At 65.1% G+C, this 453166-nt stretch carries 392 protein-coding genes, 12 tRNA genes, 12 rRNA genes, 3 pseudogenes and 2 riboswitches (2 of these 421 cut by a window edge); of the genes and pseudogenes, 262 read left to right on the top strand and 157 right to left on the bottom strand.

Annotated elements, in window-relative coordinates; translation table 11 throughout:
- The 7 genes from ACSQ25_RS22860 to ACSQ25_RS22830 all read right to left on the bottom strand — a co-directional run.
- Nucleotides 1-1186, bottom strand: the 5' portion of a protein-coding gene (locus ACSQ25_RS22860; RefSeq protein WP_436107917.1) for a TerD family protein. The gene continues 35 nt to the left of window position 1, outside the view; only the first 1186 of its 1221 coding nucleotides appear in the window; it begins with the start codon at nucleotides 1184-1186; the stop codon falls past the left edge of the window.
- A complete protein-coding gene (locus tag ACSQ25_RS22855; protein ID WP_436107916.1) occupies nucleotides 1183-2076 on the bottom strand; it encodes an HpcH/HpaI aldolase/citrate lyase family protein in 894 nt (297 codons plus the stop codon). Before ACSQ25_RS22855 ends, ACSQ25_RS22860 begins: the two co-directional genes overlap by 4 nt.
- The gene (locus tag ACSQ25_RS22850) at nucleotides 2069-3166 is read right to left on the bottom strand and encodes a cysteine protease StiP family protein (RefSeq protein WP_436107915.1); all 1098 of its coding nucleotides are present in this window, start codon (nucleotides 3164-3166) and stop codon (nucleotides 2069-2071) included. The genes ACSQ25_RS22855 and ACSQ25_RS22850 overlap by 8 nt, the downstream gene beginning before the upstream one ends.
- Nucleotides 3163-3918, bottom strand: coding sequence for a hypothetical protein (locus tag ACSQ25_RS22845; protein WP_436107914.1), 756 nt, complete (start codon nucleotides 3916-3918; stop codon nucleotides 3163-3165). The genes ACSQ25_RS22850 and ACSQ25_RS22845 overlap by 4 nt, the downstream gene beginning before the upstream one ends.
- On the bottom strand, nucleotides 3893-5077 hold the full coding sequence (locus ACSQ25_RS22840) for a phosphoribosyltransferase domain-containing protein (RefSeq protein ID WP_436107913.1): 1185 nt from the start codon (nucleotides 5075-5077) through the stop codon (nucleotides 3893-3895). Before ACSQ25_RS22840 ends, ACSQ25_RS22845 begins: the two co-directional genes overlap by 26 nt.
- Nucleotides 5074-6093 carry an ATP-grasp domain-containing protein gene (locus ACSQ25_RS22835; protein WP_436107912.1) on the bottom strand — a complete coding sequence of 340 codons (1020 nt, stop codon included), beginning with the start codon at nucleotides 6091-6093 and terminating at the stop codon, nucleotides 5074-5076. The genes ACSQ25_RS22840 and ACSQ25_RS22835 overlap by 4 nt, the downstream gene beginning before the upstream one ends.
- Before the next feature lie 81 nt (nucleotides 6094-6174).
- Nucleotides 6175-6750 (bottom strand): TerD family protein, encoded by a 576-nt coding sequence (locus tag ACSQ25_RS22830; protein ID WP_436107911.1) that lies wholly within the window; start codon nucleotides 6748-6750, stop codon nucleotides 6175-6177.
- A gap of 207 nt (nucleotides 6751-6957) precedes the next feature.
- On the opposite strand from ACSQ25_RS22830, the gene ACSQ25_RS22825 reads away from it, so the two are divergent.
- The 31 genes from ACSQ25_RS22825 to ACSQ25_RS22675 all read left to right on the top strand — a co-directional run bounded on the left by ACSQ25_RS22825 (nucleotide 6958) and on the right by ACSQ25_RS22675 (nucleotide 24994).
- A tRNA-Val gene (locus tag ACSQ25_RS22825) sits at nucleotides 6958-7034 on the top strand.
- Nucleotides 7035-7298: 264 nt separating this feature from the next.
- Entirely contained in the window at nucleotides 7299-7955 is a 657-nt protein-coding gene (gene rplC, locus ACSQ25_RS22820) for a 50S ribosomal protein L3 (protein WP_159698345.1), read from the top strand.
- 2 nt (nucleotides 7956-7957) lie between these two features.
- Nucleotides 7958-8578, top strand: coding sequence for a 50S ribosomal protein L4 (rplD, locus tag ACSQ25_RS22815; protein WP_436107910.1), 621 nt, complete (start codon nucleotides 7958-7960; stop codon nucleotides 8576-8578).
- Nucleotides 8575-8892 (top strand): 50S ribosomal protein L23, encoded by a 318-nt coding sequence (rplW, locus tag ACSQ25_RS22810; RefSeq protein WP_027867259.1) that lies wholly within the window; start codon nucleotides 8575-8577, stop codon nucleotides 8890-8892. Before rplD ends, rplW begins: the two co-directional genes overlap by 4 nt.
- A complete protein-coding gene (gene rplB / locus ACSQ25_RS22805; RefSeq protein WP_224946779.1) occupies nucleotides 8892-9719 on the top strand; it encodes a 50S ribosomal protein L2 in 828 nt (275 codons plus the stop codon). The genes rplW and rplB overlap by 1 nt, the downstream gene beginning before the upstream one ends.
- A 10-nt stretch (nucleotides 9720-9729) precedes the next feature.
- Nucleotides 9730-10005 (top strand): 30S ribosomal protein S19, encoded by a 276-nt coding sequence (gene rpsS, locus ACSQ25_RS22800; RefSeq protein WP_137172337.1) that lies wholly within the window; start codon nucleotides 9730-9732, stop codon nucleotides 10003-10005.
- Entirely contained in the window at nucleotides 10002-10334 is a 333-nt protein-coding gene (gene rplV, locus ACSQ25_RS22795) for a 50S ribosomal protein L22 (RefSeq protein WP_171085678.1), read from the top strand. The genes rpsS and rplV overlap by 4 nt, the downstream gene beginning before the upstream one ends.
- 11 nt (nucleotides 10335-10345) lie before the next feature.
- Entirely contained in the window at nucleotides 10346-11176 is an 831-nt protein-coding gene (gene rpsC, locus ACSQ25_RS22790; RefSeq protein ID WP_436107909.1) for a 30S ribosomal protein S3, read from the top strand.
- A 2-nt stretch (nucleotides 11177-11178) separates the two neighbouring features.
- The gene (rplP, locus tag ACSQ25_RS22785; protein ID WP_005663456.1) at nucleotides 11179-11598 is read left to right on the top strand and encodes a 50S ribosomal protein L16; all 420 of its coding nucleotides are present in this window, start codon (nucleotides 11179-11181) and stop codon (nucleotides 11596-11598) included.
- Between the two features lie 12 nt (nucleotides 11599-11610).
- Nucleotides 11611-11802 (top strand): 50S ribosomal protein L29, encoded by a 192-nt coding sequence (rpmC, locus tag ACSQ25_RS22780; protein WP_027867254.1) that lies wholly within the window; start codon nucleotides 11611-11613, stop codon nucleotides 11800-11802.
- Complete coding sequence (rpsQ, locus tag ACSQ25_RS22775) at nucleotides 11799-12071, top strand: 30S ribosomal protein S17 (RefSeq protein ID WP_036246286.1); 273 nt, start codon at nucleotides 11799-11801, stop codon at nucleotides 12069-12071. Before rpmC ends, rpsQ begins: the two co-directional genes overlap by 4 nt.
- Before the next feature lie 227 nt (nucleotides 12072-12298).
- Complete coding sequence (rplN, locus tag ACSQ25_RS22770; protein ID WP_005663451.1) at nucleotides 12299-12667, top strand: 50S ribosomal protein L14; 369 nt, start codon at nucleotides 12299-12301, stop codon at nucleotides 12665-12667.
- A gap of 9 nt (nucleotides 12668-12676) precedes the next feature.
- Nucleotides 12677-12991 (top strand): 50S ribosomal protein L24, encoded by a 315-nt coding sequence (rplX, locus tag ACSQ25_RS22765; protein ID WP_027867252.1) that lies wholly within the window; start codon nucleotides 12677-12679, stop codon nucleotides 12989-12991.
- 5 nt (nucleotides 12992-12996) lie between these two features.
- Nucleotides 12997-13536: a 50S ribosomal protein L5 gene (gene rplE, locus ACSQ25_RS22760; protein WP_224946781.1), complete on the top strand. Its 540-nt coding sequence runs from the start codon at nucleotides 12997-12999 to the stop codon at nucleotides 13534-13536.
- A 4-nt stretch (nucleotides 13537-13540) separates the two neighbouring features.
- Nucleotides 13541-13846: a 30S ribosomal protein S14 gene (gene rpsN, locus ACSQ25_RS22755; RefSeq protein ID WP_436107908.1), complete on the top strand. Its 306-nt coding sequence runs from the start codon at nucleotides 13541-13543 to the stop codon at nucleotides 13844-13846.
- Nucleotides 13847-13860: 14 nt separating this feature from the next.
- Complete coding sequence (gene rpsH / locus ACSQ25_RS22750) at nucleotides 13861-14256, top strand: 30S ribosomal protein S8 (protein ID WP_436107907.1); 396 nt, start codon at nucleotides 13861-13863, stop codon at nucleotides 14254-14256.
- A gap of 9 nt (nucleotides 14257-14265) precedes the next feature.
- Entirely contained in the window at nucleotides 14266-14799 is a 534-nt protein-coding gene (gene rplF, locus ACSQ25_RS22745) for a 50S ribosomal protein L6 (RefSeq protein WP_436107906.1), read from the top strand.
- A gap of 11 nt (nucleotides 14800-14810) precedes the next feature.
- On the top strand, nucleotides 14811-15173 hold the full coding sequence (rplR, locus tag ACSQ25_RS22740) for a 50S ribosomal protein L18 (RefSeq protein WP_005663438.1): 363 nt from the start codon (nucleotides 14811-14813) through the stop codon (nucleotides 15171-15173).
- Between the two features lie 12 nt (nucleotides 15174-15185).
- On the top strand, nucleotides 15186-15704 hold the full coding sequence (gene rpsE / locus ACSQ25_RS22735) for a 30S ribosomal protein S5 (RefSeq protein WP_436107905.1): 519 nt from the start codon (nucleotides 15186-15188) through the stop codon (nucleotides 15702-15704).
- 11 nt (nucleotides 15705-15715) lie between these two features.
- On the top strand, nucleotides 15716-15895 hold the full coding sequence (gene rpmD, locus ACSQ25_RS22730; protein WP_020655693.1) for a 50S ribosomal protein L30: 180 nt from the start codon (nucleotides 15716-15718) through the stop codon (nucleotides 15893-15895).
- 26 nt (nucleotides 15896-15921) lie between these two features.
- The gene (rplO, locus tag ACSQ25_RS22725) at nucleotides 15922-16353 is read left to right on the top strand and encodes a 50S ribosomal protein L15 (RefSeq protein ID WP_436107904.1); all 432 of its coding nucleotides are present in this window, start codon (nucleotides 15922-15924) and stop codon (nucleotides 16351-16353) included.
- Nucleotides 16354-16381: 28 nt separating this feature from the next.
- Nucleotides 16382-17716, top strand: a complete 1335-nt coding sequence (gene secY, locus ACSQ25_RS22720) for a preprotein translocase subunit SecY (protein WP_436107903.1) — start codon at nucleotides 16382-16384, stop codon at nucleotides 17714-17716.
- Nucleotides 17717-17736: 20 nt separating this feature from the next.
- A complete protein-coding gene (gene infA, locus ACSQ25_RS22715; protein ID WP_005663428.1) occupies nucleotides 17737-17955 on the top strand; it encodes a translation initiation factor IF-1 in 219 nt (72 codons plus the stop codon).
- A 36-nt stretch (nucleotides 17956-17991) separates the two neighbouring features.
- Nucleotides 17992-18105: a 50S ribosomal protein L36 gene (gene rpmJ / locus ACSQ25_RS22710; protein ID WP_005663407.1), complete on the top strand. Its 114-nt coding sequence runs from the start codon at nucleotides 17992-17994 to the stop codon at nucleotides 18103-18105.
- A gap of 12 nt (nucleotides 18106-18117) precedes the next feature.
- Nucleotides 18118-18483, top strand: a complete 366-nt coding sequence (rpsM, locus tag ACSQ25_RS22705) for a 30S ribosomal protein S13 (protein WP_056337616.1) — start codon at nucleotides 18118-18120, stop codon at nucleotides 18481-18483.
- A gap of 14 nt (nucleotides 18484-18497) precedes the next feature.
- Nucleotides 18498-18902 (top strand): 30S ribosomal protein S11, encoded by a 405-nt coding sequence (rpsK, locus tag ACSQ25_RS22700; protein WP_005663404.1) that lies wholly within the window; start codon nucleotides 18498-18500, stop codon nucleotides 18900-18902.
- Nucleotides 18903-19277: 375 nt separating this feature from the next.
- A complete protein-coding gene (gene rpsD, locus ACSQ25_RS22695) occupies nucleotides 19278-19901 on the top strand; it encodes a 30S ribosomal protein S4 (protein WP_436107902.1) in 624 nt (207 codons plus the stop codon).
- Between the two features lie 280 nt (nucleotides 19902-20181).
- On the top strand, nucleotides 20182-21159 hold the full coding sequence (locus ACSQ25_RS22690; RefSeq protein WP_005663401.1) for a DNA-directed RNA polymerase subunit alpha: 978 nt from the start codon (nucleotides 20182-20184) through the stop codon (nucleotides 21157-21159).
- Nucleotides 21160-21278: 119 nt separating this feature from the next.
- A complete protein-coding gene (gene rplQ, locus ACSQ25_RS22685; RefSeq protein ID WP_005663400.1) occupies nucleotides 21279-21674 on the top strand; it encodes a 50S ribosomal protein L17 in 396 nt (131 codons plus the stop codon).
- 99 nt (nucleotides 21675-21773) lie between these two features.
- Nucleotides 21774-23573, top strand: a complete 1800-nt coding sequence (gene dsbD / locus ACSQ25_RS22680) for a protein-disulfide reductase DsbD (RefSeq protein ID WP_436107901.1) — start codon at nucleotides 21774-21776, stop codon at nucleotides 23571-23573.
- Nucleotides 23574-23710: 137 nt separating this feature from the next.
- Nucleotides 23711-24994 (top strand): ATP-binding protein, encoded by a 1284-nt coding sequence (locus ACSQ25_RS22675; protein ID WP_436108125.1) that lies wholly within the window; start codon nucleotides 23711-23713, stop codon nucleotides 24992-24994.
- Nucleotides 24995-25047: 53 nt separating this feature from the next.
- Here the strand turns inward: ACSQ25_RS22675 and ACSQ25_RS22670 are convergent, their stop codons facing one another.
- Nucleotides 25048-25617 carry a Spy/CpxP family protein refolding chaperone gene (locus ACSQ25_RS22670; RefSeq protein ID WP_436107900.1) on the bottom strand — a complete coding sequence of 190 codons (570 nt, stop codon included), beginning with the start codon at nucleotides 25615-25617 and terminating at the stop codon, nucleotides 25048-25050.
- 203 nt (nucleotides 25618-25820) lie between these two features.
- On the opposite strand from ACSQ25_RS22670, the gene ACSQ25_RS22665 reads away from it, so the two are divergent.
- The 6 genes from ACSQ25_RS22665 to ACSQ25_RS22640 all read left to right on the top strand — a co-directional run bounded on the left by ACSQ25_RS22665 (nucleotide 25821) and on the right by ACSQ25_RS22640 (nucleotide 35247).
- The gene (locus ACSQ25_RS22665) at nucleotides 25821-26549 is read left to right on the top strand and encodes a response regulator (protein ID WP_436107899.1); all 729 of its coding nucleotides are present in this window, start codon (nucleotides 25821-25823) and stop codon (nucleotides 26547-26549) included.
- Complete coding sequence (locus ACSQ25_RS22660) at nucleotides 26546-27907, top strand: ATP-binding protein (RefSeq protein ID WP_436107898.1); 1362 nt, start codon at nucleotides 26546-26548, stop codon at nucleotides 27905-27907. The genes ACSQ25_RS22665 and ACSQ25_RS22660 overlap by 4 nt, the downstream gene beginning before the upstream one ends.
- Nucleotides 27908-28014: 107 nt before the next feature.
- Nucleotides 28015-29166 carry an efflux RND transporter periplasmic adaptor subunit gene (locus ACSQ25_RS22655; protein WP_436107897.1) on the top strand — a complete coding sequence of 384 codons (1152 nt, stop codon included), beginning with the start codon at nucleotides 28015-28017 and terminating at the stop codon, nucleotides 29164-29166.
- Nucleotides 29163-32255 (top strand): efflux RND transporter permease subunit, encoded by a 3093-nt coding sequence (locus tag ACSQ25_RS22650; RefSeq protein WP_436107896.1) that lies wholly within the window; start codon nucleotides 29163-29165, stop codon nucleotides 32253-32255. Before ACSQ25_RS22655 ends, ACSQ25_RS22650 begins: the two co-directional genes overlap by 4 nt.
- Nucleotides 32256-32391: 136 nt before the next feature.
- On the top strand, nucleotides 32392-33303 hold the full coding sequence (locus tag ACSQ25_RS22645; RefSeq protein WP_436107895.1) for a hypothetical protein: 912 nt from the start codon (nucleotides 32392-32394) through the stop codon (nucleotides 33301-33303).
- Nucleotides 33304-33543: 240 nt separating this feature from the next.
- Nucleotides 33544-35247, top strand: coding sequence for a tyrosinase family protein (locus ACSQ25_RS22640; protein WP_436107894.1), 1704 nt, complete (start codon nucleotides 33544-33546; stop codon nucleotides 35245-35247).
- Nucleotides 35248-35310: 63 nt separating this feature from the next.
- On the opposite strand, the gene hemB is transcribed toward ACSQ25_RS22640, so the two are convergent.
- Nucleotides 35311-36324, bottom strand: a complete 1014-nt coding sequence (gene hemB, locus ACSQ25_RS22635) for a porphobilinogen synthase (protein WP_436107893.1) — start codon at nucleotides 36322-36324, stop codon at nucleotides 35311-35313.
- 36 nt (nucleotides 36325-36360) lie between these two features.
- Nucleotides 36361-37095 carry a ribosome biogenesis GTP-binding protein YihA/YsxC gene (gene yihA / locus ACSQ25_RS22630; protein ID WP_436107892.1) on the bottom strand — a complete coding sequence of 245 codons (735 nt, stop codon included), beginning with the start codon at nucleotides 37093-37095 and terminating at the stop codon, nucleotides 36361-36363.
- A 160-nt stretch (nucleotides 37096-37255) separates the two neighbouring features.
- Between yihA and ACSQ25_RS22625 the strand changes: the two genes are divergently transcribed.
- The 5 genes from ACSQ25_RS22625 to ACSQ25_RS22605 all read left to right on the top strand — a co-directional run bounded on the left by ACSQ25_RS22625 (nucleotide 37256) and on the right by ACSQ25_RS22605 (nucleotide 42967).
- Nucleotides 37256-37915, top strand: coding sequence for a c-type cytochrome (locus tag ACSQ25_RS22625; protein WP_436107891.1), 660 nt, complete (start codon nucleotides 37256-37258; stop codon nucleotides 37913-37915).
- 102 nt (nucleotides 37916-38017) lie between these two features.
- A complete protein-coding gene (locus tag ACSQ25_RS22620) occupies nucleotides 38018-40111 on the top strand; it encodes a cytochrome c biogenesis protein ResB (protein WP_436107890.1) in 2094 nt (697 codons plus the stop codon).
- Between the two features lie 21 nt (nucleotides 40112-40132).
- Complete coding sequence (gene ccsB / locus ACSQ25_RS22615) at nucleotides 40133-41299, top strand: c-type cytochrome biogenesis protein CcsB (RefSeq protein WP_436107889.1); 1167 nt, start codon at nucleotides 40133-40135, stop codon at nucleotides 41297-41299.
- A 76-nt stretch (nucleotides 41300-41375) separates the two neighbouring features.
- Nucleotides 41376-42344: a protein-methionine-sulfoxide reductase catalytic subunit MsrP gene (gene msrP, locus ACSQ25_RS22610; protein ID WP_436107888.1), complete on the top strand. Its 969-nt coding sequence runs from the start codon at nucleotides 41376-41378 to the stop codon at nucleotides 42342-42344.
- Entirely contained in the window at nucleotides 42344-42967 is a 624-nt protein-coding gene (locus ACSQ25_RS22605; RefSeq protein ID WP_436107887.1) for a sulfite oxidase heme-binding subunit YedZ, read from the top strand. Before msrP ends, ACSQ25_RS22605 begins: the two co-directional genes overlap by 1 nt.
- Before the next feature lie 31 nt (nucleotides 42968-42998).
- Here the strand turns inward: ACSQ25_RS22605 and lysA are convergent, their stop codons facing one another.
- Both lysA and lptM read right to left on the bottom strand, forming a co-directional pair.
- Nucleotides 42999-44276 (bottom strand): diaminopimelate decarboxylase, encoded by a 1278-nt coding sequence (gene lysA, locus ACSQ25_RS22600; RefSeq protein ID WP_436107886.1) that lies wholly within the window; start codon nucleotides 44274-44276, stop codon nucleotides 42999-43001.
- Nucleotides 44277-44286: 10 nt separating this feature from the next.
- On the bottom strand, nucleotides 44287-44478 hold the full coding sequence (lptM, locus tag ACSQ25_RS22595) for an LPS translocon maturation chaperone LptM (protein ID WP_436107885.1): 192 nt from the start codon (nucleotides 44476-44478) through the stop codon (nucleotides 44287-44289).
- A gap of 41 nt (nucleotides 44479-44519) precedes the next feature.
- Between lptM and cyaY the strand changes: the two genes are divergently transcribed.
- Nucleotides 44520-44849 carry an iron donor protein CyaY gene (gene cyaY / locus ACSQ25_RS22590; RefSeq protein ID WP_436107884.1) on the top strand — a complete coding sequence of 110 codons (330 nt, stop codon included), beginning with the start codon at nucleotides 44520-44522 and terminating at the stop codon, nucleotides 44847-44849.
- A gap of 62 nt (nucleotides 44850-44911) precedes the next feature.
- On the opposite strand, the gene ACSQ25_RS22585 is transcribed toward cyaY, so the two are convergent.
- The gene (locus tag ACSQ25_RS22585) at nucleotides 44912-47245 is read right to left on the bottom strand and encodes a penicillin-binding protein 1A (protein ID WP_436107883.1); all 2334 of its coding nucleotides are present in this window, start codon (nucleotides 47243-47245) and stop codon (nucleotides 44912-44914) included.
- A gap of 344 nt (nucleotides 47246-47589) precedes the next feature.
- Between ACSQ25_RS22585 and ACSQ25_RS22580 the strand changes: the two genes are divergently transcribed.
- The 8 genes from ACSQ25_RS22580 to ACSQ25_RS22545 all read left to right on the top strand — a co-directional run bounded on the left by ACSQ25_RS22580 (nucleotide 47590) and on the right by ACSQ25_RS22545 (nucleotide 57717).
- Nucleotides 47590-48654 carry a pilus assembly protein PilM gene (locus ACSQ25_RS22580; RefSeq protein ID WP_436107882.1) on the top strand — a complete coding sequence of 355 codons (1065 nt, stop codon included), beginning with the start codon at nucleotides 47590-47592 and terminating at the stop codon, nucleotides 48652-48654.
- Nucleotides 48654-49274, top strand: a complete 621-nt coding sequence (locus tag ACSQ25_RS22575; protein WP_436107881.1) for a PilN domain-containing protein — start codon at nucleotides 48654-48656, stop codon at nucleotides 49272-49274. Before ACSQ25_RS22580 ends, ACSQ25_RS22575 begins: the two co-directional genes overlap by 1 nt.
- Entirely contained in the window at nucleotides 49271-49936 is a 666-nt protein-coding gene (locus ACSQ25_RS22570) for a type 4a pilus biogenesis protein PilO (RefSeq protein ID WP_436107880.1), read from the top strand. The genes ACSQ25_RS22575 and ACSQ25_RS22570 overlap by 4 nt, the downstream gene beginning before the upstream one ends.
- Nucleotides 49933-50481 (top strand): pilus assembly protein PilP, encoded by a 549-nt coding sequence (locus tag ACSQ25_RS22565; RefSeq protein ID WP_436107879.1) that lies wholly within the window; start codon nucleotides 49933-49935, stop codon nucleotides 50479-50481. The genes ACSQ25_RS22570 and ACSQ25_RS22565 overlap by 4 nt, the downstream gene beginning before the upstream one ends.
- The gene (gene pilQ, locus ACSQ25_RS22560; protein WP_436107878.1) at nucleotides 50478-52673 is read left to right on the top strand and encodes a type IV pilus secretin PilQ; all 2196 of its coding nucleotides are present in this window, start codon (nucleotides 50478-50480) and stop codon (nucleotides 52671-52673) included. Before ACSQ25_RS22565 ends, pilQ begins: the two co-directional genes overlap by 4 nt.
- A 40-nt stretch (nucleotides 52674-52713) precedes the next feature.
- Nucleotides 52714-54822 carry an Ig-like domain-containing protein gene (locus tag ACSQ25_RS22555; RefSeq protein WP_436107877.1) on the top strand — a complete coding sequence of 703 codons (2109 nt, stop codon included), beginning with the start codon at nucleotides 52714-52716 and terminating at the stop codon, nucleotides 54820-54822.
- A 124-nt stretch (nucleotides 54823-54946) separates the two neighbouring features.
- On the top strand, nucleotides 54947-56578 hold the full coding sequence (gene aroKB / locus ACSQ25_RS22550) for a bifunctional shikimate kinase/3-dehydroquinate synthase AroKB (protein WP_436108124.1): 1632 nt from the start codon (nucleotides 54947-54949) through the stop codon (nucleotides 56576-56578).
- Nucleotides 56575-57717, top strand: a complete 1143-nt coding sequence (locus tag ACSQ25_RS22545; RefSeq protein ID WP_436107876.1) for a deoxyguanosinetriphosphate triphosphohydrolase — start codon at nucleotides 56575-56577, stop codon at nucleotides 57715-57717. Before aroKB ends, ACSQ25_RS22545 begins: the two co-directional genes overlap by 4 nt.
- Before the next feature lie 178 nt (nucleotides 57718-57895).
- On the opposite strand, the gene mutY is transcribed toward ACSQ25_RS22545, so the two are convergent.
- From mutY to mutM, 3 genes are read right to left on the bottom strand one after another with little or no spacing between them, the layout of a single operon-like run.
- On the bottom strand, nucleotides 57896-58999 hold the full coding sequence (mutY, locus tag ACSQ25_RS22540; RefSeq protein ID WP_436107875.1) for an A/G-specific adenine glycosylase: 1104 nt from the start codon (nucleotides 58997-58999) through the stop codon (nucleotides 57896-57898).
- Nucleotides 58996-60900, bottom strand: coding sequence for a dynamin family protein (locus ACSQ25_RS22535; RefSeq protein WP_436107874.1), 1905 nt, complete (start codon nucleotides 60898-60900; stop codon nucleotides 58996-58998). The genes mutY and ACSQ25_RS22535 overlap by 4 nt, the downstream gene beginning before the upstream one ends.
- A gap of 41 nt (nucleotides 60901-60941) precedes the next feature.
- Entirely contained in the window at nucleotides 60942-61775 is an 834-nt protein-coding gene (gene mutM, locus ACSQ25_RS22530; protein WP_436107873.1) for a bifunctional DNA-formamidopyrimidine glycosylase/DNA-(apurinic or apyrimidinic site) lyase, read from the bottom strand.
- Between the two features lie 110 nt (nucleotides 61776-61885).
- On the opposite strand from mutM, the gene ACSQ25_RS22525 reads away from it, so the two are divergent.
- From ACSQ25_RS22525 to pth, 7 genes are all read left to right on the top strand, one after another.
- Complete coding sequence (locus ACSQ25_RS22525) at nucleotides 61886-63709, top strand: tetratricopeptide repeat protein (protein ID WP_436107872.1); 1824 nt, start codon at nucleotides 61886-61888, stop codon at nucleotides 63707-63709.
- 31 nt (nucleotides 63710-63740) lie between these two features.
- Complete coding sequence (locus ACSQ25_RS22520) at nucleotides 63741-64337, top strand: outer membrane lipoprotein LolB (protein WP_436107871.1); 597 nt, start codon at nucleotides 63741-63743, stop codon at nucleotides 64335-64337.
- A gap of 7 nt (nucleotides 64338-64344) precedes the next feature.
- A complete protein-coding gene (ispE, locus tag ACSQ25_RS22515) occupies nucleotides 64345-65244 on the top strand; it encodes a 4-(cytidine 5'-diphospho)-2-C-methyl-D-erythritol kinase (protein WP_436107870.1) in 900 nt (299 codons plus the stop codon).
- Between the two features lie 67 nt (nucleotides 65245-65311).
- Nucleotides 65312-65388, top strand: a tRNA-Gln gene (locus ACSQ25_RS22510).
- 142 nt (nucleotides 65389-65530) lie between these two features.
- A complete protein-coding gene (locus tag ACSQ25_RS22505; RefSeq protein WP_436107869.1) occupies nucleotides 65531-66481 on the top strand; it encodes a ribose-phosphate pyrophosphokinase in 951 nt (316 codons plus the stop codon).
- Between the two features lie 199 nt (nucleotides 66482-66680).
- Nucleotides 66681-67268: a 50S ribosomal protein L25/general stress protein Ctc gene (locus ACSQ25_RS22500; protein ID WP_436107868.1), complete on the top strand. Its 588-nt coding sequence runs from the start codon at nucleotides 66681-66683 to the stop codon at nucleotides 67266-67268.
- 175 nt (nucleotides 67269-67443) lie between these two features.
- Nucleotides 67444-68028 carry an aminoacyl-tRNA hydrolase gene (gene pth / locus ACSQ25_RS22495; protein ID WP_436107867.1) on the top strand — a complete coding sequence of 195 codons (585 nt, stop codon included), beginning with the start codon at nucleotides 67444-67446 and terminating at the stop codon, nucleotides 68026-68028.
- A gap of 4 nt (nucleotides 68029-68032) precedes the next feature.
- On the opposite strand, the gene ACSQ25_RS22490 is transcribed toward pth, so the two are convergent.
- Nucleotides 68033-69874, bottom strand: a complete 1842-nt coding sequence (locus ACSQ25_RS22490) for a DUF3857 domain-containing transglutaminase family protein (protein WP_436107866.1) — start codon at nucleotides 69872-69874, stop codon at nucleotides 68033-68035.
- Nucleotides 69875-69972: 98 nt separating this feature from the next.
- Between ACSQ25_RS22490 and ACSQ25_RS22485 the strand changes: the two genes are divergently transcribed.
- On the top strand, nucleotides 69973-71067 hold the full coding sequence (locus ACSQ25_RS22485) for a patatin-like phospholipase family protein (protein WP_436107865.1): 1095 nt from the start codon (nucleotides 69973-69975) through the stop codon (nucleotides 71065-71067).
- Nucleotides 71068-71088: 21 nt separating this feature from the next.
- Here ACSQ25_RS22485 and ACSQ25_RS22480 read toward each other — a convergent pair whose 3' ends face one another.
- A complete protein-coding gene (locus tag ACSQ25_RS22480; protein ID WP_436107864.1) occupies nucleotides 71089-71772 on the bottom strand; it encodes a transglycosylase domain-containing protein in 684 nt (227 codons plus the stop codon).
- Nucleotides 71769-72374, bottom strand: a complete 606-nt coding sequence (locus ACSQ25_RS22475) for a YdcF family protein (protein WP_436107863.1) — start codon at nucleotides 72372-72374, stop codon at nucleotides 71769-71771. The genes ACSQ25_RS22480 and ACSQ25_RS22475 overlap by 4 nt, the downstream gene beginning before the upstream one ends.
- A 227-nt stretch (nucleotides 72375-72601) precedes the next feature.
- On the opposite strand from ACSQ25_RS22475, the gene ychF reads away from it, so the two are divergent.
- The 4 genes from ychF to ACSQ25_RS22455 all read left to right on the top strand — a co-directional run bounded on the left by ychF (nucleotide 72602) and on the right by ACSQ25_RS22455 (nucleotide 76878).
- Nucleotides 72602-73693, top strand: coding sequence for a redox-regulated ATPase YchF (ychF, locus tag ACSQ25_RS22470; RefSeq protein WP_436107862.1), 1092 nt, complete (start codon nucleotides 72602-72604; stop codon nucleotides 73691-73693).
- A 172-nt stretch (nucleotides 73694-73865) separates the two neighbouring features.
- Nucleotides 73866-74771 (top strand): subclass B3 metallo-beta-lactamase, encoded by a 906-nt coding sequence (gene bla / locus ACSQ25_RS22465; RefSeq protein WP_436107861.1) that lies wholly within the window; start codon nucleotides 73866-73868, stop codon nucleotides 74769-74771.
- A 32-nt stretch (nucleotides 74772-74803) separates the two neighbouring features.
- Entirely contained in the window at nucleotides 74804-75649 is an 846-nt protein-coding gene (locus ACSQ25_RS22460) for an MOSC domain-containing protein (protein WP_436107860.1), read from the top strand.
- A gap of 110 nt (nucleotides 75650-75759) precedes the next feature.
- On the top strand, nucleotides 75760-76878 hold the full coding sequence (locus ACSQ25_RS22455) for a DUF484 family protein (RefSeq protein ID WP_436107859.1): 1119 nt from the start codon (nucleotides 75760-75762) through the stop codon (nucleotides 76876-76878).
- Between the two features lie 110 nt (nucleotides 76879-76988).
- Here the strand turns inward: ACSQ25_RS22455 and ACSQ25_RS22450 are convergent, their stop codons facing one another.
- Nucleotides 76989-78968: a cation:proton antiporter domain-containing protein gene (locus ACSQ25_RS22450; RefSeq protein WP_436107858.1), complete on the bottom strand. Its 1980-nt coding sequence runs from the start codon at nucleotides 78966-78968 to the stop codon at nucleotides 76989-76991.
- 87 nt (nucleotides 78969-79055) lie between these two features.
- Between ACSQ25_RS22450 and ACSQ25_RS22445 the strand changes: the two genes are divergently transcribed.
- The 8 genes from ACSQ25_RS22445 to ACSQ25_RS22410 all read left to right on the top strand — a co-directional run bounded on the left by ACSQ25_RS22445 (nucleotide 79056) and on the right by ACSQ25_RS22410 (nucleotide 85697).
- Nucleotides 79056-80078, top strand: a complete 1023-nt coding sequence (locus tag ACSQ25_RS22445) for a KpsF/GutQ family sugar-phosphate isomerase (RefSeq protein ID WP_436107857.1) — start codon at nucleotides 79056-79058, stop codon at nucleotides 80076-80078.
- Nucleotides 80078-80608 carry a KdsC family phosphatase gene (locus tag ACSQ25_RS22440; RefSeq protein WP_436107856.1) on the top strand — a complete coding sequence of 177 codons (531 nt, stop codon included), beginning with the start codon at nucleotides 80078-80080 and terminating at the stop codon, nucleotides 80606-80608. Before ACSQ25_RS22445 ends, ACSQ25_RS22440 begins: the two co-directional genes overlap by 1 nt.
- A gap of 9 nt (nucleotides 80609-80617) precedes the next feature.
- Nucleotides 80618-81220 (top strand): LPS export ABC transporter periplasmic protein LptC, encoded by a 603-nt coding sequence (gene lptC / locus ACSQ25_RS22435; RefSeq protein WP_436107855.1) that lies wholly within the window; start codon nucleotides 80618-80620, stop codon nucleotides 81218-81220.
- Between the two features lie 31 nt (nucleotides 81221-81251).
- Nucleotides 81252-81809, top strand: coding sequence for a lipopolysaccharide transport periplasmic protein LptA (gene lptA / locus ACSQ25_RS22430; protein ID WP_436107854.1), 558 nt, complete (start codon nucleotides 81252-81254; stop codon nucleotides 81807-81809).
- Complete coding sequence (lptB, locus tag ACSQ25_RS22425) at nucleotides 81806-82588, top strand: LPS export ABC transporter ATP-binding protein (RefSeq protein WP_436107853.1); 783 nt, start codon at nucleotides 81806-81808, stop codon at nucleotides 82586-82588. The genes lptA and lptB overlap by 4 nt, the downstream gene beginning before the upstream one ends.
- Nucleotides 82588-84060 (top strand): RNA polymerase factor sigma-54, encoded by a 1473-nt coding sequence (locus tag ACSQ25_RS22420; protein ID WP_436107852.1) that lies wholly within the window; start codon nucleotides 82588-82590, stop codon nucleotides 84058-84060. The genes lptB and ACSQ25_RS22420 overlap by 1 nt, the downstream gene beginning before the upstream one ends.
- 58 nt (nucleotides 84061-84118) lie before the next feature.
- Entirely contained in the window at nucleotides 84119-84472 is a 354-nt protein-coding gene (gene hpf, locus ACSQ25_RS22415) for a ribosome hibernation-promoting factor, HPF/YfiA family (RefSeq protein WP_159698125.1), read from the top strand.
- A gap of 139 nt (nucleotides 84473-84611) precedes the next feature.
- On the top strand, nucleotides 84612-85697 hold the full coding sequence (locus tag ACSQ25_RS22410; protein WP_436107851.1) for an enoyl-CoA hydratase/isomerase family protein: 1086 nt from the start codon (nucleotides 84612-84614) through the stop codon (nucleotides 85695-85697).
- 140 nt (nucleotides 85698-85837) lie between these two features.
- Here the strand turns inward: ACSQ25_RS22410 and rapZ are convergent, their stop codons facing one another.
- From rapZ to ilvA, 5 genes are all read right to left on the bottom strand, one after another.
- Nucleotides 85838-86716, bottom strand: a complete 879-nt coding sequence (gene rapZ / locus ACSQ25_RS22405; RefSeq protein ID WP_436107850.1) for an RNase adapter RapZ — start codon at nucleotides 86714-86716, stop codon at nucleotides 85838-85840.
- Between the two features lie 35 nt (nucleotides 86717-86751).
- Complete coding sequence (gene hprK, locus ACSQ25_RS22400) at nucleotides 86752-87687, bottom strand: HPr(Ser) kinase/phosphatase (protein WP_436107849.1); 936 nt, start codon at nucleotides 87685-87687, stop codon at nucleotides 86752-86754.
- 42 nt (nucleotides 87688-87729) lie between these two features.
- Nucleotides 87730-88212, bottom strand: a complete 483-nt coding sequence (locus ACSQ25_RS22395; RefSeq protein ID WP_436107848.1) for a PTS sugar transporter subunit IIA — start codon at nucleotides 88210-88212, stop codon at nucleotides 87730-87732.
- 339 nt (nucleotides 88213-88551) lie between these two features.
- Complete coding sequence (queF, locus tag ACSQ25_RS22390; RefSeq protein WP_436107847.1) at nucleotides 88552-89385, bottom strand: NADPH-dependent 7-cyano-7-deazaguanine reductase QueF; 834 nt, start codon at nucleotides 89383-89385, stop codon at nucleotides 88552-88554.
- Nucleotides 89386-89440: 55 nt separating this feature from the next.
- On the bottom strand, nucleotides 89441-90979 hold the full coding sequence (gene ilvA / locus ACSQ25_RS22385) for a threonine ammonia-lyase, biosynthetic (protein WP_436107846.1): 1539 nt from the start codon (nucleotides 90977-90979) through the stop codon (nucleotides 89441-89443).
- 203 nt (nucleotides 90980-91182) lie between these two features.
- Between ilvA and ACSQ25_RS22380 the strand changes: the two genes are divergently transcribed.
- The 3 genes from ACSQ25_RS22380 to ACSQ25_RS22370 are packed head-to-tail and all read left to right on the top strand — an operon-like array spanning nucleotide 91183 to nucleotide 92622.
- Nucleotides 91183-91686 (top strand): YqaA family protein, encoded by a 504-nt coding sequence (locus tag ACSQ25_RS22380; protein ID WP_436107845.1) that lies wholly within the window; start codon nucleotides 91183-91185, stop codon nucleotides 91684-91686.
- A 13-nt stretch (nucleotides 91687-91699) separates the two neighbouring features.
- Nucleotides 91700-92293, top strand: a complete 594-nt coding sequence (locus ACSQ25_RS22375) for a transglutaminase-like domain-containing protein (protein ID WP_436107844.1) — start codon at nucleotides 91700-91702, stop codon at nucleotides 92291-92293.
- Nucleotides 92290-92622: a hypothetical protein gene (locus ACSQ25_RS22370; RefSeq protein ID WP_436107843.1), complete on the top strand. Its 333-nt coding sequence runs from the start codon at nucleotides 92290-92292 to the stop codon at nucleotides 92620-92622. Before ACSQ25_RS22375 ends, ACSQ25_RS22370 begins: the two co-directional genes overlap by 4 nt.
- Here the strand turns inward: ACSQ25_RS22370 and ACSQ25_RS22365 are convergent.
- Nucleotides 92585-94792 carry a putative bifunctional diguanylate cyclase/phosphodiesterase gene (locus tag ACSQ25_RS22365; RefSeq protein WP_436107842.1) on the bottom strand — a complete coding sequence of 736 codons (2208 nt, stop codon included), beginning with the start codon at nucleotides 94790-94792 and terminating at the stop codon, nucleotides 92585-92587. The genes ACSQ25_RS22370 and ACSQ25_RS22365 overlap by 38 nt on opposite strands.
- Before the next feature lie 99 nt (nucleotides 94793-94891).
- Between ACSQ25_RS22365 and ACSQ25_RS22360 the strand changes: the two genes are divergently transcribed.
- From ACSQ25_RS22360 to ACSQ25_RS22340, 5 genes are all read left to right on the top strand, one after another.
- Nucleotides 94892-95791 carry an oxygenase MpaB family protein gene (locus ACSQ25_RS22360; protein ID WP_436107841.1) on the top strand — a complete coding sequence of 300 codons (900 nt, stop codon included), beginning with the start codon at nucleotides 94892-94894 and terminating at the stop codon, nucleotides 95789-95791.
- A 230-nt stretch (nucleotides 95792-96021) separates the two neighbouring features.
- Nucleotides 96022-96858: a PEP-CTERM sorting domain-containing protein gene (locus ACSQ25_RS22355; protein ID WP_436107840.1), complete on the top strand. Its 837-nt coding sequence runs from the start codon at nucleotides 96022-96024 to the stop codon at nucleotides 96856-96858.
- Nucleotides 96859-97176: 318 nt separating this feature from the next.
- On the top strand, nucleotides 97177-101187 hold the full coding sequence (locus tag ACSQ25_RS22350; protein WP_436107839.1) for a DUF3683 domain-containing protein: 4011 nt from the start codon (nucleotides 97177-97179) through the stop codon (nucleotides 101185-101187).
- The gene (locus tag ACSQ25_RS22345; RefSeq protein WP_436107838.1) at nucleotides 101184-101612 is read left to right on the top strand and encodes an HIT family protein; all 429 of its coding nucleotides are present in this window, start codon (nucleotides 101184-101186) and stop codon (nucleotides 101610-101612) included. Before ACSQ25_RS22350 ends, ACSQ25_RS22345 begins: the two co-directional genes overlap by 4 nt.
- Before the next feature lie 11 nt (nucleotides 101613-101623).
- Entirely contained in the window at nucleotides 101624-102040 is a 417-nt protein-coding gene (locus tag ACSQ25_RS22340) for a gamma-butyrobetaine hydroxylase-like domain-containing protein (protein WP_436107837.1), read from the top strand.
- Nucleotides 102041-102109: 69 nt separating this feature from the next.
- On the opposite strand, the gene ACSQ25_RS22335 is transcribed toward ACSQ25_RS22340, so the two are convergent.
- A complete protein-coding gene (locus ACSQ25_RS22335) occupies nucleotides 102110-103054 on the bottom strand; it encodes a helix-turn-helix transcriptional regulator (RefSeq protein ID WP_436107836.1) in 945 nt (314 codons plus the stop codon).
- Between the two features lie 81 nt (nucleotides 103055-103135).
- On the opposite strand from ACSQ25_RS22335, the gene ACSQ25_RS22330 reads away from it, so the two are divergent.
- Nucleotides 103136-103765, top strand: coding sequence for a LysE family translocator (locus tag ACSQ25_RS22330; RefSeq protein WP_436107835.1), 630 nt, complete (start codon nucleotides 103136-103138; stop codon nucleotides 103763-103765).
- A gap of 73 nt (nucleotides 103766-103838) precedes the next feature.
- On the opposite strand, the gene ACSQ25_RS22325 is transcribed toward ACSQ25_RS22330, so the two are convergent.
- The 8 genes from ACSQ25_RS22325 to ACSQ25_RS22290 form a co-directional block, all read right to left on the bottom strand.
- Nucleotides 103839-104045 (bottom strand): cold-shock protein, encoded by a 207-nt coding sequence (locus ACSQ25_RS22325; protein ID WP_436108123.1) that lies wholly within the window; start codon nucleotides 104043-104045, stop codon nucleotides 103839-103841.
- 190 nt (nucleotides 104046-104235) lie between these two features.
- Nucleotides 104236-105645, bottom strand: a complete 1410-nt coding sequence (locus tag ACSQ25_RS22320) for a hypothetical protein (RefSeq protein ID WP_436107834.1) — start codon at nucleotides 105643-105645, stop codon at nucleotides 104236-104238.
- Between the two features lie 36 nt (nucleotides 105646-105681).
- The gene (locus ACSQ25_RS22315; RefSeq protein ID WP_436107833.1) at nucleotides 105682-106212 is read right to left on the bottom strand and encodes a hypothetical protein; all 531 of its coding nucleotides are present in this window, start codon (nucleotides 106210-106212) and stop codon (nucleotides 105682-105684) included.
- A 10-nt stretch (nucleotides 106213-106222) separates the two neighbouring features.
- A complete protein-coding gene (locus ACSQ25_RS22310) occupies nucleotides 106223-106903 on the bottom strand; it encodes a C39 family peptidase (protein WP_436107832.1) in 681 nt (226 codons plus the stop codon).
- A gap of 13 nt (nucleotides 106904-106916) precedes the next feature.
- A complete protein-coding gene (locus tag ACSQ25_RS22305) occupies nucleotides 106917-107297 on the bottom strand; it encodes a hypothetical protein (RefSeq protein ID WP_436107831.1) in 381 nt (126 codons plus the stop codon).
- A 68-nt stretch (nucleotides 107298-107365) separates the two neighbouring features.
- Nucleotides 107366-109444, bottom strand: coding sequence for a hypothetical protein (locus ACSQ25_RS22300; protein ID WP_436107830.1), 2079 nt, complete (start codon nucleotides 109442-109444; stop codon nucleotides 107366-107368).
- A gap of 380 nt (nucleotides 109445-109824) precedes the next feature.
- Nucleotides 109825-111855 (bottom strand): hypothetical protein, encoded by a 2031-nt coding sequence (locus ACSQ25_RS22295; protein WP_436107829.1) that lies wholly within the window; start codon nucleotides 111853-111855, stop codon nucleotides 109825-109827.
- A 233-nt stretch (nucleotides 111856-112088) separates the two neighbouring features.
- Entirely contained in the window at nucleotides 112089-113423 is a 1335-nt protein-coding gene (locus tag ACSQ25_RS22290) for a sigma 54-interacting transcriptional regulator (RefSeq protein ID WP_436107828.1), read from the bottom strand.
- Between the two features lie 350 nt (nucleotides 113424-113773).
- Between ACSQ25_RS22290 and ubiE the strand changes: the two genes are divergently transcribed.
- From ubiE to ACSQ25_RS22230, 12 genes are all read left to right on the top strand, one after another.
- Nucleotides 113774-114508, top strand: a complete 735-nt coding sequence (gene ubiE, locus ACSQ25_RS22285) for a bifunctional demethylmenaquinone methyltransferase/2-methoxy-6-polyprenyl-1,4-benzoquinol methylase UbiE (protein WP_436107827.1) — start codon at nucleotides 113774-113776, stop codon at nucleotides 114506-114508.
- 11 nt (nucleotides 114509-114519) lie between these two features.
- Complete coding sequence (locus tag ACSQ25_RS22280) at nucleotides 114520-115497, top strand: Tim44 domain-containing protein (RefSeq protein WP_436107826.1); 978 nt, start codon at nucleotides 114520-114522, stop codon at nucleotides 115495-115497.
- 118 nt (nucleotides 115498-115615) lie between these two features.
- Entirely contained in the window at nucleotides 115616-116254 is a 639-nt protein-coding gene (locus ACSQ25_RS22275; RefSeq protein WP_436107825.1) for a ubiquinone biosynthesis accessory factor UbiJ, read from the top strand.
- The gene (gene ubiB / locus ACSQ25_RS22270) at nucleotides 116254-117843 is read left to right on the top strand and encodes a ubiquinone biosynthesis regulatory protein kinase UbiB (protein WP_436107824.1); all 1590 of its coding nucleotides are present in this window, start codon (nucleotides 116254-116256) and stop codon (nucleotides 117841-117843) included. The genes ACSQ25_RS22275 and ubiB overlap by 1 nt, the downstream gene beginning before the upstream one ends.
- Nucleotides 117836-118441: an SAM-dependent methyltransferase gene (locus ACSQ25_RS22265; RefSeq protein ID WP_436107823.1), complete on the top strand. Its 606-nt coding sequence runs from the start codon at nucleotides 117836-117838 to the stop codon at nucleotides 118439-118441. The genes ubiB and ACSQ25_RS22265 overlap by 8 nt, the downstream gene beginning before the upstream one ends.
- A 337-nt stretch (nucleotides 118442-118778) precedes the next feature.
- A complete protein-coding gene (locus tag ACSQ25_RS22260; protein ID WP_436107822.1) occupies nucleotides 118779-119093 on the top strand; it encodes an FmdB family zinc ribbon protein in 315 nt (104 codons plus the stop codon).
- 12 nt (nucleotides 119094-119105) lie between these two features.
- The gene (locus tag ACSQ25_RS22255; RefSeq protein WP_436107821.1) at nucleotides 119106-119693 is read left to right on the top strand and encodes a DUF502 domain-containing protein; all 588 of its coding nucleotides are present in this window, start codon (nucleotides 119106-119108) and stop codon (nucleotides 119691-119693) included.
- A 43-nt stretch (nucleotides 119694-119736) separates the two neighbouring features.
- On the top strand, nucleotides 119737-121530 hold the full coding sequence (gene aspS / locus ACSQ25_RS22250; RefSeq protein WP_436107820.1) for an aspartate--tRNA ligase: 1794 nt from the start codon (nucleotides 119737-119739) through the stop codon (nucleotides 121528-121530).
- Nucleotides 121531-121611: 81 nt separating this feature from the next.
- Nucleotides 121612-122064: a dihydroneopterin triphosphate diphosphatase gene (gene nudB / locus ACSQ25_RS22245; RefSeq protein WP_436107819.1), complete on the top strand. Its 453-nt coding sequence runs from the start codon at nucleotides 121612-121614 to the stop codon at nucleotides 122062-122064.
- A 70-nt stretch (nucleotides 122065-122134) separates the two neighbouring features.
- Nucleotides 122135-122950 (top strand): endonuclease/exonuclease/phosphatase family protein, encoded by an 816-nt coding sequence (locus ACSQ25_RS22240; protein ID WP_436107818.1) that lies wholly within the window; start codon nucleotides 122135-122137, stop codon nucleotides 122948-122950.
- Between the two features lie 6 nt (nucleotides 122951-122956).
- On the top strand, nucleotides 122957-124117 hold the full coding sequence (gene clsB, locus ACSQ25_RS22235) for a cardiolipin synthase ClsB (protein WP_436107817.1): 1161 nt from the start codon (nucleotides 122957-122959) through the stop codon (nucleotides 124115-124117).
- 16 nt (nucleotides 124118-124133) lie between these two features.
- Nucleotides 124134-124517 (top strand): RNA-binding S4 domain-containing protein, encoded by a 384-nt coding sequence (locus ACSQ25_RS22230; protein ID WP_436107816.1) that lies wholly within the window; start codon nucleotides 124134-124136, stop codon nucleotides 124515-124517.
- A gap of 53 nt (nucleotides 124518-124570) precedes the next feature.
- On the opposite strand, the gene ACSQ25_RS22225 is transcribed toward ACSQ25_RS22230, so the two are convergent.
- Nucleotides 124571-125494, bottom strand: coding sequence for a transposase (locus ACSQ25_RS22225; RefSeq protein WP_436107815.1), 924 nt, complete (start codon nucleotides 125492-125494; stop codon nucleotides 124571-124573).
- 323 nt (nucleotides 125495-125817) lie between these two features.
- Between ACSQ25_RS22225 and ACSQ25_RS22220 the strand changes: the two genes are divergently transcribed.
- The 7 genes and pseudogenes from ACSQ25_RS22220 to ACSQ25_RS22190 all read left to right on the top strand — a co-directional run.
- A complete protein-coding gene (locus ACSQ25_RS22220) occupies nucleotides 125818-126423 on the top strand; it encodes a TetR/AcrR family transcriptional regulator (protein WP_436107814.1) in 606 nt (201 codons plus the stop codon).
- A 47-nt stretch (nucleotides 126424-126470) separates the two neighbouring features.
- Nucleotides 126471-128261 (top strand): acyl-CoA dehydrogenase C-terminal domain-containing protein, encoded by a 1791-nt coding sequence (locus ACSQ25_RS22215; RefSeq protein WP_436107813.1) that lies wholly within the window; start codon nucleotides 126471-126473, stop codon nucleotides 128259-128261.
- A 30-nt stretch (nucleotides 128262-128291) separates the two neighbouring features.
- Complete coding sequence (locus ACSQ25_RS22210; RefSeq protein ID WP_436107812.1) at nucleotides 128292-130688, top strand: 3-hydroxyacyl-CoA dehydrogenase/enoyl-CoA hydratase family protein; 2397 nt, start codon at nucleotides 128292-128294, stop codon at nucleotides 130686-130688.
- 26 nt (nucleotides 130689-130714) lie between these two features.
- Nucleotides 130715-131911: an acetyl-CoA C-acyltransferase gene (locus ACSQ25_RS22205; RefSeq protein ID WP_436107811.1), complete on the top strand. Its 1197-nt coding sequence runs from the start codon at nucleotides 130715-130717 to the stop codon at nucleotides 131909-131911.
- A 115-nt stretch (nucleotides 131912-132026) separates the two neighbouring features.
- On the top strand, nucleotides 132027-132806 hold the full coding sequence (locus ACSQ25_RS22200) for an enoyl-CoA hydratase (protein ID WP_436107810.1): 780 nt from the start codon (nucleotides 132027-132029) through the stop codon (nucleotides 132804-132806).
- 93 nt (nucleotides 132807-132899) lie between these two features.
- Nucleotides 132900-133925, top strand: a complete 1026-nt coding sequence (locus ACSQ25_RS22195) for a tetratricopeptide repeat protein (RefSeq protein WP_436107809.1) — start codon at nucleotides 132900-132902, stop codon at nucleotides 133923-133925.
- Between the two features lie 229 nt (nucleotides 133926-134154).
- A pseudogene (locus ACSQ25_RS22190) lies at nucleotides 134155-134238 on the top strand (enoyl-CoA hydratase); the annotation flags it as partial.
- A 4-nt stretch (nucleotides 134239-134242) separates the two neighbouring features.
- Here the strand turns inward: ACSQ25_RS22190 and ACSQ25_RS22185 are convergent.
- Nucleotides 134243-134689: a winged helix-turn-helix transcriptional regulator gene (locus tag ACSQ25_RS22185; RefSeq protein WP_436108122.1), complete on the bottom strand. Its 447-nt coding sequence runs from the start codon at nucleotides 134687-134689 to the stop codon at nucleotides 134243-134245.
- Between the two features lie 98 nt (nucleotides 134690-134787).
- On the opposite strand from ACSQ25_RS22185, the gene ACSQ25_RS22180 reads away from it, so the two are divergent.
- A complete protein-coding gene (locus ACSQ25_RS22180) occupies nucleotides 134788-136023 on the top strand; it encodes an MFS transporter (protein ID WP_436107808.1) in 1236 nt (411 codons plus the stop codon).
- On the opposite strand, the gene ACSQ25_RS22175 is transcribed toward ACSQ25_RS22180, so the two are convergent.
- Entirely contained in the window at nucleotides 136020-138371 is a 2352-nt protein-coding gene (locus tag ACSQ25_RS22175) for a beta-galactosidase (protein ID WP_436107807.1), read from the bottom strand. The two genes, ACSQ25_RS22180 and ACSQ25_RS22175, sit on opposite strands and share 4 nt — an antisense overlap.
- Nucleotides 138372-138515: 144 nt before the next feature.
- On the opposite strand from ACSQ25_RS22175, the gene ACSQ25_RS22170 reads away from it, so the two are divergent.
- The 3 genes from ACSQ25_RS22170 to ACSQ25_RS22160 are packed head-to-tail and all read left to right on the top strand — an operon-like array spanning nucleotide 138516 to nucleotide 142242.
- Nucleotides 138516-139841, top strand: a complete 1326-nt coding sequence (locus tag ACSQ25_RS22170) for a BNR repeat-containing protein (RefSeq protein WP_436107806.1) — start codon at nucleotides 138516-138518, stop codon at nucleotides 139839-139841.
- Nucleotides 139838-140974, top strand: coding sequence for a glycoside hydrolase family 88/105 protein (locus tag ACSQ25_RS22165; RefSeq protein ID WP_436107805.1), 1137 nt, complete (start codon nucleotides 139838-139840; stop codon nucleotides 140972-140974). The genes ACSQ25_RS22170 and ACSQ25_RS22165 overlap by 4 nt, the downstream gene beginning before the upstream one ends.
- 14 nt (nucleotides 140975-140988) lie before the next feature.
- Complete coding sequence (locus ACSQ25_RS22160; protein ID WP_436107804.1) at nucleotides 140989-142242, top strand: DUF2264 domain-containing protein; 1254 nt, start codon at nucleotides 140989-140991, stop codon at nucleotides 142240-142242.
- 41 nt (nucleotides 142243-142283) lie between these two features.
- Here ACSQ25_RS22160 and ACSQ25_RS22155 read toward each other — a convergent pair whose 3' ends face one another.
- Together ACSQ25_RS22155 and ACSQ25_RS22150 are read right to left on the bottom strand one after the other, a co-directional pair.
- Nucleotides 142284-142526: a hypothetical protein gene (locus ACSQ25_RS22155; RefSeq protein WP_436107803.1), complete on the bottom strand. Its 243-nt coding sequence runs from the start codon at nucleotides 142524-142526 to the stop codon at nucleotides 142284-142286.
- A gap of 143 nt (nucleotides 142527-142669) precedes the next feature.
- Nucleotides 142670-143869, bottom strand: a complete 1200-nt coding sequence (locus tag ACSQ25_RS22150; protein WP_436107802.1) for an RNA-guided endonuclease InsQ/TnpB family protein — start codon at nucleotides 143867-143869, stop codon at nucleotides 142670-142672.
- 350 nt (nucleotides 143870-144219) lie between these two features.
- On the opposite strand from ACSQ25_RS22150, the gene ACSQ25_RS22145 reads away from it, so the two are divergent.
- The 3 genes from ACSQ25_RS22145 (at nucleotide 144220) to ACSQ25_RS22135 (ending at nucleotide 146876) form a co-directional block, all read left to right on the top strand.
- Nucleotides 144220-145035: a DUF4262 domain-containing protein gene (locus tag ACSQ25_RS22145; RefSeq protein ID WP_436107801.1), complete on the top strand. Its 816-nt coding sequence runs from the start codon at nucleotides 144220-144222 to the stop codon at nucleotides 145033-145035.
- A gap of 135 nt (nucleotides 145036-145170) precedes the next feature.
- Complete coding sequence (locus tag ACSQ25_RS22140; RefSeq protein ID WP_436108121.1) at nucleotides 145171-146325, top strand: MFS transporter; 1155 nt, start codon at nucleotides 145171-145173, stop codon at nucleotides 146323-146325.
- A 47-nt stretch (nucleotides 146326-146372) separates the two neighbouring features.
- The gene (locus ACSQ25_RS22135; RefSeq protein ID WP_436107800.1) at nucleotides 146373-146876 is read left to right on the top strand and encodes an arsinothricin resistance N-acetyltransferase ArsN1 family B; all 504 of its coding nucleotides are present in this window, start codon (nucleotides 146373-146375) and stop codon (nucleotides 146874-146876) included.
- A 4-nt stretch (nucleotides 146877-146880) separates the two neighbouring features.
- On the opposite strand, the gene ACSQ25_RS22130 is transcribed toward ACSQ25_RS22135, so the two are convergent.
- From ACSQ25_RS22130 to ACSQ25_RS22120, 3 genes are read right to left on the bottom strand one after another with little or no spacing between them, the layout of a single operon-like run.
- Complete coding sequence (locus ACSQ25_RS22130; protein WP_436107799.1) at nucleotides 146881-147189, bottom strand: ArsR/SmtB family transcription factor; 309 nt, start codon at nucleotides 147187-147189, stop codon at nucleotides 146881-146883.
- Nucleotides 147190-147241: 52 nt separating this feature from the next.
- On the bottom strand, nucleotides 147242-148444 hold the full coding sequence (locus ACSQ25_RS22125) for an MFS transporter (RefSeq protein WP_436107798.1): 1203 nt from the start codon (nucleotides 148442-148444) through the stop codon (nucleotides 147242-147244).
- Between the two features lie 28 nt (nucleotides 148445-148472).
- Nucleotides 148473-149786, bottom strand: a complete 1314-nt coding sequence (locus ACSQ25_RS22120; protein WP_436107797.1) for an NAD(P)-binding domain-containing protein — start codon at nucleotides 149784-149786, stop codon at nucleotides 148473-148475.
- A gap of 166 nt (nucleotides 149787-149952) precedes the next feature.
- On the opposite strand from ACSQ25_RS22120, the gene ACSQ25_RS22115 reads away from it, so the two are divergent.
- From ACSQ25_RS22115 to ACSQ25_RS22080, 8 genes are all read left to right on the top strand, one after another.
- Nucleotides 149953-150258: an ArsR/SmtB family transcription factor gene (locus ACSQ25_RS22115; protein WP_436108120.1), complete on the top strand. Its 306-nt coding sequence runs from the start codon at nucleotides 149953-149955 to the stop codon at nucleotides 150256-150258.
- Between the two features lie 119 nt (nucleotides 150259-150377).
- Nucleotides 150378-150902, top strand: coding sequence for an arsenate reductase ArsC (locus ACSQ25_RS22110; protein ID WP_436107796.1), 525 nt, complete (start codon nucleotides 150378-150380; stop codon nucleotides 150900-150902).
- A 10-nt stretch (nucleotides 150903-150912) separates the two neighbouring features.
- The gene (locus tag ACSQ25_RS22105; RefSeq protein ID WP_436107795.1) at nucleotides 150913-151422 is read left to right on the top strand and encodes an arsenate reductase ArsC; all 510 of its coding nucleotides are present in this window, start codon (nucleotides 150913-150915) and stop codon (nucleotides 151420-151422) included.
- A 73-nt stretch (nucleotides 151423-151495) separates the two neighbouring features.
- Entirely contained in the window at nucleotides 151496-151828 is a 333-nt protein-coding gene (locus ACSQ25_RS22100) for an ArsR/SmtB family transcription factor (protein ID WP_436107794.1), read from the top strand.
- 27 nt (nucleotides 151829-151855) lie between these two features.
- Nucleotides 151856-152335 (top strand): arsenate reductase ArsC, encoded by a 480-nt coding sequence (locus ACSQ25_RS22095; protein WP_436107793.1) that lies wholly within the window; start codon nucleotides 151856-151858, stop codon nucleotides 152333-152335.
- Nucleotides 152332-153069 (top strand): aquaporin, encoded by a 738-nt coding sequence (locus tag ACSQ25_RS22090; protein WP_436107792.1) that lies wholly within the window; start codon nucleotides 152332-152334, stop codon nucleotides 153067-153069. Before ACSQ25_RS22095 ends, ACSQ25_RS22090 begins: the two co-directional genes overlap by 4 nt.
- On the top strand, nucleotides 153062-153769 hold the full coding sequence (arsH, locus tag ACSQ25_RS22085) for an arsenical resistance protein ArsH (RefSeq protein ID WP_436107791.1): 708 nt from the start codon (nucleotides 153062-153064) through the stop codon (nucleotides 153767-153769). Before ACSQ25_RS22090 ends, arsH begins: the two co-directional genes overlap by 8 nt.
- An 8-nt stretch (nucleotides 153770-153777) precedes the next feature.
- Nucleotides 153778-154107 carry a DUF4326 domain-containing protein gene (locus ACSQ25_RS22080; protein ID WP_436107790.1) on the top strand — a complete coding sequence of 110 codons (330 nt, stop codon included), beginning with the start codon at nucleotides 153778-153780 and terminating at the stop codon, nucleotides 154105-154107.
- 2 nt (nucleotides 154108-154109) lie between these two features.
- Here ACSQ25_RS22080 and ACSQ25_RS22075 read toward each other — a convergent pair whose 3' ends face one another.
- Nucleotides 154110-154733, bottom strand: a complete 624-nt coding sequence (locus ACSQ25_RS22075; RefSeq protein ID WP_436107789.1) for a head GIN domain-containing protein — start codon at nucleotides 154731-154733, stop codon at nucleotides 154110-154112.
- 253 nt (nucleotides 154734-154986) lie between these two features.
- On the opposite strand from ACSQ25_RS22075, the gene ACSQ25_RS22070 reads away from it, so the two are divergent.
- Nucleotides 154987-155454 carry a GyrI-like domain-containing protein gene (locus ACSQ25_RS22070; protein ID WP_436107788.1) on the top strand — a complete coding sequence of 156 codons (468 nt, stop codon included), beginning with the start codon at nucleotides 154987-154989 and terminating at the stop codon, nucleotides 155452-155454.
- A 153-nt stretch (nucleotides 155455-155607) separates the two neighbouring features.
- Here the strand turns inward: ACSQ25_RS22070 and ACSQ25_RS22065 are convergent, their stop codons facing one another.
- Nucleotides 155608-155877: a hypothetical protein gene (locus tag ACSQ25_RS22065; RefSeq protein WP_436107787.1), complete on the bottom strand. Its 270-nt coding sequence runs from the start codon at nucleotides 155875-155877 to the stop codon at nucleotides 155608-155610.
- A 234-nt stretch (nucleotides 155878-156111) separates the two neighbouring features.
- On the opposite strand from ACSQ25_RS22065, the gene ACSQ25_RS22060 reads away from it, so the two are divergent.
- Complete coding sequence (locus ACSQ25_RS22060; RefSeq protein WP_436107786.1) at nucleotides 156112-156909, top strand: DUF4142 domain-containing protein; 798 nt, start codon at nucleotides 156112-156114, stop codon at nucleotides 156907-156909.
- A 38-nt stretch (nucleotides 156910-156947) separates the two neighbouring features.
- Nucleotides 156948-157634 carry a DUF4142 domain-containing protein gene (locus tag ACSQ25_RS22055; RefSeq protein WP_436107785.1) on the top strand — a complete coding sequence of 229 codons (687 nt, stop codon included), beginning with the start codon at nucleotides 156948-156950 and terminating at the stop codon, nucleotides 157632-157634.
- A 7-nt stretch (nucleotides 157635-157641) separates the two neighbouring features.
- Here ACSQ25_RS22055 and ACSQ25_RS22050 read toward each other — a convergent pair whose 3' ends face one another.
- Both ACSQ25_RS22050 and ACSQ25_RS22045 read right to left on the bottom strand, forming a co-directional pair.
- Nucleotides 157642-158181 carry an FMN-binding negative transcriptional regulator gene (locus tag ACSQ25_RS22050; protein ID WP_436107784.1) on the bottom strand — a complete coding sequence of 180 codons (540 nt, stop codon included), beginning with the start codon at nucleotides 158179-158181 and terminating at the stop codon, nucleotides 157642-157644.
- Nucleotides 158181-158645, bottom strand: a complete 465-nt coding sequence (locus ACSQ25_RS22045; RefSeq protein WP_436107783.1) for an OsmC family protein — start codon at nucleotides 158643-158645, stop codon at nucleotides 158181-158183. The genes ACSQ25_RS22050 and ACSQ25_RS22045 overlap by 1 nt, the downstream gene beginning before the upstream one ends.
- 88 nt (nucleotides 158646-158733) lie before the next feature.
- On the opposite strand from ACSQ25_RS22045, the gene ACSQ25_RS22040 reads away from it, so the two are divergent.
- From ACSQ25_RS22040 to ACSQ25_RS22020, 5 genes are all read left to right on the top strand, one after another.
- On the top strand, nucleotides 158734-160233 hold the full coding sequence (locus ACSQ25_RS22040; protein ID WP_436107782.1) for a PLP-dependent aminotransferase family protein: 1500 nt from the start codon (nucleotides 158734-158736) through the stop codon (nucleotides 160231-160233).
- 14 nt (nucleotides 160234-160247) lie between these two features.
- Nucleotides 160248-160823: a DNA-3-methyladenine glycosylase I gene (locus ACSQ25_RS22035; RefSeq protein ID WP_436107781.1), complete on the top strand. Its 576-nt coding sequence runs from the start codon at nucleotides 160248-160250 to the stop codon at nucleotides 160821-160823.
- A gap of 1 nt (nucleotide 160824) precedes the next feature.
- Nucleotides 160825-162474 carry an FAD-dependent 5-carboxymethylaminomethyl-2-thiouridine(34) oxidoreductase MnmC gene (gene mnmC, locus ACSQ25_RS22030; protein ID WP_436107780.1) on the top strand — a complete coding sequence of 550 codons (1650 nt, stop codon included), beginning with the start codon at nucleotides 160825-160827 and terminating at the stop codon, nucleotides 162472-162474.
- An 89-nt stretch (nucleotides 162475-162563) separates the two neighbouring features.
- Nucleotides 162564-163265, top strand: coding sequence for a sensor histidine kinase (locus ACSQ25_RS22025; RefSeq protein ID WP_436107779.1), 702 nt, complete (start codon nucleotides 162564-162566; stop codon nucleotides 163263-163265).
- Complete coding sequence (locus ACSQ25_RS22020) at nucleotides 163262-164953, top strand: response regulator (RefSeq protein ID WP_436107778.1); 1692 nt, start codon at nucleotides 163262-163264, stop codon at nucleotides 164951-164953. Before ACSQ25_RS22025 ends, ACSQ25_RS22020 begins: the two co-directional genes overlap by 4 nt.
- A 2678-nt stretch (nucleotides 164954-167631) precedes the next feature.
- Here the strand turns inward: ACSQ25_RS22020 and ACSQ25_RS22015 are convergent.
- Nucleotides 167632-167772, bottom strand: a pseudogene (locus ACSQ25_RS22015) (patatin-like phospholipase family protein); the annotation flags it as partial.
- Nucleotides 167773-168253: 481 nt separating this feature from the next.
- On the opposite strand from ACSQ25_RS22015, the gene ACSQ25_RS22010 reads away from it, so the two are divergent.
- Complete coding sequence (locus ACSQ25_RS22010) at nucleotides 168254-168664, top strand: DUF1428 domain-containing protein (protein WP_436107777.1); 411 nt, start codon at nucleotides 168254-168256, stop codon at nucleotides 168662-168664.
- Between the two features lie 89 nt (nucleotides 168665-168753).
- Nucleotides 168754-169272, top strand: a complete 519-nt coding sequence (locus ACSQ25_RS22005) for a hypothetical protein (RefSeq protein WP_436107776.1) — start codon at nucleotides 168754-168756, stop codon at nucleotides 169270-169272.
- Nucleotides 169273-169284: 12 nt separating this feature from the next.
- Here ACSQ25_RS22005 and ACSQ25_RS22000 read toward each other — a convergent pair whose 3' ends face one another.
- Together ACSQ25_RS22000 and ACSQ25_RS21995 are read right to left on the bottom strand one after the other, a co-directional pair.
- On the bottom strand, nucleotides 169285-169674 hold the full coding sequence (locus ACSQ25_RS22000) for a GFA family protein (RefSeq protein WP_436107775.1): 390 nt from the start codon (nucleotides 169672-169674) through the stop codon (nucleotides 169285-169287).
- Nucleotides 169675-169679: 5 nt separating this feature from the next.
- Nucleotides 169680-170417 carry a PhaM family polyhydroxyalkanoate granule multifunctional regulatory protein gene (locus ACSQ25_RS21995; protein ID WP_436107774.1) on the bottom strand — a complete coding sequence of 246 codons (738 nt, stop codon included), beginning with the start codon at nucleotides 170415-170417 and terminating at the stop codon, nucleotides 169680-169682.
- 121 nt (nucleotides 170418-170538) lie between these two features.
- On the opposite strand from ACSQ25_RS21995, the gene ACSQ25_RS21990 reads away from it, so the two are divergent.
- The 6 genes from ACSQ25_RS21990 to ACSQ25_RS21965 all read left to right on the top strand — a co-directional run bounded on the left by ACSQ25_RS21990 (nucleotide 170539) and on the right by ACSQ25_RS21965 (nucleotide 178096).
- Nucleotides 170539-171642 (top strand): DUF3108 domain-containing protein, encoded by a 1104-nt coding sequence (locus ACSQ25_RS21990; RefSeq protein WP_436107773.1) that lies wholly within the window; start codon nucleotides 170539-170541, stop codon nucleotides 171640-171642.
- 4 nt (nucleotides 171643-171646) lie between these two features.
- On the top strand, nucleotides 171647-172411 hold the full coding sequence (locus tag ACSQ25_RS21985; RefSeq protein ID WP_436107772.1) for a DUF3108 domain-containing protein: 765 nt from the start codon (nucleotides 171647-171649) through the stop codon (nucleotides 172409-172411).
- Nucleotides 172412-172577: 166 nt separating this feature from the next.
- Entirely contained in the window at nucleotides 172578-173948 is a 1371-nt protein-coding gene (locus ACSQ25_RS21980) for a hypothetical protein (RefSeq protein ID WP_436107771.1), read from the top strand.
- Nucleotides 173941-174642: a hypothetical protein gene (locus ACSQ25_RS21975; protein WP_436107770.1), complete on the top strand. Its 702-nt coding sequence runs from the start codon at nucleotides 173941-173943 to the stop codon at nucleotides 174640-174642. Before ACSQ25_RS21980 ends, ACSQ25_RS21975 begins: the two co-directional genes overlap by 8 nt.
- A gap of 8 nt (nucleotides 174643-174650) precedes the next feature.
- A complete protein-coding gene (locus tag ACSQ25_RS21970; protein WP_436107769.1) occupies nucleotides 174651-177473 on the top strand; it encodes an ATP-binding protein in 2823 nt (940 codons plus the stop codon).
- A gap of 110 nt (nucleotides 177474-177583) precedes the next feature.
- On the top strand, nucleotides 177584-178096 hold the full coding sequence (locus ACSQ25_RS21965) for a hypothetical protein (protein WP_436107768.1): 513 nt from the start codon (nucleotides 177584-177586) through the stop codon (nucleotides 178094-178096).
- A gap of 177 nt (nucleotides 178097-178273) precedes the next feature.
- On the opposite strand, the gene ACSQ25_RS21960 is transcribed toward ACSQ25_RS21965, so the two are convergent.
- Both ACSQ25_RS21960 and ACSQ25_RS21955 read right to left on the bottom strand, forming a co-directional pair.
- On the bottom strand, nucleotides 178274-178618 hold the full coding sequence (locus tag ACSQ25_RS21960; RefSeq protein WP_436107767.1) for a hypothetical protein: 345 nt from the start codon (nucleotides 178616-178618) through the stop codon (nucleotides 178274-178276).
- 8 nt (nucleotides 178619-178626) lie between these two features.
- On the bottom strand, nucleotides 178627-179145 hold the full coding sequence (locus ACSQ25_RS21955; protein ID WP_436107766.1) for a hypothetical protein: 519 nt from the start codon (nucleotides 179143-179145) through the stop codon (nucleotides 178627-178629).
- 105 nt (nucleotides 179146-179250) lie between these two features.
- On the opposite strand from ACSQ25_RS21955, the gene ACSQ25_RS21950 reads away from it, so the two are divergent.
- Entirely contained in the window at nucleotides 179251-179421 is a 171-nt protein-coding gene (locus ACSQ25_RS21950) for a hypothetical protein (RefSeq protein ID WP_436107765.1), read from the top strand.
- A 23-nt stretch (nucleotides 179422-179444) separates the two neighbouring features.
- On the opposite strand, the gene ACSQ25_RS21945 is transcribed toward ACSQ25_RS21950, so the two are convergent.
- Together ACSQ25_RS21945 and ACSQ25_RS21940 are read right to left on the bottom strand one after the other, a co-directional pair.
- Entirely contained in the window at nucleotides 179445-183875 is a 4431-nt protein-coding gene (locus ACSQ25_RS21945) for a translocation/assembly module TamB domain-containing protein (RefSeq protein WP_436107764.1), read from the bottom strand.
- On the bottom strand, nucleotides 183875-185737 hold the full coding sequence (locus tag ACSQ25_RS21940; RefSeq protein WP_436107763.1) for an autotransporter assembly complex protein TamA: 1863 nt from the start codon (nucleotides 185735-185737) through the stop codon (nucleotides 183875-183877). The genes ACSQ25_RS21945 and ACSQ25_RS21940 overlap by 1 nt, the downstream gene beginning before the upstream one ends.
- A 149-nt stretch (nucleotides 185738-185886) precedes the next feature.
- Between ACSQ25_RS21940 and queC the strand changes: the two genes are divergently transcribed.
- Nucleotides 185887-186597: a 7-cyano-7-deazaguanine synthase QueC gene (gene queC / locus ACSQ25_RS21935; RefSeq protein ID WP_436107762.1), complete on the top strand. Its 711-nt coding sequence runs from the start codon at nucleotides 185887-185889 to the stop codon at nucleotides 186595-186597.
- A 10-nt stretch (nucleotides 186598-186607) separates the two neighbouring features.
- Here queC and ACSQ25_RS21930 read toward each other — a convergent pair whose 3' ends face one another.
- Nucleotides 186608-187129, bottom strand: a complete 522-nt coding sequence (locus ACSQ25_RS21930; protein WP_436107761.1) for a hypothetical protein — start codon at nucleotides 187127-187129, stop codon at nucleotides 186608-186610.
- 115 nt (nucleotides 187130-187244) lie between these two features.
- Entirely contained in the window at nucleotides 187245-187910 is a 666-nt protein-coding gene (locus ACSQ25_RS21925; RefSeq protein WP_436107760.1) for a phasin family protein, read from the bottom strand.
- A 241-nt stretch (nucleotides 187911-188151) separates the two neighbouring features.
- Nucleotides 188152-188258, top strand: a riboswitch (TPP riboswitch).
- Here ACSQ25_RS21925 and ACSQ25_RS21920 point away from each other — a divergent pair.
- Complete coding sequence (locus ACSQ25_RS21920) at nucleotides 188220-189581, top strand: D-amino acid dehydrogenase (protein ID WP_436108119.1); 1362 nt, start codon at nucleotides 188220-188222, stop codon at nucleotides 189579-189581. It overlaps the preceding riboswitch by 39 nt.
- 33 nt (nucleotides 189582-189614) lie before the next feature.
- Nucleotides 189615-190604 (top strand): GlxA family transcriptional regulator, encoded by a 990-nt coding sequence (locus ACSQ25_RS21915; protein WP_436107759.1) that lies wholly within the window; start codon nucleotides 189615-189617, stop codon nucleotides 190602-190604.
- Nucleotides 190605-190614: 10 nt separating this feature from the next.
- Here the strand turns inward: ACSQ25_RS21915 and ACSQ25_RS21910 are convergent, their stop codons facing one another.
- Nucleotides 190615-191619 carry a bestrophin family protein gene (locus tag ACSQ25_RS21910; protein ID WP_436107758.1) on the bottom strand — a complete coding sequence of 335 codons (1005 nt, stop codon included), beginning with the start codon at nucleotides 191617-191619 and terminating at the stop codon, nucleotides 190615-190617.
- Between the two features lie 7 nt (nucleotides 191620-191626).
- Complete coding sequence (locus ACSQ25_RS21905) at nucleotides 191627-192376, bottom strand: SDR family oxidoreductase (protein WP_436107757.1); 750 nt, start codon at nucleotides 192374-192376, stop codon at nucleotides 191627-191629.
- A gap of 310 nt (nucleotides 192377-192686) precedes the next feature.
- On the opposite strand from ACSQ25_RS21905, the gene ACSQ25_RS21900 reads away from it, so the two are divergent.
- From ACSQ25_RS21900 to ACSQ25_RS21890, 3 genes are read left to right on the top strand one after another with little or no spacing between them, the layout of a single operon-like run.
- Entirely contained in the window at nucleotides 192687-193838 is a 1152-nt protein-coding gene (locus ACSQ25_RS21900; protein WP_436108118.1) for a benzoate/H(+) symporter BenE family transporter, read from the top strand.
- A gap of 28 nt (nucleotides 193839-193866) precedes the next feature.
- Nucleotides 193867-195222 carry an MFS transporter gene (locus ACSQ25_RS21895; RefSeq protein WP_436107756.1) on the top strand — a complete coding sequence of 452 codons (1356 nt, stop codon included), beginning with the start codon at nucleotides 193867-193869 and terminating at the stop codon, nucleotides 195220-195222.
- Nucleotides 195223-195250: 28 nt separating this feature from the next.
- Nucleotides 195251-196336: a porin gene (locus ACSQ25_RS21890; RefSeq protein ID WP_436107755.1), complete on the top strand. Its 1086-nt coding sequence runs from the start codon at nucleotides 195251-195253 to the stop codon at nucleotides 196334-196336.
- A 99-nt stretch (nucleotides 196337-196435) separates the two neighbouring features.
- On the opposite strand, the gene ACSQ25_RS21885 is transcribed toward ACSQ25_RS21890, so the two are convergent.
- Nucleotides 196436-197350 (bottom strand): LysR family transcriptional regulator, encoded by a 915-nt coding sequence (locus ACSQ25_RS21885; protein WP_436108117.1) that lies wholly within the window; start codon nucleotides 197348-197350, stop codon nucleotides 196436-196438.
- 101 nt (nucleotides 197351-197451) lie between these two features.
- Here ACSQ25_RS21885 and ACSQ25_RS21880 point away from each other — a divergent pair, with 101 nt between their 5' ends.
- Genes ACSQ25_RS21880 through pcaF form a run of 11 tightly spaced genes read left to right on the top strand, consistent with a single transcriptional unit; the run spans nucleotide 197452 to nucleotide 206843 of the window.
- Complete coding sequence (locus tag ACSQ25_RS21880; RefSeq protein ID WP_436107754.1) at nucleotides 197452-198561, top strand: muconate/chloromuconate family cycloisomerase; 1110 nt, start codon at nucleotides 197452-197454, stop codon at nucleotides 198559-198561.
- 21 nt (nucleotides 198562-198582) lie between these two features.
- Nucleotides 198583-198873 (top strand): muconolactone Delta-isomerase, encoded by a 291-nt coding sequence (gene catC / locus ACSQ25_RS21875; protein ID WP_436107753.1) that lies wholly within the window; start codon nucleotides 198583-198585, stop codon nucleotides 198871-198873.
- Nucleotides 198874-198901: 28 nt separating this feature from the next.
- A complete protein-coding gene (gene catA / locus ACSQ25_RS21870; RefSeq protein WP_436107752.1) occupies nucleotides 198902-199822 on the top strand; it encodes a catechol 1,2-dioxygenase in 921 nt (306 codons plus the stop codon).
- A gap of 10 nt (nucleotides 199823-199832) precedes the next feature.
- Nucleotides 199833-201203, top strand: a complete 1371-nt coding sequence (gene benA / locus ACSQ25_RS21865; RefSeq protein ID WP_436107751.1) for a benzoate 1,2-dioxygenase large subunit — start codon at nucleotides 199833-199835, stop codon at nucleotides 201201-201203.
- Nucleotides 201200-201691 (top strand): benzoate 1,2-dioxygenase small subunit, encoded by a 492-nt coding sequence (benB, locus tag ACSQ25_RS21860; protein WP_436107750.1) that lies wholly within the window; start codon nucleotides 201200-201202, stop codon nucleotides 201689-201691. The genes benA and benB overlap by 4 nt, the downstream gene beginning before the upstream one ends.
- A gap of 29 nt (nucleotides 201692-201720) precedes the next feature.
- Entirely contained in the window at nucleotides 201721-202743 is a 1023-nt protein-coding gene (gene benC, locus ACSQ25_RS21855; RefSeq protein ID WP_436107749.1) for a benzoate 1,2-dioxygenase electron transfer component BenC, read from the top strand.
- A complete protein-coding gene (locus ACSQ25_RS21850; protein ID WP_436107748.1) occupies nucleotides 202740-203525 on the top strand; it encodes a 1,6-dihydroxycyclohexa-2,4-diene-1-carboxylate dehydrogenase in 786 nt (261 codons plus the stop codon). Before benC ends, ACSQ25_RS21850 begins: the two co-directional genes overlap by 4 nt.
- 15 nt (nucleotides 203526-203540) lie before the next feature.
- The gene (pcaD, locus tag ACSQ25_RS21845; RefSeq protein ID WP_436107747.1) at nucleotides 203541-204317 is read left to right on the top strand and encodes a 3-oxoadipate enol-lactonase; all 777 of its coding nucleotides are present in this window, start codon (nucleotides 203541-203543) and stop codon (nucleotides 204315-204317) included.
- An 11-nt stretch (nucleotides 204318-204328) separates the two neighbouring features.
- Nucleotides 204329-204994 carry a 3-oxoacid CoA-transferase subunit A gene (locus ACSQ25_RS21840; RefSeq protein ID WP_436107746.1) on the top strand — a complete coding sequence of 222 codons (666 nt, stop codon included), beginning with the start codon at nucleotides 204329-204331 and terminating at the stop codon, nucleotides 204992-204994.
- Nucleotides 204991-205644 carry a CoA transferase subunit B gene (locus ACSQ25_RS21835; RefSeq protein ID WP_436107745.1) on the top strand — a complete coding sequence of 218 codons (654 nt, stop codon included), beginning with the start codon at nucleotides 204991-204993 and terminating at the stop codon, nucleotides 205642-205644. The genes ACSQ25_RS21840 and ACSQ25_RS21835 overlap by 4 nt, the downstream gene beginning before the upstream one ends.
- On the top strand, nucleotides 205641-206843 hold the full coding sequence (pcaF, locus tag ACSQ25_RS21830) for a 3-oxoadipyl-CoA thiolase (protein WP_436107744.1): 1203 nt from the start codon (nucleotides 205641-205643) through the stop codon (nucleotides 206841-206843). Before ACSQ25_RS21835 ends, pcaF begins: the two co-directional genes overlap by 4 nt.
- Nucleotides 206844-206859: 16 nt before the next feature.
- Here the strand turns inward: pcaF and ACSQ25_RS21825 are convergent, their stop codons facing one another.
- Complete coding sequence (locus ACSQ25_RS21825) at nucleotides 206860-209511, bottom strand: bifunctional diguanylate cyclase/phosphodiesterase (RefSeq protein ID WP_436107743.1); 2652 nt, start codon at nucleotides 209509-209511, stop codon at nucleotides 206860-206862.
- Between the two features lie 113 nt (nucleotides 209512-209624).
- On the bottom strand, nucleotides 209625-210002 hold the full coding sequence (locus ACSQ25_RS21820) for a hypothetical protein (RefSeq protein WP_436107742.1): 378 nt from the start codon (nucleotides 210000-210002) through the stop codon (nucleotides 209625-209627).
- Nucleotides 210003-210582: 580 nt separating this feature from the next.
- On the opposite strand from ACSQ25_RS21820, the gene ACSQ25_RS21815 reads away from it, so the two are divergent.
- From ACSQ25_RS21815 to ACSQ25_RS21800, 4 genes are all read left to right on the top strand, one after another.
- The gene (locus tag ACSQ25_RS21815; protein WP_436107741.1) at nucleotides 210583-211089 is read left to right on the top strand and encodes a hypothetical protein; all 507 of its coding nucleotides are present in this window, start codon (nucleotides 210583-210585) and stop codon (nucleotides 211087-211089) included.
- Nucleotides 211090-211230: 141 nt separating this feature from the next.
- Complete coding sequence (locus tag ACSQ25_RS21810; protein ID WP_436107740.1) at nucleotides 211231-213171, top strand: GAF domain-containing sensor histidine kinase; 1941 nt, start codon at nucleotides 211231-211233, stop codon at nucleotides 213169-213171.
- Nucleotides 213172-213292: 121 nt separating this feature from the next.
- A complete protein-coding gene (locus ACSQ25_RS21805; RefSeq protein ID WP_436107330.1) occupies nucleotides 213293-213808 on the top strand; it encodes a transposase in 516 nt (171 codons plus the stop codon).
- On the top strand, nucleotides 213808-214647 hold the full coding sequence (locus tag ACSQ25_RS21800; protein ID WP_436107329.1) for an IS3 family transposase: 840 nt from the start codon (nucleotides 213808-213810) through the stop codon (nucleotides 214645-214647). The genes ACSQ25_RS21805 and ACSQ25_RS21800 overlap by 1 nt, the downstream gene beginning before the upstream one ends.
- A gap of 165 nt (nucleotides 214648-214812) precedes the next feature.
- On the opposite strand, the gene ACSQ25_RS21795 is transcribed toward ACSQ25_RS21800, so the two are convergent.
- On the bottom strand, nucleotides 214813-216318 hold the full coding sequence (locus tag ACSQ25_RS21795; RefSeq protein ID WP_436107739.1) for an HD domain-containing phosphohydrolase: 1506 nt from the start codon (nucleotides 216316-216318) through the stop codon (nucleotides 214813-214815).
- Nucleotides 216319-216482: 164 nt separating this feature from the next.
- Nucleotides 216483-217223 carry a DNA-formamidopyrimidine glycosylase family protein gene (locus tag ACSQ25_RS21790; RefSeq protein WP_436107738.1) on the bottom strand — a complete coding sequence of 247 codons (741 nt, stop codon included), beginning with the start codon at nucleotides 217221-217223 and terminating at the stop codon, nucleotides 216483-216485.
- A gap of 166 nt (nucleotides 217224-217389) precedes the next feature.
- Here ACSQ25_RS21790 and ACSQ25_RS21785 point away from each other — a divergent pair, with 166 nt between their 5' ends.
- Entirely contained in the window at nucleotides 217390-217884 is a 495-nt protein-coding gene (locus tag ACSQ25_RS21785; protein ID WP_436107737.1) for a DUF3016 domain-containing protein, read from the top strand.
- 162 nt (nucleotides 217885-218046) lie between these two features.
- Nucleotides 218047-218535 carry a DUF3016 domain-containing protein gene (locus ACSQ25_RS21780; protein ID WP_436107736.1) on the top strand — a complete coding sequence of 163 codons (489 nt, stop codon included), beginning with the start codon at nucleotides 218047-218049 and terminating at the stop codon, nucleotides 218533-218535.
- Nucleotides 218536-218595: 60 nt separating this feature from the next.
- On the opposite strand, the gene ACSQ25_RS21775 is transcribed toward ACSQ25_RS21780, so the two are convergent.
- From ACSQ25_RS21775 to ACSQ25_RS21750, 6 genes are all read right to left on the bottom strand, one after another.
- Nucleotides 218596-219687, bottom strand: a complete 1092-nt coding sequence (locus ACSQ25_RS21775) for a hypothetical protein (RefSeq protein ID WP_436107735.1) — start codon at nucleotides 219685-219687, stop codon at nucleotides 218596-218598.
- Between the two features lie 30 nt (nucleotides 219688-219717).
- Nucleotides 219718-220215, bottom strand: a complete 498-nt coding sequence (locus ACSQ25_RS21770) for a hypothetical protein (protein WP_436107734.1) — start codon at nucleotides 220213-220215, stop codon at nucleotides 219718-219720.
- A 17-nt stretch (nucleotides 220216-220232) separates the two neighbouring features.
- The gene (locus ACSQ25_RS21765; protein ID WP_436107733.1) at nucleotides 220233-220847 is read right to left on the bottom strand and encodes an RNA polymerase sigma factor; all 615 of its coding nucleotides are present in this window, start codon (nucleotides 220845-220847) and stop codon (nucleotides 220233-220235) included.
- 155 nt (nucleotides 220848-221002) lie between these two features.
- Nucleotides 221003-221446, bottom strand: a complete 444-nt coding sequence (locus ACSQ25_RS21760) for a thioesterase family protein (RefSeq protein ID WP_436107732.1) — start codon at nucleotides 221444-221446, stop codon at nucleotides 221003-221005.
- A 15-nt stretch (nucleotides 221447-221461) separates the two neighbouring features.
- Nucleotides 221462-222922: a PQQ-dependent sugar dehydrogenase gene (locus ACSQ25_RS21755; protein ID WP_436107731.1), complete on the bottom strand. Its 1461-nt coding sequence runs from the start codon at nucleotides 222920-222922 to the stop codon at nucleotides 221462-221464.
- Between the two features lie 89 nt (nucleotides 222923-223011).
- Nucleotides 223012-224310, bottom strand: a complete 1299-nt coding sequence (locus ACSQ25_RS21750) for a M20/M25/M40 family metallo-hydrolase (protein ID WP_436107730.1) — start codon at nucleotides 224308-224310, stop codon at nucleotides 223012-223014.
- An 87-nt stretch (nucleotides 224311-224397) separates the two neighbouring features.
- Here ACSQ25_RS21750 and ACSQ25_RS21745 point away from each other — a divergent pair, with 87 nt between their 5' ends.
- From ACSQ25_RS21745 to ACSQ25_RS21735, 3 genes are all read left to right on the top strand, one after another.
- Complete coding sequence (locus ACSQ25_RS21745; RefSeq protein ID WP_436107729.1) at nucleotides 224398-224928, top strand: dihydrofolate reductase family protein; 531 nt, start codon at nucleotides 224398-224400, stop codon at nucleotides 224926-224928.
- A 75-nt stretch (nucleotides 224929-225003) separates the two neighbouring features.
- A complete protein-coding gene (locus ACSQ25_RS21740; RefSeq protein WP_436107728.1) occupies nucleotides 225004-225612 on the top strand; it encodes a PH domain-containing protein in 609 nt (202 codons plus the stop codon).
- 206 nt (nucleotides 225613-225818) lie between these two features.
- On the top strand, nucleotides 225819-226115 hold the full coding sequence (locus ACSQ25_RS21735) for a hypothetical protein (protein ID WP_436107727.1): 297 nt from the start codon (nucleotides 225819-225821) through the stop codon (nucleotides 226113-226115).
- 17 nt (nucleotides 226116-226132) lie between these two features.
- On the opposite strand, the gene ACSQ25_RS21730 is transcribed toward ACSQ25_RS21735, so the two are convergent.
- A complete protein-coding gene (locus tag ACSQ25_RS21730; RefSeq protein WP_436107726.1) occupies nucleotides 226133-227152 on the bottom strand; it encodes a hypothetical protein in 1020 nt (339 codons plus the stop codon).
- Between the two features lie 268 nt (nucleotides 227153-227420).
- Between ACSQ25_RS21730 and ACSQ25_RS21725 the strand changes: the two genes are divergently transcribed.
- The 5 genes from ACSQ25_RS21725 (at nucleotide 227421) to ACSQ25_RS21705 (ending at nucleotide 233861) form a co-directional block, all read left to right on the top strand.
- The gene (locus ACSQ25_RS21725; RefSeq protein WP_436107725.1) at nucleotides 227421-229418 is read left to right on the top strand and encodes an LTA synthase family protein; all 1998 of its coding nucleotides are present in this window, start codon (nucleotides 227421-227423) and stop codon (nucleotides 229416-229418) included.
- Between the two features lie 35 nt (nucleotides 229419-229453).
- Nucleotides 229454-230179 carry a response regulator transcription factor gene (locus tag ACSQ25_RS21720; RefSeq protein ID WP_436107724.1) on the top strand — a complete coding sequence of 242 codons (726 nt, stop codon included), beginning with the start codon at nucleotides 229454-229456 and terminating at the stop codon, nucleotides 230177-230179.
- Nucleotides 230166-231404: an ATP-binding protein gene (locus ACSQ25_RS21715; protein WP_436107723.1), complete on the top strand. Its 1239-nt coding sequence runs from the start codon at nucleotides 230166-230168 to the stop codon at nucleotides 231402-231404. Before ACSQ25_RS21720 ends, ACSQ25_RS21715 begins: the two co-directional genes overlap by 14 nt.
- Nucleotides 231405-231475: 71 nt before the next feature.
- Entirely contained in the window at nucleotides 231476-233116 is a 1641-nt protein-coding gene (locus ACSQ25_RS21710) for a phosphoethanolamine transferase (protein ID WP_436107722.1), read from the top strand.
- The gene (locus tag ACSQ25_RS21705) at nucleotides 233094-233861 is read left to right on the top strand and encodes a phosphatase PAP2 family protein (RefSeq protein WP_436107721.1); all 768 of its coding nucleotides are present in this window, start codon (nucleotides 233094-233096) and stop codon (nucleotides 233859-233861) included. Before ACSQ25_RS21710 ends, ACSQ25_RS21705 begins: the two co-directional genes overlap by 23 nt.
- Here the strand turns inward: ACSQ25_RS21705 and ACSQ25_RS21700 are convergent.
- The 3 genes from ACSQ25_RS21700 to ACSQ25_RS21690 are packed head-to-tail and all read right to left on the bottom strand — an operon-like array spanning nucleotide 233824 to nucleotide 235437.
- A complete protein-coding gene (locus tag ACSQ25_RS21700) occupies nucleotides 233824-234120 on the bottom strand; it encodes a hypothetical protein (RefSeq protein ID WP_436107720.1) in 297 nt (98 codons plus the stop codon). The genes ACSQ25_RS21705 and ACSQ25_RS21700 overlap by 38 nt on opposite strands.
- The gene (locus ACSQ25_RS21695; RefSeq protein ID WP_436107719.1) at nucleotides 234117-234914 is read right to left on the bottom strand and encodes a hypothetical protein; all 798 of its coding nucleotides are present in this window, start codon (nucleotides 234912-234914) and stop codon (nucleotides 234117-234119) included. Before ACSQ25_RS21695 ends, ACSQ25_RS21700 begins: the two co-directional genes overlap by 4 nt.
- 4 nt (nucleotides 234915-234918) lie before the next feature.
- Complete coding sequence (locus ACSQ25_RS21690) at nucleotides 234919-235437, bottom strand: DUF882 domain-containing protein (RefSeq protein ID WP_436107718.1); 519 nt, start codon at nucleotides 235435-235437, stop codon at nucleotides 234919-234921.
- A 156-nt stretch (nucleotides 235438-235593) separates the two neighbouring features.
- Between ACSQ25_RS21690 and ACSQ25_RS21685 the strand changes: the two genes are divergently transcribed.
- Nucleotides 235594-236757: a PQQ-dependent sugar dehydrogenase gene (locus ACSQ25_RS21685; RefSeq protein ID WP_436107717.1), complete on the top strand. Its 1164-nt coding sequence runs from the start codon at nucleotides 235594-235596 to the stop codon at nucleotides 236755-236757.
- 152 nt (nucleotides 236758-236909) lie between these two features.
- Nucleotides 236910-239687 (top strand): M16 family metallopeptidase, encoded by a 2778-nt coding sequence (locus ACSQ25_RS21680; protein ID WP_436107716.1) that lies wholly within the window; start codon nucleotides 236910-236912, stop codon nucleotides 239685-239687.
- Nucleotides 239688-239798: 111 nt separating this feature from the next.
- Here the strand turns inward: ACSQ25_RS21680 and ACSQ25_RS21675 are convergent, their stop codons facing one another.
- Entirely contained in the window at nucleotides 239799-240866 is a 1068-nt protein-coding gene (locus ACSQ25_RS21675; RefSeq protein ID WP_436107715.1) for a serine hydrolase domain-containing protein, read from the bottom strand.
- 96 nt (nucleotides 240867-240962) lie between these two features.
- Between ACSQ25_RS21675 and ACSQ25_RS21670 the strand changes: the two genes are divergently transcribed.
- Nucleotides 240963-241553, top strand: a complete 591-nt coding sequence (locus tag ACSQ25_RS21670; RefSeq protein ID WP_436107714.1) for an isochorismatase family protein — start codon at nucleotides 240963-240965, stop codon at nucleotides 241551-241553.
- 6 nt (nucleotides 241554-241559) lie between these two features.
- On the opposite strand, the gene ACSQ25_RS21665 is transcribed toward ACSQ25_RS21670, so the two are convergent.
- Nucleotides 241560-242546 (bottom strand): LLM class flavin-dependent oxidoreductase, encoded by a 987-nt coding sequence (locus ACSQ25_RS21665; protein ID WP_436107713.1) that lies wholly within the window; start codon nucleotides 242544-242546, stop codon nucleotides 241560-241562.
- A 238-nt stretch (nucleotides 242547-242784) separates the two neighbouring features.
- Between ACSQ25_RS21665 and ACSQ25_RS21660 the strand changes: the two genes are divergently transcribed.
- Both ACSQ25_RS21660 and ACSQ25_RS21655 read left to right on the top strand, forming a co-directional pair.
- Nucleotides 242785-243951 (top strand): serine hydrolase domain-containing protein, encoded by a 1167-nt coding sequence (locus tag ACSQ25_RS21660; protein WP_436107712.1) that lies wholly within the window; start codon nucleotides 242785-242787, stop codon nucleotides 243949-243951.
- A gap of 147 nt (nucleotides 243952-244098) precedes the next feature.
- A complete protein-coding gene (locus ACSQ25_RS21655; RefSeq protein WP_436107711.1) occupies nucleotides 244099-245004 on the top strand; it encodes a hypothetical protein in 906 nt (301 codons plus the stop codon).
- A gap of 85 nt (nucleotides 245005-245089) precedes the next feature.
- On the opposite strand, the gene ACSQ25_RS21650 is transcribed toward ACSQ25_RS21655, so the two are convergent.
- Nucleotides 245090-246697, bottom strand: a complete 1608-nt coding sequence (locus ACSQ25_RS21650; protein WP_436107710.1) for a methyl-accepting chemotaxis protein — start codon at nucleotides 246695-246697, stop codon at nucleotides 245090-245092.
- A 167-nt stretch (nucleotides 246698-246864) separates the two neighbouring features.
- Nucleotides 246865-248466, bottom strand: a complete 1602-nt coding sequence (locus ACSQ25_RS21645; RefSeq protein WP_436107709.1) for an FAD-dependent oxidoreductase — start codon at nucleotides 248464-248466, stop codon at nucleotides 246865-246867.
- A gap of 200 nt (nucleotides 248467-248666) precedes the next feature.
- Between ACSQ25_RS21645 and ACSQ25_RS21640 the strand changes: the two genes are divergently transcribed.
- The 4 genes from ACSQ25_RS21640 to ACSQ25_RS21625 all read left to right on the top strand — a co-directional run bounded on the left by ACSQ25_RS21640 (nucleotide 248667) and on the right by ACSQ25_RS21625 (nucleotide 256608).
- Entirely contained in the window at nucleotides 248667-250037 is a 1371-nt protein-coding gene (locus tag ACSQ25_RS21640; RefSeq protein ID WP_436107708.1) for an HD-GYP domain-containing protein, read from the top strand.
- A 132-nt stretch (nucleotides 250038-250169) separates the two neighbouring features.
- On the top strand, nucleotides 250170-252809 hold the full coding sequence (locus ACSQ25_RS21635) for a TonB-dependent receptor (protein ID WP_436107707.1): 2640 nt from the start codon (nucleotides 250170-250172) through the stop codon (nucleotides 252807-252809).
- A 53-nt stretch (nucleotides 252810-252862) separates the two neighbouring features.
- On the top strand, nucleotides 252863-255316 hold the full coding sequence (locus tag ACSQ25_RS21630) for a family 20 glycosylhydrolase (protein WP_436107706.1): 2454 nt from the start codon (nucleotides 252863-252865) through the stop codon (nucleotides 255314-255316).
- A complete protein-coding gene (locus tag ACSQ25_RS21625) occupies nucleotides 255313-256608 on the top strand; it encodes an MFS transporter (protein WP_436107705.1) in 1296 nt (431 codons plus the stop codon). Before ACSQ25_RS21630 ends, ACSQ25_RS21625 begins: the two co-directional genes overlap by 4 nt.
- On the opposite strand, the gene ACSQ25_RS21620 is transcribed toward ACSQ25_RS21625, so the two are convergent.
- Nucleotides 256595-257518: a helix-turn-helix domain-containing protein gene (locus ACSQ25_RS21620; protein ID WP_436107704.1), complete on the bottom strand. Its 924-nt coding sequence runs from the start codon at nucleotides 257516-257518 to the stop codon at nucleotides 256595-256597. The genes ACSQ25_RS21625 and ACSQ25_RS21620 overlap by 14 nt on opposite strands.
- A 206-nt stretch (nucleotides 257519-257724) precedes the next feature.
- Between ACSQ25_RS21620 and ACSQ25_RS21615 the strand changes: the two genes are divergently transcribed.
- The 5 genes from ACSQ25_RS21615 (at nucleotide 257725) to ACSQ25_RS21595 (ending at nucleotide 267029) form a co-directional block, all read left to right on the top strand.
- Nucleotides 257725-258270, top strand: a complete 546-nt coding sequence (locus ACSQ25_RS21615; RefSeq protein ID WP_436107703.1) for a DUF2058 domain-containing protein — start codon at nucleotides 257725-257727, stop codon at nucleotides 258268-258270.
- Nucleotides 258271-258393: 123 nt separating this feature from the next.
- The gene (locus tag ACSQ25_RS21610; protein ID WP_436107702.1) at nucleotides 258394-259356 is read left to right on the top strand and encodes a MerR family transcriptional regulator; all 963 of its coding nucleotides are present in this window, start codon (nucleotides 258394-258396) and stop codon (nucleotides 259354-259356) included.
- Between the two features lie 70 nt (nucleotides 259357-259426).
- A complete protein-coding gene (locus tag ACSQ25_RS21605) occupies nucleotides 259427-259948 on the top strand; it encodes a YgjV family protein (protein WP_436107701.1) in 522 nt (173 codons plus the stop codon).
- 266 nt (nucleotides 259949-260214) lie between these two features.
- Nucleotides 260215-264675 (top strand): EAL domain-containing protein, encoded by a 4461-nt coding sequence (locus tag ACSQ25_RS21600; protein WP_436107700.1) that lies wholly within the window; start codon nucleotides 260215-260217, stop codon nucleotides 264673-264675.
- Between the two features lie 32 nt (nucleotides 264676-264707).
- On the top strand, nucleotides 264708-267029 hold the full coding sequence (locus ACSQ25_RS21595; protein WP_436107699.1) for a diguanylate cyclase domain-containing protein: 2322 nt from the start codon (nucleotides 264708-264710) through the stop codon (nucleotides 267027-267029).
- Here ACSQ25_RS21595 and ACSQ25_RS21590 read toward each other — a convergent pair.
- Entirely contained in the window at nucleotides 266999-268678 is a 1680-nt protein-coding gene (locus ACSQ25_RS21590; RefSeq protein ID WP_436107698.1) for an ATP-binding protein, read from the bottom strand. The two genes, ACSQ25_RS21595 and ACSQ25_RS21590, sit on opposite strands and share 31 nt — an antisense overlap.
- On the bottom strand, nucleotides 268675-269952 hold the full coding sequence (locus ACSQ25_RS21585) for an HD-GYP domain-containing protein (RefSeq protein WP_436107697.1): 1278 nt from the start codon (nucleotides 269950-269952) through the stop codon (nucleotides 268675-268677). Before ACSQ25_RS21585 ends, ACSQ25_RS21590 begins: the two co-directional genes overlap by 4 nt.
- 266 nt (nucleotides 269953-270218) lie before the next feature.
- Here ACSQ25_RS21585 and ACSQ25_RS21580 point away from each other — a divergent pair, with 266 nt between their 5' ends.
- Genes ACSQ25_RS21580 through ACSQ25_RS21570 form a run of 3 tightly spaced genes read left to right on the top strand, consistent with a single transcriptional unit; the run spans nucleotide 270219 to nucleotide 272813 of the window.
- Nucleotides 270219-271331, top strand: a complete 1113-nt coding sequence (locus ACSQ25_RS21580; protein WP_436107696.1) for a toxic anion resistance protein — start codon at nucleotides 270219-270221, stop codon at nucleotides 271329-271331.
- Between the two features lie 36 nt (nucleotides 271332-271367).
- Nucleotides 271368-271955, top strand: a complete 588-nt coding sequence (locus ACSQ25_RS21575) for a TerD family protein (protein WP_436107695.1) — start codon at nucleotides 271368-271370, stop codon at nucleotides 271953-271955.
- Nucleotides 271956-271994: 39 nt separating this feature from the next.
- Nucleotides 271995-272813: a hypothetical protein gene (locus tag ACSQ25_RS21570; RefSeq protein WP_436107694.1), complete on the top strand. Its 819-nt coding sequence runs from the start codon at nucleotides 271995-271997 to the stop codon at nucleotides 272811-272813.
- Nucleotides 272814-273200: 387 nt separating this feature from the next.
- Here ACSQ25_RS21570 and ACSQ25_RS21565 read toward each other — a convergent pair whose 3' ends face one another.
- Nucleotides 273201-273449, bottom strand: a complete 249-nt coding sequence (locus tag ACSQ25_RS21565) for a hypothetical protein (RefSeq protein ID WP_436107693.1) — start codon at nucleotides 273447-273449, stop codon at nucleotides 273201-273203.
- Nucleotides 273450-273649: 200 nt separating this feature from the next.
- Between ACSQ25_RS21565 and ACSQ25_RS21560 the strand changes: the two genes are divergently transcribed.
- Nucleotides 273650-274102: a hypothetical protein gene (locus tag ACSQ25_RS21560; protein ID WP_436107692.1), complete on the top strand. Its 453-nt coding sequence runs from the start codon at nucleotides 273650-273652 to the stop codon at nucleotides 274100-274102.
- A 20-nt stretch (nucleotides 274103-274122) separates the two neighbouring features.
- Here the strand turns inward: ACSQ25_RS21560 and ACSQ25_RS21555 are convergent, their stop codons facing one another.
- The 6 genes from ACSQ25_RS21555 to ACSQ25_RS21530 all read right to left on the bottom strand — a co-directional run bounded on the left by ACSQ25_RS21555 (nucleotide 274123) and on the right by ACSQ25_RS21530 (nucleotide 280416).
- A complete protein-coding gene (locus tag ACSQ25_RS21555) occupies nucleotides 274123-275262 on the bottom strand; it encodes a diguanylate cyclase (RefSeq protein WP_436107691.1) in 1140 nt (379 codons plus the stop codon).
- 404 nt (nucleotides 275263-275666) lie between these two features.
- Nucleotides 275667-277382 carry a malate dehydrogenase (quinone) gene (gene mqo, locus ACSQ25_RS21550; RefSeq protein ID WP_436107690.1) on the bottom strand — a complete coding sequence of 572 codons (1716 nt, stop codon included), beginning with the start codon at nucleotides 277380-277382 and terminating at the stop codon, nucleotides 275667-275669.
- A gap of 114 nt (nucleotides 277383-277496) precedes the next feature.
- On the bottom strand, nucleotides 277497-277934 hold the full coding sequence (locus tag ACSQ25_RS21545; protein WP_436107689.1) for a MarR family winged helix-turn-helix transcriptional regulator: 438 nt from the start codon (nucleotides 277932-277934) through the stop codon (nucleotides 277497-277499).
- Nucleotides 277935-278443: 509 nt separating this feature from the next.
- Nucleotides 278444-279091, bottom strand: a complete 648-nt coding sequence (locus ACSQ25_RS21540; protein WP_436107688.1) for a GNAT family N-acetyltransferase — start codon at nucleotides 279089-279091, stop codon at nucleotides 278444-278446.
- Nucleotide 279092: 1 nt separating this feature from the next.
- Nucleotides 279093-280118, bottom strand: a complete 1026-nt coding sequence (locus ACSQ25_RS21535; protein ID WP_436107687.1) for a GNAT family N-acetyltransferase — start codon at nucleotides 280116-280118, stop codon at nucleotides 279093-279095.
- Nucleotides 280111-280416 carry a hypothetical protein gene (locus ACSQ25_RS21530; protein WP_436107686.1) on the bottom strand — a complete coding sequence of 102 codons (306 nt, stop codon included), beginning with the start codon at nucleotides 280414-280416 and terminating at the stop codon, nucleotides 280111-280113. The genes ACSQ25_RS21535 and ACSQ25_RS21530 overlap by 8 nt, the downstream gene beginning before the upstream one ends.
- A 978-nt stretch (nucleotides 280417-281394) precedes the next feature.
- Between ACSQ25_RS21530 and ACSQ25_RS21525 the strand changes: the two genes are divergently transcribed.
- Entirely contained in the window at nucleotides 281395-282351 is a 957-nt protein-coding gene (locus tag ACSQ25_RS21525) for a GNAT family N-acetyltransferase (protein ID WP_436107685.1), read from the top strand.
- Nucleotides 282352-282800: 449 nt separating this feature from the next.
- Here ACSQ25_RS21525 and ACSQ25_RS21520 read toward each other — a convergent pair.
- From ACSQ25_RS21520 to ACSQ25_RS21505, 4 genes are all read right to left on the bottom strand, one after another.
- Nucleotides 282801-282876: transfer RNA gene (locus ACSQ25_RS21520), tRNA-Phe, on the bottom strand.
- 186 nt (nucleotides 282877-283062) lie between these two features.
- Entirely contained in the window at nucleotides 283063-283629 is a 567-nt protein-coding gene (locus tag ACSQ25_RS21515) for a lipocalin family protein (RefSeq protein WP_436107684.1), read from the bottom strand.
- Between the two features lie 82 nt (nucleotides 283630-283711).
- The gene (locus ACSQ25_RS21510; protein ID WP_436107683.1) at nucleotides 283712-284197 is read right to left on the bottom strand and encodes an acyl-CoA thioesterase; all 486 of its coding nucleotides are present in this window, start codon (nucleotides 284195-284197) and stop codon (nucleotides 283712-283714) included.
- Between the two features lie 64 nt (nucleotides 284198-284261).
- Nucleotides 284262-285944 (bottom strand): methyl-accepting chemotaxis protein, encoded by a 1683-nt coding sequence (locus tag ACSQ25_RS21505; protein ID WP_436107682.1) that lies wholly within the window; start codon nucleotides 285942-285944, stop codon nucleotides 284262-284264.
- 244 nt (nucleotides 285945-286188) lie between these two features.
- Between ACSQ25_RS21505 and epsC the strand changes: the two genes are divergently transcribed.
- Together epsC and ACSQ25_RS21495 are read left to right on the top strand one after the other, a co-directional pair.
- Complete coding sequence (epsC, locus tag ACSQ25_RS21500; RefSeq protein WP_436107681.1) at nucleotides 286189-287106, top strand: serine O-acetyltransferase EpsC; 918 nt, start codon at nucleotides 286189-286191, stop codon at nucleotides 287104-287106.
- A 36-nt stretch (nucleotides 287107-287142) separates the two neighbouring features.
- Nucleotides 287143-287844 (top strand): alpha/beta fold hydrolase, encoded by a 702-nt coding sequence (locus ACSQ25_RS21495; protein WP_436107680.1) that lies wholly within the window; start codon nucleotides 287143-287145, stop codon nucleotides 287842-287844.
- On the opposite strand, the gene uvsE is transcribed toward ACSQ25_RS21495, so the two are convergent.
- Entirely contained in the window at nucleotides 287837-288727 is an 891-nt protein-coding gene (gene uvsE / locus ACSQ25_RS21490; protein ID WP_436107679.1) for a UV DNA damage repair endonuclease UvsE, read from the bottom strand. The genes ACSQ25_RS21495 and uvsE overlap by 8 nt on opposite strands.
- A 233-nt stretch (nucleotides 288728-288960) precedes the next feature.
- On the opposite strand from uvsE, the gene ACSQ25_RS21485 reads away from it, so the two are divergent.
- Nucleotides 288961-289431, top strand: coding sequence for a hypothetical protein (locus ACSQ25_RS21485; RefSeq protein ID WP_436107678.1), 471 nt, complete (start codon nucleotides 288961-288963; stop codon nucleotides 289429-289431).
- A 27-nt stretch (nucleotides 289432-289458) separates the two neighbouring features.
- On the opposite strand, the gene ACSQ25_RS21480 is transcribed toward ACSQ25_RS21485, so the two are convergent.
- Together ACSQ25_RS21480 and ACSQ25_RS21475 are read right to left on the bottom strand one after the other, a co-directional pair.
- Complete coding sequence (locus tag ACSQ25_RS21480) at nucleotides 289459-290364, bottom strand: CAP domain-containing protein (protein WP_436107677.1); 906 nt, start codon at nucleotides 290362-290364, stop codon at nucleotides 289459-289461.
- A 256-nt stretch (nucleotides 290365-290620) separates the two neighbouring features.
- Nucleotides 290621-292444: a tetratricopeptide repeat protein gene (locus ACSQ25_RS21475; protein ID WP_436107676.1), complete on the bottom strand. Its 1824-nt coding sequence runs from the start codon at nucleotides 292442-292444 to the stop codon at nucleotides 290621-290623.
- A gap of 227 nt (nucleotides 292445-292671) precedes the next feature.
- Between ACSQ25_RS21475 and ACSQ25_RS21470 the strand changes: the two genes are divergently transcribed.
- On the top strand, nucleotides 292672-294006 hold the full coding sequence (locus ACSQ25_RS21470; protein ID WP_436107675.1) for a diguanylate cyclase: 1335 nt from the start codon (nucleotides 292672-292674) through the stop codon (nucleotides 294004-294006).
- A 48-nt stretch (nucleotides 294007-294054) separates the two neighbouring features.
- Here ACSQ25_RS21470 and ACSQ25_RS21465 read toward each other — a convergent pair whose 3' ends face one another.
- Nucleotides 294055-294564, bottom strand: coding sequence for a host attachment protein (locus ACSQ25_RS21465; RefSeq protein WP_436107674.1), 510 nt, complete (start codon nucleotides 294562-294564; stop codon nucleotides 294055-294057).
- A 268-nt stretch (nucleotides 294565-294832) separates the two neighbouring features.
- Here ACSQ25_RS21465 and ACSQ25_RS21460 point away from each other — a divergent pair, with 268 nt between their 5' ends.
- The 4 genes from ACSQ25_RS21460 to ACSQ25_RS21445 all read left to right on the top strand — a co-directional run bounded on the left by ACSQ25_RS21460 (nucleotide 294833) and on the right by ACSQ25_RS21445 (nucleotide 302678).
- Nucleotides 294833-295723 (top strand): class I SAM-dependent methyltransferase, encoded by an 891-nt coding sequence (locus ACSQ25_RS21460; protein WP_436107673.1) that lies wholly within the window; start codon nucleotides 294833-294835, stop codon nucleotides 295721-295723.
- 75 nt (nucleotides 295724-295798) lie between these two features.
- On the top strand, nucleotides 295799-296947 hold the full coding sequence (locus tag ACSQ25_RS21455) for a branched-chain amino acid ABC transporter substrate-binding protein (protein WP_436107672.1): 1149 nt from the start codon (nucleotides 295799-295801) through the stop codon (nucleotides 296945-296947).
- Nucleotides 296948-297072: 125 nt separating this feature from the next.
- Complete coding sequence (locus tag ACSQ25_RS21450; protein WP_436107671.1) at nucleotides 297073-299139, top strand: M13 family metallopeptidase; 2067 nt, start codon at nucleotides 297073-297075, stop codon at nucleotides 299137-299139.
- 227 nt (nucleotides 299140-299366) lie between these two features.
- On the top strand, nucleotides 299367-302678 hold the full coding sequence (locus ACSQ25_RS21445) for an SNF2-related protein (protein ID WP_436107670.1): 3312 nt from the start codon (nucleotides 299367-299369) through the stop codon (nucleotides 302676-302678).
- Nucleotides 302679-302696: 18 nt separating this feature from the next.
- Here the strand turns inward: ACSQ25_RS21445 and ACSQ25_RS21440 are convergent, their stop codons facing one another.
- From ACSQ25_RS21440 to ACSQ25_RS21425, 4 genes are all read right to left on the bottom strand, one after another.
- Nucleotides 302697-303143, bottom strand: coding sequence for a nuclear transport factor 2 family protein (locus ACSQ25_RS21440; protein WP_436107669.1), 447 nt, complete (start codon nucleotides 303141-303143; stop codon nucleotides 302697-302699).
- A 100-nt stretch (nucleotides 303144-303243) separates the two neighbouring features.
- The gene (locus ACSQ25_RS21435; protein ID WP_436107668.1) at nucleotides 303244-304578 is read right to left on the bottom strand and encodes a diguanylate cyclase domain-containing protein; all 1335 of its coding nucleotides are present in this window, start codon (nucleotides 304576-304578) and stop codon (nucleotides 303244-303246) included.
- 66 nt (nucleotides 304579-304644) lie between these two features.
- On the bottom strand, nucleotides 304645-305016 hold the full coding sequence (locus ACSQ25_RS21430) for a VOC family protein (RefSeq protein WP_436107667.1): 372 nt from the start codon (nucleotides 305014-305016) through the stop codon (nucleotides 304645-304647).
- A 56-nt stretch (nucleotides 305017-305072) separates the two neighbouring features.
- Entirely contained in the window at nucleotides 305073-305528 is a 456-nt protein-coding gene (locus ACSQ25_RS21425; RefSeq protein ID WP_436107666.1) for a fasciclin domain-containing protein, read from the bottom strand.
- 224 nt (nucleotides 305529-305752) lie between these two features.
- On the opposite strand from ACSQ25_RS21425, the gene ACSQ25_RS21420 reads away from it, so the two are divergent.
- The 3 genes from ACSQ25_RS21420 (at nucleotide 305753) to ACSQ25_RS21410 (ending at nucleotide 311009) form a co-directional block, all read left to right on the top strand.
- Nucleotides 305753-306283, top strand: a complete 531-nt coding sequence (locus ACSQ25_RS21420; protein WP_436107665.1) for a hypothetical protein — start codon at nucleotides 305753-305755, stop codon at nucleotides 306281-306283.
- A 39-nt stretch (nucleotides 306284-306322) separates the two neighbouring features.
- Nucleotides 306323-307972 (top strand): M28 family metallopeptidase, encoded by a 1650-nt coding sequence (locus ACSQ25_RS21415; protein WP_436107664.1) that lies wholly within the window; start codon nucleotides 306323-306325, stop codon nucleotides 307970-307972.
- 121 nt (nucleotides 307973-308093) lie between these two features.
- On the top strand, nucleotides 308094-311009 hold the full coding sequence (locus ACSQ25_RS21410; RefSeq protein ID WP_436107663.1) for an EAL domain-containing protein: 2916 nt from the start codon (nucleotides 308094-308096) through the stop codon (nucleotides 311007-311009).
- An 8-nt stretch (nucleotides 311010-311017) separates the two neighbouring features.
- Here ACSQ25_RS21410 and ACSQ25_RS21405 read toward each other — a convergent pair whose 3' ends face one another.
- Together ACSQ25_RS21405 and ACSQ25_RS21400 are read right to left on the bottom strand one after the other, a co-directional pair.
- The gene (locus ACSQ25_RS21405; protein ID WP_436107662.1) at nucleotides 311018-311356 is read right to left on the bottom strand and encodes a zinc ribbon domain-containing protein YjdM; all 339 of its coding nucleotides are present in this window, start codon (nucleotides 311354-311356) and stop codon (nucleotides 311018-311020) included.
- A 54-nt stretch (nucleotides 311357-311410) separates the two neighbouring features.
- A tRNA-Phe gene (locus ACSQ25_RS21400) sits at nucleotides 311411-311486 on the bottom strand.
- A gap of 131 nt (nucleotides 311487-311617) precedes the next feature.
- Between ACSQ25_RS21400 and ACSQ25_RS21395 the strand changes: the two genes are divergently transcribed.
- The 7 genes from ACSQ25_RS21395 (at nucleotide 311618) to ACSQ25_RS21365 (ending at nucleotide 320113) form a co-directional block, all read left to right on the top strand.
- Nucleotides 311618-312835, top strand: a complete 1218-nt coding sequence (locus tag ACSQ25_RS21395) for an FAD-dependent monooxygenase (protein ID WP_436107661.1) — start codon at nucleotides 311618-311620, stop codon at nucleotides 312833-312835.
- A gap of 17 nt (nucleotides 312836-312852) precedes the next feature.
- On the top strand, nucleotides 312853-313572 hold the full coding sequence (locus ACSQ25_RS21390; RefSeq protein ID WP_436107660.1) for a DsbC family protein: 720 nt from the start codon (nucleotides 312853-312855) through the stop codon (nucleotides 313570-313572).
- A 37-nt stretch (nucleotides 313573-313609) separates the two neighbouring features.
- Nucleotides 313610-314068, top strand: a complete 459-nt coding sequence (locus ACSQ25_RS21385) for a (2Fe-2S)-binding protein (protein WP_436107659.1) — start codon at nucleotides 313610-313612, stop codon at nucleotides 314066-314068.
- Between the two features lie 9 nt (nucleotides 314069-314077).
- Nucleotides 314078-316297 carry a molybdopterin cofactor-binding domain-containing protein gene (locus ACSQ25_RS21380; RefSeq protein ID WP_436107658.1) on the top strand — a complete coding sequence of 740 codons (2220 nt, stop codon included), beginning with the start codon at nucleotides 314078-314080 and terminating at the stop codon, nucleotides 316295-316297.
- Between the two features lie 4 nt (nucleotides 316298-316301).
- Nucleotides 316302-316874, top strand: a complete 573-nt coding sequence (locus tag ACSQ25_RS21375) for a nucleotidyltransferase family protein (protein ID WP_436107657.1) — start codon at nucleotides 316302-316304, stop codon at nucleotides 316872-316874.
- 82 nt (nucleotides 316875-316956) lie between these two features.
- On the top strand, nucleotides 316957-318786 hold the full coding sequence (locus tag ACSQ25_RS21370) for a M61 family metallopeptidase (protein ID WP_436107656.1): 1830 nt from the start codon (nucleotides 316957-316959) through the stop codon (nucleotides 318784-318786).
- Between the two features lie 19 nt (nucleotides 318787-318805).
- On the top strand, nucleotides 318806-320113 hold the full coding sequence (locus tag ACSQ25_RS21365; RefSeq protein WP_436107655.1) for an amidohydrolase: 1308 nt from the start codon (nucleotides 318806-318808) through the stop codon (nucleotides 320111-320113).
- On the opposite strand, the gene ACSQ25_RS21360 is transcribed toward ACSQ25_RS21365, so the two are convergent.
- The 8 genes from ACSQ25_RS21360 to rpe form a co-directional block, all read right to left on the bottom strand.
- Nucleotides 320114-320362 carry a hypothetical protein gene (locus ACSQ25_RS21360; RefSeq protein WP_436107654.1) on the bottom strand — a complete coding sequence of 83 codons (249 nt, stop codon included), beginning with the start codon at nucleotides 320360-320362 and terminating at the stop codon, nucleotides 320114-320116.
- Nucleotides 320363-320450: 88 nt separating this feature from the next.
- Nucleotides 320451-321251, bottom strand: coding sequence for an indole-3-glycerol phosphate synthase TrpC (gene trpC, locus ACSQ25_RS21355; protein ID WP_436107653.1), 801 nt, complete (start codon nucleotides 321249-321251; stop codon nucleotides 320451-320453).
- Nucleotides 321252-321258: 7 nt separating this feature from the next.
- Entirely contained in the window at nucleotides 321259-321894 is a 636-nt protein-coding gene (locus ACSQ25_RS21350; RefSeq protein ID WP_436107652.1) for a LysE family translocator, read from the bottom strand.
- Nucleotides 321894-322931, bottom strand: coding sequence for an anthranilate phosphoribosyltransferase (gene trpD / locus ACSQ25_RS21345; protein ID WP_436107651.1), 1038 nt, complete (start codon nucleotides 322929-322931; stop codon nucleotides 321894-321896). The genes ACSQ25_RS21350 and trpD overlap by 1 nt, the downstream gene beginning before the upstream one ends.
- 154 nt (nucleotides 322932-323085) lie before the next feature.
- Complete coding sequence (locus ACSQ25_RS21340; RefSeq protein ID WP_436107650.1) at nucleotides 323086-323649, bottom strand: anthranilate synthase component II; 564 nt, start codon at nucleotides 323647-323649, stop codon at nucleotides 323086-323088.
- Between the two features lies 1 nt (nucleotide 323650).
- Nucleotides 323651-325147, bottom strand: a complete 1497-nt coding sequence (trpE, locus tag ACSQ25_RS21335) for an anthranilate synthase component I (RefSeq protein WP_436107649.1) — start codon at nucleotides 325145-325147, stop codon at nucleotides 323651-323653.
- A gap of 192 nt (nucleotides 325148-325339) precedes the next feature.
- Entirely contained in the window at nucleotides 325340-326038 is a 699-nt protein-coding gene (locus ACSQ25_RS21330; protein ID WP_436107648.1) for a phosphoglycolate phosphatase, read from the bottom strand.
- The gene (gene rpe, locus ACSQ25_RS21325; protein WP_436107647.1) at nucleotides 326038-326709 is read right to left on the bottom strand and encodes a ribulose-phosphate 3-epimerase; all 672 of its coding nucleotides are present in this window, start codon (nucleotides 326707-326709) and stop codon (nucleotides 326038-326040) included. The genes ACSQ25_RS21330 and rpe overlap by 1 nt, the downstream gene beginning before the upstream one ends.
- 155 nt (nucleotides 326710-326864) lie before the next feature.
- Between rpe and apaG the strand changes: the two genes are divergently transcribed.
- The gene (gene apaG / locus ACSQ25_RS21320) at nucleotides 326865-327239 is read left to right on the top strand and encodes a Co2+/Mg2+ efflux protein ApaG (RefSeq protein WP_436107646.1); all 375 of its coding nucleotides are present in this window, start codon (nucleotides 326865-326867) and stop codon (nucleotides 327237-327239) included.
- On the opposite strand, the gene ACSQ25_RS21315 is transcribed toward apaG, so the two are convergent.
- Nucleotides 327240-327377, bottom strand: coding sequence for a hypothetical protein (locus ACSQ25_RS21315; RefSeq protein ID WP_436107645.1), 138 nt, complete (start codon nucleotides 327375-327377; stop codon nucleotides 327240-327242).
- A 10-nt stretch (nucleotides 327378-327387) separates the two neighbouring features.
- On the opposite strand from ACSQ25_RS21315, the gene mltA reads away from it, so the two are divergent.
- Complete coding sequence (mltA, locus tag ACSQ25_RS21310; RefSeq protein WP_436107644.1) at nucleotides 327388-328620, top strand: murein transglycosylase A; 1233 nt, start codon at nucleotides 327388-327390, stop codon at nucleotides 328618-328620.
- On the opposite strand, the gene ACSQ25_RS21305 is transcribed toward mltA, so the two are convergent.
- Nucleotides 328617-329918 carry an MFS transporter gene (locus tag ACSQ25_RS21305; protein WP_436107643.1) on the bottom strand — a complete coding sequence of 434 codons (1302 nt, stop codon included), beginning with the start codon at nucleotides 329916-329918 and terminating at the stop codon, nucleotides 328617-328619. The genes mltA and ACSQ25_RS21305 overlap by 4 nt on opposite strands.
- A 78-nt stretch (nucleotides 329919-329996) precedes the next feature.
- On the opposite strand from ACSQ25_RS21305, the gene ACSQ25_RS21300 reads away from it, so the two are divergent.
- The 6 genes from ACSQ25_RS21300 (at nucleotide 329997) to rrf (ACSQ25_RS21275) (ending at nucleotide 336336) form a co-directional block, all read left to right on the top strand.
- Nucleotides 329997-330776, top strand: coding sequence for an enoyl-CoA hydratase-related protein (locus ACSQ25_RS21300; protein WP_436107642.1), 780 nt, complete (start codon nucleotides 329997-329999; stop codon nucleotides 330774-330776).
- Nucleotides 330777-331234: 458 nt separating this feature from the next.
- Nucleotides 331235-332763, top strand: a 16S ribosomal RNA gene (locus tag ACSQ25_RS21295).
- Nucleotides 332764-332843: 80 nt separating this feature from the next.
- Nucleotides 332844-332920, top strand: a tRNA-Ile gene (locus tag ACSQ25_RS21290).
- A gap of 9 nt (nucleotides 332921-332929) precedes the next feature.
- Nucleotides 332930-333005 (top strand) — tRNA-Ala (locus tag ACSQ25_RS21285).
- Nucleotides 333006-333214: 209 nt separating this feature from the next.
- Nucleotides 333215-336090, top strand: a 23S ribosomal RNA gene (locus tag ACSQ25_RS21280).
- 133 nt (nucleotides 336091-336223) lie between these two features.
- Nucleotides 336224-336336: ribosomal RNA gene (gene rrf / locus ACSQ25_RS21275) — 5S ribosomal RNA — on the top strand.
- Together the 16S, 23S and 5S rRNA genes with 2 tRNA genes alongside form the textbook arrangement of a ribosomal RNA operon.
- Nucleotides 336337-336457: 121 nt before the next feature.
- Here the strand turns inward: rrf (ACSQ25_RS21275) and ACSQ25_RS21270 are convergent.
- The 6 genes from ACSQ25_RS21270 to ACSQ25_RS21245 form a co-directional block, all read right to left on the bottom strand.
- Nucleotides 336458-337603 carry a VWA domain-containing protein gene (locus ACSQ25_RS21270; protein ID WP_436107641.1) on the bottom strand — a complete coding sequence of 382 codons (1146 nt, stop codon included), beginning with the start codon at nucleotides 337601-337603 and terminating at the stop codon, nucleotides 336458-336460.
- Nucleotides 337593-339815 carry a DUF5682 family protein gene (locus ACSQ25_RS21265; protein ID WP_436107640.1) on the bottom strand — a complete coding sequence of 741 codons (2223 nt, stop codon included), beginning with the start codon at nucleotides 339813-339815 and terminating at the stop codon, nucleotides 337593-337595. Before ACSQ25_RS21265 ends, ACSQ25_RS21270 begins: the two co-directional genes overlap by 11 nt.
- Nucleotides 339816-339825: 10 nt before the next feature.
- A complete protein-coding gene (locus tag ACSQ25_RS21260; RefSeq protein WP_436107639.1) occupies nucleotides 339826-340920 on the bottom strand; it encodes an AAA family ATPase in 1095 nt (364 codons plus the stop codon).
- Entirely contained in the window at nucleotides 340917-342497 is a 1581-nt protein-coding gene (locus ACSQ25_RS21255) for a DUF5691 domain-containing protein (RefSeq protein WP_436107638.1), read from the bottom strand. Before ACSQ25_RS21255 ends, ACSQ25_RS21260 begins: the two co-directional genes overlap by 4 nt.
- Nucleotides 342494-343834, bottom strand: coding sequence for an SWIM zinc finger family protein (locus ACSQ25_RS21250; RefSeq protein ID WP_436107637.1), 1341 nt, complete (start codon nucleotides 343832-343834; stop codon nucleotides 342494-342496). Before ACSQ25_RS21250 ends, ACSQ25_RS21255 begins: the two co-directional genes overlap by 4 nt.
- A gap of 471 nt (nucleotides 343835-344305) precedes the next feature.
- Complete coding sequence (locus ACSQ25_RS21245) at nucleotides 344306-344791, bottom strand: DUF6328 family protein (RefSeq protein ID WP_436107636.1); 486 nt, start codon at nucleotides 344789-344791, stop codon at nucleotides 344306-344308.
- Between the two features lie 581 nt (nucleotides 344792-345372).
- Between ACSQ25_RS21245 and ACSQ25_RS21240 the strand changes: the two genes are divergently transcribed.
- The 6 genes from ACSQ25_RS21240 to ACSQ25_RS21215 all read left to right on the top strand — a co-directional run bounded on the left by ACSQ25_RS21240 (nucleotide 345373) and on the right by ACSQ25_RS21215 (nucleotide 351979).
- Nucleotides 345373-346901 (top strand): 16S ribosomal RNA (locus tag ACSQ25_RS21240).
- Nucleotides 346902-346981: 80 nt separating this feature from the next.
- Nucleotides 346982-347058, top strand: a tRNA-Ile gene (locus ACSQ25_RS21235).
- 15 nt (nucleotides 347059-347073) lie between these two features.
- Nucleotides 347074-347149, top strand: a tRNA-Ala gene (locus ACSQ25_RS21230).
- 222 nt (nucleotides 347150-347371) lie between these two features.
- Nucleotides 347372-350263 (top strand): 23S ribosomal RNA (locus ACSQ25_RS21225).
- 133 nt (nucleotides 350264-350396) lie between these two features.
- A 5S ribosomal RNA gene (rrf, locus tag ACSQ25_RS21220) occupies nucleotides 350397-350509 on the top strand.
- Nucleotides 350510-350671: 162 nt separating this feature from the next.
- Nucleotides 350672-351979 carry a metallophosphoesterase gene (locus ACSQ25_RS21215; protein WP_436107635.1) on the top strand — a complete coding sequence of 436 codons (1308 nt, stop codon included), beginning with the start codon at nucleotides 350672-350674 and terminating at the stop codon, nucleotides 351977-351979.
- On the opposite strand, the gene ACSQ25_RS21210 is transcribed toward ACSQ25_RS21215, so the two are convergent.
- The 13 genes from ACSQ25_RS21210 to cobT all read right to left on the bottom strand — a co-directional run bounded on the left by ACSQ25_RS21210 (nucleotide 351976) and on the right by cobT (nucleotide 365036).
- Entirely contained in the window at nucleotides 351976-353442 is a 1467-nt protein-coding gene (locus tag ACSQ25_RS21210; protein WP_436107634.1) for a cobyric acid synthase, read from the bottom strand. The genes ACSQ25_RS21215 and ACSQ25_RS21210 overlap by 4 nt on opposite strands.
- Nucleotides 353439-354308 carry a cobalamin-binding protein gene (locus tag ACSQ25_RS21205; RefSeq protein ID WP_436107633.1) on the bottom strand — a complete coding sequence of 290 codons (870 nt, stop codon included), beginning with the start codon at nucleotides 354306-354308 and terminating at the stop codon, nucleotides 353439-353441. The genes ACSQ25_RS21210 and ACSQ25_RS21205 overlap by 4 nt, the downstream gene beginning before the upstream one ends.
- The gene (cobD, locus tag ACSQ25_RS21200) at nucleotides 354305-355285 is read right to left on the bottom strand and encodes a threonine-phosphate decarboxylase CobD (RefSeq protein ID WP_436107632.1); all 981 of its coding nucleotides are present in this window, start codon (nucleotides 355283-355285) and stop codon (nucleotides 354305-354307) included. The genes ACSQ25_RS21205 and cobD overlap by 4 nt, the downstream gene beginning before the upstream one ends.
- A complete protein-coding gene (gene cbiB, locus ACSQ25_RS21195) occupies nucleotides 355278-356222 on the bottom strand; it encodes an adenosylcobinamide-phosphate synthase CbiB (protein WP_436107631.1) in 945 nt (314 codons plus the stop codon). The genes cobD and cbiB overlap by 8 nt, the downstream gene beginning before the upstream one ends.
- Entirely contained in the window at nucleotides 356216-356776 is a 561-nt protein-coding gene (gene cobU / locus ACSQ25_RS21190; protein WP_436107630.1) for a bifunctional adenosylcobinamide kinase/adenosylcobinamide-phosphate guanylyltransferase, read from the bottom strand. Before cobU ends, cbiB begins: the two co-directional genes overlap by 7 nt.
- Nucleotides 356773-358074: a cobyrinate a,c-diamide synthase gene (locus tag ACSQ25_RS21185; RefSeq protein ID WP_436107629.1), complete on the bottom strand. Its 1302-nt coding sequence runs from the start codon at nucleotides 358072-358074 to the stop codon at nucleotides 356773-356775. Before ACSQ25_RS21185 ends, cobU begins: the two co-directional genes overlap by 4 nt.
- Before the next feature lies 1 nt (nucleotide 358075).
- Complete coding sequence (gene cobO / locus ACSQ25_RS21180) at nucleotides 358076-358702, bottom strand: cob(I)yrinic acid a,c-diamide adenosyltransferase (RefSeq protein WP_436107628.1); 627 nt, start codon at nucleotides 358700-358702, stop codon at nucleotides 358076-358078.
- Complete coding sequence (locus ACSQ25_RS21175) at nucleotides 358699-359472, bottom strand: ABC transporter ATP-binding protein (protein ID WP_436107627.1); 774 nt, start codon at nucleotides 359470-359472, stop codon at nucleotides 358699-358701. The genes cobO and ACSQ25_RS21175 overlap by 4 nt, the downstream gene beginning before the upstream one ends.
- 1 nt (nucleotide 359473) lies before the next feature.
- Nucleotides 359474-360496 carry a FecCD family ABC transporter permease gene (locus ACSQ25_RS21170; RefSeq protein WP_436107626.1) on the bottom strand — a complete coding sequence of 341 codons (1023 nt, stop codon included), beginning with the start codon at nucleotides 360494-360496 and terminating at the stop codon, nucleotides 359474-359476.
- 26 nt (nucleotides 360497-360522) lie between these two features.
- The gene (locus ACSQ25_RS21165; RefSeq protein WP_436107625.1) at nucleotides 360523-362352 is read right to left on the bottom strand and encodes a TonB-dependent receptor domain-containing protein; all 1830 of its coding nucleotides are present in this window, start codon (nucleotides 362350-362352) and stop codon (nucleotides 360523-360525) included.
- Between the two features lie 67 nt (nucleotides 362353-362419).
- Nucleotides 362420-362652, bottom strand: a riboswitch (cobalamin riboswitch).
- A gap of 19 nt (nucleotides 362653-362671) precedes the next feature.
- Nucleotides 362672-363214 carry a histidine phosphatase family protein gene (locus ACSQ25_RS21160; RefSeq protein ID WP_436107624.1) on the bottom strand — a complete coding sequence of 181 codons (543 nt, stop codon included), beginning with the start codon at nucleotides 363212-363214 and terminating at the stop codon, nucleotides 362672-362674.
- Nucleotides 363215-363218: 4 nt separating this feature from the next.
- A complete protein-coding gene (locus ACSQ25_RS21155; protein ID WP_436107623.1) occupies nucleotides 363219-363998 on the bottom strand; it encodes an adenosylcobinamide-GDP ribazoletransferase in 780 nt (259 codons plus the stop codon).
- A 3-nt stretch (nucleotides 363999-364001) separates the two neighbouring features.
- A complete protein-coding gene (cobT, locus tag ACSQ25_RS21150; protein ID WP_436107622.1) occupies nucleotides 364002-365036 on the bottom strand; it encodes a nicotinate-nucleotide--dimethylbenzimidazole phosphoribosyltransferase in 1035 nt (344 codons plus the stop codon).
- 423 nt (nucleotides 365037-365459) lie between these two features.
- Here cobT and ACSQ25_RS21145 point away from each other — a divergent pair.
- From ACSQ25_RS21145 to rrf (ACSQ25_RS21125), 5 genes are all read left to right on the top strand, one after another.
- Nucleotides 365460-366988: ribosomal RNA gene (locus ACSQ25_RS21145) — 16S ribosomal RNA — on the top strand.
- An 80-nt stretch (nucleotides 366989-367068) separates the two neighbouring features.
- Nucleotides 367069-367145: transfer RNA gene (locus tag ACSQ25_RS21140), tRNA-Ile, on the top strand.
- Nucleotides 367146-367162: 17 nt separating this feature from the next.
- A tRNA-Ala gene (locus tag ACSQ25_RS21135) sits at nucleotides 367163-367238 on the top strand.
- Between the two features lie 224 nt (nucleotides 367239-367462).
- Nucleotides 367463-370338: ribosomal RNA gene (locus tag ACSQ25_RS21130) — 23S ribosomal RNA — on the top strand.
- A gap of 134 nt (nucleotides 370339-370472) precedes the next feature.
- Nucleotides 370473-370585, top strand: a 5S ribosomal RNA gene (gene rrf / locus ACSQ25_RS21125).
- A 74-nt stretch (nucleotides 370586-370659) separates the two neighbouring features.
- Here rrf (ACSQ25_RS21125) and ACSQ25_RS21120 read toward each other — a convergent pair.
- Nucleotides 370660-371118, bottom strand: a complete 459-nt coding sequence (locus tag ACSQ25_RS21120; RefSeq protein ID WP_436107621.1) for a MarR family winged helix-turn-helix transcriptional regulator — start codon at nucleotides 371116-371118, stop codon at nucleotides 370660-370662.
- A gap of 186 nt (nucleotides 371119-371304) precedes the next feature.
- Between ACSQ25_RS21120 and ACSQ25_RS21115 the strand changes: the two genes are divergently transcribed.
- The 7 genes from ACSQ25_RS21115 (at nucleotide 371305) to rrf (ACSQ25_RS21085) (ending at nucleotide 380869) form a co-directional block, all read left to right on the top strand.
- The gene (locus tag ACSQ25_RS21115; RefSeq protein WP_436107620.1) at nucleotides 371305-372948 is read left to right on the top strand and encodes a DUF418 domain-containing protein; all 1644 of its coding nucleotides are present in this window, start codon (nucleotides 371305-371307) and stop codon (nucleotides 372946-372948) included.
- Between the two features lie 71 nt (nucleotides 372949-373019).
- On the top strand, nucleotides 373020-375302 hold the full coding sequence (locus ACSQ25_RS21110; RefSeq protein ID WP_436107619.1) for a penicillin acylase family protein: 2283 nt from the start codon (nucleotides 373020-373022) through the stop codon (nucleotides 375300-375302).
- Between the two features lie 418 nt (nucleotides 375303-375720).
- Nucleotides 375721-377249, top strand: a 16S ribosomal RNA gene (locus tag ACSQ25_RS21105).
- Between the two features lie 80 nt (nucleotides 377250-377329).
- Nucleotides 377330-377406 (top strand) — tRNA-Ile (locus ACSQ25_RS21100).
- Nucleotides 377407-377430: 24 nt separating this feature from the next.
- Nucleotides 377431-377506: transfer RNA gene (locus tag ACSQ25_RS21095), tRNA-Ala, on the top strand.
- A gap of 224 nt (nucleotides 377507-377730) precedes the next feature.
- Nucleotides 377731-380622: ribosomal RNA gene (locus ACSQ25_RS21090) — 23S ribosomal RNA — on the top strand.
- A gap of 134 nt (nucleotides 380623-380756) precedes the next feature.
- Nucleotides 380757-380869, top strand: a 5S ribosomal RNA gene (rrf, locus tag ACSQ25_RS21085).
- A 107-nt stretch (nucleotides 380870-380976) separates the two neighbouring features.
- On the opposite strand, the gene ACSQ25_RS21080 is transcribed toward rrf (ACSQ25_RS21085), so the two are convergent.
- The 6 genes from ACSQ25_RS21080 to ACSQ25_RS21055 all read right to left on the bottom strand — a co-directional run bounded on the left by ACSQ25_RS21080 (nucleotide 380977) and on the right by ACSQ25_RS21055 (nucleotide 386363).
- A complete protein-coding gene (locus ACSQ25_RS21080; RefSeq protein ID WP_436107618.1) occupies nucleotides 380977-381318 on the bottom strand; it encodes a DUF1840 domain-containing protein in 342 nt (113 codons plus the stop codon).
- Between the two features lie 73 nt (nucleotides 381319-381391).
- Entirely contained in the window at nucleotides 381392-382945 is a 1554-nt protein-coding gene (locus ACSQ25_RS21075; RefSeq protein ID WP_436107617.1) for a putative ABC transporter permease subunit, read from the bottom strand.
- Nucleotides 382942-383679 (bottom strand): ABC transporter ATP-binding protein, encoded by a 738-nt coding sequence (locus ACSQ25_RS21070; protein ID WP_436107616.1) that lies wholly within the window; start codon nucleotides 383677-383679, stop codon nucleotides 382942-382944. The genes ACSQ25_RS21075 and ACSQ25_RS21070 overlap by 4 nt, the downstream gene beginning before the upstream one ends.
- Nucleotides 383676-384176: a hypothetical protein gene (locus ACSQ25_RS21065; RefSeq protein ID WP_436107615.1), complete on the bottom strand. Its 501-nt coding sequence runs from the start codon at nucleotides 384174-384176 to the stop codon at nucleotides 383676-383678. The genes ACSQ25_RS21070 and ACSQ25_RS21065 overlap by 4 nt, the downstream gene beginning before the upstream one ends.
- A 65-nt stretch (nucleotides 384177-384241) precedes the next feature.
- A complete protein-coding gene (locus tag ACSQ25_RS21060; protein WP_436107614.1) occupies nucleotides 384242-385759 on the bottom strand; it encodes a YifB family Mg chelatase-like AAA ATPase in 1518 nt (505 codons plus the stop codon).
- 91 nt (nucleotides 385760-385850) lie between these two features.
- A complete protein-coding gene (locus tag ACSQ25_RS21055; RefSeq protein WP_436107613.1) occupies nucleotides 385851-386363 on the bottom strand; it encodes an adenine phosphoribosyltransferase in 513 nt (170 codons plus the stop codon).
- Nucleotides 386364-386592: 229 nt separating this feature from the next.
- Between ACSQ25_RS21055 and ACSQ25_RS21050 the strand changes: the two genes are divergently transcribed.
- The 3 genes from ACSQ25_RS21050 to ACSQ25_RS21040 all read left to right on the top strand — a co-directional run bounded on the left by ACSQ25_RS21050 (nucleotide 386593) and on the right by ACSQ25_RS21040 (nucleotide 391501).
- Nucleotides 386593-387528: an ABC transporter ATP-binding protein gene (locus ACSQ25_RS21050; protein WP_436107612.1), complete on the top strand. Its 936-nt coding sequence runs from the start codon at nucleotides 386593-386595 to the stop codon at nucleotides 387526-387528.
- A gap of 9 nt (nucleotides 387529-387537) precedes the next feature.
- A complete protein-coding gene (locus ACSQ25_RS21045; RefSeq protein ID WP_436107611.1) occupies nucleotides 387538-391119 on the top strand; it encodes an ABC transporter permease/M1 family aminopeptidase in 3582 nt (1193 codons plus the stop codon).
- A gap of 67 nt (nucleotides 391120-391186) precedes the next feature.
- A complete protein-coding gene (locus ACSQ25_RS21040) occupies nucleotides 391187-391501 on the top strand; it encodes a GNAT family N-acetyltransferase (RefSeq protein ID WP_436107610.1) in 315 nt (104 codons plus the stop codon).
- A 15-nt stretch (nucleotides 391502-391516) separates the two neighbouring features.
- Here ACSQ25_RS21040 and ACSQ25_RS21035 read toward each other — a convergent pair whose 3' ends face one another.
- Nucleotides 391517-391897, bottom strand: coding sequence for a SirB2 family protein (locus tag ACSQ25_RS21035; protein ID WP_436107609.1), 381 nt, complete (start codon nucleotides 391895-391897; stop codon nucleotides 391517-391519).
- 172 nt (nucleotides 391898-392069) lie between these two features.
- Between ACSQ25_RS21035 and ACSQ25_RS21030 the strand changes: the two genes are divergently transcribed.
- Complete coding sequence (locus ACSQ25_RS21030) at nucleotides 392070-393167, top strand: hypothetical protein (protein ID WP_436107608.1); 1098 nt, start codon at nucleotides 392070-392072, stop codon at nucleotides 393165-393167.
- Between the two features lie 6 nt (nucleotides 393168-393173).
- Here the strand turns inward: ACSQ25_RS21030 and ACSQ25_RS21025 are convergent, their stop codons facing one another.
- A complete protein-coding gene (locus ACSQ25_RS21025; protein ID WP_436107607.1) occupies nucleotides 393174-395636 on the bottom strand; it encodes an adenosylcobalamin-dependent ribonucleoside-diphosphate reductase in 2463 nt (820 codons plus the stop codon).
- A 134-nt stretch (nucleotides 395637-395770) separates the two neighbouring features.
- Nucleotides 395771-396004: pseudogene (locus ACSQ25_RS21020) on the bottom strand (accessory factor UbiK family protein); the annotation flags it as partial.
- Between ACSQ25_RS21020 and ACSQ25_RS21015 the strand changes: the two are divergent.
- The 5 genes from ACSQ25_RS21015 to gshA all read left to right on the top strand — a co-directional run bounded on the left by ACSQ25_RS21015 (nucleotide 395982) and on the right by gshA (nucleotide 400218).
- Nucleotides 395982-396212 carry a hypothetical protein gene (locus tag ACSQ25_RS21015; RefSeq protein ID WP_436108128.1) on the top strand — a complete coding sequence of 77 codons (231 nt, stop codon included), beginning with the start codon at nucleotides 395982-395984 and terminating at the stop codon, nucleotides 396210-396212. The pseudogene ACSQ25_RS21020 and the gene ACSQ25_RS21015 sit on opposite strands and share 23 nt — an antisense overlap.
- A 65-nt stretch (nucleotides 396213-396277) precedes the next feature.
- Nucleotides 396278-397009 (top strand): TorF family putative porin, encoded by a 732-nt coding sequence (locus ACSQ25_RS21010; protein WP_436107606.1) that lies wholly within the window; start codon nucleotides 396278-396280, stop codon nucleotides 397007-397009.
- 18 nt (nucleotides 397010-397027) lie between these two features.
- Nucleotides 397028-397366, top strand: coding sequence for a P-II family nitrogen regulator (gene glnK, locus ACSQ25_RS21005; RefSeq protein WP_036247637.1), 339 nt, complete (start codon nucleotides 397028-397030; stop codon nucleotides 397364-397366).
- 12 nt (nucleotides 397367-397378) lie between these two features.
- Nucleotides 397379-398779 carry an ammonium transporter gene (gene amt, locus ACSQ25_RS21000; protein WP_436107605.1) on the top strand — a complete coding sequence of 467 codons (1401 nt, stop codon included), beginning with the start codon at nucleotides 397379-397381 and terminating at the stop codon, nucleotides 398777-398779.
- A 137-nt stretch (nucleotides 398780-398916) separates the two neighbouring features.
- Nucleotides 398917-400218 carry a glutamate--cysteine ligase gene (gene gshA / locus ACSQ25_RS20995; protein WP_436107604.1) on the top strand — a complete coding sequence of 434 codons (1302 nt, stop codon included), beginning with the start codon at nucleotides 398917-398919 and terminating at the stop codon, nucleotides 400216-400218.
- A 3-nt stretch (nucleotides 400219-400221) separates the two neighbouring features.
- Here the strand turns inward: gshA and ACSQ25_RS20990 are convergent, their stop codons facing one another.
- Entirely contained in the window at nucleotides 400222-400869 is a 648-nt protein-coding gene (locus tag ACSQ25_RS20990) for a DUF4272 domain-containing protein (RefSeq protein WP_436107603.1), read from the bottom strand.
- 48 nt (nucleotides 400870-400917) lie between these two features.
- On the bottom strand, nucleotides 400918-401631 hold the full coding sequence (locus ACSQ25_RS20985; RefSeq protein WP_436107602.1) for a class I SAM-dependent methyltransferase: 714 nt from the start codon (nucleotides 401629-401631) through the stop codon (nucleotides 400918-400920).
- A 181-nt stretch (nucleotides 401632-401812) separates the two neighbouring features.
- Here ACSQ25_RS20985 and gshB point away from each other — a divergent pair, with 181 nt between their 5' ends.
- The 8 genes from gshB (at nucleotide 401813) to ACSQ25_RS20945 (ending at nucleotide 409097) form a co-directional block, all read left to right on the top strand.
- Nucleotides 401813-402763 (top strand): glutathione synthase, encoded by a 951-nt coding sequence (gshB, locus tag ACSQ25_RS20980; RefSeq protein ID WP_436107601.1) that lies wholly within the window; start codon nucleotides 401813-401815, stop codon nucleotides 402761-402763.
- A gap of 1 nt (nucleotide 402764) precedes the next feature.
- Nucleotides 402765-403172, top strand: coding sequence for a PTS sugar transporter subunit IIA (locus ACSQ25_RS20975; RefSeq protein ID WP_436107600.1), 408 nt, complete (start codon nucleotides 402765-402767; stop codon nucleotides 403170-403172).
- Nucleotides 403173-403211: 39 nt separating this feature from the next.
- Entirely contained in the window at nucleotides 403212-403481 is a 270-nt protein-coding gene (locus ACSQ25_RS20970) for an HPr family phosphocarrier protein (protein ID WP_436107599.1), read from the top strand.
- A 41-nt stretch (nucleotides 403482-403522) separates the two neighbouring features.
- Complete coding sequence (gene ptsP / locus ACSQ25_RS20965; protein ID WP_436107598.1) at nucleotides 403523-405289, top strand: phosphoenolpyruvate--protein phosphotransferase; 1767 nt, start codon at nucleotides 403523-403525, stop codon at nucleotides 405287-405289.
- Nucleotides 405290-405387: 98 nt separating this feature from the next.
- The gene (metX, locus tag ACSQ25_RS20960) at nucleotides 405388-406506 is read left to right on the top strand and encodes a homoserine O-succinyltransferase MetX (protein WP_436108116.1); all 1119 of its coding nucleotides are present in this window, start codon (nucleotides 405388-405390) and stop codon (nucleotides 406504-406506) included.
- Nucleotides 406503-407120, top strand: coding sequence for a methionine biosynthesis protein MetW (metW, locus tag ACSQ25_RS20955; RefSeq protein ID WP_436107597.1), 618 nt, complete (start codon nucleotides 406503-406505; stop codon nucleotides 407118-407120). Before metX ends, metW begins: the two co-directional genes overlap by 4 nt.
- 136 nt (nucleotides 407121-407256) lie before the next feature.
- A complete protein-coding gene (locus ACSQ25_RS20950; protein WP_436107596.1) occupies nucleotides 407257-408162 on the top strand; it encodes a M48 family metallopeptidase in 906 nt (301 codons plus the stop codon).
- Nucleotides 408162-409097, top strand: a complete 936-nt coding sequence (locus ACSQ25_RS20945; RefSeq protein WP_436107595.1) for a pseudouridine synthase — start codon at nucleotides 408162-408164, stop codon at nucleotides 409095-409097. Before ACSQ25_RS20950 ends, ACSQ25_RS20945 begins: the two co-directional genes overlap by 1 nt.
- A gap of 18 nt (nucleotides 409098-409115) precedes the next feature.
- Here ACSQ25_RS20945 and ACSQ25_RS20940 read toward each other — a convergent pair whose 3' ends face one another.
- Both ACSQ25_RS20940 and ACSQ25_RS20935 read right to left on the bottom strand, forming a co-directional pair.
- Nucleotides 409116-414602 (bottom strand): Ig-like domain-containing protein, encoded by a 5487-nt coding sequence (locus tag ACSQ25_RS20940; RefSeq protein WP_436107594.1) that lies wholly within the window; start codon nucleotides 414600-414602, stop codon nucleotides 409116-409118.
- Nucleotides 414603-414829: 227 nt separating this feature from the next.
- Complete coding sequence (locus ACSQ25_RS20935; RefSeq protein WP_436107593.1) at nucleotides 414830-415600, bottom strand: exodeoxyribonuclease III; 771 nt, start codon at nucleotides 415598-415600, stop codon at nucleotides 414830-414832.
- Between the two features lie 94 nt (nucleotides 415601-415694).
- On the opposite strand from ACSQ25_RS20935, the gene ACSQ25_RS20930 reads away from it, so the two are divergent.
- From ACSQ25_RS20930 to ACSQ25_RS20920, 3 genes are all read left to right on the top strand, one after another.
- The gene (locus ACSQ25_RS20930; protein WP_436107592.1) at nucleotides 415695-418343 is read left to right on the top strand and encodes an ATP-binding protein; all 2649 of its coding nucleotides are present in this window, start codon (nucleotides 415695-415697) and stop codon (nucleotides 418341-418343) included.
- A gap of 62 nt (nucleotides 418344-418405) precedes the next feature.
- Nucleotides 418406-419065: an orotate phosphoribosyltransferase gene (gene pyrE / locus ACSQ25_RS20925; protein ID WP_436107591.1), complete on the top strand. Its 660-nt coding sequence runs from the start codon at nucleotides 418406-418408 to the stop codon at nucleotides 419063-419065.
- Between the two features lie 2 nt (nucleotides 419066-419067).
- Entirely contained in the window at nucleotides 419068-419781 is a 714-nt protein-coding gene (locus ACSQ25_RS20920; RefSeq protein ID WP_436107590.1) for a DUF6624 domain-containing protein, read from the top strand.
- A gap of 64 nt (nucleotides 419782-419845) precedes the next feature.
- Here ACSQ25_RS20920 and gatB read toward each other — a convergent pair whose 3' ends face one another.
- The 3 genes from gatB to gatC are packed head-to-tail and all read right to left on the bottom strand — an operon-like array spanning nucleotide 419846 to nucleotide 423145.
- A complete protein-coding gene (gene gatB, locus ACSQ25_RS20915; RefSeq protein WP_436108115.1) occupies nucleotides 419846-421324 on the bottom strand; it encodes an Asp-tRNA(Asn)/Glu-tRNA(Gln) amidotransferase subunit GatB in 1479 nt (492 codons plus the stop codon).
- A gap of 15 nt (nucleotides 421325-421339) precedes the next feature.
- Nucleotides 421340-422815: an Asp-tRNA(Asn)/Glu-tRNA(Gln) amidotransferase subunit GatA gene (gene gatA / locus ACSQ25_RS20910; protein WP_436107589.1), complete on the bottom strand. Its 1476-nt coding sequence runs from the start codon at nucleotides 422813-422815 to the stop codon at nucleotides 421340-421342.
- 30 nt (nucleotides 422816-422845) lie between these two features.
- Entirely contained in the window at nucleotides 422846-423145 is a 300-nt protein-coding gene (gene gatC / locus ACSQ25_RS20905) for an Asp-tRNA(Asn)/Glu-tRNA(Gln) amidotransferase subunit GatC (RefSeq protein ID WP_436107588.1), read from the bottom strand.
- 308 nt (nucleotides 423146-423453) lie between these two features.
- On the opposite strand from gatC, the gene ACSQ25_RS20900 reads away from it, so the two are divergent.
- The 8 genes from ACSQ25_RS20900 to ACSQ25_RS20865 all read left to right on the top strand — a co-directional run bounded on the left by ACSQ25_RS20900 (nucleotide 423454) and on the right by ACSQ25_RS20865 (nucleotide 433144).
- Nucleotides 423454-424497, top strand: a complete 1044-nt coding sequence (locus ACSQ25_RS20900) for a rod shape-determining protein (RefSeq protein WP_436107587.1) — start codon at nucleotides 423454-423456, stop codon at nucleotides 424495-424497.
- Between the two features lie 112 nt (nucleotides 424498-424609).
- Nucleotides 424610-425734 (top strand): rod shape-determining protein MreC, encoded by a 1125-nt coding sequence (mreC, locus tag ACSQ25_RS20895; protein WP_436107586.1) that lies wholly within the window; start codon nucleotides 424610-424612, stop codon nucleotides 425732-425734.
- Entirely contained in the window at nucleotides 425734-426252 is a 519-nt protein-coding gene (gene mreD / locus ACSQ25_RS20890) for a rod shape-determining protein MreD (protein ID WP_436107585.1), read from the top strand. Before mreC ends, mreD begins: the two co-directional genes overlap by 1 nt.
- Nucleotides 426253-426274: 22 nt before the next feature.
- Entirely contained in the window at nucleotides 426275-428212 is a 1938-nt protein-coding gene (mrdA, locus tag ACSQ25_RS20885; RefSeq protein ID WP_436107584.1) for a penicillin-binding protein 2, read from the top strand.
- A 2-nt stretch (nucleotides 428213-428214) separates the two neighbouring features.
- Nucleotides 428215-429330: a rod shape-determining protein RodA gene (rodA, locus tag ACSQ25_RS20880; RefSeq protein ID WP_436107583.1), complete on the top strand. Its 1116-nt coding sequence runs from the start codon at nucleotides 428215-428217 to the stop codon at nucleotides 429328-429330.
- 18 nt (nucleotides 429331-429348) lie between these two features.
- Complete coding sequence (locus tag ACSQ25_RS20875; RefSeq protein ID WP_436107582.1) at nucleotides 429349-430356, top strand: septal ring lytic transglycosylase RlpA family protein; 1008 nt, start codon at nucleotides 429349-429351, stop codon at nucleotides 430354-430356.
- Nucleotides 430357-430361: 5 nt separating this feature from the next.
- Complete coding sequence (locus ACSQ25_RS20870) at nucleotides 430362-430898, top strand: DinB family protein (RefSeq protein ID WP_436107581.1); 537 nt, start codon at nucleotides 430362-430364, stop codon at nucleotides 430896-430898.
- Between the two features lie 143 nt (nucleotides 430899-431041).
- Entirely contained in the window at nucleotides 431042-433144 is a 2103-nt protein-coding gene (locus tag ACSQ25_RS20865) for a putative bifunctional diguanylate cyclase/phosphodiesterase (RefSeq protein ID WP_436107580.1), read from the top strand.
- A gap of 5 nt (nucleotides 433145-433149) precedes the next feature.
- On the opposite strand, the gene ACSQ25_RS20860 is transcribed toward ACSQ25_RS20865, so the two are convergent.
- Genes ACSQ25_RS20860 through argS form a run of 7 tightly spaced genes read right to left on the bottom strand, consistent with a single transcriptional unit; the run spans nucleotide 433150 to nucleotide 439266 of the window.
- Nucleotides 433150-433845: an SPOR domain-containing protein gene (locus ACSQ25_RS20860; RefSeq protein WP_436107579.1), complete on the bottom strand. Its 696-nt coding sequence runs from the start codon at nucleotides 433843-433845 to the stop codon at nucleotides 433150-433152.
- Nucleotides 433839-434585, bottom strand: a complete 747-nt coding sequence (locus tag ACSQ25_RS20855; RefSeq protein WP_436107578.1) for a type III pantothenate kinase — start codon at nucleotides 434583-434585, stop codon at nucleotides 433839-433841. The genes ACSQ25_RS20860 and ACSQ25_RS20855 overlap by 7 nt, the downstream gene beginning before the upstream one ends.
- A 2-nt stretch (nucleotides 434586-434587) precedes the next feature.
- Nucleotides 434588-435352, bottom strand: coding sequence for a biotin--[acetyl-CoA-carboxylase] ligase (locus ACSQ25_RS20850; RefSeq protein WP_436107577.1), 765 nt, complete (start codon nucleotides 435350-435352; stop codon nucleotides 434588-434590).
- Nucleotides 435349-436143 (bottom strand): SDR family oxidoreductase, encoded by a 795-nt coding sequence (locus ACSQ25_RS20845; RefSeq protein ID WP_436107576.1) that lies wholly within the window; start codon nucleotides 436141-436143, stop codon nucleotides 435349-435351. Before ACSQ25_RS20845 ends, ACSQ25_RS20850 begins: the two co-directional genes overlap by 4 nt.
- Nucleotides 436140-436805: a thiol:disulfide interchange protein DsbA/DsbL gene (locus ACSQ25_RS20840; RefSeq protein WP_436107575.1), complete on the bottom strand. Its 666-nt coding sequence runs from the start codon at nucleotides 436803-436805 to the stop codon at nucleotides 436140-436142. Before ACSQ25_RS20840 ends, ACSQ25_RS20845 begins: the two co-directional genes overlap by 4 nt.
- A 24-nt stretch (nucleotides 436806-436829) precedes the next feature.
- On the bottom strand, nucleotides 436830-437519 hold the full coding sequence (locus tag ACSQ25_RS20835; protein ID WP_436107574.1) for an SPOR domain-containing protein: 690 nt from the start codon (nucleotides 437517-437519) through the stop codon (nucleotides 436830-436832).
- A 7-nt stretch (nucleotides 437520-437526) separates the two neighbouring features.
- The gene (gene argS, locus ACSQ25_RS20830; RefSeq protein ID WP_436107573.1) at nucleotides 437527-439266 is read right to left on the bottom strand and encodes an arginine--tRNA ligase; all 1740 of its coding nucleotides are present in this window, start codon (nucleotides 439264-439266) and stop codon (nucleotides 437527-437529) included.
- Nucleotides 439267-439451: 185 nt separating this feature from the next.
- Between argS and rsmB the strand changes: the two genes are divergently transcribed.
- The 8 genes from rsmB (at nucleotide 439452) to ACSQ25_RS20790 (ending at nucleotide 447709) form a co-directional block, all read left to right on the top strand.
- Nucleotides 439452-440981, top strand: coding sequence for a 16S rRNA (cytosine(967)-C(5))-methyltransferase RsmB (gene rsmB, locus ACSQ25_RS20825; protein WP_436107572.1), 1530 nt, complete (start codon nucleotides 439452-439454; stop codon nucleotides 440979-440981).
- 54 nt (nucleotides 440982-441035) lie between these two features.
- Complete coding sequence (locus ACSQ25_RS20820) at nucleotides 441036-441599, top strand: DUF4390 domain-containing protein (RefSeq protein WP_436107571.1); 564 nt, start codon at nucleotides 441036-441038, stop codon at nucleotides 441597-441599.
- A 5-nt stretch (nucleotides 441600-441604) separates the two neighbouring features.
- Nucleotides 441605-443923 carry an ATP-binding protein gene (locus ACSQ25_RS20815; protein WP_436107570.1) on the top strand — a complete coding sequence of 773 codons (2319 nt, stop codon included), beginning with the start codon at nucleotides 441605-441607 and terminating at the stop codon, nucleotides 443921-443923.
- Between the two features lie 52 nt (nucleotides 443924-443975).
- Entirely contained in the window at nucleotides 443976-444719 is a 744-nt protein-coding gene (locus tag ACSQ25_RS20810; RefSeq protein ID WP_436107569.1) for a response regulator, read from the top strand.
- On the top strand, nucleotides 444720-445103 hold the full coding sequence (locus ACSQ25_RS20805; RefSeq protein WP_436107568.1) for a GTPase: 384 nt from the start codon (nucleotides 444720-444722) through the stop codon (nucleotides 445101-445103).
- Between the two features lie 131 nt (nucleotides 445104-445234).
- Entirely contained in the window at nucleotides 445235-445492 is a 258-nt protein-coding gene (locus ACSQ25_RS20800; protein WP_027865841.1) for a BTH_I0359 family protein, read from the top strand.
- A 75-nt stretch (nucleotides 445493-445567) separates the two neighbouring features.
- Nucleotides 445568-446332 carry a class II glutamine amidotransferase gene (locus ACSQ25_RS20795; protein ID WP_436107567.1) on the top strand — a complete coding sequence of 255 codons (765 nt, stop codon included), beginning with the start codon at nucleotides 445568-445570 and terminating at the stop codon, nucleotides 446330-446332.
- 99 nt (nucleotides 446333-446431) lie between these two features.
- Nucleotides 446432-447709 carry an EAL and HDOD domain-containing protein gene (locus ACSQ25_RS20790; protein WP_436107566.1) on the top strand — a complete coding sequence of 426 codons (1278 nt, stop codon included), beginning with the start codon at nucleotides 446432-446434 and terminating at the stop codon, nucleotides 447707-447709.
- Between the two features lie 93 nt (nucleotides 447710-447802).
- On the opposite strand, the gene metH is transcribed toward ACSQ25_RS20790, so the two are convergent.
- Nucleotides 447803-451570, bottom strand: a complete 3768-nt coding sequence (metH, locus tag ACSQ25_RS20785) for a methionine synthase (protein WP_436107565.1) — start codon at nucleotides 451568-451570, stop codon at nucleotides 447803-447805.
- Nucleotides 451571-451820: 250 nt separating this feature from the next.
- Here metH and ACSQ25_RS20780 point away from each other — a divergent pair, with 250 nt between their 5' ends.
- The gene (locus ACSQ25_RS20780) at nucleotides 451821-452054 is read left to right on the top strand and encodes a BrnA antitoxin family protein (protein ID WP_436107564.1); all 234 of its coding nucleotides are present in this window, start codon (nucleotides 451821-451823) and stop codon (nucleotides 452052-452054) included.
- A gap of 37 nt (nucleotides 452055-452091) precedes the next feature.
- On the opposite strand, the gene fmt is transcribed toward ACSQ25_RS20780, so the two are convergent.
- Nucleotides 452092-453039 (bottom strand): methionyl-tRNA formyltransferase, encoded by a 948-nt coding sequence (gene fmt / locus ACSQ25_RS20775; RefSeq protein ID WP_436107563.1) that lies wholly within the window; start codon nucleotides 453037-453039, stop codon nucleotides 452092-452094.
- Nucleotides 453036-453166: the 3' end of a peptide deformylase gene (def, locus tag ACSQ25_RS20770; protein ID WP_436107562.1), read on the bottom strand. It continues 409 nt past the right edge of the window; the window shows 131 of its 540 coding nt (coding positions 410-540); its start codon lies off the right edge, out of view; it ends in the stop codon at nucleotides 453036-453038. The genes fmt and def overlap by 4 nt, the downstream gene beginning before the upstream one ends.

Raw genomic sequence — 453166 nt, 5'->3', positions numbered from 1 at the left:
ATCCGAAGTGGCGGTCCATCAGCTCGTGCGCGCTGGTGCCGCCCTGCTGCTGGAAGTACTCGGCCAGCTTGGTGACCTGCAGGCTGCCATTGCGATTTTCGATCAGGGCGATCGCGCACATCATCTGGTTGCCGCCGCCGTCCAGGCGGACCTCGATCGGCGCCTGCTCAGGCGCGGCGATCGTCACCACGCCGTCGGTCGCCGCCCAGTTGGGCACACCTTCGTAGATGAAGGAGAAGATCAGGGCGCGGCGGATCTGATCGAAGCACTCGCCGTTCAGGTATAAATTCTCGCCGCCGCTGACTGCACCGGTGCGGTCGTCGGCGTCCAGGCGGATGAAGGGTTCGCGCTCCAAGTCGCCCCAGGCATTGCCGAGCGCCTGCACCAGTCCGCGCCGGCCATCGGCCAGCTCGTACATGCAGCCGAGGTCGAGGTCGATGCCGCCGCGGCCCTTGCGGCCGCCGGTGCCGCCGATCAGCTTGTCGAAGAAACCGGCCTTCGGCTGCGGCGGGGCGGCGGTGGCCGATTGGTTCCAGTTCAGGTTCACGTGGATGCGGCCGAAGCCGCGGCCGGCGCGCTTGTCGAGCGAGACCTTGTCGCCACGCTTTTCCAGCGTGACTTTCGACAGCGAGACTTTGGGGGGTGGTGCAGGGGTGGGGGCGGGAGCAGGGGCGGGCGCCGCTTCCGTTCCGCCGAAATGCGCCAGCAGCGCCGCCAGCCCGCCGTTGAAACCTTGTCCGACCGCGCCGAAACGCCAGGACCCGTCGCGCCGGTACAGCTCCGCCACGATGACCGCCTTCTCGTCGCCGAAGTCGGCGCCCGACCAGGGGAAGCGCAGCGTGCTGCCGAGGTTCAGGGCGCAGGCGCCGAGCGCGCGCATGGTTTGCGCGCCGTCGATCGCAGCGACGAAGACCAGCTTGGCGATCGCCGCCGGCAGCTGGTCGAGATTTACCGCGAAGCGCGCGCCCGATCCTGCCAGTTCGAGCCGCACCGCGCCTTCCGGACTGGCCAGCTGGTTGTAGAACACCATGTAGCGCTCGTCCGACAGGCGGTCTGCCGCATCCAGTCCGAAGCAGGACACGTCGACCGACATGCCGGGCGCCTGGATATCCAGCTCGACGGTGAACGCGTTGCCGGTGCCGAGGTCCGCCAGCTTGCCCTTCTGGCCACGCGAAAACAGGTTCATGAAGGTTCTCCTTCCATCGATGTCGGGCCGAAACGGTGCGACTGCTCCACCAGGCGTTCGGCCCAGGCCCGGTGCGTGGCCACTTCGCACATGGCGTCGTCCATGCGGAACACCGCGGGGCTGGCCTCGTCGAGGATGGCGCGCGCCACCGCGAGGTCTTGCGGGCGTACCTGGTAGTGCTGCTCGATGGGGCCGATCTGGGTCGGGTGGATCGCGGTCTTGCCGACCATGCCGTGGGCGAGATCTTCCAGTACCTCCTGGTCGAGCAGCGCCGGCAGGTCGAGGTATTCGAACACCGGGGCGGTCAGGGCGAAGCCGTAGGGACGGAAGGTCGTCACCAGGCGTGCGATGACCGGGCCCAGCGGCGTGCGGTAGATCGTCATGCCGCGCGGCCGGCGCAGGCCCAGCAAGGCAAGCAGGTCGTTGCCGCCGATGCGCAGCGCCAGGATGCGGTGGCGCACGCCCGGGGCTTCGAACACGGCGCGCAGCTGCTGCATCTCGCTGTCGCTGAAGACTTCCGCCGTCTCCAGCGTCGGCATCAGGACGTGGCCCGTGTCGCGCACCAGGCGGAAATAGGTCTCGAAATTGTGCCGCGTGATCTTGGGCAGCACGAAGCCGGTCAGCTTCTCGACGCCCGGCATGGCCAGCACCCGCGCCATCACGTCCGGATTGCGCACCCGGACGAAGCGCTCGGCCGCGACCTCGCTGCGCATATTCGCCAGCACCACGGACAGGTTGAACAGCGACCAGCTCAGTTCACGGTCGGCGATGGCATCTTCCGTGCAGAAGATGAGCGAGCGCGCACCCGGCAGCTTGTCGCCGTTTGCGATCTGTGCCAGGTCCTTGTGATTGGCAGGCACGTACAGCGACGCGCCCATAGACTTAAGCATCCGATGCACTCCTGATCAGGGAAACCGCGTGGTAGGGCAGGGCCGGGTCGATCGCGACCGGCACCTGTTTTTCTTCGGCCAGCACTTCCAGATGCCTGACATCCGGCGTACCCGGACGACGCAGCACCAGCAGGCGCGGCGCGCGGCGCAGCAGCACCCGGGTCGCCTCGCCGATGCCGGGCTTGATGAGATTGACATCAAGGATGTCGTAGCGCGCCATCGCGCCGGCGAGGTAGCTGCGCGAGCGTTCCGCGGCCGCCTGCGCGTCGAGCGGCGTGGCCGGCGGAAGGCCGCCATCCGCCTGCGCCAGCGCCAGGGCCACCAGCGCATCGGCGAAGCGCTGCGACTGGTCGGCTGCGGCGAACCCGGCGAACTCGCCGTAGTAGACGCAGCCGTGAAAGTCCTCGGGACCGATCCGTTCGTCCAGCACCGTGCGGCTGACCAGTCCCGACACCGTCGCATTCAGGATGCTCGACGGGATCAGGTAGTCGTCGCCGGACGCCGCGCAGGCGGCCGCGCCGGCCAGGTCCGACAGCACGTACAGGCCATTGTCGATGCTGGTCGACTGCGCGGCGTTGAAGGCGGACACCGACAGCGCCAGCTCGCGCGCGATCACGCCCTTGCCGGTCCAGCCGTCGACGAACACGATCGATTCCGCTGCGTGGCCGCTGGCCAGGATGTGGCGCAGCGCCGCCGCGTCGATGCCGCGGTCGCGCACGATCGACACCGAATAATGCGTCGCCTCGCGCTGAAAGACCTCGCGCAGCAGGCGCGCCAGCACCACGCCCACCGGCGTGCCGGCGCGTGCCAGCGAGACCAAGGTGATGGGGCCGCTGCGCCGTGCGGCGACCAGCGCCGCCAGCCGCAGGCAGTCGGCCGCCATGCGCGCATTGTTGGCGCGGCAGGCGTCCTCGAACACGCCCAGGTAGCGTGCCGAGGGCACCGACTCGGGCGACAGCATCTGGCTGTAGTGGCGCCGGCCCGACTGGATCAGGCGCTCCTTGTCCGCGACGTCGGTGAATTCCTGCGCCTGCAGGCGGGTCAGCAGGAAGTTCACTTCGCCTTCGCGGTAGCTCCCCGGGAAGCTCACAGGGCCTCCACGGTCAGGCGCGCCAGCTGGGTGGCGCGCGGGACGATGGCGTAGTCGCAGGCCGCCATGAAGCGCGCGTCCGAGCGGCTGTCGCCCATGCCGAAGGTGACGATGTCGCCATGCTCCGCGCGCAGCCGTGCCGTGACGTGGGCCACGGCATTGGCCTTGTCGAGCGCCTTCGGCAGGATCGCCAGGTTGTTGCCGTTGCGGTGAACGACGTAGTCGCGGTTGCCGTCCGCGATCCAGGGCCGTACGACTTCCGCCTCGATCGGCGCCAGGCGCTCGTGGCGCTTGTCCGGATCCTTCACGACCAGGAAGAAGGGCGTGGCGAAATCCTCGATCATGCGCGTGCGACCGCCGAAGCCTGTGCGCGCGGCGTAGTCGTCGATGTGGCGGGTCAGCTCGTGCAGGCCGGGGAGGGCGGCATGCATGGCCGTGCGCATCCCTTCCAGCCAGGCGCGGTCGGCGCTGCCGCCCGGCTCCAGCACCACGCCGCCGTAGTTGATGATGGCGTAGCTGTCGAAGGGCAGGTGCACGCGGCGCAGGCCGTCATGGTCGCGCGCCGTGGTGGGGATCACGGTCATCCCGTCCTGCACGAAGCTGAGAAAGGCGCGCTGGGCGCGCGTGGTGTATGAGCAGATGCTGCCGTCCTTGTAATAGGCGGCCGGCTCGAGCGCGTCCGCGGCGGCGCACTTCTCGAAGGTCTGGAACAGGGTATCGTCCAGGTCAGCGAACAGGAACTTCTTCAACATGGTCCTCGGACAGGAAGTGGAACAGGCGCGCGTCCAGCAGCGTGGCGAGCTCGCGCACGGCGGCATTCGGCGCGGTCTCGTGGCAGACCAGCACGTGGTCGTACTGGCCGGGCGCGATGTTGTAGATGAAGTTGGCGATGCCTTCACCGTAGTTGTCGGGGAAGCTGAGCGCATGGCCGACCGCGCCCCAGCCGAGGATCGGCGAGCGCGTGGTCGACTGCACCCTGACGTCGACGCCGCGCTCTTCGAGCTCCCTGCCGAGCAGCATGGCGGCGTGCATGAATTCGCCGGTGCCCAGCACTGCGACTCTGGCGCCGGGAGCGAAGCCCGGCGCGAGGCGCTCCGCCAGGACCGCGGGCGCAGGCAAGGCCCGCTGCAGGCCCAGGCGGCCGAAGCGCATGCTGGCGCCGCGGTCCGCGTCCGGGTCGAAGCGCTGGGCCGGGGTGGCCGGGGCCACGTAGTCGCCCGGCGTGAAGCGGTATTCCCCGCTCACCAGCGCACCCATCGTCACCGGCAGGCCGAAGCGCGCGGACAGGCCGGCCGTGGCTTCCGGCCCCATGAAGTTGGTGATGGTCGCGAGGTGCACGCGCGCGATGTCCGGATTCAGGCGGCGGCAGGCCCCGGTCAGGTTCAGGAAGGTGTTGCCGGTGCTGGCCTCGTCGTCCACCAGTACCAGGGTGCCGGCCTGCAGCAGCAGGGCGCGCAGGGCCGGGTCTTCCGGCAGGTGCAGGAACTGGCGCGGCGCGTGGCTGTGCGCTTCTTCGAATTCGATCAGGGGACCGGTGCCGACGCGGTAGCGCGTGGTGTGGATGAACAGTGCGTCGCGCCCGGGATGGGCGCGCAGCCAGGCTTCGAACACGCCCTGGCCCAGGCCGATCGCGGTTTCGGCCATCGCGATGAAGACGACCGGGCCATCGGCTGCCGGCACGGTGGCGGCGATCCGGTCGTGCACGGCGATCATGTCGGCAGGCTTTACCGGCCAGTGCTTGCCCAGCACCTTGCTCAGGAACAGGAAGCCGCGCTTGGCGTTGGCGCGCGCTGCGAAGCCGAGCAGGGATTCGAGCTCGTCGGCGCCGTCCGCCAGCGTGACTTCGAGCGTCCCGGTCGGCAGCGCCACGCTGCGCCGGAGCAGCTGGGCCGCGTCCGACTTGGCGTTCATGGCAGCTCCACGGCTTCGGCGATCTCGGCCACGCGCATGCCGTCGGCGACTTCCGGCACGGCGACCATGTCGAAGCCGTCGGCAAAGCCCTTCAGGGCGATCCACGGCAAGTTCGGTCCGGCAGCGCAGGCCATGCCGATCCCGCCCGACATGCGCGGGTTGATCTCCAGCAGGCGTGGTTTGCCGGCAGCTTCGCGGAACTGCACGTTGAAGATGCCGTTCAGGCCATAGTCGGCGGCCAGCTTCGTGGTCGCCTCGATGATCTCCGGACGCATGTCGATCAGCTGGCCGCTGCCGGCCTGGGCCAGCTTGCGCCGTGCCACCGCCGCCACCAGGCGGCCCTGGTCGCCCACGCAGTCGACGCTGTATTCGCTTCCCTCGAGGTATTCCATCAGCAGCATGGTGCGGAACTCGCCGAGTTCGCCCAGGCCGCGGCGCAGGTCCTGGTAGCCGATGTGGTACTCGACGCCGCCCAGCAGCAGGGCGGCGGCGCTGCGCTCCTCGTCGACGATGGCGAAGCCGATGCCGTAGATGCCGCGCGAAGGCTTGATGCACAGTTTGGTATGGCGCGGGCGCAGTTCGGTCCAGGCGGCGTCGAAGCCGGCGAGGTCTTCGAAGCGGCGGAACTCGGCCACCGGCGCCTGCGGCAAGTGCGTCTCGGCATAGAAGCCGGCCTTGTCGTGGATGAGCTGCAGCTTCTGGGGCGTGGCCGCGCTCAGCACGCGTGTGCCAGCTTCCAGGAAGCGCGCATGGTGCGCCGCCAGCGTGGTCGCTTCGCGGCCCGGCACGAAGATGTCGATGCGCTGCTTGCGGCAGAACTCCAGGCACCAGTCGACGTAGGCGGCCGGCTCGAGCCCGGTCGGCTCGCCGTGGAATTCATGGGCCAGGCGCGCCGCCGCCGTGTGGCGGTTGGCATTGCTGTGGATGATGGTGAAACGGCCGGCGGTGTCGGCTTCGCGGATCAGCCGGATGGCGGCGTAGACGGACGAAAACGTCCTGTTGTACCAGACGCGCATGAATTCTTTCAAGACAGGTGGACGTGCGCCCGCACGAGGCGGGCGCGGGAATGCAGGCGGCGTGGGCGCCCTTTTATATGGTCAGACGTTGACGCCGAACGAGCGCGCCAGCGGACCCAGGCCGCCCTTGAAGCCCTGGCCGACGGCGCGGAATTTCCATTCGCCGCCGTGGCGGTACAGTTCGCCGAAGATCATGGCCGTTTCCGTCGAGCTGTCCTCGGACAGGTCGTAGCGCGCGATCTCGGCTTCGCCGGCGGCGTTCAGGCAGCGGATATAGGCCTTGGCCACCATGCCGAAGTTCTGGCGGCGCGCGTCGGCGTCGTGGATGGTCACGCAGAACGAGACCTTGTCGATGTCGGCCGGAACGCGCGCCAGGTCGACCATGATCTTCTCGTCGTCGCCGGCGCCCTGGCCGGTGGTGTTGTCGCCGGCGTGCTCCACCGAGCCATCGCTCGATTTCAGGTTGTTATAGAAGATGAAGTCGGTGTCGCCGCGGACCTTGGCATCCGCCTTCAGCAGGAAGGCGCTGCCGTCCAGGTCGAAGGCGGCGCCGTCGGTGGAACGCGGATCCCAGCCCAGCCCGATGATCACCTTGGTCAGGCCGGGCGCTTCCTTGCTCAGGTTGACGTTGCCGCCTTTCTGCAGACTGATTGCCATACGTACTCCTTATAAGTAAGAGGATGGGGAGGGCCGGCGCCGGCCACCTGCCAATATAGGCGTTAATTGTCCAATTGTACATGTGTAGGATTTCACAATGTCTGTACAGGACGCTCCCGGATCCTGGCGCCGGAAAAACCTGTTTGCACGATTGCACAACACAGCTATTGCAAAAACCGGAAAGCCACACGTATAATGCGGCTCCCCGGGCGGTTAGTTCAGCTGGTTAGAATACTTGGTCGACATCCAAGGGGTCGCAGGTTCGAATCCTGCACCGCCCACCAGACTTCCAGATCGCAAGCCTCGAGCTTGCAGAGAAAAGATGGTTCGACCGTCTTTTCTGTGCTGACCAGCCAGGTCAGATTCCTCTCTTTCTCCAAGCACTGCGGAATACGCAACAGGGTCGACATACCCCCGATTCTCTTGTTGCGTCAAGCCTTTTTGCGCGCTATACTAGCCGGCTTCGGTATGGGTATCTCTTTTTCGCCTGTACCTTTTCCTAGTAGTTTAATTAGCCCCGCCCAATCGTAGGTGGGAATGGAGAAAAAATGAGCCTGGGCCTCCTCGGTCGCAAGGTTGGCATGATGCGTATCTTCACGGATGACGGCGATTCGATCCCTGTCACTGTGCTGGACGTGTCCAACAACCGTGTTGCGCAAGTCAAAACCCCTGAAACTGATGGCTACACTGCAGTTCAGGTCGTCTTCGGTCAACGTCGCGCCTCGCGCGTGAACAAGGCCGCTGCCGGTCACTACGCCAAAGCTGGCGTGGAAGCTGGCACGATGCTGCGTGAATTCATCATCGATTCCGCAAAAGCCGCTGAACTCAAAGCCGGCGACACCATCAATGCTTCGATGTTCGAAGTGGGCCAGAAAATCGACGTGCAAGGCACCTCGATCGGTAAGGGCTACGCCGGTACCATCAAGCGTCACAACTTCGCCTCGGGTCGTCAGACCCACGGTAACTCGCGTTCGCACAACGTTCCTGGCTCCATCGGTATGGCGCAGGATCCGGGCCGCGTGTTCCCAGGCAAGCGCATGACCGGTCACATGGGCGACGTTACCGTCACCACCCAGAACCTGGAAATCGCACGCATCGACGCTGACCGTCAACTGCTGCTCGTGAAGGGTGCCGTTCCTGGCGCCAAGAACGGCCAAGTGATCGTCAAGCCGGCTGTCAAAACCAAAGCCAAGAAAGGAGCCTAAGTATGGAACTCCAGCTCCTGAATGAGCAAGGTCAAGCTGGCGCCGGCGTTGCAGCTGCCGACACCGTGTTCGGCCGTGAATACAACGAAGCCCTGATCCACCAGGTCGTGGTCGCCTACGCCGCCAACGCGCGCAGCGGCAACCGCAAGCAGAAAGACCGTGAAGAAGTCAGCCACACCACGAAGAAGCCATGGCGCCAAAAAGGCACCGGCCGCGCTCGTGCTGGTATGTCGTCGTCGCCTCTGTGGCGCGGCGGTGGCCGTATCTTCCCGAACACCCCGGACGAGAACTTCTCGCACAAGGTCAACAAGAAGATGTTCCGTGCAGGTATCTGCTCGATCTTCTCGCAGCTGGCCCGCGAAGGCCGTCTGAACGTTGTCGAAAACCTGTCGATCGAAGCTCCGAAAACCAAGCTGCTGTCGCAAAAGCTGCAGAGCATGGGCCTGGAATCGGTCCTGGTGATCACCGACACCATCGATGAAAACCTGGAACTGGCATCGCGTAACCTGCCGCACGTGCTCGTCGTCGAGCCGAAAGCAGCTGACCCGATGTCGCTGGTGTTCTACAAGAAAGTCCTGGTCACCAAAGCTGCTCTGGCCAAGATCGAGGAGATGTACGCATGAGCACCGCTATCAAATTCAGCGAAGAGCGCCTGATGAAGGTGCTGCTGGCTCCGGTTATTTCCGAAAAGGCGACCTTCGTCGCTGAAAAGAACGAACAGATCGTGTTCAAGGTTCTGCCGGATGCAACCAAGCCGGAAATCAAGGCTGCCGTCGAACTGCTGTTCAAGGTCGAAGTGGAATCGGTGCAAACCGTCAACCGCGAAGGCAAGGTCAAGCGTTCGGGCCGTTTCACCGGTCGCCGCAACCACACCAAGCGCGCTTTCGTGGCCCTCAAGCCGGGTCAGGAAATCAATTTTGTCGAGGAGGCTAAATAATGGCACTCGTTAAGATGAAGCCAACCTCCCCAGGCCGTCGCGGCATGGTGAAAGTTGTGACCGAAGGCCTGTACAAAGGCCGTCCGCTCGCAGCCCTGGTTGAGAAGAAATCGAAGACTGCTGGCCGTAACAACAACGGTCACATCACCACCCGTCACATCGGCGGTGGCCACAAGCAGCACTACCGTCTGGTCGACTTCAAGCGCCAGAAGGATGGTATCCCTGCCAAGGTCGAGCGTATTGAATACGACCCGAACCGTACCGCGCACATCGCTCTGCTGTGCTACGCGGACGGCGCACGTGCGTACATCATCGCTCCGAAGGGCGTCGCTGTCGGCGATACCCTGATGAACGGTTCGGAAGCACCGATCAAGGCCGGTAACTGCCTGCCGATCCGCAACATCCCGGTTGGTACCGTGATGCACTGCGTCGAAATGCTGCCTGGCAAAGGCGCACAGATGGCCCGCACCGCTGGCGCCGCTGTCGTCCTGATGGCCCGTGAAGGCACCTACGCTCAGGTCCGCCTGCGCTCGGGTGAAGTCCGTCGCGTGCACATCGAGTGCCGTGCAACCGTGGGTGAAGTCGGCAATGCCGAACACAGCCTGCGCAAGATCGGTAAAGCCGGTGCGATGCGTTGGCGCGGTGTGCGTCCGACCGTCCGTGGTGTCGTCATGAACCCGATCGACCACCCGCACGGTGGTGGTGAAGGCCGTACGGCAGCAGGTCGCCATCCGGTGTCGCCATGGGGCCAGCAGACCAAGGGCAAGAAGACGCGTTCGAACAAGCGCACTTCGTCGATGATCGTCTCGCGCCGCGGCAAGAAATAAGGGATAAAACATGACTCGTTCATTGAAAAAAGGGCCGTTCATTGACGCCCACCTGGTGAAAAAAGTCGAAGCCGCGCAAGCGACCAAAGACAAGAAGCCAGTCAAAACCTGGTCGCGCCGCTCGACGATCTCTCCTGACTTCATCGGTCTGACCATTGCCGTGCACAACGGCAAGGTCCACGTGCCGGTGTACGTGTCGGAGAACATGGTCGGCCACAAGCTCGGCGAATTCGCGCTGACCCGTACGTTCAAGGGCCACGCTGCTGACAAGAAGGCGAAACGATAATGGAAACTAAAGCAATCCTCAAAGGCGTTCGCCTGTCGGAACAAAAAGGTCGCCTCGTTGCTGACCTGATCCGCGGCAAGAAAGTTGACGCAGCACTCAACATTCTGCAGTTCAGCCCGAAGAAGGGCGCGACCATCATCAAGAAGGTTCTCGAGTCGGCAATCGCCAACGCGGAACACAACGATGGCGCGGACATCGACGAACTGAAGGTCGTCCAGATCTACGTTGAAAAGGGCCCGATCCTGAAGCGCTTTACGGCTCGCGCCAAAGGCCGCGGTGATCGCATTTCTAAACAATCCTGTCACATTTACGTGACTGTCGGTAACTAAGGGGTCACAGAATGGGTCAGAAAATCCACCCAACCGGCTTCCGCCTGGCGGTCACCCGTAACTGGGCATCGCGCTGGTACGCTGGCAACGGCAACTTCGCCGACATGCTGAAGGAAGACCTGGAAGCACGCGCTTTCCTGAAGAAGAAGCTGAAGAACGCCTCGGTCGGCCGCATCGTCATCGAGCGTCCTGCCAAGAACGCGCGCTTCACCATCTACTCGTCGCGTCCTGGTGTCGTGATCGGCAAGAAGGGCGAAGACATCGAAGTGCTGAAGACTTCGCTGGCGAAGATCATGGGCGTGCCTGTGCACGTCAATATCGAAGAGATCCGCAAGCCTGAGATCGATTCGCAGCTGATCGCCGACTCGATCTCGCAGCAGCTCGAAAAGCGCATCATGTTCCGTCGCGCAATGAAGCGTGCGATGCAGAACGCCATGCGCCTGGGCGCTGTCGGCATCAAGATCATGTCGTCGGGCCGCCTGAACGGCATCGAAATCGCACGTACCGAATGGTACCGCGAAGGCCGTGTGCCTCTGCACACCCTGCGCGCCGATATCGACTACGGCACCAGCGAAGCATCGACCACCTACGGCATCATCGGCGTCAAGGTCTGGGTCTACAAGGGCGACCGTTCGGTCACCGGCGAAGCTCCAGTCATCGACACCCCGCCGGATGAGAAGAAGCCACGCGGCCCGCGTCGCGACGACGGCAAGCCGTCGCGCGGCCCACGCCCGGCTGGCGGCGCACGTCCTGGCACTGCAGCACCAACCGTCCGTGCACGTCCGGCTGTGAAGCCTGCCGCCCCGGCCGCCGCTGCGCCAGCTGAGAAAGCAGGAGAATAAGCATGCTGCAACCATCGCGCAGGAAGTATCGTAAAGAGCAGAAAGGCCGTAACACCGGCATTTCGCACACCCGCGGCACCGCGGTCTCGTTCGGCGAGTTCGGCCTGAAGGCAGTTGCCCGTGGCCGTATCACCGCACGCCAGATCGAAGCGGCACGTCGCGCCATGACCCGTCACATCAAGCGTGGCGGCCGTATCTGGATCCGTATCTTCCCGGACAAGCCGATTTCGAACAAGCCGGCCGAAGTCCGTATGGGTAACGGTAAGGGTAACCCGGAGTACTACGTCGCTGAAATCCAGCCAGGCAAAGTCCTGTACGAGATGGACGGCGTCGCAGAAGAACTGGCGCGCGAAGCGTTCCGCCTGGCCGCTGCCAAACTGCCGCTGGCGACCACTTTCGTGGTCCGTCAAGTCGGCCAATAACAGGAGTTGAATATGAAAGCATCGGAACTCCGCGGCAAGGACCAGGAAGCGCTGCAAAAGGAGCTGAATGAGCTGCTGAAGGCCCAGTTCGGCCTGCGCATGCAAATCGCTACCCAGCAGCTGGGCAACACCGCGCAGCTCAAGAAAGTACGTCGCGACATCGCGCGTGTGAAGACTGTGATGAACTCGAAGGAAGCCAAATGAACGACACCACTAAAACGGCGCTGAAGCGTACGCTGGTCGGCAAAGTCGTGTCCGACAAGATGGACAAGACGGTGACCGTACTGATCGAGCGTCACGTGAAGCACCCGCTGTACGGCAAGATCATCGTGCGCTCGAACAAGTACCACGCGCACGACGAGACCAACCAGGTCAAAGCCGGTGACACGGTCGAGATCACGGAAGGTCGCCCGATCTCGAAGACGAAGGCCTGGACCGTGACCCGTGTTGTGCAACAAGCACAGGTCATCTAAGCCTTAAAATTTGTCTTGCGTGGCCCGCTGGTATCTGTGATACTAGCGGGCTTCGTTCATGTGTTGCCGCAGTTTGTCCCCCGCGGACGCCGCGGCCTGTAACGAATGGAAAGTCCATCACCCAAACGTATTGCTCCAGCAGGGGCGGTGCGGCGGGACCAAGACTGACCGCAGGCCCACGGTTCTCCGTGGGGTTTTCTACGGCTTAAGTTGGGAAAGAAAATACTATGATTCAAACCGAAAGCCGGCTCGAAGTAGCCGACAACACCGGTGCTAAGGAAGTTCTGTGCATCAAGGTGTTGGGCGGCTCGAAGCGCCGTTATGCGAGCATTGGCGACATCATCAAGGTCACCGTCAAGGTGGCTGCGCCGCGTGGTCGCGTCAAGAAGGGCGAAATTTACAACGCCGTGGTTGTGCGTACCGCTAAAGGTGTGCGCCGCCAGGACGGTTCCCTGGTCAAGTTCGACGGCAATGCCGCTGTCCTGCTGAACGCCAAGCTGGAGCCGATCGGCACCCGTATCTTCGGACCGGTCACGCGCGAACTGCGTACCGAGAAGTTCATGAAGATCGTGTCGCTGGCACCTGAAGTTCTGTAAGGAGTCGACATGGATAAGATTCGTAAAAACGACGAAGTCATCGTTTTGGCCGGTAAAGACAAGGGCAAGCGTGGCGTCGTTCAAAAGCGTGTAGACGCTGAACACGTCATCGTTGAAGGCGTCAACGTCGCTAAAAAAGCGACCAAGCCTAACCCGATGACCGGTGTTACTGGTGGTATCGTCGACAAGACTATGCCGATTCACGTGTCGAACGTCGCGCTGTTCAATGCTGCGACCGGCAAGGCAGATCGCGTTGGCTTCAAAGACCAGGACGGCAAAAAAGTCCGCGTCTTCAAGTCGAACGGCGAAGTAGTGAAGGGGTAAGATAAATGGCCCGTCTCCAACAAATTTACAAAGACAAAGTCGTCGCCGAGCTGACCGAGAAATTCGGTTACAAGTCGATCATGGAAGTCCCGCGCCTGACCAAGATCACCCTCAACATGGGTCTGTCGGAAGCAGTCGCTGACAAGAAGATCATCGAGCACGCAACTGGCGACCTGACCAAGATCGCTGGCCAGAAGCCGGTCGTTACCAAAGCTCGCAAGGCAATCGCAGGTTTCAAGATCCGCGAAGGCTACCCGATCGGTACGATGGTGACCCTGCGCGGTAACCGCATGTACGAATTCCTGGACCGTTTCATCACCGTGGCCCTGCCGCGCGTGCGTGACTTCCGTGGTGTCAACGGCAAATCTTTCGATGGCCGTGGTAACTACAACATCGGCGTCAAAGAGCAGATCATCTTCCCGGAAATCGATTACGACAAGATCGATGCGCTGCGTGGCATGAACATCTCGATCACCACGACCGCTAAGACCGACGAAGAAGCCAAAGCGCTGCTCGCCGCCTTCAAATTCCCGTTCAGGAACTAAGAGCATGGCAAAACTTGCACTGATTAACCGCGAACAGAAGCGTGCAGACCTGGTGGAGAAATTCGCCGCAAAGCGTGCAGCTCTGAAAGCGATCATCAACGACCAGTCGAAGTCGGAAGAAGAGCGTTACGAAGCGCGCCTGAAACTGCAGGCACTGCCGCGCAACTCGGCCCCGACCCGCCAGCGTAACCGCTGCGCCATCACCGGCCGTCCACGTGGCACCTTCCGTAAATTCGGTCTTGCCCGTACCAAAGTCCGTGAGTTCGCCATGAAAGGCGAAATCCCGGGTATGACCAAAGCTAGCTGGTAATAGGAGAATAAGCAATGAGTATGAGCGATCCTATCGCCGATATGCTGACCCGCATTCGCAACGCACAAGTTGTCCAGAAAACCACGGTTGCAATGCCGTCGTCGAAAGTCAAGGTTGCCATTGCCAACGTCCTGAAGGACGAGGGTTACATTGAAGATTTCGCCGTGACCACCGAAGGTGGCAAGTCGGAACTGAAAATCGGTTTGAAGTATTACACCGGCCGTCCGGTCATCGAGCGCATCGAGCGCGTGTCCCGTCCTGGCCTGCGCGTCTACAAGGGCAAGAACGAAATCCCGTCGGTCATGAATGGCCTGGGCGTGGCAATCGTCTCGACCCCGCAAGGCGTCATGACTGACCGCAAAGCACGTGCTACCGGCGTCGGTGGCGAAGTGCTGTGCTACGTGGCTTAAGGAGTAGACATGTCTCGAGTAGCTAAGATGCCAATCGCCGTCCCGGCAGGTACCGATGTCGCGATCAACGCGTCGTCGATCACCGTCAAGGGCCCGCTCGGCACCCTGACCCAGCCGCTGAACGGCCTGGTCAAAGTGGAAAACAACAACGGCACGCTGACTTTCGACGTGGTGAACGATTCGCGTGAATCGAACGCCATGTCGGGTACCCTGCGCGCCCTGGTCAACAACATGGTTACCGGCGTCACCAAGGGCTTCGAAAAGAAGCTGAACCTGGTGGGCGTGGGCTACAAGGCAGCAGTGCAGGGCAACGCCCTGAACCTGTCGCTGGGCTTCTCGCACCCGGTGCTGCACGCGATGCCGGAAGGCATCACTGCAACCACCCCGACCCCGACCGAAATCCTGATCAAGGGTATCGATCGTCAAAAGGTCGGCCAAGTGGCTGCTGAAGTGCGCGCTTACCGCTCGCCTGAGCCTTACAAGGGCAAGGGTGTCCGTTATTCGGACGAAGTGGTGAAGCTTAAAGAAACCAAGAAGAAATAATCGGAGCTGACATGGACAAGAAACAATCGCGTCTGCGTCGCGGACGTCAAACCCGCATCAAGATCGCCCAGCTGGGCGTGAACCGTCTGTCGGTTCACCGCACCAACCTGCACATCTATGCGAACCTGATCAGCCCGGACGCAAAGGTGCTGGTGTCGGCCTCGACGCTGGAAGCAGAAGTCCGCGCTGAACTGGCTGGCAAGACCGGCGCCGGCGGCAACGCTGCCGCTGCTGCCCTGGTCGGCAAGCGCGTCGCTGAAAAAGCACTGAAAGCAGGAATCACCGAAGTTGCGTTCGACCGCTCGGGTTTCCGTTACCACGGCCGTGTGAAGGCGCTGGCGGAAGCCGCGCGTGAAGCCGGTCTGAAGTTCTAAGGAAGAATCGTCATGGCAAAAATGCAAGCAAAAATGCAAAGCGACAAGCCGGATGATGGCATGCGCGAGAAAATGATCGCGATCAACCGCGTCACCAAAGTGGTGAAGGGTGGTCGTATCATGGGTTTTGCAGCGCTGACCGTTGTCGGTGACGGCGATGGCCGCATCGGCATGGGCAAGGGCAAGTCGAAGGAAGTTCCTGTCGGCGTGCAAAAAGCGATGGAAGAAGCCCGCCGCAACCTGATCAAGGTGCCCCTCAAGAACGGTACGCTGCATCACATGGTGTCGGGCCGTCACGGCGCCTCGCGCGTCATGATGATGCCGGCCAAGCCTGGTACCGGCGTGATCGCTGGTGGCGCAATGCGCGCTATCTTCGAGGTGATGGGCGTGACCGACGTGGTCGCCAAGTCGACCGGTTCGTCGAACCCGTACAACCTGGTTCGCGCGACCCTCGACGGTCTGTCGAAAATGAGCACTGCATCCGACATCGCTGCCAAGCGCGGCAAGTCGGTTGAAGACATCCTGGGTTAAGGGGAACACACATGGCAAACACTGTCAAAGTTCAGCTCGTCAAGGGCTTGATCGGTACCCGTCAGGATCACCGTGCTACCGTCCGCGGTCTGGGTCTGCGTCGTGTCAACTCGGTCTCCGAGCTGCAGGACACCCCGTCCGTGCGTGGCATGATCAACAAAGTCGCGTACCTCGTTAAAGTTGTTTCGTAAGCCGCGGCTTACGTACGGAGAAATCAATGGAACTCAATACCATTCAACCAGCTGAAGGCGCCAAGCACGCGAAGCGTCGCGTTGGTCGCGGTATCGGCTCGGGCCTGGGCAAGACTGCCGGCCGCGGTCACAAGGGTCAGAAATCGCGTTCGGGCGGCTTCCACAAAGTCGGCTTCGAAGGCGGTCAGATGCCTCTGCAGCGCCGTCTGCCGAAGCGTGGCTTCAAGTCGCTGAACGCAACGTTCAAGGCTGAAGTCCGTCTGTCGGACCTGAACAACCTGGCTGTCGGCGACATCGACATCCTGGTGCTCAAAGCAGCAGGCATCCTGCCGGTGGTGGCACGCGACGTGCGCGTCATCCTGTCGGGCGAGATCACCAAAGCGGTGACCCTCAAAGGCCTGAAGGCAACTGCCGGCGCGAAAGCGGCGATCGAAGCAGCTGGCGGTTCGGTCGCTTAATTGCGGCCCTGCCTGATCGGAGCAAAAATTGGCGACTAATTCACAACTTGGTAAAAGCGCCGCTTCCGGCTTCCCCTGGGGTCGGCTGTGGTTTTTGCTTGGCGCATTGGTCGTGTACCGCATCGGTGCTCACATCCCGGTCCCCGGGATTGACCCGGTGCAGCTGGCAGCGCTGTTCAAGCAGAACGAAGGCGGCATCCTGGGCATGTTCAACATGTTCTCGGGTGGCGCCCTGTCCCGCTTTACCGTGTTCGCCCTCGGCATCATGCCTTACATTTCGGCTTCGATCATCATGCAGCTTGCATCGATCGTCTCGCCGCAACTCGAGGCGCTGAAGAAAGAGGGCGAATCCGGCCGCCGCAAGATCACCCAGTACACCCGTTACTTCACGGTGGCACTGGCGCTGTTCCAGGCGTTCGGTATCGCGGTCGCGCTCGAAGCGCAGCCTGGCCTCGTGCTCGATCCGGGCATGGGCTTCCGCTTCGTCACGGTGACGACGCTCCTGACCGGCACCATGTTCCTCATGTGGCTGGGCGAGCAGATTACCGAGCGTGGTCTTGGCAACGGTATTTCGATCATCATTTTTGCCGGTATCGCAGCAGGTCTGCCGTCGGCCCTGGGTGGCCTGTTCACCCTGGTCTCGAACGGTTCGATCAGCAGCATCGCCGCGATCATCATCGTTGCACTGGTGGTGCTCGTGACGTATGCCGTCGTGTTCGTGGAACGCGGGCAGCGCAAGATCCTGGTGAATTACGCTAAACGTCAAGTCGGCAACAAGATCTACGGTGGCCAAACCAGCCACCTGCCCTTGAAGCTGAACATGGCCGGCGTGATCCCACCGATCTTCGCCTCGTCGATCATCCTGTTCCCGGCGACGATCGTCGACTGGTACACGCGAGGCAAGGACGCCAGCGGCCCGTTCGTCGGGTTCCTGAAAGACCTGGCCGCTTCGCTGACTACCGGTGAGCCGATCCACGCGTTGCTGTATGCGGTGGCGATTGTGTTCTTCTGCTTCTTCTACACCGCGCTGGTATTCAACAGCAAGGAAACGGCGGACAACTTGAAGAAGAGCGGCGCGTTTGTTCCGGGCATCCGTCCGGGCGAGCAGACCGCACGCTACATCGACAAGATCCTGATGCGCCTGACCCTGGCCGGTGCAGTCTATATCACCCTGGTGTGCCTGGTGCCGGAGTTCATGACCTCGCAGTGGAAAGTTCCTTTCTACTTCGGTGGCACGTCGCTCCTGATCGTTGTAGTGGTGACGATGGACTTCATGGCACAAGTGCAGAACTACGTCATGTCGCAACAATATGAATCACTGTTGCGGAAGGCGAATTTCAAGGGCGGAATTCCGTCGCGATAAGCGAGGAAGGCATAGACCGAATGGCAAAAGACGACGTCATCCAAATGCAAGGGGAGATTCTCGAGAATCTCCCGAACGCAACATTTCGCGTGAAGCTGGAAAACGGGCACGTGGTACTGGGACATATCTCGGGTAAAATGCGCATGAATTACATCCGCATTCTCCCGGGTGACAAGGTGACGGTGGAGTTGACTCCGTACGACCTGTCCCGGGCTCGCATTGTGTTCCGCACCAAGTAAAAATCATTAAAGTAAACGAACCGAAGAGAGTGCAAAATGAAAGTTAACGCTTCAGTCAAGCGGATCTGCCGCAACTGCAAGATCATCAAGCGCAAGGGCGTGGTCCGTGTGATCTGCGTCGAGCCGCGTCACAAGCAGCGTCAAGGTTAAGAGGAATAACGAATGGCACGTATTGCAGGGGTTAACATCCCAAATCATCAGCACACTGTTATCGGCCTGACGGCGATCTACGGTGTTGGCCGTCCACGTTCGCAGAAGATCTGCGACGCAACCGGTATCGCGACCAACAAGAAGGTCAAGGACCTGGACGACAACGAACTCGAGAAGCTGCGTGACGAAGTCGCGAAGTTTGTCGTGGAAGGCGACCTGCGCCGCGAACTGTCCATGAACATCAAGCGTCTGATGGACCTGGGCTGCTACCGCGGCATGCGTCACCGTAAGGGCCTGCCAGTGCGCGGTCAGCGTACCCGTACCAATGCACGTACCCGCAAGGGCCCGCGCAAGGCCGCACAATCGCTGAAGAAATAATCTAGGAACCGACCATGGCCAAGCAACAGAGCAGCGCAGCAGCAGCCCGCGTGCGCAAGAAAGTCAAGAAGAACGTCGCCGAGGGCATCGCCCACGTCCACGCGTCCTTCAACAACACCATCATCACGATCACCGACCGTCAGGGCAATGCTCTGTCGTGGGCAACCTCGGGCGGCGCAGGCTTCAAGGGTTCGCGCAAATCGACCCCGTTCGCAGCGCAGGTTGCTGCCGAAGCCGCCGGCAAGGTTGCTCAGGAATCGGGCGTGAAGAACCTGGAAGTGCGTATCAAGGGCCCAGGCCCAGGCCGTGAATCGGCTGTGCGCGCACTGAACAACCTGGGCATCAAGATCACCGAGATCCAGGACGTTACCCCGGTTCCGCACAACGGCTGCCGTCCGCCGAAGCGTCGTCGTATCTAATACGAGGTCGCTGACGCTGAGGTAGGGCGGTCTCCGGACCGTCCTGCGTCGCGGAATGCCAACGACGGGGCCTCGCGCCCCCAAAGAGCGTGTGAAAAAGCGGCCAGGGCAAGGCGCTTCGTCGAAGACAGTACGCGAGTACGGCGAGACGAAGCAACGCAGCCATGGACGAATTTTTCACACGCTCGTTGTGTTTTATGAGATTGGCCGGTGCAGTGCCCTGAAAATGGGTTATACTGCCCGGCTCTTGTCGTCTGCCGTATTCACGGCGGGCGGTTTTTTAAGCCACGTCCGCTCTCATGCAGAAGCGGACTAGCGCCTGCCGCATCGCTTGCGATGCCTCTGGGGCGTGATTAATTTTAAAAGGTATTCAACGTGGCACGTTATATCGGACCAAAAGCAAAACTGTCGCGCCGTGAAGGCACTGACCTATTCCTGAAGAGCGCACGCCGCTCGCTCGATTCGAAGTGCAAACTGGACGTCAAGCCAGGCCAGCACGGCGTCAAGTCGGGTGCCCGCACCTCGGACTACGGCAACCAGCTGCGTGAAAAGCAGAAGGTCAAGCGCATGTACGGCGTCCTCGAGCGTCAGTTCCGCCGCTACTTCGCTGAAGCATCGCGCAAGAAGGGCAACACCGGCGAAACCCTGCTGAAGCTGCTGGAAGCCCGCCTGGACAACGTCGCTTACCGCATGGGCTTCGGCTCGACCCGCGCCGAAGCACGCCAGCTGGTGAGCCACAAGGCCTTCACCGTGAACGGCAACGTCGTGAACATCGCTTCGTACCAGGTCAAGACCGGCGACGTGATCGCTGTGCGCGAAAAGGCCAAGAAGCAAGTGCGTATCCAGGAAGCCCTGTCGCTGGCTGAACAAGTCGGCATGCCGAGCTGGGTGTCGGTCGACAGCAAGAAGATGGAAGGCACCTTCCGTTCGTTCCCGGAACGTAACGAGATCGCTGCTGACGTCAACGAAGCGCTGATCGTCGAACTGTACTCGCGTTAATTGACTTTTTGGACGACGCAAGTCGTTCAAAAAGTCACCCCGGCGCAGGCCGGGGCCCAAGTTTGGTGGCTATGCTGCGAACTTGGATCCCGGCCTTCGCCGGGATGACGGAGTGGTGTGCGAGCGCAGCAACCTAGGGTTGGCATCGCACAGGAACAGCTTCCCATCTCTCCGTCATCTCCGAATTCGTCTCACCGCCTGCTCGCCGAGCAGGCGCTTTATCTTTAATGCCATCAGCCTTATCGGTGTAACGAGCCGAGGGTATTGAAAAGGACATTTCATGCAAAACAGTCTGTTGAAACCACGTATCATCGATGTCGAAGCACTCGGTGCCGGCCACGCAAAAGTCGTGATGGAGCCGTTCGAGCGTGGTTATGGTCACACCCTGGGCAACGCGCTGCGTCGCGTGCTGCTGTCGTCGATGGTTGGCTACGCGCCGACCGAAGTGACGATTGCCGGTGTCGTGCACGAGTACTCGTCGCTGGACGGCGTGCAGGAAGACGTCGTCGACCTGCTGCTGAACCTGAAGGGCGTGGTCTTCAAAGTCCACAACCGTGACTCCGTCACCCTGACCCTGAAGAAGGAAGGCGAAGGCGCCGTGCTGGCGTCGGACATCGACCTGCCGCATGACGTGGAACTGATCAACCCGGATCACGTGATCGCTCACCTGACCGCCGGCGGCAAGCTGGACATGCAGATCAAGGTCGAGAAGGGCCGCGGCTACGTTCCTGGTAACGTGCGTCGCCTGTCGGAAGACACCAACAAGACCATCGGCCGCATCATCCTGGACGCATCGTTCTCGCCAGTGCGCCGCGTGTCCTACGCCGTGGAATCGGCCCGTGTCGAACAGCGTACCGACCTGGACAAGCTGATCATCAACATCGAAACCAACGGCGTCATCACCCCGGAAGAAGCGATCCGCCAGTCGGCACGCGTCCTGGTGGACCAGCTGAACGTGTTCGCCGCCCTGGAAGGCACCGAAGCCGCCGCCGAAGCACCGTCGCGTGCTCCGCTGGTCGATCCGATCCTGCTGCGTCCGGTCGACGACCTGGAACTGACCGTCCGTTCGGCAAACTGCCTGAAGGCCGAAAACATCTACTACATCGGCGACCTGATCCAGCGTTCGGAAAATGAACTGCTGAAGACGCCGAACCTGGGCCGCAAGTCGCTCAACGAAATCAAGGAAGTCCTTGCTTCGCGCGGCCTGACCCTGGGTATGAAGCTGGAAAACTGGCCGCCTGCAGGCCTGGAGAAGTAATTGCTGTACCTGCCCGGACAATGTTGTCCGGGCAGTTTTAAACCCGTAGAACCGGTCCGCGGACATGCGCAAGCATGGACGATCGAAGAACTGGAATTAAACACTCGAAAGGAAGTACCATGCGTCACCGTCACGGCCTCCGTAAGCTGAACCGTACCTCGTCCCACCGCCTGGCAATGCTGCGCAACATGACCGTCTCGCTGCTGCGTCATGAAGCCATCAAGACCACCGTGCCGAAAGCCAAGGAACTGCGTCGCGTCATCGAACCGATCCTGACCCTGGGCAAGACCGACACCCTGGCCAACAAGCGCCTGGCATTCGCTCGCCTGCGCGATCGCGAAATGGTGCAGAAGCTGTTCGCTGAACTCGGCCCACGTTACGCCAACCGTAACGGCGGCTACCTGCGCATCCTGAAAATGGGTTTCCGCGTGGGCGACAACGCGCCTATGGCCTACGTCGAACTGCTGGACCGTCCGGAAGTCACCTCGGCTGAAGAAGCACCGACCGCCGAGTAATCGCTTCCCGCGTCAAAAGAACCAGGCCTCGTGCCTGGTTTTTTTTCGCCTGCGAAAACGGTGTACCATGCCGGTGCGCTGAAACAACTCCCTGACACCATGTCCGACTCGCTCCACCGCCTTGCCCGCTTCCTGATCGCCTGCCTGTCCCTGTTCTCCGTCCTGATCGCAGGCGCCGGCAGCGTGCGCGCCGCGGACGACTTCCTCGACCCCGCGATCGCCTTCCGTTTCGAGGCGCGCATGGCCGATCCGCAGACAGTCGAAGTGCGCTACCAGATCGCCGAGGGCTACTACATGTACCGCGAGCGCTTCGCCTTCCGTGCGAATGGCATCAAGCTCGGACCGCCGGAGATCCCGCCGGGGAAGGTGAAGTTCGACGAGACCTTCCAGAAAGATGTCGAGACCTACAAGGGTGAACTGCTCATTCGCATCTCGGTCGAGGGCAGTGGGCCGTTCACGCTGACGGCAGCCAGCCAGGGCTGCGCCGATGCGGGCCTGTGCTATCCGCCGCAGGAACACAGTGCCCAGCTGGCGGCCGGTGATGGCGCCGCGTCGGCGCCTGTGCTGCCGATCGGCGCCAATGCACCGCAGATGTCGACGGCGCCCCCGGTCCAGGCGCCCGCCGCCGCGGCCCAGCCCTCCGAGATGGCCGGCATTGCCGGCATCCTCGAAGGCGGCCGCCTGCTGGCCATCGTCCCGGCCTTCGTCCTGCTCGGCCTGGGCCTGGCCTTCACGCCCTGCGTGCTGCCGATGGTGCCGATCCTGTCCTCGATCATCGTCGGCGAGGGCCGCCAGGCCGGCCGCGCGCGCGGCTTCATCCTGTCGGCGACCTACTCGCTCGGCATGGCGATCGTCTACACGGCGCTCGGCGTCGCCGCCGGCCTGGCCGGGGAGGGGCTGGCCGCCGCCCTGCAAAATCCCTGGGTGCTGGGCGCCTTCGCCGTGCTGATCGTGGCGATGGCGATGTCGATGTTCGGCTTCTACGAGCTGCAGATGCCGGCCGCGCTGCAGACGCGCCTGGCCGGCGCTTCCGGCCGCCAGTCCGGCGGCAAGCTGGCCGGCGTGTTCGCGATGGGCGCCATCTCGGCCCTGATCGTCGGTCCCTGCGTAGCGGCGCCGCTGGCCGGTGCCCTGGTCTACATCAGCCAGACGCGCGACGTGGTCATCGGCGGTGCCGCGCTGTTCGCGATGGCGGTCGGCATGAGCATTCCGCTGCTGCTGGTCGGCGTGTCGGCCGGCTCGCTGCTGCCGCGCGCAGGCGCCTGGATGGAATCGGTCAAGCGCCTGTTCGGCGTGCTGATGCTGGCAATGGCCTTGTGGCTGGTGTCGCCGGTGCTGCCGCCGCTGGTGCAAATGCTGGGCTGGGCCGCGCTGCTGCTTGGCTACGGCTTCTACCTGATGCGCCGGCACCGCCACTGGGCTTCGATGGCCGCCGGCGCGGCCTTCGCCGTGCTGGGGGCGGTGCAGCTGGTCGGCGCCGCCACCGGCGGACGCGACGCGCTGGCGCCGCTGGCCCACCTGACGGGCGGAGCCCACCAGGGCCTGGTGTTCAAGCGCATCAAGACCGTGGACGAGCTCGACCGTGAGCTGGCCAATACCGGCGGCAAGAGCGTCATGCTCGACTTCTATGCCGACTGGTGCGTGTCCTGCAAGGAGATGGAGAAGCTGACCTTTATCGACCCTGCAGTGCAGGCGAAGCTCGCCAATACCATCCTGCTGCAGGTGGACGTCACCGCCAACGATGCCCAGGACAAGGCAATGCTGAAACGCTTCAAGCTGTTCGGGCCGCCCGGGATCATCCTGTTCGACAGGGAAGGGCAGGAAATCCCGGACAGCCGGGTGATCGGCTACCAGGACGCGCGCAAATTCCTCGTCTCGCTGCAAAAACTGGATCGCTGAGCTGGCCGGCTTGTTGCAGCGACGCCATATCGGCAAAAATTAACTGTTTCCTTTAGACAAAGAAAATGTCCATGCGGGCATATTCGTCGGGATAATGAAGTCAGCATATCTCCCCCGTCGAGCTCGCCATGGAAACGATGTTTGAAGAATTCGAGTCTTTCGATTCGAGCCCGCCGCCGCGGCCGGTTGCGCAAACCTCGCCCCTGGTTCGCCTGCAATACCTGATCGACAACACCCCGGCGATTGTCTACAGTGCGGTACCCACCGGCGACTTCAAGCTGACCTTTGTCAGCAAGAATGCCTACCGCGTGCTCGGCCACCGGACGGAGGACATGCTGGCCGATCCGAACTTCTGGTTCGACCATATCCACCCGGAAGATGCACCGAATATCTTCTCCAGCCTGGCCTTGCTGTTCGTCGAGGGCGAGCGGACCTACGAATACCGGTTTCGCTCGGCCAGTGGAGAGTACCTGTGGATGCGCGACCAGCTGCGCCTGATCCGCGACGAGCACGGGACGCCCATCGAGGTGATCGGCTCGCTCAGCGACATCAGTGCGCGCAAGCGCATGGAACAGGAGCAGGAAGGCCTGATCGCCCGCCTGCGCGAAGCACACGAGCAGCTGCTGCAGTCCGAAAAGATGGCGTCCATCGGCCAGCTGGCCGCCGGCGTCGCTCACGAAATCAACAACCCCCTGGGCTTCGTCAACAGCAACATGGGGTCGCTGAAAAGGTACCTCAACACGCTGCTGGCGGTGGTGGCGGCCCATGGCAGGGCGGTCAGGCAGGCGGCGCCGGGCAGCGTGCTGGAGGCGCGCTTCGACGCCATCGCGCGCGAAACGGACCTGGCCTTCCTGCAGGAGGAGGTGGCCGCCCTGGTGGCGGAGTCGCTCGAAGGCCTGAAGCGGGTGCGCGAAATCGTCCAGGCGCTCAAGGATTTTTCGCACATGGGCGACACCGACTGGCAGAGCGCCGACCTGCACGCCGGTCTCGACAGCACATTGAATATCGTCGCCAATGAGATCAGGTACAAGGCGACGGTCGAGAAGCGCTATGGCAGCCTGCCTTTCGTCACCTGCCTGCCGTCGCAGCTGAACCAGGTCTTCATGAACCTGCTGGTCAATGCCGCCCACGCGATCCGCGAGCGCGGCGTCATTACCATCACCACCGGCGTCGATGGCGACTGGGTGTGGGTAGCCGTCAGCGACACCGGCTGCGGCATCCCGCCGCAGAACATGAATCGCATCTTCGAGCCCTTCTTCACGACCAAGCCCGTCGGCAGCGGTACCGGCCTGGGCCTGTCGCTTTCCTATAGCACGGTCAGCAAACACGGCGGACGCATCGATGTCGAGTCGGAAGTCGATGCGGGCACCACCTTCACGGTTCGCCTGCCCATGCTTCCCCCCGCCAGCGCCGAGGCCTGAGCAACAAAAAAAGGACGCCTGAGGGCGTCCTTCGTCATTCAGGCGTCGCGCGCTCAGCCCTGCATCATGCCGTGGCCGCCATGGCCGCGATGATGACGGCCGCCGCGGCGCTGCTGCTGCTCGTCGAAGACCTTGCGCTGTTCCGGGCTCAGGGCCGCGTACAGGCTGTTCAGGGCCGACAGGCGGGCTTCCATGCGGGCGGTGCGCTGCTTCTGCATCGCGATGCGGCGCTCCAGGCGCTGCGGCGCGGTGAGGGCGGCACGCTGCTCCTTGCTCAGGCGCTGGCCGGCACGTTCACCCTGTTGCGGCGGGGTCATGCTGGCCACGAAGGCCTGCCACACCGGCTGCTGGGCCGGGGTCAGCTTCAGTGCATCGGCCAGCTTGGCCTGGCGGGCAGCATGCATTTCGGCGCGCTTGGCGTGGCGCTCGGCCATCTTCGCCTGGCGTTGTTCGGGCGACAGGGCGCGGAATTCAGCGCGCTTGGCCTGACGCTCTTCCTTGCTGATGGCGTGGCCGTGGCGGCCTTCAGCAGGCGCGCCGGTCTGGGCTTGGACGCCCAGCGAAGCGCCGGCGATGCCGAATGCGGCGAGGACGATGACGATGTTTTTGCGGACGGTGTTCATTGTGTTTTCCTTGGTGAGAGTCTGGTGGGTGTGCACTTTGCATCCGGACTGCTCGCTGCACGGTTCCCATCATCGACCTAAACTGTAACCGAGGAATTTCCCCTGTCCGATACTTTGTATCAATATGTTTCGGGCCTATCGGCATATACAAGCCGATACAAAACCGCTGTCCATGCTTCCCATAGATGCGGATAATTGCGGTTATGGACAATCCCTCTACGATCTTGATCGTCGACGACGACCGCGACATCCGCACCCTGCTCGCCGACTACCTGGAATCGAACGGCTACCGCACCATGTCGGCCGCCGACGGCACCGGCATGTGGAAGGCCCTCGACGACGCCCGCCCCGACCTCATCGTGCTCGACCTGAACATGCCGGGCGACGATGGCCTGACCCTGTGCCGCAAGCTGCGCGCCACCTCCAGCCTGCCGGTCATCATGCTGACCGCCCGCAGCGAGCCGCTCGACCGCATCCTCGGCCTCGAGATGGGCGCCGACGACTACCTGCCGAAACCCTTCGAGCCGCGCGAACTGCTGGCGCGCATCCGCAGCGTGCTGCGCCGCTCGCACGCGATGCCGTCCAATGCCCCGTCCGAGAGCGTGCAGCAGATGCGTTTCTCCGGCTGGACCCTCGACCTCACCGCGCGCCACCTGCTCAACCCGCAGGGCGTGGTCATCATGCTGTCGGGCGCCGAGTTCCGCCTGCTGCGCGTCTTCCTGGAGCACCCGAACCGCGTGCTCAACCGTGACCAGCTGCTCAACCTCACCCAGGGCCGCGACGCCGACCCCTTCGACCGCTCGATCGACATCCAGATCAGCCGCCTGCGCCAGAAGCTGGGCGAAGACGCACGCATGCCGCAGATCATCAAGACCGTGCGCAACGGCGGCTACGTGCTGGCCGGCCAGGTGACGGTGGAGCCGTCCGCGTGAAAGCTTTCCTCGGATCGATGACGGGGCGCGTATTCATCACGCTGTTGCTCGGTATCCTGATCTCGGCAGCACTGACCCAGCTGGCCGCCGACCTCGAGCGCCAGCGGGTGGTCCAGCAGCAGCGCGACCAGCACGTGCTCGAGCGCGCCGAACAACTGGTGATGGCCACCGAAATCGTGCCGACCTCGGCGCGTTCGGTCTACCTGTCGGTGGCCAACCGTCCCGGCCTGCGCCTGGAAGTCGGGGCGCCCGAGCCGCTGGCCGGCGTGCCGACCGGCTTCGCCCGCGCGCTGGCGGCGCGCCTGGGCGACGGCTACGGCATCACCTCGGCGGCCAGCCGCCCGGCCTCGTGCGAGATGCCGCACCAGTTGCCGGTGCTGTACGGCCTGCTGAGCGTGCAGTGGCGCGGCGCCTGCGAGATGCTCAACGTGCGCCTGCGCGACGGCGAGGAACTGCGCCTGTCGGTACTGCCCCCGCGCACCGCCATCACCGGTCCCGAGACCGACTACCGCACCACCATCGGCCTGTTCCTGTTCAGTATTGCCGCGCTGGCCTACGTGGTGGCGCGCATGACCACCCGCCCGCTCAAGGTGCTGGCGCGGGCCGCCCAGGACCTGGGCCATGACATCAACCGCGCGCCGCTCGAACTGACCGGCGCCAGCGAGATCCGCCAGGCCAGCGCCGCCTTCAATGCGATGCAGGCGCGGATCCGCCAGTACATCTTCCAGCGTACCCAGATGCTGGCGGCGATCACGCATGACCTGCAGACGCCGCTGACCCGCATGCGCCTGCGCCTGGAGAAGGTGTCGGACACGGAATTGCAGGAACGCCTGATCGGCGACCTGTCGGCCATGCAGGAAATGGTGCGCGAAGGCCTGGTGCTGGCGCGCAGCATGGACACCACCGAGAACATGCAGATGCTCGACCTCGATTCGCTGCTCGAGGCCGTGTGCGCCGATGCCGTCGATGCCGGCCAGCAGGTGGCACTGAAGGGGCAGGCCGGCATTGCCCTGCTGGGCCGACCGCTGGACCTGCGCCGCTGCCTCGGCAACCTGATCGACAACGCGGTGAAGTACGGCCGCGATGCACGCGTCTGCGTCGAGCGTATGGGCGGCGCGGCGCGCGTGCGCATCCGCGACAGCGGCCCCGGCATCCCGGCGGGCGAGCTGGGCCGGGTGTTCGACCCGTTCTACCGCGTCGAAACCTCGCGCTCGCGCGAGTCGGGTGGTACCGGCCTCGGCCTGACCATCGCCCGCAACATCGCCGAACAGCATGGCGGCAGCATCGCGCTGGCCAACCATCCGGAAGGCGGCCTGGAAGTGACGCTGGTGCTGCCCGAGTATTACCCGAACAAGTAATCATACTGAATACACAATCCTGATACATGGCCGTGCGAGAATGCAGCGCGGCGCAGGGCGCTTAACACAAGAGAAAGAGCCGCAGGGACTGGCGGCAAGGGACGAACATGAAAAAGAAGAACGCGGGATTCATCGTGGGTGTCGTGGCGCTGGCCGTCGCCGGTGCCTGGTACCTGAACAAGGGTGACGGCGCCCACGCCGACAATGGCCAGGGCGGCAAAGGCCCGGGCGGCAAGGGCGGCATGCCGCCGACCACCGTCAACGTGATCGCGCCGCAGCGCCAGGACGTCGGCGTCGAGCTGTCCGCGAACGGCACCGTGACCCCGGTGCGCACCGTCGACCTGCATCCGCAGACCACCGCCACCATCCGCCAGGTGCATATCCGCGAAGGCCAGTTCGTCAAGGAAGGCCAGCTCATGTTCTCGCTCGACGACCGCGCCGACCGCGCCAACGTCGCCCGTGCCGAAGCGCAAGTGGCGCAGAACCGCGCCACCCTGGCCGACCTCGAGCGCCAGTACAAGCGCAGCCAGGAACTGTCCTCCCAGGGTTTCCTGTCCCAGAGCGCCGTCGACTCCCTCAAGAGCCAGGTCGACGCGGCCCGTGCCCTTGTGCAGAGCAATACCGCAGCCTCGCGCGCCAGCCAGGTCAGCGCCAGCTACACCAGCATCCGCGCCCCGATGTCGGGCCGCGTCGGCGCCATCGACATCCATCCCGGCGCCCTGGTGCAGCCGGCCACCTCGCTGACCACCATCACCCAGCTGGATCCGATCGACGTCTCGTTCAACATGCCGGAATCCGCGCTCGGCGCACTGCTGACGGCGCAGCGCGCAGGCAAGGTGGCGGTCCAGGCCTCGACCGGCGGCGACGCCAAGCCGGTCATCGGCGAGCTGAAGTTCGTCGACAACGCGGTCGACCCGGCCGCCGGCACCATCCGCGTGAAAGCCCAGTTCGCCAATCCGGAATCCAGCCTGTGGCCGGGCCAGTACGTGAGCACCCGCGTCACGGTCCAGACCATCCGCGACGCCGTCGTGATTCCGCAGAACGCGATCATCACCAGCACCCAGGGCACCTTCGTCTACGTGGTGGGCGAGGGCAACGAAGCGAAACAGGTCAAGGTGGCGCGCCTGCACGGCTTCGGCGAGTATGCTGCCGTGACCGGTCTGCAAGGGAGCGAGAAGGTCATTACCGAGGGCAAGCAGAACCTGCGTCCGGGCGGCAAGGTACGCCTCGCCGGTGCCAAGAAGGGTGACAAGGCATGAACCTGTCGGAACTATGTATCCGCCGTCCCGTGATGGTGGTCCTGATGTCGATCAGCCTGATCCTGGTCGGCGTCCTGGCCTACATGCACATCCCGGTCGCGGCGCTGCCGAGCTATAACACGCCGGTCATCAACGTCAACGCCAACCTCGCGGGCGCCAGCCCGGAGAACATGGCCTCGTCGGTCGCGCTGCCGCTGGAAAAGCAGTTCGCGACCATCGCCGGCATCAAGATGATCAGCTCGACCAACACCCAGGGCAACACCTCGCTGACGCTCGAGTTCGACGAATCGATCGACGTCAACCAGGCCGCCGTGGACGTGCAGGCCGCGCTGCTGCAGGTCCAGCGCCAGCTGCCGCAGGAAATGACCGACCTGCCGTCCTACCGCAAGATCAATCCGGCCGACGCCCCGATCCTGTTCATGCACATGACCTCGCCGTCGATGGACTTGTCGGAGCTGAATGACTACGCGGAAAACCTGGTCTCGCCGGCGATTTCGACCCTGCCGGGCATCGCCCAGGTGACGGTCAACGGCGGCAAGCGCTTCGCGGTGCGGGTGCGCGCGAAACACGATCTGATGAATGCGCGCAACATCTCGATGTCCGAGCTGGCCACGGCGCTGCGTTCGGCGAATTCGATCACCCCGCTCGGCATCCTGGACGGTCCGACCCAGACCCTGACCATCCAGGGCGGCGGCCAGCTGATGCGCGCCGCCGACTTCGCCGGCCTGATCGTCGCCACCCGCGACGGCCTGCCGGTGCGCCTGCGTGACATCGCCGAGGTCGAGGACAGCTACCAGTCGGTCAAGGCCACGGGCAGCCTGAACGGCGAACGCTCGATCGTGCTGATGGTGCAGCGCCAGCCGAACGCGAATACCGTGCAGGTGGTCGACTCCGTGCGCGAGCTGATGCCGCGCTTCGAGACCCAGCTGCCGCAGTCGATCAAGATCCACCTTGTCAACGACCGTTCGGTCTCGATCCGCGAAGCGATCCACGACGTCAACCTGACCCTGGCCGGCACCATCGTGCTGGTCATCCTGGTGATCTTCCTGTTCCTGCATCGCCTGACCGCGACCTTCATCCCGGCCGTCACCGTGCCGATCTCGCTGCTGGGCGCGCTGTCCCTGCTGTACGCCTTCGGCTACAGCCTCGACAACATCTCGCTGCTCGGCATCACCCTGGCGGTCGGCCTGGTGGTCGACGACGCCATCGTGGTGCTGGAGAACATCGTGCGCCACATGGAGATGGGCAAGAAGCCGATGCAGGCGGCCCTGGTCGGTTCGCGCGAGATGGGCTTTACCATCATTTCGATCTCGATCTCGCTGGTGGCGGTGTTCATTCCGATCTTCTTCATGCCGGGCGTAATCGGCCTGCTGTTCCGCGAGTTCGCGGTGATCGTCGGCCTGGCGGTGCTGGTCTCGGCCGTGGTCTCGCTGACCCTGGTGCCGATGCTGTGCTCGCGCCTGATCAAGCATGGCGGCCACGTCGACCCCAAGGAAATGTCCTGGGTCGGCCGCCGCTTCGAGGCGATGTTCACCAACGTGCGCGACGGCTACGCCCGCACCCTCGACATGGCGCTGCGCCACCGCTTCCTGGTCTTGATGCTGGCACTCGGCACCGTGGTGCTGACCGCCGTGCTGTACACGACCATGCCGAAAGGCTTCTTCCCGGAAGAAGACATCGGCCAGCTCCGCGTGACGGTCGAGGCTTCCGAAGACACGTCCTCGCTGGCGCTGATGAAGCTGCAGGCCCAGGTGGTGGACATCGTGCGCGCCAATCCCCACGTGCAGAACGTCACCTCCTTCAGCGGCGGCGGCAACACCGGCCGCATGTTCCTGGTGCTGAAGCCGCGCGCCGAGCGCCCGCCGATGTCGCTCGTCGTGGACGAGCTGCGCAAGGCCACGCGCCAAGTTGCCGGCGTGCAGGTCTTCCTGTCGCCGGTGCAGAACCTGCAGCTGGGCGGCCGCCAATCCAAGAGCCGCTACCAGTACACGCTGCAGAGCGTGTCGGGCGGCGAAATCGGCGGCTGGGCCGACCAGTTCCTCGAGCGCATGCGCGCCGACCAGCGCTTCCGCGACGTCACCAGCGACTCGCAGAACAAGGCGCTGCAGGCCACCATCGACATCGACCGCGACAAGGCGGCGCTGCTGGGCGTGGAGATGGCCGACATCCGCACCGTGCTGTATGCCTCCTTCGGCGAACGCCAGGTCTCGACCATCTACTCGACCGCGGCCAGCTACTACGTGATCCTGGAAGCGGCGGCCGTCGACCGCTACTACGACGAAGCGCTGTCGCGGGTCTCGGTGCGTTCCAAGAACGGCGACCTGGTGAAACTGTCGAGCTTCGCCACCGTCAAGCGCACGGTCGGCCCGCTGGCGGTCAACCACCAGGGCCAGCTGCAGGCGATCACGCTGGCGTTCAACCTGGCGCCGGATGTGCCGCTGGGCGACGCCACCGCCGCCATCGAGCAGATGGGCCGCGACATGAAGCTGCCGGCCTCGATCATCACCAACTACGGCGGCGACGCGGCGGTGTTCAAGGACACCCAGTCGAGCCAGCTCATCCTGATCATCGCCGCCATCGGCGTGATCTACGTGCTGCTGGGCGTGCTCTACGAGAGCTACATCCACCCGCTCACCATCCTGGCCGGCCTGCCGTCGGCGGCGGTGGGGGCGCTGCTGACCTTGTGGATCTTCGACATGGACCTGACCCTGATCGCCATGATCGGCATCCTGATGCTGATCGGTATCGTCAAGAAGAACGCGATCATGATGATCGACTTCGCCCTCGACGCCCAGCGTAACCAGGGCATGAAGCCGCAGGACGCGATCCGCGAGGCCTGCATCCTGCGCTTCCGCCCGATCCTGATGACGACCCTGGCGGCGATGATGGGCGCGCTGCCGATCGCGCTGGGCATCGGCGCCGGCGCCGAGCTGCGCCAGCCGCTCGGCCTGGCGGTGGTGGGCGGCCTGATCTTCTCGCAGGTGATCACCCTGTACATCACCCCGGTGATCTATTTGTACCTCGACAAGTACAGCGGTACCGGCCCGATGACGGACCGGCAACTGGCCAAGCTGGAAGCGGCACACTGATGGAAACCTGCAGGCGGACTACTTCGCCTGCCGTTTTCCGGCAACGCTAAGCTTCCCCTAAGCTGCGCCGCTGCCATAAAACGGTTAGACTGCGGCTCTCGTGCAGCTTTATTGACAGCCAGGAACCCGTTCGACCTTGCGTGACCATTCCCACATCTACGAAGAGCACAGCGACGTGTGCGCCCACTGCGGCCAGCCACTGCCGATGCGGGGCCGCCCGGTGCTCACGTACGGCCGCAAGGGACTGAACCGCCCGGCGCTGGTCGGCACGATCCTGCTGCACGTCCTGCTGGTCGTGATCTGGTTGTTCCAGCCTGACAAGGATGCGAAGCAGGCCAAGCCGGCCTCGGGCGACGAGGGCAAGGTGGTCTACGTCGCACCAATGCAACAAAAACCGGCGGAGGCGCCGCGAGCGCAGGCGCCGAAACCCTTGCCGATGCCCTCCATCCCGGTGCCGCGCCAGGAGCGGATCGAGATCGCCCGCTTGCCGGACACCATCACCACGCCGCCGGAAGAGCCGGTCAAGGAAACGAAGCCGCCGCAGAAGTTCGACGAGCAAAAGCCGGTCGACATGCAGGACTTCATCAATGCGCGCCGCCGCCAGCGCGGCGCGGCAACCGGCAGCGAGCAGCCGGCGGCCGAGGAAAGCGACGCGGCGAAGGGCATGCGCAATGCACTGGCCAACGTCGCCGCCATCAACGGCCGCGGCCGCGAAGACCGCAACGAGAGCGGCGGCGTGTTCTCGATCTCGAACAAGACTTTCCACAGCATGGACCTGAAGTTCCGCGGCTGGAACCCGAACTTCCAGCGCCGCTGGCTGACGCAGGTGACGGTGGAGCAGGGCAGCGAGCCGGACGTCGAGATCGCCGTGGTCAAGAAGATGATCGAACTGATCCGCCGCGAAAAGACCGGCGACTTCGAATGGGACTCGCACCGGCTGGGACGCATCGTCAAGCTGAGCGCGCGGCCCCAGGATACCGATGCCCTGATGACTTTCCTGTTCAAGGAAATGTTCCCGGAGTACAAGCCGCCACCGCAGTGGCGCTAAGCAGCATTCCTCGTAGCAGACCCAAGCGGCCGTGAAGACAGGCCGGTTCTCCTCGCATACCTGCACTCAAGAAACGCGTTCAATCTGGCGCAATAGTCCGGCGCTAAGGACTGTTGTGCTTGCCCATATGACAAGCGAACTGAAGCGCTTAGGCTGTATTTACGCCTACCGATCCGGATAGGCCAGCCATGTCCGGGGACTGCCTCCGGGCATCGTTCACACTCTACCGGAGAGCACGTCATGATCGACAAGCCATACGAGGTGTGCAATCAGTCGCGCCGCGCCACCCTGAAAGCGGCCAGCCTCGCCCTCTGCACCAGCATGCTGCCGCTTGGCGGCGTGGCCCTTGCCAACACACCGGCGCCACGCTACCGCCGCTACAATGCGTCGGGCCCGCATGGTGCGCGCATGCTGAAAAGCTATGCCAAGGCCGTGCGCGCCATGCTGGCCCTGCCGCCCGAGGATCCGCGCAACTGGTACCGCCAGGCCATCATCCACACGCTGGACTGCCCGCACGGCAACTGGTGGTTCCTGCCATGGCACCGCGCCTACCTCGGCTGGTTCGAACAGATCTGCCGCGACCTGAGCGGCGATCCGCAATTCGCCCTGCCGTACTGGGACTGGACCGCGGAGCAGAAAGTCCCGGCCGGCATGTTCGACGACGTGCTCGACCCCAACCACGCGGCCTACACGGCGACCGCCGGCGATTTCCAGCGCGCCCTGAGCGGCGTGCTCGAAGGCGCCGGCTACTGGTCGCTGCCCGGCGGGAGCTTCAATCCCCGTTCGCAGCTCAGCCAGCTGCTGACGCGCCGCATCCGCTTCGAGCAGGACGTGATGTTCGACATGGTGACCGATCCGCGCGGCCGCATGTTCTTCGACCAGCCGGGCGCGCGCGGCATCCGGCGCGAGCAGCCCGGCTTCTCGCTGGCCACGGCCGACGCCTGCTCCCCGGCCACGATCCAGGCCGCGCTGGCGGCGCCCGATTTCCCCACCTTCGGCAGCCCGAAGACAGCGAATCACAGCACCTCGGCCGGTTTCGGCATCCTGGAAGCCCGGCCCCACAATTCGATTCACCGCTGTGTGGGTTCGCGCGACTGCAATTTCGTCGAGACGCGCGGCTTCATGGCCAGCATGCTGTCCCCGGTGGATCCGATCTTCTTCCTCCACCACGGCAACATCGACCGGCTGTGGGAAGTCTGGGCCCGCCGCCAGATGCGCCTTGGCCTGCCGCACCTGCCGGCCGGTGCCGAGCTGCGCACCGATTTGCCGGACGCAGAGAAATCGGCGGCGGAACGCGCGACCGATTACTACCGCTGGGCGCGTCAGAACTTCCTGTTCTTCGTTGACAAGGAAGGCAGGCCCGTGACCAGGACCCGGACCGAGGACTACACCGCGATGAGCGCCTTCGACTATGGCTACGAGCAGGGTTCCGGCGACGACGCGGTTCCGGCGGCGGTGGCCGTCCCGCGCGGGAAAGCGATGCGCGGGCAGGTCGTCGAGGGCAGCGTGCTCAGGCGGCGGGTCGACAGGGCGCAACCGGCCACGGCGAACGTGCGCTTGCCCGGCACCATGGTCGATGCGGTCAGGACGAGCGGCCAGGTGCTGGTGGCCAACGTCACCCTGAACTTCCCCCAGATGTCGCACGACGCCTACATGGTGATCCTCAATGGGCCGGACGATTTGTCGCACGTGGATGCGTCCAGCCCCCATTACCTGGCAACCATCATGATGTTCGGCCACCGCGGCACCCACGGCGCCCTGACCTATACCTTGCCGCTAAGCGACAAGCTGCGCCAATCGATGCCGGCGGACGGCAGCATCCAGCTGCGCATCGTGCCGATGTGCGGGCCGGATTGCCATGAGGATGGCCATGACCATCATCATCACGATACGGCCCATGGCGAGGCGGTGGAGCTGCTGGCGGTGAACGTCCAGGCTTACTGACGGGGCAAGAAAAAACCGCGCTGAGTGTGAACCGAGCGCGGTTTCTCGTGAGAGGGGAGCTGCTCAGCCCTGCGCCTTCAGCTTGCGCGCCACGTCCAGCGCGAAGTAGGTCAGCACGCCGTCGGCACCGGCGCGCTTGAAGGCCATCATCGATTCCATCATGACCTTGTCATGGTCCAGCCAGCCGTTCTGCGCCGCCGCCTTGATCATCGCGTACTCGCCGCTGACCTGGTAGGCGAAGGTCGGCACCTTGAACTCGTCCTTCACGCGGCGCACCACGTCCAGGTAGGGCATGCCCGGCTTGACCATCACCATGTCGGCGCCTTCGGCCAGGTCGAGCGCGACTTCGCGCAGGGCTTCGTCGCTGTTGGCCGGGTCCATCTGGTAGGTGTTCTTGTCGGCCTTGCCCAGGTTGGCGGCCGAGCCGACCGCGTCGCGGAAGGGGCCATAGAAGCTCGATGCGTACTTGGCCGAATAGGCCATGATGCGGGTGTGGATGTGGCCGTTCGCTTCCAGGGCGTTGCGGATTGCTCCGATCCGGCCATCCATCATGTCCGAGGGCGCCACCACGTCGACGCCGGCCTCGGCCTGCGCCAGCGCCTGGCGAATCAGCATCTCGATGGTCTTCTCGTTGACGATGTAGCCGTTCTCGTCCGGCAGGCCGTCCTGGCCGTGGGTCGTGTAGGGATCGAGCGCCACGTCGGTCATGATGCCCAGTTCCGGGAACCGACGCTTCAGTTCGCGCACGGCGCGCGGCACCAGGCCTTCCGGGTTGGTCGCTTCAATGCCGTCATAGGTCTTGAGCGCGGGATCGCAGACCGGGAACAGGGCCAGCATCGGGATGCCCAGGGCCACGCATTCCTCGGCCACCTTCAGCAGCAGGTCCACCGACACCCGCTCCACGCCCGGCATCGAGGCCACCTGCTGGCGCTGGTTCTCGCCCTCGAGGATGAAGACCGGATAGATCAGGTCCGAGGCGGTGACGACGTTCTCGCGCATCAGGGCGCGCGAGAAGGGATCGCGGCGCATGCGGCGCATGCGGGCGGCAGGGTAGGTGGCGGGGGTGATGATGGTCATATCAATCCAATGCGGTCCAGTGCTGAGTCTGAAGGATTATTCCGAATCCGAATCCGAATCAGGAGCGGCTGCCGAATCCTCGTCGGTGCCGCCGGCTTCCGGCGCTTCGCCGTCCAGCCCCAGCAGTTCGAGGATCTTGGCGTCCGCTTCCTCGATGCCGATGCGCTTGAGCGCCGAGAACAGCTGCACCGTGAAGGGGAAGCCTTCGCCTTCCTCGTCGACGTAGCTGTCGAGGATTTGCCGCGCCTGGCGCAGGGCGTTGGTCTTTTCGTTCTGGTTGAGCTTGTCCGCCTTGGTCAGGATGCAGTGGATCGGCTTGCCGGTAGGGGCGAACCATTCGAGCATCTGGATGTCGAGGTCGGTGAAGGGACGGCGCGAATCCATGATCAGGACCAGCGCGGCCAGCTGCTCGCGGCGCTGGACGTAGTCGCCCAGCAGCTTCTGCCAGTGCAGCTTGGCGTTGCCGGACACTTCGGCGTAGCCGTAGCCCGGCAGGTCGACCAGCAGCGCTTCGATCTCGTCGACCCGGACCGCGTCCTTGCGGTGCTGGCCCACGTGAGCGCCGCCGATCGAAAAGTAATTGATGTGCTGGGTGCGGCCGGGCGTCTTCGAGGCGAACGCCAGGCCCTTCTGGTTGGTGAGAATGTTGATCGCCGTGGATTTGCCCGCATTCGAGCGGCCGGCGAAGGCGATTTCGGGCACTTCCGTGCCAGGGAGATCGCGCAACTGATTAACGGTCGTAAAGAACCGGGCCTGCCAAAGTCTGGACATAAGGGAAGGTGTAAATGACAACGAAATGGCGATGAGGAAACAAAGCTATTGTACAATAAGGGGTTGAACCATGCTCCGCTCCGGGGGAGTACCAAGAAGGCTGCTGCACTGTTTCACTGTAAATCCAAAATTCTGTTTTTGACTTTTTCAGGGTGCTTGAATGAATCGTTTGACGTTTCCGCTTTTGAAGTCCTTGTTGGTTGCAAGCCTGGTCCTGTGCAATAGTGCCTCCGCGGCTACGCCAACCGCCGTCGCCAAGGCCGACCCGGCCAAGGGCGGAACCCTCTACGATGCGGGCGACGCCGCGCGCGGCCTGCCTGCCTGCATGTCCTGCCATGGCGCCGCCGGCAACTCGACCATCGTCGCCAACCCGAAACTCTCGGGCCAGATCGCAGACTACACCCACAAGCAGCTGGTCGACTTCACCACCCCGAACCGCCAGAACCCGGTCATGACGACCTATGCCAAGATGCTGACCGAGGACGAGAAGCGTCACATCGCCGCCTACCTCGCCACCCAGAAGGTCAAGCCGGGCGCCGCCAAGAACAAGGACACCGTCGAGCTGGGCCGCAAGATCTACCGCGGCGGCATCGCCGAGAAGGGCGTCGCCGCCTGCGCCAGCTGCCACGGCGCCACCGCCGGCGGCATCCCGGCCCAGTACCCGCGCCTGTCGGGCCAGCACCAGGACTATACCTACGCCCAGCTGGACGCCTTCAAGAACGGCACCCGCAAGAACAGCATCCAGATGACCACGCTCGCACAGCGCATGTCGCCGGAAGAAATGAAGGCGGTATCCGACTATATCGCAGGCCTCAAATAAGCAGCGCAGGAACGTAAGAACGAAGGGCGGCGGCGCTGAGCTGGCTGCCCTTTTTGCTGTATGCTCGTCGGATTTGCTGGCGCTTTACGGAAGTAGTGGAACATGCGTACCACCGGAATTGAACTGAACACCCGCCGCCGCGGGTTCGCCGAAGCGGTCGAGCTGGTGTCCTCGATGCGCTTCGCCATCAGCCTGCTGACGATCGTCGCCATCGCCTCGGTCATCGGCACCGTCCTCAAGCAGAACGAGCCGATGCCGAACTACGTGAACCAGTTCGGGCCGTTCTGGTTCGAGGTGTTCGCCAAGCTCGGCCTGTACAGCGTGTACTCGAGCTGGTGGTTCCTGCTGATCCTGGTCGTCCTGATCCTCTCCACCGCCCTGTGCGTGGTGCGCAATGCGCCGAAGATGGTGCGCGACATGCGCAGCTGGCGCGAGCACGTGCGCGAAGAATCGCTGCGCAACTTCCACCACAAAGCCGAGTGGAGCGCGCCGCTGGCCCGCACCCTTCTTGCCGCCCAGACCGCCGAACGCCTGCGCCATGCCGGCTATGCCGTCAAGCTGGTCGAGAAGGACGGCGGCCTGCTGGTGGCGGCCAAGAAGGGCGCCGGCAACAAGTTCGGCTACATCTTCGCGCATAGCGCCATCATCGTGATCCTGCTGGGCGGCATGCTCGACTCGGAACTCCCGGTCAAGTTCCAGCAGTGGTTCCTCGGCAAGACGCCCTTCGGCGGCAGCGGCGTGATCGCCGACATCCCGGCCCAGCACCGCCTGGGCACGTCGAACCCCAGCTTCCGCGGCAATACCCTGATCGCCGAAGGCCAGACCAGCAATACGGCGCTGCTGCCCCAGGCCGCGGGCGTGCTGGTGCAGGAGCTGCCGTTCTCGATCAAGCTGGAAAAGTTCCACATCGATTTCTACTCGACCGGCATGCCCAAGCTGTTCGCCAGCGACGTGCTGGTGCGCGACAGCGAGACCGGCAAGACCTTCCCGGCCACGATCAAGGTCAACCATCCGCTGATCTACAAGGGCATCGCCGTCTACCAGTCGAGCTTCGACGATGGCGGCAGCAAGCTCAAGCTCACCGGTTTCCCGATGAGCGGCACGGCCGACAAGGCTTTCCAGATCGAGGGCACGGTCGGCTCGGCCACCGAACTGAAGCAGGGCGGCGAGACCTGGTCGGTCGAATGGTCGGGCTTCCGTCCGTTCAACGTCGAGAACATTGCCGCGAATCAGGACGCCCGCGCGGTCGCGAAAAACACCTCGTTCAACGAGCAGTTCGCCAGCACACTGGGCAAGGCCTCCGGCTCGGCGGCGAAGAACGATGGCGCCAAGGATCTCAAGAACGTCGGCCCGAGCGTGCAGTACAAGCTGCGCGACAAGACCGGCCAGGCGCGCGAGTTCATGAACTACATGCAGCCGCTGACCCTCGAGGGCGCCCAGGTCTACCTGGCCGGCGTGCGCAGCAATCCTTCGGAAAACTTCAGCTTCTTGCGCATTCCGGCCGACAGCGAGTACAGCGTGCGCACCTGGATGCGCCTGCGCGCCGCGCTGGCCGACCCGGCGCTGCGCAGCGAGGCGGCCAGGCGCTATGCGGCGCGGGCGCTGGCGCCGGAGCAGCTTGCGCAGGGCGGGCTGGCGGCGCAGCTGGAAGAATCCGCCGGCCGCACGCTGGCGATCTTCTCCGGCGAGGGCGGCCGTGGCGGTTTCATCGGCGTGTCGCAATTCCTGGAAAAGATTCCGCAGGCGGAGCAGGAAAAGGCCGCCACCATCTTCATGAAGATGCTCAACGGCGCCCTGTGGGAGCTGTGGCAGGCCGCCAATGCGCGCGCCGGCCTGGCGCCGGTCGAGCCGACCGAAGCCAACGGCCGCTTCCTGCAGCTGGCCACGAATGCCCTGTCGGACAGCGTGTTCTACGGCGCCCCGGTCTACCTGCAGCTGGAAGAGTTTGTCGAGGTCAAGGCCTCCGTGCTGCAGATGACGCGTTCGCCGGGCAAGAACATCGTCTACTTTGGCTGCCTGCTGCTGGTGGCGGGCGTGTTCGCAATGTTTTATATTCGTGAACGGCGCATCTGGGTGTGGCTGCGCGATACTGAGGGTGGCGCCCATGCGCTGATGGCCATGAGCACCCAGCGCAAGACGCTCGACTTCGAGCGCGAATTCGACGATTTGAAAGAAAAACTGCCGCAGCCGGCTTGAAGCCGCGGCAAGGAGACCACGATGGAACTGTCGCAAACACAAGCCGGCCAGACCAAGGCCTATGTCCAGCAGCCGGGATTTTTCCGCAGCCTGAACGCGATCGACTGGCTGTACGGCGCCGCCCTGCTGGCGGCCGCGCTGTTCGCGCTGAACCGCTACGCCCACCACATGGACATCTACGAGCAGGTGATCCTGGTCCTCACCGCGCCGACCTTCGCGCTGCTGGGCTGGCACTGGAAGCCGATGCGCTGGCTGCTGCCGCTGGTCGCCGTGCTGTCGCTGTGGGCGATCTCGCAGTACGGCGGCGCCATCGATGCCGCCAACCAGAAATTCTTCCTGAAATACATGCTGTCGAGCCAGTCCGCCATCCTGTGGATGAGCGCGCTGTTCGTGTTCTCGACCGTGTTCTACTGGCTGGGCCTGGTCAGCCGTTCGGCATTCGGCGGCTCGATCGGCAGCAAGCTGTGCTGGGCGGGCGTGGTGCTGGGTGCCACCGGCATGATGGTGCGCTGGTACGAGTCCTACTTGCTGGGGCCGGACGTGGGTCACATCCCGGTGTCGAACCTGTATGAAGTATTCATCCTGTTCTCGCTGATCACCGCGCTGTTCTACCTGTATTACGAGCAGCGCTACGCCACCCGCCAGCTGGGCCCCTTCGTGCTGCTGATCATCTCGGCCGCAGTCGGCTTCCTGCTGTGGTACACGGTGTCGCGCGACGCCGCCCAGATCCAGCCGCTGGTGCCGGCCCTGCAGAGCTGGTGGATGAAGATTCACGTGCCGGCCAACTTCATCGGCTACGGCACCTTCGCCCTGGCTGCGATGGTCGGCACCGCCTACCTGCTGAAATCCCACGGCATCCTGGCCGACCGTCTGCCGGCGCTGGAAGTGCTGGACGACGTCATGTACAAGTCGATCTCGGTCGGCTTCGCCTTCTTCACGGTCGCGACCATCCTGGGCGCCCTGTGGGCGGCCGAAGCCTGGGGTGGCTACTGGTCCTGGGACCCGAAGGAAACCTGGGCGCTGATCGTCTGGCTCAACTACGCGGCCTGGCTGCACATGCGCCTGATGTCGGGCCTGCGCGGCCGCGTGGCGGCCTGGTGGTCGGTGGTGGGCTTGCTGGTGACCACCTTCGCCTTCCTGGGCGTGAACATGTTCCTGTCGGGGCTGCATTCCTACGGCGAACTGTGATCGTCCCGGCCCGTCTAACGCAGCCTTAAGGGAAAGTGGTGTAATGTAAAACCTCACACACTCCGTGAGGTTTGTCATGTTGATCAAGAAACCTGGCGAGGGCGGGATCATCCTTCCCTCCGAGATCACGCCGCGCGAGGTCTACGAAGGCCGCCGCCAATTCATCGCCCGCATCGCCGCCACGGCCGCGGTCGGCACCGGCATCTGGGAGATGGCCAACCGCGAAGCCTTCGCCCAGGGAGCGAAGCTCGCCGCTACCCGCAACGCGGCCCTGTCCACGCAAGAACAGCAGACCTCCTTCAAGGACGCCAGCTCCTACAACAACTACTATGAATTCGGCACCGACAAGGGCGACCCGGTCGAGAACGCGCACACGCTGCGTACCCGGCCGTGGACGGTGACGATCGAGGGTGAGGTGAAGAAGCCGCTCACGCTCGACATCGACCGCATCACCAAGCTGGCGCCGCTGGAAGAACGCATCTACCGCCTGCGCTGTGTCGAAGGCTGGTCGATGGTAATTCCCTGGGTCGGCTATTCGCTGTCGAACCTGCTGAAGCAGGTCGAGCCCACTGCCAACGCCAAGTACGTCGAATTCATCACCCTGGCCGACAACAAGCAGATGCCGGGCCTGCGCAGCCCGGTGCTCGACTGGCCCTACGTCGAGGGCCTGCGCATGGACGAGGCCATGCATCCGCTCACCCTGCTCACGGTCGGGATGTACGGCCAGGTGCTGCCGAACCAGAACGGCGCGCCGGTGCGTTTGATTGTGCCATGGAAGTATGGCTTCAAGTCGGCCAAGTCGATCGTCAAAATCCGGCTGGTGAGCCGTCAGCCGCGCACCGCGTGGAACGATTCGGCGCCGAACGAATACGGCTTTTATTCCAACGTGAACCCGAACGTGGACCATCCGCGCTGGTCGCAGGCCAGCGAGCGCCGCATCGGCGAGGACGGCTTCTTCAAGGCCAAGCGCAAGACCCTGATGTTCAACGGCTACGACCAGGTCGCCTCGCTGTACAGCGGCATGGACCTCAAAAAATTCTTCTGATGGCGTTCAATCCGTCGCCCAAACAGCTCACGGCCATCAAGGCGGCCGTGTTCGTGCTGGCGCTGCTGCCTTTCCTGCGCATGGCCTGGCTGGTGGCGCAGCAGGTGCCGGTCGAGCCGCTCGAGTTCCTCACGCGCGGCACCGGCGACTGGACCCTGTACTTCCTGTGCATCACGCTGGCGGTGACGCCGCTGCGGCGCCTGAGCGGTTGGAACTGGGTGATCAAGCTGCGCCGCATGCTGGGGCTGTTCGCCTTCTTCTACGCGCTGCTGCACTTCACCTGCTTCTTCTGGTTCGACCATTTCTTCGACATCGCCGCGATGCTGAAGGATGTGGTGAAGCGGCCCTTCATCACGGTCGGCTTCATCGCCTTCGTCCTGCTCATCCCGCTGGCGGCGACCAGCACCAATGCGATGGTCAGGCGCCTGGGCGGCAAGCGCTGGCAGTGGCTGCACCGGCTGATCTACCTCATCGCGCCGCTGGGCATCCTGCATTTCTGGTGGATGAAGGCGGGGAAGAACGATTTCCAGGAGCCGATCATTGTCGGCCTGGTCGTGGCGCTGCTGCTGGGATTGCGCGTGTACTGGCGCTACGCCAAGAAAACGCAGGCGGCGCGCGCCTGAAAAAAAGGCCTGCTGTTGCAGGCCTTGGTTTTTACTTCAGCATCGATTCCAGCCCAAACAGCTCGGCCGGATTCTCGCGCTGGCGAATCACGTGGACCTTGTCGCCATCGACGACCACCTCGGCCGCGCGGCCGCGGGTGTTGTAGTTCGAGGCCATGGTCATGCCATAGGCGCCGGCCGTCATGATCGCCAGCAGGTCGCCCGGCTCCACCGCGAGGTCGCGCTCGCGCGCCAGCCAGTCGCCCGACTCGCATACCGGACCCACCACGTCATAGGTCAGCTTGTCGCCTTCGCGCGGCACCACCGGCTGCACGCCCATCCAGGCCTGGTACAGGGTCGGACGCATCAGGTCGTTCATGGCCGCGTCGACGATGGCGAAGTTCTTTTCCACGCCCGGCTTCAGGTATTCGATTTTGGTCAGCAGCACGCCGGTATCGGCCACGATCGAGCGGCCCGGCTCGAAGATCACCTTGACCGGCTTGCCCTCGTACTTGTCGGCGCGCCAGGCGTCGATGCGGGCGAACAGGCGGCCCAGGTAGTCGCCCACCGGCACCGGCGGCTTGTCGCCTTCGGCGCCGTAGTTCACGCCCAGGCCGCCGCCGATGTCGAGATGGTGCAGATTGACGCCTTCAGCGGCCAGCGTATCGATCAGCTCGATCAGCTTGTCCAGCGCTTCCAGCAGCGGCGCATCGTCCAGCAGCTGCGAGCCGATGTGGCAGTCGATGCCGACCACGTCCAGGTTCGGCAGCGAGGCAGCGGTGCGGTAGGTGTCGAGCGCGTCGTCGAAGGCCACGCCGAACTTGTTGGCCTTCAGGCCGGTCGCGATGTAGGGATGGGTTTTGGCGTCCACGTTCGGGTTCACGCGCAGCGACACCGGCGCGCGCCTGCCCATGCTGCCGGCCACCTCGTTGAGGCGGTGCAGCTCGGGAATGGATTCCACGTTGAAGCACAGGATGTTCTTTTCCAGCGCCAGCTTCATTTCGTCGACGGTCTTGCCGACGCCCGAGAAGATGGTCTTGCGCGGGTCGCCGCCGGCCGCGATCACGCGCAGCAGTTCGCCGCCCGAGACGATGTCGAAGCCCGCGCCCTGGCGCGCCAGCAGGTCGAGGATGGCCAGGTTCGAATTGGCCTTCATCGCGTAGCACACCAGTGCGTCGCGGCCGCGGCAGGCATCGGCGTAGGCGCCGAAGTTGTCCAGCAGGGCGGTTTTCGAATAGACGTAGGTCGGCGTGCCGAATTGGTCGGCGATGGCGGACAGGGCGACGCTGTCGGCGTGCAGGACGCCGTTCTGGTACTGGAAGTGCGACATGAAAAAGGCTTTACTTGGTAGGGGCCGGGGTGGAGGCGTTATTGGAAGGAACGGGTTGTGCAGGCTGCGGATTCGCTGCGGCGGTAGCTGCAGGGGCGGGCTTGGCGGGCGGATTCGGCATGTAGAGCGGACCCGTCTGGCCACAGCCGGCCAGGGCGGCAAGCACGGCCGCGCTGGAAAGAAGTGCGATGCTGGACTTCACGATTAGAATGGTGGTTTGATTAGCAGACTTTGGAGTGTAGCATGACCGAATCCGAATTTTTGGCGCTGGCCGAAAGCACCCTGGACCGCATCGAGGCCTGCCTCGACAAGCTGAACGACGACGACGTGGTCGACGTCGAGTGCAAGCGCAGCGGCAACGTGCTGGAGGTGGAGTTCCTCGACAACGCGTCGAAGATCATCATCAACAGCCAGGCCCCGCTGCAGGAAATGTGGGTAGCGGCGCGCTCGGGCGGTTTCCACTACAAGCGCGTGGGCGACGAGTGGCGCAATACGCGCGACGATACCGAGCTGTTCGCCTCGCTGTCGCAGTACGTGACGGAGCAGGGTGGGGCGCCGGTGGCGCTGGGCTGATTTGTGCGGCAGGAGCAAAAATGGCAGCCCGTGGGCTGCCATTTTTTACGGCTGGTCAATAATCAGAACAGCTCGTTCCTGACCGCGTCGCGCTGTTTCTGCTCGGCCGGCGCCGGCGGCGGGCCGACGTCCAGCGCCTGCACCCCGGTGCCCGGCGGCGTCTCGGCGTAGTAGTACTCGCCGTTGGCCAGCACCAGGCCGGACGGTACTTCGCGCTCGGCCATCTCCTCGCCCTTGAGCGCCTTGCCCATGTAGCCGATCCAGATCGGCAGGGCCAGGCCGCCGCCGGTCTCGCGGTTGCCGAGGTTCTTCGGCTGGTCGTAGCCGATCCAGGCGATGCCCACCAGCTTCGGGTGGTAGCCGGCGAACCAGGCGTCGACCGAGTCGTTGGTGGTGCCGGTCTTGCCGGCCAGGTCGCTGCGCTTGAGCGACATCGCCTTGGCCGCGGTACCGTAGCGCACCACGTCCTTCAGCATGCTGTCGACCAGGAAGGCGTTGCGGGCGTCGATCACGCGGTTCGCTTCGACGCCGGCGCGCTCGGGACGCGCTTCCGACAGCACCTTGCCGTCGCTGTCGGTCACCTTCGAGATGATGTAGGGACTGATGCGGTAGCCGCCGTTCGCGAACACGGCGTAGGCGCCGGCCATCTGCAGCGGCGTGGTCGAGCCGGCGCCCAGCGCCAGGGTCAGGTAGGCCGGGTTGCGGTCCGGGTCGAAGCCGAAGCGGGTCGCGAATTCCTGGCCGTAGCGCGCGCCGATCTTGTTCAGGATGCGGATCGAAACCATGTTCTTCGACTGGGTCAGGCCGCGTCGCATGGTCATCGGGCCTTCGTACTTGTTGTCGTAGTTCTTCGGCTCCCAGGCCTGGCCGCCGGTCTGGCCGGCGTCGAACGAGATCGGGGCGTCGTTGACGACGGTCGCCGGCGACAGGCCGCGCTCGAGCGAGGCCGAATAGATGAAGGGCTTGAACGAGGAACCCGGCTGGCGCCAGGCCTGGGTCACGTGGTTGAACTTGTTGCGGTTGAAGTCGAAGCCGCCCACCAGCGCGCGGATCGCGCCGTCCTCGGTGCTGGCCGCCACGAAGGCCGATTCCACTTCCGGCATCTGGGTAATGACCCACTTCGATTCGTCGTCCTGCATCACGCGGATTACGGCGCCGCGGCGCAGGCGGCGGTTCGGCGCGGCCTTCTCGGACAGCCAGGCCTTGGCGAAGGACAGGCCCGGACCGGTCATCTCGATGGTCTCGCCCGAGGCGATGGTGGCGCTCACCTTGGCCGGCGAAGCTTGCAGCACGATGGCGGCGACGATGTTGTCGCTGTCCGGATGCTCGGCCAGTTCGGCCTCGATCGCTTCCTCGGCTTCGCCTTTCTCGCGCGGGATCTCGATATAGGATTCCGGGCCGCGGTAGGGATGGCGGCGCTCGTACTCCATCACACCGCGGCGCACCGCCAGGTAGGCCGCGTCCTGGTCGGCCTTGGTGATGGTGGTGAACACGTTCAGGCCGCGGGTATAGGTGTCTTCCTTGAACTGCTCGTAGACCAGCTGGCGCGCCATCTCGGCCACGTACTCGGCATGCACGCCGAAGGCGGTGCTGTCGGTCTTGATGATGAGCCGTTCGTCCTTGGCCTGCGCGTACTGGGCGTCGGTGATGTAGCCGAGCGAATGCATGCGCTGCAGGATGTACTGCTGGCGGGTCTTGGCGCGGGTCGGGTTGACGACAGGATTGTAGGCGGACGGCGCCTTCGGCAGGCCGGCCAGCATCGCGGCTTCGGCCACGCTGATGTCGCGCAGGTCCTTGCCGAAATAGATCTGGGCCGCCGACTGGAAGCCGAAGGCGCGCTGGCCCAGGTAGATCTGGTTCATGTAGAGCTCGAGGATCTGGTCCTTGCTCAGGTTCTTCTCGATCTTCCAGGCCAGCATCGCTTCATAGGCCTTGCGCTTGAAGGTCTGCTCGGACGACAGGAAGAAGTTGCGCGCCACCTGCTGGGTGATGGTCGAGGCGCCCTGGCGCGTGCTGCCGGTGGCGTTGCGGAAGACCGCGCGCAGGATGCCCCAGTAGTCGATGCCGCTGTGCTCGTAGAAGCGGTCGTCCTCGATCGACAGCACCGCCTTCTTCATGACGTCCGGGATGTCCTTGAAGCGCACCAGGGTGCGGCGCTCTTCGCCGAACTCGCCGATCAGGACGTTATCGGCGGTGAAGATCCGCAGCGGCATCTTGGGCCGGTAGTCGGTGATGGTGTCGAGCGCGGGCAGGTTCGGATAGGCCATCGCGAGCGCGAACACGAGCACCAGCACGCCGATGGCGGCCAGGCCGGTGAGGGCGCCGAGCGCCAGCAGGACCAGGCGCTTCGGGCTGTACTTCGACGCGCCCTGGTTGGACGATTGTTTCTCTTTCATGCTTGTTTTCACTCCCTTGAACCGTCCCATTATAAGTCACGCGTTTCAACGGTGACACACTCCCTGCTGAGTACGAACTTAAGCGAAAGCAAGCAGAACAATGGCAAGCAGGAAACGGTCGTGGCAGCGGTGATAACACTCTCTGCCAGAGTGTGGCGCGCATGCGCCGGATTGATGTGTTCCCTCATAGAAATATCTTGTCTGGGTGCATCCTTTTCAGTACGATCTAACGCGGTGCCTCATAAATATGCACCAACTCAGTGATTTAACAGGACATATCCCCCAGCGGGCGTTCAACACAAGATCCTGCTTTGAAGCGGGAAGGGCAGCCGAGGAGTACGCTCGTGATCAATCTAGGTTCCTTGTTCGGAAAGTCCAGTCCGCCATTGGCAGGGCTCGACATCAGCACCTCGGGCGTTCGCCTGGTCGAGCTGGAAGACGCCGGCAAGGGTGAACTGCGCCTGGAGCGCTATGCCGCCGAACCGCTGCCGCGTGGCGCGGTCGTGGACGGCAACATCGAAAACATCGAACAGGTGGCCGAGGCCGTGCGCCGCGTCTGGAAAAAGAGCGGCACCAAGGCCAGGCACGTGGCGCTGGGCATGCCGCCGGCCGCGGTCATCACCAAGAAAATCATCCTGCCGGCCGGCCTGTCGGAAGACCAGCTGGAAGTGCAGGTGGAGTCGGAAGCCAGCCAGTACATTCCCTTCGCGCTCGACGAGGTCAGCCTCGACTTCGACGTGATCGGCCAGGCCCCGAACTCGCAGGAAGACATGGAAGTCATGCTGGCCGCCGCGCGCCGCGAGAAGGTCGAGGACCGCGTGGCGATCGCCGAAGCGGCCGGCCTCACCGCCACCGTGATGGACATCGAATCCTATGCCGCGCGCGCCGCCCTGGACCGGGCCGCGGGCGCCAAGCCGGACCAGATCGTCGCGCTGTTCCAGATCGGCGCCCAGGCCACCCACGTGTCGGTGCTGCAGAACGGCGAGACCATCTACGAGCGCGAGCAGCCTTTCGGCGGCAACCAGCTGACCCAGGACATCGTGCGCGCCTACGGCCTCTCGTTCGAGGAAGCGGAAACCCGCAAGCGCGCCGACGACCTGCCGGAGAACTACCGCGCCGAGCTGCTCACGCCCTTCCTGGAAAGCGCCGCGCTGGAAGTCACGCGCGCGATCCAGTTCTTCTTCACGTCCACGCCCTATACCCGGATCGACCAGCTCTACCTGGCCGGCGGCTGCGCCGCGCTGCCGGGATTGCTCGAGCTGATCGGCGGACGCACCCGCATCCCGAGCAGCATCGTGGCGCCCTTCAACGGCATGTCCTACGGCCCGCTGGTGCGCGAACAGCAGCTGCGCCAGGAAGGCTCCGCCTACCTGGTCGCCTGCGGCCTGGCCCTGCGGAGGTTCGGCTGATGATCCGGATTAACCTCTTACCCCACCGCGAAGCGAAGCGCAAGCAGAAGCAGGCGGCCTTCGTCGCGCTGCTGGCCGCGGGCGGCGTCGCCGGCGCCGCCGTGGTGCTGCTGGTCGGCGCCTGGAACGCCAGCCGCATCTCGGTCCAGAACGAACGCAACCTGGTGCTCAAGCAGGCCAGCGCGGAACTGGACAAGAAGATCGGCCAGATCAAGACCCTCAAGGAAGAAATCGAGGCCCTGAAGGCGCGCCAGCAGGCCGTCGAAGACCTGCAGAGCGACCGCAACCAGCCGGTCTACGTGCTGGACGAACTGGTGCGCCAGACGCCGGACGGCGTGTACCTGAAGTCGTTCAGGCAGGACGGCCAGCGCGTCACCCTGAACGGCTACGCCCAGTCGCAGGAGCGGGTCGCCGAACTGCTGCGCAACGTGTCCGGCGCCTCGCCCTGGCTGGAGCGCCCGAACCTGACCGAAGTGAAGGTCGCCACCCTGGGCCAGGGCACGACCGGCCGCAAGGTCGTCGAGTTCCAGCTGGACGTGGCGATCAAGCGTCCGCGCGAACAGGACCCGGCCGCGGCCGAAGCCGTGGCCAAGGCGCCGACCGGGACTGGCACACCATGAATATCGATCTCAAAGACCTCGGCGCCCAGCTGGCGGCGCAATTCCAGGACCTGCAGGGCCGCCAGCCCGGCCAGTGGCCGCTGGCCCCGCGCCTGCTGTGCGCGGCCGGCGTGATGGCGGCCGTCATCGGCCTCGGCTACTTCTTCTACTGGGACGGCCAGTTCACCGAACAGGAAGCGGGCGCCGCCCAGGAAGCCCAGCTGCGCGACGAATACCGGATCAAGATGGCCCAGGCCATCAACCTCGATGCCCTGCAGGCCCAGAAGGCCCAGGTCGACCAGTACGTGGTCCGCCTCGAGAAGCAGCTGCCGAGCAAGTCGGAGATGGCGGACCTGCTGTCCGACATCAACCAGGCCGGCGTCGGCCGCGGCCTGTCCTTCGAGCTGTTCAAGCCGGGCCAGGAAGTGATCCGCGACTACTACGCCGAACTGCCGATCGACATCAAGGTGAGCGGCAAGTACAACGACGTCGGCGCCTTTGCCGCCGACATGGCCAACCTGCCGCGCATCGTCACGCTCAACAACATGGTGCTGAGCACGAAGGACGGCACCCTGCAGCTGGACGCAGTGGCCAAGACCTTCCGCTACCTCGACGCCGACGAGATCGGCGCCCAGAAAAAGGCGCGCAAGGAGAAGAAGGCCAAGGAAGGAGCGGCGAAATGATGCGCGACATGATGCGAAAGGCCTGCATGGCCGGCGTGCTGGCGCTCCTCGCCGGCTGCGGCGACGGCGACGTGCAGGAGGTGCGCGACTGGATGAAGCAGGTCGAGCGCGAGACCGTGCCGGCCGTGAAGCCGCTGCCGGAACCGAAGGAATTCGTCCCCTACGCCTACAATCCGGGCGAAGCGATCGAGCCCTTCAGCGAGGCCAAGCTGCGCAACGACATGGCGCGGGTGGGAGGCACCAGCAGCAACCCGCTGCAGCCGGACGACACCCGTCCGCGCGAGGTGCTCGAGAACTACCCGCTCGACGTCATGCGCATGGTCGGCACGCTGCAGAAGGGCGGCGTCAGCTACGCGCTGGTACAGATCGATGCGTCGATCTTCCAGGTGAAGGCCGGCCAGCGCATCGGACAGAATCACGGGTTGGTCACGCGCATCAGCGAAGGCGCGATCGACATCAGGGAAGTAGTGCAGGACGCCACCGGCGACTGGGTCGAGCGCAAGGCGACGATCGAGTTGGCGGAAAGCAAGGAGAGCGGGAAATGAGCCCAGGCATCAACACGCAACACATTCGCACCCTCCGCATCACCGTGCCGGCCTGGCTGGCGCGCTGCGGGGCTGCCGTTCTGCTCGCGCTCGGCGCGGGTGCAGCCGCGGCGCAGGGAAATGCCATCGAATCGATCACGGCCAACCAGCAGGGCGCCAACGTGGTCCTGAACATCGCCATGCGCCAGGCCCCGGCCAAGCCGCCGATCGGCTTCTCGATCACCAATCCGGCACGCATCGCGCTCGACTTCGGCGCCACCAGCAACGCCACCGGCAAGGCTTCACAGGACATCAACCTCGGCGACGTGCGCAGCCTGAACCTGGTGCAGGCCGGCGAGCGCACCCGCCTGGTGCTGAACATGGCGCGCGCACTGAACTACGCCACCGCCATCGACGGCAAGTCGGTGATCGTCACGGTCGAAGGTTCGGGCGGCGTGGCCCAGGCCGTGAACGCGTCCGGCCTGCCGGTCGCCAGCAGCCAGCCTGCCCCGGCCACCCGTCAGATGTTGCGCGACCTCGACTTCCGCCGCGGCAACAACGGCGAAGGCCGGGTCGTGGTCGACCTGCCGAACGGCCAGGTCGGCGTCGACGTGCGCCAGGCCGGCAACCAGGTGATCGTCGACTTCCTGCGCACCGGCCTGCCGGAATCGCTGCGCCGCCGCCTCGACGTGACCGACTTCGGCACCCCGGTGTCGCGCGTCACCACCAGCACCCAGGGCGAGAACGTGCGCATGGTGATCGATGCGAAGGGCGCATGGGAACAGTCGGTCTACCAGAGCGACACCCAGCTGATCGTTGACGTGCGTCCGGTCCGCGAAGACCCGAACCGCCCGGGCGGCACCGCCACCGGCTACCGCGGCGAAAAGCTGTCCTTCAATTTCCAGAGTGTGGAAGTGCGCGCCGCGCTGCAGGCGATCGCCGACATCTCGGGCCTGAACATCATCACCAGCGATTCGGTCACCGGCAACCTGACCCTGCGCCTGCGCGACGTGCCCTGGGACCAGGCCCTCGACGTGGTGCTGCAGGCCAAGGGCCTGGACATGCGCAAGAACGGCAACGTGCTGTGGATCGCGCCGAAGGAAGAACTGCTGACCAAGGAAAAGCTCGAGCTCGAGCAGCGTGCCCAGATCGCCGACCTCGAGCCGCTGCGCTCCGAGATTTTCCAGCTGAACTACCAGAAGGTCGAGTCCTTCCGTAACGTGTTCGGCCTGGATACGGAAGGCGGCGCTTCCGCCGACGGCGGCGGCAGGAACCGCGTGCTGTCCAAGCGCGGCAGCGCCATCATCGACCCGCGCACCAACCAGCTGTTCGTGACCGACATCGCGTCCAAGATCGAGGATATCCGCAAGCTGATCCAGAAGACCGACGTCGCCTCCAAGCAGGTGCTGATCGAGGCGCGCCTGGTCGAAGCCAACGACGGCTTCTCGCGCAACCTCGGCGCCAAGCTGGGCTTCGCCGACCTGCGCACCCTGCGCGGCGGCGATTCGGGCTGGCAAGTCAGGGGCAACGAGCGGGTTGCCATCGGCGGCAACCTGACCGGCGTCGGCCAGGTCACCGGCCAGACCCCGGACAACGGCGACGGCTACACCAACACCACGATGGTGAACCTGCCGGCCGCGGCGATCGGCGGCACGCCGGCCTCCTCGCTGGCCTTCAGCCTGTTCTCCTCGGCGGCCAACCGCTTCCTCAACCTGGAACTGTCGGCCCTGGAAGCCGACGGCAAGGGCAAGATCATCTCGAGCCCGCGCGTGGTCACCGAAGACAAGCAGATCGCCGTGATCGAGCAGGGTATCGAACTGCCGTACCAGGTCGCCACCAGCAGCGGCGCGACCTCGATCACCTTCAAGAAGGCCAACCTGCGCCTGGAAGTGACCCCGCAGATCACCCCGGACGGCAACGTCGTGCTCGAAGTCGACGTCAACAAGGACTCGAAAGGCGAGGAAACCCGCGCCGGCCCGGCGATCAACACCCAGCACGTGAAGACCAAGGTGATGGTCGAGAACGGCGGCACGGTGGTGCTGGGCGGGATCTACCAGCAGACCGAGCGCAACAACGAGCAAAAGGTCCCGCTGCTGGGCGACGTGCCGGTGGTCGGCTACCTGTTCAAGACGACCGGCCGCGAAAGCACCAAGACCGAACTGCTGGTGTTCATCACGCCGAAAATCGTGACGGACGCCGCCGCCGGACGCTGAGACGCGCCAGCTGACCAATAAACACAACAACGAACGTCACATGAACAAGAATACGAATACCATCCAGGCCGGCATCGCATTGCTGCTGGCGGCAACCCTGGCCGCCTGCGGCGGCGGCGGCGGCAACCCGGGCAGCACCGGCCCGGTCAGTGGCGGCGGCACCGGCACCGGCACCGGCGGCGGCACCACCACCCCGGTCGCCAGCGATCCCAAGATCACCCTTGCCCTGACCGACGGCAGCGGCGCCACCATCACCTCGCTGTCCGGCGGCCAGAGCGCCACGGTCAAGGCGACCGTGCTGACCGCCGCCGGCAAGCCGGCCGCGAACGCCATCGTGCAGTTCACCGCGAGCGCCGGCACCCTGGTGAGCTTCACCCCGGAGACCGGCTCGGCCCTGACCGATGCGAACGGCGTGGCCGTGGTGTCGGTCAAGCCGGCCGGCGTGACCTCGGCCGGCGCCACCGCGATCACCGCGACCTCGGTGGTGGAAGGCAAGACCGCCACGGCCAGCAGCAATATCGCGGTCGGCGCCGCTCCGCTGACCGTCGGCAGCTTGGCCTTCTCGCCGGCCCCGTCCGGCACCCTGCCTGCCTTCAGCACCGTCTCGCTGAGCATCCCGGTCACCAGCGGCGGCCAGCCGGCCACCTCGGTGTCGGGCCTGAACATGAGCTCGCTGTGCGTGGGCGACGGCACCGCCACCCTGGTGCCGGGCGCCTTCGCCAACGGCATCCAGACTGCCACCTACACCAACAACGGTTGCCTGCGCGGCCGCGACACCCTCAGCGTCTCGATCGGCAACTCGACCCAGACCATCAGCCTGGACGTGGGCGCCGCCAACATCGGCGCGATCCAGTTCTCGGGCAGCAGCGTGTCCGGCAGCTCGATCGTGCTGAAGGGCTCGGGCGGCCAGGGCCGCACCGAAGCGGCCCAGATCAGCTTCCGCGTGGTCGACCAGCACGGCAACGGCTTGCCGGGCGTGGACGTCAACTTCAGCGCCACCACCAATACCGGCGGCCTCACCGTGTCCCCAAGCCGTGCCACCACCGATGCGACCGGTTCGGTCATGACCATGGTCTCGTCGGGCACGGTGCCGACCCCGGTGCGCGTGGTCGCCGAAGCGACCCGCAACGGCGTGAAGATCAGCGGCCTGTCGGACACCCTGACCATCTCGACCGGCCTGCCGATGCAGCGCTTCATGTCGATGAGCGCCGAGAAGTACAACATCGAAGGCCTCAACTACGACAGCGAGACCACCAACATCACGGTGCTGCTGGCCGACCAGTACGGCAACCCGGTGTCGGACAACACCGCCGTCAACTTCGTCACCGAAGGCGGCGCGGTCGGCAGCTCGGCCCAGGGCGCCTGCGTGACCAAGGACGGCGGCTGCACGGTCGCGCTTCGCAGCCAGGCCTTCCGCCCGGAGAACGGCCGCGTCACGGTGCTGGCCTACCTGCAGGGCATCGAGGACTTCACCGACAGCAACGGCGATGGCCAGTATTCCTGCACCGGCTACACCGGCAGCACGCCTTACCGTCCGCTGGTCGACGTCTGCCCGTCGGGTGGCGAACCCCACGTCGACCTGGCCGACCCCTTCCTCGACACCGGCAACCACGCCATCGTGAGCGGCCAGCCGGCGACCAAGCACAGCCTGGACGGCATCTACGAGGCGCCCAAGGGCGACCTGCCGTTCCCGTTCAACCGCAGCAGCTACAGCGCCGCCGGCGACGCCAAGTGGGGCCTGAACTACATCCGCCGCTCGATCGAGGTGGTGTTCAGCGGTTCCCAGGCTAACCTGGCGCGCCAGGTCTGCACCGGCGAGGTCTGCCGCGACTGGACCACCGCCGACGGCGACGCGGCCGTGATCCAGGGTGTGGCCGGCGCCAACTGCACGCCGCAGACCCTGTCGTTCCGCCTGTACGACGTCAAGAACAACCCGATGCCGGCCGGTACCGCGGTGACGGGCGCGGATGCCACCAAGCTCTCGCTGTCGGTCATCCTGCCGGAGGCGGTCCCCTCGACCAATGCCATCGGCGGCACCATCCACCACGTCACGGTCAAGCCGGACAGCGCCTGCGCTTCGGGCAGTTTCATGCTGCGCGTGGCGACGCCGAGGGGCAACGTGACCGGCTACAACTTCCGGTCGAACTGACACCGCTGGCGTTTTTGTTGGCGTAACCGAAGGCGGCCAGTCTATACTGGCCGTCTTTTTTTTTATTTCTGCGGACCTGGCAGTGCCTCATCCCAAGAACAACAATATCTTCCTGGTCGGCCTGATGGGGGCCGGGAAGACCACCATCGGGCGCCAGCTGGCGCGCAAGCTCGACATGCGCTTCGTCGATTCCGACCACGAGATCGAAGCCCGCACCGGCGCCACGATCCCCTGGATCTTCGAGATCGAGGGCGAAGCCAGTTTCCGCCGGCGCGAAGCGGACATGATCCGCGAACTGAGCGCGCAGGAGGGCCTGGTGCTGGCCACCGGCGGCGGCGCGGTGCTGAATCCGGCCAGCCGCGCGCTGCTGGCCAGCCGCGGCACCGTGATCTACCTGCGCGCGACCATCGGCAGCATCCTGCAGCGCACCTCGCACGACAAGAACCGCCCGCTGCTGCAGACCGCCGACCCGCGCGCCAAGCTCGAGGAATTGCTGGCCCAGCGCGACCCGCTGTACCGCGAGATTGCGGACCTCGTCATCGACACCGGCCGACCTAACGTACAATCGATGGTACAGACCATTTTGGACCAGCTCGATGCGCTCGCCTCCACGCGTGCGCAGCAACTGGCAAGCGACCCGATGAACGCGATGAATCAACCGGCACCAACTACCCTCAACGTCGAACTGGGCGAGCGCAGCTACCCCATCACGATCGGCCCGAACCTCCTGGCCGACGCCACGCTGCTCGAGCGCCACATCGACGGCGGCAAGGCCGCCATCGTCACCAATACCACCGTCGCGCCGCTGTACCTGGCGCGGGTCGCCGGCGCCCTGCGCGCGGCCGGCCGCGAGGTGGTCGAGATCATCCTGCCGGACGGCGAGGAGCACAAGAACTGGCAGTCGCTGAACCTGGTGTACGACGCGCTGCTGGCCGCCAAATGCGACCGCAAGACCACCATCGTCGCGCTGGGCGGCGGCGTGATCGGCGACCTGGCCGGCTTCGCCGCCTCCAGCTACATGCGCGGCGTGCCCTTCGTGCAGGTGCCGACCACGCTGCTGTCGCAGGTCGATTCCTCGGTGGGCGGCAAGACCGGCATCAACCACCCGCTCGGCAAGAACATGATCGGCGCCTTCTACCAGCCACGCGCCGTGATTACCGACACCGCCACCCTCGACACCCTGCCGCCGCGCGAGCTGGCGGCCGGCCTGGCCGAGGTGATCAAGCACGGCGCCATCCTCGACGCCGCCTACTTCGACTGGATCGAGGCCAACATCGACAAGCTGGTGGCGCGCGAGCCGGAAGCGATGGCCTATGCGATCGCGCGCTCCTGCGAGATCAAGGCCGAGGTGGTGCGCAAGGACGAACGCGAAGGCGGCCTGCGCGCCGTGCTCAACTTCGGCCACACCTTCGGCCACGCGATCGAGGCCGGCCTGGGCTTCGGCACCTGGCTGCACGGCGAAGCCGTCGGCTGCGGCATGGTGATGGCGGCCGACCTGTCGGCGCGCCTCGGCCTGATCGATGCGGCGACCGTCAAGCGCGTGCGCAAGCTGGTGCAGGCGGCCGGCCTGCCGGTCGTGGCGCCCAACCTGGGCGCGGAACGCTGGATCGAGCTGATGGCGGTGGACAAGAAGAACGAGGGCGGGGAGATCAAGTTCATCCTGCTCAAGCCGCTGGGCAGCCCGTCGATCACGACGGTGCCGCCGGAGGTCCTGAAGGCCACCCTGGCCGCCTGCGTGACCGCCCCGGAGGAATGAACACCATGGACTTCGACGCACGCCTTGCCCCCTATGCAGCCCATTCGTCGAAGTCGCGCGGCCGGCAACATCCGGAACCGCCGGCAGGTTCACGCAGCGAGTTCCAGCGCGACCGCGACCGCATCATCCACTCGACCGCCTTCCGCCGGCTCGAGTACAAGACCCAGGTCTTCCTGAACCACGAGGGCGACCTGTTCCGCACCCGGCTCACCCACAGCATCGAGGTGGCGCAGATCGGCCGCACGCTGGCGCGCAGCCTCGGCCTGAACGAAGACCTGGTCGAGGCCACCGCGCTGGCCCACGACCTCGGGCACACGCCCTTCGGCCACGTGGGCCAGGACGTGCTCAACGAGTGCATGAAGGACTACGGCGGCTTCGAGCACAACCTGCAGAGCCTGCGCGTGGTCGACAAGCTGGAGGAGCACTACGGCGCCTTCGACGGCCTCAATCTCACCTTCGAGACGCGCGAGGGCATCCTCAAGCACTGCTCCCTGACCAATGCGCGCCAGCTGGGCGAGCTGGGGCAGCGCTTCATCGACCGCAGCCAGCCCAGCCTGGAAGCCCAGCTGACCAACCTGGCCGACGAGATCGCGTACAACAACCACGACATCGACGACGGCCTGCGTTCCGGCCTGCTCACGATGGCGCAGATGGACGAGGTCCCCCTGTTCGCGCGCCACCGGCACGCGGTGGAGGCGCAATATCCCGGCCTGCCGGGCCGGCGCGCGCTGTACGAGACGATCCGCCTGATGATCACGGCGATGACGGCCGACCTGGTCGACACCTCGGCCGCCTTGCTGAAGGAAGCGGCGCCGCAGAGCATCGACGACGTGCGCGCCGCGCCGCCGCTGATCCGGTTCTCGCCGCAGATGCGGGCGGAAACCACGGCCCTGAAGCGCTTCCTGTACGCGAACCTGTACCGGCATTTCCAGGTGAACCGCATGCGGGTAAAGGCCAGCCGCATCGTGCGCGAGCTGTTCGACGCCTTCATGACCGACCCGGTGCTGCTGCCGAACGATTACCAGGTGGAGGGGGATCCGATGGGGCAGGCGAGGAAGATTGCGGATTACATTGCGGGGATGACGGACCGGTATGCGATCCGCGAGCATCGCAGGATCTTCTCGCTGGATCACTTCTGACGTAACCGCCAGTCGTTAGCCCGTCGTTCCGGCGAAGGCCGGAACCTAATTTCGTTGCGTCACGTTGACGGGTGCACGCAAGCGTAAGCGGTCTGCGGGAAAAATTGGATTCCGGCCTTCGCCGGAATGACGGTCTTGAGGGTGATGGGAAATCAAGCGGTAGCGCAATGCTGCCTACTCAGTCAAACAACCCCGGCGTCCCCAACTCCACCAGCAGCTTCTTGACCGGCGCCGGCAACGGCGCCTCCGCGATCGTGTGCAGGTCCCACCACAAATGCCTGCCGGTCGCGCCGCCGCGCGCCGACAGCCGCAGCTGCCAGGGTGCGATGTGCAGCTTGTAGTGCGTGAACACGTGCACCAGCGGCCTGAGCGCCTGTACCTCGTCCACCGTCCCGAACTGCGCCGCCGCGGCCGCCACCTCGGCCGAGGAGACGGCAGCCACGTCCACGCCAAGATGCCCATCCACTTCCGGCAGCGACAGCAGCCCGCCCCAGATTCCGGTGCCCGGGCGCTGCTCCAGCAGCACCTGTCCGCGGTCGATCAGCACCAGCAACGCGGCGCGCTTTTCCGGCGTGGCTTTCTTCGGCTTGCGTACCGGGAGCTCGGCCGTGCGGTCGCTGGCATAGGCCACGCAGCGCGCCTGCAGCGGGCAGCGCTGGCAATCCGGCCGGCTGCGGGTGCACAGGGTCGCGCCCAGGTCCATCAGGCCCTGGGTATAGGATTCGATCCCTTGCTCCGGCAGCAGCGCGTCGGCGCGGCGCCACAGCGCGTCCTCGACCCGCTTCTCGCCCGGATACTGGTCGATGCCGAACACCCGCGCGAACACGCGCTTGACGTTCCCGTCCAGGATCGCGGCGCGCGCGCCAACGGAAAAAGCCGCGATCGCGGCGGCGGTCGAGCGGCCGATGCCGGGCAGCTCGGCCAGCAGCGCCGGGTCGCCCGGGAACACGCCGCCGTACTCCTGCACCACGCGCTTGGCGCAGGCGTGCAGGTTGCGCGCCCGGGTGTAGTAGCCCAGGCCGCTCCAGTGCGCCATCACGTCCTCGCCCGGCGCTTCGGCCAGGGCCTGGACGGTCGGGAAGCGTTCCAGGAAGCGCGCGTAATAGCCCAGCACCGCAGCCACCTGGGTCTGCTGCAGCATGATCTCGGACAGCCAGATGCGGTAGGCATCAAGCGTGTTCTGCCACGGCAGGGTATGGCGGCCGTGGCTGCGCTGCCAGTCGATCACCGCCTGCGAGAAGGTGGGATCGGCCAGCTGGTCGAATTCGGTGAGGCGTTTCATGCTTGCGCCTCCAGGGTGGCCAGCACCCGGTCGGCCATGCCGGCCAGCTGGGTGCGCGTGCCTTCCAGCTCCCCCTGGCTGGCCTCGAAGGCGGCGATCTTCTGCTCCAGGCTGTCGGTGGCCTCGAAGATGCGCTGGATCGAGGCCTGGCGGTGGCGCAGCTGGTCGCGGTGCTGGCGGATCGCCGTCTCGAGCGGCGCCATGATCACCTTCAGCCAGGCTTCGGCGTCGGTATTGGCGGCACGGAAGACGTGGCGCACGCGCGAGGCGATCGAATCGAAGAAGCGTTCGAGCAGGGTGGCGCGGCTGGTCATGAGCAGGGTGGCGGTGCCGAACTGCTTCAGGAACAGCTCCTCGATCTCGTCGAGCTCGTTCCGGTAGCGATCGAGCGACAGCGACATCGGGCTGCTGAGGGACAGGCCGTGCTCGGCCGAGAACTTGCGGATCATGCTGTCCATCATGGCGCCGATCTCGGCCACCTTGCCGGCCGATGCGTCGAGGTTCGCGCGCATCGCCTCGAAGTAGCTGCGTACCGGGCCGCGCATGCCGGTCGCGAAGCGCGCGGCCTGCATGGCGGCGCGCACCGCATCGGTCTGTTCCTGCACGGTGTCCATGCCCAGTGTCGAATACAGCTCGGTCGACAGGCGCGCGAACACCGCGCGCGTGCCCTGCAGCTTGAACAGGCTGGCGTCGAATTCCTTTTTCTCGGCCTCGACGCGGCGCACCATGTGCGCGATCACGCCCTGGTTCTTGCCGCGCAGGCTTTTCAGCTCCTGCAGCTGCTCGACCAGGTCGCGCATGCGCGCCATGCCCTGGGCCTGCTGGCCGGCGGCGAGCAGTTCGAGGTCGGTGCGCAGCTGGCGCTGCACGATCTCGCGGCGCGCCGGGATCAGGTCGCGGAACAGCGCCGCTTCGAGTGCGCCCAGGCGGCTCTTCTCGAACAGGGCCATGTCGCCATTGATCTTGCCGACCAGGGCCTTCTGGGCCGACACCGGGTACACGCGCGTGCTGTCCAGGCCCAGCAGCTGGGCCGCGTGCTGCTGCTGGCGCGTGATCTCGGCCTCGTTTTCCTGCGGCGTGCGCAGCTCGTCCCACATGGCGTCGATCTTGTTCAGCACCGCCAGGCGTCCCGGTCCGGCGCCGATGTGGGTGCGCCAGACGTCGATGTCGCTCTTGGTCACCCCGGTCTCGGCGGCCAGGACGAACAGCACCGCGTGCGCGTTCGGGATCAGCTTGAGGGTCAGCTCGGGCTCGGTGCCGATCGCGTTCAGGCCCGGGGTATCGAGGATCACCAGGCCCTGCTTCAGCAGCGGGTGGGGCAGGTTGATGATGGCGTGGCGCCACTGCGGGATCTCGACCGTGCCGTCCGGTCCCAGGCTGGTGACGGTGTCCGGATCTTCCGGGTCCCACAGTCCGTACTGCTGCGCCTCGGCGGCGGGCACGCGGCGGGTCTGGCTCACCTGGCGCAGGGCGTCGCCCATGCGTTCCGGCGCGGCGAGTTCGAGCGGCAGCACGGTCCAGGCGGCGGCGTCGTCACGGTAATCGCTGGTGGACAGGTGCTGGCTGCGGGTCTCGATCGGCAGCAGGCGGATGCAGGGCGGCAGCGCCGGGTCGTACAGCAGCTCGGTCGGGCACATGGTGGTACGTCCGGCGCTGGACGGCAGGATGCGCTGGCCGTAGTCGGCGAAGAAGATCGCGTTGATCAGCTCGGTTTTCCCGCGCGAGAACTCGGCAACGAAGGCCACCGACAGGCGGTCGTCGCGCAGGCGCGCCAGCGCACGCGCGAGTTGCTGCTCGCCGGCGCCGTCGATCAGCGCCGTTTCGCGCAGCGCGGCGCCGTAAGCATCCAGTGCTTCCGCGACGGCGGCGCGCCAGGCGCCATACTGTTGAAAATCCTGCATGTTTCTATGCCCGTGTTCGGCCAGGGTGATCCGCGCGGCCTTTAGCGCTGGCACTGCACGCAGTAGAAGGTCGACCGCTGGCCCTGTTTGATCTGGCGGACCGGCGACCCACAGTTGCGGCAGGGCACTCCAGCACGATCATAGACGAAATATGTCTGCTGGAAATACCCTGATTGTCCGTTTACTGCAATAAAGTCTTTCAAGGTGCTGCCGCCCTGGACGATCGCGGCGGCAAGGATGTCCTTGATGGCCTCTGCCAGCCGGTCGTAGCGGGCGCGGCTGATGCGCGCGGCCGGCGTCTTCGGGTTGATCCCGGCGCGGAACAGGCTTTCGCAGGCGTAGATGTTGCCGACCCCGACGACGATGTCGCCCGCCAGCAGCACCTGCTTGATCGGGGCACTGCGCTTGCGGGTCGCGCGCCATAGGAGTTCGCCGGAAAAGCCTTCGTCCAGCGGTTCCACGCCGAGGCCGCGCAGCAGCAGGTGCTCGTCGAGTTCGCCGTCGTCCTTGGCGTGCCAGAGCACGGCGCCGAAGCGGCGCGGGTCGTGCAGGCGCAGCACCTGTTTGCCTTCAGGGCCATTCACGATGAGGTCGAAGTGGTCGTGCTTGCGCGGCTCGATCCCCGGCGGCAGTACGCGCAGGTGGCCGGACATGCCGAGGTGGACGATCAGGGTGCCGTGCTCGAATGCGATCAGGAGGTATTTGCCGCGGCGGCCGGTTGCCAGGATGCGGCGGCCGGCCAGCAGTTCGGATAAACCGGGCGGGAAGGGCCAGCGCAGGCCTTCGCGGCGGCATACCACCCCCTCGACGACGCGGCCTTCGATATGGGGCGCGACACCGCGCCGGGTGACTTCTACTTCTGGCAGTTCAGGCATGGGGGAGAGTCGTGTAAAGTCTTAGGCAGCCATTAAGTAAACGCGCTGCAGTGCACGCGGGCGCATGCTTGAGCGTAGAATCAGACAACATCTCAGAACCCGGACTTGCCTTGAAAAACGCTTTCGTCATTGTAACCCTCTCCAGCATCCTGGCGGCGTGCGCTGTCGCGCCGGAACAGCAAACTGCGCAGCAGCCCGTGGCCGCCCCGTCGGACACGCCATTGGCTGCCGCCGAGCAGGAAACCGTGGCGGAAGCGCCTAGCGAGGAAGAGCTGGAAGCCAAGGTCCGGGCCGAAGTCGAGGCGCGGCTGCCGAAGGTCGAACTGACCAGCAGCATGCTGAACCAGCTACTTAAGGCCGAGTTTGCATTCCGCAAGGGCGATTGGCAGGGCCCCTATCTGACCATGCTGTCGCTGGCGAAACAGACCCGTGACCCGCGCCTGGCACGCCGCGCGGCCGAGATGGCGGTGGCCGCGCGCCAGGGCGACGACACCCTGGCCGCCGTGCGCCTGTGGCGCGAGCTCGATCCGGAGTCGGACGAGGCGACCCAGTACTTCGTCGGCATGGTGGTCACGTCCGACAACATCGCCGACGTCGAGCCGATCTTCGTGGAGCGCCTGCGCAAGGCGCCGGCCGACGCGCGCGGCATGTTGCTGTTCCAGATCCAGCAGCTGCTGGGCCGCGCCAAGGACAAGGAAGCCGCCGGCGCGATGCTCGAGCGCGTCATCGCGCCCTACAACGGTACGTTCGAAGCGCACATCGTGCGCGCCCACGCGGCGCTGGCGCGCGGCGAGCGCGAGGCGGCCCGTGCCGCGGCGCAGGCCGCCATTGCCGCCAAGCCCGATTCCGAAATCGCGGTGCTGATGATGGCCCAGGTGCTCGAGGACGACGCCAAGGTCGGCGCCTTCCTGGAAAGCTTCCTGAAGACCCATCCGGAGGCGCGTGAAGTGCGCGCCGCCCATGCCAAGGTGCTGGTCAACCAGAAGCAGTACCCCCAGGCGCGCGCCCAGTTCGAAGCCCTGCTCAAGGGGCGCCCCGAGGATGCCGGCAACCTGTATGCGCTGGGCGTGCTGGCGACCCAGATGAACGACGTCAAGGCTGCCGAAGGCTATTTCACCCGCTTCGTCGAGGTGCTCGGCCGCAACCCCGAAGACGAGCGTGACCCGACCCGCGCGCTCCTGATCCTGGCGCAGATCGCGGAAGAGCGCGGCGATTATCCGGGCGCCCAGGCCTGGCTCGAGAAAGTGCCCGCAGGGACCGAACCCCAGCTCATGCTCAGCGCCCAGCTGCGCCGCGCCCAGCTGCTGGGCCGCCAGGGCGACCTGGCAGGCGGACGCAAGCTGCTGGCCGGCCTGAAACCGACCGAGCCGGCGCAGCAGGCCCAGGTGGCGGTGGCCGAATCGCAGCTGCTGCGCGACGCCGGCCGTACGCTCGAAGCCTTCACGCTGATGGAAGCGGCCGCCAAGCGCTTCCCGAAGAACCCTGACCTGCTGTACGACTTCGCCTTGCTGGCCGAGAAGATCGGCCGCGTCGAGACGATGGAAAAGGCGCTGCGCGAAGTGATGGTGCTGGCGCCGGACAACCACCACGCCTACAACGCCCTCGGCTATTCGCTGGCCGAGCGCAATATCCGCCTGCAGGAAGCCCACACCCTCGTCGCCAAGGCCCTCGAGATGGCACCGGGAGACCCCTTCATCATGGACAGCATGGGCTGGGTCCAGTACCGCCTGGGCAACCTCGACGAAGCCGAGAAGCAGCTGCGCAACGCCTATACGCTGCGGCGCGACCCGGAAATCGCCGTGCACCTGGGCGAGGTGCTGTTCCAGAAGGGACAGCTGGCCGCTGCCCAGGAACTGTGGCGCGAGGCGCGCGCCAAGGACCCGCAGAACGACACCCTGCGCAATACGCTGGCGCGCCTGCGCCAGAGCTTGTGAAATAATCCAGCTTTTGATTCCGCTGAAGCCGATGCCGATTTCCCGACGCCTGACCCTCCTTGCCTGCGCTGCCGTCCTGGCCGGCTGCGCCACCACCAGCACCAATGTCGCGACCGTCGCCGGCTACCGCGACAGCATCGACCTGAGCGGCCGCCTGTCCGTCAACTACCAGAAGGATGGCAAGCAGGAATCCCTGACCGGCAATTACGACTGGACGCAGCGCCCGGGCCGCGTGGACGTCACGCTGGCCAATCCGCTGGGCCAGACGATCGCCACCATCGAAGTCACGCCGCAGTCCGCCACCCTGACCCAGGCCGGCCGCGCGCCGGTGAGCGAAGCCGATATCGACACGCTGACCCAGCGCACGCTCGGCTGGCCGCTGCCGGTGGCCGGCTTGCGCGACTGGCTGCAGGGCTATGCCGTGGACGCGCAGGGACAGCGCTTCGCCGCCTCGCCGGCAAACAATACCGTGACCACGCGCGACGGCTGGCGCCTGCGCTTCGTCGAGTGGCAAGACCCGAACGCCGCCCAGCCGGCGCCGCGCGTGATCCACGCCGAGCGCGCCGCGGCAGGGGACATCCAGGAGCTGGCGATTCGCATCGTCATCGATCCGGCAGGGCAGGGCTGAGGATTTCATGCGTTCGCTGCACCATTGCCCGGCTCCGGCCAAGCTCAACCTGTTCCTGCACGTGGTCGGCCGCCGTGCCGACGGCTACCACCTTCTGCAAAGCGTTTTCCAGCTGATCGACCACGGCGACACCCTGCATTTCGACCTGCGCGACGATGACCAGATCTTGCGCAGCACGGACGTGCCGGGCGTACCGCAAGACCAGGACCTGATCGTGCGCGCGCTGCGCTTGCTCCAGGCGGAGTACGCGCGCCGCCATGGACGCGTGCCGCCGGGCATCGAGGTCGCGATCGAGAAGATCCTGCCCATGGGTGGCGGACTGGGCGGCGGTTCCTCGGACGCCGCCACCACGCTGATGGCGGCCAACCACCTGTGGCAGGCTGGTTTGACCCAACAGGAACTGATGGATCTCGGCTTGCCGCTCGGCGCCGACATCCCCTTCTTCCTGTTCGGCGAGACCGCGTTTGCCGAGGGCGTGGGCGAGGCCCTGCAGGCCGTGCCCGGTCCGGATTGCTGGTATGTGGTGGTTGAGCCGGGCGTGGCCGTACCGACCCCGGCAATTTTTTCTGCAACCGATTTGACGCGGGACACTAAGCCCGTTACAATAGCGGACTTTTCCAGCAGCCTCGCTGTTTCAGGCAAGCAGTTAGGCTTCGGGAAAAATGATTTGCAGGACGTGGCTGAACGCCTGTTCCCGCCGGTAGCAGAGGCGGTGGCATGGTTGGGCAACTACGGCGATGCCAGGATGACTGGCTCGGGGGCATGTGTGTTCTGTGCCTTCTCCGGCGAGCGTGAAGCGGACCAGGTCCTGGCACAGGTGCCAAGCCACTGGAAAGCATGGAAAGCGCATTCGCTGGTGAGTCACCCGATGAAATCGCTCTTGCAAAATCAAGCAGTTATGGAATAAAATTTTGCCTGTCGCGACGTTAGGCGTTAAAATACGCAGAATGTAACGGCAAGCAGTTCAGTCGTGTAGGGGAATCGCCAAGCTGGTTAAGGCACCGGATTTTGATTCCGGCATACCAAGGTTCGAATCCTTGTTCCCCTGCCAAAGTTTTCCCGGCCGTCGAAGCGGATGCCTCCGGCGGGATAAACAGCGGTGTAGCGTTCCGCCTGCATCCACAAGCTAATCAGCCGGTACATCCGGCTGATTGTTTTTCCAGATTCAACTTCATACTCTTGGGACTTCCTCCATGGCTTACGAAAACCTGATGGTTTTTACCGGCAACGCCAATCCGGCACTGGCAGAGGGGGTCGCTAAGAACCTCGGCATTCCACTCGGCAAAGCAGTCGTTTCGAAATTCTCGGACGGCGAAGTCATGGTCGAGATCAACGAGAACGTGCGCGGCAAGGATGTCTTCGTCCTGCAATCGACCTGCGCACCGACCAATGACAACCTGATGGAAATCATCCTGATGGTTGACGCGCTCAAGCGCGCATCGGCCGGCCGCATCACCGCCGCTATTCCCTACTTCGGCTACGCCCGCCAGGACCGCCGCCCGCGCTCGGCACGTGTCGCGATCTCGGCCAAGGTCGTCGCCAACATGCTGGAAGAAGCCGGCGTCGAGCGCGTCCTGATCATGGACCTGCACGCCGACCAGATCCAGGGCTTCTTCGACATCCCGGTCGACAACATCTACGCATCGCCGATCCTGCTGGGTGACCTGCAGAAGCGCAACTACGACGACCTGCTGGTCGTGTCGCCGGACGTCGGCGGCGTGGTGCGCGCCCGTGCGCTGGCCAAGCGCCTCGGCTGCGACCTGGCGATCATCGACAAGCGCCGCCCGAAGGCGAACGTGTCGGAAGTCATGAACATCATCGGTGAAGTCGAAGGCCGCAACTGCGTGATCATGGACGACATGGTCGACACCGCCGGCACGCTGTGCAAGGCCGCCGAAGTGCTGAAAGAGCGCGGCGCCAAGAAAGTCGTCGCCTACTGCACGCACCCAGTCCTGTCGGGTCCGGCCATCGACCGCATCCAGAATTCGCCGCTCGACGAGCTGGTCGTCACCGACACGATCCCGCTGAGCGCAGCCGGCGCCGCCTGCAGCAAGATCCGCCAGCTGACCAGCGCACCGCTGCTGGCCGAGACCTTCAAGCGGATCGTGAAGGGTGACTCGGTCATCTCGCTGTTCGCCGAATAAGCAACAACACACCGTTTTTCGCGGCGCGCCGGCTGACATAGCCGGCGCGCCGTTGTAACATCTTGGGTTTCCCGCATTCTTGAGCGCGCATTCTGGCGCTTGTTCACGATTGCCCCTGGTCGCGGGGGCGGTCACCACTGGGTTACCGGGTTGGAGCATGTGCTCCGGCATTCGGACCCATTTATTTTTGGAGTATCACATGAAAGTAGTCGCATTCAACCGCACTCAGCAGGGGACCGGAGCGAGCCGCCGCCTGCGCAAGGCTGGCCAGACCCCAGGCATCATCTACGGTGGCGCTGCTACCCCGGAACTGATCGCCCTGGACGGCAACGCCCTGTACCACGCGCTCAAGAAAGAAGCTTTCCACGGTTCGGTCCTGGACCTCGAAATCGAAGGCAAGACCCAGCAAGTCCTGCTGCGCGACTTCCAGATGCACGCATACAAGCAACTGGTCCTGCACGCTGACTTCCAACGCGTCGACGCATCGAAGCCGATCCACACCAAGGTCACCCTGCACTTCATCAACGCCGAGATCTCGCCAGCCGTCAAGCTGAGCAGCGCTGTCATCTCGCACGTTGCGAACGAACTGGAAGTGGCTTGCCTGCCGGGCAAACTGCCGGAGTTCATCGAAGTCGACCTGAGCAAGCTGGAAGCCGGCCAGTCGATCCACGTGAACGACCTGACCCTGCCGGAAGGCGTGACCGCGCTGACCCACGGCCAGAACCTGACCATCGTCACCTCGTCGATCCCGCGTGGCGCAGCGTCGGCTGAAGCAGCTGCCGAGTAATACCCTTCTGTCGGGCCGCTGCGGCGGCCCGTCGGAAACGAAACCCGCCGTGGCCCAGCCCGGCGGGTTTTTTGTTGGCAAACGCCGCCCCACAAAGCTCGTGCGCATCACCGGCACGTGGGGCTGCGGTTTTCAGCGATAATCCTGTTTTTCCCAGAATCAAAGTAGACAGAGCATGTCCATCCGTCTGATCGTCGGCCTCGGCAACCCGGGCCCGGAATACGAACAAACCCGCCACAATGCCGGCTTCTGGCTGGTCGACAATCTCGCAAATTCGCTGCCGGGCTGCCGCCTGCAGCGCGAATCGCGCTTCAATGCCATGGTGGCGAAGACCCGGATCGCAGGCAATGAAGTCTGGCTGCTGGAGCCGCTGACCTATATGAACCGTTCCGGGCAGTCGGTCGGCGCGCTGGCGCGTTTCTACAAGGTCAATCCGGACGAGGTGCTGGTCGTGCATGACGAACTCGACATACTGCCGGGCGTAGCCAAGCTGAAAAAGGGCGGCTCTTCGGGCGGGCACAACGGACTGAAGGACATCACCTCGGCGCTCGGCACCCAGGACTACTGGCGCCTGCGCCTCGGCATCGGCCATCCGCGCAGCCTCAACCTGCAGCAGGGCGTGGCCGACTTCGTGCTGCACCGCCCGCGCCGCGAAGAGCAGACCCTGATCGAGGAATCGATCGACAAGGCCCTGCGCATCATCCCGCTTGCCTGCGAGGGCAAGATGGACGTGGCGATGATGCAGTTGCACAGCGCCTGAGGCGCTAGCGTCCCTGCACGACCACCTGCCCACGCAGGTCGCCCATCATGCGCTCCAGCGCCGGCCGCATCCGGCGGTAATCCTCTGGCGTGCAGGTGGCCGCCGTATGCCGGAACTGCAGGCGGCGCTTCACCACCACCGCATCTCCCTGCCGCGCATACTGCGAGCGGTAGAAGAAGCTGCCGTCATCCACCACCACCCCCTTGGGCAAGGCCAGCACGCGGGTGCGCGGCGGCAGCGCATAGCGCAGCTCGTCCTCGGCATCGATGGCGGGGCAGACGAATTCCTGGCGCCGCTCCGGCTCGCGCCCGAGTTCGAATACCGCATCGCCCAGCCCGCCCCAGAAATTGTAGGTCGTGGCCAGGGCCACCGGCCCCGGCAGCCGGACGAAACCGTCGGTCGCGCCCGAGAAGGCCAGCGTGTAGTCGTCGGTTAGCGCGTCGCCCGGCTCGAGCAGCCCATCACCGGTTTGCCCGAGTCCGGCCAGCATGCGCCGCACAAAACCGTCGCGCTCGGCCTGCGGCGTGGCGCGGATGACCTGGCGGGTGGGTTCGGCCATGGCGCCACCGTTGCTGCGCCTGACGTGGAAGCGGCTGCTACCGTCGCGAGCGATGTCGAAGCGGGTCGCAGTGCGGCTGTGTGCCGCTTGAAAGGCGGGCGTCACGGCGAACTGGCCGGAATCGGCCAGCACCACTGGTTTGCCGAGCAGGGCAGGCGGCAGGAAACCGCCCGCGACCGTTCCGGCGGTCGGGTCGAGGAAGAGTTGCAGCTGCGGCAGGTAGACGATCACGTGGTTCAGCACGCCCAGCGTCGGCACCACGGGCAGGCGGTAGGCATCGTCGCCGTTGACCAGCGCGGCGCTGGACGGGATGCCGGCCGCCGCCAGCAGGGCCTGTAACAATACGACGTGGTCCTTGCAGTCGCCGTAGCGGTTCGCCAGCACCGAGGAAGCAGGATGCGGCACCACGCCGCCCGGTCCGAGGTAGACCGCGACATAGCGGATGTTGTGCCTTACCCAGTCCGACAGCGCGATCGCCCGTGCACGCGGGTCGTCCAGTCCCTGCGTGAGCCGGGCCGCGAGCCTGGCAATGGCATCGTCGGGCACTGCCGCCGTGGCCGAGCGCGCGTGATAGGCACGGGCGAAGGCCGCATAGTCCGGAAAGGTCGAGACCGCCAGCCGCCGGCCATAGTCGAGGTAGCTCACCGACCCCTGTTCGATGCGTTCGTTGTCGCCGTCGACATAGCGCCAGCCATGACGGCGGCGGCCGGGCGGACTCGCGCCGGCCACCGGCACGAAGCCGGCAGCGTCCGCATGCAGCGTCATCGAGGCGGGCAGGTCGTAGCTCAGCCGGAAATCCTTGTGGCGGAAGAAGCCGGGCACCGTGAAGTCTTCGAACTGGCCGGGGAACAGCGGCGTGTGGCGGCGCACGGTGTAGCGCAGGCTGAGCGTATCGCCCACTGCGACGTCGGGAAAGATGACGACTTTCAGGCGCGTATCCTGGAACATCGGCGCATCGAGGGAGGCGGTTTCGTGCTGGTCGCGGATCTGCTGCGGGGCGACCGGCACGCGCCGCCCATCGGGTTTGGTGGTCCAGGCCTCGATGGCCACGACCCGGTCGAGCGAACCGTTGAAGCTGACGGCCTGTTCGGCTTGCCGTGCGAGCGCGGCGGGACTGGCAATGCGCTTTACCAGTTCGACCTCGAGCGTGTAGGCGCCATCGGCATCGACCGTGAAATGCTGCCAGTGGCGCTCGATCACCACCGAATGGTCGGTGCCGCTGTCGGCCGCCACCAGCCGGCCGCAGGCGAGCAACAGCAACAGACACAATGCAAGTCGGAAGGGCATGGGCAAGCTCCACGAAAGCGATCGACCCATGTTACGCAGCACCCCGCAGCCACCCTTGAGCCAGCACAAGCGCCTCCTTCCTGCGATAATTTCGCGCCATGAAGGCACTTACATTCCACGCCGGGCCGCTGGCCCTGGCCCAGATCGGCGCGCAGGGCTTGCGCGCCCAGGACATCGCCATCGTGCCGGCCGCAGCCGGCGGTCCCAAGGGGCTGATCTTCCAGGCGCTCGACCAGTGGACCTTCGGCGAATGGCTCCCCAGTGCGCCGCGCGAGCGCGTGCTCATCGGTTCCTCGATCGGCGCCTGGCGCATGGCCGCCGCCTGCCAGCGCGACCCGGCCAAGGCATTCGCACGCCTGGGCGAACTGTATGCGGGCCAGCGCTACACCAGCCGCAAGCCGACCCAGCACGAGATCGACAAGGTCGTGCAGGGACTGCTCGGTGAATTCGTGCGCGGCCACGAGGACGACATCGTGAGCCATCCGCACCACCGCCTGCACCTGCTGGCCGTCCGCGGCAAAGGCGGCCTCGCCGCACCGGGGCATCCGCGGGCCGAGCTGCGCGGTTTTGCGACGGCGGCGCTGCATAACGCCTGCTCGCGCGCCTGGCTCGGCCGCTGCATGGAACGTGTCGTGATCGGCGACGCCCGTGCCCAGGCGCCGTGGCTGCGCGAGCGCTTCGATGCCTTCACCACCCACTTCTCCACGCTCACGCGCAAGAATCTTGCCGCCGGCCTGCTGGCTTCGGGCACGCTGCCGCTCATCATGAAGCCGGTCACGGGCATCGAAGACCTGCCGCCGGGCAGCTACTGGGATGGCGGCCTCATCGATTACCACCTGGCCCTGCCGTATGCGCGGGCAGCGGGGGAGGCAAAAGGCGACCTGGTGCTCTACCCGCATTTCACCCAGCACATCGTGCCGGGCTGGCTCGACAAGGGTTTCCCGTGGCGCCGCGCGGCGCGCGCCCACCGAGGCTGGCTCGACAACGTGCTGATCGTCTCACCGTCCGATGAATTCCTGCGCACGCTGCCGCGTGCCAAGCTGCCGGACCGGGCCGACTTCAAGTTCTACGGCCTCGATCATGACGAGCGCGTCCGCAACTGGCAGCGCGCGATCGGGGAAGGGCAGCGCCTGCGTGACGAGTTGGCGGCCTTCGTGGAGAAACCGGACCTGTCCCTGGTCAAGCCGATCTGAACACTGGATTGAAGCTGCTTGTCAGGCCGGGCAAGTCCTGAAGTCGGTATCGAACCAGCCGTCCGGTTCGCATTGCCCGGACAACAGGGCGCGGATGCGGGCGGCGCGTTGTGCGAGCGCTTCCGGGTTGCACACAGGGTGATAGTGATTGGGCGCCTTGATCATCGCCGCCAGCCGGATGAACTCTTCCTCGCTCGCCGCCGCAAGCGGTTTGCCGAGATAATTGCGCGCCGCCTGCGCCAAGCCCTTCACCTGCTTCCCCGCATGTGTGCCCATGTAGACCGACGCCGTGTAGCGCGCCAGCTGCTCGCGCTTGGACATCCTGGCGTCCAGCACCAGGGCCATCACGTCACGGCCAAGATCGATCCGTTTGCAGCAGTCGAAGACCCCGCGGTAGAAGGCCTGGACGGCGCCGCGCATGCCCCCGATCCGACCCTCGCCAAGGAAGACCTCGCGCGCAAGCGCTGACGAAATGGTGGCGACGCCCTGGCCGGATGCGATGCTCAGGCCGGCGTGATCGTAGAAGCTCGGGTCTTCGACCCGCACCAGGATCGCGGCCTGCCTGGCGGAGAGCTCGACCTGCTCGCCTGCCGGTGCTGATGCGAGCGCATCGTCGAAGGACGTCCAGGCCCAGACAGCGGCCAGCGCCAGGTAGGCCAGCAGGACGGCCGGCACGAGGAGGGCGACGCGGCGCAGGCGCTTCACCGGCCCTCCGGCGCCGCTGGCGATGGATAGGGCGTGCAGCCTTCGATTTCCTGCAAAAATCCCTGCGCCAGGTAGCCGGGAATCTTGCCGAATTCGCCCAGCACGCGGCGACGGAACTCCTCGTGCTCATGCCAGCGCTCGGCCGGTACGCCGAAATAATTGACTGGTGCGACAGACATGCGCAGGCCGGGCCAGTGCCGCTGCAGGGTCATCAGATAGCGCCGCGTCGAACATACCTTCCCGATGAGCACGACGCTGCGCACGGCAGCCAAATCCATCGTCTCAGCCACCCTGGCGCGCCCGAAGCGGACGTTTTCACCGGTATTGGTCGCGGCGGTTTCAAGGATCAGTGCCGACGCGGGCATGCCGAGTTTCACCAGGCGCTCGCCGATGATGTCGGCTTCGGCCCTGGGCTGGCCGCCGGTCTTCCCGCCCGATACGAGCAGGCGCTGGAACATGCCGTCGCGCCAGAGCGCGTGCGCGGTCTCGCAAAACTGCGCGACACCGTGGCGCGTCCCGAACAGGAAGCCGAGGTCGGAAGGGCAGGGCGGGAAGGGCGGCATCACGTAGTCGGCGATGCGCTGGTACTCGTGCTGGAGCATGGTGCCTTGGAAGAGCGTCGGATCGGCTATCTTATCAATAACTCTTTGTCGGAAAACATCGGATCCCCAGTCTATTCACCTTGAATGGCCGGCAAGCAGCGCCATCCTGCAACGTCGCGTCCGTGTTGCGCCGTTTTTTTCGGCAACCCACAGCGTCCCCGGTTACAATGTGGGGTTTTGGAGCCGGGCTTCTTCCGCTCCGCATCTACACGAGAGAAAGAATTCCCATGAGCCTCCAATGCGGCATCGTCGGCCTGCCGAACGTCGGCAAGTCCACCCTGTTCAACGCCCTGACCAAGGCCGGCATCCCGGCCGAGAACTACCCGTTCTGCACCATCGAGCCGAACGTCGGCGTGGTCGAGGTGCCGGATCCGCGCATGCAGGCGCTGGCCGAGATCGTCAAGCCTGAGCGCATCGTGCCGGCCATCGTCGAATTCGTCGACATCGCGGGCCTGGTGGCCGGCGCGTCGAAGGGCGAGGGCCTGGGCAACCAGTTCCTGTCGCACATTCGCGAGACCGACGCCATCGTCAACGTGGTGCGCTGCTTCGAAGACGACAACGTCGTGCACGTCTCCGGCAAGGTCAGCCCGATCGACGACATCGAAGTGATCCAGACCGAGCTGGCGCTGGCCGACCTGGGCGCCGTCGAGAAGGCGATCCACCGCGAGAACAAGAAAGCGCGTTCGGGCGACAAGGACGCCGCCAAGCTGGTCGCGCTCTGCGAACGCATGCTGCCGCACCTGAACGAAGGCCAGCCGGTGCGCACCATGGGCCTGGACGCCGACGAGCGGGCCATGATCCGCGAACTGCACCTGATCACCGCGAAGCCGGCGATGTACGTGGCCAACGTGTCCGACACCGGTTTCACCAACAACCCGCTGCTGGACCAGCTGACCGAGTTCGCCAAGAAGCAGAACGCGCCGATCGTGGCGATTTCCGCCGCCATCGAATCGGAAATCGCCGAGATGGACGACGCCGACAAGAAGGACTTCCTGGCCGACATGGGCATGGAAGAGCCGGGCCTGGACCGCCTGATCCGCGCCGCCTACAACCTGCTCGGCCTGCAGACCTATTTCACCGCCGGCGTGAAGGAAGTGCGTGCCTGGACCGTCAAAGTCGGCGCCACCGCCCCGCAGGCAGCCGGCGTGATCCACACCGACTTCGAACGCGGCTTCATCCGCGCCCAGACCATTGCATACGACGACTACATCGCCTACAAGGGTGAAGCCGGCGCCAAGGAAGCGGGCAAGATGCGCGCCGAGGGTAAGGAATACATCGTCAAGGATGGGGATGTGCTGAACTTCCTGTTCAACGTCTAAGCTGCCAAGCGCCTGACTGAAAAGCCCCGCCATCGAGCGGGGCTTTTCGTTATGAGTTCCAGTTCGTCCCGCATCGGCGCCAGTTCGTCCCACAGTACTTTTCCGGCCGCATCTTCCATGCTTAACTAGCTCGAGCAAGCCGTTCCCCAACACCCCTACAAGCGAGCGAATCATGAAAACAAGCCTGGTCACTGCCGCCCTCCTGCTGGCCGCGAACGGCGCGCTAGCGCAGGATGCGATCAACTGCGGTTCCTGCGCCGAGTGGAACAAGCCGGTGGCGCCCTTCAACGTCCACGGCAACACCTGGTACGTCGGCACCGCCGGCCTGTCCGCCATCCTGGTCACAGGCCCCCAGGGCCACGTCCTGCTCGACGGCGCGCTGCCGCAGTCCGCCCCCCTGATCCAGAAGAACATCGAGTCCCTCGGCTTCAAGATGAAGGACGTGAAGCTGATCCTGAACTCGCACGCCCACTTCGACCACGCCGGCGGCATCGCCGCGCTGCAGAAGGCCAGCGGCGCCACGGTCGCCCACAGCCCGCACGGCGCCCAGGTGCTGCGCGACGGCACGCCGGGCACGGACGACCCGCAATACGACCCGAAGGAACGCGCCTATATCCCCAAGGTCGCGCAGGTGCAGGAAGTCGCGGACGGCGAAACCCTGGCGGTTGGCCCGCTGCGCTTCACCGTCCACTACACCCCCGGCCACACGCCCGGCGGCACCACCTGGGCCTGGCAGTCCTGCGAAGCCGGCAAGTGCCTCGACATGGTCTATGCCGACAGCCTGACCCCGGTGTCCACCGACGGCTTCCACTACAGCGGCGGCCCCGGCTACCCGGACCGCTCCGCCAGCTTCCGCAAGACCATCGACAGGATCGCCGGCCTGAAGTGCGACATCGTGATCGCCGCCCATCCGTCCGCCACCGACGCCTTCGGCAAGGCGGCGCGCAAGTCCGCACAATCGAACCCCTTCATCGATCCGGACGGTTGCCGCAAGCTGGCCGCGGGCGCGGGCAAGACCCTCGAGGCGCGCCTGCAGCGCGAGCGCGAGGAGAAGGCCAAGGCGGCTGCCGGCGGCTGACAGGGCAGGGCAATCCCTGCCATACTCTTAGTATGGCCACCGTTACCGAACTCCTCATCTACCCGATCAAGTCCTGCGCCGCGATTTCCGTTCCCGAGGCGCAGTTCCACGTCTCGGGCCTGGTGGCCGAGGGCGTGCACGACCGCGAGTGGATGCTGGTCACCCATGAGGGCCAGTTCCTGACCCAGCGCGAGTACCCGCGCATGGCGCTGGTCAGCCCGCGGATCGATGGCGACGCCGTCGAGGTGACGGCCCCCGGCATGCCGCCGCTGCGCCTGCCGCTGGCGCACGACGCCGCCGCGCGCAGCATGCATGTCCAGATCTGGGACCACAGCGTGGACGCCGCCGACTGCGGCGACGCCGCCTCTGCCTGGTTCGCCGACGCCATTCAAGGGCCTTGCCGCCTGGTGCGCTTCCGCCCCGACGTGCACCGTCCTACCAGCACCAAGTGGACCGGCGGCGCGCCCGCCGAAACCCGTTTCGCTGACGGCTACCCGATCCTGGTCATCGGCCAGGCCTCGCTCGACGATCTCAACGCAAGATTACAAGCAGCCGGCCGCGCGCCGCTGCCGATGAACCGCTTCCGCCCGAACCTGGTGGTCGACGGCCTCGAAGCCTTCGAGGAAGACTACGTCGAATCCTTCGCGGCCGACGGCCTGGCGCTGCGTCCAGTGAAACCCTGCGCGCGCTGCCCGATCCCGGCCATCGACCAGGCCACCGGCATTCCTGGCCCGGATCCGCTCGACATCCTGCAGTCCTACCGCGCCAACCCGCGCATGGAAGGCGCCGTCTGCATGGGCATGAACTGCATCGTCACGACGGGCGCGGGAAGCTCCCTGTATGTCGGCCAACAACTGGAAACCGCCATCGCATTTTGAGCCCCGGTATGCAGCCTGAGTGTCGCTAAATCGCCCACCTTGGGCGATTTTTCGTTTGCAAGCCTGTAAAGATGGCGTAATGTTACGGTTATTGCTGAAAGGAATTTTCAATGCACGAGCCGGACGCGCAGACGCGAGAACTGATGCTGGAGAACGAAACCCTGCGTTCCCGCATGGCGTACTTGCTCGAGCAGGCCGAGCGCAACCACTCGATCATGACCCGCCACCAGGCCTTCGACCTGCAGATCGTGGGCGCCGGCTCGTTCCAGGAACTGGTGTCAACCATCTTCGGCACGCTGCCGCTCATCTCCGAGCTGGACACCGTGACCCTGGCGCTGGTGGACCCGGACGCCGACATCTACACCGTCATGCACAAGCTGGGCGTCGACTACGAAGAGCTGCCCAACCTGCTGTTCTGCGAGCAGGCGGACGAACTCGGGTTCAAGGCGGCGGAGGGACGGCCTCCGCGTGCGGTGCTGGGGCCGTATGCACCGTCGCGCCATGGCGCGATGTTCCCGCATCCGCCCAAGGGCCTGCAGAGCGTGGCCCTGGTGCCGCTGCTGCGCAATACGCGCCTGATCGGTAGCCTGAACCTGGGCAGCTCGGACCCGAACCGTTTCACCCCGGCCCTCGGCACCGATTTCATCGAGCACATGGGATCGATCGTCGCGATCTGCCTCGAGAACGTGATCAGCAATGAGATGCTCAAGTTTATCGGACTGACCGATTCGCTCACCGGCGTCTACAACCGCCGCTACATCGACCGCCGCCTGGTGGAAGAGATCGCGCGGGCGCGCCGCCAGGGTTACCGCATCTCCTGCATGTACATCGACATCGATCACTTCAAGCAGGTCAACGACAGCGTCGGCCACCAGGGCGGCGACGACGTGCTGCGCGAGGTGGCGCAACGCATCAAGGCCGAACTGCGCATCTCGGACGCGCTGGGACGCTTCGGCGGCGAGGAATTCGTGGTGCTGCTGATCGATGCCGACCTGGAAAGCGCCAGCATGGTGGCGCAGCGCATCCGTAACAGCGTGGCCCTGAACCCGGTCGACCTGAGCACGGGCGAGCAAGTCTCCGTGACGGTGTCGATCGGGGTGGCGACGCTCGACGATTTCGAGCGCGACCATGCGATCGAGGGCGTGGCCCAGGATCTGGTGGCGCAGGCGGATACGGCGCTGTATCAGGCCAAGGCCAAGGGCCGCAATCGCGTGGTTTCGCTGTCGTAGGGTGGACGGCTTCGCCGTCCGCGCGTTCAACCGTCGCCAATGGAAGCGTAACGCGTCAATTCATACGTGATCTGAACGCGCGGACGGGAGACCCGTCCACCCTACGAAGATCAGAGCAACCGGCTTTCGGCGCGGCTGACCGCTTCGCCTTCGCCGCGCAGCACCAGCACATCGCCCGCCAGCAGGATCGTCTCCGGATCGAAGCCCAGGCTCTGTCCATTGCGCCGAACGGTCGTCACCTCGGCGCCCACTTCCTCCAGCGCCAGCTCCCCGATGCGCTTGCCGATGCCGATGGCGCCGCTATGCAGCGTCACCGAATGCAGGCGCACGTAGGTGTGTTCCAGGTCGTCCGAGACGTCGCTCGCGCCGTGGAAGTAGCCGCGCAGCGAGGCGTAGCGCTCGTCGCGCGCCGCCTGCACGCGGTGCACCACGCGGCGCAGCGGCACGCCCATCGTCACCAGTGCATGCGAGGCCAGCATCAGGCTGCTCTCCAGCGCTTCCGGCACCACCTCGGTGGCGCCGGCTTTTTTGAGCACATCGAGGTCGCTGTCGTCGTGGCTGCGCACGATGACGGCCAGGTTCGGCGCCAGCTCGTGTACCAGGTGCAGCACCTTGAGCGCCAGGCGGGTGTCGGCGAAGGTGATCACCAGGGCGCTGGCGCGGTTGATGCCGGCCGCGATCAGGCTTTCGCGCCGCGCCGCGTCGCCGTAGGACACACTGGCGCCGGCCGACTGCGCTTCCTGCACCCGCTCCGGGTCCAGGTCGAGCGCGTACCAGGGCAGCTTCTCTTCGGTCAGCAAGGTCGCCAGGCTCTGGCCGCTGCGCCCGAAGCCGGCGATGATCACGTGCTTCTGGGTCTTCATGGCGCGGCTGGCGATCTGGGTCAGCTGCAGCGACTGCATCATCCATTCGTTGGAGGAGAGCTTCATCACGACGCGGTCCATGTTGTCGATGACGAAGGGCGCGACCAGCATCGACAGCACCATCGAGGCCAGCACCAGTTGTAGAAGGAAGGGATCGACCAGCTTCGAACCCATGGCCAGGTTCAGCAGCACGAAACCGAATTCGCCCGCCTGCGCCAGTGCCAGGCCGGTGCGCATCGCCACGCCGTCGCTCGAGCCGAAGGCCTTGGCGAGGGCCGCGATGATGGCGAACTTGAGCAGCACCGGGAAGATCACCAGCGCCAGCACCAGCCACCAGTGCTCCAGCACCAGCCCGAGGTTGAGCAGCATGCCGACCGTGATGAAGAATAGCCCGAGCAGCACGTCGCGGAAGGGCTTGATGTCTTCTTCCACCTGGTGCTTGTACTGGGTCTCGGAAATCAGCATGCCGGCCACGAAGGCCCCCAGCGCCAGCGACAGGCCAGCCTGCTCGGTGACCCAGGCCAGGCCGAGCGTCACCAAGAGCAGGTTGAGCATGAACAGCTCCTGCGAGCGGCGCTTGGCGACGATGGTGAACCAGTTGCGCATCAGCTTCTGGCCGAACTTCAGGAGCAGGGCCAGCACGAAGGCGGCCTTCAGCGCCGCCCAGCCGAGCGTGATCGCCAGTTCCTCGGCCGGCCGCGCCAGCGAGGGGATGAGGATCAGGAGCGGCACCACCGCCAGATCCTGGAACAGCAGGATGCCGATGATGCGCCGTCCGTGTTCGCTTTCCAGTTCCAGGCGCTCGGTCAGCATCTTGACCACGATCGCGGTCGACGACATGGCCAGCGCCCCGCCCAGGGCGAACGCGGCCTGCCAGCTTACGTGCAGGGCAGGGGCCCACCAGGAAATGAACAGGCCGAACACCATGGCGGCCAGGATTGTCAATACGACTTGAGCCATACCCAGCCCGAATACGATGCGCCGCATCGATTTGAGCTGGGCCAGGGAGAATTCGAGTCCGATGGAAAACATCAGGAACACAATGCCGAACTCGGCCAGCGCATGGGTGGCCGGGCTTTCGTCGGCAAGGGCTAGCGCATGGGGACCGATCAATACGCCGGCGGCCAGATAGCCGAGCATCGGCGGGAGGTGAAGCATCCGGAAGGCGACCACGCCGAGCACGGCGCAGCCCAGCAGGAGCAGGGTCAGTTCAAGTCCGGAATGCATTATCCCCAGTTGTTTTTTCGTTATCGTTGTAGTGGTTTGTTACGACTGGCAAGTTTTTTGCTTACCCAATTCGTTTATACTGCCAACATGAGTGTAACCCATGAAAAAATAATGCTGAAAAGTTTTGACGCGGACCAGGCCCGCCGTGTGCTGGAGCTGGGCCGCGAGACCCTGGCCATCGAAGCCGACGCCATTCGCGCCCTGCACGCGCGCCTCGGCGACGACGACAATTTCGTGCGCGCCGTCCAGCTGCTGTACGGCTGCAGCGGCCGCGTGGTGGTCTCGGGCATGGGTAAATCCGGCCACATCGCCCGCAAGATCGCCGCCACCTTGGCCTCGACCGGCACCCCGGCCATGTTCGTGCACCCGGGCGAAGCCGCCCACGGCGACCTCGGCATGGTGACCTCGCACGACGTCTTCATCGCCATTTCGAATTCCGGCGAATCGTCCGAGCTGCTGGAAATCCTGCCGGCCATCAGGCGCATGGGCACGCACGTCATCTCGATGACCGGCAAGCCGCATTCGCGCCTGGCCAAGCTGTCCGAAATCCACCTCGACATCTCGGTGGCCAAGGAAGCCTGCACCCTGAACCTGGCGCCGACCACCAGCACCACCGTCACCCTGGCGATGGGCGATGCCCTGGCCGTGGCGCTGCTGGATGCGCGCGGCTTCCGCGAGGAAGACTTCGCGATGTCGCACCCGGGCGGGGCCCTGGGCCGCCGCCTGCTGACCCACGTGCGCGACGTGATGCGCAGCGGCGACGCGATTCCCGCGGTGTCGCCCGACACCCCGCTGGCCCGCGCCCTGCTGGAAATCAGCCAGAAGGGCATGGGCATGACAGCCGTCGTCGACGCTGAACGCCGCCCGGTCGGCGTGTTCACCGACGGCGACCTGCGCCGCCTGATCGAGCGCGTGCAGGACTTCTCGAACATCACGATCCGCGACGTGATGCACGCGAACCCGCGCCGCATCTATCCGGAACAGCTGGCGGTCGATGCCGTCGCCGTCATGGAAGAGTTCCGCATCAACCAGATGCTGGTCGTCGATCAAGATGACCGCCTGGTCGGCGCGCTCCACATCCACGACCTGACTCGCGCCAAGGTGATTTGATGACTCCGTTGGAATACATGCAGCGCGCGGCGCGCGTGAAAGTGATGATCTTCGACGTCGACGGCGTGCTCACCGACGGCAGCCTGACCTATGGCCCGGACGGCGAGGTCACCAAGACCTTCAACGTGCTCGACGGCCTCGGCATCCAGCTGCTGAACAAGACCGGCGTCAAGACCGCCATCATCAGCGCGCGCAAGTCGCCGATCGTGGTCAAGCGCGCAGCCGACCTGGGCATTTCCCACGTCTACCAGGGCATCCACGACAAGCGCGTCGGCTTCACTGAACTTCTGGCGGCAACCGGAGTCACTCCCGAGGAGTGCGGCTACATCGGCGACGACGTGATCGACCTGCCGCTGTTCACCCGTGTCGGCTTCGCCGTCACCGTGCCCTCGGGCCATCCGGAAGTGCAGCACCGCGCCCACTACGTCACGAAAAATGCGGGCGGCCGCGGCGCCGTGCGCGAGGTCTGCGACCTCGTCATGCGTGCGCAGGGCACTTATGAACAGGCGCTCGCGCCGTACTTTGCATAACGACCCAGCATGGTCAACTACAAGCGCACCGCCCACCGCTGGAAGCTCCTGACGGTCATGATGATCGCGGTCTTCTGCGCCTTCGGCAGCTTCTGGCTGGTGCAGCTGATGGAGAGCGAGGACCCTGACGGCCGCCTCGGCGGTCCGCTGAGCGAGCCCGACTACATCGTCGAGAATTTCTCCTTCGTGCGCATGACGGAAGAGGGCAAGCCGAGCTACGTGGTGACGGGCAAGCGCCTGGCGCATACGCCGGAGGGCGACGTCTCCGTGGTCGAGCAGCCGGCCATGCAGGGCATGACGCCGGGCCGTCCGCGCACCGACATCGTCGCCCAGCGCGCCCGCATCCACCACGAGGAACACCGCGTCGAACTGCTCGGCAACGTCGATATCCGGCGTCCGGGCACGCCGACCAGCGAAGCGCTGCGCGTGCGGACCCAGGCGCTGACCGTGCTGCCCGACGAGGAAATCCTCAAGACCGACAAGCCGATCGAGATGCAGCTCGGCGCCGCGACCGTGACCGGCACCGGCATGGTCGCCAACAACGCGACCCAGAAGCTGCACCTGGCCAGCCGCGGCCAGATCATCTATCCGCCACGCCAGCGCCGCGAATAAGCGGCGCCGCGTGCAACCCAGGACAAGCAACATGAAAAAACTCATCGCAGCCGCCTGCCTCACCCTGGCCGCCTTCGGCGCCTCGGCGGAGCGCGCCGATTCGCTCAAGCAGGCCGTGATCAACTTCGATTCGCTCGACGTGGACGAGGTCACCCAGACCCGCATCCTGACCGGCAACGTCGTGCTCACGCGCGGCACGCTGGTGCTGAAATCCGACCGCGCCCTGGTCAAGGAAACGCCGGAAGGCTACATGAGCGTGACCCTTACCGCGAACAACGGCAAGACCGCCACCTTCCGCCAGAAGCGCGACGGCGGTCCCGACCTGTGGGTCGAGGGCCAGGCCCAGCGCATCGAATACGACGAGCGCGCCGAACTGGTGAAGCTGTTCACCGCCGCCGAAGTGCGCGAGCTGGAGAGCGGCCGCATGACCAACGAGATCAAGGGCCCCTTCATCTCCTACGACAACCGCCGCGAAGTCGCGCAGGTGCGCAACGACGCCAGCGGCGCCAGCAAGGTGGGCGGCGGCCGCGGCACCCTGATCATCGCGCCGCGCCGCACCACGGCGCCGGCAGAAGGTGCCAAGCAATGACGGCATCCATGACGGCGGCGATGACCTCGGCGGGCGAGGGCTGCAGCACCCTGATCGTCAAGGGCCTGCAGAAGAGCTACGGCAAGCGCCTGGTGGTGCGCGACGTGTCGCTGCAGGTGGAGTGCGGCGAAGTGGTCGGCCTGCTCGGCCCCAACGGCGCCGGCAAGACCACCTCCTTCTACATGATCGTCGGCCTGGTGCCCTCGGACGCCGGCACCATCGACATCAACGGCACCGACATCTCGAGCCTGCCGATCCACCGGCGCGCGGTGCTGGGCCTGTCCTACCTGCCGCAGGAAGCCTCGGTGTTCCGCAAGCTGACGGTGGAAGACAACATCCGCGCCGTGCTGGAACTGCAGCGCATGGACGGCAAGCCGCTCAGCAAGGACCAGATCAACGAGCGCCTCGACACCCTGCTGGCCGAGCTGCAGATCGAGAAGCTGCGCGAGAACCCGGCGCTGTCGCTGTCGGGCGGCGAACGGCGCCGCGTCGAGATCGCGCGCGCGCTGGCGACCAATCCGCGCTTCGTGCTGCTGGACGAGCCATTCGCCGGGGTCGACCCGATCGCGGTGATCGAGATCCAGCGCATCGTGCGCTTTCTGAAAGAGCGCAACATCGGCGTCCTGATCACCGACCACAATGTGCGCGAGACGCTCGGCATCTGCGACCGCGCCTACATCATCAACCAGGGCGCGGTGCTGGCCTCGGGCCGGCCTGACGACATCATCGCCAACGAAAACGTGCGGCGCGTCTACCTCGGCGAACACTTCAGGATGTAATGAAACAATCCCTGCAGCTCCGCACCTCGCAGCACCTGGCGCTCACGCCGCAGCTGCAGCAGTCGATCCGGCTGCTGCAGCTGTCCACGCTCGAACTGCACCAGGAGATCGAGCAGATCCTGCACGACAACCCCTTGCTCGAGCGGCTCGACGATCCGCTCGACCGCTCGGTGCGCCTGCTGGCCGACGGCGCCATCAACAGCGCGCCGGCGAGTGGCGAAGCGCCGGCGCCGCAGCCGGCGGCCGAAGAAGGCGCCAAGGCGGAAGGCGAGGGCTTCGATGAGGGCGGCAGCGAGGGCGAGCGCGGCGAGGCCGACAGCGACTGGGGCGGCGAGGGCGGCGGCGCCCGCAGCGGCGACGACGAGGATGGCCGCCCGCAGCTGGAAGCCGGGAGCATCAGCTTGCGCGAACACCTGGCCGAACAGATCCGCATGTGCGCTTGCACCCAGCGCGACCGCGCATTGGCCGAGCTGGTGATCGACGCGCTCGACGACAACGGCTACCTGGAAGAGCCGCTCGACGAGATCCATGCGCGCCTGCCGGAAGAACTCGAGATCGAGATGGACGAGCTGCGCTGCGCGCTGGCGCTGGTGCAGAGCCTCGATCCGGTCGGCGTCGGCGCGCGCAGCGCGGCCGAGTGCCTGGCGCTGCAGATCCGCCGTATGCCGGGCGTGCCCATGGTAACGCGGCGCCTGGCCCTGAAGATCGTCGAGGGGTATTTGACCTGGTTCGCCCAGCGCGAGTACACCAAGCTGAAGAAGGCGCTCGACTGCGACGACGAAGACCTGCGCGAAGTGCAGGCCGTGGTCCGCCAGTGCAATCCGCACCCCGGCGCGGCCTTCGGCGCGGGCGTGTCCGACTACGTGGTGCCGGACGTGATCGTGCGGCGCGCCAAGAGCGGCTGGGCGGTGTCGCTGAATCCGGACGTGATGCCGAAGCTGCGCGTGAACTCCCTGTACGCCAACCTGCTCAAGCAGGGAAAGAGCGAAAGCCAGATGGGCGCACAGCTGCAGGAAGCCAAGTGGCTGATCAAGAATATGCGCCAGCGTTTCGACACGATCCTGCGTGTCGCCGAGGCAATTGTCGAGCGCCAGCGCAACTTTTTCAGCCACGGCGCGGTTGCCATGCGCCCTCTTGTTTTGCGTGAGATAGCTGATACACTAGGCCTACACGAGAGCACGATCTCACGTGTAACCACGCAGAAATACATGCTGACCCCGCACGGCATGTTCGAGCTGAAGTACTTCTTCGGAAGCCACGTCGCCACCGAAGCGGGGGGAGAAGCCTCCTCGACGGCGATCCGCGCACTCATTGCGCAATTGACAGGAGCAGAAGACCCTAGGAACCCATTATCCGACAGCAAGATCGCGGAGATGCTCGGGGAACAAGGTATGGTCATCGCGCGCAGGACGGTTGCCAAGTACCGTGAAGCGCTCAAGATTCCGCCCGTCAGCCTCCGCAAATCCCTGTAAAGCTACTGCCCACTCTCACCTTGTGGCGCGGGCAGGGCACCTTCCCTAAGGAGTGTGTATGAACCTCACAATCAGCGGCCACCATCTCGAAGTCACCCCCGCCATCCGTGAATACGTTCAGAATAAGCTCGAGCGCATCACCCGCCATTTTGATCACGTGATCGACACCCACGTGTTCCTTGCCATCGATAACCTCACCGAAAAAGAAAAGCGGCAAAAGGCCGAGATTAACCTTCAGGTATCGGGCAAGATTTTGCATGTGGCAAGCGCGGCGCAGGATCTGTACGCAGCGATCGACACGCTGATGGACAGGCTGGACAGGCAGGTTCTGAAACACAAATCCATGCTTCAAGACCATAACCACGTGGCGCACAAGCGCCTTCCGGACAACGGAGAAGCCGCCGCCGCGTAAATAACGGGCGACCGCACACCAGCAAGGGCGTCTGAGGGGACGCCCTTTTTGCGTTTACTGCGCTTGTTACTTTTCGACGCTTCCAGTTTTACGCAGGTGTTCTGTAGAATGCATGTCTTTTCGACCACAGCACACCATCATGACCGATACCGTCCTGACCCGCGTCGCCAACCGCACCGGCGTCATCACGCTCGACCGGCCGAAAGCCCTGAACTCCCTCTCGCTCGACATGGTGCGCGCCCTGACCGCCATTTTGCTGCAGTGGAAGGATGATGCGGGCATCGAGGCGGTGGTCATCACCAGCAGCAGCGAGAAGGCCTTGTGCGCCGGCGGCGACATCCGCTTCTTCCACGAGATGGGCCAGGTCGGCCCGACTGGCGGCAGCGCCCTGCTGGAAGATTTCTTCACCGAAGAATACGCGCTCAACCACCTGATCCATTTCTACCCGAAACCCTACATTGCCGTGATGGACGGCGTGGTGATGGGCGGCGGCATGGGCATCGCCCAGGGCGGCCCGGACTGCGGCCTGCGCATCGTGACCGAGCGCACCAAGATGGCCATGCCCGAGGTGAACATCGGCCTGTTCCCGGACGTCGGCGGCAGCCACTTCCTGTCGCACGCGCCGGGCCAGCTGGGCCAGTACCTGGGCCTGACTGGCCTGACGATCGGCGCGGCCGACGCGCTCTACGTGGGGCTGGCGGACGTGTTCGTGCCGGGCGCCGAGCTGGCCGGCCTGATGGCGCTGGTGGAGTCGACCCCGGGCGCGCAGCTGCCGGCGTCGATCCGCAGCTTCGCGTCACAGTTTGCCGCGCAAGCGGGTGCGAGCGAGCTGCAGGCCCAGCGCGCCGTCATCGACGCGCATTTCGGCGCCGCCACGGTGGGCGCGATCATGGCATCGCTGGCGCGCGACGAGAACCCGTTCGCGCAGAAGGCCTTGAAGGCGATGCGCCAGCGCTCGCCCTTGATGATGTGCGTGACGCGCGAACTGCTGCTGCGCGGGGCCGCGCTGGACGTGGCGGACTGCCTGCGCATGGAACGCAACCTGGTGCGCCGCAACTTCGAGCACGGTGAAGTGCTGGAGGGTGTGCGGGCGCTGGTGATCGACAAGGACAACCAGCCGAAATGGAATCCGGCGACGCTGGACGAGGTGACGCCGGAGATGGTGGCAAGGTTCTTCGAGCCGGTGTGGCCTGAATACGCGCACCCGCTGCGGCATCTTTCCTAAGCTAACGCTCGATCCGTCATCCCGGCGCAGGCCGGGATCCAAGTTTGCGTGCGCAGCGGCTACGCTGGACGATAAAGGCACGCAACGAACTTGGGTTCCGGCCTTCGCCGGAACGACGGTTTGAAAGCTGGTGGTGCTAATTACACCGTAGCGTGCTTGGGCTGCTCCCGATGCCGAACGATCACCCGCTCGCTCTTCCCGAAGTAAGCCCCCAGCCTTTCCGCCATGTACACCGAGCGGTGCTGCCCGCCGGTACACCCCACCGCCACGGTGAGATAGGAACGGTTGTCCGTCTTGAACGAGGGCAGCCACTTTTCCACGAAAGCGCGGATGTCTTCCAGCATGTCCAGGGCGCTCTGCTGCGCGTCGAGGAAGGCGATCACGGGCGCATCCTTGCCGGTGAGGGGACGCAACGCCAGGTCGTAGTAGGGGTTGGGAATCGCGCGCACGTCGAACACGAAGTCGGCATCCAGCGGCACGCCCACCTTGAAGGCGAAGGATTCGAAGAACAAGGTCAGCGGCGCCTGTTCGATGTCGGTCAGTTCCTTCACCCAGGCGCGCAGCTTGTTGGCCGAGAGTTCCGAGGTGTCGATCACGTGACCCAGGTTCTCGATCGCCGACAGGCGCTCGCGTTCCTCGGCGATGCATTCGATCAGGGTGCGGCGCGAAGCCGGGTTTTCGCCCGGGCGCAGTTCGTGCGACAGCGGGTGGCTGCGCCGGGTTTCGGAAAAACGCGCGACCAGCGAATGGGTGCTGGACGTCAGGAACATCACCTTGACCTTGTGGCCTTCTTCCTTCAGGTGGCGCACGCTCACCGGCAGCTCCACCAGCGATTCGGCGCTGCGCGCATCGACCGCGACGGCGATCTTTTCCGTGCCTTTTTCACTGACCGCGTAGACCAGGGCCGGCAGCAGGGCCGGCGGCAGGTTGTCGACGCAGTAATAGCCTGCGTCTTCCAGGACGTTAAGGGCAACCGACTTGCCCGAGCCGGAAATACCGGTAATGAGGACGATGTGCATGTGGCAATGATACCCCAAACGGGTAGTTGGCCGGGTCAGTCGCCGCTCATGGCCTGGCGCTGCCGCTCCATGAACTCCTGCAGCGTGTCGATGCCGCGCAGCTGCAGGATGGTGTTGCGTACCGCGGCCTCCAGCAGCACCGCGATGTTGCGGCCGGCCGCCACCGGGATCACCACCTTGCGCACCGGCAGGCCGAGCACGTCTTCGGTCGGGAAGTGGAAGGGCAGGCGCTCGACTTCCTCGTCGAGCGCGCCGCGCTTGACCAGGTGGACGATCAGCTTCAGGCGCATCTTGCGGCGCACCGCGGTCTCGCCGAAGATCGCCTTGATGTCCAGCAGGCCCAGGCCGCGCACTTCCAGCAGGTTCTGCAGCAGCGGTGGGCAGCGGCCCTCGATCATGTTCGGCGCAATGCGCGAGAACTCCACCGCGTCGTCGGCCACCAGGCCGTGCGAACGCGAGATCAGTTCCAGGCCCAGCTCGCTCTTGCCGAGGCCCGAGTCGCCCGTGATCAGGACGCCCACGCCCAGCACGTCCATGAACACGCCGTGCATGATCACGCGCTGCGCCAGCTTCTTGGACAGGTAGACGCGCAGGAAGTCGATCACCTGCGCCGCCGGCAGCGGGGTCGAGAACAGGGGGATGTTCTGCTCGTCGCAGATGGCGAGGATGTCGGGCGGGGTTTCGAGGCCCTGCGCGATGATCAGGGCCGGCGGGCCGCCGCCGATCAGCTCGCCGATCACGTGGGTGCGCGAGCTGGATTTCAGGCGGTGGTAGTAATTCAGTTCCTGGTGACCGAAGACCTGGATGCGGCCCGGGTGGATCAGGTTCAGGTGGCCGACCTGGTCGGCGGCCGAGGCCGCGTCGCCCGCGATCTGCCGCTCGCCGCCGGGGAAACCGGCGAACCAGCCGAGCTGGAGGCTGTCGCGGTTGTCGTCGTACAGCCGTTGGATGGTCAGCGGAGTTTGCAGCATGGGCATGTCATCAAGGTCGCGGCGAATTGCCGCGTAGACAGTTTAGCCCAAAGCCTGCAGGCTGGGTTGCCAGTTGATGATGCGCTCGTAGACCGATTTCGGATCCGGGTCGGTGGCCAGCGCATTGCGCACGGCTTCGTCCGAGAACAGCTCGGCGATTTCCGACAGGATCTCGAGGTGCTGCTGGGTCACGTGGTCCGGAATCAGGAGGAAGAACAGCAGGTTGACCGGCTGGCCGTCCGGCGACTCGAAAGGAATCGGCTCCTTCAGGCGCACGAAGGCGGCCAGCGGCGACTTCAGGCTCTTGGAGCCCTTGACCCGTCCGTGCGGCACGGCGACACCATGGCCGAGGCCGGTGGAGCCGAGACGCTCGCGCGCGAACAGGTTGTCCGACACGGTCGAGCGGGCGATGCCGCAATTGTTTTCGAAGATCAGGCCGGCCTGCTCGAATGCGCGCTTTTTGCTGGAAACTTCCAGGTCCAGCTGCACGTTCTCGAGCGAGAGGATTTTGCTAAGGTTCGTCATGACTAGTGTGCGATGCACAGGGTAGCTGCTTGCGAGGCGGAATTATAGGCCTGTTTCAGAGCAGTGACATTCGATTTCGCATCTGTACGGGCATACAGTCGACAAGATGGGGACGACTCGGCAAAAGCCTAGGGTTTTGTTATGAAATCTGCCTCGCAACAAAACGCAATTTCCTAAGCGAAAACGTCCGGAAAGCACCGCAAAACGGGCGCAACGCGGCCCTGTCGCCATCTTTTAGACGTATGTTGCCCTTATTTTAAGCAGCCGGTTTCGTGCCATTTTGGCACGAAAAGATGTGTTCCGGTGTGGCTGAAAACGCACAGCCGCCCTTGCGGCCTGTTATTGACGCGCGGTGCGCAGGTTGCCCGGCTTGCCAGTGCTGAAATTCGCGCGCCAGGGGTTGATGTCGAGGCCGCCGCGGCGGGTATAGCGCGCATAGACCGCGAGCTTGGTCGGCTTGCACTGGCGCAGCACGTCCATGAAGATGCGCTCGACGCATTGCTCATGGAATTCGTTGTGCTCGCGGAAGCCGATCAGGTACTTGAGCAGGCCTTCCTGGTCGATCTGCGGGCCGACGTAGCGGATCTGCACGGTGCCCCAGTCCGGCTGGCCGGTGACCAGGCAGTTCGATTTCAGCAGGTGCGACACCAGGGTCTCTTCGACCGGGCCTTCCGCGTGACTGGCCGACAGCAGCGCCGGCGACGGGACGTACTGGTCGATCTCGACGTCGAGGCGGTCGAGCAGGGTACCCTCGAGCTCGCCCATCTTCAGGCTGCCGAAGGCATCCGGGGTAGTGATGCTCACGTGGACCGGGGCGCCGAAGGCGCTTGATAAATCCTGGCGCAGCAGCTCGCCCAGTGCATCGACGCCGGCCACGCGGGTCTGGTTGAAGGAGTTCAAATAGAGCTTGAATGACTTCGATTCGACGATGTTGGGCGAATCGGCGGGCGCCGTGATGGTGGCGATCGCCACCTGCGGCTTGCCGCGCATGTTCAGCCAGGACAGCTCGTAGGCGTTCCAGATGTCGACGCCGAAGAAGGGCAGGGTGCCGCTGCCCAGGCCGATCTCTTCGCGCTTTTGCAGGCGCGGGATCGGGAACAGGAGCTCGGGGGCGTACTGGCTCTGGTACGCGGAGGATTTGCCAAGAGGCGATTGGTCAGGAGTATTCATCATTCATCGATTGCGGATCCGGCCTGCATTGTGTGCAGCGCCGGATCGCGTAGGGGGATCATGTCCCCAAAAACAGTTTGTAGACCGGATTGGCACTCTCGTCCCAGTACCGGTAGCCCAGCGTGGCCAGGAACTGGCGGAACTCGTCCATCTCCGCCGCCGGCACCTGCAGGCCGACCAGGATGCGGCCCACGTCGCCGCCCTGGTTGCGGTAGTGGAACAGCGAGATGTTCCAGTTCGGCGCCATGCTGTCCAGGAAGCGCATCAGCGCACCGGGCCGCTCGGGGAATTCGAAACGATACAGCAATTCGTCCTGCGCCAGCGCGCTTTTTCCGCCCACCAGGTGGCGGATGTGCAGCTTGGCCATCTCGTCGTGGGTCAGGTCGAGGGTGCGGAAATCGTGCTCCTCGAAGGTACGCGCCAGCAGGCCGGATTCGCTGCGGCTGCCCACCTGCACGCCGACGAAGATGTGCGCTTCGCGCGCGTCGCTGATGCGGTAGTTGAACTCGGTGACGTTGCGTGGGCCGACCAGCGCGCAGAAGCGCCGGAAGCTGCCGCGCTGCTCGGGGATGGTCACCGCGAACACGGCCTCGCGCGATTCGCCCAGCTCCGCGCGTTCGGCGACGAAGCGCAGGCGGTCGAAGTTCATGTTGGCGCCGCAGGCCACCGCCACCAGGGTCTCGCCCTTGACCGGGTTGCGCGCCATTTGCGAGCGTTCGATATACGCCTTGGCGCCCGCCACGGCCAGCGCGCCGGCCGGCTCGAGGATGCTGCGGGTGTCCTGGAACACGTCCTGGATCGCGGCGCAGATCGCGTCGGTGTCGACGATGATGATCTCGTCCACCACCTGCTGCGCCACGCGGAAGGTCTCTTCGCCCACCAGACGCACCGCGGTGCCGTCCGAGAACAGGCCGACGTCGGTGAGCGTTACACGCTGGCCGGCCTTCAGGCTCTTGGCCATCGCGTCCGAATCGATGGTCTGCACGCCGATCACCTTGATGTCCGGCCGCACCGCCTTGACGTAGGCGCCCACGCCCGCGACCAGGCCGCCGCCGCCGATCGCCACGAAGATCGCGTGGATCGGGCCCGAGTGCTGGCGCAGGATCTCCATGCCGATGGTGCCCTGGCCGGCGATGACGTCCGGGTCGTCGAAGGGGTGGACGAAGGTCAGGCGCTGTTCCTTCTCCAGCAGCAGCGCGTGGTTGTAGGCGTCGGTATAGGAATCGCCGTGCAGGACCACCTCCACGCTGGCACCGCCGCGCGCCTTGACCGCATCGATCTTCACCTGGGGCGTCGTGGTCGGCATCACGATCAGGGCACGGCAGCCGAGGCGCGCCGCCGACAGGGCCACGCCTTGCGCGTGGTTGCCGGCCGAGGCGCAGATCACGCCGCGCTTGATCTGCTCCGACGTCAGGTTGGCCATCTTGTTGTAGGCGCCGCGCAGCTTGAAGCTGAACACGCTCTGCATGTCTTCGCGCTTGAAGTAAATGCGGTTGCCCATGCGGCCGGACAGGGTCGGCGCGTACTCGAGCGGGGTTTCTTGAGCGACGTCGTAGACGCGGGCGGTCAGGATTCTCTTGAGGTAGTCGGTAGTCATGGTCGGCAATCGGGAGTGATGCAATGCCGGCGGGGATGGGCCGGCGGGTCCGGACGACGCACACTGTTTTGCTCGGAGGGTGACCGGGGCGTGTAGTGACGATAACAGGGTCTGGATATCAGGCGCGGCGTATCGTGTCGTTACGTTAAGTGATCCTCATTATAATGGACACCTATCGCAAATGCTCGAGGCCCTTCTTCCCGATGATCGAAAACGCCGTTCTCTGGCTGCTGAACGTCCTTGCCGCGCCGACCGTCGGGCTGACCTCTATCTTCGTCATCAGCTTTATCTCGGCAACATTGCTGCCGCTCGGCTCGGAACCGGCCGTGTTCGCCGTGGTGAAGGCCAACCCGGCCATGTTCTGGCCGGCCGTCTTCGTGGGCACCCTGGGCAATACCCTGGGCGGAGCGGTCGATTACTTCGTCGGCTACCGCGCCAAGATCGCCTTCGCCAAGGAGCGCCAGAGCCGCTGGTTCGGCTGGCTCAAGAAATACGGCGCCAAGACCATGCTGCTGTCCTGGGTACCGGGCGTGGGCGACCCGCTGTGCACCCTGGCCGGCTGGCTGCACCTGCCGTTCTGGCCGAGCGTGATGTACATGGCGATCGGGAAGTTCGCGCGCTACGTGAGCATGACGGCGATCCTGCTGTACATCCCGGACGGGTTCTGGAAGAGCGTGGGCGCCTTCTTCGAGCGGCTGATCGGCTGAGTCCTTCCTGCGCGTGCACGACTATCTTTCCGCCAGCAGCATCATCGACTTCGACCATCCGGAGGTACTGGCTACGGCGCACCGCCTGGCGGCCGGCGCCGGTTCGAAAGCCGACATCGTGCGCGCCTGCTTCGCCTTCGTGCGCGACGAGATCGCGCACAGCGCGGATTACCGGCGCAATCCGGTCACCTGCCGCGCATCGGATGTGTTGCGCCACCGGACAGGCTTCTGCTACGCCAAGAGCCACCTGCTGGCGGGCCTGCTCAGGGCTAACGGCATCCCGGCAGGCTTGTGCTACCAGCGCCTGGCGACCGGCGACAGCACCGCTCCCTATTGCCTGCACGGACTGAATGCGGTCTACCTGGCTGATGTCGGCTGGTACCGGCTCGACCCGCGCGGCAACAAGGCCGGCGTGGATGCACGCTTCGATCCGCCGCGCGAGGCGCTGGCCTTCGCGGCGCACGGGCCGGGTGAGGGCGACCTGCCCGGGATCCACGCCGAGCCTTTGCCGGTGGTTACCGAGGTCCTGGAGCGCTGCGGCAGCTACCAGGAGGTGCTGGCCTGTCTGCCAGATCTCGCCCCTGGCGAGTATGATGCGAAGCCATGAACAAGCCTCCAAGCATCCGCTCACTGATCCTGTTTCTCGTCCTGCTGGCGATCTTCGGCGTCTTCGGCGCCAAGTACATGCTGGGCAAGCATTCGGCGTCCACGACGGACCAGCTCGCCATCGTCTGGCCCAATATCGCCGGCATGCCGGCGCAGGAACGCGCCTTCCTCGTCGAACTTGCCCTGACCTGCAACGTGGTGGCCCGCCAGCCGGTGCGTGCCGAGGTCATCGACTGCCTGCGTTCCACCACCGCGCAGATGCAGCCGGGAGCGAACCAACGGCTGGACCGCCTCATCCAGGAGGCGCCGCCTGCCGCCCAGCCGCGCTGATGCGCTGTGACAGGAAGGCATGCAGCTGCGCAGCCGGCAGCGGCTTGCTGTACAGGTAACCCTGGAAGGACGTACAGCCGCAGCACACCAGCAGGTCGCGCTGCTCGCCCGTCTCGACGCCCTCGGCAATGACGGACAGTCCCACCGCCTGTCCGAGCGCGATGATGGCCTTGACGATGGCCAGGTCGTAGTGATCGTCCAGCAGGTGATGCACGAAGGACTGGTCGATCTTGAGCTGGTCGAGCGGGAGCCGTTTCAGGTAGGTGAGCGACGAGTAACCGGTGCCGAAATCGTCCAGCGAGAAACAGACCCCGTGTTCCTTGAGCCGCTCGATCTTGCCGATCGCACTGTCGATGTCCTCGACCAGCAGCGACTCGGTCAGCTCGATTTTCAGTTTGTGGGGATCGGCCCCTGAAGCCGCCAGCACGCTGAGCACGTCGGCGACGAAATCCGGCTGGCGAAACTGCAGCGCGCTGACGTTGACCGACACCGACAGGGCCGCCGTCCCCGGATCGGCTGCCAGCCTGACCAGTTGCGCGCAGGCTTCTTCCAGCACCCAGCGTCCGATCGGCAGGATCAGGCCGGTATCCTCCGCAAGGGGAATGAAGCTGCCGGGCGGGACCAGGCCGCGTTGTGGGCTTTGCCAGCGTACCAGCGCCTCGACGCCCGTGACGCGGCCTTCGCTGTCCAGCTGGGGCTGGTAGTGGAGCACGAGTTCGCCGCGTTGCAGGCCCTGGCGCAGTTCGGCCTCGAGTTCGGCGCGCGCCAGCGCATTCGCCTGGATCTTCGGATCGAAGAAACACACGGTATTCCGTCCAGCCGCCTTGGCTTGGTACATCGCCAGGTCGGCGCGTTTGAGCAATTCGGACAGCGTGGCCGTACCGGGGCCGAACAGGGCGACACCCAGGCTCGGCGTGACCTGGCGCTCGTGTCCGTCCAGCTGGTAGGAGCCGTTCAGGGCATCCAGGATACGCCGTGCGACGCCGGCGGCGTGGCGCGCCGCAGCCTCCCTGCATACGCCGATATCTTCCAGGACGATGACGAATTCGTCGCCGCCGAGCCTGGCCACCGTATCGCGCTCGGCGATGCTGGCGACCAGCCGCCTTGCGACCAGGTCGAGCAGCAGGTCGCCATTGTCGTGGCCGAGCGTGTCATTGATGTTCTTGAAATTGTCCAGGTCGAGCAGGAGTACCGCGCCGACGCGTCCGAGGCGTGCATGCAGGGTCACGGCATGCGAGAGGCGGTCCATGAGCAGCTGCCGGTTCGGCAGGCCGGTGAGCGGATCGTAGAAGGCAAGCCTGCCGATCTCTTCATGGGCCAGCTTCATGTCGTGGATATCGGTCGTGGTGCCGTACCACTTGCTGATCTTTCCTTGCCCGTCCCGGATCGGCATGCCCTTGGCCAGGTGCCAGCGGTAGCTGCCGTCGGCGCGGCGCAAACGGTATTCGGCCGAGAACACCGCGCCGGTCTGCACCGACTCCGCCCAGACGCTCAGCGTGCGCTCGACGTCGTCGGGATGCAGCAGGCCGATCCATTCTTCGCCGATGTTGGTCACATCGGGAAGGCCCGCATAGTCGATGATCGCCCGGTTCGCATAATCGATCATGCCGTCCGGGGTCGCCGACCAGACGACGTGAGGCATCGAGTCGGCCAGGTGGCGGAGCCGGTCGCGCTGCGGCTCGGGCTCGGCGCGCATGCGGCGGCGCAGCTCGAGCTGCGCCATGGCTGCCTGTGCCAGGGTGTGCAAGCCTTCCAGCTGGGCAGGCGTGGGCGTGAAGGGCGCATCGTGCATGACCGACAGGGCGCCCAGGACGGCACCGTCGGCGCTCACCAGCGGCACGCCGGCGTAGGATCGCCAGGCATGCCATTCCTGGGGCGTCTCGCCGCGCGGCAGGGCCTGCAGGTCGGCAATCACGAGCTCGGTCCGGTTTTCCACGACCCGGGCGCCGAGCGAGTCCTGGCGCGTCACTTCCATGGCGACCAGTCCGACGGCGGCCTTGCGCCATTCACGGGCTGCGTCCACGAAACCGAGCGCCGCCATGGGGGCGCTGCACAGCGTCGCCGCCAGGCGCACCAGGCGATCGAAGACCAGCTCGGTATCCGTGTCGAGAATCTCGAAGGATTGCAGCGCTTTCAGACGGGATGATTCGATCGTATGATGAGAAGTCATGTTCAGCCGAAACCATTCAGCGTCGCCGCCGGATCGCCCCATTCTAGTCACGAATCATGAAACCCCGAGCTTGATTGCATGTCGTTAAGGAGGTCGCCGATGCTGGATGCGCTACAGGAACTGATGCGTCCACCGCCGGGCATGGCCTTCGACTTCAGCCAGCCGCCCGGCGAGCCGGCGCTGGCCCCGGCGGACGGCGTGTGCTGGCGGGTGTTCGCCAACCCGGTCTCGCTGTTCATCGGTGGGGTGGCGGCGGTGCTGCTCGAGCTGGCCGAGCCCTCGGTACGCGCGGGCGTGTGGGAGCAGGGCGGTTTCCGGCGCGATCCGGTGCTGCGCCTGCGCCGCACCGGCTTCGCCGCCATGATGACCGTCTACGGCCCGCGCTCGCATGCGGAACAGTTGATCGCCCAGGTGGTGCGAATGCACGACCGGGTGCAGGGCAGCACGCCCGACGGCCGCATCTACCGCGCCAACGATCCGCGTCTGCTCGACTGGGTGCATGCGACCGCCACCTTCGGCTTCACCGAGGCCTATCACCGCTACGTGCGCGCGCTGTCGCCGCTCGACAAGGATGCCGCCTTCGCCGAAGGCGGACCCGCCGCGCGGCTGTATGGCGCGCTCGGTGCGCCGTCCTCGTGGGCGGCGTGGGAAGAACTGCTCGCCGCAACCGCGCCCGGCCTGGAAGGCTCCGGCACGCTGGCGGAATTCATGCGCATCGTAGCAGCGGCGCCGCTGCTTCCGGCGCCGCTGCGCCGGCTCCAGCACCTGCTGGTGCGCGCCGCCGTCGACATCACGCCCGAGCCGGTGCGTTCGCTGCCGCAGTTGCGCCGCCACGGCCTGCGGTTCGGCGAAGCGGCGCTGCTGCGTGCGCTGGCCCGTGGCGCCGCGCTGCTGCCGCTGGGCGATACGCCGCCCGTGCAGGCCGCCCGGCGGCTGGCCCAGAAGCAGACATCACATGGCGAAGCCGCTTGCAATAGTGCTGCGAAGAAAATTAAGTGACACGTTGTTTTCTCTTGGCAATATCTGTTATCTGTCGAGAATTTTTACACTGCAATTTGTTCCAAATTCTAAACCTATGATTCCATAGGGATAAATTCTCTGGCATGGAATTTGCGTTAATTGAGTAACGGTTTGATTGCGGAACTTTTACTGTTGGTGAGTTTCCGTAGAAAAATCGACGAATTTAACAAAGCCTAGTCAATTGCAACTATTCCTGAAAGAACAGCACCATGAACATTCGTCAATCCCTCAAGGCAGCCATTGTTGCAGTCCTGCTCGGCGGCACCTCCCACGCCATGGCGGACGTGATCCAGGTTAACGCGAGCGGCCTGCCTGCAGCCACCACCCTGATGACGGCCGGCGCCTATCAAGGCAGCTTCAACCTGAACGGCCTCCTGGGCCTGCCAAGCGCCTATACCATCAACAGCCTGACTTTCTCGTTCACCTTCCTGGACGATGCTACCGATCCGTTTACGACCGAGGTCGGCAACAAGACGTACGTTGGCACCTCGACCACCATCGCGGGCGACCCCAGGGTTGCAACTACGACGACTAGCTATCAGGTAGCCGCAAGCAAAACAGGTGAGAAAGAATCGATCACGCTGACGTTTGATAACGTGAACTTCTTCAGTGGCCAGACTGCGAAAGGAACTGATCAGGTTTCGGGGCCGGTACCCACATACACAAATCCGGTTGCAGCCGGGATCGTAAAAGCGAAAAACGGCAGTACCACGGTTTGCACTCCGCAAGAACTTAGTCAGGGTAGTTCGTGCAAGGACGTCCCTCATCAAACCGTCGAGGCAACCGCGACCACGACGACGACGACCGACTATACCGGCGGCTTCACGATCGGCAATTCGGTGCTCGCCAGCCTTCTGCAGGACAAGGTACTGAACTTCAGTTTCGACCTGACCGGCGACCTGTTCCTGACCGGTGCGACCCTGGATGTGAATTTCACCGAGACCGTGACGCCGCCAGTTGGTAATGTGCCGGAACCGGCGTCGCTGGCGCTGTTCGGCATCGCCCTGGCTGGTATCGCAAGCGTACGCCGCAAGCCCCGCGCCTGAACACAAGCTGCAGGCGTGACAAGCCTGTAGCGGGCCTTCGAAACACCTCGCACGGCGCAAGCCTGCGAGGTGTTTTTCATTGCGGACTGTGTGCATGATCGATGCCTTCAAGCTTATGCAATCAGCCATTTTTTGCCTGCGTGCAAAGAAATGGCGGTCGAGAACCGCATTTTGCAAACGAAATTTGAACTGATAGCGCTTCGTTGGCATTTCCTTGCGCATCGACTTTCAAGCTTTTTGACTGCTCCTCAGCGTGGTGCACCGCAATAAGCTAGAATGAATGTCCTTCGGACTCGTCCGACCGACGTCAAGCACTCCATGAACGCGCCCGCACACATCCATACCCTGCTCGCCGACAATGCTCCTGCACGCCTGCGCGAGATCCCCTACAACTACACCTCGTTCTCCGACCGCGAGATCGTGATCCGCCTGTTGGGGGAGTCCTCGTGGCGCCTGCTCGACGAGCTGCGCGGTGCGCGCCAGACCGGCCGCTCGGCGCGCATGCTGTACGAGGTGCTGGGCGATATCTGGGTAGTACGCCGTAATCCCTACCTGCAGGACGACCTGCTCGACAACCCGAAGCGCCGCCAGAAACTGATCGACGCGCTGCATCACCGCCTGGGCGAAGTCGACAAGCGCCGTACCAGCGTGGACGTCGCCGAAGAGGGCGATGCACAGGCAGCCGCCGCGCGCAGCGCCGCCGTCGGACAGCTGCTGGCCGCCGCAAGCAAGGCGGTCGACGATTTCGCGCGCGAGTTCCGCGAAACCTACGACCTGCGCAAGCGCGCCCAGCGCGTGCTCGGCGCCTACACCGACAAGCGCAACATCCGTTTCGACGGCATGCACCGCGTCTCGCACGTCACCGACGCCACCGACTGGCGCGTCGAATACCCGTTCCTGGTCCTGCTGCCGGACAGCGAGGAAGAGATGGCCGGCCTGGTCAAGGGCTGTATCGAACTGGGCCTGACCATCATCCCGCGCGGCGGCGGCACCGGCTACACCGGCGGCGCGATTCCGCTCACGCCGATGTCGGCCGTGATCAACACCGAAAAACTGATCGGTCTGGGCGAAGTCGAATTGAAGCGCCTGCCGGGCGTGGACCGCGACTACGCGACCATCCACACCTATGCCGGCGTGGTCACCCAGCGCGTCTCGCAGGCGGCCGAAAAGGCCGGCTTCGTGTTCGCGGTCGACCCGACCTCGGCCCACGCCTCCTGCATCGGCGGGAACATCGCCATGAACGCGGGCGGCAAGAAGGCCGTCCTGTGGGGCACCGCGCTCGACAACCTGGCTTCCTGGCGCATGGTCGACCCGAACGGCGACTGGCTCGAAGTCACGCGCATGGACCACAACCTGTCGAAGATCCACGACGCACCGGTCGCCACCTTCAAGCTTGAATGGACCCATCCGACCCCGCGCGGCGCCGCCAAGGGCGAGCCGTTCCGGGTCGAGACCCTGGCCATCGAAGGCCGCCGCTTCCGCAAGGAAGGCCTGGGCAAGGACGTTACCGACAAATTCCTGGCCGGCCTGCCGGGCATCCAGAAAGAGGGCACCGACGGCCTGATCACCTCGGCGCGCTGGATCCTGCACAAGATGCCGAAGTTCACCCGCACCGTGGCGCTGGAGTTCTTCGGCCAGGCGCGCGATGCGATCCCGTCGATCGTCGAGATCAAGGACTACCTCGACAGCCTGCCGAAGAACGGCGACCCGGCCTTCGCCACGCTGCGCCTGGCGGGCCTGGAGCACCTGGACGAGCGCTACCTGCGCGCGGTCGGCTATGCCACCAAATCGAAGCGCGGCGTGCTGCCGAAGATGGCGCTGTTCGGCGACATCGTCGGCGACGACGAGAATGCCGTCGCCATCGCCGCCTCGGAAGTGGTGCGCCTGGCGAACACCCGGGTCGGCGAAGGTTTTGTCGCCGTGAGCGCGGAAGCGCGCAAGAAATTCTGGCTCGATCGCGCCCGTACCGCGGCCATCGCGCGCCACACCAACGCCTTCAAGATCAACGAAGACGTGGTGATCCCGCTGAACCGCATGGGCGAGTACACCGACGGCATCGAGCGCATCAACGTCGAGCTGTCGATCAAGAACAAGCTGAAGCTGGCCGACGAGCTGCACCAGTACCTGTCGAACGAGCACCTGCCGATCGAGAAGAGCGACGACGCCACCGGCGACACCGTCGACCGCAACGAGATCCTGGGCGACCGTCCGCAGCAGGCGGTGGCGCTGGTGGAACAGGTCACGGCGCGCTGGGCCTTCATCCTGGCCAACCTCGACGCCCGACTGGGCGACGTGCGCGGCAAGCTCGACGAGCTGGGCCTCGACCACCTGTCGTCGACGCTGGACCAGCGCATCGGCAAGCAGCCGGACGCGCTGCTGTTCGACGTGGTGCAGGACCACAGCATCCGCGTCTCCTGGAAGCAGGAGCTGCGCGCGCCGCTGCGCCAGATCTTCAACGGCGCGGCCTACAAGTGCATCCTCGACGAGTGCTCGGCCATCCACAAGCGCGTGCTGCGCTCGCGCGTGTTCGTGGCCCTGCACATGCACGCCGGCGACGGCAACGTGCACACCAACCTGCCGGTGAACTCGGACGACTACGCGATGCTGCAGGACGCCCACCAGGCCGTCGAGCGCATCATGGCGCTGGCGCGCTCGCTGGACGGCGTGATCTCGGGCGAGCACGGCATCGGCATCACCAAGCTGGAATTCCTGCTCGACTCCGAGATCCAGGAATTCCGCGACTACAAGCTGCGCGTGGACCCGGAAGGCCGCTTCAACCGCGGCAAGCTGCTGAACCTCGACGGCGCGCATGCCGACCTGCGTAACGCCTACACGCCGTCCTTCGGCCTGATGGGCCACGAGTCGCTCATCATGCAGCAGAGCGACATCGGCGAAATTGCCAACAGCATCAAGGACTGCCTGCGCTGCGGGAAGTGCAAGCCGGTCTGCACCACCCACGTGCCGCAGGCGAACCTGCTGTACTCGCCGCGCGACAAGATCCTCGCCACCTCGGCCCTGATCGAAGCCTTCCTGTATGAAGAGCAGACCCGCCGCGGCGTCTCGATCAGACACTGGGAAGAATTCGAGGACGTGTCCGACCACTGTACCGTGTGCCACAAGTGCGTGACGCCGTGCCCGGTCAACATCGACTTCGGCGACGTCTCGATGAACATGCGTAACCTGCTGCGCAAGATGGACAAGCGCAGCTTCAAGCCGGCCAACCGCGCCGCCATGTTCTTCCTGAACGCGACCGATCCGACCACCATCAACGCCACCCGCAAGGTGATGGTCGACTGGGGTTACAAGGCCCAGCGCCTGGGCAACCAGATGCTGCGCGGCCTGGCCAAGCCGCAGGTGGAAGCGCCGCCCCCGACCACCGGCAAGGCGCCGGTGCGCGAGCAGGTGATCCACTTCATCAACAAGAAAATGCCGGGCAACCTGCCGAAGAAGACCGCGCGCGCGCTGCTCGACATCGAGGACGACAAGGTCATCCCGATCATCCGCAACCCGAAGGCGACCAACGCCGACACCGAAGCCGTGTTCTACTTCCCGGGCTGCGGTTCGGAGCGCCTGTTCTCGCAGGTGGGCCTGGCGACCCAGGCGATGCTGTGGGAAGTGGGCGTGCAGACCGTGCTGCCGCCGGGCTACCTGTGCTGCGGCTATCCCCAGCGCGGCGCCGGCCAGTACGACAAGGCTGACAAGATGGTGACGGACAACCGCGTGCTGTTCCACCGCATGGCCAACACGCTGAACTACCTCGACATCAAGACGGTCGTGGTGTCCTGCGGTACCTGCTACGACTCGCTGGCGAACTACGAGTTCGACAAGATCTTCCCGGGCTGCCGCCTCATCGACATCCACGAATACCTGATGGAGAAGGGCGTGAAGCTGGAAGGCGTCACCGGTACCCGCTACATGTACCACGACCCCTGCCACACGCCGATGAAGATGCAGGACTCGCTCAAGACCGTGAACGCGCTGGTGTCGACCGTCGACAACGTCAAGATCGAGAAGAACGACCGCTGCTGCGGCGAGTCGGGCACCTTCGCCGTCAGCCGTCCGGACATCGCGACCCAGGTGCGCTCGCGCAAGCAGGGCGAGATGGAGAAGGGCGCCGACAAGCTGCGCGACGACGGTTTCAAGGGCGAGGTCAAGATCCTGACCAGCTGCCCGTCCTGCCTGCAGGGCCTGTCGCGCTACAACCATGATTCCGGCACCACCGCCGACTACATCGTGGTCGAGATGGCGCGTCACTTGCTGGGCGAGAACTGGATGCCCGACTACGTCGCGCGCGCCAACAACGGCGGCATCGAAAGGGTGCTGGTATGACCAAGCTGGCCGGATGCGAGCTGTGCGAACTGGCTGCGCCCGAGGTATGGCAGGGCGAAAAGTTCAGCGTCATCATCGTCGATGACGCGAACTATCCCGGCTTCTGCCGCGTGATCTGGCGCGAGCACGTGCGCGAGATGAGCGAGCTGTCGCGTGAAGACCGCCTGCAGCTGAACGAGGCAGTCTACCAGGTCGAGCTGGCGGTGCGCGAGGTGATGCAGCCGCTGAAGGTCAACGTGGCCAGCCTCGGCAACGTGGTGCCGCACCTGCACTGGCATATCATTCCGCGTTATGCGGACGATGCGCATTTCCCGGCGCCGGTGTGGACGCAGGCTGCGCGCCAGACGGATGAAGCGATCCTGGCTGCGCGCCGTGCGCTGCTGCCTGGACTCGCGGCCGCGATCGAAAAACGCTTCAAGCAATAAAAGGGTAGGCCATGCACAATCCGCTAGATATCGCCGTGCGCCAGAAATCGCGCGTGCTGGAAATCGCCTTCGACGATGGCAGCAGCTTTTCGATCCCGTTCGAACTGATGCGCGTGTACTCGCCCTCGGCCGAAGTGAAGGGCCACGGCCCGGGCCAGGAAGTGCTCCAGCTCGGCAAGCGCGAGGTCGGCATCACCGGCGTCGAGCCGGTCGGGAACTACGCGATCAAGCCGCTGTTCGACGATGGCCACGGCAGCGGCATCTTCACCTGGGATTACCTTTACAAGCTGGGCAGCGAGCATGACGCGCTGTGGCAGCAATACCTGGGCCGCCTGCACGCGGCCGGCTTCGCAGGCGACAGCGGCCGCGAACCAGGCACCGAACTGCCGGGCGCGGCGCCGAAGTCGGGCTGCGGACATCAGCATTAAGTTCAACTCACGGATGAATTGCCCCGACGCTTGCACTAGCTGAACGCGTGTGCGGCAAAGCCGCACACCCTACAACTGCCTCAACAGTTCCTCCGCACACTCCCTGACTGCATCGCGAAGCTCCGGCGGCCGCCGTATCTCGAAGCCGAAGGGCAGGCTCGCCAGCTGCCTGGCAAACCAGGCGATATCGTCCGACTGGTTGTGCATCACCACACCGTCCTCGGCCTGCTCGAACACCCCGATCGTATCGAAGAACTGCGCCTGCGCCCGCGCCAGCGTGGTCTTCAGCAGCACCTCGACCGTCCAGGCGCGGGGCAGGGTGGCGACCGAGCGCAGCAGGTAGCCCAGTGCGTCAAAGTTCGCAGGCCGCGTGAATCCTTCCTCGCATGCCGCGAGTGAGCCGATGCGGTCGAGCCGGAACGAGCGCACGCCGGCGCGCAGGTGGCACCAGCCTACCGCATACCAGCAGCCGTCGTGGAAGGCCAGCCCATGGATGTCCACTTCGCGTTCCGACGGCTTGCCGGCCGCATCGACATAGCCCAGCCGCAGCCGCCGGCCGGCACGCGCCGCCACCGACAGGGCCGCCAGCACCGCATGGCCGGTCGCCGTCCCTGCGCGCCGCAGGTCGAGCTGCACGGTTTCATCGATGGCGCGCACGCGCTGGCGCAGGTTCGCTGGCATGCTGCGTTCCAGCTTGGCCTGCACGCCGGCGATGGCCGGCGCCGCGCGCTCCAGTCCCAGGCTGCGCGCCGCCAGCAGGCCGACCGACAGCGCCAACGCTTCGTCCTCGCTGAACATCATCGGCGGCAGCTTGAAGCCGGCCACCAGCGCATAGCCGCCGGCGCGTCCGCGCTCGGCCGTCACCGGGATGCCCATTTCTTCCAGGGTCGCGATGTAGCGCCGCACGGTGCGTTCATCCACCTCCAGCCGCGCCGCCAGTTCGGCGCCGCTGAGCTGGCCGTGGGCCTGCAGCAGTTCGAGCATGGCCAACACGCGTGCCGCCGGTTTCGTCATGGGCCTCTCCTTAATCAGGGCAGATTATGTCCTGATTTGCCTTTACCGTGCTGTTTTGCTATTCAGGGAAAGGAAAAGGAAATGGCTGACTTCGCCCATCTGGGCCTGTTCTTCGTGGTGGTCTTCGGCGTGATCGCGCTTCCCGGGCTGGACATGGCCTTCGTGCTGGCCAGCGCGCTGCGCGGCGGGCACGGCGCCGGCCTGGCCGCGGTCGGCGGCATCATGCTGGGTGGCGCTGCCCATATCGTGATGGGCGTGCTCGGCGTGGCGGCGATCCTGGCGCTGTGGCCGCCGCTGTTCAATGCGGTGCTGCTCGCGGGCGCGCTCTACGTCGGCTGGATCGGCTGGACCCTGCTGCGCACGCGCGAGGGCGTCGCGCTGCCGGCAGCGGGAAGCGTCCCGCGCGGCCGTTCGGTCTTCCTGCAGGGGATGCTCACCTGCCTGCTCAACCCCAAGGCCTATGTGTTCATGCTGGCGATCTTTCCGCAGTTCCTGCGTCCGGAACGCGGCCAGCTGTGGGCGCAGGCTGCCGCGCTGGGGCTGATCACGAGCTTCACGCAGGCGGCGGTCTACGGGGCGGTGGCAGTCGGCGCCGTGCGTGCGCATGGCTGGCTGGCGGGGAACCCGCGCGCGGGACTGGCGGCGGCGCGCGCGGTCGGCGCGGTGCTGCTTGCTGCGGCCCTGCTCACGGTATTGCAAGGCTGGGCCTGAAACACGAAGAGCACGTCCATCGACGTGCTCTTTTGCTTTGCCTGCCCGGGCCTGCGCCGCGGGCAGCGGCGGATTACGCCTGCGGCTGGATGTTCGCTGCCTGCTTGCCTTTTGGGCCGGCAGTGATGTCGAAGATCACGCGCTGGTTTTCCGCCAGCGATTTGAAGCCTTGGGTGTTGATGGCCGAGAAGTGTGCAAAGACGTCTTCGCCGCCGCCGTCCGGAGTGATGAAGCCGAAACCTTTTGCATCATTGAACCACTTTACAGTGCCAGTCGCCATGGTAATTCCCTCTTGAAGTTTATTTGTTTTATCGCGTTGTCGGCCGTCCAGGAGGTTGGAACCAGCGGCGTGCTCAACATTGCAAAAATGATTATAGAGACAATTTTTTAAAAGTGAAGCACGTTTTTCAATCGTGCGCCCTTCTTTTCGTAAATGGCCTCCGCTGGACTCCGACAGCGGAGGCAAGGGCTCAGAAACTCAGCGGCATCCGCACCGTCAGCGACACGTCCGGGGTGTCGCGCGTGACGCCGGCGCCCACCGCGATGCTCAGCGAACGCTTGTCGTTGAAGCGGTACGAATAGCCCAGCAGCAGGGTGCCGAGCTGGGTCCGCACCGATCCCGGCACGTTCTTGCCATTCTGTTTCATGCGTCCCACGGTGCTGTGGTCATAGCCCAGGCTGAGCGACGCCTTGTCGTTCAGCGCCAGGCCCATGCCGAAGTTGAAGCCGATGATCGCGCCCGGTTCCAGCTCGCCCAGCGGTTCGCGGATGTTGTTGCGCACCAGGCGCTGCACGTTGCTGCGCTTGAAGTTGTGCAGGTAGCTCAGGTTACCGAAGAACACCGCCGGGTCGGACGGGAACAGCCAGGTCAGGCTGCCCTGCAGCGAATGGAAGCCCGAACCGGTCGGCAGCGACAGCGGCAGGCCGGTGCCGGTCACGTTCTCGCCGATGCAACGGGTCTGGCAATCGGTCACGACTTCGAAGGGATCCTTGCCGGTGACCGACTTGTAGCGCAGGCCGCCGATGTAATAGGGCTTGTCCGCACCGCCGTTGTTCAACTGGTAGCGGCCGGCCACTTCGACGTCGCCCATGTCCTTGCCGCTGGTGTTGAACACGCGCTCGACCGCCGTGCCGGTGAAGATCTCGCGGCTGACGGTGGCGTCCGAGCGGTACACGTAGGGCAGCTTGACCTCGACTTCCATCCGGTTGTTCAGGCCGGTACGGGCCGTGAGCGAGCCGGTGAAGGTGTTGCGCTTGACCTCGCGCACGTCCACCAGGCCGATCAGGAGCGCCGGGATCACGGTATAGCCGACCAGCGCCACCCGGTTGCTCGAGGAGTAGCCGAACTGGATCGCAGGCTCGAGGATGTACTTGCCGCGCGGCGTCAGCACGCCCGGGGCTTCGAACAGCGGCGCCACTTCGGGCGGGCGCTGGTCCTTCTGGTTGCGGTTCACGCTGGTCTGCTGCGCCTGGGCAGGGGTACGCGCCGCGGTCTGGGCCGGGGCCGGGCCGGGAGCGGCCGGCGCCGGGGTCGACGGCGGCCGGCTGTTGTTCGGCGCGCCGCTGTTCTGGCCGCCGGTGCCGCGTTGCTCGGACAGCAGCAGGTCGTCGGCGCGCGGCGGCAGTTCCAGCTTATCGGCCAGGACCGGCCGTGCCTCGTCGCGCCTTTCCTCGATGCGGTCGATCTTGGCGCGCTGCGCCTGCAGTTCGCGCATCAGCTTGTCGACGAGTTCGCGTTGCGCCGCCAGTTCGGCCTTCAGCGTGGCCAGTTCGGCGCTCTTGTCAGTCTCGGCAGCAGGCTGCTGCTGCGCATGGGCGACCGGAGCCAGCAGCATCGCCGCCAGCCCGGCGGCGCCGAGGCGCGCGACGTGAGTGGGCATTCGTTTCTCCATCGGCAGGTTAATAATATTGCAATGTTACAGGCTTCCTGCCGAGCGCACGATTGCGTCACGAATGGTGCCGTGAAAATTAATGTCCTTGATGAGCGCCATGCTGTTGACGGTCGAGGAGATGGTCGTCCGGGACAGGATGGCCTGGTGGTCCAGGCTGTTCTGGACCAGGGTGGCGCCGCTGCCCAGGGCGATATCCTTGGGCGCGTAATTGCTGCCGCCGATCTGGATCAGGCGGGCCGTGCCGAGCGCGTCGCGCGCCTGCAACAGCTGGTCGGCGTTCATCGAGGCGACGTCCGGAATGCTGACATTGGTGCGCGACAGCACCTCGCCGTTGACGGACACTACCCGCTCGATGCCGAGCGAGATGTTGAGGCCGCCCGGCACGTCGAAGCCGCCGCGGGCGCCGTCGAGGGTGGCGGTAGCCACCGGCGCCCATTCATCGGCGCCGATCACGGCGGTCTGCCTGCCGGCGGCTTCCTGGGCCAGGGCCGCGCCGCAGGCTAGGGCCAGCAGCGTGGCCGCGAGGGCCCGGCATGCGTGTGTGAGCCAGTGCATGGCAATCCTTTCAAAAATCGCCAGGGCCGAACTTCGGCAGGCTCTGGCTGTATTGTTCCTGGTTGATGCCGGTGCCGAGCGGCGCGCGCGGAGCGGCACGCCAGTCGTCGGCGCCGTTGAAGGCCACCTTGCCGGGGAATTTGTGTACGACGAACAGCAGTTTGTTGGCCCACAGTTCCATGAAGCGCTCGCGCGTCACGGAACGGGTGCCGCTGGACGGGTCGCCCAGCAGGATGCGGCCATCCTCGGCGCCCTTGATGACGACGAAATGGTTGTAGCCGCGGTCGCTGATCAGGACGATCGCCGGCAGACTGGCTTCGAGCAGCTTGTCGAGCGGCTGCTGGAAGCCGTCGCCGACGAAACCGCGGGTGGCCAGGTAGCGCTTCATGTCGAGCATCGAAAAGCCCTGCTGGCGGATCCTGGCCTGGTCGCCGCTCAGGAACATCTTCTCGAAGACTTCCTTTTCGCCGACCGGGGTGTTGTAGTGGTAGGTCAGCAGGGTGGCCAGGGCGGCCGACCCGCAGCTGAAATCGAATTGCTGGCGAGTGGTCTTGCGGAACTTGATGTCTTTTAAAGAGGTGACCGGCACCGTGGCGCGCTGGCCGACGGCCAGCTCGATGGTCGATGCCGGGCACAGGGGCGCCAGCAAGATGCCGCTGAGGGCGGCGGAGATGGCGAGCAATTTCTTCATAAAGCCGTCATGCCTATTGCAGCCGGAGGTTGATGACGGTGGCGTTCTGGATCAGCACGTTCGAGCCGCTGTTCTGGATCACCATCGGCAGGCCTTGCGCATTGGCGAAGGAGCCGCTGTCGATGACGTTGTTGCCGCTGACGGTGTTGACCGCGGTATTATTGCCCACCGTGCCGCCCAGGACGGCTTCCGTATGGACGGTATCGTCCTTGCCGGTGGTATGCCCCAGGCGGTCGGCCGTGACGGCTTCGCCGAAGCTGCTGTCGGCGGCAGGCGCCACCTTCACGTCGTGCAGGAAGTCGATCTTGACCGGCAGCTTCTCCGGATCGGCGGCCTGGACCGCCAGCGGTAGCGCGACCAGCGCCGCCAGCACGAATCGGTTCACAGGTTTCATAACATTCCTCTCAATTCGGAAAACCGCCGCGCGGCCGATGCCGCGCGGCGGTCACTGCTGGGCTGAGATTACTGGCCGGTGCCGACGTTCATGTTCGACTGAACGTTGACGCTCTGCTGGATCAGCGAGGAGAAGCCGTTGTTCTGGCTGATCACCGAGACGCCGGCAGCCGACTGGGCGATGTTCGACATGGTGTTGGACATGTCGAAGGTGCCGGTGCTTACGCTCTGGGTGCCGCCGTTGCCGCCGGTACCTGCACCGCCTGCGCCACCGGTGGCTGCGCCGCCGGTGTTGGTGCCGCCTGAGCCGCCGGCGCCCGAGGTGTTGGTGCCGCCTGCGCCGCCTTCGCCGCCGGCGCCGCCGGTGGCTTCACCCGAGGTGGCCGCACCGCTGGTCGAGCTGCCGCCGGTGGCTGCGCCGCCTGCCGCACCTGCGCCGCCGGCGTTCGATGCTTCGCCGCTCGCTGCGCCCGAGCCGCCTGCGCCGCCAGCCGCACCGGCACCGCCTGCGCCGCCTGCTGCGCCGGCACCGCCCGCGCCGCCTGCTGCGCCCGCGCCGCCGGCGCCGCCTGCACCGCCCATGCCGCCTTCACCGCCTGCTGCGCCGGCGCCGCCGGTCGAGCTGCCCGAAGCGCCTGCGCCGCCGGTCGAGCTGCCTTCCGCGCCGGCGCCGCCGGTTGCAGTGCCGGCAGCACCTGCGCCGCCTGCACCGCCTGCGCCGCCGGTGCCGGAAGCGCCCGCGCCGCCGGTACCTGCGCCTGCAGCACCGCCGGTGCCGCTCAGGGCTGCGCCGTTACCGGCGGTGCCGCCGGTGCCTGCGCCGCCGGCTGCGCCTGCGCCGCCGGTCGAGGTGCCGGCAGCGCCCGCGCCGCCTGCGCCGCCCGATGCGCCTGCGCCGCCTGCGCCGGAGCTCGAATCACCCGCGGTGTTCGACACGGTGCCGGTGCTGGCCGCGCCCGACATCGCTTCGCCGCTGTTGGCAGTGGCCGCGCCACCCGCACCCGCTGCGGTGTCGTCGCCCGAGGTGCCGCCCATGCCTGCGGTGGCCATGTTGCCGCCGCTGCCGGCGTTGCCGCTGGTCGCGGTGCCGGTTGCGCCCTGGCCCGAGCCGCTCGCGTTGCCGCTGGCGCCGCCCATGCCGCCTGCGCCGCCTGCAGCACCGCTGCCGCCGCTGGCATCCGAGCCGCCGCCATTGCCGCCGATGCCGCCGCTCACGGCGCCGTTGCTGCCGCCATTGCCGCCGTTCAGTTGACCAGTGCGGCCACCGTCACCGCCGCTGGCCATGCCGCCGGCGCCGCCGGTGCCGGCGCCGCCTTCGGCGCCGCGGGCGCCGTTGCCGCCGATCGCGTCGCCGTTGCCGCCACGGCCGCCAACTGCGTCGGCATTGCCGCCGCGGCCGCCGATGGCGTCGGCAGTGCCGCCGTTGCCGCCATTGCCGCCCATGGCGCCGGCGCCGCCGGTGTTGCCGCCGCCGCCCGCGCCGCCGATGCCGCCTGCCGCGCCGCGGCCGCCGTCGCCGCCGGCCGCGCCGTTGCCGCCGGCACCGCCCATGGCGCCTGCGCCGCCGTCGCCGCTGCGGGCAGTGCCGGTCAGGCCGCCTGCGCCGCCTGCGCCGCCGTTGGAAGCGCCGGTGTCGGCTGCGCCGCTGGTGGCGTTGCCGCTGCTGCCGTTGGCGCCTGCGCCGCCCATGGCGCCGTTGGCGCCGCGTGCTGCGCCGCTGGCGCCGCCGTCGCCGCCGCGTGCGGCGCCACCGGTGGCATCGCCGCCAGCCGCGCCGTTGCCGGCTGCGCCGTTGGCGTTGCCGCTGTTGACGGCGCTGTTGCCGATGTTGCGGATGTCATTGCCGGTCACGGTGCCGGTGAGGTTGCTGGTGGCGGTAGCGCTCGAGTTGTTGAAGGAGCTCGCCACGTTCGAGGTCGAGGTGCCGTTGTTGTTGGCAGCGGCCGCGCCGATCTCGGCGGCGTTTGCGTTGCCGGTGCTGCGATTCTGGCCCGAGGAGTTGCGGTTATCAGAGTTGTTGCTCTGGTCAGTGGTCTGTGTCTGGGTATTGCCGCCGCGGACGTCGCCTGCGGTGTTGCCGTCTTGTGCTTGTGCTTGAGCCATGCCGAATGCCAGTGCGATCGCGGTCGCCAGAATAGTGCGCTTCATCTGATACTCCCCTTTGTGTGTCACGGAAAAAGTTGATGTGCCCGGCGCTCCATGGCACCGGTCCATCTCCTTCTTAGCAGTTTGCATGCCAGCGTTTGATCGTCTTGCAAGTCTTTGATTCGTCTGCAAATTTTTATGCTGAGCAAGCTTGTAGGAGCGGATTGATGGGGCAGTTCAACAAGTCGGGAAACGTCTGTCGCAGATCTGTGACAGTTGTAACGGAATGGTCACGAGACTGTATCAGGCTGTAACAGCGGTGCCCGGCGGGCCATGGCCAAGCCCTGCGTTGATTGCCGCGTATGTGTAGGAAAAAATGAGGGGGAAATACAGAGGGAAAAAACCGCCGCGCGGCCGATGCCGCGCGGCGGTCACTACCAGGCTTACTGGCCGACGTTCATGTTCGACTGGACGTTGACGCTCTGCTGTACCAGCGACGAGAAGCCGCCGTTCTGGCTGATCACCGACACACCGGCCGCCGCTTGCGAGACGGTCGACATGCTGTTCGACATGTTGAAGTCGCCGGTGCTCACTTCCTGGCTGCCGCCGTTGCCGCCGGTGCCCGCAGCACCTGCGCCGCCGGTCGCTGCGCCGCCGGTGTTGGTGCCGCCTGCGCCGCCGGCGCCCGAGGTGTTGCTGCCGCCCATGCCGCCGGCAGCGCCGTTACCGCCGCTTGCGCCACCCGACGTGGCCGAGCCGCTGGTCGATTCGCCGCCGCCGGCTTCGCCGCCGGCCGCGCCTGCGCCGCCGGTGTTCGAAGCAGCGCCGCTGGCACCGCCCGCGCCACCTGCGCCGCCCGCTGCACCGGCGCCGCCTGCGCCGCCCGCCGCGCCGGAGCCGCCTGCGGCGCCTTCGGCGCCTGCGGCTCCGGTACCGCCTTCAGCACCGGCACCGCCGGCGGCGCCTGCCGCACCGGTACCGCCGGTCGAGGTGCCGGCTGCGCCTGCGCCTGCGGTCGAGGTGCCTGCTGCGCCGGCGCCTGCGGTGGCGCTGCCTTCAGCACCTGCGCCGCCTGCCGCGCCTGCAGCGCCGCTGCCTTCCGCGCCTGCGCCGCCGCTGCCGGCAGCACCTGCGCCGCCGGTGCCGGTCAGGCCTGCGCCTGCGCCGGCCGTGCCGCCGGTGGCGGTGCCGCCCGCCGCGCCTGCGCCGCCGGTCGAGCCGGCTTCAGCGCCCGAACCGCCTGCGCCGCCAGCCGCGCCTGCGCCGCCGTCACCCGACGAAGACGCACCTGCCGTGTTGGTGGCTGCGCCGCCGGTAGCGCCACCCGAGGTGGCGGCGCCGCTGTTGGCATCGGCATTGCCGCCTGCGCCGGTACCGCCGTCGCCGCCGCTTGCGGTGTTGGCGCCGCTGCCCGCTGCGCCGCTGGTGGTGGTGCTGGTTACGCCCTGGCCCGAGCCTGCGGCCGTGCCGCTGTCGCCGCCGGCACCGCCTTCGCCGCCGCGTGCGCCATCGCCGCCGGTGGCCGTCGAGCGGCCGCCTGCGCCGCCTGCGCCGGCGTCGATACGGCCGTTGTCGCCGCCGTTGCCGCCGGCGATGCGGCCGGTGGCGCCGCCTGCGCCGCCGGTGCCGTCGCCACCTGCGCCGCCGGTCGCTTCGCCGCCTGCGCCGCCTGCGCCACCGCTGCCGCCGCTCGCGCCGGCATTGCCGCCACGGCCGCCGGTCGCATCCGCGTTGCCGCCACGGCCGCCGGTCGCGTCGCCGTTGCCGCCGCGGCCACCGTCACCGCCGGCGGCGCCGTCGCCGCCCAGGTTGCCGCCGCCGCCAGTGCCGCCGGCACCGCCCATGGCGCCGCGGGCGCCGCCGCCGGCGCCGCCGGCGCCGCCGCGGCGCCGTCGCCGCCGGCGCCGGTGCGGGCATTCGCCGTCGCCGCCGGCGCCGCCTTCGCCGCCGCGTGCCGCGCCGGTCGAGGCGGTGCCGCTGCGTGCCGCGCCGCTGGTGGCGCCGGCGCCGTCACCGCCCGCGCCGCCGTTGCCGCCGCGTGCCGCACCGCTGTCGCCGCCGTTGCCGCCATTGGCATTGCCGCCGTTGGCACTGCCGCCTGCCGAGCCGGTGCCGGCGGCGCCGTTGGCGTTACCGCCGTTTTCGGCAGCGTTACCGATGTTGTTGACGGAGTTGTTTGCCGCACGGCCCTGCAGCGTGCTGATCGCGTCTGCGTTCGAGGTGTTGAAGGAATCGGTCGCCGTGGCGTTGGCAGTGCTGTTGTTGTTGGCCGACGCGGCACCGACAGCGGTCGCCCTGGCGTCGCCGCTGCTGCGGTTCTGGCCCGAGGAGTTGCGATTGTCCGAGTTATTGCTCTGGTCAGTGGTTTGAGTTTGGTTATTGCCTTGGCGGACTTCACCCGCCGTGTTGCCATCTTGTGCTTGGGCCATGCCAAATGCCAGTGCGATCGCGGTCGCCAGAAGTGTGCGCTTCATCGGTTACTCCCCTTTGTGTGTAACGGAAATTGAGATGTCCGGCGTTCGATCCCACCGGTCATGCAAGCCGTAGCACGTTGCGTGCCAAGCGCGAATTCTTCGGCAAGTCATTGATTAGACTGCGAATTTTTATGGCAGGAAAGAATGTAGGACTGAATTGATGGGGCAGTTCAATATGCCGCAAAAGTGCTGTCGCAAAGCTGTGACAGTGGGCAGAGAATTGTCACCGCCGCTCAGGGCGCGATCGAGTGCTTGGCCATCAGCCGGTACAGCGTCATGCGTGAGACACCGAGCTCACGTGCAGCCTGGCTGATATTGTTCCCGCACTTCGCCAGGCTGTTCGAGATGGCGGTGCGTTCGGCGCTGCCGCGCGAATTGTCGAGTCCGTCGCGCAGGATGATGGCGTCGTCGTGCGGCGCCAGCTCGAGGTCTTCCGGCATGATCAGGCGGTTCTCGGCCAGCACCATGGCGCGCCGCATGCGGTTGATCAGCTCGCGGATATTGCCCGGCCAGTGGTGCTGGGCCATGGCGCGCAGGGCCTGCTTGCTCACGCCCTTGAGCTGCGGACTCTTCTCGTCAGCAAATTTATTAAAAATGATTTCGGTAAGCAAGGGCAGGTCGTCCTTGCGCTCGCGCAGCGGCGGCACGCGGATCGGGAACACGCTCAGGCGGTAGAACAGGTCTTCGCGGAAGCGTCCCTCGGCCACCGCCCTGGGCAGGTCGACGTGGGTAGCGGTGATCACGCGCGCATCGACCGCCACCGTACGGGTGCCGCCGACGCGGTAGATGGTGCGTTCCTGCAAAAAGCGCAGCAGGCTGGCCTGCAGGTCGAGCGGCAGGTCGCCGATCTCGTCCAGGAAGATGCTGCCGCCGGAGGCTGCCTCGATGAGGCCCGGCTTGTCCTTGGCCGCGCCGGTAAAGGCGCCGCGCTCGTAGCCGAACAGTTCGGAGTGGATCAGCGAAGGCGGAATGGCCGCGCAATTGATGGCGATGAAAGGCCCGCCGGCGCGCGGCGACTGCGCATGGATTTCCTGGGCCGCCAGTTCCTTGCCGCTGCCGCTCTCGCCCGAGATCAGTACCGGCGCATCGACCGCCGCGATCTTGTCGATATGGGCGCGCAGGCGCCGGATCGCCACCGACTGGCCGTCGATGTGGCGTGCGCCGGAAGCGCGTTTGTGCGGCGGTGTGGACTTGGCGAGCATGGCCATGCCGTGGGCGTGGCCGAGCGAATGGTGCAGGCGGGTGGTATCGACTGGACGGGTATGGAAGTCGAACAGGTGGGTGGCGATGGCCTGGCGCAGCAGCGGACGGTGCAGCAGGTCGGGACCGAACACGCCGATCCAGCGGGTGTGGTGGTGCTGCTGCAGGAAGCGTTCGGTATCGTCATGTTCGAGGCTGCCGTCGCCGTCGAGCAGCAGGCCGACCGCGTAATGTTGCTGTGCCAGCACCTTGCGCGCGGCGCCGACGCCATCGACCGTGCACACGTCCCAGCCCTGCAATTGCCCGCAGGCAGCACGCACGCCTGCATTCCCCTCAGTCGTAATGCATAAGAGTCGTTTGACCGACACGTTAACCTCGTTTTTATTCGTTATTACTGGTCAAGCTGGCGCTATTGTCGGCCAGACACCCAAATGCTTTGTAAGAAAACACCGGGCAAGGAATGTCAAATTCGTCCGACATCATATTGACCGTTATTTAACCAGAAACCGACACTGTCCGGCGCACGAATATTGTTGAGTTGGTAATCTGCACCGCGCAAATTCCTACAGGAATCAATAGCTTAGGGGCAATTGTTGTTTGTGATTATTGGTACTTATCTGCCTGTAACTTCGCTTGTTGGTGGGCTCGCCCGGCGCGGTGCTGCAAGGCCTGTCCAGCCAGCTTGTATAATGTGGCAACCCACATCCGCAGGTAAATAATGACGAATACCACCCACTTCGGCTACAAGACCGTCGCCGAGGACCAGAAGGTCCAGGAAGTCGCCAAGGTCTTCCATTCGGTCGCCTCCAAATACGACGTCATGAACGACCTGATGTCGGCCGGCCTGCACCGTGCCTGGAAGCTGTTCACCATTGCACAGGCGGGCGTGCGTCCCGGCTTCAAGGTGCTCGACATTGCCGGCGGCACCGGCGACCTGGCCAAGGCCTTCGCGAAGCAGGCCGGCCGTACCGGCGAGGTCTGGCTCACCGACATCAACGAGTCGATGCTGCGTGTGGGCCGGGATAGACTATTGAATAAGGGTCTGGTGACCCCAACTCTGTTGTGCGACGCCGAGAAGCTGCCTTTCCCGGACAATTATTTCGACCGGGTCAGCGTGGCCTTCGGCCTGCGCAACATGACGCACAAGGACCAGGCCCTGGCCGAAATGCGCCGCGTGCTCAAGCCGGGCGGCAAGCTGCTGGTGCTGGAGTTCTCGAAGGTCATCGCGCCGCTGCAGAAGCCCTACGACGTGTATTCGTTCTCGGTGCTGCCGTGGCTGGGCCAGAAGATCGCGGGCGATGCCGAGAGCTACCGCTACCTGGCCGAATCGATCCGCATGCATCCCGACCAGGAAACCCTGAAAGGCATGATGCTGGATGCGGGACTGGAGCGGGTCCAGTATCACAACCTGACGGCGGGTGTGGCCGCACTCCACACCGGTATCAAACTGTAAGGAAGTCGATAATGAAGAAATTCGTGGCAACGATGGTATTGGCGCTGACCGCCGTCTCGATGATTGCGGAAGCGAGCGCGCGCCCGATGGGCGGCAAGCGCTCGATCGGCCGCCAGTCGCAGGCGGTGCAGCGGATGCCGGCTCCGGCGCCGGCACCGACCCCTGGTTTCCAGCAGCAACGCGCACCGGCCGCCGTGCCGGCCGCCGGTGCCGCCGGCGCCGCCGCGGCCCAGGCCAAGCGCCCGAGCATGTGGAAGGGCATCCTCGGCGGCGCACTGCTGGGCCTCGGCCTGGGCGCGCTGCTGTCGCACCTCGGCATCGGCGGCGCGCTGGCCAGCGCGATCTCGGCAATCCTGATGATCGGCCTGCTGGCGCTGGCAGTGCTGTTCGTGGTCCGCATGTTCCGCCGCAAGGACACGCCGGCCAACCCGGCCTTCGGCGGCGGCTACACCAACCCGGTGCCGGCCGGCGCCGCGCCGCATGCTTCGGCGGGCGCGGTCTCGACCCCGGAAATCGGCTCGGGCCTGCGCCAGCCGGCGGCCTTCCAGGGCCAGTCGGGCGTGTCGCTGGGTAAACCCGGCAGCGCGGCCCCGGCCATGCACAGCCAGTGGGGCGTGCCGGCCGACTTCGACCAGGACGCCTTCCTGCGCCACGCAAAAGCCTCGTTCATCCGCATGCAGGCCGCCTGGGACCGCGGCGACACCAATGACCTGCGCGAGTTCACCTCGCCGGAAGTGTTCGCCGAGCTGAAGATGCAGATCCAGGAGCGCAACGGCGCCACCGACTTCACCGACGTGGTGACGATCGACGGCCAGCTGCTGGGCATCGAGACCACCGCCACCGACTACCTGGCCAGCGTGCAGTTCAACGGCATGATCCGTACCGCCCCGAACGCGCCGGCCGAGCCCTTCGTGGAAGTGTGGAACATGTCCAAGCCGCTGTCGGGATCCGGCGGCTGGGTACTGGCCGGCATCCAGCAGGTATCGTAATTATTTTTAAGTAAAGTTCCGTGCTGCCGGGTTTGTGCCCGGCAAACTGGTAAGATCGAAGCCGCCCGCTAACACCGGGCGGTTTTTTTTGGTGTTTTTATTGACGACGTTTTCTGCCATGTTCCCGAGTTCCGCCATGCTGGCGACGCCTGCCGTCGCCACGATCAACCATCTGCTGGCCCAAGAGCCCTGGGCGCGCGAAGCCCTGCTGCGCCACGCCGGCAAGGAAGCCTGCATCGATACCGGCCATCTCGAGCTGCGCCTGCGCGTGGCGCGCGACGGTATGCTCGAGCCCGGCATTGCCGAGGCCCCGGCGAACGTGACCATCCGCGTCAAGCTGAGCGACCTGCCCCTGATCGCGCAGAACCGCGACCGCGCCTTTTCCTATGTGAAGATTGAGGGCGACGCCGAATTCGCCAACACCATCTCTTCGCTGTCGAAGGGACTGCGCTGGGATGCCGAGCATGACCTCGAGCGCATCCTCGGCCCGCTCGGCGCGCGCCGCCTGGTGCAGGGCACGCGCGGCGCTACCAAGGGTGTGCTGGGCGCCGGCCGCCGGCTGGCCGAGAACCTCGCCGAATTCCTGCTGGAAGAGCGGCCGGTGCTGGTGCGGCCGGGCGCGGTGGGAGAATTCGCGGCCGACGTGGTGCGCCTGCGCGACGACGTCGAGCGCAGCGCCAAGCGCATTGCCAAACTGGAGCAGCGCCTCGCGCAGAGCGCCGCACCGACGAGCGTGATACTGAGTCCGGATAACTGATGATATTGAAATTCCTGCGCCTGCTGAAAATCCTTACCGTCGCGACCAAGTATGGTCTCGACGAAATCGCGGTCACGAGCCTGCACGCTCCCCGTACCGCGCGTGTCATGAGTACCCTGTTTTTCTGGCGCCGCATCACCTCGCCGCGCGCCATCCGCCTGCGCCAGGCGCTCGAGGAACTGGGGCCGATCTTCATCAAGTTCGGCCAGGTGCTGTCGACCCGGCGCGACCTGATGCCGCAAGATATTGCCGACGAGCTGTCGCTGCTGCAGGACCGGGTGCCGCCCTTCGACTCCGACCTGGCGATTGCCCAGATCACCGAATCGCTCGGCGCCCACCCCGACCAGCTGTTCGCCAGCTTCGAGCGGGTGCCCGTGGCCTCGGCCTCGATCGCCCAGGTGCACTTCGCGACCCTGAAGAACGGCCTGGAAGTGGCGGTGAAGGTGCTGCGTCCCGGCATGCGCAAGACCATCGACGAAGACCTGGCGCTGATGGACATGGCTGCCCGGCTGATCGAGCGGGTGTGGGCCGAAAGCCGCCGCCTGAAGCCGCGCGAAGTGGTTGCCGAGTTCGACAAATACCTGCACGACGAGCTCGACCTGATGCGCGAGGCCGCCAACGCCAGCCAGCTGCGCCGCAACTTCGCCAACTCGAACCTGCTGATGGTGCCGGAGATGTACTGGGACTATTGCTCCAGCAGCGTGATCGTCATGGAACGCATGCGCGGCATCCCGGTGTCGCAGATCGACCGCCTGGCTGCCGAGGGCGTGGATCTCAAGAAGCTGTCCAGCGATGGCGTGGAGATCTTCTTCACCCAGGTGTTTCGCGACGGTTTCTTCCACGCCGATATGCACCCGGGGAACATCCTGGTCTCGGTGGAGAAGGAAACCTTCGGCCGCTACATCGCGCTCGACTTCGGCATCGTCGGCACCCTGAACGACTTCGACAAGGATTACCTGTCGCAGAACTTCCTGGCCTTCTTCCGCCGCGACTACAAGCGCGTGGCCGAGGCCCACATCGAATCCGGCTGGGCGCCGCGCGACACCCGCGTCGACGAACTGGAATCGGCGGTGCGCGCCTGCTGCGAGCCGATCTTCGACCGCCCGCTGAAAGACATTTCCTTCGGCCAGATCCTGCTGCGCCTGTTCCAGACCTCGCGCCGCTTCAACGTCGAGGTGCAGCCCCAGCTGGTGCTGCTGCAGAAGACCCTGCTCAACATCGAAGGCCTGGGCCGCCAGCTCGACCCCGACCTCGACCTGTGGAAGACCGCCAAGCCCTACCTGGAGCGCTGGATGGGCGAGCAGGTGGGCTGGCGCGGCATGGTCGAGCGCCTGCGCGCCGAGGCGCCGCGCTATGCCCACATCTTCCCTCAACTGCCGCGCCTGCTTCACCAGACCCTCGAGCGCCACGCGCACTCGGGCATGGCCACCCACAACGGCCATCCGCTGGCCCAGGCCGAGCTGCTGGCGATGGTGCTGGTCGAGCAGCGCCGCACCAACCGGCTGCTGGGCATCATGACCTTCCTGGGCTTGACCACGGGCGCGCTGGGCATGGCGGTGATCGGCTGGTTCTTCTATACCGGTGGCTGAACCGCCCAGCTTCGCCAGCCGCGACCCGCTCAGCCCGCAGTTCTGGGACGAGCGCTTTGCACAATCCTTCACGCCCTGGGACCGCGGCGGCGTGCCGCAGGCGCTGCGCGATTTCGTGGCGCGCAGCCCGCGTCCGCTGACGACCTTGATTCCCGGCTGCGGCAGCGCCTACGAGCTGGTGGTCCTGTGCGCGGCCGGCTGGGACGCCACGGCAATCGACTTTGCGCCGGAGGCGGTGGCGCGCGGCAAGGCGCTGGCGGGGCAGTGGGAGAAGAGGGTGGTGGAGGCGGACTTCTTCGCCTGGCAGCCGCCGCGCCCGCTTGAACTCATCTATGAATGCGCCTTCCTGTGCGCGCTGCCGCCCGCCATGCGGCCGCAAGTGGCGGCGCGCTGGGCCGGGCTGCTGGCCCCTGGGGCCAGGGTGGCCGGTTTCTTCTTTTTCGACCAGGCCGTCAAAGGTCCGCCCTTCGGTATCGACCGGGCAGGACTGGATGCCTTGATGGCGCCGTACTTCGATTGCATCGAGGATGAGCCGGTGTCGGACTCGATTCCTGTCTTCGCGGGCAAGGAGCGCTGGATGGCCTGGCGCCGCCGCTGACGCCAAAAGAAAAGCCCGCATCAGCGGGCTTCATAAGTACAGCATTCTTTTACGGACCAGCGGCGGTGTGGCACCGCGCAAAATCTTCTGTTTCTTCTTAACTGTGAGCAGCAGAGCTTGCCTGCTGCCATCATGTTTCCAAGAAAGATGCTATTTAATCACCCGGACCTGTTGTTGAGCAAATGAAACGATGCTCGACGATGAAGAAAAACAACACCCTGCGTGCGCCAAGCCGTCCGCCGACACCGCCCCAGCCCGGCTGCTGCAGCCAAAACGGGCAAACCATCCCGTAAAAGCTTTATAATTCAGGGTTTTGAAGATTTTTGCGGAGTATCAGATGCCGATTTACGCTTACCGCTGCGATGAATGCGGTTTTACCAAAGATGTACTGCAAAAGATTTCCGACCCGGTACTGACCGTCTGCCCGTCCTGCAGCAAGGAAGCCTTCAAAAAACAGGTGACCGCTGCCGGCTTCCAGCTGAAGGGTACGGGGTGGTACGTGACCGACTTCCGCGGCGGCACCCCGCCGGCGACCGGCACCGCTGCGGGCGCTGCGGCCCCGGCTGCGCCTGCGTCCGACAGCGGCAGCGCAAGCAGCACGCCTGCCGCATCCCCGGCACCAGCCACGGGCGGCGACAAGAGCAGTACCTGACAAGAGAATTCGATGCGTAAATATTTCCTGACTGGCTTGCTGGTGCTGGTGCCCCTGGTGATCACGGCCTGGGTGCTGAGCATGATCATCAGCACCCTGGACCAGTCGCTGCTGTTCGTCCCGGAAGCCTGGCAGCCGCATACGCTGTTCGGGCGCGACATTCCGGGCGTTGGCGCGGTCCTGACCCTCGCCGTCATTTTCATTACCGGCCTGCTGACCAACAACCTGGTCGGCGGCTACGTGGTGCGCCTGGGCGACCGCGTGATGAAGCGCATCCCGGTGGTCAGCTCGCTGTACGGCAGCGTCAAGCAGGTGTCGGACACGCTGTTCTCGTCCTCGGGTAACGCCTTCCGCACGCCTGTCCTGATCCCGTACCCGCATGCGGATTCCTATACCATCGCCTTCCTGACCGGTGTGCCGGGCGGCGACGTCAAGAACCACCTGGTGGGCGACTACGTCAGCGTGTACGTGCCGACCACCCCGAACCCGACCTCGGGCTTCTTCCTGATGATGGAACGCAGCAAGGTCGTGGAACTGAACATGTCCGTGGACGCGGCCCTGAAGCACATCGTCTCGATGGGCGTCGTCGCTCCCGAGTAAAAACAAACGAATCAATCAACCTGGAACGAAAATTATGTCCTCCATGCGTACTCACTACTGCGGCCTCGTCACCGAGGAACTGCTGGGCCAAACCGTCAGCCTGTGCGGCTGGGTGCACCGTCGCCGCGACCACGGCGGCGTGATCTTCATCGACCTGCGCGACCGCGAAGGCCTGGTGCAGGTGGTCTGCCACCCGGATAACGCCGAGGTGTTCAAGGCTGCGGAACACGTGCGCAACGAGTACTGCCTGCGCATCACCGGCACCGTGGTGAACCGCCTGGAAGGCACTGCCAACGCCAACCTGAAGTCGGGCAAGATCGAGATCAACACCACCAAGCTGGAAGTGCTGAACGCATCGGTGCCGGTGCCCTTCCAGCTGGATGACGACAACCTGTCGGAAACCACCCGCCTGACCCACCGCGTGCTCGACCTGCGCCGCAACCAGATGCAGCACAACCTGCGCCTGCGCTACAAGGTATCGATGGAAGTGCGCAAGTACCTCGACAACCTGGGCTTCATCGACATCGAAACCCCGATGCTGACCAAGTCGACCCCGGAAGGCGCGCGCGACTACCTGGTGCCTTCGCGCGTCAACCCGGGCAACTTCTTCGCGCTGCCGCAGTCGCCGCAGCTGTTCAAGCAGCTGCTGATGGTCGCCAACTTCGACCGCTACTACCAGATCACCAAGTGCTTCCGCGACGAAGACCTGCGCGCCGACCGCCAGCCGGAATTCACCCAGATCGACTGCGAAACCTCGTTCCTGACCGAACAGGAAATCCGTGACCTGTTCGAAGACATGATGCGCGTCGTGTTCAAGAACGCGGCCGGCATCGACCTGCCGAACCCTTTCCCGGTGATGGACTTCGCCACCGCCATGGGCTCCTACGGTTCGGACAAGCCGGACATGCGCGTCAAGCTGCAGTTCACCGAACTGACCGAGCTGATGAAGTCGGTCGAGTTCAAGGTCTTCAACAGCGCCGCGAACATGGTTGGTGGCCGCGTGGTCGGCATGCGCGTGCCGCAGGGCGCGTCGATGCCGCGTTCGGAAATCGACGCCTACACCCAGTTCGTCGCCATCTACGGCGCCAAGGGCCTGGCCTACATCAAGGTCAATGAGAAGGCCAAGGGCCGTGACGGCCTGCAGTCGCCGATCGTCAAGAACATCTCGGACGAAGTCCTGACCCAGATCCTGGAACTGACCGGCGCCGAAGACGGTGACCTGATCTTCTTCGGTGCGGACAAGGCCAAGGTCGTCAACGACGCCATCGGCGCGCTGCGCGTGAAGATCGGCCACTCGGAATTCGGCAAGAAGGCCGGCCTGTTCGACGACGTCTGGGCCCCGCTGTGGGTCATCGACTTCCCGATGTTCGAGTACGACGAAGACGGCGATCGCTGGAACGCCACCCACCACCCGTTCACCGCCCCGAAGGACGGCCACGAAGACATGCTCGAGACCAATCCGGGCGCCTGCGTCGCCAAGGCCTACGACATGGTCCTGAACGGCTGGGAACTGGGCGGCGGCTCGATCCGTATCCACCGCGAAGAAGTCCAGAGCAAGGTGTTCCGCGCCCTGAAGATCGACGCCGAAGAAGCCCAGCTGAAGTTCGGCTTCCTGCTCGACGCCCTGCAGTACGGCGCGCCGCCGCACGGTGGCCTGGCCTTCGGCCTGGACCGCCTGATCACCCTGATGACCGGCTCCGAGTCGATCCGCGACGTGATCGCCTTCCCGAAGACCCAGCGCGCGCAGGATCTGCTGACCAACGCGCCGTCGGAAGTCGACGAGAAGCAGCTCAAGGAACTGCACATCCGTCTGCGTAACGAGCCGAAAGTCGCGTAAACGGACCATGCGTTCGACAAACGCGGGCGCGGCCATATAATGGCTGCGCCCGCGTTTTTTATTTGGCGCTTTTATTTGTCTATGCCCCACAAAATCCCCGAATCGGTCCTGGTCCTCATTCACACCTCCGCCATGGAGGTACTCCTGATCGAACGCGCCGACCGTCCGGGGTTCTGGCAATCCGTCACCGGCTCGCTCGACGCCCACGACGAACCGCTGCTGCAGACCGCCGCCCGCGAACTGTTCGAGGAAACCGGCATCGTCGCCGACGGCGAGCACATCGTCCTGCACGACTGGCAGCTCTCCAACATCTACGAGATCTACCCGGTCTGGCGTCACCGCTACGCCCCCGGCGTCACCCACAATACCGAGCACGTGTTCTCGGTCTGCGTCCCGCGCGACATCGCGATCACCCTGAGCCCGCGCGAACACACGCAGTACGCCTGGCTGCCTTGGCTGGAAGCCGCCGACCGCTGCTTCTCGTCCTCGAATGCCGAGGCCATCCTTCAGTTGCCCAGGCATATTTCCCGGTAGATTCTTAGCCAAGCGCACGATTGGGGCGGGCGCCAAGGGTGGCGGACCGCGTTGTTGTTAGAATGTTCCCATGAAGATTCGTGTGGCCACCTACAACATCCACAAAGGCGTGAGCTCGCTGCGCAGCCAGCCGCGCGTGATCGCGCTGAAGAAAGCGATTGCCGAATTCCATGCCGACGTCGTCTTCCTGCAGGAAGTGCAGGGCAGGCACGACCGCTTCCAGGCGCGCTATGGCAAGGAAGCTCTTGCCCACCACCACTGGCCGGAAGATCCGCAACACGAATATTTTGCGGGTGAGCAGCACCATACGGCCTACGGCATGAATGCCGTCTACGACCACGGCCACCATGGCAATGCGCTGCTGAGCGCTTTCCCGATCGAGAACTCGCACAACCACGACGTCTCCGACCACGCCTACGAGCAGCGCGGCATCCTGCACTGCGTACTGGAGACCCCGAGCGGCAAGGTCCATTGCTACGTGGTGCACCTGGGCCTGTTCGAGGGCAGCCGCGGGCGCCAGACCGAGGCCCTGATCGAGCACGTCGACGCTTCCTCGCACGGCGAGCCGGTGATCATCGCCGGCGACTTCAACGACTGGCGCAATACGCTCAGCGAGCGCCTGCGCAACGCCCTCGGCGTGGCCGAAGTCTTCGACGAGCTGGGACCGAAGTCCCCCTTGGGCGACATGGTGCGCAGCTGGGCCGGCCGCCAGCCGCGCCTGGCGCCGGCGCGCACCTTCCCGGCCATGCTGCCCTGGTTCCGCCTCGACCGCATCTACGTGCGCGGCTTCAAGGTGGACAATGCGCAGGTGATGCACGGCCCGCTGTGGGCCAAGCTGTCCGACCACGCACCGATCGTGGCGGAACTGCAGCTCAGCACCTCCTAGCGCGCCATGCGCCACGTCAGCTTCGTAGACAACAACGACGTCACCCTGCTGGAAAGCGGCACCGCCTTTTTCCCGGCCCTGATCGCGGCCATCGATGCGGCCCAGTACGACGTCCTGTTCGAAACCTATATCTTCGCCGAGGACGAAGTCGGGCACGCGGTGCGCGATGCCCTGATCCGCGCCGAACGCCGGGGCGTCAAGGTACGCGTACTGGTCGACTGGATCGGCACCGAGCACCGGCCCGCGGCACGGCTGGGCGAGGCATTGACGGCGGCGGGCGTGCAGTACCGCGTCTTCAATCCCTGGTGCAGGCGCGGCATCGCGCGTTCGCACCGCAAGATCGTCGTGATCGACCGCGCGCTCGCATTCGTCGGCGGGATCAACGTCAACGATGACTGGCGCTGCGACCACGCCGACAAGCATCGCCTGCCCGCGCCGCGCTGGGATTTCACGGTGCAGGTGCGCGGGCCGCTGGTGGCGCAGATCCACGACGAGGCGCAAGGCCAGTGGCTGCGCGCGGGACGCCTGAAGCTCAGGCAGCGCATCGAACTGTTCAAGGAAATGCGCAAGGAGCCGGAGCAGTCCTGCAAATACCCGGCGCGCGCCGCCTTCGTGGTGCGCGACAACCTGCGCAACCGTTCCACGATCCAGCGCGCCTACCTGCAGGCCCTGGGGCGCGCGAAGCACAGCGTGCTGCTGGCCACGCCGTATTTCGCCCCCGGCCGGAAGTTTCGCAAGGCGCTGGCCCATGCGGCGCAGCGCGGCGTGCAGGTCACGCTCCTGATCGGGGTAGGGGAGTTCGTCATCCAGGACATGGTCGCGCACTCCTTCTACCCGAAGCTGCTGGCCGACGGCATCAAGGTGGTCGAGTACCGCAAGACCCAGCTGCACGCCAAGGTCGCGGTGGTGGACGACGACTGGGCCACGGTCGGGTCGAGCAACTGCGACGGGCTGTCGCTGTTCCTGAACCAGGAAGCCAATGTGGTGGTGCTGGATGAGCGCTTCGCCGCCACCATGCGTGCCCACATCGAGCGCGGCATTGCTGACGGCGTGACGATCCGCGCCGAGGAATTCGCCCACATCGGCTGGATTCGCCGTGCGAGCTATGGCTTGGCCTATATGTTGTATAAACTGGTCATGCGGATCTTTGCGATCGGCTACGCATGACGGGCATAGGTGATTTATGGAAGACAACAACGTACGTATCGACAAGTGGCTGTGGGCCGCGCGCTTCTTCAAGACACGCTCGATGGCAACCGACGCGATCGATCGCGGCCGGGTGCGCATCGACGGCGAGCCCATCAAGCCGGCGCGCAACGTCAAGATCAATGACAAGATTTTTATCGATAACGGCTCGGACCGCTGGGAAGTGATCGTGGCCGCCATCTCGGGCACGCGCGGCCCGGCCCCGGTGGCCCGCACCCTGTACTTCGAGACCGACGAAAGCATCGCCAAGCGCGAGAACGACAAGACGGCGCGCCGGCTGTTCCCGGAACCGAGTGCCGAGATCAAGGGGCGGCCTACCAAGCGTGACCGGCGGGCCATGACCCGCGTCGGCGAGGAATAGGCTAAGCTCTCCCGAACCGGGGTCAGGTCTGACATTCGGACACGAGCTCTACCTTAGCCCTGCAGGAGAAGGTTTTCAAAAGCAGCTACTGCTCGACTCACGGTTTTGCTCGATACGCCAAAAAATGTTGCAATCTGCGGCATCGTGAACGCCGTCGATCGGTAAGCGCGCGCCATCGCTTCGTCCCTACTGGGGTATCTGTCCTGATATTCAGCCAGTGAGAGGGCCACAGCGCGCCGTTCGATCCTGACAGCCTCCACGAACTCTTCAGCTCGTTGCAATTGCTGGTGAGTTGAGACGAAGTCATCGTCTCCCAGAACCACACCGTGACGGGTAGCAGTGAGCGGGCTGTCCAGGCCGATTCCGGCCAGGACAAACGCCTGATATGCGGACACGGCTGCCGTAGGGGTGCTGCCGAAATGGCTAAGCAGCCAATCGCGCTGGAACCAGGACGGCGGATGGTTTGCGTTGACGAGAAAGTGGTGACTGCTCCATTGCCATTCGTCTAGTGAGTTCACCATGTTCGCCCGTAGAGGATTCAGGACGATGTAGCGGCTTACCTCCAAAAGGTAATTTTCTCTCTGGACCAAAATTGCCTTATACCGCCCTTGGAAGAGGTGCCCGACCAGCTCATGTCGCCGGTTGAACTTCTGCGAATACAAGCCATTGAGCTGGCGCATTCCTCTGGAAAGATTCCCTTCGACGGTTTCGACCAGAAGATGATAGTGATTTGTCATCTGACAAAAACTATGGATGACAAAGTTGTACCGTTCGCACACGTGAGCAAGGACTTCCAGCCATTGACGTCGATCAAGGTCATGACGGTAGATCGGATTTTTCCGGTTGCCCCGAGAGGTGACGTGGTAAAGAGCGCCAGGGAATTCGAGTCGAAGAGGTCGTGTCATGTCGGTAACGGTACTGAAGAAAGCTCGGTGGAAGCTGAGATTGCTCAGTGCTGAGCCATATGGTTTTTCCACGTTCCGGATAGCGTCTGATAGATATCTCGGCCGCTGCTGGCAAATAGCTGTTGAGGCCGTGTCCAAATGTCAGACCTGACCCCGGTGTACGAAAATCAGCGCACGACCGTGCAAAATGCGGTACCTTTACATCTGCGACAACGTTGTTCCGGTCATATCTCGGCGGGAGCGTCCTGCAGGCGGTTTCTCCTCCTGCCGTTGTTTTGCATCAATAGAATCTCGCCTCTAAGTTCCCGTTTGACATTTCATCTCTGGTAGATAATAGTACGAGCGTTCGGATTTTTTTCGATTCAGGGGCAGCTATCACTACTTCAGCAAAATTCATGCGCAAGGGCGAACTTACGCGGGCAGCGATTCTCGACGTGGCGCTCGAGCTGTCGAGCCGCGACGGCCTCGAAGGCCTGACCATCGGCCTGCTGGCCGACCGGATGAACATGAGCAAATCCGGCGTGTTCGCCCACTTCGGTTCGCGCGAGGACCTGCAGCTTGAAGTCGTCAAGCTGTACCACCACCGCTTCGAGCAGGAAGTGTTCTTCCCCAGCGTGCGCGAGCCGCGCGGCCTGCCGCGCCTGCAGTCGATGTTCGACCGCTGGCTCGAGCGCGTGTCGGTCGAGATCGCATCCGGCTGCATCTACATCAGCGGCGCCGTCGAGTACGACGACCGTCCGGGCCCGATCCGCGAGGAACTGGTCAAGATGGTGCAGGCCTGGCAGGGCGCCCTGCAGCGCAGCGCGCGCCAGGCGATCGAGGTCGGCCACCTGCGTCCCGACGCCGATGCCGAGCAGCTGGTGTACGAGATGTACGGGCTGATCCTGGCCCTGCACCACGACGCGCGCTTCCTGCGCATGCCCGGCTCCGTCGAGCGGGCCCGTCGCGGCTTCGAGCGGCTGATCGAAAACTATCGCAATCCATCCATGCCGGCCCAGTAAGCGCCGATAAATCAAACAAACACTTTACCTTCGTTCAGGAGAAAACCATGGGTCAGTACGTCGCGCCAATCCGGGATATGCAGTTCGTTCTGCACGAATTCCTCAATGTCAGCGAAGAGTTCAAGAACCTGCCTGCCTACCAGGAAATCGACGCCGACATCATCAACCAGGTGCTCGAAGAAGGTGCGAAATTCACGCAGGAAGTGCTGTTCCCGCTGAACCACTCGGGCGACCGCGAAGGCTGCCACTTCGACCCGGCCACCAAGGCCGTCACCACCCCGAAGGGCTTCAAGGAAGCGTATAAACAGTATGTCGAAGGCGGCTGGGCGGCTCTCGGCTGCGATCCAGAGTACGGCGGCCAGGGCCTGCCTATTTCGCTGAACAACTCCTTCTACGAGATGCTGAACTCGGCCAACCAGGCCTGGACCATGTACCCAGGCCTGTCACACGGCGCCTACGAGTGCCTGCTGGAACACGGCAGCGACGAGCAGAAGAAGCTGTTCCTGCCGAAGCTGGTCTCGGGCGAATGGACCGGCACCATGTGCCTGACCGAAGCGCACTGCGGCACCGACCTGGGCCTGTTGCGCACCAAGGCCGAGCCGCAAGCCGACGGTACCTACAGCATCACCGGTTCCAAGATCTTCATCTCGGCCGGCGAACATGACATGTCCGAGAACATCGTCCACCTGGTGCTGGCGCGCCTGCCGGACGCACCGGAAGGCTCGAAGGGCATCTCGCTGTTCCTGGTCCCGAAATTCAAGGTGAATGCCGACGGTTCGGTCGGTGAGCGCAACGGCATCGCCTGCGGCGCCATCGAAGAGAAGATGGGCATCCACGGTAACTCCACCTGCCAGATGAACCTGGACGGCGCGATCGGCACCCTGATCGGCCAGCCGCACAAGGGCCTGCAGGCGATGTTCGTGTTCATGAACGCCGCCCGCCTGGGCGTCGGCATGCAGTCGCTGGGCCTGACCGAAGTCGCCTACCAGAACGCCCTGGTCTACGCCAAGGAACGCATCCAGATGCGCAGCCTGTCGGGCCCGAAGGCGCTGGACAAGCCGGCCGACCCGATCATCGTGCACCCGGACGTGCGCCGCATGCTGCTGACCGCCAAGGCCTACGCCGAAGGCGCGCGCGCCCTGACCTCGTACATCGCGCTGCAGATCGACCGTGAACTGAACCACCCGGACGAAGAAGTGCGCAAGGAAGCCGCCGGCGAAGTCGCGCTGCTGACCCCGATCGTCAAGGCCTTCATCACCGACAACGGCTGGATCGCCACCTCGGAAGCGATGCAGGTCTACGGCGGCCACGGCTACATCAGCGAGTGGGGCATGGAGCAGTACGTGCGCGACGCCCGCATCAACATGATCTACGAAGGCACCAACACCGTGCAGTCGCTCGACCTGCTGGGCCGTAAGATCCTGATGGACAACGGTGCCAAGCTGCGCGCCTTCGGCGAAAAAATCAAGAACTTCGTCGAGGAGAACGGCCTGGACGAGTCGATGTCGGAATTCGTGACCCCGCTGGGTGAGCTGGGCGACAAGGTCGGCAAGCTGACCATGGAAATCGGCATGAAGGCCTTCCAGAACCAGGACGAAGTCGGCGCCGCCGCCGTGCCTTACCTGCGCGTCGTGGGCCACCTGGTGTTCAGCTACTTCTTCGCGCAGATGGCGAAGATCGCGCTGGCCAAGCAGGATTCCGGCGACAAGTTCTACGAAGCCAAGCTGCACACTGCACGCTTCTACTTCGCCCGCCTGTACCCGGAAACCGCGATGCTGATCCGCCAGGCACGTTCGGGCGCATCGAACCTGCTGGCCATGGACGCTGACCTGTTCTAACCACTCATCACGCACACTAAGGAATAAGAGATGTCCAATTTCATCGTCAAGAAAGTCGCCGTGCTGGGCGCCGGCGTGATGGGCGCGCAGATCGCTGCGCACTGCGTGAACGCCAAGGTGCCGGTCGTGCTGTTCGACCTGCCCGCCAAGGAAGGCCCGAAGAACGGCATCGTCCTGCGCGCCATCGAGAACCTCAAAAAACTGTCGCCGGCCCCGCTGGGCAACAAGGATGACGCGGCCCTGATCGAAGTCGCCAACTACGAGGACAACCTCGACGTGCTGGCGGGCTGCGACCTGATTATCGAAGCCATCGCCGAGCGCATGGACTGGAAACACGACCTGTACAAGAAGGTCGCTCCGCACATCGCCCCGAACGCGATCTTCGCGTCTAACACTTCGGGTCTTTCGATCAATACGTTGGCCGAAGGCTTCGACGAAGAACTGAAGGCGCGCTTCTGCGGCGTCCACTTCTTCAACCCGCCGCGCTACATGCACCTGGTCGAGCTGATCCCGACCACCAGCACCCGTCCTGAAATCCTCGACCAGCTCGAGACCTTCCTGACCTCGACCCTGGGCAAGGGCGTGGTGCGTGCCAAAGACACCCCGAACTTCATCGCCAACCGCGTCGGTATCTTCGGCATGCTGGCCACCATCCACGAAGCCGAGAAGTTCGGCCTGTCGGTGGACGTGGTCGACGACCTGACCGGCGCCAAGCTGGGCCGCGCCAAGTCGGGCACCTTCCGTACCGCCGACGTCGTGGGCCTGGACACCATGGGCCACGTGATCAAGACCATGCAGGACACCCTGCAGGACGATCCTTTCTTCAGCCTGTACAAGACGCCGGACGTGCTGGCCAAGCTGATCGAGAAGGGCGCGCTGGGCCAGAAGGCCGGCGGCGGCTTCTACAAGAAGGTCGGCAAGGAGATCCAGCGCCTCGACTTCGCCACCGGCGACTACGTGCCGAGCGGCGCCAAGGCGGCCGACATCGTTGCCCGCATCCTGAAAGAAAAGGACCCGGTCAAGAAGTTCAAGGCCATGCGTGAATCGACCAACCCGCAGGCGCAGTTCCTGTGGGCGATCTTCCGCGACGCTTTCCACTACATCGCGGTCCACCTCGACACCATCGCCGACAACGCGCGCGATGTCGACTTCGCGATGCGCTGGGGCTTCGGCTGGAGCGTCGGCCCGTTCGAAACCTGGCAGGCCGCCGGCTGGACCCAGATCGCACAATGGGTCAAGGAAGACATCGACAGCGGCAAGGCGCTGACCAACGCACCGCTGCCAGCCTGGGTGTTCGAAGGCCAGGTCGCCGAGAAGGGCGTGCACACCGCCGAGGGTTCGTACTCGGCATCGAAGAACGCCTACGTGCCGGTGTCCGACCTGCCGGTCTACCAGCGCCAGCAGTTCCGTGCGCCGGTGCTCGGCTCGACCACCACGGATGCCAAGACCTTCGGCACCACCGTGTTCGAGGATGACTCGGTGCGCCTGTGGCACTCGGGCGACGAGGTCCTGATCATCTCGCTCAAGACCAAGATGCACGTCATCGGCGAAGGCGTGGTGAAGGGCCTGCAGCGCGGCATGGCGGAAGCGGAGAAGGGCTACAAGGGCCTGGTGATCTGGAATACCGACGCGGCCGAGGGCGGCGCCTTCTCGGCCGGCGCCGACCTGCAGTCGGCCATGCCGGCCTTCATGATGGGCGGCGCCAAGGCGATGGACCCGATGGTCCGCGACCTGCAGAACGTCTTCATGCAGATGAAGTACTCGAACATCCCGGTGGTCGCCGCTGTCGCGGGCCTGGCGCTGGGCGGCGGTTGCGAGATGATGCTGCACGCATCGAAGCGCGTGGCCTCGATCGAGTCCTACATCGGCCTGGTCGAAGTCGGCGTCGGCCTGGTGCCGGCCGGCGGCGGCCTGAAGGAAGCGGCAGTGCGCGCCTTCACCGAAGCCAAAGGCAACGACATCCTGCAATTCCTGAAGACCGGCTTCACCAACGCGGCCACCGCCCAGGTGTCGAAGTCGGCCCTGGAAGCGAAGGCCATGGGCTACCTGAAGGAAGACGACGTCATCGTCTTCAACCCCTACGAACTGCTGCACGTGGCGAAGACCACCGCGCGCGCCATGTTCGACGCCGGCTACCGCGCCCCGGCGCGCCGTCCGATCACCGTCACCGGCCGCTACGGCTGGGCGACGATCCGCGGCCAGCTGGTCAACATGCGCGACGGTGGCTTCATCTCGGCCCACGACTACAAGCTGGGCGACATGATCGCCGAGATCGTGACCGGCGGTGACGTCGACCAGGGCAGCGTGGTGTCCGAGCAGTGGCTGCTCGACATGGAGCGCAAGGCCTTCATCGAGCTGCTGGGCAATCCGAAAACCCAGGAACGCATCATGGGCATGATGCAGACCGGTAAGCCAGTGCGCAACTAAGCCGCGAACAGAACAGGACTACTGACATGAGCAAACAACTTCAAGACGCATACATCGTCGCGGCCACCCGCACCCCGATCGGCAAGGCGCCACGCGGCTTCTTCAACAAGACCCGCCCGGACGACCTGCTGGTGCACGCGATCCGCGGCGCCATGGCCGCCGTGCCGAACCTGGACCCGGCCCTGATCGTCGACGCCATCGTCGGCTGCTCGTTCCCGGAAGCGGAGCAGGGCTTCAACGTGGCGCGTAACGCCGTGGTGCTGGCAGGCCTGCCGAACACCGTCGGCGGCGTCACCGTCAACCGCTACTGCGCCTCGGGCATCACCGCCCTGGCCATGGCGGCCGACCGCATCCGCGTGGGTGAAGCCGACGTGATGATCGCCGGCGGCGTCGAATCGATGTCGATGGTCCCGATGATGGGCCACCACCCGTCGATCAACATGGAGACTTTCAGGGACGAGAACGTGGGCCTGGCCTACGGCATGGGCCTGACCGCCGAGAAGGTGGCCGAGCAGTGGAAGGTGTCGCGCGAAGACCAGGACGCCTTCGGCCTGGAATCGCACCGCCGCGCCATCGCCGCCCAGCAGGCCGGTTTCTTCAAGGACGAGATCACCCCGGTCGAAATCATCACCCGCACGCCGAACCTGGCCACCGGTGAAATCACTGTCAAGCGCCGCACCGTGGACCTGGACGAAGGCCCGCGCGCCGACGCCAGCCCGGAAGGCATGGCCAAGCTGAAGCCGGTGTTCGCCGCCAAGGGCTCGGTCACCGCCGCGACCTCGTCGCAGATGTCGGACGGCGCCGGTGCGCTGATCGTCGTCAGCGAAAAGATCCTGCGCGAGCACAACCTGACCCCGCTGGCCAAGTTCTCGTCGTTCGCCGTGCGCGGCGTGCCGCCGGAGATCATGGGCATCGGCCCGAAGGTCGCCATCCCTGCGGCGCTGGCTGCCGCCGGCATCACCCAGGACCAGCTGGACTGGATCGAGCTGAACGAAGCCTTCGCCGCCCAGGCGCTGGCCGTGATCCGCGACCTCGGCCTGGACACCAGCAAGGTCAACCCGATGGGTGGCGCGATCGCCCTGGGTCACCCGCTGGGCGCCACCGGTGCGATCCGCGCCGCGACTGTCGTGCACGCACTGCGCCGCAATAACCTGAAGTACGGCATGGTGACGATGTGCGTCGGCGCCGGCATGGGCGCGGCCGGTATTATCGAGCGCGTATAAGCACTAAGTAAGCAATGACCGCGTGGGCGGGAGAGCCGTTTGCCCTTCGTAGGGTGGGCGGGTCTCCCGCCCACGCGTCCAACCAGACTCAGAATAAACGGGAGACTCCAGAACCATGGACATGCTGATCACCAAGGCCAACGGCCTGCTGACCATCGAATTCAACCGCCTCGAACGCAAGAACGCGATCACCGCCGTGATGTACCAGTCGATGGCCGACGCGCTGGTCGAGGCCGAGCAGGACAGCGCCGTGCGCGCTATCCTCATCGCCGGCAAGCCGGAAATCTTCACCGCCGGTAACGACCTCGACGACTTCATGAAGAACTCGGCCCCGGTCCCTGGCGTGCCGGCGGAGAACCGCCCGGTCTTCCAGTTCATGCGCGCGCTGCACGGCTCGACCAAGCCGGTGATCGCCGCCGTCGCCGGCGCCGCCATCGGCATCGGCACCACCATGCTGATGCACTGCGACCTGGTCTATTGCGCCGACAACGCCAAGTTCTCGGTGCCCTTCACCCAGCTCGGCCTGTGCCCGGAATTCGGCTCCTCGCTGCTGCTGCCGCAACTGGCCGGCTATCCGCGCGCGGCAGAGAAGCTGCTGCTGGGCGAAGCCTTCGGCGCCCAGGAAGCCTTCGAGATGGGCCTGATCACCCGCGTGCTGCCGGCTCTAGAGCTGCGCGCCTTCGCCGAACAGCAGGCCGCCAAGCTGGTGGCCCTGCCGGCTGCCTCGATCCGCACCACCAAGGCGCTGATGAAGCGTCCGCGCATCGATGCGATCCAGGGCGCGATCGCCGCCGAGAACGAGCGCTTCGCCGCCATGCTGCTGGCGCCGGAAGCGAAGGAAGCCTTTACGGCCTTCTTCGAGAAGCGCAAGCCGGACTTTTCGAAGTTCGACTGATCGTGCCTGCGCGCCAGGCGCGCAGGCTTTGACTCATTTTTTTTAGCGCTGCTGTTACAATCCGGTCGACCTCCACTTCCTCATCCATACGCTATGAGCGATAACAATCGACCACGGGCCCGTGCTATCTTCCTGGCTGCAGAAGTGCTGTTGGCTCTGGCGTCCGGGCCGCTCTGGGCGCAGGCGCCGGGCACGCCGGAAAGTTATGTGCGCTATGGCAGGGAGGCCTACGCTGCCCAGTCGTATGGCATGGCTGCCACAAACTTCCGCCAGGCCGCGACACTGCGGCCCGATAACGCCGAGTACCAGTTCCTGCTGGCCGCAGCGCTGATGTCCGACCGGCGCCCCGACGAGGCACGCGAATTTTTCGCGAAGGCGCTGCAGCTCGACCCGTCGCTCCAGCCACAGGTGGACGCCTGGCTGGCGAATGCGCGCCCGGCGCGCCCTGCAGCGGCAGCCGCCGCGCCGCAGCCGCCGCAGCCCATGCCGGAACCACCGCGCCCCGCGGCGCGGCCAACGCCGGAGCGTGCCCCTGAAGCGGTCCGCAACGGTCCCTTTCAGCCTGGCGACGCGGTCGAGGTGGAGTACCGTGAAGGTTTTTGGATCCCCGGCATCGTTACCGCAGCCGACCCCGGCGCCTGTGCCTACTATCGTGTCCGGGCCGATGCTTACGGCAATGGCAATCCTTCCAACCTCGGCTATGGCTGCAAAAGCGTGCGCGCGCCCACCGGCGTGGCAGCGCCACGTGCCGAATGCGGAGGCAGCAATCCGAACTGCCCACCGGTCGCGCCGCCTCCGCTGGGCACTTACCTCTGCCACGAAAGCGTATGGCAAGGGCCAGGAGCTAATCCACAGTTTCGCGACCAGTACCGCGCACCGCTGACATTGCTGCCGGGCGGGCGCTATCGTCTCTACGAAGGCGGGGCCGTAGGCAGCTACCGCTACAACCCGGCGACCTATCGCATGGACTTGAACGGTGGCGACATCGCGGCCCGGGGTGGGGTTGCCAGTTATGGCCTGGACGGCAGCACGCCGGAGATCACGATCGCTTTCGACACCGACAGCACGCGCCGCAGCGGCAATCGCGCGCCCAGCTGGCAGTGCGGCCTGGGGCGATGACACCCTGACCAGGATCGACATACGAACTACCAGCGCCGTCCACGTGACGGCGTTTTGCGCTATGCCCCCTGGTTTTTATTCGTGTTGCTGCACCAGCCTGTCGCCGACATACACGCGGTAGCGCCGGATCCGGCCCGTGACGGTGTCCGGACCCTGGCGCGGGGAAGGCCGTCGCTGTAGGCCGTGTGCCATGGCCATGCTGATCACCAAGGCCGACGGGCTGCTGACCGCCATGCTGCTGGCGCCGGAAGCGAAGGAAGCCTTTACGGCGTTCTTCGAGAAGCGCAAGCCGGATTTCAGCAAGTTCGACTGATTGGCTAGGAAAGCTTGCGCACCTTGGTGTCATCAGGCAGGAGGACCTCGCCGTCCTCGTTCCGGGGCACCATTCTTTGCACCGGTTTGCCGGTTTTCGTCTCGATCAGTTCCGAATGAGGCTCGCCCGGCGTAAACAACTGCCGCTCACCCCACTGGCGCAGTGCCAGCACAACCGGGAACAGGTTTTTACCAGCCTCTGTCAGGACGTATTCCTGGTAAGCGCCACCTTCTCTGGTGGGGCGGGCAACGAGGATGCCCGCTTCCACCAGTCGCCGCAATCGGTCGGCAAGAATATTGCGCGCCACCCCCAGGCTACGTTGGAAATCACTGAACCGATGGATCCCATCGAACGCATCGCGCACGATGAGCAGCGACCATCGATCGCCGATCACGCCGATTGACCGGGCCACCGGGCAAGGCTCATCGCTGCTGTGTGCTGAGTTTGTCATCGAAATACCATCAAGTTCCACGTAGTGTGGTTGCATTTTAAAACCACATCGCCTAATCTTCAAATGGTTTTGTTTTGAAACCAGTTGAGGAGAGTCCCATGCAAGCATCCAGCCCCGGTTTTGTTGCTCCCGGCCCGGCCGCAAGGCGTCCTGCCATGTCACGGGGCGCAGTTGCGCTTTTTGCGGCTGCTGCGGGAATGAGTGTGGCGAACGTGTATTACGCCCAACCATTACTCGACAGCCTGGCACGCGAATTTTCGATCCCACACGCTGCCATCGGCGGCGTTGTTACCGCCACCCAGATCGGATGCGCGCTGGCGCTGCTGCTCTTGGTACCCCTGGGAGACCTTGTCCAGCGCCGTCAGCTGATGCTGGTACAGGCACTCATGCTTGCTTTGACACTGATCGGCGTTTCCGTTGCGCAGTCATCGGCAATGCTCCTGGCGGCCATGTTCGCGACAGGTTTGCTCGGAACGGCGATGACCCAAGGCTTGATCGCCTACGCTGCCAGTGCGTCGGACGATGACGAGCGTGGAAGGGTAGTGGGTGCGACGCAAGGGGGCGTCTTCCTTGGCCTGCTCCTGGCACGCGTGCTGGCGGGCGCCATCAGCGATATCTCGAGTTGGCGCGGCGTCTACGTTTGTTCTTCGGCAGCGATGCTGATGCTCACGGCCTTGATGTGGCGGGCCCTGCCACCACTCGCCAATACCCCTGTCGGCATGACTTACCGAAATCTTCTTGCTTCCATGTTCATGCTTTTAGGGAAGCATCGAATACTTCAGGTTCGCGGCATCCTTGCCTTGCTGATGTTCGCGGCATTCAACGTTTTCTGGAGCGCCCTGGTGCTGCCTCTCAGTCAGCCACCATTTAACTATTCGCACACTGTCATCGGCGCCTTCGGCCTGGTGGGGGCCTTGGGCGCTTTGGCGGCGACCTATGCAGGTCAATTGACTGATCGCGGCCTTGAGCGCACAAGCAGCCTGGTAGCACTGTTGCTCCTGACCCTGGCATGGCTGCCGCTGTCACTGATGAATAGTTCGCTGTGGGCCCTGGTCATCGGTATCGTGTTGCTCGACTTGGGCGGGCAGGCGATTCACGTCACGAACCAGGGAATGATTTTCCGCGGTAGCCGCGGCGACCACAGCCGTCTCGTCGGCGCATACATGCTTTTCTACGCAGCTGGAAGCGGTGCAGGAGCCATTGGAACAACGATGGCCTATGCGTACGCCGGGTGGACCGGCGTGTGTGTTCTCGGTGCCGCCATCAGCTTTCTCGCCCTGCTGTTCTGGGCGCTGACGTATCGCCTGGTACCGCAGGGCGTCGCGCGGCCTTAAAGCTGCTCGACCAGCCAGTCGCCCACATACACGCGATAGCGCCGGATCCGGCCCGTCACGGTGTCCGGACCCTGGCGCGGCGTGTAGCGCAAGCCCGTGATGTCGACCACCGCACCCAGGTCGATGATCAGGCGTGCCGGTCCTGACGTGGGAAGCCCGTCGCTGTAGGCCGTATGCCAGTAATCGCTGGCCTGGCCGTTGATGGCGTTCAGGGCGCTGCCGTCTTCCTTGCGCGCTTCCTCGCTGCTGGCGTAGGCGATCGTCCAGGTCGACTGGTTCATGGGCTTTCCATTGGCGCCGAGCAGGGCAAGTTCGGCCACGGCCGCATGCGGCTTGCCGTCGAAGCTGTCGACCACCTCGAGACATAGCTGGCGCCCGCGTGCCGGCTGTTCGAACTTGACGTCCTGGGTCGTGGCTCCACCGGCGAACTGCCCGGCGTGCACCGGCTCCAGACCGGTCAGCCGCGGACGCGCAGTGCTGGCCGGACGCGCAAGGTCGCGCTCGGGATGCAGTTCATCGAGGATGGGCGTGGTGCGTCCCGCGATGCGGCTGGCGCGCGGCCCGGTGAGGTCGAGCACGATGACTTCATTGCGGCCGACCTTGATCCAGGGACCCGGCAGATACATGGTCTGGGTCGGCCCGATGCTCCAGTAACGGCCCAGGCAGCGGCCGTTGATCCAGACGATGCCCTGGCCCCAGCTGGACATGTCGAGGAAGGTGTCGGCCCGTTCTTGAACCTCGAAGCTGCCGCGCCAAAAGGCCGGGCCGTCAAGCCGTTTGGCCTGCCAGCGCAGGGGTGGCAAGTCGCCGTCGGCGCCAAAGTCGATGGCGCGGATTTCCCAGCCGGTGAGCTCTTCGGCCATGCTGTCCCTGGTGCGGAACACCACCGGGCCTTGCAGTCCCTTGCGGTCGTGGATCTCGACGCCGAAATTGACGCGCGCGATCGTGTACAGCAGGATCTCGACTCTGGTCGGCTGCGTCCGCGCCGGCAGGTCGACGCTGAAGCGGCGCCGCCGCGTATCCATCGTCCCCACCAGCTTCCCGCCGGCGTAGACCCAGGCCAGGTCGCGCGCGTTCGCGGCTTCCAGCTTGCCCGCCGGGCCGGGCGGCAAGGTGATGCTGTAGGCGACCAGGCCGCGGCTGATGTCGTATTGTTCGATGTTGCGCGGGGATGTGTCCTTGATGACCGCCTTCGGCAGGTTCGCGAAAACAGGGGCGGTCTCGCTCAGCGCGAAGGCGGGAAGCGCCATCACCGGCAGGTGGGCCGGCGCGGCAGGCAGGGTCTCGCCGGGCGCCAGGTGCCGGCTCAGGCATTCGCGGTAGGTAGAGAATTTCTCGCCCAGCCATCCGGCCTCGCTGATCGGGGCGTCGTAGTCGTAGCTCGTCGTATCGGGGCGGAAGGGACGGTCGCAGCCGCCCCACAGGCCGAAGGTGGTGCCGCCATGCGCCATGTACAGGCTGAACGAGCCGTTCGCCTTCAGCATGGCGTCGATGTCCCGGATGGCACGGGTATTGTCGCCGCGCTTGTGCGGAGTGCCCCAGGTATCGAACCAGCCCGAATAGTATTCGCCGCACATCAGGGGGCCTTGCTGCACGGCGGCCAGGGCCTTGAAACCGCGTTCCGGATCGCTGCCGAAATTCGCCACCGACAGCAGTTCCGGGATATGGGTCTTGGGGACCGCATTGGTCGGGTTGCACTGGAATAGCGGGACATCGAAACCCGCATCGAGCACGGCCTGGCGCATCAGCCGCATATAGTCACGGTCTTCGCCGAAAAAGCCATATTCGTTCTCGACCTGCACCATCAGGATGGGACCGCCCTGCGTCACCTGCATCGGCCCCAGGGTCCGGCCGACTTCCTTCAGCCAGCGCTGCGCCGGCTGGACGAAAGCAGGGGCGCGGCTGCGGAGAAAAGCGTCGCCCGGCTGCTTCAGCAGCCACCAGGGCAGGCCGCCCATCTCCCATTCGGCGCAGGCGTAGGGACCGGGACGCAGGATCACCCACAGGCCTTCCGCCTGCGCCAGCCGGCAGAATTCCGCGGCGTCGCGCTGTCCGTCCCAGCGGTACTGGCCTTCGCGCCACTCGTGGTAGTTCCAGAACAGGTAGGCGCAGACCGTATTCAGGCCCATGGCCTTGATCGCCTTCAGGCGATGGCCCCAGTATTCGCGCGGCACGCGGGCGAAATGCATCTCGCCGCAGCGGATCTGCAGGGGCTTCCCGTCGAGCAGGAAGTCCTTGTCGCCGATGGCAAAGCGTGGCGCCGCGGCTGTCGCCGCAGGCAGGTTCAGTGCCAGGGCCGTTCCGGCGGCGGCGCCGAGGAAGCTGCGGCGCGAAGGGTGAAGGGGCATGGCGGTTCCTGATCGAGAGGCTGGTGCCCTTCATGGTAGAGGAAGTCTGCATGCCCGAGCAGGGGCTCCCGCACAATGATCATCAGCTTGATTCCGGACCCGGTGATTTGCATAGTAAGGTAGCCGGATTCGCTTGGAGAGATCATGAGATGGAACCGCAGGATCCGGGGTCTGGCGCTGCCCCTCTTGCTGTGCGCATGCGCGGGGCCGGTGAAACAGCAGGGCGTGCGCATCACCGAGGTGGCGGACGGCTGGGCGGCCAACTCGGTCAATGCGGTGGTGTTCCGCAAGAACTCGCTCGTCACGCATGAGGGCAGCCAGTACATCGCCTTCTACGACGCCACCGGCAGGGTGGTGCTGGGCAAGCGCGGATCCGGCGCCGCACAGTGGCAGCTGGCGCCCACCCAGTACCTGGGCAATGCCAGGGATGCGCACAACAGCATCAGCATCATGGTCGATGGTTCCGGCACCCTGCACGTGGCCTGGGACCACCACAACGGCCCCTTGCGCTACGCCCGCGGCACGGCGCCCGGCGCGCTGACCCTCGGCCCGCAAGAGGCGATGACCGGACGGAACGAGAAATCCGTGTCCTACCCGGAGTTCTACCGCACGCCCCAGGGCGGTCTGCTGTTCCTCTACCGCGACGGCGGCTCCGGCCGCGGCAACCTGGTGCTCAACCAGTACGACCCGGCCAGCCGCAGCTGGCAGCGGCTGCAGGACAATCTCCTCAGCGGGGAAGGGCGGCGCAACGCCTACTGGCAGGCCTTCGTGGACGGGGCGGGCACGCTGCACCTGTCCTGGGTGTGGCGCGAGTCGCCCGACGTCGCCAGCAACCATGACCTGGCCTATGCCCGTTCGCGCGATGGCGGCCGGACCTGGGAGCGCAGCAATGGCGAGTCTTACCGCCTGCCGATCACGGCCGGCAGCGCGGAAATCGCGGCGCATATTCCGCAAAAGAGTGAACTGATCAACCAGACGGCGATGGCCGCCGACCGCAACGGTCATCCCGTCATCGCGAGCTACTGGCGCGACGCCGGCAGCGCTGTCCCGCAATACCGCGTGGTGGCCCACGACGGCAAAGTCTGGCGTTCGCATGACCTGGCCTTCAGGCGGGCGCCATTCTCGCTGTCCGGCCTGGGAACCAAGGCGATCCCGATCTCGCGTCCGCAGATCCTGGTCGATCGCGCCGGCGCTGCCTGGCTTGTGTTCCGTGATGCGGAGCGGGGCCACAAGGTGTCGGTAGCCTGCACGGCCGACCTGCGCCGTGGCGGCTGGCAGGTGTCCGACCTCGATGACCGCGCCATGGGAGCGTGGGAACCGAGCTTCGACACCGAATTGTGGCGCACCGTCGGCCAACTCAACCTCTACGTCCAAACCGTCCACCAGGCCGATGCCGAAGGCGTCCTGTCCACCAGGCCGACCAGGGTCGGTGTACTGGAGTGGACCCCGACCTGTCCAGGCAAACCATGAACGCCAAACACTACCTGACCCTTATCCTTGTCGCACTGAGCTTCGTGCTGGGCGGCTGTGCGACGCCATCCGGCGTCGGCGTCGAGCGCAGCGAAGCGATCGCCGTCATCGACAAGGTCAACAGCTACTGGCAGGCGAAGACCCCTGCGAAGCAGTGGGCGTTCTGGGACGTCGCCGCCTACCACACCGGCAATATCGAGGCTTACCGCGTGACCGGCAACGAAGCTTACCGGCGCTATTCCGAGGAGTGGGCCGAACATAATGGATGGCAGGGCGCGACATCAAGCAACAAGGCGGCCTGGAAGTACAACTACGGAGAGACCCCGGAGCACGTGCTGTTCGGCGACTGGCAGATCTGCTTCCAGACCTATGCCGACCTCTATCAGCTGGACAAAGACCCGCGCAAGATCGCCCGCGCCCGCGAGGTCATGGAATACCAGATGAGCACCCCCAACAAGGATTACTGGTGGTGGGCCGATGGCCTCTACATGGTCATGCCGGTCATGACGAAGATGTACAAGATCACCGGCAACCGCCAGTACCTGGAGAAGCTGCACGAGTACTACGCGTACGCGAACAGCATCATGTACGACGCCGAAGAAACGCTGTACTACCGCGACGCCAAGTACGTCTATCCGAAGCACAAGAGCGTCAGCGGCAAGAAGGATTTCTGGGCGCGCGGCGATGGCTGGGTGTTTGCGGGACTGGCCAAGGTGCTGGCTGAACTGCCGCAAGACGATCCGTATCGCGCCCGGTATGTCGAGCGCTTCCGGTCGATGGCTGCCGCCATCGTGCGCAGCCAGCAGCCGGAGGGTTACTGGACCCGCAGCATGCTCGACCCGGCGCACGCACCGGGACCGGAGACCAGCGGCACCGCCTTCTTCACCTATGGCCTGCTCTGGGGTGTCAACAATGGCCTGCTGCCGCGTGCCGGGTACCTGCCGGCGGCGCAGCGCGGCTGGCGCTACCTGAGCACGGTCGCGCTGCAGGCGGACGGCAAGGTCGGCTACGTCCAGCCGATCGGCGAGCGTGCGATTCCGGGACAGGTCGTCAACCAGAACTCGACGGCGCCCTTCGGCGTCGGCGCCGTCCTGCTGGCGGCGGCCGAGATGGCGCGCCTGGCCGACCGATAACAAGAGAAAAAACCATGGAACGACGACACTTCATGCGCGGGCTGGCCGCGGCTCCGACCCTGCCCGGCATGCTCGCCGCAGGCCAGGCCTTCGGTGCGGCACCAGCGGGCAGCGAGCACGCCTACCTGCTGCGCCTGCTGCAACGGATGGCCGAGCCGGTCCTGAGCCTGATGTCGAAGGGCGAGCTGAAAAAGAAGTTCCCGCTCGAACTGAGCCCGAGCTGGGATGGACGCGACCGCTCGGTGGCCTATCTCGAGTGCTTCGGCCGCCTCATGTCGGGCATCGCCCCGTGGCTGGCCCTGCCGGTGGACGACAGCCCGGAAGGACGCTTGCGCCGGCGCCTGCAGCAGATGGCGCTGCAAAGCTATACCCACGCGGTCGATCCGGAAAGCCCGGACTACCTGAAATGGCGCGGCGAAGGCCAGGCCCTGGTCGATTCCGCCTATTTCACCAATGCCCTGCTGCGTGCTCCCAAGGTCCTGTGGGAACCGCTCGACGCCGCGACCAAGGCGCGCATCATTGCGGAAATCAAGGGGCTGCGCCGGGTCGAGCCTCCGTATACCAATTGGCTGCTGTTCGCCGCGATGAACGAAGCCTGGCTGCTGTCGATCGGCGAAGAGTTCGATCCGATGCGCATGAACGGGGCGATCCGCAAGATCAACGAGTGGTACATCGGCGACGGCTGGATCAAGGACGGCAAGGACTTCCACTTCGATTACTACAACTCCTACGTCATGTATCCGATGCTGCTGGAGGTGCTCGACGTACTGGCGGCGAAGAAGGGACCGTTCTGGCAGGCCAAGCCGCAGGAGCTGCTGGCGCAGGCCGTCAGGCGCGCGCAGCGCTATGGCGAACACCTGGAGCGCTTCGTCGGCCCCGACGGCAGCTATCCGCCGATCGGCCGTTCGCTCACCTACCGCACGGCCGCCTTCCAGCCGCTGGCACTGCTGGCCTGGCGCAAACAGCTGCCCGCTTCGCTGCCGGAAGGGCAGGTACGCGCCGCCCTGCATGCGGTGCACAAGGCGCTCTGGGATGCGCCGGGCAACTTCACGGAAGATGGCTTCCTGACCATCGGCTTCCGCGGCCACCAGCCCGAGCTGGGGGACTGGTACTCGAACAACGGCAGCATGTATATCGCATCGAGCAGCCTGCTGGCCCTTGGGCTGCCCGCAAGCGACTCGTTCTGGACCGCGCCGGCGCAGGACTGGACCCAGAAGAAGGCCTTTGGCGGCCGCAGCTTCCCGAAAGACTATCCGGTGAATTACTGAAAAAGGGTGCGGAGACCTCAGGCTCCGCACCCTTGCCGGCTTTACTCTGCGCCGATCAGCATCGTGCCCGCAGCGTTCACCGCACTTCCTTCGCTGTTGGCGGCCAGGTTGTCGTAGTCGACGACTTCCGCTTGCGTGACCGGATAGAGGTGCGAGATGCGGATGCCGAAGCGGTGCCTGCCGTCGCGTGAACCTGCCCCGAAGCTTGCCGCCAGCGTGAGGCGATAGCTGCCGCTTCCGTTCACGGTGCCGCTAGCGCTGTATTGCACCCTTCCGTCGCTCATGCCCGTGGCGCGACTCCAGTGGAAGGCATGGCTGATGCCCTCGGTACGGGTTGGGACGTCCCCATGATCTGCCCGCCGTCGTTGATTGCCGCAACGGCCGTGCCGGGACCGCCGAGTGTCCGCTCCTCCAGACTTATGCAAAGCTATCCATCGTTAACTTTGCCGCTGGATTCCTGCTTCGCCAGGGCCGGTTTCGCCTCGCGCTTGCGCGCCAGGCCAGCGCCTTCCCCTCCACAGGCAGACGCGGTGGAACTCACCGCCATATCTTTCAGGTTGATGGCCGCATTCACGTCGCGGTCGTGTTTCGCGCCGCAGCCCGGACAGGTCCAGTGCCGGACGTCCAGTCCGAGAGTGTCGAGCCGGTGCGCGCAGCTGCAGCATAGTTTGCTGCTCGGGTACCAGCGGTCCGCCACGACCACCTGCGCACCACGCCAGACTGCCTTGTATTCCAGTTGGCGCCGGAACTCATAAAAACCCATGTCGGCGATGGCGCGTGACAGCCTCCTGTTGGCCAGCATGCCTTTTACATGCAGGTTCTCAATGCCAATCGTGTGGAAGCGTCGCGTGATGCTGGTGGTGAGCTGGTGCAGGCCCTCGCGCCGCACGCTGGCGATCCTGGCGTGCAGCCTTGCCAGCCTCATCTTCGCCTTGTGCCGGTTGCGCGAGTTCTTGACCTTGCGCGACAGGCTGCGCGACAGTCGGCGCAGGCGCCCCAGCAGTGAGCGCAGCGCCTTCGGGCCTGCAATCGTCTCTCCAGTCGACAGCGTCGCTAGCGACGACACACCCAGGTCGACCCCGACCGCGCCTTGGTTCTCGGCAGGCGGCAGGGGCAGATCAGGGGTATCGACGGTAATGCTGGCGTACCAGTGGTCCGCAATGCGTGAGACGGTGGCCGAAACGATCCGGCCCGTAAAGCGCAGGGCCTCGCGCATGCGCACCCACCCAAGTTTGGGGACGCGGAGTCTTCTACCCTCGACTTGGAACTGGTCGTTGCTGAGCGTAATACGGTCGTGCTGTCCTTTCCTGCGGAACCTTGGGTAGCGTGCCCGGCGGGCAAAGAAGTTCTTGAAGGCCTCGCCCAGTTGCATGATCGCCATCTGGGGGGCGTTCTTGGTCACCTCGAGCATCCACGGGAATTGCTGGCGCTTGACGGCATTCAGTTGGCGCCGCAGTGCAGCCTCATTCGGCTTGGGCAGCGACGGGTCGACCTTGCACGCCTCGTACTGCCGCTGCCACTCGGCCAGCGCCCAGTTGTAGGCGAACCGTGCGGTGCCGGCCGCGCGCCCCAAGTACGTGGCCTGCAGCTTGTTCGGATCAAGCCGGATGCGGTGGGCTACGAACATTGAATCTCCGTCACATCCATGCCGACACGGCGGGTAAATTGGTCATATTGCATTAGACCGCCCGCCCCCGAGTAGGTTCACTGCAAGCTGGTAGAGCCTGGCTGATGGCGGACAACCACTGCAAACTAAGCGGCGCACTGAAAGGTGTTTAATGCATTCGTTCCTCCTGATCAGTTTGTGCGCGCCGTCAACATGCCACGCGGGAATAAGTGGTAGACCGCGCACTCGCTCCAGCTTAGGTACTGTGGATAGGAGCGCTTCTGCTTCAGCGCAAAGGCCCGTCGAGGCAGATAAATGCCTACGAATATTTCAATGGCGCTATGCTTGGACGAGGTTTTCCAGGAGATCCGATGCCGACCCATACCCACAGCTTTGGCCACTGGCCCTTCGACGACCCGGTCGACACGCTGACCTACTGCACCGAGGCCGTGGCGCAGCGGCGCCTGCCGGCGCTGGCGGTGACGCATGACCGGGATGGCGACTGGCAGTTCCTCGACGGGACCAGCGACGAACCGGGCCGGCCCGTGCTGGTGTGCCTCGGATGCGTCTTCGAGCAGGATCCTTCGCTGGCGGCGATCGCCGACCTGCCGCAGGGCTGGCGCGCCTGGCGCGACGAATCAGGCGGCGCGTGGGAGCGCTGGGAAAAGGAATACGACGACGAAGACGAAGGGCAGGACGAGCACGACGAGCACGCGTGCAATGGCGAGGCCGCCGAGCGCAAGGCCCTGGCCGACATCGAGGAATACGGGCTGCACATCATCCACGTGCGCGAAGAGGGCGAGCTGGCGCCGTTCTCGTACTCGATCGGGATCGGCAAGTCGCTCGGCATGCCCGAGCTGATCGTGATCGGATTGCGGCACGAGGTCGCGCATGCGGCCATCAATGAAGGCTATCGGCAGATGCAGGCCGGCGCTGCCATCGCGCCCGGCACCCGGCTCAAGGACCTGCTCGGCGGCGGCTTCGAGTGCGTGATCGGCGAGGTGCCGCCCGAACGCTTCCGCGACTACATGGGCTGGGCCCGATGGCTGTACGACGGCGACGACTTCCGCGCATGGCAGATCGTCTACCCCAACACCGCCGGGGTGTTCCCGTGGGAGCCGGACGCGCCCGAGGGATTCAGGACTTGGCAGCCGCTGCTGGCGGGCGCGCTCGGGCAGCCTGCCTGAAGCGGCCGGCGACGCGTTCCGGCCACGCATAGTAGACTGGCAGGGCTTTCCACCTTGCCTCGCCCCATGTCCACACCAGCTTCGCGGCCGCCCGCCGCCGCATCGTCCACGCCTGCCGCGCATTCCGGCACGGTAATGCAGATCCTGTTCTCGGTCGCCTTCGTCCACCTGCTGAACGATTGCGTGCAGGCCGTGCTGCCCGCCATCTACCCGCTGCTCAAGCAGGAGTTCGCGCTCAGCTTCACCCAGATCGGCCTGATCACGCTGACCTTCCAGTGCACCGCCTCGCTGCTGCAGCCCTGGATCGGCCTCTACACCGACAAGCGCCCGATCCCATTCCTGCTGCCCGCCGGGATGTGCGTCACGCTGTTCGGCGTCGCCCTGCTGGCCACCGCCGGCAGCTTCGCCATGCTGCTGCTTGCGGCGGGCCTGATCGGCATCGGCTCCTCGACCTTCCACCCCGAAGCCTCGCGCGTCGCGCGGCTGGCCTCGGGCGGGCGCTTCGGCTTCGCCCAGTCGCTGTTCCAGGTGGGCGGCAACCTCGGCTCGGCTTTCGGACCGCTGCTGGCGGCGGCCATCATCGTCGGCAGCGGGCAGGGCAGGATCGCCTGGCTAATGCTGCTGGTGCTGCTGGCGGTCGCGGTGCTGTTCAAGGTCAGCCGCTGGTATGCGGGACACCTGCGCAGCGTGACGCGCAAGCTGGCCGTCCATGCCGGACCGGGACTGTCGCGCGGACGCGTGCTGTGGGCGCTCACGGTACTGGCCCTGCTGGTATTCTCGAAATACATCTACATGTCGAGCCTGTCGAGCTATTACACCTTCTTCCTAATCGAGAAGTTCCGGGTGTCGGTGGAGTCGGCGCAGATGTATCTGTTCCTGTTCCTGGCGGCGGTGGCGGCGGGCACCTTCGCGGGTGGCCCGATCGGCGACCGCATCGGCCGCAAGCGCGTGATCTGGTTCTCGATCCTGGGGGCCGCGCCGTTCGCGCTGGCGCTGCCCTACGCGGACCTGTTCTGGACCGCCGTGCTGTCGGTGGTGATCGGACTGGTGATGTCCTCGGCCTTCTCGGCCATCGTCGTGTTCGCGCAGGAGCTGGTGCCGAACAATGTGGGCATGATCGCCGGGCTGTTCTTCGGGCTGATGTTCGGCATCAGCGGCATCGGCGCGGCGGCGATGGGGGCGATCGCCGATACGGCCGGCATCGAGTACGTGTACCGGATCGCGTCCTACTTACCGCTGCTGGGTATTCTGGCGGTGCTGTTGCCGCGCACCGAGACGCCGCGCCGCTAGCCTGCCTATAATGGCCGGGCAAGCAAACGCCACCGACCAGCCCAGCCATGTCCGCCATCCAGATCCGTCCCGCCACGCTCGATGACGCAGCCGCCATCTGCGCCATCTATAACCCTTACGTCGCCACCACCACCATCAGCTTTGAGGAAGCGCCGGTGCTTGCCGCCGACATGGCGCAGCGCATTGCCGACGTGGGGGCGGCAGGCCTGCCCTGGCTGGTCGCGGAATCGGGCGGGAAGCTGATCGGCTATGCCTACGCCACCAAATGGCGCGCCCGTCCGGCCTATCGCACTTCGGTGGAAAGCTCGGTCTACGTGGATGGGGCAGCGGCCGGCCGCGGGATCGGCACGGCCCTGTACCGCGCGCTGCTCGATGCGCTGCGAACCCGCGAAGTGCACATGGTGATCGGCGGGATCGCCCAGCCGAACGAACGCAGTGTCGTGCTGCATGAGCGTCTGGGCTTTCGCAAGGTGGCCCACTTCAGCGAGGTGGGACGCAAGTTCGGGCGCTGGGTCGACGTCGCTTACTGGGAACTGCGCCTGCAGGACTAAGCTGTTACAGCGTGCCGATCATCGCCTTGAGCTGCGCAAGCCGTTCCGGCCGGACGCAGTAGCACACGCGCTGTACGTCGGACGAGCCTTCGATCAGCCCCGCCTCCCTGAGGATCGAGACATGCTTCGAGATGGTCGATGGCGCCAGCGGCAGCACGTCGGCCAGGCTGCCGAAGTAGCAGTCGCCGTGGCTGATCAGGTGGCGCAGCAGCTGCAGGCGCGCGGGGTGGCCGATGGCCTTGCACAGGGCGGCGAGGTCGTCGGTGTCGATGTCGGACGATGCCGTCGCCGGGCCGCAGCAGGAACTGGTCATGGTTGCTTTCGATCTGGTTGAGCTGCGAGGATAGGAAGCTGCCGCCGCGCCGTCAAGTTCCCGCGACGTGCTGCGCTCCCGCCATCGTCGCCGGCTTGACCGCCGACAGGTAGAGCAGCAGCGAGGCCAGCCCGCAGCCGAACAGCACCAGCGGCAGCAGGACTTTCCCGGATGCGCCCGACAGGATCGCCGCCGCGATCAGCGGACCGGCCGCCTTCGACAGCAGCGAGGGCGCCGCCAGCGCGCCGCTGATCGCGCCGTAGTGGCGCGGCCCGAACAGCGCGCGCGGCAGGGTGCCGCGGATGATCGTCAGGACGCCGTTGCTCATCCCGTACAGCATGCAGAACAGCGCGACCGCCCAGGCCCGCGTGCCCAGCAGCGCCAGCGCCAGCAGGCCGAAGGGCAGGGTCGCGAACACGAAACGTCCCACCGCCTGCGGCGCCTTGTCGCGCGCCAGCGTGCGTTCGCCGATGCGGCCGGCCACCTGCATCGGCCCCACCAGGGCGGCCAGCAGCACGGCGGTGGCGGCGCTGTGGCCGAGCGACTGCAGCAGCGGGATCAGGTGCACCGCCAGCGCGGAAAAGATGAAGACGTTGGCGGAGAAGGCCAGCGCCAGCTTCCAGAATGCCGGGTGGCGTACCGCCTCGCCCAGCGTGTGGCTGTCGCGCGGCGCGTTGACGCAGGCCGGAGGACGCGGCGCATCGCGCCCCAGCCACAGATGCAGGGGCAGGCACACGGCCAGTTGCAGCGCCGCGTAGGCCAGGTAGGTGTCGCGCCAGCCCAGCTGCGAGGCGACGGCCAGGGTCATCGGCCAGAAGATGGTGCTGGCGAAGCCGGCGAACAGGGTCAGGTTCGAGATGGCGCGCGGCGCGCCGACCTCGATCTTGCGGTTGATGGTCGCGAAGGCCGCCTCGTACAGGGTCAGCGCCATCGCCAGGCCGATGACGGTCCAGGCGCCGAAGTAGGCGGCGGCCGTCGTGCAGCGCGCCATCCAGGCCAGGCCGAGGGCGCTGGCAACGGAGCCGGCCGCCATTACGTAGCGCCCGCCGTGCCGGTCGACCAGGGCGCCCACCGGCGTCGCGGCGACGCCGGCCACCAGCAGGCTCCAGGAAAATGCGGCGAAGGCGGTTTCGGCGGAGATGCCGAGCTCGCGCTGGATCGCCGGCGCGAGGACGGCGAAGGCGTAGTACAGCGATCCCCATGATGCGATCTGCGTGAAGGCGAGGATGCCGATGGTCTTGCGGGCGGGCGACAAAATATTCTCCTGGAGCGAACGGCGACGCTCAGCAGCAGGTGGCGTCGGCAGCCTTTACTGTACAGCAGGCCGGCGCCTTCTGCTGGTAGACCCTGCGGGTATTGCAGACGCCCGTTTCCGGCAGGTCGAGCTGGACGTCGTCGGCCGACTCCAGGTCGCCCGCGAGCGCCGCCACCACCGAGCGCACCTGCTCGTAGCCGGTGGCCAGCAGGAAGTTCGGCGCCCGGCCGTAGCTCTTGGCGCCGACCGCGTAATAGCCGGTCTCGGGATGGGCCAGCTCGCGGTGGCCGTGCGGGCGCACGCTGCCGCAGCTGTGTTCGTTCGGATCGATCAGCGGGGCCAGCGCATCGGTGCTCTCCAGCCATGGGTCGAGGCGCACGCGCAGCTCGCGCGTCAGCGCCAGGTCGGGCCGGGCGCCGGTGGCGCAGACGATTTCATCGATCCCGTCGATGGTATGGCCGACCGCGTCGATCACCAGAATGCGGCCGTCCACCTCCTTCAGGCTCACGATCGGGAACTCCTGGCGCAGCTCGAGCTGTTCGTTGTCGCGCAAGGCTTGCAGGCGCTGTCCCAGGCGGCCGCGTGCAGGCAGCCCGTCGGCATCGCCGCCGCCGAACACGCGCGCCAGCTGGCTGCCGCGGGTGGCCCAGACCAGCTGCGTGCCCGGATGATCCGTGGCCAGCTGCGCCAGCGCCAGCAGGGTGCCGGCGGCGGAATGGCCGGCGCCGACGACCAGCACGCGCTTGCCCGCATAGCGCGCCAGCTGGCTGCCCAGCACGTCCGGCATGCCGTAGGCGATGCGCGCGGCCAGCGCCGCTTCACCGATCGCCGGGATGCCGTTCGCGCCCAGCGGATTCGGCTGCGACCAGGTGCCGGTGGCGTCGATCACGGCGCGCGCCAGGTATTCGCGCGGACCGTCCGGCGTGTCGGCGCGGATGAGGAAGGGCGCCTCGCCGCGGCCGCGGGTCTTGACCTTGTCGGTGCCCTCGCGCGAGATGGCCGTGACGCGGTGGCGCAGGCGCAGGGCGCCGGCCAGGGCGGGGAGGGCAGCCAGCGGCTCCAGGTAGCGGGTGAGCAGTTCGCCGGCGCTTGGCAGCGCGTCCGCTGCCGGCATGCGCCAAGCCGCGCCCTCGAGCAGCCGGAGGGCGGCCTTGTCGACGTTGTACTGCCATGGCGAGAACAGCTGCACGTGGCGGAAGCTGGCGAGGTTCGCGCCCACGCCGGCACCGGCTTCCAGCACCAGGGGCGTCATGCCACGTTCGAACAGGTGGGCGGCGGCGGCAAGGCCGACGGGGCCGGCGCCAAGCACGGCGACAGGAAGGGTGGCGGCGATCTGGTTCATGGCGGTTCTCCTCGTAATGGTCTCGGTTAGTTATTCGTCATTCGTCGTTTGACGAATAAAGAATAAAACGCTTGTCATCGTTCTGTCAAATTATTTCGATAGGATTCGAAGCGTGACGCTTGCCGCTGACGGATGGAAAAGAATGGAAATGCTCAATGACGCCGACATGGACAGCAGGACAGCGATTGCCGCACTTGCGGCATTGGCACAGGGATCGCGACTGGCCACCTTTCGCCTGCTGGTGCGGGCGGGCCCCGCCGGCATGGCGGCCAGCCAGATTGCAGCAGCGCTCGGCATGCTTGCCTCTTCCCTTTCTTTCCACCTGAAAGAACTGAGTCATGCCGGTCTGATCGGATCACGCCAGGCAGGCCGTTTGCTCATCTACTCCGCGCGCTTCGATATCATGAATGGACTGGTGGGGTTTTTGACCGAGAACTGCTGCAAGGCTGGTATCGAGGATTGCGTCCGTTAGCCGCGGCGCACTGTGCGGCCCAGGTAGCGATACTGATTGCGATCATGTCATCAAGCCGTCAAAAAACTTCGATATATTTGGAATTATCGTAAAGATTACTCAACAATCCGGAGCCTGCGATGACTGGTCATGCCACCTTCAATGTACTTTTCCTTTGCACGGGAAACACGTCACGCAGCATCATTGCCGAAGCCATCCTGAATGCGATCGGCGGCGGCCGCTTCCATGCCTTCAGTGCGGGGAGTCACCCTGCGGGCACCGTCCACCCGATGGCGATCGAGGCGATCGCGCGCCTGCGCTTCCCGCTGGGTGAGCCGCGCAGCAAGAGCTGGGACGAGTTCAGCGGCGCCGACGCTCCCCATATGCACTTCGTGATCACCGTGTGCGACAAGGCGGCTGGCGAAGCATGTCCGCGCTGGCCGGGACATCCCATCACGGCCCACTGGAGCTTCGAGGATCCCGCCGCGTGTGCGGGCAGCGAGGAAGTGCGGCGCAAGGCATTTGCCAGGGTCAGCCGGGAGTTGAAGAGCCGCCTCGACATCTTCGCCATGCTGCCGTTCGAAAAGCTGTCGCGCATGGCGATCGAGGAGGAGTTGGGCACGCTGGCCCGGTCCGAAGCTGGCCCTGCGAACCCTCTGTCCTGAGGCGCCGCGCATGAGGAACCAGGTTTATCGCGTGCTCTTTCTCTGTACCGGCAATTCGGCGCGCAGCATCATGTCGGAAGCCTTGCTGGCGGTGCTGGGGAGGGGGCGCTTCATCGCGTATTCCGCGGGAAGCCGTCCGGCCGGTAACGTGAATCCCCTTGCGATCGAACAGATCAGGCGCTTCGATCCCGCATTCCCGGTCGCCGGGCTGCACAGCAAGGGCTGGGCGGATTTCGCGCAGCCGGCGTCCCCGCACATGGACTTCATCATCACCGTGTGCGACAGCGCGGCCGGCGAAGCATGTCCGCACTGGCCGGGGCGGCCGACCACGGCTCACTGGGGCTATCCCGACCCGGCCCAAGCTGGTGGCGGGGAGCGCGCCAGACAGGAGGCCTTCGAACTGGTCTTCAGGCAGATCCGCAAACGGGTAGAGCAGTTCATCGCATTGCCGCTGGACTGGCTGGAAGACGATGCGGTCCGGCGCGAAGCGGTACGGGCGATCGCGGCAAGGACGCCCTGATGGCACCGGGCGGGCCCGGTGCGCTATAATTAATTCCAATATTGTGGAAATATCGAATATAAGGATGGATGCCATGGACACCAAACCGGCAATCGCCGCCCTTGCCGCGCTGGCCCAGGAGTCGCGGCTGGCCACATTTCGCCTGCTGGTGCAGTCGGGTCCGGAAGGCCTGCCTGCGACCAGGATCGCCGAGGCGCTGGACGTACCGCCGTCGTCGCTGTCCTTCCACCTCAAGGAGCTCACGCATGCCGGTCTGGTCGTTCCACGCCAGTCCGGACGTTTCATCATCTACTCGGCGAATTTCGACACGATGAACGCCTTGTTGGGCTTCCTCACCGAGAAATGCTGTGGCGGCAATCCGTGCACGCCACATCCGAAAGCCGCTTGCACCAGTACTACCAATTGATTCCTCACCATCTTCGAAAGGCCTGACGTGAACGTATTGTTTCTTTGCACCGGCAACTCCTGCCGCTCGCTCATCAGCGAAGCCGTCTTTAACCATCTGGCACCGGAGGGCTGGCGTGCAATCAGTGCCGGCAGCCAGCCGACCGGCAAGCTGAACGAGAAAGCGCTTGCCCTGCTGGCCAGCAAAGGCATCTCTACCGAGGGCTACTACAGCAAGTCCTGGGATGACCTGCCGGTTACGCCGGACATCGTCGTCACCGTGTGCGCCAGCGCCGCCGGCGAAACCTGCCCGGCCTATCTTGGCCCGGTGTTGCGTACGCACTGGGGCGTGGAAGATCCGAGCCATGTGGTCGGCACCGAGGAAGAGATCGCCGCCGCCTTCGAGACTGCTTATGCGATCCTGCGCGCGCGCATTGAAGCCTTCCTGGCCTTGCCCCTCGACGCGCTCAAGAACGACAAGCCCCGCCTGAAGGCGGAGCTGGATCGCATCGGGACCCTGCTGCCATGACATTTGCCAGACGAATCGTCGCCGAGGGGCTCGGCACGGCGCTCCTGCTGGCCGTAGTCGTGGGGTCGGGCATCATGGCCGAACGGCTGGCGGGCGGCAATGTGGCGATCGCCCTGCTGGCCAATGCGATAGCGACCGGCGCCGGCCTCATCGCCCTGATCCTGATGTTCGGAACGATCTCGGGCGCGCACTTCAATCCGGTCGTCACCCTGTCGGAGGCATGGCAGAAAAACATGCCGGCCGCGGAGGTCATCCCCTACATCGCGGTCCAGATTGCCGGCGCCTTCGCGGGCGTGGCTGCCGCGCACCTGATGTTCGACGTCCCCGTGTTCGTGGCATCGGAACACGTGCGCACCGGCGCCGCACAATGGTGGAGCGAATTCGTGGCCACCTTCGGCCTCATCGCCGTCATCATCGGCTGTTCGCGCAGCCGGCCGGGCCTCACGCCGTTCGCGGTCGCGGCCTACATCACGGCCGCCTACTGGTTCACCGCGTCGACCTCGTTCGCCAACCCTGCGGTGACCCTGGCGCGCAGCGCCACCGATACCTTCGCCGGCATCCGTCCCGACGATGCATTCGGCTTCATCGTGGCGCAGCTGCTGGGTGCCGCCGCCGCGACACCGCTGTTCTGCTGGCTGTATCCGGCGGCACACCGCGAGGCGACAGTGGCCGGCACGGTAGCGCAGAGCGACTTCGCCGGCGCGGAACAAACCCAGGAGATCAAGCATGGCTGAGCTGCCCAACATCAAGCCTGAGCTGCTCGACATGCCGACGCTCGAGAAGCTGGAACCGGTAGGCGAGCTGAATCACCCGCCGCGCATCCTGATGCTGTACGGCTCGCTGCGCGAGCGCTCCTTCAGCCGCTTCCTCACTTATGAGGCGGCGCGCATCCTCGAGCATTTCGGCGCCGAGGTGAAGATCTTCGACCCGATGGAATTGCCGATGGCCGGCAGCGTGCCCGAGACCCACCCGAAGGTGGTCGAGCTGCGCGAACTGTCGCTGTGGTCGGAAGGGCAGGTGTGGTGCAGCCCTGAACGCCATGGCGCGATCACGGCGGTAATGAAGAACCAGATCGACTGGATTCCGCTGGAGCAGGGCGCGCTGCGCCCGAGCCAGGGCCGCACCCTCGCCGTGATGCAGGTCTGCGGCGGCTCGCAATCCTTCAACGTGGTGAACACGATGCGGCTGCTGGGACGCTGGATGCGCATGTTCACGATCCCCAACCAGTCCTCGGTGCCGATGGCCTACAAGGAGTTCGACGAGGCCGGCCGGATGCGCCCGTCGGCGTATTACGACCGTGTGGTGGACGTGATGGAAGAACTCTTCAAGATCACCCTCCTCATGCGCGGACGCAGCGATTACCTGACCGACCGGTATAGTGAGCGCAGCGAGCGCGCACTGCGCAAGATCGACGCGCAGATCGCGCGCCTATAGGAGGCAGGATGAAGCCGCACCGCGTCCAACTGAGCAGGAAGAAGGGCTGGAAGCTGCCGCCGAACACGGTGTCGGTGGCGCGTCCCGGCCGCTGGGGCAATCCGTTCTCGGTGGTGCCGGATGCCGCGCCGGGCACGCCGGTGGGCACGCGCTACACCGCCATGCCGAGCGTGGCGGAGGCGGTCGCCGCTTTCCGGCGCTGGGTCGAGGACAGTCCGGAAGGGCAGCGGCTGGCCGCGGAAGCGCGCGAGACACTGCGCGGCAAGAACCTGGCCTGCTGGTGCCCGCTCGACGGTCCCTGCCACGCCGAAGTCTTGCTCGACATCGCCAACCGCTAAGCTTACTTGGCCGCGACCACGCTGCCGATGCCCGACACCGACTTGTTCACCACACGCGGATTGCCGTAGTAGGTGAGGTCGCCCATGCCGCGCACGTTGGCGTTGAGCTTGTCCTTGGCGTAGATGCTCACCGAGCCGATGCCTTCGAAGCTGACGTTGGCGTCCTGCGCGACCAGGCCCTTGGTGTCGACTTCGCCCACGCCCTGGGCGCGCAGGCGCAGGTCGCGCACTTCGCCGTCGATGACCAGGCGGCCGGCGCCGCGGTAGTTCACATCCAGGCGCTCGCCACGGATATTACTCAGGCGCATCACGCCGGCGCCTTCCCCCTTGAAGGTCTGCAGCGCCGGCAGCGTGACGATCACGCGGTCGCTGTTCTGCAGGCTGTTGCGGGTGCTGTCCTTCATGTCGAGGCGCAGTTCGCCATCGACCACTTCGCTGGTCACGCGCTCGATGAAGCGCGGGTCCCCCTGGACCTTGAGCGAGAAGGATTTGCCGGCTTCCACCACCAGGCTCACCGGGCCATGCACGGCGATATCCTTGAACGGCGTGACGCTGCGGAGTTGCTCGTCAGCATGAGCGCAGATCGACGTGAGGGACAGGACGGCGGCAAGGATCAGGCGTTGCATGGTGGTCTCCGGTAAGTGGTATGAATCCATTGTAGGGAGACGGCGCAGGCCGGGGTGGCGTTTGCGACGAACTGCAAAAATGCGAGGGTGGACGGTTGCGAAGGCGGAATGGTCACAGCGTCAATACGACTGTGTGCGCTGTTGCACATTTGTCCTGCCAGATCGTGAAAAAACCGTGCGCACGATTGGCGGCGTGACAATATTGTCGAGGAGTTAAGGCTATAATTTTCCTGTCCACTTTGTCGCCGATACCATGCACATCTCTACCGTTACCCTACCTGAAATGAAGCTCGCCGGACTGCCGCTGGCAGGTCCGTTCTCGGTTCTGGAGGCGGACATGCCGGACATCTGGAGCAGCTTCCTGGAGCGCGAAAGCGAACTGGGCGAAACCAATGGGCTGCGCTACGGCGTGAGCCTGCAAGACAAGGACGGGGTGCACATCGAGTGCGTCGCCGCCGAGGTGAGCGACCTCAACAATCTGCCGCCGGGCATGATCGGGATCCGCATCCCGGAGCGCCGCTACGCGATGCTGACCCACCGCGGTCCGGTGACGCGGGTGCAGGCCACCTACCTGACCGGCTACGCCGCGATCGAGCAGCTGGGCATGGTGCAGGACGAGGAAGGTTGGCGCATCGAACGCTACGACCGCCGCTACACGCCGGCGCTCCACGATGGCAACCGTCCGGACAACGCCTACGACATCCTGATCCCGCTGCTGTGAGTGGGCTGCGCGCGTGCGCAGCCCACGAATATGGTGCCGGTATATTTCCCGACCGCCGGCGCCGGTAGGGCGGCTTGCGCCGCCAGCATCCCTTCCCAAGGACAAGGCCATTCTGCCTGCCGATTGTGACAGGCGTTTGACCGAATACGCCTGTCAGGGAACGTCGTCGGCCGGCCGGTCGCCCGGCTCCTCGTGGGTTGCGGCGAAAATCGCGCTTTCGGTGGACTGCTCCATGTCCTCGAGGCTGTCCTCGTCGATTTCCGGCGGACTGAGCATGTCGGCGAGCATGGCCCGCAGTTCAGGGGTATTCCAATCGGCACCGGCCCGCTCGCAGCGCTCGATGTAGTTGAGCACTTCGCGGTTCTGTGCCGGGCTCAGTGGAAGTCCCTGCCAGGTCTGCCCCGGAGACAATTCGGTTTTCATTTTCTACCTCGCTTCGCGGCTGTCTGCCGCGTTGTTCCAACTATACGCCGCACAGTGTCATGCAGCGCACGAAAGGGCGTGGGAGTGGTGTTGCAATACGGCTAACGTGCGCTGGTCCGACATACCCGGCGCTACACTCGAAAACGCCCGACATCACCCGATGTCAGAACGATTGAGACGCCGTCCGGCGATCCCGGAAAGGCCGCCCATACCATCGAAAGACAGGAGAAGATCATGCAGAAAAACCAGGTCGTCAAGCAGTTGCTCGCAATCGGCGCCGTGGCCGCCATGTTCAGCGCCTTCGGCGTGCAGGCCCAGACCAGCGGCCAGAGCGCCCAGTCGATGACGAACCAGAGCGCGGCCGGCAAGCCCAACCTGACCGGCAAGACCGCCGCCGACGGCACCGTCAACAACACCAGCAGCCAGGGCATGGAAGACCGCAGCGCGCAGGTGGGCGCATCCGGCAGCAAGGGCACCACCCGCGCCGAGGGCGCGAAGTCGCACACCGCCGACACCATGCAGTCCACCTCGGGCGCATCGGGCGCCGCCGGCGCCACCGCGTCCGGCGCGGCCAAGCTGGGCGCCGCCGACAAGAAGGCGATGATGGACATGGCGATCGCCAACATGGCCGAGGTCGAAACCGGCAAGCTGGCGCTGAGCAAGAGCCAGAATGCCGAGGTGAAGACCTTCGCCCAGCAGATGATCGACGACCACGGCAAGGCCCTGTCCGAACTGCAGACCCTGGCCCAGACCAAGGGCGTGACCCTGCCGACCGAACTCGACGCCAAGCACAAGGCGATGGCGGCCAAGCTGGAAAAACTCACCGGCGACGCTTTCGACAAGGAATACATGAAGCAGGCCGGCCTGAAAGACCACAAGGCCACCCATGCCAAGCTGCAGAAGATCAGCAAGAGCGCCAGGGATGCCGACGTGAAGGCCGCGGCCGACAAGACCATCCCGACGGTCGAGCAGCACCTGAAGGCGGCCCAGCAGATGTCGTCCGCGAAGTCCGGCACAACTTCGGGTAAATAAGTGGGCCGGCCCGCACGCAGGCTATAAGGAGAATTCCAATGCAGAAGACACTGCGGCTTCACCATGTTCTCGCGCTGTCCTTGGCCGGCGCGATGTTCGCCGCGGGCGCCGTGCAGGCCCAGGCGACGGCACAGGGCACGACCGCCGCCGCCGCGGCAGCGAAGACGGCGCCGGCTGCCGCGTCGGCCACCGCTCCCGCAGCCAAGCTGGACCGCTCGGACCGCAAGGCCCTGACCCGGATGGCCGAGGCCAATATCGCGGAAATCACCGCCGGCAAGCTGGCGCTGTCCAAGGCGAGCAATCCCGAGGTCAAGGCTTACGCCCAGCGCATGGTCGACGAGCACACCAAGGCCCTGGCCGAAGTGCAGGCGCTGGCCCAGGCCAAGGGCGTCGAGTTGCCGAAGGAGCCGAACGTCAAGCACAAAGCCAAGGGGGCGATGCTCGAGGCCCTGAACGGCGACATTTTCGACCGCACCTACATCAAGCAGTCGGGCCGGCGCGACCACCGCGTCACGCACGAGCAGCTGAACGACAACATGGACAAGATCAAGGACCCGGACATCAAGGCCCTGGCCATGAAGATGCGGCCGGTCGTCGAGCAGCACCTGCTGGCGGCGGAGGAACTGATCGCCAAGACCGCGCGCGGCGCCACCGGCACGGCGGGCACGCCGGGCAACGACACCAGCACCGCGACCGGCAAGGAACCGACGCCGATGAAGAAGTAGGGACGGTTCAGCTTCCCGGGGCGAGGCCCTTCCATTTCCCTTCGATGCGCTCGATGGCGATCTCGATGCCGACGATCGCCTTGAGCATGCCCTTGATATAGTCCGGCGGCGCATCCGCCACCGACCACGGCTGCGGCTGCGCCGCTTCGTGATGCCGGGTCTGCCCGTGCAGGACCTCCAGCAGCCAGGCCGGATCATCGACTGTGCGCAGCCGTCCGTGCACGTGCACGACGTGGTAATCCCAGGTCGGCACCACCCGTCCGCCGGTGTCCCGCTTTTCCTGCTGGTCGGGCGGCACGTAGGCGGCGGGGCCGCGGAACACGGCCAGCACCTGCTGGCCGGCGCGGCGCCAGACCGGGTTTGCGCGCGCCACGTGGGCACGCAGCAGGCCGAGGCCGTCGCCCGGCGTCTCCACGAATTCGAAGGGGAGATGGTCGGCATCCGGCCGCCCGTCGTCCTGCGTGACGAGCATGCCCAGCGCATGCTGCCTGATGAGCTCCCGCATGGCTTGCGGGTCCTGCTGGCGGTGGCGGGTCGGCAGGTACATCAGCGCTCCCCCACGACGAGAACCTCGGTCTTCAGCGAATTGGCGATATAGCAGCGCGCATGGGCTGCGTGATGAAGGGCGTCCAGTTCTTCACGGGAGGGCTGGCGCTCGCCTGCGAAGGCGATCGCAGGGCGCAGTTCGATGCGCGTCATCGCGACGCGGCCGTCGCCATCCTCGCCCAGGCAGCCGATGGCATTGTCCACATAGCTGTCGACCGTGAAGCCGCGCTGGGCCGCCAGCGAGAGGAAAAACAGCATGTGGCAGCTCGCGGCCGCGGCCACCAGCGCTTCTTCCGGATCCACGGCCGCCGGGTCGGACATCGGCAGCGGCACCGACAGCGGCGAGGACGAGGCCGGCACCTGCAGGCCGCCGTCGAACCGCCAGTCATGGGCGCGGCTGTAGCGCCCATCCAGGAAATCCTGGCCGGCGCGCTGCCAGGCCACATGTGCTTCGAACTCCTTCATCGCTCCTCCATGCTGGTGAAGCCATGATCTTAAGTCTGCCTTTGGCTTGCCCAAAGTGCCAATCCGCGCGAAGATGGGCGTACCAATCATGCACATCCACGACCTGTTTGCTTCCGTGCCGCTCGAGCGCAGCGCGGCCATGCCCCTGTTCCGCCAGCTCTATGCCCGGCTCAAGGACGCCATCCTGCACGGCAGGCTGGCGCCGGGCGCGCGCCTGCCCGCCACGCGCGAGCTGGCGCAGCAGCTGCAGGTGTCGCGCCAGACCGTGCTCGCCGCCTACGACCAGCTGACGGCCGAGGGCTACCTGCGCGGCGGGGTCGGGCAGGGCACGTTCGTGGATGCCGCACTGCCGGTGGCGCGCCAGGCGCCGGCCGCGCCGTCGGTAGCGGCCGGCCTGCTGCGTCCGCTGCCGGAGCGGGGCGCCGCGATGGCCGCCAGCATGGCGCGCGTGCGCTATCACGACGGCCCGGTGCGCGCCTTCCGGCCCAGCATGCCGGGACTGGACCTGTTTCCCTTCGAGGTCTGGCGCAAGCTGGAGATGCGTGCGCTGCGCCGTCCCGGGCCGCACCTCGGCTACGGCGCCCCGCGCGGCGACCTGCGCCTGCGCGAACTGCTGTGCGCCTACCTGCGCGCCTCGCGCGGCGTCGACTGCACCCCGGAGCAGGTGATCATCACCTCGGGTTCGCAGCAGGCCCTGTACCTGCTCGCGCACCTGCTGCTGGCGCCGGGCGACGGTGTCTGGGTCGAGTCGCCGGGCTACCAGGGCGCCTGCGCGCCGATGACGGTGGCGGGCGCACGCATCTGCACCGTGCCGGTCGATGCCGAGGGCATGGACGTGGCCTGGGCCGCCGCGCACCATCCCGATGCGCGCATGGTGTTCGCCACGCCTTCGCACCAGCTGCCGCTCGGCGTCACCATGAGCCTGGCCCGGCGCCTCGCGCTGCTGCGCTGGGCCGGCGCCAACAAGGCCTGGATCATCGAAGACGACTACGACAGCGAATACCGCTATACCGGGCCGCCGCTGGCTTCGCTGCAAAGCCTGGACCGCGCCGGCTGCGTGATCTACACCGGCACGCTGTCGAAGGTACTGTTCCCCGCCCTGCGCCTGGGCTACGTGGTGGCGCCGCCGGCGCTGGCCGAACCGCTGGCCCATGCGAAGGCGGTGGTCGACCGCCACAGCGCCATCCTGCCGCAGATGGTGCTGGCGGATTTCATCGCCGAAGGCCACTTCGCGCGCCACATCCGGCGCACCCGCGACGCCTATGCCGAGCGGCGCGCGGCGTTGCTGGATGCGATCGGTGCCCGCCTTGGCGAGCGCCTGCGCTGCGGTCCCTCGGACGCGGGGCTCGACCTGTGCCTGCATTTCCGTCCCGGCGCCGATGGGCGCTTCCCGGACGAGGCCCGGGTGGCGCAGGCGGCGCTCGACACCGGCATCGAGCTGCGTCCGCTCGCCTACTACGCCAACCCGCAAGCGGGGCCCGCCTGCGCGGTCGATCCCGGCCTGGTGCTCGGCTTCTCGGCCGTCGGCCCCGCGGACATCCGCCGCGGCGTGGAGCAGCTAGCCGCGGTGCTGGAGCGGACGGCCTGATTTATACTTCCGCGATGACTACCGCGACCTCTCCCACCCGCTGCTCCTGGGCCAATATGGCCAACCCGCGCTACCTCGCCTACCACGATCACGAGTGGGGCGTTCCCTGCCACGACGAGACCACGCTGTTCGAGATGCTCAACCTCGAAGGGGCGCAGGCCGGCCTGTCCTGGGAAACCATCCTGAACAAGCGCGACAGCTACCGCGCTGCCTTTGACAACTGGGACGCGTCGACCATCGCGCGCTACGACGAGGCCAAGGTGGCCGGGCTGCTGGCCAACCCGGGTATCGTGCGCAACCGCCTGAAGGTGGCCGCCGCCATCACCAATGCGAAAGCCTACCTGGCGATGCGCGAGCAGGGACTGACGCTGGACGCCTACCTGTGGGGCTGGGTCGACGGCAAGCCGCTCGTCAACGTCTGGCCGGACGGCGCGCGTCCCGCCAAGACCGACTTGTCCGACCGCATCTCGAAAGACCTGTCCAGGCGCGGCTTCAAGTTCGTCGGCTCGACCATCATCTATGCCTACCTGCAGGGCATCGGCGTGGTGAACGACCATGACAAGGCCTGCTTCTGCTACGCGGGATCTTGACATGGACCTGGGCGCACACTGGCGCGGGCGCGAACGCTATACGGTGTTCGACACCGCGTATGGCGGCGGCGCCCGGGTGCGCGCGCTGCAGGACGCCTGGCGTGCCGATCCGGAGCGTCCGGCGCGGCTGCACGTCGTGGCCCTCACCGAAGGCTTGCTGCCGGGCTTCCACCGCATTCCGCAGGACGACCCGGGCCTGACGCTGACCCTGCTCGCCGCGCCGCTCGACGAGGCGCTGGCGCAGCTGGGCGCGCAGCCCGACTACTTCCACCTGCAAGGCATCGCCGGAACCGGCTTCGCACGGCCGCTGGCACGCATCGCGGCGGCAGGCGCGCGCCTGCATGCCGAGGGCCTGGACGGCGAACAGCGCGTGGCGCTGCAGGCGCAGGGCTTCGTCTTCGATGGCGACAGCGGCAGCGCGAGCTTCGCCAGCCGCAAGCCGCGCCTCCCGGTCCCGCCGGTGCTGCCGGCAGCGCAGAAGCGCGCCATCGTCCTCGGCGCGGGACTGGCCGGTTCCGCCGCCTGCGCCAGCCTGTGCGCGCGCGGCTGGCAGGTGAGCCTGGTCGAGCGCCACCCGGCGCCGGCCATGGAAGCCTCGGGCAACCTGGCCGGCATCTTCATGCCGCTGCTGTCGCGCGACGACAATATCCCGACCCGCCTGACGCGCGCGGCCTACCTGTATGCGCTGCGCACCTGGCGCCAGCTGGGCGGCGTCGGCGGCGCCATCGAAGGCGAGGCCTGCGGCGTGCTGCAACTGGCGCGCGACGCCGGCCACGCCGAAGTCTCGCGCGCGATCGCACGTGAAGCGCACTATCCGGCGGACTTCGCACGCTGGCTGGAGCGCCCCGAGGCCGAAGCGCTGCTCGGGCTGCCCGCACCGGATGGCGGCTGGCTGTTCCCGCAGGGCGGCTGGGCACGCCCCGGCAGCGTGTGCGAGGCGATGCTGCAGTCGTGCGGCGATCGTCTCGAACGCCGTTTCGGCGCCGGCACGGTGGAGCTGGTGCGCGAGGGCGAGGACTGGCTGGCCAAGAGCGAGGACGGCGCCACCGTCGCCCGCGCACCGACCGTGGTGCTGGCCACCGGCGCCGGTGCGCGCAGCCTGGCGCAATCGCGCGCGCTGCCGCTGGCCGCGCTGCGCGGGCAGGTGAGCCACCTGGACAACGGCAGCCTGCCCGCCTTGCCGCTGGTGCTGTGCCGCGAAGCCTACCTGACCCCGGCTGCCGGCGGCATCGCCTGCGCCGGCGCCACCTATGACCTGGATGCCGACCCGCAGCTGCGCATCGCCAGCCACGAAGAGAACCTCGAACGCCTGCGCGGCCTCGTGTCCGACCCCGCAGCGGCCGCGGGTGCGCCGCTGGCCGGCCGCGTGGGCTTCCGCTGCGTGGCCCCGGACCGGCTGCCGCTGGTCGGCCGCCTGCCGGATTTTGCCGCCGCCGGCGCCACCGAGCGCCTGCGCGACCTGCCGCGCCATCCCGGCCTGCATGCGCTGCTCGGCTATGCCTCGCGCGGCCTGATCTGGGCGCCCCTGGCCGCCGAACTGCTGGCCGCGCAGCTGGAGGGCGAACCGCTGCCGCTGGAGACGGCCCTGGTCGACGCGCTCGATCCCGCACGCTTCGTGCTGCGCGCCCGCCGCCGCGCTGTGTTGCTTTGACGCAAAACGTTACATTCCACCATAAACTGTCAAATCGCGGGCGGTATAATTGACGTAAGGTAATTTTCGGCCGAAGCCCGGCCACCTCGATGGAAGATCCACACTCGCCCCTGTCCATGTTCCTCGCGTCGACTGCGCACGACATGAAGAATTCGATCAGCGTCCTGTCCGGCACGCTCGAGCGCCTGCTCGTCGACGCCTCGCCCGAGACCGAGAAGGCGTATCCGCAGATGGCGCAGATGCTGTACCAGACGCGCCGCCTGAACGACAACCTCATGCAGCTGCTGGCGCTGTACAAGCACGTGGGCACCCCCGAGTATCCGTTCGACGTGCAGCCGCTCGAGGTCGGCCAGCTGGCCGAGCAGGTGGTCGCGCTCGAACGCGTGCTGCTGGAATCGCGCGGCATCCGGCTCGACCTCGACCTCGATCCGGAGCTGGTGTGGCACTTCGATGAAGACCTGATCGTCGGGGTGGTGTCGCATGCGGTCAACAATGCCGTGCACTACACCCAGGACCGCATCCTGCTGGTGGCGCGCGAACGCGACGGCTGGCTCGAGATCCGCGTCGAGGACAACGGCGCCGGCTTCCCCGCCACCCTGCTGGAGGCGGGGAGCGAGGCGATGAGCGGCACGGCCTTCGGCGTCAACTTCCTGACCAACAGCGCCGGCCTGGGCCTGCATTTCTCGCGCGAGGTGGCGCGCATGCACCGCCACCGTGAACGCAGCGGTATGGTGCGTCTCGAAAACGGCGGCCGGCTCGGTGGCGGCTGCTTCATCCTGACGCTGCCATGAACGCGGTCACAAGCGCTTTCGCCTCGCCCACGGCGGACCAGGTCGACTGGGCATCCAAAACCTACCTCGTGGTCGACGACTTCATCGGCGTGCGCCAGCTGCTGCGTGAAGCCCTGCGCAGCCTGGGCGCGCGCAACATCGACCAGGCGTCCAGCGGCGGCGAGGCCATGGGCCTGCTGAACAAGACCCGCTACGACGTGGTGCTGTGCGATTTCAACCTCGGCGAGGGCAAGAACGGCCAGCAGGTGCTGGAAGAGGCGCGCATGCGCAACCTGCTGCTGCCCTCGAGCGTGTTCCTGATGGTGTCGGCCGAAAAAAGCGTCGAGTCGGTGATGGGCGCGGCCGAGCACCAGCCGGACGCCTACCTGGTCAAGCCGATCACCGAAGGCGTGCTGCTCACGCGCCTGAATCGCGTATGGCGCAAGAAGCAGGTGTTCAGCCTGATCGACCAGGCCTATGCCGAGAAGGACTACCTGCGCGCCGCGCGCCTGTGCGACGAGCAGATCGCGGGCAACAAGCCGCACGAGATCGACCTGCTGCGCATGAAGGCGCGGCTGATGGAAAAGAGCGGGGAACCGGCCAAGGCGCGCGAGACCTACGAACGCGTGCTGGCCCAGCGCGAGTACCAGTGGGCGCGCGCGGGCCTGGCCAAGATCCGCATGGCCGACGGCGACTTCGAGCAGGCACGCCAGATGTTCCAGACCGTGATCGCCGAGAACCGCTACTACATCGACGCCTACGACCAGCTGGCGCTGGCCTGGCAGAACATGGGCAAGCATGAAGAAGCCCTGAACATCCTCGAGCGCGCCGCCAAGCTGTCGCCCAATTCGGTGCCGCGCCAGCGCAACCTCGGCCAGGCCTGCCTGAAGCTGGGGAACGTCGGCATGGCGGAGAAGGCCTTCCGCAAGTGCATCGCGATCGGCGAGTACTCGATCCGCAAGACGCCGGACGCCTACCTCGGCCTGGCGCGCGTGTGCGGCCTGAAGAACGACCCGAAGGAAGCGCTGCAGCTGCTGATCGCGGCTCAGCGCGAGTTTGGTGCGGACCATCCGGACATGGAGCTGCGCACCAAGATCACCGAGGGCCTGGTGTACCACGAGAGCGGCGACTACCGCCGTGCGCGCAAGGCCGGCGACGAGCTGGAAGCGCTGCTGCAGGCGACCCCGGAACGCCCCGACGTGCCGACCTGCCTCGAGATGGCGACCCTGCTGTTCGCGGTCGGGGTCAAGGAAGCGCCGGCCGACCTGCTGTGCTACGTGATCCGCAACAACCACGACAACACCCTGCTGCAGGACGAGGTGCAGCAGATCTTCGAGAAGGCGCGCATGGGCGAGGAAGGCGAAAAGCTGATCCGCGGCGCGCGCAAGGAAGCGATCGACCTGATGAACCAGGGCGTGCTGCTGTGGAAGACCGGCAAGCTGGCCGAGGCGGTCGAATGGATGCGCAACGCACGCGCGGCGCTGCCGCACAACGTGCGCATCCTGTTCAACTCCGCGCAGATCCTGATCTCGCACCTGCAGCAGCGCGGCTACAGCGTGGAGCTGCACGAGGAAGCGCACGGCGTGCTGGGGCACGTGGACCGGGTGCAGCCGGGGCAGCAGCGATTCGCGCAGCTGATGGAGCAGCTGATGGGGCTGGTGCCCAAGGTGGAAGAGGTGCCGGCGGTGGCGGAGGCTGCCGCTACTTGAGTGAGCGCCGCGCATAAGGCGGCGACATCGAGCCCACCATCCTGTCTGCGCGCCGCCGCCGCCGCCCTGCCCAGCGCGCACTCCCCGACGTACTGCCCCAGCGCCCGGTAACTCTCGAACTGCGTCTCGTCGAACCACTGGTCCACCGAGCTTTCGTGCGGATACGCCGGGTGCACCTTGCGGTAGTTGAGCAGGTCGGCGTTTTCCTTGCCGACGATGGCCGGTTTCAGGTACAGCAGCGTGCCGTCGACGCCGCCCTGGTCCACCCCGCTGTAGCGCACCGTGCCCAGCGCGCAGCTGGACCCGCACAGGCCTTCATCGCCCAGCTGCGCCAGCTGCGAGACATCGAGGTCGATCCGCACGTGCAGGTCGGTGGCGCACTTGCGGATCGCATTGCCCAGGTCCTCGAAGGCCAGGCGGCCGTCGCTGGCCACGTCCACCGCGATGATCAGGCGGCAGCGCCGCCGCACCAGTTCGTAGATGCCGAGGTTGTCGAAGTGCCCGCCGTCGGACAGGTAGACATAGCTGGCGTCGGCATTGGTCAGGCCGAACAGCTCGGCCAGGAGGCTGAACAACCCGACCGGCGGCGAGGACTGCTGCCAGGCCGCCTTGCGCGGATTGGGACACCAGCGGCCGAGGCGCACGTTAAACATCGTCATCAGGAAGTTCAGCGGCGGCGACGAATGCGCACCCATGTTCGGGCTGGCCGCCGCGCCCGAAACGGCGATCGCCATCCCGAGCCGCACGCCGGCATCGTCGTCGGCTCCGGCGCCCGAGCGCGAGCCGTAGGCGTCGGTCGGGCGGTAGCAGCCGCTGACCGATCCCACCGGCAGTTCGAAGCCGCAGTAGCGCGGCGTGAAGGTGAAGGAGGCCGCCTTGCGGGTGCGCCAGGCCAGTTCCTCGCCGCCGACCAGGTTGAGCGAGGTATTGATGATGTGGCAGGGCCGCTGCTGCTTCAGGTCCGCCAGCAGCGGGTCGTCGCCCGGGTCGAAGCCGGTGAAGGGATGCGGCTTGCGCGCGCGGCTGCTGGCGCCGAAGTAGGCGCGCACCAGGCGGTTCCGATACAGCATATACAGCGAGAACTTGTTGATGTCGACACGCCAGCCGAGCAGCAGGGCGGCGCCGAGGAATCCCGCGAAGGCGATCGCCAGCTTGTCGCCGTCGGTCGCGAGGGTGGCGCTGGTGTGGGCGCCGTAGACGCAGGCCAGGGTGATGACGCCGGGGCAGTCGATGCGCGGCGGCGCCACCGTCACCTGCACCAGTGCACTGAGGAGTGCGAATACGCCGGCGGTGAACACGTAGGGCGCCAGCCTTGCCGCCAGGTCGAGCCGGGAGTCTGTGGCGCGGATGCCGGTGGCGCTGCCGCTGCCCGCCTTCAGGCCGAACCAGGTCATGGCCAGCCAGCCCAGCACCGTGCCGGCATGCGACCATGGGTCGTAGGTCAGCCAGGCCCAGTGCAGCAGCGGCGCCAGGAAGAAGGCCACGCCGAACATCGCGGCCCAGGCCAGCGCGAAGATCCAGGTCCAGGCGCCTTGCCGGCTCCACCATTCGCGGCTGGCGTCGCTGTACATGCGGCCGATCAGGCCGATCATCAAGGTCATGGTGCCGGCGAACAGCGCCATCATGAGCGGCATGCCGAAGCTGGTAAGGGCGATCGCGTTGTTCAGCACCGGGTGCGTGCTCGGGTCGGGCAGCAGCGACAGCCCGACCAGCAGCAGCACCGTGCCGATGGTGAGCGCGCCGAGGGCGCACAGCAGGTGCGACACGCCCTCGACCACTTCGATGCGGGTCACGTCGGCCGAGGGTGGATGCGGCTGCAGCAGCCGCTGCTGCACGACGAGGGCGACGGCCAGCAGCACCAGCACCATGCACAGCACCGACAGGCCGATCACCACATGGAAGCCGGTGTCCGGCGCCATCAGCCGCAGCATGGTTTCGGGCGCGAAGGCGCGCGCCGCCGCGCACAGCACCGCCATCACCGCCACGAAGGCCGCGGCGCAGAAGGTGTAGCCGGCGCGCCGGTAGACGCTGGTGCGATCGTGCGCCAGGTACCAGCCGATGGCCCACACCACGAAGTACACGAAGCCGGGCGCCAGCAGCCACCAGGCGCGCCCCTGCAGCTGGGCCGGCAGCATGCCCGACTCCCAGAACGGCACTTCGCCGCCGTGCCGCCACAGGCCCACGCTGCCGAGGAAGCCCGCCAGCAGCAGCGGCAGGTTGATCCACCAGAGCACCGCCCCCTGCGACAGCGGAAAGCGGCGCCGCCCGCGCGAGCCGCTGGGCTTGCTGGAGATGCTCAGGGCGATGCAGAACACGGCGAACAGGAACAGCAGCACACCGGCCATCCAGGCCAGGTCGGCATACCTGGCCCAGGCCCCGCCCGGGTCGACGATGCGGTGCACCGCCCAGACAGCGACGCGCGGCAGCAGGAGCAGGGCGCACAGCCAGGCGACCAGCATGGTCAGGTTCAGGCCGGTATTGCGGATGTAGGTGCCGATCAGGGTCCAGGTGTCGGCACTGAACATGCCGCCGCGCGGCGACAGGTAGTTGCTGTACTGGCGCAGGAAGCGGATCGCCGGCGCCTCGGCGCTGCCGCTTGCATTGCCAATTCCTTGCGCCAGCATCTCCTCCACCTTGCGCACGTCGCCGCCCTGTTCATGGATGCACTTGGACAGCCAGCCGCCGATGAAGCCGCCACCGGAAACGGTGGACAGGTAGTCGAGGTGGCGCAGCAGCCCCTGCGCCGCCAGCGCCTGCAGCACGCCGAGCCCGAAGGTGGCGCTGCGCACGCCGCCGCCGGACAGCGCCAGCCCGACCATCCCGGCCTGGTGGGCACGCGCTGTGATGTCGGTGTCGGGGGCGCTGTCGGGATCCGGGCGCAGCAGCGCGAGTTCGTCGAGGAAGACATCGTGGAAGGTGGCTCCGCTGACCTCGTCGAGGCGCTGCAAGGTCGCTTCGTCAAGGACGCCGCGGCCGGCGATGCCCTCGCGCCGGCGGAACTCGACGATCGCCTCGGCCAGCTCGCCCAGCGTGCAGGCATGCGCCGGCGGGCGGCAGGCGGCCGCCTCCAGTTTGCGGCGCAGGTCGGCGATTTGCGCCGGGGCCAGGTTGGCAGGGTCGAAAGTGGGCACGCGCACTCCTGCTGAAGACGTGGGCGGGATGGCAAAGACCTGTCCCGCCGGGTCAGTTCAGCACGCCAATGAAGCCTACGCTACCGATTGCATCAAGAGTACGTAGATGAGCAGGTCTGGTAATCTTTGCTCGCGGCTTCGTCCTGCCGCGGGACCTGGAGAGTCATCCATGCGCTATATCGATTGTTTCCTCGCCCCGGTGCCGCGCGCCAACCGGGCGCAGTACGAGCAACTGGCGAAGCTGTCGTGGGAAGTATTGCGCGACCATGGCGCCTTGCGCGTCGTCGAGTGCTGGCTCGACGAGTCGGGCCCGGACGCTGCCACCTACCATGGCGTCGACGCCCGCCAGCCGGCGGACAACTATGGGAGCTTCCATGCCGCTGCCGGCGCCGGGAAGGACGAGACCGTCGTGATGTCCTGGGTCGAATGGCCCGACAAGCCGACCCGTGATGCAGGCATGGAAAAGCTGACGGCCGATCCCCGCATGCAGTTCGGGGACCGGCCACCCGCATTCGATGGCGCACGCCTGATCGCAGCCGGCTTCCTGCCCATGCTCGATCGCTCACTTATTCGAGAGTAATTGAAAACTGGAAAACATCCGGTACTTACAGTACAGTGCAGGCGCATGACAAGGCAGCTGTCCCGATCGCTGTACCAACCGGTATGTCCATGAAGCTGAAACCCGCGTTCTTCCCCTGGCTCGTCGTCGTCTTCTTCATCACCAATCTCCTGCACGAATCGGCACACTGGCTGATGGGGGCGGCGCTCGGCTTCGAGATGCGCTTCGGCCTGAACGCGGTCCGCTACCTCACGCCGGCCGAGCCCTGGCAGCGGATGCTGGCGGATATCTCCGGCCCGGCCTATACCATCCTGCAGGGCCTGGTGGCATACGTCCTGGTCCGGCGCAGCGCCTCATCGACGGCCTTCGCTTTCCTGTATGCGGCGGCCTTCTCGCGCCTGACCGCCGGCCTGGTCAGCTTTCTCCATCCGAACGACGAAGCGCGTGTCAGTCTGTATTTTGGCTTGGGTAAATGGACTTTGCCGGTGTTGGTGGCCGGCGGCTTGATCGCCCTGGTCGTGGCGGCAAGCAAGCGCCTGGGACTGGGCTGGAAAGACCAGGTCCTGTGTTACTTGGTGGCATCCCTGGCGGTGACGGCAATCGTGGGACTGGATCGCTTCGTGCTGTGAGCGCGTGAGCGCTCACGCAAGAGGTGGGGCATCGCCACGGTTTCGCTCGTAGTGCTTCTCGAGCGGAAACGGCGGCAACCAGGATTCGCGCCGCAGGATCCAGTTCTCATAGGTCGGCATGAACTGGTCCGGCGCATCGAGCGCACCCAGGTGCACCTCGACTTCATCCCCGCTGCGCGCAAACACCGAGGAACCGCAGCGCGGACAGAAATGCCGCCCGGCGTACTCGCGGGTCTCGCCGCTGACACTCACCGCAGCCTGCGGAAAGATCGCTGCGGCATAGAACAGCGCGCCATGGTGCTTGCGGCAGTCGAGACAGTGGCACAGGCCGACCCGGTCGGGCCGCCCCGTCGCCAGGAGGCGGACGTCGCCGCACAGGCAACCGCCGTTGAAGCCATCCATTCGGTTCAGCCCTTGTCGGCCTTGACGCGCGGATTGCGTCCCACGCGCCCGGAACCGTTGCCGCCGCCGGGAGCCGTTTCCGGCGCCCCGCCGGACACGTCCAGCGGCGAGCCGCCCGCCTTCGGTTCGGCAGGCGCCGCCTTGGCCGCGCCATCGGACTTGTCGCCCGTTTCCGGCGCGCCGCCGGCCGGCGGCATGGCGCTGCTCACCGCCTGGCGAAACTGATCTTGAAGCAAATTCCACCATGCGACCGCGGCCGGCATCGCACTGCTGGCGTTCGGCGGGCCTCCGGCATCGGCGGGCTGGCTGGAGGCGGCCTTGGCACTGTCGGCCTGCGGAGTGGAAGCCGGATTCGGAGCGGGCGGTGGGGGAGGGGTCGGCGCTGCCGCAGCTTGGGCGAAGAACTGGGCGAAGGGTGCCGTCATGGCCGGGTCGTTGCCGGCGCGCTGCATGGCCTGGGCCATGCTGTCGCCCATGGCCTTGAGCGTCGCCAGGGTGCCGCGCTGGACCTCGAGCGCCTGGATGGTCCCGCGCAGCATGCCGAGGTTCAGGTTCAGCCAGGATTCGACCGCCTTGAGGTCGGCGATCTTCTTGTCGAGGTCGTCCACGGACAGGCTGGAGCCGGTCATGCCCGGCATGCCCGGCATGCCGACGCCGGGGATGTTCATGCCCCCCCAGAGGTTCTTCACGAATTCCAGTGTATCGGTCATTCCGGCAGCGTTCGGCATGGGTGGCTTGAGCATCGGTGTCTCCTTAATGGAAAGCTAAGCGTAGCAGATAACTAACACGGGTCAAAGCCCGTGCGTTAAAGCGTCATGCGGGCAGCGGTCTGCGCCGCGGCCGTGCTCAGGCTACACTAGCGGAATGAGTTCCGCTTTTCATCCTCAGCGGCTCCGCGCGGTGGTGCTGGGCACGCTGATCGTGCTGCTGCACTGGCTGGTGCTGGGCTGGCTCACGGCAGGTACGCAGGGCATCGCGCTGCCGGGGCGCGAGGGCGAAGCCATGCTCAGCCTCGCGCGGCTGCTGCCGTCGACGCCGCCTGACGCGCCCGTCACCGAACCGGTGCCGCCGCCCGCGCCGAAGATCGTGCAGCCGCCGCTGCCGGACTTCGTTCCGCTGCCGACCATCGCGATCAAGGAGGATGCGGTCGGCGAGCCGGTCCCGCCGGGTCCGCCGGCGCAGGCCACCACGCCCCCGGCTGAACCTGCGCCTGCGCCCCAGGTCGCTGCCGCAGAACCCGCTCCGGCCGTACCCGAACCCGGCCCGGCGCCGGTCGTGCATACGATCCGCCGCTACAAGGTCGACGTGCCGCCGCCGGCCGAGCTCACCTATGAGGTCGCGCGCACGGACGCCGACGGCACCCGCTGGTCCGGCCAGGCCCTGCTGTCGTGGAAACGGAACGAGCAGGCCTACCGGGTGCGCTTCGAAGCCGGCATCAGGATCGTGTTCGCGCGCGTGAACCTGGCGGTGCTCACCAGCGAAGGCCACCTCGGCAACACCGGCCTGGCGCCGGTGAAGATGACGGAAAAGCGGCGCGGCCGCGCGTTGACGGCCACCCATTTCGACTGGCCCGCCAACAAAGTGAGCTTCTCGGCCTCGCAAAACCACTACGCGCTGCTGCCCGGCGCCCAGGACAAGGCCACGGTGCCGCTGCAGTTGACGGCCATCGCGCGCGGCGACGAGAAGCAGCTGAGCGGCGATATCGACATGTTTGTCGGCGAAGACCGCTGGGGCAGCGTTTATACCTTTAACGTCATGGGACCGGAGGAGATCGATACGCCGGTGGGCCGCCTGCAGACCGTGCGCGTGGCGCGTCCGCCCAAGCAGGGCTCGTACAAGTCGCGGCTGGATATCTGGCTGTCGCCGGCGCACGGCTGGCTGCCGGTGCAGATCCGCAGCAGCGAAGCCAACGGCGCGGTAACGACGCAAACGGTGAATCACATCGCCATGACCCAACCAGGACTGTAAACACATGCAAAGACTCACCGTAGGACACAGCGGCTGCGGCCTGCTGCTGGCGCTGGCCCTGGGCACGGCGGTAGGCTCTGCTATGGCGCAGGATGCGCCGGCCGCCGTCAAGCGCCCCTTCGACCTGCCGCCCTCGGCCGACCTGAACTACGAACTGCAGGCCCGCCATCGCGGCTTCGGCCTGAAGGGCGAGGCCGTCGTCACCTGGCGCGCCGGCGGCGGGCAATACGCCGTCACCGCCGAATCGCGGGTGCCGGTGCTGGGCACCATCACGGACAACCGCAGCAGCGGGGCGATCGATGCCTTCGGGCTCGCGCCGGCCGAATTCCACGAAAAGCGCATGCGCAAGGACCCGACCACGACCAGCTTCGACCGCGAGGCAAAGCAGCTGCGCTTCAGCGACGGCAGGCAGGTCTATCCGCTCAAGGGCGGGGAACAGGACCGCGCATCGATCACCTGGCAGCTGGCGGCGGTGGCGCGCGGCGCCGGCGCGAAGTTCAAGCCGGGTTCGCTATGGCCGTTTTTCGTGGCCGGCCGCAATGACGCCGAAACCTGGGTGTTCAAGGTCGTGAAGCGCGAAAAAGTGCGCACCGGCCTGGGCGAGGTCGAGGCCGTGCTGGTGGCGCGCCAGCCGGTGGCCGACAAGAAGGACCAGGTGCTGGAAGTCTGGCTGGCGCCCAGGCACGAGTGGTATCCGGTCAAGCTGCGTTATGCCGACGGCGACAAGGAACAGATCGAGCAGACCCTGAACACTGTTACGAAACAGTGAACCCGGCTTCACATATTTGCAACATTGTCTTGTTTTCAAGACAATGGATTGGTGTGTCTTTCCTGCAATGGCAGGCCTCCACGGCTGCTAGTTGCCGATCCTAAACTGTTATACTGGCGCCCCCGCGGACCGGTTGAGCCTGTCCGCGCCAGAGAACGGTACTTATATGATCGACCACCTTGCCGGCGCGGCGCTCGCCGTAGATTCCCTTTCGACTCCGCTGGAAGACGACCCCTTGCAGGCGCACTTCCAGAACGGTGTCGCGCCCGACGAGATCGAGCAGGTCTACCACCTCAAGCGCGCCCAGCCCATGCTGTCGGCCTTCACGGCGCTGTTCCACGGCACCCAGGACGGCGTCCTGGTGCGTCTGCTGGTCCTGCGCGAGCTGGCCAGCGACACCGGCAGCTCGGCCTTCTCGCGCGCCGACATCAACAACAAGCTGGCCTACCTGACCGCGGAAAGCCTGGAGACGGTGCTGAACCGCCTGCGTGGCCACGGCCTGCTGGCCTGGGATGCCCCGGCCTCCGTCTACCGCATCACGCCGCTGGCGCGCAACGTGCTGTCCGCCCTGGACACCCTGATCGCGCTGGCCAAGCCGGAAGAAGACGACGCCGAGATGGGCTTCCTGCTGTCGCAGGTGGCCGGCGCCCAGGCCGTGGGCGGCGTCACCGTGGAGCAGCTGCGCCACCTGCTGGGCCGCCTGGTGGAGCTGACCGAGGAATTCCGCGACGCCATCGCCTCGGGTTCCGAATTCCGCCTGCGCACCTCGCAGGCCAAGTGGCACATGGCCTGCGACTGGGTCGAGAAGGGTTCCGTCATCCTGCGTGCGATCACGATGGATCCGAACGCCGATTCGGCCACCCACAAGGCGGCGCAGGCCATCGGCCGCGCCCAGAGCGCGCTGCTGAACATGCAGGGCATGTTCTCGCGCGCCCTGAACCAGATCGAGCGCCAGCGCGTGCACCTGGGCCAGTCCGGCCTGTCGACCACCGACGTGAAGCGCTGGCTGCTGGCCCACGAAGACCTGGCCAGCCTGGCCGAGGAAGCGATCGACCGCCCGGTGGTGCCGCTGTTCGGCACCCCGGCCGAGATGATCGACGTGGCCGAGACCGAACTGCTGCTCGAGCGCGTGGTGTCGACCGGCCCCAAGGGCCTGCCGACCGGTACCGACGCGCCGCTGACGGTCAACGACAACCCGGCCATGCAGGCCGAACTGAACGACTGGATCAACAAGCTGGCCGACTTCGCCAACCTCGGCAACTTCCCGGAATTCTCGGAGAGCGGCCCGAAGAAGGTGGCGCTGCACGAATCCCTGCTGCCGGCCAGCTTCGCTGTTGCTTCTTATCGCGCCTCGCTGCTGCCGCTGCTGGGCGACGCCGCCGAGGCCAGCCTGCAGGGCGCGACCGCCGAGCTGGCGCGCCTGCCCGTGAAATTCGAACCGACCGACGAGATGATCCAGCTCGACGACCCGGAAGTGGCGGCGATGTCGATCGCCACCCTCTCACTGAATCCTGAAAGCGGTAACCCCGATGAATGACGACGCACAAATCCTGATCGCGCGCCTGCTGACGCACCAGACCCTGCGCCGCGACGACAAGATGGTCAAGCGCGCGCTGTCGGACGAGCAGTTCCGCATCGAAGTCGACAAGCGCCTGCTGGAATGCGGCCTGAAGCTGCTCGACAACGTCTATGCCGACCACGTCACGATCGCCCTGCACCGCAACGTCGAGCCGAAGATCTTCGGCGCCAAGGACATCTGGCAGAACAATAACTTCGGCCTGACCCGCGACGGCGTGGCCCTGCTGGTGGTGCTGTGGGCGCAGATCATCCTGCCCAAGCGCGAGCGCCAGGAAACCCACGTCACGGTGGCGGACGACCAGACCGACATGTTCGAAAAGGACGCGCCGATCCCGCGCGCCGAGGACACCTCGATCGGCATCTCCTACACCGCGCTGCTGTCCGACTTCGGCGACAAGCTGGGCAAGAAGACCCGCATGGACATGAACCTGGGCGTGCTCTCGAAGCTCGGCTTCATCGAGCGCCGCGGCGACGTGATCCTGGAAGGCCCGCTGCTGGACCTGATGATGGACACCGACCTGCTGAAGGAACGCATCATCAATGGCGCGCTGGCCGACGTGTTCAAGCGCGCACCGCTGGCCGCAGCCCCGCGCAAGATCGACGCCGCCAACGATGCCGTCGTCGAAGCCGCTGACGAAGAAACCCCGACCTGAGGTAGCCCATGTTCCACATCAAATCACTCGAACTGGTCCACTGGGATTACTGGCAGCGGATCAAGAACATCCCGCTGGACGCCAAAATCATCACGATCGCCGGCCAGAACGGCTCCGGCAAGACCACGCTGCTGGACGCGCTGCGTACCCTGTTCGGCCTGGACTGCTCGATGGGCCGCACCTATAAACACTATGCGCGCCACTCGGGCCAGCAGAGCGCCTGGCTGCGCGCCGTGGTCGACAACAAGCCGGTCGGCAAGCAGCTGTCCAACCGCCCCTTCCGCCATTCCGGCTTCTTCGCCGACGACGAAGTGACCCTGTTCTGCCAGGTGCAGAAGAACGGCGGCGACTGGAAGCGCCAGTACCTGATGCGCCCGGGGAACGTCGAGATCGAGGAAGTCACCGAAGCCACCGACTGGCTGGGCGTCGAGAACTACAAGAAGCGCCTCGCCTCGGCCGGCCTGTCGCCGGCGATGTCGAAAGTGCTGGCGCTGGAGCAGGGCGAGACCGATAAACTGTGCGAATACGCGCCGCGCCAGCTGCTGGACCTGGTGTTCCAGGTCTTCGGCGACAAGGAAGTGCTGGACGCCTACGACGAAGCCAAGCGCCACCAGCGCGACACCGAGACGGAGCTGAAGCGCTTCGAGGCGGAACTGGAAACCTCGCGCATCAACCTCGAGGGCCTGCGCCTGCGCGTGGCCAATTACCACCAGTGGGAAGACCTGCACAAGGAAAAGCGCGCGCTGCAGGAAGAGGTGCTGCCGGCGCTCGAATACCACGAGGCCCGTGAAAAGGCGGCGGCCATCAGCCGCAACCTGAAGGAGGCGCGCAAGCCCCTGCTGCAGGCCGATTCCATCCTGGCCGAGAAGCGCCAGCAGCTGGCCGCCCAGCAGCGCGCCCTGACCGAGGCGCAGAAGCTGGAAACCCAGCTGGAACAGGAAGCCACCGAGCTGGCCAGCCGCCTCACGCAGGTCAACCAGAAGCTCAAGCCGCTGGAAAGCCTGGCCGAGCAGAAGGAGCGCCTGCAGAAGCTGTCGGCGGATGCCGGCGCCGACCTGGCCGCCGTGGCCAACCAGCTGAACGAAAAAGAAGCCGAGCTGGCCAAGCAGAAGGCGGCGCGCGACAACATCGCCGCCAAGATCGCCGGCGAGATGGCGACCATCTCCGCGCTGCAGGGCAAGAGCGCGATGCCGGAGCCGGAAGCCCAGCGCCAGATGCGCCGCGCGCTGCGCGACGAGGGCATCCCGCACGCCATGCTGTCGGACATCGTCGAAGTGACCGATCCGAAGTGGCAGGGCGCGGTCGAGGGTGTACTGGGCGGTTACGCCTCGGTGGTGTTGCTCGAAAAAGCGAAAGATGCGCCGGCGGCCTACCGCCTGGCCGAGAAGGAGCGCTACCGCCACTTCATCGTGCCCGACTGCGTGGAAGCGCCGGTGGTCAAGGATGACAGCCTGCTGTCGGTGGTGCGCTTCTCGGGCAAGGCGCCGGGCTGGCTGATCGACCAGCTGGAGCGCATCGAGCGCGTGGATTCGGTGGACGCCGGCTTCAAGGCCAAGGCCGACGAATGGATCACGCCGGACGCCTACCACCGTGAACGCCGCGGCGGCCGCTCGCTGTTCGTCGAGCCTTCGCGCTACCGCTTCGGCTCCGCCGGCAAGACCCAGCGCCTGGAAGCGATCCAGAAGCTGCTGCCTAGCCTGGAAGCGCAGGAAGACGCGCTGACCCTGGCCATCAGCAAGCTGGCCGCCGAAGTGGGCGCACTGAAGGGCCGCATCGCCGGTGTCGACGCCGCCAAGGAACTGTCGGCGCGCCAGGCCGAGTTCGAGGAAGCCGCACGCGCGCTGGCGCCGCTCAAGGCCGAGCGCCTCGAAGTGGGTGCACGCCTGGGCGAGCTGTCGATGCTGACCAAGAACGCGACGGTGGCGCGCACCCGTGCCGACACCGTGTGGCAGAACGCGCGCATGGCCCTGTCCGAAGCGGAAGCCGGCATGCGCCTGAACAACCGCCGCACCATCGAGCAGCGCGCCGAGCACGCGAAGGCACTGCTGGATTTGCGCAAGGGCTGGCGCCAGGTGCCGAAGAACTGGAAGAACGCCGGCTGGCGCGGCGCCATCGTGGCCAAGCACCAGAACGCGCACCAGGTCAACCTGCGCCTGTCCTCGCTCGAGCATGCGCTGGGACGCGAGGACTGGGAACAGGACGCGACGGTCATCGACCAGTACGCGCGCCTGAACGACCAGCTGTCCGGCCGCCAGAGCGAGACCGAGGAGCGCCGCTACCAGAACAACCGCGCGATCGAGGCCACCGCCAATGCGCGCGGCGCCTACATCGAGCGCCTGCGTTATACGATCAAGACCTACTCCAAGAACATCAAGGAGCTGGGCGAGCTGGCCGGCATCGACGTCCAGGCCGACCCGGTGCGCCTGGAGAACGACGACGTGCAACTGGCCCAGGCCGGCCTGCACGTGCGCTTCAAGTTCGACGGCAAGGACCAGATCGGCATGAACGACGGCGAAGCCTCGGGCGGCCAGCAGGTGATGAAGTCGCTGGTGCTGCTGATCGGCCTGCTGAAATCGGAAGAAGGCTCGGGCGGCTTCGTGTTCATCGACGAACCATTCGCGCACCTGGACATCCGTAACATCCAGCTGGTGGGCGAGTTCCTCAAGAACACCGACGCGCAGTACCTGATGACGACGCCGCTGACGCACAACACGGACGTGTACGATCCGTCGGAGCTGACGCTCATTACCAGCAAGAAGAAGAAGGACGTGCAGTGGGCGCAGCCGATCTTCGTGCTGCAGAGGCGAAAAGAAGAGGCGAAAGCCGCGTAAGACAAAGGGGCCGCTGGCCCCTTTTTTCATGCTTCGCCCCTTGCGTGACAAACTGCGATTTTTTGCGGGCGTCCGGACTGTTATCCTGTGAACGTTACATGAGGATATGGATGATGAAACGTTTGGCTTGGCCCGCTGCGGCCGTGTTTTCCATGATGGTGGGGCTGTCGGCCTGCGGCGGCAGCGGCGATGCGGCTGCGCCTCCGGTCCAGGTCGCACCGGTGGCGACGCTGCAGAGCGTGAAGCTCGTCGATCTCGGCAGCCTGGCATCGCAGGGCAGCGGCGTGACGGAGATCACGCCCACCCGCTTCGTCCATTCCACGAAGGTCGCCGACATACCCTACCAGCAGGTCGACGTCGCGATCGCCGCGGCCGATTTCGAGCGCATGGCGGCGCTGGTCGAATCGGCCGACCTGACGCGCACGCTGGGCGAGAACACCGGTGTCTATGCGCCATGCCGGCACCTGGGCTACGAGATCACGATCGTCAGGAACAACATTCCCTACAATTTCGCGATTCCGGGCGGCCAGACCTGCGGTCTGGGGGCGAGTGCGGCGTTCAACAAGCTGATGGGCCTGTATAGCGAGCTGGTGGTCAAGTACGCGCCGGTCACGCCCCGGTGACGCAAGGGCCTGCCGGCTCGAATGGAGCTTACTGCCGGTCCCGCGCGAATGCCAGTTCCGTGTTCACCGGCAGTTTCAGGACATGGCCCAGAAGGATTTCGCGCGCGACGTCGGCGGTGAATACCGCGGTGATGGTCCTGGCTTTCATGCTGCGGCGCTAGGCCTGCTCACGCGGATTTACAGATTCCCTTGGTCCGAATGCGGGCCATACGCCAGGCTGAGCACGGTCGTCCCGTCCGTCAGCAGCATCATCATGGGCTCGACGCCGTCGTGCGGCTCGCCGGTGAAGATCGTCCCGCCCAGGTGGAAGGGGGCGGTGGCCGGATCGGGAGAGCGCACGGTCGCTTCCACGCCGTCCTCGGCCAGGGTCGCGTCGACCCAGTGGTAGATACCCCCGTCTTCCGCATGGAAACGCAGCGTCGCGCGCAGGCTGTTCGCATCCAGCGTGACCTCGGCGTAGCCCTGCGTGGTGATCCAGCGGCCGCCCATGTCGGCTGACAAGACCCAGTTCCAGCGTTGCATGCGCGCTTTCATTCGAAGTCGACCGCCTTGCGCAGCTTGCGGCGCCACTGCAGCAGTCCCGCCGAATACCATTCGAAGTAGCCCGCCGTCAGCCCGACGCACAGCATAGTGAGCATATCGTCCGTCAGCTTCGGCGCCGGGATACCCTTGCCCTGGTTCGCATAGATCTCCACCCCGAGGTAGAGGATGCGCGCCACCAGGATCATCGCCATCAGGATGCCCAGGCGCGCCGGGGGCGTGAAGAAGTAGCCCTGCTCGGTGTCCTCGAAGCGCGTGCGCTTCAGCGCCCACATGCTCCAGCCGGTGCCGAACGCCGCCCCGACCAGCAGCGCGGCCAGGTTGGTCGGGTTATCGAACAGCTGCGTCATCGGCACCAGGATCATGGCGCCGAACACCAGCACGCCGGTGTAGTGGCGCGACACGATCGAGCGCTGGCGCGTCATCCGCGCCTTGATGCGGTTGTAGACCCGCCAGACCAGCAGCGGGGTCAGGACGAGCAGGGCGAGGGTGGTGATCGAAAGGTCCATGGTGGGCTGAATGTAATGAGGCCGCTATTGTAATGGAGCCGGGCGCGCCGCCCTTGCGCATCATGATAAGGTGTCTGCTCCGCCTGTCTCGAGGAGATCCCTGCCATGAATGCTGTTTTCCCCGTGGAAGCGCACCGCGCACCGGACCCGGCCCCCGTCGAAGAACCGGCGCCCGAACCCTTCGACGCGCCGCATCCGCACCACCAGCCCGGCCATCCGCATACGCCGCAAAACGAAGACCCGGTGCCCGATCACAAGCCCAGCGTCTTGCATTAATTTCGCTTATTAATTTCGCTTAATCAATCGAAGGCCCAGGAGTACAGCACGTCCAGCGCGGTATTGGTGCCGGTCTGGAACTGCAGCGTGATCTTCGGGGTCCACTTGTAGCGCAGGCGCACCAGGCTCGAAGCCGTGGTCGCGCCCTGCTCGAAGCTGAGGTAGGTGCGCGAGGAGATGCGCTTGCCTACGGTCACCACCGTACCCTCCAGGCCGCCGCCGCCTTCCGCCTGCTTCAGCCCCAGTTCGTCTACACCGAGCGAGGTCGCGAGTTTCTGGGTGATGCCGCCGGTGCCGCCCTTGCCGCCGAGCAGGGCGCCCGCAGCGGCCGCCAGCACGTCCTTCTCGTTGCCGCTCGTGCCCTCCATGCCGTGGCCGAGCACCAGCCAGGACAGCTTCTCGCTGTCCGGCACGTTCGGCGTCGACACCAGGCGGGCATCGGGCGACTGCGCCGTGCCGCGCACCTGTACGCCGGCTTCCACATTGGTCTCCGACAGCTGTTCGCCCTCGGGCTGGGCGCGCACCGCGAGGACGTCGAGGGCCGGGTTGTCGTAGGGCCCGCTGAAGGTGATCACGGCGCGGCGGATCTCCAGCTTCTGGCCGTAAGCCGCGTAATCGCCTTCGACCGCGCGGATGGTGCCGTTGACGCGCGGCGCGCCGGCGCCGACCTTGCGCACGCGGACGTTGCCGGCCAGCGTGGCGTCGATGCCGAGGCCGCGCAGGCGGAACTCTTCACCGAGGTTGGCGCGCAGGTCGATCGTGAGCGGCAGTTCTTCTTTCTTGTTCGAGGGGACCGGCTTGGCGCCGCCCTGGCCCAGCACGATGACGTCATCCGACATCGTCGGACGGCCCTGGGGCGCGAATTCGATCAGTGCGCGGTCGGCGCGCACATTGCCCTCCAGTGCGAAGCGCTCGGCATCGCGCACCAGCGAGGCTTTGCCGCTCAGGACCACGGTGCGGTCCGGGCGCGACAGCGCTTCGAGCTTGTCGAGCGTCAGGCGCAGGTCGGCCGCGGCCAGGCCGCTCGAGAAGCGCAGGAAACCTTCGGCCGAGGCGCTGCCCTGGCGGCCCTGGAAGAACAGGCGCTGCAGCTGCAGCTGGTCGCCGGCCAGGCCTGCGCGCAGCTCGCCGTTCTGCAGGCGCACGCCTTGCTCCGGCCAGCGCACCGACAGTTTGTCGCCCTGGACGCTGCCGTCCAGGCGCGGGGTGCCGATCGTGCCGCTGCCGGTCAGGGCCAGGCGCAGCGCGCCGTCCAGTTCCAGTCCCGACTGCCCCGCGAACGAGGCCAGCCAGCCGATCGAGGCCATGTTGGCATTGGCCGTCATACGCATCGGGCTGTCGCGATCGAGGCGGCCCTGCAGCAGCTGGGCCGTGGCATCGACCTTGGCGTTGCCGGTGCGGGCGCCGTCCAGGTTCATCCGCACGCGCAGCGAGCTGCCGACGACGTCGGCGCGTGCATCCAGGGTACGCAGGCCGAGCGGCACCGGCTGGTCGCTGCCGGCGATCAGGTCGCCCTTTTCGCGGAATACGTGGACCATGCCGTCCAGCGCCGGGGCGGCGCCGGTGGCAGTGGCGGTGCGCAGGTCGAGCGCCCACTGCGCGCCCAGGGTCAGGTCGCCGCGCGCATTGTCGCGGATCGCCGGCGAGAACTGCGCCAGGTAGGTCAGCGGCACGTTGTCGGCGTGGCCGCGGCTAGCCCAGCGGGGGCCGTTCTTGACCAGCGAATCGATCGTGATGCTGCCGGCCGGCAGCCTGACGACGGCGCCGTTGAAAGCGATGATCTGCGGCTTGGCCAGGCCCATCACGCCGCTGCCCGGCGCGCCGCCGATGCGCAGCGGGACCGGCGCCTGCAGCGACATCGCGTAACGGCCACGGTTCTGCAGCGCGGCCAGGGTGCCGCTCCAGGTGTCGCGCGTCCAGCCGCCGCGCACCTCGAGATTGGCGTCGAAGGCATCGCCGACGGCGGCCGCACGCAGGGTATGGGCGCCGCGCGTGCCTTCGGTCTTCAGGCTGGCCGAAGCGACGCGGGTTTCGCCGCTCACGTATTCGGTGACCTGGATATCGCTCGCCAGCGCATCGCGCGCGCCGCGGCCGGAACCGAGGGTGGCGTTCGCGCGCAGCGCGCGGATGTTGTGGGTGCCGAGCAGGCGCAGGTTCTGGCCTTCCAGCGCGGCGCTGAAGGACGGTGCGTCCATGGTGCCGGAAAGAAGGCCCTGGCCGCGAAGCACGCCGGCGAAGTCCGGGCCGAGCGCGGCCAGTTGCGGCGCGTCGATGCGCCAGGCCAGCTGGTCGCTGCCGGCGCCGAAGCTGCCCTTGGCCGCGACCACGTTGGCGCCCACGTGCAGGTCGACGTCGGCATTCGATATGTGGCGGCGGTCGGCCGTGAGTCTGGCGTGGCCCCACAGCGGAGAACTCGACAGGGTCGAGTCCTGCACCCGCAGGTCGAGGGCGCCGCGCCAGTCGGCGCCGCTGCGGCCGTTGGCATCGAAGGCGCCGTTGATCGAGCCGGCCAGCGGCGAGCCGAAGGCGGCCGGATTGAAGCGCTGCATCGCACCGCTCATTTTCGCTTCCACGAAGCGCGCGCCTTCAGCGCCGGCCAGCCAGGCATCGCCGCTGGCGCGCAGGCTGCCGCCCGCATTCTTGCGCTGGGCGGCGACCCAGCCGAGGCCATTCGCATTTACTTCGAAGCTGGTGCGCGGAGCAGCCATGGTGCCGGTGGCGACGCCGGTCGCCGTCACGGCGCCGTACAGATCGCTGCGCAGCGCCGACAGCTGGTGGCCATCGACGCGCCATTGGAGCTTGTCGCCGGCGCCGCCGAAGGCGCCGTTGAGGGCCACCGTGTTCTGGCCCAGCGCCAGGTCGGCATCGATGCCGCTGATGCGCTTGGCGTCGGCGCGCAGCTTGCCCGCGCCCGACAGCGGCTGGTTCAGCACGCGGCTGCGGCGCACGGTGAAGTCGGCGTCGACGCGCCATGCGGGGGCGAGGGCGCCGGCCGCGTTGACGCTGGCATTGATGTCGGCCTGCGGGAAGTCGCCGAAATCGGCCGGGTTGAAGCGGCTCGCGCTGGCGCTGGCCTTGAAGGCTTTATCGTCGAGCAGGTTCATCGTGCCCGCGACATCCACCCGGCTGCTGCCGGCCGCCAGGCGCGCCTCGCGCACCGTCACCACATTGTTTTCCAGCGTCGCCAGCGCGGCCAGGCGCAGGGCCTTGTCGGCCAGGTTCGCCTGCAGGGTCTGGGTGGTGCCGGCATTGGTCACCTGGATGTCGCCGCGGATCGCGGTCGGCTTCATGGTGGAGTAGATGCCTTTTAAATCGAAGCGCTCGGTATGCAGGGTGAAGCGCGCGGTGCCGATGCCTTCCTGGTCTTTTTCGCGCTGGACGCCGCCAGTGCCGGTGAAGCGGCCGGCGTCGCCGAAGTCCAGCAACACGTCGGACACCTGCAGGGCGCTGAGGCTACCGCCCAGCTGGCCGCGCATCACCCGCAGCGGCAGGCGCTGTTTGTCGATCGTGCCTTCCGGGCCGTCGTTGCTGATGTCGACGCGGCCGCTGATGTTGCGCTTGTCGTCCAGCTTGCCTGTGACGGAAAACGTCAGGTCGGCCGTCGGCAGCGCCGGGTTGAAGAAGCCCGGGTCGACGTTGCGGCCATTGATGCGCATCTCGCGCAGCGGGATCTCGGCATAGGGCGAGAGCACGAAACGGGCGTCGCCCACCGCGCGGCCGGCCTGTCCGTTCGCGTCGACCAGGGTCGTTTCCAGGTCGCCGCCGACCTTCAGGCGCAGCTGGGCGGCCCTGGCGCCGGCCTTGGCCTGCGACTGCGTCAGGCTGGCGGTGGCGTCCAGCTTGAAGGGACGCTGGGCGCCGATCGTGCCGTTTGCCGCCACGTCGCCCCATGGCGTCACGGCGGCGGCGTCGCGTACCTGCCAGCGCTGCTTGTTGCCTTCCAGGCGCAGGCGGATATTGTCGATGTGGGTCTCGGCGCCCTTGTTCACGAAGGTGGCGCGGTTCAGGCGCGCATCGTCGATCGAGACCGTGAAGGGCGGCGCCAGCTTGACCGGCATGGTCGAGGGTTCTTCGGTTTCCTTGAGCGTCTCGACCCGCATATTGGCCGCATGCAGGGTGTCTACCAGGATGCCGCGCGAGACGATCTGTCCGGGCGACCAGCGCAGATTGATCTTGTTGGCGACGACCAGCTGCTCGTCGGTGCGCCAGACGATGCGTTCGATATACATGGCGCCGTACAGGGAGCCGCGCACGCCGGTGAGCGTGAGCTTGCCGCCGGTGGAGGCGGCGACCTTCTGCGCGATCATCTGCAGCGTGGTCTCGCGGCCCAGGTACCAGAGCGTGCCGCCGACGATCACGCCGGTCACGACCACGCCGATGGCGACGCGGCGCGGCCAGCGGCGCTTGTGCACAGGCGCTGGCGCCTGATCCGTGGAGTTGTCGTTCGTGTCCATCAGAAGGTGAATCCCAGGGAGAAGTGCAGGCGCGCCTTTTTCACGGCGTGGCCATAGGCGACGTCGACGTTGATCGGGCCCACCGGGCTGCGCCAGCGCGCGCCGACGCCGAAGCCGGATTTGGGCTGCAGGTCACCGACCTTGTCGGCGGCATTGCCGACGTCATAGAAGAAGGCCACGCCCCAGGGTGGGCGGAACCAGTACTGGTACTCGGCGCTGGCCGTGGCCAGGTACTTGCCGCCGACGATGGCGCCGTTCTCGCGCACGCCCAGTTCGCGGTAGCCGTAGCCGCGCACCGACTGGTCGCCGCCGGCGCGGAACAGGAAGGTAGACGGCACGCCGATCTTGTCCTTGGCCGCCACCGCGCCGAATTCGCCGCGCAGCACCAGGGTGCCGCTCTCGCCGAGTGGCTTGAACATCTGGCCGCGCAAATACAGGCGCAGGAATTTTTCGTCGGTCAGGATCGGCAGCAGGGCGCCGCCCAGCTGGCCCTGCAGCACGTAGCCGTTGGTCGGCTGGATCAGGCTGTCGAGCTTGCGGCGGGTGATGCTGTAGGTGAGCGGCAGGCTGCGCGTGTTGGTGGAGGGCTGCGGCGGCACTTCGCGCTTCTCGACCAGCGCCTCCAGGGTCAGGCTGCGTTCCAGCAGCGGCGTGCCCCACTGGCGCCGTGCCGCGACCGTGGCCAGGGTGGTGATCTCGCCGCGCACGTCGTTGCGTTCGATGCCGGCGCCGACGCTGTCGTTGTAGCCCTTGGGCGTGGTCGGCCAGTAGAAGTCGACGCGCGCGGTCTGGCGCTTCTGTTCGTAGATCAGGTCGCTCTTCATGCGCTTGCCGAGCACGTTCAGGTCGTCGTAGCTGGCCTGCAGGCGTCCGCCGGTATCGGTCGAGAAGCCGACGCCGACCTCGACGTTCTTGCGCAGGTTTTCGGTGACGCGTACCAGCACCGGCAGCACGGTGGGGCCGGTGGGCGGTTCCGGCGTGGCGGGGTTGGCGTCGGTGTCGTCGTCGCCTTCCTTCAGTTCCTTCAGCTCGGCGTTGAGGACGGCGCGCATGTCGGCGCTCACTTCGACGCTGCTGAAATAGCCGGTGTCCTGGAGGCGCGACTGGAGGGCCTGCAGGGCCGCCTCGCTGTACTCGTCGCCCGGCTTGATCTTGTTCAGGTTGGTGATCACCTCGCGCGGATAGCGCTTCAGGCCGCGGATGCGCAGCTCGCCGAAGCGCATCTCCGGGCCGCTGTCGATGACCACGCGCAGCAGGGCGCGGCGCACTTCCGGATCGACGGTGGCGCTGGTCTCGACCAGGCGGGCGCGCGGGAAGCGGGTCTGGGCCACGTCGCGCAGCAGCTCGCGCTTGGCCGCTTCCCAGTCGGCCTGGCGGAAGCGTGCACCGATCGGCAGCTGCCAGCGCTGGCGCAGGGCGGCGGCGTCGAAGGGCGCGGCGCCCTTGTCGAGCTGGACGAAGCCCTGCAGCACCAGGTCGATGTCGCCGACCACGGTCGGCTGGCCCGGATCGACGATCACGCGCGCCACCGGACGGCCGCCGCCGGTATCGAGGCCGGCCGAAATCTTGGGCGAGTAATAGCCCTCGGTGGCGATGAAGGTCTTGGCCTGGGCCGGTGCTTCCTTGACCAGGCGCTGCAGCTGTTCCATGTCGACGCGCGGGTTGCCGCGCCAGCGCATCAGGTCGAGGTTATCCTCGAGCATGTTCTCGATCTGGCGCGGGGCGTCGATGCGTACCTGGTAGTCGATTCCCCGTGTGCTTTCCTGTGCGTAGACTGCGGTCGCAAATACCAGGGCGCCCATTCCCATGAAGAGGCGGGGCAGGGGACGCAGGCGGCGGGAATTCGATCTTGCAGGAAACATGGCGCTCCGTAGGGTAAGTTCATGGCAATCTTAACGGATTGGCAAAAACGGTGACGGACGCTAAGCCCAGCGGTGCGGGGTTTGCGGAGCTGACGTAGCGCCCTGTTTTATGCCAGAATTCGCGGTTTCCTCTGTCCACGAACCCGATCATGCCTACCAACGACACCGCGCTCGTCCTCTTCAGCGGCGGCCAGGATTCCACCACTTGCCTCGCCTGGGCCCTGCAGCGCTATGCGCGCGTGGAGACCATCGGCTTCGACTACGGCCAGCGCCACGCCATCGAGCTGGAAGTGCGCCCGACCCTGCTGTCCAAAATGCGCGCACTCAATCCGGACTGGGATGCCAGGCTGGGCGAGGACCACATGATCGACCTGTCCCTGATCTCCAAGATCTCGGACACGGCCCTGACCAGCAACGTGGCCATCGCGATGCAGGAGAACGGCCTGCCGAACACTTTCGTGCCGGGCCGGAACCTGCTGTTCATGACGGTGGCGGCCACGGTGGCCTACCGCCGCGGCCTGACCGTGCTGGTGGGCGGCATGTGCGAGACCGACTTCTCGGGCTATCCGGACTGCCGCGACGACACCATGAAGGCGCTGCAGGTGGCGCTGAATCTCGGCATGGCCACGCGGCTGAAGGTCGAGACCCCCCTGATGTGGATCGACAAGGCCGAGACCTGGCAGTTGGCCCAGGATTGCGGCGGCGAGGCGCTGGTGGACCTGATCCGCTTCGACACCCACACCTGCTACCTGGGCGAGCGCGGCGCCGCGCATCCATGGGGCCATGGCTGCGGCAGCTGCCCGGCCTGTGCGCTGCGGGCGCGTGGTTACGAGCAGTACGTGGCGAACAAGGCCGCCTGAGCGGCCCTTCCTATTTCGCGGTGCGCAGGAACTCGGCTTCCTGGCGCCCGTTCATCAGTTCCCACTCCGGCATGCGGTTGGCCCGCAGGATCTTGCCGGCCCTGGCATACACCAGGTACATATCGCCGGTGCCGTTCGCGCGCGGCAGGCTGTCGCGGATGTCCCTCGTGCAGCCGATGACGACCCGGGTCTTGTCCCTGGTGAAGCTCAGCACCTGCTGGGCCGCGTACTTTCCCTTGATGTCCTCGACCAGGTCGAAGGTGGCGCCGTAGACCTGCACAAGGTGGGGGATCGGCGAGCTTGAGGGCAGGGTCTCTTCCTGGGACGTGAGCATGGCAATGCGCCCGACGAAGACCAGGTCCGCCTCGTCCTTCAGCGCCAGCAACTGCGCCTTCGTCTCGGCCACAGCTTCCTGCTGCCTGCGGGCGGCTTCCTCCGGCGTGTATATCCGGCATGCCGAGGCTGGGATGGCAGTTGCGGCGCCGGCCAGGAGGAACAGTGCTGCGAGGAGGGTCTTTGCCGGAAGCGTCATGGGAGCGATGGAGGCAGAGTGTCGATGCCGCCATCATGCCCGATCCGCGCGGCGGAAAATGCGCGGAAGTTCACAGCGGCGCGCTTCGCCCCGGCAAGCGCCTCGTCGTACCCACTCAGCCCGGTTTGCGCGGCGGCTTGTTGCCCGCCTGCGGGGCCGGCTGCACGGCCGGTCCCTGGACGTGGCCCTGCACGGAACCGTTGTCGGCAAGTCCGTCGAACTGCATGCTGGCGCCGCTGCCGGCGCTCGCGTTGGCGCGCTCGGCATGCAGGTTCGCCGCGGCATGGGCATGGCCGTTGCCACCGCCGTTGCCGCGTTGCGCATCCGCCGGCTGGAAGGGATCGCGGAAGGTCTTCAGTACTTCTTCCTGCTGGCGCATGCTGCGCGCGCTTTCTTCGGTGGCGGCACGCGTCACGTCGTCCGCCAGGGCGTGGGCGGTGCGCGAGGTTTCCGGACCGTGCTGCTCGGCGACGCGGGCCAGTTCGACGTGGACCTCGGCCGCCAGGCGCGAGAGATGCTGCTGGTAGGCGCGCAGCTTGTCGGAAGCCGGCTGGGCATGGGCCGCGGCCGCACCCATGGCGTCGAAAGGACGCTCGCTCGACAGCATGCGCTTGCTGGCGCTCATGGTTTCTTCGATCATGCTCTGGCCGAGCTTGAGGTTGGCTTCGCACACGGCCTGGAAGGACCCTGTCAGGGTCTTGTTCAGGTCATTGAACCAGGCGAGCTGGGAATCCACATGGGAGCGGAGGGCGGGATTGCTGGAAGGGGAATAAGGGAACATGGAAGTCCTTGTCGGTGTCGAGCCGCATGAGGGCACGGTCCCGATGGATCGGGAGCGGCAGAAGGGCGGGTCGAGGGGGAGGCAGCGGATTGCTGCGAAGATGCAGGATCGGGAAAGCATCGAGCGAACACAGGACACTATGCGCCCCATTTGGCGCGCACGGGACGAATCGGCAGAAGTATTTGCGCGTCGTTCTCCGCAGACACATTTGGAACGAGATAGAATACTTGCGCCCTACAAGGGCAAACGCTAGGGGTCCTGCGCCGCGCGAACGCGCGCCGTGGGTGAGACATACCCTCGGAACCTGATCTGGATAATGCCAGCGAAGGGAAGCGTGGCGATGCCGGTCATGCCGCATCCAACCACTCCCTTGCCCGATCCTGCCCAGGCGCCCGAGACGCACACAAGGATCCGATGAAAGTCATTGTGCTGGGAGCCGGCGTGGTCGGCACCGCCTGCGCATGGTACTTGCGGCAGGCAGGGCATGAGGTCACCGTGCTCGATCGCCAGCCGGGACCGGCGCAGGAAACGAGCTTTGCGAATGGTTGCCAGATTTCGGTGTCGCATGCCGAGCCCTGGGCCAACCCTGCCGGCCTGCTCAAGGTCCTGCGCTCGCTCGGCCGCGAAGACGCACCGCTGCTGTTCCGCCTGCGCGCCGATCCGCTGCAATGGCGCTGGTGCCTGCAGTTCGTGCGCGAATGCCGGCCGGCGCGGGTGGCCGCCAATCTGCGCCGGATCGTCGCCATCGCCGATTACAGCCGCCGCAGCCTGCAGGCCCTGCGGGCCGAGACCGGGATCGACTACGATCACCTGGCGCGCGGCATCCTGCATGTGTATACCGACCAGCGCGAGTTCGACCGTGCCTGCCGCGCCGCGGCGGCGATGCGCGAACTGGGCTGCCCGCGCATGACGATCGACGCCGATGAGGTGCTGCGCATCGAACCCGCGCTGGCGGGAGCGCGTGTCCGGCTGGTGGGCGGCGACTTTACCGCCAGCGACGAGTCGGGCGACGTGCACGCCTTCACGAAGCAACTGGCAGCCAGGGGCGAAGCCGCGGGCATCCGCTTCCGCTACAACACGAGCGTGACGCGCCTGCTGGCCGAGGCGGGAAAGATCAGCGGCGTGGAGCTCATCGACGGCGAAGGCCGGCACGGGGTGCTGGATGCCGACGCCTTCGTCGTCGCACTCGGCAGTTTTTCGCCCGCGTTGCTGGCGCCGCTGGGCATCCGGCTGATGATCTATCCCGGCAAGGGCTACTCGGCGACCTATCCGGTCATCGACGCGGCCGCGGCGCCGACGGTGTCGCTCACCGACGACGGCCACAAACTGGTGCTATCGCGGCTCGGAGCGCGCCTGCGCGTCGCCGGAACCTGCGAGCTTGACGGCTATTCGCGTGCGCTGAACATGGTGCGCTGCGAGGCGATTACCCGGCGCGTGCGCGAACTCTTTCCCGGCGCCTGCGCTTACGAGCGTGCGCGTTACTGGGCTGGCCTGCGGCCCCTGACGCCATCGAACGTCCCCTACATCGGCGCGACGCGGTATCCGAACCTGTACCTGAATACCGGGCACGGCACGCTGGGCTGGACCATGGCCTGCGGCTCCGGGCGGGCGCTGGCCGATATCATTTCGGGGCGCAAGCCGGAGGTGCAGGTCGCCTTCACGATCCGGTAAGATGCCGGGGTCGATGCCGCATTCTCCTTCGCCATGCTACCCACCCGCCAGCCCCCGCTCATCCTGTTCCTTGCCTTTCCCGGGACGGGGCTGCTCGACCTGACCGGTCCGCAGACCGTGTTCTGGGCCGCGCAACGCCACCTGGGCGGGCGTGAGCTGCTTCCCTACGAATTGCAGACGGTGAGCCTGCACGGCGGCCCGGTGCGCACGGAAGAAGGCGTCGTGATCGATACGCTGCCGGTCTCCGCATTCGACCAGCGCGCCATCGACACCATCGTCGTGCCCGGATCCTCCGGGATCGCCGGCCTGCTGGACCAGCTGGATGCGAGCATCGCCTGGCTGCGGCAGGCAGCGCCGCGTGCGCGGCGCACCGCATCGGTATGCACCGGCGCCTTTCTGCTGGCCGAAGCCGGACTGCTGGACGGCAGGCGCGCCGCCACGCACTGGGCCATGTCGGACCTGCTGGAGCAGCGCTTCGCCTCCCTCACGGTCGACCGGGATGCCATCTTCATCCGCCAGGACCGGGTCTGGACCTCGGCCGGCGTGACCGCGGGCATCGACCTGGCGCTCGCCCTGGTCGAGGAGGATTGCGGCAGGGCCGTCGCCATGGACCTGGCGCGCGACCTGGTGGTGTTCATGAAGCGTCCCGGCGGACAGTCGCAGCACAGCGAGCTGCTGCGGGCGCAGGCGCGCGACAGCGCCGGTTTTGACGTGCTGCATGCCTGGATCCTCGACAACCTCCACAATGCCGACCTGAGCGTCGAGCTGCTGGCCGAACGCGCGCGCATGAGCGCCCGCAATTTTTCCCGGGTCTACAAAAGCAGGACCGGCCGTTCGCCGGGCAAGGCGGTCGAACTGTTCCGGGTCGAAGCGGCGCGGCGGATGCTGGAACAATCGCAGCGCAAGCTGGACCAGATCGCCCTGCAATGCGGTTTCGGCGACGAAGACCGGATGCGCGTCAGCTTCCAGCGCAACCTGGGCCTCACACCCTCGGAATACCGGCGCCAGCTGGCAAAGGTGTGAGCGGGCGCGCCTAGAGAAGGATGTGCCCGTCGGACGGCGGCGCGCTGCGGTCGGGCGCCGATCCCAGCAGCGCCAGCAATTCCTGCTCGATCGCGCGCGACATATGGGTGATGGGGACGTCGTTGGCGCCGCCTTCGAAGGGATTCTCGGTACTTTCGCCGACCTGGTCGAGCGCCAGGTACATCCAGGCGACCAGGACGCTGAACGGCACGGCGAACCAGCCCATCTGGCCCTCCAGCAGGGCGGGTGCGGGCAGCTGGGCGAACTCGCGCACCATCCCGAGGGGCAGCAGCAGGGCAAACAGCCACACGAACAATGAATTGACGATGGTGTACTGGCGCGGATAAGGGAAATTCTTGATCCGCTGCGCACGCGCATGCTGGTCGATCAGGTCCTTGAGGGTCTTCTGCATCTCGGTGTGATGCAGCACCGGCAGTCCTTGGGCGAGGTAGAGACCGCGGATGGCGCGGCTCTGCATGGACATCAGCGCAGCAGGGATGTCGCCGCCCGCCAGCAGTTCCGCGACGGTAGCCGGCGGCAGGTATTTGGCCAGTTCGGTCTCGAGCGGAATGCTGCGTTCCGCCACCACGAAGCTGCGCTCCCGGTATTCGGCATTCGGGGCGGTGGCTGCCGCCTCCCAGACACGGGGAGTGCGCAACTGGTAGCGGACCGCGGTGAGCCAGGCCAGGTGCCTGGGAATCAGATCGCGGACGGCGTTGTCGTCGGCCGGGAAGTCGCGGCTGATCAGGCCCCAATAACGGCTGGACGCCGTGATCGACGACCAGATCTGTTGCGCTTCGACGGTGCGGTGATGGCTCTGGACGTTCTTGAATCCGACGATGAAGGACGCCGCGGTTCCCAGCAGCGCGAGCACCGGCCAGGGCAAGGCCGGCCAGCGCCAGCCGCCCAGCTGGTACAGCGCCGCGACCGCGCCGGCGGCCGCCGCGACCACGTAGATCCTGCGCCGCGTCCAGTAGACGAATTCGGCCAGGCCGTAGGATTTCCCGATGTGCATCTGGGGTTCAGCGTGCCTGCGCCTGCAGCCAGCCCTGCAGATGGACAGCGCCCAGCCGTGCCTTCCCGTGCGGCACCAGCGTGTCTTCCTGCAGCTCCGCGCCGAAGTAGGGGGCGTGGACGTCGGCACGCACGGTGCGCGGGTCCTTCCTGGCCACCAGGTATTGCTGCACCAGTTCGGCGAGACGGAAGCGCTCGGGGCCGGCGATCTCGACGATGCCGTTCACCGGCGCGCCGAGGGTGGCGTCGGCCATCGCCAGGGCCACGTCGTCCGACGAGATCGGCTGCACGAAGGCAGGCGAGAGGGCGATGCTGTCGCCTTGCCCCGCCGATGCGGCGATACCGCCCAGGAATTCGAAGAACTGGGTGGAATGCACGATGGTGTAGGGCAGGCCGGACTCCCGGATCAGCTTCTCCTGCGCGATCTTGCCGCGGAAGTAGCCGCTGTCGGCCAGGCGGTCGGTACCGACGACCGACAGCGCCACGTGGTGTCTCACGCCCGCCCTGGCCGCGGCGGCCAGCAAGTTGCGTCCGGAGGTCGTGAAGAATTCCATCACGGCCTCGTCCGCGAACGAGGGCGAATTCGCCACGTCCACGACGACGTCGGTGTTGGCCAGCGCCTCGTCGAGCCCCTCGCCGGTGATGGTGTTGACGCCCGAATTGGGCGATGCCGCGACCGCTTCATGGCCGCGCTCGCGCAGGATGGCGACCAGTTTGCTGCCGATCAGGCCAGTGCCGCCGATGACGACGATTTTCATGAGCTTCCCCTTGTTTGCCAAATACATAAGCAAATGGTAGTGCTGCATCGACTCGCCCCACAATGACAAAAATCCGCGTTTTTCTGCCACGCGCGGCGGAACTGATACCCCAGAGGTATCGATTGCATACCAAATCAGTGTTGGACTGCATTCCCGGGCTTATCTACTCTGCATTGCAGGAAGCGCCCACGACGGCGCCTCGTTAAAAAACATCCATGGAGACAGCATGCAAGGTCAGGGCCATCACAGCCATGGCGCGGGCGAAGCCATTCCCGCGCTGTCCGGTGCGCAGCAGGAGAGGGCAAGCGCCATGCTGCCCGCCATCGTGGCCGGCTTCCTCGCCGTCCTCGTCTCCTTTTCCGGCCCGCTGGCCATCTTCTTCCAGGCCGCCCAGGCCGCCCGCATCTCGAACGAGATGTTCGCGTCCTGGGTCTGGGGCATCTCGGTCGGCGCGGCCGTCGCCGGCATCTTCCTGAGCTGGCGCCTCAAGATCCCCGTCATCACCGCCTGGTCGGCGCCGGGCACCGCGCTCCTGATCACACTGTTCCCCGAACTGTCGCTGAACGAGGCGGTCGGCGCCTACCTGACGGCCGCCACCATCCTGCTCGTGATCGGCCTGTCGGGCTGGGTCGAGCGCGTCGCCGCCTGGGTGCCGCCCGGTGTCGCCAGCGGCATGATGGCGGGCATCCTGATCCCCTTCGGCTTCAAGGCATTCACGGGCCTGCAGACCATGCCGGTGCTGGTGCTGGGCATGCTCGCCGCCTACCTGGTCTTCAAGCGCCTGACGCCCCGCTACTGCGTCGCGCTGCTGCTGGCCACCGGCGCCGCCATCGCCTGGGCCGGCGGCGCCACCCATTTCGGCGGACTCGCACTCGAACTCGCAGTACCGCAATTCATTCCGCCGGCCTGGTCCTGGTCCAGCACCTTCAGCCTGGCCCTGCCGCTGGTGCTGGTCACCCTCACCGGCCAGTACCTGCCGGGCATGACGGTGCTGAAGACCTCGGGCTACGACAGTCCGGTGCGCCCGATCATTGCCACCAGCAGCCTGGTGTCGCTGCTGGTGGCGTTTGCCGGCGGGATCACGATCGCCATCGCCGCCATCACCGCCGCCATGTGCACCGGGCGCGAGGCGCACGAGGATCCGCGCCGCCGCTACATCGCCGGCATCGCCAACGGCGCCTTCTACCTGGTGGCGGGCCTGTTCGGCGGCTCGATCGTGATGCTGTTCGCGGCCTTTCCGAAGGAACTGGTGATGACCCTGGCCGGGCTGGCCCTGCTCGGGCCGATCCTGGCCAACCTGGGCGGCATCGTGGCCGCGCAGGACCACCGCGAAGCCTCGGTGATCGCCTTCGTGGCCACCGCATCGGGCACCAGCTTCCTCGGGCTCGGTTCCGCCTTCTGGGGCATCGTCATCGGGATGCTGGCCTGCAGGGTGCTGCACGGCCCCTGGAAAACGACATAAGACTATTCAAACGACAGGAGACGACAACATGCGACACATCGACGTACACAAGCTGGCCGACGGGGCCCGCTTCAACCGCTTCCACATGGGCATCCTCGCCTGGTGCGCGATCATCATCATCTGCGACGGCTATGACCTGGCCGTGGCCGGGATCGCGCTGCCTTCGATCATGCAGGAGATGGGCGTCACCGCCCAGAACGCGGGCTTCATGGTCAGCTCGGCCCTGTTCGGCATGATGTTCGGCGCCATCTTCCTGGGCACGATCGCGGACAAGATCGGGCGCCGCCTGGCGATCGTCATCTGCCTCGCGCTGTTCAGCGTCTTCACGGCCGCCGCCGGTTTCGCCGGCGATCCCTATACCTTCAGCGTGATGCGCTTCCTGGCCGGCCTGGGCATCGGCGGCGTGATGCCGAACGTGGTCGCCCAGATGACGGAGTACTCGCCCAAGCGCATCCGCTCCACCATGGTGACGCTCATGTTCAGCGGCTATGCGGTCGGCGGCATGCTGGCCGCCCTTCTGGGCAAGGGCATGATCGAAGCCTACGGCTGGCAATCGGTGTTCCTGGCGGCCGGCGTGCCGGTGATCCTGATCCCCTTCATCCTGAAGGGCATGCCGGAGTCGATGCCCTTCCTGATCCGCCAGGGCCGCCAGGCCGAGCTGCAAAGCATCCTGGTGCGGATGGATCCGACCTATCGTGTGCAGAAGGACGACAGCTATACGCTGCCGGCGGCCGACCGGGCCGAAGGCGCGCCGATCGGCAAGCTGTTCCAGGAAGGGCGCGGTTTCAGCACCGTCATGTTCTGGGTCGCCTTCTTCATGTGCCTGTTCATGGTGTACGCGCTCAGCTCCTGGCTCGCCAAGCTGATGGCCGGCGCCGGCTACAGCCTGGGCTCGGCCCTGACCTTCGTGCTGGTGCTGAACTTCGGCGCCGTGATCGGCGCGGTCGGCGGCGGCTGGCTGGCGGACCGCTTCCACATCAAGTACGTGCTGGTGGGGATGTACCTGCTGGCCGCCGTGTCGATCACGCTGCTGGGCGTCAAGGTCTCGACCCCGGTGCTGTTCCTGCTGGTCGGCCTGGCCGGCGCCTCCACCATCGGCACCCAGATCGTCACCTATGCCTATGCGGGCCAGTTCTACCCGATGGCGGTGCGCTCCACCGGCATCGGCTGGGCCTCGGGCGTCGGCCGCAGCGGCGCGATCCTGGCGCCGATCGTGATCGGCACCCTGGTCGGCATGTCGCTGCCGCTGCAGCAGAACTTCCTCGCCATTGCGATTCCCGCCGCGATCGCCGCCGTCGCCGTGGCCTGCATCCGCCACGGCCGCTCGGCCTCGGCGCTGCCGGCACTGCGCAGCGCCCCGCTCGCGGAAGCCAGCAAGGCCTGAGCCATCTACAAATAAACAGGAGACATGCATGAAAGCAGCAGCAACACTTCCCCTCGCCGCCATCCTGTGCAGCGGTGCCGCCATGGCCCAGGCCCAGGTCACGGTGTACGGCATCGTCGATGCCGCCGTGGCCCGCACCACCAATGCCGACGCGGCCGGCAACGCCGTCACCAAGGTTTCTTCCTTGTCCGGCAGCCTGCCGTCACGGATCGGTTTTCGCGGCAGCGAAGACTTGGGCGGCGGCCTGTCCGCCGTGTTTGCGCTGGAAAGCGGCTTCAATCCCGACACCGGCGTCTCGGGGCAGGGCGGGCGCCTGTTCGGGCGCCAGGCCTGGATCGGCCTGAAGGGGAACTGGGGCACGCTGCAGGTCGGGCGCATCCTCAACATGACTTTCCTCGCCACCGCGAAGAGCGACGTGCTGGGGCCGAACCTGTTCTCGATCAACAGCATCGACCTCTACCTGCCGAATGCGCGCAGCGATAACGCGGTCGGCTACCTGGGCAGTTTCAAGGGCGTCACCGTGGGCGCCACCTACAGCCTGGGACGCGACGCGTCCGCGGCCGGCGGGCCCGCGGCCACCAACTGCGGCGGCGAAGTGGCGGGCAACAGCAAGGCTTGCCGCCAGGTGACGGCGCTGCTCGGCTATGACAATGCGGCGTACGGGATCAACGCGAGCTACGACAAGCTGTACGGGAATGTCGGTGCGGCCGGAGGGCTCACCAGCAGCGATCGTTTCGACCGGCGCGTCACCGTCAACGGCTATGCCATGCTGGGCGCGACCAAGCTCGGCGCGGGCATCATCGACCGCAAAACCGACGCCGTCACCGGCATCACCGAGTCCGATCTGGTCTACGTCGGCATCAGCCATCCGCTGGCCCCGGGCCTGACCCTGGATGCGCAGGTGGCGCGCAAGGACGTGAGGCGTTCAGCGGACGATACCAAGATGGCGGTGGCGCGCCTGACCTATGCGTTATCGAAGCGTACCGCGGTGTACGGGGCGGTGGGGCGGATGGACAACGAGGGCCTGGCCGCCGTTGCTCTCGATGCCGGCGGCACGGTGGCGCCGGGGCGGGCGCAGAACGGCGTCATGGCGGGCTTGCGCCACATGTTTTGAGCGTAGGGTGGACGGCTATGCCGTCCGCGCGTTCAACTAAAGCATGTGTCGCCACAACGCAACCGGGAGCTGGACGCGCGGACGGCGAAGCCGTCCACCCTACAACGTCTCCTTGGTGTGCGGCAGCCCGTAGTCGTCGTAAATGGCGTAGATCACCGCCAGCATCTGCTCCAGCTCGGGCGTGCGGTCCATGTGGCGCACGCTGAAGAAGATCGGCGAGAACGCGTGCTTGTCTTCGATCTGGCGGTACACCACGTTCCGGTGGTGCATGCCCTGCACGCTGGCCGGCACGATCGACAGGCCCTGTTCGGCCGCCACCAGGCCCATCGCGATCTGCAGCTCGCGCACTTCCACCACGTGGTCGGGCCGCAGGTTGGCTTCGTTGAACAGCCCGAGCACCTGGTCGGCGAAGCTGGGGCGCGGCGTGCTCGGGTAGACCAGCAGCGGCTCCTGCACCAGGTCGACCAGGCGCAGCGGCGCTTCGTTCGCGGCCAGGCGGTGGCCGGGGAACAGCGCCACCACCATGCGCTCCTCGCGCAGCAGGATGCGGCGGATGCTCGGGTCCTCGCTCTTCAGGCGCCCGAAGCCGACGTCGATCCGCCCCTCCTTTAAGGCCTTCATCTGCTCGACGGTGGTCATCTCGTGCAGCACCACTTCGACCTCGGGATAGGCCGCGCGGTAGCGCCGGATGATGTCCGGCAGCAGGCCGTACAGGGTCGAGGCGACGAAGCCGGCGTTGATGGTGCGTTCCAGCTTGCCCACGCGCTGGGTCATGCTCTTGAGGTCGCGCACCTGGTCGAGCAGGGGTTTGGCATGCGCCAGGAAGAACTGGCCGGCCTCGGTCAGGCGCAGCGGACGCGTGCCTTTCTCGATCAGGGCCACGCCCAAGTATTCCTCGAGTTGCTGGATCTGGCGGCTCAGCGGCGGCTGCGCGATATGCAGGCGTTCGGCCGCCCGCGTGAAGTTGCGTTCTTCCGCCACGGCGACGAAATAGCGCAGATGACGCAGTTCCAACATCATACCTCCCAGGTATCGAAACGATACTAATACAGTCTTGGACGGGGCTTTTAAGGGGGATTATCGTGTTTCTACCGACAGAATTATACGCGCTGAATATGATAACCAACATCGAAACTTTCCTGGTCGACGTCCCGACGATCCGCCCCCACAAGCTGTCGGTGGCCACCATGAACACCCAGACCCTGGTGCTAGTGCGGGTGCGCTGCGAGGACGGCATCCATGGCTGGGGCGAGGCCACCACCATCGGTGGACTGGCCTACGGCGAAGAGAGTCCGGAAAGCATCAAGACCAATATCGACACCCATATCGCCCCGCTGCTGGTCGGTATGGAAGCCTCCGCAGTGGCCAAGGCAATGGCGAAAGTGCGCAAGGCAGTCCAGGGCAACCGCTTCGCGAAATGCGCGATCGAGACCGCGCTGCTCGACGCCCAGGCACGCCGCCTTGGCGTGCCGCTGTCCGAGCTGCTCGGCGGCCGGGTGCGCGACGCGCTGCCGGTGGCCTGGACCCTGGCCAGCGGCGACACCAGCCGCGACATCCAGGAAGCCGAGCAGATGCTCGAGCTGCGCCGCCACCGCATCTTCAAGCTGAAGATCGGCCTGCGCAGCGTCGACCAGGACGTCGACCACGTGCTGGCCATCAAGCGCGCCCTGGGCGACCGCGCCAGCGTGCGGGTGGACGTCAACCAGGCCTGGAGCGAACTCGATGCGATGCGCGGCATTGCGGCCCTCGAAGCCGGCGGCGTCGACCTGATCGAACAGCCGGTCAAGGCCGGCAACGTCGCCGCCCTGGCCCGCCTGAAGGCGCGCTTCGACGTCGCCATCATGGCCGACGAGGCCCTGCACGGCCCGGACGATGCGATGGCGATTGCCCGCGCCGACGGCGCCGACGTCTATGCGGTCAAGATCACCCAGTCCGGCGGATTGACCCCGGCACTCGAAGTGGCGACCGTCGCGCGCCTGGCCGGCATCGGCCTGTACGGCGGCACCATGCTGGAAGGCGGCATCGGCACCGCCGCCACCGCCCACGTCTGCGCCACCTTCGCCGACCTGGCCTGGGGCACCGAACTGTTCGGCCCCTTGCTGCTGACCCAGGAAATCCTGGCCGAACCCCTGGTCTACCGCGACTTCATGCTGCAGGTGCCGACCGGGCCTGGACTCGGGGTCGAGCCCGACCTGGACAAGCTGCACGCGATGCAGCGCCGCTAAAGAACACACGAGGAGACAAAGATGCTGTTCCACGTCCGCATGAACGTTCAACTGCCGCCCACGATGCCGCCAGACGATGCGGCGCGCCTCAAGGCCGACGAGAAGGCGCTGGCCCAGCGCCTGCAGGAAGAGGGCGCCTGGCGCCACCTGTGGCGCATCGCCGGCCAGTACGCCAACGTCAGCATCTTCGACGTCGAGAGCAACGAGGCGCTGCACGCGCTTCTGATGTCACTGCCGCTGTTCCCCTACATGCAGATCGAGGTGACGCCCTTGTGCCGGCACCCTTCTTCCATCCGGCTGGATGACCGCTGAACCCACCACCCACTACAAGGAGACTGAAATGAATCACGCAGACATCGAAACCCTGGCAAAGAACTGGGTCGTGGACGCCGCCTCGAAGCCGGCCGACGCCCGAGTGCAGCAAGTTGTCGTGCGCCTGCTGGGCGACCTGTGCAAGGCCATCGAAGACCTCGACATCAGCCCGAGCGAATTCTGGAGCGGCGTGTCCTACATGTCCGCCGCCGGCGCCGCCAACGAGCTGGGCCTGCTGGCCGCCGGCCTGGGCCTGGAGCGCTTCCTCGACATCCGCGCCGACGAGGCCGAGGCGAAAGCCGGCCTGGAAGGCGGCACCCCGCGCACCATCGAAGGCCCGCTGTACGTGGCCGGCGCCCCGGAAAGCACCGGCTTCGCCCGCCTCGACGACGGCAGCGAGAGCGAGCAGGCCGAAGTCCTGTTCATGCAGGGCACCGTGTTCGACGGGGACGGCCAGCCGCTGGCCGGCGCCAAGGTCGAGGTCTGGCACGCCAACCTGATGGGCAACTACTCCTTCTTCGACCGTACCCAGTCGGACTTCAACCTGCGCCGCAGCATCGTCACCGACAAGAACGGCCGCTATGCCTTCCGCAGCATCCTGCCCAAGGGCTATGGCTGCCCGCCGAACGGCACCACCCAGCAGCTGCTCGACAAGCTGGGCCGCCACGGCCAGCGCCCGGCGCACATCCACTTCTTCGTGTCGGCGCCCGGCCACCGCAAGCTCACCACCCAGATCAACATCGACGGCGACGAGTACCTGTGGGACGACTTCGCCTTTGCCAGCCGCGAAGGCCTGGTGCCGCCCGTGACCCGCATCGACGACCCGGCCCAGCTGGACGCGAAACGCGTGAGCGCACCCTTTGCCTCGATCGATTTCGACTTCCGCCTGTACCGCGACACCGCGGCAGCCCCGAGCCCGCTGGTGGAACGTCCGCGCGCCGCCGCCTGAGGAGAACACGATGATTCCGATCCGTCCCGTCAGCGCCTTCGCACCGAAGCGCATCGACGACTACCTGATCGAAGACGAAGCCAGCGGCGACTACCGCCTGCACCGCAACGCCTTCACCGACGAAGCCCTGTTCGAGCTCGAGATGAAGCACATCTTCGAGGGCAACTGGGTCTACCTGGCCCACGAAAGCCAGGTCCCGAACGTCAACGACTACTACACGACCCACATCGGCCGCCAGCCGGTATTCATCGCGCGTAACCGCCAGGGCGAGCTGAACGCCTTCATCAATGCCTGCAGCCACCGCGGCGCCCAGCTGTGCCGCCACAAGCGCGGCAACAAGGCGACCTATACCTGCCCCTTCCATGGCTGGACCTTCAACAACAGCGGCAAGCTGCTCAAGGTGAAGGACCCGGAAGACGCCGGCTATCCGGAGTGCTTCAACAAGGAAGGCTCGCACGACCTCAAGAAGCTGGCGCGCTTCGGCAACTACAAGGGCTTCCTGTTCGGCAGCCTGAATCCGGACGTGCCTTCGCTCGAGGAATTCCTCGGCGACGCCGGCAAGATCATCGACATGATCGTCGACCAGTCGCCGGACGGCCTGGAAGTGCTGCGCGGTTCCTCGACCTATACCTATGAAGGCAACTGGAAGCTGCAGGCCGAGAACGGCGCCGACGGCTACCACGTGAGCGCCGTGCACTGGAACTACGCGGCCACCACCAACCGCCGCAAGGAAGAGCAGGCGGCGCGCGAAGACAAGATCCGCGCCATGGACGCCGGCAAGTGGGGCCGCCAGGGCGGCGGCTTCTATGCCTTCGACCACGGCCACATGCTGCTGTGGACCAAGTGGGCGAATCCGGAAGACCGTCCCAACTACCCGCGCCACGCCGAATACGCGGCGCAGTACGGCAAGGCCACCGCCGACTGGATGGTCGAGCGCTCGCGCAACCTCTGCCTGTACCCGAACGTCTACCTGATGGACCAGTTCGGATCGCAGATCCGCCTGCTGCGCCCCCTGGCCGTGAACAAGACCGAAGTCACGATCTACTGCATCGCGCCCAAGGGCGAGCCGGACGAAGCGCGTGCGCGCCGCATCCGCCAGTACGAAGACTTCTTCAACGTCAGCGGCATGGCGACGCCGGACGACCTGGAAGAGTTCCGCGCCTGCCAGGAAGGCTATGCCGGCGGCGCCATGCAGTGGAACGACATGTGCCGCGGCGCCACCCATTGGGTCAAGGGCCCGGACGAGGCGGCGCAGGAGATCGGCCTCAATCCCGTGATGAGCGGCGTGCGCACCGAAGACGAGGGCCTGTACACGGTGCAGCACCGCTACTGGCTGGACGTGATGAAGCGTGCCCTGGCCGCGGAAGGAGGTTCGAAATGAGCGAACCGACCATGCAGGCGCTGTGCGCCTTCCTGTACCGCGAGGCGCGCCTGCTCGACGACGAGCAGTGGGACGACTGGCTGGAATGCTATGACCCGGATGCGCAGTTCTGGATGCCGGCCTGGGACGACGACGGCAAGCTGGTATCCGACCCGCAGCGCGAGATCTCGCTGATCTACTACCCGAGCCGCCAGGGCCTGGAGGACCGCGTGTTCCGCATCAAGACCGAGCGCTCCAGCGCCACCATGCCGGATACCCGCACCAGCCACAACATCGCGAACGTGGAAGTCGAGAAGCTTGAGGGGAGCCGGGTGACGCTGCGCTTCAACTGGCACACCCTGAGCCACCGCTACAAGACGACCTACAGCCATTTCGGCATGTCGCGCTACGTGATCGACACCGCCGGGCCGGATTTCAAGATCCTGGACAAGTACGTGGTCCTGAAGAACGACTACATCAGCCAGGTCATCGACATTTATCACATTTAAGCAGCACCAATGCATCGCAGGAGACGACGATGAGCCATACGATCGCACTGCAGTTCGAGGACGGCGTGACCCGTTTCATCAGCTGTAATGTCAACGAAAAACTGGCGGATGCCGCCTATCGCCAGAAAGTGAACATTCCCCTCGACTGCCGCGACGGCGCCTGCGGCACCTGCCGCGGGCTGTGCGAATCGGGGCAGTACGAGATGCCGCCGGAAAGCTATATCGAGGACGCGCTCGAGCCACAGGATGCGGCGGCCGGCTACGTGCTGGCCTGCCAGATGCGTCCCACCTCGGACTGCGTGGTGCGGATTCCGGCCACCTCGAGCGCCTGCAAGACCGGCGTGCACAGCTTCGACGGCAAGATCGCCGAAGTGACGGCGCTGTCGCCGTCGAGCTTCCGCTTCTCGGTGGCGCTGGACGCCCCGGACGCGCTGGACTTCCTGCCCGGGCAGTACGTGAACGTCACCGTGCCGGGCACGGACCAGACCCGTTCGTACTCCTTCAGTTCCGCGCCGGGCGCGGCGCAGGCCAGCTTCGTGGTGCGCAACGTGCCCGGGGGCCTGATGAGCGGCTATCTTGCCCAGGCAAAGCCGGGCGACGCGGTCAGCTTCGCCGGTCCCTTCGGCAGCTTCTACCTGCGTCCGCTCCAGCGTCCGCTCCTGCTGCTGGCGGGCGGCACCGGCATCGCGCCCTTCCTGTCCATGCTCGACGTGCTCGACCGCCAGGGCTTCAGCCAGCCGGTCAAGATGGTGTATGCCGTGACCAACGACCACGACCTGGTCGAACTGGAACAGCTCGAGCGTATCGCGGCGGCCCACCCGCAGTTCGAGTATGTCACCTGCGTTTCGAGCGATGCCAGCTGCCACCAGCGCAAGGGCTATGCCACCGCTCACGTCGAGCCGGCCTGGGTAAATGGGGGTGAGGTCGACGTCTACCTGTGCGGCCCGGTGCCGATGGTGGAGGCGGTGCGCGGATGGCTGGACAGCACGGGCGTCAAGCCGGCCAATTTCTACTTCGAGAAATTCTCGGCCAGCAGCGGAGGCGCGGCATGATGCATCCTGAGCGTTTCAAGGACCAGGTCATGGTCGTGACGGGGGCGGCCCAGGGCATCGGCCGCGGCGTCGCCCTCGGCGCGGCGCGCGAAGGCGCCCAGCTGGTGCTGGCCGACCGCTCGGCCCTGGTGCACGAGGTGGCGCAGGAGGCCGTCGGGCTCGGCGCCCAGGTGGTGGTGGTCGAGGCCGACCTCGAAACCTGGGCCGGGGCAAGCGGCATGGCGGCCCGGGCGATCGAGGATTACGGCCGCATCGACATCCTGGTCAACAACGTCGGCGGCACCATCTGGGCCAAGCCCTACCAGGAATACGAGGAGGCGCAGATCGAGGCCGAGATCCGGCGCTCGCTGTTCCCGACCCTGTGGGGCTGCCGGGCGGTCCTGCCGGCCATGCTGGCGCAGGGCGCGGGCGCGATCGTCAACGTCTCTTCGGTGGCCACGCGCGGCATCTACCGCATTCCGTACTCGGCGGCCAAGGGAGGCGTCAATGCCCTGACCGCCAGCCTGGCCTTCGAGCATGCCGAGCATGGCATCCGCGTGAATGCGGTGGCGACCGGCGGCACCGAGGCGCCGCCGCGCAAGGTCCCGCGCAATCCGCAGCCGCTGAGCGAGCAGGAACAGGCCTGGTATGCCGGTATCGTCGAGCAGACCCGGTCCAGCAGCCCTATGCACCGCTACGGGACGATCGATGAGCAGGTCGGCGCGATCCTGTTCCTGGCCTCGCGCGAGGCTTCGTACATCACGGGAACCGTGCTGCCGGTCGGCGGCGGGGATCAGGGCTGAGGGCTGAGGACAATCATGGCATTCGCACATCTCGACGATATCCAGCTGTACTACCAGACGGACGGCAGCCGCAGCAAACCCTGCCTGGTGCTGTCCAATTCCCTCGGCACCGACCTGGGCATGTGGGACCGCCAGGCGGCGGCCCTGGCAGCGCATTTCTTTGTCCTGCGCTACGACACCCGCGGACACGGCCGCTCCGGCAGCGCCGGCCCGGTCACGATCTCCCGGCTCGGCCAGGACGTACTGGACTTGCTGGATCACCTCGATATCCAGCGCGCGCACTTCTGCGGGATCTCGATGGGCGGCCTGACCGGGCAGTGGCTGGGCGCCTACGCCCCGAGCCGGATCGGCAGGCTGGTGCTGGCGAATACCGCCGCGCGCATCGGCAGGCCCGAGGCCTGGCTGGAGCGTGCCGCCCAGGTGCGCGCCGAAGGCATGAAAGGCGTGGCCGACGGCGCCGCCGGGCGCTGGTTCACACCTGGCTTCATCGCACGCGAGCCGGCCGCGGTGGACCGCCTGGTGCAGGGGCTGCGCGCCACCGCGCCGGACGGCTATGCCGCCTGCTGCGAAGCGCTGGCCGGGGCCGACCTGCGCGCGGAGGTTTCGGCCATCGCGAACCCGACGCTCGTGATCGCCGGCCGTGACGATCCTGTCACGACCGCGGACGACGCCCGATGGCTGGCGGCGCAGGCGCAGGACGCCCGGGTCGAGGAACTGGCGGCCTCGCATCTCTCCAACATTGAATGCCCCGAGGATTTCAGCGCCTGCCTGCGCCGCTTCCTTGCCAACTGATAGAGGACACCATGATCGACAAGACATGCGCATCGCTGGAGCAGGCGGTTGCCGGCATCCTGGACGGCGCCACCATCATGATCGGCGGCTTCGGCAATGCCGGCATGCCGGCCGCGCTGATCGATGCCCTGCTGGCGCAGGGCGCGCGCGAACTCACCATCGTCAACAACAACGCCGGCAACGGCGAGACCGGGCTGGCGGCCCTGATCCGCGAGCGGCGCGTGCGCAAGATGATCTGCTCCTTCCCGCGCCAGCACGATTCCCACCACTTCGATGCGCTGTACCGCGCCGGTGACGTCGAGCTCGAGCTGACGCCGCAAGGCAACCTGGCCGAGCGCATCCGCGCGGCGGGTGCGGGGATCGGCGGCTTCTTCACGCCGACCGGCTACGGCACCCTGCTGGCCGAGGGCAAGGAAACCCGCGTCATCGACGGCCGCCATTACGTGCTCGAGACCCCGATCCGCGCCGACTTCGCCCTGATCAAGGCATTGCGCGGCGACCGCTGGGGCAACCTGGTGTACCGCAAGACGGCACGCAACTTCGGGCCGATCATGGCGATGGCCGCCAAGACCACCATCGCCCAGGTGGCGGAGGTGGTGGAACTCGGAGAGCTCGATCCGGAAACCGTGGTCACCCCGGGCATCTTCGTTCAACGCGTCGTCAAGGAGGCAGCATGAGCCGATACAGTCGTGACCAGATGGCCGAGCGCGTCGCGCGCGACATCCCCGAAGGCGCCTACGTCAACCTCGGCATCGGCCTGCCGACCAAGGTAGCCAACTACCTGCCGCCCGAGCGCGAAGTCTTCCTGCACAGTGAGAACGGCCTGCTCGGCATGGGACCGGCTCCGGCGCCGGGCGAGGAAGACGAAGACCTGATCAACGCCGGCAAGCAGCCGGTGACCCTGCTGGCCGGCGGCGCCTACTTCCACCATGCCGATTCCTTTGCAATGATGCGCGGCGGCCACCTCGACATCTGCGTGCTGGGCGCCTTCCAGGTGGCTGCGAACGGCGACCTGGCCAACTGGCATACCGGCGCACCCGATGCGATTCCGGCCGTGGGCGGCGCGATGGATCTCGCCATCGGCGCCAAGCAGGTGTTCGTCATGATGGAGCATCAGACCAAGACCGCGGAATCGAAAATTGTCGAGGCCTGCACCTATCCGCTGACCGGTATCCAGTGTGTCAGCCGCATCTACACCGACCTGGCGGTGCTCGACGTCACACCGGACGGGCTGCGCGTGCGCGAGATGGCGCCCGGCCTGACCTTCAACGATCTGCAGGCGGTCACTCAGGCCCGGCTGCTGCCTGCCCTGGGAGAACCAGCATGAACGACGCCTACATCTGCGATGCCATCCGCACCCCCATCGGCCGCTACGGCGGCGCCCTGAAGGACCTGCGCGCCGACGACCTCGGCGCCGTGCCGATCCGCGAGCTGATGCGCCGTAACCCGGACGTGGACTGGCGCGCCGTCGACGACGTGATCTACGGCTGCGCCAACCAGGCCGGCGAAGACAACCGCAACGTGGCGCGCATGTCGGCACTGCTGGCCGGCTTGCCGCACGAGGTGCCCGGTTCGACCGTCAACCGCCTGTGCGGTTCGGGCCTGGACGCGGTCGGCAGTGCCGCACGCGCCATCCGCAGCGGCGAGGCGCGCCTGATGATCGCCGGCGGCGTCGAATCGATGACGCGCGCGCCTTTTGTGATGGGCAAGGCCGACAGCGCCTTCTCACGCAATGCGGCGATCTATGACACCACCATCGGCTGGCGTTTCCCGAATCCCCGCATGAAAGAGCTGCACGGCCTCGATGCGATGCCGGAGACGGCGGAAAACGTCGCCGCCGACTACCGCATTTCACGTGCCGACCAGGACCTGTTCGCCCTGCGGAGCCAGCAGAAGGCGGCGCAGGCGCAGCGCGACGGGCTGTTCGACGACGAGATCGTCCCGGTGCTGCTGCCCCAGAAGAAAGGGGAGCCGCTCAGCTTCGCGCGCGACGAGCACCTGCGCGAAACCAGCCTCGAGGCCTTGGCCAAACTGAAGGGCGTGGTGCGTGCGGACGGCAGCGTCACCGCCGGCAACGCCTCCGGCGTCAATGACGGCGCCTGCGCGCTGCTGCTGGCCAACGCGGAGGCCGCGCAAGCCTATGGCCTGGTGCCGCGCGCCCGCATCGTCGGCATGGCGACCGGCGGCGTGGCGCCGCGCGTCATGGGCATCGGTCCGGCGCCGGCGACGCAAAAACTGCTGCGCCAACTCGGCATGACGCTCGACCAGGTCGACCTGATCGAACTGAACGAGGCCTTCGCCTCCCAGGGCCTGGCCGTGCTGCGTGAACTGGGCATCGCCGACGACGACCCGCGCGTGAATCCCTACGGCGGCGCCATCGCGCTCGGCCATCCGCTCGGCATGTCGGGCGCGCGCCTGGTGACGACGGCGACTTACCAGCTGCAGCGCACGCAAGGCCGTTTCGCGCTGTGCACCATGTGCGTCGGCGTCGGCCAGGGTATCGCCCTGATGATCGAACGGGTCTGATCCCGAAAAGCTGCGTTCAGCCGCCGCGCGCCAGCAGCGCCTCCACCGCATCGCGTTCCAGCGGCTGGCTGAACAGGAAACCCTGGTACTCGTCGCAGGCCATCTCGCGCAGCACCGCCAGCTGGACCTCGGTCTCGACGCCTTCGGCCACCACCTGCAGCTTGAGGCCGCGCGCCAGGTTGACGATCGAGCGCGCGATCGCGGCACTGTCCTCGTCGCGGCCGAGGTCACGGACAAAAGCGCGGTCCACCTTCAGGCGCGAGACCGGGAAACGCTTCAGGTAGGCCAGGCTGGAATAGCCGGTGCCGAAATCGTCGATCGCCAGGTCCACGCCCAGCTTGCGGATCTCGTGCATGAGCAGGTCCACTTCCTTCTCGCGGCTCATCAGGGCGGTCTCGGTGATTTCCAGCTCCAGGCAGCCTTCGGTGACCCGGTACTGCGCGAGGCAGCGCCGGATCGTGTCGAGCAGGGACTTCTGGTGGAACTGGCGCGGCGACAGGTTGACCGCCACCTTCACCGGCCGGCCCAGCCGGGACGCCCAGTCCTCCATCTGGCGGCAGGCTTCTTCCAGCACCCAGGCGCCGATCGGGATGATCAGGCCGCTGCGCTCGGCGATCGGCACGAATTCGGCCGGCGACACGCTGCCCAGTTCGGGATTACTCCAGCGCAGCAGGGCTTCGAAGCCCACCACGCGCTGCTCGCGCACCGTGACCTTGGGCTGGTACACCAGGCGCAGCTCGCCGCGTTCGACCGCACGGCGCAGCTTGGCCTCGACGCTCAGGCGCAGGCCCAGTTCGGTGTGCCGGCTGGCCGAGAAGAAGTGCACGGCCTGGTCCACTTCGACGCCGGCACCGCTGGCCGCGCCTTGCGCGCTGCGGTACAGCTCGTCCGCGCTACGGCCGTCCTGCGGATACAGGGCGACCCCCAGCACCGGGTTGAGGAAGAAGTCGCGCCCGTCCACGTGCAAGGGTGCCGACATCAATCCGTGCAATTGCAGGGCGAAGCGCTCCACGCCCTCGCGCCCGTCGCTGGCGTCGAGCACGAAGGCGAATTCGCCGCCGCGAATGCGTGCCGCCACCGCCCCGTCGCCACCGGTGCCGCAGGCATCGCGCAGCAGGTCGGCCACCTGGCGCAGCGCGCGGTCGCCGGCGTCGTGCCCGAGCAGGTCCACGATTTCGTGCAGGCGCTCGAGCAGCAGCGCGACGGCGGCCAGTTCGCGCCCGCCCGACGCCGCCATCGTCATGCGTGCCTCCAGCAGGCGCCAGAACTGGGCCTGGTTCGGCAGCCCGGTAATGGCGTCGAACTCGGCCAGCCATGCCAGGCGCGCCTCGGCCCGTTCGCGCTCGGTGATGTCGGTCAGGACGTTCACCAGGTGGGCGGTGCCGTCGTCGCCGGTGAGGCGGGAAGTCAGCTGGATGACCGTGCGGCTCTCGCCGCTGCCGTCGTGCATGGTGCCGGTCGCATCCACGGTGCCGCCGTGCGCCAGTACGGCCTCGTAGCGGCGCTCGCGCTCGGCGTTGGTGCTGTCGAGCACTGCGCGCTCGTCCAGGCCCGGCAGGGTTTCGCGCGGCCGGCCGACCAGGCGCGCGAAGGCCTCGTTCGCCAGCACGATGCGGCGCGCCCCGTCCAGCACCCAGATCGGGGCGCCCACCGCGTTCACGATCGAGGCCAGGTAGTCGAAGCTCTTGGCCAGGCGCGCCTCGCTGGCCGAGACCATGTCGATCAGGCCGAACTGGCGGCGCGAATCGCGCGCCACGCGCCAGGCCAGCAGCGACAGCACCACCGCCAGCAGCAGGTAGAAGACGAGGGCGGTCCAGAGCCGGCCGTACCAGGCGTCGAGCGCCACATGGCGCGCCATGCCGGTGATGATCACCAGGTCGGAACCCTCGACCGTGTCGTAACCGTACAGGCCCGCCGCGCCGTTGATCGGGCTGTATGTCTGGAAGCTGCCGCGGCTGGCGCGCGGAAGCTGTTCGCGGAACAGCGCGGTATCGGCGAATGAGCGGCCGATCCCGGCCGGAAAGCCGGGCCCGCGCACCAGCATGGTGCCGTCGCGGTGCAGCAGGGTGACCGAGCCGCCGGTGCCGAGTTCGACCAGGTTGTAGAGGCGCTCGAAACGCACCGAGTCGACCTGCGCCACCACGGTGCCGATGCGCCGGCCGCTGCGGTCGCGCACCGGGCGCACGAAGTTCAGGATGCCGCGTCCGGTGACGCGGTCGACGTCGGTGATCGTGATCTGGCGCCCGACCTCGCCGACGGGTGGTTTGATGGCGGGCAAGTCGCGCGAACTCTGGCCCGGCATGATGCTGCCGACCGTTTTCCCGGCGGTGTCGAACAGGACGATGCGCAGCAGGTAGGGATGGGCCAGGCCATCCTGCCCGTCGGCCAGGCCCGGCGAGGGCGGTCCTTCGCCCGCCAGCACCATGCGCGCGGTCTGCTGCGCGGCACTGTCGATCGCCTGGGCCACGCCCGCCGTCTGGGCGGAGAAGGCGATCGCCACGTTGCGCAGGGTGACCTGCTCTTCGCGCAACGCGTCCTGGTAGCTGGCGTACAGCATCGCAGCGGTGATCAGGCCGAGCGCAGCGATCAGTCCGGCCGTGACGATCACGAGCCTCGACAGCGGGTAGGGCCGGACCGGTTGCGCGCGTGGCGGGTGCGGGAAGGGCATGTTCGCAGCGGTTCCAGGGTTATGTTCCGCGATTCTACCTGTTCACTATGACAAGCCGCGCCAAACGTGAAAACGGCCGGGAAGACCCGGCCGTATCGGTGCGCGCCGAGGACTCAGGCGGCCGGTTGTATCACGCGGTCCTTGCGGTTGCGGCTGACCAGGTACCAGACGATCGCGACCGGGATCAGCAGCGGCAGCAGCAGCGGCGAGAGCGCCAGCGCGACGGCGACCGCGGCAAAGCCCAGCGCACCGACCACGATCACGCCGACGCCGGCGAACACCACCGCCAGCACCAGGCCTACCACCAGCAGCACCACGCCGGCGATCACCAGGCCGCCACCCGCGAAGACCACGGCCAGCAGGGCGCCCAGCGGCCCGTCGATGTGCTCGCCGTCGATGTTGAAACTCATGAAGTCGGCGGCATCGAAGGCAATGTCCAGCAACAGCACGGCAAACAGGAACAGGATGGCGATCTTGGCGAAGTTTTTCATGGCGGTCCTCTTGGGTTAAGTGTTGGTTCGGTGCGCATTTCGCTGCGGCATGGTTGAACTGTAAGCGCAGCCCGCATGTGCGGCTACGGCTTTGCGACAGGCTGCAAATTCAGCGCGTCGGGACGCGTGCAGACGCGATGAATGGCAAGGACTGCGGAGCAGATTGCAGTGCCTAGAGGCAGCAACCACGAGGCAACAAACGTGGTCGATTTGGCCTTGCAATGAACGAATCCTTTCCTATACTGACAGCCTGTTCCGCAACAGGGGGATCCTATGCACGCAGTCATCCACACGATGGGGGACCACCTGGCCGTTCTGCATCCCGCGTTGGCCAACGGAGGTCCCAAGGGCCCGCCATCGGCGCCGCCGACCATCCCGCCGATCATCATCAATCCGTTCAAACAGGAGGCGCCGCCTCCCGCAGTCGATCCACGCCGGACCCCTGACCGCCCACCGGTGCGGCCTCCGCGCGGCCCGGATTGGCGCTGCCCCCGTTATGCGTAAGGTTTAAGCCAATCGGGCTTCTTCATGGGGCTGGTTTCCTCTATGATCTGTACTTTGCAGCTGAGGAAACACGAGCATGAACGACAACATTGAACACGAGCACGAAGGTTCCGACGAGAACGCCCTCGTGCAGGAAGCCCGCCTGTGGCAGGCCAACGGCTGGACCGCGCGCGTGATCAAGAACGAAGACGACGAAGGCTGGGCCGTCGCCATGTACAAGGACGGCGAGCCGGAACCGGCGCTGGTCGGTCCCTGGACCATGGGACGCGACAAGAAAAACCCGAAGCCGCTCGACGTCAACGCCTTCAACACCCTGGTCAAGACCGCGTCGGAAGTCATCCGCCGCCACGAGCAGCACCTGCACGCCATCCTGCACAAGAACACCGTGGTCTCCACCGAGAACGGCGAGCTGAAGGTGACGCTCGACATCGTGCCGGACGACGACGACCCCTACGCCATCCTGGCCGCCACCGACGAGATGGGCGAGCAGGTGGCCAAGGTGCGGGTGCCGGCCAGCTTCAAGCTGACCCCGGCCTCGGCCTACGCCTGGATCGAGAACGACTTCCGCGCTCCGCGCGGATAAGGAACGGCGCGTCGGGCAGCGCAATCCCTGCCCGGACTGTTGTCTTTTGGCCTTGCCGGGGCGCGGCCAGGCCGCCAAGGCTGTCTGCCGGAACGATCTCCTGCTAATATTTCCCTTGGGAATTAATTACCAAGGAATAGCATGGAACGTCTTGCCCGACTGGAAGCGGTCCAGTCGATGCTGCTGGAGATCGGGGAACTTTCGACCTCGTGCAGCGACATCGTCGACTTCATCGGCGCGGTGCACCGCGCGCTCGGCCGCATCATGTATGCGGCCAACTTCTATGTGGCGCTGTGCGACCGTGAGGAGGGGACCATCTGGTTCCCGTATTTCGTCGACGAAGCCGACGACGAAGTGCCGGTGGCCGGCCAGAAGGTGGCGCTGGCGGCCCCGGAAGATTCGCCGACTTCCTGGGTGGTGGTGAACAAGCGCCGCCTGATGATCACCGCCGACGATTTCCACGCGCGCGAGCGCGAAGGCATGCAGTGGGGCCACGGCTCCGCCGCCGAGCACTGGATGGGGGCGCCGCTGCTCGACCGCCACCAGCAGGCGCTGGGCGCGATGGTCATCCAGAGCTATACCAAGGGTGTCACCTACAGCGAGGAAGACCAGGCGCTGTTCTCGGAGATCGCCAACCACGTGTCGAATGCGTTGCAGGGCCTGCAGAGCATGGACCGGCTCGAGCGCGCGGTGCACGAGCGTACCGCGGCGCTGGCAGTCGAGGTGGCCGAGCGCCGCCGCGCCGAGCAGGTGCAGCACGCGCTGTACCAGATCGCCAGCCTGTCGGCGCAGGCGCTGGATACCGCCACCCTCACCGCCAGCCTGCACCACATCATCGGCGAGCTGATGGTGGCGAAGAACTTCCTGATCGGCCTCTATCATCCGGATACGCAGGAAATCAGCATTCCCTACTTCGTGGATGAAAAGGACAGCACGGCGCCGGTGACCCGCTTCCCATTCGGGAAAGCCATGTGCTCCTACGTCCTGTCGAGCAAGCAGGCGCAGCTCCACGACGCCACCAGCTTCCGCCACCTGGTCGCCAACGGCCTGGTGCAGGAACCGCTGGGGAACCACGACATCGCCAGCTGGATGGGTGCGCCGATGCTGGTGCACGACCAGCCCTACGGCGTGCTGATCGTGCAGAGCTACGACCCGTCGACGGTCTACACCAAGGCCGACCTCGACCTGCTCGCCTTCATGGCCAGCCACGTCGCGGTGGCGCTGGCACGCATGCAGGCCGACCGCAAGATCCGCAAGACCAAGGAAACGCTGGAACTGCAGAACGCGGCGCTGAACGAAGCACTGCACAAGCTGCAGGAGGCGCAGTCGGAGCTGGTGCGCCAGGAGAAGCTGGCCTCGCTGGGCCGCCTGGTGGCCGGCGTGGCGCACGAGATCAATACCCCGCTGGGCATCTGCGTGACCGCGACCAGCCACCTGGTGCAGGAGCTCAAGCTCACGCGCGAGGAGCTGGCCGCCGGCGAGATGACCGAGGACAGCCTGAACAGCTTCCTCGACATCGTCGACCAGTCGCTGCGCATCATGACCACCAACACCCAGCGTGCGGCGGCGCTGGTGCGCAGCTTCAAGCAGGTGGCGGTCGACCAGTCGTCCGACGACATCCGCAACTTCAACCTGTGCAGCTACCTGAACGAAGTGCTGCTGTCGCTCCAGCCCAAGTTCAAGGGACGGCCGGTCAAGGTCGAGGTGGACTGCCCGAAGGACCTGGTGATGGACAGCTTCCCGGGCGCGGTGTCGCAGATCGTGACCAACATGCTCATGAACTCGCTGGTGCACGGCTTCGAGCGCGACCAGGCGGGAACCATCGCGATCCGCGTGGCGCAGGAGGGGGACGAGGTGGTGTTCGACTACGGCGACGACGGCGCGGGGATGGACCAGGACACGCTGGACAAGCTGTTCGACCCCTTCTTCACCACCAAGCGCGGCACCGGGGGCAGTGGGCTGGGGGCGCACATCCTGTACAACTTGGTGACGGGGGCGCTGGGCGGGACGGTGAAGGTGGAAAGCGCGCCGGGGAAGGGCTTGCAGTATCACCTGCGCTTCCCGCGTTCGCAGAAGAAGTGAGAGGTGCGGTGTGGCCGTCGCGATGACGCCTCACTTCACCTGCATCCTATGAACCGCCATCCCGGCGAAGGTGAACTGCCACTAGAAAGTTGGACAGCAAATGTTCACTTTCGAGGGGTAGATGGTTAAGTACACGAAGAAGACCAAGCTCAAGGTCATCAAGCAGTATTTGGATGGGCAGCTCGGATATCACCGGCTGTCAGTCAAGCTCGGCATACCCGCCTTCACGATCCGGCGTTGGGTAGATGCGTATCGGTTGCACGGCGATGAATCGTTCGAGAGGCGCCGGGACCATTACCCTGCCGAGTTCAAGCTGTTGGTGCTTCAGCACATGTGGGACAATGGAGCCACGATCAATCAGACGGCTGCGTTCTTCAATATTCCTCATCCGGACAGTATTCGCACCTGGGCGAAGCGATACGACGAGGGAGGTAGCGAAGCACTGGGCCGTATAGAAACCGCTGTTCCAGCTATGCCGACTCGACTGCCGCCACCCGACGATAAACCCGTGCACGAACTCACGCGCGAAGAGCTGCTCAAGCGCGTCGAGTACTTGCAGATGGAGGTTGCCGTCCTAAAAAAGCTGGAAGCCTTAACTCAAGCGAAGAAAGCTGCTGCGCAGAAAAAGCGCAAGTAGTGCACGAGTTAAGGCAGTCCTACCCCGTTGTGGCGCTGCTGAAGGTTGTGAAACTGGCTCGTAGTACGTTCTACGCTTGGGATGCGGCGCGCAAGATGCCGGACAAGTACGCGAAGGCCAAAGAGCTGATCAAGCAGATCTACGAAGATCACAAGGGGCGCTATGGCTATCGTCGTATCGCAATCGCACTACGCGCGCACGACATCCATCTGCACGCAAATACGGTGCAGCGCCTGATGGCTAAGCTCGAGCTGAAATCAACACAACGGATTAAACGATACAGATCGTTCAAGGGACATGTCGGCATTGTCGCGCCTGACCGACTGCAGCGCGATTTCAAGGCCGAGGCACCAAATCAAAAATGGGTAACCGACGTGACCGAGGTGAAGGTCGGTGACGAAAAGGGTTACCTGTCGACCGTCAAAGATCTGTGCACACGTGAAATCGTAGCTTATGAACAGAGCTTACGTCCGACGATGGACATGGTGATGTCGATGATGAAGAAGGCCTTGTCTACGCTTAGGTCAGGAGAGACGCCAATCCTGCACTCGGATCAGGGATGGCACTACCAGATGCCCGATTTCCGTAAGCTTCTGAGCGACCGCAACGTGTTGCAGAGTATGTCCCGTAAGGGTAACTGCCTTGATAACGCAGCGATGGAAAGCTTCTTTGCAGTGTTCAAGACCGAATGTTTTCACAAGCAGAAATTCGACAGCATGGATGCGTTGCGCAGCGCCATCGACGAGTACATCCAGTACTACAACACGCAGCGCATTAGTACCGTCTTGGGCGGCCTGACCCCATCACAATGCAGGGCCAGGCACGCTCAAGTAGCTTAAAATCAGTGTCCAGCTTTTGTGTGGCAGTTCAAGGCCGGGATCCAAGTTTGTGTGCTTGGTGAATGCGGTTACGCTAGTTGTACGCGACGGAATTGGAGAGAATAATGCCGGTGGCATTATTCTCGCCTACGCCGGGATGACGGTCTTCAGGGCGGTGGTGACAGCTTAGTCCGGCCACTGCGCATTGATCTCCAGCGCCGCGTCCATATTCTTGATCAGCAAATCCACGTAATGCGGATCCAGGTGGTGTCCCGCCACCTCGCGCAGGTGTTCGGTCACCTTGGCGGCCGGCCAGGCGTCCTTGTAGCAGCGCTTGTGGCTCAGGGCGTCGAATACGTCGGCCACCGCCACGATGCGGGCATAGGGGTGGATGGCCTCGCCCTTCAGGCCCTGCGGATAGCCGCTGCCGTCGAACTTCTCGTGGTGCTGGTGGGCGATCACGGCTGCGGCCTTGAGGATCGGACGCTGGGAGCCGTCGAGGATCTGCAGGCCCACGGTCGGGTGCTGCTTCATCACTTCCCACTCTTCCTCGGTCAGCTTGCCCGGCTTGAGCAGCACCGCGTCCGGCGTGGCGATCTTGCCCACGTCGTGCATCGGCGCGGCGTGCATCAGGGTCGCGGTCTCGTCCTCCGGCATGCCGGCCGCCTGGGCCAGCAGGTGGCAGACCTGGGCCATGCGGCGCACGTGGTTGCCGGCTTCGTTGGAGCGCGATTCCACCACGTCGCCGAGGCGCAGGATCAGCTCCGCCTGGGTATCCGTGATCTCCTGGTTCAGCAGGATGTTGTCGAAGGCGATCGCCACGCCCGAGCAGAACACCTCGAGCAGCTGGGCGTCGATTTCCGCGATCTCTTCCACACCCTTGAGCACCAGCAGCGAGGCCTTGCCGGTGCGGTTCGGGAAGTAGCCGACGTAGGTGTCGCCATGCAGGCGCGAGATGCGGTTGTGGCGCGCGTCGTCCAGCTGGGCCACCAGTTCCGGGCCGATCTCGTCGCCTTCCATGTCGCCGATCCTGGCCAGCACCTCGTACTGGCTTTCGCCGGTGATCACGCTCGCACCTTTCAGGCGCAGCAGCATGCTCTGCTCCAGGCGCAGCAGCGCCACCACCTGCTGCAGCAGGCCGTTGGCGAAATCCTTCAGGTTACGCTGCTGGAAGATGTGGGTCGAGGCGGCGATCACGCGCTCCAGGCCTTCGCGGTAGGTCTGCTGGGCGCGGCGCGCTTCCTCGACCTTCATGATGTCGCGGTAGGCGCGCAGGGCGGCGAAGGTGGTCGTGAACAGCTTGGTGCGATCGAGCTCGGTCTTTTCCTTGTAATCGTTGATGTCGTAGTCGACGATCACGCGCTCTTCCGGCGCCTGGCCAGGCTGGCCGGTGCGCAGCACGATGCGGGTGAACTGGTTGTCCAGGTCCTGGCGCATCCAGCGCGCGACCTCGAGGCCGCTGTCCTCGTTCTCCATGACCACGTCGAGGAAGACCAGCGCGATGTCCTGCTCGCGCGCCAGCACTTCCTTGGCTTCGGCGCCGCTGTAGGCGTGCACGAAGCTCAGCGCACGGCCGTCGAGGCGGAAGCGGGACAGGGTCAGCTTGGTGATGTCATGGATGTCCGGCTCGTCGTCGACCAGCAGGACTTTCCATGGAGCCAGCTTTGGCGCCGCGTTGGAGAGGAAGGACATAAGCTTACCGTTTGCTTTGGGTTGATCGATCGCACAATCAAGCGGCAAAAAATTAAATAAGACATAGCCGCAAGTCAAAACGATTGTAGTACGACCATCAGCCCTTAACAACAGGCAACATTAAAAGTGTTGGTTAACGATGTCACAGAGCATCAAAACACCGCTCAAACGTAGCGTTTCTGGCAGCGCTCGCAGTAGAAACTGCGGCGGTTGCTGCGGCCGAGATTGGCCTTCAGGAAGGGAATGTCACAGCGCGGGCAGATGCGTTTGGCATGCGCGAGCCAGTGCTGCTTGAGTACGTACTGGCGTTTCCAGGCAAGAAAGTCGAAGGAGTACTGGCGTGCCTCGTCGACGAGAAGCCGCAGCTTCGGGGCGGGCAGGGCGCCGACCGTCGACAGCGGATGGACCCGGATGCGGAACAGTACTTCATTCTTGATGATGTTGCCGACGCCGGAAAAAATGTCCTGGTCGAGCAGGGCGTCGCAGGCCAGCATGTCGGGCTGCGCCCGCAGCTTCTTGCGCGCCTTCTTCGGGTCCCAGGCGTCCGACATGACGTCGGCACTGAAGTCATAGGCCTCGTAGGTGGCGCGGTCGATCTCCCTGACCTGGCAGGCGTAGAGGTTTAGTTCATTGCCGTTGGCGGTTTCGATCGACAGGCGCGGGGTCTTGCCTTCGCGCCCCTCGTTGATGCGGTAGGTGCCGAACAGCAAAAAGTGGACCCGGACGACCATGGCCGGCGTCTCGATCAGCAGGTGCTTGCCCCAGGTATGGATCGCCTCGATGCGCTGGCCGATCAGGCGCGCCGGATCGATGGCGCGGACGTTGCCGTCGGCGCGGACGATTTCCTGGCCGCTGAAGTCCTTGACCAGTTCTTTCAAAATATACAGTGACGGTCCTTCCGGCATGCTCGGCCTCCTCTCCGCCATTGTCGGCCGAGTCCGAAATATGCCCTGTGCGTAAGCTAACCTTCAGATACAAAACTTCCACAAAAGGGGCATGGAAAAGCAGCGGAAAGCGCGTATATTTATTGATGGGTAAAAATATTGAACAACGAAACGGAGAGAGATGAAGATGAAGTCCTTGATCGCTAAAGCAGCTATTGCAGCCGTATTCGCCCTGGGCGCGGGCGCCGCCTCCGCGGCCGTGACCGTCAATTACGTCAACATGGACCAGTTCGCGGACCTGCCGAGCACCGACTGGGAGCGCGAAGAGGTGCTGAAGGGCCTGGCCGACTACATCAAGAAACTCGGCGCAGACCTGCCGGCCGGACAGGACCTGACCATCAACATCTACAACGTCGACCTGGCCGGCCGCGAATATCCAGGCAACCGTGCCAGCGGCGACATGCGCGTCCTCGAAGGCAAGTCCGACTGGCCGCTGATCGAGCTGCAATACAGCCTGAGCGCCAACGGCCAGGTGATCGACAGCGGCACCGCCCAGATCAACGACGTGAGCTACATGAACCGCATGATGAAGCGTTCCCAGGAAACCGACCGCCTGCGCTACGAGAAGCGCATGCTGCAAGCCTGGTTCAAGAAGACTTTCCTGGACAAAAAGCCCGGTTGAAGCGGCCGGATGGAAGAACGGCGCCGCGGCGCCGTTTTTTTTCGCCTGCCTTCTGCCCCTAACATCTGGATACAAAACTTCGACAAACCGGGGACTGGAAAGCCGGCGCAAAGGGCGTATATTCAAGATACGGATGCATATGAAACAAAGAAAGGAATTGCAATGAAAGCCTTGATCGGCAAGACGGCCCTCGCGGCAGTCCTCGCGCTGGGTGCCGGCGCCGCCTCGGCGGGCGTGACCGTCAATTACGTGGAGTCCGACAAGTTCGCGGACCTGCCGTTCGCGCCTTGGGAACGGAAGGAAGTGCTGGACGACCTGGCGAGCTTCTTTGCCGAACTGGGCAAGTCGCTGCCCGCCGGCCAGGACCTGACGGTGGACGTGACCGAGATCGACCTCGCCGGACGCGAGTACCCGAATTCGCGCGGCGCGCGCGACCTGCGCATCCTGAAGGGCGGCGCGGACTGGCCCATCATGGAGCTGCGCTACACCCTGAGCGCCAACGGCCAGGTGCTCACCAGCGGCAATGCCAAGCTGACCGACATGAATTACCTGGGCCGCGTCAACCGCATGTCCGACGGCGACCGCCTGCGCTACGAAAAGCGCATGATCGAGGACTGGTTCAACAAGACCATCCTGCAAAAGAAGTCCTGAGCGGCCTTTAACCTGCATGAAAAACGGCGCCGCGGCGCCGTTTTCCTTTTCTGCCTGCGATCAGCCGTTCTTCTCGACTCTGGCCCGGACCGCCGCCGCCTTCTCGGCCGCGGCCTTGACGATCGCCGCCGTATCCTTCACGGTGTAATCAGAGGGCACGGTGAACAGGGCGGCCGCCGGTTCTTCGCGCTTCAGGCTCTCGGCGCGGAAAACGAAGTCGCCGCTGCGCGGGTCGCTGCGCTTCTGGTATACCACGGCCTTCAGTTCCGGCGAGGTCCAGGTCTCGGTGCTGACCACGATCGGGTTGCGGTTGCCGATCTCGCCGGCCGGGATCTCATAGCTGCGCTGGACGCCGGTCGCCTTCACGCCGCTGAATTCGCGGGTGCCGAGGTCCCTGGTGTCGGCCTTCGAGGCCCATTTATGCTCGTCGAGCGCGCCGGCGATCATCGGCGCCACCCGCGCAGCAGCGTGCGCGCCCGCCACCTGGGCGATACGGATCTGCACGTCCTTGTGCTCGCCCGCGGCGCCGGCGGAGCGCTCGACCTGCTTGATGATGACGCGCTCGCCCTCGGGCAGCCTGCCTTCGCGGCGCAGTTCTTCGATCCTGATGCGTGCCTGGTCGGCGGCGATGCGGGCCTCGGCGCCGGCGACGCGCGCCTCGGTGGCCGATGCGCGTGCTTCGGCGGCGGCGGCACGGGCCAGTTGGCGCGCGGCGAGCGCCGTGGTATCGGGTGTCTTGATCTTGAGCGCGGTCTTGTCATGCGGGCGCAGGACGTAGCGCACGCCTTCCACCGGGTCGTGGATCGTCACGAGGCTCACTGCGCCGTCTTCGTTGCGCACGTCGGTGCGGGTGCGGCCGGCGCTGTCGCGGTAGCTCATCGTGCTGGTCTTGCGGACGATCTGGTTGCCGTCGCCCAGGGTCTGGATGCGTTCCGACACCATCTCGGCGCTGTACGGCGCGTTCTTGACCATGCGGGGATTGGCCATATGCACCATCGTCGCGCCGCCGGCGGCGGCGTGTGCGTCGCCGGCGCCGCGGGTCACGATGCGGCGCTCGACGCGCGGGTCGTCCTCGAAGCCCATTTCCCCGGCCAGGGCCGGCGCGAAGGCGCAGGCCAGCAGTGCTGCAATCAAGATCTTCGTGGTTTTCATCGTTTCCTCTTGTGGGTGATTGATTAAGGCCTAGTTGGCGGAAGTGAGCCGCACGGCCAGCGGATGGCCGTCGGCGGCAATCAGCATTTCGGCGCGCACGGTGTCGGCCGCGTTGTCCGGGCTGACGGTCACGCCGAGCGGCGCCAGCGCGGTGCGCGGCATCTCGGCCTCGACCAGCTGGGCATCGGGTTCGGCTTCGATCCGCTCGAGCGAATCGAGGGCGACGAAGGCGCCGCCGTTGTCGAAGCTGACCAGCGGCGGGCTGTCCACGCTCACCGCCTGGTGCGGCGACTGCGCCAGCAGCAGGACCACCGCCGTGAGCGAGCACAGGGCGCCGGCCGTTCCCCATTGCGGCAGGCTCAGGGCCTGGTACCAGCGGCGCTTCGGTGCGTGGTGCTGCGCGAAGGCCTGCAGCAGCTCTTTTTCCACGCAGCGCGGGGTGTCGATGCCCGCCAGTTCGCCGCGCAGGGCAGCGAAGGCGGCGTCAAGCCCGGCTTCCGGCTTCTCGTTCGTGTCCCTGAAATTCATGTCCATCTCATGCTCCATCAATTCGTGTGGCTTGCCGGCGCGTGCGCCTGGAGGCGCCTGGCCAGGGCCGCCCTGCCGCGCGACAGGCGCGAGCGGACGGTGCCGATGTCGACCTGGCAGACCATGGCGATCTCCTGGTACGACAGTTCATGCAGTTCAAACAGGATGACCACGTCGCGGTAGTGCGCCGGCAGCAGGCCCAGCGCGCGCCGCACTTCCTCGGCCGCCTCGTTGCCCAGCAGGCGGGCGAGCGGCTCGGCGCCTTCGCAGGCGATATCCAGATCCAGCTCGCCATCCTGATCCTCTTCCCCCCGGGGCTCGGGCAGCGCCACCTGGCGCCGGCGCGCTTCCTCCATCTTCAGGATGAGATTGCGCGCCACCCCGAACAGGAAGTGCTGCAGCTGGCCGCGCAGCGGATCGAAACCGAAGCGCCGGGTCAGCAGGCCCATGAAGGCTTCCTGCACCACGTCGGCCGCCATGTCCGCGGAACCGCAGCGCATCAGTGCGTAGCGGTACAGCGGCCCCTGGTGGCGCCGGTACAGCGCCGTGAAGGCGTCGGCGCGGCCCGCATGCGTCTGGCGCAGCAGTTCGTGGTCGGCGGTGTCGGAGGTGAGGGCGGTCATGGTCGTCATCTTTACCTGTATTCCGTCGACGGGGCAGGAAAGTTCCAACTATTTTGGAAACGACGAGAAAGCTTGGCTAAACATGCTCGCGGCATGCGCGAGTAGCATGGCCCGGCGGGTGCCGGTCAGGACAGGCTCGAGGACTGCCGGGCCATCGATCCGGCTCAGTCGACCCAGTTCACCCGGTCGAACTTGCCGCGGAACTCTTCCGGCATGGCGACGACCTCGCTGGTCTTGTAGTTGAAGAAGACGAAGCCTGACTTGGCCATGGCGATCAGCTTGCGGTCGCGCGGGCGGGTGATGCGGAAGATGATGTCGCCGCCGTACTTGTTGAAGTCCATGACCCCCACCTCGAACAGCAGCTGGTCGCGCGCATGCGCCTCGGCGCGGTAGGTCGTGGCCAGGTCGGTGACGATGATGCCGGTGCCGTCGCGCTCGGTCTCGGCGACGCCGAATTCGAACAGGAAGCGCGCCCGCGCCTCGGAAATCATCGAGATCATCGAATCATTCCCGAGGTGGTTGCCGGCATTGATGTCGGTGACGCGTACCGACATCGGGGTGGAGTAGTAGAACTGGTCTTCGGGGAAGGAAAGTTGTAATCGTGCCATTACTCTATTGTAAGCTCACGGAGTGGTCGAACGTACAATTCTATAGACGATGCCGCGCGACGTCATGAGATACAACTCGCCCTGGCCATCCTGCCCGAAAGAGACCACGTTGCCGATGTCGCCCACGCTCCAGTCGCGCTGCTCGCCGACGTTGCCGCCGCCGGCCAGGAAGCTCTTGAGGAAACCGCGGCAGAAATCGGAATAGAAATAGCGTCCCTGCAGCCCGGGGATCGCGCTGCCGCGGTAGACGAAGCCGCCCGTGATCGAGCAGCCGTTGGCGTCGTTGGTCCCGTGGTCGTACTCGAAAACGGGCAGGGTCAGGCCCGTGCGGTCGCAGGTGGCGGCGTTGTAGCACAGCGTGCCTTCCATCGTGTTCCAGCCGTAGTTCAGGCCGGCCGCGTCGGCCGCGCCGATGTTGACCTCTTCGCGCCGGTCCTGGCCGACGTCGCTCAGGTAGAGCTGGTTCCCGTCGAAGCTGAAGCGCCATGGGTTGCGCAGCCCGGCGGCCCAGATCTCGGCACGCCGCCCTGCCTGGTTGAGGTAGGGATTGCCGGCCGGGATCGCATACGGCTGGGCGGCGCTGGCGTTGCGCACGTCGATTCGCAGCAGCTTGCCCAGCAGAGAATTCAGGTTCTGGCCGTTGCGGTTGGGGTCGCCCGCGCCGCCGCCGTCGCCGGTGCCCAGGTAGAGGTAGCCGTCCGGGCCGAAGGCGACCTGGCCGCCGAAATGGTTGGTGAAGCCGGGGTGCGGAATGCGCAGGATGACCAGGCCCGAGGTCGGGTCGGCGAGGTTGGGATTGCTGGCGGCGCTGAAGCGCTCGATCACGATGTTCTGCTGCGGGTCGGTGTAGTAGATGTAGAAGTAGCGGTTGCCGGCGAACTGGGGGTCGAAGGCCATCGACAGCAAGCCGCCTTCGCCGCCGGTGAAGACGCGGCCGCTGATGTCGAGGAAGGGCGCGCTCAGGGTGTTGCCGTTGTCGACGATGCGGATGCGGCCAGCCCGTTCGACCACGAACAGGCGTGCGTCGCCTGCCGGGGCGGTAAGGAAGGTCGGGTTGTCGAGATTGGACGCCACCTGGCTCAGCGCGATGTTCACCGGCGCACCGCCATAGGCCACCGTGACGCTGGCGGTGGCGCCGGCCGTGACGACCGCGCTCTGGGTGGTGGGCGAGGCCGTGTAGGTGACGCCACCGGCGGTGACGGGCGCGGCGGTGACGGTGTAGCTGCCGGGCGCCAGGCCGGTCAGGGTCTGCGAGCCGGTCAGGTCTTGCTGGAAATTGCTGGGGCCGTTGACGCGCACCGAAGCGTTGGTGCCTGCGGGCAGGCCGCTGGCGGTGACGGCCAGGGTGCCGGTGGTGGCCGTCGGCGGCGGGTTCGGATTCGGGGTCGGGCCGGGGGTGCCGGGGCTGCCGCCGCCTCCGCCGCAGGCTGTCAGGCAGAAGCAAATGACGATCAACAAGGTGGTCCAGGCACGCATGACAGCCTCCGGGAAGCGGCATATCGGTACCTCATTGTGCAGCGAAGCGGCAAGCTATGCCATTGAAATTCGCCTGCCGTGCGCGCCTGCTAACGCGTCAGGCGGTACATCAACAGTGCGGCGCGGATCGCCGAACGCTCCAGCGAGCCCAGGTCGACCCGCTCGTTCGGCGAGTGCGCCCCGCCGCCGCTGGCGCCCAGGCCGTCGAGGCTGTCGATGATGGGGGCGATGAACTGGATGTCGCCGGCGCCGCGCGCCGTCGGCGGCACCGTCCCCACTGCGCCCAGGCCGGCATCCAGGCTGGCCTGTGAATACAGGTCGAGCAGCTTCAGGTTGCCCGGCGTGACCGCCATCGGCGGATAGGAATCGCGGAAAGTGATGCTGGCGCTGGCGCCCGGCAGGCTGTGCGCGACGATCTCGCGCATGCGCGCGTGGGCGCGGTCGCGCTGTGCGTAGTCGAGGTAGCGCAGGTCGCCGCGCACGGTCACCGTGTTGGCGATGACGTTGGTCTTGCCGGCCGCCGCCCCCTTCGCATTGGCTTCGTCGAAGGCGACGTCGGTGCCGCCCAGGATCACGCCCGGGTTGAAGGTCAGGCCCGGCTCGACTACCTGCTGGCGGAAGCCGTCGAGGATGCGCGCGGCCTCGTACACGGCGCCAAAACCGCCGGGGCCGAACACGCCCTGCGAATGGCCCTGGCGTCCCTTGACGTCGAGGTCGAAGGTGGCGGTGGCGCGCCGTCCCACCGTGGCCATGGGCTGGCCCTCCGGCCCGGTGACGGCCCCTTCGAAGCTGAGCGCGACGTCGCTGAGTTTCGCCAGTTCGACCATGTCGCGGCGCGAGACCTCGCGCGGGTGGCCGGCATCTTCCTCGTCGCCGGTGAACATCACGGTGACGGTGGCATTGTCCAGCGCGCCGGCACGGTGCAGGGCGCGCAGGGCGGCGATCACGACCACGTTCCCGCCCTTCATGTCGCCGACGCCCTGGCCGCGCGCACTGTCGCCCTCGCGTTCCCACAGCGGACCGGGGGCGTCCTGCTCGAACACGGTGTCGAGGTGGCCGAGCAGCAGCAGGCGTTTGCCTTGCTTGCCCATGCGGTTGGCGACGAGGTGGCCGGCGCGTTTCATGTCGCGCGGCATGTCGATCCACACGGTCTTGAAGCCGAGCGCTTCCAGCTCTTTCCGATAGACTTCGCCGACGGCGCGTACGCCCGCCAGGTTGAAGGTGCCGCTGTTGATGCGCGCGCTGCGCTCGAGCAGATTGATCGCCTCAGGGTGCCAGGCCCTGACCTCGTCGGCGATGCGCTGCTCGGTGGGCGCCAGGCCCTGCGCCTGTGCGGCCGTGGCGAGCAGGGCGGTCAATACGAAGGAGAGAGCGAGCTTGCGCGGCATGTCGGCATCCTGTGTGATGAAGATATGCAACTTTACTAGCTTCTCGCTCTGATGCACACTGCAAAGTCTCATCGCGAAAGGTTTGCCATGGCCAAGCTCGTATTCGGAATGAACCAGTCGCTGGACGGCTACGTCGACCACATGGCGTTTGCGCCCAGCCCGCAGCTGTTCCGCCACTTCATCGAGGAGGCGCGGGCGCAGACGGGCAGCCTGTACGGCCGCCGGATCTACGAGATCATGCGCTACTGGGACGAAGAGCATCCAGAGTGGAATGCGGACGAACAAGCCTTCGCGGCGGCGTGGCGCAGGCAGCCGAAGTGGGTGGTGTCGCACTCGCAGGCACCGGTCGGCCCGAATGCCCAGCTTCTCGAAGGCGATCTGGCAGGCGCGATCAGCAAGCTGAAAGCCGAACACGACGGAGAAATCGAAGTCGCCGGACCGGACCTGGCGCGCAGCCTCACCGAGCTGGGCCTGATCGACGAGTATCGCATCTACCTGCACCCGGTCGTGCTCGGGCAGGGCAAGCCTTATTTCGCCGGACCGCGGCCAAGGCTGCGCCTGCTGGCACACGACCGGATCGACGAGGATGTGATCAGGCTGCGCTACGTTCCCGCCTGACCATGGCTTGATGGAAGGATATTTACGGGATTCAAATAGTGCTAAGCTAAATCCTTTCATCACGCGAGGGCGATCATGTTCAAGAAACTGGCGGCGGAAGCACTGGGCATCAGCGATATCGGCGTCATCGTCGGGCCTGCGGACTACAGCAAGGTCGATGCCGACGATTACCTGTTCAACGAAGACGGCGAACAGATCTTCTTCCTCATCAAGAGCAAGAAGGACGAGTACTGCTTCACCAACCTCGCGCTGATCCACGTGGACGGCGACTCGGCCGTGTCCTCGAAGCGCTCGATCAAGCGCTATGACTACGCGACGCACCAGATCTCCGCGGTCAGCATCGAGACGGCGGGAACGCTGGACATGGATGTCGAACTCAAGTTCAATGTCGACAACACGGTGTTCTCGATCGACGTGAAGAAGACCTTCATCGAACAGCTCAAGGATATCTACAAGGCGCTGATCTCGATCGGCAAGCAGCAGAAGCGCGATGCGGCCTCACGCGACAATGCGCTGCGTGCGCTGGATGCCACGGCTTCGGTGCACAAGCTGAATGTCGCGCATGGCGAAGGCGGTCTGGTTACCCTGTACAGCGATCTGCTGGAGGCCTTGAACACGGCGATGTTCGAGACGCATACCAGGCGCGATTTCAGTGACGTGTTCGCGAAGTACATTCATAACTGAGCCCAGGTCCAACAGCCAGCGATGTGTTGCTCGTTACGGTGTGGACGAACGGGCACGCACCGCTATAACTAATGGAACTTTCTGCTTGCATTATTCATAAGATATCCCCTAGACTGGATCCGATCGCTCGCACTGGAGAAACCGCGCGAGCGATTCTATTCAACCGCTATCGATCTTGTGGCGCTATGACTGAAATACCTGCATTCATGGAATTTCTCGTTGACGAACGGGCGCCAGGCGTACCGGCGGAGGCCATTGCGGAAGTGCTGGACAGGCTGATCTGGTGTGTCGCCGACAATGGAGAGAAAATTCTCGAGGTGCGGGATAACTGGTTGCAGTCGGGAGACGAATACAGGATCGCGGTGGCCCTGTCGATGAACGACGTTTTCCCGTTCAACACCAGGCGGCAACTGGAGGAGGGGCTGGCCGGCATCGCCTTCCGCTTTCCTGGCTTGCGCGGCAAATGCGTCGAGTGGCTGGGTTATTCCAGCGAGCTGCCCTGAACCCTCGTTTCCTGCTTTCAGTCGCTGCCTAGCGCAACGCGCGTCGGCGCATCCCGCTCCACCCGCAGCGTCTCGCCCTCCAGCATCAGCTCCGTGACCTGGATCGTGCTGCGCCGCTGCTCGACCCCATCTTTCTTCGCATCCGACCCATGGCGTCCCGGATGGGTAAAGTAGAACAGCCACGCCCGGTCGCCCCTGACCACGACGTCGCAATGCCCGCCGATGACGCCGTCGTCGATTCCCGTTCCCGGCTGTTGCAGCAGATTGGCCGGCTGGCGCGTCCAGGTGCGCGCATCCGGCGAGCGGTACACGGCCAGTCCACGCCAGACGTCGGTGATCATCCACCATGCGCCGCGCCACTGGAATACTTTCGGCCCTTCGCCTGCCTGGTCGGCCACCACCTTGCCGCGGTCGGTCCAGCTGATCAGGTCCGGGCTGTCGGCGTAATAGATCGACTTGTGATCGCGCTCGTTGTTGTACCACATGCGCCAGCCGCCGCCGGGCAGGCGGGCGAGGCCGGCATCGATGACGCGGTCGGAAGCGAGCGGGATCTCGCGCGCATTGCGCCAGGTGCGCAGGTCGCTGCTGGTGAGGTGGACGATGCGGCGCGGGTGGTTCCAGTCCGTGAACACGCCCGGCACCACGGTCAGGAACATGTGGTAGCTGCCGTCGTCGGCGCGCACCACGTCGGGCGCCCAATGGGTCGGCTCGGCGCCGGCCAGCGCCGCCGGCAGTTCGATGTCGGCGGTGCCGAGGTAGCTCCAGCTGGCGCCCTCGTCGCGCGATTCGGCGATGCCGATCCGGGTGCCGTGGATCCACGATACCCCCGGAAGACCCGTGGCCGTGGCGCGGCGGTTGGTGTAGAACATCCACCAGCTGCCGCGTGCGGCATTGCGGATGACGACGGGATCGGCGGCGCCGTCGAATACCGGATCGCGGAACAGCGGCTTGGCGGCGAGCTTGCCGCGTTCAGGCACGGCCTGCTGGACCGGAGCGGCCGGTCCGGATTGCGCAGCCGCGAGCGCACTGGCGAGCATGGAAGCACAAACGAGGCAGCGCAGCAGGGGTGTCATTGGCATGGGTGGGGTAAGGAGCAGGGCAGAGGCCTAGTATCTGCATGCACGCCCGGACCAGTCAATCCTGGCGGAGCAGCTTGAAGAAAGAATCACGAAGCTGATCAGGTTTTTCCGGTTTAACGCTTTCTTAACGCGCCGCTAACGTCTGGATAATGCTGAGCTGTCCAGGATAACGCGCCAGCCAGGGGCTTGCGCTCCTGCTCATTCAAGCAGCTTTAGATCGGTAGAAATGGTCGTTCGAACCTCAGGTATCCGCAGCAAAATTCAATCATGCGGGGAGCGGCTCGCGCGCATCACCAGATGGGCCGGGCCCTATGCCGGGATCCTGCAGATGCTGATGATCGGGCTCGCCCTCCTGTCCCTGTCGCGCATCGCGCTCGTGATCTGGCAGTGGGAGAGGGTGCAGGCCACAGGCATGTCCAGCCTGATGTTGATACAGGGCGTACGTGCCGACCTGATTCTGCTGGGCTATTTCGCGGCAATTCCGCTATTGATCGCACCCTTCACCGCGCACCGGTCTTCCGCACGCTTCTGGAACGCCTTTGTCGCGTACTGGGGGACCTTCGCCCTCATCTTCATCCTCTTCATGGAACTGTCGTCGCCGCAGTTCATCATGCAGTACGATGTCCGCCCCAACCGCCTGTTCATCGAATACCTGGCCTACCCGCGCGAGGTGTTCGCCACCCTGTGGAAGGGCTTCCGGGTGGCGCTGATCGGCGGCGTCTGCATGACCCTCCTTCTCGGGGCGGCAATCGTCGTCCTGCTGCGCCGCGCGTCGACGCAGTCGGTCATGTGGCCCGCGCGTAAGCTGCTCCTGGTCTGGCCGCTGGCATGCCTCGTCGTATTCATGCAAGTACGCTCGACGACCGGGCATCGCCCGGCCAACCCGGCGATGTTCGCCCTCACCGGCGACGCCATGGTGAATTCCCTGATCATCAATTCGGGGTGGTCGGTCCTGACGGCCTGGCGCTCGATGCAGAATGAGGCGGTTTCCTCCGAGATCTATGGCGATATGCCACGCGAGCGGGTACTCGCGGAAGTGAGGGCAGCACCCTGGCTGCGCGACGCGCGCTTCGACAACAGCGCGCTTCCCACGATGCACCGGCAGGAAGCCGCGATCGCGCGTCCACGCCCGCTCAATCTGGTAATCATCCTGCAGGAAAGCCTGGGCGCGACCTTCGTCGAATCGCTCGGCGGCTTGCCTGTCACGCCCGAGCTCGAGAAGCTCAAGCATGAAGGATGGTGGTTCGAGCAAATGTACGCGACGGGCACGCGCTCGGTGCGCGGCATCGAGGCGGTGGTCGCCGGCTACGCGCCCACGCCGGCACGCAGCGTCGTCAAGCTGTCACTGGCCCAGCAGAATTTTTATACGCTGGCGGCCGGACTGGGGCAGCAGGGTTATCACACCGAGTTCGTGTATGGCGGAGAAGCGCATTTCGACAATATGCGCAGCTTCTTTACCGGAAACGGCTTCCAGAATATCGTCGACATGAAGGAAATGCGGCCTGCCTTTATCGGAAGCTGGGGCGCATCGGATGAAGACCTGTTCGACAAATCGCTGGAACGCCTCGCGCAGCTGCACGCTGAAAAGAAGCCCTTCTTCAGCCTGATTTTTACCTCGTCCAACCACGAACCCTTCGAATTCCCGGACGGGAAAATCGCACTGCACGATCCGGTCAAGCAGACGGTGAACAACGCAGTCAAGTATGCCGATTTCGCCCTCGGAAAATTTATTCGACAAGCAAAGAAGGAAGCGTACTGGAAAGACACGGTCTTCCTGATCGTTGCCGATCACGATAATCGGGTCTATGGCAATAGCCTGGTGCCGATCAAGAAATTTCATATCCCGGCGCTGATCCTCGGTGCCGATGTCCAGTCGAAGCGCATCGACAGCATTGCAAGCCAGATCGATCTTGCTCCGACCCTGCTGTCGCTGCTCGGTGTGTCGAGCGAGCATCCGATGATCGGCCGGGATTTCGTCCGTGACAGCACAGCCCCCGGCCGTGCCCTCATGCAGTTCAACAATTACTATGCCTGGCTGGAGGGTGGATCGGCGACCATCCTGCGTCCGGGACAGTCGCCGCTGCAGGCGGACTACCATGCCGCTACCGGTATACTGGATCCAAATATGGGCACCCCGGACCAGCAGCGGGTCGCGAAGGCGATGGCGCATGTGATGCTGCCGTCGCTGCTCTACCGCGAGCAACGCTACCGTTTGCCGCGTTGAACCGGTGTCCCGCCTGATTGCTCTAGAATAGCCGCATGCGCGTCCTCATCGTCGAAGATCACCCCGATATCCTCGCCAATCTCTACGGTTTCCTGGAACCGAAGGGCTACCAGCTCGACTCCGCCCGCAACGGCTATGGCGGACTCGCGCTCGCCTCCGAACACGATTACGATGTGATCGTCCTCGACGTCATGCTGCCCGGCCTGAACGGGCTGGAGCTGTGCCAGAAGCTGCGCACGGAACTCGGCAAGCTGACGCCGGTGCTGATGCTGACGGCGCGCGACACCTTGTCCGACAAGGTCGCGGGTTTCGACAGCGGTGCCGACGACTACCTGGTCAAGCCGTTCTCGCTGGTCGAACTGGAAGTGCGCCTGAAGGCGCTGGTACGCCGTTCCGCAGCCAGCCATACGGTCCACGCGGCCATGCGCTTCGGTGAACTCAGCTTCGAGCCCGATACCCAGGAAGCCTCGCGCGCCGGCGTTCCCGTGGTGCTGACGAAAACCGGCTACACCTTGCTGCGCTGCCTGCTCGCCGCCGCCCCGCGCATCGTGACGCGCGAGTCGCTCGAACATGCGGTGTGGGGCGACAACCGGCCCGACAGCGATGCGCTGCGCACGCATATCCACGCCCTGCGCCAGGCGATCGACAAACCCTTCGCCACGCCCATGCTGAAGACGGTTGCCGGCGTCGGTTACAAGCTGGTGCAGCCGGATGCGCCGGCTGGCGAGGACTCCGTCGCGGCGCGCGATGAAAAGCGCTGATTCGCTGCAGCGGCGCATCATCGTCGCCTTCCTGTTGTTCGGCATCGGCGCCTCGGTGTGCTTTGCACTGATCGCCGCCCTGGCGGTGGAAGGCATCGAGGTGGAGCTGGTGGACAAGCGCCTCGAGGCCGCCGTTGCCTGGGCCGCGCCGCGGCAGGCGGCGGGACTCGACGTCGACATGCCGGCCGGCCTGCGCTTCCACCGGGGTGCGGCGATTCCCCAGACGCTGCGCAATCTGGCGGACGGCGTGCACAAGGTCGACGTCGGCGATACGCGCCTGCACGTCCTGGCCGGGCAGGATGCGCGCGGAAGCTGGGTGCTGGTCGACCACGAGAGCGATTACGACAAGATCGAAGTGGTGGTGTATTCGATGTTTGCCGCAGCCTTCGCCGGCTTCCTGCTGCTGGCCGCCATGCTGGGCCGCTTCCTGGGCAGGCGGGTGGTGACACCCATCCGCGAGCTGGCGCAGTCGGTCGGCAACGACACGGCGTCGGCCGCCCTCACGGGGCGCAAGGATGAGCTGGGTGTGCTGGCGCGCGCCCTCGAGGCGCATACCAGCGAGCTGCGTGCCTTTCTCGATCGCGAACGCTATTTCACCGGGGACGTCAGCCACGAATTGCGCAGCCCGCTGACCGTCATCATGGGCGCCGCCGAGATCCTGATGCAGGGAGCCGACTCCCCCGCAGTGAGCGCACCGGCCGAGCGTATCTATCGGGCAGCGCGTGAAGCGGCTGAATGCATCACCGTGCTGCTCCTGCTGGCCCGTGCGCCGGAACTCGGCGACCAGGCTCCCGTTGCCATCGACGACATCGCGGAGGACGAAGTCGAGAAATACCGGCCGCTGGTCGCGGGCAAGCCGGTCTCGCTCCATTTTGCCGATGGCCCCGCGCTGGCGGTGCGCGCGCCACGCGAACTGTGCGCCGCCGCGATCGGCAACCTGGTGCGTAATGCCTGCCAGTACACCGACCAGGGGGAAGTCAGGGTCGTGCTGCTGCCGGGTGCGGTCGTCGTCGAGGACACCGGGCCGGGCCTGCCGCCCGCCGTCGTCGCGACCCTCGGCCGCGGCGGTGCCAGCCCGTCGACCGGATCATCGGGCACTGGCCTGGGCCTTGCCCTGGTGCGCCGCATCTGCGAGTTCCTGGATGCCGGCTTCGCCTACGCGGAACGCGAGGGCGGCGGCAGCCGCTTTACCATCAGCTTTCCCAAGGCCCTGACGAAAACTTAACGCCGCGCTGACGGAGCGATCACGGCCGTCACACTAAGCTTCACCGGTCACAGTCTCCCTGGTGAAACGAAGTGCCTGATTTTCTCTCCCGGCGTATCCACGTCAATTCGCTCGTCTTTTCCGTATCGCTGCTGCTGGCGTCCGTCGCCAACCTGCATTTCTGGTCCACCCTGATCGACGCACTCGGCGGCGCGACCCTGGCGCGCCTGCCCGTGTTGCTGGGCAGCTTTGCCATCGTGGTCCTGCTGTTCCATGGACTGCTCACGCTGGCGAGCTTCCGCTTCGTCGTCAAGCCGGCCCTGATGCTCGTCGTGCTGAGTGCTTCGGCAGCGGCCTGGTTCATTAACGAATACGGTATCGTCATCGACAAGGCGATCATCCAGAGCATCTTTGAAACCGATCCGCGCGAAGCTGTCGAGCTGCTCAACTGGCGCCTGGTGCTGTTCGTCGTGATGACGGGCGGCCTGCCGGCGATGCTGGTGGCCCGGGCGCGGGTCCGGTTTCCCACCGGCGCGCGCGGCCTTGCGCAGCGCGCCGGCATCGCCGCCGGCGCGCTGGCGCTGGCCGCACTGCTGCTGGTGATGCTGTTCAAGTCACTGGCGCCGGTCGTACGCGAGCATCGCGAACTGCGCTACCTGCTGACGCCGACGAACGCCGCGCAAGCGCTGCATGCGTACGTGCGCGGCAGGTCGCGGATCCCGGTCGTCGTTGCGCCACTCGGCCGCGACGCCGTAAAGGGCAGTCATTGGGCCGGACAGGCGCGCCGCACGGTGACCGTCATCGTGGTGGGCGAGACCGCGCGCGCACAGAATTTTTCACTGAACGCCTATGCACGGGACACCAACCCGCGGCTGACCCGGGAAGAGGGCCTGATCAACTTCGCCAACGTGCAGTCCTGCGGTACGGCGACGGCGGTGTCGGTGCCCTGTGTCTTCTCGGTGTTCGGACGCGAGCACTACGACGAGGACCGCGCCAGGCGCCAGGAAGGCTTGCTGGATGTCCTGTCGCATGCCGGCTTCGAGGTACTTTGGCGCGACAACAACTCCGGCTGCAAAGGCGTCTGCGACCGTATCGCGTTCACCGACCTGTCCACGCCACAGGCCGGCAATCACTACTGCGCCGGGGACGAATGCTACGACGAAGGTCTGCTGGAAGGCTTGCCCGCATTGATACGCGGATCCGGCAAGGATCTGGTCATCGTCCTGCACCAGAAAGGCAGCCATGGACCGGCCTATGCCCGGCGCTATCCGGCCGGTTTCGGCCGTTTCGGCCCCGTATGCGAGAGCAGCGAATTCGAGACCTGCACGCGCGAGTCGATCGCGGCGGCCTACGACAACACGATCCTCTATACCGATTATGTCCTGTCGAAGACGATCGACATGCTGCGTGTCGCCGCGCGGGAAGATGGCGTGGATACCGCCATGCTGTATTTTTCCGACCACGGTGAATCGCTCGGCGAGGGCAATATGTACCTGCACGGCGCGCCCTACATCGTCGCGCCCCAGGAGCAGACCCACGTGCCGATGATGTTATGGCTGTCCGATGGTTTTGCCGACCGCTTCCGCATCGACCGCGTCTGCCTGCGGGCGCGCCGGGATCAGGCGCTGTCGCACGACAACGTGTTTCATTCGGTGCTGGGCATGCTCGATGTCCAGACCGCCATCCTGAATCCGAAACTCGACCTGTTCCATGCCTGCGTTCGAAACGGCTGAGCTCAGCGAGGCGCAGGGCGAGGCCTTGATGTTATTGAGCACCAGGGATGGCATGTGGGCTGGCGCCCTGTTGTGCCTTGCAGCTGTGCTGGTCTTCGCCCTGGGACGATTCACCGATGTGGATCTGGTTCTGGCCGACGCCTTCTACGATGGCGCCACCGGCAGCTTTCCCTGGCGCGACGCCTGGCTGACCGACATCGTCGGCCACCGGATACTGAAGGCAGTGCTGGTCGCGCTCGCCTTGCTGCTCATCGCCGCCGCCATGCGCGGTGCTATCTGGCCGGAAACCATGTCCCCGCTGCGCAGGCTGCAGTTGCAGGTGATTGCCTGCTCCGCAGTGGTGGTGCCGCTCGTCATCAGCCTGCTCAAGCAACACAGCAATGCGCATTGTCCCTGGGATGTGACGCGCTACGGCGGAAGCCAGCCCTATGTCAGGCTGTTCGCGATGCTGCCGCCCGGGGCGCACCCCGGTCACTGCTTGCCGGCCGGGCATGCCTCGAGTGCGCTCTGGCTGATCTCGCTGGCCGTCTTGTGGCTGCCGGGACAGCGGCGCAAGGCGTGGCGCGCGGCTTGTGCCGCCGCCGGGCTTGGCCTGATGCTTGGATGGCTGCAGCAAATGCGAGGTGCTCACTTCCTGACGCACAGCTTATGGTCAGTCTGTATTGCGTGCGGCATCGTGTTGACACTGGTGATGCTGCTGCAAGCACTCAGGGTTGAGCAGCCGCGCGAGTGCGCGTCCTGGTGACGATGCCGGCAGGGTTGATCAGCACGACGAATTCGGCGAAGCGCCCGCCGCCGGCCGGGGACTGGTACACCCAGGCCTCGTAGCCGCTGTCGAACACCACGTTTTTGGTAGGCCCGAAGGCCGCCAGCAACTGCGCCTTGGTGGTCGTGCCGGGAACGACGGCCTGCTGCAGGCGCTCGGCCGCCACCTGGGCGCCGGGCGGCGCGGAGCTCGTGGCGCAGCCGGCCAGCAGCAGTGCAGTGAACAGGATGCGCTTCATGGCGCGTCCTCCATGTAATCGAATTCGACCAGGGTGTCGTTCGGCCAGGACTTGTCCCAGATCGGCGCGTAGAAGGTGCGGTCGAGCATGACCTGGCAATCGCAGAACTGCAGGTCGGCCCTGGTCTGCTCTCCACCCGCGTACAGCATGTTGAAGGGCAGGGTCTCGACCCGCTCGCCGGCACGCAGGCGCACCGCGAAGATCGGGCGCTCGGCGAAGAACAGGTAGTTGCCGTTCGGGCTGCCGCACACCTGCTCGGGCGTGGTCAGCGCGTTCGAGATCCAGCCGAAGATCGGGGAACTGTTGGACACCAGGCCGGCTTCGACGCCGACCAGGCACTCCAGGCGCATGTCGCCCAGGCGCCGCGTGCCCGTGGGCAGTCCGGGCGTGAGGATCTGGGCGCGCCAGGTCATGCTGGTGGTCTTGCGGTTGGCAACGACGGCGGCGTCTTCGCGCAGCGCGATGTCGTTGCGCGGCAGGACGAAGCTGTTGTCCTGCGCCACCGGCACCGGGACGCTGACGGAATCAGCCGCGATGCGCAGCGTAATCCCCGTCATGTCGACGGTGGGAAGGCGCGGCAGCAACTGGAAGCGCAGCGGCGCATTGGGCGCCAGGGCACGCTCGCGTTCGAAGCGTTCCATGCCCTTGATCATTTTTCTGTAGGATTTGTCGACCGGGTCGCGGGTGGATTGCACCTTGACGGTCGCGGGCTGCCCGGCCCCTTGGGCGAGGGCAGCCGCCGGCCCGGCCAGAACGGCCAGGCTGAGGATGACGCGGACCGGAAGCCGCGTCATGGGATCACCAGTAACGGACGCGGCCGGTGTCCATGTGGACGAACTGCGAGCTGTCGTAGTAGCCCACGCCGCCGCCCTTGAGGGACATGGCTGCCTTGTGCAGCATCTTCAGGTCCTTGCCCGGCAGCCGGATGTCGATCGCCTTGGCTTCCATGTGCAGGCTGCGCTTGGCGACACCGCCGCTGGCCGCGTGCAGCTTGGCGTTCGACTCCGGTGCGCGGTAACCGGAAATGATGTGCAGTTCGTGCTTGTTCTCCAGCTTTTCGTTCAGCTGGGTCAGCAGCAGCAGGAGTTCAGGGTCCATCTGCGCAACCTTGTTGGTGCGGTGGTCGCGCAGCACCTTGTTGATGTCCTTCATCGCATCAGGGATGAAATCGCCCTCGGCCCAGAACGTCGTGTTCAGCTTCTCGCCGGTATGCGTGTTATACAGGCGCAGGGTACGCTCGCCGGGAGCGGCTTGTGCCGTTTTGGCAAGTGCTGGGATGCTGAGGGTGGGCGTTGCGAGGAGGAGGGAGGACTTCAAGAAAGCTCGGCGTTGCATCATCGGATGGGATCCTTATGGCTGGTTCGCTCAAATGTGAATTCTACGCCGCTTGTGTTAAACGTGCAGAGAAAATGCTGGAAAATGCGGTAAAAACACCACTTTGTTAATGCTTTGATCAATCCCAGGAGATATTTCATGACGAGTTATCAAGAGATTGCCGTGTCCGTTGCCAGCTTGATCATGCTGTCAAGCGCGACTGCCATGGCGCAGGGCATCGAACCGGTGGCCGAGCCGCCCGCAGCCAAGGGATGGAAACTTGAAACCGTCGCCGACGATCTGCCGCAGCCCTGGGGCATGAGCTGGCTGGCCGACGGCCGCATGCTGGTCACCGGCAAGAAGGGCACGCTGCACCTCGTCGAGGGCAAGCGCGTGCAAGAGGTCGCGCTCGAGGGCCTGCCGTCGCTGTTCACCAGCGGCCAGGGCGGCCTGCTCGACATCGCCGTGCATCCGGCGGACAAGGGACCGAACCCGCGCATCTACATGACGATGGCCAGCGGCACCCAGGAAGAGAACCGCACGGTACTGGTACAGGGCGTCTTCGACGGCAAGCGCGTGCACGGCATCAAGACCCTGTTCACGGCCTCGCCCGCGAAGAGCGGCGGCCAGCACTTCGGCTCGCGCATCGTGTTCCTGAAGGACGGCACGCTCTTGATGAGCATCGGCGACGGCGGCAATCCGCCTGCCCGCGTGGGCAATATGCTGGCGCGCGACCAGGCGCAGAACGTCGGCAGCCACAATGGGGCGATCCTGCGCCTGACGGCCGAGGGCAAGGCAGCGCCCGGCAATCCGCTGGCGGGGCAGAAGGGCGCGCTGCCGGAATTGTGGAGCATTGGCCACCGCAACATCCAGGGCATGGTGCTCGACCCGAACGGCCGCGTATGGGCCAGCGAGCACGGCCCGCGCGGCGGCGACGAGATCAATGTGATCGAAGGCGGCAAGAACTATGGCTGGCCGCTGCAGAGCTATGGCCTGGATTACCAGACCCGCGAGCCGATCGGCAAGCGGGTGGTCGCCGGCATGGTGCAGCCGCTGGTCGTGTGGACCCCGTCGACCGGCGCCTCGGGCCTCGCGTGGTACACCGGCTCGGCCTTCCCGGCCTGGCGCGGCAGCCTGTTCTCGGGCGGGCTGGCGACCGAGGACATCCGCCGCGTGGCCTTCGACGCCGGCGGCAAGGTGGTGAAGCAGGAGCGCCTGGACATCGGCAAGCGGGTGCGCGACGTGCGCCAGGGACCGGACGGGCACCTGTATGCCATTACCGACGAAGCCAGGGGCAGCCTGCTGCGGATCGTGCCGCAATAAGCAGCCCACGCAACAGTTCGATGCACGGCGCATGGATTCCTCCTCCATGCGCAAACTATTCTTTGTTGCAACAACAAAAGCTGCCTAGAATGCAAGGATCACGGCAATCCGCCGTTATCCATCCTATCCGGATGATCCTTTGGAGGAGCAGCATGGCAGTAAGCATCCGTCGCAGTCTCCAGCTGGCAGCAGCGCTCGCGCTCGCCACTGGCGTATCCGCCGTCAGCGCGGCCCCGGCCAAACAGGCCAGCACGCCCGACATCCCCATCCCCGACGTCAAGTACACCAAGTTCACCCTGAAGAACGGACTGACGGTGCTGGTCCACGAAGACCACAAGACCCCGGTGGTGGCGATCAACACCTGGTACCACGTCGGGTCCAAGAATGAAAAGCCGGGCAAGACCGGCTTTGCGCACCTGTTCGAACACCTGATGTTCGGCGGCAGCGACAACTTCAAGAAGACCTACCTGAGCGCGCTGCAGGGCATCGGCGCCACCGACCTGAACGGCACCACCAACCAGGACCGCACCAACTACTTCCAGAACGTGCCGACCTCGATGCTGGACTATGCGCTGTTCGCCGAGAGCGACCGCATGGGCCACCTGCTCGGCACCGTCGACAAGAAGACGCTCGACCTGCAGCGCGGCGTGGTGCAGAACGAGAAGCGCCAGGGCGAGAACCAGCCGTATGGCGTGGCTTACGAACTGCTGGTGAACAATACCTACCCGGTCGGCCACCCGTACTCCTGGACCGTGATCGGCAAGATGGAAGACCTGGACGCGGCCTCGATGACCGACGTGCAGGACTGGTTCAAGACCAACTACGGTCCGAACAACACCGTGCTGGTGCTGTCCGGCGACATCACCCCGGAAGTGGCGCGTCAGAAGGTCGAGCAGTACTACGGCCACATTCCTCCGGGTCCGCCGCTGGCCAAGCATGAAGCCTGGATCGCCAAGCGCACCGGCACCCACCGCACCACCGTGCAGGACCGCGTGACGCAGTCGCGCATCTACCGCACCTGGAACGTGCCGGGCGCGAACACCCAGGAAGAAGCGGAACTCGACCTGGCGGCCCTGGTGCTGGGCGGCGGCAAGACCTCGCGCCTGTACAAGCGCCTGGTGTACAAGGACCAGCTGGCCACCAGCGCGGTCGGCAGCAACGACAGCTCGGAAATCGGCGGCCAGTTCGACCTGACCATGACCGCGCGTCCGGGCGCCGACGTGGCGAAGATGGAACGCATCGCCGATGAAGAACTCAAGGCGCTGATGAAGAGTGGTCCGAGCGAGGCCGAACTGCGCCTGGCCAAGACCACGATCCTGGCCCGCTACACCCGCATGATCGAGCGCGTCGGCGGCTTCGGCGGCAAGAGCGACCTGCTGGCCTCGTGCCAGACCTACACCGGCAACCCGGACTGCTACAAGGTCTACCTGCAGCGCATCAAGGACGCCACCCCGGCATCCGTGAAGAAGGCCATGAACGACTGGCTCAGCACCGGCGACTTCGTGCTGCAGGTCGACCCGTACCCGACCGGCCTGGCCGCCGGCAAGCCGGGCGTGGACCGCAGCAAGGAGCCGGCGACCGGCAAGCCGATGGCGCTCAAGCTGCCGGAAATGCAGAAGATGACGCTGTCGAACGGCCTGAAGGTCGTGCTGGCCGAGCGCCATGACGCACCGGTGGTGAACTTCCAGCTGCTGGTGGACAGCGGCTACGCCTCGGACGCGGCGGACAAGCCGGGCGTCGCCAGCCTGGCGATGCGCATGCTCGAAGAGGGCACCCGGACCCGCAAGTCGCTGGAGATCGGCGAAGCTTTCGAGAGCCTCGGTGCGCAGTTCGGCGCCGGCGCCAACCTCGACAGCGGCATCGTGTACATGAACGCGCTCAAGGCGACCATGCCGCAGGCGCTGAACCTGTACTCGGACCTGGTCCTGAACCCGTCCTTCCCGCAGAACGAGTTCGAGCGCCTGCAGAAGGACCGCCTGGCCGCGATCGCGCGCGAGAAGACCGTGCCGCAGACGATGGCGCTGCGTGTCCTGCCGAGCATCCTGTACGGCCAGGATCACCCGTATGCCAAGCCCTTCACCGGCACCGGCACCGAAGCGGCCGTGCAGCGCATGACCCGCGACGACCTGGTCAAGTACCACGCCACCTGGTTCAAGCCGAACAACGCCACCCTGCTGGTGGTGGGCGACACCACGCTGGCCGAGGTCAAGCCGATGCTGGAGAAAGCCTTCGCGGGATGGAAGGCGGGCGAGGTGCCGAAGAAGGTGCTGGCTGAGGTCGCGGCGCCCGCGAAGAGCGTGGTCTACCTGCTCGACCGTCCGGGCGCGTTGCAGAGCGTGATCGTCGGCGCCCAGCTGGCGGTGCCGCGCAAGCACGCGGACGCGCTGCCGCTGGAAATCGTCAACCACCTGTTCGGCGGCTCCTTCAACTCGCGCATCAACATGAACCTGCGCGAAGACAAGCACTGGTCCTACGGCGTGCGCAGCTCGCTGCAGGCGGCCCTCGGCCAGCGTCCGTTCATGAGCGTCTCGCCGGTGCAGACCGACAAGACCCGTGAAGCGATGCAGGAACTGGTGCGCGAGTACCGCGACATCGCGGGCGGCAAGCCGATCACGGCGGAAGAGCTGAAGGCCGCGGTCGACAACAACACGCTCGGCCTGCCGGGCGGTTTCGAGACGGCCGGCCAGCTGACCGGCGCCTACACCAACATCGTGCAGTACGGTCTGCCGGACGACTACTACAACACCTACACCCAGAAGGTCTTGTCGCTGTCCCCGGAGCAGGCCAACGTGCTGGCGGCGCGCAGCTTCACGCCGGACCGCCTGGTGTGGGTCGTGGTGGGCGACATGAGCAAGATCGAGTCGGGCATCCGTGCGCTGAACATCGGCGAAGTCCGCAAGATCGACGCCGACGGGAAGCCTGTCCAGTAATCCGTAGGGTGGGCGGCTTGTCCGCCCACGCGGCGATCGCTATCGGCTCCGCTGTCGCGCCGGATGATCTCGCGTCTTACTATCACCGCGTGGGCGGGAAACCCGCCCACCCTACATGTCTTCGAACAGCGCCGTCGCGATCTTCGCCTGCTCCGATTGCGGCATGTCGGTGTTGTTCAGCAAGACCACGGCCCGGCCATCCGCCGGGTCGTAGGCAAGCAAAGTCTTGTAGGCCCCGATGGCGCCCGCTTCCCACGCAAGGGAGCGGGCGCCTTTTTTCGTGGTGACGGTTTTCACCTTCCCGCCCAGCGCGTAGTCTTCGGACGCGACCACCACGGTGTGCAGCTCCTTGCGCGCCTTATCCGACAGCAGTTTGCCAAGGTAGACCGTATCGGCGATCTTCACCAGGTCGCTGGCCGTGCTGTACAGCGTGCCGCTGGCCGCGATCATCGGTGGCACCGGCGAGGTCTTGCGCTGGCCCGCGGCGTTGTAGGCGACCGCCATGCCGACTTCATCCTCGTAGCCGGTGGCGGCGAAACTCGTGTCGCGCACGCCGCTCGGGGCCAGCACCAGTTCTTCCACCGTTTCCGTGAACGGCTCCTTGCGGGCGCGCTCGACGACGGCCGCAACCAGGATCCAGTTCGTGTACGAGTAATCCCAGTGTTCTCCCGGGGGCGAGGACGGCGTACCCGTGCCGAAGCGCAGGGCCGCCTCGACCGGGCCGATCTCGAGCTTCTCGACCGCCCGGTCTTTTTTCAGGGCGTCAAGCAGGCCATTCGGGATGCCGCTGCGGTTCGACATGAGCTGGCGCAGCGTGACCGCGCCATTGGGCGCCGGCAGTTCCGGCAGGTGGCGCGAGATCGGCGCGTCGAGGTCGAGCGTGCCCATGTCGGCCAGGCGCAGCACGGTGACGGCGGTGATCCATTTCGTCATCGAACCGACCAGGAAGCGCGTGTCCTTGGTGATGGGCTGCTTTTCCTCGCGCAGCGCCAGGCCGCTGGCATGCACCGCCAGCGTCGCGCCGGCATGCTTGCGCACGGCCACCACGCCGCTGTAGTCCGTCGGTACATGACGATCGATCAGCGGTCCGGTTGTCAGGTTGGCCACGGCGGCGCAGCCGGGCAGCAGGACGAGGCTTGCGGCGAGCGATGAAAGTTGGATGAACTGGCGACGTTGCATGCTTGCTCCAGATAGAGTGGGTCGGGGCATTGTAGCCGCATGCCGGCGTGCGCCGTGCCGTACACGAATCGGCAATACTGCGCCAAGGAGGAAACCATGGACGAACAATCCCTCAACATGGCGCGCACGGCCCTGGTGCTGATCGACCTGCAGAACAGCAATGTCGGCCGCGAGCTGGCGCCCTATACCGCCGAGCAAGCCGTCGGCAACTGCGTGCTGCTGGCCCAGGAAATACGCGGCCGCGGGGCGATGGTGGTGTATGTGCGGGTGCTGGTGAACGAGCTGCCGACGCCGCTGGCCGACGCGCCGATGCGCCCGCCGGGGGCCGCCGCGCCGCCCTATGATGCTTCGGAACTGGCTGCCATGGCCGGCGTGGAGGCGACCGATCTGGTCGTGACCAAGCGCCAGTGGGGCGCGTTCTACGGCACCGAGCTGGACCAGCTGCTGCGGCGGCGCGGGATCGATACCCTGATCCTTGGCGGCATCGCCACCAACTTCGGGGTCGAGTCGACGGCACGCGCGGCCTTCGACCGCAGCTATAAGCTGGTGTTCGCGGAAGATGCGATGACCAGCATGGATGCGGAAGCGCACCACTTCGCATGCAAGCACATCTTCCGGCGCATGGGCAGGGTGAGGTCGACCCGCGCCGTGATCGACATGCTGCAGGCCGGGACGGGAGATGCGTAAAGGGCCTTAGCCCTTTTTGTGGATCTCGGCCGTGATCTCGTAAGCGCGCAGGCGCGCCGCGTGGTCGTAGACCTGCGAGGTGATCATCAGCTCGTCCGGCCTGGTGCGGGCGATGAAGCTGCGCAGCTGGCTTTCCACCGTGGCCGGCGCGCCGATCGCGGTACAGGACAGTACGCTGTCGAGCATCATGCGTTCTGCCGTGCCCAGGCTTTCGAGATAACCCGGCACGGGCGGCTGCAGCTTGCTGGGGCGGCCGCTGCGCAGATTGACGAAGGCCTGCTGCATCGAGGTCGCCAGCACTTGTGCTTCCTCGTCGGTATCGGCCGCGAACACGTTATAGCCGAGCATGATGTAGGGCTTGTCGAGCTGCTTCGAGGGCCGGAAGGTCGAGCGGTAGAGCTCGATCGCTTGCAGCATCATCTGCGGCGCGAAGTGCGAGGCAAACGCATAGGGCAGGCCGAGCGCCGCCGCCAGCTGGGCGCCGAACAGGCTGGAGCCGAGGATCCACACCGGCACGTCCAGGCCCGCGCCCGGCACCGCGCGTACCTGGCGGCGCGGCGAGTCGGCGAAATAATCCAGCAGCTCGACGACGTCCTGTGGGAACTCGTCGGCATCCGAGGCCAGGTTGCGGCGCAGCGCGCGTGCCGTGGTGTGGTCCGAGCCGGGCGCGCGGCCCAGGCCGAGGTCGATGCGTCCCGGGTACAGCGATTCGAGCGTGCCGAACTGCTCGGCGATCACCAGCGGCGAATGATTCGGCAGCATGATGCCGCCGGCGCCGACGCGAATGGTCGAGGTGCCGGCCGCCACGTGGCCGATCAGCACGGCGGTGGCCGCACTGGCGATGCCCGGCATGCCGTGGTGCTCCGCCAGCCAGAAGCGCTGGTAGCCCCAGCGCTCGCCGTGCTGGGCGAGATCTAGTGAACGGTGGAAAGAAGTTGCCGCATCGCTGGCTTCGACGATGGGCGAGAGGTCGAGGATGGAAAATGGAATCATCCATAAATCATACGCCGATGCGATTTTTCGCGTGCGCGGCTACTGGGAAATTGCTCATCGTAAAGATTGACCCGTGGCAGACCCGTCCTTATGATCAGGCGACAATCCGAGCCACCATTATCCCTGTCCAATGTCCAGAATCCCGACTTCGCCATGCCGCCGCGCCGCCATCCTTGCCACCCTGAGTGCAGCCCTGCTGGGCGCCGGCTGCGCGCAGCTGCCGGGGCAGGGGAGCGTTATGCGCGCTGAACTGCGCCTCGATGGGGTGAAGCTGGCCGGGATCGACCACGCCATCCTGGAAAACATCGCCGCGCGCAAGCTGCCCGGCGCCGTGTTCCACCTGGAGCGCGAGGGCGCGGTCTACGAAAAAGCCTACGGGCGCTTCACCTACGATGAAGGCGCGCCGCCCGTCACGCCGGACACGGTGTTCGATGCCGCCTCGCTGTCCAAGGTGCTGTCGACGGCGACCTCGGTGCTGTTGCTGGCCGAGGAAGGAAAGCTCGACCTGGAGGCGCCGTTGGTGCGCTACTTCCCGGAATGCACCGGCGGGGGCAAGGAGGCGATCACCGTGCGCCAGCTGTTGACGCATTCGTCCGGGCTGCCGGCGGGCCTGCCGGCCAGGCCGGCCTGGGCGGGCAAGGAGTCGGCCCACGCGCTGGCCTGCAGCCAGGCCGTGACGCACGCGCCGGGCAGCTTCTTCCGCTACTCGGACATCAACTATATTTTGCTCGGGCAGCTGGTCGAACGGGCAGCAGGCATGCCGCTCGACCGCTTCGCGCAGCAGCGCATCTTCACGCCGCTCGGCATGCGCGACACCGGCTACCGTCCACTGGAGCGCATGGCGGCCGCGCGCATCGCGCCGACCCAGCGCGGCGCCGATGCCGTCGCCGGCACGGCCCTGCACGGCGATCTGGCGCCGGGCCAGTTGCTGGCAGGCGTGGTGCATGACCCCACCGTGCGCCGCATGGGCGGCGTGGCCGGTTCGGCCGGCGTGTTCTCCACCGCACGCGACGTGGCGCGCTTCGGCCGCATGCTGGCAAATGGCGGCGAGCTCGATGGCGTGCGCGTATTGAGGGAGGAAAGCGTGCGCCTGCTCACCACCGTGCAGTCGCCGCCCGGCCTGGCCCTGCGCGGCATGGGCATGGACATCGATTCGCCCTATGCGCAGCGCCCGCGCGGCAGCGTGTTCCCGGTCGGCTCCTACGGGCATACCGGTTTCACCGGCTGCATCCTGTGGGTCGATCCGCAATCGCGCAGCTTCTACGTGTTCCTGTCGAACCGCGTCTACCCGGACGACAAGAGCAACGTGCTGGCGCTGTACACCCAGCTCGGGACCCTGTCGGCCCAGGCGGCCGGTGTCGCAGCAGCGGCTGCGGCCGCAAGCGCGGCGGCTGCACCGCGCTGAGCAGACTTTTAGTAGTAAGGATTCTTTTTCCGGGAGGCTACCGTGCGCCTCCCTCCATGTCGCCTCTCTAAACTCGGAAGCCTAAATTCAATATCTTATTGATATTGTTGAGTATTTTGCCCCGAAGACAAATTTTAGGAGATCGATATGAAGATGAATAAGCTGTTGAAAGGCCTGCTCGGCGCTTCCGTTGCCGCCGCCATGTTTGGCGCCACCACCGTCCACGCGCAGTCGTCGGACGGCACCCAGAACACGCGCGGCGCCGGTACTGCTAGCAACAGCCAGAGCGCCAACGCGAATGACCAGAGCAGCATGAACGACCAGAGCCACGGCAGCTCGTCGGCCAGCGCTACCGGCAGCTCGCAGAAGCAAGACAAGAAACGCAGCAAGAAGCACAAGGACCACAGCACCAGCGGTTCGAGCCAGAGCGGCAGCATGAACTCGAGCGGTTCGAGCAGCTCGGGCAGCATGAGCGGCACCAGCGGTTCGAGCGGCACCAGCGGCACCAGCGGCACCAGCGGCACCAGTGGCACCAGTGGCACCAGCGGCACCAGCGGCACCAGTGGCACCAGTGGCACCAGCGGCACCAGCGACTGGAGCTCGGGCAGCTCGGGCGTCGAAGCCGGCCGCACCAGCACCGGCCGTTCGAGCGAGCCGGAAACCCGCAGCTCGACCAGCGGCAGCAGCGGTTCGATGGGCACCAGCGGTGCATCGGGCACCAGTGGTTCGATGGGCACCAGCGGTGCATCGGGCACCACCGGCACCACCGGCACCACCGGCAGCAGCTCGATGGGCACCGGTGCCACCGGCACGACCAGCGGCTCGATGGGTACCGGCACCTCCGGCAGCATGGGCACCAGCGGTTCGACCGGCACCATGGACGCTACCGGCCGCAGCGGCACCACCGGCACGACGGGTACTACCGGCACCTCCGGCACCTCCGGCACCTCCGGCACTACCGGAACTACGGGCACCACCGGCACGACGGGCACCACCGGCACCGGCACTACCAACACCACGCCTCCCACCGGCAGCAGCGGCCGCGGCTACTGATCCGCAGCCACCTCGATGCAGTCCTGACGGGCTGCATGCTGCGGCACCAGCCTTCGGGCTGGTGTCGTCGTTTACGGCCTCGTGTTCAGCCGGCGAGGGCCGGCCTGGCCTGCGGCGCGCGGCGCAGGCCTGCCGCGGCCTCGCGCTCGTCGAGACGGAAGGTGGCCACCAGCTGCGACAGGGCCTGCGCCTGTTCGCGCAGCGAGTCGGAAGCTGCCGCCGCTTCCTCGACCAGCGCAGCGTTTTCCTGCGTGACCTGGTCCATCTGGGTGACCGCCTGGTTGATCTGCTCGATGCCCAGCGACTGCTCGCCGCTGGCGGACGCGATCTCCGCCATGATGGTCGAAACCCCGGCGATGCCGGCCACGATTTCTTCCATGGTGGCGCCGGCCTGGGCGACCAGTCGGCTGCCTTGCTCGACCTTGCCGGCCGAATCGGCGATCAGGGTCTTGATCTCTTTGGCTGCGGTGGCGGAGCGCTGCGCCAGGGCGCGCACTTCCGAGGCCACGACCGCGAAGCCGCGTCCCTGTTCGCCGGCGCGCGCGGCTTCCACCGCCGCGTTCAGCGCGAGGATGTTGGTCTGGAAAGCGATGCCGTCGATGACGCCGACGATCTCGCCGATCTTCTGCGAGGCGCCGCTGATGTCGGCCATGGTGCGCACCACCTCGCCCACCGTCTCGCCGCCGCGCGCGGCGCTGCCGGAGGCGCTGCGTGCCAGCGTATTGGCCTGCTGCGCGTTGTCGGCGTTCTGGCGCACGGTCGACGTGAGTTCCTCCATCGAGGCCGCGGTTTCTTCCAGCGAGCTGGCCTGCTCTTCGGTGCGCGCCGACAGTTCCAGGTTGCCGCCGGAGATCTGGTGCGAGGCCGTGGCGATGGTGTCGGTGCCGCGCCTTACTTCGCTCACGATGCCGCGCAGGCTGTCGCGCATGTCTTTCAGGGCCGTCATCAGCTGGCCGGTCTCGTTGCGGGCCTCGGCCTCGATGCGCCCGGTCAGGTCGCCGCGCGCGACCTGCTGCGCCACGCCCAGCGCCCGTTGCAGCGGCCCGGTGATGGCGCGCATGATCAGCCAGGCTAAGGCCAGGCCGGTGGCGACGGCGACCGCGCTCAGTGCGAGCTGGACGTTGCGGCTGTTGTCGACGTAGCTGTCGATGGATTCACCCTGAGCGGCGAGCGCGCGCTTCTGGTAGGCGACCATCGCTTCCAGGCTGCCGACGTAGGCATTCACCTTCGGCAGCATGTCGGTCTCGAAGAAGCGCGCGGCCGACTCAAGCTGGCCTTCCTTCTTCTGCTTGAAGGCTTCGGCGCGCGCCTTGCGGTAGGCTTCGCGGCTGGCGACGATGCGCTCGAACAGGCGCTTGCCTTCGGCATCGTCCTTAACCGCATCCTGGACCTGCTTCTGCAGTTCGTTGGCGCGCTCGGAGGACTTGGCGACGGCGTCCAGGAAGAACTGTTCAGTCGCCGGGTCGTTCAACTTGGCGATGGCGATGGTGCGTGCCGCGTTGACTTCGATGACCGCCTTCCATTCCTGCAGCAGGTTGGATCTGCGGATGCCGTCACGGGTGAGTTCGTGCGTCATCTCGTTGGCGGTGTGCATGGTGGACAGCGCTACGCCGGTCAGTGCCAGCATCAGGGCCAGCACCGCGCCGAAACCGAGGGCCAGCAGGCTGCGGATCTTCATTGTCTCGAGCTTCATATTTTTCTCGTCGAATCGGGGTCAAAGCGCGTACGCGCGCCGGGAGCAAGCGCGCTGCCCGTCTTGACGAGTATGAAGTTTCCACACAGCATGTCCACGTATTTCCACATTTTTGCAAGGTGGACATGGCCGAGCTGTGACAAATACAACGGTTCGTTAGCGCTCCGTCAACGCACGCTGCGCCCGCGCGTGCCGGGACGCGGCGTGCGCGGCGGCGGCGTCTCGTCGGCCAGCTCGAGCTTTTCGAGCGGCTCGGGCGCCGGCCCGTGCAGCACATTGCCCTCGATGTCGAAACGCGAGGCATGGCAGGGACAGTCCCAGGAGCGCTCGGCCGAGTTCCAGTGCACGGCGCAGCCCAGGTGGGTGCACTTGGCCGACACCGCGTGCAGGCCGCCCTGGGCGTCGCGGTAAACGGCGATCTTGCGCAGGCCGTCGCGCACCACCGCGCCTTCGCCGGCGGCGATCTCGTGGACCGAGTCGACGTCGCCCCCGGTCAGCCATTCGCCGTAGCGCGCCAAGGTCTTGGCCTGTTCCGAGGCGAAATCGGCCAGCCCGTGCACCGGCTTGCGCGAAGGGTCGTACAGCGCTTCCCACGGGTTGTCGCGGCGCGCCACCAGGTCGCTCACCAGCATGGCGCCGATGGTACAGTGGGTCATGCCGTTGCCGGAATCGCCAGTGATCAGGTAGACGTTGTCGTCGTCCATCGGATTGCGGCCCAGGTAGGCCAGGCCGTCGGAGGGCTCCATCACCTCGCCCGACCAGCGGTAGGCGACCGCGCCGGCCATCGGGAAGTGCTCGCGGGCCCAGCGCTCGATTTCGTCGTAGCGGTGCTCGGGGTGGTCGTCCTGGCCGGTCTTGTGGTCGGCGCCGCCGACCACCAGGATCTCGTGATCGAGTGCGGCATCGGGAGTCTCCAGGCGCACGTAGTAGTAAGGGTCGCCGGTATCCCACAGCAGGATGCGCGGCAGCGCGCCGCGCGGCACCCGCAGGCCGACCACGTAGGTGCGGTAGCCGGCCTGCTTGGTATGCATCACGACGCGGTCGTTGAAGGGCGTGTGGGTGGCCAGCACCACGTGGCGGGCGCGGATCTCGCCATGGTCGGTGGAGACGGTCTGCTGCTCGTGGTCGCCGCGCACGCGGTGCGCATGGGTGGACCCGAAGATGCGTCCGCCGTGGCGCTCGATGGCGCGCGCCAGGCCGGTCAGGTACTTCAGCGGATGGAACTGGGCCTGGTTCGCATAGCGCACGGCGGGTCCGGTGTCGAAGGGCAGGCCGGGCACCCCCGGCAGGAATTCCACCGCCACGCCGGCCCGGGCCGCGCTCTGGTATTCCTTCTCGAGGTCCTTGAAGCCGTTGCCGGGCAAGGCATACAGGTAGCCGTCGAGGCGCTCGAATTCGCAGTCGATGCCGTCCTCGGCCTTGATACTGGCGGCAGTCGATTCGACCAGGTCGATGGCGCGGGCAAAGCTGTCGGCCACCAGGCGCGCGCTGGCGGCGCCGAACTTGTCGTGGATGAAGCCGTACCACTCGTCCGGCGGGAACAGGTGGGCGGTGGTGCGCCCGGTCTCGCCGGCGCCGATGCCGAGGGCGTCGATCACCGCGACCTTGCGGCCCTCCCTGGCGAGCAGGTAGGCGGTGGTGAGGCCGGCGATGCCGGCGCCGATCACGCAGATCTCGGTGTCGAGGTCACCGGGCAGGGGAGGACAGGTGGGGACTTCAGCGGTATCCATCCAGACCGATACCGAAGCGCCATTGGTGGAAGCTGTCATGTCGCACTCCTTTATGAGCATCGAAGCTGGAGATAGTCTACTGTGGCGCGCAAAAGCCGGGAGCACGATGGCGCCGGGCCGGCTGTGGCAAGGGCGCCGCACCCGTCGGCAAAGCCGTCAATTTCTCGTTGCAAAGCCCTTTATGTGGCGTAGAATCAATTTAGATTGCTGACAAGAACTACGCTCCACGAAAGCCGAACATGGATCTCGCCGTTCCCTCCGAAGTGCGCGCACCGGGCGCCATGAAGCTGTCCGAACTCATCGGCGCACTCAGCTACGCGCTCGACATCACCGAAGGCCAGCCGCCCGGCCATTGCGTGCGCGTGTGCTGGATCGGCATGCACATCGGCCGCGCGGTCGGGCTGCCGGAGGAGCATCTGTGGGAGCTGTACTACACCCTCTTGCTCAAGGACCTCGGCTGCAGCAGCAATGCCGCGCGTATCTGCGAGCTCTACCTGACCGATGACCTGGGCTTCAAGCGCGACTTCAAGACCGTCGGCGACAGCCTGCCGCAGGTGCTGTCCTTCGTGCTGTCCCACACCGGGCTGAAGGCCGGCTTGGCCGAGCGCTTCCGCAGCGTGATGACGATCCTGCGCGACGGTCCCGCGATCGCCCAGGACCTGATCGCCACGCGCTGCCAGCGCGGCGCCGAGATCGCGCGCCTGCTGCGTTTCCCCACCGGTGTCGCCTGCGGCATCTACTCGCTCGACGAACACTACGACGGCAAGGGCAAGCCCGACCGCCGGGCGGGCGAGGCGATTTCCATCTACGCGCGCATCGCGCTGCTGGCCCAGGTGATCGACGTGTTCCACACCGCGGCGGGGCGCGACAGTGCCCTGCGCGAAGCGCGCTCCCGCGCCGGTACCTGGTTCGATCCGCGCCTGGTGCGCGTCTTCGAGGAGGTGGCGGCGAATCCGGCCTTCTGGGACGTGCTGGCCTCGCCCGGCGTCGACCGCGCCGTGGCCGAACTTGAACCGGCCGGGCGCGACATCACGCTCGACGACGACTACCTGGACGACATCGCGATGGCCTTCGGCCAGGTGGTGGACGCCAAGAGCCCCTACACGAGCGGGCACAGTGCGCGGGTGGCGCTGTACACCGACATGATCGGCGAGGCGCTGGGCCTGGACCCGCAGCGCCGGCGCTGGCTCAAGCGCGGCGCGCTGCTGCATGACGTCGGCAAGCTGGGCGTCAGCAACAGCGTGCTGGACAAGGCGGGCGCGCTCGACCGCGAGGAATGGGAGGCGGTGCGCCTGCATGCGGCCTACACCGAGACCATCCTGGGCCGCATCAACGCCTTCGCCGAACTGGCGGCGATCGCCGGCGCCCACCACGAGCGCCTCGACGGCAGCGGCTACCCGCGTGGCCTGCAGGGCGATGCGATCGGCCTCGAAACCCGCATCATCACCACCGCCGACATCTTCGACGCCATCACGGCAGAGCGGCCCTACCGCGGCGCGATTCCGGTCGAGCAGGCGCTGGCCATGATGGAAAAGACGGTGGGCAGCGCGCTCGACCCGGCCTGCTTCGCGGCCTTGAAGGCTGCCGTCGCCAGGGTGCCCTTCCCGTAAATCAGGAATTCTGTTCGTCATAGCAAGATTTGACAAACATGGTCGTTTAAGTAACGACACAATGCCTCCCACACATCAAGAACGAGCGGTTCCGGCGGTCAGCGGAACCACCACACAAGTTTGGGAGATGACATGAACGAGAAGACGGCAGGGCAGCAGGTCAGGCGCACCGCGATCGCGGCGGCAGTGACGGTATTGGTGATGGGGATGGCCGGGCAGGCCGCGGCGCAGGAGCCGGTCGAGCCCCAGACCGTGGTGGTGACCGGCGTGCGCGCCGCCCTGGAACAGTCGCTGCGCCAGAAGCGCAATGCCGACGCGGTGGTCGAGGTGGTCACCGCCGAAGACATCGGCAAGATGCCCGACAAGAACGTCGCCGATGCCATCCAGCGCCTGCCGGGCGTGAATACCCAATCCTCGGCCGGCGGCGAAGGCGGCTTCGGCGAGAACGACCGCGTCAGCCTTCGCGGCACCAGCCCGAGCCTGCAGCAGACCCTGTTCAACGGCCACGCGATCAGCACCGGCGACTGGTTCGTGCTGAACCAGATCGGCGGCAACGTGGGCCGCTCAAGCAGCTTCTCGCTGCTGCCGTCCGAACTGGTGGGCTCGATCGTGGTGCAGAAAAGCCCGACCGCCGACCTGGTCGAAGGCGGCGTCTCCGGCGCCATCAACGTCATCACCCGCCGCCCGCTCGACTTCCGCAACCCGCTGACCGTGGAAGGCTCGATCCAGGCCAACTACAACGACCTGTCGGAGAAAACCGAGCCGCACCTGTCCGCCCTGGTGAGCTGGAAGAATCCTGCGAATACCTTCGGCGTACTGCTGCAGGGCTTCTCCGAGAAGGCCAGCGTGCGCCGCGACGGCCAGGAGATCCTCGGCTACACCCCGATCAGCCCGACCAGCGCGGCCGTCGCCGCCAATCCGGCGCTGCGCGGCGTGGTCATCCCGACCTTCATCGGCGCCGCGCTGTTCGAGCAGACCAAGAAGCGCCAGGGCGGCGCCTTCGACGTCGAACTGCGTCCGGCGCGCGGCACCAGCATCGACCTGAACGGCTTCTATTCCAAGCTCGAGGCCCCGCACCAGAACACCAACTGGCTGGCCGCGCCGGCCAACTCGATCAACAGCCTGGACCTGGTCCCGCAGAACCCGGTCATCAGGAACGGCACCCTGGTCGGCGCCGCCTTCACCCGCAACGCGGGCGAGGTCGACAACATCTACCGTCCGGACGCCGGCGGCGAATCCTGGTACCTCGACCTGAACGGCAAGCACCGCGTCAACGACCAGCTGACGCTTTCGGGCAAAGCCGGCAAGACCCATGGCGTGGGCTGGGACCGCGACGACGTCTACTACCAGAACAACGTGGACGGCGGCATGGTCTTTGCCTTGAACGGCCTGTCGCCGGCGAGCGTCAGCTACCCCGGCGGGAACACCGCCGTGCCGGGCAGCACCGCCTGGGCCGGCGGCGGCGAGGCGCAGTCGGTCGACCAGGAAAAATACGCCCAGGTCGACGGCGAATGGCGCCTGCAGGACGCCAGCGTGCAGGCGATCCGCTTCGGCGCGCGCTGGACCGACCATACCCGCACCGCCGAGCACCCGCTCGAGACCCGTCCCGGCGCGACCGGATTCAGCGCGCCCGGCCCGGCCTGGAGCGGCCAGATGTATCCGTCCGATTTCGGCAAGGACCTGGGCGGCAATGTCTCGTCGAACTACTTCAAGTACGACGGCGCGGCCCTCGGCGCCTGGGGCGCGGTCCCGGGCAACCGCCTGCTCGACTACACCCTGCGCCACAACTGGATGGACGAATTCCAGGTCGGCGAAAAGACCTTCGCTTTGTACGCGATGGCCGACTTCGGCGGCGACAACTGGAGTGGCAACATCGGCCTGCGCGCCATCGAGACGCGTCAGACCACGGTGGTGAACCTGGCGGGCGGCCCGAACGCCATCACCGGTTCGGCCTTCGGCCCCTATACCCCGACCAGCTTCAAGCGCAGCTACCGCGACTACCTGCCGAGCGCCAACCTGAAGTACGAAGTGTCGCCGCAACTGGTGCTGCGCACCGCGCTGGCCAAGACCATCGCCCGTCCGGACTATTCCGCACTGGGCGGCTCGGTCTCGCTCAACGACGACGCCCTGAGCGGCAGCGGTGGCAACGTCAATCTCGATCCGGTGCGCGCCACCAACTTCGACCTCGGCATGGAGTGGTACTACGCGCCGAAGGCCCTGCTGTCGGCCGGCTTCTTCTACATGGACTTCCGTTCGATCGTGGCCCAGGGCACTTCGAGCGGGACCTATTACAACAACAAGCGCGGCACCCAGACCACTTACCAGATCACCTCGCCCTTCAATACCACCGGCAGCAACAAGGGCATCGAGTTGAGCTGGCAGCAACCGCTGTGGAACAACTTCGGCACCCTGGTGAACTACACCCACGCCGACGGCGAACTGGATGACGGCGGCGAGCTGCTGAACTCCTCGAAGAACACCTGGAATGTCACCGGCTACTTCGAGAACGAGCGCTTCTCCGCGCGCCTGGCCTACAACTACCGTTCGAAGTACAAGGCAGGGGTCGACCGCGGCGCCAGCCAGCACGTGGACAGCCAGCCTTCGCTGGCGGCCTCGCTCAACGTCAAGCTCACCGAGCAGCTGACCCTGACTTTCGACGCGCTCAACCTGAGCAACGAGACGATCAAGATGTACGCCGAGAACGAGGACCGCCCGCGCGCCTTCTACTCGAACGGCCGTACCTTCTACATCGGCCTGCGCGGCAAGCTGTAATCGCCCAACACGGCGGCCGGGATCGCTCCGGCCGCCGGCAGCGGAACACACACATGATCCCGACCATGGACCGGCAAGCCCCGGCGATTGCGATCGCCTGGGAATGCCTGAGCAACTACACGCGCGACGACGCCTTCAGTGCACGCTTCACATTGCGCAACGATTCGGGCGAGCCGATCGCGTCCGGCTGGGCGATCTGCTTCAATACCTGCCGCAAGGTGCTGGCCGACAGCGTCAGCGAGGGCTATGCGATCGCGCACCTGAACGGCGACCTGTTCTCCTTGAGCATGCCGGGCGGCGGACCCTGGCTGCCCGGCGTCACCCACACGGTGGACTACGAGGCCCTGCACTGGGCGATCAGCATCACCGATGCGCCGCTGGGCTTCTACCTGCTGCCGGGCGAGGGCGGCGCCCCTAGCGACCTGGGCGACCCGGAGATCGCCCCGTTCGCGCGTCCCGAACAGCGCCACCGCATGCGCGGCGACGCGCTGCCGACCGCCGACGCGGCCTGGCGCTTCGGGCAGAACGCCGCGCTGCACCTGCTGCCGGATGAGGCGGTGGGGCGCATCACGCCGCGTCCGCGCTTCGCCCACTTCGACGGCCGCCGCTGCGTGCTGTCGCGCCACGCGCCGCTGGGCTACGAGCGCGCCCTCTGGAACGAAGCCTCGCTGCTGGCCTCCATGCTCGGCAGCCTGCCGGGACTGGTGCCCGGCGGGTCGGCCGACGTGCAGCTCGAGTTGGGGGAAGTGGAAGGCATGGAAGGGCCGGAAGCCTACCTGCTCGAGATCGAGCCGGGCCGGGTGCGCATCCGCGGCGCCAGCCCGCATGGCGTGTTCAACGGACTCCAGACCCTGTGCCAGCTGATGGCGCCGGACGGCGTGCTGCCCGCCGGGCGCGTGCTCGATGCGCCGCGCTTCGGCTACCGCGGCATGATGCTCGACGTCGCGCGCCATTTCGCCGGCGTGAGCACGGTGCTGCGCCTGCTCGACTGCATGGCCGGCTACAAGCTGAACCGCTTCCATTTCCACCTGACCGACGACGAGGGCTGGCGCCTGGCGATCGGCGCGCTGCCGGAACTGACCGCGATCGGCGCCCGCCGCGGGGTCTCGCTGGATGGCAGCCCCTGCCTGCCGCCGTCCTTCGGCTCGGGCGCCGGCATCGACGGCTCCGCAGGCAGCGGCTTCTACACGGCCTCGGAGTTCATCACCATCCTGCGCCATGCCCATGCGCGCCACATCGAGGTCATCCCGGAGTTCAACATGCCGGGCCACGCGCGTGCCGCCGTGGTGGCGATGCGCGAGCGCTGCCGGCGCCTGCGCGCCGCCGGCGACATCGAGGCGGCCGGCGAATACCTGCTGGACGATCCGGACGACGCCTCGCGCTACGAATCGGTGCAGCTGTGGCACGACAACGTGATCTGCATCGCCCTGCCTTCGGTAGACCGCTTCATCGACACCGTGGTGGGCGAGGTGTGCATGCTGTACCGCGAGGCCGGGGTCCCGCTGCGCGTGATCCACACCGGCGGCGACGAGGTGCCGGTGGGGGCCTGGCTCGGATCGCCCGTGTGCCGCGCGCGCATGCAGGAGCGGGGTTGGAGCGTGCAGCAGCTGCACGACGACTTCGTCGAACGCTGCCGCAGCATCCTTGCGCGCCACGGTGTCGAATTCGCCGGCTGGGACGAAACCGCACTGGTGCGCGAGGGCGACAGGATGCTGCCCAATCCGCGCTTCGCCGGTGCCGGCTTCCATGTCTACGTCTGGAACAACGCCTGGGGCTCGGGCCAGGAAGACTGCGCCTACCGCCTGGCGAACGCCGGCTACGACGTGGTGCTGTCGAACGCCGCCAACCTGTACTTCGACCTGGCCTACGCCAAGCATCCGCAGGAGCCGGGCTATTACTGGGCCGGCTTCGTCGGCACCCGCAATGCCTTCGGTTTCTGCCCACTGGACATCGGCGCGATGGCGGGCACCGATCCGATGGGGCGCACGCCCGCAGCCACGCTGCAGCCGCTCGACGCCGGCGCCCGCGGCCGCATCGCCGGCCTGCAGGGCCAGCTGTGGGGCGAGAACGCGCGTTCACGCGCGCGCCTCGAGTACCTGGCGCTGCCGCGCCTGATCGGGCTGGCCGAACGGGCCTGGACGCCGGACCCGGGCTGGCAGGACATCGAAGACCTTCATGAGCGCGCCGCTGTGGCCCTGCGCGACTGGAACGAATTCGCCAACCGCCTCGGCCAGCGCGAACTGCCGCGCCTGGACCGCGCGCGCCGTCCCTGGGACTACCGTCTGCCGCCGCCCGGCGCCATTGTGCGCGATGGCGTGCTGCATGCGAATGTGGCCCTGCCGGGCCTGGCCGTGCATTACACTCTGGACGGACTGGAACCCACGTCCCGCAGCCCGCGCTACGCGGGGCCGGTGGCGGTGGACGATGCGCGCGAGGTGAAGCTCGCGAGCGTCGATACCCGCGGCCGCGCCAGCAGAATCGTGACCTTGACACTGGAATCGCCATGACCGCCATGAACGAGCTGCGTAGCGCCGCGCCGGCCACCCGCCATCCGCTGGCCTGGGTGCCCACCCTCTACCTGGCCCAGGGACTGCCGTTCTACGCGGTGGCCCTGGTGGCCGGCCTGATGTACAAGTCGATGGGCGTACCCAACGAGCAGATCGCGCGCTGGACCGGCCTGCTCGGCCTGGCCTGGGTGTTCAAGGCCCTGTGGAGCCCCTTCCTCGAACTGGCGCGCAGCAAGCGCGGCGTGGTGGTGTGCTTCCAGCTGGCGGGCGGCCTGGCCATGGCGGCGATGGCGCTGGTCCTGCAGCTGCCGGCCTGGTTCGCCGCATCGATCATCCTGTTCGCAGTGGTGGCGCTGGCCTCGAGCACCCACGACATCTGCGCCGACGGCATCTACATCGCCAGCCTGAACGAGCGCCAGCAGGCCGCCTACGCGGGCTGGCAGGGCGCCTTCTTCAATGCCGCCAAGTTCCTGTCGATGGGCGGCCTGGTGATGCTGGCCGGCTTCCTTGAGGATCGCATGGGGCCGGGCCCGGCCTGGGCCACGGTGTTCGGGCTGCTCGGCGCCCTGATGGCGGGCCTCGGCCTGTATCACCTGTGGGCATTGCCCGCGACGCCGGCAAGCGTGCGGCCGCAGGGCGGGGCGCGCGGCGTGGCCGGCACCCTGCTCGACGTGATTCGCGCCTTCTTCGCCAAGCCGGGCATCTGGATGGCGATCCTGTTCATCATCCTGTTCCGCGCCGCCGAGGGCCAGATCCAGACCATCGGCCCGCTGTTCCTGCGCGACTCCCGCGCGCTCGGCGGCCTGGGTTTGACGACGGCCCAGGTGGGCGCCGTGTACGGCAGCGCCGGAACGGTGGCCTTTTTGGCCGGCAGCATCGCCGGCGGCTACTTCACCGCCGCCCTCGGCTTGCGGCGCGCGATGCCTTTCCTGATCGTCGCCATGAATCTGCCGAACGCCGTGTTCTGGTACCTGAGCGTGGCGCAGCCGGAGTCGCTCGGCGTCATCGCGCTGGGCCTCGGCGTGGAGATGTTCGGCTACGGCTTCGGCTTCGTCGGCGTGATCCTGTTCATCATGCAGGTGGTGGCGGCCGGGGCTTACCAGACCGCGCACTATGCGCTGGGCACCGGCTTCATGCAGCTCGGCTTCGTGCTGTTCAAGATGATCAGCGGCGACATCCAGGCGGCGCTCGGCTACCGCGACTTCTTCCTGTGGGTGCTGGTGGCGGCCTTGCCGGTGCTGGTGCTGAGCCGCTTCGTCTGGCGCGCCGCGCCCGGAGCTAGCGCTTCTTGATCGGCAGCGCCAGCAGGCCGCGCCATTTGCCGGAAGGATCATCTGTGACCCCGTCCCGCTCGACCTGCTGGATGTGCGGGCGCGTGCTGTCGAAGCGCCACACCGACTGCTTGTCGAGCCAGTCCTCGTACATCGAGCGGAAGCGCGGCCACTCGTGGCGGAAATCCAGGCAGGCATAGGTGCCGGCCGGGAGCACGCGCATGCCCAGTGCGCCATCCGATGCTTCTGCGGTATGGCCGAAGTCGTAGCAGTACTCGCTCTCGCCGGTGAAGCCGGGATCCTCGTCGAACACCCCGTACCAGGGCGCGCCGTGGGCGATGCCATCCAGGCGTTCGCGCTCGCAGATGAAGGTATTGCAGGCGATCGACAGCGCGGCGCCGGACTGGCCGAAGAAGCGCTGGTAGCGCAGCGTCACGGCCGGCAGACTGCGCACGGCGATGCGGGCGGCGATGCTGCCCGGCTCGGGCGGGCAGTAGGGCGCCAGGATCGCTTCCAGGTTGCTGGGCTCGGCGACGAAGAAGCTGACGTCGCTCTCGCGCCCGACCTGCTGGTCCATGTAGGCGCGCCAGCCGCCTTCGCGCCAGGCCTTGGCCGACATCGCGAACTGCTGCTTGAAGGCCTTGGCGAAGGCCGCGTTCGAGGGAAAGCCGCAGTCCTGGGCGATGCGCACGATCGGCACGTCGGGTTCGTGGCGCAGCTGGTGGGCGGCGCGGCGCAGGCGTCGCTTGCGCTGGTATTCCACGGCCGAGAAGCCGGTCAGTTCGCGGAAGATGCGGTCGAAGTGGTAGCTGGAATAGCTGGCCGACGCCGCCAGGCCCTCGAGGGCGAGCGGTTCGCCGACCGAGTCGAGCATCAGGTCCATGACTTCGTACAGGCGCGAAGTGCGCAGCAGGGAAGAACGACAGGACATCGCGTGACGAGCTTGCTGTTATTACAGCGATTATGCGGCTAAAAGCCTTGTCGCGGCGAACTATGTGCTACTTGTGCAACACATGCAGAGGTCCTTTCGGCCTGGCCTTGCCAGCCGGTCCCCTTGCGTGCCCGGTTTGCTATGCTAGCGGCTTCGCCGGGCGGCGCCGTGCCGCCCGGCCACCTCATGCGAGTAAGGAGCAGAACATGGTGTCGCTGCAAGAGCAGTTGCTGAAGGCCGGGCTGGTCGACAAGAAAAAGGTCAAGCTGGTCAACCAGGACAAGAGCAAGCAGAAGAAGATCGAGCGCCGCACCGGCCAGGAGTCGGTCAACGAATCGCGCGAGGCTGCGCTGGAAATGCAGCGCAAGAACGCCGAGCGGGCGCGCGAACTGAACGCGCAGCGCGACGCCGCCGCCGCCGAGAAGGCGGTGAAGGCCCAGATCGCCCAGCTGGTGGAACAGAACCGCCAGCCGCGCGCCAAGTCCGGCAAGGGCGATATCGCCTACAACTTCACGCACGGCAGCAAGATCGAGCGCATCTACGTGTCGGAGCAGGTGCAGCAACACCTGGTGGCGGGCCGGCTGGTGATCGTGTTCCTGAAAGGGAATTACGAGCTGGTACCGAAGGTCATCGGCGAGAAGATCGCGGAGCGCGATCCGGGCAGCGTCATCCAGGTCAAGCAGACCAGTACCGAGGTCGATGCGGACGATCCCTATGCCGACTTCAAGATTCCGGACGACTTCACCTGGTAAAGGGAGGTGCATCGATATTGAACAGCTATTTTTGATGAATTTGAGTTACACTTGCGATGTCTCGCATTTGTAGCGGGAAACTCATCAAATAACTGTTCAGTGGCGGGTCAAATGAATGACAGAATGGATGAACAACGGGGCGAGAGCCGCGAAGTGACTTACCGCAGCGGCGTCGCCGCGCGCCTGGCAGGTTTGCCCGTGGAGACCTTGCGGGTCTGGGAGCGGCGCTATGCACTGTCGGATACCCAGCGTTCGGCGCACGGCCAGCGTCTCTACACGGCCGAGCAGGTGCGCCGCCTGGGCCTGCTGAAGCAGCTGGTCGACCTGGGACACCCGATCGGCGTCCTGACCGGCCTGCCGGTCGAACGCCTGGAAGAAATGCTCGCGCCGAACGCGGCGCGCGCTGCCGACGTCAGCGGGCCGATGCGCACGCTGGTGGTGGGCGACGGCCTGGTACGCCGGATTGCCGCCAGCGGCCGCGACGGGCGTGCATTGCAGGTGCAGCAGCACTGCGCCCGGCTCGACCAGCTGGGCGCGCTCCCGGGCGGGATGGCGCTGGACGTGCTGCTGATCGAATCCTCCGAACTCGACGAGGCCGCGGTCGCGCAGATCGTGGCGGCGCGCGCCATCGTGCGCCCGGCGGCGACCGTGGTGCTGTACCGCTTCTGCGGCAGCGCCACCATCCGCGCGCTGCGCGCCGAGGGATGCCTGGTGGCGCGCGTGCCGGCCGAGATCGGCGAACTGGTACTGCTGTGCCGGTCGGCGCTGGCGGGGCAGGGCCTCCCCGCGCCCGAGCCGCAAGCCGAGCCGGTGGCACCGCGCCGCTTCGACGACCAGGCGCTGGCAGCCATCACCGCGGCCGGCAACCGCCTGTCCTGCGAATGCCCGCGCCACCTGTCGGACATCCTGATGATGGTCGGGAGCTTCGAGCGTTACAGCGCGCAGTGTGCCTCGCGCAATCAGGAAGATGCGCGCCTGCACCGCGAGCTCGAGCTGGCCTCGGGCCGCGCCCGCATGGTGCTGGAAGCGGCGATGGAAAGGCTGGCGCTGGCGGAAGGCTTGCCGATGCCGGACAAACCGGCCTGAGCAGGTGCCGAGGCGGAACACAAGGCGGACGCGCTCAAGAAGACCTGAGGCCTGGTAAACTCCCTGCTCAATGACAATCGATTGGTTTTCCCCGGCGCAGTGCGTCGGCTACGCTGCGTTCGTACTCGGCGTCTCTTCCTTCATGCAGAAGGACGACCGCCGCTTCAAGCTGTTCATGGCGGCCGAGTGCCTTGCCTACATCATCCATTTCGCCCTGCTCGGCAGGCCGACGGCGGTCGCCAGTTCCACCATGTCGCTGCTGCGCTCGGTGCTGTCGCTGTACACGCGCTCGAAATGGGTGGCCCTGCTCGTCATCGCGGCCAACCTGGCCCTGGGCCTGGCCTTCGCCACGCGCGCCAGCGACTGGCTGCCGCTGGCTGCCTCCTGCATCGGCACGCTGGCCCTGTTCCTGATGGAAGGTGTCCGGATGCGCGTCGCGATGCTGTGCGGGACCGTGCTCTGGATCGTCAACAACGTGATCGCCGGCTCGGTCGGCGGCACCGCCCTGGAAGTCGTGATCGCCGCGGTGAACCTCATGACGATCCGGCGCATGATGCGTGACGCGGGCGGCAAGGCAGGCGAGCTTGCCTGATTGACTCCTTATGGCTGGGCGGCGACGCGCACATACAACATTCGTTCAATAATCTTAGTTCCCATGAGAACTAAAAGTATCCCCGTGGTAACATTTGTCGCATGGTGCAGCGCGTTTCCTGCGCCAGGCGCTGCATCCATGGTGGTCTTCCAGCAGTCCATCGGCTTGCTTTACCTTCTGCAACCCTGAAGGAACACCTACGACACAGCATGGGCCCGTCCATGGGACGCTGTTCATGCTGGACGTGATTTCACAGGGAGCCGCACGTGGCCGACACACGACAAAACAATTGTATCGACAGTGGGGAAGGCCCCAGCTACGAGGCCGCGCTGCGCGTTGACGGCCTGTCCCAGGACCAGCACCGGCGCACATCCATCGTCCGTGCCATCAGGGCCAGGCTTGCCCATGGCCTCGGCCGCCCGGTTGCGGGCCAGCCGGCAATGCTGCTGGCCGCTCTGCTGCCGGCGCTGTGGCTGGTGGCTGCGGCTTTCCTGCAGCATGTGCACGACAGGACGCTCGAGAATGCGGGAACGGAGACCGGCAACCTGACCAGGGTGATGGCTGAAGAAGCGCAGACCTCGGTGCGCGCGGTGGAACAGAGCCTGCTCGACCTGCGCGAGCGATGGCTGGAAGAACCCCACAATTTCGCCGGCAAGCTGCGCCTGCGCCAGTCGCAACTCAGCGACACGGCGGCCGCCTGGGTCAGCATCCTCGATGCGGACGGCAGGCTCGTGTTCACGAACCGTGCCGAGGCAGGGCAGGTCGACCTGAGCGACCGTGACTATTTCAGCGTCCTGCGCGACGCCGGGCGCGATCAGCTGTTCATCAGCGAACCCGTCACTGGGCGCGTGTCCGGGCTGCGCGGCATCGTGTTTTCCCGGCCCCTGCTCAAGGACGGACGCTTTGCCGGCGTCATCGTGCTGTCGGTGGCGCCTGACTATTTCCTGCGCTTTTCGCACAAGATCGTGCTGGGGCGCGATCCGGTGATCATGCTGGTGCGGGCGGGCGGCCAGATCCTGGCGCGCTCGCCCGAAGCGTCCGGCGCCCGCCGGCACGTCCTGCACGATGCGCCCTTTGCCAGGCAGGGCGCCGAGGTCTCCGGGGTCTTCCGCATGCTGTCGCCGATCGATGGCATCGACCGCCAGTACGCCTGGCATACCTTGCCCCAGCACAGCCTGACGATCACGATCGGCCGCTCGATCGAGGCCGTGCTGGCGCCCTACCGGCGGGTACGCCAGGCGGCAATGTGGAGCACCGGCATCCTGACGCTGCTGCTCGCCTGGAGCGCCTGGGTGATGTTCAAGGGAACCCGCGAGCGTGACGCGGCGCGCCGGGCGGCGGACCAGGCTGCGCGCGAAGCGCAGGCCGCCGAGAGCCTGTTCCGCAGCGACCAGCGTTTCCGCCAGCTGGCCGATGCGATGCCGCAGATCGTGTGGACCGCGGAGCCGGACGGCAGTGTCGATTACGCCAACGACCTGGCGCGCACCTATGCGGGTGTGGATGACCTGTTCGGCCCCGGGCAAGGATGGACCCGGATCCTGCATCCGGACGACGTCCCGCCCACCCTGGCCGCATGGCGCGGCGCGGTAGCCAAAGGCGAGGTGTTCGAGACCGAATACCGCATCTTCCGGGCCGCCGACAGCAGCTACCGCTGGCACCAGGTGCGCGCCCTGCCGATCCGGGACGACCACGGCAGCATCGTCAAATGGTATGGCAGCGCCACCGACCACCACGACAGCAAGCTGGCGAACGACCGGATCAGCCGCCTGGCCACCAGCCTGGGCACCATTCTCGAGTCCATCACCGACGCCTATTATTCGCTCGATGCCGACTGGCGCTTTACCTATGTGAACAAGGAAGCCGAGCGGCTGCTGTGCCGCAGCCGCGAAACCATGCTCGGCAAATGCCTGTGGGACGAGTATCCGGAGCTGGTCGGGTCCGCGCTCGAACACGAATACCGGCGCGCGTCTGAGCAGGGCAGCACCGAGTCCTTCGAGTTTTTCCATGCCGCGAGCGCTTACTGGTTCACGATCCGGGTGTCGCCGTCGAGCGAGGGCGTGACCGTCTATTTCGACGATATCACCGAGCGCCGCCGCCTGCGCGTGTTCAAGGACGAGCAGACCCGGCTGCTGGAGAACATCGCGGCCGGCGCCACACTGCTGGACGTCCTCAAGGCGGCAACCCATATCATCGCCGCCTCCGATCCGCTGGCCGGCTGCGCCGTCATGCTCCTCGGCGACAGTGGGGACGGCCTGCGCCGGGCGGTCGCGTCCGGCCTGCCCGACGGCCTGGAACAGGCACTCGATGGCGCCGCCGTCCGCGAGGAGGGACTGCCATGCGGGCGTGCCGTGCTGTCGCGCCGTCCCGTGATCGTCGCCGACCTGCGCGCCGAACCTGCATGGGACGAGGCCGGCCTGGCCGCCCGCGCGTCCTCGGTAGGGGCCTGCTGGTCTTACCCGATCCTGGGCAACGGCGGTGAAGTGTTCGGCACCATCGACGTATATACCCGGGGGGCGCGCCCGCCGGTCCCGGTCGAGCTCGAGATCCTCGGCTCCTGCGCCCATACGATCAGCATCGCCATCGAACGCGAGCGTGCCGGGCAGAACGCACGCCAGAGCGAAGAACGGCTGCGCCTGCTGCGCCGCGCGATCGAAGCGAGCGCCAATCCGATCGTCATCCGGAGCGCCCGGGGGCCCGATTATCCGGTCGAGTACGTCAACCCGGCCTTCGAGCGCGTCACCGGCTATCCGGCCGCCGAGGTGCTCGGCAAGCCGCTGATGCTGCTGTTCGGCGAGGACTGCGGGCAAGCTGCCATCGCCGAGCTGGACGGCGCACTGGCGCAGCAGCGCGAAGGCCACGCGGCGGTCCGCAGCTACCGCCCGGACGGCAGCCTGGTCTGGCTGGAATGCTACTGCTCGCCGGTACGGGATGGCAGCGGCAGCGTGACCCACTTCCTGAACGTCATGTACGACATCAGCGCCGCCAAGCAGTACCAGGCGGAACTGGAGTACCAGGCCCACTACGATGCGGTGACCGGGCTTGCCAGCCGTTCGCTGCTGGTCGGCCGGACCGGCGCCGCCATTGGCAAGGCCCTGGCCCAGGCCAGCCAGGTCTGGATCGCCAGCATCAATATCGACCGCTTCAAGCTCGTCAACGAAACAGTGGGCCACCAGGCCGGCGACATGGTGCTGCAGCTGCTTGCCCAGCGCGTGCAGGGCCTGCTCGGCGCCGGCGACACGGCGGCGCGCGTCGGGGGCGACGAGCTCATGCTGCTGTTCGCCGACGGGATTGACGAGCATGCCGTGGTGGCCAGGCTGCAGCGCATCAAGGAAGCGATCGCCGCGCCGCTGCAGGTCAACGGGCACGAGCACTTCCTGGGTTCGAGCATGGGCATCGCCTCCGGTCCGAAGGACGGCGACGATGCCGAAACGCTGATGAGGAACGCCCATGTGGCGATGGGGCAGGCGAAGGCAGTACGCAGCAATCACCTGGAATTCTTTACCCCAGCGATGAACGAGCGCGCGGGCGACCGGCTGCGCCTCGAGCGCGACCTGCGCCATGCGCTCGAGCGCGGCCAGCTGCTGCTGCACTTCCAGCCGCAGGTCAATGCGAGCGACCGCCGCATCGTCGGCATGGAAGCCCTGCTGCGCTGGCAGCATCCGGAACTCGGCATGGTGGCGCCCGACCGCTTCATCCGCATCGCCGAGGAAACCGGACTGATCGTGCCGATCGGCGCCTGGGTCATGCGCACCGCCTGTGCCCACGCCAAGCAATGGCAGAGCCTGGTGTCCGGAAAACTGCGGGTAGCCGTGAACCTCGCGGCAAGCCAGCTCTACCACGATGACCTGGTCGGCCTGGTCGGCAGGACGCTCAGTGAAACCGGACTCGCGGCCGAGTGTCTGGACATCGAACTGACGGAAAGCCAGGTCATGGCCGATGTCGAGCACGCGCTGGGCGTCATGCAGCGCCTGAAGGCGATCGGCGTCAAGCTGTCGCTGGACGACTTCGGCACCGGTTACTCCAGCCTTTCCTATCTCAAGCGTTTCCCGATCGATGTCCTGAAGATCGACAAATCCTTCGTGCGCAACCTGGCGACCGACCCTGACGATGCCGTGATCGCGCGCTCGATCATCACGCTTGGCCAGAGCCTGCAGCTGCAGGTGATCGCCGAAGGCGTCGAGACCGAGGAGCAGTTCGCCTACCTGCAGCGGCATCGCTGCGACCAGATCCAGGGCTATTTGTTCAGCCGCCCGCTGGCAGCGGCCGACTTCGAACGCCTGCTGCTCGAGGACAGGGCGCAGCCGCAGGCCGAGGCTGCGGTATCCGGCCAGCGGACCCTCCTCATCGTCGACGACGAGGAAAACGTGAGCGCGGCGCTGTACCGGCTGCTGCGGCGCGACGGCTACCGGATCCTGCGCGCCAAGTCGGGTCAGGAGGGGCTGGCGCTGCTGGCCATGCACGAGGTGCAGGTGGTGTTGTCGGACGAACGCATGCCCGGCATGAACGGCACCGAGTTCCTGTCGCGGGTCAAGGCCATGTACCCGGACACCATCCGCATCATGTTGTCGGGCTATACCGCGGTCGACGCGATCATCGCCGCCACCAACAGCGGCGCGGTGTTCCGCTTCCATGCCAAGCCCTGGGACGACGACGCCTTACGCAACAGTATCGCAGAAGCCTTCCGCTATCACTGGCTCATCCATGGCAACAGCGTGGCGCCAGCCTGACACGCACGGCATCAGCACCTGCACGGGGAACCATGCCTTCATTCGCCGCCACCATCACGAGCTCGGTCCGCCGTATCGGGCTTCCCGTCGTGGTTTTCGCAGCCGGCCTGGCCGCCTCGGCCTACGGCTATTTTGCCGGCGTCCGCCACAGCGAGGCGGAACAGCTCGCCCAGCTGCAGGAAACGGCCGAAAATTACGCCCATCTGCTGCGTAACCGGCTGGCGCTGTACGAGGGCGCGGACAATGCCCTCGCCGCCTTCTTCAGCGCATCGTATGGCATCCGCGCCGAGGAGTTCGACAATTACATCGGGGCCAGCCGGGTGTTCGAACGGCTGGATGGCGCGAGTTCCTTCGGCTATCTTCCCAGGGTGCCGGAGGGGCGCGCCGCGCGCTTCGAGGCCGAGGCCGGCAAGACCTTCCCCGGCTACCGTATCTCGGGCCTGCGGCCCGACACCGGCGTGAACTACCCGCTGCTCTACGCGGTGGATGCGACCGATCCGACGCGGGCGGCGCGGCTGCGCGGTATCGACTTCTCGTCCATTCCTGAACGATGGGCCGCAATGCAGGAAGCCGAGGAGCGCGACGAGCCGGTGGCGACACGGGTGCACGCGGATATCAAGCACCCGTCGAAACGCCCGGTCGTGCTGGTGTTTTCGCCGGTGCGCAGCATGCATGCCGGCTCGTCCGCCGCGCGCGCGCGACAGCAGGGTGGGCTGACGGGCTTCATTTTTTCTGCCATGTATGTCGACAAGCTCTTCCTGCGCTTCGATAACGGGCGCCTGGCCAGCCTGTTCGACGTCGAGGTTTTCGACGGCACTCGGGCCCGCAGCAACCTGATTTTCGACGCCGATGGCAAAGCCCATGCACTGGCGAAGGATTCCGCCCATTTGCTTGCCCACCGTGCCGACATCGGGTTTGCCAACCGGACCTGGCTAGTCCACTTCTACGCGAAGAAAGCTTCGCTCGAGGCAAAGGCGGCGTGGACGGGAGCGGCGGTGCTGGCGCTCGGCCTGCTGCTGACCCTGATTGCGGGTTATGCCGCGTCGGCCTGGCCGCGCTACCTGTCGCACAAGCGCTCGATGCGCGACTTCAGCCAGCGCTTTGCCGGCTTCTTCGAGAAGCATCCGTTCGCGGTCTATGCGGTTGACGCTGAGCAGCGCTTCATCCACGCCAACCAGCAACTGGCCAAGGAGCTGGGCGTCAGCTGTGATGCCCTGATCGGGACGCCGGTCCAGGCCTTCATCGCAGAGGAGCAGCGCGGCATGGTGGCGCAGCATTTCAAAGAAGTACTTGATGGGAAAACTGTTGCGTACACCAACAAGATCATCGACGCCGGCGGGCGCCGTTCGGACGTGTCGGTCGTACTGGTCCCGATGAGCGCCGGCGGCAAGGTGACCCATGTGCTTGGATTTGCCGAGAACATCACCGACCGCAAGCAAGCCGAGCAGGCACTTTATGAGTCCCGGCAAATGCTCCAGCTCATTATCGACAATATTCCGCAGAGCGTGTTCTGGAAAGATCTGGACGGTGTCTTCCAGGGGAGTAATCGCTCCCTGCTGGTCGAGGCCGGACTGGACAGTCCCGATGAACTGATCGGCAAGACCGATGCCGATTTCGCCCGCTGGAAGGAGATGGCGGAGCATTACCGGAAGGTGGACCAGGACGTGATGCAGTCGGGGGTGGCGCGGATGCACATGCAGGCCACCGACCTGCGCAAGGACGGCACGGAATGCTGGATCGAGACCAGCAAGATTCCGCTACGGGACGAGCAGGGCCAGGCGATGGGCGTGCTGGTCGTGACAGAGGATATTACGGCGCGCAAGTACATGGAACAGGAGCTGTTCCGGCGTGCCAACTACGACGTCCTGACCGGGCTGCCAAACCGGGGCTATTTCCAGAACCAGCTGGAAGACGCCGTCAAGCGCGCCCAGCGGCGCCCGGGGCTGGTGCTGATGTACTTCGATATCGACCGCTTCAAGCAGATCAACGACACCTACGGCCACGATGCGGGCGACGAGGTCATCCGCATGTTCGCCCAGCGGGTGCGCCAGGTGCTACGCGAGTCCGATTTCATGGCGCGGCTCGGCGGCGACGAATTCGTCCTGTTCGCGGAAGGACTGCATCACCCGAACGATGCGGCGGTGATCGCCCGCAAGATCGTCGAGGCCATGGTGCCGGTGTTTCATGTCGGCGGCAGGGCGCTGCAGGTCAGCACCAGCATCGGCGTGGCCTGTTTCGAAGCCGGGATGACCCCGGAAATGCTCGTGAAGGCGGCCGACCAGGCCATGTACGACGCCAAGCGGGCAGGCCGAAATTGCTTCCGTCAGGCCGCCGGAGGGGCGCTGCCGGCTTGAGCCTGCCGTGGCAGGATGACCTTGAACACGGTGCCGACGCCCGGTTTGCTTTTAACGTCGATGAGTCCGCCGTGCTTTTGCAGGATTCCGTAGGACAGCGAGAGTCCGAGCCCGGTGCCCTGGCCCACCGGTTTGGTGGTAAAGAAGGGTTCGAAGATCCGGCTCAGGTGGGCAGGCTGGATGCCCTTGCCGGTGTCCTCGACCTCGACCCATACCTGGTACTCGTCATGGCCGGTGCGGATGGTAATGCGGCCGCGCTCTTCGATCGCATGCGCCGCATTGATCAGCAAATTCATGAACACCTGGTTCAGCTGGGACGGGAAGCACTCGACCGAGGGGATACGCCCATACTCCTTGATCACCTCGGCCTTGTACTTGACTTCGTTCCAGACCACGTTGAGCGTGCTGTCGAGTCCGGCCTCCAGGTCGGCATGCTGGCGCTCGCCCCCATCCACGTGCGAGAAGTCCTTCATGTCTTTCACGATGCGTTTGACGCGGTCCAGGCCTTCGAGCGATTCCGACAGGAGACTGCCCAGGTCTTCACGCAAGTACGCCGCATCGATTTCTTCCTTGAGACGCTCGATCTCCTGGCGGTCGGCCGGGCTCAGGCTCGCTTCATGCGCTTCGTAGGCATCGAGCAGCCTCAGCATGTCTTGCGTATACCGCTGCAGGCTGCCCATGTTGGAGTTGATGAAGCCGATCGGATTGTTGATCTCGTGCGCCACCCCGGCGGCCAGCACGCCGATCGACGCCATCTTTTCCGATTGCAAGAGTTGGCTCTGGGCCTCGCCCAGTTTCTTGATCAATTCTTCCTGGCGTGCCTTTTCGGTCTGCAGGGTTTCGTTTGCCCTTTGCAGGTCAGCCGTGCGCTCGAGCACTCTTTCCTCGAGCTGGTCGCGGGATTGCCGCAGCGCTTCCTCGGCCAGTTGGCGCTCGGTGATGTCGGTGTAACCGAACACCCGCCCGATGATGCGTTCGTGCAGATACTGGGGCCGCGACTTGCACTCGAAGACCCGGCCATCCTTGAGCCGGAACAGGTCCTCGGCCTCGTTCCGGTCGACGACCTCGCGCAGGCTGCTGCGGCAGCGGTCGGATTCCAGCACGCTGGCGGACAGGAATTCAAAGATGGCGGCATCGTCGCGCGCCAGCAGCAAGTTTTCGGGAATATTCCACATCGTGCTGCAGAGGCGGTTCATGCTGGTGATGTTGCCGTGCCAGTCCAGCACCAGGATGCCGTTGCCGGTCGATTCCAGGGTGGCCCGCAGCTGCGACAGGGTTTGCTCGAGCACGTCTTCGACCTGTTGCTCGTGCTGGGCATCGCGGGCCTGCACCAGCAGCAGGGGCGTGTCCTCGTGATGCAGGACGCGGATGGATTTCGTGACCGCCAGCAGTGAGCCGTCGGCGCGTTGATATTCTCCGCGCTGGGCATCGACGGCAAGGTATTGCCCGTTGCGGACATCTTCCCAATAGAAAACGTCCTGCAAGGAACTCTCGATATCGGTGATCTGCATGCCCAGCAGTTGCTCTTCGCCGTAGCCGAGCACCTGCGCAGCAACCTGGTTGAGCTGGACGATGCGCAGATCGTTCGGCTCAACGAGCAGGATCATGCTCGGGCTGTGATCGAGCATCAGTTGCTGCAGGTTTTTCATGACAGGGCGGCCCCCGGTGTGCTCGCATCGAAGTAGTAGCTGACACGTTTGCGCGGGCTCAGGTAGTGATAGATCTCCTGCGGGACTTGCGCCGGCCGGATCGACTTCACGATATTCAGGTCCGGTTCGCGATCCATGTCGACCAGGATCGCCTCATCCCGGGAAACTCCCGCATCGTAGATGACGACGACCGGCTTCATCGGCCGCTTCATGTTAACGGTGGCCACCATGCCGATCACGCCGTTGGAAAGCTGGACGATGGTGCCCGGCGGATAGACGCCGAGACAACGGATGAAGACCTGCAGCAGCTTGGGGTCGAACTTGCTGCGCAGCTTGGTGAACATGATCGACAGGGTCTCATGCGGCGTCAGGGCGGCGGCACCATGCACGGGGTTGCACAATTCGTCGTAGCAGTTGGCGATGGCGACGATGCGTGGGAGTACGCCGATCGCCTCGCCCTTGAGCTTGCGCGGGTAGCCGCTGCCATCGAAGGCCTCGTGATGGTCGGCGATGACGGACATGCAGGCGCGCGGAAAACCCAGGCGCTCGCCGATCTCGGTTCCATAGTGGCAGTGCAGTTCGTAGAGGTTCTTCTCGGCCTGGGTCAGCGGGTCCATCTTCGAGAGAACCTTGTCGGAGATGTTCTTGTGCCCGACGTCGTGGAAGAGCGCGCCCATGGCCAGCGGACCGGCCACCTCTTGCGGCAACTTGATGTCGCGCGCGATCATCATCGACAGCGTGGTCACGTTCAGGGAATGGTTGTAGATTTCTTCGCCACCCGTCTTGTCCCCCATGACGTGGATGGCCAGCTCGGGTGCGCTCAGGATCGAATCGACCATCTGCGTGATCAACTGGTTGGCCTTGCTCAAGCTCTCGGCCGGCTGGGCAAACAGGTTCTTGTCGATCTCGCGAAACGCCTTGGCAGTATTGATGAAGGCATGTTCGACGCGTGCGGCATCCTGGCGCTGCGCCTTGATCCGTTCCATCATCGCGCGCTTGGCTTGCAGTTCGGGTGAGACCTCGGGCTGGTTTTCCACCGCCGGCGCCGGGCTTGCCGGCGGCGTATCCGTCGCGCCGGCGGCAGGGCCGACGTCGCTGAGTGCCGGGTCGTAGCGGACGGTCTTCAGGCCCAGGCTCCGTATGGTCCTGAGCTGTTCTTCATTCTTGATCTTGAAATGGCTGAAAGCGAAGGGATGCTCGAACCATTTCAGGTCGAGGTGGATATACAGCCCGACCTGTAGCTGATCTATTGGTATATTGAAATTATCGGACATGCTTGGTCAATCCCCAGGCTTTCGGCCTTATCTCGAAGATAATTATTATTGCTAAGTAGAACTAAATCCTGTAAGCAGAATACCTGTGTCAATGCCCGTGGGCAACAATGTTCGCGCTCTGTTGCGCAGGCGCCGCAGATATTTCACAAAGCATTGCCGACTCAGCAATTTGGGCTTAGTTATACTGATCGAATCCCTGCTACTCGCTCGGCCGAATTGTCCGGTGGTAAGCTATTCATGTTGTCACTTCAACCTGAAGGAATGTTATGAAACCGCTGTTCTCCTCCGACGAAGAAGCGAACGCAGCATCCACGACGCCCGCACCCGCGATGGCGCCCTTACTGAATCCAGCCGCTACGCCGGACGTGCTGCCGGCCTTGCGTCCGGAGACGAGTGCGGCGCCCCTGGTACGTGTCGATATTTCCGGTATCGACGACAAGGCCATCGAGGCCCTGGGCGGCTCCACCGGCGCGGGCGTGGCGAAGGTGTCCGCCAAGTTGCTTGGCACCGTACGTGCGTCGGATGCGGATGTGTTCGGAACGCAGCTGAATGAACTGATTGCGACCTCCAAGGGCCTGGATCCGGCCAAGCTCCGCTCTGGTGGCCTGCTGTCGCGCGTCACGAACATGTTCGGCTCGGTCAAGGAAAAGATGCTGTCGCAGTACCAGATGGTCGAATCGCGCATGGACACCTTGATCGGGGAGATGACGCGTCACGCCAACGTGCACCGGGCGCGCATCCAGGATTTCGACGAGATGTATAAAGGCCTGGAGACCTACTATCAGGGCCTGGATACGGATGTGAAGAAGGGCGAAGCCTGGGCGGAAAAGCTCAGGCAGGCGGTCGCGCAGCAAGCTGCGCCGGTTAACGCCTTCGAAGCACAGCAGGCCACCGAGCTCAAGCGCCGTCTCGAGCGTCTCGAAAAGCGCATCGACGACCTGCGCCGCGCCATGCTGATGGCCACGCAGATGGTGCCGCAGATTCGCCTGTCGCAAGACAATGCCAGGGCGCTGACGGATACCTTCACGGATATCGTCAACGTGTCGATTCCGGCCTGGCGCAACGTATTCTCGCTCTACCTGCTGCAACTGGAGGCCAAGCAGAGCGCGGCGGTCGCCAACGCTGCCTACGACGCCACCGATGCGGCATTCCGCGCCCAGGCCGACATGTTGTTGGAAAATACCGAGACGGTGGCCCGCACCAAGCAGCGTTCCCTGGTCAGCCTTGAAACCGCCCAGCACGTCCAGACCCAGCTGGTGACCGCTTTCGACAAGCTCGAGCAAATCTCGAACGAAGGCCAGCAGCGCCGCAAGGACGAGCTGCCGAAACTGCAGGAACTGGAGCGCGAGCTGATTGCCCGGTTCTCGACCGCGGCCTGATCCCGAACCAACCATTCTCACCATACAAGGAGCACCATGTCGACGACGCTTGCAACCGGCCATCGCATCAACCTCGAAAAGACCGCTCCGGGCTTGAAGCGCGTCCGTATCGGCCTCGGCTGGAAGGTCAATGCGGCCGACGGCCAGCCCTTCGACCTCGACTCCTCGGTCTTCCTGTGCAGGAAAGATGCGAGCGACCATCCGGTCATGATCAGCAATGCCCACTTCGTCTATTACAACCACACCACCTCGCCGGATGGGGCCGTGGTGCACTCGGGCGACAACCGCACGGGCGACAAGGATGGCGACGACGAAGTCATCACCGTCGACCTGGCCAGGGTCGAGGCGGAGGTCGTGGAGATGCCGATCGTGGTCACCATCCACGACGCCGAAGCCCGCAAGCAGACCTTCGGCCGTGTCACTGACGCCTACGTGAAGGTGTATAACGACGAGACCGGCGAAACGATCGCGGAGTATGACCTCGACGAAGACTACTCGGACAAGACCGCGCTGCAGTTCGGCTCGCTGTACCGCAAGGAGGGCGAATGGCGCTTCCAGGCCGTCGGCGCCGGTTTCAAGCTGAACCTGGCGACCTTCATCCGCAAGCTGGGCGGCACTGTCTGAGAACCGGGCGCTCCCGCCTTTCCCGACGCCGCGCGAGCGATGACACACCAGACACCCAAGGCATTCGATTTCGGCGGGGAGCCGGCGCCGGCCCCTGATCCGGCCGAGCGTCCGGCGCTGCCGCGGGCCTTCGACTTCGGCGAACTTCCCGCAGCGCCGGCGCCGGCAAGCCCGAAAGCCGGACCGAAGGCGCTGTTCGAGAGCGAAGACCATCCGGCGGTACGCGACGCCCTGGCGATCGCCAGGGCCGACTATCCACGCCTGTTCGACCACGCGGAACAGCGCCTCGCCGCCCTGTTCCGCCGCATCCTGCCGGTCAGGCTGTCATTGGTCACCGAATGGGCGGAGGGGCCTTTGATGGAACAGGCCGCGCTGCTCCAGCCCATGACCGACCTGGTGTTGAGATTCACGCAGATGGCAGTGCCTGCCTTGCTCGACGCCGCGCTCGAGAGCACCAGGGCGCCGACCGGCGTGTTCGGCAAGCTGTTCCACCGCCCGATGCCGCCTGCCCAGTACAAGCCGGCGTTGACCGCATCCCGTGCCCAGCTCCTGCAGCTGATGGCGGACAGCGAGGGAGCGACCCGCAAGCTGGAAGAGTCGGCGCAGAACCTGAGCCTGCACGGGGCTGTGCTTGCCGTCGTGGCGACACTGGCCGGCGGCGCGGCGGACGCGACCCTGCTGGATGCGCTGACGCAGCGCCGTACGCTGATCCAGCAAGCGGTTCGCCAGGCCGAACTGTCGATTCTGCAGATGGGGCAGGTGCGCCAGCAAGCCGCAGACCTGATCGCGCAAGTCTCTTCCTTCCTGACGGTCACCTTGCCTGCACTCGAGATGGCGCAGGCGCAGAGCGGACGCTGAAAATAGACGCACATATTTTCGGCAAACCTCCGCGTTGTGGTATAGCCTGTTAACTGAGACAAGCTCTTAAACCATCAACCTATTGGGAGGTTATATGCCCTGCGTTGATCATGACTATAAGAATTGTCCCGCCTTTATGGAATTGCGTAATGGCGAGCAATGCAAACAAGCTGGATGTCAGCGTAAAAAGCTGGCTTTCCAGAATTCCCCTGCCTTGTTTGAGCACGAGAACATCGATCTGGATGATGTGGTCATCCCAGGCAAAACCGGTGGCAGGGAGGGAACGATCTAGAACCGGACAAACCAGACACAGGCATTAGAGATGCCGGAAACGACAACGCCAACCTGCTGGGTTGGCGTTGTCGTTCTGTGCCTGGGGAAATGCGCTCAGCCTTTGTCCGACTGGCGGTTCCCACGGTCCGGGTCACCGGACTGGTGCAAATCCTTGGGACCCTTGTAGATCGTATTGGGCGGATGCTTGCCCTGGTGCTGTTCGCTTTTGTCGGATGGGTTTTCCCCTTGCCGATGCTCGTAGGATTTGCCTCTTGCTTCCTCGACCCTGCTGCCCGAGGCATTGCCGGACTTGCCTGTGTCGTTTGCCGTGCCTTTACTGCCGGAACCTGTTTTTGCGCCCATGTCAGTACTCCTTGTCAGTGAAACGAAACCGGGGTGTGACAAGCCTGATCTTGGGGATGTTCGGTCGATTGCAAGGCCGCGGATTCGCATCGTGATCGAACCACCGTCGCAAGAGAGTGCTGTTAAACTTTGCGATAAATTCCGATTCCCATTTGCCGGAGTACAAAATTCTGGGTTTTCTCGTCAGAGCGGCGATACGTATGCCAAAGCTAACGGTCGCTGTAGCATTCGTGGTGCTGGCAGTTTTGGCCAGCACGATGACCTACACCGGTTTCCTTGTCATTGGGGTCTTGGCCGATCATCTCGGCACGGGTCGGGTCATGGCAGGACTGCTGCTTGGCGCTCTTTTTGCACGATTTCCGTGGATAAGAAAAGGCAAGCTGCGCATTGTCGGTCTATTGCCCAAACCTGTACGTCGACCACTCATCGTCAGCATACTCGCACTCTGCTTGCTGTACTTCCTGTCGCGAGGCGAATACGAGCCCGCGGCATTTACAGGTTTCGTTACGGCTTTTCTTCTCACCTTCCCTTGGTTGAGGCGAGCCATGTTCGATCGAATGTTATCGTCGGTCTTCAAGTTCGCTGGCCGAAGCCCTTCCGACAGCGCCGACGACAGGGTGATCGAGGGTGAATTCAGGGAAAAGAAAGATTGATTGCCAGGTGTGTCCCGTCTTCACGGATGTACCTGGTTGCGCCCCGCGTTTTTTGCGGCATATACTGAAGCGTCCGCAGTGGCAAGCAAATCACCCACAGTCTGGTTGGGCGCCAAGCTGGCAACGCCGATCGATACCGTAACGTGCAAGCTCGGGTCCTGGAGAAGGGGCGACTGTGCCACACCCAGGCGCAAACGCTCTGCCACTTCCCGAGCCTCTTCCAGGCTTGTCCTGGGCAGGACAACGACGAACTCCTCACCGCCAAAACGCGCGCAAACATCCCCTGGGCGCAGGTATTCGCGCACCCGTTGGACAAAGGCCCGCAGGACATCGTCGCCAATCATGTGACCGAATCTATCGTTGATGGTTTTAAAAAAGTCGATGTCCAGCATCAGGATGGAAAAAGATTTTCCACTAGAAATGAAAAGCTCCGCTTGTTGTTTGAGGAGTTCGTCGAGTGCCCTGCGGTTACCCTGTCCTGTCAACGCGTCGGTGGCGGCGTCCAACTCGACCTTTTGCAGCGCCACACGCAGTCGTTCGGCGAGTGAAGCATTGGCGCGTTGCAGGCGGATGCCTTCGAGTAGGCGTTTAGAAATTTCGCGCGTGTAATACACAATGAGCGCGATAAAAACGGTGATGCCGGCCGCATAATCGGTAGCACTCTTTTGGTCAGTAACATGCAGCAAAAAGCCGAAGAGCGAAACAATCCAGATCGTGCCGATTTGCCGATAAAAGGCCATCGTATAGGTTGCATAGACCTGTGCATTGACCGCGATGACGCCACACAGCAGCGCGATAAGGGTAGCGTCCAGGATGGGGTCGTGTCCCATCAGAAACCAGATCATGAGACCCCAGGCAAAGCCATCCAGACCTGCGACCCAGTGGACGCGCCTGGCATAACGCTCATAACGCGAGCCGTCCTTGATCACGCCCTGCAACGCCCACAAGCTGGACGCCCACACGACAGCAGCCGTACCCAGCCAAGACATCATCGAAGTTTGGGGAACAATGCCCCAGCAAAACCACACCGCAAGCAGCCAGCCGACGGGCGTGGTGGTCAGCGCGCGGCGCAGCGCAATCACACATTCCGAAAAACCTGTGGCACGCGCATGGGCTTGGTCGGATTCGCTGACAGGCAGAGAGGGGCTCATGCGGTCCATGTGGTCGGATACGGCACTGGCATGTCATGCCTGGAGTAGCTTTGGGAGAGGTCGCAAAGCATTAACCGTATCCGCGTGGAAATAAAAAAAGTAAAGGGCGAGCTTACCGCAAAAACTTGGCGCTATCAACGCGGCTTGATCGGATGCGGACCAGCAGTAAATACAAAGCAGCGCTTAGACCTGCTGTTCGATGTTGATCTGCAACACGAGGAAACTGCTAGCGGGAAGGGATTGCAGCAGCTGGGCGACTAAATGCGACAACGCCAAGCTGCATGGGTTGGCGTTTCGTGACCGCCGCGCCGACAATGACGTGGGCGTCAGCCGAGTCTTGGTCTGACGCCCGTCAGCGCATGGGTTAGGGAAATCCCTGGATTGTTCCGGGAACCCGAGAGTTCCAGGCGGCACTACAGCGCGATGTCAGGCACTCTTTTCACTTGCCCAGGTTGAACGATTGCAGCCGCGCTTGGAGCGAAGTTCTCCAGGCTTGGCGACGCGATCGTCAGCTGCAGTGTTTCAGCGGTGCTTGCCCAGGTGGCCGCCAGCAGCTGTACATTTTCATTCAGCTTTTTTCCATAGGACGGAACGATTTCGCGAATTTTTTCCTGCCAGGCGGCTGTCTTCATTTGATCCGGGAAAACTCTCTCCAGCAGCGACAGCATGATCGCTGGCGAGGTAGAGCCACCTGGGGACGCCCCCAACAACGCAGACACCGAGCGATCTTCGGAAACCACCACTTCCGTACCAAGCTTCAGTACGCCGCCCTTGTCGGGCACGTTCTTGATGATCTGCACACGCTGGCCAGCTTGCCACAAACGCCAATCTTCATCCTTTGCCTCGGGCATGTAGCGGCGCAGCGCTGCCATTTTTTCTTCCTTGGACAGCTGCAATTGCTGCGCGAGATATTTTACAAGTGCAAACTCATGGGCGCCGACTTGAAGTTGCGGAATGATATTGGAGGGCGTGCTTGCCTTCACGATATCGGAATAAGCCCCATTCTTGAGGAATCGGGTGGACCAGGTGGCGAATGGCCCGAACAGCAATACCGTTTTACCATCCAGCACGCGGGTGTCCAGATGCGGCACCGACATCGGTGGCGAACCCGTATCCGCCAGGCCGTACACTTTGGCCAGATGGCGCGAGGCGATTGCCGGATTCTCGGTGACCAGGAACTCGCCACCGACCGGGAAGCCGGCATACTGTTTCGCTTCAGGAATGCCCGACAACTGCAGCAGCGGCAATGCGGCGCCACCTGCACCGATGAAAACGTGGCGCGCATCAACCGTCTGGACTTTGGAACTGTCGTTGACGTCGAACGCCGACACGCGCCAGGATCCATCCTCGTTGCGCGTGATCGAGCGGACCTCATACCCGGTCGAGATCTTGCTGCCAGTCTGGCTGAGATGCTTGTAGAACTGGCGGGTAATCGCGCCCAGGTTGACGTCGGTGCCGAGCGGCGAACGGGTGGCGGTAAGCATCTCGTCCGGTTTGCGGCCTTCCATCATGAGCGGAATCCATTCGGTAATCGTGGCCGGATCGGTCGTCAATTCCATGCCGGCGAACAGCGGTGATGCCTGTAGCGCCGCAACGCGCTTGTGCATGAAGTCCCGGTTCTCCTTGCCAAACACCAGATTCATGTGCGGCGTCGAATTGATGAATTCGCGCGGATTGCCCAGCACGCCCTTGCGCACCTGATGCGCCCAGAATTGGCGAGAGATCTGGAAGTTCTCGTTGATCTCGATCGCCTTGGTGATCTGTACTTGCCCTTTATCGTCCACCGGGGTGTAGTTCAGTTCGCAGAGCGCCGAATGACCTGTGCCCGCGTTGTTCCAGCCGTTGGAACTTTCCTCGGCAACTTTGTCCAGACGTTCGAATACTTCGAAGGTCCATTTCGGCTCGAGCTCGGACAGATAAACACCCAGCGTCGCGCTCATGATGCCACCGCCGATCAGCAGCACGTCAACCGTGCGATCTGCCTTGGCAGCACGGAACTGGCCCCCGAATGCAAGCGAGTAGCCGCCGACCACGGCTGCGGCGCCGACAGTGGTTCCGATAAACTTGCGTCGGGAGAAGCGCTTGCCGCTGGCGGGCGCTGCTGGATTCTTGCTGGTTTCTTGACTCATGCGATGAGTCCTCCTAAGAAAAATTGAACGCGACAGGCAGCCGTTGTTTAAAAAAAACGGTGCGCAGACGCGAGCTGATGTATTCAAGAATTACTTTTCTACCAATGGCGCAAACTACTGTCTGGCATTGAGCAGAATTCTTTCCAGCGCATGCTTGAAAGCTTGCGCTTCCTGTTCGCTGAATCCATTGAGCAACTGCCCGTAGACCTTATGGAGCGCCGCGTTGATCTGTGGGCAGAGCGCGACGCCTTTATCGGTCAGGGCAACATTGACCTGGCGACGGTCTTCCAGGTCGCGCACCCTGCGGACGATCCCCTTGGCTTCCAGACGGTCCAGCAGACGCGACATTGGGCCAGGCTCGATCCCGGCCAGCTGGCAAAACTCGTTGACGGTCCGCGCGTGATTGCGCATCGCACTGATGACCACGACAAACTGCGACGCGGTCAGGTCCAGCGGCAGCATTTCTTTATCAAGTGCTGCAAACAACGCGTTGCGAGCTTGGCTGATCAGGTAACCAAACTGTTCATTTTTTGATTCTTCAAATACAGCCATAATTCTGAAAAGATAAGAATTATATTTACCTAGGCAAATATGATTAATTGTGGATTCCCCGTATTCAATAGTGCGCAACTATGCCGGCGATTGCTATGGCGTTGAAGGCCAGACAACAGGTAGTGGAGCGGGATGCTTGCCTGAACTTGGGAAGGTCGGCACGACAACACGGGGAGTCGGCATCAAGAGCCGCTGTCTGAGGAGGGGGCGGAGATCGACCGACACAGGGAAAAGACGATCCCGGAAACCAAAACGCCCACTTGCATGAGTGGGCGTTTCGTGAGCGGTATTCTGGGTGGCCCGGGGCCACGCTCGAGTTGCCGGCACAAATGGCGCCGTGGAACATGCTGCTCAAAGGCGTGCTGTGGCACACCCTGACGCGCATGGCGGCCCACGTGGCCCATCATTAATTCGGTCACTGGATACTGGTCCGCACGCACGGGAAACGCGCCCGAAAGCCTGGATCGACCACAGCGAACTGGCGTGCCGCGCGAGCGAATCAGGCGTGTTCAGCGCCCTATGCGCAGGTCGCGATGGGCGCCGACGGTTCCGAGGTAGCGCCCCCCCCGGCTGGCCAGCAGCCATCCTGCATGCTGCCAGCCCAGGCTGAGGAAGGTGTTCACGGAGCGCAGGTTGGTCGCCTGCACATGCGAGAAGCACATCTGCAGCTCTTCTTGCGCCATGCTGGACGCAGTCGCCACCAGCAGCTTCTTGGCCCAGCCGCCTCGCCGGCTTGCGGGGTGCGTGTACAAAAAGCTCAGGAACGCATTACGCGATCCCATCTCGCACTTGAGCGGGCACGGCGTATCGGTGCGGGCGGCGCCAACGTCGATCCGGATCTGCGATCGCACAGCGCCGTCCTCGACCAGCGCGTAGATCCGCCCACCTTGCGCGAGCACCTTACGCACCCCGGCCCCGGTATGCGGGTTAATCTGGTCGAGCAGGCCGTCGGGACAGCGCGCCAAGTCGTCCTCGGAGGCCAGCCGCAGCAGCATACAGCCCGGCGGGCATGCCGTACCCTCGTCGCGCAGCGGCGCCGCGAACAGCATGTACACATCGAGTGCCAGCGCCTTGCGCAGCAACCAGAAGCCCAGACTGCGCGGGCCGCCGCGTTCCCGCAGCAGCTCCACCCGCTCGTGGTTCCAGAGCGCGCGCATGCTACAGCGGCTCCCAACTGGACAAGGCGGTTTTCAGCAGCCGATACCCGGCTGCGCCGACTAGCCCCGGCCGGAACAGGATCAGGTTCATCATCCGCGCGCCCGGCAGCGCGCCCCAGCGCTGCTTGTAACCGGAGTCGCCCTGGCCCCAGTCGACCAGGCGCAGGCCGCGCCCGATCGCGTCGCGGAAAATGTCGAGCGAGAGCAGCGAGCCCGGGCTCGACGCCTTGAACTCTTCGTCATAGCCGTTGGCCACGATGCACATCGTCTGCCCGTGTTCGAGGTGCAGCGAATAGGCGATGTCGCGTGCGCCGCAAGAGAGCAGCCAAAGCACGACCTCCGGCCCGTCGCCGTGTTGCGTCAGTCGTGACCAGTAGGCTTGATTCGGCGCGCCCACGAGCTTGACGTCGCCTCCCTGTTGCGCAACCCAGGACGCCTGTTCGACCAGCGCCGCGCGCTGCAGCAGCGCGCCCGCTTGCGCCACGGTGAGCCGATGTCGTTCCGTGGTCACCGGGCCCTGCTTGTCGAGGCGGCGCCGCAAGTAGGCGATGTTTTTCCACAGCGACGCGCTCACTTGCGCCTGAAGCGCCTGCGCCGACGCCGGCAAGGCCAGTTCGAACACCTGCCCGCTCACCTGCTTCAGGCCACGCCAGCCGCGCGCGCGCAGCAGGGTAACGAAGCGCTGGGTATCGGTATCGCCGTCGATGAGCGGTCCCATGCGCAGCACGGCGCCGCGTGGCCGCCGGGTCAGTTCAGCGGCGAGCCCGGCCAGCGCAGGCTCGCCGCCGCCCGGCTCGACGGCCACGCCGCGCCACGGCCAGTAGTAGCCGCCCAGCGCCCATAGGTCCAGCTTGCCCGTGCGCTTGCGCGCGAACGCGACTTCTGCGCCCGGGACGCGGACCACCGTCAGCGGGCCGCGCCAGCCGTTGTCGGGCAAGTAGGCATGTTCCCATGCCTCGGAGGTATGCGCGCGCACGAAACCGCGCCGCGCCAGCGCATTGGACGACAGGTCGCGCTCCTCAACCATGTCTGCGGATCAGTCGGCGTACTTTCGCCTTGACGCCGTAATGGTCCAGCAAGCCACCGGCCCAGCCGGAGAACCGGTCCATCAACGCGTGACTGCGCACGATAGCGGCATTGCGCAGCGTGGCCCGTGCCAAAAACATGTGGGCGCACTGGCGCTGGTGGGTGGCCAACAGGCGCTTGCGATCGGACTGGCCTTCGATGAAATCAAAGTAGCGCAGGCCGCCTTCATTGACTTGGAACAAGGTACAGTCGCTCAGCTGAAACTTGAACGGCACGTCGCGCACTTGCCAGGGACTCATCCTTGCCGCTTTCTCAGTGCACCGGCCGGCGCGCGATACCCGGCAGTTCGAAGTTGCGCGACACCAGCGTTGCCGCTGGCAAGCCCTGGTCGGGCATCAACCAAGATCTCGACATCGTATGTAAAGTGAGCTTGCATGAAGAGACGGATACCCCGTTGAATAATAGTCAAGAATTATCCTACATTTTTTACAAGTACGCTCAACACTCGTCGCCCCGATACGCCCGCCTCAGGCCACCTCGGAGAACAAGCTCGCGTCGCCGCGCCGGTCGAGGGTATAGTAAAGCCATCCCTGTTTGCAATATTGTTTTCAACAATATCGTGATTTCAGCGATGGGTACAGCTTCCAAGAAGTCGGGCACTCCCGACGATCAGCAGTTTACGTTGTTTGTCGCGTCAGATGACGGGCTTCATTCTTTAAGGTGTGATGCAGGGCGTGCATTCGCTGTGTGAGCTGGGCGCTTGGCCCGTCCTGATCTCGGCTGCACGTGGATCACCGGGGGCATTGCCCCTGACTTCACCAAGATTGGCCGGTCCATCACGAAGCACGCAACGATGCTCACTACGCGCAAGCTGCACTTACGGCCCGGCCGAGCGCCGTCAGTTCCGCTCATGCCGGCCAGCACGCAACCGCGAACCAGATGGTCCGAAATGATTGACGTGTTGACAATTCCTGGCAGCACGGGGCATGATATTGTGGCCGCATGGGGAAGGTTTTCAGGTCTTTTCAGCTTGTTGCCACGCCATGCTTCATTTTCGTGGCGCGACGGCGTGTTCACCGACGCGATATGACGGCTCGTGCGCTTGAATCGCCTGTCCTTAAACTGCAGGCGAAAAACCGCGTTTTGTGCTTCTCGGAATGGCTTTCTCGACCACCCTGTAAATCCCTCAGATCCGGCAGCGCTGCTGCCGGCCGATGCAGCGAGCAATCAATATGATATGCCGCTCATTTTGTTAAAGATTTTAGGAATGTGTAGAAGTGAATGAAATTCAATTTGAGTCGGTGAGGAAAGCCAAAGTCCGTCTAAAGTACTTATTAGGAGAATTGGTCCTTGGAAATTGGTATCCTGAACTATTAGTACTTACCCCCAGAAGGTTTGAGCAAGAAGGCTGGCCCTTGGCACCCGAAGTACTTGCTGAAATGTTGGGGGATGAGAATGATGGTGCATTTTGCAGGAAAGTACCAGCTGAGAACTTTGAGCCAGGCTTAGGAAAATACGGATCTTTCCTCAGTTACGTGCCGTATCGTGATGTACTTTATTATGTATCGGTGAGTGGAAGTTTCACTGAGTATTTGAATAAATTTTCTACGAAGTCTCGTCAAAATTTGACTCGCTCGGTTCGACGTTTTGCGGAGCGTCAACAGGGACTCCCTAGTTGGGAAGTATATGTTGATTATGAGACGATTTCTGAATTCTATTCAGAAGCTTTGCGCATTTCGAAGCAGACATACCAGACAAAATTACTTCATGCCGGGTTGGCAGATAGCGAGGCCTTCCTTGAACATATGAAAAATTTAGCACGGAATGGGCAAGCACGCGGATATCTCCTTCGGGACTCTGGTAGAGCTATCGCTTTTGCATGGTGTCGCCAGCAAGGTGATCGATTAATTTATGATACGGTTGGATATCTACCAGAGTTCTCCAATTTATCTGCGGGAACTGTGCTGCTCTATCATATTATTGAGGATGTTTTTTCGTCTGGCAATTACAAGGAAATCGATTTTGGACCAGGAGAAGCGCAATACAAGTCGATGTTCTCAACCCATCGCAAAGAGTTCGTCGATCTCTATTTATTGCGTGATACAGTTCGTCATAGAATTTTAGTAAGTGCTCATTACTACTTGCTACTCATTAGCGGCGCAATAGGCCGGTTGTTAGAGCGGTATGGGGTGAAAAAATATCTGAAGGCTTGGATAAGAAGATTAAAAAGTTGAGTCGCGGTAGGGAAGCGGCCAGGATGTTCCCGAATGTGATGGATGTTGCGCGTCACAACAGCCAGTGCGACGTAGCGCTTACATCCTGTGATGCCGTGATCAAGGCGTTTGTCGAGACCATCCACTTCTAGCATTGATCGCCGACTAGACCGCCGAATGAGCACGCCATCCCTTAAATTCCTTTGTGCTGGCGAGGTCGCCATGGCAGCCGTTGCCGGTACCAAAGGCAATCGGAAGATGACTTTGACAAATCGAGCGATTGGTAGTGGTCGGTGCGTCCACATGTCAGGCGCGTCGGGGAGCGCGGTCGCTCGGACGATTTGGTCGCGAGTTTGCGGGCTTGTTTTTGCGGGGTGCGGCGTACCGGAAATAGACCGGAGCCGAGAACTGTGAAATCCACAAACGAAAACACCAACCTGTGATGGTTGGCGTTGCGTGAACTATGTTCTTGGTGGCCCGGGGCGGAATCGAACCACCGACACAAGGATTTTCAATCCTCTGCTCTACCAACTGAGCTACCAGGCCAAGGGCTCGCATTCTAGCACAAGGCTTGGCTCTGCGGTAGTGCTTCCGCTAAGAGCGCCTGACAATTCCCCGATGGCTGCGTTGCATCGTCTCGCCGTACTAGCGTACTGTCTTCGCGGTCCGCCGCTGCGGCGATGCGCCTTGCCCTCGGGGTTTTGTTAGACGCTCTGAACCGGCCGGCGCTGTTCACTCTGCCTGTTTTGTCGGCGCCAGCCGGTTCATGTCCAGGCCCTGGGCCCGCAGCCGGCCCAGCAGGGCGTCATAGGCGGCCGGATCGACCTTCGGGGTGCGCGACAGGATCCACAGGTATTCGCGCTTCGGCTCGCTGACGGCGGCCAGCTGATACGCCGGATCGAGGTCGATCACCCAGTAGTCGCCCCAGACCATCGGCAGCCAGGACAGGATGGCCGGTGCGAAGCGCACTTCCAGCTTCGGCGAGGTGGCGCCGCCCAGCTGGCGCGCCACGCCACTGGCCGTGTCGGTACTGCCGTCGGCGCGCCGGCAGCGGTTCACCACGTCGACGCGGCCGTCCTCGCGCAGGCTGTAGGTGGCGGTCGTGAAGCCGGCACACTTCTTCTGGAAATCGTTGGGGAACTTCGCGATCTCGTACCACGTTCCCATGTAGCGCTTGGCGTCGAGCGAGGGGATGGTGGCAAGCGGCCTGGCGCCGCCAGCTTCCTGGCCGGCCGCGCGGGACGGCGGCGCTGATAACAGCAGCAGGGGCAACAAGGATGCAAGCAGGACGGTCTTCATGCGCGCTTCCGGAAATGGTCGAGCCCAGATGGTAGCCGCGCCCGGCGCATGCCGACGCACGGCAGGAATGCTGTCGCCGCGATCAGGAACGCGCGGCGGCGCGCTCGGCATGCCGGCGTTCGAGCGCCAGCCGGGCGTCCTTGCGGCCCTTGGCTTCCTCGAAGCGGCGCTGCTCCTCTTCCGTCGACGGCTGCAGCGGCGGCACCGCGACCGGCTTGCGGTCGTCGTCCACCGCGACCATCGTGAAGAAGCAGCTGTTCACGTGGCGCACCGCCTGCGAGCGGATGTCCTCGGCGATCACCTTGATGCCGATTTCCATGGAGCTGCGCCCCGCGTAGTTCACCGAGGCGAGGAAGGTCACCAGCTCGCCGACGTGGATCGGCTGGCGGAAGGTGACCTGGTCCACGCTCATCGTCACCACGTAGCGGCCGGCATAGCGGCTGGCGCAGGCATAGGCGACCTGGTCGAGCAGCTTGAGAATGGTGCCGCCGTGGACGTTACCGGAGAAGTTGGCCGTGTCCGGGGTCATCAGGACCGTCATCGACAGCTGGTGGGAAGGCAGGTTCATGCAGGACTCAAGAAAGGTAGGGGTATGTCATGGTGCTTCAGAATCGCCGGGCCGGCAAGCAGGCCTAGAACTCTTCCCAAGCTTCTTCGGCCGCCTTGCGCTCGACGGGCGTGGACGGGGCAGGGCGAGCCGGCTGGACGCGCCTTTCCGTCACTGCCGGGACTGCGCGCCTGACGGAAGGCGCCGTGGGCTTGCGCAGCGGCCGCTCGGCGAGCCTGAAGACCGCCACCAGCTGGCTCAGGCGCGCCGCCTGCTCCTTCATCGACTCGGTCGCAGCCGCCGATTCTTCCACCAGGGTCGCGTTCTGCTGGGTGCCCTGGTCCATGTCCGCCACTGCGCGGTGTACCTGCTGGATGCCGCTGGCCTGTTCCTTGCTCGAATCGACGATCTCGCCCATGATCGCGGTCACCCGGCCGATGCTCTCGACGATGCCGGTCATGGTCGCACCGGCGCGGCCGGCCAGGTCGGCGCCCTGCGAGACGCGGCGGGTCGAATCGTCGATCAGTTCCTTGATTTCCTTGGCCGCAGCCGCCGAACGCTGCGCCAGGTTGCGCACTTCGCCGGCCACCACGGCGAAGCCGCGGCCCTGCTCGCCGGCGCGCGCCGCTTCCACCGCGGCGTTCAGGGCCAGGATATTGGTCTGGAAGGCGATGCCGTCGATGACGCCGGTGATGTCGACGATGCGCGCCGACGAGGCGTTGATCGAACCCATGGTCTGCACCAGTTGCCCCACCATCGCGCCGCCCTGCTGGGCCACCGTCGATGCGGCCACCGCGAGCCCGTTCGCTTCGTCGGCGCTGGCCGCGCTGTGCTGGACCGCGTGTGCCAGCTCGTTCATCGAGGACGCGGTCTGTTCCAGCGCGGCGGCCTGGCTCTCGGTGCGGCGCGACAGCTCCTGCGCTTCGCTCGCCATCGCCTCCACCGAGGCGCCGATGGTGGCGGTGCCGTCGCGCACCTGGCCGACGATCTGCGCCAGGCTGTCGCGCATGCCTTGCAGGGCATGCAGCAGGCTGCCCTGGTCGCCCGGCCGCAGCGCGATCCGGACGTCGAGCTTGCCGGCGGCGATTTCGCCGGCCACGCGCGCCGCCTCCGCCGGTTCGCCGCCCAGGCGCCGGAACAGCGCGCGCGCAAACAGCATGGAGGCGGCGATGCTGCCGGCGAGGGTCAGCAGGCACAGGGTGACCAGCATGGTGGTGCTGGCGTGCGCGCCCTCCAGCACCTGCTTCGCCATGGCGTCGATGGCATGGTGCTGCAGGGCCTGCAGCGCGGAGACCTGGTCCAGGTAGTGCTGGGTGGCCGGCACGAACTCGCGTTCATACTGAGCCATGGCCTCGGCAGCCTGGCCGTCCGTCTTCAGCTTCATGACCCGGTCGCGGGTGTCGATGTAGCGCCCGCGCGCCTCGCCGATGGCGGCGAACAGTGCCTGTTCTTCCGGCGTGTCGAGCAGTTCGCCGATCCTGTTCTGCAGTGCGCTGGTGCGCCGGCTCGATTCCGTGCTCTCGGCCGCAAAGGCCTTGGCCAGTTCGGCATCGCTCGAACGCGCGACCGCGGCGGTGCGCTTGGCCGATACCGAGGTGTTGAGCAGCCATTGCGAGGCCAGGCGCTCCTTTGCCAGCGGGCGCTGGGTGAGCGCTTCGGTTTCCTGGGACATCACCTGCAGGCGCCAGATGGCAAGCGCCGTCGATAGAAAGGAAATGATGATGACGAACGCAAACACGGTTCGCAGCTGGGCTCGGACACTGGACACTTCGGCTCCCGGGTGGGTAGAGGGGTTCATGCTGGTGCAGCCCGCCCCAAAATGGGGCAGCCGGCGGCACATCGACTGCTGGACTGCTTGGTCAGACCGCAGTTCGTTAACATAAAGCAAAATATGGACCAGAAGTAATGAAGTTCCTCAACTTATGCGTGACCACTATTTCACAACGGTTTCCGCATATCGATCCCTGATTTATGTCGTTGGCCAGTGCCGCCAAAGCGGGTAGGCTCGGCACATGAACAGCGATTTCCCGACCTCCTCCGGCTCCGTGCAATGGCACCTGGGCCCGATCATCGATGCGCTGCGCACCTCGCGCGAATCGACCCATAACATCCGCCACCAGGGCCGGGTGCGCGAGCTGCCTTCGCGCGAAGTCCTTGCCCAGGTGGTGAACGGCGTCTCGGCGGCGCTGTTTCCGACCCATTACGGGCGGCCCGACCTGAACGACGAAAGCATCGATTACTTCGTCGGCGACACGCTCAACGTCACGCTCGACCGGTTGGTCGGGCAAGTGCGGCGCGCCCTGCGCTTTGCGCCCCAGTTCGAGGATGCCGACGAGGCGGCGCTGTCCGAACAGGCGCGCGCGATCACGCGCGAGTTTGCCGCCAGCCTGCCGGCGATCCGGGCCTTGCTGGTGTCGGACGTGCAGGCCGCGCTGGCGGGCGATCCGGCCGCCAGTTCGGTGGCCGAGATCATGCTGTGCTATCCGGGCACCCTCGCCATCCTCTACCACCGCCTGGCGCATTGCCTGCACCGGCTCGGCGTGCCTTTCCTGGCGCGCCTGGTCGCCGACATCGGGCACTCGCTGACCGGCATCGACATCCACCCGGCGGCCAGGATAGGCGGCAGCTTCTTCATCGATCACGGCACCGGTGTCGTCATCGGCGAGACCGCCATCATCGGCGAGCGCGTGCGCCTGTACCAGGCGGTAACGCTGGGCGCCAAGCGCTTCCCGGTGGACGCCAGCGGCGCACTGGTCAAGGGCGCGCCGCGCCATCCGATCGTCGAGGACGACGTGGTGATCTACGCCGGCGCCACGGTACTGGGACGGATCACGGTGGGAGCCGGCTCGACCATCGGCGGCAACGTATGGCTGACGCAAAGCGTCCCGCCGGGCAGCAACGTTTCGCAGGCCCAGTCGCGCAACACCTGACGCAGGGTGACGGAACGGCTGCGTTATCATGGCGCGATGTCTATCCTGCTCGTACCCGGCTACATGGCCGACGAAACGCTCTGGGACGACGTGCTCCAGCCGCTCGGCAAGTTCGGACCGGTCACGCACGCGGACCTGCGCCACGATTCCTCCATCGAAGCGATGGCCAGCCGCGCGCTGGCCGACGCTCCCTCCCACTTCATCCTGGTCGGCTTTTCGATGGGCGGCTACGTCGCCCGCGAGATCGCACGCCTGGCGCCCGAGCGCGTGCGCGCGCTGGTCCTGATCGCCACCTCGACCCGCGCCGATACCCCATCGTTGCGGCAGAGCCGCGGCACGGTCGGCAAGGCCGCGGCGTCGGTCTCGTTCTCGGGCCTGAGCAAGACCGCGATCGCCACCTCGCTGCACCCGAAAGAGGCCGCCAACGAGGCCTTGATCGAACGCGTGCGCGCCATGGGCGTGCGCCTGGGCGGCGAGGTGTTCCGCCGCCAGTCCGCGATCGTGCGCACCAGTGACCGCGAGCGGCTGCACGAGATCCGCTGCCCGACCCTGGTCGTCGCGGCGGGACAGGACCGGCTGCGTTCGCGCGAGGAGGCGGAAGAGATGCATGCCGGGATCCCGGGTGCGGAGTTCGCCCTGATCGAGGACAGTGGCCACATGCTGCCGATCGAGGCGCCGCAAGCGCTGCTCGCGGTGATCGAGCCCTGGCTCGACAGGGTCACGTCCAAGCTTAAATAGCGGCGGATGCCGACCAGGCGCGCAATCCACGGATTGCTTCTTCCTTGAGCTTGGCCTCGATCTCGATATAGGGCGCGCTCAGGTAGGACGAGGGCATCACCTCGATCAGGTCGGCATGTTGGCGGTCATTGAAACCTTCGCGTCCGTTCGAAATGTGCACCAGCTGATGCGCGGGATTGGCCCAGGTGGCGCGCGCCTTCAGCAGCATGTCTCCCACGCTGGGATCCTCGTAGCTCGACAGCTTGTCATGTACCACGTGGTGGTGGGCGTCGAACACCATCGGCACGCCGGCGCGCATGCAGATCTCGTAGATCTCTTCCGCGCCATAGGCATACTCGTCATTCTCCAGCCCCAGGCGGCAGCGGATGGCGTCGGGAAGCAGGGCGATGCGCTCGACCAGCGCGTCGGCGCGATTGCCCTTGCCGCCGTGGATCTCGAGCAGGGCCCAGGAAGAACGTGGCTGCTCGAGCAGGTCCATGATGTCGGCGTGCATTTGCAGGATCTTGACGCTGTTCGCCACCACCCCTTCCGAATCCGAACTCAGCACCACGAACTGGTCCGGGTGCATCACCAGCCGGATGCCGCGTTCGGTCGCACGCCGGCCCGAGCGTCCCAGGGTCGCGGCAAAGGGCGCCAGCACCTCGCGGCCGATGTCCTCGTCGGCAAACGGAAAGATCGAGGAGGGCAGGCGGTACAGGCGGATGCCCTCGGCCTCGCAGTAGCGCAGCGCCTTGTCCAGGGTCTGGATGTTGTCGCGGTACAGGTCTTCGAGCAGCTTGCGCTGGGCGTCGAGGCTATGCTCGAGCAGGCGCTTGCGCGTGACCGTGCGGTAGCGGACGTCTTTCGACGCGGTAATGCAGACGAGGCCGAGGTTCGGTTGCATGGGTTCCCTGTGCTTAAGCAGGTCCGCCGCGCGCGGACTGCCGCGCCAGTCTATCCAAACCGGGTTTTCCCGTGCGTCCGCTTCGCCGCTCCAGGCCCACGCTGCCGGGACAGGAATGGGACATCCTTGCGGACGCCCTTGAACCCGGAACTTGGGCAGAATATTCCGACCGGCGGGCGGCCGGACCGGCCGTCCGCGCCATCGGAAACACCAATGCTCAACAGGAGGAATCGATGACCGACCAGGAACGCGACAAGCAGGGACAGGGTGGGCAGTCCACACAGGGAAGCAGCCGGCAGGCCACGCGCAGCGACACGCTGGCGGAGGGCGGCGCCCGGCCGGTGGGCGCACAGGGCGGACCGACCGGATCGGAGATCGTCGGCGCGGCCGGCGGCACCGATGCCTCGGCAGCGGCGGCGCAGTCCGGAAGCCGGGGACCGGGCGGCGCCGGCATGCGGGAGCAGGGGGGAGCGCAAGGCATGCCGGGCTCGCCGGGCGGCTCCTTCGGTGGCGGCGGCAGCCCGGCGGCGGGCGCCTCGGCCGGCGGCAATGCGATGGGTGAAGCCGCCTCGGCGGACGACACCCGGACCGGAATCGGCACCTCCTCGGGGCACGGCACGTCGGTGGCTGGCGGCGACCCCAGCAGTGGTGCAAAGCCGAACCCCGGCAAACAGGGCGGCGGGGGCGGTGCGTCCACTTCCTGAGCTTGCTTCCCTTGCAGGGCGCGTAGATCAGCGCGGGCGGCCGAACACCTGGGTCCAGTACACGATGCCGCTGCGCTTTTCTGCAGCCACGCCGTAGGCCGCGCCCATCTCGGTAAAGCTGGGATTCATGATGTTGGCGCAGTGCCCTGGACTGTCGAGCCAGCCGGCCACGGCCTCGTCGGGCGTGCTCTGGCCGAAGGCGATGTTCTCGCCAACCCGCTGCCAGGCATAACCGGCGCGCGCGGCGCGGTCGGCCGGCTGGCTGCCGTCCTTGGCCCGGTGGCTGAAGTAGCGGCGCGCCGCCATGTCGCGGCTGTGCGCCAGCGCGGCTTCACCCAGCCGCGGATTCCAGCTGACCGGCGGCGCGGCCGCGAACTGCTGCCTGCCGCAGCTGCGGGCGCTGGCGCGCGCCGCATTCACGCCGGCCAGGATGGCCTTGCCGGCCTCGTGCCAGTCCGGAAAGGTATCGGAAGGCAGCGGCGGCGCCGCCTTGGCCAGGATGACGGTCCATTCGTCACCGCTGCGGTAGCTGCCGACCGTCGAGAAGCGGGTATCGAGCAGGGTCGCGCAGTATTTTTCCTGCAGCACGGCCATTGCCTCCGCCGGCGTTTGGGGACCGCTCACGCTGACGCTCACGGCGCGCTCGGCGGCAAAGCCGGCTTGCTCGAGCGCCGCTTCGATGAAGGTGGCCGGCCCGATGCGCACCCGCGCCAGCGCCGGGTGCGGCGCCAGCGCCTCGACCGGGGCAGCGCTGCGGCCCAGGCAGCTGCCCGGGGCTTTGCGGTAGCCATTTATCAAGGTGGTCAATTGCTCGGCGCCATAGGCAGGCGCCGGCAGGGCCAATGCCATGCCGGGCCAGGCGCCGGCCAGCGCCAGCAGCAGGGGCCCAATGCCGCGCATCTGGCATGGCAGAGTCAGGATTTTCGGTAGCAAGATCAATCTCCGGCCGCGGGAGCCGCGGCCATTCAAATGTAGCGGATGCCGGGCGCTGCGTCATCGCACCCGGTGGCAAAGCTGAATGAAAGGACATTGACAGGAAATCAAGCCGGCCCCAAAAGCAAAAACGCCGACCACAGGTCAGCGCTTTTCTCGATTGTTTGAGGCAGGACAGCAGGATGACGCATCTGTCGCGAACGTCCACTATAGCAGCGCCGCAAACAGCTGCAAAGCGCCCCGCTGTAACAATCCACTACAGCCGTGTCAGCGGCGGGCCGCCCGGGTCACCCAGCCAGGTCGTCTCGAAGCGCTTGCGGGCCGCCGCCAGCGCGGGAGCGTCTCCCCGCTGCTGGTAGATCTCGATCAGGCCGCGCAAAGCCCAGCCGTTGCTTGGTATGCGGGCGAGCGACTCGCGGAACACCTGTTCCGCCGCATCCAGCTGGCCGGTGCGCAGCAGTGCCGCGCCCAGCGACTGGCGTACCGGGTAGTACCAGTAGGGCGGTTCCATATAGGGCAGGCCGTCCTGCACCGCGATCGCTTCGCGGTAGGCCGCTACGGCCTCGGGCATATTGCCGCGCGCATCGGCCAGGCGTCCGCGTGCGACCGCGCGCGCGGTCTGCACGATCTCGCGCGCCGGGATGTTCCATTCCGCGATCGGCTTGAAGTCGGCAGTGCGCTCGAGGCGCTCGAGCGCCGCGAGTTCGTGGCTGCCTTCGGCATGCATGCCCTTGCGCGCGAAGCCGACGGCGCGGGCATAGTGCCACATCGCCCTGACCAGCACGAAGTCGGGTCCGGGGTCCGGCAGGGCCAGCAGGGTGTCCGGCGAACTGAACTGCACATGCGAGAAATAGGGCGCGGCCTTGACCGGCTGCAGGCTGGGGAAGCCCTTCAGCAGTTCGGGGCTGATCGACTTGTCGAGCTTGCCGGCTGCCTCGAGCGCGGTGCGGCCGTCGCCGCCCATCAGGGCCGACACCATGACGAAGTGGATGTTGTGCGGGTAGTAGGCGCCGCGGTAGACCGGGTCGCTCGGCGAGCGCCCGAAGTACTGCTCGTCGACGGCGATCGCATCGAGGTTGGACTGCAGCGCCTCGCGGTACATGCCGAGCCGGTAGTAGATGTGGGAGGGCATGTGCACGACGTGGCCGGCGCCGGGAATCTGGCGCGCAAGTATCCTGGCGGCCGGCAGCGCCCGCTCCGGATGGGAGGATGCCTCGACCGCATGGATGTAGTAGTGGGCCGCGCCCGCATGGCTGGGATTGCGTTCCAGCACGCGTTCGAGGGCGGCCACCAGGTCGGCGGTGCGGTTCTTGGGCTCGGCGCCGCCGGCCTGCCAGTAGTCCCAGGGCGACAGGTCCATCAGCGCTTCCGCATACAGTACCTGGATGGTGTCGTTGTTGGGGAAGCTGCGCGCCGCCTCGGCCATGGCATCGGCGTAGGCCTTGTCGAGGGGAGCGCGGTCGGCGGGCGGCTCCGGCTGGTAGCGGCGGGCGACGGCACGGATCAGGGCCTGTTCGGGCGGCGTGGACTTGCCTGCCAGCGACACCGCCTTCGCGGCCGCGGCGGCTGCCGGCCCGGCGGCTTCCGGGAACATGGGCGCATTGATATTCGGGCCGAGCACCAGCGCCTCGCCCCAATGGCACATGGCGCAGCCTGGATCGTGCTGCTGCGCCGCGCGGAAGGCGCGTGCCGCCTCGGCGTGGTTGAAGGAGAAGGTGAGGCGCATGCCCTGGTCGAAATAGGCCTGGGCGCGCTTGCTGGCGGTCGTGACGGGAATATGCAGGTTGCCGAGGTTGGCATACAGGGGCGGCGCCGCATCGGCTTTCTGCACACTACCCTTGGGCGGCGGCACGATCTGGCCCGGCCTGAACGGCGCAGTCTCTGCCTGTGCCAGCACGAGGCGATCGAGCAGCGGCGGACGTCCGGGACGCGCCGGCGTGCAGGTGGCGCCGGGGGCGAACAGGGGATCGAAGGCTTGCCTGGAATCGGCGGCGGCCGGAGGATGGGCGGAAAACAGGGCTGCAAGCACGGCCGCAAGCGCTGCCGCCCCGACTGCCGTGAAGATGCGTACGGATCTCATCGTTCTCTCCCATCCGGCTTAGGGGGTTACCGGCATTGGGCTTTGATGCCGGTTTTGGGCTTCTGGTTTCAAGAAGGCCCACTCCAGTCTAGGCCAGATTTGCGCCGCGTCAAAGATCAAAGCATTTGCCTTTTGGGGCAGACAACGAGACAATGAGATTCCTGCCATAAATATAACATTTGGGCATCGAGTCAGCACTGCGCATCCAGCAAGGAAGTCGAGTAACCATGACGCACGCCATGCCGCTGTACAGAAACCACGTTCTCCTGTTATCGCAGAGTTTCTTCATCAAGGACAACCGGGCCGAGCTGCTCCTGCATGCCCACAAATACGACTTCGACATCCTGTTCTTCGACGAGGTCTCGGCCTTCGTCGAAGCGGTGGCCCGGGACCAGGGCGACAACCTGTACGTGATCGACCTCGACGCCCTGCACAACATGCAGGCCGACATGCCGGACGGGCGCCGCACCCTGATGCTGGGCGAGCTGCTGCAGCGCCTGCCTTCCGACCACAGCTACGTCTACCTGCAGAGCGCGCGCCAGGGCAGCCGTTTCCTGCTGCAGCAGCGCCTGGTCGACAGCAACTGCCTGGCCTACGCCGAAAAGCCGATCGCCAACGACGTGTTCGTCGACAAGTTGTTCAAGCTGTTCGTGCAGAAGAAACGCGGCGACCTGGTGCGCATGGTGGTGCTCGGCGAGGTGGCCGGGCTGGACGATGCGGCGCTCCTGGTGCGCGGCATCGAGGTGATCCGGCATGCGGATGCCCAGACCCTGCACCTGCGCGTCAAGGAGCTGCAACCCGACCTGGTGCTGGTGAGCGACGGCGAATATGCGCGTACCGAGGCCATCGTCCGCGTCTTGCAGAAGAACATCGAAGCCGACCCGGTGCGCGAGATCATGCTGCTGCAGTGCCGGCCGGATGCCGCACTGACCCGGCGCGCGCTGGCCGACGGATTCGACACCGTGCTGGCCAGCTGCGAGCCCGGGCTGCTGGAAGCCCAGCTGGTGAACCGCGCCAACAAGATCCGCATCAACAAGGACCTGATCGGGAAGGACCGTGCCACCGGCCTGCTCAACAAGGTCGGCCTGCAGAAGAAGGCGCAGGACCTGATCCGGCGCGCGGCCCAGGAAGGCTGCCCGCTGGCTTTCGGCATCATCGACATCGACAAGTTCAAGACCATCAACGACACCTGGGGACATCACTTCGGCGACATCGTGATCAAGCGCCTGTCCCTGAGCCTGGCGGCGCAGCTGGCCGAGTGCGACCTGCTCAGCCGTTTCGGCGGCGAGGAATTCGTGGTCGTGTTCTGGGATTGCACCTTGGAACAGGGCAGGCGCCGGCTGGACGCCATGCGCCAGGCCTTCTGCGCGATCCCCTTCGAGGTCGGACCCGGCGACCTGCGCCATTTCTCCTTCAGCGGCGGGGTGGCGGCTTATCCGGACTACCGCAGCGAGAACGAACTGTTCCTGCGCGCGGATGCGATGCTGTATGTGGCGAAGCAGGGCGGGCGCAACCAGATCTGCGTGCAGGAAGCCGCCTTGCAGCGCGCTGGGGCGCACTAAGAAAAAACGCCAGCCGCGGCTGGCGTTCGTACGTCTTTCGGCGCCCGCTTATTCGGCGAGCTTGGCCTGGTGGGCCTGCAACTGCTCGCGCAGTTGCTGCGGGCTGGAGTGCGTATAGTCCTTGTTGAATTCGGCCTTGACCAGTTTCTGGACCTGCGGATCGAGCTTGGTGCGCAGTACGCCCAGGAAATCCGGCGAGGCCGAGATGACCAGCTGCTGGAAGCGGCCCTCGTTATGCCCCTTCAGCAGGTAGGTCGCGACGTCCTTCGCGAACAGGTCGGCCGCGTGCTGGTCGGGTGTCTGTGCCGGCTGGTACTGCTTGTTCGGTGCACCCGCCTTGGCGTTGTGGGCCATGCCGGCGCCCTCATTGCCGCCGATGTTGTGGCGGCTGCCTGCGGCAGCGGTCGGGCCGAGCCGGTCGGTCTCGGTATCCACCGTGCGCAGTTGCGCAGCGGAACTGACCATGTCTTCGATTTCCTGCAATGGCTCGGCTGGATCGGACTCCGAGAAGAACCGTACACGGCCCGCGTTGGCCGAAAGAATCCAGGTTGTTGGCATGCTACCCCCTGTCAGTGATGAATCGTTAGCGTCGTCCTTAACCGCATGCAAGCTTCTCCGCATGTCGATCAGGCTATAAGTCCAGTATATCGCCGCTTCCGGAACCCCGGCGCACCGACGCCGCCCAGCCGTGCGCGGGACTGCGGCAGCGCTGGACTTCCGCCGCTGGCGGCCTATGCTGAATGACCAGGCAAGGCGCCGCCGAATCTTGTTTTCCGCTGTTGGTCCAAGCATGCACCCGCTACCGGGTATTTCCGAGGAGACTGTCATGACCCAACCCAGCACTTCCACACCGACGCCGCGCCAGCCAGCCGACGCCCCGCTTCCCGCTGACGTCAGGCCCGATTATGCGGCCATCAAGCAGCGCCAGCAGGCCACGTGGGCAAGCGGCGACTTCGCCATCATCGGGGTCACGCTGCAGATCGTCGGCGAGTCGCTCGCCGAAGCCGCCGACATCCGCGCCGGCGAACGCGTGATCGACATCGCGGCCGGCAACGGCAATGCCACGCTGGCCGCGGCGCGCCGCTTCGCGCGCGTGACCTCGACCGACTACGTTCCCGCCCTGCTCGAGAAGGGCCGCATGCGCGCTGCCGCCGAGGGCCTGGAGATCGCCTTCCGCGAGGCCGATGCCGAGGCGCTGCCGTTCTACGACGCCAGCTTCGACGTCGCGCTGTCCACCTTCGGCGTCATGTTCGCGCCCGACCATGCGCGCTGCGCCGGCGAGATGATGCGGGTGGTGCGCGCCGGCGGCCGCATCGGCATGGCCAACTGGACGCCGTCCGGCTTCATCGGCCAGATGTTCAAGACAGTGGGCCGCCACGTGCCGCCGCCCGCCGGACTGGTCTCGCCGGTGATGTGGGGCAGCGAAGAATACCTGCGCCAGCTGTTCGGCGACGCGGCGGTCAGCATCCGCGCCCAGCCGAAGATCTTCAATTTCCGTTATGCCTCGGCGGCGCACATGATCCAGGTCTTCCGCGACTATTACGGACCGGTGCACAAGGCCTTCGCGGCCCTCGACCCGGCCGGCCGGCTGGCGCTGGAGCAGGACCTGACCACCCTGATCGAAGGCGCCAACACGGCGGGCGACAATTCGCTGGTGGTGCCGGCCGAATACCTGGAAGCCGTCATCATCAAGCGCACGCCTGACGTACTCCATTAAGAAGGTAATGCATGGCGGTTGGTGCTGCCCCAACACGGCAGTACAATCGATGGCATCCCATCGAGAAAGCCCGCCATGCGTTCTGCCGCCGTCCTGTCCGTCCTCGCATCCTCCGTCCTGCTCGCCGCCACGCCGGCCAAAGCGCAAACCGAAGTCAGGATCGGTACCGCCTCGCCGCTGTCCGGCCCCGGCGCCCACCAGGGCAAGGACATCGAGAACGGCGCCCGCATGGCCATCGACGACCTGAACGCCAAAGGCATCGCGATCGGCGGCAGGAAGATCAAGTGGGTACTGCAGCCCGAGGACGATGCCAGCGACCCGAAGACCGGAACGGCGGTGGCCCAGAAGCTGGTCGACGCGCGCGTGGCGGCCGTGGTGGGCCACCTGAATTCGGGGCCGACCGTGCCGGCCTCGAAGATCTATGCCAGCGCCGGCATTCCGCAGATCTCGCCGGCCGCCACCACGCCGGTCTACACCAACCAGGGCTACAAGACCGCGTTCCGGGTGGTGGCCAACGACAACCTGATCGGCAGCACCTTGGCGCGCCATGCGCTCGGCGCGCTCAAGGCGAAAAAGATCGCCGTGATCGACGACCGCACCGCCTTCGGCCAGGGCCTGGCTGACCAGTTCGCGCGCGCAGTGCGCAGCACGGGCGGCGCCACCATCGTCAGCCGCCAGTTCACCCATGACAAGGCGACCGACTTCAGCGCCATCCTGACCCAGATCCGCGGCCACAAGCCGGACGTGATCTTCTATGGCGGCATGGATGCGGTGGCCGGTCCCATGCTCAAGCAGATGAAGACCCTGGGCCTGCAGGCGACCTTAGTCGCCGGCGACGGCGTCTGCTCCGAAAAGCTGCCGCTGCTGGCCGGCGACGCGCTGGGCGACGACAAGGTCTTCTGCGCGGTCGCGGGCGGCGTCAGCGGCGCCCAGGAAGCCAGGTTCACCGCCTTCACCGAGCGTTTCCGCCAGCGCTACGGCACGCCGGTGGAGACCTATGCGCCTTATGCCTACGATGCGGTCATGGTATTCGCCGCCGCCATGCAGCAGGCCGGGTCGACCGAGCCGGCGCGCTTCCTGCCGGCGCTGGCGGCGATCCGGCACGAGGGCGTCACCGGCTCCATCGCCTTCGACCCGAAAGGAGACCTGCGCAATGCCGCGATGACCCTGTACACCTACCGCCAGGGCAAGAAGGTCAAGCTGCAGGTCGTGCGCGGCAAGTGAGCGCGGCCCTGTATTGACGGGCGCCGTTGAAACAACATGCATACAAAAATGGCCTTGGCGTAGCTCATCCAGTTGGATTAGGATCGTTCGGTTATCAACATCAACAATCTGATCTGGAGAGAGACATGAAGCCTAGCCTGTGCAGCACTTTGATCGCGGGGCTGTTCGCCGTCGCGTCCCATGCCGGCGCCCACGATGGCGCGGCGGCCAAGACCGTGGCGCCGGCGGCGGCAGGCGCGGTATCCGGCATCGAAGTCACGGCCATGGACCGCGGCGTGCGCGCACAGGACGATTTCTTCCGCTACACCCAGGGCAAATGGCTGAAGGAGGTCGACATCCCCTCGGACCGTTCCAGCTGGGGCGCCTTCAACATCGCCCAGGAGCGCGTCGAGGGGCAGATCAGCGCCATCATCGGCGCAGCCGCGGCACAGAAGGACGCCAAGGCCGGCTCGGAAGCCCAGAAGATGGGCGACTTCTACACCAGCTACGTGGACGAGAAGCGTCGCAATGAACTCGGCCTGGCCCCGCTGAAGGCGGAACTGGCCCGCATCAACGCGCTGAAGGACAAGCGCGCCATGGCCGTGCTGATGGCGCGCTTCGAGCGCATCGACGTCGGCGGCCCGCTCGGCATGGGCGTCGGCCAGGACAACAAGGATTCGACCCGCTACATCCTCGGCATCGCGCAGTCGGGCCTGGGCATGCCCAACCGCGACTACTACCTGCAGGACGAGGCGCGCCTGAAGGAGATCCGCGCCAAGTACCAGGAGCACATCGCCAAGATGCTGAGCCTGGCCGGCCACCAGGACGCCGCCGCCAAGGCCGAGCGCATCGTGGCGCTGGAAACCGAAATCGCACGCGCCCAGTGGAGCGCGGTCGAGAACCGCGACCCGGTCAAGCGCTACAACAAGCACACCCTGGCCCAGCTGCGCACGCTGGCGCCCGGCATCGACTGGGACGCCTACCTGAAGGGCGTGGGCGCGGCCGGCAAGGTGGACGCCGTCATCGTCAGCCAGCCGAGCTACGTGGCCGCCCTTAGCAAGCTGATCGCGGCGACCCCGCTCGACACCTGGAAGCCTTACTTCGAATTCCGCCTGCTGAGCGCCTACGCGCCCTACCTGTCGCAGCCCTTCGTGGACGAGGGCTTCGCCTTCCGCGGCAGCGTGCTGGGCGGCACCAAGGTCAACCGCCCGGTCGAGAAGCGCGCCATCGCCGAGATCAACCGCAACCTGAGCGAAGTGGTGGGCAAGGCCTACGTGGCGCAGCACTTCCCGGCCGAGCGCAAGCAGCAGGTGCTGGACATGGCGAAGAACTTCATCACCGCTTTCGGCGAAGGCATCGAGCAGCTGGAGTGGATGTCGCCGGAAACCAAGAAGCAGGCGCAGATCAAGCTCTCCAAGATCAACGTCAAGATCGGCTACCCGGACAAGTGGCGCGATTACTCGGGCCTGAAGATCGTGCGCGGCGACCTGGTCGGCAACGTGATGCGCTCGCGTGAGTTCGGCCATGCCTACATGTTCAAGCGCCTCGGCAAGCCGGTCGACCGCGCCGTCTGGAGCATGTCGCCGCAGACCGTCAATGCCTATTACAGCCCGACCCTGAACGAAGTCGTGTTCCCGGCGGCGCGCCTGCAGTATCCGCTGTACGACGCGAACGCCGAACCGGCCGTCAACTACGGCTCGGTCGGCATCTCGATCGGCCACGAGATCAGCCATGCCTTCGACGACAAGGGTTCGCAGTACGACGGCGACGGCAACCTGCGTAACTGGTGGACCGAAGAAGACGCGAAGCAGTTCGCGGCGCGCGGCAAAGTGCTGGTGGAGCAGTACGCCGGCTACAGCCCGCTGCCGGGCTATAGCCTGAACGGTGAGCTGACCCTGGGCGAGAACATCGCCGACAACGCCGGCGCCATCATGGCCAGCCGCGCCTACAAGATCTACCTGAAGGGCAAGCCGGGCCCGGTGATCGACGGCTTCACCGCCGAACAGCGCCTGTTCATGGGCCTGTCGCAGGCACGCAAGGGCAAGGCGCGCGATGCGGCCCTGATCTCGCAGGTCAAGTCCGATCCGCACTCGCCGGCGGAATACCGCGTCAACGGCAGCCTGCGCAACCACCCGGGCTTCTACGAAGCCTTCGAGGTCAAGCCGGGCGACAAGATGTACCTGGAGCCGAAGGACCGCGTGATCTTCTGGTAAGCCCAGGGGACACCGCCGGCGCCATGCCGGCGGTGTCCGCGATCTTGTGCAACATCCACCCGTCAGCGTCAGGTCACCTCTGCGGGCGCAAAGTATTTCATAAAATTCTTTGCGCAAACGCAATCTCGTCATCGCTCCGTCGCGCCAAAATGCTTTGCGCTGGATATCGAAGGTTTTTATAGCCGTGGGCGATAATGGCGCATCATCAGATTGTCCGCCTGCCCCCCATGGATTTCACTCTCGACGATATTGTGCGCCAGTTCGATCCGGCGACTTACGCGCGCGGCGCGGCGTATGATCGGCAAGGCGCCGTCCTGTACGTCTGGGATGACGAGGACGTGATCGAGGGCGAAGTCGCCGGCAGCGGCGCCAATATCTATAGTCAGGAGATCAGGGTCGGCGCTGACCGTCACGGCGTTCGTTTCGACGGTGCCTGCACGTGTCCCATGAATTACAACTGCAAGCATGTCGTGGCCGTGCTCCTGGCCGCCCTGCGCCAACCTGGGGATGAGCCGGGGTCAAGCCTGCCGGCGGTGGCGATCCCGGTAGCGGCCGAGCGCTGGCTGCAGCAATTCGCCACGGTGCAGTGGGCCATGCAGCAGTCTGCGGCCCCGGCATCTAGCCAGGGACATCGTCTGGTGTACGTGCTGGCTCCGGACCAGCGTGACGGCGCGCTGCGCCTGCATCTGTGCAAGGCGCGCCTGCGCAAGGACGGCAGCATCGGTGGTGTCACCGTCAACCAGGATTTCTACAGTTTGCTGGCGAACCGGCCGGCGTATGTCAGGCCTTGCGACGACGAGCCGATCCGCCTGGTCGCCGCCATGCGGGCCGGCAGCGCGTACGTGGACAGCGTCAAGCCAGCCGGCCCAATCGGGAATCGCCTGCTGGGCCGCTTGTGTAGAGAGGGGCGCTTGCTGTGGGCCGGATCGAACGCCGACTTAAAGCGCGGTAGCTTGTTCACGGTGCAAGCAGGGCCGCACCGCCATGCGTCGCTTGACTGGCGCGCCGATGCATCCGGCAATGAATCGGTAAAGCTGTCCTGGCGCTTCGACGATGGCGCATCGATCGCCCATGTCATGGCAACCGAGCCCCTGTGTTATCTGGACCAAGGCTTGCTGGGGGAGCTGGCGCTGCCAGAACGGCTCGCCGCGCTTGCGCCGGCCGCCTTGCTGCACTTGGTGGAACAAGCCCCGCATCTGGCGCCGGAACAGCGCTCACCCATGGCACGGCGCCTGTCCGAAGCCGGCCTGGACCGTATTTTGCCAGTTCCACAGGAGCTGCATACGCGCACCCGCAGCGGCATCGCCCCGACGCCGTGCCTGGTACTGGACGCCTGCGCGACCGTGGTCCGAGGCGAGCTGCGCTGGCATGATTACGCACTCCTGGATTTCAGCTACGACGGTTTCGTAACCGAAGGCTCCGACGCGCCGCTGTTGCGCCGGATCGTTGGCGATACGGTCGAACTGATCGAACGCGATGCAGGCGCCGAACGTGCGGCGGCCATGATCCTTGCCGAACTCGGCTTCGTTTCGCCAGGCGCCCACTCGCCAGTGGCTGAATGGCCAGGCGCCCTGCAGCTGCCGACGCAGGAAGGCTGGGTCAGGTTTGCACGCCATGAGTTACCGCGCCTTCGTGTTATCGGTTGGGAGATCGAAATCAAAGGCGATTTTCGCTACGACTTCACGGAAGTGCAGGACTGGTATGCCGAGCTGAGCGAAGACGGAGAGGGAGTGAATGCCTGGTTCGACCTCGAACTCGGAATTCTCGTCGACGACAGGCGCTATTCCCTGTTGCCCTTGTTGCTGGAAATGATCCGCAAGACGCCGCAGGATTTCAGTATTGGCGCGCTGGCGACGCGCGACGAGGGCAGCGACGTCGTCGTGGAATTGCCAAATACAATGCGTGTCGTCCTGCCGTGGAGCCGCGTCAAGCCGATCCTTTCCACCCTGATTGAACTGCACTTCAGTGAACGCATGGGCAGTACCTTGCGCCTGCCGGTCACCGATGCCGCCCGCCTTGCAGAGCTGGAACAGGCGGCGCAACTGCGTTGGATGGGCGGCGAGCGCCTGCGTGAACTGGGCCGGAAGCTGGGCGACTTCGGCGGCGTCCTCCAAGTCGAGGCGCCTGCCGGCCTCCAGGCGACCCTGCGTCCGTATCAGCAGGCCGGACTGGCATGGATGCAGTTTCTACGCGAATATGGCTTCGGCGGCATTCTGGCCGACGACATGGGGCTTGGCAAGACCATCCAGACCCTTGCCCATATCCTTGCCGAAAAGGAAGCGGGCCGACTCGACCTGCCGGCGCTGGTAGTAGCGCCGACGAGCTTGATGGGAAACTGGCAGTCCGAGACCGCGCGCTTCGCACCCGGGCTGCGTGTCCTGCTCCTGCACGGCAAGGAGAGGGCGGGGCAGTTCGACCAGATCGCCGGCGCCGATCTGGTACTGACAACCTATCCTCTGCTGGGGCGTGACGAACAAGCCTTGCGCAGCCATCGCTACCACTTGCTGATCCTCGACGAAGCGCAGTACATCAAAAACAAGCGCTCGAAGGCCGCGCAGGTCGCTTGCCTGCTCGATGCCCGGCACCGCCTGTGCCTGACCGGGACCCCGGTGCAAAACCATCTCGGGGAGCTGTGGTCGCAGTTTCACTTCCTGATGCCGGGACTGCTGGGCGACGAAAAAGCGTTCAAGGCCGGCTTCCGCAAGCCGATCGAACAGCACGGCGACATGCTGCGCAAAGACTTGCTGGCGCGCCGCGTGCGGCCCTTCATGCTGAGGCGCACCAAGGACAAAGTGGCGACCGAGCTGCCGCCCAAGACCGAGGTCGTGCTGCCGGTCGAATTCGGCGCCGCCCAGCGCGACTTGTACGAAACCGTGCGCCTGGCCATGGACCGTAAGGTGCGCGCCGAGATCGAGCGTAAAGGACTGGCCCGCAGTCAGATCGTCATCCTCGACGCATTGCTCAAGTTGCGCCAAGTGTGCTGCGATCCGCGCCTGCTCAAGTCAGGTAGCGCGGAGACAGGCTCGGCCAAGCTGGTGACCTTGATGGACTTGCTGGATACCCTACTGAGCGAAGGACGCAAGGTGCTGGTGTTTTCGCAGTTCACCAGTATGCTGGCGCTGGTCGGCAAGGCCCTCCAAGACCGTGCCGTCGAATTTGTTACCTTGACGGGGGATACGGTCGACCGGGAGGCCCCGATCGCCAGCTTCCAGCAGGGCCAAGTCCCGGTGTTCCTGATCAGCCTGAAGGCCGGCGGGGTCGGCCTCAATCTGACCGCAGCCGATACGGTCGTTCACTACGATCCATGGTGGAATCCGGCCAGCGAGAACCAGGCCACGGATCGGGCCTGGCGCATTGGCCAGGAGCAGCCGGTGTTCGTCTATAAGCTGATCGTCCGCGGCACGCTCGAGGAAAGAATCCAGGACATGCAGCGCCGCAAGGGCGAGCTGGCGAACGCTTTGCTGGATGCCGAAGGCGGTGTGTCACCCGCCATCGGCGCGGATGACCTGCAGGCAGTCTTCGCGCCCATGGCATCCTGACGGCATGACGGCCGCGCGTCAGTGCGGCGCCGGACTGCCCGTCGCCGCCCCCGCAGGGAGCGTGCTGCAGTCGAAGCACTCGGTGCCGAGATAGGAACCGAGGTATTCGCGGAATGCCGCGACCTTGCCGTCCCTGACCGTGAACACGTGCACCCAGTCGCTGTCGAGGTCGACGTTGGTGCCCTTGGCCGTCCACGCGCTATGTCCCAGGACGATCACCTTGTCGCCCTGTGCGATGAATTCCTTGGGCGTGAACTCGCGGATCGTCAGCTTGTCGTCGAACTGGTCGAAATACTCGGCAATCTGGGCGGTTCCCTTCCGTTTGCCGGTGAAGTCGAGCCCCGGCACATCCGTCAGTTCCCAATCGATGTCGGGCGTCATGCACGCGAAGAAGCTGTCGAGATCCTTGCGTCCGTATGCGCCGTAGCAATCCTGGACTACCTGGACATTCTGCTGCTCGAGCATGATCGCCTCCTGTCGGAAAAGGGTGGAATTCCAGTATGCGCCAAGAACCCGGAGTTGCAAGAGCCTCGTCCGGAAGAAGGGCCTGCGCAGCGCTGCAGCCTCAGTCCGGCAACGCCAGCGCCGGCGCCGCACGGGATGCGGCTTGCTTCACCTTGTACATTTCCTGGTCTGCAAGCGATAGTAATTCCTGCATGCTGCTTCCATGTTCGGGGTAGCAGGCAAGGCCGATGCTGGCCGACGCGGCCAGGATCAGGCCGCCGCCGAGATCGAAGGGGGCGGACATGGCCTGTCCGATCTTGTCGATCACGGGCATCGCGTCCACAGGCGAAACAGTATTCTCGAGCAAGACCGCGAATTCGTCACCACCCAAACGAGCCAGGGTGTCGCTGTCGCGCATGCAGGTGCCGATACGGCGCGCCACTTCCTGCAGCAGGCGATCTCCGGCCAGGTGGCCATGCTGGTCGTTGACCTGTTTGAAGTGGTTCAGGTCGATGAACAGGAGGGCCAGCCTGGTCTGCTGGCGCTGGGCGCGGGCGAGTGCGGTGCCGAGACGGTCATGGAACAGGCGCCGGCTGGGAAGACGCGTGAGTTCGTCGTGCATCGCCATGAAGTGCAAGCGCGCTTGGAGCTGCTTGTGCTGGATCGCGGCGGCAAGCTGGTTCGCCACGAACATCAGCAGGCTGCGGTCGCGGCCGCGGTACGTGACGCCATCCTTGCTGCTGTGCAGGGCAAGGACGCCCAGTGCGCCCTGGGCGGCCTGCAGCGGAACCGCCAGCATGGACACGCCCGGCGCCGGCGCCGGCCCATCCGCTTCGTTCGAGGACGCCAGCAGCACGGGCGCCTCGGTGGCCAGTACCTCGCCACATAACCGGCGCATCGGGGCGTCGAGTCCTGACTCGCTGACCCAATAGCAAAAGTCCAGTGCGTTCTCCGGTCCGTCGGGCAGCGCCACCGCACAGCCGGCCGCAGGCATCAATTCGCCGATAATGTCGTGGCTGCGCCGGAACAGGCAGGCCAGGTCGTCGTTCGCGTGGGCGGCTTCGGACAGCGCGTACAAGGCCGCCTGCATGGCCTGTGCCTGTTTCAATTCGGTGATGTCGCGGGCTACCGCCACCCGCACCTGGTCGGCTTCCGACCAGCGCGCCGACCACATGATATGGACGATGCCACCGTCCTTGCGCACGTAGCGGTTTTCGAAATGGATGTGGGACTGGCCGTTCATGACCGCCTGGGCGGCTGCCAGGGTGCGCTCGCGGTCGGCGGGCGCCACCAGGTCGGCCACCCGCTTGCCGACCATTTCCTGCTGCGTGTAACCAAAGATGCGCTCGCACGCTGCGCTGACGAACAGGAATTTACCACCGGCGTCGACGACACAGACTGCGTCGAGCAGCAGGTCGGTGAAACTGGTTACTTCCGGGTCGATCGGATAGCGCATGCGAATATTCTATAGGCCGGCTTACCCCGGAACCTATGCGCGTAAATTTTTATTTCACCGGAAAGATCAGCCCCTGGCGGCCTCGATCAGCTCGACGCGGTTACCGAAGGGATCCTCGATGCCCGCACGGCGCCGGCCATAGACCCCGACCTCCTCGCGCACTTCCACCCCGCGTTCGCGCAGCAGGGCGCAATAGGCCTCGAAATCGGCGATGACGAAGGCCGGATGCGCCTTCCTGGCCGGCACGAAGCCGGCCTCGCCGCCGATGTGCAGCTGGCTGGCGCCGGTCTGGAACCAGAGGCCGCCGGAGGCGTTCAGCGGCGCCGGCTTGGGAATTTCGGTCAGGCCCAGCACGCCGCCGTAGAAGGCGCGCGCCGCCTCGTCGGATCCAGGGGGAATGGCAACCTGGACGTGGTCGATACCGGCGATGTGGGGCATGGCGTTCTCCGTAGTAGTGGACGCGGCATTATCGCATCCACCCCAGGAAAACAGGCTTACTTCGGCATGATGACCGAGTCGATGACGTGGATGACGCCGTTGTCGGCTTCCACGTCGGTCTTGACCACCCTGGCCTTGTCCACCGAGACCGCGCCGCCCTTGGCGCTGACCATCAGGCTGCTGCCTTCCACGGTCTTGACCGCACCCGGCTTGACGCTGGCCGCCATCACCTTGCCCGGCACCACGTGGTAGCTCAGGACCTTGGTGAGCGCTGCCTTGTCTTTCAGCAGGGCGTCCAGCTTGGCTTTCGGGATCTTGGCGAAGGCTTCGTCCGTCGGGGCGAAGACGGTGAACGGGCCGGGGCCCTTGAGCGTGTCGACCAGGCCGGCTGCCTGGACAGCGGCGATCAGGGTATTGAAGCTGCCGGCGGATTTGGCGGTGTCCACGATGTCCGCAGCCTGTGCTGCCGACAGGGAAAATGCCATCACTGCGCCGAGTACGATCTTCTTCATGGTGAGCTCCTTGGTTAGTATGAACCGATGTTCATTGACGAATATAGGATTTTGTTCCGGTGTTGTCCATGAAATTTCCCGAAAATTGCTGTTAATATCGGTTCAATGTCGATTCTCTTCCTTGGGCGAATCGGTTCATTACAAACGAAACCCTGCTGTTTGCTGCCGAGCCGCTGTGCTACTCTTGAAGCTTGTCCAATCGACCACGGACCACGATGAAATCCATGCTTTCTTCTCTTGCCGCCACCTGCCTGCTGGCCGGCTGCGCTGCCGCACCGCCGCCTGCCGACACGCGCGACCAGTTCATGGCCACGCTGCACAGCATGTGCGGCCAGCGCTTCGAAGGCGGGCTGTCGTATGCGATCGACCCCAACAGCGAGTTTGCCGGCAAGAAGATATCGACCCAGGTTGTCTGCGCGGCGGACGGGGTACGCATGCCGGTACAGGTCGGCGAAAACCGCTCGCGCACCTGGATCTTCACCCGTCCGGCGGCAGGGTTGGAGCTGCGCCACGACCACCGTCACCCGGACGGCACGCCGGATGCGGTGACCATGTACGGCGGCATGGCGAAGCAGGGCGGTACGGCGCGTTCCCAGGCCTTCCTCGCCGATGCCTACACCGCCCGGATCGTGCCCGGCGCGGAGACCAATGTCTGGACCGTCAGCCTCAGCCAGGATGGCAGCGTGCTGACCTATCGCCTGGAAAGGCATGACAAGCCACGCGCCGAATTCGTCCTGAAGCGCGTGGCCGGCTGAATTCTTGAATCATCAACTGTAGCTATCATGGAGACTGCTTTGAAACACGCTACCCTTGTACTGATGGGCCTTGCCGCGGCTGCCGCGCACGCGGCGGAAGCGCCGAAGTTCGATCCCAAGCGCCTTGCGCAGGACGTCAAGACCTTGTCGTCGGACGAATTCGAAGGCCGCGGCCCGAACACGGCCGGTGAAACGAAGACGGTCGACTACCTGGTGCAGCAATTCAAGGCTGCCGGCCTGAAGCCGGGCGGCGACCTGGCCGGCGGCCAGCGCGCCTGGACCCAGGACGTGCCGCTCGGCCGCTTCGAAATCAAGGGGCCGGTCAAGCTCACCCTCACCGAAGGCGGCGCCAGCCGCGAACTGAAGCAGGGTCCGGACATGGCCGTGCGCGCCTCGATGAGCGGCCTCAAGCAGGTCTCGTTCAAGAACGCGCCGCTGGTCTTCGTCGGCTACGGCGTCACCGCGCCGGAACGCAAGTGGGACGACTTCAAGGGCATGGACCTGAAGGGCAAGCTGGCGGTGGTCCTGATCAACGACCCGGATTTCGAAACCGGGCAGGGCGAGTTCGGCGGCAAGGCCATGACCTATTACGGCCGCTGGACCTACAAATACGAAGAGATGGCGCGCCGCGGCGCGCTCGGCACCATCATCGTGCACGAGACCGCGCCCGCTTCCTATGGCTGGCCGACCGTGCAGAACTCGAACACCAACGTGATGTACGACGTGGTGCGCAAGGAGCCGCGCAAGTCGCACGCCCCGATGGAAGCCTGGATCCAGCGTGACCTCGCGGCCGCCATGTTCAAGTCGGCCGGCCTGGATTTCGAGGCGCTCAAGAAGCAGGCCCAGACCCGCGCCTTCAAGCCGGTCGCATTGAAAGGCGTCAGCCTGTCGGCCGATTACGCGGTGGATGCCCAGGTCATCAAGTCGAAGAACGTGGTCGCGATCCGCGAAGGCAGCAAGCAGCCGAAGCAGGTCGTGATCTACAGCGGCCACTGGGACCACCTCGGCGTCGGCCAGCCCGATGCGAAGGGCGACAAGATCTATAACGGCGCAGTCGACAACGCGACCGGCATCGCGGCGATGCTGGAACTGGCACGTGCCTATGCCAAGCAGCCGGCGCCGCAGCGCAGCGTCGTGTTCCTGGCGGTGACCGCGGAAGAGAAGGGCCTGCTCGGCTCCGAATACTATGCGTCGAACCCGCTGTATCCGCTGGCCTCGACGGTGGGCGTGATCAACATGGATGCGCTCAGCCCGCGCGGCCCCGCGCGCGACTTCAACATCTCGGGCAGCGCCAAGCTCGACCTGCTGGACCGCCTGGTGGCCAAGGCCAAGGGCTGGGACATGCGCTTGTCGCCGGATCCGAAGCCGGAAGCGGGCTACTTCTTCCGTTCCGACCACTTCCCCTTCGCCAAGCGCGGCGTGCCGGCGATTTCCTTCGGCTCGGGCAAGGACTGGGTCGAGGGCGGCACGCAGGCGGGCCTGGCGGAGGAAGCGGCCTACACCGAGAAGAATTACCACCAGCCGTCGGACGAGTTCGACCCCGCCTGGACCTTCACGGGCATGGCGCGCGACCTGGAGCTGCTGTACGCCGTCGGTGCCGAGCTGGCCAATTCGACCGTCTGGCCGAACTGGGCGCGCGATTCGGAGTTCCGCGCGGCGCGCGACAAGTCCGCCTCCGAGCGCAAGTAAGGGAAGGGCGCGCCAGGCGCCCGCGCGGAACCAATGGTGTTGCCGCAGGTCTTAACTCTATTGTCTTCGATATAGGCACTGCGAGCTTATCTGGAAGGGACGGTAGAGCATGGGTCCGGGCATGCGTGACGACACCATTCCGGCGGAACTGGAGCTATCCTGCGCGCAAGAGCCGATCCATCTGCTGGGCACCGTACAGTCCTACGGCTTCCTGATGGTGGTGGACGTGGCGAGCCGCCGCATCGTGCAGGTTTCTGCAGGAATCGTGCGTCATTGGCCGGGCTTGCAGGATGCGCATGCGCTGGTCTCCAGTCCGCTGCCCGACTGGGTCGCTGCCGTCGACGAAACGGCTGCGCTTGATATCGATGGCCTGCCGACATCGCATCCCGCAGCCTTGCCCTGGCGCCCCCGCTTCGAGCAAACCTCCACCACGCCTGGGCAGGCACCGGCCCCACATTGGGAATGCCTCGGCCACCGCAGCGGCGCGGTGGCGGTGCTCGAATGGCTGCCCGTGAACGGCGACACCGACGAGTCGCGGCGGCAGACCCAGGTGTTTGTCGATTTCGCGGAAGTGATCGCCCGCCTGCGCCGTGCCGAAGGACTCGACGCCTTCTTCGGCGAATGCGTGAAGGTCATGCAGGAAGTCAGCGCCTTCGACCGCGTGATGATCTACCGTTTCCTGCCCGATGGCTGCGGTGAAGTCGTCGCCGAACACACCGCCGGCCACTACCGGCAGAAATACCTGGGATTGCGCTTTCCCGCGTCCGACATTCCCAGCCAGGCGCGCGTGCTGTACCTCACCAACAAGCTGCGCGTGCTGGCCGATGTCGAAGCCGCGATGGATACCCTGGTGCCGCCTGTATTGCCGGACGGAGAAGCGCTCGACCAGAGCCACTGCCTGCTGCGCGGCCTGTCCCCGGTGCACCTGGTCTATCTCCGGAACATGGGCGTGCGTGCCACGATGACCTTGTCCATCGTGTGCGACGGCAAGCTGTGGGGCTTGATAGCCTGCCATCACCACCAGCCCAGGACGCCGCCCTACCATCTCAGGGAAGGCATGCGCCAGCTGGCCGAGCTGCTGGCCGAAATCGCCAACATGCGCATCGAGCCCTTGTCCAACCTGGAAGCGGTACGCCATCGCATGGCACTGGATCGCTTGCTGAACGAGTTTTACCAGGCCCTGATCCACGAAGGCGATATTCCCAACCTGCTGGAATCCTGGATGCCCAGGCTGCTGCCGGCTTTCAATGCCAGTGCCCTGGGTGTGCAGATCGGAACGCTCGCCTATGTCGGGGGGCCGGGAACGCGGCAGGGCTCCACCCACCAGATCCTCGACGAGGTCGGGGCGCGGTTGAACATGCAGAACCGCGTCCCGCAGGAATTCATGTGGGACGACCTGCTGACCTCGCCCCGGCATGCGCTGATGTTCCTGCCGGATGCGGCCGGCCTGTTGCTGGCGCAGCGCTATGAAGAGGACATCATTTTCTGCTTCCTGACCCGGGAAGAAGTGGTGCAGCAAGTGCGCTGGGGCGGGGAACCCGTCAAGGACGTCGTTCCCCTGCCCAACGGGCGGGTGCGTCTGGAGCCGCGGCGGTCCTTTGCTGTCTGGCAGCAGTCGGTGCGGGGCCACGCCGAACCCTGGCTGCAGACGGATGCCGAGGCGCTGCAGAACCTGCTGCGCATGCTCAGCGAGGTGAATAAACTGCAGATCAACCGGGAAATGCAGGAAACCTTGCACTGGCGCGCCCACCATGACCATCTCACCGGCCTGTATAACCGGCGCGCCATGGAGGACGAGGTAACACGGCGCCTCGAGGACGGCCACTACGACACCGCGCTGATGCTGCTGGACCTGGACCATTTCAAGAAAATCAACGATACCTATGGTCACGAGATCGGCGACCAGGTATTGCAGCAACTGAGTTCGAGGCTGAAGGCGGTGATGCGCGATTTCGACCTGCTGGCACGCCTGGGCGGGGATGAATTCATGTTGCTGCTGCAGATCCCGCATCCGAGTGCGGCCACCGCCCTGACCTTTGCCGAGCGCCTGCACCAGGCGGTCGCCATCCCCTTCGACATTCGCGGGCAACAGTTTCGCCTGGGGATTTCGGTCGGGATTGCCATCCCGCCCGGTCACGGGCGTACGGTCAGCGAACTGCTGAGGCATGCCGACCTGGCGCTGTACCAGGCGAAATCCCGTGGCCGCAGCCGCAGCGTGGTGTTCGAGCTGGCGATGGCGGCCGACCAGCGCGACCACTACCTGCTCGAACGTGACCTGGACGATGCGGTGGAGCGCAACCAGCTGTCGCTGGTGTTCCAGCCCAAGGTCGATCTCATTACCCGCAAAGTGGTGGGGCTCGAAGCGCTGGTCAGGTGGAACCATCCTACCCGGGGCCAGAACAGCCCCAGCAGCTTCATTCCCATCGCCGAGCACAGCGACCAGATCATTCGCATCGATCGCTGGGTCATGCGCAGCGCCATCGCGGAACAGGCGCGCTGGCGCACCCACGGCCTGGGCAAGCTGCCGATCGCGGTCAACCTGTCGATCGCCGATATTCTGTCGCCGAACCTGGTCGGCTACCTGGGCGACCTGCTGGAGGAATTCCAGGTGCCGGCGGATACCCTCGAAATCGAGGTCACCGAATCCTGCTTCATGCGCCAGCTCGACGAGACCCGCAGCGTGTTGCGGGCCCTGAACGAGGCCGGCATTTCCACCTCGCTGGACGATTTCGGCACAGGTTTTTCCTCCTTGAGCTACCTGCGCCAGCTACCCCTGCAGTGCCTGAAGATCGACCAATCCTTCACCCGCAGCATGTTGCAGGACCCGAACGCGGAAAAGCTGACCCAGGCCATCGTTGCCATGGGGAATGCATTAAAGATGACCATCGTGGCGGAAGGGGTGGAAACCAGGGAACAGATGAACTGGCTGCTCGCGCATGGCTGCCACATCGGCCAGGGATATTTCTTCAGCCCGCCGGTGCCGCCCGAGGATGTGCAGCAGGTGATCGAGCGCATCGAGGTGCGCCTGACTGCCTGAAACCTGGTTCAGGCTTTACGGACGAATTCTGACTTCAGGCTCATGGCGCCGAAACCGTCAATCTTGCAATCGATGTCATGGTCGGCGTCGACCAGGCGGATGTTCTTGACCTTGGTGCCTTGCTTGATCACGCCGCCCGAGCCTTTCGGCTTCAGGTCCTTGATGACCGTCACCGTGTCGCCATCCTGCAGGATGTTGCCGGAGGCATCGCGCCAGACCCGGCCGGCTTCGACCGCTTCGGCCTGTACCGGCCACTCGTGGCCGCAATCTGGACAGGCATACTGGCCGCTGCCGTCCTCGTAGGTGTAGGTGGACTGGCATTGCGGGCAGGGCGGCAGGGTGTGCATGAAAAAACCTTTGAAAGCAAAAACGCCACCCGAGGGTGGCGTTTTTTGTATTCTTGGTGGCCCGGGGCGGAATCGAACCACCGACACAAGGATTTTCAATCCTCTGCTCTACCAACTGAGCTACCAGGCCAAGAGAGGCATGATTATAGCCAGCGATTTTCGTCTGCGCAAGCCCTTGTGCGCATTTCCCGGCTTCGGCACCCTCGCGCCACGCTACACAAGGGCCGGGCGCGCTGTTGACATCTCGCTATAATGTGTTTCATGACTACTACCTCCGCCCAGCACCGCAGCGACGTCTGCATTGTCGGCAACGGCGCCATCGCCAAGGCCGCCGCCCTCGGTTTCGCCCAGTCGGGCTACAGCGTCACCCTGCTGGTGCCGCCGGCGCGCCCGGCGCCAGAGACGCCGAGCTCGTCCGCCGCCGACAAGCCCTGGGACGTACGCGTCTATGCCCTGAACCATACGGCGCACGACCTGCTGGCCTCGCTCAAGGTCTGGGGCGCGCTCGACCTGGCCCGGGTGCAGGCGGTCGATGCGATGGACATTGAGGGTGATGGCGAGGGCGGCGGCAAGCTCGGCTTTGACGCTTTCGGCGCCCACGTCGGCACCCTGGCCTGGATCGTCGAGGACAGCAACCTGAACGGCGCCCTGGATGCGGCGCTCAAGTTCGCCGCCAACGTCCAGATGGTGTCGGGCTGTGCCTGCGACCTCACGTGCAGCGAGGCCGGCGCCGCCGTGCTGCTGCAAGACCGCAGCAAGATCGCCTGCGAACTGGTGATCGGCGCGGACGGCCGCGAATCCTGGGTGCGCGGCCAGTGCGACATCGGCGTCGATTACCGCATGTACCACCAGCGCGCCATCGTCACCAATTTTGCCTGCGACAAGCCGCACCATGGCGTGGCCTACCAGTGGTTCACCTGTGCCGACGGCATCATCGCCTTGCTGCCGCTGCCCGGCAACCGCGTCTCGCTGGTGTGGTCGGCCCCGGAAACCCTGGCCGATACCCTGATGGACGAGTCGCTCGGCGAAATGGCGATCCGCCTGGCCGAATATGCCGATGAAAAACTCGGCACCCTGCGCCCCCTGCAGCCGGAAGCCGTCAAGGCGGTGCCGCTGGCGCTGGTGCGTCCGCACTCGGTGGTCGCGCCCCGCGTCGCGCTGGTGGGCGACGCCGCCCACGCCGTGCACCCGCTGGCCGGCCATGGCATGAACCTGGGTTTCGGCGACATCGTCGACCTGCTGGAGGTGCTGCGCAATCGCGAAGACCGGCGCGGTATCGCCGACGAGCGCGTGCTGGCGCGCTATGCCCGCAAGCGCAAGGAAGACGTGCTGCTCATGCAATGGGCCACCGACGGGCTCGAACGTTTGTTCGGCGCCAACCTGGAACCCGTTCGCGTGGTGCGCAATTTCGGATTAAACTTGCTCGATAAATTGCCTGGCGTTAAGCGTCGCCTGATGGCGCATGCGATGGGCAAGTAACCATTCAAGGAATTCTCATGTTGAAAACCAAGGTCGCCGTCCTGCTGGCGACGGGCCTGCTCGCATCCTGCGTGGAAGCGCAGAACACCACCGAAGCCACCATCAAGAAGGCGCTCGAGCCGCGCCTGGGCGGCGCCAAGATCGAGTCGATCCGCGAGACTCCCTACAGCGGCCTGTACGAAGTGCGTGTCGCCGGCGACATCCTGTACACGGACAAGAAGGGCGACTACCTGTTCATCGGCCACGTCTACGACACCAAGACCTCGACCAACCTGACCCGCGCCCGCGTCGAAGAGATCAACAAGATCAAGTTCACCGACCTGCCGCTCGAACTCGCGCTCAAGCAGGTCAAGGGCAATGGCAAGCGCGTGATCGCCGTGTTCGAAGACCCGAACTGCGGCTACTGCAAGCGCCTGCGCCAGACCACGCTCAAGGAAATCGACAACGTCACGATCTACACCTTCCTGTACAACATCCTGTCCGAGGATTCCTTCGTGAAGTCGAAGAACATCTGGTGTGCGTCCGACCGCGTCAAGGCCTTCGACGACTGGATGATCAACGGCAAGCTGCCCGCAGCCGCACCCGCGGCCTGCAAGACGCCGAACGACGAGGTGCTGGCCCTCGGCCAGAAACTGCGTATCCAGGGCACGCCGGCGATCTTCTTCACCGATGGTTCCCGCATCCCGGGCGCGATCGACCTGAAGGGCCTGGAAGCCAAGCTGCAGTCGCTCAAATAAAACATAACAAGCACGTAGTCCAAACAGGGAGCAGACCATGGTCACCTTGAACATCAACGGGCGCGACCACCAGGTCGACGCCGACCCCAGCACGCCCATCCTCTGGGCGCTGCGCGACAACCTCGACATGACCGGCACCAAGTTCGGCTGCGGCGCGGCGTTGTGCGGCGCCTGCACCGTGCACCTGGACGGCAACCCGATCCGCTCCTGCATCACCCCGATCTCGGCGGCCCAGGGTCAAAAGATCACCACCATCGAAGCGATGGAAAACGACAAGGTCGGCAAGGCGGTGCAGGACGCCTGGGTCAAGCACGACGTGCCGCAATGCGGCTACTGCCAGAGCGGCCAGGTGATGAGCGCCGTGGTCCTGCTGCGCACCAACAAGCGCCCGAGCGATGCCGACATCGACAATGCGATGAGCGGCAACATCTGCCGCTGCGGCACCTACCAACGGATCCGCGCGGCCATCAAGGATGCCGCCAAGACTCTCGCCTGAGGAGCACGCATGCGTAGCGAATGGTTGAATGGCGCAGCAGCGGCTGTGCTCAAGGGTGGCGTCTCCTCGCGCCGCGCTTTCCTGAAGGCCGGGGCGGGCGCCACGGGCGGGCTGGTACTGGGCTTCTTCCTGCCGGCCGGCGGGCGCCTGGCGCAAGCGAATGTTCCGCCCAAGGTGGTCGAGGCGCCGAATGCCTTCCTGCGCATCGCGCCGGACAATACCGTCACCGTCATGGTCAACCGCCTCGAATTCGGCCAGGGCGTGCACACCGCCTTGCCGATGCTGATCGCCGACGAGCTGGATGCCGACTGGAGCCAGATGCGGGCCGAGCTCGCGCCGGCGGCCGAGGTCTACAAGGACCGGGCCTTCGGCATGCAGATGACCGGCGGTTCCGGCTCGGTGAAGAATTCCTTCCACCGCTACCGCGAAGTCGGGGCCGCGGCCCGCGCGATGCTGGTTGCCGCCGCTGCCGCACAGTGGAAAGTCCGCCCCGAGCAATGCCGTAGCGCGCGTGGCGTGGTGATCGGTCCGGCAGGGCAGAAGGCGAGCTATGGCGCGCTGGCCGAGGCCGCGATGAAGCTGCCGGTGCCGAAAGAGGTCGTGCTGAAGGAGCCGAAGCAGTTCCGCTACATCGGCAAGCCGGTCGGACGCCTCGACGCGCGTGCCAAGTCCAGCGGCCGCCAGGGCTTCGGTATCGACTTCAAGCCCGAAGGCAAGCTGGCCGTCGCCGTGGTGGCCCACCCGCCCGTGTTCGGCGCGAAGGTGGCGAAGTTCGATGCGTCCAAGGCCAAGGCCATCCGCGGCGTGATCGACGTGCTGGAAGTGCCGCTCGACCGCGGCGGACGCGGCGTGGCCGTGATCGCCGACGGCTACTGGCCGGCGAAGCAGGGCCGCGACCTGCTTCACATCGAATGGAATACCGAGGGCCTGGGCAAGCCGGGCAGCGCCGCCCAGATGGCCGAATTCATCGAGCTCTCGAAGACCCGCGGCGCATTGGTGCGCAAGACCGAGGTACTCACACCCGGCAGCGCCACGAAGAAGATCTCGGCGGTCTACGAATTCCCCTACCTGGCCCACGCGCCGATGGAGCCGCTCAACTGCACGGTCGACCTGAAGGACGACAGTTGCACCTTGTGGGTCGGTTCCCAGTTCCAGACCGCCGACCAGGCCGCGGCCGCCGCCGCGGCGGGCCTCGAGCCGGCACAGGTCACCCTGCACACCATGATGGCGGGCGGTGGTTTCGGACGGCGCGCCGTGCCGACCTCGGACTATGTGGTCGAGGCGGTCAACATCGCCAAGGCCTGTAAGGCGGCCGGCCATCGCGGTCCGGTCAAGCTGATCTGGAGCCGCGAGGACGACATCAAGGGCGGCTATTACCGGCCCTCGCACGTGCACCGCGCCGAGATCGGCCTGGAAGCGATGGGGAATATCCTGAGCTGGGAGCACGTCATCGTCGGCCAGTCGATCGCCGCCGGCACCCCGTTCGAGGCCTTCATGATCAAGGACGGCGTGGACGGCACGATGGTCGAAGGCATGGGGGCGCCCTACGAGGTGCCGATGCACCTGAGCGCGCACATCGCCAAGGCCAACGTCCCGGTGCTGTGGTGGCGCTCGGTCGGGTCGACCCACACCGCCTTCGTGATGGAGACCCTGATCGACGAAGCCGCCCACCTGAGCGGCGAAGATCCGGTGGCCTACCGCAAGCGGCTGATCAAGCCCGAGCACAAGCGCCATCACGCGGCGCTGGACCTGGCGGTCGCCAAGTCCGGCTACGGCAAGAAGACCCTGCCGAAAGGCCGTGCCTGGGGTGTGGCGGTGCACGAATCCTTCGGCACCGTGGTCGCTTACGTGGTCGAGGCCTCGGTGGTCGACGGCGTGCCGAAACTGCACCGCGCGGTGGCCGGCGTGCACTGCAATATGGCCGTCAACCCGCTCAGCATCGAGGCCCAGATCCAGGGCGCCGCGCTGATGGCCCTGGGCATGACCTTGCCGGGGGCCGCGATCACGCTCAGGGACGGCGTGGTCGAACAGCAGAACTTCGGCGACTATACGGTGGCGCGCATGAACGACATGCCGCGGGTCGAGGTGCACATCGTGCCCTCGAACGACGCGCCCACCGGTATCGGCGAGCCCGGCCTGCCGCCGCTGGCGCCGGCCTTCGCCAACGCCGTGTTCCGGCTGACCGGCAAGCGCCTGCGCAAGCTGCCCTTCGACCTGACTTCGGCCTGAAACGATGGTCCTGACCGGCATTCTTCTCGCAGCCGGCCGGGGCCGCCGCTTCGATCCTCTCGGCGCGCGCAACAAGCTGCTCCAGCCCCTGCCTGGCGGCGATCCGGTGGTCGCCGCCAGCGCGCGTCTTCTCCTTTCTTGTGTTCCGCGCGTGGTCGCGGTGGTGCCGCCAGAGGACGGCGGTGTCGCCGACGTCTTGCGGGCGCTCGGCTGCGAGGTGGCCGTGTGCCCGGAGGCCGACACCGGCATGGGTGCTTCGCTGGCCCACGCCGTGCGCCATTCGCTGCCCGCCGAAGGCTGGCTGGTGGCGCTGGGCGACATGCCCTGGGTCGCGCCATCGACGCTGGCTGCTCTGCGTGACGCGGTGCAGGGCGGCGCCGGCATCGCCGTGCCGGTGTTCGAGGGGAGGCGCGGCAACCCGGTCGCGTTCGGCGCCCTGCACCGCGAGGCGCTGCTGGCGATGGCCGGCGACCAGGGCGCGCGCCGGCTGCTGCTGGCGCATCCGGTGCTGGAAGTCGCCGTGGCCGACCCCGGCATCCTGCGCGACATCGATACGCCCTCCGATCTGCCGGCATGACATATGCATGCCATTCTTTCCAGTCGTGAGGGAATACGATTACACTAGCCAGCATATTCCGGCCGCATGACCACCACATAAAATGAAAAAAACCTCCCAGAAAAAGAAGCCCGAGCAGCCCGCCATCCTCTACACCATCGTGCCGAAGGACCTGGCCGGCCACCTGTTCAACGTCACGGTCACGGTGGCGGCGCCTGACCCCGAGGGACAGGTATTCGCGCTGCCGGCATGGATCCCGGGCAGCTACATGATCCGCGAGTTCGCCCGCAACATCGTGCGCATCCGCGCCGAGAGCGGCGGCCAGGACGTCGTCCTGACGAAACTGGACAAGCATACCTGGCGCGCCGCGCGCGTTGCCGGTCCGCTGACCCTGCACTATGAAGTCTATGCATGGGACCTGTCGGTGCGTGCCGCCCACCTCGACCAGACCCACGGCTTCTTCAACGGCACCAGCGTGTTCCTGCGCGTGGCCGGCCAGGAAGCGCTGCCGCACCAGGTGGACATCCAGCGTCCGGGCGACCCGGCAGCCAAGGGCTGGCGCGTGGCGACCGCGATGAAGGAACTGGGCGCCAAGCGCTACGGTTTCGGCACCTATGTCGCCGCCGACTACGACGAACTGATCGACCACCCCGTCGAGATGGGCGACTTCGAGCTGGCCACCTTCAAGGCGCACGGCATCCCGCACGACATCGTCATGACCGGCCGCGTGCCGAACCTCGACATGGCGCGCCTGCAGGCCGACCTGAAGGCGATCTGCGAAGCGCAAATCGCCTTCTTCGAGCCGCAGACCAAGCGTGCGCCGATGGACCGCTACGTGTTCATGACCATGGCGGTCGGCGACGGCTACGGCGGCCTCGAGCACCGTGCCTCGACGGCCCTGATCTGCGCCCGCGCCGACCTGCCGAGCACGGCGAACCCGAAGAGCGCCGAACCCGGCGAAGGCTATCTGCGCTTCCTGGGCCTGTGCAGCCATGAATACTTCCACACCTGGAACGTCAAGCGCATCAAGCCGGCGGTATTCGCGCCCTATGACCTGCAGACCGAGAACTACACGCCGCTGCTCTGGCTGTTCGAAGGCTTCACCAGCTATTACGACGACCTGATGCTGGTGCGCGCCGGGATCATCGGCGAGCAGACCTATTTCAAGCTGCTGTCCAAGACCGTCGGCGGCGTGCTGCGCGGTAGCGGCCGCCTCAAGCAGAGCGTGGCCGATTCGAGCTTCGACGCCTGGAGCAAGTACTACCGCCAGGACGAGAATTCGCCCAACGCGATCATCAGCTATTACACCAAGGGCTCGCTGATCGGCCTGGCCTTCGACCTGACGATCCGCGCCAAGACGAATGGCGCGAAGTCGCTCGACGACGTGATGCTGGCGCTGTGGGAGCGCTTCGGGCGCGACTTCTACAAGGGCGCGGGCCGCGGCGTGACGGAAGCGGAGGTCGAGGCGATCTTCGACGAAGTGGCCGGCACCCGCCTGCGCACCCAGTTCGAACGCTGGGTCCGCGGCACCGAAGACCTGCCGCTGGCCAAGCTGTACGCGCCCTTCGGCGTCAAGCTGGTGGACGAGCGCAAGGGCGGCAAGCCTTCGCTCGACGCCGGCATCGGCCGCGACCCGCTGGGCGCCAAGCTGACCCAGGTGCACGAAGGCGGCGCCGCCCACCGCGCCGGCCTGTCGGCGCACGACGTCATCATCGCGATCGACGGCTTGCGCGTGATCGGCAATCCGTCCAACGTCGATACCCTGCTGTGCCGCTACAGGGTCGGCGACAAGCTGAGCGTGCACGCCTTCCGCCGCGACGAACTGATGCAGTTCGAGGTGACGCTGCAGGGCGAGCGCGTACCGGGCATCACCCTGTCGCAGGCGGTCGCCGGCAAGAAGTCGACGGCCTTGAAGCGTCCAAGCAGCATCTGACAAACCGAATGAGGCTCATTTGAAAAACGTCCTGATCGCCGCCGTACTCTCGCTGTGCGCCGCAAGCGCATCCGCCCAGCTCCCCGCGCCCCTGAAATCCGACGTCGGCGCCCGCGTCAACGGCATGTACCCCTGGCTCGACACGGTCTACAAGGACTTGCACGCCCATCCCGAAATCGCCTTCCAGGAAGTGCGCACCGCCGGCAAGCTCGCCGCCGAGATGCGCAAGCTCGGTTTTGAGGTGACGGAAAAGGTCGGCAAGACCGGCGTGGTGGCGGTGCTGAAGAACGGCCCCGGCCCAACGGTGCTGGTGCGCACCGAGATGGACGGCCTGCCGATGGAAGAAAAGACCGGCCTGCCTTACGCCAGCCGTGCCAAGGCAATGAGCAACGGCAGCGAGAGCTTCGTCACCCACAGCTGCGGCCACGACGTCCACATGGCCGGCTGGCTCGGCACCGCGCGCACCCTGGTCGAGATGAAGGCGAAGTGGAAGGGCACCCTGGTCTTCATCGCCCAGCCGGCGGAAGAGATCGTGTCCGGCGCGAAGGCCATGCTGGACGATGGCCTGTTCAAGCGTTTCCCCAAGCCCGACTACGCCTTTGCCCTGCATTCCTGGCCGCTCGCGCACGGCACGGTCGGCTTCAACTCCGGCCCGGTGTCGTCCAACTCCGATGCGATCGAGATCGTGTTCAAGGGCCGCGGCGGCCACGGCTCGGCGCCGGACAAGTCGGTGGACCCGATCACCATCGCCGCGCGCTTCGTGGTGGACGTGCAGACCGTCGTCAGCCGCGAGAAGGATCCGAAGGAATTCGGCGTGGTCACCATCGGCGCGATCCAGGGCGGTACGGTCGGCAACATCATCCCGGACAACGTGCAGGTGCGCGGCACCATCCGTTCGTACAGCCCGGCGGTGCGCGCCAAGCTGCTGGACGGCGTGCGCCGGGTCGCCAATGCCTCCGCCGCCATGGCCGGGGCGCCGGCGCCGGACGTGCAGCTGATCAGCGGCGGCGCGGCCATCGTCAACAGCGAAGCCCTGGTGGCGAAGACCGAAGCCGTGTTCAAGGACGCCTTCGGCGCCGCCAACGCCCAGCGCATGCCGGCCATGACGGCCAGCGAAGATTTCTCGCTGTTCGTCAACGAGGGCGTGCCCTCGATGTTCTTCTTCACCGGCGTCTACGACCCCAAGGCCGTGGCGGAGGCTGAGCGTCCCGGCGGCAAGCCGATCGCCTTCAATCATTCGCCCTTCTATGCGCCGGTACCGGAACCGTCGATCAAGACGGCCGCGCAGGCCATGAGCCTGGCGGTGCTGAACGTCCTCGGGCGCTGATTACTGCGGACCGGCCAGCGTCCGCAGCTGGAAGCGGTAGTCGCGGTCGAACAGGAAGGTTTCGGAGAAGCTCATCGCGCTGCTGTTCGCGGCGAGCAGGCCTTGCGGCCGGGGTAGCGGGCCGGCCGGCGCGCGGTCGATGGCGATCGTGCTGCGCTCTTCGACCGGAACGGGCGGGGGACTGGCGCAGCCGCCCATGATCGCCAGCAGGACCGGGACAAACGCTTTACTGCGAAGAGAAATGTTCATGGTGGATGAATGAGCGTCGCAGCTTGGCGCCTCGAGGGCGCTTAGCTTCGACGCTTCAGTTCATCCGGAGTTCCGCCGGCGGCGGCGTTCAGCCAAACAGGCTCTGCAATTCCACGCCCGGATCGGGCGCCCGCATGAAGGCCTCGCCCACCAGGAAGGCATGCACGTCCGCGTCGCGCATGCGCTGCACGTCCGCCGGCCCCATGATGCCCGACTCGGTCACCACCAGGCGCTCTTTCGGAATCCGCGGCAGCAGCCCCAGCGTGGTATCGAGCGACACTTCAAACGTGCGCAGGTTGCGGTTGTTGATGCCGACCAGCGGCGTCTTCAGCTGCAGCGCCGCAGTCAGTTCCTCGCCATCGTGCACTTCGACCAGCACGTCCATGCCCAGCTCGTGCGCGCAGGCTTCGAGTTCCGCCATCAGGCCGTGGTCCAGCGCCGAGACGATCAGCAGGATCGCATCCGCCCCCATCGCGCGCGCCTCGTACACCTGGTAATGGTCGACGATGAAATCCTTGCGGATCACCGGCAGCGTGCAGGCCGCGCGCGCCTGGCGCAGGTAGTCCACCGAGCCCTGGAAGAACTGCACGTCGGTCAGTACCGACAGGCAGGCCGCGCCATGCTCGGCGTAGCTGCGTGCGATCGCCGCCGGCTGGAAGTCCGGGCGCAGCACGCCCTTCGACGGCGAGGCCTTTTTCACTTCCGCGATGACGCCGGCGTGGCCGGCGGCAATCTTGGCGCGCAGGCTGTTCTCGAAGCCGCGGATGGAGCGGCGCGATTCCAGGTCGCTCTCCGCCTCGCGGCGCAGGCTGGCCAGGTCGCGCACCTTCTTGGCCGCGGCGACTTCGTCGGCCTTGACGGCCAGGATCTTGTTCAGGATGTCGGACATGGGATTCTTAGTGTTGCTTGGAGACGGCAAGCTTGATCGCGAGCCAGACGAAGAGGCCGCCCGTGATGCGGTTGAGCCACAGCGCCACGGTCTGGCTGACTTTCAGGCGTGCACTGGCAAATGCGGTGAACAGCGCGAGCCCGCAGCACCACAGCATGCCGTTGATATTGAAGATGCTGCCCAGGATGATGAAGGCCAGCGCCTTGTTCGGTGCAGCCGCATCGATGAATTGCGGGACGAAGGCGAGGAAGAACAGCGCTACTTTCGGATTCAGGACGTTGGTCAGGACGCCTTGGGCAAAGATGTTCCGGTAGGGCAGGGGCGGCACGGTCGCCATGGCTTGCGGCGTCGCCTCCCGGCGGGCACGCAGCAGGCCGATCGCCATGTACAGGATGTAGGCCGCGCCCACGAACTTCACCACCGTGAATGCGGTGGCCGAGGTGGCGAGGATCGCCGACATGCCGAGTGCCGCCGCCAGCACGTGGACGATGGTGCCGGTGCCGATGCCGAGCGAAGCGGCAACGCCGGCACGCCAGCCCTGGGTCGCGCTGCGCGTCATGATCAGGAGCGAATCCGGGCCGGGCAGGATGTTCAACAGCAGGCCCGAGACCATGAACAGCGCCAGGTCGTGGATGCCGAACATCAGTGATTGCCTGCGAGCTGGCGGGTCACCTGCACGAATTGATCGAGCTTGGCCAGGGCCGCGCCGGTGGCGATCGTGGCACGCGCTTTCGCCAGGCCTTCCTCGATCGACGCCGCCACCCCTGCCGCATACAGCGCAGTGCCGGCGTTCAGCGCCACGATGTCGGTCGCCGGACCAGGCTCGCCGCGCAGGGCTTCCAGCACGCGTTCCTTCGACTCGGCGGTGTTGGCCACCTTCAGGTTGCGGCTGGAGATCATCGCCATGCCGAAGTCTTCCGGATGGATCTCGTACTCGCGGATCTCGCCGTTGACGAGTTCACCGACCAGGGTGCCGGCGCCGAGCGAGACTTCGTCCATGTTGTCGCGGCCCCACACCACCATCGCATGCTGGGCGCCGAGGCGCTGCAGCACGCGCACCTGGATGCCGACCAGGTCGGGGTGGAACACGCCCATCAGGATGTTCGGGGCGCCGGCCGGGTTGGTCAGCGGGCCGAGGATGTTGAAAATGCTGCGCACGCCCAGCTCGCGGCGCACCGGCGCCACGTGCTTCATGGCCGTGTGGTGGTTGGGCGCGAACATGAAACCGATGCCGGTCTGGGCGATCGACTGGGCGATCTGCTCGGGCTTCAGGTCGATCTGGGCGCCGAGCGCCTCGATCAGGTCGGCGCTGCCCGAGGACGAGGACACGCTGCGGCCGCCGTGCTTGGCCACGCGCGCACCGCTTGCTGCGGCCACGAACATCGCCGCGCTCGAGATGTTGAAGGTGTGGGCGCCGTCGCCGCCCGTGCCGACGATGTCGAGCAGGTGGGTGGTGTCGGCCATCGGCACCTTGGTCGAGAACTCGCGCATCACCTGGGCGGCGGCGGTGATCTCGCCGATGGTTTCCTTCTTCACGCGCAGGCCCATGGTCAGCGCCGCGACCATGGTCGGCGACATCTCGCCCGACATGATCTGGCGGAACAGGTGCAGCATCTCGTCGTGGAAGATTTCGCGGTGTTCGATACAGCGCAGCAGGGCTTCTTGTGGGGTGATCGGCATGGCGGGTCCAGTTTTCTAAGTGGTGTTCTATGCACGTCATTCCGGCGAAGGCCGGAATCCAAGCTTGCTTGCACTGCCGCTAACGCTGTTGGTACGCGGCGAACTTAGGTTCCGGCCTTCGCCGGAACGACGGTCTTTAGGCCGGTGGTGTACGTCAGCGCGCCAAAAAATTCTTGAACAGCGCGTGGCCGTGTTCCGACAGGATCGACTCGGGATGGAATTGCACCCCCTCGATGTCGTACTCCTTGTGGCGCACACCCATGATTTCGCCGTCGTCGGTCCAGGCCGTCACATCCAGGCAGTCCGGCAGCGACGAACGTTCGATCGCCAGCGAGTGGTAACGGATCACGGTGAAGGGGCTCGGCAGTCCCTTGAACACGCCTTCGCCGGTGTGGGCGATGAGCGAGGTCTTGCCGTGCATGACCTGCTTGGCGCGGATGACGTTGCCGCCGAAGGCTTCACCGATCGCCTGGTGGCCGAGGCACACGCCCAGGATCGGCAGCTTGCCCTTGAATTCACGCAGGATGTCGAGCGAGATGCCGGCATCCTTCGGCGCCTTCGGGCCCGGCGAGATGCAGATGCGCTCGGGCGCCATCGCTTCGATTTGCGCCAGCGTGATTTCGTCGTTGCGCACGGTGCGCACGTCCTCGCCCAGCTCGCCCAGGTACTGGACGATGTTGTAGGTGAACGAGTCGTAGTTATCGATCATCAGCAGCATGTCAGAACTCCCCATCCAGGCCGTCCTGGACCTGTTCGGCCGCGCGCAGCACGGCGCGCGCCTTGTTTTCCGTTTCCTGCCATTCCATCTCGGGGATGGAGTCGGCCACGATGCCCGCCGCAGCCTGCACGTACAGGTTGCCGTCCTTGATCACGCCGGTGCGGATCGCGATCGCCACGTCCATCTCGCCGCCAAAGGACAGGTAGCCGCAGGCGCCGCCGTAGATGCCGCGCTTCACAGGCTCCAGCTCGTCGATCACTTCCATCGCACGTACCTTCGGCGCGCCGGTCAGCGTCCCGGCCGGGAAGGTGGCGCGCAGCACGTCGAGGTTGGACATGCCGTCCTTCAGCTTGCCCTCCACGTTGGAGACGATGTGCTGGACGTGCGAGTACTTCTCGATGACCATGCGGTCGGTGACTTTCACACTGCCGGTTTCCGCGATACGGCCGATGTCGTTGCGCGCCAGGTCGATCAGCATCACGTGCTCGGCGATCTCCTTCGGGTCGGACAGCAGTTCGGCGGCCAGTTCGACGTCGCGCTCCGGCGTGGCGCCGCGCGGGCGGGTGCCGGCGATCGGGCGCAGCGTGACCTTCTTGCCGCCCTCGGGCAGGGCTTCGTTGCGCACCAGGATCTCCGGCGAAGCGCCGACGATCTGCATGTCGCCGAAGTTGTAGTAATACATATAGGGCGACGGGTTCAGCGAGCGCAGCGAGCGGTACAGCGACAGCGGCGAATCGACGTAGGGCTTGCGGATGCGCTGGCCGATCTGTACCTGCATCAGGTCGCCCGCCATCACGTATTCATGGGCCCTGGCCACCGCCTTCAGGTAGTCTTCCTTGCTGAAGTCGCGCACGGCCTCGGTGCGCACCGAGCTCGAGGTCACCGGCGCGTCGACGCTCCGGCGCAGCATCACGCGCAGATCCTTCAGGCGCTGGCGCCCCTTGGCATAGGCTTCCGGCTGGGCCGGGTCGGCGTACACGATCAGGTAGAGCTTGCCCGACAGGTTGTCGATCACCGCCAGTTCTTCGGTCAGCATCAGCTGGATGTCCGGCAGGCCCAGTTCATCCGGCGGGCAGCTGTGTTCCAGCTTGCGCTCGATGTGGCGCACGGTGTCGTAGCCGAAGTAGCCGGCCAGGCCGCCGCAGAAGCGCGGCAGGCCGGGACGCAGCGCGACGCGGAAGCGCGACTGGTAGGCTTCGATGAAGTCGAGCGGGTTGCCCTCGTGGGTCTCGATCACCTCGCCGTGCCTGACGACCTCGAGGCGATTGCCGGTGCTGCGGATCAGGGTCGAGGCAGGCAGGCCGATGAAGGAGTAGCGGCCGAAGCGCTCGCCGCCGACCACCGACTCGAGCAGGAAGGTGTTCTTGCCGGCCTGCTGGGACTGGGCCAGCTTGAGGTAGAGCGTGAGCGGGGTTTCGAGGTCGGCGAAGGCTTCCGCGATCAAAGGGATGCGGTTGTAGCCCTGGTTGGCCAGCGATTTGAATTCGAGTTCGGTCATGCTTTTCTCCAGACCGCCCAGGAGAGGGAAGGGCGGCGGTTCACTTCAAAAAACCTGCCGGTGGACGAGCGCAACCGGCAGCAATCGAGACGGGTCAGTTAGCCCAGGATTGCCAGCGTCGCCACAGCCAGGCCTCAAGGGCGCCGGTCTGGTTGACAGTGTGTTTTTTGGTGAAAAACATGTATAGATAAGTTATTTTGCGGTGTGGTTGTGCGCAGTTATCTGCTGAGCTGCTTCTAACAGCGAACTCACTATACCATCAGAATTAATTTCTTGTATAGGCCGTCCGTGGTTATAACCATATGGCACGGTGAGCACATAACAGCCTGCTGCGCGCGCGCTTTCCGCATCGTTCGAGGAGTCGCCGATGGCCACCACGCTCGACGGCGCCAGGTCGAGCGCGGCGCAGGCGCCCAGCATCGGCATCGGATCCGGCTTCTTCCTGGCGAAGGAATCGCCGCCGAACACGCGCTCGAAATACGGCGCCAGTCCCTTCTGTTCCAGCAGGGGCAGGGTGAAGGCGATCGGCTTGTTGGTCACGCAGACCAGGCGCAGGCCGGCGTCGCGCATGGCCTGCAAACCTGCGATCACGCCGTCGTACAGTGTGCTGCGCTCGCCGTTGATGGCGAGGTAGTGGCGCTGGTAGCCCGCCAGCGCCCCGTCGAAGGCCGCGTCCACGCGCGCCGCGTCCCAGTCGAGCAGCAGCACGTCGCGCACCAGTTTTTCGGAACCCTTGCCGACCAGCGGCTTGATGGTTTCCTGCGTGATGGGCGCCAGCCCAAGCTCGGCGCGCATGCCGTTCAGGGCCGCCTCGAAGTCGGGCACCGTGTCGAGCATGGTGCCGTCCAGGTCGATGATGGCGGCCCGGATGGCCGCTGCGCCGCTCCGCATTACTTCCCGACCTTGGCCAGTTCGCCGCGCATGGCGTCGATCACGGCCTTGTAGTCCGGCTTGCCGAAGATCGCCGAACCAGCGACGAAGGTGTCGGCACCTGCTGCGGCAGCCTCGGCGATGTTGTCGGCCTTGATGCCGCCATCGACCTCGAGCATGATGTCGCGGCCCGATTCGTCGATCATGCGGCGCGCCATCGCGATCTTCTTGAGCGCCTGTGGGATGAAGGACTGGCCGCCGAAGCCCGGGTTCACCGACATGATCAGGATCATGTCGATCTTGTCCATCACGTGCTCCAGGTAGTGCAGCGGCGTGTGCGGGTTGAACACCAGGCCGGCCTTGCAGCCGTTATCGCGGATCAGCTGCAGGGTGCGGTCGATGTGGTCCGAGGCTTCCGGGTGGAAGGTGATGATGTCGGCGCCGGCCTTGGCGAAATCTGGAATGATGCGGTCGACCGGCTTGACCATCAGGTGCACGTCGATCGGCACCTGCACGTGCGGGCGGATCGCCTGGCACACCAGCGGGCCGATGGTCAGGTTCGGGACGTAGTGGTTGTCCATCACGTCGAAGTGGATGATGTCGGCGCCGGCGGCGACGACATTGCGCACTTCCTCGCCCAGGCGGGCGAAATCGGCGGACAGGATGCTGGGGGCGATGCGGTAGGTGGTCATGGGCGGTCGTGCTGGTGAAATGAATCCGCTATTTTACGCCGATGAGGTATCTGGCGCAGCGGCGCGGCGCCTTCGAATGGCGCCGCGCGGTATGATTGTCGTTTGCGCCACACAGGGCGCCCCAGCCAATATTGACGATCACGCAAGGAATCCCCATGCCCGCCTATGAATTCGCTGTCAAGGTCAGGACCCAGTACCTGCCGGAACAGTCCAACCCGGAACGGGACCAGTACGTGTTCAGCTACACCATCACGATCACCAATACCGGCAGCATCGCCGCCCAGCTGATCTCGCGCCACTGGGTGATCACGGACGCCAACAACGCGGTGCAGGAAGTGCGCGGCCTGGGCGTGGTCGGCCACCAGCCGCTGCTGCAGCCGGGCCAGCAGTTCGAGTACACCAGCGGCACCCAGGCGGCGACGCCGCAGGGTTCGATGCGCGGCGAATACTTCTGCGTGGCCGAGGACGGCCACCGCTTCGAGGTGCCGATCCCCGAGTTCGTGCTGGCGCAGCCGGGCGCGCTGCACTGATTACCGTTCGCCGGCGTCCTTTTCCTGTTGCGCGGGCTCGTCGCGCGGAACGTCCTTGCGGCCCGCGAACATCGTCCACCAGACGATAAAGACGAGCAGGAACAGTGCCACGCCGGCTTCCACCATCAAGATCCACATATCGGTCCTTATGCTTTCGATACGCCGCAGTGTAACCGCTTCGCTTGCCCTCGTCGCCTTCCTGGCGGCCTGCTCGACCACGCCGCCGCCCCCTCAAGCGCCCGGCCCGGTGACGATGCCGGCGCCGGTCGGCCCGGTGTATGTGCCGGAACAGCCCGTGCCGCCGGTTCCACCGGTTCAGCCGGCCCAGCCTCCTGCGCCGGTCCCCCTGATGACGCCGACCAGCTTCAGCGCAATACCGGGCTGGGAGCAGGATGATCTCGGCCAGGCCTGGCCGGCCTTCCTGCAGTCCTGCCGCGGCCTGGCCAGCAAGGCCGACTGGAAAGCGGTGTGCGCGGCTGCCCGTGCCCTCGATGCGAACGACGCCGCCACGGTACGCCGCTTCTTCGAAACCTGGTTCGTGCCGAATCTGGTGCGCGCCGCCGACGGCGCCGACACGGGCCTGATCACCGGTTACTACGAAGCGATGCTCTACGGTTCGCGCAAGCGCGGCGGCGACTACCAGACGCCGCTCTACCGCGTGCCCGACGACCTGCTGACGGTCGACCTGGGCAGCGTCTACCCGCAACTGAAGGGCATGCGCCTGCGCGGCCGCCTGTCGGGCAAGACCGTGGTTCCGTACAGCAGCCGCGCCGAGATCGCGCGCGCGCCCCTGGCGGGCAAGGAGCTCCTGTGGGTGAACGATCCGGTCGAGGCCTTCTTCCTTGAAGTGCAGGGCTCGGGCCGGGTGCAGCTCGACACGGGTGAAACCGTGCGTGTGGCCTATGCCGACCAGAACGGCCACCCCTACAAGACGATCGGCCGCTGGCTGGTGGAAAAGGGCGAGCTCACCGCGGAGCAGTCCACCGCCCAGGGCATCCGCGCCTGGATCGCGGCCAACCCGGGGCGCCGCCAGGAGCTGTTCAACGTGAACCCCAGCACCATCTTCTTCCGCGAAGAGAAGCTGCCCGATCCCTCGCTCGGTCCGAAAGGCGCGCTGGGTGTGCCGCTCACGCCTGGGCGTTCGGTGGCGGTCGACCCGTCCTTCATCCCGCTCGGCGCGCCGCTGTTCCTGGCGACCACGGAAGCCGCCAGCGAGGTGCCGATGCAGCGCCTGATGATGGCGCAGGACACCGGCGGCGCGATCCGCGGCGCGGTGCGGGCGGACTTCTTCTACGGTTTCGGGCCTGAGGCCATGGACCGGGCGGGCAAGATGAAGCAGCGCGGCCAGGTCTGGGTGCTGCTGCCGCGCCCTGCGCCTTAATCCTTCGCGTCCTTGAGGCGCGTGCCGAACACGCCGCCGGCCGCCAGCAGCACGGCGCCGGTGGCGATGCAGCCCAGGCCCTCGCGCACGCCGAAGCCTTCACCCAGCGCGCCGGCCAGCAGGGCGCCCAGCGGCGCGGCGGCCACGGTGAGCGCGCGCATCGTGGCCACCATGCGGCCCAGCACAGCGTCCGGCGTCACCCGCTGGCGCAGGGCGATGTAGGGCACGAAGAACAGGGTCGCGCCGCAGTCGATCCAGAACACCACGACGGCGTAGGCTGCCACCGTCCACGCGGCACTGCCGAACAGCGCGGCCGGAATGGCGGGCACCAGGGCGAAGCCGAAGGCCGACACGCACAGGCCGGCCAGGATGCCGCCGCCGGTGCCGAAGCGCGCCGACAGCGGCTTGACCAGCAGCGATGCCGCCAGCACGCCCAGGCCGCCGAGCATGTTGGCCATGCCCATGGTCCCCGCCGTCATGCCCAGCACGCGGGTAGTGAAAATCACATGCAGGGCGGTGAAACCATAAAACAGCAGGTGCCAGCAGGCCGAGACCCAGGCCAGGGTGCGCAGCAGCGGCTGGTTCCAGACGAAGACCAGGCCTTCCTGGATGTCGCGCAGCGGATGGGCGTTCGATGGCGGCGGCTGCGGCTCGCGCGCACGGATGCGGCGCAGGTTGAGCAGCGAGACGATGAAACCCGCCACGTTGCACAGGATGGCGATCGGGGCGCCCAGCAGCTGCACCAGTCCGCCCGCCATGCCGGGGCCGACCACCCGCGCGGCCGATTCCGTGGCCGCGAACTTCGCCTGGGCATCCACCAGGCCATCACGCCCGACCAGGAAGGTCAGGAACACCTGTTCGGCGCTGCCGCCGACCACATGGCCGGCGCCGATCACGAAGCCGACCGCATACAGCCAGGGGATGGTGAGCAGGTCCAGCAACCAGGCCAGCGGCACGCTGGCGAGCGCGATCGCCACCACCAGGTCGCTGGCCATCATGACGGGCAGGCGCCGGCTGCGGTCCAGCAGCACGCCCGAAGGAAGGCCGAACAACAGGAAGGGCAGGGATTCGAAGGCGGCCAGGGTGCCCATCTGGGCCGGCGTCGCATGCAGCATCAGCACCGCGCAGATCGGCAGGGCGAGCAGGGTGATCTGGGCGCCGAAGTGGGCCAGGATGCTGCTGAACCAGAAGCGGCGGAAATCGGGATTGCGCATCACCGAGTCGGCGGGGATGCGCTGCCGGAGCCAGTGGGTGACGAAGGCTGGGATGGTGATCTCGCACAGAATATTGCTGAACAAATAATCATACCGTGTTTGCTGCCCTGCGAGACGTTACAATCCCGGCAATCCGTCTCTAACCTCACAAGGGAATGTCACATGGAATATGCAGATCTGCTGATCGAAAACCACGGCAAGGTCGTCGTGATCCGCCTGAACCGTCCGAAGGCGATGAATGCGCTGAACGACAACATGATGAACGAGCTGGGCGACGCGCTGCACAAGTTCGACGCCGACCCGGCGGTCAACGTCATCGTCCTGACCGGCAGCGACAAGGTCTTCGCCGCGGGCGCCGACATCGCGGCCATGGCGAACTACACCTATGCGGCGGACACCTACCCGGGCAACTACATCGGCCGCAACTGGGAACACATCCTGAACATCCGCAAGCCGGTAATCGGCGTGGTCTCGGGCTACTGCCTGGGCGGCGGCTGCGAACTGGCGATGATGTGCGATTTCCTGATCGCGGCGGAAACGGCCAAGTTCGGCCAGCCGGAAATCAAGGTCGGCGTCACCCCGGGTGCCGGCGGTACCCAGCGCCTGCCACGCGCGATCGGCAAATCGAAGGCGATGGACTTGCTGCTGACCACCCGCATGATCGACGCCGCGGAAGCCGAGCGCACCGGCCTGGTGTCGCGCGTGTATCCGCTTGATACTGTAATGGAGGAGGCGATCAAGGTCGCCCAAGGCATCGCCGAGATGCCGGTGTCGGTCGCCATGCAGATCAAGGATTGCGTCAACCAGGCTTACCAGATGCCATTGAGCGAAGCCGTGCGCTATGAACGTCGCTATTTCCACGCCGGCTTCGGTACCCCTGCGCAAAAAGAAGGCATGTCGGCCTTCCTCGAGAAGCGTAAGCCGAAGTTCGACGGCATGTGAGCTGAACCCTCAAAAAAGCTGGGGCGAGGCCCTTGTGCAGAACCACGAAGTTTTGCTATAGTTCGCCTCCGCTTCGGCAGTGACCGAAAAAGGTTAACGTAATCAAGTGCTTACGTTGGCATGGTCCGCAGAGAAATCTGCAACGAAGCGAACGAGGGGTTGACGAGTTAAGCGAAACACTGCATAATCTCACTTCTCTGCTGCTGACGAACACAACGCTTCGTACGGTGCAGCAAGGTAGTACAGAATACGGACTAGGCGTCCCCGTTCTTTAACAATTAACAGTCGATAAGTGTGGGCGTTTGATGAAGGTGCCGCTGACTTCGGTCAGTGAATACTTAAATTATCAAATGTTCACAAAAGTATTAACGTTGCTCAGCAATGAGCGACGGTCAGTATCTTGAGTGAGCGACCCCTGAGAAATCAGGGTGACACGAAAGTGTCAACAAACAGAGATTGAACTGAAGAGTTTGATCCTGGCTCAGATTGAACGCTGGCGGCATGCTTTACACATGCAAGTCGAACGGCAGCGCGGGGCAACCTGGCGGCGAGTGGCGAACGGGTGAGTAATATATCGGAACGTACCCAGAAGTGGGGGATAACGTAGCGAAAGTTACGCTAATACCGCATACGATCTACGGATGAAAGTGGGGGACCTTCGGGCCTCATGCTTTTGGAGCGGCCGATATCTGATTAGCTAGTTGGTGAGGTAAAGGCTCACCAAGGCGACGATCAGTAGCTGGTCTGAGAGGACGACCAGCCACACTGGAACTGAGACACGGTCCAGACTCCTACGGGAGGCAGCAGTGGGGAATTTTGGACAATGGGCGCAAGCCTGATCCAGCAATGCCGCGTGAGTGAAGAAGGCCTTCGGGTTGTAAAGCTCTTTTGTCAGGGAAGAAACGGTTGAGGCTAATATCCTCGGCTAATGACGGTACCTGAAGAATAAGCACCGGCTAACTACGTGCCAGCAGCCGCGGTAATACGTAGGGTGCAAGCGTTAATCGGAATTACTGGGCGTAAAGCGTGCGCAGGCGGTTTTGTAAGTCTGTCGTGAAAGCCCCGGGCTCAACCTGGGAATTGCGATGGAGACTGCAAGGCTTGAATCTGGCAGAGGGGGGTAGAATTCCACGTGTAGCAGTGAAATGCGTAGAGATGTGGAGGAACACCGATGGCGAAGGCAGCCCCCTGGGTCAAGATTGACGCTCATGCACGAAAGCGTGGGGAGCAAACAGGATTAGATACCCTGGTAGTCCACGCCCTAAACGATGTCTACTAGTTGTCGGGTTTTAATTAACTTGGTAACGCAGCTAACGCGTGAAGTAGACCGCCTGGGGAGTACGGTCGCAAGATTAAAACTCAAAGGAATTGACGGGGACCCGCACAAGCGGTGGATGATGTGGATTAATTCGATGCAACGCGAAAAACCTTACCTACCCTTGACATGGAAGGAATCCTGGAGAGATCTGGGAGTGCCCGAAAGGGAACCTTCACACAGGTGCTGCATGGCTGTCGTCAGCTCGTGTCGTGAGATGTTGGGTTAAGTCCCGCAACGAGCGCAACCCTTGTCATTAGTTGCTACGCAAGAGCACTCTAATGAGACTGCCGGTGACAAACCGGAGGAAGGTGGGGATGACGTCAAGTCCTCATGGCCCTTATGGGTAGGGCTTCACACGTCATACAATGGTACATACAGAGGGCCGCCAACCCGCGAGGGGGAGCTAATCCCAGAAAGTGTATCGTAGTCCGGATTGTAGTCTGCAACTCGACTACATGAAGTTGGAATCGCTAGTAATCGCGGATCAGCATGTCGCGGTGAATACGTTCCCGGGTCTTGTACACACCGCCCGTCACACCATGGGAGCGGGTTTTACCAGAAGTAGGTAGCTTAACCGCAAGGAGGGCGCTTACCACGGTAGGATTCGTGACTGGGGTGAAGTCGTAACAAGGTAGCCGTATCGGAAGGTGCGGCTGGATCACCTCCTTTCTAGAGTAGCACCAGAGTCTAGTACTCATCATCAAGCGTCCACGCTTATCGGCTGTTGAAACAAGTAACGAGAACAGTTCGGGTCTGTAGCTCAGTCGGTTAGAGCACCGTGTTGATAACGCGGGGGTCGTTGGTTCGAATCCAACCAGACCCACCACGTAACAACGGGGGATTAGCTCAGCTGGGAGAGCACCTGCTTTGCAAGCAGGGGGTCGTCGGTTCGATCCCGTCATCCTCCACCATTCATCTGTTCTGACTATATTTATGTAAAGCCAGTGCTTTAGATAAGTGTAGTTCTCGTTCTTTAACAATCTGGAAGAAGTAAAGTTTTTTTAAGCGTGCATGTAAAAATGCACACTTAGGGTAGTAATCAAGTATCAACAAACATGCAACGAGCTGTACTCTTGATTTCTATGACGATCCCTGTTGTCAGCAGGGGCCAACGTTATAGGGACAAGCGAATAAGTGCACATGGTGGATGCCTTGGCGATTACAGGCGATGAAGGACGTAGTAGCTTGCGATAAGCTGCGGGGAGTGAGCAAACACACTTTGATCCGCAGATTTCCGAATGGGGAAACCCGGCCTTTTAGGTCATTGCATGCTGAATACATAGGTATGCAAAGCGAACGCGGCGAACTGAAACATCTAAGTAGCTGCAGGAAAAGAAATCAACCGAGATTCCCAAAGTAGTGGCGAGCGAAATGGGATGAGCCTGTACGTGATAGTCGATTGGATAGTGGAACAACCTGGAAATGTTGGCCATAGCGGGTGATAGCCCCGTACACGAAATCCAAACGGTGATACTAAGCGTACGACAAGTAGGGCGGGACACGAGAAATCCTGTCTGAACATGGGGGGACCATCCTCCAAGGCTAAATACTCGTAATCGACCGATAGTGAACCAGTACCGTGAGGGAAAGGCGAAAAGAACCCCGGGAGGGGAGTGAAATAGATCCTGAAACCGTGTGCATACAAACAGTCGGAGCCTCTTTATGGGGTGACGGCGTACCTTTTGTATAATGGGTCAGCGACTTACATTCAGTGGCGAGGTTAACCGAATAGGGGAGCCGTAGAGAAATCGAGTCCGAACAGGGCGACAGTCGCTGGGTGTAGACCCGAAACCAAGTGATCTACCCATGGCCAGGATGAAGGTGCGGTAACACGCCCTGGAGGTCCGAACCCACTAATGTTGAAAAATTAGGGGATGAGCTGTGGGTAGGGGTGAAAGGCTAAACAAACTTGGAAATAGCTGGTTCTCTCCGAAAACTATTTAGGTAGTGCCTCAAGTATCACCATCGGGGGTAGAGCACTGTTATGGCTAGGGGGTCATTGCGACTTACCAAACCATTGCAAACTCCGAATACCGATGAGTGCGAGCTTGGGAGACAGACGTCGGGTGCTAACGTCCGGCGTCAAGAGGGAAACAACCCAGACCGCCAGCTAAGGTCCCAAAGATTGGCTAAGTGGAAAACGAAGTGGGAAGGCTAAAACAGTCAGGATGTTGGCTTAGAAGCAGCCACCATTTAAAGAAAGCGTAATAGCTCACTGATCGAGTCGTCCTGCGCGGAAGATGTAACGGGGCTAAGCCAGTCACCGAAGCTGCGGATATCTAGCAATAGATATGGTAGGAGAGCGTTCTGTAAGCCTGCGAAGGTGTCTTGTGAAGGATGCTGGAGGTATCAGAAGTGCGAATGCTGACATGAGTAGCGATAATGCGGGTGAAAAGCCCGCACGCCGTAAGCCCAAGGTTTCCTGTTCAACGTTCATCGGAGCAGGGTGAGTCGGCCCCTAAGGCGAGGCAGAGATGCGTAGCTGATGGGAAGCAGGTTAATATTCCTGCACCGTCGTATGATGCGATGGGGGGACGGATCGCGGAAGGTTGTCTAACTGTTGGAATAGTTAGTTTCTGCCTCATAGAAGGCGCTTAGGCAAATCCGGGCGCGTAATTCAAGGGGGTGGGACGAGCGGCCTTGTGCTGCGAAGCAATCGGAAGTGGTTCCAAGAAAAGCCTCTAAGCTTCAGTCATACGAGACCGTACCGCAAACCGACACAGGTGGGCGAGATGAGTATTCTAAGGCGCTTGAGAGAACTCGGGAGAAGGAACTCGGCAAATTGGTACCGTAACTTCGGGATAAGGTACGCCCCGGTAGCTTGACCACTTTACTGTGGAAGGGTGAAAGGGTTGCAATAAACTGGTGGCTGCGACTGTTTAATAAAAACACAGCACTCTGCAAACACGAAAGTGGACGTATAGGGTGTGACGCCTGCCCGGTGCTGGAAGATTAAATGATGGGGTGCAAGCTCTTGATTGAAGTCCCAGTAAACGGCGGCCGTAACTATAACGGTCCTAAGGTAGCGAAATTCCTTGTCGGGTAAGTTCCGACCTGCACGAATGGCGTAACGATGGCCACACTGTCTCCTCCCGAGACTCAGCGAAGTTGAAATGTTTGTGATGATGCAATCTACCCGCGGCTAGACGGAAAGACCCCATGAACCTTTACTGTAGCTTTGCATTGGACTTTGAACCAATCTGTGTAGGATAGGTGGGAGGCTTTGAAGCGGGGACGCCAGTTCTCGTGGAGCCATCCTTGAAATACCACCCTGGTTTGTTTGAGGTTCTAACCTTGGTCCGTTATCCGGATCGGGGACAGTGCATGGTAGGCAGTTTGACTGGGGCGGTCTCCTCCTAAAGTGTAACGGAGGAGTTCGAAGGTACGCTAGGTACGGTCGGACATCGTGCTAATAGTGCAATGGCATAAGCGTGCTTAACTGCGAGACCGACAAGTCGAGCAGGTACGAAAGTAGGACATAGTGATCCGGTGGTTCTGTATGGAAGGGCCATCGCTCAACGGATAAAAGGTACTCTGGGGATAACAGGCTGATTCCTCCCAAGAGTTCATATCGACGGGGGAGTTTGGCACCTCGATGTCGGCTCATCACATCCTGGGGCTGTAGCCGGTCCCAAGGGTATGGCTGTTCGCCATTTAAAGTGGTACGTGAGCTGGGTTTAAAACGTCGTGAGACAGTTTGGTCCCTATCTGCCGTGGGCGTTGGAAATTTGAAGGGGGCTGCTCCTAGTACGAGAGGACCGGAGTGGACGAACCTCTGGTGTACCGGTTGTCACGCCAGTGGCATTGCCGGGTAGCTAAGTTCGGAAGAGATAACCGCTGAAAGCATCTAAGCGGGAAACTTGCCTTGAGATGAGATTTCCCGGAGCCTTGAGCTCCTTGAAGGGTCGTTCGAGACCAGGACGTTGATAGGCTGGGTGTGGAAGTGCAGTAATGCATTAAGCTAACCAGTACTAATTGCCCGTACGGCTTGTCCCTATAACCTTGGTAGGCTATAGATCAAGTCAAGAATACAGCTGCAGTTTGTTGATACTGCTACCCCAAGAATAAAAAGAACTTACTTCTTCCCGGATTGTGGATGGCTCGCAAGAGACGTCCAGACAAGTCAAAGCCTGATGACCATAGCAAGTCGGTCCCACCCCTTCCCATCCCGAACAGGACCGTGAAACGACTTTGCGCCGATGATAGTGCTGCAACCAGTGTGAAAGTAGGTTATCGTCAGGCTAGTTATAAGAAAAAGCCCGCAGAGTGATCTCTGCGGGCTTTTTTGCGTATGTACGCAAAACCCCACCGCTCGGATTCGCATTGCGAATCCTCGCCCCGGTGGGGTTTTTTGCTTTGTGCCTCAAGCATGCACGATGCCTGCCTGCGCCGCCCATTGTTCCAGGCTGCTGCGCTTGATCGCCGCCGCCATCATGTCGGGAAACAGGTCCGGCGTGCACGCGAACACCGGCGCCCCCATCGCTGCCAGCTTCGCGGCATTTTCCCGGTCATAGGAGGGCGCGCCGCGATCGTCCAGCGCCAGCAGCACGATCAGCTGCACGCCGCTTGCCACCAGGCTGGCCGCGCGCCTGAGCATTTCCTTATTGTTCCCGCCTTCGTACAAATCGCTGATCAGGACGAAGATCGTGTCCCTTGGCCGCGTCACCAGTCCCTGGCAGTAGCCGAGCGCACGGTTGATGTCTGTTCCGCCGCCCAGCTGGGTGCCGAACAGCACCTCGACCGGATCATACAAAGTCGGCGTCAGGTCGACGACTGCGGTATCGAAGACGACCACCGAGGTGCTGACCGCCTTGATGGTCGCCAGTACCGCTGCGAACACGCTGGCATACACCACCGAAGGTGCCATCGAGCCCGACTGGTCGATGCAGAGCACGATGTCGCGCAGCGTCTGGCCCTTGCGGCCGAAGCCGATCCGCGTCTCCGGGATCACGGTGTTGTACTCAGGCTGGTAATGCTTCAGGTTGGCTCGGATCGTGCGCAGCCAGTCGATCTCGTTGTGGCGCGGCCTGCGATTGCGCACGGCGCGGTGCAGGGCGCCGCCTACCGCTTGCCGCATCGGGCTGGCCAGCTTGTTCTCGAGATCGCGCACCACGCGTTCGACCACCTGCCGCGCCGTCGCGCGCGTCTTGTTGGGCATGACGCGGTTCAGGCTCAGGAGGGTGGCCACCAGGTGCACGTCGGGCTGCACCGCCATCAGCATCTCGGGTTCGCACAGCATTTGCTGCAGGCCCAGGCGCTCCAGCGCATCCTTCTGCATCACCTGCACGACCGAGGAGGGGAAATATTGGCGAATATCGCCAAGCCAGCGCGCCACGTTGGGCGCCGATGCACCCAAGCCGCCACGCTGTCCCTTTTCGTTATACAGCGCATTCAGCGCGCCATCCAGCGCCAGGTCGGCGGCATCTAGCGTGATGCGTTCATCGCCAGCGCCGCCCAGCACCAGGCGCCAGCGCCGCGCCGTCTCGCTCCGGTCGAACTCATTCGCCATGGACAGCTTCCCGCGCAGCCGCGCTTCCCAGTATCGATCGAAGAACCGGCAGCACCCGCATGGCGCGCTCCCGGTCCACTTCCGCTTCAGCGGTCGCCGTCGCCCGCCCATGCCCTGATTCGCCGCTGGCGGCCCGTTCCGCCAGTTGCCGCCGTTCGGGCGGCGTGAAGCTGCCGAAAGTGCGTCGCAGCAGCGGCAGCAGTTCGATGAAACCATCGGCCGACTGCGCCATCAGCCAGTCGTTGACGAGTCCCCACAACGCGTCGCTGTGCGCCAGCAGCGTACCGCCGCCGTCGAGGAAACCCTCGAGCCACTGGGCCGTCACGAGTGGCGCAAGCGCCCGCGAAGACCTCAGCGACAACTGAAGCGCCGCTTCCTCGCTCGTCCAGCGCTGCTGTTCGGTCAGGATGCGCGCGCAACGGCCCGCCACCAGCGGGTGGCTTTGCTCGAGCCGCGCAACGCGCGCGAGCGTGTCGTACCAGGTGTCCAGCTGCGCCTCGTCCTGGAAGCGCCGGATCGCATGGTCACCGCTGACGAGCTGCCGCAGCAGGATGGCTGCGGCGTCGTCGGCCAGCGCACGCGCGCCGAAGGGCAGGGCAATGCAGGCCCGCGCAATGAGTCCGGCCGCGACCTGGCCCAAGGCCGCCGTGTCGCTCCCCCGCACATTGCCATACCGGATGGCGTCGACCAGCGGCCCGATGGCTTCCAGCAGGAAGCCCGGGTCCGGCGTCGTCGCGCCGGCTTCCTGGATGCGCTGCATGAGCGGCCCGATCGCCCCCTGCAGGTCCGCCAGCAAGACGTTTTCCATCAGCGCTGTCAAATCGGGCAAGTTGGCCGCCTTCGAACCGCGTTCGATCGCGCGGCCGTTGGCTGCTCGTTCCAGGGTCGCACCCCACACACTGGCCTCGACCAGGCGGATCGCGAATTCCGGCTCCCACGCCAGCTGCCACAGCTCGTGGAAGCTGCCGCTCTTGCCGTGCACGGCCTGGCGCCGGCCCCAGGCCACGCCGAGCATCGCCAGCCGGTGCAGGACGATGCTCTTCTCGAGATGCGCCGGCTGACGCAGGTCGAGATCGAGCTGGACCGCGTCAGCACGTACCGGCATGCGCAGGCGCTTCTGCTGCGCCTGGACGTCCTGCACCAGCGGCACCATCGGCACGTCGCCGGGAACCTCGCCGAGCCGGTCATTGACCAGCAGCTCGCGTTCGATCAGGCGCAGCGTGAGCTCGCTGTCCTGGCAGAATACGGCGCGTACTGCCTCCAGCAGCTCGTCCAGGCCGGTGCGCGGCCGCCCGCGCAGCGCCGCCAGGGCTTCGGCGAGCCGCTGCGCATCGATGACCTGGGCCGAGGAAGCTTCGAGGTCGTGCTTGCGCAGCAGCGCGGCGACCTCGGTCAGCCAGAACAGGCCGGCCTCCTCGCCGCGCGCCCAGACGTGGTGATACCAGCCCGGCGAGGCGACGCCGGCGCCATATCCGCTTGCGAACGTCAACCTGCCGTAGCTCCACGGTATCCAGGTCGCCACCACTTTTTCTTTCGGAAGTCCCTTGAGCAGCTCGGCGTCGCTCTTCGCGCTTGGCCTGGCGGCGAGCGCCGGCACGTGCCAACCGCCGCACACGACGGCGATGCGCTCGTAGCCTTCCTTCTCCGCCGCGCGGATGGTGTTGCGCATCCAGGCTTCGCGTTGCTGCTCGCGCAGCGACAGCGGCTGCGCGGCCGCCTCGCGCACGGCGCTCATCATCTCGGCGACCGCATCGAAGAGATCCAGGCTGTCGCGCCGCTGCTCGACCAGGTGGTCCCACCAGGTCTCGGTATCGCCGTAGCCGGCCGCCTCCGCGAGCCAGCGCAGCGGGTCTTCGCGGACCTCGTCCTGATCCGGCGCTTCGTCCGCCGGCAGCTCGACCAGGCGGTGGCTCTGCGGCAGGTCGCAGAAGCGCAGCGTAATGCCGTTCTGGTTCGCGTAGCACAGCGCCTGCCACTCCGGCGAATACGTGGCGAAAGGGTAGAACACCGCACGCTGCGGCGCCGCCGCCGCATACAGCAGCAGCGCGACCGGCGGCGCCAGATCCGCACGGCCCGCGAAAGCGACCAGCCCGTCCGCTTCGGGCGGACCTTCCACCAGCAGGCAGTCGGGCTGCAGCTCGCGCAGGGCGTGGAGCAGGCTGCGTGCGCAGCCCGGGCCGTGGTGGCGGATGCCGAACAGGTGAATGCTCATGCTCGCCTGCTCAGTCCATGACCTCGCGGCAGGCGCGGTACAGGTCTTTCCAGCCGCTGCGCTCCTTGACGACCGTCTCGAGGTACTCGAGCATGGCGACGCGATCCTGCACCGGATCCTTGACGATCGCGCCGACCATGCCGGCCGCCAGGTCGGCGCCGCGCATCACGCCGTCGCCGAAATGCGCCGCCAGCAACATGCCATGGGTGATAACGGAAATCGCTTCGGCTGTGCTCATGCTGGATGTCGGTGCCTTGAGCTTGAGCTTGCCGTCTTCGGTCGTGCCATCGCGCAGCTCGCGGAACACCGTCACGATGCGCCGGATCTCTTCCAGCGCCGGCACCTCGCCCGGCAGCTCCAGCGCGCGTCCCATGCCTGCCACCCGGCTCTGGACGATGCGAACCTCATCGTCGGCGGTGCGCGGCGGCGGCAGCACGACGGTGTTGAAGCGGCGCTTCAATGCACTGGACAGCTCGTTGACGCCGCGGTCGCGGTCATTCGCGGTGGCGATGATGTTGAAGCCTTTCTGCGCCTGCACCTCGTCGTCCAGTTCCGCGATCGGGAGCACCTTTTCGGACAGAATGCTGATCAGGCTATCCTGCACTTCGCCAGGAATGCGGGTCAGCTCCTCGATGCGCGCGATCTTCCCTTCGCGCATGGCGCGCATCACCGGACTGGGTACGACCGCCTCCAGCGACGGCCCCTTGGCCAGCAGGTGCGCGTAGTTCCAGCCGTAGCGCAGCGCCTCTTCGCTCGTTCCCGCTGTGCCCTGGACCACCAGCGTTGAGTCCCCGCTGATCGCGGCCGCCAGGTGTTCCGACACCCAGGACTTGGCGGTGCCCGGCACGCCGAGCAGCAGCAGCGCACGGTCGGTCGCCAGCGTCGCGACCGCGATCTCGATGATGCGCGGGTTGCCGATGTACTTGGGACTGATCTCGACGCCGTTCTCCAGCTTGCCGCCCAGGAGATAGGTGGCGACCGCCCAGGGCGACATCCGCCAGCGCGGCGGACGCTGGCGGGTATCGAGAGCGGTCAGGGCCTCGATCTCCGTGGCGTACTGCGCCTCCGCGTGCTGGCGAAGGACGGTGATGGTCGATGCGGTCATGCGGGCTCCTGGAAAGAAAGCGACATCTCGTGGCGCAAGCGCACGGTGTCGAAGAAACGGGTGATGTGATCGTGGATGCCTCCGTCCAGCGCGCCCGCCCGCCAGCCGGCTTCGAGTCCGCCGACGGCTTGCGGATCGACCACGCCGGCCAGGCTGTCGAGGGCGGCTCTGAGCTCCCACTCGGCAGCCGGGATGGCCGGCAGCTCGCGCAGCATGCGTTCGACGACGTCGCGCGACAGCGCGGCCGGCCAGGGGGCTGGCGAGCGTGCGGCCGCCTGCACCAGCAGCTCGATCAGGGTGCGTTCCTCCTGGCCCCAACTGCTGCGGCTCGCGCCGACGAGGCCCGCCAGGTAGTCATGCAGGTTTGGGGGAGCGATGCGCGCGAACAGGTCGAAAAAATCGCGTGGGTAGTGCTGGCGCATCTGCTGGCCGGCAGCCAACCAGAATCCCAGCAGCGTGCCGACCCACTCGCCCAGTTCTTCGGGCGTGGCACCGCCGCGCGCGACGGCGCTGGACCAGCCGCGGATCAGGGCTTGCGAGAAATCGCTGTGCGCGGCCATCAATACCAGGTCGCGCGGACTGGCGCCGAGGCGTTCGGACCAGACGCGCGGATCGACGGCAGTCAGCAGGTCGACCAACCAACCCGCCTTTTCTCCCAGTGCGGGGTGGGCAGCCGCGCCGACGCCGTCGCGCACCGCTGCTTTGTCGATCGATTCCGGCAGGGAGACCTGGATGCTGGCCTTGCCGAGCAGCGGACGCTTGAGCCGGAGCAGCGGCTCGGCCTGCGCCTGCAAACGCCGGCGCAGCGCCGAACCCGGCAGCTTCAGCAGCATCGATTGCGCGGTCAGGCGCACTTCCTTGCGGCGGTCGTCGAGCGCGGCCTCGAGGAAGGCTTCGTCCTCCGCCCCGAGGCCGATCGCCAGGCAGGACAGCAGCCGTAGGCGCGACTCCGGCGCTTCGCTGGCCCAGGCCTGTGTCAGCGCTTCCCTGGCCGCGCCGGGATCCATGGCACGCCATCGCAGCAAGGCCGCGTGCCGCTGATCCGCGGTGCCGGTTTCCCACTGCAGCAAGCGCTGCTCCTCGCCCACGGCCGGTGCCGCCCATCCCCAGTCCTGCTCGAAGCGCGACAGCCACTGGCCGCGTTCGCCCAGCACTTGCACCAGGTCGGCGCGCAGCTCGGCATGCCGGGTTCCGAGCGCGAGCAGGTTCGGCAGGAAGCCGGCGGGGAGCCGCCCGCCATGGCGGTGCAGTGCGCGCAGCCATTCACGCAGCAGCGCGGGCTTGTGTCCGCCTTGCAGCAGGCGCGCGAGCATGGCCTCGGCGCCGGGCGGGCAAGCTCGCAGCTGTTCGGCAGGCGCCGGGGTCGGCAACGCTGCGGCGGCGACCGAAGGATGCAGGCCGGCCCGCGTCCACAGCGACCAGGCGGCAATCGACAGCCAAAGCCGGACTTCGTCCTGTTCGCCCGACGCCGAAGGGAAAAGGCCGTCCAGTTCGGGCGGCAGTGCCGCCGGACGCAGGCCCCCGGCGCGCGAGGTGCCGATCTGCAGCAGGCCGAGCAGCTGGTTCGCATCGCTCATGGCGGCAGGTCCGTATCGAAGTTGTAGAGGCGTCCTTCATGCCAGCCGCTCAGGGGGAGGAAGCCCTGGCCGTCCCACTCGCCCATGAGCGCAAGCGCATGGCCGCCGCTCAGCGCGGCCAGGTGCAGGTGGTAGCGGAAGGCGGGATCCAGCGGAATCGCCTTGCCCTCGGGGCTGCGCAGCACCCTGCCCGCCACATCGGGCACGACGTCAGCGAGGATCGCCGGCCAGCTGTCGAGGAAGGGCTGGCAGGCCAGGGCGTCGGCATATCGGTCCAGCAGGGACGCAAGGTCAAGCCGGGAAGCTGGTGCATCGACCAGCGGCGAGGTGGGCGACTGCTGCCGCACCAGCGCGCGCAGCGGCAGCGCGCCCGGGTAGAAACACAGTTCGCCGTCGAACTGGGTGCCGGCGGGGAGGGTGTGTTCGAAACCCTGGGCACCGGCCGCGAACTGCAGCAGCAAGGCCCAGCGCTGCGTGGCTACGCCGTACAGCCAGGTGCTGCGGCTGCGAATCCGCTCTTCTTCCTCGGTGCGCTGGGCCAGGACCAGCCAGCGGTCGCTCACCGGCGCCTGCGCCAGTACGTCTTCCCTGGCGACGGAAAAGCCGACCAGGCTGCGGATGTCGCGCTGCAGGCCGTCCGGCAGCGTGTCGATGCGTTGCCATGCCGCCGTGAGCAGGTAGAGCGAGGCGAGCTCTCCGGCCAGCCGGCGCTCCCGGTCGGGCAGGGTGGTCTGGAAGCACATCGCGCCGGCGCGCTTGAGACGCGTGGCCAGTCCACCCGCCTGCGCATCGACCAGCCGTGCGGCCATGCCGTTCCAGAAGGCGGGGCCGCGCTCGCGGGTACCGGCGAGCCCCTCGCGCGCCAGGTCGTGCAGCCAGGTCTGGAGGTCCGCGAGGCCACGGTCGACGTTCTGGTCACGCTTCTCTTCGCGCTTGCGCGCCTGCAGCGCCGCTGCTTCGGGATCGGCAGGCACCTGCGCCGTCGCCTTCTCGGCCTTTTTCTCCAGGCGTTGCTGTCGGCTGTCGAACCAGTCCGCCACCCATGGGGGACGCGCATCTGCTGCGAACAGTGTGGGATGGGTGCCGAGCAGGAGATACAGGCCCAGGCCGTGCTTGCAGGGAAACTTGCGGCTGGGGCAGCTGCATTTGAAGGCAGGTTCGCCGGTGTCGATCTGCGTGCGATAGGGGACTTTGCCGCTGCCCTGGCATTCACCCCAGAGGGCACGCTCGTCGCGACCCAGGCCGCTCCATTTCACGGGCGTCGCCAGTTGGCTGCCGGCCTTGGCCGAGGCAGCGTCGGGAGCCAGGGAGAGGATGTGATCGGAGCTGAGCGTCACGTGTGGGCAGTGTGTCGGCGATGCTTCACTATACCTTGCTCGTCCGTCGAAACGGCAGGTTCCGTGTATGCCGTCGGGATAAAATGCAGGCACCCGGCTGCAAAAGAAAAGCCTCGGCTCCATACCGAGGCTTCAGCCTGGCGGACAATCCGCCAGGATCCCAGCTGTGCGTCACCGCGGCCCGGCAGGCGGCGAGTTCGCGGACTCGTCATCACCCTGTTCGCCGGCACCGCCGGTACTATGCACGGCTGGGCCAACACTCGCCTCCGTATATGCTCCCCCCGATACCGGAACTTTGGGTTTGGCGAGTGCCGCCCAGTTCAACAAACTCTTGCTGCGCATTGCAGCTGACGTGCTTTGACCATGGCGCTCAGGTCACAGTTCAGGCAAATGGCAATCGCTGTGACCTGATGCATTATCCGCGTGCAAAAAACCTCATCTGTTCGACAATTCACACATGGACTGTGCCACCTAGTCCGGCTGCTGCTTCTTTGCCATCCGGCGCGCATTGCGGGGCACAAAGAACCAGAGACCGGAAAGCAGTGCCAGCGTCCCCAGCGCGGCGCCCACGCTGAAGACCATGCGTGCCGACATGCCCGTCGCAACGACGTGGATGACGGTGAACATATCCAGTGCCAGGCCGGCCGCCAGGGGAGCAAGGGCCCCGCGTATCATTCTGGATGACGACTTCACCATCGCCGCGGTAGCGTGGCCACGGCAGGTCCGGTAGTAGATCGCCGGCGTCATGACCATGGCGACCGAAATGATCACCATGATCATGCCCAGGGCGTGGCACAGCTTCGCGTAATAAGCCAGGTCCTCGAAGCGATCGTTGAAGACGGCGATCGTCTGGAAACCGAAGAGGGCTTGCACCCCGGGGAGGACGACGCGCGCCTCCTCGATAATGTTGCGCATCTCCATGTCATGTAGTTCGTGCTCATCGTGCGTTTGTTCCATGACTCAACAGTACGCCCAAAGCCCCGGGGCTTCAATGCGCGCACTGTTGAAACCACTATGGAACATGCCGGGTCCGATGCCAAGGACGATTCGCCGTCGATGCCAAGCTGAGTCGCGCGGGCGTCACACCGTCACCATCCCACTTTTTGCCCCTTGCCGAGGGCGGTGGGAATTTGTTATAGTTCGCCTCCGCTTCGGTTTGAGCAAGAAAACGTTAACGTAATCAAGTGCTTACGGTAACGAGCTCAGCAGAGAAATCTGCAACGAAGCGAACGAGGGGTTGACGAGTTAAGCGAAACACTGCATAATCTCACTTCTCTGCTGCTGACGAACACAACGCTTCGCACGGTGCAGCAAGGTAGTACAGAATACGGACTAGGCGTCCCCGTTCTTTAACAATTAACAGTCGATAAGTGTGGGCGTTTGATGAAGGTGCCGGCTGAGTTCGCTCAGCTGCATACTTAAATTATCAAATGTTCACAAAAGTATTAACGTTGCTCAGCAATGAGCGACGGTCAGTATCTTGAGTGAGCGACCCCTGAGAAATCAGGGTGACACGAAAGTGTCAACAAACAGAGATTGAACTGAAGAGTTTGATCCTGGCTCAGATTGAACGCTGGCGGCATGCTTTACACATGCAAGTCGAACGGCAGCGCGGGGCAACCTGGCGGCGAGTGGCGAACGGGTGAGTAATATATCGGAACGTACCCAGAAGTGGGGGATAACGTAGCGAAAGTTACGCTAATACCGCATACGATCTACGGATGAAAGTGGGGGACCTTCGGGCCTCATGCTTTTGGAGCGGCCGATATCTGATTAGCTAGTTGGTGAGGTAAAGGCTCACCAAGGCGACGATCAGTAGCTGGTCTGAGAGGACGACCAGCCACACTGGAACTGAGACACGGTCCAGACTCCTACGGGAGGCAGCAGTGGGGAATTTTGGACAATGGGCGCAAGCCTGATCCAGCAATGCCGCGTGAGTGAAGAAGGCCTTCGGGTTGTAAAGCTCTTTTGTCAGGGAAGAAACGGTTGAGGCTAATATCCTCGGCTAATGACGGTACCTGAAGAATAAGCACCGGCTAACTACGTGCCAGCAGCCGCGGTAATACGTAGGGTGCAAGCGTTAATCGGAATTACTGGGCGTAAAGCGTGCGCAGGCGGTTTTGTAAGTCTGTCGTGAAAGCCCCGGGCTCAACCTGGGAATTGCGATGGAGACTGCAAGGCTTGAATCTGGCAGAGGGGGGTAGAATTCCACGTGTAGCAGTGAAATGCGTAGAGATGTGGAGGAACACCGATGGCGAAGGCAGCCCCCTGGGTCAAGATTGACGCTCATGCACGAAAGCGTGGGGAGCAAACAGGATTAGATACCCTGGTAGTCCACGCCCTAAACGATGTCTACTAGTTGTCGGGTTTTAATTAACTTGGTAACGCAGCTAACGCGTGAAGTAGACCGCCTGGGGAGTACGGTCGCAAGATTAAAACTCAAAGGAATTGACGGGGACCCGCACAAGCGGTGGATGATGTGGATTAATTCGATGCAACGCGAAAAACCTTACCTACCCTTGACATGGAAGGAATCCCGGAGAGATCCGGGAGTGCCCGAAAGGGAACCTTCACACAGGTGCTGCATGGCTGTCGTCAGCTCGTGTCGTGAGATGTTGGGTTAAGTCCCGCAACGAGCGCAACCCTTGTCATTAGTTGCTACGCAAGAGCACTCTAATGAGACTGCCGGTGACAAACCGGAGGAAGGTGGGGATGACGTCAAGTCCTCATGGCCCTTATGGGTAGGGCTTCACACGTCATACAATGGTACATACAGAGGGCCGCCAACCCGCGAGGGGGAGCTAATCCCAGAAAGTGTATCGTAGTCCGGATTGTAGTCTGCAACTCGACTACATGAAGTTGGAATCGCTAGTAATCGCGGATCAGCATGTCGCGGTGAATACGTTCCCGGGTCTTGTACACACCGCCCGTCACACCATGGGAGCGGGTTTTACCAGAAGTAGGTAGCTTAACCGCAAGGAGGGCGCTTACCACGGTAGGATTCGTGACTGGGGTGAAGTCGTAACAAGGTAGCCGTATCGGAAGGTGCGGCTGGATCACCTCCTTTCTAGAGTAGCACCGGAGCTAGTCTCCACATCAAGCGTCCACGCTTATCGGCTGTTAGTAAAGAGAACAACAGTGTATGTCGGGGCTGTAGCTCAGCTGGTTAGAGCACCGTGTTGATAACGCGGGGGTCGTTGGTTCGAGTCCAACCAGCCCTACCAAGTTATCGTAGTAACGGGGGATTAGCTCAGCTGGGAGAGCACCTGCTTTGCAAGCAGGGGGTCGTCGGTTCGATCCCGTCATCCTCCACCATTACCTGGTTCTGAAAGCACAAACGTAAGCAAATAGCTGCTTAGGTTTGGTCTTTTCGAGATCACTGTTTTTTCGTTCTTTAACAATCTGGAAGAAGTAAAGTTTTTTTAAGCGTGTGGAAACACACACTTAGGGTAGTAATCAAGTATCAACAAACATGCAACGAGCTGTACTCTTGATTTCTATGACGATCCCTTAACTCATGAGGGGCCAACGTTATAGGGACAAGCGAATAAGTGCACATGGTGGATGCCTTGGCGATTACAGGCGATGAAGGACGTAGTAGCTTGCGATAAGCTGCGGGGAGTGAGCAAACACACTTTGATCCGCAGATTTCCGAATGGGGAAACCCGGCCTTTTAGGTCATTGCATGCTGAATACATAGGTATGCAAAGCGAACGCGGCGAACTGAAACATCTAAGTAGCTGCAGGAAAAGAAATCAACCGAGATTCCCAAAGTAGTGGCGAGCGAAATGGGATGAGCCTGTACGTGATAGTCGATTGGATAGTGGAACAACCTGGAAATGTTGGCCATAGCGGGTGATAGCCCCGTACACGAAATCCAAACGGTGGTACTAAGCGTACGACAAGTAGGGCGGGACACGAGAAATCCTGTCTGAACATGGGGGGACCATCCTCCAAGGCTAAATACTCGTAATCGACCGATAGTGAACCAGTACCGTGAGGGAAAGGCGAAAAGAACCCCGGGAGGGGAGTGAAATAGATCCTGAAACCGTGTGCATACAAACAGTCGGAGCCTCTTTATGGGGTGACGGCGTACCTTTTGTATAATGGGTCAGCGACTTACATTCAGTGGCGAGGTTAACCGAATAGGGGAGCCGTAGAGAAATCGAGTCCGAACAGGGCGACAGTCGCTGGGTGTAGACCCGAAACCAAGTGATCTACCCATGGCCAGGATGAAGGTGCGGTAACACGCCCTGGAGGTCCGAACCCACTAATGTTGAAAAATTAGGGGATGAGCTGTGGGTAGGGGTGAAAGGCTAAACAAACTTGGAAATAGCTGGTTCTCTCCGAAAACTATTTAGGTAGTGCCTCAAGTATCACCATCGGGGGTAGAGCACTGTTATGGCTAGGGGGTCATTGCGACTTACCAAACCATTGCAAACTCCGAATACCGATGAGTGCGAGCTTGGGAGACAGACGTCGGGTGCTAACGTCCGGCGTCAAGAGGGAAACAACCCAGACCGCCAGCTAAGGTCCCAAAGATTGGCTAAGTGGAAAACGAAGTGGGAAGGCTAAAACAGTCAGGATGTTGGCTTAGAAGCAGCCACCATTTAAAGAAAGCGTAATAGCTCACTGATCGAGTCGTCCTGCGCGGAAGATGTAACGGGGCTAAGCCAGTCACCGAAGCTGCGGATATATTTCTCGTGATTTATCACTTGATCTATATGGTAGGAGAGCGTTCTGTAAGCCTGCGAAGGTGTCTTGTGAAGGATGCTGGAGGTATCAGAAGTGCGAATGCTGACATGAGTAGCGATAATGCGGGTGAAAAGCCCGCACGCCGTAAGCCCAAGGTTTCCTGTTCAACGTTCATCGGAGCAGGGTGAGTCGGCCCCTAAGGCGAGGCAGAGATGCGTAGCTGATGGGAAGCAGGTTAATATTCCTGCACCGTCGTATGATGCGATGGGGGGACGGATCGCGGAAGGTTGTCTAACTGTTGGAATAGTTAGTTTCTGCCTCATAGAAGGTGCTTAGGCAAATCCGGGCACGTAATTCAAGGGGGTGGGACGAGCGGCCTTGTGCTGCGAAGCAATCGGAAGTGGTTCCAAGAAAAGCCTCTAAGCTTCAGTCATACGAGACCGTACCGCAAACCGACACAGGTGGGCGAGATGAGTATTCTAAGGCGCTTGAGAGAACTCGGGAGAAGGAACTCGGCAAATTGGTACCGTAACTTCGGGATAAGGTACGCCCCGGTAGCTTGACCACTTTACTGTGGAAGGGTGAAAGGGTTGCAATAAACTGGTGGCTGCGACTGTTTAATAAAAACACAGCACTCTGCAAACACGAAAGTGGACGTATAGGGTGTGACGCCTGCCCGGTGCTGGAAGATTAAATGATGGGGTGCAAGCTCTTGATTGAAGTCCCAGTAAACGGCGGCCGTAACTATAACGGTCCTAAGGTAGCGAAATTCCTTGTCGGGTAAGTTCCGACCTGCACGAATGGCGTAACGATGGCCACACTGTCTCCTCCCGAGACTCAGCGAAGTTGAAATGTTTGTGATGATGCAATCTACCCGCGGCTAGACGGAAAGACCCCATGAACCTTTACTGTAGCTTTGCATTGGACTTTGAACCAATCTGTGTAGGATAGGTGGGAGGCTTTGAAGCGGGGACGCCAGTTCTCGTGGAGCCATCCTTGAAATACCACCCTGGTTTGTTTGAGGTTCTAACCTTGGTCCGTTATCCGGATCGGGGACAGTGCATGGTAGGCAGTTTGACTGGGGCGGTCTCCTCCTAAAGTGTAACGGAGGAGTTCGAAGGTACGCTAGGTACGGTCGGACATCGTGCTAATAGTGCAATGGCATAAGCGTGCTTAACTGCGAGACCGACAAGTCGAGCAGGTACGAAAGTAGGACATAGTGATCCGGTGGTTCTGTATGGAAGGGCCATCGCTCAACGGATAAAAGGTACTCTGGGGATAACAGGCTGATTCCTCCCAAGAGTTCATATCGACGGGGGAGTTTGGCACCTCGATGTCGGCTCATCACATCCTGGGGCTGTAGCCGGTCCCAAGGGTATGGCTGTTCGCCATTTAAAGTGGTACGTGAGCTGGGTTTAAAACGTCGTGAGACAGTTTGGTCCCTATCTGCCGTGGGCGTTGGAAATTTGAAGGGGGCTGCTCCTAGTACGAGAGGACCGGAGTGGACGAACCTCTGGTGTACCGGTTGTCACGCCAGTGGCATTGCCGGGTAGCTAAGTTCGGAAGAGATAACCGCTGAAAGCATCTAAGCGGGAAACTTGCCTTGAGATGAGATTTCCCGGAGCCTTGAGCTCCTTGAAGGGTCGTTCGAGACCAGGACGTTGATAGGCTGGGTGTGGAAGTGCAGTAATGCATTAAGCTAACCAGTACTAATTGCCCGTACGGCTTGTCCCTATAACCTTGGTAGGCTATAGACAAGTCAAGAATACAGCTGCAGTTTGTTGATACTGCTACCCCAAGAATAAAAAGAAACTTACTTCTTCCCGGATTGTGGATGGCTCGCAAGAGACATCCAGACAAGTCAAAGCCTGATGACCATAGCAAGTCGGTCCCACCCCTTCCCATCCCGAACAGGACCGTGAAACGACTTTGCGCCGATGATAGTGCTGCAACCAGTGTGAAAGTAGGTTATCGTCAGGCTAGTTATAAGAGAAACCCCACCAGGTGATCCTGGTGGGGTTTTTTGCTTTGTGCGGCCAGTTTCATCCCGTCCGCATGTAATGACAAGCCCGCGGCCTTATTCGGTCATTGATCGCTTTTACTGCGCTACACTTCTTGTTTTCCCGTCTACTGAAAACGACAATGAAGAAGGCGCGTACCTATCTCCTGCGTGGCATCCTGGTGTTGATGGCGGTGTTTCTGATCGCGTCCGGTATTGCCCTCTCCAACGCGCAGGTCGAATTGACCGAAGCAGGCGCCCATCAGCGTCTCCTGGTCCCGATCGGTGTAGGCAATGCCGGCCTCAATACCTTCGCCGGTACAGGTGACCAGGTCCGCATGCAGGGTTTCCTCGACGGTCCAATCATCCGCCGGACTGCGAACGGGGCCTGGGCCGCCACCTGGTTTTGCGAAGACAAGGTCGAGCAGCTGGCGGGTTCTGGCGCCGAGCTGTCGATCGATTGCGCCGGCAAGCGGCACGTCTTCCCGGTGTCGCGCAAGCCCATCGTCCCGGACGCCGTATTCGATACGCCGGCCGATACGCTCATCCTCAGTGACATCGAGGGGAATGCGCGCTTCCTCGACGCCGCGCTCAAGTCGCTCGCCGTCACCGATGCTGAAGGTAACTGGAGCTACGGCCACAACCACCTGGTGATCGCCGGCGATGCCGTCGACCGCGGCCGAGACGTCTTCGCAGTACTGTGGCGTTTGTACACGCTCAGCCTGCAAGCCCAGGACGCCGGCGGCAGTGTCCATCTCGTGCTCGGGAACCATGAACAGTACGTACTACGCGGGAATATCTCACGCGCCAATCGCGACCACCTGTATGCGATGACGCGCATGGGTGGTCACGTCGAGGCCTTCGGCCCGGACACCGTGATCGGCCATTGGCTGCGCCTGCAGCCGGTCATCGTCAAGAGCGGCCGTATCGTGATCACCCACGGCGGCGTGCACCCGCAGGTCGCCGATATCGGCTTCACGGTGAATAACCTGAACAGTGCGATGCGGCGCTACTGGTCCGGCGACATGCCCGGCAAGGCGGAGCTGGACGCCGTTATCGGGCCAATGGGCCTGACCCAATACCGCGGCTATCTCGAGGATGCGGAGGACCGCTATGCGCGCGCCACCGGCGCCCAGATCAGCGAGGTGCTGTCGCACTTCGGCGCAAAAGCGATCGTGGTCGGCCATACCCTGGTCGATGGCGTCACCGCGCTCCACGACGGGAAAGTCTGGGCCGTCGACGTCAACAGCGATACCGCGCGGCCCGAAGCCCTCCTGATCCGCAATGGCGAACCGCTCGTCGTGTCGACGGGTGTTCCGCGCCGGCTCGACGAACACGGCGGGCAGCGCCGGACACGCCCGTTCAGCCTGTTCGCCTCGAGCGACCTCGCGCTGCTGAAGGGCCTGGTGAGCTCGAACTACGCCCTGTCCCAGATACCCCAGCCATATTAGGAATCGCCACGCATGAGCGACAGCAGCCTGTCGAGGACGGGCGCGGTCGCGTCGGCGATGCGGTCGATGCTCGCTTCGCGCAGGGCTGCGGTGTCGACCACGTGCTGCGATTGCAGCCCGGCCCAGGCCAGCAGTGCCGCGCCGGCTTCAGGATGATCGAACACGCCGTGCAGGTAGGTGCCCAGCACCTGCTCGTCGGCGGAACATGCCCCTTCGCTGCGCCCATCGATCACGAAGGCCGGCCTGTCCATCGCCGCACCGGTCGACACCCCCATGTGGATTTCGTAGCCGCGCAAGGCAAACGGCGTTCCGCCACCCAGGCTTGCCTGTCCGCTGATCAGTGCCAGCCGCTTTTCCCGCGCCAGTTCGGTCTCGATCTCGAGCAGTCCGAGCCCTTCCGAGCTACCCGCGCTGCCCTCCACGCCATGCGGATCCGCCACGCAGCGGCCGAGCATCTGGAAGCCGCCGCAAATGCCCATCACCTTGCCGCCGTAGCGCAGGTGCCGCGCCAGCTGCGCGGGCCAGCCTTCCGATCGCAGCCAGGCAAGATCGCCGCGCGTGTTCTTGCTGCCCGGGAGGATCACCAGGTCGGCCGCAGGTATCGCTTCGCCGGCGCGCACGAAGCGCAGATCGACTTCCGGATGGGCGCGCAGCGCATCGAAGTCGGTATGGTTGCTCATGCGCGGCAGGCTCGGAACCACGATGCGGAAGCGTCCCTTGCCCGCTTGCGCCGGCTGCACGGCGTCTTCCGCGTCCAGGTACATGCCGTGCAGGTAGGGAAGGACGCCGAGCACCGGCTTGCCTGTCTGCTGTTCCAGCCACTCCAGGCCCGGTTCCAGCAGGGCGATATCGCCGCGGAAGCGGTTGATGACGAAACCGGCGATTCGCCCGCGTTCGGACTCGGACAAACAGGCCAGGGTACCGACGATGTGGGCGAATACGCCCCCGCGGTCGATGTCCGCCACCAGGATCACCGGGCAGTCGACCGCCTCCGCAAAGCCCATGTTCGCGATGTCACGGTCGCGCAGATTGATTTCGGCCGGACTGCCCGCGCCTTCGACCACCACTGCCTCGTACTGCGCCAGCAGCCGCGTGTGCGATTCCAGCACCGCCGCCATGGCGACGGTCTTGTACTGGTGGTAGTCGCGCGCATTCATCTCGGCACGCACGCGGCCGTGGATGATCACCTGGGCGCCTGTGTCGCTCGAGGGCTTGAGCAGGACCGGATTCATGTCGGTGTGCGGCGCCACGCCGGCGGCAACCGCCTGCAGCGCCTGGGCGCGCCCGATCTCGCCGCCGTCCGCCGTGACCGCACTGTTGAGCGCCATGTTCTGCGGCTTGAACGGCGCCACCCGCAGGCCTTGCCGCAGCAGCAGCCGGCACAGGGCCGCCACCACCGTGCTCTTGCCGGCGTCCGAGGTGGTTCCCTGCACCATCAGGGTACGGAAGGGCAGGTCGCTCATGGCGTGCGGTGCCGGCGTGCCAGCTCGAGTTTTTCGCACAGGATGGCCGTTCCCGTGATCATGCGTGGCCCCGCGCGATTGAGCAGGTCGCCGTCGACCGTGAACAGGTTGTCCATGCGCGTGGCGCTCAGGGTGGCGTAGGGTTTCCATAGCTTGACGCCGCCGTAGTTTTTCTCGGCGGTGCCGAACACCGCTTCCGGATCTGCCTGCAGCACGCTTTCGACCGACACGACCGGCGCGGTGACCGTCAGCTTCTCGAAGATGTTTTCGCCGCCGCACAGGCGCAGTGCGTCAGTGATGATGTGCCGGCCGCTGAGGGTGTACAGCGGCTTGTCCCACACCTGGTAGAAGGTGCGCACCGGCGGGCGTCCCGCATAGCGGGCGCGCAGGCTCGCCAGCTGCCTGCGCAATTCAGCGGCGGCCGGGTTCGCGACGGCGTCGGTTCCCATCAGCTGGCCGAGGCGCGCGACGTTGTCCGGAATCCCGTCCAGGGTTTGCGGATCGCTGAGGAACACCGGCACGCCCAGTTTGCGCACCATCTCGATCTGGCGTTCGGAACTGTTGTGCATCCAGGCGACGATCAGGTCGGGCTTCATGCTGATGACGCGTTCGAGGTCGATCTCGCGGTTCGAACCGATGCGCGGAATGCTCTTCGCGGCTTCCGGATAATCGCTGTAGCTGACCGCGCCGACGATGCGGCTGCCGCCGCCCGCGGCAAACAAGACCTCGGTCACGTGCGGCGCCATCGAGATCACGCGCGTGGCGGGCTTCTCGAGCGTCACCGCATTGCCCGCGTCGTCGCGCACCGTCACCGCGCCCGCCAGCGGCGTGGCGGCCACGATGGCAAGGACCATCATCCGTTTCATTGATTGCTCCATTCCTGCAGTGCTCCTTCCAGCCTTTGCCAGCCGGCTTCGTTCGGCGGCAAGCCGATCCGGATGCCGCGCGCGGCCTCGCGGAACAGGCGGCACCAGATGCCGTGGCTTGCCATGTGTGCGTGAAATACTTCCGGCTGTGCTTCCGGCCACCAGTGAAACAGCGGGGTGCCCGCCGCCCGGATGCCGTGCGCCGCCAGGAGCGCGCGCATGCGCCGGCCCGCGGCCTGCAGCCGGTCGGCCGTTGCCCGCTGCCAGTCCAGGTCGCGCAGCGCCTCCAGCGCCACGGCCTGGGCCGGGCCGCTGACGGCCCATGGCCCCAGCAGGTCTGCCAGCGCCCGCAGCGTCGGGGCATCGGCCCCCACGAATCCCAGCCGCAGCCCGGCCAGCCCGAAGAACTTGCCGACTGAACGCAGGACGATCAGGCCGGGCTGTCCCGCATGCGCGGCGACGCTCAGCGCCGGGGCGGTGTCGCCGAAGGCCTCGTCGACCACCAGCCAGCCGCCGCGCGCACCCAGGCGCGCAGCCCATTCCAGCAGGCGCTCGGGCTGGATGGTCTCGCCGGTCGGGTTGTTCGGATTGACGACCACCACGACCTCGCTGCTGTCGATCGCCGCGTCCAGCTCCGTGTAGGCGGCCAGCCGCAGCGCGTGTCCCTGCCTGCCCCAGGCATGCGCGTGCTCGGCATACGAGGGAGCGGAGACCGTCACGCGGGACGGGGAGCGTAGCCGGGGCAGCGCCTGGATCGCGGCCTGGGTGCCTGCCACCGGCAGCAGCTCAGGTGCGCCGTAGTAGGCGCAGGCCGCCGCGACCAGTGCCGGATCCGGTTCCGGCAGGCGGTGCCAGGCGTCGGCAGGAAGCGCCGGCGCCGGATACCCATGGGGATTGATACCGGTCGACAGGTCGATCCAGTCGTCGCGTCCATACAGGCGCGCGGCGTCGCGCACATTGCCGCCGTGTTCAAGCATGCTGCCCCCACACCAGCATCATCGTGGCGATGACGCAGACCACACCCAGCCACAACAGGGTCGTGTGCAGAACCAGGCGCCAGGCACGCACGATGTCCGCCGCCTTGGCAGCCGGTCCCGTACCGAGCGGCGGACGCTGCTCCAGCTGCCCGTCGTAGACGGCGGCGCCGCCGAGCGACACACCGAGCGCGCCGGCGCCGCTCGCCATCACCGGCCCGGCATTCGGGCTGCTCCAGGCACCGGCCTGGGTGCGCCAGCACCGCCATGCGCGAGCGCGTGCGCTTCCCGCCAGCAGGACATAGGACAGCGCGGTCAGCCGCGCAGGCACATAGTTGAGGGCGTCGTCGATGCGCGCCGCGCTACGGCCGAACAGGTTGAAGCGATCGTTCCGGTAACCCCACATCGCATCGAGCGTGTTCGCCAGCCGGAACAGGACGGCGCCGGCGCCGCCCGCCACCAGGAACCAGAACAGCGTCCCGAACACGGCATCGTTGCCGTTCTCGAGCAGTGACTCGGCACCGGCCTTGGCCAGGTCGGCTTCCTGGGCATGGCCGGTATCGCGGCTGACGATCCAGGAAGTGCGCGTGCGCGCCGTGTCCAGGTCGCCCCTGCGCAAGGCGTCGACGATCGGCATCGTATGCTCGCGCAGGCTGCGCAGTCCGATGCAGGCATACAGCAGGACGGCATGCAGCCACAGCCCCGCAGCTTGTGCCGCCATCCAGGCAAGCAAGGAAAGGGGCAGCACGGCAAGGGCCCAGGCCAGCAGTCCGCGCGGGAAGCGCAGCAGGCCGCGGTTCAGCCAGCGCTCGAGCCACTGCGCGAGCCTGCCGAAGCCGACCAGCGGATGCCAGCGCCGCGGCTCGCCCAGCAGCAGGTCGAGCAGCACGCCCGCGACCAGCAGACCGGCCAGCTGCGCCGGCGGCAGTCCGCTCAGCATGCGCTCCCTTTCAGCACCAGCGGCAGCCCGGCCGCCACGAACACCGCATGATCCACCCGCGCCGCCACCGCCTGGTTGAGGCGGCCGGCTTCGTCGGCGAAGCAGCGCGACACCGCGCCCCAGGGCACGATGCCCATGCCGACCTCGTTCGAGACGAACACGATGTCACCCGCAGGGCCGGCATCGAGCAGGTCCAGCAGCGCCGCGCGCTCCTGGTGGAAGCGTTCCGGCAGCGCCACTTCGCCTACCTCGGGCCAGGCACGGCCGTCGCAGAACATCAGGTTGCTCAGCCAGAGCGTCAGGCAGTCGACCAGCACCAGGCGCTGCGGCGCGCAGTATTCGCGCAGTACCGCGGCCAGTGCCAGCTCTTCTTCGACCGTTTTCCAGTGCGCAGGACGGCGTTCGAGGTGGTGGGCGATGCGTGCCGCCATTTCGGCATCGCCGGCGCGCGAGGTGGCGACATAGATGACTTCCTTGCCGGAGGCTTGCGCGAGCCGCTCGGCATGGGCGCTCTTGCCGGAGCGCGCCCCGCCCAGCACCAGGCTGCGGCTCACGGCGCAGCTCCGCTGAACAGGGCCGCCACGGCGGGCGGGTTCGAAGGGAAGTAGGCGTGGAAGTAGGAGGCGGTGAGCGAACCGATGCGGTACACGGCTTCGCCCGTTGCGCCGTTGCTGGTCTTGATGGTGTGCGTCCGTTCCGGTGCCGCCGTCTCCAGCAGCGAATAGTGGAAGGTGTGGCCGCGCACCGGGCCCTGGCCGGTCGGCATGGCCTGGGCGCCCAGGCCCGCCAGGCGTGGCTGCATGCGTACTTCACCCGGCAGCAGCCCGGCCATCGGCCAGCGCCGCCCATCCTTGTCGGTGAGGCCTTCGGCGACCGCCATCATGCCGCCGCATTCGGCCAGGATCGGCACGCCGCGCGCATGGCTTGCGCGGATCGAGGCCTGCCACCGGCTGGCCTGGGCCAACTCGGCGCAATGCAGTTCCGGATAGCCGCCGGGCAGGAACACGGCATCGGCGTCGCCCGGCACCGGCTCGTCCGCCAGGGGCGAGAAGTAGCGCAGGTGCGCGCCCATCTTTTCCAGCAGGTCGAGGTTGGCGGGGTAGAGGAAGCAGAAGGCCGCGTCGCGGGCGACGGCGATGGTTTTCTTGTCCAGCATCCCGCCCACGTCCGGCCATTCCAGCGCCGATTGCGCCATCAGGGGCAGGGCCTGCCAGGCTGCTTCATTGAAGTGGAGCTCGTCCGCGAGTTTGTCGAGCAGGGTTTCCAGGCCCTCGACTTCGCCCGGCAGGACCAGGCCGAGATGGCGTTCCGGCAGCGGCGTCTCCTGGCGTGGCAGCCAGCCGACCAGCGGAATGTCGCGCAGGGACGACGCCACCATGTTGGCGTGGCCTTCGCTCGCGATGCGGTTCGCGACCACGCCGGCCAGCTGGACCGGGCCATAGTCGCGCAGGCCGCGTGCCACCGCCCCGGCGGTCTGCGCCATGGCCGAGGCATCGATTACCGCCAGCACCGGCACGCCGAACTCGCGCGCCAGGTCCGCCGCCGAGGGCGAGCCGTCATACAGGCCCATGACGCCCTCGATCAGGATCGCATCGGCTTCGCGCGCCGCGTCGTGCAAGCGGCGCCGGCACTCGTCGACGCCGACCATCCACAGGTCGAGCGTATGGACCGGTGCGCCCGAGGCACGCTCCAGGATCATCGGGTCGATGAAGTCCGGTCCGCACTTGAACACCCGCACGCGCAGGCCTTGGCGCACCAGCTTGCGCGCCAGCGCGGCGGTGACGCTGGTCTTGCCCTGGCCTGAGGCCATGGCCGCGACCAGCACGGCGCGGGCGCCCTGATCCCGGTTCATGTCACCACTCCGTGCCGGCTTGCGCCGCGATGCCCGCCTTGAAGGCGTGCTTGACGACGTTCATCTCGGTGACGGTGTCCGCCACCGCCACCAGCTCCGGTGGCGCCGCACGGCCGGTCACCACCACGTGCTGCATGTCCGGGCGGTCGAGCAGGTCGGTAATGACGGTGTGCACGTCGAGGTATTTGTACTTGAGCGCGATGTTCAGTTCGTCGAGCACCACCATGCCGTAGGCCGGGTCGCGCAGGAAGCGCCTGGCCTGCTCCCATGCTTCGCCCGCCTTGGCGATGTCGCGTTCACGGTCCTGGGTCTCCCAGGTATAGCCTTCGCCCATCGCATGGAAGCTGACCTCATCCGGGAAGCGGCGCAGGAATTTTTCTTCTCCGGTCGACATGGCGCCCTTGATGAACTGGACCACGCCGACCTTCATGCCATGGCCGAGGGCACGCGTCACCATGCCGAAGGCGCTCGAGCTCTTGCCCTTGCCGTTGCCGGTATTGACGATGAGGATGCCGATGTCCTTGTCGGCGGCGGCGATCTTGGCGTCGATCACGGCCTTCTTGCGCTCCATGCGCTGGCGGTGGCGCTCGTTCAGCGCCGCGGTTTGTTCAGGAGTCATGTCGTTCATGCGCTAGCCTCGAAAGGAAGGAAGATGCGGCGGCCGCCGTGCTCGATCATGTCGATCGGGTGGCCGAGATAGTCGCCCAGCAGGGCCGGCTGCATGGTGGCGTCGACAGTGCCGGCCTGCCAGCGGCCGTCGCCCATCAACAGCAGCGCGTGGGTGGAGATGCGGTAGGCCAGGTTCAGGTCGTGGCCGATCATGACCACGATCTTGCCCTGCTCGCGGCACAGGCCGGCCAGCAGGCCCATGACGCTGACCTGGTGCGCCAGGTCGAGGGCATTGGCCGGCTCGTCGAGCAGCAGCAAGGGCGTGTCCTGGGCCAGCAGCGCGGCGATGGCGACCCGCTGGCGCTCGCCGCCGGACAGGGTGCGCACGTCGCGGCCGGCCAGCTCGGCCACTTCCATCGCCGCGAGGGCGCGCATGGCGGCCTGGTGGTCATCGCTGCCTTCCCAGTAGCGGTTGGCGTGGTAGGGATGGCGCGCCGACAGCACGGTTTCGATCACGCTGTACGAAAAGGCATCGTGGCGCGACTGCGCCAGGAAGGCGCGTTCGCGCGCCAGCTGCTCCGGCGCCCAATCGTCGAGCCTGCGGCCGCCGATAACGACCGCGCCGCTGTCCGGCCGGTGCAGGCCGGCCAGTGTGCGCAGCAGGGTGCTCTTGCCGGCGCCGTTGCGGCCGATGATGCTCCAGCATTCGCCGGGACGGGCCGCCCAGTCGAGCTGGCGCACCAGGGTGCGGCTGCCGGCCTTGAGGTCGAGGTGTTCGGTGCGGATCATGTCACCTCCTCAGGCGGTGCAGTTGATAGAGGAACACCGGCGCACCGATGATCGCCGTGATCGCGCCCACCGGCAGCTGCTGGGGCGCGATGATGGTGCGCGCGAGCGTATCGCACAGCACCAGGAAGCTGCCGCCGGTCAGCACCGCCGCCGGGATCAGCACCCGGTGGTCGGGACCGAAGGCGAAGCGGCAGGCGTGCGGGACGATCAGGCCGACGAAGCCGACCGAGCCGGCGCTGGTCACGGCGCTGGCCGTCAGCACGCCCGACACGAAGAACAGGCCCTTGCGCAGGCTGCCGACGCGGATGCCGAGCGTGGCGGCCGCTTCGGCATGCAGCGCGACCACGTTCATGGCGCGCGCACTGCGCAGGGCGTAGAGCAGGGCCGCGCCGAGCACCAGCCAGGGCGCGAGGCGCAGCGGGGCGCCGGCGAGGTCGCCGATCATCCAGAAGATCATGCTGCGCAGCCGGCCTTCGGGCGCGATCGACAGCATCAGTGTTACCAGGGCCATGCAGGCCGAGGACAGGATCACGCCGGTCAGCAGCAGCATCGAGGTGCCGCCTTCCAGCGCCAGTCCGCCGCGCAGGTCGCGCCGGGCCAGCAGGTAGAGCAGCATCGAGACCGCCACCGCGCCGGCCAGCGCCGCCAGGTCGACCACGATGGCGGCCGCCATCAGGAGCAGGGCCAGCAGGGCGCCGACCGACGCGCCGGCCGAGATGCCGAGCACGTAGGGATCGGCCAGCGGGTTGCGCAGCAGCGCCTGCATCATCACCCCGGCCAGTGCCAGCGCGCCGCCGGTGACGAAGGCGGTCAGCGCGCGGCTGGCGCGCAGCTCGATCAGCGAGGCCGCCAGCGTATTGCCGTCGCCGCGCGCCAGCTGGCGCAGGGCGTCGGGCATATCGGCCAGCGGCACGGCGATCGAGCCCGTCATGCCGGCGAACAGCAGGCTGGCGACGGCGCACAGCAGCAGGGCGCCGATGACGAGCAGGGCGCGCCGGCGCTGTGAGTGGGCGGGGTGATGCATGCGTCTCCTTCTCGATTGTGATCCGCTCAGCGGATGCCGTAGCGCAGGCCGGCGAACCAGGTGCGTCCGCTGCTGCCATAGTTGCGGGCCAGCTCGTACTGCTTGTCCGCGACATTGTCGAGGCGGAGCAGCAGCGACACATCCGGCGTGAATTGCCAGCTAGTGTACAGGTTGAGCAGGCCGTAGCCGCCCAGGCGGCGCTGGTTGGCGGCATCGTCGAAGCGCTCGCCGGAGAGCTGCAGTTCGGCGCCGGCCTTGACCCTGCCCCAACTGCTGTCGGCCTGGATGCCGGCGTGCTTCTTCGCGCGGCGCGCCAGCTGTTTGCCGGTGGTCTCGTCCTTGGGATCCTGCCAATCCACGCTGCCGCGCAGGTTGACGCTGCCGACGCGGGTCTGGGCCGCGACCGTAAGGCCTTCGAGCTTGGCCTGGTTGACGTTGTAGGCACAGCTGCCGGTGCGGCCCGGGCATGGCGTCGCGGAGACGATCATGTCGGTCAGGCGGTTGTGAAAGTAGCTCGCGTCGAATTGCACGCTGCCGGCGTCGTAGCGCAGTCCGGCTTCCCGGTTGCGGCCTTTTTCCGGACGGTTGGTCGGCAGGCCATAGCCGGGGTAGTACAGCTCGTTGAAGGTGGGCGCGCGGAAGCTGCTGCCGACGCTGGCGGTGGCGCGCCAGCCCTGGCCGAAGTCGTAGCCGTAGCCGGCGGCACCGGTATTCTTGTTGCCGTAGACCGAGCGGTCATGGCGGGCGCTGAGATCGAGCAGGTGCTTGCCGCGCTTGGCCGAGTAAGCGGCCGCGTAGGAGTTGGTGATACGGGTACGCGACAGGGCGGCGGTGGCGCTGGATTCCACCTCTTCCTTCCGGTGGCTGTACAGCAGCTGCAGGGTGTCGGGGCCGAGCGCGATGGTGTTTTGCCAGGACAGCTCGTCCTGGCGGGTGTCGATCTGGCTGGCGCCGGACGCCGCGGCGCTGGTGAAGCTGCCCAGCTTGTCGCTTGATGCGGCGTACTGAACGGTGCTGCGCCAGTTCGGCGTGAACTGGTGGCTGGCATACAGCGCGGCCGTGTTCAGGTCCTGTTCGTTATGGACGTCGTAGGCGGCGCTGCCGCTGTCATATTGCGCGCGCAGGTCGCTGTGCAGGAACTGCGCGCCGATCTCGGTGCCTGGCGCGACGGTATAGGACAGCTGGCCGTTGGCATTGCGGCGGCGGTAGCCGTCTTCGTCCGGATTGAAGCCGAAGGCGCCCGGGCGCGTGGCCGAGAAACCGTCCGACTCTTCGTGCCCGGCGCTGAAGGCGTAGCGGAAGGGGCCGCCTACGCCGTACACGCTGGCATCGAGCTTGCGCGTGGCATTGCTGCCGACGCCGGCCGAGCCGCTGACCGTGGGAGCGCCGTCTCCCTTCCGGGTAAAGATCTGGATCACGCCGCCGATCGCGTCGGCGCCGTACAGGGTGCTGAGCGGTCCGTAGACGATCTCGATGCGTTCGATGGCGCCGAGCGGCACCGCGTTCCAGGCGGCGACGCCGCTGGTGGAGGAACCGATGCGCACGCCGTCCAGCAGGACCACGACCCCGTTGCTGTTGGCACCGCGCAGGAACACGCTGGTCGCGGCGCCCGCGCTGCCGTTGCGGGTGATCTCGATGCCGCGCTGGCGCCGCAGCACGTCGGCCACCGAACCGGCGCCGGAACGCGCGATCTCGTCGGCATGGATGACGGTGGTGTCGGCGATCACGTCGGCCTCGCGCTGCGGCATGCGGCTGGCGGTGACGACGACGGTATCGAAGTTGTGGGCGAAGGAAGGCGAAGCGAAGGCGAATGCAAGCGACAGCGCGGCCGCAAGCCGGGTTACAGGAAAGTTCATGAAATGCTCGTTCAAAGACAACCAGCCGACGTCCCCGTAGGCCAGATTGAACAGAAGCGCACCGCTGGCGCGCGTCCACCTTTTGGCCGGTATCCGGGCTGGCAAGTATGGCCGTCCGACCTTCCCATGCATGTGCACAGTGGTCATGGAAGACGGTTCGCCGCGCTGGTCATTCATCGAGCGCGGCACTTGCTTACCGTTGCGGGGGCAGCACACATTGGCCTTGTTGAAGGGCTTCGTGTTTCCCGTTTAACTGCGGCCGTGAACACGACCGCGAGCACCAAAACGCCGCCATTATAGGACAGGACTGAAGCTGTTGTCAGTCTTTCAGCTCGATGACTTCGCCGTAGGCGATGCGGTGGGCGCTGGACGCGGCACGCAGCGCGGCCTGTTCGAGACCGCCGCCGGCGTGGAGGGAACACAGGAGGCGGATCGTGCCGGCGTGGCAGATGAGCAGTGCGGCAGGCAGGCTTGACGCGCGCAGTTCATCGCGGAAGGCGGCGACGCGCCGGGCCACCTCGAGCACGTTCTCGCCGCCGCCGGGACGGTAGTGCAGGAGGTCGGCGGCCCATGCATCGACCTCGGTGCGCGGGATGTCCTCCCAGCTGCGCATCTCCCAGGTGCCGAAGTCCATCTCGGCCAGGCGTGCGTCGAGCTTGACGGGAGCGCCGAGCGCGCCGGCCGCTACGGCGCAGCGTGTCAGCGGGCTCGCATAGACCGGGAGCGCGCCCGGCAGGCCGGCCTCGCGCAGCTTGGCGGTGACGAGGGATAGCGCGGCCGCGGATGCGGCGACATCGGTCCTGCCGTAGCAGAGTCCGGGCACGATGTCCGGCTGCGGGTGGCGGACCAGGATCAGCCGCATGCGATCAGGCGAGCGCGCCGTGGCCGAGCGTGGCCAGCACGGCGAGGTAGATGAACGCTTCCGCCAGTTGCTGGACGGCGCCCAGGCAGTCGCCGGTATAACCGCCGATGCGCCGCGCGAACTTGCGGGCCAGCCACCAGGTGGCGGCGCCGGCGGCGAGAAGGGCGGCGAGTACGGCGCGCAGCTCGAGTGTGCCGCTGGCGAGCAGGAGCGCGGCGGCGATCGCCACGGTCACCGAGGCGATGCCGAATTCCACCGTCGTCATGCGTTCGGCCAGCGGCTTGGCCTTGCCTTCGGCGCGCGCATATTCCATGCGCCAGATGAGCGAGGTCGCCGCGAGGCGCGAGAGCGGATGGGCGAGCAGCAGCGCGCCGATGGCGCTGGCGGGCGGCAGCATCGCGAGTGCCGTGCACTTCGTGCCGAGCATGCACACGACACCGATGGCGCCATACGCACCGACACGCGAGTCCTTCATGATCTCGAGCACGCGCTCGCGCGTCATGCCGCCGCCGAGGCCATCACAGCTGTCGGCGAAGCCGTCCTCATGAAAGGCGCCGGTGGCGTAGATGGTGGCCGCGGTCGACAGCACGGCCGCCACCGGCGCGGGCAAGAACAGCGCGGCCACGCCATACACGGCGGCGCCGATTGCGCCCACCACGAGGCCGACCAGCGGGAAGTAGCGCGACGCATGGTGCAGCCACTCCTGCTCGAAACCGACCCAGCGCGGGATCGGCAGGCGCGTGAAGAACTGGACCGCGATGAAGAACAGGCGCAGCTGCTGCATGTGTCAGGGCGCGCTCGTGCTGACCTGCGCGGATGCGAAGGTCGCCATCTCGTTCAGGAAGTTGGCGGCCGCATGCAGCAGGGGCAGGGCCAGCGCGCTGCCGGTGCCTTCGCCCAAGCGCAGGCCCAGTTGCAGCAGCGGTTGCGCACCGAGTGCATCCAGCATCAGGCGATGGCCGTTTTCGTCCGAGCAGTGGGCGAAGACGCAGTAGTCGAGAATGGCCGGATGCAGGCGCGCGGCGACCAGCAGCGCACTGCTGACGATGAAGCCGTCGATCAGCAGTACTTTGCGCAGTTCGGCCGCTTTCAGCATGGCGCCGGCCATCATGGCGATCTCGAAACCGCCGAAGGTGGCCAGCACCGCGAGCGGGTCGTCGACGCCGGCATGGCGCTCGACGGCGGCGGCGATGACCTGCTGCTTGCGCTGGATGCCGTCGGCCGACAGTCCCGTGCCGGCGCCGACGCATTGCGGCAGCGGCAGCCCGGTGAGCTTGTGCATGATGGCCGCGGCGGCGGTCGTGTTACCGATGCCCATCTCGCCGAAGCCGACGACGGTGCCGGGGAGATCGCGTGCGAGGGCCATGCCATGTTCCAGCGCAGTGTCCAATTGCAGGCGCGACATCGCGGCTTCATTGGCGAAGTTGCGGGTACCCATGCCAACCTTGCGGTCGACCAGGCCAGGGCGCTCGCCGAACACGTGGTTGACGCCGGCGTCGACGACGTGCAGCGCGCACTTGTTCTGGCGAGCGAATACATTGATGGCGGCGCCGTCGGCCAGAAAGTTCTCCACCATCTGCCAGGTCACGTCCTGTGGATAGGCGGACACGCCCTCCGCGACAATGCCGTGATCGCCTGCGAATACCAGGATAGCCGGCTCGCTGATGCGGACCTTCGTGGAGCGCTGGATTAATCCGAGCTGGGCCGCAAGCGTTTCGAGGCGCCCGAGACTGCCGAGCGGTTTCGTCTTGTTATTAATGGCCTCAGCCAGGACCTGCGACAGGGCTGCGTCGGCGATCGGCGCGATAGGTGGAATCTGCATTGCCGGAAAGATAAGGTGGAAAAAACGCGACGATAACATAGTCGCAGGCGTTGTAAGTGCCGCCGACGTTTGCTATAGTCTTACTCCTCCGACGCGAAAGCAGCTTGTAAAGCAGCGATAGCGAAAGAGACGAGGGGTTGACGAGTTAAGCGAAACACTGCATAATCTCACTTCTCTGCTGCTGACGAACACAACGCTTCGCACGGTGCAGCAAGCTAGTACAGAACAACGGTTCTTTAACAATTAACAGTCGATAAGTGTGGGCGTTTGATGAAGGTGCCGCTGACTTCGGTCAGTGATTACTTAAATTATCAAATGTTCACAAAAGTATTAACGTTGCTCAGCAATGAGCGACGGTCAGTATCTTGAGTGAGCGACCCCTGAGAAATCAGGGTGACACGAAAGTGTCAACAAACAGAGATTGAACTGAAGAGTTTGATCCTGGCTCAGATTGAACGCTGGCGGCATGCTTTACACATGCAAGTCGAACGGCAGCGCGGGGCAACCTGGCGGCGAGTGGCGAACGGGTGAGTAATATATCGGAACGTACCCAGAAGTGGGGGATAACGTAGCGAAAGTTACGCTAATACCGCATACGATCTACGGATGAAAGTGGGGGACCTTCGGGCCTCATGCTTTTGGAGCGGCCGATATCTGATTAGCTAGTTGGTAGGGTAAAGGCCTACCAAGGCGACGATCAGTAGCTGGTCTGAGAGGACGACCAGCCACACTGGAACTGAGACACGGTCCAGACTCCTACGGGAGGCAGCAGTGGGGAATTTTGGACAATGGGCGCAAGCCTGATCCAGCAATGCCGCGTGAGTGAAGAAGGCCTTCGGGTTGTAAAGCTCTTTTGTCAGGGAAGAAACGGCTGAGGCTAATATCCTCGGCTAATGACGGTACCTGAAGAATAAGCACCGGCTAACTACGTGCCAGCAGCCGCGGTAATACGTAGGGTGCAAGCGTTAATCGGAATTACTGGGCGTAAAGCGTGCGCAGGCGGTTTTGTAAGTCTGTCGTGAAAGCCCCGGGCTCAACCTGGGAATTGCGATGGAGACTGCAAGGCTTGAATCTGGCAGAGGGGGGTAGAATTCCACGTGTAGCAGTGAAATGCGTAGAGATGTGGAGGAACACCGATGGCGAAGGCAGCCCCCTGGGTCAAGATTGACGCTCATGCACGAAAGCGTGGGGAGCAAACAGGATTAGATACCCTGGTAGTCCACGCCCTAAACGATGTCTACTAGTTGTCGGGTTTTAATTAACTTGGTAACGCAGCTAACGCGTGAAGTAGACCGCCTGGGGAGTACGGTCGCAAGATTAAAACTCAAAGGAATTGACGGGGACCCGCACAAGCGGTGGATGATGTGGATTAATTCGATGCAACGCGAAAAACCTTACCTACCCTTGACATGGAAGGAATCCTGGAGAGATCCGGGAGTGCCCGAAAGGGAACCTTCACACAGGTGCTGCATGGCTGTCGTCAGCTCGTGTCGTGAGATGTTGGGTTAAGTCCCGCAACGAGCGCAACCCTTGTCATTAGTTGCTACGCAAGAGCACTCTAATGAGACTGCCGGTGACAAACCGGAGGAAGGTGGGGATGACGTCAAGTCCTCATGGCCCTTATGGGTAGGGCTTCACACGTCATACAATGGTACATACAGAGGGCCGCCAACCCGCGAGGGGGAGCTAATCCCAGAAAGTGTATCGTAGTCCGGATTGTAGTCTGCAACTCGACTACATGAAGTTGGAATCGCTAGTAATCGCGGATCAGCATGTCGCGGTGAATACGTTCCCGGGTCTTGTACACACCGCCCGTCACACCATGGGAGCGGGTTTTACCAGAAGTAGGTAGCTTAACCGCAAGGAGGGCGCTTACCACGGTAGGATTCGTGACTGGGGTGAAGTCGTAACAAGGTAGCCGTATCGGAAGGTGCGGCTGGATCACCTCCTTTCTAGAGTAGCACCGGAGCTAGTCTCCACATCAAGCGTCCACGCTTATCGGCTGTTAGTAAAGAGAACAACAGTGTATGTCGGGGCTGTAGCTCAGCTGGTTAGAGCACCGTGTTGATAACGCGGGGGTCGTTGGTTCGAGTCCAACCAGCCCTACCAAGTTATCGCAAGAAAACGGGGGATTAGCTCAGCTGGGAGAGCACCTGCTTTGCAAGCAGGGGGTCGTCGGTTCGATCCCGTCATCCTCCACCATTACCTGGTTCTGAAAGCACAAACGTAAGCATAGATGCTTAGGTTTGGTCTTTTCGAGATCACTGTTTTTTCGTTCTTTAACAATCTGGAAGAAGTAAAGTTTTTTTAAGCGTGCATGTAAAAATGCACACTTAGGGTAGTAATCAAGTATCAACAAACATGCAACGAGCTGTACTCTTGATTTCTATGACGATCCCTGTTGTCAGCAGGGGCCAACGTTATAGGGACAAGCGAATAAGTGCACATGGTGGATGCCTTGGCGATTACAGGCGATGAAGGACGTAGTAGCTTGCGATAAGCTGCGGGGAGTGAGCAAACACACTTTGATCCGCAGATTTCCGAATGGGGAAACCCGGCCTTTTAGGTCATTGCATGCTGAATACATAGGTATGCAAAGCGAACGCGGCGAACTGAAACATCTAAGTAGCTGCAGGAAAAGAAATCAACCGAGATTCCCAAAGTAGTGGCGAGCGAAATGGGATGAGCCTGTACGTGATAGTCGATTGGATAGTGGAACAACCTGGAAATGTTGGCCATAGCGGGTGATAGCCCCGTACACGAAATCCAAACGGTGGTACTAAGCGTACGACAAGTAGGGCGGGACACGAGAAATCCTGTCTGAACATGGGGGGACCATCCTCCAAGGCTAAATACTCGTAATCGACCGATAGTGAACCAGTACCGTGAGGGAAAGGCGAAAAGAACCCCGGGAGGGGAGTGAAATAGATCCTGAAACCGTGTGCATACAAACAGTCGGAGCCTCTTTATGGGGTGACGGCGTACCTTTTGTATAATGGGTCAGCGACTTACATTCAGTGGCGAGGTTAACCGAATAGGGGAGCCGTAGAGAAATCGAGTCCGAACAGGGCGACAGTCGCTGGGTGTAGACCCGAAACCAAGTGATCTACCCATGGCCAGGATGAAGGTGCGGTAACACGCCCTGGAGGTCCGAACCCACTAATGTTGAAAAATTAGGGGATGAGCTGTGGGTAGGGGTGAAAGGCTAAACAAACTTGGAAATAGCTGGTTCTCTCCGAAAACTATTTAGGTAGTGCCTCAAGTATCACCATCGGGGGTAGAGCACTGTTATGGCTAGGGGGTCATTGCGACTTACCAAACCATTGCAAACTCCGAATACCGATGAGTGCGAGCTTGGGAGACAGACGTCGGGTGCTAACGTCCGGCGTCAAGAGGGAAACAACCCAGACCGCCAGCTAAGGTCCCAAAGATTGGCTAAGTGGAAAACGAAGTGGGAAGGCTAAAACAGTCAGGATGTTGGCTTAGAAGCAGCCACCATTTAAAGAAAGCGTAATAGCTCACTGATCGAGTCGTCCTGCGCGGAAGATGTAACGGGGCTAAGCCAGTCACCGAAGCTGCGGATATCTAGCAATAGATATGGTAGGAGAGCGTTCTGTAAGCCTGCGAAGGTGTCTTGTGAAGGATGCTGGAGGTATCAGAAGTGCGAATGCTGACATGAGTAGCGATAATGCGGGTGAAAAGCCCGCACGCCGTAAGCCCAAGGTTTCCTGTTCAACGTTCATCGGAGCAGGGTGAGTCGGCCCCTAAGGCGAGGCAGAGATGCGTAGCTGATGGGAAGCAGGTTAATATTCCTGCACCGTCGTATGATGCGATGGGGGGACGGATCGCGGAAGGTTGTCTAACTGTTGGAATAGTTAGTTTCTGCTTCATAGAAGGTGCTTAGGCAAATCCGGGCACGTAATTCAAGGGAGTGGGACGAGCGGCCTTGTGCTGCGAAGCAATCGGAAGTGGTTCCAAGAAAAGCCTCTAAGCTTCAGTCATACGAGACCGTACCGCAAACCGACACAGGTGGGCGAGATGAGTATTCTAAGGCGCTTGAGAGAACTCGGGAGAAGGAACTCGGCAAATTGGTACCGTAACTTCGGGATAAGGTACGCCCCGGTAGCTTGACCACTTTACTGTGGAAGGGTGAAAGGGTTGCAATAAACTGGTGGCTGCGACTGTTTAATAAAAACACAGCACTCTGCAAACACGAAAGTGGACGTATAGGGTGTGACGCCTGCCCGGTGCTGGAAGATTAAATGATGGGGTGCAAGCTCTTGATTGAAGTCCCAGTAAACGGCGGCCGTAACTATAACGGTCCTAAGGTAGCGAAATTCCTTGTCGGGTAAGTTCCGACCTGCACGAATGGCGTAACGATGGCCACACTGTCTCCTCCCGAGACTCAGCGAAGTTGAAATGTTTGTGATGATGCAATCTACCCGCGGCTAGACGGAAAGACCCCATGAACCTTTACTGTAGCTTTGCATTGGACTTTGAACCAATCTGTGTAGGATAGGTGGGAGGCTTTGAAGCGGGGACGCCAGTTCTCGTGGAGCCATCCTTGAAATACCACCCTGGTTTGTTTGAGGTTCTAACCTTGGTCCGTTATCCGGATCGGGGACAGTGCATGGTAGGCAGTTTGACTGGGGCGGTCTCCTCCTAAAGTGTAACGGAGGAGTTCGAAGGTACGCTAGGTACGGTCGGACATCGTGCTAATAGTGCAATGGCATAAGCGTGCTTAACTGCGAGACCGACAAGTCGAGCAGGTACGAAAGTAGGACATAGTGATCCGGTGGTTCTGTATGGAAGGGCCATCGCTCAACGGATAAAAGGTACTCTGGGGATAACAGGCTGATTCCTCCCAAGAGTTCATATCGACGGGGGAGTTTGGCACCTCGATGTCGGCTCATCACATCCTGGGGCTGTAGCCGGTCCCAAGGGTATGGCTGTTCGCCATTTAAAGTGGTACGTGAGCTGGGTTTAAAACGTCGTGAGACAGTTTGGTCCCTATCTGCCGTGGGCGTTGGAAATTTGAAGGGGGCTGCTCCTAGTACGAGAGGACCGGAGTGGACGAACCTCTGGTGTACCGGTTGTCACGCCAGTGGCATTGCCGGGTAGCTAAGTTCGGAAGAGATAACCGCTGAAAGCATCTAAGCGGGAAACTTGCCTTGAGATGAGATTTCCCGGAGCCTTGAGCTCCTTGAAGGGTCGTTCGAGACCAGGACGTTGATAGGCTGGGTGTGGAAGTGCAGTAATGCATTAAGCTAACCAGTACTAATTGCCCGTACGGCTTGTCCCTATAACCTTGGTAGGCTATAGATCAAGTCAAGAATACAGCTGCAGTTTGTTGATACTGCTACCCCAAGAATAAAAAGAAACTTACTTCTTCCCGGATTGTGGATGGCTCGCAAGAGACGTCCAGACAAGTCAAAGCCTGATGACCATAGCAAGTCGGTCCCACCCCTTCCCATCCCGAACAGGACCGTGAAACGACTTTGCGCCGATGATAGTGCTGCAACCAGTGTGAAAGTAGGTTATCGTCAGGCTAGTTATATGAAAAACCCCACCAGGTGATCCTGGTGGGGTTTTTTGCGTTTGTGCGTTCGGATTTAATAAGGGTTTACACCCCGGCGCTATCGTTCAGGTTCTTGCGCAAGCTGACCAGCTGGTCGCGCAGGCTGGTGATCTCTTCGACCGAGCATTTGCTGGCGCACAGGATCTCAGGCATCAGGGCCGCAGCATCCTTGCGCAAGGACTGGCCCTGCTCGGTAAGCGTGACGATGACCTGCCGCTCATCAGCGCGGGCACGCGCCCGCTGCACCAGGCCCTGCGCTTCCATGCGCTTCAGGAGCGGCGTCAGCGTAGCCGAGTCGAGGAACAGGCGCTCGCCGATATCCGATACCGTCAGCTGGTCCTGCTCCCACAACACCATCATCACCAGGTATTGCGGATAGGTCAGCCCGAGTTTCGGCAGCAGGCCGCGGTAAACACGCATCATCGCCAATGAGGTCGAGTACAGGGCAAAGCACAGCTGGGTGTCCAGGACAGGCGCGGACGAGGGGGAGGCAGGAGTCTTCATCGGTCCAATATAGATCGCACACTAGCTAATTGCAAGCGATGCCATGCAGCGACATCTTCATGCAAGATTAATAACGCCCCTGATAAATACATCCTGTCACCGCTTTCCGGCATTTCGTCGCATAGAGCCGGTCGCCCACGAGCCGCTGGAATACGATCACCTGATCAAAACCAGAAGGAGATGGCGATGGACCAGCCACAAGTACCGGCGGCATTGACGCCAGTCGCAAGTAACGAACGCATACAGGCGCTCGACGTCGTACGCGGCTTTGCCCTCATCGGCATCCTGTTGATGAACGTCGAATTCTTCAACCGCGCCACCGCCGCCATCGGTTCAGGCATGCAGACCGGCCTCAGCGGCGCCAACTTCTGGGTCAGCTACTTCGTCCAGTATTTCGTCGTCGGTAAATTCTGGACCATCTTCTCGCTCCTGTTCGGCATGGGCTTTGCCGTCATGCTCACCAGGGCAGAGCGCGCCGGCCGCAGCTTCCTGGTTCCCTATATGCGCCGGATTGCTGCCCTGGCCGTATTCGGCGCCTTGCACCATATCTTCTTTTTCTCCGGCGACATCCTGTTCAGTTATGCGGTCGCTGCGAGCGCACTGCTGATTGTCCTGTATGGACGGGCCAAGTGGATCCTGCTTGCGATTGTCCTGTGCATCGGCGGCGGTTTCATTCCCGGCATGGACTGGATGTTCGGCACTGCCGGTGGCCTGGCCTACTTCGGCTTCGTCGCCTGGTGGCTGCGCGGCGAACAGCGCATGTGGTATTTCGGGAAACCGCTCGCGGTGTCCTTCGTGTTCATGCTGGCCGGGACGCTCGGCTTGATCGGCGGCGCTGTATGCTGGTTCCTGCCGGATATGCCGCCGCCGGCTCGCTTCGGCCTGCCGCTCGCCGGTGCGGCACTCGTGACGCTCGGCCTCCTTACCAGGAATTACCATGCCGACCGGCCGGCACGTTCGTGGCGCATCGGCGTGGGCCTGTACTGCTTCTCGTTCTTCATGATGACGGGTGCGGGCGCGTCGATGTACTTCTTCCCGGAGAAGCCGCCAGTCGTGGCAACGAAGGAGCAGGCGGAAAAGCAGAAGAAACAGGCTGCCGAACGCGCCAAGAACCTGAAGGAACGCGAAGAGCGGATCAAGAAGGAAACCGAGGTGCTCACCAAGGGAAGCTTCGCTGACGCAGCCAGCTTGCGCGCCAAAAACTTCGTCGAAGATGCACCCGGCCAGGTTGGCTTTGCCACCATCCTGATCGCCATGTTCCTGATCGGTACCTGGTTCGTCCGCTCCGGCATCATGGAGAAGGCGCAGGCCCACCTGCCGCTGTTCCGCAAGCTGGCCATGTTCGGCCTCCCGATCGGCATCGGCATGGGCCTGCTCGGCTCCACCATCGCCATGCATGCGATTCCGGGTTCGCGCGGCGCCGACGGCTTCCAGCTGGCCTCCGGCCTGCAGATGCTGGGTAACCTCCCGGCCTCGCTCGGCTATGTCAGCCTGGTGATCGTGATGCTGTACAGCGCTTCGCCCCTGAACAAGGTGAGCGTGCTGGCACCCTTCGGCCGCATGGCCCTGACCAACTACCTGACGCAGTCGGTGGTCGCCTCCACCTTCTTCTTCGGCTACGGCTTCGGCAACTGGGGCATCTCGCGTGTCGACCAGATGCTGTTCGTCGTAGCGCTCGCGGCGGTGCAGATCGTGTTCAGCCATGGTTGGCTGTCGCGCTTCCGTTACGGTCCGATGGAATGGCTGTGGCGTGCCATCACCTACTGGCAGATCCCGCCGATGCGTATCGGTGCACCGGCAGCCGCGACCGTGGTGGTGAAGGCGGCGTGAGGGGGCTGCATGGTATCTGCGCGGCGCTGTTAGTGTGCGTTGCGCTACCGGCGGCCGCACAGCCGGTAAAAGTGGTTGGCCTTTCCCAGCCGGCCCGTATCCTGGTCGACCGCTGGGGCGTCCCGCACATCTACGCCGCCAGCCAGGATGACGTCTTCTTCGTCCAGGGCTTCAACGCTGCGCGCGACCGCCTGTTCCAGATCGACTTGTGGCGCCGCCGCGGGCTGGGCGAGCTGGCGTCGGTGTTCGGCCCTGCGTACGTGGACCAGGACCGGGCGGCGCGCCTGTTCCTGTACCGCGGCAGCATGGAACCGGAATGGGCCGCCTACGGCAAGGATGCACAACGGACCAGCGCGCGTTTCGTCGCCGGCATCAACGCCTACATCGACACCATCGCGCGCAAACCGGAGCTGCTGCCCTTCGAATTCCGCCGGCTCGGTTACCAGCCGGCGAAGTGGCGTCCGGAAGACGTGGTGCGCATTCGCAGCCACGGACTCACCCGCAACCTGACCCAGGAGTTCGCCCGCTCGCGCGTGGTCTGCCGTGCCGGCCTGGCGGCGGACGCGGTGCGCGCCCAGCTGTCGCCGGCCTGGACTACCCGCATTCCCGAGGGACTGGATCCCTGCCTGCCTGAGGACGCACTCGATGTCTTCACACTGGCGACCGATAACGTGCGCTTCGACCGCCAGGCGCTGCAGGCATCGCGCGCGGCGCCGAACGAGGAAACGCTCGAGGGCAGCAACAACTGGGTGATTGCCCCGTCGCGTACGGCCACCGGGCGCCCGATCCTGGCAAACGATCCGCACCGTGCCTACGGGGCGCCGTCGCTGCGCTACATCGTGCACCTCAGCGCGCCCGGCCTCGACGTCATCGGCGCGGGCGAGCCCGCGCTGCCGGGGGTGTCGATCGGCCATAACGGCAAGGTCGCATTCGGGCTGACCATCTTCAGCATCGACCAGGAAGACTTGTACGTCTACGAGACCAATCCCGCCAACCCGCAGCAGTACCGCTACCAAGGCGCCTGGGAAGACTTCCGCGTGGTGCGCGAGAAGCTGGCGGTGCGCGGACGGCCCGCCAAGATGGTCGAACTGCGCTTCACCCGCCACGGCCCCGTGATTTACCTGGATGCCGGCAAGCGCCGGGCGCTCGCGGTCCGTACCGCGTGGACCGCGCCCGGCATGGCGCCTTACTTCGGCAGCATCGACTACATGAAGGCCCAGGACTTCACGCAGTTCCGGCGCGCGATGGAGCGCTGGGGCGCGCCCACCGAAAACCAGGTGTATGCAGACACGGCGGGGAACATCGGCTGGGTCGCCGGAGGCCTGGCACCCGTGCGGCCGAACTGGGACGGCCTGATGCCGGTACCAGGCGACGGGCGCTACGAATGGAAGGGCTTCCTCGACGGCGCGAAGCTGCCTTACGTATTGAATCCGAAGCAGGGCTGGTTCGCCTCGGCCAACGAAATGAACCTGCCGGCCGGCTTTCCGTACAAGGAGCACAAGCTCGGCTTCGAATGGCCCGACAATGCACGCGCACGGCGCATCGCGCAGGTGCTGTCCGCAACGCCGAAGGCGAGCATGGAAGACATGGAGCGCCTGCAGAACGACGTGGTATCCCTGAACGCGCGCAGGCTGGTGGCCCTGCTCAAGCCACTGTCCTCGCAGGACCGGAAAACCCAGACTGCGCTGCACCTGCTGTCGGCCTGGAACGGCGAGGAGGCGGCGACTTCGTCGGCCGCGGCGCTATACGAGGTATGGTGGTCGCGTCATCTCGGCAATGCATTCAAGGCGGCGGTACTGCCGCCTGCTGCGGTGGAAGCGATGGATGCACCGCATGCCAGCGTCCTGATCGAATCGCTGGAAAAGCCGGCCCAACGCTTCGGCGCCGACGCGGTCCGCAAGCGTAACGAAGTCCTCCTGCAGACGCTCCGACGTGCATGGGAAGAGATGGAGAGCCTGCAGGGGCCGGATCCCACGCGATGGCAATGGGGCAAGATGCACTTCAGCTACTTCGTTCATCCGATGGCGCCCATCCTCGACCGTGCCGGGCACGCGCGGGTCAATGTGGGACCGCTGCCAAGGGGAGGGGGAGCGTACACGGTCAATGTGTCGAGCTACCATCCCAACAGCTTCTGGCACGCGCATGGTCCATCGTTCCGGATGGTGCTCGACGTGGGGAACTGGGATAACTCCCGTGCGATCAATACCCCGGGACAGTCGGGCAACCCGGACAGTCCGCATTACCGCGACCTGGCCGCCGGCTGGGCAGAGGGCAAGTATTTCCCCTTGCTGTATTCGCGGGAGGCAGTCGAGAAGGCGGCCAGGGAGCGCATCGAGCTGCTTCCGACACATTGATGGCGAAGCCCTTGCAAGCTGGCGCCGGCTTTGTTATAGTTCGCCTCCGCTTCGGTTTGGGCAAAAAACGTTAACGTAATCAAGTGCTTACGGTAACGAGCTCAGCAGGAAAATCTGCAACGAAGCGAACGAGGGGTTGACGAGTTAAGCGAAACACTGCATAATCTCATTCCTCTGCTGCTGACGAACACAACGCTTCGCAGCGATAGCAAGAGACAGAACAACGGTTCTTTAACAATTAACAGTCGATAAGTGTGGGCGTTTGATGAAGGTGCCGCTGACTTCGGTCAGTGAATACTTAAATTATCAAATGTTCACAAAAGTATTAACGTTGCTCAGCAATGAGCGACGGTCAGTATCTTGAGTGAGCGACCCCTGAGAAATCAGGGTGACACGAAAGTGTCAACAAACAGAGATTGAACTGAAGAGTTTGATCCTGGCTCAGATTGAACGCTGGCGGCATGCTTTACACATGCAAGTCGAACGGCAGCGCGGGGCAACCTGGCGGCGAGTGGCGAACGGGTGAGTAATATATCGGAACGTACCCAGAAGTGGGGGATAACGTAGCGAAAGTTACGCTAATACCGCATACGATCTACGGATGAAAGTGGGGGACCTTCGGGCCTCATGCTTTTGGAGCGGCCGATATCTGATTAGCTAGTTGGTAGGGTAAAGGCCTACCAAGGCGACGATCAGTAGCTGGTCTGAGAGGACGACCAGCCACACTGGAACTGAGACACGGTCCAGACTCCTACGGGAGGCAGCAGTGGGGAATTTTGGACAATGGGCGCAAGCCTGATCCAGCAATGCCGCGTGAGTGAAGAAGGCCTTCGGGTTGTAAAGCTCTTTTGTCAGGGAAGAAACGGCTGGGGCTAATATCCTCGGCTAATGACGGTACCTGAAGAATAAGCACCGGCTAACTACGTGCCAGCAGCCGCGGTAATACGTAGGGTGCAAGCGTTAATCGGAATTACTGGGCGTAAAGCGTGCGCAGGCGGTTTTGTAAGTCTGTCGTGAAAGCCCCGGGCTCAACCTGGGAATTGCGATGGAGACTGCAAGGCTTGAATCTGGCAGAGGGGGGTAGAATTCCACGTGTAGCAGTGAAATGCGTAGAGATGTGGAGGAACACCGATGGCGAAGGCAGCCCCCTGGGTCAAGATTGACGCTCATGCACGAAAGCGTGGGGAGCAAACAGGATTAGATACCCTGGTAGTCCACGCCCTAAACGATGTCTACTAGTTGTCGGGTTTTAATTAACTTGGTAACGCAGCTAACGCGTGAAGTAGACCGCCTGGGGAGTACGGTCGCAAGATTAAAACTCAAAGGAATTGACGGGGACCCGCACAAGCGGTGGATGATGTGGATTAATTCGATGCAACGCGAAAAACCTTACCTACCCTTGACATGGAAGGAATCCTGGAGAGATCCGGGAGTGCCCGAAAGGGAACCTTCACACAGGTGCTGCATGGCTGTCGTCAGCTCGTGTCGTGAGATGTTGGGTTAAGTCCCGCAACGAGCGCAACCCTTGTCATTAGTTGCTACGCAAGAGCACTCTAATGAGACTGCCGGTGACAAACCGGAGGAAGGTGGGGATGACGTCAAGTCCTCATGGCCCTTATGGGTAGGGCTTCACACGTCATACAATGGTACATACAGAGGGCCGCCAACCCGCGAGGGGGAGCTAATCCCAGAAAGTGTATCGTAGTCCGGATTGTAGTCTGCAACTCGACTACATGAAGTTGGAATCGCTAGTAATCGCGGATCAGCATGTCGCGGTGAATACGTTCCCGGGTCTTGTACACACCGCCCGTCACACCATGGGAGCGGGTTTTACCAGAAGTAGGTAGCTTAACCGCAAGGAGGGCGCTTACCACGGTAGGATTCGTGACTGGGGTGAAGTCGTAACAAGGTAGCCGTATCGGAAGGTGCGGCTGGATCACCTCCTTTCTAGAGTAGCACCGGAGCTAGTCTCCACATCAAGCGTCCACGCTTATCGGCTGTTAGTAAAGAGAACAACAGTGTATGTCGGGGCTGTAGCTCAGCTGGTTAGAGCACCGTGTTGATAACGCGGGGGTCGTTGGTTCGAGTCCAACCAGCCCTACCAAGTTATCGTCGTCGGGATTAGTCTGGGGGATTAGCTCAGCTGGGAGAGCACCTGCTTTGCAAGCAGGGGGTCGTCGGTTCGATCCCGTCATCCTCCACCATTACCTGGTTCTGAAAGCACAAACGTAAGCATAGATGCTTAGGTTTGGTCTTTTCGAGATCACTGTTTTTTCGTTCTTTAACAATCTGGAAGAAGTAAAGTTTTTTTAAGCGTGCATGTAAAAATGCACACTTAGGGTAGTAATCAAGTATCAACAAACATGCAACGAGCTGTACTCTTGATTTCTATGACGATCCCTGTTGTCAGCAGGGGCCAACGTTATAGGGACAAGCGAATAAGTGCACATGGTGGATGCCTTGGCGATTACAGGCGATGAAGGACGTAGTAGCTTGCGATAAGCTGCGGGGAGTGAGCAAACACACTTTGATCCGCAGATTTCCGAATGGGGAAACCCGGCCTTTTAGGTCATTGCATGCTGAATACATAGGTATGCAAAGCGAACGCGGCGAACTGAAACATCTAAGTAGCTGCAGGAAAAGAAATCAACCGAGATTCCCAAAGTAGTGGCGAGCGAAATGGGATGAGCCTGTACGTGATAGTCGATTGGATAGTGGAACAACCTGGAAATGTTGGCCATAGCGGGTGATAGCCCCGTACACGAAATCCAAACGGTGATACTAAGCGTACGACAAGTAGGGCGGGACACGAGAAATCCTGTCTGAACATGGGGGGACCATCCTCCAAGGCTAAATACTCGTAATCGACCGATAGTGAACCAGTACCGTGAGGGAAAGGCGAAAAGAACCCCGGGAGGGGAGTGAAATAGATCCTGAAACCGTGTGCATACAAACAGTCGGAGCCTCTTTATGGGGTGACGGCGTACCTTTTGTATAATGGGTCAGCGACTTACATTCAGTGGCGAGGTTAACCGAATAGGGGAGCCGTAGAGAAATCGAGTCCGAACAGGGCGACAGTCGCTGGGTGTAGACCCGAAACCAAGTGATCTACCCATGGCCAGGATGAAGGTGCGGTAACACGCCCTGGAGGTCCGAACCCACTAATGTTGAAAAATTAGGGGATGAGCTGTGGGTAGGGGTGAAAGGCTAAACAAACTTGGAAATAGCTGGTTCTCTCCGAAAACTATTTAGGTAGTGCCTCAAGTATCACCATCGGGGGTAGAGCACTGTTATGGCTAGGGGGTCATTGCGACTTACCAAACCATTGCAAACTCCGAATACCGATGAGTGCGAGCTTGGGAGACAGACGTCGGGTGCTAACGTCCGGCGTCAAGAGGGAAACAACCCAGACCGCCAGCTAAGGTCCCAAAGATTGGCTAAGTGGAAAACGAAGTGGGAAGGCTAAAACAGTCAGGATGTTGGCTTAGAAGCAGCCACCATTTAAAGAAAGCGTAATAGCTCACTGATCGAGTCGTCCTGCGCGGAAGATGTAACGGGGCTAAGCCAGTCACCGAAGCTGCGGATATATTTCTCGTGATTTATCACTTGATCTATATGGTAGGAGAGCGTTCTGTAAGCCTGCGAAGGTGTCTTGTGAAGGATGCTGGAGGTATCAGAAGTGCGAATGCTGACATGAGTAGCGATAATGCGGGTGAAAAGCCCGCACGCCGTAAGCCCAAGGTTTCCTGTTCAACGTTCATCGGAGCAGGGTGAGTCGGCCCCTAAGGCGAGGCAGAGATGCGTAGCTGATGGGAAGCAGGTTAATATTCCTGCACCGTCGTATGATGCGATGGGGGGACGGATCGCGGAAGGTTGTCTAACTGTTGGAATAGTTAGTTTCTGCCTCATAGAAGGTGCTTAGGCAAATCCGGGCACGTAATTCAAGGGAGTGGGACGAGCGGCCTTGTGCTGCGAAGCAATCGGAAGTGGTTCCAAGAAAAGCCTCTAAGCTTCAGTCATACGAGACCGTACCGCAAACCGACACAGGTGGGCGAGATGAGTATTCTAAGGCGCTTGAGAGAACTCGGGAGAAGGAACTCGGCAAATTGGTACCGTAACTTCGGGATAAGGTACGCCCCGGTAGCTTGACCACTTTACTGTGGAAGGGTGAAAGGGTTGCAATAAACTGGTGGCTGCGACTGTTTAATAAAAACACAGCACTCTGCAAACACGAAAGTGGACGTATAGGGTGTGACGCCTGCCCGGTGCTGGAAGATTAAATGATGGGGTGCAAGCTCTTGATTGAAGTCCCAGTAAACGGCGGCCGTAACTATAACGGTCCTAAGGTAGCGAAATTCCTTGTCGGGTAAGTTCCGACCTGCACGAATGGCGTAACGATGGCCACACTGTCTCCTCCCGAGACTCAGCGAAGTTGAAATGTTTGTGATGATGCAATCTACCCGCGGCTAGACGGAAAGACCCCATGAACCTTTACTGTAGCTTTGCATTGGACTTTGAACCAATCTGTGTAGGATAGGTGGGAGGCTTTGAAGCGGGGACGCCAGTTCTCGTGGAGCCATCCTTGAAATACCACCCTGGTTTGTTTGAGGTTCTAACCTTGGTCCGTTATCCGGATCGGGGACAGTGCATGGTAGGCAGTTTGACTGGGGCGGTCTCCTCCTAAAGTGTAACGGAGGAGTTCGAAGGTACGCTAGGTACGGTCGGACATCGTGCTAATAGTGCAATGGCATAAGCGTGCTTAACTGCGAGACCGACAAGTCGAGCAGGTACGAAAGTAGGACATAGTGATCCGGTGGTTCTGTATGGAAGGGCCATCGCTCAACGGATAAAAGGTACTCTGGGGATAACAGGCTGATTCCTCCCAAGAGTTCATATCGACGGGGGAGTTTGGCACCTCGATGTCGGCTCATCACATCCTGGGGCTGTAGCCGGTCCCAAGGGTATGGCTGTTCGCCATTTAAAGTGGTACGTGAGCTGGGTTTAAAACGTCGTGAGACAGTTTGGTCCCTATCTGCCGTGGGCGTTGGAAATTTGAAGGGGGCTGCTCCTAGTACGAGAGGACCGGAGTGGACGAACCTCTGGTGTACCGGTTGTCACGCCAGTGGCATTGCCGGGTAGCTAAGTTCGGAAGAGATAACCGCTGAAAGCATCTAAGCGGGAAACTTGCCTTGAGATGAGATTTCCCGGAGCCTTGAGCTCCTTGAAGGGTCGTTCGAGACCAGGACGTTGATAGGCTGGGTGTGGAAGTGCAGTAATGCATTAAGCTAACCAGTACTAATTGCCCGTACGGCTTGTCCCTATAACCTTGGTAGGCTATAGATCAAGTCAAGAATACAGCTGCAGTTTGTTGATACTGCTACCCCAAGAATAAAAAGAAACTTACTTCTTCCCGGATTGTGGATGGCTCGCAAGAGACATCCAGACAAGTCAAAGCCTGATGACCATAGCAAGTCGGTCCCACCCCTTCCCATCCCGAACAGGACCGTGAAACGACTTTGCGCCGATGATAGTGCTGCAACCAGTGTGAAAGTAGGTTATCGTCAGGCTAGTTATAAGAAAAAGCCCGCAGAGTGATCTCTGCGGGCTTTTTTGCGTTGGTGCGTCAAGATGAGGCCCGGGCTTTCGCCCCGCTTGTTCCTGTCGAGCCAGGAGCTCAGACTCCCCACAGCACGTCGGTCTTCTGGTCCCGTGCCGAACGCAGCATTTCCAGAAGCGGATAGGCGCGCGTCGAGAAGGTCACGACCTCGATCGGCTCATGTTCGTTATCTTCGACTTCACCGTGATGCGCATGCACGTCACGCTCCACCTGTTCCGACACCTGGTGCTTGCGACTCTCTTCGATCTCGCCCTCGAGCAGCCTGACCGCACGCGGTGCTTCTTCCGCGGTGATGACCCCGCGCTCCGAATCCTTATGCAGAAGGTCCAGGATGCGCTTGGCATGTTCCTGGTACATCAGGACCTCTGGATAGGATTTGCATTTGAATGTAATCAACATAGCTGTGCCCATTGATTTGTTAGTGATTAAACGATAACACGACTTGGCAATGCTTTCATCCCGCGCACGCACTTCAATGCTGCGGCCGGCGCAAGAACCAGGACGCGCCGAGTGTGACGAGCACGGCAATCGCGGCACCCGAGGCACCCACCACGATCTTCTCCGAGGATCCACCTGTCGTGAGCGATGCAAGACACCAGCCCAGTCCTCCCCAGGACAGGCTGTTGAACATCTCGAGGATCGAGGTCAGGAAGTCGCTCTTGCCACGGGCGAGGTAATCGCTGCGCGAACCCGGGCGCCCGCACCAGTGCACGATGAGCGCGGCTGCGCACACTGCGCCGGTCACCGTGAAGCTCGTGACCAGGCCGGCAAGCGGCGCGCGCCCGACCAGCCAGGCGAGGGGAAGCAGCACCAGGGCCAGCGGCGGAAATACTGCCGCGGCAAGCTTGGCCATCCGAAGCATGCGCTCCGGCGCCGGCGCCAGACGCAACAGGTCCGGCGCATCCTCCGCCGACACGACGATCCAGGCCAGCGAAGCCGTCAAGGAGCTGCACAGCAGCGTGAGCCCGGCGGCGAGCGCAGGCAGCTGCACGTCGCTGCGCTTGAAGATGATGAAGAACAGCGGCAGCAGATAGATCAGCTGCAGCGCCACCTGCGAGATGAGCTGCGGGTCGCGGATGATCAGGCGCCACTCCTTGACCAGCACCGTCGTGAACAGGCTGCGCCCGAAGCGGTAACGCACGCCGCCGGCGGGATGGCGCGCCGTCCTGCTCGATGATGCCGCCTGCTGCAGGCCATGAACGAAGAAGCGATGCGTGCGCCCGGCAGTGAACACGAAGGCGCAGGCCGCAGCCGCGACGAAGCCGAGTACCGGCAGCGGTTCACCCAGCAGCGCGCGGCCCGGAAGCCAGACGGGACTGCCTGCGCCGAGCGGTCCATCCGCGGCGAAGGCTTGTGCGAAAGCCGCGGCCGCACGCGCTTCCATCGAGGACGAGAACTGCGCGAACAGCTGGGACAGGATGAAGATCAGCGCACCGGCGAGGGCGCCGATCACCTGCGCGACGATGCGGGTACGACGCGCGCCGATCAGCCGCACGAGGCCGAGCGTCATCAGCATGGCGGCGCAGGCGATGACCGTCGCCGTTCCCAGCAGGACGGGATAGACCGCGAGCCAGCGCAGGTGACCGAGCAGCGCGCCCGCGTGCGCGAATGGCGCCAGGAAGAACAGGTAGAGGGCGGCCGTGCCCGCAGCCACCGTGGCAAGGCGCACCGTGAAGATGCTGTACGAGGGCAGGGGCGAGGACAGTAGCAGGTCGAGGTCGCCCCGTTCGAACAGCACCAGCACGCTGGATTTCAGGGCACTGGACAGCATGAAAGTCATGCAGCCGAACAGCAGCGCGCTCAGTGCGACCAGCACCCGCGGGTCGCGCGTATCGATGCCAGCGGTACGCGAGACTACATAGAAGGCCAGCGCATGCAAGGCCAGCCACACCAGCCCGATGGTCGCGAGCCCGGCCATGCCCGGACGCCGCCGCGCTTTGCCGGGCTTGCCGGAGCCTGCGCTGTACCACAGCAGCCGCAGCTCGTGCAGGAACAGCCAGCGGATGCTGCCGGGTCGCAGGCTCATGGCTGCGCGGTCAGCTGCAGGAACACGTCCTCCAGGCTCGCGCCGCTGGTGCGTTCACGCAGCTCGTCCAGGGTACCCTCCGCGATCAGGCGCCCCGCGCGGATGATCCCGATGCGTTGGGCCAGGCGTTCCGCCACTTCGAGGATGTGGGTGGTGAGGATGACGGTGCCACCCTTGGCGACGTGCGACAGCAGCAGGTCCTTGACCTGACGCGCGGCGGCCGCATCGAGTCCGGTCAGCGGCTCGTCGAGGATCAGCAGCTCGGGCTCGTGGATCAGCGCACCGGCCAATGCCAGCTTCTGCTTCATCCCGCGCGAGAAGCCTTCCGTCAGTTCATGCGCATGCGGGCTGAGATCGAGCCAGTCCAGCAGTTCGCGTGCACGCGCCTCGGCCTGGCGCGCATCCACGCCCCACAGGCCGGCCACGAACTCGAGGTATTCGGTGGGCTTGAGCTTCCCGTACAACATGGGATCGTCCGGCAGATAGGCCAGCTTGCGCTTGGCCTCGAGCGGCGCCTGCGCCAGGTCGACCCCGAACACCTCGATGCGGCCCGCATCCGGCGCCACCAGGCCGGTCACCATGCGCAGCGTCGTGGTCTTGCCGGCGCCGTTGGGCCCGAGCAGGGCATACAGTTCGCCGCGGCGCACCAGCAGGTCCAGGCCGTCCACAGCCGGGCGGCCGAAGGACTTGGACAGGCCGCTCGTGCGCAGGGCCGGGACAGTCTCGATGATCATTGCGGCTTGAACGAGGACAGGAACTGCTCGGTATGCTCGGGCGGCATCGCGCCCGGCCTGCCTACCACGATCACCTGGTACATGCGGCTGCCTTTGGCATGGAAGCGTCCCACCAGGCGCACCGGGCGGCCGTTGCCCTTGCCGACTGCCTCGACGTCCAGCGCCGCCGCGCCCTTGTCAGCCGCGCTCTCGCCGGCCCCGATATTGCGCAGCAGCGCCAGGCGCATCGCGGGCAGGGTGGCCTGGGCCAGCGCAGCGTCCGGCGCCACCGCAGTGCCGACGGCAAAGGTCGTGCCCTCCACCTCGGCCGCGGTCATCGTCATGTCGACCTTGATGCCGCCCAGGTCGATGCTGCGCGTATGCGTGGCCGGCTTGGCGGGGAACAGCACGCTGAAGGCGCCGTCGCCGCTGCTGTAGTCGCGCCAGTTGTAGGTCGGCGAGCAGCCCGCCAGCACCGTGGCAGCGGCGAAAGCGGAGAAGAGTTGTTTGATGTGCATGCCACGATGGTAACAGGAGGCGTGGCCCGCGCCTACACCCGGCAGCCGCTACTGCCCGGTGCGCCTCAGTGTTCCGGGAGGGCGCGCCGGTACTGGACCGCTTCGGCAATATGCCCGGCCGCCACGTGCTCTGCCGCGTCCAGGTCGGCCACCGTGCGCGCCACCTTGAGCACGCGGTGATAGGCGCGCGCCGACCAGTGCAGCTGCTGCATCGCGGCGCGCAGCAGGCGCTCGCCGGCCGCATCAGGACGGCAGTAGCGGCCGATTTCACGCGGCGCCAGGCCCTGGTTCGGCTTGCCCTGGCGGGCCAGCTGCAGCGCATGGGCCTGCCCGACACGTGCCGCGATCGCGGCGCTGGTTTCGCCGTCGGCCTGGGCACCGATGCTATCCGCCGGCATGGCTGCCACCGTCAGCTGGATGTCGATGCGGTCGAGCAGCGGCCCGGAGATGCGGCCCTGGTAGCGCTGCGCCGCTTCCGGCGTGCAGCGGCACTTGCCGGAGACGTGGCCGAGCCAGCCGCAAGGGCAGGGGTTCATCGCCGCCACCAGCTGGAAGCGCGCCGGGAAGTCGGCCTGGTGCGCCGCGCGCGAGATCGTGATCCGGCCGGACTCGAGCGGCTCGCGCAGCACCTCCAGCACGCGCCGGTCGAATTCCGGCAGCTCGTCCAGGAACAGGACGCCGTGGTGCGCCAGCGATGCCTCGCCGGGGCGCGGCGGATTGCCGCCGCCGATCAGGGCCACGCCCGAGCTGGTGTGGTGCGGGCTGCGGAACGGACGCCGGCGCCAGCGCTGCGGAGAAAAGCTGCCGGCGATCGACTGCACCGCGGCCGACTCCAGCGCTTCGTCCTCGCTCATCGGCGGCAGCAGGCCGGGAAAGCGCGAGGCCAGCATGCTCTTGCCCGCGCCCGGCGGCCCCACCAGCAGGATCGAATGCGTACCCGCCGCGGCCACCTCCAGCGCGCGCTTGGCCGTCTGCTGTCCCTTCACTTCGGCGAAGTCCGGATAGTCGGGCGCGCCCGCCAGTGCCTGGCCCTGGTGGCGCGCCAGCCTCGTATTGCCTGTTCCAGGCGCGAAGTGGGCGCACACCTCGAGCAGGGTGCGCGCCGGGTAGATGGCGGCATCGGTCACCAGCGCCGCCTCGTCGGCATTTGCCAGCGGCAGGATGAAGGCCCGCGCGCCGCCTTCATGCTGGCGGTGCATCGCGAAGGTCATCGCCAGCGCGCCGCGGATGGGCCGCAGTTCGCCCGACAGCGACAGCTCGCCGGCGAATTCGAAGCGCCCCAGCTGCTCGCCCCCGATCTGCTGCGAGGCCGCCAGGATGCCGAGCGCGATCGGCAGGTCGAAGCGGCCGGACTCCTTCGGCAGGTCGGCCGGTGCCAGGTTGACCGTGATGCGGCGCGGCGGAATCGTGAAGCCGGAATTCTGCAGCGCCGCGCGCACGCGGTCCTTGGCTTCACGCACCTCGGCATCGGGCAGGCCGACGATGGTCATGCCGGGCAGGCCGTTGGCCAGGTGGACTTCGACGCTGACGGCGGGTGCATCCATCCCAGCGAGTGCGCGGCTGCGTAAGACGGCGAGGCTCATGGGCTTCCTGACGAGTGAGGACTCGCAGGATGGTGGCACCGGCGCGGAGATCGCTCCTTGAGCGTACCCAAGCCTGCGCCATGTCAGGCCCTCAGACCTCGCGCAGGCAGACCACCGGCATCGTCAGCGCGCGCTTGTCCTTGAAGAAAGCGATATCGAACAGGGCCGCCGCGCCGACCACCTCCTTCCCCAGCTGGCGGAGCAGGGACGCGGCCGCTTCGATGGTGCCGCCGGTGGCCAGCACGTCATCGACGATCAGGACGCGCTGGCCCTTGATGCGCTCCGGCTGGATTTCGATGGTCGCGCTGCCGTATTCGCGCCGGTAATCGATGCTGATCGCCTTGCCGGGCAATTTACCGGCCTTGCGCGCCATGGCGAAGCCGACCTTGCGCTCGTAGGCAAGGGCGCCGGCGATCATGAATCCGCGCGCGTCCATGGCGAGGATGAAGTCGAAGTGCAGGTCCTCGGTCCGCGCGTGCAGGGTGTCGATGGCAAGGCGCCAATGCTCAGGCGTATCAAAGATACAGCCGACGTCGATGAAACTGACGCCCGGTTCCGGGTAGTCCTGGAAGAATTCCAGCGGAACACTGTCGAAATCGTTCATGTGATTGTGGGTCGTGTGGGTAAGTGAAGATTATCGCCGGTTTGCGCAAAGACGGCATCTATGCACCCTGAATCAAAGCCGCTTTCCCCCAGCTGCGCGTACGACGAAAATACGTCGTTCATTCCCAGATTCCCACCGCCGGTCGCAAAAAATCTCGCATTGCTGTTCAATATCTGTACATTATCTGCACGGCAATACTTGCCAACAACAGATCCTGGAGAAACCGCAGATGCTATCGATCAAGCAGCTCAACAAGACCTACGCCAACGGCGTCAAGGCCATCAACGATGTCAGCCTCGAGATCCCCAACGGAATGTTCGGGCTGCTGGGCCCGAACGGCGCCGGCAAGTCCTCGCTGATGCGCACCATCGCCACGCTGCAGGATCCCGATAGCGGAAGCATCCATTTCAACGGCCTCGACGTCCTGAAGAACAAGGAAGGGCTGCGCCGCCAGCTCGGCTACCTGCCCCAGGACTTCGGCGTCTACCAGAAGGTCAGTGCGGAACGCCTGCTGACCCACTTCGCCGTCCTCAAGGGCCTGACCGGCAAGGGCGAGCGCAAGGAAGCCGTCGACGCGCTGCTGCAGCAGACCAACCTGTGGGATGCGCGCAAGCGCGCGCTCGGCACCTACTCGGGCGGCATGCGCCAGCGTTTCGGCATCGCCCAGGCGCTGCTCGGCGCGCCGCGCCTGGTGATCGTCGACGAGCCCACCGCCGGCCTCGATCCGGATGAGCGCAACCGCTTCCTGAACCTGCTGGCCAAGATCGGCGAACAGGTGGTCGTGATCCTGTCCACCCACATCGTGGAGGACGTCACCGACCTGTGTCCGCGCATGGCCATGATCGCCAAGGGCACGGTGCTGCTGCAGGGCGAGCCGCAGGCGGCCATCGACACGCTCAAGAGCCGTGTCTGGCGCCGCACCGTCAGCCAGGAAGAGTTGGCGGACTACCAGGCCCGCTTCAACGTGCTTTCCACCCGTCTGGTGGCGGGCCGGCCGCAGATCAACGTGTTCTCGGAGTCCCAGCCCGACGGCGGTTTCGTCTCGGTCGAACCGGACCTGGAAGACGTGTATTTCCTCCAGATCCGCAACGCCAGCCGCGCGGCCGCGGCGCCGGCCCAGGCGCCGGCAGCATCGGCCGGCGCCGCACCGACCGTCCCAGCCTAAGGAGCGGCCATGTTGAGGGAATTCTTCAAGTTCGAACTGGCGACCCAGCTGCGCCAGCCGCTCCTGTGGGTGAGCGCGCTGATCTTCGGCGCGCTGGCCTTCGGCGCCTCCACCACCGACGCCATCCAGGTCGGCGGCGCCATCGGCAACGTCAACCGCAACGCGCCGGTCGTGGTCGCGCAGATGCTCGGCGTCTTCAGCCTGATGTCGATGTTCGTGGTGACCATCTTCATTGCCGGCACGGTGCTGCGCGACAGCGAAGTAGGCATCTCCGACATGCTGTTCGCCACGCCCATGAAGAAGCGCGACTACCTGGTCGGCCGCTTCGCCGCCGGCCTGCTGGCCTGCCTGGTCATCTTCGGCGGCGTCGTCGTCGGCATGATGCTCGGGCCCCTGATGCCCTGGGTCGATGCCCAGCGTGTCGGTCCCTTCCCGGGCGCCGCCTATGCCTGGGGGCTCGCGGTGCTGGTGCTGCCGAACCTGCTCCTGATCGGCGCCCTGCTGATGCTGCTGGCGGCGACCACGCGCTCGATCATGCTGGTGTATGTCGGCGTGCTGGCCTTCATCGTCCTGTGGATCGTCGCCGGCAACTTCACCTCCGACATCGACAACGAATGGATCGCCGTCCTGTCCGATCCTTTCGGCGGCCGTGCCTTGTCGCGCGCCACGCGCTACTTCTCCGCCGCCGAACGCAATGCGGGCCTGCCGGACCTCAAGGGCTACGTGCTGGCCAACCGCTTGTTGTGGAGCGCGGTCGCGCTGGTGCTGTTCGGCCTGACGCTGCTGCTCTTCAAGCCGCAGCGCGCCGGCACCGGCAAGCGCCTGTTCGGCAAGGCCAAGGCGCTGGCCCCGTCCGCGCCGATGCCGGCGCAGCTCAAGCTGCCGCGCATCGAACCGCGCTTCCGCAGCTCCACCCGCTGGATCCAGTGCTGGCACATCTTCGCCTTCGACGCGGCCGCCGTGTTCAGGAGCGTGCCCTTCCTCGTCATGCTGCTGTTCAGCGTGCTCAACTTCATCGGCGCCACCAGCCAGATGGGCAAGATCTTCGGCACCAGCGTGTATCCGATGACCCACCTGATGGTCGAGCTGCTGAACGGCAGTTTCACCTTCATGCTGCTCATCATCGTCACCTTCTATGCGGGCGAACTGATCTTCAAGGAGCGCCAGGCCAGGATCGCCGACGTCACCGATGCCATGCCCGTGCCGAACTGGGCGCCGCTGGTCGCGAAGAGCCTGGCGCTCATTGGCGTCGTGCTGGCCTTCCTGTTCACCGGCGTGCTGGCGGCCATCGCGGTGCAGCTGTTCAAGGGTGGGGCGCCGGTCGAGCCGATGGTCTACCTCAAGAGCATCCTGGTCGGCGGCCTGCCTTTCATCCTGATGGGATTGCTCGCCCTGGTCCTGCAGGTCGTGACCAACAACAAGTTCATCGGCTACCTGCTGATGGTGATCTTCATGGTGTCGCAGATCGTCGCGGCCACCCTGCACCTGAACCACAACCTGTACAACATCGCCGGCCTGCCGGGCACCCCGTACTCGGATATGAACGGCTTCGGCCACTTCCTCGAAGGATGGAGCTGGTTCGCCGTGTACTGGAGCCTGTTCATGGCGGCGGCGCTGATCCTGGCCCAGGCCTTCTGGGTACGCGGCCTTTCCTTCGCATGGTCGGCCCGGGTGCGCGAAGCGGGACGCCGCCTGAAAGGCGCTTCCGGCGTCGCGCTGGCGGTGTTGGTCGCCGCCTTCGCCGCAACCGGGGGCTGGATCTTCTACAACACCAATGTCCTGGCCAAATATGAAGCCGCCAACGTCGCGATGGACAAGCAGGCGCGCTACGAGAAGGCCTACCGCAAGTACAAGGACATCGCGCACGCCAAGATGACTGACGTACGCGCTGCCGTCGACATCTATCCTGAGCAGCGCCGCGTCATGATCCGCGGCAGCTACGTCCTGGAGAACAAGACCGGCAAGCCGCTCGATACCCTGCCGCTGCAGGTCAATCCCGACGTGCTCACCACCTGGACCAAACTGCCGCCGCACCAGGTGGTCCTGAACGACAAGGAGTTCGGCTTCAGCATCCTGAAGCTGGCGCAGCCGATGCAGCCGGGCGAACGCCTGCCGCTGGAGTTCACCATCGATGTGCGTCGCCCGGGCTTCTCCAACGGTGGCGAGGCCGACGTCATCAACCTGAACGGCACATTCTTCAACAACCGCGCTTTCTTCCCGCAGCTCGGCTACCAGCCGGACGCCGAACTGCGCGACCGTAACGAACGCCGCAAGCGCGGCCTGGGCGAACCGCAGCGCATGCCCAAGCTCGAGGACCAGGCTGCGCGCCGCAATTCGATGCTCGGTTCCGGGGCGGACTGGATCAGTTTCGAGACCACGGTCTCGACCAGCGGCGGCCAGAGGGCGCTGGCGCCGGGCTATCTGCAGAAGTCCTGGACGGAAAACGGCCGCAACTACTTCCAGTACAAGATGGACCAGAAGATGATGCCGTTCTTCGCCTACCTCTCGGCCGACTGGCAGGTGAAGAAGGGCGCTTGGCGCGGCATCCCGATCGAGGTCTACCACGACCGCAAGCACGCCTACAACGTCGACCGGATGATCACGGCCACGCAGAAGTCGCTGGATTACTTCACGACCGAGTTCACGCCCTACCAGCACAAGCAGGTACGCATCCTGGAGTTCCCGAACTACCAGAGCTTCGCGCAGTCCTTCGCCAACACCATCCCGTTCTCGGAGGCGATCGGCTTCATCGCCGACCTGCGCGACAAGGATGCCATCGACTACGTGTTCTACGTGACGGCCCACGAGATGGCGCACCAGTGGTGGGGCCATCAGGTGGCGGCCGCCAACGTGCAGGGCGCGGCCATGCTGATCGAATCGCTGTCGCAATACTCGGCGCTGATGGTGATGGAAAAGGAATACGGACGCCACCAGATGCGCCGCTTCCTGCGCTATGAGCTCGACCGCTACCTCAGTTCGCGCGGCGGCGAGCGGATCGAGGAGCTGCCCCTGGTGCGCGTGGAGAACCAGGACTACATCCACTACCGCAAGGGCAGCCTGGTGTTCTACCGCCTGCGCGACGAGATCGGCGAGGCGGCGCTCAACCGCGCACTCAAGCGCTTCTTGCAGGACAAGGGCTACCAGGAGTCGCCGTTCACGACCTCCAGCGAGCTGCTCGACTACATCCGTGCCGAGGCTCCCGCGGACAAGCATGCCCTGATCGCCGACCTGTTCGATAAAATCGTCTTCTACGATAACCGCGTTACCGAGGCGAAAGCGGTCAAGCGCCCCGATGGGCAGTGGGACGTGACGATGAAGCTGCACCTCGCGAAGCAGGAAGCCGACGGCCATGGCAAGGAGACGCCGCGGGTCTACGACGAGCCCGTGGAGATCGGCATCTTCGCGCGCGCCGACGGCGCCAAGGAGAAGGACGAGCGGGTCCTGTTCCTGGAGAAGCGCGTCCTGACGGGCGACAATCCGGTCGTGATGGTGACGGTCAAGGAGAAGCCCTTCGAAGTCGGCGTCGATCCGTACAACAAGATGATCGACCGCGTGTCGAGCGACAACCGCAAGACGGTCAGCGTCGACTGAGGCAGGCGTCAGGCAGCCCCGGGGCCGCAAGGCCCGGGGCTGTTTCCACAGACTCGCAAGGAATCACATGAACCTCAAGGTGTCACTGGCAGGCGAATTCGAAGAGGAAGAGGTCATCCGGCTGTATCGCGCGAACGGCTGGTCCTCGGCTGACAAACCGGCGCAGCTGATGGCGGCGCTTCGCAATATGCTGGTGCATCCGGCGCACCGGGGGAAAGGCCTCGGCCGCCTGATGATGCAATCGATGCTGGACCGCTACGCCGGCTTCCACCAGATGATGCTGACCCCCGACGGCGGCGCGATCGACTTTTACAAGGCAATGGGATTCGAGCGGGCCGGCAAGACCGAGCCGATGTGTATCTACGCCGGCAACGAACATTGAGTGAGCATCCGCAGTCTAGAAGGCGACCAGCGGGTTCTTGCTCACCGCCACCGCGACGATGTAGGCGAAGCAGGCAAGCGCAGCGGCAAAGGCGGCGGCGCGCAGCTGCGGCGTACGCCCACGCTTGAGCGCAACCGTGCCGAGGACGATATAGGCGACCAGCGCCAGCACTTTCGCGCTCAGCCATGGCGCCTGGAAGGGATACTGCTTGCTCCACCAGGCGAGACCGATGGCGCTGGCCAGCAGCAGGGTGTCGACCACGTGCGGCACGACCTTGACCCAGTGCTGCCGCAGGCGCTCCGAACCCTTCAGCATCCACAGTCCACGGACCAGGAACAGGATGCCGCTGAGCGCGGCAAAGCTCATGTGCAGGTGCTTGAGCGCGATGTAGTTCATCAAAGGCTTTATTGTTGAGAAAAACGCAGTATGCCAGAGCCGAGCTCATCGTTTGATCCCGCGCCAGAAGCGGGCCAAACAACACTCCTATGCTGGAATCCCGTGTGGCGCATAACACCGTTTCCCCCGCTTCATATTGACGCGCCGCACTGTTCTGACTCAGGAGGAACACATGAACGCGAGAAACGAAGCAATGGCGGTCACGGTGGCAGTCCAGGCCGCGACCAGATACCGGATCGTTCCAGTGGCCGCACGCGCCTTCGGCCGCCTGAACGAGCGCAACCAGGTGGCATTCAACGAATCGCTCGGGGAAGGACGATTTGCGGCCAGATTCTACGATGGCATGCAGATCCGTCCGCTTGGGACGCTCGGCGGCGCGTCGGCGCTGGCGACGGCCCTGAATAATTTTGAACAGGTCACGGGCGCATCGAGCTTCGATGCCGGCGGGCGCGTCCACGCGTTCCGATGGTGTCCGGCGATGGGCATGACGGACCTCGGCGTCACGCGCGGCGGTGACGAATCCGAAGGCAGCGACATCAACAACATGGGCGACGTGGCCGGGGTGGTGCGCTTCCTGGACGACGGCCGCCCGGCGCGTGCCGTGCTGTGGCGCCCGGGCGAGAGGCCGCTCGATCTCGGCGTCAACCGCGGCGTCACGGGACAGCTCTTCATCAATGACCGTGGACAGGTGGCGGGAACGAGCTTCGATGCGGCCGGCAGGCCGCAGGTCTTCCGCTGGAGCCGGACGGAGCGGGTCGTGCTGCTCGACGATCCTGCTGTCTTCGGCTCCGAGGCGCGCGACATCAACGCGCTCGGGCAGCTCACCGGCACGCATGGGAATACCCCTGAAGGCGGGCTGATTCCCTTCCTGTGGACCCCGGGACAGGAATTCCTTCCCCTGTTCGACCGCGCCGCCTTCCCGTTCGCGATGAATGACGCAGCCATGGTGGTCGGCGTCCTGCTCGACCAGATCGCGTTTGCCTGGACCCGTGAGGACGGCTTGACCGTCCTTGGCTTCGCGGGCGGCGGGTTCTCGAATGCCTATGACGTCAACAACCACGGCGTGGTCGTGGGCCAGGCGACCAACGAAAACGCCTTGCATGCTTTCCTGTGGACGCGCGAGGGCGGCATGGTGGACCTGAACGACCGGGTGATTCCCCGCTCGCCCGGCGTCGAACTGAGCCTCGCCTTCGAGATCAACGATCAGGGCACGATCCTCGCGCAGACGACCGACGGGACGCTGGTCCTGCTGCTGCCGTTTCCGGGATAGGCAAGATCAGCCGCACTCGCCCACGTAGTGGCACTCGTCGCAGCGGGTGCAGCCGTCGACCTTGCGCAGTGCCCGGGCGCCGCATTCCGGGCACTTCGCGCCGCTGACGGTGGGCAGGGCGCCGGACACGGTGGGCGGCTGGGGTTCGGCCTCGGGCGCCGCGCCTTCGGGGCGTGTGGCAAAGCGCCGGGCCAGTTCCGGCACCGGCACCTGGTTGCCCCAGGCATCGAGGAAGCCGCGCCGGATCAGGACGCGCTGCAGCATGAAGGCGATCGCCGCCACTTCAGAGTCGTGGTACACCGGCACCTGGGTGCCGTCCTCGCGGGTGAGCATGCCGCAGCGCACCGGGCCTTTTTCCCACACCACGTCGCGCATGTCGGCCAGCGCCCGCGCGATCGGGCCGCCGGCCCGCGCCACCATCGACAGCAGGCGCATCGAGGCGGTGATCCATTGCTGTCCGCCGGTGCGCTGGTTCGAGGGCATGAAGAATTCGAAGGGCCGCTCGACCGTCACCGGACGGCCCTCATGGATGCCGTCGGCGCGGATGAAGCTGACGGTGAGATAGGCGGTCTTGCGGCCCTCCTGGGTCGAGTATTCGATCTTCGAGGTCACCGATTCCAGCTCGCCCAGCGGGCGGCGCTCGAAGCGCTTGCGCAGCGGGTCCTCGTCCGGCGGCAGCGAGGCCGGCCCTTCCTTGTCGGTGGACAGCACGCTGCCCAGCACCGTGTTCGGGCGGTAGGTCGCCAGCCCCTTCAGGCCCGCATGCCAGGCCTGGCTGTACAGGTCGCGGAAGTCGTCGAAGGGATAATCGGCGGGCACGTTGACGGTCTTCGAGATCGCGGTGTCGACGAAGGGCTGCACCGCCTGCACCATGCGCAGGTGCTCGATCGCGCGCATCTCGAGCGCGGTGACGAAGGCCGGCGGCAGCGACGCCGTGTCGTAGCCCATCTGGCGGTACAGCCGCCAGGCATGGTCTTCGACATCGTAGCTGCGCATGGCGCCGTCCGGCATGCGCTTCTTGCGCTGGTAGGTCCAGGCATAGGGCGGTTCGATGCCGTTCGAGGCATTGTCGGCGAAGGCCAGCGAGATGGTGCCGGTGGGCGCGATCGACAGCAGGTGCGAGTTGCGGATGCCGTAACGGCGGATTGCCTCGCGCAGCCAGTCCGGCAGGCGCGCGACAAAACGGCTGTCCAGGTACTGGTCCGCATCGAACAGCGGGAAGGGGCCTTTTTCGCGCGCCAGCTCGACCGAGGTGGCATAGGCCGCATCGCGCAGGGTCTCGGCGATGCGCGCCGCCATCGCCCGTCCTGCGTCGGAATCGTAGCGCAGGCCCAGCATCACGAGGGCGCTGCCCAAGCCCAGGAAGCCGAGGCCGATGCGGCGCTTGGCGCGGGACTCGGCGGCCTGCTGGGGCAGCGGCCATTCGGTGGCGTCCAGCACCAGGTCGAGCATGCGCACGCCGACCGCGGCGACTTCGCACATTTGCTCGAAATCGAAAGACGGACTCGCGCCGAAGGGATCGGTCACGAAGGCGGTGAGGTTCACCGATCCCAGGTCGCAGCAGCCATAGGCGGGCAGCGGCTGCTCGCCGCAGGGGTTGGTGGCGCGCAGCTCTTCCGCGTACCAGAGGTTGTTCTCGGCATTCATGCGGTCGACGAACAGCACGCCCGGCTCGGCATGGTCGTAGGTCGAGGCGATGATCCTGTCCCACAGTGCGCGTGCCCGGACCTGGCGGTAGACCCAGAGCCCGTCCTCGCGGCGATAAGCCCCGGCCGCATCCTCGTCGCCCGGCTCGGCACGGTGCACCAGCTCGAACATGGCATCGGCCTCGACCGCGCGCATGAAGTCGTCGCTCACGCCGACCGAGACGTTGAAGTTGCTGAGTCCGCCTTCATCCTTGGCGGCGATGAAGCGTTCGATGTCGGGATGGTCGATGCGCAGCACGCCCATCTGGGCGCCGCGCCGGGCGCCGGCCGATTCCACCGTACGGCACGAGGCGTCGAACACTTCCATATAGGAGACCGGGCCGGACGCGCGCGAGCGGGTGCCGCGGACCTTGCTGCCCATCGGGCGGATCGCGCTGAAGTCGTAGCCGACGCCGCCGCCGCGGCGCATGGTCTCGGCGGCCTCGGACAGGGCGGTATAGATGCCCGGCAGGCCGCCTTCGCTGCCCGAGATGGAGTCGCCCACGGGCTGGACGAAGCAGTTGATGAGGGTGGCCTGCAGGCCGAGGCCGGCGGCCGAGTTGATGCGGCCGGCCGGGACGAAGCCCTGTTCCTGGGCCCAGAGGAAGCGCTGCTCGAGTTCGGCACGCCTTGGCGCCGGCTCGAGCGCCGCGAGGGCGCGCGCCACGCGCCGGCGTACGTCGGCGATGCCGGTCTCTTCACCCTTGGCGTATTTCTCGCGCAGGACGTCGAGCGAGACTTCCTGCGGCGGGAGGGGGCCGGGCGGCTGGCCGATCGCGTTCATGGCCTGCGACGCATGCCGCCGTCAGTTCAAGGCTTGTCGATGATGATGTGCGGCGCGGCCGGATCGGTGGCGCCGGGGATCGGACCGCTGGAAGCGGACGGGGCAGCGGAAGCGGCTGCCTGGCCGGCCTGCGCCCCGAGGCGCGCTTCCAGTTCCACCACGCGCAGTTCCAGCGCTTCGAGCTTGGCGCGGGTCTTGGCCAGCACCTGGGCCTGGATGTCGAATTCTTCACGGGTGACCAGGTCGAGCTTGGAAAAACCTTGGGTCATCATCGCCTTGACGTTGCGCTCGATGTCCTTGGCCGGGGTGCTTTCCAGCGCCTGGTTGATCTTGCCCTGGATGTCGTTGAAGAAACTGTTCATGTTCATTTCCTTTTCAGTCGCCTTGCCGCACCACGACGGTGCGCTGCACTCCGCTTTGGTGCGCGGCGCCGCGGAGCGAGGCCGGGCGCACGGTTTTGCCGGGTTATTCGAATCGCAAATGGGGCGGATGGCTGAGAAAACAAGCACTTCCGGTGCACCCAAGGGCGTTTTTCAGGCTGGCACGCATCCTGCTAAAGAGTTGTCAGGCGTGTAGCAAACAAGATTGTAAACCGCAACGGTATGCGCCACGGTTCAGCCGTTGAAATTAAGGGGAATGTCATGAAGTGCAACACCAAAGCAGCAATCAGCCTGGCCGTCCTGGCCCTTTCGTCGATGCCTGCCTTCGCGCAGGAAGCTGCTCCTGAGCATCAAATCAGCTACAACGCCGCCATTACCAGCGACTACCGTTACCGCGGCCTGTCGCAAACCCGGCTGGACCCGGCGCTGCAAGGCGGCGTCGACTACGTGCATGGCCCATCCGGCCTGTACGTCGGCACCTGGCTGTCCACCATCAAATGGACCAAGGATCTCGGCGGCGACGGCAACATCGAATGGGACGTCTACGGCGGCAAGCGCGGGCAATTGAGCGAGAACCTCAGCTACGACGTCGGCGGCCTGTACTACTGGTATCCGTCGAACGACCTGAACCCGCGTGCCAACACCTTCGAACTCTATGCACGCCTGGGCTTCGGTCCGGCCTACGTCAAGTATTCGCACTCGACCACCAACCTGTTCGGCACCGCGAACAGCAAGCGCAGCGGCTACCTGGACATCGGCGCCGACATCGACGTCTACAACGGCCTGATCCTGAACCTGCACGCGGGGCGCCAGGAAGTGAACAACAACAGCGCCTACTCGTACACCGACTACAAGGTCGGCTTCAGCAAGGACCTGGGCCTCGCCACCGTGTCGCTGGCCTGGATCAAGGGCAATACCAAGGCCTACCTGAGCCCGGAAGGTGAGAACCTGGGCAAGTCGGCAGCCGTGCTGAGCCTGTCCAAAACTTTCTAAGAGTAAAGAGGCATCACCATGAAAATGATTACCGCCATCATCAAGCCCTTCAAGCTGGACGAAGTCCGTGAAGCGCTGTCGGAGATCAACGTACAGGGCATGACCGTGACCGAAGTGAAGGGCTTCGGCCGCCAGAAGGGCCATACCGAGCTGTACCGCGGCGCGGAGTACGTCGTCGATTTCCTTCCGAAGATCAAGATCGAGGCTGCCGTGGACGACGCCGTGGTCGACCAGGTCATCGATGCCATCTCGGGCGCCGCCCGCACCGGCAAGATTGGTGACGGCAAGATTTTCGTGGCCGACCTCAACCAGGTCATCCGTATCCGTACCGGCGAGACCGGCAACGAAGCACTGTAAAGGGGCATACCTATGAAGCACATCATCTTCAAAGTCCTGGCCGGTCTCGCCGCCGCCGGCCTGGCGCTGCCGGCGCTGGCAGCGCCCAGCATCAACAAGGGCGATACGGCGTGGATGTTCATCTCCACGATCCTGGTCATCATGATGTCGATCCCAGGGCTGGCGCTGTTCTACGGCGGCCTGGTACGCGCCAAGAACATGCTGTCGGTACTGATGCAGGTGTTCATGGTCTTCTCGGTGGTCATCGTCCTGTGGTGCCTGTACGGCTACTCGCTGGCCTTCACCCAGGGCAGCGCCTTCATCGGCGGCTTCGACCGCATCTTCCTGAACGGCATCTACGATGCGGCGGCCGGCACCTTCAGCCAGGCCGCGACCTTCAGCAAGGAGACGATGATCCCCGAGTTCATCTTCGTGGCCTTCCAGGGCACCTTCGCCGCCATCACCTGCGCCCTGATCGTCGGCGCCTTCGCCGAGCGCATCCGCTTCTCGGCCGTGCTGCTGTTCGTCGTGCTGTGGTTCACCTTCGGCTACCTGCCGGTGGCCCACATGGTCTGGTTCTGGGCCGGTCCTGATGCTATTTCCGACGCCACCACCCTGGCGACCGTCACCGCGAACGCCGGCTTCCTGTGGAGCCACGGCGCACTCGACTTCGCCGGCGGCACGGTGGTGCACATCAACGCGGCGGTGGCCGGCCTGGTCGGCGCCTACGTGATCGGCAAGCGTATCGGCCTGGGCCGCGAATCGATGGCTCCGCACTCGCTGACCATGACCATGATCGGCGCCTCGCTGCTGTGGGTGGGCTGGTTCGGCTTCAACGCCGGCTCGGCGCTGGAAGCGGGCGACATCGCCGCGCTGGCCTTCATCAACACCCTGCTGGCAACCGCCGCGGCCGCCGTGTCGTGGATGCTGGGCGAGTGGCTCATCAAGGGCAAGCCTTCGCTGCTGGGCGCCGTCTCCGGCGCGGTGTCGGGCCTGGTGGCGATCACCCCGGGCGCCGGCTTCGTCGGTCCGATGGGCGGCTTGGTGATGGGCCTGCTGGCCGGCGTCGTCTGCCTGTGGGGGGTGACCGGACTGAAGCGCTTGCTGGGCGCCGACGACTCGCTCGACGTGTTCGGCGTGCACGGCGTGGGCGGCATCCTGGGCGCGCTGCTGACCGGCGTGTTCGCCTCGCCGCAGCTGGGCGGGCAGGGCATCTGGGACTACGTCGCCAACAAGGCCTCGCCGGACTACTCGATCGCCAGCCAGCTGCTGGTGCAGGCCGAGGCGATCGGCGTCACCATCGTGTGGTCGGCGCTGGTGGCTTTCATCGCCTTCAAGCTGGTGGACGTGGTGGTCGGCCTGCGCGTGCCGGCCGAGCAGGAACGCGAAGGGCTGGACATCACCAGCCATGGCGAATCGGCCTACCACCTGTAACTACTGCCGATCCGGCAAAGGCGCCTGCGGGCGCCTTTTTTCGTTTACGGCAAGTATGCGGACTTTAAATAAGCATATTCGTCCATATATGAGGCTACCGATATAATTCAAAAAAGCCACTACTAGGACGCTCCCCCATGGTTCCGCACCTCGCCACCGCCCTGACCGGTCCTCTCCTGGACCTGGAAAAGAAGATTCTCGAAGCCACGCCCGCCATCGAGCGCTGGTTCCGCCTCGAGTGGCAGGAGCACACCCCGCCGTTCTACTGCTCGGTCGACCTGCGCAATGCCGGCTACAAGCTGGCGCCGGTCGACACCAATCTGTTCCCGGGCGGCTTCAACAACCTGTCCACCGAGATGCTGCCGCTGGCGGTGCAGGCCGCGATGGCCGCGATCGACAAGTACTGCCCGGACGCGCGCAACCTGCTGATGATCCCGGAAGTCCACACGCGCAATCCGATGTACCTGCAGAACGTGGCGCGCCTGATGCAGATCTTCCGCCAGACCGGCCTGCACGTGCGCCTCGGCTCGCTGTCGCCGGAGGTCACCCAGCCCACCCCGCTGGCGCTGCCGGACGGGAACATGCTGGTGGTCGAGCCGCTGGTGCGCTCGCCGAACGGGCGCCGCGTCGGCCTGGCCGATTTCGATCCCTGCACCATCCTGCTGAACAATGACCTGTCCGCCGGCATTCCCGCGATCCTGGAGAACATCCACGAGCAGTCGCTGCTGCCGCCGCTGCACGCCGGCTGGGCGCTGCGTCGCAAGAGCAACCACTTCAAGGCCTTCGACGAAGTCGCCAAGAAGTTCGGCAAGCTGATCGACATCGACCCGTGGCTGGTCAATCCGCTGCACAGCAAGGTCGGCGAGATCGACCTGCAGGAAGACGTCGGCACCGAGCAGCTGGCCGACGCCGTCTCGGCCCTGCTGTCCAAGATCAAGAAGAAGTACAAGGAATACGGCATGAAGGAGCAGAAGCCCTTCGTGATCGTGAAGCCGGACGCCGGCACCTACGGCATGGGCGTGATGACGGTGAAGGACGCCAGCGAAGTGCGCGACCTGAGCCGCGCCCAGCGCAACAAGATGACGGTCATCAAGGATGGCGTGGCGGTCACCGACATGATCGTGCAGGAAGGCGTGCCGACCTTTGAAAGCATCAACGACGCCGTGGCCGAGCCGGTGGTGTACATGATCGACCGCTACGTGGTGGGCGGCTTCTACCGCGTGCACGCCGAGCGCGGCATCGACCAGAACCTGAACGCGCCGGGCTCGCAGTACGTGCCGCTGGCCTTCGCCCAGCAGCATGCGGTGCCGGACCTCAAGGCCAAGCCGGGCACGGCGGCGCCGAACCGTTTCTACGTGTACGGCGTGGTGGCGCGCCTGGGCCTGCTGGCCGCCTCGCTGGAGCTCGAGCGCACCGATCCGAATCCGGAAGTCTACTGAGCTTCACGTATCAGTACCGACGGCATCCCAGTCGTCTTCGTCTTCGTAGCAGATCATCCAGTTCGCGGCATGGTGCCACTCCAGCACCATGCCCGGATTGATACCGGGCGGTAGTTCGCGGCCGTGCAGCTGGGCGTCGCGCACGGCCCAGTGCAGGCGGTACAGGAGGTCGGCCCAGTCCAGGATCTCGGCCTTGTCGCGCAGGCGCAGCGCCTGGCGCAGCATGCCGGCGTCACCCAGGTCGTGCGGATAGAGCGGCAGGATGGCCTCGGCGCTGGAAGCCTGTTCCGGCATCGGCAGTTCATCCACGAGTCCGCCGCACCAGGCCAGGAAGATCATCGCTTCCAGCCGCCACGAAAAGCGGATCACGTCGGCCTCGGCCGGCGTATCATTGAAGATGAAGGCCGCTTCGTCGCCGGACAGCCAGTCGCGCCGCTCGCCCACCGAGAAATATTCCTTGAAATAGGCATGCTCACGCAGGGTGGCCGTGCCGACCACGCCCCACAGGGCCAGCAGGCGGCGCCACAGCGCGTCTTCCGAACGCAGCCTGACGCCGTCCTCGCCTTCGATCATGGGCAGATGCGGGTTGACGGGAATGCCGCGCTCCCGCAACAGGTCTTCGTTTGCCGTCCTGCGTTCTTCTGGTGTCATGCGGGCCCCGGAAATCGTTTGCGGGACGATAACATTATTCCGGGCCGGCTAGCCGCCCTTCTGGACCATGTACATGAAGTGCGAGCGCAGCGGCGGCGCCAGCGCGGCCAGCAGGTCGGACGCCATCCAGGGCGCCCGCGCCAGCAGCCGGTGGATCGGCGGCGCCAGCATCAGGCTGCGGTAGCGGCTGCGCTCGCCGGGCCAGAAGCCCGCGAGCTCGGCCCGCGTCACCTTGCGCACGTTACGGTTGCGCGGATTGTCGTAGCGGAAATCGAACACGAGGCACCAGCCGCCCGGGCGCAAGGCGCGCCACATCTGGCCCGCCAGCTCGCGCCTTACCCCGGCATCGAGGATCGAGGAAAACACCGTCTGGGCCGAGACGAGGTCGAAGTCGCGCAGGGCCATCGTGTCGAGGGGGCCGAGGCGCCAGGCGACGCCGCCGGCGGTGCCGCGCCGCGCGGCGTCGAGCCGGTCCTGCTGGAGTTCGGTGCCGGTAAGCCTGGCCGGGTCGGCGCCCCAGTCGATCAGCTGGCGCAGGAAGCCGCCGGTGCCGCAGCCGACGTCGAGCACTTTCAGGCCGGACAGGTCGCCGCCCACGGTACTGGAGAGCAGGGCGGCGAAGGCGCGCGAGCGGGCTGCGACCTGCTGCAGGATTTCCGGCCGGTGCCAGGCATAACGGTCCAGCGCCGCGCCGCCATGCCAGCGCCGGTACACGTCCTTGATGCGGTCCTGTTCTGCCTGTTTGTCAGTGTGCGTGTTCATGGAAGCATGGTCGCAGGGCGCACCGCGCCGAGGCTTGAGGCGCCTCATATTGCCCGGCTGCGCATGCACAATTTGCAACCTGGAATTTATCGCTGCACCACGCGAGTGCATAAAGGGAGGCTCGTCCGCGAGCAATCGCGTTTCCGGCTAAAATCAGGGTATTCCCCGCATTGGATGCCCCATGAAGATCGCTTTCCTCGCCGACCCGCTCTCCACGTTCAAGATCTACAAGGATTCGACTTTCGCGATGATGCGCGAAGCCGCGAAACGCGGCCATGCCGTCTACGCCTTCGAGCAGCGCGACATGGTGCTGGAAGAGGGCGTGGTGACGGCGATCGTCACGCGCATCCACCTCACCGGCGACGCCGACGCATGGTATCGCGCCGAGCGGCCGGAAAGCCTGCAGCTGTCGGCGTTCGACGCCGTCATCGAGCGCAAGGACCCGCCCTTCGACATGGAATACGTGTACGGCACCTATCTGCTGGAGCTGGCCGAGCGCCAGGGCGCGCGCGTGTTCAACCGCCCGGGCGCGATCCGCGACCACAACGAGAAGCTCACCATCGGCCAGTTCAGCCAGTACACCTCGCCGACCCTGGTCAGCTCGGATCCCGCCCGCCTGCGCTCCTTCCACGAGAAGCACGGCGACGTGATCTTCAAGCCGCTGGACGGCATGGGCGGCGCCGGCATCTTCCGCGTCAAGGACGACGGCATGAACCTGGGCTCGGTGATCGAATCGCTGACCGCCAACGGCAAGCACACGATCATGGCGCAGAAGTTCATCCCGGCCATCAAGCAGGGCGACAAGCGGGTGCTGGTCATCAACGGCAAGCCGGTGCCCTTCACGCTGGCCCGCATCCCCCAGGGGAACGAGGTGCGCGGCAACCTGGCTGCCGGCGGCCTGGGCGTGGCCCAGCCGATCACCGAACGGGAGCGCGAGATCGCCGAGGCCCTGGGGCCGGTATTGGCCGCGCGCGGCTTATTGCTGGTAGGATTGGACGTGATCGGCGATTTCCTGACCGAAGTGAACGTCACCAGCCCGACCTGCTTCCAGGAGATCACCGACCAGACCGGATTCGACGTGGCCGCGATGTTCATCGATGCGGTCGAACTGAAGGCAAAAGAGACACACTGACATGGTAGGCATCCTGCTGATGACCCACGCTCCGCTGGGCCAGGCATTCATCGCGGCGGTGGCCCACGTATTCCGTGGCCCCACCGAGCGCTTCGAGGCGATCGACGTGACCGCCGACCAGGACCTGGCGCAGGTGAACTGCCTCGCCAAGGAGGCAATCGCGCGCCTGGACGACGGCGACGGCGTGCTGGTCATCACCGACATCAAGGGCGGCACGCCGTCCAACTGCTGCAACTCGCTGGCCGATGCCGGCCACGTGGAAGTCATCGCCGGCATCAGCCTGCCGATGCTGCTGCGTGCGATCACCTACCGCCGCGACACCCTCGACGTGGTCGTGGAAATGGCCCTGGCCGGCGCCCAGAACGGCGCCGTGCGGGTGGACAACCGGATCCGCGTCGGATCGAGCTAAACCTACGAAACACACTGGCCACGGGCACATAACGAGAACATGATTCAACAGGAACTGGAAATCATCAACAAGCTGGGCCTGCACGCCCGCGCCTCCGCCAAATTCACCCAGCTGGCCGCCAAGTTCAAGAGCGACGTCTGGCTCACGCGTAACGGCCGCCGCATCAATGCCAAGTCGATCATGGGCGTGATGATGCTGGCCGCCGGCAAGGGCGCGAAAGTGCTGCTCGAGGCCGACGGTCCGGACGAGGAAGCCTGCATTGCCGCCTTGACCGGCTTGATCAACGACAAGTTCGGCGAAGGCGAGTAATGCCGCGCGAAGCGGCAACTCCCCGCCACACGGGACCCTCGATGGCATCGTTCACGCTCCACGGCATTCCGGTTTCGCGCGGCATTTCGATCGGCCGCGCGCACCTGCTCACGCCGGCCGCGCTCGACGTCAAGCACTACCTGGTCCCGGTGGAGCAGGTCGAGGCCGAGGTCAAGCGCCTGCAGCACGCCATCGCCGAAGTGCACCGCGGCCTGCAGGCCCTGTGGACCGAGCTGCCGAAGGACGCCCCGACCGAACTGGGCGCCTTCATCGACGTGCACGCCCTGATCCTGTCCGACCCGATGATCTCGGAAGCGCCGCTCGACATCATCCGCACCCGCCACTACAACGCCGAATGGGCGCTGGTGACCCAGATCGACGAGCTGTCGGCCCAGTTCGACGAGATCGAGGACGAGTACCTGCGCGAGCGCAAGCACGACATCCAGCAGGTGGCCGAGCGGGTGCTGAAGGTCCTGATGGGCACCGCCCTCGACATCCCGCCGCCGCTCACCGACGACGACCATGCGCCGCCGCAGATGATCGTGGTGGCCCACGACATCTCGCCGGCCGACATGCTGGCCTTCCGCGACCGTTCCTTCATCGGTTTCGTCACCGACGTCGGCGGCCAGAACTCGCACACCGCGATCGTCGCGCGCTCGCTCGACATCCCGGCGGTGGTCGGCATGAGCCAGGCCTCGCGCCTGGTCGAGCAGGACGACTGGGTGATCATCGACGGCGACGCCGGCGTGGTGATCTGCAATCCGAGCCAGCTGGTGCTGGAACAGTACCGGGCGCGCCAGGCCACCCTGATCAAGGCGCGCAAGCGCCTGCTCAAGCTCAAGAAGACCCCGGCGGTCACCAAGGACGGCACCCCGGTCACGCTGCTGGCCAACATCGAGCTGCCGGACGACTGCCCGGCCGCGCTGGAAGCCGGCGCGATGGGCGTCGGCCTGTTCCGCTCGGAGTTCCTGTTCATGGGGCGCGGCGGCAGCGGACTGGGAAGCGCACTGCGCATCCCGAGCGAGGACGAGCAGTTCGAGCAGTACCGCAAGGCGGTGGTGGCCATGAAGGGCCGCCCGGTGACCATCCGCACCCTCGATGTCGGCGCCGACAAGCCGCTCGACCCGACCGAGCACACCGCGCTCAATCCCGCGCTGGGCCTGCGCGCGATCCGCTACTGCCTGGCCGAGCCCCAGCTGTTCCTGACCCAGCTGCGCGCGATCCTGCGTGCCTCCGCCTTCGGCAAGGTGCGGATCCTGATCCCGATGCTGGCGCACGCCTTCGAGATCGACCAGACGCTGAGCATGATCGAACAGGCCAAGGCCCAGCTGCGCGAAGAGGGCGTCAAGTACGACCCGGGCGTCGAAGTGGGCGCCATGATCGAGATTCCCGCGGCCGCGCTGGCGCTGCCGATGTTCGTCAAGCGCATGAACTTCCTGTCGATCGGGACCAATGACCTGATCCAGTACACGCTGGCGATCGACCGCGTCGACTACGAAGTGGCGCACCTGTACAATCCGCTGCACCCGGCGGTGCTGATGCTGATCGCCCAGACCATCGCCATCGGCCAGAAGGCCGGGCTGGACGTCGCCGTGTGCGGCGAGATGGCCGGCGACACCAAGCTCACCCGCCTGCTGCTCGGGATGGGCCTGCGAGAGTTCTCGATGCACCCGGCGCAGCTGCTGTCGGTGAAGCAGGAAATCCTGAACAGCGACCTGTCCGCCATTACGACGCGCACGCGCCGCATCCTGCGCTCGGTCGAACCGAACGAGATCGCCGCCGCCGTCGAACAGCTGCAGTCCCTCTAACGCATCCATTAACGCTGGAACCATGCGGCGCATGCCGCCACAACAAGAACACCACGAACACCTCCATGGGATCGATCGGAACAGTCACACCACAGGCGATGCACTTCGCCGAGCCGCTGCGCCTGCAAAGCGGCGCCAGCATCGGCGACTACACGCTGATGTACGAAACCTATGGGACCCTGAACGCCGACAAGTCGAACGCGGTCCTGATCTGCCACGCGCTGAACGCCTCGCACCACGTGGCAGGCACCTATGCCGACAAGCCCAAGAGCCTTGGCTGGTGGGACAACATGGTCGGACCGGGCAAGCCGGTGGACACCGACCGCTTCTTCGTGATCGGCGTGAACAACCTCGGCTCCTGCTTCGGCTCGACCGGCCCGATGCACGTGAATCCGGCCACCGGCAAGCCCTACGGCGCGGCCTTCCCGCTGCTGACGGTGGAAGACTGGGTCACGGCGCAGGCGCGCCTGGCCGACCGTCTCGGCGTCAACCAGTTCGCCGCCGTGATGGGCGGCTCGCTGGGCGGCATGCAGGCCCTGTCGTGGAGCATCATGTTCCCCGAGCGCCTGCGCCACTGCATCGTGATCGCCTCGACCCCGAAGCTGTCGGCCCAGAACATCGCCTTCAACGACGTCGCGCGCCAGGCCATCCTGACTGATCCGGACTACCACGGCGGCGACTTCTACGAGCACGGCGTGGTGCCGAAGAACGGCCTGAAGGTGGCGCGCATGGTCGGCCACATCACCTACCTGTCGAACGACGACATGGCGGAAAAATTCGGCCGCAAGCTGCGCAACGCGGCCGAGAGCGATGAATATGCCTTCGACTTCGGCATCGACTTCGAGATCGAGTCCTACCTGCGCTACCAGGGCGACAAGTTCTCGGAATACTTCGACGCGAATACCTACCTCATCATCACCAAGGCGCTCGACTACTTCGACCCAGCGCGTGCCCACGGCGGCGACCTGGCCAAGGCCCTGGCGGGAACCAGGGCGCAGTTCCTGCTCGCCTCGTTTACCACCGACTGGCGCTTCTCGCCGGAGCGCAGCCGCGAAATCGTCGATGCCCTCGTCTCCAACCGGCGCAAGGTGACCTACGCCGAGATCGACGCGCCGCACGGCCACGATGCCTTCCTGCTGGAAGACCCGCGCTACATGGGTGTGGTGCGCGCCTACTACGACCGGATCGCGGCGGAATTCGCAGGGGAGGCGGCATGAATTTCAAGGACCTGAACACCCTGCGTCCCGACCTGGCCTTCATCGCGGACTGGGTGCGCGACGGCGCCCACGTGCTGGACGTCGGCTGCGGCGACGGCGCCATGCTGCGCTATCTCGAGCTGGGCAAGAACTGCACCGGCTACGGCGTCGAGATCGCCGACGACAAGGTGCTGGAGAGCACCCAGCGCGGCATCAGCGTGATCCAGCACGACATGGAAGAAGGCCTGGACCTGTTCCGCGACAATGCCTTCGACATGGTGCTCTGCCTGTCCTCGCTGCAGATGATGCAGCACGTCGAGGCGCGCCTGCGCGACATCGTGCGCGTCGGCCAGGAAGCCATCGTCTCCTTCCCGAACTTCGCCTACTGGCCGCATCGCATCGCGCTGATCCGCGGCCGGATGCCGGTCTCGCGCTCGCTGCCTTACCAGTGGTTCGATACGCCGAACGTGCGTTACGCGACCATCCACGACTTCAAGGACCTGGCCGAGAAGTGCGGGCTGGAAGTGCTGGAATACGTGGCCCTGGCCGAGGGCAAGCCGGTCAGTTTCCTGCCCAACCTGCGCGGCAGCCTCGCGGTGTTTCGTCTGCGCAAGAGGACCGGTGCGACCGTTTAGGCCGGATTGGTAGCGCTTATGTGCGGTGGCGGCTTGTCGAGCCGGCCGTCATCCGCGATATTCAAGGCTATCGTGGTCTTCTTCCAGTTACTTTCTATGGAGATAGTGCTGCTAAGAACAGTCTATCAGTGACGAAATGACAAAACTCAAGCATTTGGCCGCCTGCCTGTCCCTGCTGGCCGCGGTCGGCACGGGCGGCATGAGCCCGGCCGTGGCCCAGGACGACCGCCAGACTACAGTCCAGGACGGGATCAAGGTCGAGCCGTTGTCGCGTGCGAACCGGTTTATTTCCGAAGAACAGCTCAACGAAGCAGCGGCGCAGCAGTACACGCAGATGATGGGCCAGGCGCAGCAGAAGGGCGTGCTGCTGCCGCCTTCGCACCCCGAGGTGCAGCGGCTGCGCGCCATCGCAAAACGCATCATTCCGCATACGCCGCGCTGGAACCAGAAGGCGACCCAATGGGAGTGGCAGGTCAATCTCATCGATACGAAGGACGTCAATGCCTTCTGCATGCCGGGCGGCCGGATCGGATTCTTCACCGGCATCCTGACCTCGCTGAAGCTGACCGACGACGAGGTCGCGGCCATCATGGGACATGAGGTCGCCCATGCGCTGCGTGAGCACAGCCGCGAAAAGATGGCCAAGCAGCTGGGGACCAATGTGGCTGCGCGCGTCGGCGGTGCCCTGGTCTCGGGCATCTTCGGGATCGATCCGGGAATCACGGGCACCTTCGCCAACTACGGCGCCCAGCTGGTCGGCCTGAAGTTCTCGCGCAACGATGAGCGCGAAGCCGACCTGGTGGGCCTGGACATCGCCGCCCGTGCCGGCTACGACCCGCGCGCCGGCATTGCCCTGTGGCGCAAGATGGCTGCCCTGGACAAGCGTGCCCCGATCGAGGTGCTTTCGACCCACCCGGGCGGCGAGAGCCGCATCAAGGACATGGAAGCGCACATGAACCTGCTGCTGCCGGTCTACGCACGCGCCAAGGGCACCACCGCCGCCAAGCTGCCGCCTTACCGGACCAACGTCGCCCTGCGTTGATGGGAAGCAGCCGGAAGGGCCGCCAGGCCGAAGCCAATGCCTACGTGCCGCTGCCGACCCGCGACGGCGTCGCGCCCAGCTACCTGTGGCTGCTTGAAACCCGCGCCGGCGGCATGCTGCGCTTCCTGGTGGAGCGTTTTCCCGACGTGTCCGAAGCCGCCTGGGCGCAACGCCTGGCGCGCGGCGAGATCGTCGACGCCAAAGGCCTGCCTTTGAACGCCGACAGTCCCGTACGGCAGGGCATGCGCATCTGGTACTACCGCGAGCTCGAACGGCCCGAGACCCCGATCCCGTTCCAGGAACGGGTGCTGTTCCAGGACGAGCACCTGCTGGTGGCCGACAAGCCGCACTTCCTGCCGACCATCCCGACCGGGCGCTTCCTGCACGAGACCCTGCTGGTGCGCCTGAAGAAGCAGTTCGATCTGCCGCACCTGGTGCCGATCCACCGGCTCGACCGCGAGACCGCGGGCGTGGTGATCTTCTCGCATAACCCGGCCTCGCGCGGGGCCTACCAGTCGATGTTCCAGAAGCGGGTGGTGAAAAAAGTCTACGAGGCGCTGGCGGGCACGATCGAGGGCAGGGAATTCCCGATCACCTACCGCAGCCGCATGCAGGATGCGGAGCAGTTCTTCGTAAGCGCGGAAGTGCCGGGCGAGCCGAATTCGGAAACCCTGATCGAGCTGATCGAACGGCGCGGCGTGGTGGCGCATTACCGGCTGCATCCGCACACGGGGCGCAAGCACCAGCTGCGCCTGCACCTGTCCGCGCTCGGCGCGCCGATCCTGAACGACGCTTTCTATCCGGTGGCCTTGCCATGCAAGGGCGACGACTTCAGCGCGCCCCTGCAGCTGCTGGCGCGCTCGATTGCCTTCGAGGATCCGCTCAGCGGCCAGCCGCGCCGCTTCGACAGCGGCTTCCGGCTCGACTGGCCCTAAGGCCAGCCAAACAAGACCCTAGAGCGTGAAGGTCCACTCCGGCATGCCGGTGATCTCGGCGAGGTTGCCGGCCAGGTCGGTGACGCTGCCGTTGGTCCACTGCATCTTCAGGAAGCCGTTGAGCGAGATATTGAAGCTCAGGACCTTGCCATCAACGATCTCCCAGCCGTTTCCTTTATCGTTGGCATCGTAAACGTCCGACAAAAGGATGCCCTGCAAGTCGAAATGGCCGTTTGGATGGAAGCTGATGGCCTCGTTGAAGCTCAGGTTGAAGCGGCGGCCGAGAAGGCTGCCGTCGAGGTCTGCGAGCGAAGGGCCGACGTTATCGATGGTCACGCTCAGTGGATCGGAATCGGGGCCCTGGTTGCCTGCCAGGTCGAACTGACGCAAGCGGAACTCGTGGATGCCGTCGGCGAGCGTGCTGCTGGTGATCGACCAGTTACCCGATGCATCTGCAATGGTGCGCCCGACTTCGGTGGAACCCGCGATCAGGGCGACGACGCTGTTTGCCAGGGCGCCGCTGCCGTTGAAGGTCGGCGTGCGGTCCTTGGTGATGTTGTCGGAAATCGAGACGCCGGTGTCGCTCGTCGCGTCCAGGTCCGGGGCGGTCAGCGCCGTCGTGAGCGCCGCGCTGTCGAGAACAAGCTTGAAGGCGCTCGATGCGGGGCTTTCGTTGCCGGCAGCGTCGAACTGCGTGGCTGTGAGGCTGTAGCTCTTTTCGGCGGTGAGCTTGCCGGGAGCGATGGCGATGCTCCATGTGCCGGCTTCGCTGCTTACCGTCCGGCCGACTTCCATACCGTCGACGTATAGCGCAATATCGGCGTTCGCCAGGACCCTGCTGCCGGTGAAGGTCGGGGTAGGGTTGCTGGTGATGCCGTCGCTGTTCGAGGCGCCGGTGTCGCTGGCCGTGGCCAACAGCAGTTCAGGCGGGGCGGCGGGGGCGGTGGCGTCAACCGTCACGCTCAAGGGCGCCGAGGCGGAGCTGTTGTTGCCGGCCGCGTCGATCTGCTTGACGGTGAGCTGGTGCGCGCCGTCGGCCAGTTCCTTGCCTGCCTCCACAGCCACTTCCCAGTCGCCGTCGTCGTCGGCGTAGCCGAAGCCGAGCAGGGTAGTGCCCTCGTAGATCTCGATGCGCGCATGGGCCTCGGCGGTGGTACCGGCCAGGGTCGGGGTCTTGTCCTTGGTGACCAGGTCGAGCGTGCTGCCGGAGTTGCTGGCCGGTGCGAGCAGCGGCAGGTCCGGCGCTGCCGCCACGGTGTCGATGTCGATCCAGCTGCCGTAACCGCTGTCGTCATACAGGCCGCTGAACTCGATGTGCGCACTGTCCAGCAGGTTGCCCGACACGTCGGCGAAGCGTCCCACCAGCATCGACGTGTCGCTGATTCCGAGCTTGGCAATGTCCTGGCCGTCAGCGACGGTGTAGCTGAAGAGCGCCTCGTTGCCGCTGATGCCGGTGAAGGCGGCGCGCGCACCGTTGCTGAGGCCGAGCGACAGCTCGCTCGCGCCGGATTTCTCGACCTGTTCGTTGAAGCGGATCCGGAAGCTGATGGTTTCGCCGGCGCGGTAGCGATGGTCGCCGCTGACGATCGCCCGCACGGCGCTCGGCAGCACGCCGTTGTCGGTGCGGAAGGCGATCCCGTACTCGCTCATCGCATTGCCGGCGAGGTCGGTCAGCGTCGTCGGCAGCTGGACGCGGTAGTCGGTGAGCGCTTCCAGGTTGTGCTTGTCGGCGCCGATCGTCAGGCTGCGCTTGTCGCTCGACTGCGTGAAGTCGCCGAGCGCGATCTTCTGCTGCTTGCCGTTCGCGTCGACCAGCACCAGCATGTCGCCCTCGGCCGCTGCGATGTGCACCGCCTCGCTGAAGCTGATGACGATGTCGCCGTTGGGGTTGAAGTGAGCATCGCCGTCCGGGCTGGCCGCAACGGTCGGCCTGGTGCGGTCGACCGTGATCGACAGGGTCGGCGAGGCCAGGGTCTCGCCCAGGTGCGCGCTGAAGCCGTGCACGCCGTCGGCGAGCGAGGGTAGCGTGTAATTCCAGTCGCCGTTCGCGTCCGTGGTGACCTTGGTGAGGAAGGCGCCGTTGTGCTTCAGCGTGAGTGCCGTATTGGCGGGGCCTTTGCCGGCAATGCCGGGCTGGTCGAGCTGGGTCAGGCCGTCGCTGCTGGATATGCCGGTGTCGCTGGCGGCCGACATCACCGGAGCCGCCAGGCTGGTCGGCATGGGGGCCGCGATGGCGAGGGCGAGCGCGCTCGAGAGCGCGCTGACGTTGCCTGCGCGGTCCTGCTGGGTCACGGTGAGCTGGTGGGTGCCGGTGGACAGCGCGGTCGTCAGGACGGTATCCCAGTTGCCGTCGGCGTCGGCGGTGGCGCTGCCGACTTTGATGTCGCCTGCGTAGATCGCGATCGTGGCGTAGGCTTCGGCGCCGCTGCCGGTCAGGCGCGGCTGGGTGTCGGTCGTGGTGCCGGTGCCCGGGGCACTGGCCTCGCTGCCCGCATGCAGTTGCGGTGTGCCGGGCTTGTCTGCCTTGGTGTCGATGCCGATCGTCGTCTCCAACCAGTTGCCGTAGCCGCTGTCGGAGTACAGTCCGGTGAACTCGATGTGTGCGCTGTCCAGCAAATTGCCCGACACGTCGGCAAAGCGTCCCACCAGCATCGACGTGTCGCTGATTCCAAGCTTGGCAATGTCCTGGCCGTCAGCGACGGTGTAGCTGAAGAGCGCCTCGTTGCCGCTGATGCCGGTGAAGGCTGCGCGCGCACCGTTGCTGAGGCCGAGCGACAGCTCGCTCGCGCCGGATTTTTCGACCTGTTCGTTGAAGCGGATCCGGAAGCTGATGGTATCGCCGGCGCGGTAGCTGTGGTCGCCGCTGACGATCACCCGCACGGCGCTCGGCAGCGCGCCGTTGTCGGTGCGGAAGGCGATCCCGTACTCGCTCATCGCATTGCCGGCGAGGTCGGTCAGCGTCGTCGGCAGCTGGACGCGGTAGTCGGTGAGCGCTTCCAGGTTGTGCTTGTCGGCGCCGATCGTCAGGCTGCGCTTGTCGCTCGACAGCGTGAGGTCGCCGAGCGCGATCTTCTGCTGCTTGCCGTTCGCGTCGACCAGCACCAGCAGGTCGCCGTCGCCCTCGGCTGCTGCGATGTGCACCGCCTCGCTGAAGCTGATGACGATGTCGCCGTTGGGGTTGAAGTGAGCATCGCCGTCCGGGCTGGCCGCAACGGTCGGCCTGGTGCGGTCGACCGTGATCGATAGGGTCGGCGAGGCCACGGTCTCGCCCAGGTGCATGCTGAAGCCGTGCACGCCGTCGGCGAGCGAGGGAAGCGTGTAACTCCAGTCGCCGTTCGCGTCCGTGGTGACGTTGGTGAGGAAGGCGCCGTTGTGCTTCAGCGTGAGTGCCGTATTGGCGGGGCCTTTGCCGGCAATGCCGGGCTGGTCGAGCTGGGTCAGGCCGTCGCTGCTGGATACGCCCGTGTCGCTCGAGGCCGACATCACCGGAGCCGCCAGGCTGGTCGGCATGGGAGCCGCGATGGTGAGGGCGAGCGCGGACGACAGCGCGCTGACGTTGCCTGCGCGGTCCTGCTGGGTCACGGTGAGCTGGTGGGTGCCGGTGGACAGCGCGGTCGTCAGGACGGTATCCCAGTTGCCGTCGGCGTCGGCGGTGGCGCTGCCGACTTTGATGTCGCCTGCGTAGATCGCGATCGTGGCGTAGGCTTCGGCGCCGCCGCCGGTCAGGCGCGGCTGGGCGTCGGTCGTGCTGCCGTTGCCCGGGGCGCTGGCCTCGCTGCTCGCATGCAGCTGGGGTGTACCGGGCGTCGCGGCCACGGTGTCGATCGCCACCTTGGCGACTTTGCCGTCCGCGGTGCTCAAGCCCTCGTATTCGTCGTGTTCCTGCCAGAACACGTTGCCGGCGTCGTCGCGCACCTTGCCGTACAGCGTCCACGAAGGATCGGCGTAGTCCAGGTTGTCGATGTCGTCGCCTGCCTCGACGGTGTAGTTGAAGATCATTTCCTTGCCGTCGGCCGTCAGGCCCACGTACTTGGCGACCTTGCCGTTGTCGAGGTAGAGCTCAGGCACGGTACCCGCGTCCAGCTTGACTTTCTCGGTATAGCGCAGACGGAAATCGAGCACGTCGCCCTTGCCGTAGATACCGCTGCCGTTGGCGATGTACAGCTGCACCAGACGCGGCGCGGCCTTGTCCTGGTAGTCGCCGGCGGTGCTGAACGCGATCGCAGGGCCTGCGTAGCCGTTGCCCGCCAGGTCGGTCAGGCTGTCCGGCAGGGTGAGCGAATAACTGTTGCCGGTCGCCAGATTGTGCTCGGCCGGGGTCAGCGTCAGGGTCTTGCCGTCTTCCGAGAGCATGCTCTCGTTCATGTCGATCCAGCTGGTATTGCCGAAGCCGTCGACGATTTCGATCTCGCCCGAGGATTCGGCGTGGCCTGTCCAGTACATCGCTTCGTCGAAGCTGATCGTGATGGCCTTGGCCGCGTCGATCACGCCGCCCGGCTTCGACACGATGTCCGGCGCATCCTGCTCGACGATGATGGTCTTGCCGGCCACCAGGCTGCTGTGGCCGTCCAGGCCGACGATACGGGCCTGCACCGCGTTCTCGCCGATATTGAAGTGCTCGCCCTCTTCACCGGCGTAGTACCAAAAATAGGCGCCCGGCTCGTCGGTGCTTCCGACGATCTCGACCTTGGAAGCATGAATGGGTTTGCCGTTGATGACGAGCTCGATGAACTCATCGGGTTTCAGGGCGCCGTGAAGGATGCCGCCGACACCCATCGTGTCGTCGTTGCTGATGCCGTCCATGTCATCGGGGCCGGTATCCTCGAACATCTGGATGAGCGGATCGATGTAGGCCGCGACCAGGGTATCGACCAGGTAGGGTGGCGATTCCTCCACACCGGTGCCGTGGCTGCCATCGCCGGCGGTGACCCGGGCCATGTCGAGGCGCAGCACGTTGTCCGGCGCGTTGGTGGCGGCAGCGCCGCTCAGCGTCACTTTCCAGACCGTGCCGTCATCGTTCGACGCCAGTTCGCCGATGCCGGCATTGCCGGCGCTGAGCGCAGCGCGGTCGAGGTGCGGGACCGGCTTGCTGAAGGTGATCGTGGCGGTGATGTCCTGGCCGGACTTCAGGCTGGCGCCGTCCAGCGCGATGTCGGCGCCGAAGACGGGAGGCGGCTCGACCACCACGGCCGGCGTGGTGAAGGCCGCGCTGCCCGGGACGGTGAGGGCGGAGACGGACTGGCCGCCGCTGAGCAGCGTGCCTGCGCCCATGTAGACGTTCAGCTTGGCGCCCGGCGGCAGGCCGGCGGCGTCGAAGATGACGTGGGTGCCGCTGACCTGCACCTGGTCGAGCGACACCAGCTTGGTGAAGCTGGCGCCGACCACGCGCAGCGTGGGCTGGCCGGTGACGCGGTCGATGACGGTCTGCACCGCGCCGTCGGTGACGAAGATCGAACCGTTCCCCTTGGCCATCGCCGTTGCAAAGTTCAGGTCGATATGGGTCACTCCGTTGACCGTCTCAGCGGAGGTGGTCAGGAGGAGGGAAGAGGCGGGGAGAGTCGAGGTCGATGGCATGGCCGGCAAGCTTGTTGTTGTTCCGTTAACGGAACATTCTGATTAGAAAGTTACCAGACGGATAGTATCAACAAAAAGGCATGCCACTTCGCCAAAGCTGCCGAAATAGTGCAGATTTGCATCATTTCGACAGCGAATCCCCCTGGCGTGGGGGAGGATCAGAGATCGTAATCAATAATGAGTGGGGCGTGGTCGCTGAAGCGCTCGTCCTTGTAGATGGACACGGACTTGGCGCGCGCCGCGATGCCCGGGGTGGCGACGTGGTAGTCGATGCGCCAGCCCACGTTCTTGGCGTAGGCCTGGCCGCGGTTGCTCCACCAGGTGTAATCCGCGGCATCCGGCGCTACCACGCGGTGCACGTCCACCAGGCCGATTTCGTCGAAGATGCGCGTCATCCAGGCGCGCTCTTCCGGCAAGAAGCCCGAGTTCTTCTGGTTGCTCTTCCAGTTCTTGAGGTCGATTTCCTTGTGGGCGATGTTCCAGTCGCCGCAGATCACGACTTCACGGCCTTCCGCCTTCAGTTCCATGAGGTGCGGCAGGAATACTTCCATGAACCGGAACTTGGCCAGCTGGCGCTCCGGCGACGAGGAGCCGGACGGGCAGTAGACCGAGATGACGGTCAGCTTGCCGAAATCGCAGCGGGTATAGCGGCCTTCGGCGTCGAATTCCTGGCAGCCGAAGCCGATGCGCTTGTTGTCCGGCGCGACGCGGCCGTAGACGCCGGTGCCCGAGTAACCCTTCTTCTCGGCGTAGTGGAAGTGGCCGTGGTAGCCGTGCGGCGCGAGGAATTCCTCGGTCATGTCGGCTTCCTGCGCCTTCAGTTCCTGCACGCAGATGTAGTCGGCGGACTGGGTGGCGAGCCAGTTGAAGAAACCTTTTTTGTGGGCCGAACGGATGCCGTTCAGGTTGGCGGAGATAATTCTTGGCATGGATCTATCGAAATGTGAAGGCGGGCTGACGCGGCGCGGGCAGCATCGGAGCGCGACAGTGTAGCGTGTTTTGCCATGCCCCGGAATGGCGGGGTTGCGCAGAAGAAGCAATGCTACTTGTCAAAAAAGATGTCTGTTAAACTTCACACTTTGCGCAGGCCCTATCGACAGGAGTGGCTCCATCAAGACCGAAACCACGCTTCCGGACAGTGGCGCACGCCACACCGTCCGGTTCTACGACGACGAACGGCTGCTGCTGGCCGAGGTCGCCGCCTTCCTCGACACTGCGCTGGCCGCGGACGGCGCCGGACATGCTGCCGGACGCGGCGCCGGCATCGTCATCGCCACGCCTGCCCACCTTGCCGCCCTGCGCAGGCAGCTCGGCGCGGCCGCAGCGCGCGTACGCTTCCTCGACGCCGCCGACACGCTGTCGCGCTTCATGGTCGACGGCTGGCCGGACGAAAGCTTGTTCCGCGCCGTGATCGGACCGGTGCTGGCGCAGGCCGGCAGCAGGGGCGGGCCGGTGCACGCCTTCGGCGAAATGGTCGCCCTGCTGTGCATGGAAGGCTGCTACGATGCCGCGGTGCGGCTCGAGCAGCTGTGGAACCTGGTCGCCGCGGATTATCGCTTCGCCCTGTTCTGCGCCTATCCCTGGACCCTGTTCAAGGATGAGGCCCAGGCGCGTGCCTTCGAGCAGGTGTGCGCGGAACACCACTGCGCCCACGGGCACACGCCGGAAGGCCGGGACCACGACCTCAAGGACCGTGGGCTGGAGCATGTCAGGCTGGAACAGAAGGTCGCCGCCCTCGAAGCCGAGATGGCGCGCCTGCGCGAATCGGAGGAGGAGCTGCGCTGGCGCGAACGCGAACTGGCCGACTTCGTCGAAAACGCGGTCGAAGGCCTGCACCGCGTCGGGCCCGACGGCACCATCCTGTGGGCCAACCGCGCCGAACTGCAGATGCTCGGCTACCGCTGGGAAGAATACGTCGGGCGCCACATCGCCGAGTTCCACCTCGATGCCGAGGTCATCGACGACATCCTCGGGACACTGAAATCGGGCGGTACCCTGTACGACCGGCCGGCGCGCCTGCGCTGCAAGGACGGTTCGGTCAAGCAGGTCGTGATCCACTCCAACGGCTGTTTCGACGATGGCCGGCTGCGCTACACGCGCTGCTTCACGCGCGATGCGACCGAGCGCCACCAGCGCGACGCGGCGCTGGCCCAGCGCGATGCCATGCTGCTGAACGCCCCGGTGGCCGCGGCGCTGCTGGTGGGTCCCGAACTGCGCTTCCACCTTGCCAACCGGCGCTATTGCGAACTGGCGGGCCGCACCGACCTGGCCGGCAAGCGCTTCGGCGACTGCTTCCCCCAGCTGCGCGGCGGGCCCGTCGAACACGCCCTCGAGCAGGTATTCGAGACCGGCAAGCCATTCTGCGCCCAGGAACTGCGCATCGAGATTCGCAACGCCGCGGGCAAGCCCTGCGAGCGCTACTTCAGGTTCAGCCTGGAAGCGCTGGAAGATGCGCAGGGCGTGCGCGAGGGCGTCATTGTCGTGGTCGTCGAAGTGACCGAGCACGTGCACAACCGCCAGCAGATCGAGCATGCCCAGCGCGAGCGCGAGCGCATGCTGGCCGAGCTGAGCTCGGCCAACCAGGCCAAGGATGAATTCCTCGCGATGCTGGGGCACGAGCTGCGCAATCCGCTGTCGCCGATCGTCACCGCACTGCAGCTGATGCGCATGCGTGATGGGCATGGCGATGGCCAGGTGCGCCACGTGCGCGAGCGCGACATCATCCAGCGCCAGGTCGACCACCTGGTGCGGCTGGTGGACGACCTGCTCGACGTGTCGCGGGTCACGCGCGGCAAGATCGACCTGAAGCCCGAGCGCATCGCACTGGCGCAGGTGTTGGGCAAGGCGGTCGAGATGGCCAGCCTGCTGATCGAGCAGCGCCGGCACCGGCTCGAGGTCGAGATCGAGGACGGCCTGGAATGGGTCTGCGACCCGGTGCGCCTGGCGCAAGTGGTGTCGAACCTGCTGACCAACGCTGCCCGCTATACCGAGCCCGGCGGCCAGGTGCAGCTGCGCGCGCACCGCGACGGTGCCAGTGCAGTCGTGATCAGCGTGGCCGACAACGGCATCGGCCTGGCGCCCGAGATGCGCAGCCAGGTGTTCGACCTGTTCTTCCAGGGTAAGCGCAGCGTCGACCGTGCCGAAGGCGGGCTCGGGATCGGGCTGGCCCTGGTCAAGAACATCGTCGCCCTGCACGGCGGCACGGTCGAGGCCCGCAGCGAAGGGCGCGGCCGCGGCAGCGAATTCGTGGTACGCCTGCCGCTGGGCAGCGCGCCGGCAGTGCCGGCGGCGCCTGATACCGACGTGCCGGCAGTGCAGCGGCGCGTCCTGATCGTGGACGACAACGTCGATGGCGCCGAGACCCTGGGCAGCCTGCTGGCTGCGCTCGGCCACACGGTCGAGGTCTACCATGACCCGGTGGCGGCGCTGGCGGCCTTCGAGCGGCTGCAGCCCGAGGTCGCCCTGCTGGACATCGGCCTGCCGGTGCTGGACGGTTACCAGCTGGCCGCGCGCATCCGCGCGCTGCCGGGCGGCCAGGCATGCCGGCTGGTGGCGCTGACCGGTTATGGACAGGAAGCGGACCGGGCGCGCAGCCAGGCCGGCGGCTTCGAGCGCCACCTGGTCAAGCCGATCAGCCCGGGCGATGCGGCGCGGGTGGTGGCGGGCGGCTAGACCCTGTTCCGGCCGATCCTGGGCACAGGTACAATACCGCCTTTCTGATCAAGGGGGAACGCATGAGCGATCTGCGCCAGGAATTTATTGCATTTTCGGTCAAGGCCGAAGTATTGAAATTCGGTCAATTCACGACCAAGGCAGGGCGCCAGTCGCCATACTTCTTCAACGCCGGCCTGTTCCATGACGGCGCGACGCTGGGCCGGCTGGCACAGTTCTACGCGCAGACGCTGCTGGATTCCGGCGTCGAATTCGACATGCTGTTCGGCCCGGCCTACAAGGGCATCACCCTGGCGTCGGCAACCGCGGTGGCGCTGGCCGCCAAGGGCCGCGACACGGCGTTCGCCTACAACCGCAAGGAAGCCAAGGACCACGGCGAGGGCGGCACCATCGTCGGCGCCAAGCTGGCGGGCAAGGTCGTGATCATCGACGACGTGATCTCGGCCGGCACCTCGGTGCGCGAATCGGTGGACATGATCCGCGCCGCGGGCGCCGAGCCGGCGGCGGTGCTGATCGCACTCGACCGCATGGAGCGTTCGGGCAAGGATGGCGCGCTGTCGGAACACTCGGCGGTGCAGCAGGTGTCGAAGGAATTCGGCATCCCGGTGATCTCGATCGCCAACCTGGACGACCTGTTCACTTACCTGTCGAACGATGCCGGCGCCGAGCTCGGCGCGCACAAGGACGCCGTCGCCGCCTACCGCGCGCGCTACGGAGTCTGAGCATGGGCGTCTGGAACATGAAGCATTCCGCCTGCGCGGCGCTGCTGTGCGCGGCCTTCAGCGCCTCGGCCTGGGCCGCCGACGCTGCCGTAGCGGCCAACTGCCCGGGCGTGAGCGCCTGGTACGCCGCCCATCCGAACGAGACCGACGAAGCGCTGGCGAAGCGCGACGCCGCGCGCAGCTTCACCGATCCGCAACTGCGCGCCGAACTGGCCGCCCGTGCCGCCCGCGACCAGCAGGCGCGCCTGGCGATGGTGAAGGCGGCCCGCAAGGACTGGGGCCCGCGCCGCGAGGTGGCGGCGATCGACGAAGAGAACGTCAAGTGGCTGTTCGAACTGGTGCGCAGCAAGGGCTTCCCGACCGCGGCCCAGGTGGGCGAGCAGGGCGTGCACGACGCCTGGCTGCTGGCGCTGCACGCCGACCGCGCCCCGAAGTTCCAGCAATCGCTGGTGCCGGTGCTGGACCAGCGCCGCGTGGACGGCGAACTGTCCGGCAGCGACATGGCGCGCTACGTCGACCGGCTGTTGGAAGCGCAGGGCAAACCCCAGCGTTTCGGCACCCAGTCCTCCGACAACTTCGCCGGCAGCCATCTCGGCCTGCCGAACGCCGAGAGCCTGCGCGAGGTCGAGGCGAACCGCCGCGAATTCGAGCTGATGCCGCTGGCCGACTACGTCTGCATGATGAAGGAAGAGCGCAAAGAGGCCAAAGGCCGCTAAAGCAAGGCCGACGGGCACGAAAAAGCCGGAGCGTGCTCCGGCTTTTTCATTGCAGCCTGCCGGATCAGCCGGCCAGCTTCTGCTTCAGCAGCTCGGTCACCTGGGCCGGATTGGCCTTGCCCTTCGAGGCCTTCATGGTCTGGCCGATCAGGGCGTTGATCGCGGCTTCCTTGCCGGCGCGGTACTGCTCGACCGACTTGGCGTTGGCGGCCAGGACTTCGTCGACGATCGCTTCCAGCGCGCCCGTGTCTGAAATCTGCTTCAGGCCCTTCTGCTCGATCACGGTATCGGCCAGACCGGCGTCATCCGATTTCGCTTCCCACATGGCGGCGAAGACTTCCTTGCCGGCCTTGTTCGAGATGGTGCCGTCGGCGATGCGCTTGAGCAGCAGCGCGAGCTGGGCGGCGGACACCGGCGACTGGTCGAGTTCCACGCCTTCGCGGTTCAGGGTCGACGAGACGTCGCCCATCATCCAGTTCGCCGCCGCCTTGGCGTTTTCCTTGCCGGCCGCAGCCACCACGGCTTCGTAGTAGGTCGCCATCGCCTTCGAGGAGGTCAGCACCAGGCTGTCGTACTCCGGCAGGCCGTAGTCGCCGGTGAAGCGCGCGCGCAGGGCGCCCGGCAGTTCCGGCATGTCGGCTTGCACGCGCTCGATCCAGTCCTGGCCGATCACCAGCGGCGGCAGGTCCGGATCCGGGAAGTAGCGGTAGTCCTGCGCGTCTTCCTTGGTGCGCATGGAGCGGGTTTCCTTCTTGTCCGGATCCCACAGGCGGGTCGCCTGGATCACCTTGCCGCCGTCTTCGATCAGCTCGATCTGGCGCCGCACTTCGTAGTGGATGGCTTCTTCCATGAAGCGGAAGGAGTTCAGGTTCTTGATCTCGCAGCGGGTGCCGAATTCCTTCTGGCCCATCGGGCGCACCGAGACGTTGACGTCGCAGCGGAAGCTGCCTTCCTGCATGTTGCCGTCGCAGACGCCCAGCCAGACCACCAGCGAGTGCAGGGCCTTGGCATAGGCCACCGCCTCATTCGCGCTGCGCATCTCCGGCTCCGAGACGATCTCGAGCAGCGGCGTGCCGGCGCGGTTCAGGTCGATGCCGCTCATGCCGGCATAGTCTTCGTGCAGCGACTTGCCGGCGTCTTCCTCGAGGTGGGCGCGGGTCAGGTTGACGGTTTTCGTTTCCAGCTTGCCGTCCTTCTCGTAGGCGAAGCTGATGGTGCCGCCCTGGACCACCGGGTCCTCGAACTGGCTGATCTGGTAGCCCTTCGGCAGGTCGGGGTAGAAGTAGTTCTTGCGGGCGAAGACCGACTGCGGTGCGATCTTGGCGCCCACGGCCAGGCCGAAGCGGATTGCGCGCTCGACGGCGCCGCGGTTCAGGACCGGCAGCACGCCCGGCAGCGCCAGGTCGACCGGGCTGGCTTGCGTGTTCGGCTCGGCGCCGAAACGGATCGAGCTGCCGCTGAAGATTTTCGAGTTGGTCGTGAGCTGCACGTGGTTCTCAAGACCGATGACGACTTCCCATTGCATGGTGTGTTCTCTCTGTATTCTGTGCTTGTGGGCTTACACGCCTTCCGGCGCGCGCTGGTGCCAGTCGGTCACCTGCTGGTACTGGTGCGCGATGTTCAGCAGCTTCGCTTCGGCGAAGTAGTTGCCGATGATTTGCAGGCCGACCGGGCGCTTGGCGTTCTTTTCACCCTGGCCGAAACCGACCGGGATCGACATGCCCGGCAGGCCCGCCAGGCTGGTCGACAGCGTGAAGATGTCGGCCAGATAGTTGGCCACCGGGTCGTTGGCCTTGGCGCCCAGGTCCCAGGCCACCGTCGGGGCCACCGGGCCCATGATCACGTCGCATTTGTCCGCGAACGCGGCCTGGAAGTCGTCGGCGATCAGGCGGCGGATCTTCTGCGCCTGCACGTAGTAGGCGTCGTAGTAGCCATGGCACAGCACGTAGGTGCCGACCATGATGCGGCGCTGCACCTCGCGGCCGAAGCCTTCGGCGCGGGTTTTGCGGTACATGTCCTGCAGATCCTTGTACTCGCTGGCGCGGTGGCCGTAGCGCACGCCATCGAAGCGCGACAGGTTCGACGAGGCCTCGGCCGGGGCGATGATGTAGTAGGTCGGGATCGACAGCGCGGTCTTCGGCAGGGAGATCTCGACCAGCGAGGCGCCCAGCTTCACGAATTCGTCCAGCGCCGCGCGCACCGCCTGCTCGACGTCTGCCGCCAGGCCTTCACCGAAGTATTCCTTCGGCACACCGATGCGCAGCCCGTTCAGGGGCTTGTTCAGGTCGCGGGTGTAGTCCTCGGCCACGTTGCCCTGCTCGACCGTCAGGCTGGTCGAGTCGCGCTCGTCGAAGCCGATCATCTCGTTCAGCAGCAGGGCGCAGTCCTCGGCGGTCTGGGCGATCGGGCCGCCCTGGTCGAGCGAGGAGGCGAAGGCGATCATGCCGAAGCGCGACACGCGGCCGTAGGTCGGCTTGATGCCGGTGACGCCGCAGAAGGCGGCCGGCTGGCGGATCGAGCCGCCGGTGTCGGTTGCGGTGGCGGCCGGCGCCAGGCGCGCGGCGATCGCGGCGGCCGAGCCGCCCGAGGAGCCGCCTGGCACCGCCAGCGGATCCCAGGGGTTCTTCACCGCGCCGAAGGCCGAGTTCTCGTTGGCCGAGCCCATCGCGAATTCGTCGAGGTTGACCTTGCCCAGGGTGACCATGCCGGCCTTTGCGAAGCGCTCGACCACGGTCGCGTCGAACGGGCTTTCATAATTGGCCAGCATTTTGGAGCCGGCTGTGGTGCGCCAGCCACGGGTGACGAAGATGTCCTTGTGCGCGATCGGCACGCCGGTCAGCGGACCGGCCGTGCCGGCGGCGATGCGGGCGTCGGCGCCGGCGGCCTGGGCCAGGGTGCGCTCGCGGTCCAGGTGCAGGAAGGCGTTGTGGCTGCTCGCCTCGATGCGGTCGAGGTAGTGGCTGGTCAGTTCGACGCTCGACACCTGCTTCGATTGCAGGAGCGCGGACAGCTCTTTGATGGTCTTGTTGTGCATGGTCGTTGTTCTGGAAGCGGTTTGCGTGGATTACTCGATGACCTTCGGCACCAGGTACAGGCCGTCCTGCGCCTTCGGCGCCGGGGCCTGGTAGTCCTCGCGGCGGTTCTCTTCGGTCACCACGTCGTCGCGCAGGCGCAGCGGCATGGCCATGATGCTCGCGAGCGGCTGCGACAGTGGCGCAACGCCGGTCGTGTCCACCGCCTGCATCTGCTCGGCCAGGGCGAAGATGCCGTTCAGCTCGGCCAGCGCGATCTCCGCGTGGGCTTCGTCCATCTCGAGCTGCGCCAGGTTGGCGATGCGTTTTACGTCTGAAAGTGTCAGGGACATGGCAATGGGCGCGGCGGGGCCGCGTGATAAATGTGGTTGGGCTGTTAATGAAAGTTGGCAAGCGGTCAGCGAACGGCGCGCTACGTCCGATAAAACCTTGGTAACACCGTCGATCTCGCCTTTGAATTGGGGGGTAAAACCACCCGTTTTCAGCATTTAATCGACAAATTATAAGGTAGAATGGCGGGCTAATGCGCTGTCGGGCTGAAAGCTAGTCCGCCGCAGGAAAGACCGCGATGCATTCGCAGACGCGGCGAAGACAAACCGATCAATTTTCATGCGCGACTCCACGCGCCATCAGGACACCCATGTTTGGTTCTTTACGCAGCTACTTCTCGAATGACCTGGCGATCGACCTCGGTACCGCCAACACCCTGATCTACGTGCGCGGCCTGGGCATCGTGCTGGACGAGCCGTCGGTCGTCGCGATCCGCCAGGAGGGCGGCCCGAACGGCAAGAAGACCATCCAGGCGGTCGGCAAGGAAGCCAAGCAGATGCTGGGCAAGGTGCCGGGCAACATAGAGGCCATCCGCCCGATGAAGGACGGCGTGATCGCCGACTTCACCGTCACCGAGCAGATGCTCAAGCAGTTCATCCGCATGGTCCACGATTCGAAGTTCTTCCGGCCGTCGCCGCGCATCATCATCTGCGTGCCCTGCGGTTCGACCCAGGTCGAACGCCGCGCGATCCGCGAATCGGCCCTCGGCGCCGGCGCCTCGCAGGTCTACCTGATCGAAGAGCCGATGGCGGCCGCGATCGGCGCCGGCCTGCCGGTCTCGGACGCGACCGGCTCGATGGTGGTCGACATCGGCGGCGGCACCACCGAAGTGGGCATCATCTCGCTGGGCGGCATGGTCTACAAGGGTTCGGTGCGAGTCGGCGGCGACAAGTTCGATGAAGCCATCGTCAACTACATCCGCCGCAACTACGGCATGCTGATCGGCGAACAGACCGCCGAAGCGATCAAGAAGGCCATCGGTTCGGCCTTCCCTGGTTCCGAGATCAAGGAAATGGAAGTCAAGGGCCGCAACCTGTCGGAAGGCATCCCGCGTTCCTTCACCATCTCGAGCAACGAGATCCTGGAAGCCCTGACCGACCCGCTCAACAACATCGTCTCGGCAGTGAAGAACGGCCTGGAACAGGCTCCGCCGGAACTGGGCGCCGACATCGCCGAGAAGGGCATGATGCTGACCGGCGGCGGCGCGCTGCTGCGCGACCTCGACCGCCTGCTGATGGAAGAGACCGGCCTGCCGGTGCTGGTGGCCGAAGACCCGCTGACCTGCGTGGTGCGCGGTTCGGGCATGGCGCTCGAGCGCATGGACAAGCTCGGTTCCATCTTCTCCTACGAATAATCCATCACAGCGGCGCGGCCGATGCGACAGCGGGCAGGGCGTGCGGATGATCCCGCGCGCGTCTGCCCGCGTTGACATTCCGCGCACCGACTAGACAGGACGCCAATACGGCATGCAATACAGTCCTCCGCCGCTTTTCAAACAAGGTGCCCCGGCCCGGGTGAAGGCCATCGTCTTCGCCCTGATCTCGGTGGTGCTGCTGGTCGTCGATGCCCGCTACCAGACCCTGGCCTCGGTGCGCCAGGTGGCTGCCACCATTCTCTATCCCGTACAGATGGCCGCCCTGCTGCCGCGCGAGGCGCTCGGCAACATGGCCGGCTATTTCTCGTCGATTTCCTCGCTCCAGAAGGAAGTCCGCGAGCTCAAGACCCGCGAGCTGGCCCAGGCCCGCGTGCTGCAGCAGGCCCAGCTGCAAATGGCCGAGAACGCGCAGCTGCGCCGCCTGATGGATGCGAAGCAGCACCTGCCGGTCCAGGCCCAGATGACCGAGATCCTGTACGACGCGCGCGATCCCTCGACACGCCGCATCGTGATCGACCGCGGCTCGCGCCATGACGTCGTGCTCGGCCTGCCCGTGATCGACCATGCGGGCGTGGTCGGCCAGGTCACGCGCGTGTTCCCGTTCACGTCCGAGGTCACGCTCCTGACCGACAAGGAACAGGCGATTCCCGTGCAGGTGCTGCGCAGCGGCCTGCGCAGCATCGCCTACGGCCGCGGCCAGTCGGGCCTGCTCGATTTGCGCTTCGTGGTGGCGAACGCCGACATCCAGGTCGGCGACGTGCTCGTCACCTCGGGCCTGGACGGCATGTACCCGGCCGGCCTGGCGGTGGCCAAGGTGGTGCAGGTCGAGAACGTCGCCGCCGGCGCCTTCGGGCGCGTGGTCTGCCAGCCGCTGGCCGGGATCGACCGCAACCGCCAGCTCCTGATCATCATGTCGCAATCGCAGCTGCCGCCGCGCCCCAAGGCCGAGACCCAGAGCGCCGCCACCACCGCGCGCCGCAAGCTGCCGGACATGGCGCCGATCCCGGCACCGCCGCTGGCGCCGGCGCCGCTGCCGCCGCAGGGCCTGCCGCAACAGCCCGCGCAAGGCGTGGGCACCCCCGCCGCCGGTGCTGCCCAGCAGGCCACCGCGCCTGCCGTCGCCACCGTGCCGGTCCGTCCGGCTGCGGTGCAGGGACAGCCTGCCGCGCCCAGCGCGACCACCAACCCACGCCCGGCCACCAGGGAGGGCCAATAATGCCCGGTAACCGTCCCCATTACATCCTGCTGCCCGTCAGCCCGCTGTTCATCACCTTCAGCCTGGTCTGCGCCTTCATGCTCAACCTGCTGCCGCTGGGCCGCTGGGTCGGCGCCCCCGACTTCGTCGCGCTGGTGCTGGTGTTCTGGGGCATCCACCAGCCGCGCAAGGTCGGCATCGGCGTGGCCTTCGTGATGGGCCTGCTGATGGACGTGCACGACGCCAGCCTGCTGGGCGAGAATGCGCTCGCCTACACCTTGCTGTCCTACCTGGCCATCATGATCCACCGCCGCGTGCTGTGGTTCCCGGTGATGACCCAGGCCATGCACGTGTTCCCGCTGCTGCTGCTGGCGCAGGCGGTGCAGGCCTTCGTCCACTTCACGGCGTCGGGCCGCTTCCCGGGCCTGCTGCACTTCGCCGAGAGCGTGGTCGCCGTCGCCCTGTGGCCGGTGATTACCTGGCTGCTGCTGGCGCCGCAGCGCCGCGCCGTCGACCGCGACCATACCCGTCCGATCTGAGCCGACTGAGCTGTACCGCAGAATGACCGAATTCAAGGACAACGACCGCGAGATCCACCTGTTCCGCATGCGCCTCACGGCGCTGGTGGCGCTCGTCTTCATCTGCTTCGGCCTGCTGGTGGCGCGCTTCGTCTGGCTGCAGGTGCTGCGCCACGACCAGTTCGTGCTGCAGGCCGAGGGCAACCGCATCGCACTGGTGCCCGTCGTACCCAACCGCGGCCTGATCGTCGACCGCAACGGCGTGGTCCTGGCGCGCAACTACTCGGCCTACACGCTGGAGATCACGCCGTCCAAGCTGCAGGCCAACCTGGATTCCGTCATCGACGAGCTGTCCAAGCTGGTCGTCATCGAGCAGCGCGACCGGCGCCGCTTCAAGCGCCTGCTGGAAGAATCGCGCAGCTTCGCCAGCGTGCCGCTGCGCACCCGCCTGACCGACGACGAAGTGGCGCGCTTCACCGCGCAGCGCTTCCGCTTCCCGGGCGTGGAAGTGCAGGCGCGCCTGTTCCGCCAGTACCCGCTGGGCGAAACCGCCTCGCACGTGATCGGCTACATCGGCCGCATCAACCAGAAAGAGGCGGCGCGGCTGGAAGAGGACGGTCTGGATGCCAACTACAACGGCACCGAGCATGTCGGCAAGGAAGGCGTCGAGAAGAAGTACGAGAGCTACCTGCACGGCACCACCGGCTACGAACAGGTCGAGCGCACCGCCGGCGGGCGCGCCATCCGCACCCTGGCACGCACGGCGCCGACCCCGGGCAGCAACCTGATCCTGTCGATCGACATCGAGCTGCAGAAGATCGTCGAGGAAGCCTTCGGCGAGCACCGCGGCGCGCTGGTGGCGATCGAACCCGAGACCGGCGACGTGCTGGCCTATGTGTCGCGCCCGGGCTTCGATCCGAACCTGTTCGTGGACGGCATCGACAGCCAGAACTGGAACGAGCTGAATACTTCGCTCGACCGGCCGCTGATGAACCGGCCGCTGTCGGGCACCTATCCGCCGGGTTCGACCTTCAAGCCCTTCATGGCGCTGGCCGCGCTCGAGCTGGGCTTCCGCAAGCCGAACGACGGCATCCGCGACCCCGGCTTCTACGTGCTGGGCGGGCACCGCTTCAACGACGACAAGCCGGGCGGCCACGGCTACGTCGACATGTACAAGTCGGTGGTCGAATCCTGCGACACCTATTATTACCAGCTCGGCAACGAGATGGGCATCGATAACATCTCGAACTTCATGGGGCAGTTCGGTTTCGGCCATCCGACCGGCATCGACCTCGAGCACGAGAAGACCGGCGTGCTGCCGTCCAAGGAATGGAAGGCGAATCGCTTCCGCAAGAACCCGCGTGCCGGCAAGTGGGTGGGCGGCGACACCATCTCGATCTCGATCGGCCAGGGCTTCAACAACTACAGCATGATCCAGCTGGCACACGCGGTCTCGACCCTTGCCAACAACGGCGTGGTGATGAAGCCGCACCTGGTGAAGATGGTCGAGGACGGCGCCACCAAGCAGCGCAGCCTGACCGTGCCGAAGGAAACCCGGCGCATCCCGCTCAAGCAGGAGAACATCGATTTCATCAAGCACACCATGGTGGGCGTGACCCAGGAATCCTACGGCACCGGCCACCGGGCCTTCGCCAATGCCGGCTATATCTCGGCCGGCAAGACCGGCACCGCGCAGGTGATCGGCCTGAAAGGCCAGAAATACAACGCCAGCGCCATCGACGAGCGCCACCGCGACAATGCCCTCTACGTCGCGTTCGCGCCGGCGGACAAGCCGAAGATCGCGCTGGCCCTGATCGTCGAGAACGTCGGCTTCGGCGCGTCCTTCGCCGCGCCGATCGCGCGCAAGGCGCTCGACTACTACCTGCTGGGCAAGCGTCCGGCGCCGCCGAAGCCGAAAGACCCGCCGCCAGGCGCCGCGCCGAAAGCCGCACCGGCCGCTCCCGCCACTCGAAAGGAATAAGCATGGCACGCATTCCAGAACGCCGTTCGCTGCGGCGCCGCCTGCGTCCGTATTTCACCGTGTTCGACTGGCCGCTCGGCCTGGTGCTGTTCGTCCTGATGATGACCAGCGTGATCACCATGACCTCGGCGGGCGCCGAGTTCCCCGACCGCGTCGAGCACCAGATCCGTAACTTCATGCTGGCCTTCGGCATCATGTGGATCGCGGCCAACGTGCCGCCGCAGACCCTGATGCGGCTCGCCGTGCCGATCTATACGGTCGGGGTCACGCTGCTGATTGCGGTGGCGCTGTTCGGCATCATCAAGAAGGGCGCACGGCGCTGGCTCTACGTGGGCGTCGACATCCAGCCCTCGGAGATCCTGAAGATCGCGACGCCGATGATGCTGGCCTGGTACTTCCAGCAGCGCGCCAACGCCGCCACCTGGAAGAACTACGCCATCGCCGCCGTGATCCTCCTGGTTCCGTTCGCCCTGATCGCCAAGCAGCCCGACCTGGGCACTGCGCTGATGGTGGGCAGTTCCGGCTTCTACGTGATCTTCCTCGCCGGTCTGCCATGGAAGGCCCTGATCGCGCTGGGCCTGTCCGCCGCTGCCGCGATGCCGATCGCCTGGTCGATGCTGCACGACTACCAGCGCGACCGGGTGATGACGCTGATCGACCCGACTTCCGACCCGCTGGGCAAGGGCTTCCACATCATCCAGTCCGAGATTGCCATCGGTTCCGGCGGCGTGTTCGGCAAGGGCTATGGCCAGGGGACGCAGGGCGCCCTCGAGTTCGTTCCCGAGCAGACCACCGACTTCGTGTTCGCCGTGTATTCGGAAGAATTCGGCCTGGTCGGCAACCTGTTCCTGCTGTTCGTCTACCTGTTGCTGATCGGCCGTGGGCTGATGATCGCGGCAAATGCCCCGAACACCTTCTCGCGCCTGCTGGCCGGTGCGATCACGATGATGTTCTTCACTTATGCTTTCGTCAATATGGGCATGGTGATCGGCATCCTGCCCGTCGTCGGAGTTCCGCTACCTTTCATGAGCTATGGCGGAACAGCCTTTATTACGCTCGGTCTCGGCGCTGGTATATTGATGAGTATTCAAAGACATCGTAAACTGGTGCAGACGTAATGAAATAGGACGACACGAATGGCCGTTCCAAGAACACAACTTGCTACGGTCTTCGGCCTGGCATTGCTCGCAACGCAACTCGTCGGCTGTGGCACCACCGATTCCGGTGAGCGCAAGAGCCTGATCCCGCTGCCGTGGAAGCATCCCGCGGCAAAGCACACCGACGTGCCCAAGCTGCCGCCGCCCAATTCCGGGCGTGGCGGCTATTACAAGGACGACGGCCCCGGCCTTAATCCACCGGCCGGCCTGATGGACACCCCGGATGCGGTGGTCAAGGCCGAACCCTACGCCAAATGGGCCAACCGTCCTTACTCGGTGTTCGGCCAAACCTATACCCCGATCGTTCACCAGGACCCCTTCGTCCAGCGCGGCGTGGCCAGCTGGTACGGCGTCAAGTTCCATGGACAGAAGACCTCGTCGGGCGAGCTCTACGACATGTACAAGATGACGGCAGCGCATCCGACCCTGCCGATTCCCTCCTATGCGCGCGTCACGAGCGTCGAGACCGGCAAGTCCGTGGTGGTACGCATCAACGACCGCGGTCCCTTCCACGCCAGCCGCATCGTCGACGTCTCGTACACGGCGGCGCTCAAGCTCGGCCTGCTGGGCAAGGGCAGCCACCAGGTCGAGGTCGAACGCCTGTTCCCGAACGACCCCATCCGGATGGCGTCGGAACGCCGCAGCATCACCTCGGAGGCGCAATCGGCCCCGCCCGAGATCGCGGCGCTGATGTTGGAAGACCGGGTGCGCACCGACAGCGCGGCGGTGGCCCAGGTCGTGCCCAAGCTGGTGCCGCGCGGTAGCTTCTATGTCCAGCTCGGGTCCTACGGCCGCGCCGGCACCGCCGAAGCCATGAGCGGGCGCCTGCTCGATGCCGGCGTCGAAGTCGGCAAGCTCGAAGTGGTCAAGGTGGGGTCGCTGAACCGCCTGTACGGCGGACCCTTCGAAAGCCGCGAAGACGCCCTGGAGGCGGCGCGCGCGGTGCCGTCTTCCTTCGGTCTGAAGCCGATCGTCGTCAAGCGCTGACCAGCATGCCGATCCGGGAAGACATCGTTTTATTGGCGTCCTATAACGCGTCCATGAACGGCAGGCTCTATGCCGCTGCGGCAGCCTTGCCGAAGGATGCCTTGCTTGCCGACCGGGGCGCCTTCTTCGGGTCGCTCATCGGCACGCTGAACCATATCGTCGCCGGTGACACCATCTGGCTGCGCCGTTTCATGGGACATCCCGCGGATTTCGCTTCCCTGAAGGCGATGGCCGGCATTCCCGCTCCCGCCGGCCTCGCTCACCTGTATAGCGATGAGCTGGAGACGCTGCTGGAACACCGGGTGCGGCTGGATGGGATCATCCAGGCGCTCGCGGAGGAAGTATCCGATGCAGACCTGGCGCAAGCGCTCTCGTACAGGAACGCGCGTGGCGAATTCTCGAAGAACTTTGGAAGCCTGCTGCTGCACCTGTTCAACCACCAGACCCATCACCGCGGTCAGGCAAGCACGCTGCTGACGCAGGCGGGCGTCGACATCGGCGTTACCGATCTTCTCGAGTGGATCCCCGACCATACCGCATAGCGACACCAAGCCGTCCTGGCTAGCGCTCAAGAATCCGGTCTGAGCTGTCATGAACCGCCTTTGTCCTTGAAATAATATATCAACGGACATTTGCGAACTGTTACTGTTGGTATTTACAGTGCCAGGCGGTTTGGAGAGCAGTCATGGTTGAGCAAAACCTACTTGTAATCACATCAGGTTCAGCGACACTCGCCAGACTGCTTGCAACGCTAGCCGGGGCCGCATCCGACACCCTGCTTCTGCGTGTCGATGTCACGGCAAGCGTCCAGGCGGCGCAAGTGCACGGATCGGCGCATGCTGTCCATGTGGTTCTGCTCGATCTGGACACAGCCGGCGCGAACGGCGTGGGCGAGTTGGCGCTTGCCATCCGGGAGTTCGCACCGATTCCGGTCCTCGTGTGGATGGCGAGCGGACGATCCGGACTGGAGCCCGAATTGCTGGGGCAGGGTGCGGCGGCATGCTTGAACGATTCATCGACCGCGTCCGATCTGATCTTGCAGATCCTGGCGCTCGTGATCCGGCATGCCGCGTCACAGCATGCGCTTCACGAGCGGCAACAGCAAACGGCGATTTCGCTCGAGGCCATTGCAGACGGAGTCATCTGTACAAATTCCCGCGCCGAGATCACCTTCCTCAACTCCGCCGCCCGCCGCTTGCTGCACTACCCGTCCACGGAGCTCGTCGGTCGCCCGATTGCAGGCCTCATGGCATTCCAGGATGCGGAGAACCTGGAGGCGCTCGTGCATCCCGTACATCAAGTCATCTCGACACTGCAAAGCGCGCGCGTCGCCCCGGGGACCGTTCTGGTCCGCCATGACGGCACGACGATACGCATCGAGGATTCCTGCTCGCCGATCATCGACGAATCCGGCGCACTGGTGGGGACCGTGATGGTATTCCACGACACGACCGAGGCCTACGAGATGCAGGCCAAGGTCGACCATCTCGCATGGCACGACTTCCTGACCGGCTTGCCCAACCGTTTCGCGATCCAAAAACATCTCGACCAGGCCCTGGCCCATGCCGCGACCCATCGCCAGAGCGTGCCGGTCCTGTACCTGGATCTGGACAAGTTCAAACTCGTGAACGACACGCTGGGGCATGATGCCGGCGATAAGCTCCTCGTTTCTGTCGCGGAGCGCTTGCGCGGCTGCTTCCGGCTGATCGACCTGGTTGGCCGGCAGGGCGGCGACGAATTCGTCGTCGTGATGGCGCCGGGCTCGAGTACGGAAGAGGCCATGCTGGCTGCGGCACGCATTGTCGAAGCGCTCGCCAGGCCGCACCAGGTAGGCGGTAAGGACATTCGGATTGGCTGCAGTGCCGGCATCGCAAGCTATCCCGAACACGGCACGACCGTGGAAATTCTGCTCCAGCATGCGGATATTGCCCTGCAAAGTGTCAAGGGCGGCGGCAGAAACGGCTGGCGCGTTTTCACGCATGCCTTACATGCCGACACGCTGGAGCGTCAACGTATCGAAGAGCGGCTGCGGCTTGCGCTGAACGCCGGCAGCTTCAGTCTGTTCTATCAGCCGAAGATCAAGTTCCCGGACGGGAAGGTATGCGGGTGCGAAGCCTTGTTGCGGTGGCACGATGCGGACTGGGGATGGGTGGCACCCACAAAATTCATCCCGTGTGCCGAGGCGTCGGGCCTGATCAATGCCCTGGGAAGATGGGTGTTCGATGAAGCGCTCCGGCAAGCGCTGGCCTGGACCAGCGAGGGGGTGGACTTCGGCACCATCGCCATCAATGTATCGGCCGAGGAGTTGCGTCATCCTGGATTCGTCGACTACATCGGCGCGCAATTGCAGGCATCGGACATCGACCCAGCCTTGTTGCAGCTCGAACTGACGGAGTCGGTGCTCATGCACGATATCGGTCACGCGAGCAGATCGCTGCGACAACTCAAGGAACTGGGCCTGACGCTGGCGATCGACGATTTCGGGACCGGTTATTCCAGCTTGAGCTATCTCGCAGACTTCCCGGTGGATGTGCTCAAGATCGACCGGTCTTTTATTCATGGAATCAACCGGGCAGGTACGCGCCAACAGGCACTCCTGCATGCCATCCTGACCCTTGCAAAGAGCCTGTCACTGGTCGTGGTCGCCGAAGGCATCGAAACTGCGGAAGAAGAGCATTTCCTGCTCCAGAGCGGGTGTGAGGTAGGCCAGGGTTACTACTACAGCCAACCCCTGGACTTGCCATCGTTCGAACGCTTCCTGTCTTCGGCGGGCGTGTACCAGCACTGAACGGGTCACTGGCAGGGACGCAGCTGCACGCCGGTGAAATCGTCGGCAATGCCGGCGACGCGGCTGCGCTCGTCCGGCGTCAGGTCGCGGAACTGCCAGGCCGCGCGCGTGCCCAGCGGGCCGCGCGGCAGCACGCGCACGCCGCGCACGCCCTGTTTTCCGAGCGCCGCCACCAGGGTTTGGGCGGCAGTCTCGGTCTTGAACACGCCCAGCGACACCGCCCACTTGAGCGGCGAGTCGCCCTGCATCACGAAGAAATTCGCGACGCCTTTTTCCTTCAGCTCGGCCACGCGGCGGTCGGCGCCTTCCTTGCCGCCGTTCGGCGGCAGGTAGACCAGGTGGCTGGTGACTTCCTGGAAGGGCAGGCTGGTACGGGTGACGCGTGTGCCAAGATCGAGGCGGTTGACCCGGGTCTCGAAGCGGCGCGCATCGGCCGAAGCGAAGGCGCCGGCCTGGGTGCAGGCGATGGTTTCAAGGGGCGGCGCCGCGACGGGTACGGGTTCGGCAGGCTGCGGCGCGGAGACTTCGGCGGCCGCGCGTGCTTCGGCCGGGCTCAGGAGCACCATGCGCTCGGCGGCCAGCTGGTTCTTCAGGCGCTGCGGCTCGCGCTCGGCGCCGTCGAGCTTGCCGAGGTAGCCCTGCGCATACGCGAACACCAGGGCGTTGAGTGCCAGCAGTGCCCAGAATACGAATTTCAACAAGTGCGCTCTCCGTTCAAGGGGACGGCCGCCGCGTGCAGGCCGACCAGCACAATGTTATCGACCACCCGGTGCGCAAACTTGAGGACCGGCGCGATATACGGCGCCGCGCCGCCCGACAGGATGCAGGCGCTGGCGCCATGCGCCGCACAGGCGCGCTCGATGGCGCCGGCCTGGGCCGACAAGACGCCGGAAATGATCGCGTCGTCGGTGTTGTCGCCGAAGACAGGCGGCGGGGCGGCCCCTGGCGTCACTTGGGGCAGCTGGGCGGTATTGCGGGCCAGCGAGCCGGCCATCAGGGCCAGGCCGGGCAGGATCATGCCGCCGATGAAGCGCCCGTCGGCGCTGACGGCATCCACCGTGGTGGCGGTGCCGCAGGTGGCCACGATGAGGTCCTGTCCGGGCGCCAGCGCGCGTGCGCCGATGGCGGCGGCGAAGCGGTCGCAGCCCAGCTGGCCCGGGTTGCGGTAGCCGTTGCGCAGGCCGGCGCGCTCGGCGCTGGAGGCGAACCACTCGACCGCGATCCCGGCGGGCAGGACCTGCGCGATCTGTTCGCGCACGGCGGCGCCGGCGACGTTCGAGATCAGGGCACGCGTCACGCCGGCCCGTCGCCACGCATCGGCCGCGCCTTCGAGTCCGGCGTGCGACACCGCATCGGCCAGCGTCCAGGCGCCCAGTGCCGCGCCCGGCGCGGCGAGTGCCCACTTGATGCGGGTGTTGCCCGCGTCGATCAGCAGCAGCATGCTTACTCCTTGATCCTGAGCGACACGTCGCCCGCCAGCACCGTCGTGCGCCCCTCCGCCGTGTCGAGCAGCAGCCGGCCCGCGTCATCGACGCCGGCAGCCAGGCCTTCCTGCAGCACCTGTCCGTTGTCGAGGATGACGACGGTCTGGCCCTGCCAGGCGTGGCGCAGGTTCCAGCGCGCGCTGAAGGCGCCGAAGCCCTGGCGCGCGAACAGGCGCAGCGCCTCGGCCAGGGCGTCGAGCAGGGCCGCCATCAATACCTCGCGTTCCATGCGCGCCAGCCAGGGCGCGCCGGCGGCGCTGCGACCGAGCAGCGCCTCCACTTCGTCCGGCATGATCAGGTTGAGGCCGATGCCGATCACGGCCCAGGTGCCGCCCCCTGGCGCGGACTGGGTCTCGATCAGGATCCCGGCCAGCTTGGCGCCGTCCTTGAGCACGTCGTTCGGCCACTTGAGCTGGACCTGCACGCCCAGCTGGGCCAGCGCGTCGCCCAGCGCCACGCCGACCGCGAGCGGCAGGCCGGACAGCACTTGCGGGCCGCCGTCGAATTTCCAGGCCAGCGAGAACGTCAGCGAGTTGTCGCTGGACGAGAGCCAGCTGCGCCCCGCGCGGCCGCGGCCGGCGGTCTGGTGCTCGGCCACCAGCAGCACGGGCTCGGTCAGCTGAGCTGCGCGCGCCAGCAGGTCGGCATTGGTCGAGCCGGTCTCTAACACGACTTCCACCGCCACGCCGGCGCGCGCCAGGGCAGCGATGCGCTCCGCCTTCATGCTTCCCCCTGGCGCTGTTTGGTGGGCGCACGCGAAAACGCGAGATCGAACAGGGCGTTCGGCAGCAGGCGCAGCAGCTTGGCCACGGCGCCCATCTGCCAGGGCAGGACGCGGTAGCCGGCGCCGCGCGCGATGACGTCAAGCGCCAGCGCGGCAAAGCGTTCGGCGGGCATCAGGAAAGGCATGGGAAAACGGTTGTTGCGGGTCATGGGTGTGTCGATGTAGCCGGGGACGATGGTCACCACCCTGATGTTCGATGCGCGCAGTTCCAGGCGCAGCGATTCGCAGTAGCTGTGCACCGCGGCCTTCGAGGCGCAGTAGGCGCCCGCGCCGCGCATGCCGCGGATGCCGGCCACGCTGCCGATGCCGACCAGGCGGCACGGCCCCGGCTGGGCTTTCATGGTCGCGATGAAGGGAGCGAAGGTGGCCACGGTGGCGTTCACGTTGGTGGCAAACACGGCGTCGAATACCGCCAGGTCGGCGGGACGCTCGGTGAGGGTGCCGTGCGAGATGCCGGCGCTGGCGATGACGGTGTCGGCGCCGCCGTTCGCCGCAATGAAGTCGGCGGCCGCCGCGGCCACGGCCTCACGGTCGGTGACGTCCGCCGCATAGATGCGGTGGCGTTCGGGGTGGGGCAGGCTGGCGGCGAGGTCTTCCAGCAAGGGACGGCGCCGCGCCAGCAGGCCGAGGGAGGCGCCGCGCGCCGCATATTCGCGCGCCAGTGCCGCGCCGATGCCGCTCGAGGCGCCGGTGATGAACACCCGGTCCGCGCGGCCCGGCGGGAGGGTCATTTCTTGTCCGCTTTCGCCCGTGCGACCAGCCCGTCCATCACCTGCAGGGTTGCCTGCAGCGCTTCGTTGCCGCTGATACTGTTGGCCTCGTTGAGCATGCCCGGCGAGGTCAGGAAGCGGCCGTCGATGGCGATCATCGGCCAGTGGGTGATGCGGTAGGACTCCATCATCGCCTGCGCGCGGCGCAGCTTGGCCTGCACGCCGAAGGAGCGGTAGGTGTCGATGAATTTCGCGCGGTCGATGCCGGCGCGGCTGGCCCAGTCGAACACCTGTTCGTCCTGGGCGAAGGTCTGGCGGTCGACGTGCATGGCGTTGAAGACCTTGCCGTGGAACTGATCGAGCAGGCCGAGCGATTCCAGCGTAAAGAACAGGCGCTGCTGGGCCGCGACCTGCGGACCGCGCGGCACGTGCACGCGGCGGAACACGATGTTGTCGCCCTGCTTCTTGACCCATTCGGCCAGCTGCGGCTCGAAGGCATAGCAGTGCGGGCAGTAATAGGCGAAGAACTCCAGCACCTCGACCTTGCGTCCGCTGTCGGTCGGCTGCGCTTCCGGCAGGGCCTGGTATTCCGCGCCTTCCTTGGGTGCGGCGGGGGAGGCCGCGGCAAGGCCGGAAGCGGCGAACAGTGCGGCGGAGACGATCAGGCGGCGAAGCTGGTTCATGCGGTTCCTCGGTGGTCGGACTGCTTAACGCTGGTTGCGGACGATGGCGACGTCGATGCCGCTGTCGAGCAGCTTGGCGCGCGCCTTGTTCATGGCTTCCGGTCCGCTGTAGGGGCCGACGCGCACGCGGTGCAGCACGCCGCTGTCGGTACTGCGGTCGCTGATCGCGGCCTCGAAACCGAGCAGGGCCAGCTTGGCGCGGGTGTTCTCGGCATCGGACATCTCGCGGAAGGCGCCGGCCTGCAGGTAGTAGATGTAGCCGTCGCCGCCGGCGGCCGGGGCCGCAGGGGCCGGTGCCGGTGCTGCCGTATTCGGCGGAGCCGCCGCCGGCGCTGCGGCCGGAGCGGCCGGAACGGCCGGTGCCGCGCCCTGCATGCCCGCGATGGCCTGGCCCAGCGGGTCGGCTTCGGCGGCAGCCGGCGCCGGCGCCGGTGCGGGCGCCGGGCGGCTGGCGCGTTCGGCGATCTCGCGGTTCGCTTCGCGCGCGGCGTCGCGGTTGCCGTACAGCGGCTTGTTCGGATCGCTCGCCTGGCTCGGCTCGAGGTCGGCCGGGCGGCCCATCTTGTTCGAGCGGTCGGTGAACGGCGACTGGCCCTTGGTGATCACGAGCGCGACCGCCACCGCGATCCCCAGGCCGATGATCAGGCCGATGATGATGCCGGTCAGGGTGCTGCCGCGCTGGCGCAGCGGGGAGAAGGAACGGATGACGGTCATGTTGCGATTACTCTTGGGTTTCAGTAGGGGCGCGTTCCATCTTGCTTGGGGCCGAGACGCCGATCAGGGCCAGGCCGTTGCGCAGCACCTGGCGGGTGGCGGTGGCCAGGGCCAGGCGCGCCAGCTTCAGGGCTTCGTCGTCGTCGAGCAGCCATTTGTGCGCGAAGTAGTAGCTGTGCAGTTCGCCGGCCAGTTCGCGCAGGTAGAAGGCGACGTGGTGCGGGCCCAGCTCGAGCTTGGCGCGCTCCAGCATTTCCGGATAGGTGGCCAGCTTGGACAGCAGGCTGGCTTCGTGCGGCGTCTCGAGCAGGGACAGGTCTGCATTGACCAGCTGCGCTTCGTCTCCGCCCCAGTTGGCCAGCGCCGAGCAGATGCGGGCGTGGGCGTACTGCACGTAGTAGACCGGGTTCTCGTCCGAGGTCTTGAGGGCGACGTCGACGTCGAACACGAACTCGGTGTCGGCCTTGCGCGAGATGAGGAAGAAGCGCACTGCGTCGCGGCCGCGCGTCACGTCGCCGTTGCCCGACCATTCGATCAGGTCGCGCACGGTGACGTAGGAACCGGCGCGCTTGGAGATCTTGACCTCTTCGCCGTTCTTCATCACGGTGACCATCTTGTGCAGCACGTAGTCAGGATAGCCCTGCGGGATGCCGATGTTCACCGCCTGCAGGCCGGCGCGCACACGCGCGATGGTGCCGTGGTGGTCGCTGCCCTGCACGTTGATGGCCTGGTCGAAGCCGCGGCGGAATTTCTGGATGTGGTAGGCCACGTCCGGCACGAAATACGTATAGGTGCCGTCGGACTTGCGCATCACGCGGTCCTTGTCGTCGCCGTAGTCGGTGGTCTTGAGCCACAGCGCGCCCTCGTGTTCGTAGGTGACGCCGGCGTCGACCAGGGCCTGCACGGCCGCTTCCACCTTGCCGTCCGCGTACAGCGAGGACTCGAGGTAGTAATTGTCGAACTTGACGCCGAAGGCCTGCAGGTCCTGGTCCTGCTCGTTGCGCAGGTAGGCCACGGCGAAGCGGCGGATCGATTCGATGTCCTCGACGTCGCCCGAGGCCGTGGCCGGCTCGCCGTCGCTGGCCGAGACGGTTTTCTTCGCCAGGAAGTCGGCGGCAATGTCGGCGATGTAGTCGCCGTTGTAGGCCGACTCCGGCCACTGCAGGTCGCCCGGCCGGAAGCCCTTGGCGCGCGCCTGCACCGAGGTGGCGAGGGTGGCGATCTGGACGCCGGCGTCGTTGTAGTAGAACTCGCGGGTCACCTCATGGCCCTGCGATTCGAACAGCGAGGACAGGGCATCGCCCAGCGCGGCCTGGCGGCCGTGGCCGACGTGCAGCGGGCCGGTCGGATTGGCCGACACGAATTCGATGATGGCGTGGTGGCCCTGGCCGGAAGTGCCGCGGCCGAAGGCCTCGCCTTGCTCCAGCACGGTCTTGACGACCGACTGCTTGGCACTGGCGGCGACGCGCAGGTTGATGAAGCCGGGGCCGGCCACGTCGGCCGACTCGACCAGGCCGGCGGCGCCGGGCTCGGCCAGCAGGGCGGCGACCAGGCGGGTGGCCAGCTCGCGCGGGTTGGTCTTGAGCGGCTTGGCCAGCTGCATGGCGATGTTGCAGGCGATGTCGCCGTGGCTCGGGTCGCGCGGGCGCTCCAGTACCACGTTGGGGGTGAGGTCGGTGCCGGCGACGATCGGCGCGAGGGCGGCCTGGAACAGGGCAACGATCTGTTGTTTTTGTTGGGCGAGCATGGGGATGTCGATCTGATAAAAATGGCGGGCCTGTGGACAGGCAAACAGCAGCCATTATACTGGTTTGGCGCAGCGCGCAATATGTTCAGCTCGGCAATTGCGGTACTTGCTCAGTGGTCAACTTAAGCAGCACCAAAGCCTATGCCGTTACAATGAAGGCCATTTTTCACTGTACCGATCCTGCCATGACCGACAAGCGCCCGACGCTCTCCCTGAAACCCAAAGCCAAGCCGGCGCGTTCCACGTCGCCGCAGGGCAGGGAGCGGCCGTCCGAGGCGCGGCCCCAGGGCGGCCAGGCAGCCGTTGCCAAACCGTCCTATCGCCCGTCGGCCGAGCGCGAAGCGATGCGCGAACCCGCGCGCCTGCGCCCGAGCCACGAAGTGAAGGTGGCGCCGCAGCGCGACTACCGCCCCGACCTGAAGGCCGATTCGCTGGCCCTGGCCCTGGTGGGTGCGGCCAATGCCGTGGCGCGCGTGCGTGCCGGCAGCGCGCTGCCGCAGGCGCTGGCCGGGGTATTTACGGCCTATGACGTGACCCCGCAGGCGCGCGGCGCGATCCAGGACATTGCCTACCGCAGCATGCGCCAGCTGGGCCGCAGCGAAACCCTGCTGGGCCTGATGACCAGCAAGGCGCCGGAGCCGCCGATGCTGGCCGGCCTGCTGATTGCGGCGCTGGCCCTGCTCGACCCGCCCGAAGGCACGAATCCGCCTTACGAAGCCTTCACCGTGGTGGACCAGGCCGTGAACGCGGCGGCCAGCCACCCCGACTTCGCCCACGCCAAGGCCATGGTGAACGCCGTGCTGCGCCGCTTCCTGCGCGAGCGCGAGGCCCTGGTGGCGGAGGCCCTGAAGCAGCCGCTGGCGCGCTGGAATTATCCGCAATGGTGGATCGACAGTACCCGCGCGGCCTATCCGTCCGACTGGGAAGCCATTCTTGCGGCCGGCAACGTGCATCCGCCGCTGACCCTGCGCGTGAACCGCCGCCGTCTGGATGTCGACAGCTATATGAACAGCCTGCGCGATGCCGGCATCGAGGCGGCGCAGGTGGGGCCCAGCGCGGTGCGCCTGGCGCAGGCCGTCAACGTCAGCCAGATCCCGGGCTTCCATGAAGGCATGGTGTCGGTGCAGGACGCCGGCGCCCAGCTGGCGGCGCCGCTGCTCGACCTGGCCGACGGCATGCGCGTGCTGGATGCCTGCGCGGCCCCCGGCGGCAAGAGCGGCCACATCCTCGAGGCGGCCGAGGTCGACCTGACCTCGGTCGATGCCGATGCCCAGCGCCTGGCGCGCGTGCGCGACAACCTGGGCCGGCTCGGACTGGAAGCGAAGCTGATCACGGCCGAGGCCCAGGACAGCGGCTGGTGGGACGGCCGACCCTTCGACCGCATCCTGGCCGACGTGCCCTGCACGGCCTCCGGCATCGTGCGCCGCCACCCGGACATCCGCTGGCTGCGCCGCAAGTCGGACACGCTCCAACTTGCAACACTTTCCGCCAAAATACTCGACAACCTTTGGCAGATGCTGCTGCCCAATGGTAAATTGTTGTTTGTGACATGTTCGCTCTGGCCCCAGGAATCGGAGGCGCAGGCTGCCGCATTCGCGGCGCGCCACGACGCCATCCGCCTCGACGCGCCGGGCCAGCTGCTGCCAGCCAGCGGTGCCGGGCAGGATCATGACGGCTTGTTCTATGCGCTGTTCCAGAAGAAGGCAGCGCAGTGATCCATCCGACTTCGGCTTCAACTCGGCTTTAACCATTTAGGCTCCGGCTCACCCGTGACGTTACGATTTCTTTGCCTCCTCGCTTGCCAGCTGCTGCTGGTCTTCGCGTGTTCGCAGGCACGGGCGGCCGAGGTCATCGATATCACCAAGGTCGAAATCCAGACCAGCGAAGACGGCTATCGCCTGAATACCGCCTTCGCCTTCGACCTGAACCACGAGCTGCAGGACGCGGTCCAGCACGGCATCAAGCTGCACTTCACCACCGAGATCGAAATGACGCGCCCGCGCTGGTGGTGGCGCGACGAGAAGGCGGTGTTCTCCAAGCGCACCATCGGCATCTCCTACGACATGCTGACGCGCCAGTACATCGTCACCATCGGCGGCAGCGTGCCCCAGCCCTTCACGACCCTCGACGACGCCCTGTCGCTGATCCGGCGTCCCGCGCGCTGGCTGATCGCGCCCAAGGGAGCGCTCAAGCAGGGCGAGGTCTACAACGTGTCGGTGCGTATGTTCATGGACCGCGACTTCCTGTCCAAGCCCCTGCAGGTCAACGCCATCAATGATTCGAGCTGGCGCCTGAGCTCGAGCCGGAAGAACTTCACCTACCGTGCGGAGTAAGCCGGATGCGGGCTAAATCGTTCAACCAGGCGCTGCGCTACGCGCTGGTGGTGGGCGGCGCCATCGTCTCGATCCTGCTGTTCCTGCTCGCCTCGGCGTCCGACAACTCGGGCTTCTTCGACCGCTACTACACCTGGCTGCTGGGCGTGAACGCCGGCATGGCCGCGCTGCTGCTGATCCTGGTGATCGTGGCCCTGGCGCGCCTGTATTCGCGCTACAAGGCCGGCAAGTTCGGCTCGCGCCTGGTGGCGCGGCTGGTGCTGCTGTTCGCCGGCATCGGCATCCTGCCGGGGCTGGTCGTCTTCATGGTGTCGGTGCGCTTCGTCTCGCACTCGATCGATTCCTGGTTCGACGTCAAGATCGAGGCCGCGATCGAATCCGGCCTCAACCTGGGCCGCGCCGCCCTCGACGAAGCGGTGGCCGAACTGGGCGCCACCGGCCAGACCGCGGCCGCCACACTGGCCGGCCAGGATGCGGTGATGGTGCAGGGCGTGCTGAGCGGCCTGGTGAACGACATCAGCGGCCTGCAGAGCGCCATGCTGATGACCGCCGACGGCACTGTGCTGGCCTCGAGTTCGCAGGACCGCAACGCCAACCTGGAGCTGGACAAGCCGACGCCCGACATGCTCAAGTCGGCCGCGCTGCCGGGCGGCTATGCGCGTCCGGAAGGGACGATCAACCGCGAGGTCACGAGCCAGAACGGCCAGAACGCCCAGGACGGTGGAAGCGCCCTGGATGCGGCCACCGGCCTGCGCCTGCGGGTGCTGCTGGCGGTGCCGGAAGCGGCCGGGGTGGAGCCGCGCTACCTGCAGCTGCTGCAGTCGGTGCCGGTCAACCTGGCCTCGAACGCGGTGGTGCTGGGCAGCGCCTCCGAGGAATACCGCTCGCGCTCGCTGCAACGCACCGGCCTGCGCAAGATGTACATCGAGACGCTGACCTTGACCCTGCTGCTGGCGATCTTCGGGGCGATCGGCAGCGCCTTCCTCATGGCCGGCAACCTGGCCCAGCCGCTGCTGGTGCTGGCCGAGGGCACGCAGGCGGTGGCCGAAGGCGACCTGTCGCCGCGTCCGACCGTCGAGACCAACGACGAACTGGGCACCCTGACGCGCTCGTTCAATGCGATGACCGGCCAGCTGTTCGAGGCGCGCAGCGCGGTCGAGCGCAACCGCATGGCGCTGCAGAACGCCAAGGCCCACCTGGAGTCGGTGCTGGCGAATATGTCGGCGGGCGTGATCGTGCTCGATGCCGAAGGACGGGTGGTCAACTCGAACGACGCCGCCTACCGCATCCTGCAGGTCGAGCCGGGCGCGCTGGCGGGTCCGCTGTCCAGCATCGCCGGCCTGGAAACCTTCTACAACTGCATCACGCGTGCGATTTCGGCCCAGAGCGCCCAGAGCGCGGCCAGCGCCGACCGGCGCCGGCGCGCCCACTGGCAGCAGCAGATCGAGATCCCGCGCCGCGGCAGCGGCGACGAGCACGATCACGACATCACGCTGCTGGCGCGCGGCTCGCGCCTGCCGGTGGGCACCGGCAGCGGCTTCATCGTGGTGTTCGACGATATCTCGGACGTGATCTCGGCCCAGCGCTCGGTAGCCTGGGGCGAAGTGGCGCGCCGCCTGGCGCACGAGATCAAGAACCCGCTGACCCCGATCCAGCTGTCGGCCGAGCGCCTGCAGATGAAGCTGGAATCGAGCCTGCCGCCCTACGAGGCCGAACTGCTGAAGAAGAGCACCACCACCATCGTCAACCAGGTCGACGCCATGAAGCGCATGGTGGACGACTTCCGCGACTATGCGCGCACGCCGCCGGCGGTGCTGGAACCGCTCGACCTGAACGGCCTGATCAACGAGATCCTGCAGCTCTACCTGGCCGAGGACGGCTCGGACGTGATTCATGCCGCGCTGGCGCCGGATCTGCCAAAAGTGATGGGCGACGCCACCCAGCTGCGCCAGGTGATCCACAACCTGGTGCAGAATGCGCAGGATGCGCTGGTCGACCGCGGCTCCGATGCCCCTAGCCCGCGGGTGGACGTCACCACCGAGGCCATCCACTACGAGGGCGCAGACGGCGCCGCCGGCACCGCGGTGCGCCTGGCGATCACGGACAACGGCCCCGGCTTCTCGCCGCGCATCCTGGCGCGCGCCTTCGAGCCCTATGTCACGTCGAAGGCGCGCGGCACCGGCCTCGGCCTGCCGATGGTGAAAAAGATCATCGACGAACACGGCGGCCGCATCGATATCGGCAACCGGGCGGACGGATGTGGCGCGTCAGTATTCATTTTGCTGTTAAAGTTAGCCCCTGAGGCGAACTTGTCCGAAATATAAAAGACGGCATAAAATCGCACCATGACGGGTAAGAGATCAGGAAGGCAAGAAGATGGCGAACATACTCGTAGTTGATGATGAAATGGGCATCCGGGAATTACTCTCGGAAATCCTGGGCGACGAAGGCCACGCCATCACGCTGGCAGAAAATGCGCAGCAGGCGCGCGAGGCGCGTGCCGCCGGCGCCCCCGACCTGGTCCTGCTCGATATCTGGATGCCGGATACCGACGGCGTCACCCTGCTCAAGGAATGGCAGCGCGACGGCCTGCTCACCATGCCGGTCATCATGATGTCCGGCCACGCCACCATCGATACCGCCGTCGAAGCGACCCGCATCGGCGCCCTGAACTTCCTCGAAAAGCCGATCGCCCTGCAGAAACTGCTGAAGGCCGTGCAGCAGGGCCTGACGCGCGCCCAGGAAGTGGCGCGCGCGCCGCTGGCTCCGCCGCGTCCGCTTGCCGCCGCACCCGCTCCCGTCGCCGACGGCGGCGCCGGCCCGGTCACCGCCGCAGCCACCCCGATGTTTTCCCAGCCGGTGCCACAGATGGCCAACGGCTCGCGCCTGGTGCATGCGATCTCGCAGGGCGAGGGTACCGGCTATACGCTGTCCTTCGACCTGCCGCTGCGCGAAGCGCGCGACGCCTTCGAACGCATGTACTTCGAACACCACCTGGGCCGCGAAGGCGGCAGCATGACGCGCGTGGCCGAGAAGACCGGCCTCGAACGTACCCACCTGTACCGCAAACTCAAGCAGCTCGGCGTCGAGCCGGGCAAGCTCGCCAAGAAGGGCGTCTGATTGCCCGGCTTGCGCGCCGGCGTCGCGACCACCCTGGTCACCGGCGCCTCGGCGGCCCTGCGCGAGGCGGCCATCGCCTCGCTGCTCGAGGCTGCACCGTCCTCTCCTGAGGGCTTCAGCGCCGTCATCCTCGAAGGGCTGGCTTCGGGCAGCTCACCCATCCCCGACTCATCTTCTGTCAGACTTGTCCGACTCGCACCCGGGTGTGTGTGCTGCACCGGGAACCTGGTTTTGCGTGTAACATTAAATCGACTGTTGCGCCAAGGGCCGGAACGCCTGTTCATCGGTTTGGCGAGCAGTGAACACCTTGATCAGTTGCGATCGTGGCTGCAAGAAGCGCCATACGATCAGCTGTTGGCACTGAACCCGACCGTACACGCCTGACATCTCTGCTTACATTGCGCGTACTTGAAATCGGTCCAGCGAGCCCCACCTCTTAACCGAAGTGATCAGCTAACCGCCTGCCGCCACGCGCTTAGTCTGCACAATTACTCTGATCGAGAGAAGGAGTCATCATGAACATGATCTACAACAGCGAACAGTATAGCGTCGTCGAATTTGGCGTGGATCGCGACCTCGAAGCCCTGCGCTTCGGCGGATACGAGATCGTCGACAAAGCCGGCCGGCGCGAAGCGTTCATCGGCGGCAAACTGGCTCAATCTTTCCGACGCGATGTGAACAACCTCATCGCAAGCGAGCCGACCATGGAAGAAATCGACGACTTCCTGGGTTCCTACGACACCCTGATGAGCCAGCCAGTCGTGCTGCACTAAACTCAGGAAAGAGCCGCTGCCTGTTTCGAGGGGGCAGTGGCGCTAACGGCACCTCTGGCGTGGTAAGCTGCGCGCATGTGCCAGCTCCTCGGAATGAACTGCAACGTCCCCACGGACATCGTCTTCTCCTTCACCGGCTTCGCCCACCGCGGCGGCCGCACCGACACCCACCACGACGGCTGGGGCATCGCTTTCTTCGAAGGCAAGGGAGTCCGCCACTTCGTCGACCACCAGGCCGCCATCGCCTCGCCGATCGCCGAACTGATCAAGCGCTACCCGATCAAGTCGACCAACGTCATCGCCCATATCCGCAAGGCCACGCAAGGCCAGGTCGCGCTCGAGAACTGCCATCCCTTCGTGCGCGAACTGTGGGGCCGCTACTGGGTGTTCGCCCACAACGGCGACCTGAAGGATTTCGCGCCCGCGCTGCACGGCCCCTTCCGGCCGGTCGGCAACACCGACAGCGAGCTGGCCTTCTGCTGGCTGATGCAGGAACTGCGCAATACCTTCGGCGACACCGCGCCCGCCCTGGCGGACCTGCGCACGGCGCTCGAGCGCCTGGTGCCGCAGATCGCCGCGCACGGCACCTTCAACATGATGCTGTCGGACGGTACCGCGCTGTTCACCCACTGCTCGACCAAGCTGTGCTACATCGTGCGCCAGTATCCCTTCGCCGCCGCCTGCCTCGCGGACGAGGACCTGTCGGTCGACTTTTCGCAGGTGACGACGCCGAAGGACCGGGTCGCCATCATCGTTACCGAGCCGCTGACCAATAACGAAACATGGACCCAGTTCGCCCCCGGGGAACTGAAGCTGTTCGTGGACGGCTTGCCGCAGTGAGGTCGAAGGGTTATCGTTCCGCTAATAAATTAGTGTTAATACACCACACGGTCTGACGAATACGGTAAAGTATCCAGGTTCGCGAGCCCACCAGACGACATGACCGATACCGCCAGCCCTGATCAGGCCTCCCAGCCTTTAAAACTGCGCAATTTCTACCTCGGGCGCCAGCCGGTGCTCGACCGTAACCAGGCGCTGTTCGGCTACGAGTTGCTGTTCCGCGGCAGCGCCCAGGGGCCGGCGCAGATCGATTCCGGGCTGTCGGCCAGCGCCAGCGTGATCCACCATGCTTCGCAGCTGGGCCTGCCGCGCGCGATCGGCGATGCCACCGCCTTCCTGAACGTCGACACCGACGTGCTTCACAGCGACATGTTCGCCTTCCTGCCGCGCGAACGCACCGTGCTGGAGATCGTGCGCTCGGTCGAACCGACCGATGCCGTGATCCAGCGCATGACCGAACTGTCGACCCACGGATTCCGCTTCGCGGCCGAGGCCTCGGCCCACGGCGCCAGCCTGGCGCGCCTGCTGCCGGTGATCGACTACGTCAAGATGGATCTGCGCGAGCTGCCGGTGGTGACCCTGCTGTCGCTGGCGCCGCGCCTGCGCGGCACCGGCAAGCGCCTGGTCGCCGAGAAGGTCGAGACCCACAACGAATACCGCACCTGCCTGGACATCGGCTTCGATTACTTCCAGGGCTATTACTTTGCCAAGCCGACGGTGATCGCCGGCCGCAAGCTGTCGCCCTCGCAGGCGGCGGTGATGGAGCTGATGAACCTGGTGAGCTCGGATGCCGACAACATCGAGATCGAGCGCGCCGTGAAGAAGGACGTCACGCTCGGCCTGAACCTGCTGCGCCTGGTGAACACCCCGGCGGCCGGGGCAGGGCGGCGCATCGAGTCGATCAGCCAGGCCCTGATGCTGCTGGGCCGCCGCCAGCTGCAGCGCTGGCTGCAGATCATGCTGTACGCCGAGCCCGGCGTGCGCGGTCACAACCTGAGTCCGCTCCTGATGCTGGCCACGACCCGCGCGCGCCTGATGGAGCTGCTGGCCGAGCGCCTGCGCCCCAGCCAGCGCAACGTGGCGGACATCGCCTTCACGGTGGGCATGATGTCGCTGATGGACACGCTGTTCTGTATCCCGATGCAGGACATCGTGGAACAGATTCCCGTGATCGACGAAGTGCGTCACGCGCTGCTGGTGCGCAAGGGCTTCTTCGGCGAGCTGCTGAGTCTGGCTGAATCGATCGAGCGCATGGACGACGCGCAGGACGAGGTGCTGCCCGCGTTGCACGAGCTGTCGATGGACGGCGACGACCTGGCCGAACTCGAGGTGTCGGCTTTCGAGTGGAGCGACAAGGTCGTTCGCTACGCGATCTAAGCGCTGAGTCGGGTTTCCGTAGGGTGGGCGGGTCTCCCGCCCACGCTACGGTAATCGATAGTGCGACCAGACCGCGTCGCGTCCGTGCATCGATTACAGGTTCGGCGCGAGGTAGCGTTCCAGTTCGGCCCTGTCCATGCCGCGGCGGCGCGCCATGTCCTCGACCTGGTCGTCGCCGATCTTGCCGACCACGAAGTACTTCGAGTCCGGGTGGGCGAAGTAGAAGCCCGACACCGCGGCGCCCGGATACATCGCGAAGGACTCGGTCAGCTCCATGCCGATGTCCTGGGCCTGCAGGGTGCGGAACAGCTCGGCTTTCACCGTGTGTTCCGGGCAGGCCGGGTAGCCCGGCGCCGGGCGGATGCCCTGGTAGCGTTCCGCGATCAGCGCCTCGTTCGACAGATCCTCGTTGGCCACATAGCCCCACAAGTCGGTACGCACGCGCTCGTGCAGGTATTCGGCGAAGGCTTCGGCCAGGCGGTCGGCCAGGGCCTTCAGCATGATCGACGAGTAGTCGTCGAGCGCCGCCTCGAAACGCTGCTCGTGCTTTTCGATGCCCAGGCCCGCGGTCACCGCGAACATGCCGATGTAGTCGGCCACGCCCGAGTCCTTGGGCGCGACGAAATCGGACAAGCACTGGTTCGGGCGCTGTTCGCCGTCGACCACCGGCTTGACGCCCTGCTGGCGCAGGCCGTACCAGGTGAAGGCGACGTCCTTGCGCGACTCGTCGGTATAGATCTCGATGTCGTCGTCGTTGACCGAGTTCGCCGGCAGCAGGGCGATCGCGCCGTTGGCCGTCAGCCAGCGGCCTTCGATGATCTTCTTCAGCATCGCCTGGGCTTCCTCGAACACCTTGGACGCGGCTTCGCCCACCACCTCGTCGCTGAGGATGGCGGGGTAGGGCCCGGCCAGGTCCCAGGTCTGGAAGAAGGGACCCCAGTCGATGTAGCGCGCCAGTTCGCCCAGCTCGACGTTCTTGAACACGCGGCGGCCGATGAACTTCGGCTTCACCGGGGCGTATTTCAGGCGCGCCTTGTTGCCGCGGGCCTGCTCGAGCGTGAGCATCGGCAGCGCCTTCTTGTTGGCGTGCTGCACGCGGATGCGTTCGTAGTCCTGGGCCAGCTCGATGATGTAGGCGTCGCGCGTCTCGTCGGTCAGCAGCGACTGGCCCACCGACACCGAACGCGAGGCGTCCGGCACGTAGACCACCGGGCCTTCGTAGTGCGGCGCGATCTTGACAGCGGTGTGGGCGCGGCTGGTGGTGGCGCCGCCGATCAGCAGCGGGATCTTCTTCTCGCGGAAGTAAGGGTCGCGCTGCATCTCGCGCGCCACGTGGGCCATTTCTTCCAGCGAAGGCGTGATCAGGCCCGACAGGCCGACCATGTCGGCATTCTCTTCCTTGGCCTTGGCCAGGATGTCCGAGCACGGGACCATCACGCCCATGTTCACGATCTCGAAGTTATTGCATTGCAGGACCACCGAGACGATGTTCTTGCCGATGTCGTGGACGTCGCCCTTGACGGTCGCGATGACCATCTTGCCCTTCGGCTTGGCGACGATGCCGGTGCGGCGCTCTTCTTCCGCCTTCTCTTCTTCGATGAAGGGGATCAGGTGGGCCACGGCCTGCTTCATCACGCGCGCCGATTTCACCACCTGCGGCAGGAACATCTTGCCCTGTCCGAACAGGTCGCCGACGATGTTCATGCCGTCCATCAGCGGGCCTTCGATCACGTGGATCGGACGGCCGCCGGCGTTCAGCACCTGCTGGCGCATCTCTTCGGTGTCTTCGACGATCCACTGGGTGATCCCGTGCACCAGCGCATGCGCCAGGCGCTTCTCGACCTTTGCCTCGCGCCACTCGAGGTTCTGTTCCTGCTTGCCGCCGCCGGCCTTCAGGGTGCCGGCGAATTCGATCATGCGCTCGGTCGCGTCCTCGCGGCGGTTCAGCACCACGTCCTCGACGCGCTCGCGCAGTTCCGGCGACAGGTCGTCGTAGACGCCGACCATGCCGGCGTTGACGATGCCCATGGTCAGGCCGGCCTTGATCGCGTGGTACAGGAAGACGGTGTGGATCGCCTCGCGCGCCGGGTCGTTGCCGCGGAAGCTGAACGAGACGTTCGACACGCCGCCCGAGACCTTGGCGTGCGGCAGGTGCTTGCGGATCCAGGCGGTGGCTTCGATGAAGTCCACGGCGTAGTTGTTGTGCTCTTCGATGCCGGTGGCGATCGCGAAGATGTTCGGGTCGAAGATGATGTCTTCCGGCGGGAAGCCGACCTTCTCGACCAGCACCTTGTAGGCGCGGCCGCAGATCTCGGTCTTGCGCGCGAAGGTGTCGGCCTGGCCCTGCTCGTCGAAGGCCATCACGATGACGGCGGCGCCGTAGCGGCGGCACAGGGTGGCCTGGCGGATGAATTCCTCTTCGCCTTCCTTCATCGAGATCGAGTTGACGATGGCCTTGCCCTGCACGCACTTCAGGCCCGCCTCGATCACCGACCACTTGGAGGAGTCGATCATGATCGGCACGCGCGAGATGTCGGGCTCCGACGCGATCAGGTTCAGGAAGCGCGTCATCGCGGCCACCGAATCCAGCATCGCCTCGTCCATGTTGATGTCGATGACCTGGGCGCCGTTCTCGACCTGCTGGCGCGCCACCGACAGCGCCTCGTCGAACTGCTCGTTCAGGATCATGCGCGCGAAGGCTTTGGAGCCGGTGACGTTGGTGCGCTCGCCGACGTTCACGAACAGCGAGCTGTCGTCGATGGTGAAGGGCTCCAGGCCCGACAGGCGCATCGCGACCGGGATGGCCGGCACCTGGCGTGGCGTGTGGCCTTCGAGGATCTTCGCAATGGCGGCGATGTGCTCGGGCGTGGTGCCGCAGCAGCCGCCGGCGATGTTGACGAAGCCGGCGTCGGCGAACTCGCGCAGCAGGGCCGAGGTATCGGCGGGCAGCTCGTCGAAGCCGGTGTCGCTCATCGGGTTGGGCAGGCCGGCGTTCGGGTAGATGCACACGAAGGTATCGGCGATCTGCGACAGCTCTTCGGCATAGGGGCGCATCAGCGCGGCGCCGAGGGCGCAGTTCAGGCCGATGGTCAGCGGCCTGGCGTGGCGCACCGAGTTCCAGAAGGCGGCGACGGTCTGGCCGGACAGGATGCGGCCCGAGGCGTCGGTGACGGTGCCCGAGATCATCAGGGGCAGGCGCGGGGTTTCCGGATGCTCGTCGAAGTACTGGTCGATCGCGAACAGCGCGGCCTTGCAGTTCAGGGTGTCGAAGATGGTCTCGACCAGCAGCAGGTCGGACCCGCCGTCGACCAGGCCGCGCACCTGCTCGTGGTAGCTCGCCACCAGCTGGTCGAAAGTGATGTTGCGTGCGGCCGGGTCGTTGACGTCCGGCGAGATCGAGGCGGTCTTCGGCGTCGGGCCGAGGGCGCCGGCGACGAAGCGCGGCTTGTCCGGCGTGCTGTATTTGTCGCAGGCGGCACGCGCGAGCTTCGCGGCTTGCACGTTCATCTCGTAGGCGAGATGCGCCATGTGGTAGTCGTCCTGGGCGACGCCGGTGGCGCCGAAGGTATTCGTTTCGACCAGGTCGGCGCCGGCAGCGAGGTAGCGCTCGTGGATTTCCTGGATGATGTGCGGCTGGGTGAGGGTCAGCAGCTCGTTGTTACCCTTGACGAACAGCTCGCGCGCGCCAGCGCCTTTGGGGGCGGCGAAATCCTTGAAACGCTCGCCGCGGTAGGCCGCTTCATCCAGCTTGTACTGCTGGATGATGGTGCCCATCGCACCGTCCAGGATCATGATGCGGCGCTTCAGGATGTCGCGCAGCTGGGAGTCGATCGGGGAGAGGGTGCGAAGTGGGGCGTTCATGTGGCGTCTTTCTCGAAAAACGGCTTTACAGGCCGTTAACTGTTGGGCGGTCTACGATTATACGTCATGACGCGGCATCGCTCAGGCGAGGCCAAAAAGCCGGTTTTGTGTATGTATCTTTATGTATGGAAATCGCAAACTGTTACATGACGTTACAAAACCCGGTGTATCCGCAATCTTTACGTTACATACACGGACGACAATTACCCCGTCGCCACAGTGTTGGCGAAGCTTTTAACGGGATGATTGCATGAACAAAGAGTATGAGCCGGATTGGGATCAACCGGTGAACCGCATCGAAGAACCGGCTGTCGCCGCGAAGCCGCAAACGATCAACGGCGTGAAGCAGATCGTCACGATCCGCCTGGACGTGGACATGCTGGAATGGTTCAAGTCGGCTGGTCCGGGTTACCAGACCCGCATCAACCAGGTACTGCGTGAGTACATGGATGCGCAGCGTGCTGCGGCGCCGCAAGAGAAGTAATGAAGTAATGTATCGGGGCGAATGCCCCGATTTTCTTTTACGAGAAGACTTTCCCGGCCAGCGGGAAGCTTTTCAGGAACTCCGCAGCCGCCAGGCGCTTGCCGCCGGGTTTTTGAAGTTCAGTCATGCGCAGTGCGCCCTTGCCGCATGCGACCACGATGCCTTGCGCATCGGCCGCCAGCACCTGACCCGGCGCGCCATTGCCCGACACCAGTTCCGCATTCCACACTTTGACGGTCACGCCCTCGACCAGCCCTTGCGCACCCGGGAAGGGATTGAAGGCACGCACCCTGCGCCACAGCAGCTCGGCCGGCAGCGTGAAGTCCAGCTTGGCTTCTTCCTTGCTGATCTTGGCGGCATAGGTCACGCCCGCTTCCGGCTGCGGCACGGCCTCCAGCTGACCGGCGGCCATCTTGCGCAGCGCATCGACGATCATGCGGCCGCCCAGCGCGGCCAGCTTGTCGTGCAGGCTGCCGGTGGTGTCCGCACCCTCGATCGCGATGCGTTCGATCAGCATCATCGGCCCGGTGTCGAGGCCTTCTTCCATGCCCATGATGGTCACGCCGGTTTCAAGGTCGCCCGCTTCGATCGCGCGGTGGATCGGCGCCGCCCCGCGCCAGCGCGGCAGCAGCGAACCGTGGATATTGATGCAGGGCTTGATATTGAGCGTGCTGAGCGGCAGGATCAGGCCATAGGCCGCCACCACCATCACGTCGTAATCCAGGGCCAGCAGGCGCTCATGGGCGGCGCGCGCTTCTTCCGCGCGCTGCGGGTCCTTCGCATCCATGCGTAAAGAAAGCGGCTGCGCCACTTCCATGCCATGGGCCAGCGCATACTGCTTCACTGCAGAGGCCTGCAGCTGCATGCCGCGCCCGGCCGGGCGGTCGGGCTGGGTCAGGACCAGAGGAATCTCGAAGCCGGCCTCGTGCAGGGCACGCAGGGCGACGGCGGCGAACTCGGGGGTGCCGGCGAAGACAACTTTCATCGGCGCGCGGAGCGCAGCGCGGCGTCGCGTTCCAGGCCACGCTCTTCCTTCTGCAGCTTGGCCTTGATGCGATTGCGCTTGAGCGGCGACAGGTATTCGACGAAGACCTTGCCCATCAGGTGGTCCA

It is taken from the genome of Massilia sp. LjRoot122 (assembly GCF_964252725.1).
Classification (GTDB): domain Bacteria; phylum Pseudomonadota; class Gammaproteobacteria; order Burkholderiales; family Burkholderiaceae_D; genus Telluria.
The sequence above is the reverse complement of the archived record's forward strand: the minus strand, read 5'-3'. Positions and strand labels throughout refer to the sequence as shown.

Bases quoted from the DNA above. Each gene is read 5' to 3' on its own strand.
- ACSQ25_RS22000 (WP_436107775.1), bottom strand. From the start codon at position 169,674: ATGGATGGCTTCAACGGCGGTTGCCTGTGCGGCGACGTCCGCCTCCTG.
- ilvA (WP_436107846.1), bottom strand. From the start codon at position 90,979: ATGACTACCGACTACCTCAAGAGAATCCTGACCGCCCGCGTCTACGAC.
- clsB (WP_436107817.1), top strand. From the start codon at position 122,957: ATGCGCCACGTCAGCTTCGTAGACAACAACGACGTCACCCTGCTGGAA.
- ACSQ25_RS21330 (WP_436107648.1), bottom strand. From the start codon at position 326,038: ATGCGGAGCGGCGCAGCGGCCATCCGGGCCGCCATCATCGACCTGGAC.
- ACSQ25_RS22175 (WP_436107807.1), bottom strand. From the start codon at position 138,371: ATGCCCCTTCACCCTTCGCGCCGCAGCTTCCTCGGCGCCGCCGCCGGA.
- gshA (WP_436107604.1), top strand. From the start codon at position 398,917: ATGGTTCCGCACCTCGCCACCGCCCTGACCGGTCCTCTCCTGGACCTG.
- rpmC (WP_027867254.1), top strand. From the start codon at position 11,611: ATGAAAGCATCGGAACTCCGCGGCAAGGACCAGGAAGCGCTGCAAAAG.
- ACSQ25_RS21315 (WP_436107645.1), bottom strand. From the start codon at position 327,377: ATGTGGATCTTGATGGTGGAAGCCGGCGTGGCACTGTTCCTGCTCGTC.
- ubiB (WP_436107824.1), top strand. From the start codon at position 116,254: ATGATATTGAAATTCCTGCGCCTGCTGAAAATCCTTACCGTCGCGACC.
- ACSQ25_RS21900 (WP_436108118.1), top strand. From the start codon at position 192,687: ATGCTGCCCGCCATCGTGGCCGGCTTCCTCGCCGTCCTCGTCTCCTTT.
- lptC (WP_436107855.1), top strand. From the start codon at position 80,618: ATGGTCAACTACAAGCGCACCGCCCACCGCTGGAAGCTCCTGACGGTC.
- ACSQ25_RS22090 (WP_436107792.1), top strand. From the start codon at position 152,332: ATGACATTTGCCAGACGAATCGTCGCCGAGGGGCTCGGCACGGCGCTC.
- ACSQ25_RS21360 (WP_436107654.1), bottom strand. From the start codon at position 320,362: ATGAACATTTCTCTTCGCAGTAAAGCGTTTGTCCCGGTCCTGCTGGCG.
- ACSQ25_RS21890 (WP_436107755.1), top strand. From the start codon at position 195,251: ATGAAAGCAGCAGCAACACTTCCCCTCGCCGCCATCCTGTGCAGCGGT.
- rodA (WP_436107583.1), top strand. From the start codon at position 428,215: ATGGCACGCATTCCAGAACGCCGTTCGCTGCGGCGCCGCCTGCGTCCG.
- metH (WP_436107565.1), bottom strand. From the start codon at position 451,570: ATGAACGCCCCACTTCGCACCCTCTCCCCGATCGACTCCCAGCTGCGC.
- hemB (WP_436107893.1), bottom strand. From the start codon at position 36,324: ATGACCATCATCACCCCCGCCACCTACCCTGCCGCCCGCATGCGCCGC.
- ACSQ25_RS22200 (WP_436107810.1), top strand. From the start codon at position 132,027: ATGGACATGCTGATCACCAAGGCCAACGGCCTGCTGACCATCGAATTC.
- ACSQ25_RS22045 (WP_436107783.1), bottom strand. From the start codon at position 158,645: ATGAAGGAGTTCGAAGCACATGTGGCCTGGCAGCGCGCCGGCCAGGAT.
- ACSQ25_RS21380 (WP_436107658.1), top strand. From the start codon at position 314,078: ATGCGTAGCGAATGGTTGAATGGCGCAGCAGCGGCTGTGCTCAAGGGT.
- ACSQ25_RS21675 (WP_436107715.1), bottom strand. From the start codon at position 240,866: ATGCAACGTCGCCAGTTCATCCAACTTTCATCGCTCGCCGCAAGCCTC.
- rplF (WP_436107906.1), top strand. From the start codon at position 14,266: ATGTCTCGAGTAGCTAAGATGCCAATCGCCGTCCCGGCAGGTACCGAT.
- ACSQ25_RS21990 (WP_436107773.1), top strand. From the start codon at position 170,539: ATGAGTTCCGCTTTTCATCCTCAGCGGCTCCGCGCGGTGGTGCTGGGC.
- ACSQ25_RS22840 (WP_436107913.1), bottom strand. From the start codon at position 5,077: ATGAACGCCAAGTCGGACGCGGCCCAGCTGCTCCGGCGCAGCGTGGCG.
- ACSQ25_RS21635 (WP_436107707.1), top strand. From the start codon at position 250,170: ATGAACGAGAAGACGGCAGGGCAGCAGGTCAGGCGCACCGCGATCGCG.
- ACSQ25_RS21730 (WP_436107726.1), bottom strand. From the start codon at position 227,152: ATGCTCGCCAGTGCGCTCGCGGCTGCGCAATCCGGACCGGCCGCTCCG.
- ACSQ25_RS22340 (WP_436107837.1), top strand. From the start codon at position 101,624: ATGCACAATCCGCTAGATATCGCCGTGCGCCAGAAATCGCGCGTGCTG.
- ACSQ25_RS22410 (WP_436107851.1), top strand. From the start codon at position 84,612: ATGACCGATACCGTCCTGACCCGCGTCGCCAACCGCACCGGCGTCATC.
- yihA (WP_436107892.1), bottom strand. From the start codon at position 37,095: ATGTCCAGACTTTGGCAGGCCCGGTTCTTTACGACCGTTAATCAGTTG.
- ACSQ25_RS22010 (WP_436107777.1), top strand. From the start codon at position 168,254: ATGCGCTATATCGATTGTTTCCTCGCCCCGGTGCCGCGCGCCAACCGG.
- rplQ (WP_005663400.1), top strand. From the start codon at position 21,279: ATGCGTCACCGTCACGGCCTCCGTAAGCTGAACCGTACCTCGTCCCAC.
- ACSQ25_RS22110 (WP_436107796.1), top strand. From the start codon at position 150,378: ATGACTGGTCATGCCACCTTCAATGTACTTTTCCTTTGCACGGGAAAC.
- mutM (WP_436107873.1), bottom strand. From the start codon at position 61,775: ATGCCTGAACTGCCAGAAGTAGAAGTCACCCGGCGCGGTGTCGCGCCC.
- ACSQ25_RS21405 (WP_436107662.1), bottom strand. From the start codon at position 311,356: ATGCACACCCTGCCGCCCTGCCCGCAATGCCAGTCCACCTACACCTAC.
- ACSQ25_RS22220 (WP_436107814.1), top strand. From the start codon at position 125,818: ATGCGCAAGGGCGAACTTACGCGGGCAGCGATTCTCGACGTGGCGCTC.
- ACSQ25_RS22485 (WP_436107865.1), top strand. From the start codon at position 69,973: ATGAAGGCACTTACATTCCACGCCGGGCCGCTGGCCCTGGCCCAGATC.
- ACSQ25_RS21040 (WP_436107610.1), top strand. From the start codon at position 391,187: ATGAACCTCAAGGTGTCACTGGCAGGCGAATTCGAAGAGGAAGAGGTC.
- ACSQ25_RS22120 (WP_436107797.1), bottom strand. From the start codon at position 149,786: ATGAACCAGATCGCCGCCACCCTTCCTGTCGCCGTGCTTGGCGCCGGC.
- ACSQ25_RS21185 (WP_436107629.1), bottom strand. From the start codon at position 358,074: ATGAACCGGGATCAGGGCGCCCGCGCCGTGCTGGTCGCGGCCATGGCC.
- amt (WP_436107605.1), top strand. From the start codon at position 397,379: ATGAAGCACATCATCTTCAAAGTCCTGGCCGGTCTCGCCGCCGCCGGC.
- ACSQ25_RS22625 (WP_436107891.1), top strand. From the start codon at position 37,256: ATGAATCGTTTGACGTTTCCGCTTTTGAAGTCCTTGTTGGTTGCAAGC.
- ACSQ25_RS21820 (WP_436107742.1), bottom strand. From the start codon at position 210,002: ATGAAAAACTTCGCCAAGATCGCCATCCTGTTCCTGTTTGCCGTGCTG.
- ispE (WP_436107870.1), top strand. From the start codon at position 64,345: ATGCGTTCGCTGCACCATTGCCCGGCTCCGGCCAAGCTCAACCTGTTC.
- ACSQ25_RS22520 (WP_436107871.1), top strand. From the start codon at position 63,741: ATGCCGATTTCCCGACGCCTGACCCTCCTTGCCTGCGCTGCCGTCCTG.
- ACSQ25_RS21925 (WP_436107760.1), bottom strand. From the start codon at position 187,910: ATGTTCCCTTATTCCCCTTCCAGCAATCCCGCCCTCCGCTCCCATGTG.
- ACSQ25_RS21210 (WP_436107634.1), bottom strand. From the start codon at position 353,442: ATGAGCGACCTGCCCTTCCGTACCCTGATGGTGCAGGGAACCACCTCG.
- ACSQ25_RS21895 (WP_436107756.1), top strand. From the start codon at position 193,867: ATGCGACACATCGACGTACACAAGCTGGCCGACGGGGCCCGCTTCAAC.
- ACSQ25_RS21590 (WP_436107698.1), bottom strand. From the start codon at position 268,678: ATGAAAAACCTGCAGCAACTGATGCTCGATCACAGCCCGAGCATGATC.
- ACSQ25_RS21770 (WP_436107734.1), bottom strand. From the start codon at position 220,215: ATGAATTTCAGGGACACGAACGAGAAGCCGGAAGCCGGGCTTGACGCC.
- ACSQ25_RS21640 (WP_436107708.1), top strand. From the start codon at position 248,667: ATGGATCTCGCCGTTCCCTCCGAAGTGCGCGCACCGGGCGCCATGAAG.
- ACSQ25_RS21425 (WP_436107666.1), bottom strand. From the start codon at position 305,528: ATGAAGAAGATCGTACTCGGCGCAGTGATGGCATTTTCCCTGTCGGCA.
- ACSQ25_RS21975 (WP_436107770.1), top strand. From the start codon at position 173,941: ATGAATGACGACGCACAAATCCTGATCGCGCGCCTGCTGACGCACCAG.
- rpsE (WP_436107905.1), top strand. From the start codon at position 15,186: ATGGCAAAAATGCAAGCAAAAATGCAAAGCGACAAGCCGGATGATGGC.
- ACSQ25_RS21655 (WP_436107711.1), top strand. From the start codon at position 244,099: ATGAAGATGAATAAGCTGTTGAAAGGCCTGCTCGGCGCTTCCGTTGCC.
- ACSQ25_RS20780 (WP_436107564.1), top strand. From the start codon at position 451,821: ATGAACAAAGAGTATGAGCCGGATTGGGATCAACCGGTGAACCGCATC.
- ACSQ25_RS21705 (WP_436107721.1), top strand. From the start codon at position 233,094: ATGCCTGCGTTCGAAACGGCTGAGCTCAGCGAGGCGCAGGGCGAGGCC.
- ACSQ25_RS21430 (WP_436107667.1), bottom strand. From the start codon at position 305,016: ATGCCCCACATCGCCGGTATCGACCACGTCCAGGTTGCCATTCCCCCT.
- ACSQ25_RS21475 (WP_436107676.1), bottom strand. From the start codon at position 292,444: ATGAGATCCGTACGCATCTTCACGGCAGTCGGGGCGGCAGCGCTTGCG.
- ACSQ25_RS21805 (WP_436107330.1), top strand. From the start codon at position 213,293: ATGGTTAAGTACACGAAGAAGACCAAGCTCAAGGTCATCAAGCAGTAT.
- trpE (WP_436107649.1), bottom strand. From the start codon at position 325,147: ATGACCGAACTCGAATTCAAATCGCTGGCCAACCAGGGCTACAACCGC.
- ACSQ25_RS22170 (WP_436107806.1), top strand. From the start codon at position 138,516: ATGAGATGGAACCGCAGGATCCGGGGTCTGGCGCTGCCCCTCTTGCTG.
- fmt (WP_436107563.1), bottom strand. From the start codon at position 453,039: ATGAAAGTTGTCTTCGCCGGCACCCCCGAGTTCGCCGCCGTCGCCCTG.
- ACSQ25_RS21060 (WP_436107614.1), bottom strand. From the start codon at position 385,759: ATGAGCCTCGCCGTCTTACGCAGCCGCGCACTCGCTGGGATGGATGCA.
- benA (WP_436107751.1), top strand. From the start codon at position 199,833: ATGATTCCGATCCGTCCCGTCAGCGCCTTCGCACCGAAGCGCATCGAC.
- rapZ (WP_436107850.1), bottom strand. From the start codon at position 86,716: ATGCACATCGTCCTCATTACCGGTATTTCCGGCTCGGGCAAGTCGGTT.
- ACSQ25_RS22545 (WP_436107876.1), top strand. From the start codon at position 56,575: ATGAACACCATGGACTTCGACGCACGCCTTGCCCCCTATGCAGCCCAT.
- argS (WP_436107573.1), bottom strand. From the start codon at position 439,266: ATGCTCGCCCAACAAAAACAACAGATCGTTGCCCTGTTCCAGGCCGCC.
- ACSQ25_RS21695 (WP_436107719.1), bottom strand. From the start codon at position 234,914: ATGACGCGGCTTCCGGTCCGCGTCATCCTCAGCCTGGCCGTTCTGGCC.
- ACSQ25_RS21385 (WP_436107659.1), top strand. From the start codon at position 313,610: ATGGTCACCTTGAACATCAACGGGCGCGACCACCAGGTCGACGCCGAC.
- ACSQ25_RS21715 (WP_436107723.1), top strand. From the start codon at position 230,166: ATGAAAAGCGCTGATTCGCTGCAGCGGCGCATCATCGTCGCCTTCCTG.
- nudB (WP_436107819.1), top strand. From the start codon at position 121,612: ATGCCCCACAAAATCCCCGAATCGGTCCTGGTCCTCATTCACACCTCC.
- ACSQ25_RS22665 (WP_436107899.1), top strand. From the start codon at position 25,821: ATGGACAATCCCTCTACGATCTTGATCGTCGACGACGACCGCGACATC.
- ACSQ25_RS22445 (WP_436107857.1), top strand. From the start codon at position 79,056: ATGAGTGTAACCCATGAAAAAATAATGCTGAAAAGTTTTGACGCGGAC.
- ACSQ25_RS21395 (WP_436107661.1), top strand. From the start codon at position 311,618: ATGACTACTACCTCCGCCCAGCACCGCAGCGACGTCTGCATTGTCGGC.
- ACSQ25_RS21740 (WP_436107728.1), top strand. From the start codon at position 225,004: ATGTTCAAGAAACTGGCGGCGGAAGCACTGGGCATCAGCGATATCGGC.
- ACSQ25_RS21620 (WP_436107704.1), bottom strand. From the start codon at position 257,518: ATGTCCTGTCGTTCTTCCCTGCTGCGCACTTCGCGCCTGTACGAAGTC.
- ACSQ25_RS22650 (WP_436107896.1), top strand. From the start codon at position 29,163: ATGAACCTGTCGGAACTATGTATCCGCCGTCCCGTGATGGTGGTCCTG.
- ACSQ25_RS21435 (WP_436107668.1), bottom strand. From the start codon at position 304,578: ATGCGCTATCCGATCGACCCGGAAGTAACCAGTTTCACCGACCTGCTG.
- ACSQ25_RS21700 (WP_436107720.1), bottom strand. From the start codon at position 234,120: ATGAAGCGCATCCTGTTCACTGCACTGCTGCTGGCCGGCTGCGCCACG.
- ACSQ25_RS21535 (WP_436107687.1), bottom strand. From the start codon at position 280,118: ATGGTTGAGGAGCGCGACCTGTCGTCCAATGCGCTGGCGCGGCGCGGT.
- ACSQ25_RS20970 (WP_436107599.1), top strand. From the start codon at position 403,212: ATGATTCAACAGGAACTGGAAATCATCAACAAGCTGGGCCTGCACGCC.
- ACSQ25_RS21685 (WP_436107717.1), top strand. From the start codon at position 235,594: ATGACGAGTTATCAAGAGATTGCCGTGTCCGTTGCCAGCTTGATCATG.
- ACSQ25_RS22180 (WP_436107808.1), top strand. From the start codon at position 134,788: ATGCAAGCATCCAGCCCCGGTTTTGTTGCTCCCGGCCCGGCCGCAAGG.
- ACSQ25_RS21375 (WP_436107657.1), top strand. From the start codon at position 316,302: ATGGTCCTGACCGGCATTCTTCTCGCAGCCGGCCGGGGCCGCCGCTTC.
- ACSQ25_RS22655 (WP_436107897.1), top strand. From the start codon at position 28,015: ATGAAAAAGAAGAACGCGGGATTCATCGTGGGTGTCGTGGCGCTGGCC.
- ACSQ25_RS20855 (WP_436107578.1), bottom strand. From the start codon at position 434,585: ATGCTGCTGCTGATCGACGCGGGCAACACCCGCATCAAGTGGGCACTC.
- ACSQ25_RS21610 (WP_436107702.1), top strand. From the start codon at position 258,394: ATGGATGAACAACGGGGCGAGAGCCGCGAAGTGACTTACCGCAGCGGC.
- trpD (WP_436107651.1), bottom strand. From the start codon at position 322,931: ATGCCGATCACCCCACAAGAAGCCCTGCTGCGCTGTATCGAACACCGC.
- arsH (WP_436107791.1), top strand. From the start codon at position 153,062: ATGGCTGAGCTGCCCAACATCAAGCCTGAGCTGCTCGACATGCCGACG.
- ACSQ25_RS22360 (WP_436107841.1), top strand. From the start codon at position 94,892: ATGCTGGATGCGCTACAGGAACTGATGCGTCCACCGCCGGGCATGGCC.
- ACSQ25_RS21485 (WP_436107678.1), top strand. From the start codon at position 288,961: ATGACCGACCAGGAACGCGACAAGCAGGGACAGGGTGGGCAGTCCACA.
- apaG (WP_436107646.1), top strand. From the start codon at position 326,865: ATGCCCGCCTATGAATTCGCTGTCAAGGTCAGGACCCAGTACCTGCCG.
- ACSQ25_RS20815 (WP_436107570.1), top strand. From the start codon at position 441,605: ATGCGGGCTAAATCGTTCAACCAGGCGCTGCGCTACGCGCTGGTGGTG.
- ACSQ25_RS22280 (WP_436107826.1), top strand. From the start codon at position 114,520: ATGAAGAAATTCGTGGCAACGATGGTATTGGCGCTGACCGCCGTCTCG.
- ACSQ25_RS22240 (WP_436107818.1), top strand. From the start codon at position 122,135: ATGAAGATTCGTGTGGCCACCTACAACATCCACAAAGGCGTGAGCTCG.
- ACSQ25_RS21495 (WP_436107680.1), top strand. From the start codon at position 287,143: ATGTCTATCCTGCTCGTACCCGGCTACATGGCCGACGAAACGCTCTGG.
- ACSQ25_RS22690 (WP_005663401.1), top strand. From the start codon at position 20,182: ATGCAAAACAGTCTGTTGAAACCACGTATCATCGATGTCGAAGCACTC.
- cyaY (WP_436107884.1), top strand. From the start codon at position 44,520: ATGACCGAATCCGAATTTTTGGCGCTGGCCGAAAGCACCCTGGACCGC.
- rpmJ (WP_005663407.1), top strand. From the start codon at position 17,992: ATGAAAGTTAACGCTTCAGTCAAGCGGATCTGCCGCAACTGCAAGATC.
- ACSQ25_RS22455 (WP_436107859.1), top strand. From the start codon at position 75,760: ATGCACGAGCCGGACGCGCAGACGCGAGAACTGATGCTGGAGAACGAA.
- ACSQ25_RS21465 (WP_436107674.1), bottom strand. From the start codon at position 294,564: ATGCCAACAACCTGGATTCTTTCGGCCAACGCGGGCCGTGTACGGTTC.
- ACSQ25_RS21645 (WP_436107709.1), bottom strand. From the start codon at position 248,466: ATGACAGCTTCCACCAATGGCGCTTCGGTATCGGTCTGGATGGATACC.
- rsmB (WP_436107572.1), top strand. From the start codon at position 439,452: ATGACCGACAAGCGCCCGACGCTCTCCCTGAAACCCAAAGCCAAGCCG.
- rplX (WP_027867252.1), top strand. From the start codon at position 12,677: ATGGATAAGATTCGTAAAAACGACGAAGTCATCGTTTTGGCCGGTAAA.
- queC (WP_436107762.1), top strand. From the start codon at position 185,887: ATGCCTACCAACGACACCGCGCTCGTCCTCTTCAGCGGCGGCCAGGAT.
- ACSQ25_RS21555 (WP_436107691.1), bottom strand. From the start codon at position 275,262: ATGGACCGCATGAGCCCCTCTCTGCCTGTCAGCGAATCCGACCAAGCC.
- catA (WP_436107752.1), top strand. From the start codon at position 198,902: ATGAATCACGCAGACATCGAAACCCTGGCAAAGAACTGGGTCGTGGAC.
- ACSQ25_RS22115 (WP_436108120.1), top strand. From the start codon at position 149,953: ATGGACAGCAGGACAGCGATTGCCGCACTTGCGGCATTGGCACAGGGA.
- ACSQ25_RS21420 (WP_436107665.1), top strand. From the start codon at position 305,753: ATGCTTTCTTCTCTTGCCGCCACCTGCCTGCTGGCCGGCTGCGCTGCC.
- ACSQ25_RS20835 (WP_436107574.1), bottom strand. From the start codon at position 437,519: ATGACCGTCATCCGTTCCTTCTCCCCGCTGCGCCAGCGCGGCAGCACC.
- ACSQ25_RS21035 (WP_436107609.1), bottom strand. From the start codon at position 391,897: ATGAACTACATCGCGCTCAAGCACCTGCACATGAGCTTTGCCGCGCTC.
- ACSQ25_RS22210 (WP_436107812.1), top strand. From the start codon at position 128,292: ATGTCCAATTTCATCGTCAAGAAAGTCGCCGTGCTGGGCGCCGGCGTG.
- ACSQ25_RS22830 (WP_436107911.1), bottom strand. From the start codon at position 6,750: ATGGCAATCAGTCTGCAGAAAGGCGGCAACGTCAACCTGAGCAAGGAA.
- ACSQ25_RS22335 (WP_436107836.1), bottom strand. From the start codon at position 103,054: ATGACGAAACCGGCGGCACGCGTGTTGGCCATGCTCGAACTGCTGCAG.
- ACSQ25_RS21825 (WP_436107743.1), bottom strand. From the start codon at position 209,511: ATGCCCTTCCCGCACCCGCCACGCGCGCAACCGGTCCGGCCCTACCCG.
- ACSQ25_RS21940 (WP_436107763.1), bottom strand. From the start codon at position 185,737: ATGTTTCCTGCAAGATCGAATTCCCGCCGCCTGCGTCCCCTGCCCCGC.
- cobT (WP_436107622.1), bottom strand. From the start codon at position 365,036: ATGCAGATTCCACCTATCGCGCCGATCGCCGACGCAGCCCTGTCGCAG.
- rplW (WP_027867259.1), top strand. From the start codon at position 8,575: ATGAGCACCGCTATCAAATTCAGCGAAGAGCGCCTGATGAAGGTGCTG.
- metW (WP_436107597.1), top strand. From the start codon at position 406,503: ATGAATTTCAAGGACCTGAACACCCTGCGTCCCGACCTGGCCTTCATC.
- msrP (WP_436107888.1), top strand. From the start codon at position 41,376: ATGTTGATCAAGAAACCTGGCGAGGGCGGGATCATCCTTCCCTCCGAG.
- ACSQ25_RS21945 (WP_436107764.1), bottom strand. From the start codon at position 183,875: ATGGACACGAACGACAACTCCACGGATCAGGCGCCAGCGCCTGTGCAC.
- rpe (WP_436107647.1), bottom strand. From the start codon at position 326,709: ATGACCACCTACCGCATCGCCCCCAGCATCCTGTCCGCCGATTTCGCC.
- ACSQ25_RS21460 (WP_436107673.1), top strand. From the start codon at position 294,833: ATGACCCAACCCAGCACTTCCACACCGACGCCGCGCCAGCCAGCCGAC.
- ACSQ25_RS22315 (WP_436107833.1), bottom strand. From the start codon at position 106,212: ATGCACTGGCTCACACACGCATGCCGGGCCCTCGCGGCCACGCTGCTG.
- ACSQ25_RS21840 (WP_436107746.1), top strand. From the start codon at position 204,329: ATGATCGACAAGACATGCGCATCGCTGGAGCAGGCGGTTGCCGGCATC.
- ACSQ25_RS21790 (WP_436107738.1), bottom strand. From the start codon at position 217,223: ATGCCGGAAGGACCGTCACTGTATATTTTGAAAGAACTGGTCAAGGAC.
- ACSQ25_RS21205 (WP_436107633.1), bottom strand. From the start codon at position 354,308: ATGAAACGGATGATGGTCCTTGCCATCGTGGCCGCCACGCCGCTGGCG.
- ACSQ25_RS21815 (WP_436107741.1), top strand. From the start codon at position 210,583: ATGAACGACAACATTGAACACGAGCACGAAGGTTCCGACGAGAACGCC.
- ACSQ25_RS22450 (WP_436107858.1), bottom strand. From the start codon at position 78,968: ATGCATTCCGGACTTGAACTGACCCTGCTCCTGCTGGGCTGCGCCGTG.
- lysA (WP_436107886.1), bottom strand. From the start codon at position 44,276: ATGTCGCACTTCCAGTACCAGAACGGCGTCCTGCACGCCGACAGCGTC.
- ACSQ25_RS22065 (WP_436107787.1), bottom strand. From the start codon at position 155,877: ATGAAAACCGAATTGTCTCCGGGGCAGACCTGGCAGGGACTTCCACTG.
- ACSQ25_RS22490 (WP_436107866.1), bottom strand. From the start codon at position 69,874: ATGCCCTTCCGACTTGCATTGTGTCTGTTGCTGTTGCTCGCCTGCGGC.
- ACSQ25_RS22460 (WP_436107860.1), top strand. From the start codon at position 74,804: ATGGCCACCGTTACCGAACTCCTCATCTACCCGATCAAGTCCTGCGCC.
- ACSQ25_RS22380 (WP_436107845.1), top strand. From the start codon at position 91,183: ATGATCGAAAACGCCGTTCTCTGGCTGCTGAACGTCCTTGCCGCGCCG.
- ACSQ25_RS20975 (WP_436107600.1), top strand. From the start codon at position 402,765: ATGGTAGGCATCCTGCTGATGACCCACGCTCCGCTGGGCCAGGCATTC.
- ACSQ25_RS20870 (WP_436107581.1), top strand. From the start codon at position 430,362: ATGCCGATCCGGGAAGACATCGTTTTATTGGCGTCCTATAACGCGTCC.
- ACSQ25_RS22420 (WP_436107852.1), top strand. From the start codon at position 82,588: ATGAAACAATCCCTGCAGCTCCGCACCTCGCAGCACCTGGCGCTCACG.
- ACSQ25_RS21630 (WP_436107706.1), top strand. From the start codon at position 252,863: ATGATCCCGACCATGGACCGGCAAGCCCCGGCGATTGCGATCGCCTGG.
- ACSQ25_RS22055 (WP_436107785.1), top strand. From the start codon at position 156,948: ATGCAGAAGACACTGCGGCTTCACCATGTTCTCGCGCTGTCCTTGGCC.
- rplN (WP_005663451.1), top strand. From the start codon at position 12,299: ATGATTCAAACCGAAAGCCGGCTCGAAGTAGCCGACAACACCGGTGCT.
- ACSQ25_RS21765 (WP_436107733.1), bottom strand. From the start codon at position 220,847: ATGACGACCATGACCGCCCTCACCTCCGACACCGCCGACCACGAACTG.
- ACSQ25_RS22195 (WP_436107809.1), top strand. From the start codon at position 132,900: ATGAGCGATAACAATCGACCACGGGCCCGTGCTATCTTCCTGGCTGCA.
- ACSQ25_RS21470 (WP_436107675.1), top strand. From the start codon at position 292,672: ATGACGCACGCCATGCCGCTGTACAGAAACCACGTTCTCCTGTTATCG.
- ACSQ25_RS21595 (WP_436107699.1), top strand. From the start codon at position 264,708: ATGCCTTCATTCGCCGCCACCATCACGAGCTCGGTCCGCCGTATCGGG.
- ACSQ25_RS21585 (WP_436107697.1), bottom strand. From the start codon at position 269,952: ATGTCCGATAATTTCAATATACCAATAGATCAGCTACAGGTCGGGCTG.
- trpC (WP_436107653.1), bottom strand. From the start codon at position 321,251: ATGTCCGACATCCTGAACAAGATCCTGGCCGTCAAGGCCGACGAAGTC.
- ACSQ25_RS22215 (WP_436107813.1), top strand. From the start codon at position 126,471: ATGGGTCAGTACGTCGCGCCAATCCGGGATATGCAGTTCGTTCTGCAC.
- dsbD (WP_436107901.1), top strand. From the start codon at position 21,774: ATGTCCGACTCGCTCCACCGCCTTGCCCGCTTCCTGATCGCCTGCCTG.
- ACSQ25_RS21445 (WP_436107670.1), top strand. From the start codon at position 299,367: ATGGATTTCACTCTCGACGATATTGTGCGCCAGTTCGATCCGGCGACT.
- rpsK (WP_005663404.1), top strand. From the start codon at position 18,498: ATGGCCAAGCAACAGAGCAGCGCAGCAGCAGCCCGCGTGCGCAAGAAA.
- ACSQ25_RS21160 (WP_436107624.1), bottom strand. From the start codon at position 363,214: ATGCGGCTGATCCTGGTCCGCCACCCGCAGCCGGACATCGTGCCCGGA.
- ACSQ25_RS21735 (WP_436107727.1), top strand. From the start codon at position 225,819: ATGGAATTTCTCGTTGACGAACGGGCGCCAGGCGTACCGGCGGAGGCC.
- ACSQ25_RS21775 (WP_436107735.1), bottom strand. From the start codon at position 219,687: ATGAAAACCACGAAGATCTTGATTGCAGCACTGCTGGCCTGCGCCTTC.
- ACSQ25_RS22355 (WP_436107840.1), top strand. From the start codon at position 96,022: ATGAACATTCGTCAATCCCTCAAGGCAGCCATTGTTGCAGTCCTGCTC.
- ACSQ25_RS22140 (WP_436108121.1), top strand. From the start codon at position 145,171: ATGCAGATCCTGTTCTCGGTCGCCTTCGTCCACCTGCTGAACGATTGC.
- ACSQ25_RS21440 (WP_436107669.1), bottom strand. From the start codon at position 303,143: ATGCTCGAGCAGCAGAATGTCCAGGTAGTCCAGGATTGCTACGGCGCA.
- ACSQ25_RS21850 (WP_436107748.1), top strand. From the start codon at position 202,740: ATGATGCATCCTGAGCGTTTCAAGGACCAGGTCATGGTCGTGACGGGG.
- ACSQ25_RS22165 (WP_436107805.1), top strand. From the start codon at position 139,838: ATGAACGCCAAACACTACCTGACCCTTATCCTTGTCGCACTGAGCTTC.
- ACSQ25_RS22035 (WP_436107781.1), top strand. From the start codon at position 160,248: ATGACTACCGCGACCTCTCCCACCCGCTGCTCCTGGGCCAATATGGCC.
- ACSQ25_RS21390 (WP_436107660.1), top strand. From the start codon at position 312,853: ATGTTGAAAACCAAGGTCGCCGTCCTGCTGGCGACGGGCCTGCTCGCA.
- ACSQ25_RS21915 (WP_436107759.1), top strand. From the start codon at position 189,615: ATGCTACCCACCCGCCAGCCCCCGCTCATCCTGTTCCTTGCCTTTCCC.
- uvsE (WP_436107679.1), bottom strand. From the start codon at position 288,727: ATGCAACCGAACCTCGGCCTCGTCTGCATTACCGCGTCGAAAGACGTC.
- ACSQ25_RS21175 (WP_436107627.1), bottom strand. From the start codon at position 359,472: ATGATCCGCACCGAACACCTCGACCTCAAGGCCGGCAGCCGCACCCTG.
- ACSQ25_RS22070 (WP_436107788.1), top strand. From the start codon at position 154,987: ATGCACATCTCTACCGTTACCCTACCTGAAATGAAGCTCGCCGGACTG.
- hprK (WP_436107849.1), bottom strand. From the start codon at position 87,687: ATGCTGCAAACTCCGCTGACCATCCAACGGCTGTACGACGACAACCGC.
- rplD (WP_436107910.1), top strand. From the start codon at position 7,958: ATGGAACTCCAGCTCCTGAATGAGCAAGGTCAAGCTGGCGCCGGCGTT.
- aroKB (WP_436108124.1), top strand. From the start codon at position 54,947: ATGGGGGCCGGGAAGACCACCATCGGGCGCCAGCTGGCGCGCAAGCTC.
- ACSQ25_RS21075 (WP_436107617.1), bottom strand. From the start codon at position 382,945: ATGAGCCTGCGACCCGGCAGCATCCGCTGGCTGTTCCTGCACGAGCTG.
- mnmC (WP_436107780.1), top strand. From the start codon at position 160,825: ATGGACCTGGGCGCACACTGGCGCGGGCGCGAACGCTATACGGTGTTC.
- ACSQ25_RS22345 (WP_436107838.1), top strand. From the start codon at position 101,184: ATGACCAAGCTGGCCGGATGCGAGCTGTGCGAACTGGCTGCGCCCGAG.
- ACSQ25_RS21025 (WP_436107607.1), bottom strand. From the start codon at position 395,636: ATGAACGCGATCGGCCAGCCGCCCGGCCCCCTCCCGCCGCAGGAAGTC.
- ACSQ25_RS21720 (WP_436107724.1), top strand. From the start codon at position 229,454: ATGCGCGTCCTCATCGTCGAAGATCACCCCGATATCCTCGCCAATCTC.
- ACSQ25_RS21340 (WP_436107650.1), bottom strand. From the start codon at position 323,649: ATGCTGCTGATGATCGATAACTACGACTCGTTCACCTACAACATCGTC.
- ACSQ25_RS21905 (WP_436107757.1), bottom strand. From the start codon at position 192,376: ATGAAAATCGTCGTCATCGGCGGCACTGGCCTGATCGGCAGCAAACTG.
- cobD (WP_436107632.1), bottom strand. From the start codon at position 355,285: ATGCTTGAACACGGCGGCAATGTGCGCGACGCCGCGCGCCTGTATGGA.
- ACSQ25_RS21780 (WP_436107736.1), top strand. From the start codon at position 218,047: ATGAAAGCCTTGATCGGCAAGACGGCCCTCGCGGCAGTCCTCGCGCTG.
- ACSQ25_RS22260 (WP_436107822.1), top strand. From the start codon at position 118,779: ATGCCGATTTACGCTTACCGCTGCGATGAATGCGGTTTTACCAAAGAT.
- ACSQ25_RS20920 (WP_436107590.1), top strand. From the start codon at position 419,068: ATGGGCGTCTGGAACATGAAGCATTCCGCCTGCGCGGCGCTGCTGTGC.
- ACSQ25_RS21010 (WP_436107606.1), top strand. From the start codon at position 396,278: ATGAAGTGCAACACCAAAGCAGCAATCAGCCTGGCCGTCCTGGCCCTT.
- ACSQ25_RS22330 (WP_436107835.1), top strand. From the start codon at position 103,136: ATGGCTGACTTCGCCCATCTGGGCCTGTTCTTCGTGGTGGTCTTCGGC.
- ACSQ25_RS22620 (WP_436107890.1), top strand. From the start codon at position 38,018: ATGCGTACCACCGGAATTGAACTGAACACCCGCCGCCGCGGGTTCGCC.
- ACSQ25_RS21745 (WP_436107729.1), top strand. From the start codon at position 224,398: ATGGCCAAGCTCGTATTCGGAATGAACCAGTCGCTGGACGGCTACGTC.
- ACSQ25_RS20985 (WP_436107602.1), bottom strand. From the start codon at position 401,631: ATGAACACGCACACTGACAAACAGGCAGAACAGGACCGCATCAAGGAC.
- ACSQ25_RS21455 (WP_436107672.1), top strand. From the start codon at position 295,799: ATGCGTTCTGCCGCCGTCCTGTCCGTCCTCGCATCCTCCGTCCTGCTC.
- ACSQ25_RS21530 (WP_436107686.1), bottom strand. From the start codon at position 280,416: ATGAGTCCCTGGCAAGTGCGCGACGTGCCGTTCAAGTTTCAGCTGAGC.
- mltA (WP_436107644.1), top strand. From the start codon at position 327,388: ATGCTTTCGATACGCCGCAGTGTAACCGCTTCGCTTGCCCTCGTCGCC.
- gatC (WP_436107588.1), bottom strand. From the start codon at position 423,145: ATGTCCCTGACACTTTCAGACGTAAAACGCATCGCCAACCTGGCGCAG.
- ACSQ25_RS21120 (WP_436107621.1), bottom strand. From the start codon at position 371,118: ATGAAGACTCCTGCCTCCCCCTCGTCCGCGCCTGTCCTGGACACCCAG.
- ptsP (WP_436107598.1), top strand. From the start codon at position 403,523: ATGGCATCGTTCACGCTCCACGGCATTCCGGTTTCGCGCGGCATTTCG.
- ccsB (WP_436107889.1), top strand. From the start codon at position 40,133: ATGGAACTGTCGCAAACACAAGCCGGCCAGACCAAGGCCTATGTCCAG.
- ACSQ25_RS21350 (WP_436107652.1), bottom strand. From the start codon at position 321,894: ATGTTCGGCATCCACGACCTGGCGCTGTTCATGGTCTCGGGCCTGCTG.
- ACSQ25_RS22185 (WP_436108122.1), bottom strand. From the start codon at position 134,689: ATGACAAACTCAGCACACAGCAGCGATGAGCCTTGCCCGGTGGCCCGG.
- ACSQ25_RS22130 (WP_436107799.1), bottom strand. From the start codon at position 147,189: ATGACCAGTTCCTGCTGCGGCCCGGCGACGGCATCGTCCGACATCGAC.
- ACSQ25_RS21680 (WP_436107716.1), top strand. From the start codon at position 236,910: ATGGCAGTAAGCATCCGTCGCAGTCTCCAGCTGGCAGCAGCGCTCGCG.
- ACSQ25_RS22100 (WP_436107794.1), top strand. From the start codon at position 151,496: ATGGACACCAAACCGGCAATCGCCGCCCTTGCCGCGCTGGCCCAGGAG.
- rpsM (WP_056337616.1), top strand. From the start codon at position 18,118: ATGGCACGTATTGCAGGGGTTAACATCCCAAATCATCAGCACACTGTT.
- ACSQ25_RS21625 (WP_436107705.1), top strand. From the start codon at position 255,313: ATGACCGCCATGAACGAGCTGCGTAGCGCCGCGCCGGCCACCCGCCAT.
- ACSQ25_RS22605 (WP_436107887.1), top strand. From the start codon at position 42,344: ATGGCGTTCAATCCGTCGCCCAAACAGCTCACGGCCATCAAGGCGGCC.
- ACSQ25_RS22005 (WP_436107776.1), top strand. From the start codon at position 168,754: ATGAAGCTGAAACCCGCGTTCTTCCCCTGGCTCGTCGTCGTCTTCTTC.
- ACSQ25_RS21410 (WP_436107663.1), top strand. From the start codon at position 308,094: ATGCGTGACGACACCATTCCGGCGGAACTGGAGCTATCCTGCGCGCAA.
- ACSQ25_RS21950 (WP_436107765.1), top strand. From the start codon at position 179,251: ATGAATGCTGTTTTCCCCGTGGAAGCGCACCGCGCACCGGACCCGGCC.
- hpf (WP_159698125.1), top strand. From the start codon at position 84,119: ATGAACCTCACAATCAGCGGCCACCATCTCGAAGTCACCCCCGCCATC.
- ACSQ25_RS20900 (WP_436107587.1), top strand. From the start codon at position 423,454: ATGTTTGGTTCTTTACGCAGCTACTTCTCGAATGACCTGGCGATCGAC.
- ACSQ25_RS21755 (WP_436107731.1), bottom strand. From the start codon at position 222,922: ATGCGTGCCTGGACCACCTTGTTGATCGTCATTTGCTTCTGCCTGACA.
- ACSQ25_RS22145 (WP_436107801.1), top strand. From the start codon at position 144,220: ATGCCGACCCATACCCACAGCTTTGGCCACTGGCCCTTCGACGACCCG.
- pyrE (WP_436107591.1), top strand. From the start codon at position 418,406: ATGAGCGATCTGCGCCAGGAATTTATTGCATTTTCGGTCAAGGCCGAA.
- ACSQ25_RS22255 (WP_436107821.1), top strand. From the start codon at position 119,106: ATGCGTAAATATTTCCTGACTGGCTTGCTGGTGCTGGTGCCCCTGGTG.
- pcaF (WP_436107744.1), top strand. From the start codon at position 205,641: ATGAACGACGCCTACATCTGCGATGCCATCCGCACCCCCATCGGCCGC.
- ACSQ25_RS21050 (WP_436107612.1), top strand. From the start codon at position 386,593: ATGCTATCGATCAAGCAGCTCAACAAGACCTACGCCAACGGCGTCAAG.
- ACSQ25_RS21995 (WP_436107774.1), bottom strand. From the start codon at position 170,417: ATGCTCAAGCCACCCATGCCGAACGCTGCCGGAATGACCGATACACTG.
- ACSQ25_RS21265 (WP_436107640.1), bottom strand. From the start codon at position 339,815: ATGAGCATTCACCTGTTCGGCATCCGCCACCACGGCCCGGGCTGCGCA.
- ACSQ25_RS21985 (WP_436107772.1), top strand. From the start codon at position 171,647: ATGCAAAGACTCACCGTAGGACACAGCGGCTGCGGCCTGCTGCTGGCG.
- pth (WP_436107867.1), top strand. From the start codon at position 67,444: ATGTCCATCCGTCTGATCGTCGGCCTCGGCAACCCGGGCCCGGAATAC.
- ACSQ25_RS20850 (WP_436107577.1), bottom strand. From the start codon at position 435,352: ATGAAGGCGGAGCGCATCGCTGCCCTGGCGCGCGCCGGCGTGGCGGTG.
- ACSQ25_RS20865 (WP_436107580.1), top strand. From the start codon at position 431,042: ATGGTTGAGCAAAACCTACTTGTAATCACATCAGGTTCAGCGACACTC.
- rplE (WP_224946781.1), top strand. From the start codon at position 12,997: ATGGCCCGTCTCCAACAAATTTACAAAGACAAAGTCGTCGCCGAGCTG.
- ACSQ25_RS22105 (WP_436107795.1), top strand. From the start codon at position 150,913: ATGAGGAACCAGGTTTATCGCGTGCTCTTTCTCTGTACCGGCAATTCG.
- lptA (WP_436107854.1), top strand. From the start codon at position 81,252: ATGAAAAAACTCATCGCAGCCGCCTGCCTCACCCTGGCCGCCTTCGGC.
- ACSQ25_RS21510 (WP_436107683.1), bottom strand. From the start codon at position 284,197: ATGAACCTGCCTTCCCACCAGCTGTCGATGACGGTCCTGATGACCCCG.
- gshB (WP_436107601.1), top strand. From the start codon at position 401,813: ATGAAGATCGCTTTCCTCGCCGACCCGCTCTCCACGTTCAAGATCTAC.
- pcaD (WP_436107747.1), top strand. From the start codon at position 203,541: ATGGCATTCGCACATCTCGACGATATCCAGCTGTACTACCAGACGGAC.
- ACSQ25_RS21370 (WP_436107656.1), top strand. From the start codon at position 316,957: ATGAAAAAAACCTCCCAGAAAAAGAAGCCCGAGCAGCCCGCCATCCTC.
- ACSQ25_RS22535 (WP_436107874.1), bottom strand. From the start codon at position 60,900: ATGCAGGATTTTCAACAGTATGGCGCCTGGCGCGCCGCCGTCGCGGAA.
- mutY (WP_436107875.1), bottom strand. From the start codon at position 58,999: ATGAAACGCCTCACCGAATTCGACCAGCTGGCCGATCCCACCTTCTCG.
- ACSQ25_RS21660 (WP_436107712.1), top strand. From the start codon at position 242,785: ATGCGCGCTGAACTGCGCCTCGATGGGGTGAAGCTGGCCGGGATCGAC.
- aspS (WP_436107820.1), top strand. From the start codon at position 119,737: ATGCGTACTCACTACTGCGGCCTCGTCACCGAGGAACTGCTGGGCCAA.
- ACSQ25_RS21545 (WP_436107689.1), bottom strand. From the start codon at position 277,934: ATGGCTGTATTTGAAGAATCAAAAAATGAACAGTTTGGTTACCTGATC.
- ACSQ25_RS22675 (WP_436108125.1), top strand. From the start codon at position 23,711: ATGTTTGAAGAATTCGAGTCTTTCGATTCGAGCCCGCCGCCGCGGCCG.
- ACSQ25_RS21955 (WP_436107766.1), bottom strand. From the start codon at position 179,145: ATGGACCTTTCGATCACCACCCTCGCCCTGCTCGTCCTGACCCCGCTG.
- ACSQ25_RS20800 (WP_027865841.1), top strand. From the start codon at position 445,235: ATGAACATGATCTACAACAGCGAACAGTATAGCGTCGTCGAATTTGGC.
- ACSQ25_RS22075 (WP_436107789.1), bottom strand. From the start codon at position 154,733: ATGCAACGCCTGATCCTTGCCGCCGTCCTGTCCCTCACGTCGATCTGC.
- ACSQ25_RS22325 (WP_436108123.1), bottom strand. From the start codon at position 104,045: ATGGCGACTGGCACTGTAAAGTGGTTCAATGATGCAAAAGGTTTCGGC.
- rplO (WP_436107904.1), top strand. From the start codon at position 15,922: ATGGAACTCAATACCATTCAACCAGCTGAAGGCGCCAAGCACGCGAAG.
- ACSQ25_RS20950 (WP_436107596.1), top strand. From the start codon at position 407,257: ATGACAAAACTCAAGCATTTGGCCGCCTGCCTGTCCCTGCTGGCCGCG.
- catC (WP_436107753.1), top strand. From the start codon at position 198,583: ATGCTGTTCCACGTCCGCATGAACGTTCAACTGCCGCCCACGATGCCG.
- queF (WP_436107847.1), bottom strand. From the start codon at position 89,385: ATGATGAATACTCCTGACCAATCGCCTCTTGGCAAATCCTCCGCGTAC.
- ACSQ25_RS21570 (WP_436107694.1), top strand. From the start codon at position 271,995: ATGACACACCAGACACCCAAGGCATTCGATTTCGGCGGGGAGCCGGCG.
- pilQ (WP_436107878.1), top strand. From the start codon at position 50,478: ATGAGCCCAGGCATCAACACGCAACACATTCGCACCCTCCGCATCACC.
- ACSQ25_RS20795 (WP_436107567.1), top strand. From the start codon at position 445,568: ATGTGCCAGCTCCTCGGAATGAACTGCAACGTCCCCACGGACATCGTC.
- benC (WP_436107749.1), top strand. From the start codon at position 201,721: ATGAGCCATACGATCGCACTGCAGTTCGAGGACGGCGTGACCCGTTTC.
- ACSQ25_RS20790 (WP_436107566.1), top strand. From the start codon at position 446,432: ATGACCGATACCGCCAGCCCTGATCAGGCCTCCCAGCCTTTAAAACTG.
- ACSQ25_RS22500 (WP_436107868.1), top strand. From the start codon at position 66,681: ATGAAAGTAGTCGCATTCAACCGCACTCAGCAGGGGACCGGAGCGAGC.
- ACSQ25_RS21605 (WP_436107701.1), top strand. From the start codon at position 259,427: ATGACAATCGATTGGTTTTCCCCGGCGCAGTGCGTCGGCTACGCTGCG.
- ACSQ25_RS22395 (WP_436107848.1), bottom strand. From the start codon at position 88,212: ATGACGAACCTTAGCAAAATCCTCTCGCTCGAGAACGTGCAGCTGGAC.
- cobO (WP_436107628.1), bottom strand. From the start codon at position 358,702: ATGAACGACATGACTCCTGAACAAACCGCGGCGCTGAACGAGCGCCAC.
- ACSQ25_RS22155 (WP_436107803.1), bottom strand. From the start codon at position 142,526: ATGAGCGACGGAAGGGTGCAATACAGCGCTAGCGGCACCGTGAACGGA.
- ACSQ25_RS21540 (WP_436107688.1), bottom strand. From the start codon at position 279,091: ATGCGCGCGCTCTGGAACCACGAGCGGGTGGAGCTGCTGCGGGAACGC.
- ACSQ25_RS21580 (WP_436107696.1), top strand. From the start codon at position 270,219: ATGAAACCGCTGTTCTCCTCCGACGAAGAAGCGAACGCAGCATCCACG.
- ACSQ25_RS21450 (WP_436107671.1), top strand. From the start codon at position 297,073: ATGAAGCCTAGCCTGTGCAGCACTTTGATCGCGGGGCTGTTCGCCGTC.
- ACSQ25_RS21080 (WP_436107618.1), bottom strand. From the start codon at position 381,318: ATGTTGATTACATTCAAATGCAAATCCTATCCAGAGGTCCTGATGTAC.
- ACSQ25_RS22310 (WP_436107832.1), bottom strand. From the start codon at position 106,903: ATGAAGAAATTGCTCGCCATCTCCGCCGCCCTCAGCGGCATCTTGCTG.
- ACSQ25_RS21810 (WP_436107740.1), top strand. From the start codon at position 211,231: ATGGAACGTCTTGCCCGACTGGAAGCGGTCCAGTCGATGCTGCTGGAG.
- ACSQ25_RS22575 (WP_436107881.1), top strand. From the start codon at position 48,654: ATGATCCGGATTAACCTCTTACCCCACCGCGAAGCGAAGCGCAAGCAG.
- ACSQ25_RS21795 (WP_436107739.1), bottom strand. From the start codon at position 216,318: ATGTCCTTCCTCTCCAACGCGGCGCCAAAGCTGGCTCCATGGAAAGTC.
- mreD (WP_436107585.1), top strand. From the start codon at position 425,734: ATGCCCGGTAACCGTCCCCATTACATCCTGCTGCCCGTCAGCCCGCTG.
- ACSQ25_RS22585 (WP_436107883.1), bottom strand. From the start codon at position 47,245: ATGAAAGAGAAACAATCGTCCAACCAGGGCGCGTCGAAGTACAGCCCG.
- ACSQ25_RS20810 (WP_436107569.1), top strand. From the start codon at position 443,976: ATGGCGAACATACTCGTAGTTGATGATGAAATGGGCATCCGGGAATTA.
- ACSQ25_RS21965 (WP_436107768.1), top strand. From the start codon at position 177,584: ATGATGAAACGTTTGGCTTGGCCCGCTGCGGCCGTGTTTTCCATGATG.
- ACSQ25_RS22320 (WP_436107834.1), bottom strand. From the start codon at position 105,645: ATGCCCACTCACGTCGCGCGCCTCGGCGCCGCCGGGCTGGCGGCGATG.
- ACSQ25_RS20945 (WP_436107595.1), top strand. From the start codon at position 408,162: ATGGGAAGCAGCCGGAAGGGCCGCCAGGCCGAAGCCAATGCCTACGTG.
- ACSQ25_RS22855 (WP_436107916.1), bottom strand. From the start codon at position 2,076: ATGCTTAAGTCTATGGGCGCGTCGCTGTACGTGCCTGCCAATCACAAG.
- ACSQ25_RS21245 (WP_436107636.1), bottom strand. From the start codon at position 344,791: ATGGAACAAACGCACGATGAGCACGAACTACATGACATGGAGATGCGC.
- ACSQ25_RS22370 (WP_436107843.1), top strand. From the start codon at position 92,290: ATGAACAAGCCTCCAAGCATCCGCTCACTGATCCTGTTTCTCGTCCTG.
- ACSQ25_RS21045 (WP_436107611.1), top strand. From the start codon at position 387,538: ATGTTGAGGGAATTCTTCAAGTTCGAACTGGCGACCCAGCTGCGCCAG.
- gatA (WP_436107589.1), bottom strand. From the start codon at position 422,815: ATGCACAACAAGACCATCAAAGAGCTGTCCGCGCTCCTGCAATCGAAG.
- ACSQ25_RS21725 (WP_436107725.1), top strand. From the start codon at position 227,421: ATGGTCGTTCGAACCTCAGGTATCCGCAGCAAAATTCAATCATGCGGG.
- ACSQ25_RS22135 (WP_436107800.1), top strand. From the start codon at position 146,373: ATGTCCGCCATCCAGATCCGTCCCGCCACGCTCGATGACGCAGCCGCC.
- ACSQ25_RS22020 (WP_436107778.1), top strand. From the start codon at position 163,262: ATGAACGCGGTCACAAGCGCTTTCGCCTCGCCCACGGCGGACCAGGTC.
- ACSQ25_RS22365 (WP_436107842.1), bottom strand. From the start codon at position 94,792: ATGACTTCTCATCATACGATCGAATCATCCCGTCTGAAAGCGCTGCAA.
- ACSQ25_RS20990 (WP_436107603.1), bottom strand. From the start codon at position 400,869: ATGACACCAGAAGAACGCAGGACGGCAAACGAAGACCTGTTGCGGGAG.
- rpsQ (WP_036246286.1), top strand. From the start codon at position 11,799: ATGAACGACACCACTAAAACGGCGCTGAAGCGTACGCTGGTCGGCAAA.
- ACSQ25_RS21670 (WP_436107714.1), top strand. From the start codon at position 240,963: ATGGACGAACAATCCCTCAACATGGCGCGCACGGCCCTGGTGCTGATC.
- ACSQ25_RS21785 (WP_436107737.1), top strand. From the start codon at position 217,390: ATGAAGTCCTTGATCGCTAAAGCAGCTATTGCAGCCGTATTCGCCCTG.
- ACSQ25_RS22555 (WP_436107877.1), top strand. From the start codon at position 52,714: ATGAACAAGAATACGAATACCATCCAGGCCGGCATCGCATTGCTGCTG.
- ACSQ25_RS22025 (WP_436107779.1), top strand. From the start codon at position 162,564: ATGGAAGATCCACACTCGCCCCTGTCCATGTTCCTCGCGTCGACTGCG.
- ACSQ25_RS22475 (WP_436107863.1), bottom strand. From the start codon at position 72,374: ATGCTCCAGCACGAGTACCAGCGCATCGCCGACTACGTGATGCCGCCC.
- ACSQ25_RS21980 (WP_436107771.1), top strand. From the start codon at position 172,578: ATGATCGACCACCTTGCCGGCGCGGCGCTCGCCGTAGATTCCCTTTCG.
- ACSQ25_RS20840 (WP_436107575.1), bottom strand. From the start codon at position 436,805: ATGAACCAGCTTCGCCGCCTGATCGTCTCCGCCGCACTGTTCGCCGCT.
- ACSQ25_RS21070 (WP_436107616.1), bottom strand. From the start codon at position 383,679: ATGATCATCGAGACTGTCCCGGCCCTGCGCACGAGCGGCCTGTCCAAG.
- ACSQ25_RS22275 (WP_436107825.1), top strand. From the start codon at position 115,616: ATGTTCCCGAGTTCCGCCATGCTGGCGACGCCTGCCGTCGCCACGATC.
- infA (WP_005663428.1), top strand. From the start codon at position 17,737: ATGGCAAAAGACGACGTCATCCAAATGCAAGGGGAGATTCTCGAGAAT.
- ychF (WP_436107862.1), top strand. From the start codon at position 72,602: ATGAGCCTCCAATGCGGCATCGTCGGCCTGCCGAACGTCGGCAAGTCC.
- ACSQ25_RS22295 (WP_436107829.1), bottom strand. From the start codon at position 111,855: ATGAAGCGCACACTTCTGGCGACCGCGATCGCACTGGCATTTGGCATG.
- ACSQ25_RS20845 (WP_436107576.1), bottom strand. From the start codon at position 436,143: ATGACCCTCCCGCCGGGCCGCGCGGACCGGGTGTTCATCACCGGCGCC.
- ACSQ25_RS21760 (WP_436107732.1), bottom strand. From the start codon at position 221,446: ATGGCACGATTACAACTTTCCTTCCCCGAAGACCAGTTCTACTACTCC.
- ACSQ25_RS21880 (WP_436107754.1), top strand. From the start codon at position 197,452: ATGATAACCAACATCGAAACTTTCCTGGTCGACGTCCCGACGATCCGC.
- ACSQ25_RS21560 (WP_436107692.1), top strand. From the start codon at position 273,650: ATGCCAAAGCTAACGGTCGCTGTAGCATTCGTGGTGCTGGCAGTTTTG.
- ACSQ25_RS21575 (WP_436107695.1), top strand. From the start codon at position 271,368: ATGTCGACGACGCTTGCAACCGGCCATCGCATCAACCTCGAAAAGACC.
- ACSQ25_RS20935 (WP_436107593.1), bottom strand. From the start codon at position 415,600: ATGCCAAGAATTATCTCCGCCAACCTGAACGGCATCCGTTCGGCCCAC.
- ACSQ25_RS21750 (WP_436107730.1), bottom strand. From the start codon at position 224,310: ATGCCGCGCAAGCTCGCTCTCTCCTTCGTATTGACCGCCCTGCTCGCC.
- benB (WP_436107750.1), top strand. From the start codon at position 201,200: ATGAGCGAACCGACCATGCAGGCGCTGTGCGCCTTCCTGTACCGCGAG.
- ACSQ25_RS21970 (WP_436107769.1), top strand. From the start codon at position 174,651: ATGTTCCACATCAAATCACTCGAACTGGTCCACTGGGATTACTGGCAG.
- ACSQ25_RS21930 (WP_436107761.1), bottom strand. From the start codon at position 187,129: ATGACGCTTCCGGCAAAGACCCTCCTCGCAGCACTGTTCCTCCTGGCC.
- ACSQ25_RS21215 (WP_436107635.1), top strand. From the start codon at position 350,672: ATGAAGAAGGCGCGTACCTATCTCCTGCGTGGCATCCTGGTGTTGATG.
- ACSQ25_RS22505 (WP_436107869.1), top strand. From the start codon at position 65,531: ATGGCTTACGAAAACCTGATGGTTTTTACCGGCAACGCCAATCCGGCA.
- ACSQ25_RS22080 (WP_436107790.1), top strand. From the start codon at position 153,778: ATGAAGCCGCACCGCGTCCAACTGAGCAGGAAGAAGGGCTGGAAGCTG.
- ACSQ25_RS21115 (WP_436107620.1), top strand. From the start codon at position 371,305: ATGGACCAGCCACAAGTACCGGCGGCATTGACGCCAGTCGCAAGTAAC.
- ACSQ25_RS21960 (WP_436107767.1), bottom strand. From the start codon at position 178,618: ATGCAACGCTGGAACTGGGTCTTGTCAGCCGACATGGGCGGCCGCTGG.
- ACSQ25_RS21155 (WP_436107623.1), bottom strand. From the start codon at position 363,998: ATGCAGCAGCTGCGCCTGTTCTTCATCGCGGTCCAGTTCTTCACGCGC.
- ACSQ25_RS21260 (WP_436107639.1), bottom strand. From the start codon at position 340,920: ATGACCGCATCGACCATCACCGTCCTTCGCCAGCACGCGGAGGCGCAG.
- ubiE (WP_436107827.1), top strand. From the start codon at position 113,774: ATGACGAATACCACCCACTTCGGCTACAAGACCGTCGCCGAGGACCAG.
- ACSQ25_RS22565 (WP_436107879.1), top strand. From the start codon at position 49,933: ATGATGCGCGACATGATGCGAAAGGCCTGCATGGCCGGCGTGCTGGCG.
- metX (WP_436108116.1), top strand. From the start codon at position 405,388: ATGCACTTCGCCGAGCCGCTGCGCCTGCAAAGCGGCGCCAGCATCGGC.
- cbiB (WP_436107631.1), bottom strand. From the start codon at position 356,222: ATGCTGAGCGGACTGCCGCCGGCGCAGCTGGCCGGTCTGCTGGTCGCG.
- ACSQ25_RS22835 (WP_436107912.1), bottom strand. From the start codon at position 6,093: ATGCGCGTCTGGTACAACAGGACGTTTTCGTCCGTCTACGCCGCCATC.
- rpsH (WP_436107907.1), top strand. From the start codon at position 13,861: ATGAGTATGAGCGATCCTATCGCCGATATGCTGACCCGCATTCGCAAC.
- rplR (WP_005663438.1), top strand. From the start codon at position 14,811: ATGGACAAGAAACAATCGCGTCTGCGTCGCGGACGTCAAACCCGCATC.
- ACSQ25_RS22670 (WP_436107900.1), bottom strand. From the start codon at position 25,617: ATGAACACCGTCCGCAAAAACATCGTCATCGTCCTCGCCGCATTCGGC.
- ACSQ25_RS22230 (WP_436107816.1), top strand. From the start codon at position 124,134: ATGGAAGACAACAACGTACGTATCGACAAGTGGCTGTGGGCCGCGCGC.
- ACSQ25_RS22845 (WP_436107914.1), bottom strand. From the start codon at position 3,918: ATGTTGAAGAAGTTCCTGTTCGCTGACCTGGACGATACCCTGTTCCAG.
- rpsS (WP_137172337.1), top strand. From the start codon at position 9,730: ATGACTCGTTCATTGAAAAAAGGGCCGTTCATTGACGCCCACCTGGTG.
- ACSQ25_RS21615 (WP_436107703.1), top strand. From the start codon at position 257,725: ATGGTGTCGCTGCAAGAGCAGTTGCTGAAGGCCGGGCTGGTCGACAAG.
- ACSQ25_RS21270 (WP_436107641.1), bottom strand. From the start codon at position 337,603: ATGGCGAATGAGTTCGACCGGAGCGAGACGGCGCGGCGCTGGCGCCTG.
- ACSQ25_RS21065 (WP_436107615.1), bottom strand. From the start codon at position 384,176: ATGCACATCAAACAACTCTTCTCCGCTTTCGCCGCTGCCACGGTGCTG.
- lptB (WP_436107853.1), top strand. From the start codon at position 81,806: ATGACGGCATCCATGACGGCGGCGATGACCTCGGCGGGCGAGGGCTGC.
- bla (WP_436107861.1), top strand. From the start codon at position 73,866: ATGAAAACAAGCCTGGTCACTGCCGCCCTCCTGCTGGCCGCGAACGGC.
- ACSQ25_RS21910 (WP_436107758.1), bottom strand. From the start codon at position 191,619: ATGCACATCGGGAAATCCTACGGCCTGGCCGAATTCGTCTACTGGACG.
- ACSQ25_RS21030 (WP_436107608.1), top strand. From the start codon at position 392,070: ATGAACGCGAGAAACGAAGCAATGGCGGTCACGGTGGCAGTCCAGGCC.
- ACSQ25_RS22440 (WP_436107856.1), top strand. From the start codon at position 80,078: ATGACTCCGTTGGAATACATGCAGCGCGCGGCGCGCGTGAAAGTGATG.
- rpsN (WP_436107908.1), top strand. From the start codon at position 13,541: ATGGCAAAACTTGCACTGATTAACCGCGAACAGAAGCGTGCAGACCTG.
- ACSQ25_RS21565 (WP_436107693.1), bottom strand. From the start codon at position 273,449: ATGGGCGCAAAAACAGGTTCCGGCAGTAAAGGCACGGCAAACGACACA.
- ACSQ25_RS22305 (WP_436107831.1), bottom strand. From the start codon at position 107,297: ATGAAACCTGTGAACCGATTCGTGCTGGCGGCGCTGGTCGCGCTACCG.
- rpmD (WP_020655693.1), top strand. From the start codon at position 15,716: ATGGCAAACACTGTCAAAGTTCAGCTCGTCAAGGGCTTGATCGGTACC.
- ACSQ25_RS22160 (WP_436107804.1), top strand. From the start codon at position 140,989: ATGGAACGACGACACTTCATGCGCGGGCTGGCCGCGGCTCCGACCCTG.
- ACSQ25_RS22040 (WP_436107782.1), top strand. From the start codon at position 158,734: ATGCACATCCACGACCTGTTTGCTTCCGTGCCGCTCGAGCGCAGCGCG.
- ACSQ25_RS22300 (WP_436107830.1), bottom strand. From the start codon at position 109,444: ATGAAGCGCACTATTCTGGCGACCGCGATCGCACTGGCATTCGGCATG.
- ACSQ25_RS22150 (WP_436107802.1), bottom strand. From the start codon at position 143,869: ATGTTCGTAGCCCACCGCATCCGGCTTGATCCGAACAAGCTGCAGGCC.
- ACSQ25_RS20875 (WP_436107582.1), top strand. From the start codon at position 429,349: ATGGCCGTTCCAAGAACACAACTTGCTACGGTCTTCGGCCTGGCATTG.
- epsC (WP_436107681.1), top strand. From the start codon at position 286,189: ATGAACAGCGATTTCCCGACCTCCTCCGGCTCCGTGCAATGGCACCTG.
- rplP (WP_005663456.1), top strand. From the start codon at position 11,179: ATGCTGCAACCATCGCGCAGGAAGTATCGTAAAGAGCAGAAAGGCCGT.
- ACSQ25_RS22350 (WP_436107839.1), top strand. From the start codon at position 97,177: ATGAACGCGCCCGCACACATCCATACCCTGCTCGCCGACAATGCTCCT.
- ACSQ25_RS21165 (WP_436107625.1), bottom strand. From the start codon at position 362,352: ATGAACTTTCCTGTAACCCGGCTTGCGGCCGCGCTGTCGCTTGCATTC.
- ACSQ25_RS22205 (WP_436107811.1), top strand. From the start codon at position 130,715: ATGAGCAAACAACTTCAAGACGCATACATCGTCGCGGCCACCCGCACC.
- rplC (WP_159698345.1), top strand. From the start codon at position 7,299: ATGAGCCTGGGCCTCCTCGGTCGCAAGGTTGGCATGATGCGTATCTTC.
- mreC (WP_436107586.1), top strand. From the start codon at position 424,610: ATGCAATACAGTCCTCCGCCGCTTTTCAAACAAGGTGCCCCGGCCCGG.
- ACSQ25_RS21300 (WP_436107642.1), top strand. From the start codon at position 329,997: ATGGAATATGCAGATCTGCTGATCGAAAACCACGGCAAGGTCGTCGTG.
- ACSQ25_RS21665 (WP_436107713.1), bottom strand. From the start codon at position 242,546: ATGATTCCATTTTCCATCCTCGACCTCTCGCCCATCGTCGAAGCCAGC.
- rpsC (WP_436107909.1), top strand. From the start codon at position 10,346: ATGGGTCAGAAAATCCACCCAACCGGCTTCCGCCTGGCGGTCACCCGT.
- ACSQ25_RS21515 (WP_436107684.1), bottom strand. From the start codon at position 283,629: ATGAAGACCGTCCTGCTTGCATCCTTGTTGCCCCTGCTGCTGTTATCA.
- rplB (WP_224946779.1), top strand. From the start codon at position 8,892: ATGGCACTCGTTAAGATGAAGCCAACCTCCCCAGGCCGTCGCGGCATG.
- ACSQ25_RS22050 (WP_436107784.1), bottom strand. From the start codon at position 158,181: ATGTACCTGCCGACCCGCCACCGCCAGCAGGACCCGCAAGCCATGCGG.
- ACSQ25_RS22570 (WP_436107880.1), top strand. From the start codon at position 49,271: ATGAATATCGATCTCAAAGACCTCGGCGCCCAGCTGGCGGCGCAATTC.
- ACSQ25_RS22060 (WP_436107786.1), top strand. From the start codon at position 156,112: ATGCAGAAAAACCAGGTCGTCAAGCAGTTGCTCGCAATCGGCGCCGTG.
- mqo (WP_436107690.1), bottom strand. From the start codon at position 277,382: ATGAGTCAAGAAACCAGCAAGAATCCAGCAGCGCCCGCCAGCGGCAAG.
- ACSQ25_RS21835 (WP_436107745.1), top strand. From the start codon at position 204,991: ATGAGCCGATACAGTCGTGACCAGATGGCCGAGCGCGTCGCGCGCGAC.
- mrdA (WP_436107584.1), top strand. From the start codon at position 426,275: ATGACCGAATTCAAGGACAACGACCGCGAGATCCACCTGTTCCGCATG.
- ACSQ25_RS21650 (WP_436107710.1), bottom strand. From the start codon at position 246,697: ATGAAGCTCGAGACAATGAAGATCCGCAGCCTGCTGGCCCTCGGTTTC.
- ACSQ25_RS21255 (WP_436107638.1), bottom strand. From the start codon at position 342,497: ATGAGCGATGCGAACCAGCTGCTCGGCCTGCTGCAGATCGGCACCTCG.
- glnK (WP_036247637.1), top strand. From the start codon at position 397,028: ATGAAAATGATTACCGCCATCATCAAGCCCTTCAAGCTGGACGAAGTC.
- ACSQ25_RS21055 (WP_436107613.1), bottom strand. From the start codon at position 386,363: ATGAACGATTTCGACAGTGTTCCGCTGGAATTCTTCCAGGACTACCCG.
- ACSQ25_RS21170 (WP_436107626.1), bottom strand. From the start codon at position 360,496: ATGCATCACCCCGCCCACTCACAGCGCCGGCGCGCCCTGCTCGTCATC.
- ACSQ25_RS22640 (WP_436107894.1), top strand. From the start codon at position 33,544: ATGATCGACAAGCCATACGAGGTGTGCAATCAGTCGCGCCGCGCCACC.